This window comes from Pseudomonas paeninsulae (assembly GCF_035621475.1).
Classification (GTDB): domain Bacteria; phylum Pseudomonadota; class Gammaproteobacteria; order Pseudomonadales; family Pseudomonadaceae; genus Aquipseudomonas; species Aquipseudomonas paeninsulae.
In genome coordinates this window covers 4,616,645-5,066,653 of the sequence record NZ_CP141799.1, presented here as the reverse complement: position 1 = coordinate 5,066,653, position 450,009 = coordinate 4,616,645, and the positions used below count along the sequence as shown (strand labels likewise).

Sequence of the window (450,009 nt, the reverse complement as noted above, 5' to 3'; positions counted from 1 at the left end):
GCCTTGATGTAGTCGCCGGCCAGCGGCGGCTGCTCGTCGCGGTATTGCACGCCGAGGCCGCCGCCGAGGTCAATGTGGCGCAGGTGGATGCCACAATCGGCGAGGCGGTCGATCAGCGCCAGCAGGCGGTCCAGGGCATCGAGGAAGGGCGGCAGGCTGGTCAGTTGCGAGCCGATATGGCAGTCGACACCGACCACTTCCAGGTTCGCCAGCTGGGCGGCGCGGATGTACACGTCCTCGGCGTCGGCGATGGCGATGCCGAACTTGTTTTCTTTAAGGCCGGTGGAGATGTACGGGTGGGTGCCGGCGTCTACATCGGGATTGACCCGCAGCGACACCGGCGCTTTCACGCCCAGTTCGGCAGCGATCAGCTGCAGGCGCTCCAGTTCATCGGTGGACTCGACGTTGAAGCAGTGCACGCCGACTTCCAAGGCGCGACGCATGTCGTCACGGCTCTTGCCGACGCCGGAGAAGACGATCTTGTCGGGCTCGCCGCCAGCGGCCAGGACGCGTTCCAGCTCGCCACGCGAGACGATGTCGAAGCCGGCGCCGAGACGTGCCAGGACGTTCAGTACGCCCAGGTTGGAGTTGGCCTTGACGGCGAAGCAGACCAGATGTGGCATGCCTAGCAAGGCGTCGGCATAGGCGCGGTATTGCGCCTCGATATGCGCTCGCGAGTAGACGTAGGTCGGCGTGCCGAAGCGTTGGGCGATGGCGGACAGAGCCACGCCCTCCGCGAACAGCACGCCGTCGCGGTAGTTGAAGGCGTTCATCAGCTGTCCTTATTCGTTTTGCGCGGGCACGGGCTTGCTGTCTTCCGGGAGGAACAGCGGGCCTTTCTGGCCGCAGCCGGCAAGCAGAGTGCTGATGGCGACAAGCGCGATAAGGGCAGTAAGCAGCCGCTTCATGGTGAAGTCCTTGTTAAAAGCATAATTGCGCCGGAGTATACCGGCCCCCCGACGCCTTGCCTATGCGCCAGGATTCCCGTCCGGCGGGGCTTTGCCCGCGTTCAGGGAGAGGTGCGGATCATGCGCATAGAGCACGGTATACTGCGCTCGATGCTTACTCGACCCGCTATGCTGGACTCGCGAAGCAACCTTCGAGCGCTACGTTGCGTTCGGTTCAGATGCTCCCGTCTGGCCATCGCGCGCAACGATGTCCCGGAGAGCCTGGCATTTTTCTGCACTACCTGAATTTTTCGAGGACATCCGCAATGAGTTTGACTGAAGCCCGCTTTCACGATCTGGTCGATACCGTACAGCAAGCGGTGGAAGACATTTTCGATGACAGCGATCTGGATCTCGACCTGGAAAACTCTGCGGGTGTACTGACCGTGCGTTTCGAGAATGGCACGCAGCTGATCTTCAGCCGTCAGGCGCCGATCCGTCAGTTGTGGCTGGCGGCCCGCTCCGGCGGTTTCCACTTCGACTACGAGGAAGCCAGCGAGCGTTGGATTTGCGACAGCAGCGATGAGCTACTGAGTGAAATGCTCGCACGCATCACCCTGGAGCAATCTGGAGCCAGCCTTGAGTTTGAAGAGCTCTGAGCCGGCAGGCGCTTCGCCCAAGCCGGCTGAACCGCTAATCGCCTCGCCGTGCGTGCGCCAGTGCTGCCTGAACGAGCGAGATATGTGCCTGGGTTGTGGTCGTTTGCTCAACGAGATTCTCGAATGGGGTAGTGCCGATCATTCGCGTCGACGGCTCATTTGCCATGCTGCCCAGGCGCGTTTGCAGCAACGTCAAGGCTGATCTGCCGGCCTTGTTTATTTGAACGGCTGTGATACGGTCGACCCGACTAGCGCAAAACCCCGTCTCTAGCAGACGGGGTTTTGCTTTTTAAGCATTCCGTAAAGGAGAGTTGAGCTGACCATGACCAGTGCACCGTCAATTACTATTACCCGTCTCGATTTGCAGCGGTTGGAACGTTTGCTCGACAGCCTGGAGGAGTTCGGCCCGGGTGCTGCCGCCCTGCAGGCCGAACTGGATCGGGCTGAAGTGATTGGCCATGACCAGGTGCCGGCTGGGTTGGTTACCATGAACTCGCGGGTGCATTGTCGCGAAGAAAGCAACGGCAAGGACTATCACCTGACCCTGGTTTACCCGCAGGACGCCGGCAAAGACGGCTGTGTGTCGATTCTCGCACCGGTGGGCAGCGCACTGCTGGGGCTGAGTGTCGGCCAGCATATCGACTGGATCGCGCCCGGCGGCAAGGAATTGAAGCTGACCCTGTTGGCGGTGGAATACCAGCCAGAAGCGGCCGGTGAATACAGCCGCTGAACGGCAGTCGGGCAGACCCTGGCTGCCTGCGCCTCGGCGCGCTTGATCAGGTTTTTTCCAGCGCCGTGTTGAGTGCTGCTTCCAGGCGAGCTTTGTAGCGCAGGTAGTGAATGGTCTGGGCGTGTCCGTCGCCGAGTACGGCGGACAGGTCGAGGTCGGTGATGTAGCACGGGTAGCGCTCGCCCTCGCGGCGTTGGGCGAGGATATGCCGGGCCACGGCGGCGAACAGGTCGCCGGCATACTCCAGTTCGGAAAACTCTCGGTGGTTGCAATACAGGGTCACGTTGGCGCGCTTGCCCTCGACCGGTTCGACAATCGCCTGCACATCGTAGAAAGGGTGGCTTGCGGGCGCTTGCGGCGGCGGGCGCAGCTCCACCTGGCGGGCCCGTTGCGGCGCCGCCGGGAGTACTTCGTAATAGAGCACCTCCAGCGCGCTCAACGGTGCCGGGCTGTCCAGTGGCAGCAAGGCGTTGCGCCGGTACAGCAGCGACTGCAGGAAGCGCTGCAGCGGCTTCAGCAGGCTTTGCTCGTCGCGAAACGGCATGCTCTGCCGCCATAGCGCGTTGTGTTCGTCGAGCAGGGTCAGTTCGGCCTGACCACTATTTTCGTGGCGACGGTAGAACACCTGGATGCACTCGGGGCGGCCGAGCGGCAGGATCAAGGCCAGGTCGTCGCCTTCCAGCGCGTTGCGGTCGAGGTGCAGCAGGCTATAGCCCGATTGCTCCTTGCCGAGGTGTTCGAGCAGCGCCGGCATGCCCGTCAGTGCAGTGTGGCTGACTTGCCCGGGGGTCAGTTCGAGCAGGTGGTATTGCTGCTTGATTTGCAGCAGGTAACGGTTGTGCTGGGTGCCCGCGAGGTTATCCAGAGTGTCGCGAAACAACTCCTCGACCCGCTCGGCGATAGTCGTGGCGCGGTTGCGGCAGAAGCAGCGTACCCGCAGGTTGGGTTTGCTGCCGCTGGCCGGCAGGCTGTTGAGAAAATCGCGCAGGCAGTCGAGCAGTGCATGGGGGCCGTCATAGCGGCTGACCAGCAGTTCGTTCCAGCTGTTCAGGCTGACCTGATCGATGGTTAGAATCAGGTTCTCGCGCACCCCGGAATAGCCCAGGGCATCGGTCCGCTCGGTGGTCATGTGCACATTCATCTGGCTGTGCTGCTTGAGCGGGTCGATGCCGACATTGACCAGCAGCAGCACTGCGCCGGGTACGCGGGCGCGCAGCAACGCGCTTTCTTCGATTGCTGGCAGCGGCAGCGGCACAGTCTGTTGCAGGCTGGTGAGCAGATTGGACAGCTCGAACTCGCTCAGGTCGCTGTCGCCAGGATGCAGCGACAGTCGCGTGCTGCTGTCGATCACGCCATTGCGGTGGCACCAGGCAAGCAGTTCAACCAGTTCGCGGGCGCGCTTGAGCGGGGCGAAGTCCGCGCACTCCTGGGCGCCGAGGCTGCCGCCAAACAGGGCCCACTGATTGCCCTCGCTGGCCTCGGTTCTTGGCACCTGCATCAGGGTCAGAGTGTCTTCGCCCAAGTCCGGGGCGATGCCAGGGTTGATGAATTCGATCTTGCCGGCCTTGCGCTCGAAGGCGGCATACAGGCGCCGACCCAGCACGCCGAGGTCGCGGCTGTTGAGCGAGCTGCCAGCCTGGGCGTCGCGGGCGAACTGGGAGAGGAAGCGGTAGCTGTAAGTCAGTTCGTTGACCAGCGCGCGGCGCTCGGCGCTGACCTGGCGCACCTTCCACTGGCTGCGGCTGTCGAGCATCGCCAGTTGCCGGCTGTCCCAGTTCCAGTCGCTGGTCAGGCGCTCGAGTAGCAGGCGTTGCCAACTTTTGTGGCGGTCGCGCGGCGGCCGGCTGAGTTTTTTATTGATCTTCAGGTACAGGCAGCGGCGGATCAGCTCCAGCCGCTCGGTTTCGCCGCGCCCGCTGAGGTATTCCTCCAGGCGGCGGTAAACCACGATGTAAGGGTCGAGTTCGTCGAGGTCGAGTCGATTGCAGAAGACTGCTTGCTTGAAACGCAACGCCAGGCATTGAACCTTGGGGTGTTCGCTGGCGTAAACCTCGGTAAGCAGCAGCTTGAGCACCGACTTGTACGGCGACTCGATGCCCTTGGACAGCTGCCACATACCCGCGCCGATGAATTCGCTCGGTGGAATCTGCGCCAGGTGACCAAGGTCGAGCACTTCCTCGGCGCGGATGAAGCGCTTGCTCAGCAGGATGCCGATGTAAGCGTGATAGCGCTGCTCCTCATACACCGGCACCAGCCACCAGAGCGGGGTGCGCCCGGCCAGCCAGATCGCCGTGCGGTAGAACTCGTCGAGCAACAGGTAGTGCTGAGTGGTGCCGCAGTCGTCCGAGGTCAGTTGCGCCTCGCGGTCGCCGACGGTAAAGCGCACCGGGTCGATCAGGAAGAAATGCGCTTCGGCGCCCTGGGTCGCCGCCCAGGCTTCGAGCTGGTCACACTTCTTGCGCAGTTCGGCGATTTCCTGGGCCTTGAGGTCGGGCGCGTGACAGACCCACAGGTCCATGTCGCTTTGCTCGGCCTGGGCCACGGTGCCCAGGCTGCCCATCAGGAACAGCCCGTGGAGCGGCTGTGCGCTGTTACCGCGGCGTGCCTTGTAGGCGAAGGAGCGGGTCAGTCTTTGCGCTTCGGCGAGCAGATCGTCGTCAGGCTCGAAGCCGCTCAGTCCGGCCGGTGTCAGTCCGGACACATAGCCCGGCAGCAACGGATGATTGACGTGAAACAACAGCGGCAGCAACTTCAGGACCAGCTGCTGGCGTGTCGACAGTGCCTGCATGGCGCGCTGCAGGCGGCCGTCATTAACCTTGAGAAAGCGTGCGCGCAGTTGAGCCAGCACCTTGCGGTCGATACCGTCATCGATATCCGGGCGAATTTCCTGGGTACGGCTCATGCGCAGGCTCGGCGGGCAATGTGCCACGACGGCCAGTCAGTCGTGGCGAGGTGCGGGTAGGAGCGCCATAGCGCCCACGCCATTGCCCGCTTGCGCAGGCGGCGCGGGCCGTGCCGGCGGGTCAGGCGGTTTCTTTTACATTGAGAATGGTCAGCAACACTTGTGCGTGTTCGGCCGCCTCCAGCCCCAGGCTGGTCAGGTAACCGCCATCGTCCTGGGTGACCAGGCCTTTGGCGTGCAGGCGTTTGGCCGCAGCAATCGCTTGCGGGGCGGCAACATGGTGAACCTTGAGGCCTTCCTGGGTGTTGCCCAGGTTAAACAGGGCGAGAAGATCCAGTTCGGCAACCAGCTCAGGGGTAAAGGACATAAGTGCTCCAGGCTCTTGTAAACAGGGGCCGGGCACTGCTGGTGCCCGGCTGGTTGAGTCCCGCGTGAATGAAGCGAGGCGCGGGTGTGTGCAGTGTAGCGAGCCGCGAGATTGTCCGCAGGACTAAGCGACTAGCGTCAGGACGTTTCTTGCGGTAATTGCGGCAGTACACGCAGGGCTTGCTCGTAAGCCGCGCCATCGAATGGCCGATCCTCGTCGAGCATGGCCTTGATCTCATGGGCCAGCACCATCGCCATCAGTTGCAGGATTTCTCCACGCTCGTAGCCGACCAGGCTCAGCTTGTTCAAGGTTGCCAAGGCGGCAGGCGGTTCTGCGGCCTCGATCTGATTCTCGATGGCCTGGATCAGCGCTTCTTCGGCAAAGGCCTCGTCTTCGTTTTCGTCGTGTTCGCTCATGCTTGGCTTATCCGTGGACTGAGCGTGCAGTGTGCCAGCGTGACAGCGCCTGCGCCATTCACTGACTTGATTCGGCTGGCTGGCTGGCGTACCCGGGGTTATAACTTTAGCTATCCATCCGCTGGCCTGGAGCCTGTCACCATGTTCAAACTATACGGATTTGCCGTTAGCAACTACTTCAATATGGTCAAGCTGGCCTTGCTGGAGAAGGGGCTGGAGTTCGAGGTCGTGACCCTTTACGGCAACCAGAGCGACGAATTTCTCAGTATCAGTCCGCGTGGCAAGGTACCGGTGCTGGGGGTCGAGCAGGGCTTCATCAACGAGACCAGTGCGATCCTCGAGTATCTGGAAGATGGCGCTGCAGGCAAGGCGTTGCTGCCCCGCGAGCCATTCGCCCGTGCCCAGGTGCGCACGCTGATGAAGGAGATCGAGCTGTATATCGAGTTGCCCGCGCGGATTGGTTACCCGCAAGCATTCTTCGGTGCGGAGATTTCCTCTGCCTTGAAAAACAAGTGCAAGGCCGAGCTGTTGGCCGGTATCGACACGCTCAAGCGTCACGCCAGCTTTACCCCATATGTGGCGGGCGATAGCTTCAGCCTCGCCGATATCTACTTCCTCTACAGCATCGACCTGGCGTGTGGGGTGGCGAAGAAACTGTTCGGTATCGATCTGCTGGCCGACTTCTCAGAGGCCCACGAGCTGCTCGTGCTGCTCAACCAGAACCCGCACGTCAAACGCATCGCCGCGGATAAAGAGGCGGGGATGGCGGGGTTTATTGCGATGGCTCAGGCCAAGGCCAAAGGCTGAATGTGCGCACAATCTGCAATTGCCGACCCACTGCGCTGAATTGACGCAGTGACTGGCGCGGCCTCCTGCATTGAGTCAGGCCAATGGCTTCGCCTTCGACCTGGACGGTGACAGCAAGACCCACGGCCAGCGCGCCGAGCGCGTGCTGCACCGCGACAGCCTGAGAAAAACCGCGGTCAACTTCGGCGTCAGCCATCTGCGCGCGCGCGATTTTATCCTCGGCGATCTGATCGACGTCTCCAGCCAGCGCTTGTCCGAGGCGCAACTGGGCTTCAACCACGGCCGGCGTATTGGCCGCGCCTTCGACGCGCAGCGCAGTGGTGATCCGTACGGCGGCGAGCCGGTCGCCCACTACAACAAGTACAGCCTGACCCTGAGTTACCTGCAGCCCTTCCAGCTATGGGGCGAGTCGCTGAGTTTCGACAGCCTGCTCAGCGGCCAGAAGAGCGAGAGTGGCCGGGGTCAGGTCTTGTCTTTTGCTTTTTCCAAGAAGACCTGACCCCTGTGTCTTCGTTCATGGCTGGCTTATCTGCAGTGTGCCAGCGCCGAGTCGGCATGCAGCGGTTCTGCTGCCATCGCTTTGCGCAAACGCCGCGCCCGCGCCGCTCGGCCAGCTGTGTCGGGCGCTCAGAACCTTCCCGGCCAGGTTCGGTTTGCTCTACGCAATGGCAGGCCGGACGGTAACGACGCGCGCGACGTGAGGCGCAGTATTGATCGGTGTCAATATGCCACTACATGGTATGCGGTATTGGTAAGACCGCTAGGGCCACCCTCCAGCTAATCAGGCTTTATGGCTATGGCCGTGCATGGCCTGTTCCCTTGTGGCCTGAAGGATCGTGAAAAAGTCCTCGATTACGGCGACCGTCTCCAGGTGCCAGCCGCTGACGTTGTGCCATGTCAGAAATGGAGCCATTTGGCTCACTAAACTCCCCCTGGTTTGTGTAGCTCCCGTTCACAACCTTTGAGCGCCATTTGCGGCGAGACGCAAAAAAGGAGAACTGTTGACCCTGACGTTAGAACGTTTTTATGGAGGGAGTCGCCATGCCAACTGAAGTGGCCGAGGTACACCCGAAACGGGCATCGCAGAGCCGTTGGCCACGGTTCAATGTCAACCAAAAAATGGTGATCAATTTTTTGGTGATATTGCTGGTCGCTGTCGCCAATGTGATCGTGGTGCAAACGATGCTGCGCGACCTCAAAGGGGTGGCGGAGACGGTTGGTCAAGCCGGCAAGTTACGCGTGCTGAGTCAGAAAATCGCCTTCGAAACCAGCCTGGTGTTACGCCTGGAAGGGCACAGGCAAGAGCAGGCCGTCGCCACCATTGACGCCTTCGAAATGCATTTGAGTGGCCTGGAGCTGGGCGGCAACGTATTTAGCCATAACGCCATGACCTTATCGACACAGATAACCCCGTTGGTGGCGTCGATCCGGCCGAAGTGGCACTCCTATCGCAGTCACATCGAATCTCTTCTCGAAATGCGTACCCTCCCTGGAGAGGTGACCGCCGAGTTGGCTCGCGTCCACACCGAGGCGGGACAACTGCTGAAAATTGCAGAGGCGATTGTTCAGGCGTTGACCATTGAGGCGCAGCAAACACAAGAACGCGGCCTGCAGGTGGTCTACGCGCTGGTGGTGGTGGATGTATTAGTGCTGTTTGGCATTTTCCTGCTTGCCCGCAAGCAGATTGTCCACCCGCTTCGCGACCTGGCCCGGTACAGCCGAAGGCTCGGTGCGGGGGATTACGGCGTACGCTCGAATTTTTGCGGCACTGACGAAATAGGTGAGTTGGCCGCAGCCTTCAATTTCAGTGCGCAGCAGATTGAAGAATTGATTACCAGTATCGACCTCGATCGGCAGCGCTTACAGCGGGCAGAGTCGATCTTTCGGGGGCTCGCGGAAAATTCGGTGGTGGGCGTGTACATCGTCCAGGAGCACAGGTTTCAATATGTCAATTTGAAAATGGCCGAGATGTTTTCCTATACCCAAGGCGAGATGATCGCGTCGCTGGGCGTTCTCGACATCGCCAGCGAGGCCGATCGCAACCTGGTTGAATCGAATATTCAGAAACGCCTGTTCGGCGAAGCCCGTGCGGTTAACTACGAAATGCAAGGCCGGAAAAAGGATGGCGCAACCTTCGATGTAGAGGTGTTTGGCTCAAAGATGGACGTCGACGGTAAGACCGCCACGATCGGCATCATGCTCGATATCACCGAGCGCAAGCGGGACGAGCGCGCGTTGAAGGTGTTAAGCGCTTGTAATCAGGCGCTGATTCGCGCCACCGATGAGTCTGCGTTACTGACCGAAATTTGCGGCATTGTGCAGCAGCTAAGCGGGCACCCTTTTGTCTGGGTCGGTTATGCAGATGATGAGGCGAGCAAGTTGGTGCGACCCGCGGCCAAAAAGGAGGCGGTGGACGGGGCGCTGCCCTTCACGGTCGGTGAGTTAAGTTGGGATGATTCGGCGCGTGGCAGTGGCGTTACCGGAACCGCCATCAGAACGGGTCGTACCGCCGTTATAAAATATGGGCAAAGCAACATGCAGTATCCGCCGTGGCGTGATTTTTTGATCAAGCATGGCATCCAGTCGGGCATGGCGTTGCCGCTCATAACAGAACGTAAAGTTATTGGTGCGCTGACCATCTATGCGCAGGACGCCGCGGCCTTTACCGCCAGTGAAATCAGGATAGTGGAGGAGCTGGCCGGCAGTTTGGCTTACGGCATTACCGCGTTGCGGGCTAATTCCGCACGCCAGGGCTATGCGCAACAACTCATGCATCAGGCCACTCACGACGTGCTGACCGGCTTGGCCAACAGGAGCTTGCTGAGTGACCGTATCAAGCAGGCGATCGCCTCGGCAGAGCGTAGCGGGCGGGCGGCAGCCTTGTTGTTGCTCGACCTCGACGGTTTCAAAGTGATTAACGACAGCCTGGGTCATCCGGCCGGTGATGCATTGTTGCAGGCAGTCGCCGAGCGGCTGTGTTCCCTGGTGCGCAAAGCCGACACGGTGGCGCGTATGGGCGGCGACGAGTTTGTCATCGTGCTTCCCGGTCTGGTGAAAGTGGCGGATGCCAGTCTTGTCGCGGGAAAAATTCTGAGTGCGCTTGCCAGCCCCTTTGTGATCGACCGCCAGGAGTTGCATATCGGGGTCAGCATCGGTATCAGCCTCTATCCTCAGGACGGTACGCGCGAGGAGGTGTTGCTTAAAAATGTCGACTTGGCCATGTACCGGGCCAAGTTTGAAGGACGCAATCAGTTCCACTTCTATACGGAAGAACTAAATATCCATAGCCGGGAACGGCTGGCGCTGGCGTCCGACCTGCGTTTTGCTCTGGAGCGTGATGAGCTGCTGTTGCATTACCAGCCGCAAGTGGATCTGCCCAGTGGTGAGATCGTTGGCGTCGAGGCCCTGCTGCGCTGGCAACACCCCGCGCGGGGGCTTCTTTCGCCCGCGCAGTTCATCCCCATCGCCGAGGAGAGTGGACTCATTATTCCCATTGGCGCCTGGGTGATTAAGACCGCCTGCGCCCAGCAGCAGGCCTGGCGGGCGGCAGGATTACCCCCGGTCAAGGTCGCGGTGAATATTTCTGCGCATCAGCTCCGCCGCCACGATCTGCTCGCCGTCGTGGCAGAGGCTTTGCAAGAAACCGCTATGGAAGCCCGTTACCTGGAGTTGGAACTTACCGAAACCGCGATCATGCAGGAGCCAGAAAAGATCATCCCTGTGCTATTGGAATTCAAGGCGCTGGGTTTGCATCTGGCCCTAGATGATTTCGGCATGGGTTATTCCTCGCTCAACTACCTGCGCCAGTTTCCGCTGGATAATCTGAAAATCGATCGATCGTTCGTCAACGATCTGACGTCGAGCGCGCACGGCGCAAGCATTGTCAAAACCATTATTTCGCTGGCTCACAACCTGGATCTGAAAGTCATTGCCGAGGGCGCGGAGACGAAAGCGCAGTTGGATGTGTTGCGCACCTACGGTTGCGACGAAGTGCAAGGTTTCTATTTCAGTAAGCCCATACCGGCCGCTGAACTGGCGTGCCTGTTTAGTTCATGGACGGGTATTTGAAGTCGGGCCGGCGGCAAATAATTAATAACAACAATAAAGGGAGCGGCACATGAGAGTACTTAATAACTTCAGCATCAAGACCCGCCTTATAGCGTTGATCGGTCTTTTGGCGCTGTTGATGGTTGTCATGGGCGCGTTAGGGCTCAAGGGTATGTTCAACTCCAACACGTCACTCAATGGCGTCTACCGTGACCAATTGGTTGCCACGGGCAAGATTGGTCAGATCATGAGCTTGCTGCGAGATAACCGTATCCAAGGGCTTCTCGCCCTACAGCATGACCCACGAAGCGGCTATAAGTCGCTGCATCAGCACCCGGTCGACCTGCATATCGATATGATCGACGGCAATATCGAGAAAATCGGCGCTATCTGGCAAGCCTACATGGCTGGTTCCAGAGGACGTGAGGAGCAAGCGTTGGCGCAGGACTTCGCCAGCAAGCGAGCGATCTTCGTCAGCGATGGCCTGCGCGCGGCCATTGCGGCTGTCACTGGCGGCCAGTTTGATGCAGCCGGCAGTCTCACATTGAACCGCCTCGAGTCGACCTTCTCTGCGGCGGCCGCCGCTGCGGAGGCGCTTCTGCAGCTGCAACTGGATTTGGCCAAGGCGGAGTTTGCCGCGGCTGAAAACGAGTACCGCCTGATCCGCACTAGCATGCTTGTCCTGCTTACCGTGGCTATTAGCCTCGGTATCGCCCTGGCCTGGGGCATCATTGCCGCCATCAGCCGCGCCGTTGCCGAACTCGAGCGGGTCAGCGGGCAGATGGCTGAAGGCGATCTTACTGTTCAGGCGAACTACCAGGGTAACGACGAACTGGGCCGAATTGCGCGTGCCTTCAACCTTATGCGCGAGCGTTTTCACGGCATGCTGCTGCAGCTTTCCGCCGCCACCACTCAGCTTGCAGCCGCGGCGGAAGAGACGTCCACGGTGAACCAGCAAACCGGCGCGGGCATTCGTCGGCAACAATCGGAGATCGAGCAGGTGGCAACGGCCATGCATGAGATGGCTGCCACCGTTCAGGAGGTGGCGCGCAGCGCTGCCGGGGCTGCAGAGGCGGCACAAAAGGCAGATCTGGAAGCCGCAGATGGGCGCCAGGAGGTCAGTCGAACCATCGATGCCATCGATTTCCTCGCCAAGGAGGTGGAGCAAGGGTCGGCTGTCATCCTTCAGCTGGAGCAAGACACTGACAAGATAGGTGGCGTGCTGGAGGTGATCCGCGGTATTGCCGAGCAGATCAATCTGTTGGCCCTCAACGCCGCTATTGAGGCCGCACGCGCGGGAGAGCAGGGTCGTGGTTTTGCAGTAGTGGCCGACGAGGTGCGTACCCTGGCTTTGCGTACGCAGCAATCAACCGGCGAAATTCAGACGATGATCGAACATCTACAAACGGGTTCCGCCAATGCGGTGAAGGTCATGGGCGCTAGCCGCAACCGGGCCCAGGACAGCGTAAAGCAGGTGGCTCGAGCCGGCACGACGCTGGAGTCCATCACCCGTGCCGTTGCCACCATCAACGACATGAATGGCCAGATCGCATCCGCCGCCGAGGAGCAAAGCTCCGTCGCCGAGGAAATCAACCGTAATGTCGTCACGGTCAGCCTGGTCGCCGAACAGACAAGCGTGGGTGCGCAGCACACTGCAGCCGCCAGCGAAGAGCTGGCACGCTTGGCCGAGCAATTACAGGCATTAGTTGGCCAGTTCCGTATCTGAGGAAATCTAGGCTTAGGGGGCGGGCCTGCCGAGTTGGCAGTTGATCACGATGCCCGGTATCCCCTCGGATGGACTGATGACGAGTACTTTTTCCTCGCCGCCGGGCAGGGCGACGCGCAGCCGTTCTTCCCGAGGGAGGGGGCGGCGAACGGCTGTTTCATCAAGGCTATGCACTCGTTAGGGGTTGCAAGTGCTGTTCAATCGCCAGTTGCAGCCACTGCATTTGGCTAGCCCGCCATCGGTACGTCAGTCAACGGCAAACGGCCCTTTCAGGAGGGCGCGTTTGCGTCCTGGCGCGGGGTTCGCTCGTCATTGCCATTGCCATTGCCAATGCCGGAACGGACCGCAGGCGCTCCTGGTGCAGCGGGCAATCAAGGCGGCGCAGCCGCCGGGCGGCGGGAACGGCGGCTGTGCGGGTGAGCGCCGCGGGTTTGCCAGAACAGCAGTGGCAGCGCGCCGAATGCCAGGCTCCAGCAGCCGGCGGCGAACAGCAGCCAGGCGGGGTCGGGCTGGCCCAGCAGCGGCGGCAGTATCCGCGCCAGGGCGGCGGCGCTGAGCAGGCCGGCGAGGCTGTGAACCCAGGGCTGTGCGTTGGCATCGCGGAAGCGGTAGAGCAGGCGTGTGCGGGCCATTACGCCGAGGGTCAGGGTGCCCAGTGCGCCGACGCCGATGGCATGCAGCGCCGCGTCCAGCGGCAGGGGCGTGCCGGCCAGGGTCAGTCCGACCAGCAGCAGGCCGGCTATCAGCCAGGCATAGCCGACCAGCAGCACCAGCAGGTCGGCGCGCCGCCAGCACAGCCAGGGGCGCCAGCGTAACAGGCGCAGCAAGGCCAGCAGGCCGGCACCGATCAGCAGCAGGCCGCTGGCCTGTCCGGCCTGGGGCCAGGGCCACGGGGCGAGCAGCAGCGCCAGCAACAGGCAGGTCAGTATCCCGCCTTCCAGGCGCGGCTGAACCCTGGCGTCGAGGGTGCGGCCCTGGCTCTGCGCATAACCGGCCAGCGCCGGGACGATGATGCGTCCGCCCATGAAGAACAGCAGGGTGGCGAACAAGAGCAGGGCTTCGCGAAGCAGGGCCGGCGTCAGGGCGGCGCTGTATGGCGGGCCGATCAGTACGCTGAGCAGGGCGAGGCCGGCCACCAGCGGCGCCACCATCTGGTTGCGCCACTTCTTCGCCACGCCGAGGAAGCGCGGCACCACCTTCCAGCTCAGTCCGGCAGCAAACAGCGCGGCCGCCAGACCGGCGGCCCAGGAGCCCGGCCAGAACAGGAACAGCAGGCGCGCCGCCAGCCAGCACGTCAGCAGACCGAGGGTAATGGCGCGGGGTTGGGGGCCGAGCAGGTAGCCGGCGACCACCGCGAGGGCAAAGCCGAAGAGCATTTCATGGGCGTGACCGGCGGCACTGACCAGGCCCGGCAGGGGCGGCAGATGATCGAGCAGGCCGAGCACGGAAAGCGGCAGCAACAGCGCCGCATAGACGGCGGCGGCTGGGAAGAACCAGGCGTTGGCGAAGGCAGGCGGCCTGTCAGCGTTCATCGGCGTCTCGTATGAGGGTGGGCAGGCCAAGCGTGGCCCGCCCGCCTGGGCTCAGCGGTTAGCCAGCAGCGCCTGGCCGCGCTTGACCGCCGCGCGCACCTGGTTCGGTGCGGTGCCGCCGATGTGGTCGCGGGCATTCACCGAGCCTTCCAGGGTCAGTACCGCAAACACATCCTGTTCGATCTGATCGCTGAACTGGCGCAGTTCGTCCAGGCTCATTTCGGCCAGGTCCTTACCGCTGTTGACGCCGTGCTTCACCGCATGGCCGACGATCTCATGGCAGTCGCGGAACGGCAGACCCTTGCGCACCAGGTAGTCGGCCAGATCGGTGGCGGTGGAGAAACCGCGCAGTGCCGCCTCACGCATGATTGCGTGCTTGGGCTTGATCGCCGGAATCATGTCGGCGAAGGCGCGCAGGCTGTCGCGCAGGGTATCGGCGGCGTCGAACAGCGGTTCCTTGTCTTCCTGGTTGTCCTTGTTGTAGGCCAGCGGCTGACCCTTCATCAAGGTCAGCAGGCCCATCAGCGCGCCGAATACGCGTCCGGTCTTGCCGCGCACCAGTTCGGGTACGTCGGGGTTTTTCTTTTGCGGCATGATCGAGCTGCCGGTGCAGAAGCGATCCGGCAGGTCGATAAACTGGAACTGCGCGGACGTCCACAGCACCAGCTCTTCGGAGAAGCGCGACAGGTGCATCATCGCGATCGATGCCGCGGCGCAGAACTCAATGGCGAAGTCGCGATCGGAAACGCCGTCCAGCGAGTTGCCGCCGACGGCGTCGAAGCCGAGTAGCTGGGCCGTGACTTCGCGCTGGATCGGGTAGGTGGTGCCGGCCAGTGCGGCGCTGCCCAGGGGCATGCGGTTGGTGCGCTTGCGGCAATCGACCAGGCGCTCGTAATCGCGGCTGAGCATTTCGAACCAGGCCAGCAGGTGATGACCAAAGGTCACCGGCTGGGCGGTTTGCAGGTGGGTGAAGCCAGGCATGATGGCCTCGGCTTCGCGCTCGGCTTGCTCCAGCAGGCCCTGCTGCAGGCGGCTGATTTCGGCGAGGATCAGATCGATCTCGTCGCGCAGCCACAGGCGGATATCGGTGGCGACCTGGTCGTTACGGCTGCGCCCGGTGTGCAGCTTCTTGCCGGTCACGCCGATGCGGTCGGTGAGGCGCGCTTCGATGTTCATGTGCACGTCTTCCAGGTCGACGCGCCAGTCGAACTGGCCGGCTTCGATCTCGAGCTGGATCTGGGTCAGGCCATCAATGATGCTGTCGCGTTCGGCATCCGTCAGCACGCCGACCTTGGCCAGCATGGTCGCATGGGCGATGGAGCCCATGATGTCGTGGCGATACAGGCGCTTGTCGAATTCGACGGAGGCGGTGAAACGGGCGACGAAAGCGTCGACGGGCTCGCTGAAGCGGCCGCCCCAGGATTGATTGGTTTTTTCAGTGCTCATGGGCTTCGCTCGGCTAATGCGCTAAAACAGGCGGGCCGCAGGTGGCGGCCGGCATGGCGGAAAAAGTCCGTCGATAATAACAGGCTGGCGGGCAAAATCGCCGGGTCGGTTTGTCGGCCGCTGCGTACGACGACAGCTTGGGCAGTGATGCGTGGCTCACAGTTTGCCGAGCAAGGCCGTATTTAAGCGGTTTATTTTGCCCGACTGGAGCCGGCTCGCTTGCCGCCCGGTCGAGCCACGGGGAAACTGCGCCGATGGATACTCAATGGTTGAACAATAAAAACCCACCGGCGGCCATCGACGACTTCTTCGTCCCGGAGCTGTGCGAGCCGGAAGCGCTGCTGAGCATGGTCTTGCTGGCCGAGTTGCTGGTGCTGGTGCTGGTGCTGGCCGAGCCGATGTTGCCGGGCTTCGACTGGGTGCGCCTGGCGCTGACCTCGCTGTTCGTGCAGTGGATCCTGTTGCTTTCGGCGGCCCTGCTGTGTCGTCTGCGGCCCTTGCTGGCGCGCTGGCGTGCGGCTCTGGCCGGCGTGCTGTGCTGCCTGATCGTGGTCGGGCTGACGCTCGCCTGCACCGCGGTGGCCGATTATTACGACCTCGGCGGGCCGCTGCCACATGCTGGCGAGGTCAATCTTTACCTGCGTCACGCCCTGATCAGCATGATCATGTCTGCACTGCTGCTACGCTATTTCTATCTGCAGAGCCAATGGCGAAAGCAGGAACAGGCTGAGTTGCGTGCGCGCATCGAGTCCTTGCAAGCGCGGATTCGGCCGCACTTTCTGTTCAACAGCTTGAACAGTATCGCCAGTCTGGTGGTGATCGACCCGCTCAAGGCCGAGCAGGCCGTGCTGGATCTGTCCGACCTGTTTCGCGCCAGCCTGGCCCGCCCCGGCAGCCTGGTGCCCTGGAGTGAAGAGTTGGAACTGGCCAAGCGATATTTGTCGATTGAGCACTATCGCCTCGGCGAACGACTACAGTTGCAGTGGGAGGTGGTCGATGTGCCTAACGATTTGCCGATTCCGCAGCTGACGCTGCAGCCTTTGCTGGAGAACGCCTTGATCTATGGAATCCAGCCACGCATCGAGGGTGGCTTGGTGCGTGTCGAGGCGAGCTATACCGATGGGGTGTTCCAGTTATGCGTCAGCAACCCTTATGAGGCACAACACGAGCAGCCGCCTTCGCGTGGGACACGCCAGGCGCTGGGTAATATCGATGCGCGTCTTGCGGCACTTTTCGGGCCGCGGGCCAGTCTCAGCGTGGAGCGCCGTGACGGCCGCCACTTCACCTGTCTACGCTATCCTTGTGCGAGACTTACGCAGGAAGCCCGTGTCCTATGAATGTCCTGATCGTCGATGATGAACCCCTGGCTCGCGAGCGCCTCAGCCGTATGGTCGGCGAGCTCGATGGCTACCGTGTCCTCGAGCCGTCTGCGAGCAATGGCGAAGAGGCCCTGACTCTGATCGACAGCCTGAAGCCGGATGTCGTGTTACTGGATATCCGCATGCCGGGCTTGGATGGCTTGCAGGTCGCCGCCAAGCTTTGCGAGCGTGAAGCGCCGCCCGCAGTGATTTTCTGCACGGCCCATGACGAATTCGCCCTGGAGGCGTTCAAGGTCAGCGCGGTGGGCTACCTGGTCAAACCGGTGCGCGCTGAGCATCTCAGTGAGGCGCTGAAAAAGGCCGAGCGGCCAAACCGGGTGCAACTCGCTGCCCTGACTCGTCCCGCGGCCGAGAGCGGCGTCGGCCCGCGCAGCCATATCAGTGCGCGCACCCGTAAAGGCATCGAGTTGATTCCGCTCGATGAGGTGATCTTCTTCATCGCCGATCATAAATACGTGACCCTGCGCCATGCTGGCGGCGAAGTGCTGCTGGACGAGCCGCTCAAGGCGCTGGAAGACGAGTTTGGTGATCGCTTCGTGCGCATCCATCGCAATGCCCTGGTCGCCCGTGAACGCATCGAACGCTTGCAGCGCACCCCGATCGGGCACTTTCAGCTATTCCTCAAAGGTCTTAATGGCGACGCGCTGATCGTCAGCCGCCGGCATGTGGCCGGGGTGCGCAAGCTGATGAACAGCTTGTAGGGTTTGTCGGCGAGTGGGTCGGGAAGGGCATGAGGCGTGGGGCGCATGCTCTGCATTCCACACGCCGTCCCCCACCCGCTGTGCGGCCCCTGTTATTATTCCAGGCAGTTCGTTTTCTGGAATTGCCCATGTCCCGCGAAATTCGTATCGCCACCCGTAAAAGCGCCCTGGCCCTGTGGCAGGCCGAACACGTTAAAGCCCGCCTGGAGTTGGCTCACCCTGGTCTGAAAGTCAGCTTGGTGCCGATGGTCAGTCGCGGCGACAAGTTGCTCGATGCGCCGCTGGCGAAAATCGGTGGCAAGGGCTTGTTCGTCAAAGAACTGGAAACCGCCCTGCTCGAGAATGAGGCCGACATCGCCGTGCATTCGATGAAGGATGTGCCCATGGACTTCCCCGCAGGCCTGGGCCTGTTCTGCATCTGCGAGCGCGAGGACCCGCGCGATGCCTTCGTCTCCAACAGTTTCGACAGCCTCGATGCCCTGCCAGCCGGCAGCGTGGTCGGGACCTCCAGTTTGCGTCGCCAGGCGCAGATACTGGCCCGGCGACCCGACCTGAAAATCCAGTTTCTGCGTGGCAACGTCAATACCCGCCTGGCCAAGCTGGATGCGGGTGAGTACGACGCCATTATCCTCGCCGCCGCTGGCCTGATTCGTCTGGGCTTTGCTGCGCGTATTCGCGCCTCCATCAGTGTCGAAGACAGCCTGCCGGCGGGAGGGCAGGGTGCGGTCGGGATCGAGTGCCGCCGCGCCGATACCGAGATCCATGCCTTGCTGGCAGTATTGAATCATCACGAGACGGCCTTGCGCGTCACCGCCGAGCGGGCACTGAACAAGCGGCTCAATGGTGGCTGCCAGGTGCCGATCGCCTGCTATGCGGTGCTTGAAGGCGAGCAATTGTGGTTGCGCGGCCTGGTTGGTCAGCCCGATGGTGGCGTGCTGCTGTGTGCAGAAAGTCGCGCGCCGGCGGCGCAGGCCGAGCAACTCGGTGTGCAAGTCGCCGAGGCGCTGCTGGCGCAGGGTGCCGCGGAGATTTTGCAGGCTGTCTACGCTGAGGCCGATGCCGAGTGAGCAACTGGCGCTTGCTGTTGACCCGCCCGGCCGAGGAGTGCGCGGCCCTGGCCACGACCCTGGCCGAACAGGGGATCTACAGCAGCAGCCTGCCGCTGCTGGCGATCGAGGCCCTGGCCGAGACGCCGGAGCAGCGCGCGACCATCCTCGAGCTTGATCGCTACTGCGCGGTGATTGCGGTGAGCAAACCGGCCGCCCGGCTTGGCCTGGAGTTGCTCGACCGTTACCGGGCGCAACCGCCGACCGAGCAGCCCTGGTTCAGTGTCGGTGCAGCCACCGCCGAAATCCTCGAGCACTATGGTCTGACCGTGCATTACCCCGCGCATGGCGATGACAGCGAGGCTTTGCTCGCGCTGCCGCAGCTGCAGCAGGCGCTGGCTGCGGCGCTCACTCCTCGCGTGCTGATTCTGCGCGGCGAGGGCGGCCGGGAGCTACTCGCCGAGCGCTTGCGCGACCAGGGTGTGGCGGTCGACTATCTGTCACTGTACCGTCGATTGTTGCCGCACTATCCGTCAGCGGCACTTGCCGAACGGGTGCAGGCGGAACGCTTGAATGGCCTGGTGGTCAGCAGTGGGCAGGGCTTTAGCCATCTGCTTGAGTTGGCGGGCGAGCACTGGCCATCGCTGGCTCGACTACCCTTGTTCGTACCTAGCCCGCGGGTGGCTGAACAGGCGCGTGTTGCTGGCGCCGAAAGTATTGTGGACTGCCGTGGCGCGAATGCCGTGGCGTTGTTGGCGGCGTTGCAGGCGCAACCTGCCCCGACCTCTGATGCAAAGGATGGATACGTGAGCGAAGCGACTAGCCCGAAAGAACAAGAGCAGCCAACAGCGGAGGCGCCTGCTGTTACACCGCCAGCCCCTGCGGAAAAATCACCCTCACGCGGCAATAGCCTGGCCTTGCTGGCACTGTTGTTGGGCGCGGTGGGTGTGGCGGTGGGTGGCTGGAGCTTATGGCAATTGCGCAATCTGGAGGTGCGCGACCAGCAGCAGCTCAGTCAATTGGCGGAGGCGCGCAGTCAGACCGAAGTCTTGGCCCAGCGCACCCAGGGACTGGATGCTCGCTTGCAGCAATTGCCCGATGCCGATGAACTGGATGCTCGCCGCCGTCTGGTCGCGCAGTTGCAAGGCGATCAGCAGCTGCTCAATCAGCGCCTGGAGACGGTCCTCGGCGCCAGCCGCCAGGATTGGCGGCTGGCCGAGGCCGAGCATTTGTTGCGCCTTGCCAGTCTGCGCCTGTCGGCCTTGCAGGATATCGACAGTGCCGAAGCCTTGGTGCAGGGCGCCGACGAGATTCTCCGCGGGCAGGACGATCCCGCCGCTTTCGCGGCGCGCGAGCAATTGGCCAAGAGCCTCGAGGCATTGCGCGCAACCGTCAATCCCGATCGCACCGGGTTGTTCCTCCAGCTGGCGGCGTTGCGTGAGCAGGTGGCGCAATTGCATGCGCTGAACCCAACCTTCGTCAGTTCCGGTGGGGTACTCAGTGATCTGGCCGCCGAGGGCGATGGCAGCAGTTGGTGGGCGGAGTGGCTCGAGACCCTGTCGCAGTATTTCCGCATCGACTTCAACGCCGATCAGAATATTCGGCCGTTGCTCGCCGGGCAGAGTCTGACGCAGGTGCGCCTGGCCCTCAGCCTGGCCCTGGAGCAGGCGCAGTGGGCGGCGTTGCACGGGCAGACCCCGGTATATCGGCAGTCGCTGGTGCAGGCGCGCGAGGTGCTGGATGCGCATTTCGATCTGGACAATCCCAGTAGTCGTGCCTTGCGTGCACGCATCGAGGAGTTGCTCGAGCAACCGATCGAGGTGGCCGCGCCAGACCTGAGTGGTTCGCTCAACGCGGTGCAGGCCTATATCCAGCGCAAGCAGACGGCCCGGGCGCAGCTAGAGCGTGACGCACCGGCAGAAGCGCTGCCGAACGTGGAGGAGGCTCGCCCATGAAGCGTGTTTATCTGCTGCTCGTCGTGCTGGCGGTCGCTGCGGGGCTGGCATTGCTCGCCCTGGCAGTAGCCGAACACAAGGGCTACGTGTTGTTCGCCTACCAGGGCTTTCGCTACGAGTCGAGCTTGTGGGCTTTCCTGGCGTTGGTCGCGTTAGTCTGGCTATCGCTCTATCTGCTGCGTTTGATGCTGCGCCTGGTGGTCACCTCGGGCGGGCTGGTCAATCCCTGGTCGCGTCTGCATGGCCGTCGCCGCGTGCGTCTGGCCCGCGAGCAGGGTTTTCTCGATCTGGCCGAAGGTCGTTGGGCGCCGGCCTTGCGCCATTTGCGCCGAGCCGCCGCAGGCGAGGAGCAACCTCTGGCCTATTACCTGGGTGCCGCTCGTGCCGCGCATCAACTGGGGCAGGCGGAAGACAGTGATCAGTTGCTGGAGCAGGCGCTCACGCGGCAGCCGCAAGCCGAGCTGGCCATCGCCCTGACCCATGCCGAATTGCAATTGGCGCGCGGTCAAGCCGATGCGGCGCTGGAGACCTTGCAGGTGATGAGCGAGCGCCATCCCCACCACCAACTGGTACTGCGTCAGCTGCAGCAGCTGTATGTGCAGCGTGGCGATTGGTCGGCGTTGCTCGGCTTGTTGCCGGAATTGCGCAAGGACAAGGTTCTCGCTGATGCTCAGTTGGCCGAGCTCGAGCGGCAGGCCTGGAGTGGCCGGCTGGCGGATGCCGGTCGGATTGACGAAGGCGGCGGGCAGGATGCTTTGGCGGCGCTGGCGCAAGCCTGGCAGCAACTGTCAGCGGCGCACCGCCAGGAGCCGGAGTTGCTGGCTGTCTATGCCGAGCGTTTGCGTGTGCTGGGCGCAGAGCCTGAAGCCGAAGAATTACTGCATACGGCGCTCAAGCGCAGCTATGACAGTCGCCTGGTGCGACTCTATGGCTTGCTGCGCGGGCGCGACCCTGCGCGCCAGTTGCAAGCGGCCGAGGGTTGGTTGAAGCAGCACCCGAGTGATGCGGGCTTGTTGCTGACACTGGGTCGGCTGTGTTTGCAGTGCCAGTTATGGGGCAAGGCCAAAGAATATTTCGAGACTAGCCTGGTGTTTCAGCGCCACCCGGAAACCTGTGCGGAATTGGCACGCCTGCTGGCCCGACTGGGCGAAACCGAGCAGAGCAATCGATTGTTTCAGGAAGGGCTGGGGCTACTCGATCAACGCCTGAACAGCCTGCCTTTACCTGCACCAGTCGCCAGCTGATAGGCGGATTTTCCCAGGTGTTGGCGGGGGCAGAGACGCATCGCGGCCGATAGTATGTCGATCCGCTTGATGTTGATCATGGGATGGGCCTGATTATTCAACCCATGCTGTGCAAGTTGGTCTGCATATGTTGTAGTGCAAGCAAGCGTCGAGTGGGGTTTGGCTGAGTTTCTCCAGGCCAGACGCTGTGCGGGACGCCGATTAAACGCTCGTATGAAATTTTCTCGACCGAGCGCCTTGATGGCGCAGGTTCGCGAGCATAATCTGGCTCGCAAGCACCGCCGAAAGTTGCCGTTTTCGGTCGCTTTTCCAAGACCATCTGCCGATTGACAAAAAACCGTCTCGGATCGGACGTATAACAGAAATACCGATAAGGGAAGTGAGGCCATCATGCTCGATAGTTGTCAGAACGCCCAGGAACGTTGGGGTGGTGTTCACCTGCTGATCGATCGCTGGTTGCAGGAGCGCCAGGAATTGGTGAGTGCCTACACGGCCATTAGCAATTCCCCACAAGCACCCATTACCAATGCGCAAGCCTTGCAGAGGTTCTGCGAAATTCTGGTCGACTACGTGTCCGCCGGGCATTTCGAGGTCTATGAACAGCTGACCAATGAAGCCAAGGCCTTTGGCGATCAGCGTGGCCTCGACCTGGCCAAGCAGATCTACCCACGTATCGAAGTGATCACCGAGGTCGCTCTGACGTTCAACGACCGCTGCGACAATGGCGATTGCCACGATAGCGTGTCCCTGGGCGAAGAACTCCAGCGCTTGGGGCCGTTGCTGCATGAGCGGTTCGAGCTGGAAGACTGCCTGATCGAAGTGCTGCATAACGCGCATCAGCAGCTGGCTTCGGTCCCGGCTCCCGTACTCTAGCAGGCGACTTTCAACCGCCTGCCAGTAGGGCCTCGGTCGATGCTGTCGAGCCACGTCGGCTCGACCATCAGGTGCCAGCGTGCCCCTCTTGAGCAAGCGGGGCTTGGTCTTCGCTTTGGCGGGGATGCGGTTTCCGCCGCTCTGGTTGGCGCGAGTGTTTGTTCTGTCGCAGCCAGCTGCCTGTCAATTCCCTCAAGCAGTCGCTTGGTGCGTTCGACCTTTCGGACTCCCTGGCTTAAGCGTTCTCCCAGATCCAGATCCTAGGCGGAAGCCACGCAGGCAGCGCAGCGTGAACGCGAGCAGGAAGATTTGATTGGGCTGCGTTCCTCGGCGCCTGCCTACAATTTCGAGCCAATTACTATTCTCCGACAGGCTGCTAGTATGAGTGGCATCTACATCCGCCCGGAGGCGCGCCATGTCGGCCAAAAAGAACACCAAGAAGAAATCGGTAAGTACCCCGCTGCACCTGCTCCATCAACTCTCCAGCAGCTTGCTCGAGCATCTTGAGGATGCGTGTTCGCGAGCGTTGATCGAAGCTGAAAAGCTGCTCGGCAAGCTGGAGAAGCAGCGCGGCAAGGCCCAGGAAAAGCTGCATAACGCCCGCGTCAGATTGCAGGATGCTGCGGTGGCGGGCAAGGCCAAGGCGCAGGCCAAGGCCAAGGATGCGGTGGGCGAGCTGGAAGATTTGCTCGATACCCTCAAGGACCGGCAGAGCGAGACCCGCAATTATATCGTCGGTCTCAAGCGCGACGCGCAGGAAAGCCTGAAGCTCGCCCAGGGTGTAGGCAAGGTCAAGGTGGCTGCCAGCAAGGCCCTCGGCCGCAATGAAGCCAAGCCCGTTCTCGTCAAGCCAGCAGCCAAGCCGGTCGCTGCCAAAACGCCGGTAGCCAAGGCCACTTCCAGGCCGGCGGCGAGCAAAGCGCCTGCCAAGGCTGTTAGCAAGCCTGTGGCTAAGCCCGCAGCCAAGCCTGCAGTCAAAGCTGTCGCCAAGCCGGTTGCCAGTAAAGCCGCGGCAAGTAAACCAGCAGGCGCGGCAGCCAAGCCAACCGGCAAGACACCGCTTAAGCCCGCGGCGAAGCCAGTAGCTGCTCCTGCGGCCGCCAAGCCAGTTGCCAAGGCACCGGCCAAGCCGGTAGCGAAGAAGCCGCTTGCCACCAGCACGGCCAAGCCTGTGGCAGCCAAGCCCGTGGCAAGCAAAGCGGCGAGTAAGCCAGTGGCGAAGCCTGCGGTTAAAGCTGCAGTCAAACCCGCGGCGAAAAAGCCAGCGGTTGCTAAGCCCGCGGCGGCAACCCCGGTTGTCGGCTCGCCGGCAGAGCCCGTTGCAGCCACTGCGGTACCTGCAGGCAGCGCCCCGCCTAAAGCGTCCTAAACTTGTCGGGCTGCGGCGTGCAGCAGATGCAGTGCGTCGCGGTCGGCTGCCGTGGTCACAAAGGCCAGCGAGTGCAGCCAGTCATGTATGTCTTCGGCAGTATCGCCTGGCCAGTCATGGCCGCATGACGCCAGGCGTTGCAGCAGTTCGCGTTCGGCCGCCAGTTCAAGCTGTTTGATCTGCTCGCGCAGCGCCGCCAGAGCGCTGTCGTGGTGAGCGGCTGCGCGCCATTGCTGGCGGACGTGCCTGAGCGCACTGACCACCTCGCGCTGCCAGGGCTGGGCTATGGCGCGCAAGCAGTCGGCTCGTTCGGCGCTGCAGGCCACACCACGGCAGCCGAGCCAGGCGCCGCAGAGCAGCAGGCAGATATCGTTACCCTGAGCCTGCAATTGCAGGCAGGCGGTCTCGACGCCGGGGCGGCGATAGAGGTCTTCGGCGAAACGCCACAGGTCAGGATGCATGGTGCTTTCCAGGTATGCTGCCGGCGACTCTGGTAGACTCCGCCGCCATTATGATTCGACTCCAGAACCTCACTTTACAGCGTGGCCCGCAGCGTCTGCTAGAAGACGCCGAGCTGACCCTGCATCCCGGCCAAAAAGCCGGCCTGATCGGCGCCAATGGCGCCGGCAAATCCAGCCTGTTCGCCTTGTTTCGCGGCGAGCTCAGCGCGGACGCGGGCGACTGCCTGATCCCCGCCGACTGGCGCATTGCCCATATGCGTCAGGAGATCGACGCGGTCGAGCGCCAGGCGGTGGACTATGTGCTCGATGGCGATGTACAACTGCGCCGGGTGCAGGCCGACCTGGCCGTGGCTGAGACGGCGCACGATGGCGTCGCGATTGCGCGGCTGCATACCGAGCTGGATAACCTCGATGGTTATGCTGCCGATGCGCGTGCGCGCAAATTGCTCGCCGGCCTGGGTTTCGAAAGTGCGCAGATGGACCGCCGCGTCGGTGATTTTTCCGGAGGCTGGCGCATGCGCCTGAACCTGGCCCAGGCGCTGATGTGCCCATCCGACCTGTTGTTGCTCGACGAGCCGACCAACCACCTGGACCTGGATGCGATCCTCTGGCTGGAAGGCTGGTTGCAGAGTTATCCAGGCACCCTGCTGCTGATTTCCCACGACCGCGACTTTCTCGATGCGGTGGTCGATCACATCGCGCACGTCGAGCAGCGCAAGTTGACCCTCTATCGCGGTGGGTACTCGGCCTTCGAGCGCGCCCGCGCCGAGCGCCTGGCTCAGCAGCAGCAGGCGTTCGAGAAGCAGCAGGCGCAGCGCGCGCACATGGAAAAGTACATCGCCCGCTTCAAGGCCCAGGCGACCAAGGCGCGCCAGGCGCAGAGCCGGATCAAGGCGCTGGAACGCATGGAAGAGCTGTCCGCCGCGCATGTCGACTCGCCGTTCGACTTCACCTTTCGCGAGGCCAGCAAGATTTCCAGTCCGCTTCTGGACCTGAGCGAAGGCCGTCTCGGTTATGGCGACAAGGTGGTGCTCGAACAGGTCAAGCTGCAGTTGGCGCCCGGTGCGCGCCTGGGTTTGCTCGGACCCAACGGGGCCGGTAAATCGACCCTGATCAAGAATCTGGCGGGCGAGTTGCAACCCATCAGCGGCCGCTTGCAGCTTGGCGAGAACCTGGTGGTTGGCTATTTTGCCCAGCATCAGCTCGACGCCCTCGACGATAAGGCCAGCCCGCTCCTGCATTTCCAGCGCCTGGCGCCCACCGAGCGCGAGCAGACGCTGCGCGATTTCCTCGGCGGTTTCGATTTCCGCGGCCCGCGCTGCGACGAACCCGTGCTGAATTTTTCCGGGGGCGAAAAAGCGCGCCTGGCCCTGGCCCTGATCGCCTGGGGCAAGCCCAACCTGTTGCTGCTCGATGAGCCAACCAACCACCTCGACCTGGAAATGCGCCTGGCGCTGACCATGGCCCTGCAGGAGTTCGCCGGCGCCGTGGTGGTGGTCTCGCACGATCGGCACTTGCTGAAAAGCACCACCGACGAATTCTTCCTGGTCGCCGATGGCCGGGTGCAGCCGTTCGACGGTGATCTCGAGGACTACGCACGCTGGTTGGTGGATTACCGTGTGCGCCAGGCACCAGCCAGCAACACTGAAAGCAATCTGGATAAAACCGACAAGCGCGCCCAGCGCCAGGCCGCTGCGGCACTACGCCAGCAGCTGGCGCCGCTCAAGCGTGAGGCCGACAAGCTGGAGAAGGAACTCGGCCAGCTGCATGAGCGCCTGGCTGCCGTGGAAGCCCGCCTGGGCGACAGCGCGATCTACGAAGCGGCCAGCAAGAATCAGTTGCGTGAGGCGCTGGCCGAGCAAGCCAAGCTGAAAGGCCATGAAGCCGACCTGGAAGAGCGCTGGATGGAAGCGCTGGAAACCCTTGAGACCTTGCAGGCTGAATTGGCAGCGGCCAGTTGAGCTGGCGTGATCGCCATCGGCAGTGCTGGCCCGTGGCGTCGCGCTGAAGCCAGGTAGCGGTGATCTACGCCCGCCTCGAAAGCGCCGACCTTTCACTCGACATGCCGTGCGCCCCTGGCGTGGCGGAACACTTTCAAACCCTGGCAATCACGAGACTTAACGCATTATGGAATGGCTCGCCAACCCTGAACTCTGGATCGCTTTTCTGACCCTGACGGCTCTGGAAATCGTCCTCGGCATCGACAACATCATCTTTATCTCGATCCTGGTCAGCCGCCTGCCCAAGGCCCAGCAACCCAAGGCGCGCTTCTTCGGCCTGGCCCTGGCCATGGTTACGCGGATTCTGCTGCTGCTGTCGATCAGTTGGGTGATGCGCCTGACCACGGATCTGTTCCACGTCTTCGGCGAGGGTTTCTCCGGGCGCGACCTGATTCTGTTCTTCGGCGGCCTGTTCCTGCTGTTCAAGAGCACGGCGGAGATCTACCACGGCCTGGAGGGTGAAGAGGATGACCAGCAGGCCGGTGGCAAGGCCTATGGTGTCATGGGCATCATCGTGCAGATCGCGATCATCGATATCATCTTCTCGCTGGACTCGGTGATCACCGCGGTCGGCCTGGTCGACAACGTGCCGGTGATGGTTGCCGCCATTGTTATCTCGGTGATCGTGATGATGCTCTCGGCCAGCACCATCAGCGACTTCATCGACAAGCATCCGAGCTTGAAGATGCTTGCGCTGTCGTTCCTGATCGTGGTCGGTACCGTCTTGATCGCCGAAGCCTTCGGTGTGCATGTGCCCAAGGGTTACGTCTACTTCGCCATGGCCTTCTCGCTGTCGGTCGAGGCCGTCAATATCCGCATGCGCGGTGCTCGTGCCCGCAAGAAGGGGCTGGCGCCGGTGCAGCTGCGCAAGGGTGCGCCGGACTAAGCGCCTGACTGGGCATGGCCAGCGGACAGGGGTAGGCTAGAGAACCTGCCGGTGTCCGCTGGCAGCCCTTTATCACTCTGTTCTGAGGTATTCGCCATGGCGCTTGAAACCTGGCTCGCGTTCTTCGTCGCCTGTTGGGTGATCAGTCTGTCGCCGGGAGCTGGGGCCATTGCCTCGATGTCCGCCGGGCTGCAATACGGCTTCTGGCGCGGTTACTGGAATGCGCTGGGGTTGCAGCTGGGCCTGGCGCTACAGATCGTTATCGTCGCCGCCGGCGTCGGCGCGATTCTCGCCGCATCGGAAGTTGCCTTCAGCCTGATCAAGTGGTTCGGCGTGGTCTATCTGGTGTACCTCGGTTATCGCCAGTGGCAAGCCTTGCCTAGCGATATGGCGGCGCAAACCGAGCGCCCGATAGGTCGGCCGCTGACTCTGGTCCTGCGCGGTTTTCTGGTGAACTTCAGCAATCCCAAGGCCATCGTCTTCATCCTGGCGGTGTTGCCGCAGTTTCTCAATCCGCAGGCGCCGTTGCTGATGCAGCACCTGCTGATGGGCGTGACCATGATCTGCGTCGACCTGGTAGTCATGGCCGGCTACACCGGGCTGGCGTCGCGGGTGCTGCGGGCATTGCGTTCGCCGCGGCAGCAGCGGGTGATGAACCGCAGTTTTGCCGTGATGTTCGTCGGTGCCGCAGCGCTGTTGGCCACGGTGCGCCGCGCTTCTAGCTGAATCTGGCACCAGTCAGATGAACCCTCAGCAGGGTATTGATTGACCGTCCCAGGCCCAGAAAGTACCGGGCTGTGCGGGACCGTGGCGCTCGATCTGGCTCAGCAGGTGCTTGAGCAGCAGGGGCGTGGCGAAGGCGTTGGCCTGGAACGCCGCTAGCATGCCGGGCAATCCAGGCTACATCCGCGCGCTACAACAGTTATTCGCTGAGGGCTTGGCCAATGCCTCGGCTGGCTCCGTAGGCCAGCGTTGCAGCGGTTCCTGCAGGCGACCCCATCGGCTCACTAGGGCACTCCAGTGTTTGCGGCAAATTGTCACGGACCATTGGAGGGTGGAGGCTTGAGGTAATTAGTTAGGCCGGTAACAATGCAACGCTATTCATTCGTATTTGTGACTAACTCCTATATGTTCTCTTCTTCTCGTTTACTGCGCGGGCTGCTCGTGCCCCTGCTGGCGCTCTGCAGCCTGAGTACCATGGCCGACACCACTGCGGGCGCGGCCCAAGCCCTGCATTTGTTGGGCTACCTGGGCGCCGATTATCCGGCGACCGTGGCCAACGGGCAGGTGCTCGACGCCGGTGAATACCGCGAGCAGTTGGAGTTTGTCGCCGTGCTGCAGGGCTTGATCGTCGCGTTGCCGGCCCGCCCAGAGCAGGCCGAGGTGGAGCAGGGCGTTGCCAACCTACGCCAAGGCATCGAACGGCGCGAAGAGGGGGGCAAGGTCACCGCTCAGGCCCGGCAATTGGCTGCGACCCTGGCCAAGGCCTATGCCATCAGTCAGACCCCGGCGATCACCCCTGACCCAGCCCGCGGCGCCCCGCTGTTCGCTCAGCACTGTAGCGTCTGTCATGGCGAGCAGGGCGCTGGCGATGGCCCGGCAGGGATTGGCCTGGAGCCACCACCGGCCAATCTGCGCGATCTGTCGCGGATGGATCGGCTGAGCCTATACGACCTCTATAACACCATCGGCCTGGGCATCGACGGCACCGATATGACGGCGTTCGCCGACCAGCTGGATGCGCGCGAGCGTTGGGACTTGGCCAGTTATATAGCCGGATTCGGCGCCGAACAAACGCTTCAGACCCAGCCATTCAGTCTGGCCGTGCTGGCAGGCACCACGCCTGCGGAGATCGCCCAGCAGCAGGGCGAGGAGGCTGTCGCGCAATTTCGCGCCCAGCGCGCCCAGCCACCGCCGCCGTCGCGCGGCCCGCGACAACTGATCGAGCATACCCGCACCACTCTGGAGCAGAGTCTGGCGGCTTATCGCCGCAGCGAGCGGGAGCAGGCCTACGATCTGTCAGTCGGCGCCTACCTGGAAGGTTTTGAACTGGTCGAAAGTGCCTTGAACAACCTCGATCCGCTGCAGCGCAAGGCCACCGAAAAGGCGCTGATGGCCTACCGGCAAGCGTTGCAGGATGGTCTCTCGGTAGCCCAGGCGGCGCAGCGCCTGGAGCTGGCCAAGGTCGAGCTGGGCAAGTCTGCCGCCTTGCTCGACGTGAGCGGCCTGTCGGACTCGCTGAGTTTCTTCTCCAGCCTGCTGATCCTGCTGCGCGAGGGCCTGGAGGTCATCCTGGTGCTGGCGGCGATCCTCGCCTTCCTGCGCAATACGGGGCAACAGCAGGCGGTGCGTAGCGTGCACCTGGGCTGGGGCCTGGCGCTGCTGGCTGGGGTCGGCACCTGGGCGTTGGCGGCTTACCTGATCGATGTCAGTGGCGCCCAGCGCGAGATGCTGGAAGGCATCACCGCCTTGTTCGCCAGTGTCATGGTGCTCTGGCTCGGCGTGTGGATGCATGACCGGCGTCATGCCGCGGCCTGGCAGGACTACATCAAGAGCAGCCTGGTCGGCGGTGGCGGGCGCTTCGGTTTCGCCGTGCTGGCGTTCTTCTCGGTGTACCGCGAACTGTTCGAGGTCATCCTGTTCTATGAAACCCTCTGGTTGCAGGCCGGCCCTCAGGGCCATGGCATGGTTCTGGCCGGCGCTGCAGCGGCTCTGCTGCTGTTACTGGGCTTGGCCTGGGTGATCCTCCGCGGTTCGCGCAAGTTGCCGCTGGCGACCTTCTTCAGCGTCAACGCGGTACTGCTCTGCACCCTGTCGGTGGTGTTTGCCGGGCATGGGATCGCCGCGCTGCAGGAGGCCGGGGTGCTCGGCACACGACCGCTGGCGTTCTTCGAATTTGACTGGCTGGGCATCCATGCCGACGCTTATGGCCTGTCGGCCCAAGCGCTGGCACTGCTGGCTATCGTGGTGTTCTATGCTCGCAGCTGGCTTGGCGAACGGCGGCGTGGGCAGGTTGGTACAGTCTGACGCGCAGCCCTGCTGAACGGCGGCAGTTCACTTGAGCTGCCGGGTATGCCTGCAAACCTAGGGAGGTCGAGAGTCGATGCGCGTGTGGATAGATGCAGATGCCTGCCCGAAGGGGGCCAAGGACCAGGTGGTCAAGTTCGCCCTGAAGCGGCGTTTCGAGGTGTTACTGGTGGCTGGGCAGGCGCAGATCAAGCCGGCCTATGCCTGTGTGCGCTTGATTGTGGTGCCCAGCGGGCCGGATGCCGCCGACGATTATTTGGTCGAACACGCCTTGCCCGGTGACTTGGTCATCTGCAGCGATGTGCCGCTGGCCGATCGTCTGGTGAAGAAAGGCGTTGCTGCTCTCGATCCGCGCGGTCGCGAGTTCGACGAAGGCAATATGGGCGACAAGCTGGCGGTGCGTAACCTGTTTACCGAGCTACGCGAGCAGGGGCAGATCGGCGGTGGTCAGGGGCCTTACGGCGAGCGCGACAAGCAGGCCTTTGCCAATAGCCTGGATCGCATCCTGACCCGCCTTTTGCGCAGCTGATTCAGCCGCACAGGTAGGTGCCGGTGCCTACCGCGATCAGGGTGCCGTCATCGCTGTGCAGTTCGCTGCGCACCACCGCGACCTTGTTGCCGGTACGCAGCAGCACGGCGCTGGCGGTGAAGTGCTGGCCGCGACCGGGGCGCAGGTAGTCGATGCGCAGGTCGATGGTGCCCAGCTTGGACAGCCGCACCATGCGCTCCTGGCTGGACAGGTGTTGATGCTTGTCGAAGGCGCCGATCAGCGCCATGGCGCCACCGGCGACATCCAGCAGCGAGGAAATCACCCCGCCATGCAGGATGCCGTGGACAAAGTTGCCAATCAGCGCAGCCTGCATCGGCAAGTGCATGGTCACGCGCTGCGGACTCAGCTCGCCGAGCTGGATGCCCAGCATCTGGTTGAACGGAATGCGTTGGAAAAAGCCGCTCACCGCCTGATGCAGTTCTGGGCTGAGTTCGAGAGGTGGAGTGGTCATGGCGCCTGCCTTTGCGAGATGTTACCCACGCTGCAGCAGGTAGCCGTGCTTGGCCAGAGGCGCGGCGGGTGTGCCGCGCGCATTGGCGGTTTCGGCCTAGACGTGGGTCAGCTCGAGTACCCGGTCGACCAGCTTGTTAATACCCGAGGCCGCTTCACTGATCGACTGGGCGAGCATGTAGGCCGGCGTAGTGACCAGCTTGTTGGTGTGGTCTTCGACAACTTCGCTGACCTCGCACTCATGATGGACTGCGCCCATCTGCGTCAGCGCGGCGGCGGTTTCCTGGTCGTTGCCGATGGTGCAGACCACGCCGCGGCCGAAGATCCTGGCCGCCAGGGCCGGGGCGATGCACATCATGCCGACCGGTTTGCCGGCCTTGACGAAGGCTTGGGCGGCGCTCAGCACGTCGGGCTGCACCGTGCAGTTGGCACCGCTGAGGACGAAGTCGGAGAGATTCTTGGCCACGCCAAAGCCTCCGGGCATGATCAGGGCGTCGAAATTGTCCACATGCAGTTCACGGACGTCCTTGATCTGGCCGCGAGCGATGCGGGCGGCCTCTACCAGGACGTTGCGCTTCTCGTCCATTTCATCGCCGCTGTAATGATCGACCACATGCAGTTGCTGCACGTTCGGCGCAAAACATTGCACTTCTGCACCGCGCTGGTCGAGGCGCAGCAGGGTGATCACGCTTTCATGAATCTCGGCGCCGTCGTAAACGCCGCAACCGGAAAGAATCACCGCTACTTTTCTGTTCATTGAGAACTCCTGGTCACTGGGCTGAGCGAAGGTGGCTATGCAGATTATGGCTGGTCTGCGGCCGACCCTCGACAAGTTGAACGAGGTGAATCGCTGTGTGGGTCGGGCGCATCATCATCGGCCTGGGTATGTTCAGGTTGGTAGGGGGCGCGCGAAAGACTCGATACGCCGAGGTTAGGATCCTGAAGGTAATCCTAGCCGCTGGGCTTTGGCAGCGATATGGGCCTGGGATGAATTACATCCGCTAGACCACATCTCTGTGGGCGGGATGCTGCTGGGGGTTACCACCTGCTCCGCGCGCGGGTTCTGCCGGCCGGCGGCGCTGGCGGGGTGACTCAATGCGCCGAGCGGCGCAGGCGCCGGCGTAGCCAGAAGCCCAGGGCGATCAGCAGCAGTGCGGCGAAGACATACAGCTGGTAGCGGCGGAAGTCGCCGAGGATGGTTTCCAGCGCCGCGCCCAGGTGATAGGCCGCCAGACCCAGGCCGGTAGACCAGATGGCCACGCCGATGGCGTCCAGCAGCAGGTAGCGTCGCCATGAGTAACCGGACAGGCCGATAGCCAGCGGCATCACCGTGCGCATGCCGTAGATGAAGCGAAAGCCCAATACCCACAAATCCGGATGCCGGCGCAGGAGCAGCAATGCCTTGTCGCCCAGGCCCTGCCAGTGTGGCCGGCGGGCGAGGATGCGGCGACCATGGCGGCGGCCGAGGAAATACCACAGCTGGTCGCTGGCGTAGGTGCCGCCGAATGCGCACAGCACCACCCCTTCGATGCTCAGGTAGCCGCGCAGAGCCAGATACGCCGCCAGTAGCAGCGACATCTCGCCTTCGAGAAAGGTGCCAAGCAGCACCGCGGGATAGCCAAATTGCTGCAGGAGGTTTTCGAGCATGGGGGCGGCCGAATGATCGGGCGCTCAGCCTACTCCCTTGCGCCGCTCGGGAAAACGGCGCGACGCTCGACGACTGTGGCATGGTGGTCACAATATTTGCAGGCTACCGCGACGCATTGGCGCAGTTGTGCCTGCGCTCGTCATCATTTAGTCATAATGGTGGCTTATAACTGTCACGCTTGCCCGTTCCTACGGGCCATGGAGTCTGCTGTGAGCTTTACCCCTGCCAATCGCCTGTTTCCCGCCACCCGACTGCGCCGCAACCGTAGCGATGATTTTTCCCGGCGCCTGGTGCGCGAGAATCGCTTGAGCGTCGACGACCTGATTTTTCCGGTGTTCGTGCTTGACGGTGACAACCGCCGCGAGGCGATCGCCTCGATGCCGGGTGTCGAGCGTCTGTCCATCGACCTGCTGCTGCAGGAAGCGGAGAAGTGGGTAGCCCTGGGCATTCCGGCGCTGGCGCTGTTCCCGGTGACGCCGCTGGAGAAAAAGTCCCTGAACGGTAGCGAGGCGTGGAACCCCGAGGGCATTGCCCAGCGCGCGATTCGCGCCCTGCGTGCACGCTTCCCGGAACTGGGTATCATCAGTGACGTGGCCCTGGATCCCTTCACCACCCACGGCCAGGACGGCATCCTCGACGAAGACGGCTACGTGCAGAACGACGTCACCGTCGACGCCCTAGTCAAGCAGGCGTTGTCGCATGCCGAGGCCGGTGCCCAGGTGGTCGCGCCGTCGGACATGATGGACGGTCGGGTGCAGGCCATCCGCGAGACCCTGGAGCTGGCCGATTTTCCCAATGTGCGCATCATGGCCTACTCGGCCAAGTACGCCAGCGCCTACTATGGCCCGTTCCGTGATGCCGTGGGCTCGGCAGCCAACCTGGGCAAGGCCAACAAGGCCAGTTACCAGATGGACCCGGCCAACGGCGACGAGGCGCTGCACGAAGTGGCCGCCGACCTGGCGGAAGGCGCCGACATGGTGATGGTCAAGCCGGGTATGCCCTATCTGGACATTCTCTGGCGGGTCAAACAGGAATTCCGGGTGCCAACTTTTGTCTATCAAGTCAGTGGCGAGTACGCCATGCATATGGCTGCGATCCAGAATGGCTGGTTGAGCGAGGCGGTGATTCTCGAATCGCTGACCGCTTTCAAGCGTGCCGGTGCCGATGGCATCCTTACCTATTTCGCCGTTCGCGCGGCAGAACTGTTACAGCCGGGGCACTAGTCCCGCAGGACGATCCAATGACCACCGAAGGACTCACCCCGAGCGAGTTGCAGACTGCCGAAGCGGTCGTCGCCGAACTGCCAGCGGAAATCCTGCCGCCGCTCGACACGCCGGCGCCTGCGCCCACGCCAGCACCGCCCATGGTGGTGCCAAGCCTGGACGACAGCAGCCTGTATATCCACCGCGAGTTGTCGCAGCTGCAATTCAATATCCGCGTGCTGGAACAGGCGCTGGATGAGTCCCACCCGTTGCTGGAACGGCTGAAATTTCTGCTGATTTTCTCCAGCAACCTGGATGAGTTCTTCGAGATCCGTGTCGCCGGCTTGAAGAAACAGATCAACTTCGCCCGCGAACAGGCCGCTGCCGATGGCTTGCAGCCGCATCAGGCGCTGGCGCGGATTTCCGAGCTGGCGCACGAACAGATCAGCCGGCAGTACGCGATTCTCAATGACACCCTGCTGCCGGCGCTGGAAAAGCACCAGGTGCGCTTTATCCGCCGGCGTCACTGGAACACCAAGTTGAAGGCCTGGGTGCGTCGCTACTTTCGCGACGAGATCGCGCCGATCATCACGCCGATCGGCCTGGACCCGACTCACCCGTTTCCCTTGCTGGTGAACAAGAGCCTGAACTTCATCGTCGAGCTGGAAGGCATCGACGCCTTCGGTCGCGATTCGGGCCTGGCGATCATCCCGGCGCCGCGCCTGCTGCCGCGGATCATCAAGGTGCCGGAGGATGTCGGCGGCCTCGGCGACAACTACGTATTCCTCTCCTCGATGATCCACGCGCATGCCGACGATTTGTTTCAGGGCATGAAGGTCAAGGGCTGCTACCAGTTCCGCCTGACCCGTAACGCCGACCTGTCGGTGGACACCGAAGACGTCGAGGACCTGGCTCGCGCCTTGCGCGGCGAGCTGTTCTCGCGGCGTTACGGCGATGCGGTGCGTCTTGAGGTGGTCGACACCTGCCCGCGGCCGCTGCTGGATTACCTGCTCAAGCAATTCAGCCTGAGCGAGAGTGAATTGTACCGGGTCAGTGGCCCGGTCAACCTGACCCGCCTGTTCAGCATCACCGGCCTGGCCAGTCACCCGGAGCTGCAATACCCGCCGTTCACCCCGGTAATCCCCAAACTGCTGCAAAACAGCGACAACATCTTCAGCGTGATCAGCAAGCAGGACATTCTCCTGCTGCACCCGTTCGAGTCCTTTACCCCGGTGGTCGATCTGCTGCGCCAGGCGGCGAAAGACCCGCACGTGCTGGCGATCAAGCAGACCCTGTACCGTAGCGGCGCCAACTCGGAAATCGTCGATGCGCTGGTCGAGGCCGCGCGTAACGGCAAGGAAGTCACCGCGGTGATCGAGCTGCGCGCGCGCTTCGACGAGGAGTCCAACCTGGCCCTGGCCAGCCGCCTGCAGGCGGCCGGTGCGGTGGTGATCTACGGGGTGGTCGGTTTCAAAACCCACGCCAAGATGATGCTGATCCTGCGCCGCGAGAGTGGTGAGATTGTCCGCTACGCGCACATGGGGACCGGCAACTACCACGCCGGCAACGCCAAGCTGTACACCGACTACAGCCTGCTCACCGCCGATGTGGCGCTGGGCGAGGATGTGGCGAAGATGTTCAGTCAGCTGATCGGCATGGGCAAGACCCTGCGCATGAAGAAACTGCTGCATGCGCCCTTCACCCTGAAAAAAACCCTGCTTGAGCTGATCGCCAAGGAAACCGCCGCGGCCAACGAGGGCAAGCCGGCGCACATCATCGCCAAGTTCAACTCGCTGACCGATGCGAAGATCATTCGCGCGCTGTACAAGGCCAGCCAGACCGGGGTGCGTATCGACCTGGTGGTGCGTGGCATGTGTTGCTTGCGTCCGGGTATTCCGGGTGTGTCGCACAATATCCACGTGCGCTCGATCATCGGCCGCTTCCTCGAGCACACGCGGGTGTTCTACTTTCTCAACGAAGGTGAGGAAAAGATTTACCTGTCCAGCGCCGACTGGATGGAGCGCAATCTGGACAAACGGGTCGAGAGCTGTTTCCCGGTGGAAGGCAAGAAGCTGATCATGCGGGTGAAGAAGGAGCTGGAGGCTTACCTGGCCGATAACACCCAGAGCTGGGTGCTGCAGTCGGACGGACGCTACCTGCGTAGCAGCCCAACCGGCAACCAGAACCCGCGCAGCGCGCAGGCCGGGCTGCTGGAAAAGCTGACGGTGCCGTTGGTCAGCGCACGCTGAGTTCGATACCGGTGCGTTTGAGCCACTCGGCTTCCTGAATGAAGTCCGCCTGGGTCAACGGATTGCTCGCCAGCCAGTCCTTCGGGAAGCGAATCTCCAGGCTTTGCGCCGCTGCCCGCAGTTGCACCTGCGGCATCTCATGGGTGCCGCGGATGTGATGGAAGAGGATGGCGAAACGCAGCAGTACGCACAGGCGGATCAGCTTGATGCCTTCATCGCCAAACTCGCCAAGCTTGTCTTTAGGAATATTGCGCCGGTGACCGCGTACCAGCAGTGCGAGCATCTGCTGATCCATGCGTGAGAACCCGGCCAGGTCGGAGTGCTCGATCAGGTAGGCGCCGTGCTTGTGATACTGGTAGTGGGCAATGTCCAGGCCAAGTTCATGCACCCGTGCGGCCCAGATCAACAGTTCGCGGTGCCATTCGTCGCCCAGTTCCCAGCTATCGGCCACTTGATCGAGTGCTTCCAGGGCCTTGTGCTCGACCCGGGCGGCTTGCTCCAGATCGACGTGGTAGCGCTCCATCAGCGCGCTCAGGGTGCGCTGGCGTACATCTTCGTGGTGATGGCGGCCGAGCAGGTCGTAGAGCACGCCTTCGCGCAGGGCGCCTTCGGAGTGCGACATGCGCTCGATCTCGCAGGCATCGAAAATCGCTTCGAGAATGGCCAGGCCGGCGGGGAATATCCCGCGTCGATCCGGTTTGATACCGCCGAGGTCGAGTTTCTCCACGTCGCCGAGCTTGAACACCTTGCGCTTGAGCCAGGCCAGACCTTCCGGGTTGATCTCGCCGGTGCCCAGCCCAGCGGCCTGGATCGCCAGGCCTATGGCCTTGATGGTGCCGGACGCGCCGACCGCTTCCTGCCAGCCGAGCCGGTGCAGGGCGTGCTCGATACCCATTATCTCCAGGCGTGCCGCGGTATAGGCCTGGGCGTAGCGGGCCGGGGTGATTTTGCCGTCCTTGAAGTAGCGCTGGGTGTAGCTCACGCAGCCCATCTGCAGGCTCTCGCGCAGCAACGGCTCGAAGCGCTGGCCAATAATGAATTCGGTACTGCCGCCACCGATATCGGTAACCAGGCGCTTGCCCGGGGTGTCGGCGATGCTGTGGGACACGCCGAGGTAGATCAGTCGCGCTTCTTCGCGGCCGGAGATGACTTCGACCGGATGGCCGAGGATTTCCTCGGCGCGACGGATGAATTCGCCGCGGTTGTGCGCCTCGCGCAGGGCATTGGTGCCGACGATGCGCACCGCACCCTCCGGCAGGCTGGCGGTCAGTTGGGCGAAACGGCGCAGGCACTCGAGGCCGCGTTGCATGGCTTCCTCGTTGAGCAGGCGCCGCTCGTCGATGCCGGCGGCCAGCTGCACCTTGTCACCCAGGCGTTCGAGGATGCGCAGCTCGCCGTGATCGGCCTTGGCCAAGACCATGTGGAAGCTGTTGGAGCCCAGGTCGATGGCTGCAATCAAGGGAAATGACTCTGCAGGGGTATGCGGCATGATGGGGCTTTCTCAATGCGGTACGCCGCCATCGTGCCACGATAGGTGGGGCACGCCAACGCATACTGATGTCGCAGGCTGTTGTCTTGGGCTGGAGGGTCCGTTGTTTACGGCTGGAGTTGCGCGGTTCTTTGCCAAGGCCTATAGATAGTCTCAATGGCGTTCGCCTTCCTGTGTCGGGAAAGGCGGGCTATGATGGCGACCAATTTTTGCTTCCGAACACGGAGATTTTCCATGAGCGAATTCATCACCAATGTCAGCGACGCCAGTTTCGATCAGGATGTGATCCAGGCCGAAGGTCCGGTGCTGGTTGACTACTGGGCTGAGTGGTGCGGCCCGTGCAAGATGATTGCTCCGGTCCTGGACGAAATCGCCCAGACCTACCAAGGCAAGCTGAAAGTCTGCAAGCTGAACATCGACGAAAATCAGGACACCCCGCCGAAGTACGGCGTGCGTGGCATTCCGACGCTGATGCTGTTCAAGAACGGCAATGTCGAGGCCACCAAGGTTGGCGCGTTGTCGAAGTCGCAGCTGGCGGCTTTCCTCGACAGCAACATCTGAGCCAGCTCGTGATGAAGAAGCCCCGCATATGGTGGGGCTTTTTTCTGTCTGAGTGCTGGACGTGCCGCTAAAACCGGTGTTACATTCGGCCTCGCTGTATTTCCTATGCAGCCCCCTGCAAGCCGTCGCCGACGGATTCCTACGCGAATACCTTCGATACACGCTGGCGATCCAATCGCCTTTTAGCGGCGCGGCCTCCCAAGCTGAATAGCTTATTTCCCCTCCTTCATGATTACGTCATTCCTATGAATCTGACCGAACTCAAGCAAAAGCCGATCACCGAACTGCTGGAACTCGCCGAACAACAGGGCCTGGAAAACATGGCCCGTTCGCGCAAGCAGGACGTGATTTTCTCGCTGTTGAAAAAACACGCTAAAAGCGGTGAGGAAATCTCCGGTGATGGCGTGCTGGAGATTCTCCAGGACGGTTTCGGCTTCCTCCGCTCCGCGGATGCCTCGTATCTCGCCGGCCCCGATGACATTTACGTGTCGCCGAGCCAGATCCGCCGCTTCAACCTGCGTACTGGCGATACCATCGTCGGCAAGATCCGCCCGCCGAAAGAAGGCGAGCGTTACTTCGCGCTGCTCAAGGTCGATACGATCAACTACGATCGCCCAGAGAACGCCAAGAACAAGATTCTGTTCGAGAACCTGACGCCGTTGTTCCCCACCAAGCGCCTGATCATGGAAGCCGGCAACGGCTCCACCGAGGACATCACCGGTCGGGTGATCGACCTCTGCGCGCCGATCGGCAAGGGCCAGCGCGGCCTGATCGTGGCGCCGCCGAAAGCCGGCAAGACCATCATGCTGCAGAACATCGCGGCGAACATCGCGCGCAACAATCCCGAGTGCCACCTGATCGTCTTGCTGATCGACGAGCGCCCGGAAGAAGTGACCGAAATGCAACGCACCGTGCGCGGCGAAGTGGTCGCTTCTACCTTCGACGAGCCGCCAACCCGCCACGTGCAGGTTGCCGAGATGGTGATCGAAAAGGCCAAGCGCCTGGTCGAACACAAGAAGGATGTGGTCATCCTGCTCGACTCCATCACCCGTCTGGCGCGCGCCTACAACACCGTGATCCCGAGCTCCGGCAAGGTCCTCACCGGTGGTGTCGACGCCCACGCCCTGGAGAAGCCAAAGCGTTTCTTCGGCGCGGCGCGTAACATCGAGGAAGGCGGCTCGCTGACCATCATCGCCACCGCGCTGGTGGAAACCGGCTCGAAGATGGACGAGGTGATCTACGAGGAATTCAAAGGCACTGGCAACATGGAGCTGCCGTTGGATCGTCGCATCGCCGAGAAGCGCGTGTTCCCGGCGATCAACATCAACCGCTCGGGCACCCGCCGCGAAGAGTTGCTGACCGCCGAAGACGAGTTGCAGCGCATGTGGATCCTGCGCAAACTGCTGCACCCGATGGACGAAGTCGCCGCCATCGAGTTCCTCATCGACAAGCTGAAAGCGACCAAGACCAACGAAGAGTTCTTCCTGTCGATGCGTCGCAAGTAAGTCGCGCGAGTCTCGCAGAGGCCGGGGAAACCCGGCTTTTGTGTGTCTGCGCACTGCCAATCCTTCTGAATAACCCAGTTCGGCGCTAAACTTTGCGCCCCGACTGGTATGCCCGACACGAGGCTCCTGCATGCAGTATCGCGACCTGCGCGACTTTATCCGCGGACTGGAACAGCGCGGCGAACTCAAACGCATCCAGACGCCGGTTTCTCCCGTGCTGGAAATGACCGAAATCTGCGACCGCACCCTGCGCAAGGGCGGCCCGGCGCTGCTGTTCGAAAACCCCACGGGCTTCGACATGCCGGTACTCGGCAATCTGTTCGGCACGCCCAAGCGGGTGGCCCTGGGCATGGGCGCGGAAGAGGTCAGCGAGTTGCGCGAGATCGGCAAGTTGCTGGCGTTCCTGAAGGAGCCCGAGCCGCCGAAAGGCCTGAAAGACGCCTGGTCGAAGCTGCCGATCTTCAGGAAGGTGCTGGCTATGGCGCCCAAGGTGCTGAAAGACGCGCCCTGCCAGGAAGTGATCGAGGAGGGCGATGACGTCGACCTCGGCAAGTTGCCGGTGCAGACCTGCTGGCCGGGCGATGTCGGTCCGCTGATCACCTGGGGCCTGACCATCACCAAGGGGCCGAACAAGGAACGGCAGAACCTCGGCATTTATCGCCAGCAGGTGATCGGCCGCAACAAGCTGATCATGCGCTGGCTCAGCCATCGCGGCGGTGCTCTGGATTTCCGTGACTGGTGCGAGAAGTACCCGGATCGGCCTTATCCGGTAGCCGTGGCCCTGGGCGCCGATCCGGCGACCATCCTCGGTGCGGTTACCCCGGTGCCGGATAGCCTGTCCGAATATGCCTTCGCCGGGTTGTTGCGCGGCCACCGCACCGAGTTGGTGAAGTGCCGAGGCAGTGAGCTGCAGGTGCCGGCCAGCGCCGAGATCGTCCTCGAAGGGGTGATTCATCCCGGCGAGATGGCCGATGAAGGTCCCTATGGCGACCACACCGGTTACTACAACGAGGTGGACCGCTTCCCGGTGTTCACCGTCGAGCGCATCACCCGCCGGCAGAAGCCGATCTACCACAGCACCTACACCGGGCGGCCGCCGGATGAGCCGGCGATCCTCGGGGTGGCGCTGAATGAAGTGTTCGTGCCGATCCTGCAGAAGCAGTTCCCGGAAATCACCGACTTCTACCTGCCGCCCGAAGGCTGCTCGTACCGCATGGCGGTGGTGACCATCAAGAAACAGTACCCCGGACACGCCAAGCGGGTAATGCTCGGCGTCTGGTCGTTTTTGCGACAGTTCATGTACACCAAGTTCGTCATAGTCACCGACGACGACATCAATGCACGCGACTGGAATGATGTGATCTGGGCCATCACCACGCGCATGGATCCCAAGCGCGATACCGTGTTGATCGAAAACACCCCGATTGATTACCTGGATTTCGCCTCGCCGATCTCCGGTCTAGGTAGCAAAATGGGTCTGGACGCCACCCACAAATGGCCGGGTGAAACCAGCCGCGAATGGGGTCGGGCGATCGTTCAGGATGAGGCGGTCAAGCGTCGGGTCGACGATCTATGGGCGCAGTTGGGGATCGACTGATGCACCGTGGCTGGATATCTGTGCGGCTGCGGCCGCGTTTACTGCAATGCGTGCGCAACCCGGGCCAGGCCGCGGGTGTGTGCTTTGGATTGAAAACGCTATGAAAGTTACCCTGCAACCCTCAGGTGCCGTACTCGACGTCGAACGTGGCGAGCGCATTCTCGATGCGGCGCGCCGGCTCGGTTACGACTGCCCGCAGAGCTGTCGCAATGGCAACTGTCATATTTGTGCGGCCCTGCTGGTCAACGGTCGGGTGCGTCAGGCAGGCCAAACCCATGAGCATGGCGAGGTGTTCGCCTGCCTAGCCGAGCCCGAGCAGGAGTGTGTGCTGCTCTGGGATGGTGTGCTGGCCCCTGGCGAACTGCCGGTGCGCGAGTTGAACTGCCAGCTGATCGAATGCCACGACGCCGGTGGCGACGTGTTCCGGGTACGCCTGCGTGCACCGGCTGGCAAGTTGCCGCGTTATCACGCCGGCCAGTATCTGCTACTGCAGCGGGCGGAGGGCGAGTACGCCGCCTTTTCCCTGGCGTCGGCGCCGCAGTCCGGGCGTGAGCTGGAGTTGCATATTCTGGCGCGTGACCCGTCCAGTATCGCGGTCATCGAGCACCTGCGCGGACAGGGCTTCGCGCGGATACAGGTGCCGTTTGGCGACACCCATCTGGCCGAGTTGCCGGACGGCCCGTTGGTGTTGATCGCCGCCGGTACCGGCATGGCGCAGATGCGCAGCCTGATCGAGCACTGCCGCGCGGCCGGCTTCCCCCACCCCGTACATCTGTACTGGGGCGCGCGGCGGCCGGAAGATTTCTATGAGCTGCCCTGCTGGGTCGAGTGGCAGTCGTTACCGAACCTGTTTCTGCACCAGGTGGTCAGCGATCAGTGCGGCTGGCAGGGTCGTTGCGGGCTGTTGCACGAGGCGGTGCGCGAGGACTTCGCCGATCTCAAGCCATTGCATGTGTATGCCAGTGGCTCGCCGACCATGGTCTACGCGACCCTGGACGCGCTGGTCGAAGCCGGCATGGATGCCCGGCAGATGCGCGCCGACGTTTTCGCCTACGCGCCGCGTGCGTAGGGTGGAGCGCGCTTCACCGATCCACCGTCAGGCTTAGAGGTGGATGAAAGAAAGAGCGTCATCCACCCGAAGGCTCAGCGTACCTGCACCACCACCTTGCCCACTGCCTTGCGCTGACCGAGGGTGTCGATCGCTTGGGCGGCCTGCTCAAGCGGGAAGGTTTGCGAGACCAGCGGCTTGAGCTTGCCTTCGGCATGCCAGGCAAACAGCTGTTGGAAGTTGGCGGCGTTGTCCTGCGGCTGGCGCTGGGCGAAAGAGCCCCAGAACACCCCGACCACGGCGGCACCCTTGAGCAGAGCCAGGTTGACCGGTAGTTCGGGGATGCGCCCACTGGCGAAGCCGACCACCAGCAGGCGGCCATTCCAGGCGATGCTGCGGATGGCCTGATCGAACAGGTCGCCACCCACCGGATCGTAAATCACGTCGGCACCCTTGCCGCCGGTCAGGCGCTTGATTTCATCTTTCAGGTTGTTGTCGCTGTAGTTGATCAGCTCGTCGGCGCCAGCGGCCTTGGCCACGGCCAGCTTCTCTGCGCTGCTCGCCGCGGCAATCACCTTGGCGCCCATGGCCTTGCCGATTTCCACCGCCGCCAGACCGACGCCACCGGAGGCGCCGAGTACCAGCAGGGTTTCTCCCGGCTGCAGGTTGGCGCGCTGCTTGAGCGCGTGCATCGAGGTGCCATAGGTCATGCCGAAGGCGGCGGCGGTACTGAAATCCATGTTCGGTGGGATCGGCATGACGTTGTAGCCCGCAACTGCGACCTGTTCGGCAAAGCTACCCCAGCCGGTCAGGGCCATTACCCGGTCCCCGACTTGCAGGTGACTGACCTTCCCGCCCACTGCCGTCACCACACCCGCCGCTTCGCCACCGGGGGAGAAGGGGAAGGGCGGCTTGAACTGGTATTTGCCCTCGATGATCAGGGTGTCGGGGAAGTTGACCCCAGCCGCGTGCACGTCGAGCAGGATTTCGTTGTTCTTCGCTTCGGGGCTGGCGATTTCTTCCAGTACCAGGGTTTCGGCGGGGCCGAAGGCTTTGCACAGCATGGCTTTCATCGGGCTTTTCCTCTGCGGATGATGGTTTTGCAGTGTAGAGGCGAGGGCCGTTCGGTCAACGAGCATGGTCGTGTCTGATGGCGCGGCATAAGTATGCGGGCTATTTCACGCGCGCCAGGGCTTGGGCTGCGGCCCAGCTATGGCTATGCTAGGCGGCCCTGTGGAGGAATACCCCCTGTGAAAGTCTGGATAGCACTGTTGTTGGCCCTGTCCCTGCCCGTGATGGCATTTGCCGAGGAAGCGGTGAAAGAGCCGGAAGAGGGCGCACCGCCGGCGGTTGCCTATGTCAGCCTGGTGCCGGCGTTGGTGGGTAATTTCGGTGCAGGGCCCAAGCTCAAGTTTTTCAAGGCGGATATCGCGCTGCGGGTCAGCGGCGCTGCAGCCGAGACCAAGGTCAAACACCACGAGCCGCTGATTCGCAATCAGCTGGTGATGCTGTTTTCCCAGCAAACCGAGGCGAGCATCGGGGTGGCCGGCGGCAAAGAGGTGCTGCGCCAGGAAGCGCTCAAGCAGGTGCAGGATGTGCTCAATCAGGAAGAAGGCCAGCCACTGGTGGACGACCTGTTGTTCAACAACCTGATCATCCAGTAAGCGCGCTGGCCATGGCGGGGGGTGGTCGTCTCAGGCCATCTGCGCCAAGGTCTTGCGAAAGCGCAGCAGGGCTGCGGCGAAGAACAGCGTGCCGATGGCGAAGATGGCCAGGAGCTGCGGCCAGACGATGGCTAGCCCGGCGCCGCGATAAAGAATCGCCTGGGCCAGGCTGACGAAGTGAGTGGTGGGTGCGGCCAGCATGATCTGCTGCACCAACTCCGGCATGCTCTCGCGCGGTGTGGTGCCACCGGACAGTATCTGCAGCGGGATCAGCACCAGGATGATCAGCAGCCCCAGTTGCGGCATCGAGCGCGCTACGGTGCCGAAGAAGATGCCCATCGAGGTAGTGGCGAACAGGTGCAGTGCCGCGCCGAACAGGAACAGTCCGAGCGATCCGGTGATTGGCACCTGCAGCCAGCCCTGCACCACCAGGGTCAGCGACAGCGCGCTCGCCACCAGCACCACCAGGCCCATCGACCAGACCTTGGCCAGCATGATCTCCAGTGGCGTGACCGGCATCACCAGCAAGTGTTCGATGGTGCCGTGCTCGCGTTCGCGGATCAGCGCGGCGCCGGTGAGGATGATCGACAGCATGGTGATCTGGTTGATCACTTCCATCACCGAGCCGAACCAGGCGCGGGTCAAGTTCGGGTTGAACTTCACCCGTACCGCCAGCTCGGCACTTTGTGCCACGGGGGCGCGGTAGCGGCGAACGAACGCGGCAACCTCGCTGGCGCCGATGCTCTGGATATAACCGGCACCGGTAAAGGCTTGGCTGACCTGGGTGGCATCGACGTTGAGCTGGATTGTCGGCGAGTGGCCAGCCAGCACGTCGCGCTGGAAGTTCGGCGGAATGTTCAGGGTGAAGGTGTACAGCCCGGCATCCATGCCGCGGTCCATCTGGCTCAGGTCGATGCGCGCCGGGGTGCGGAAATAAGGTGGCTGGAAAGCGTTGATCAGGCGCTCGGACAGTGGCGACTGGTCTTCATCGACCACGGCGATGGAGGCATGGGCCAGGCTCTCCGGCATGCTGGTGGCGGAGGAGTACACGCCGATGCTGAAGGCCCAGACGATCAGCAGCAGCAGGGCGATATCGCGTTGCAGGCTGCGAAATTCCTTGAGGCCGAGGTGGGCGATATTGGCCAGCTTGCGCATCAGGCCTCCTGCTTCTTGAGGAAGCCTGCGCAGAGCAGGGTCAGCAACGGGATCGTCAGTAGCAGGGCGCCGAACGCCGTGTACAGATCGGCGAAACCCAGGGCCTTGGAAAAGGTGCCGCGGCTGATCACCAGAAAGTGCGAGGTCGGGTAGATGTTGCCGATCAGCGCGCCGACCCCCTCCAGGGACGAGACTGGGTAGATCAACCCGGAGAATTGGATGGCCGGCAGCAGGGTGGCGATAGCGGTACCGAAGACTGCGGCGATCTGGCTACGGGTAAAGATCGAGATCAGCAGGCCGAGGCCGGTGGCGCAGGTGATGTAGAGCAGGCCGCCGAGCAGCAGGGTTGCCAGGCTGCCCTTGAGCGGCACATCGAACAGGGTCACGGCCAACAGCAGCAACAGGATGAAGTTGAGCATGCCCAGGGCGATGTAGGGCAACTGCTTGCCGAGCAGGAATTCCAGGCGCGTCACCGGCGTGACGTACAGGTTGATGATCGAGCCCAGCTCTTTTTCGCGCACCACGCCAAGGGCGGTGAGCATCGCCGGAATCAACATGAGCAACAGCGGAATGACCGCCGGGACCATGGCCTTGAGGCTTTCCACGTCCGGGTTGTAGCGGTAGCGCACTTCCAGGCCGGCGGGGCTGGCGGGCGGCGCCAGGCTCGAGCTGCGCGCGAGGTTGGCCAGGTAGTCGCCGTGCACGCCTTGCACGTAAGCCTTGATGGTTTCCGCACGGGTCGGCATGGCTCCGTCGATCCACATGCTGATCTGTGGGCGGGCGCCGCGCTTGAGGTCGCGGCCGAAATCCGGCGGAATTTCCACCGCCAGGCTGATTTTTCCGCTGCGCATGCGCCGTTCCAGGTCGTCGTAGCCCTGCAGCGGCGGCTGTTCGATAAAGTAGCGCGAGCCGGACAGGTTGAGGCGGTAGTCCATGCTGGTGGTGGTCTGGTCGCGGTCGAGTACGGCGAAGGTCAGGTCCTCCACATCCAGACTGATGCCGTAGCCGATGATGAACAGCAGCAGCGCGGTGCCGAGCAGGGCCATGCTGCCGCGAATTGGATCGCGGTACAGTTCCAGGGTTTCCCGGCGGGCGTAGCTGAACAGGCGGCGCAGGCTGAAGTGTTGGCGCCGATTGCGTGCTGGTTGTGGCGCCGCATCGGGGCTGAGCGGTGTGCTGGCGGCGGCGTGCGGGCCGGCGTTGGCCGCCTCTTCCAGGTAGGCGATAAAGGTCGCCTCCAGAGTCGCCAGGCCGCGGCGCTCGATCAGGCGTTGCGGCGTGTCGCTGGCCAGCACCTTGCCGGCATGCATCAGTGAAATGCGGTCGCAGCGTTGCGCCTCGTTCATGAAGTGGGTGGAGATGAAGATGGTCACGCCATCGTTGCGCGACAGGTCGAGCATCAGCTGCCAGAAGCCATCGCGGGCCACCGGATCGACGCCCGAGGTGGGCTCGTCGAGGATCAGGATTTCCGGTTTGTGGATCACCGCGACCGCCAGTGACAGGCGTTGGCGCACCCCCAGCGGCAGGCGCTCGGGCAGCATATCGAGCACGCCCTGCAGGTCGAAGCGCTCGGCCATCGCTGCCACTCGTTCGACGATCTCGGGGCGCGGTACATGGAACAACTGAGCGTGCAGCACCAGGTTCTGGCGTACCGTCAGTTCGCTATACAGCGAGAAGGCCTGGGACATATAGCCGACCCGGCGGCGGGTGGCCATGTCCTTGGGATTCACCGTCTGGCCAAACAGCAGGGCCTCGCCCTCGCTGGTCTCAAGCAGGCCGGTGAGGGCCTTCATGGTGGTGGACTTGCCGCAGCCGTTGGAGCCGAGGAAGCCGAAAATCTCCCCGCGTTCGATACGGAAGTTGACGTGATCGACGGCGACGAAATCGCCGAAGCGACAGGTCAGCTCGCGTGCTTCGATGGCAATACGCGGTGCTCCATCGCCCCTGGCAGTCGGCGTGCGGGGTGGAATCACCAGCGCCTGATGGCCCTGGCGTCTTGCCTCCGGTAGCAGGGCGATGAAGGTGTCTTCCAGTGTGGCGCAGCCCTTGGCCTCGCGCAGCTCTTGCGGTGTGCCGGTGGCCAGCACCTGACCGGCATCCATGGCCACCAGCCAGTCGAAACGTTCGGCCTCCTCCATGTAGGCGGTGGCGACCAGCACACTCATCTGCGGGCGTTGGCTACGGATACGAGCGATCAGTTCCCAGAACTGGTTGCGTGACAGCGGGTCGACGCCGGTGGTCGGTTCGTCGAGGATCAGCAGGTCGGGGTCGTGGATCAAGGCGCAGCACAGGCCGAGCTTTTGCTTCATACCGCCGGACAGCTTGCTCGCGGGTCGCTCGCGAAAGGGGGTCAGGCCGGTGCTGCTGAGCAGGTCGTCGATGCGCCGGGTGCGCTCGGCGTGGTCCTGGCCGAACAGGCGGCCGAAAAACTCCAGGTTCTCGAGCACCGAGAGCGTCGGGTAGAGGTTCTTGCCCAGGCCCTGGGGCATATAGGCGATATGCGGGCAGACCTGGCGGCGGTGGCGGCGTGTTGCCATGTCGCCGCCGAGCACCTCGATCCGCCCATCCTGAATCTTTCGTGCGCCGGCGATCAGCGCCAGCAGGCTGGATTTGCCGACGCCGTCCGGGCCGATCAGGCCAACCATGCGTTGTGCTGGAATCTCCAGGCTCACCGCATTCACTGCGCAGGTCTTGCCGTAGCGCAAGCTGACCTGGTCCAGCCGGGCGACGGCTGTCGGCGTCTCGCTCACTGCGGAACCTTGATCGCCAGATGCTCAGGCCATTCGACCTGCGGGTCGAGACGCAGGTAGGCCATGCCGGGTACGCCAGTCTTGACCTGAGCCAGGTGGCGGCGCAGCAGGTCAGGGTCGATGCGCGCCTTGACCCGGAACATCAATTTCTCGCGCTCGCTGGCGGTTTCCACGGTCTTTGGGGTGAACTGGGCGACGCTGGCGACATAGCTGACCTTGGCCGGGATTACATACTGCGGCACGGCATCGATGACCAGGCGAACTTCGGCCCCCAGGGCGACCCGTCCGGCTTGGCGCTCGGGGAGAAAGAAGGTCATGTAGACGTCGCTCAGGTCCACCAGGTTGAGTACCTTGCCGCCCGCGCCTATGACTTCGCCCGGCTCGCTCACCCGGTATTGCACGCGTCCGCCGCGCGGGGCCTTGAGCTGGCTGTCGGCAATGTCGATCTGCAGCCGCGTCACGCTGGCTTGGGCAGCCTCCACGGCGGACTGCGCTTCGATGACTTGGGACTGTGCCGCGGTAATTCCCGCCTGGGCGGAGATGACCTGGGAGCGCGATGCGGCCAATGCCGCCCGGGCGCTTTGCAGGCGTGCCAGGTCGTCATCCAGTTGCTGCTGCGCCATGGCGTTGCGCTTGACCAGGATAGCGCTGCGGGCATGGCGTTTATCTGCTGCCGAGACTTCCGCCTGACGCTGCCTGACGATGGCTTCGGCGGTGACTTTCTCACTCTCGCGCAGGCTGACCTGGGCGCGGGCGGTCAGCTGGCTGTTTTGCGCCTGACGCATCTGCGCCTGGGCCTGGGCCAATTGCGCTTGCAGCACCTGGGTGTCCATGCGCGCGATGATTTGTCCGGGCTGGACGAACTCGCCTTCCTCGACCTCGATACTGGCAATGCGTCCGGCCAGCTTGCTCGCTACATCGACATCGGTGGCCACGATGCGCCCGTTGCCGCTGGCGAAACCTGCGGCCAGGCCAGCGGGCTGCAGCTCATACCAGAGCAGGCCGGCGACGGCGGCGATGACCAAGGCAATAGCGATGCGGGAAATCCAATGCTGGCTGCTTGACATATTCATCCATGGTGTCTCAAAGGCAGGCTAGGGGGGCGCCGTGCATGTCGCCGGGGCGAGCGGGGCAGTGCCGCGTCCGGGCCACGGGGCCGGAATGCTGGCGAACAAGCTATTTTCAATTATGTGGCAGGTGGGGGTATTAGCCCTTGATACAGGTCAACCGCCAGGCCGCTCTGCGGGGCATCGGGACGCCGGCAGCCGCAATCGGCAAGCCACTAATCGGTGCTGGGTGATGACCGCGCTGCAGGGCCGTCCAGCCAGATGCGCTCGCGGTGATTCGACTGCAGGGCGATGCGCCGCAGGTCGGCGACCTGATCGTGCAGGTTGGCTTCCCGTTGCCGGACAAGGCTGTGCGCCTGGTAGACGACGCGTTCGGCGACACGCCCCTGCTGGGCGGTCAGCCGCCGCTGTCAGAGCAGCAGGCTGACCAGGCCCAGGCTCAGGAGCGCTGCTGCCAACGCCGCATGGGCTGGATCCGCGAAGAGTCGTTGCTGTCGTCGCGCAGTGCTGGTTCCCTGCGCCAGGGGTCGCTCAACGCCGCGCGAGGATTGCCGCCCATTGTTCGGCACTGACCGGCATCACCGACAGACGGCTACCTCTGTGTACCAGGGGCAGTTCCAGCAAGGCGCTTTGCGCCTTCAGTTCGGCCAGTGGAATGAGCCGGCTGAAGATTTCGACAAAGGTCACGTCGACCGCGCTCCAGGGATTTTTCTCACTACTGGCCTTGGCGTCGAAGTAATGGCTGTGCGGGTCCAGCGCCGTCGGGTCGGCATAGGCGAGGCTGCTGATGCGGGCGATGCCGGCGATGCCCGGTTCGGGGCAGCTGGAGTGATAAAAGAACAGCTGCTCGCCAATCTGCATGCTGCGCAAAAAATTTCGTGCCTGATAATTGCGTACGCCATCCCAGCGGGCTTGGCCGAGGCGCTGCAGGTCGTGGATCGACAGTTCGTCGGGTTCCGATTTCATCAGCCAATAAGGCATGATTTTTGCTCCGTAAGATCGGTCCTTGCTGCGTGCTGATGGTCGTGCGCGCAGCCGGCGACCGTTTGGCGCCATAAATTGCTTGGTTGTGGCGGTAGGCAGACAATGCCGGCCTTTACGCCAGACAGTTAGAGCGACCGATAAAAATAAAGCCGCCGGTCCACCGTGCGCAGCATGCCTCGAAGGGGGAGGCATCCAATGAAACGTAAACCAGATCTTTTGTGGGTATTAGTCGTCCTGTTCAGCCTGGGCGTGGTTACTACGGGTTACACCCAGAGCCAATGGGAGCGCCAGGGTGAGGCGCCCGTGAGTGTCACCCAGCAACCTTGATCCGCTTGCTTGATCCGCCATGTGCCGCAGGGATCGCGGTGCCATCAACGCCGCTCAGTACCACGCCTTGTCCGTCACCGTCGCCTTGAGCGGCACATCCCAGCTGGCCAGCGCCAGCCGATCTACCTGCTGACATTCATGCGCCAGGCCCAATAAGGTCGGTTTGTGCCATTTTTTGCGCACTGCGCGATACGCCAGGCTGCGATCGTAAAAGCCGCCGCCCATGCCGATGCGTCCACCGTGGCGGTCGAAGCCGACCAGTGGCAAGAGCACCAGGTCCAGCGCCCATACCTTGCGTTGCTGCGCACGATTGTGGCGGGGCTCGGGGATGCGGAAACGATTGGGTTGCATGATTTCGTGCGGACGCACGCGTTGAAACACCATTTTGCTGCGCGGCCAGGCGTTGAGTACCGGCAGGTAGGTGGCTTTGCCACGGCGTTGAGCGGCGCGTAACAGCGGCCTGGGGTCGATTTCGCCATTGCTGGGCAGGTACAGGGCGATGTGTCTGGCGCGCCGAAACAACGGGTGTTGCGCCAGCTGTCGATACAGCTGGCGGGCGGCTCGGCGTTGCGCTTGAGGGCTGAGGGCACGGCGCTTTTGCCGCAGCAGGCGGCGTAATTGCGGGCGGGTCAGGTCGGTTGAGTCGAGCATGATCAGGCGTGACACCTGTTGCCGGCAGAGGGCCGCAGGTGTGAAAGAAAGACTCCCCGACGTGCCGCTGTCGGCTTAGCCCTTGAACCCGAAAGTTCAAGGTGGAGGTTGCAGGAGGCGTTAAGGCTTTCCGTCAGGCGGACATGCACACCGGCCCCAACATGCAACCCCCGGGTTTGTGCGTATCGGCTCAGGGACATCACCAACTGGCGCACACTCCAGGGAGCAGCGGCCAGTATACCTGAAACCACTGCGCCGTAATTAGCGAGCTTGGCCATTGTCATCGTCATCACTGGCCAGGGCATGGTCGACGCGTGCGAGCAGGTCGCGCACATGGTCGCGGGTCGAGGTCGTTTGCTGACCCAGGTTGTCCAGGTCGTCCTGCTGGTGCAGCAGATCGTGGGTGATGTTCAGGGCGGCCATCACCGCTATGCGGTCGGCGCCGATGACTTTGCCGCTGCTGCGGATCTCGCGCATCTTGCCGTCCAGGTAGCGCGCGGCGCTTTCCAGGTTGGCGTGTTCGCCCGGCGGGCAGGCGATGCAATATTCTTTGTCGAGAATATGGACGGTAACGGTATTCGACTGGGTCATGAGTCCTGCTCCAGGGCTTTGAGGCGCGAAATCATGGATTCGACCTTGTGTCGGGCCATTTCGTTCTTTTCAATTAGATGGGAGCGTTCCTCGCGCCAGGCCTGTTCATGTGCCAGGAGAACCCGGTTGCGGGCCTTGAGCTGCTCGACGCGCTGAATCAGTTGGTCCAGCTTGGTCGTGAGGGCGTGCAGGTCGACGTCTTCCATGGGGTCTCGCTAAGGCAAGGATTGACCGGACTATATAGGCTTGTACCTGGAAGAGGTCAAACCTTGCGCCGGCCTTGGATGGTCTTGGCGCGTCTGCCGGTGCTAGGATACGAGGCCTTCATTCTAGTGATTGCGCCGCTTGGCGCCTAGTGATCTATGCCGACTTCAAGTTCTCCTTATACCGCTTTCGCTGCGCTGCTCGCCAACAGCGGTCATCCCGTTTCCCCGGCCGAGTTGCATGGCCTGCTGCTGGGTCGCAGCTGTGCCGGCGCCGGCTTCGATATCGACGCCTGGCTGGTGGATGCCGCCGAGCTGCTCGGCGCTGCCCCGCAAGACAACGTGCGCCAGGCGCTGCTTGGCTTGCAGGAGATGGTCAAGGGCGAGCTGTGCGGTGACGAGGTCACGGTGGTGCTGCTCTTGCCGTCCGATGACGCGCCGCTGGGCGAGCGTGCTGCGGCCATTGGCCAGTGGTGCCAGGGTTTTCTCGGCGGCTTCGGCCTGACCGCACGTGAGAACGCCCTGAGCGCCGAGGCGATGGAGGTGCTGCAGGACCTCTCGGCCATTGCCCAGGTGCAGAACGCCCTGGAAGAGTCGGAGGATGGCGAGAACGACTACATGGAAGTGATGGAATACCTGCGGGTGGCCCCGCTGTTGCTGTTCAGTGAATGCACCAAGCCTGTAGCCGCGGCCGCCAAACCGTCGCTGCACTGATTTTTTACGCATTAGAAATGGATCCAGCCTGCCCATGATCAGCATCCCCAAGTCGGAATACGTCCGTCGACGCAAGGCGTTGATGGCGCAGATGGAACCCAACAGCATCGCCATTCTGCCGGCGGCGCCGGTGTATATTCGCAATCGCGACGTCGAGCACGTCTACCGCCAGGACAGCGACTTCCAGTACCTCTCCGGCTTTCCCGAGCCGGAGGCGGTGATCGCGCTGATTCCCGGCCGCGCACATGGCGAATACGTGCTGTTTTGCCGCGAGCGCTCTCCCGAGCGCGAGCTGTGGGATGGCCTGCGCGCCGGTCAGGACGGTGCGATCAGCCACTATGGTGCAGACGATGCCTTCCCGATTGGCGACATCGACGACATCCTTCCCGGTCTGATCGAAGGCCGCGAGCGGGTGTACTACGCCATGGGTACCAACCAGGAGTTCGACCGCCACCTGATGGAGTGGATCAACGTGATCCGCTCCAAGGCGCGTCAAGGTGCGCAGCCGCCCAACGAGTTCGTCGCCCTCGACCACCTGCTGCACGACATGCGCCTGTACAAATCGACCAACGAGGTCAAGGTGATGAAGGAGGCCGCGCAGATTTCCGCGCGCGGCCATGTGCGCGCCATGCAGGCCAGCCGTGCCGGCCTGCATGAGTTCCACCTGGAAGCCGAACTGGACTACGAATTCCGCAAGGGCGGGGCGAAGATGCCGGCCTACGGCTCGATCGTCGCGGCCGGCAAGAATGCCTGCATCCTGCACTACCACGAGAACGATGCGCCGCTCAAAGACGGTGATCTGGTGCTGATCGACGCCGGTTGCGAGATCGACTGCTACGCCAGCGACATCACCCGCTGCTTTCCCGTCAGCGGCAGGTTTTCGCCCGAGCAGAAGGCCATCTACGAGTTGGTGCTGGCGGCCAACGAAGAGGCGTTCAAGCATATCGGCCCCGGCAAGCACTGGAACGAAGCCCATGAAGCCACGGTGCGGGTGATCACCGCCGGCCTGGTCGAACTGGGTTTGCTGCACGGCGAGGTCGACGAACTGATCGCCTCCGAGGCCTACAAACCCTTCTACATGCACCGTGCCGGCCACTGGCTGGGCATGGATGTGCACGATGTCGGCGACTACAAGATCGGTGGCGAGTGGCGGGTGCTGGAAGTCGGCATGGCCATGACCGTCGAGCCGGGCATCTACATCGCCGTGAATAACACCAATGTGGCGAAGAAATGGCGCGGCATCGGTGTGCGCATCGAAGATGACGTGGTGGTGACCAAGAGCGGTTGCGAGGTGCTTAGCCTTGGCGTGCCGAAAACCGTCGCCGAGATCGAGGCGCTGATGGCCGCCGCACCCACAGTGGCGGCCTGAAACCATGCAGCGAGTCGATCTGGCAATCATCGGCGGCGGCCTGGTCGGCGCCAGCCTGGCCCTGGCCCTGCAGGGCGAGGCCAAGGCGCGCGGCTGGCGGATCAGCCTGATCGAACCTTTTGCGCCGGGCGAAGGCTATCAGCCGAGCTACGATGCGCGATCTACCGCGCTGTCCTACGGTACGCGGCTGATCTACCAGCGCTTTGGCTTGTGGCAGGCCATCAGTGAGCGCGCCGAACCGATACTGCAGATCCACGTCTCCGATCGCGGCCGCTTTGCCGCGGCGCGCCTGAGCGCCAAGGACGAGGGCGTGCCGGCGCTGGGCTATGTGGTGGAAAACGCCTGGTTGGGCCAGTGCCTGTGGCAAGCCCTGGATCAACAGGTGGTCAGTTGGCGCACCCCGGCGCAGGTGACTCGCCTGGATGCGCTGGAGAAGGGTTATCGACTGACCCTGGATGATGAGTCCAGCCTGGAGTGCGATCTGGCGATTCTGGCCGATGGTGGCCGCTCCGGCTTGCGCGAACAGTTGGGCATAGGCGTCAGCCACAGGCCCTACGGCCAGAGTGCGTTGATTGCCAATATCAGTCCGCAGGACGATCACCAGGGGCAGGCCTTCGAGCGCTTCACCGCAGACGGGCCGATGGCCATGTTGCCGCTGGCGGACAAGCGCTGTGCGCTGGTCTGGACTCGCTCAACGGCAGACGCCGAACGCTTGCTGCGGCTGGATGAGGCAGGCTTTCTCGAGGAATTGCAGCAGGCCTTCGGTTATCGTCTCGGCGCCTTGCGCCAGGTCGGTGCGCGGCATCTGTACCCGCTGGCACTGACCGCGGCCGAAGAGCAGGTGCGCTCCCATCTGGTGGTGCTCGGCAATGCCGCGCACAGCCTGCATCCGATTGCCGGGCAGGGCTATAACCTGTCCCTGCGCGATACCCTGGCGTTGGCCGAGACGCTACTGGCCAGCAGTGCGCCGCTGGGCGATCTGGCCACCTTGCAGGGTTATCTGCAACGGCAGCGGGTCGACCAGCAATTGACCGTGGGCTTTTCCGATCAGGTCACTCGCCTGTTCAGTAGTGGCGAGCCGCTGCTGGCCGCCGGGCGCGGCCTGGGCCTGCTGGGCCTGGATCTGCTGCCACCGGCCAAACGCTGGTTTGCCCGCCAGGCCATGGGCCTGGGCACCCGTATGGAGCGCTAGGCAATGACGGCTCGTCGTTTGGCGCGCAAGGCGCGCATGCTGCGCTGGGCGATGAATCTCTATCCGCCCTACCTGGGCGCCGGGGTGTGGGTGCGGCATATCAGTGCGGACTTCCGTCAGGTGCAGGTCAAAATGGGCCTGAGCTGGTACAACCGTAATTATGTGGGCACCCAGTTCGGCGGCAGTCTGTATTCGATGACCGATCCGTTTTTCATGCTGATGCTGATGGAGAACCTCGGACGCGACTATATCGTCTGGGACAAGGCCGCCCACATTGACTTCATCGCGCCGGGCAAAGGCCCGGTGTATGCAGACTTCAGCGTCGGCGACGAGCTGTTGCAAGACATCCGTGCGCGGACCTGCGCCGGCGATAAATACCTGCCCGAGCTGCAGGTCGAGGTGCGTGACGGCGCCGGAACCCTGGTGGCGCGGGTGCACAAGACGTTGTACGTGCGGCTCAAGCCCCGTGCCCGACAGGCAGTTTAAGGAATCAACATGCGTGCGGATCTAATCATCGTGGGTGCCGGTATGGTCGGCAGCGCCCTGGCGTTGGCCCTGCAAGAGCAGGGCTTGGACATTCTCCTGATCGACGGTGGGCCGCTCAGCGTCAAGCCGTTCGATCCTGCCGCACCCTTCGAACCGCGGGTCAGTGCGCTGTCGATCGCCAGTCAACGGGTACTCGAGCGTCTTGGCGTATGGCAGGGCGTCGCCGCGCGCCGCAGCAGTCCCTATGCCGAGATGCAGGTGTGGGATGGTTCCGGTACCGGGCAGATTCATTTCAGTGCAGCCAGCGTGCATGCCGAGACGCTCGGTCATATCGTCGAGAACCGTGTGATCCAGGACGCCTTGCTCGAGCGTCTGCACGAGGGCAATGTCGGCCTGCTGAACAATGCCCGCCTGGAGCAGTTGCGCCGTTCCGGCGACGACTGGCTACTGACCCTGACCGATGGCCGCCAGTTGCGTACGCCCTTGCTGATCGCCGCCGATGGCGCCAACTCGGCGGTGCGCCGCCTGGCCGGTTGCGCCACTCGTGAGTGGGATTACCTGCACCATGCCATCGTCACCAGTGTGCGCTGTGCCCAACCGCACCAGGCCACGGCCTGGCAGCGCTTCACCGACGACGGTCCGCTGGCCTTTCTACCCTTGGCTTCAACGCCAGGCGAGCACTGGTGTTCGATCGTCTGGTCGGCCACCCCGAGTGAAGCCGAACGCCTGATGGCGCTGGACGACGCCGGTTTCTGTGTCGCGCTGGGCAAGGCCTTCGAGCATCGCCTGGGCACCGTGCTGCACGCCGATCCGCGGCTGTGCATCCCGTTGCGCCAGCGCCATGCCAAGCGCTACGTCGAAGATGGGCTGGCGCTGATCGGCGATGCCGCGCACAGCATCCATCCGCTGGCTGGGCAAGGCGTCAACCTGGGCTTTCTCGACGCTGCAGTGCTGGCCGAGGTGCTGCTGCATGCCCTGGCGCGTGGTGAGCGTCTGGCCGATGAGCGCGTGCTGAGCCGCTACGAGCGTCGGCGCATGCCGCATAACCTGGCGATGATGGCGGCGATGGAGGGCTTCGAGCGGCTGTTCCAGGCCGATCCATTACCGCTGCGCTGGCTGCGCAACGCCGGCCTCAACTGGGTCGACGAATTGCCCGAGGCCAAGGCGCTGTTCGTCCGTCAGGCGCTGGGCCTCAGCGGCGATCTGCCGGAACTGGCGCGCGCCTGAAGCCGTCGCAACATCTTCCCTGTGTCACCCGTCACTGCGCCTGCAAAAGGCGCGGCGCACGGTGTTGCGGATTAAAAGGTTGGCGAAGATTGACCTAGGTCATGGCGGATTACGTCTGTGGGGCGAACAATGGTTGAGAAACGAAATGACATTCACTATTATTTAATCTTTCGACTCACCTTCGCTCAAGAGGCAGGATTCATGCAGGTAAGTAAGCGTTTGTTTGCCGCACTCACCCTCACTGCGCTGGCCGGCGCCGTCCAGGCTGCCGATGAAGTGGTGGTCTACTCCGCCCGTATCGACGAGCTGATCAAGCCAGTCTTCGACGCCTATACCGCCAAGACCGGTGTAGCGGTGAAGTTCATCACCGACAAGGAAGCGCCGCTGCTGGCTCGCCTGAAAGCCGAAGGCGAGAACACCCCGGCCGACATGCTGATCACCGTGGATGCGGGCAACCTCTGGCAGGCCGAGCAGGAGGGCGTCCTGAAGAAGCTCGATTCCCAGGTGATCGCGAGCAATATCCCTGCCCAGTATCGCTCCAGCACCGGCGCCTGGACCGGCCTGTCGCTGCGTGCGCGGACCCTCGTCTACTCCACCGAGCGGGTCAAGCCGCAGGAGCTGTCGACCTACGAAGCCCTGGCCGACAAGAGCTGGGAAGGTCGCCTGTGCCTGCGTACCAGCAAAAAAGTCTATAACCAGTCACTGACGGCCACCCTGATCGAGACCCACGGCGCCGAAAAAGCCGAGGCGATCATCAAGGGTTGGGTCAGCAATCTGGCGACCGATGTATTCGCGGACGATACCGCATTGATCCAGGCGATCGACGCCGGTCAGTGTGATGTCGGCATCGTCAACACCTATTACTTCGGTCGCCTGCACAAGCAGCAGCCGGACTTGAAGGCCAAGCTGTTCTGGCCTAACCAGGCCGACCGCGGTGTGCATGTCAACCTGTCCGGTGCCGGTGTCACCTTGCACGCACCGCACCCCGAGGCCGCACTGAAGCTGCTGGAGTGGATGACCACCGAGGACGCCCAGGGCCTGTTTGCCAGCCTGAACCAGGAGTTCCCGGCCAACCCGCAGATCGCGCCGTCCGCTGAAGTGGCTGCCTGGGGCAACTTCAAGGCCGACAGCATCCCTCTGGAAGTGGCCGGCAGGCGTCAGGCCGAAGCGACCATGCTGATGGATCGCGCCGGCTGGAACTGATCCAGGTCAGTGTCTGAGCGGCAACGGCAGAATCGCTTCGGTTTCCTGCTTTAGGCTGCAGTTATACTCCACGCCCCGGCTTAGTCCGGGGCGTTGTGTTTATGCCGTCGAGAAAATAGTTTCGAGGATTGTGCGTGGCCCTTCCTGCCCAGCGTCGCTGGTATCCCATCGCTTTTGCCGTTGCCCTGTTGGTATTGCTGCCGCTGAGTGTGCTGCTGTTCAGCTGGCATGAGGTGGATCGGCAAATCTGGGCTCACCTGTGGCAAACCCAACTGCCGCGCCTGATCGGCAACACCCTAATGCTGGTGCTCGGCGTCGGGGTCGGGGTCACTGTGCTCGGCGTCAGCCTGGCCTGGCTGACCAGCCTCTGCGAATTTCCTGGGCGGCGTTGGCTGGATTGGGCGCTGATGTTGCCCTTCGCCATTCCTGCCTATGTCCTGGCTTTTGTCTTCGTCGGTTTGCTGGATTTCGCCGGGCCGGTGCAAACCTTGTTGCGCGACTGGTTTGGCGCTGGCCTGCGTCTGCCGCGGGTGCGCTCCACCGGTGGGGTGATCATCGTCCTGGTGCTGGTGTTCTACCCCTATGTCTACCTATTGGCGCGTAATGCATTTCTGGCTCAGGGCAAGGGCCTGATGGAGGCGGCAAGGGTGCTCGGGCAGAGCCCCTGGCAGGCGTTCTGGCGGGTGGCTCTGCCAATGGCGCGACCGGCCATCGGTGCGGGTTTGGCGTTGGCGATCATGGAGACTCTGGCCGATTTCGGCGCAGTATCGGTGTTCAATTTCGATACCTTCACCACGGCCATCTACAAGACCTGGTACAGCTTCTACAGCCTGACCAGTGCCACCCAACTGGCCAGCCTGCTGTTGCTCGCGGTGATGCTGGTGCTCTATGGCGAGCGCCGCGCTCGCGGTGCCGTGCGTCCGGCCAACGAGCGGCCCCGGGTCAAGGCGCTCTACCACCTCAGGGGCGGCCAGGCACTGGCCGCCAGCGTTTGGTGCGGCCTGGTGTTCGCCTGTGGTTTCGTCATTCCCGTGCTGCAGTTGCTGGTGTGGTTCTGGCAGCGCGGCCGTTTCGATCTGGACGAGCGCTACACCGCCTTGATTCTGCACACCGTCTACCTCGGCGGCATGGCCGCGTTGATCACGGTCACTGTGGCCTTGCTGCTGGCTTTTGCCCGCCGTATGGCACCGACTCGCTTGATGCGCTCGACCGTCAGCCTGGCCAATCTCGGCTATGCGTTGCCGGGGTCGATGCTGGCGGTGGCAATCATGCTGGCCTTCAGCTTCCTCGATCGCGAGCTGGTGATTCCGTTATCCAGTTGGCTCGGCGGCGCGGGCAAGCCGATCCTGCTCGGCAGCTTGTCAGCCTTGTTGCTGGCGTATCTAATTCGCTTCATTGCGGTGGCCTACGGGCCACTGGAGAACAGCCTGGCGCGGATCCGGCCATCGTTGCCGGAAGCCTCGCGCAGCCTGGGGGTCGGCGGTATCGGCCTGTTCTTCCGAGTCTACCTGCCGCTGCTGGTGCCGGGGGCGATGTCGGCGGCGCTGCTGGTGTTCGTCGATGTGCTCAAGGAAATGCCCGCGACCCTGCTGATGCGCCCCTTCGGCTGGGGCACCTTGTCGGTGCGGGTGTTCGAGATGACCAGCGAGGGCGAATGGGCCCGTGCCGCGCTGCCGGCCCTGACCCTGGTGCTGGTCGGTCTGCTGCCGGTGATCCTGCTGATCCGCCGTTCGGCGCGGCGGATCAGCTAGGGGGCGGACCGGGACGCCGGCCGCTCATGAGCGCAGCGAACAGTCCACCGTTCGGCCGCGGAGAGTACGTCCAACGGCCAAGATGACCCGCGGCGGTCTTGCGGCTACAATGCGCGCCATTCGCTGCGGAGCGTCATTGCGATAGCCCGGGCCAGCGCCCTGTTGCAAAGGGCTCAGCCGGGTTCAGCACTTGCCCGCAGCTCTGCCAAGCCCGGAAGGAGACACCCATGGGACAGCGCACCCCTCTGTATGACCTGCACCTCGCCTTGGGTGCCAAGCTGGTCGATTTCGGTGGCTGGGATATGCCGCTGCACTATGGCTCGCAAGTCGAGGAGCATCACCAGGTGCGTCGCGATTGTGGGGTCTTCGACGTTTCCCATATGTGCGTGATCGATGTCGGCGGCAGCCAGGCCAAGGCCTATCTGCAGCACCTGCTGGCCAATGACGTGGAGCGTCTGCACCTCTCCGGCAAGGCCCTGTACAGCGCCATGCTCAACGAGCAAGGTGGGGTGATCGACGACCTGATCGTCTACCTCACCGACTCCGCCGAGGGGCAGAGCGGCTATCGTCTGGTGGTCAATGCCGCTACCCGCGACAAGGATCTCGCCTGGATGCGTCAGCAGAGTGGTGCCTTCGCCGTCGAACTGCATGAGCGCAGCGAACTGGCCATGCTCGCGATCCAGGGCCCGCATGCCCGCGCCAAGACCTGCGAGCTGGTGACCCAGGCCCGCGCCGCGCTGATCCACGAACTCACGCCGTTCCAGGGCCTGGCGGAAGGCGACTGGTTTATCGCCCGCACCGGCTACACCGGCGAGGATGGCCTGGAGATCATGTTGCCGGCCGATCAGGCCGTGGAATTCTTCAATGACCTGGTCGGCGCCGGCATATCGCCGATCGGCCTGGGCGCACGCGATACCTTGCGCCTGGAGGCCGGGATGAACCTGTACGGCCAGGACATGGACGAGAACGTCACGCCGCTGGCGGCCAACATGGCCTGGAGCATCGCCTGGGCACCGGCCGGGCGTCAATTTGTCGGGCGCAAGGTGCTGGAAGAGCTGAAAAATACGGGTGTCCAGTCCAAGCTGGTCGGCCTGGTGCTGGAGGAGCGTGGTGTGCTGCGCGCCCATCAGGTGGTACGGGTTGAAGGCATGGGCGAGGGTGAAATCACCAGCGGCAGCTTCTCCCCGACCCTCGGTAAGTCCATCGCCCTGGCGCGCGTACCGACCGCCACTGGCGAGCGCGCCGAGGTGGAAATTCGCGGGAAATGGTATCCGGTCAGGGTGATCAAACCGATGTTTGTCCGCCATGGCAAGGCCCTGATCTGAACGCGACTGCAGGCTGCGTGGGGGATGCCGCACCAAGCCTGTAATCCAGATGGATCTGGGAGTGCCGTCACCCGCTGGGTGCGGCTGTGTGCGCTATGTTGCAATGACTTGCTTTCGCTAGGAGGGTGTTTACAAATTACTGCGCTTGACCATGCCGCGTTGAAATCAGCCTCGAGTGCGAGCCCAGTCAAAATGCTCATGTACTACTCGTACACTCCGCTTTTGACTCGCTTCGCTCGCCCTACGGGCCAGCCTGCGGCTGTTACTCCGCTGCGCTGCGTTTCGGTTGATTTCGCCTTGCCAGGCCATCGCTCGCTATTTTTGTAAGCCCCCTCTAAGGCCAACCCCTGCTAAATTCTCCTGACGGCGCGGTCGCCGTCATGTCTTACGAGGAACGACACATGAGCACTATCCCCGCCGATCTGCGTTACGCCACCAGCCACGAATGGGCCCGTCTGGAAGCCGATGGTACGGTCACCATCGGTATCTCCGATCACGCCCAGGAAGCCTTGGGCGATGTGGTCTTCATCGAACTGCCGGAAGTCGGCAAGACCCTGGCTGCCGGGCAGGAGGCCGGGGTGGTGGAGTCGGTCAAAGCCGCATCCGATATCTACACGCCGGTGGGCGGCGAAGTGATCGCGATCAACCAGGATCTGGCCGACAGCCCCGAGAGCGTCAACAGCGATCCCTATGCCAGCTGGTTCTTCAAGCTCAAGCCAAGCGATGCCAGCGAGCTGGACAAACTGCTGGATGCGGCCGCCTACAAGGCGACTGCCGACAGCGACGCCTGATCGGCTCGCGCCAAACCGGCCCGTCGGGCTGGTTTGCGCACATGGCGCGGTGTCTTGCCCTGGTGGATAGAGCCTCGCGATGTCGAGGCTTGGTCATTTCCATGCGCCCTCGACCCGCTTAGTGATGCCCGCCCGGCGTCCGTTGCCTGACTGTTCACCGGCATCGCCAACGCCTGGATCGGGGCGGTTTCCTGCTAAGGTAGACGCCCGCCATCCAGCGTGTCTGCTTGATTGATTGCCCATGCCTGAACTGCCTGAAGTCGAAACCACCCGCCGCGGTATCGCTCCCTTTCTCGAAGGTCAGCGGGTTACCCAAGTGATTGTGCGCGAGCGTCGTTTGCGCTGGCCGATCCCGGAAGACCTGGATGTGCGCTTGTCAGGGCAGCGCATCGAGTGTGTCGAGCGGCGGGCCAAATACCTGCTGATCAAGGCCGAGACCGGTAGCCTGATCAGTCACCTGGGCATGTCCGGCAGCCTGCGCCTGGTTGAGTGTGGCCTGCCGGCGGCCAAGCATGAGCATGTGGACATCGAACTGGAGTCCGGTCTGGCCCTGCGTTACACCGATCCACGGCGGTTCGGCGCGCTGCTCTGGAGCACTGATCCCTTGCATCACGTGCTGCTCAGCAAGCTCGGTCCGGAACCGCTGACCGAGTCGTTCGACGGCGAGCGCTTGTTTCAGCAATCGCGAGGTCGTTCGATGGCGGTCAAGCCCTTCATCATGGACAACACCGTGGTGGTCGGGGTCGGTAATATCTATGCGAGCGAAGCGTTATTCGCCGCCGGTATCGATCCCCGGCGCGAAGCCGGTTCGATTTCCCGGGCGCGCTATATGACCCTGGGCGCGCAGATCAAACGCATCCTCGTCCATGCCATCGAGCGCGGCGGCACCACCTTGCGCGACTTCGTCGGTGGCGACGGTCAGCCGGGTTATTTTCAGCAGGAGTTGTTCGTCTATGGGCGCGGCGGTGAATTTTGCAAAATCTGCGGCACCACCCTGCGTGAACTCAAGCTGGGGCAGCGCGCCAGTGTCTATTGCCCACGTTGCCAGCGCTAAGCGGTGGTGAAAAAACTCTCGCCTACTGCGGCCGCCTCCAAGCGACCGCAGCGGCGTTGCGCTACGTGAAAAGCAGGGTCATTTAGCTCACTAAACTCCCTTGCTTTTCACGCAATGCGCCTTGCCGCGAACGCCTGGAGACGGCCTCGCGACGGCGCTCGATATTTTCACAACCTCTGAGCGGTTGTGAAAAAAACTCGCGAACGCTTTTCATGCGATTGACGGGCGTCACGCTGACAATTTCAAGAGCACTGTTATAGTTACTGGCACTGCCTCCTAATAGCTGAAGGATCGCCCCGATGAAACTGTTTCCCTCAACCGCTGTTGTCCTGGCGCTGACCGCTGGCTTGCTGGCGCTGCCGGCACAGGCGGAAGTGGTGCAAAACGCCAGTGGCGATCCGCTCTACACCGCCGAGGCGCCAGACGCCTTCTCGATGGTGGCGGATCTGCTGATTGCTCGTCCCTTGCTGATCGCTGCCACCGTGATCGGTGCCGGTGTATTTGTCGTGGCGCTGCCGTTCGCCGCTACCGGTGGTGGTATTGGTGATGCCGGCCGGGCCCTGGTGGTCGAGCCGGGCAAGGCGGCCTTCGTGCGCTGCCTAGGGTGCACCGGGGATGGCTACAACAAGCGCCAGTGATTGCGCTTGAACGCACACTGAATGCCTGACGCCGGCCGCGGCCTGCTTCTGCGATTACGGTCGTTTAGCTGGATTTTCCTGTTTGCCCTGCTGGCCCTGAGCTTCTGGTTCAGTGCCGGCTGGCTTGGCTTGTGCGCCGGCCTGGCGCTGTTCCTGTTCGGCATGCAGTGCCTCGAGGAGGGGCTGCGCCAGCTGGCCGGCGGCAAACTGGAGCGCCTGCTGGCGCTGAGCACTGCCACGCCCTTCAAAAGCCTGATGTTCGGCGTGAGCGCCACCATGCTGGTGCAGTCCAGTTCTCTGGTGTCGCTGCTGACCATCGCCTTCCTCAGTACCGGCCTGATCCAGTTGGCGGCGGGAATCGCCATCCTGTTTGGTGCCAACCTGGGCACCACCAGCGGTATCTGGCTGCTGGCCCTGGCTGGGCAGAACGTCAGTCTCGGCCCCCTGGCGTTGCCTCTGCTGGTGTTTGGCGTGCTCGGCAGTTTCACCGGTCCGCGAGGGCCTGCTGTCGGCCGGGTGGTGTTGGGTGTGGCGTTCCTGTTTCTTGGCATCGACCAGATGAAGGCCGGCTTCTCCAGCGTGGCCGGCGACTTCGACCCCCTGCAGTACCAGCTGCCCGGCATTGCCGGCCATCTGCTGTTTACTGGTGCAGGCTTGCTGATCACGGTGTTGCTGCAGTCCAGCCATGCCACCCTGATGCTCACCCTGACCGCCCTGGCGGGTGGCCAGCTGGCGTTGGAGCAGGGCTTGGCAATCGCCATTGGCTCAAACCTGGGCAGTACGGTAACGGCGGTGATCGGCGCCCTCGGCGGCTCGCGCGCCGGACAGCGGCTGGCCTTGGCGCATGTGCTGTTCAACCTGAGCAGCGGAGCCCTGGCGCTGGCCCTGCTGGTGCCGTTGGCGATTCTGGTGCAGTGGCTGACGGCGCCGCTGGGCCTTGGCGGCAACCTGCTGATTCAACTGGCGCTGTTCCATACCCTGTTCAATGCCATGGGCGTGAGCTTGTTCTGGCCGTGGCAGGGTGCGCTGGCGGGCCTGCTGGAACGCTGGCTGCCGGACCGCGAAGAACCGCGGGTGCTGATCACCGAGCTGGCCGAGCCGGCGACTGAGCCGACGCGCGCGCGTTATCTCGACGACAGTGCCCTGGCCAGTGCCGACAGCGCGGCTCAAGCAGTGGTGCTGGAGTTGCAGCACCTGGCCCGTCTCAGTCTGGAGGTGATTTGCCACGCGCTCTATGTGCCGGTGGATCAGCTCGAGCGCAGCCGTCAGGACGAACGCCTGCTGAGCGCCCGCCCCGATCCCCGTGCGCTGGATGCCGAACAGCTCTACCAGCGGCATATCAAGGGCGTGTACAGCGACTTGCTGAGTTTCATGAGTCGCCTGGAAGTCAGCCTCGATGAGGCGCATCAGCACTTCTGGGTCAGCTGTCAGCTGGCGGCGCTGCAACTGGTGGACGCGGTGAAAGATGCCAAGCACTTGCAGAAGAATCTCGGCCGCTACCTGCACCAGGACGACAGCAGTGCCCGTCAGAGCTATGTCGAGCTGCGTCGACACCTGCTCGGGGTGCTTCACGAGGTACGCGAACTGGGTCGGCTCGAACTGCCAGATACGCTCTTGGATGAGCGCCTGCGGCAGTTCGACGAAGGGGCGGCAGCCTTCGACAGTGGCTTTCGCCAGCGCCTGTTCGCCGCCGTGCGTGAACGCCGGCTGGATGGCCAGCAGGCCAGTTCGCTGATGAATGACCTGGGCTATGTCAGCCGTATCACCCAGAGTCTGCGCAACGTACTGCTGCTCGGGCAGGGTGAGGGTAACGAGCTGTTCCGCCCGTTGCGCCAACTGGTGGCCGAGGATGGCCCGTTGATTCAGTTGGATTGAGGTATCAGTGGCCCGCGTTGCCAGGCTTGCTCGGCGCTAGCTACCGCCGTGGTGGCTTAACCACTGCGCTGGTGCCGACGCCGCGTGGGTCGCTGGCCGCCTCGACCTGGTTGCCCTGCTTGTCCCAGAACAGCACCTGCTGGTTACCGTAACTGCGCTCCAGAGCCTTGAGTTGATGGCCGCGGGCGCGCAGGGCGGCAATTTGCGCCGGGCTGAAGGTATTCGGTTCGTGCTCGATCAGATCCGGGCGATATTGATGGTGATAGCGGGCGACGCTCGGCCAGCGGGCAATCGGTTGGCCATCGAAGTACTCGAGCATAGCCAGCAGCACCATGCTCGGGATGCGGCTGCCGCCAGGGGTGCCGAAGCTGGCGAACTCGCTGGGGCTTTCGATAAAGCTCGGGCTCATGCTCGACAGCGGGCGCTTACCGGCGGCGATGGCGTTGGCCGGGCTGCCGACCAGGCCGTAGGCATTGGCGCCCTGGACATCGGCGGCGAAGTCGTCCATCTCGTCGTTGAGCAGCACGCCGGTGCCGGGAGCGATGAAGGCGGCGCCAAACGGCAGATTGATCGACAAGGTTGCGGCCACTGCATTGCCGTCAGCATCGAGCACCGAGAAGTGGGTGGTATGGTCGCCTTCGTGCCAGCCACCAGCAGGTGGCAGGCTGTCGCTGGACGTGGCTTTATCTGGCTCGATGCTGCCAGCCAGTTGGTTTATATAGCTTGGCGCGAGCAACTGCTCTTGCGGATTGGCGACAAAGTCCGGGTCGCCGAGCAGGCCGCGATCGCGGTAGGCACGGCGCAGCGTTTCGACGACAAAATGCGTGCGTTGCACCGGTTCGGCCTGGCGCCATGGCAGTTGCTGCAAAATCAGCAGGCTCTGCGCCAGGGCTAGGCCGCCCGCCGAAGGAGGCGGCGCACTGATCAGCTCGCGACCATCAGCCAGGGGCACGCGCAGGGGGTGACGTTCGACGATCTGGTACTCGGCCAGGTCGCGCAACGACCAGATGCCGCCGGCAGCGCGCACGCCACTGACCAGCTTCTCGGCGATATCTCCGGCATAGAAGCCGGCATGGCCGTCGCGGGCCAGGCGTTCCAGGGTCGTGGCCAGCTCCGGTTGGCGCAGCAGGGAGAACTCTGCGGGGATATCGCGTTCATCGTCGAGGAAAATCCGCGCGCTTTCCGAGTCGTCGCGCAGGGCGGCCAAGCGCCAGCTCGCCCGCTCGCGGTAGACCCTGTCGATGCTGATGCCGTCGCGGGCCAGGCGAATTGCCGGGGCCAGCGAGTCGCGTAGCGGCAGCCGGCCGAAGCGTTCAGCCAGCAGTACCAATGCGGCGGGCAGTCCGGGAATGGCGGCGGCCAGCGGGCCGTTGAGCGATAGCGGCTTCTGTACCTCGCCGTCACGCCGGTAGAGGTCGACGTGAGCGGCCAGAGGCGCTCGCTCGCGGGCGTCGAGAAAACGATAGGTGGGTTGTTCGCCGGCTTCACGCAGCAGAAAGAAACCGCCGCCACCCAGGCCCGAACTGTAAGGCTCGGCCACGGCCAGGGCAGCGCTGATGGCGACCGCCGCATCGAAGGCATTGCCGCCCAGAGCCAGGGTTTCCTGGCCGGCGACAGTGGCGGCGGGGTGGGCGCTGGCGATGGCCGCGCGTCCGGGTTGTTCGGCTGCCTGCAAGCCCAGGGCGAGCAGCAGCAACAGCGAACTGGTGAACAGGCGCCAGGGCAGCGCGCCGAGATTCAGGCGGTGCATGGCGTCAAGCCTTGCCAGTAATGATCAGGTACTTCTCCATCAGCTCGTCCTTGCTCTCGACGTGATTCTCGTCGAGCGGGATGCAATCCACGGGGCAGACTTGCTGGCACTGCGGCTCGTCGTAGTGGCCGACGCATTCGGTGCACAGGTTGGGATCGATCACGTAGATCTCCTCACCCTGGGAGATCGCGCCGTTCGGGCATTCTGGCTCGCAGACGTCGCAGTTGATGCAGTCGTCGGTGATGATCAGGGACATGGAATAAACGCTCCTGTCGCAGCCTTCGGCGACGACATTCTCAAACAACAATAGGCAGACAACGATGGCGAATTGTGCCGGATTGTTGGGGCCGGCGCCATGTGTGGGCGCGGGTCGGGAACAGGACATTTGGGCTGTAGGAGCAGGCCATGCCTGCGAACCGGCGCTGCCCGCAATACCGATCGCACGCATGGCGTGCTCCTACAAGGGTGGTCGCTCAGCGTTTGAAACGCTCGTGCAGGGCATCGGCCACGGCAGGATGGACGAATTTGCAGATATCACCGCCCAGCGCGGCGATCTCGCGCACCAGGGTCGAGGAGATATAGGAGTATTTTTCCGACGGAGTGAGGAACAGGCTCTCCACGTCCGGCGCCAGTTGACGGTTCATGTTGGCCAGCTGGAACTCGTATTCGAAGTCCGAGACCGCGCGCAGGCCGCGCAGAAACACATTGGCACCCTGCTCCTGGGCGAAGTGCGCAAGCAAGCTGGAGAAGCCGACCACCTCGACATTCGGCAGGTGCTTGGTCACCTCGCGGGCCAGTGCGACTCGTTGTTCGAGGGGGAACAGCGGGTTTTTCTTCGGGCTGGCGGCCACTGCAATGATGACGCTGTCGAACAGACGCGCGGCGCGTTCGACCAGATCGCCATGGCCTTTGGTGATGGGGTCGAAGGTGCCTGGGTATAACACTCGATTCATCGTGACGTCCTGGCGGATCTGTTGGGGAGTCGGATGGTAGCGCAGCGATGAACTGCGGCCAAGTCAGGCGTGTGCCACACGAGCCCGGCGGGGCTCGTGAATGCCCGGCGATCAGGCGTGCTTGAGGCGCTCGGCCAGTTGGGTTGCCAGCTGCGCGGTCAGGCCGTAGATCGACAGTTGCGGGTTGGCGCCGATGCTGGTGGGGAACAGCGAGCCGTCGTGGATCGACAGGTTGGCCAGCTGGTGATGCCGGCCCTGACTGTCGGTGACCGCCAGGCGCGGGTCTTCGCCCATGGCGCAACCGCCCATGACGTGGGCGCTGCCCAGGCGGGTGCGGTAAATTTCCAGGCTCAAGCTGTCGATCAGGCGCCTGGCTTCGCCAAGGGTCTTTACGTAGCCGGCGTCGGCATGCAGGGGCAACACCGCCTTGGCGCCGGCGGCAAACTGGATCTCGGCCATGCTGTGATAGGCGCGGCGCACGCCATCCCAGGTGTAATCGGTCATCTGATAGTCAAGCACCGGGCTGCCGTCGTCACGCAACTCGACAGTGCCTTCGGCGCTGTCCGGGTGAAAGCCGTCGCGCAGCAGGGCCAGCATCACGTTGGTGTTGGGCAACTGCTTCATGCGCATGGCGTTGTCGATGCCGAAACGACCGAGCAGGGTGGCGGTCAGGGCCGGTTGCAGCGGCGGCACTTCCAGTTTGTAGGACAGGCGGCCAGCCGTGCCGTCATCCCACTGGAAGTGATCGGAGTAGATCGATTGCGGCGCGCCGTAGAAGGGGTTGATCACCTGTTCGAATAGCGCGGCGGAGAAGTTCACCAGATGCAGGAAGGTGCGCTTGCCGGTGCGCTGGTGCGGGTCCGGCGCCTGGGAGCGCAAGAGAATTCCCGGCGTATTGATGCCGCCGCCGGCCAAGACATAGTGCTTGGCCTTGACCCGGATCTTGCGGCCGTTTGGCGCCACGCTGCGTTCGTCCATGCCCAGGCACTCGATGCCGGTAACCCGCTCGCCATCGATCAGCAGGCGTTCGGCGCGGGCCAGATAGAGCAGCTCGCCGCCTTGGTCCAGGGTCGCCGGGATGGTGGTGACCAGCATCGACTGCTTGGCGTTGGTCGGACAGCCCAGGCCGCAGTAGCCGAGGTTCCAGCAGCCGCGCACGTTGCGCGGGATTACATGCCACTGGTAGCCGAGTTTCTCGCAACCGCTGCGGATCACCTCGTTGTTGGCGTTGGGCGCTACGGCCCAGGGCGCAACGCCCAAGCGTTGTTCCATCAACGCAAACCAGGGCGCCATCTCCTCCTCGCTGTGGCCGGTGACGCCATGCTCCCTGGCCCAGTGCTGCAGGGTCGGTGTGGGGGTGCGAAAGCTCGAGGTCCAGTTGATCAGGGTGGTGCCGCCCACCGCGCGGCCCTGCATGATGGTGATGGCGCCATCCTTGCTCATGCGGCCGATACCTTCCTGGTAGAGGCTGGCGTAAGCCTCGGCCTCGAGCATCTTGAAGTCGTCGCTGGTCTTCAGCGGCCCTTCCTCGATCAGCAGCACCTTGAAGCCCGCCGCGCTGAGGATCTCCGCCGTGGTGCCGCCGCCTGCGCCGCTGCCGACGATGGCGACATCGGCCTCCAGGGTCAGGTCGTTGTCCAGGCGCGAGCCGTCGTAGGTTTTCCAGCCGCGGGCCAGGCCTTGCTTGAACATGTCGGGTACGGGCATTTCGAATTCTCTTGTTGTTCTGGGCCGGTGTGGCGGCTCTGCGGTGGGTAGCGCTGCGCTCAACCTGCGCGGCCCGGCCCATCCTACGTACGTAGGGTTTTAGACCGTGGGCGGGCCGGGGTAGCCGCAATGCGCCCAGGACTCGGCGCGGCTATACCAGCTCATCATCACCAGTTGCAGCAGGGAGGCATGACCCATCTTCAGCAGGCCGATGGAGCTGTTCTGCCAGCGATTGAGGAACGCCTGCACCTCGGCTGCCGAGGCGTTCTGCCAGCTGCCCCAGACCCCGGTCAGTGGGCCGCGGGTCAGGGGCATGGCCAGTACGTCGAACAGTTGCACGGTCAGCTTGAGCAGCTCGGGCGACAGGTGGTTGAGGCTGTAGTCGAGGCTTTCGAGGGTGCCGTTGACGGCCTGCGCCATCCTCGCTGGAGCCACCGCGCCTTCCAGCATCACTGGAATCAGGGCCTGGAGGAAGGGCAGGTCGGATTCGCGGATGACGCTAAAGCCGACCTTGGGCGTGCTGGCCGAGCAGCCGCTGAGGCTGGCGGTCAGCCCGGCAGTGGCGAGAAAGGCCGAGCCGAACAGGCCGACTTTCAGCAGGTTGCGCCGCGACAGGTGCGGGTGGGCAATCGTGGTGTCGTTCATTGTTGTTATCACCTGGATCGGCTTGTGTAGGGGGCGGGGCGCCTAGTTCCATGCCTGCGACAGCGACCATGCAAAAACATCGCGGGCATGGCCCGCTCCTACAAAGGAAGAGCTAGCGCACGAACAGCTTGTAGACCAGCTTGTGCAGCGTCTTGCCATAGGGTGGATAGATCAGCTTGGCGGCATTGAGGCGTTGCTTGATCAGCACGCCCTTGGCCTTGCTGAAGGTCAGGAAGCCTTCGTGGCCGTGGTAATGACCCATGCCGGATGGGCCAACGCCGCCGAACGGCATATCGTCCTGGGCTACGTGCAGCAGGGTGTCGTTCAGGCACACGCCGCCGGAATGGGTCTCGTGCAGCACGCGCTCTTGTTCGCCCTTGTCGTAGCCGAAGTAGTAGAGCGCCAGCGGCCGGGGGCGCTGATTGACGTAGGCGAAGGCCTGCTCGATGCCCTCGTAGGGGACGATCGGCAGCAACGGGCCGAAGATTTCGTCCTGCATCACCTGCATCTCGTCGCTGACATTCAATACAACGGTGTGCGGCATGCGCCGGCCCTGGGTTTCGGGGTACAGCGCAACCAGGGTCGCGCCCTTGCTCTCGGCATCGCGCAGGTAGCCGTTGAGGCGCTGCTGCTGGCGCTCGTTGATGATCGCGGTGTAGTCGGGGTTGTCCTCGAGCTGCGGGTAGAAGCTCAGTACCGCCTGGCGGTAGGCCTCGACGAAGCCTTCCACGCGGTCTCTCGGCACCAGTACGTAGTCGGGCGCCACGCAGGTCTGCCCGGCATTCATGGTCTTGCCGAAGGCGATGCGCTCGGCGGCGTCGGCCAATGGCACAGTGGCGGAGACGATGGCCGGCGACTTGCCGCCCAGCTCCAGGGTCACTGGGGTCAGGTTCTCGGCAGCGGCGCGCATCACGTGCTTGCCGATGCTGGTGGCGCCGGTGAACAGCAAGTGGTCGAACGGCAACTTGGCGAAGGCCATGCCGACTTCCGCCTCGCCCAGCACCACGCTGACCAGGTCCTCTGGGAACACCTTGGCCAGCAACTCCTTGATCAGTTGCGAGGTGGCCGGGGTCGACTCGCTCATCTTGATCATCACCCGGTTGCCGGCCGAGAGCGCGCCAACCAGCGGGCCAATGGCCAGAAACAGCGGGTAGTTCCAGGGCACGATAACGCCGACCACACCGAGCGGCTGGTAGACCACCTTGGCCGAGGCCGGTAGGAACTGCATGCCGACGCTGCGCCGCGAGGGTTTCATCCACTTCTTGATGCGTTTGCTGGCGTAGTGGATGCCGTGCAGGCTGGGCATCAGTTCGGCGAGCAGGGTCTCGTCGGCCGAACGGTTGCTGAAATCCTGGGAAATCGCCTGGACCAGCGCGTCGCGCTCGTTGCTCAGCCGCTCGCTCAGGGCCTTGAGCCACATCAGCCGCTGCTCGGCGGACGGCATTGGGTTGGCCTGGTACGCCTGGCGTTGCAGGGCGAAGCTGGTTTCCAGCTGGCTGATCTGCTGCTGGCTATGTTGCGGGTCTTGTAGGTAGGCGATGTCGGCGGCCATGTGCAGTTCCTCGGCATTGCAGTCCTGTCGACCCGAGAAGGGGAGGCCTGCGGAAAGGGTATGCTGGATTTTTAGAGCAATTGCTCTAATCTGTCAAATAACATGACCCCCGCCAGGGGGCCAGCGCACCCAGGCGAGTGATTAGCCGCTGCCCAGAAGCTGAGCCTGGCTAGCCTATTGCGCCTTCCACCCTGTACCTTTGCCGGGCACTTGCAGTCGAGATCGAGCAGTTATGGCAGCGCCACCGAAAACCCGCGAACGCATCATTCAGGCCAGCCTTGAGCTGTTCAATGCCCAGGGCGAGCGCAGCGTCAGCACCAACCACATCGCCGCGCACCTGGGCATTTCGCCGGGTAACCTGTACTACCACTTCGGCAACAAGCAGGCGATCATCGCCGAGCTGTTCGGCCAGTATGAGCGCCACGTCGACAGCTTCCTGCGTCTGCCGCCCGCCCGGCCCATGACCATAGACGACAAGACCTTCTATCTGGAGGCGCTGCTCGCGGCCATGTGGCACTACCGCTTCCTGCATCGCGATCTGGAGCATCTGCTCGACAGCGATGCCGAACTGGCCGAGCGCTACCGGCTATTCGCCCAGCGTTGCCTGCAGGGCGCGCAAGGCATCTACCAGGGCTTCGTCGAAGCCGACATTCTGTTGATGAACCCTGCGCAGATCGAGGCGTTGGCGCTCAATGCCTGGATCATCATGACCTCCTGGGTGCGCTTCCTCTGCACCACCCGCAGCCAGCCCGGTGAGCTCAGTGAAGCAATGTTGCGCCGCGGCATCTATCAGGTACTGGCGCTGGAAGGCGGCTATATCGCGCCTCAGGCGCAGGCGGCGGTGGATGCCCTGTACCGGAAATTACATGTGCCGCTGGAACAGGTGATCTGATTCGAAACTGGCGTAGGCGAGTCGGGCCGTGCGGGTTAGGCGCGTGGCGCCGAGCTGTCGGTACGCACAAAACTTGTTGCGCCGTAACCCATCATCGAGGCGCTGCTGATTCCGCTCGGTGGGTTACGCGGCGCCCGGCAACCGTGTCGCCTGCCTAGGTCGGTGCCCTGCGCCGCTAACCCACCTTACGCCAGCGTCTCCAGCCATTGCGGAATGCGCCGCTCCAGGTAGTAACCCGGTCGTCGCGGCGAGCCGTCGATAAAGCCGACATGGCCGCCCTGCTCATGCAGCTCGAACTGGGTGCTGGGCGACAGCTCGTCGGCCTCGGGCAGGCTGTGGCGGAACACGAAGGGGTCGTCGGCGGCCTGGATGATCAGGGTCGGGGTTGCGATGCCGCTGAGGAAGTAGCGGCTGGACGAACGCTTGTAGTAGTCCTGGGCATCGCTGAAACCATGCAGCGGCGCGGTGATGCGGCCGTCGAAGTCCCAGAAGGTGCGCATGCCGTCCAGCGCGCCGAGGTTGTCCAGGGTGGTCAAGCGATCGGCCATGCCCTGGTGGGCGAACAGGCGCTGCTTGGTCTTCACGTAGGCGACCATCTCGTTCATGAAGTGCGCCTGGTAGATCCGCGAGAAGCCCAGGCCGAGGCGATCCGCGCATTGATCCAGGCGAAACGGCACCGATACCGCGGTGGCGCCTTGCACCCGGCTGTCGCTGCCGCTTTCGCCGAGGTACTTGAGCAGCACGTTGCCGCCCAGCGAATAGCCGACGACATACAGCGGGGTCATCGGCCGTTGCGCGCGCAGGTGGCTGATCGTCTCGGCCAGGTCGTCGCTGGCGCCGGAGTGGTAGCCGCGCGCCAGCAGGTTGGGTTCGCCCGAGCAGCCGCGCCAGTTCAGCGCCACGCTGGCCCAGCCGCGCGCCGCCAGGGATTGCTGCAGGCCGAGCACATAGTGCGAACTGGACGACCCGGTCAGGCCGTGCAGCACCAGCACCAGCGGCGCCTCGGCTGCATGTGGACCGTGCCAGTCGAGGTCGAGAAAGTCACCGTCCTCCAGCCACAGGCGTTCACGCGGGCGCTGCAGTTGCGGTGGCTTGCGACACAGCGGGTTCCACAGGGTCTGCAAGTGCGGGCCGGGTAGCCACCAGGCGGGGTTGAAGGTCGGACTCATGCTTGTCGCTCGTCGCGCGGATGCAATCCGGGGAAGTTGTGGCTAATCGACAATACGCCGCGGATTCCACCCGGGCTACAGGGGCTGGCTGATGCGCCTGCATGTTCCGGGTTGGCCAGGACAGTGGCGGGATGCCGTCTCAGCCCCCCTGCGCGCTGCGCTGCCACAGTGCGTAATACACCTGACCGGCCTTCTGCTCACGGTGCTGGCGCCAGTTGCCGGGCAGGCCGAGGCTGGAGGGCGGATGTTCGCTTTCGGTGTAGATCCAGGCATCCGCCGCCAACCAGCCGTGTTGCTCCAATAGGTTGCAGGCGGGCAGGAGCAGATCCTGGCTGAACGGCGGGTCGAGAAACACCAGGTCGAACGCTGTGGCGGCCTGGGTCTGCAGGTAGACCAGGGCATCGCTTTGCAGCAACTGGCCGTTCTCGCAGTTCAGGGTCTGCAGGTGGCCGCGCAGGCCGGCGATGGCGCTGGGGTTGCTATCCAGCGCCAGGGCACTGCCGGCCCCGCGTGACAGCGCTTCGAGAAGCAGTGCGCCGCTGCCGGTGAACAGGTCGAGTACCGAGGCACCTTCGATGTAGGGTGCCAGCCAGTTGAACAGGGTTTCGCGCACGCGATTGGGTGTGGGGCGCAGGCCGGCGGCCATTGGGAAGTTGAACTGGCGCGAACGCCATTGCCCGCCGATGATCCGCAGTTGGCCATCGCCACTATGGGCTGTGCCCGCTTTGCTTGGCTTGCGCATTAGTGCTCCGGTACGGCTGAGGGTTGTTCGGCGGGGTCGTCGCTGGGTGGCGGCAGTTCTTTCTGTTCGACGGTAGGGCCTGCGGTGACAATCACCAGCGCCTCAGGGTCGAGGTGCTTGGCCATGGCTGCCTTGACCTGCTCGGTGCTGAGGGCCTGGACCTCGCGCATGAAATCTTCCAGATGGCTCAGCGGCAGGTCGTAAAAGCCCATGGAGCCGAGCTGGCCAACGATCGCGGCGTTGCTCGCGGTGGACAGCGGGAAGCTGCCGGCCAGCTCGCGCTTGGCGTTGTCCAGTTCCTCCTGGGTCGGGCCGCTGGCCAGGTAGTCGCCCAGCATGTCCTTGACCAATTGCAGGGTGCCGGCGCTGAGTTCGGCGCGGGTTTGCAGGTTGATCATGAATGGCCCGCGTGCCTGCATGGCGCTAAAGCCGGAGTAGACGCCGTAGGTCAGGCCGCGCTTTTCGCGGACTTCGGTCATCAGCCGGGTGCCAAAGCCGCCGCCACCGAAAATCTGGTTACCCAGATAGAGCGCGGCGTAGTCCGGGTCGCGGCGGTCGATACCGAGCAGGGCGATCATCAGGTGGGTCTGGTTGGACGGGAACTCGATATGACTGAGGCCTGCTTGCGGCACTTCAGGCTGAGCAATGATGGGTAGGGCCGGGCCTTGCGGCAGTGCGGCGGAAACCTCTGCCGCCAGTGCTTCGGCTTCGGCACGCGAGAGGTCGCCGACCAGCGCGATCACGGCGTTGCCGGCGGCATAGGCCTTGGCATGAAAGGCCTGCAATTGCTCGCGGCTAATCGCCGGGACGGACTGTTCGCTGCCTTCGCTGGGGTGGGCGTAGGGGTGCTTGCCGTAAAGCCGCTCGAACAGCTGCAAGCTGGCGAGCTTGCCGGGGTTCTGCTTCTGGTACTCGAAACCGGCCAGCAGCTGGTTCTTGATCCGCGCCAAGCCATCGTCGGGGAAGGTAGGCTGGCCGATCACCTGATTGAACAGTTGCAGGGCCGGTTCGCGTTTATCCACGGCGCTCAGGCTGCGCAGACTGGCCACCGCCATGTCGCGGTAGGCGCCGTTGCCGAACTCGGCGCCGAGGTTTTCGAAACCGGCGGCGATGGCGCCGACGTCTTTGCCCGGTACGCCTTCGTTGAGCATGGCGTTGGTCAGCATGGCCGCCCCTGGCACGTCGTCATCCTGGCTGCTACCGGCGGCGAAGGTCAGGCGCAGGTCGAGCATCGGCAGCTCGCGCGCCTCGACGAACAACACCTTGGCGCCCTCGGCAGTTTGCCAGGTCTGGATCTCCAGGTTGCGCCGGCTCGGTGCCTGGCCGTTGAGTGCGGCGAGAGACTCGATGGCCGTCGACGGGGCGGGTTCGGCTTGGCTGCTGGTTTCGTCGGGGCGATTGTTCACCTGGACGAGAATCGCCAACAGCGCCAGTACCGCCAGGCCGAGCAGGCCGTAGCGCAAACCATTGCGCTTACTCATCATGCTTCTCCTCGGGTAGAACATGGGCGACGCTCAAGCGGTCGCGGGTAAAGAAGGTTTTCGCCGCGCTCTGGATATCGGCCGGGGTAACGGCTTCCAGTTCGGCCAGTTCCTGGTCCATCAGCGTCCAGGACAGGCCGACGGTTTCCAGCTGGCCGATGGCGGTGGCCTGGCTGGTGATCGAGTCGCGCTCGAAGACCAGTCCGGCGATGACCTGAGCGCGCACGCGGGCCAGCTCCTCGGCGGAGGGCGGGTTCTGCTGCAGATCCTGCAGCTCGCGCCACAGGCCGGCTTCGGCTTGCGCCAGGGTCTTGCCGGTTTGCACATTGGGCGTGGCGGACAGGACGAACAGGCTGTCGCCGCGCGGCTGGCCGTCATACCAGGCGGAGGCCCCGGAAACCAGTTCCTCGCCACGCTCCAGGCGCGACGGCAGGCGGGCGCTGTAGCCGCCATCGAGCAGGGTGGCGATCAGGCGCAAGGCATGCACCTGGCGCGGGTTTTCGGCGGTGGCCAGGCCCGGTACGTTGAAGCCCAGCATCAGGCTCGGCAGCTGGGTTTTCAGGTGCAGGGTGATGCGTCGCTCGCCCGGCGCGGCCAGTTCGCGGGGGATTTTCGCCGGTGGCACCGCGCGTGCAGGGATGTCACCGAAATAGCGTTCGGCGAGCACTTTCACCTCGCTGGCGCTGACATCGCCAACCACCACCAGGGTGGCGTTGTTCGGTACGTACCAGGCTTGATACCAGGCGCGCAGCTCCTCGACGGTCATGCGCTCGAGGTCGGCCATCCAGCCGATGGTTGGGGTGTGGTAGCCGCTGGCGGGGAAGGCCATGGCCTTGAACCGCTCGTAAGCCAGCGAGCTGGGCTTGTCGTCGGTGCGCAGGCGCCGCTCTTCCTTGATCACCTCGATCTCGCGGGCGAATTCCTCGGCCGGCAGCTTGAGGCTGGCCAGGCGATCGGCTTCCAGTTCCAGGGCCACACTCAGGCGATCCCGCGCCAGCACCTGGTAATAGGCAGTGTAATCATCGCTGGTGAAGGCGTTTTCTTCGGCGCCGAGCTCGCGCAGGATGCGTGAGGCTTCGCCGGGACCGAGCTTGCGGCTGCCCTTGAACATCATGTGCTCGAGGGCGTGGGACAGGCCGGTCTGGCCGGGCGTCTCGTAGCTGGAGCCGACCTTGTACCAGAGCTGGGACACCACCACCGGGGCGCGGTGATCCTCGCGGACGATGACCTTGAGGCCATTGTCCAGGCTGAATTCGTGAGTTGGTTGCGGCTCTGCGGCCAAGGCCGTCAGCGGCATGCAGAGCGCAGCGAGGAGCAAGGCGGCTGCGCGTTGGACTGTCATCTTCATCAATTGTCGACCTGTCGGACGGACCCGCTTGGACTTAGCGTCGGCGGGCGCGGAGGTGCTAGGATACGCATCCGTTTTACTGGCGGCCACGTCTGGTATGTGGTCTGAATATTACTGTGCGGTTTCTTCAGCTTTTTACCCGCCGCGCAGGCAATGTCTTAGACCCGCCCACTGGCGCGTCGCACCTTTGAGATAGCCGGCCTCCATGTTTGGTTCCAACGACGACAAGAAGACCCCCGCACCCAGCGCTACGCCGCCTGTGCCAGCAACTGCCGAGAACCCCGCGGAGAAACCCGTGGAGAAGAAAGACCTGTTCGGCTGGTTGCGCAAGAAGCCGCAAGAGCCCGCCAGCAGTCAGCTTCCGGTTGCCCCTGAGCCGACGCCTGCCCCTGAACCGCAAGCGTCAGTCGCCGAGACCGCTGCGCCAGCGGTCGAACCGCTTGCGCTGCCTGCCAGTGCCGTGCCCGCAATGACGCCGACGCCGACGCCGACGCCGACGCCGACGCCGACGCCGACGCCGACGCCGACGCCGACGCCGACGCCGACGCCGACGCCGACGCCGACTGAGTCTGTGGCCGAGCCGGTGCAGGCGCCGCGACCTTCGCGGTTCCGCATCAATGCCGGCAGTGAAGTGTTGCATCCAGTCGCTCACCAGCCTGAACCCGAGGCGCCGGTGCCGACGCCGGTTGCGCCGATCATGGAGCAGCCTGCGGTCGCGGAGGCGCTGGCCGAGCAGAACAAGCCGGGCGATAACCAGGGCGGCTGGTTCGCCCGTCTCAAGCTGGGCCTGTCGAAGACCAGTGCCAGCCTGGGCGAGGGCATGGCCAGCCTATTCCTCGGCAAGAAGGCGATTGATGACGAGCTGTTCGAGGAACTCGAGACCCGCCTGCTGACCGCCGACGTCGGTGTCGAAGCCACCAACCTGATTATCCAGAGCCTGACCCAGAAGGTCGCGCGCAAGCAGTTGACCGACAGCGGCGCCTTGTACCAGGCGTTGCAGGACGAGCTGACGGCGCTGCTCAAGCCGGTCGAACAGCCGCTGCGCGTGGATCAGACCAAGCAGCCCTATGTGATTCTGGTGGTGGGCGTGAATGGCGCCGGCAAGACCACCACCATCGGCAAGCTGGCGAAAAAACTGCAGCAGGACGGCAAGAAGGTCATGCTGGCCGCCGGCGACACCTTCCGCGCCGCCGCCGTTGAACAGTTGCAGGTATGGGGTGAGCGCAACCAGATCCCGGTGATCGCCCAGCATACCGGGGCCGACTCGGCATCGGTGATCTTCGATGCGGTGCAGGCCGCCACGTCGCGCGGCATGGACGTGCTGATCGCCGACACGGCCGGACGCCTGCACACCAAAGACAACCTGATGGAAGAGTTGAAGAAGGTCCGCCGGGTGATCGGCAAGCTGGATGACACGGCGCCCCATGAGGTACTGCTGGTGCTGGATGCTGGCACCGGGCAGAACGCGATCAATCAGACCAAGCAGTTCAACCAGACGGTAAACCTCACCGGCCTGGTCCTGACCAAGCTGGACGGGACCGCCAAGGGCGGGGTGATCTTCGCTCTGGCCAAGCAGTTCGGTCTGCCGATTCGCTATATTGGCGTCGGCGAAGGCATCGACGACCTGCGTACCTTCGAGGCCAACTCTTTTGTCCAGGCGCTGTTCCAGTCGCGGGAATCGTAATGATCAAGTTCGAGCAGGTCGGTAAGCGTTACCCCAACGGTCACGTCGGGCTGCACGAGTTGAGCTTTCGCGTGCGCCGCGGCGAATTTCTCTTCGTCACCGGTCATTCCGGTGCCGGCAAAAGCACCCTGCTGCGCCTGCTGCTGGCGATGGAGCGGCCGACTACCGGCAAGCTGCTGCTGGCCGGGCAGGATCTGGGGCAGATCACCAACGCGCAGATCCCCTATCTGCGCCGGCAGATCGGCGTGGTGTTCCAGAACCACCAGCTGCTGTTCGATCGCAGCGTGTACGACAACGTCGCCCTGCCGCTGCAGATTCTCGGCCTGTCCAAACCGGAGATCGGCAAGCGCGTCGGTGCCGCGCTCGAGCGTGTTTCGCTGGCGGACAAGGCCGAGCAGTTTCCCGGCGAACTCTCCACCGGCCAGCAGCAACGCGTCGGTATTGCCCGCGCGGTCGTGCATCGGCCGGCCCTGCTGCTCGCCGACGAGCCGACCGGCAACCTTGACCCGCGCCTGGCCGCAGAGATCATGGGCGTGTTCGAGGACATCAACCGACTCGGCACCAGCGTGCTGATCGCCAGCCACGACCTGGCGCTGATCGCGCGCATGCGCCATCGCATGCTGACCCTGCAACGCGGCAGGCTGATCGGCGATGGGGAGGCAGTCTGATGAGCGCCACCCGCATGCCACCCCCGCAGCCGGCGCAACGCGTTGGCGCCGCGCCGAAAAAGCACGAACCGAAAACCCCGGGCGACGAGCCGGACTTTCGCAGCCAGCTCGACGCCTGGCTGGAAAGCCACCGCGCCAGCCTGGTCGACAGCCTGCGGCGCCTGACCAAGCAACCGATCGGCAGCTTCTTCACCTGCCTGGTGATGGCCGTGGCCCTGAGTCTGCCGATGGGCCTGGCCTTGCTGCTGGACAACGTCGAGCGTCTCGGCGGTTCCTGGCAGCGCGCCGCACAGATATCCCTGTTCCTGCAGGTCGAGGCGAGCGAGGCCGAAGGCCAGACGCTGCGCGAACAGATTGCGGCGATGGACGATGTCGCCGCGGCCGACTGGATCAGTCGCGAGCAGGCCTTGCAGGAGTTCCAGCAGCAATCCGGGCTGGGCGAGGCGCTCAAGGACTTGCCGGAAAATCCGTTGCCGGGCGTGGTGCTGGTCACCCCCAGGGAAGTCGACAAGGTCACCCTGGAGGCCCTGCGTCTGCGTCTGGCCGACTTGCCCAAGGTGCAGCAGGCGCAGCTCGATCTGGTCTGGGTCGAGCGGCTGACGGCGATTCTCAGCCTGGGCGATCGCTTCGTCTTCGGCCTGACCCTGTTGCTGGTGATGGCCTTGTTGCTGGTGATCGGTAATACCATTCGCCTGCACATCGAGAACCGGCGTACCGAGATCGAAGTGATCAAGCTGGTTGGCGGCACTGACAGCTATGTGCGTCGGCCCTTCCTTTATATGGGCGCGCTCTATGGTTTGGGTGCCGGGCTGCTGGCCTGGCTGGTGCTGGCCTATGGCCTGGGCTGGCTGAATGACGCGGTGATTCGCCTGGCCGGGCTGTACGGCAGCAACTTCGCCCTGGCTGGCGTGCCGGCAGGTGACGGCCTGTCGTTGCTGCTTGGCGCCGTATTGCTAGGCTATATCGGCGCCTGGCTGGCGGTCGCCCGGCATCTGAATGAATTAGAACCTAGATAGGTAAGTTATTGTTTTTATTGATATTTACTATGTGTAAGGGAACTTGTACAGGCGTTCCTAGTCGTAGAACTCAGTGTTACACTGCGTTCGATTCGTGAGTCGGAGGATCCACATGTCCACTTCTTTGCAACCTGTTCATGCTTTAGTCCCGGGCGCCAACCTGGAGGCTTACGTGCATGCGGTCAACTGCATACCGCTGTTGACCCCTGAGCAGGAGCGCGAGCTGGCCGAGAGTCTGTACTACAAGCAGGACCTCGAAGCCGCTCGGCAAATGGTGCTCGCCCACCTGCGTTTTGTCGTGCATATCGCGCGCAGTTATTCCGGTTATGGCCTGGCCCAGGCCGACCTGATCCAAGAAGGAAATGTCGGCCTGATGAAGGCGGTCAAGCGTTTCAACCCGGAAATGGGTGTGCGCCTGGTGTCGTTCGCCGTGCACTGGATTCGTGCCGAGATCCATGAGTTCATCCTGCGCAACTGGCGCATCGTCAAGGTCGCCACCACCAAGGCGCAGCGCAAATTGTTCTTCAACCTGCGCAGCCAGAAGAAGCGCCTGGCCTGGTTGAACAACGAGGAAGTGCACGCGGTGGCGGAAAGCCTGGGTGTCGAGCCGCGCGAAGTGCGCGAGATGGAAAGCCGTCTGACCGGCCACGACATGGCCTTCGATCCGGCTACCGAGGCCGATGACGAAAGTGCGTTTTACTCGCCGGCCCAGTACCTGGAAGATCACCGCTACGATCCGGCGCGCCAACTTGAGGCCGCGGACTGGAGCGACAGCTCTGCCGCCAACCTGCATGAGGCCCTCGACGGACTCGATGAGCGCAGTCGCGACATTCTCTACCAGCGCTGGCTGGGCGAGGAGAAAGCCACGCTGCACGAGTTGGCCGCCAAGTACAACGTCTCCGCCGAGCGTATCCGCCAGCTGGAGAAAAGCGCCATGAACAAGCTCAAGGGCTCGATCGCGGCGTAGTTGCTGCGTGACCCGAACAAGCCGCACCCTGGTGCGGCTTTTTTCCGTCTGGAGAATGCGTATGAACATGCCGCCCCTGCGTGTGCAGCATGGCTTGATCTTTGTTGCCGTCGCCCTGCTGTTCTTCGCCTGGGGCGCCTGGCTGATGCGACCGCAACCGGCGGCGGCGCCACTGCCTTGGTTGGCCGAGTGGCAAACTGCCGTGCTCGTGCCCTTGGCCGATAACCGCCTGAGTCTGGCGATGTTGCGAACTCAGGTGGAGGGCGAGCTTTGGCTGCAGCCGCCGCGCTTGCTCTATCGTGCTGACTGGCAGGCGAGTGGCGAGCCCTGGACGCTGGAAGCCGAAGTCAGCCTTGATGAGGCCGAACGCGCCAGTCTGCTGGCCGCGGCGGGATTGAGCGTGCGCGACGCGGAGCAGCCGCTCAGCCAGCAACTACTGGCCGAGTTGGGCACGCATGCCATCGTCGCTCTGAGTCTCAAGCCGCAGCAGGCCGTGGCTGCTGAGCGTCTGGTCAGTAGCGTCGGCCAGCCGCGGCTACGCCTGGAGTTGGGCGAAGGCCAGGCCTGGGTCTATCCCGAGTCGGGGCTGACGGCACACACCGAAGACGAACAGCTGCTGCTGTTGCATGTGGTGCCACGGCAGGCCTTGAAGCAGCCTTGACACCAGCTGCAGGGACCCCGTCAGGATTTCAACCAACTCGGCCACCAGTCCGGAAGCGTGACTTGCAGTCGGCTGAGGTAGTGGCTGCCGCCGAGTTGGCGCATCTGCTGGCGAATCCAGCGGGCGCGCCGGCTGACTTGTGCGCTTGGCTGGCCGGCACTGCGTTGGCGTGGGTTCGGCAGTACGGCGGCCAGTAGGCTGGCCTGTTGGGCCGACAGGTAGGGCGCGCCGATATTGAAGTGATGCCGCGCCGCGGCTTCGGCGCCGAAGATACCGGTGCCCCACTCGGCGCTGTTGAGATAGACCTCGAGGATTCGCTGTTTCGGCCAGAGCAGCTCGATCAAACCGGTAAACCAGGACTCGATGCCCTTGCGCAGCCAACTGCGCCCCGACCAGAGAAACAGGTTTTTCGCCACCTGCTGGCTCAGCGTGCTGGCGCCGCGCAGCGAGCCGCCTTGCTGGTTGTGCACCAGCGCGGCGCGAATCGCGGCGATATCGAAGCCCCAGTGCTCGGCGAATTTCTGGTCTTCGCCGGCGATCACCGCGATTTTCAGGTCGTCCGGCAGCTCGCCCCAGGGGCGCCAGCTGCGCTCCAGGTCGATCGGTTTGCCGTCGATCCAGGATTCGACCTTGCGTTCGACCATCAGGGCCGTGCCAGGTGGCGGCACCCAGCGCAAGACCAGTACCAGTAGCGCCGAGCCGACCATGAGGCAGAGCAGCAGTTTGAATATGAGGCGGCGGATGGAGCGAAACATGCGGGCTTGGCCAGGGGGATTTTGCCGGCCATTATAGCGGCCGGTTTGCCCTTGTCTGGAGTGATGCATGGCGCGTCTATGGTTGTTGCTGTCTGCCTTCGCCGGTTTTACCGGTGTCGCCCTGGGGGCCTTCGCCGCCCACGGCTTGAAAAATCGGTTGAGCCCGGAGCACCTCGCGGTATTCCAGACCGGCAGCCACTACCAGTTGATCCACGCCTTGGCGCTGTTCGGGGTCGCCTTGCTGGCGCTGCAGGTGCCTGGCCGATTGGTGAATCTGGCCGGAGGCTGTTTCGCCCTGGGCATTCTGTTGTTCTCCGGCAGCTTGTATCTGCTGAGCCTCAGTGGCATCGGCGGACTCGGGATCATCACGCCGTTCGGTGGCTTGGCCTTTCTCGCCGGTTGGCTGTGCCTCGGCCTGGCGGGCTGGCGCTTCACCGGGCGCTGAACAGGGAGGCTGACGTTGCCAGTACCCGGTTAACCTGACCCTCGCGTCAGAATGCTGGACGAATGGCATCCTTTAGCCTTGGTCATCGCCCGCGATCGGGCTAGAATGCCCGCCCCTCCCAAGTTGTGACCGCTGCGTTATGCGTATTCAGTTGAACGGTGAATCTTTCGAACTGGCCGACGGCGCTACCGTTGCCGACCTGGTCAGCCGTCTGGATCTGACTGAACGCCGGGTCGCGGTCGAGCTCAACCTGGATATAGTGCCGCGCAGCCAGCATGCCGCCACCGCGCTTCGCGACGGTGATCGGGTCGAGGTGGTGCACGCGATTGGTGGCGGTTAACAGTCCGTCGAAAACTACTGCGCTCGGCTAGACCGTGTTGAAGTCAGTCTCGAATGCAAGCCCAGTCAACATGTTCATGTACAGTCGTACGCTGCGCTTTTGATTCGCTGCGCTCACCCCTTCGGGGCCAGCCTGCGGCTGTTACTTCGCTACGCTGCGTTGCGTCTGATTTCGCCTGGCTACGCACCCCGACCTAGCCATCGCTCGCTACATTTTCAAAGGCCTGTTATCAGGCGCCCAGCTAGGAGTTTGCAATGAGCCAAGTACGTAGCGACAAGCCTTTTACCCTGGCCGGCCGTACCTATCAGTCACGTCTGCTAGTCGGCACCGGTAAATACAAGGATCTCGATGAGACCCGCGCGGCTATCGAAGCCTCGGGGGCGGAGATCGTCACGGTCGCTGTGCGCCGCACCAATATCGGCCAGAACCCGGGTGAGCCGAACCTGCTCGACGTTATCTCGCCTTCGCGCTACACCATCCTGCCCAATACCGCCGGCTGCTACGACGCCGAGGATGCCGTGCGCACCTGTCGCCTAGCCCGTGAGCTGCTCGATGGTCACAAGCTGGTCAAGCTGGAAGTACTGGCCGACCAGAAGACCCTGTTCCCCAACGTGATCGAAACCCTCAAGGCCGCCGAAGTGCTGGTCAAGGACGGTTTCGATGTGATGGTCTACACCAGCGACGACCCGATCATCGCCCGCCGGCTGGCCGAAATGGGCTGTATCGCGGTGATGCCGCTGGCCGGCCTGATCGGTACCGGGCTGGGTATCTGCAACCCCTACAACCTGCGCATCATCCTCGAAGAGGCGACCGTACCGGTGCTGGTCGATGCCGGCGTGGGCACCGCGTCCGATGCCACCATCGCCATGGAGCTGGGCTGCGCGGCGGTGCTGATGAACAGCGCCATCGCCCATGCGCAGCACCCGGTGATGATGGCCGAGGCGATGAAGTACGCGATTGAAGCCGGTCGCCTGGCCTATTTGGCCGGGCGCATGCCGAAGAAGCTCTACGCCAGCGCGTCGTCGCCGTTGGACGGGCTGATCCGTTGAACCGAGCATGATCTGCTGCGCGTCGGCCATACGGCGTTAAAAATGGCTTCGGAATGCTCATTTACAGCCGTAAACTCCGCATCCTCAGCCATTTTTGCCTTGTCTGGCTCTAGCTCGCTAGATCCGAGAGAGCTTTGCGTGCTGTAGGCAGACCCAAGAATCACCGATTTGAAGAGCCTCCGATGACCGAATCGCAGCAACCCTCGTCTGCAGCCGAGGACAAGCGCCAGCACCGCGCTATCAAGAGTTTCGTGATGCGCGCCGGGCGCATGACCGAGGGCCAGCAGCGCGGCCTCGACCAGGGCTGGGCCAAGTTCGGTCTGCAGTTGGACGCTGGCGCCCCGGATTTTGATGGGCTATTCGGCCGCAGTGCGCCGCGGACCCTGGAAATCGGTTTCGGCATGGGCCAGTCCCTGCTGGAAATGGCGGCGGCGGCCCCCGAGCAGGATTTCATTGGCGTCGAGGTGCACCGCCCCGGTGTCGGCGCCTTGCTCAACGGCCTGATGACGCAAAACCTCGGCAACGTGCGGGTCTACAGCTGCGATGCCCTGGAAGTGCTGCGCAACTGCGTGGCCGACGCCAGCCTCGACCGTCTGCTGCTGTTTTTTCCCGACCCCTGGCACAAGGCGCGCCATCACAAGCGTCGTATCGTCCAGCCGGCGTTCGCCGAGCTGGTGCGGCAGAAGCTCAAGGTCGGTGGCGTGCTGCACATGGCCACCGACTGGGAGGCCTACGCCGAATACATGCTCGAAGTGATGAACGTGGCGCCCGGTTACCGCAACCTGGCGGCCGACGGCCGTTGCGTGGAGCGCCCGCAAGAACGGCCGATCACCAAGTTCGAGCGTCGTGGCGAGCGCCTCGGCCATGGCGTCTGGGACCTGAAGTTCCAGCGCGACAACTGAGCGCTTGTGAAACGGCTCTTGTCTACTGCGGCCGCCTGCGAACGCCCGTAACATGCCGCGCCGCGAACGCCGGAAGGCGGCCTCACGACGGCGCTCGATATTTTCACGACCTCTGCGCCTTTGTGAAGAAGTCGCTCTACAGCGAACGCGATGTCAGCGTCGCTATAGGTAACTGCAATTAAGCAGAGTATCGTGCCAGCCGCTGCTCCGGCAGCGTGACTCGGCTGAACCACAGCCGCAGGATGATTGCACAAGACCGGGACAACCCGGCACCAGGACAACCCTCACCGCAACAGCGAAGCACATCAATCCCGACCCTTTTTGCGGTTCGGGTACAAAAAAGCAGTGGCGCAAGACGTCAACTGCGCTGAGGAGTTGGTTGTGTTGAGAAAATGTTCAATTCTGCTGCTGGCCGTCGTGGCGCTGCAGGCGCAGGCTCAGGTCGACAGTGCCCAGGCCGCGCGGCTGGGTCAGGATCTCACCCCGCTGGGTGGCGAGCGCGCCGGCAATCTCGCCGGCACCATCCCCCGTTGGCAGGGCGGGTTGGCCCAGCCGCCGGCCAATTACCGGCCCGGTATGCACCACCCCGACCCTTATGCCGGCGACGCGCCGCTGTACCGGCTCGACAGCCAGAGTCTCGCCCAGCACCAGGGGCAACTGCCGGCCGGCCTGAAGCTGCTGCTGGAGAACAATCCCGACTACTTTCTGGACGTCTATCCGACTCGCCGTAGCGCTGCGGCGCCGCAACGCATCTACGACGCCACCCGCTTCAACGCGCAGAATGCCAAGTTGATCTCCGGCGGCAACGGCGTTGAGGGCGTTGCCGCGGGTATCCCGTTCCCGCTGCCGCAGAACGGCCAGGAAGCCATCTGGAACCACATCATGCGTTACCGTGGTGAGCAGCTCAGCATGGTTACCAACCAGGTAGCGGTGCTCGCCAATGGCGATTACAGCCTGCTCAAGCTGGAGCGTGACGTCTACTTCCGCTATGGCCGCGAAGGCACCAGCCCGCAGGATCTGGACAACACCCTGTTCTATTACAAGTACAAGGTGATTGCCCCGTCCATGCTGGCGGGCTCCGCGCTGGTGGTGGAGGAAACCCTCGACCAGGTGCTGGCGATCCGCAAGGTCTGGCGCTTCAGCCGTGGCGAACGCCGCGTGCGCCGGCTGCCGATGCTGGCCTATGACACCGCACGGCCGGATACCAACGGCATGGTCACTGCCGACCAGGTCGATGCCTACAACGGTGCGCCGGATCGCTACGAATGGAATCTGCTCGGCAAGCAGGAAGTGCTGGTGCCCTACAACAGCTACGCGGTGCATCAGCAGGGCATTGCCTACGAGGACATCCTCAAGCGCAACACGCTCAACCCCGAGCTGTTGCGCTATGAACTGCACCGCGTATGGGTGGTCGAGGCCGAGCTGCGCAAGGGCTTCCGCCATCCCTATGGCAAGCGGCGCTTCTACCTGGACGAGGACAGCTGGCAGATCCTCGCGGTCGATCTGTATGACAAGAATGGCGAACTGACGGGGCTGCAGGAAAGCCACCCGATCAGTTACTACGAGGTGCCGATGTTCGGCAGCACCCTGGAAACCGTTTACGACCTCAAGGGCGCTCGTTATTTCGTCGATGGCCTGGATAACAACGAGTCGATGTACGACTTTAACGCGCCGCTGAGCCCGCGCGACTTCACCCCGCAGGCCCTGCGCCGCGACGGTAACTGAGGCGCAAACCAAGCGCAAAAAAGCCGCCTAACTGGCGGCTTTTTGCTGTGCGCGGCGCCGTCCTCGTTTGTGGCGATTAGGCGCTGGTGCGCGAGGAGTAGGACCCTGGATTGGTGTGGTGGCCGCTCCAGGGGTTGAGTGCCAGGCACTCTGCGCGCCAGCCGGTGGTGCCGAGCCAGCGCGTTGCCCATCAAGCAGATCAGGCGACGGCATACACCACCAGCTCCACCAGCATTTCCTCGCGGGCCAGGCCGGCGATGACCATGGCCGCGCGGTTGGGGTAGGGCGCGCTGAAGTATTCGGCGTACACCGCGTTGACCGTGGCCAGGTAGCTGCGGTCGGTGACGTAGATCAGCACCTGAGTCACCGCGTCCATGCCTAGGCCCGCGCATTCCAGGGTGTGCTTGAGGTTGTCCAGGGTCTGCCGGGTCTGCGCCTCGATGCCGCCGGGCACCACCTGGCCCTGGGCGTCGATGGGGATCTGCGCGGTGTACAGGGTGCCGCTGCCGATCACCGCCCACTCCAGTGGGGCCTTGGACGGGAACAGCTGGGTTTTCACGGCCTGTTTCATGGCGTGCTCCTATTTCGTGGGGAATAAAAAAGAGGGAGGCGACGGCTGTCGCCTTCCCTCAGAAAACTAGCGTCGAATCGGTTACAGCCCTTGCTCGTCAGCCATGCGCCGGGCGATCTGCGGTGCGTTCCACAGGGCCGGCAGCAGCACCAGGGACACCGGCACGGCGGTGATGACGATGAACGATTGCAGCGCACTGATACCGCCCGAGCCGATGGAGATCAGCAGGGCCGCCACCACGCCCATCATCACGCCCCAGAACACACGGATCTCCGAGCGTGGGTGATCGGTGCCGGTCATCACCATGGAGATGGTGTAGGTCATCGAGTCGCCGGTGGTGGTGACGAAGATGATGGTGAGGATCAGGAACAGCACCGAGATCAGGTAGCCCAGCGGCAGCTGCGCGGTGATCGCCAGCAGGGCGCCGGGCAGGTTGAAACCGGCGAAGGCTTCGGACACCGAACCGGGGTTGCTCAGCTCGAAGGCCAGGCCACTGCCACCGACGATGGTGAACCAGAAGCAGGTGATCACCGGCGCGACTATCGCGATCATGGTCACCAGCTCGCGAATGGTGCGACCGCGCGAGATACGTGCGACGAACATCGCCATCAGCGGGCCATAACCGAGGAACCAGCCCCAGAAGAACACCGTCCACCAGTCCAGCCAGGCCGGGTCGGCGCGGAAGGTGGCCATCGGGATGAACTTGTCCAGGTAGATGCCCATGGACTGCACGTAGGCATCGAAGATGAACGCGGTCGGGCCGAGCAGCAGGATGAACAGCATCAATGCCACTGCCAGAACCACATTCAGCTGGCTGAGGATCTTGATCCCACGGGTCACCCCGGACACGGCGGAAATGGTATAGGTCGCCACCAGCGCGCCGATGATGATCAGCTGGGTGCCGTAGTCGTTAGTGATGCCGAACAGCTTCTCCAGGCCGAAGCTGACCTGCAGGCCGAGGAAGCCGATCGGGCCGATGGTGCCAGCGACCACCGCCAGCACGCAGCAGGCATCGATCAGGGCGCCGAACCAGCCGGTCATGACGCGCTCGCCGAACATGGGGTAGAGCAGGGTGCGCGGCTTGAGTGGCAAACCTTTTTCGTAGTGCAGGTGCATCAGCACGATACCGCTGAGGGTGCCGAGAATCGCCCAGGCGAGGAAGCCCCAGTGCATGAAGCTCTGTGCCAGCGCGTTGTAGGCCGCCTGCGGGGTGCCCGTCGCACCGCCGTACAGCGGTGGTGGCGAGAGAAAATGCGCCATCGGCTCGGCCGCCGCCCAGAACACGCCGCCGCCGGCGAGCAGGGTGCACATGATGATCGACACCCAGGTGTAGGTCGGCATCTCGGGCGCAGCCAGGGCGCCCAGGCGCACGCGGCCGGTACGGCCCATGGCGAGGAACAGGCCGATGACAAAGGTCATGAGCAACAACACCTGCCAGTAGGCGCCAAACACCTTGGTCGACCAGGCGAAGGCGGTATTGACCCACTGGGTCATCAGCTCGATGTCGAGCAGCGCGAGGATGGCGAACAGCAGCACGGCGCCGCCGCTCATCAGCAGTACGGGTACATCCACATCATGCAGCAGGGAGCGTTTGCCACTGTCGACGGCCCCCATCTGGGCCGCCTGCGATTTGCTATTCATAGTGTTCTCCTGACAAGAATTTTGTACTTGTTGAGTTGTTCAGGACAGTTACGGGGCAGGCTTGAGGCCCTGCTCCAGGGTGTTGAGCCAGTTGAGACCCATCACCTTGGCGGTGTCTTCGGCGCTGAAACCGCGCTGCAACAGGCCTTGGGTGATGTTCGGGAAGTCGCGGCTGTCGCCGAACCAGGTCAGCGGCTTGGGCCAGCTGGCGTTGCTCGCCGAGCCCTCGCCGTAATCGACCTGCTTCGACCAGCGGCCGCTGCGCATCCACTCCAGCACCGACTGCGGCTGGTTCTGGCACAGGTCGGTGCCGATGCCGATGTGGTCGATGCCGATCAGCTCGGCGGTGCGCGCGACCATGTCGCAGAACTGCGCCAGGGTGCAGTCCGAGCCGTTGTGCAGGTGGAAGGGGTACAGGCTGAAGCCGAGCAGGCCGCCGGACTGGCCCAGTTCACGCAGCACGGTCTGCGACTTGTTGCGCTTGGCCGGATGGAAGAACTCCGGGTTGGCGTGGGAGATGATGATCGGCCGGCTCGACAGCTCGATGGCTTCCAGGGTGCTGCGCTCGGCGCTGTGCGACATGTCGATGAGCATGCCGACCCGGTTCATCTCGGCGATGGCCTGCTTGCCGAAGCGGGTGATGCCGCTGTCGCTGCCCTCGTAGCAACCGGTGGCCAGCAGGCTCTGGTTGTTATAGGTCAGCTGCATGATCAGCAAGTTGAGCTGGCGGAACACCTCGATCAGGGCGATATCGTCCTCGATCGGCGAGCAGTTCTGCGCGCCGAAGAAGATCCCCACCTTGCCCAGCTCCTTGGCCCGGCGGATGTCGGCGGCGCTCGCCACCGGCATGATCAGGTCGCCGTGTTGCTCAAAGCGGAGGTTCCACTCACCGAGGCGGCTCAAGGTCTCGCGGGCGTTCTCGTGGTACACCAGGGTCACGTGCACCGCAGTGACTCCGCCTTGGCGCAGCTGGGTGAACAGCTCACGGTCCCAGTTGGAGTACTGCAGGCCGTCGATCACGATCAGGTCGTCATGCATGGCGCCGTCCTCAAGCACGGATGTAGGTGGTCTTGACCACGGTGTAGAACTCGCGGGCGTAGGTACCTTGCTCGCGCGGGCCGAAGCTGGAGTTCTTGCGGCCGCCGAACGGCACGTGGTAGTCGGTGCCGGCGGTCGGCAGGTTGACCATCACGCAGCCGGTCTTGGCGCGGCGCTTGAAGTCGCTGGCGACCTTCAACGACTGGGTCATGATCCCGGCGGTGAGGCCGAAGTCGGTGTCGTTGAGGGTGGCCAGAGCCTCCTCGTAATCGGCGACCTTGATCACGCAGGCGATCGGACCGAACACCTCGTCGCGGTTGATCTGCATGTCGTTGCGGGTCTCGACGAACAGCGCCGGGCGCATATAGAAGCCTTCGTACTCTTCCTCGATGCGCTCGCCACCACAGGCCAGCACCGCGCCATCGGCCTTGGCCTGCTCGATGTAACGCAGGTTCTGCTCCAGCTGCTTGCCGTCGATCACCGCGCCTATCTGCGTGCCTTCGCGCAGCGGATAGCCGACCTTGAGCTGACCCATGCGCTCGACCAGGGCGGCGACGAAACGGTCGTGCATGCCGGCGGTGACGATCAGGCGCGAGGAGGCGGTGCACTTCTGCCCGGTGCCGAAGAAGGCGCCGTTGAGCGCGCAGTCCACGGCCAGGTCGAGGTCGGCGTCGTCGAGCACGATCAGGGCGTTCTTGCTGCCCATTTCCAGCTGGCAGCGGACGAAGTTGGCGGCGGTGGCGCAGGCCACCTTGCGCCCAGTCTCGACCGAGCCGGTGAAGCTCAGGGCATCGATCTTGTTGGAGTGGATCAGCGCGTCGCCGACTGCGGCGCCGCTGCCCATCAGCAGGTTGAAGGTGCCGGCCGGCAGGCCCTGGCGGGCGATGATCTCGCTCAGCGACCAGGCGCTGGCCGGTACCGCGTTGGCCGGCTTGAACACCACGGCATTGCCGAACGCCAGCGCCGGGGCGATCTTCCAGGCCGCGGTGGCCATGGGGAAGTTCCACGGGGTGATGATGGCGACTACACCGACCGGCTCGCGGCGGGTTTCGATTTCCACGCCGGGGCGCACCGAATCGGCGGTCTCGCCCATCTGCCGGAGCACTTCGGCGGCGTAGTAGTGGAAGAACTGGCCGGAGCGGTAGACTTCGCCCATGCCTTCGGCGAGGGTCTTGCCTTCTTCGCGGGCCAGCTGCTCGCCCAGTTCGGCCTTGCGCGCAATCAATTCGTCACCGATCGCGGTCAGCACCTGATAGCGCTGCTCCAGACCGCTGCGCTGCCACTCGAGCTGACCGGCGATAGCCGCGTCGAGGGCCTGCTCGATTTGCCCGGCGTCGGCCTGGGCATAGTCGCCCAGCACATCCTGGATGTTCGCGGGGCTGATATTACGGATAGTCGCGGAGCCCGTAAGCCACTCGCCATTGATGTAGTTAGCAAAGATATCGCCGGACATATGCACCTCCTCTCAAACTGTTAACGAATGGTAGGCGCGGTTTTCGATAAACTAAAATGAGTTGTAAATATTGTTTGATAAGGAAAACTTACCGTGCTTCCCGACCTCAAGATCGTCCAACTGCGGCATTTCGTCTGGGTGTATGAGCTGCAGGGCTTTCATACCGCCGCGGAAAAGGCCCACCGCACCCAGCCGGCGATTTCCCTGTCGATCCGCGATTTGGAGGGCAAGCTCGGCCAATCCTTGTTCGAGAAGCGCAACGCCCGTGCGGCCAGGCCGGAGCTGACCCCCTTCGGCGTGCAGTTCATGACCTACGCCAAGGAGCTGATCGCCCACCACGACCGGGTGATCAAGGACATGAGTCTGATCGCCCAGCACAAGTCCGGGCACCTGCGCATCGCCTCGGTGCCGTCGATCGCCAGCCGCCTGCTGCCGGATATCCTCACGCGCTTTATCGGCGACGCCACCGACCTGCACGTCAGCCTGTTCGACGACAGCTCCGAGGTGGTGCTGGCGATGGTCGAGAACCAGCAGGTGGATTTCGGCATTGCCAGCCTGTGGGAGGCGGAGAGCGACATCCGCTTCATCCCGATCTGGGAGGACAGCATCGGCGTGGTCTGCCGCAGCGATCATCGCCTGGCTGGCGAAGCCGAATTGAGCTGGCAGCAACTGCGTGGCGAGCGGCTGATCGGCAACGGCACCTCGCGCCTGTTGGCTGGCACCGAGGCCGAAGAGCTGGTGGCCGACGCGCAGTTCTTTATGTCCAACATGATTTCCCTGCTGGCCATGCTCGAAGCCGGCATGGGCATCACCACCCTGCCGCGATTCGCCTTCCCGCCGGAGCACAGCCAGCTGCGTTTCATTCCGCTGAGCGAGCCGCTGGTGACGCGCGACATCGGCATCGTCTGCCTGGCCAATCGCTCGTTGCCGGTGGCGGCCCAGGCGTTGTTCGAGTTCATCCTGCGCGACAACGAACTGGACCCGAGTGCGCTTTAATCTGATCGAGATGGCGTTATAGATAAGTTTCCCTTATCGGCTGATAGGGCGATCTGAATTGCCCTGCGCCGGCCCTTGGACCACCATCGACGGCAGATAACAACAATCCTCCGTATCCCGCTTGGCCCTCAACAGGCCGCAGTGCCGGGTACGGTTTGCGCCAGTCGAGGTCAAGCTTATGAGCACTCCTTCCAGCATCGATCCCGCCAAGCGCGGGGCACAGGCGATCCGCCTGCGTCCGGCCCATGTGGTCATGGACCTGGAACGCCTCGGCAGCCTGCACCAGAGTCGCCTGAGCTTTATGCGCTGCCTGGTGCGCAAGATCATGCGCGAGGGCTGGCAGATCGAGGCGCGGCGTTTCGAACTGGATGCCGAGGGTTACGGCACCGTGGTCTACCGCGTGCAGACCACCGGCGACCTGTTCAGCTTCGTGCTGTTCTCCCAGTATCTGGACCCGGACAAGCGCAACGACCGGGTGATCGCCAGCGAGTGGGACCTGACCATGGCGCTGTGCGAGGGCGAGGTGGACGACACCTACGTCGAGTACCTGCGGCAAAACGTGCCGTTGCAGGAAGCCGGCCGCCTCGACTCACGGGTGATGGTGCTGTCGCGGGCCAACCGCAGCGTGCGCAACTTCGACAGCGTGGTGGCGGCCCTGAGCGCCGGCCAGCAGCCCGAGGTGGAGCAGATCGCCAAGGTCGGCTACCTCTATCGCACCACCGCGGTGTACGGCAGCGGCAAGCTGGGCATGGCCGACTGGGAGAAGGTCAGCAGCAAGCACCCGGACTTCGCCCGACCCTTCGCCGCCGAGATGTTCAACTGCTTCATGCTGCGCAACTTCAGCCTGCAGCAGGCCGAGCACATCGCCCGTCAGCGCGCGCCGGACACCGCCGTGCCGCTGCAGCCGGCGCTCAAGCGCTACTTCGGCATCGGCAATTCCACCGGCCTGGGCATGGCGCCCTATCTGATCAATCACCCGCAGCTGATCAGCCGCTGGATCGAGATGCGCGAGCTGGCCCTGGCGCGGGTGCGCGGCCTCGGCCAGGTCACCGCCGAACGTCTGGCGCGCCTGCAGGTGCTGGTCGTGCGCGGCATCGCGCATATCCAGCAGACCGTCACCGAGGACGACTGGCAGACCGGCAACAACCGGGTGGTGCTGGAAGACTTCGCCGCGCTGCAGGACTGGCTCGCCAGCCACCCGCTGCAAGGCTGGGAGCAGTTGTCGACCTGGGCCGAGCAGCAGCTCAGCCTGCAGGGTCAGGAGCTGCTCAACTGCATCCTGCTGGAACTCTACCCGGAGTTGATCGACAGCCTGGAAGACAGCTTTTCCCTGGTCGAATCCCTCGAACTACAACCGCAGATGCCGGCCGCCGAGCTACAGGCGCTGATCGAGCAGCATTACGCCTGGGCCCTGGCCATCGACTTTGCGGCCGACGGCGCCAGCGAAACCTTCTGGTACCGCTCCGAGGAGAAGCAGGAGCCGCGCCTGGGCAACTGTAACCTGGAGAGCGGCCGCGACAAGCAGATGCCCCTGGGCATCGGCTACCTGGCGCAGCAGTGTCATCGTCAGCTTGGCGCCTACCTGGCCGAGCATCCCGCGCAGTGCACCGCCAGCTTCCTCCTCCGTCACCCCGAGCAGCGCGGCATAGTGCGGCGCATGCAGAGCATGGCCAAGACCCATTACGGCGAGATCCAGGCCAACCTGCTCGATCGCGAGGTGCTGCCCATGCACCTGCTGCGCTGCAAGCTGGCCTTCTTCGGCGTCAGCAAGTTCGACCCGCGCTCGCGTCTGTGGGTGCGCAACACCATGTTCCAGGGCGCGCCGCTGCTGGAGGATATCGGCCAGCCGTTCGAGGACGACTGGTTCCTGCCCCTGGCCCCGACTGAGGAGAAGCGCTGATGTTGATCTCGTCGAATGAACTGACCTCCCTGCTCAAGCGCGTGTTCGAAGGCATGGGCTATCCCGTCGGCTACTACGAGGACGCCGCCGGCCTGGTGAAATGGCTGCAGGTGCATGGCGAGCAGGGCTTCGGCGAGCTGCAGCGCGCCTTGCCCTATGTCGCCGACAGCCAGCGGCCGGCGATGGAGCTGCTGGCCGAGGAGAGCCAGGCGCTGCTGTTCGACTGCTTTGGCCGCAGCGGCCTGAACTGCCTGCCGAGCATCGTCGAGCTAGCGCAGACCAAGGTACTGGAGCAGGGCTGCGTCAACGTCAAGGTGCGCAACTGCCACAACCGCAAGTTCATCCTCAAGCTGCTGGTCGACTGCGCCCGGCAGGGCATTAGCGGCTTGGCCTATTGGCAGAACGGCAAGCAGCCGATCAGCGAGCATGTCGCCAGCATCGCCGCCGGCGCCCGCTACCCGAGCTACAGCGAGGTGCTGCTGGCCGATCCCGCCACGGCCGACACCCAGACGCTGACCCTGCTGCTCAGCACCCGCATCGACCTGCAGGGGCAGTTGCACGGCAGCGCGGGTCAGCGCAGCGGCTATCGCCAGGTCAGCCCCGAGCAATTCGCCCGTGCCGGCGAGGGCGCCCTGGAAGCCGGCATGGATATCTCCATCGAGCTGTGGCAACAGCTCAACCAATTGGCCGAAGCGGTGCTGGTGGAGAACTCCGAGCAGTCGCGCAGCGGCGCCGGTGGCCGTTAACAGACCGTTGAAAAACGACTGCGCTCGGCTGATTGCGCCCTGCTTAGCCTGCGCTCGCTACATTTTTCAAAGGCCTGTTAAGGCTAGTGTCACGACAACGTTTAACTGTCGGTTAATCGCGGTCGTACCCATGTACCGCGATCCCTGTAGGGTGGGTTCGGCGCATGCTACCGATCGCGATGAGCCTGCAAGATCCGTTGCGCCGTAACCCACCATCGGCGCGATGCAGGCCTATCGTCTGGTGGGTTACGCGGCGTGCCACCATAGCGCGGCCTGATCGTTCGCAGGTTGGCGCCGCTAACCTGCGCGGCCCGACCTAGGCGGCCCCACCCACCCTACAATGATCCGACATTGCATGATTGACACGACACTAGGTAGATACAGTCCTTGATGGACTACAGCGGCAGCGACTGCCTGGCGCTGTTGATCGTGCTGGGCGGCAGCCTGGTGCAGGGGCTGCTGGGCATCGGCTTCGGCCTGCTGGCGGCGCCGCTGCTGTATCTGCTCGACCCCAGCTACGTGCCCGGGCCGATCCTGCTGCTGGGCTTTCTCCTGGCCTGCTGCATGCTGCTCGGCAATCGCCAGTCGATGGCCTGGCGTCGGCCCTTGCCGGCCATTCTGGCGCGATTGCCCGGCGCCTGGTGCGGCGCTCTATTGCTCGGCTTGCTGCCTGCCGCCTGGCTCGGCCTGCTGCTCGGCGCCTGCGTGCTGCTGGCGACCCTCAGCAGCTACCGCTGGCTGGAAGTGCGCTGTAACCCGCGCAACCTGGCCATCGCCGGCTTCTGTTCGGGGTTGATGGGCACCGCCACCTCGGTCGGCGGCCCGCCCATGGCTCTGGTCTACCAGAGCTGCAGCCGCATCAGCGCGCGCGATGAACTGGCCGCCTTCTTCCTGCTGACCACCCCGGTCTCGGTGCTGTTCCTGCTCTACCAGGACCGCATGCCGATGGATTACCTGCACAGCACACTCAAGCTGGCGCCTGGCGTGGTGGCCGGCTATGCCCTGGCCCGCTGCCTGGACGGCCGCTTCGACAAACGCAGCCCGCGCCAGCTGTTGCTGCTGCTCTCTCTGCTGGCGGGCAGTGGTTTATTGGTGCACAGCCTGTGGCGGCTGTTGGCTTAGGCGCTAGGCCGAAGCGGTTGAGCGACTGCCATGCGTGGCTAAGTCAAAACAGCCGGTGGACAGCCTGATGGCAAATCAGTAGCTTCGCTGGGGCTTGCCGTCCATGTAGCGTTGCCCCCGAGTGATGTCGCGTTTGCCGCGACCACCTGTGAGTTAGACAAGGGTTTATAGGGCGACAAGGAGCGATCTGCGACATGTCGGCTAATTACTAGCTAGAAGCACAGGACTTACCGCGTGATCCCACCATTTACACACAGCGAACTTGATATATCTCCAAAGGAGTTTGAGCTGCTCGTAAAAAATTGGATTACGCAAGAAGGTGATGGTTTGACCTCGCTGGAGGTCACTCACGATTCCAAGCTAGAAGCTCACGACTCTACGTATCAAATAGATGTTTTGGCTAAGTTCCAAGGGTTTGGCGGCGCAGAGTTTATTGTTCTCATCGAGTGCAAGAAATACTCATCTCCAGTTGAGAGAGAAACAGTACAAATCCTCCATGACAAAGTCAGATCACTTGGAGCACATAAGGGAATGCTGTTCACAACAACGGGCTTCCAGTCCGGGGCTATAAAATATGCCAAAGCTCACGGCATAGCCTTAATACGCGTCACAAGCGGTAGCGCAGCCTACCAAACGCGCTCATCAATTCCCGTGGAACCGCCAGTTTGGTTAAATCTACCAAAATTCATGGCCTGGCATATTCATGAGAACGACACTGGCAGTATAAACATGAGCGCACTGAAGCTTACGGTTGAGGATCTTCGGAGAGTAGGTGTAATGTGCTCCTAACTAGGGACTCAATATGTTGAGCTGATATTATTCAAGAATTTACAAACTGAGTAGTGGAATATGAATCGTCGTAAAAAAATAAATCAGTTATTAAAGGCGCACGCCAAAAAAGCCAGTGCCAAATTGGCGCCAAAAAGTAAGTCTAACTACATTAGTAAAGCTGACCGTTTGAAACTAGCTACTGAGACCACTCAAGCCGCAACCATTTTTTCTGAGAGCTGATCCATGTATCTTAAGCGCCAAGTTAGTTCTATATAGTGGCGGGTAAGATATTCTGTGCAGGCGCGCATAATAAGGCGCTGAAATCGCAAATTTCATTCGCTGGGACGGCGTACCGCCGCCCCTTGGCTTAATCATTATGTCTATAGAGCATGCCACCATGAAGTTGAAGGATCATGTTTGCCTAATGGCAGACTATAACCAGTGGATGAATCAAAAGATTTACGAAGCCGCGGGAACGCTTCCGCCAGAAAAGCTGCATGAGAATAAAGGTGCATTCTTTAGTTCAATATTTGGCACGTTAAATCATATCTGTGTGGCTGACACTATCTGGCTCAAACGGTTTACGCCTGCTTTGCTCGCGCATCAGGCATTGAATCAGATACTGGATTTGTCGTGCCCTGAGTCACTTGACGTACTTCTCTGTGAGAACTTCAGCGAACTTAAAGACCGTCGCCAACTAATAGATGAAATCCTTTCAGATCTGGTTTCTTCATTAAGTGACGAAGAGCTTTCGCAGGCTGTTAGTTACCAGAACACTAAGGGTGTAGCTTCTACGAAGATTTTTTTCAGTCTGCTTATGCATGTTTTCAATCACCAAGCGCATCATAGGGGGCAAATAACAACACTTCTGAGTCAGTCTGGTATCGATGTTGGTATAACCGACCTTGTCTTTATTGTGCCAAATGCATAACAAGTCGCTCTAAAGTCGCCGCGTTGCGGCGGGACAGCCCCAGTCAGCACATGCTGCGCATTTCATGTGCTGACTGTGTCTGCCCTTTAGCCCAACGTTATACGGTCAAAATTTAGCCCATGTACAAGCGAGGTAGCCTGGGAACGACTTGCTGGACAACGCTTGCTTGTCCAGCAGCCTCTGCGATTGGCCGTGCCAGATTGCTTGAGGGCTATGCGGTCGTCAGCCTGATGCCGCATGCCAGCCGCGAGCCTGTAAAATAGCCGCCGCCATTACGGGCTGGGTTAAGCGAGCGGTAGTTGTATGGATGTGGCGTCACCCCTGGCAGCCTATAGGCGGGCCATCGAGCAGCAGGGCTTCGAGTCGGATCAGGCGCAGTGGCAGGCCGCGCAGTTGCTGGAGGACTGCCACCAGGCCCTGCATCAAACCGACAGCGCTGGGCAGCCACCGGCCGGGGTGTATCTCTGGGGGCCGGTGGGGCGTGGCAAGACCTGGCTGATGGACCAGTTCCATCGCAGCCTGCGGGTGCCGGCGCGGCGGCAACACTTTCATCACTTCATGAGCTGGGTGCATCGCCGTCTGTTTCAGCTGACCGGCACACCCGCCCCTTTGCAGGCGCTGGCGCGCGAGCTGAGCGCAGAGGTGCGGGTGCTGTGTTTCGACGAGCTGTTCGTCAATGACATCGGCGATGCGATGATTGTCGGTCCTTTGCTACAGGCGATGTTCGAGGCCGGTGTGGTGCTGGTCGCCACCTCCAATCAGCCGCCGCGGCAGCTGTATGCCGAGGGCTTCAACCGCGAGCGCTTTCTGCCGGCGATCGTGGCGATCGAGCAGCACATGCAGGTGTTGGGTATCGATGGCGGCCAGGACCATCGCCTGCATCCGGGCGCCGCGCAGCCGCGCTATTGGGTGGCGCATCCAGAGCAGCCGAGCGGCCTGAGTGAGGTGTTCGAGCAGTTGACGCCAGGCCAGCCGGCCTCGACCGAGCAGATAACGCTGGGGCACCGGGCGATTAACGTGGTGCGGCGTAGCGCGACGGCGCTCTGGTGTCGCTACGCCGAGCTGTGCGAGCAGCCGCTGTCGGCCCTGGATTTCATCGGCCTGTGTGATCGTTACTCGGCCATTGTGTTGAGCGAGGTGCCCAACCTGAGTGCGCAGCAGCGCGCCGCGAAGATTGCCCGTGGCACCGAGGATGGTGTCGAGCGGGTGCAGGCCGGCGACCGCGAGTTACCCGAGTTGTCGGTGCATGACGACAGCGTGCGGCGCTTTATCGCCCTGGTCGATGAGTGCTACGACCGCCGCGTGCCGCTGTATCTGGAGGCGCAGGTGCCGCTTGATCAGTTGTATACCCAGGGTTATCTGGCCTTTGCGTTTCGCCGCACCCTCAGCCGTTTGCACGAGATGCAACTGCAACGCTTTGCCAACGCCTAGTCACCGCTAGCTGCGATCCGCCAGCACGCCGATCAGGAAGAACACCAGTAGCAACACCGGCGCCAGGGTGTAGTTGTTGAAGTGGCCGAGGCCTTGGGCCAGCCAGGGGGTGACGAAGACCATTGCCAGGCCGTAGCCGACCGCGCAGACCAGGACGAAAATCAGGGTGCGGAAGATGAAGTTGAGGCCGCCGATACTGCGTTGCACCCAGGCATTGATGCCGGGGCCGAACAGCACCAGCAGGGTGGCCATGATGGCCAGGGCGATGTCGTAGAGGTGGCCACGGCTCCAGCGCGACAGGGTGGCAATCAGGTCGAATAACAGGTCCAAACGGGGTCCTTAGCGCCGCGTGGCGCACAGCAGGTCAGGGTAGAAAGTGTTGCAGCAGGTCGTTGAGAAACAGCTGGCCTTCGCGGGTCGCCGTCAGGCGCGTCGGGTCGCTGTGCAGCAGGCCACGGCGCTCGGCCTCGGCGCGGGCGGCGGCCAACTGGCTGAGTGCTAAGCCGGTGCGCTGAGTGAACAGCTCGCTGGCGCTGCCGGCCGAGAGGCGCAGCACGTTCATCAAAAATTCGAAGGGCAGTTCGTCGGGGCCGAGCACTCGCTCGCCAGCGCTGAAGCCTTTGCTGGGGTCTAGGTAGTCCTTGGGCAGGCGGGTTTTCCAACTGCGCTTGATCGTGCCGTCCGGGTTGCTCAGCTTGGCGTGGGCGCCAGCGCCGATGCCGAGGAAGTCGCCGAAGCTCCAGTAGTTGAGGTTGTGTCGCGCCGCCTTGCCGGGCTGGGCGTAGGCGGACACCTCGTACTGGGCGTAGCCGTGTTCGGCCAGCAGCGCCTGACCGGCTTCCTGGATGTCCCAGAGGATATCGTCCTCGGGCATCACCGGTGGCTGGTTCCAGAACACCGTATTCGGCTCCACCGTCAGCTGGTACCAGGACAGGTGGGTGGGACCCTGGGCGATGGCGATGCGCAAATCGCTGAGGGCATCCTCAATCGACTGATCCGGCAGGCCGTGCATCAGGTCCAGGTTGAAGTTGTCGAAGCCGGCGGCGCGCGCCATGTCGGCGGCGCGGATCGCCTCGTCACCATCATGGATGCGGCCCAGTGCCTTGAGCTTGGCGGCCTGGAAACTCTGTACGCCGATCGACAGGCGATTGATGCCCAGCCCACGGTAGTCGCGGAACTTGGCCTGCTCGAAGGTGCCGGGGTTGGCTTCCAGGGTGATTTCGATATCGGCGGCGAAGGGCACGTGGCGCTCCACGCCTTCGAGCAAACGCCCCAGCGCCTTGGCCGAGAACAGGCTGGGCGTGCCGCCACCGAAGAAAATCGAGGTCAGTTGGCGGCCGTAGACCTGCGGCAGATCTTCATCGAGATCGGCGAGCAGGGCGTCGACGTATTCTTCTTCCGGCAGCGTCGGCCCGGCGGCGTGAGAGTTGAAATCGCAGTACGGGCACTTCTTCACGCACCAGGGAATATGGATATACAGCGCTAACGGGGGCATTTGGAAGCCCCCGCCCGTGGACAGTGTCATGCCAGCCTCAATCGTTGCTTGAGCAGGGCCATGGCGCGGGCGCGATGGCTCAGTTGGTTCTTCTCGCCGGGCGCGAGTTCGGCGCTGGAGCACTGGCGCTCCTCGACCCAGAACAGCGGGTCGTAGCCGAAGCCCTGTTCGCCGCGTGCGGTATGCAGGATATGCCCGTACCAGAGCCCCTCGCAGATGATCGGCAAGGGATCTTCGGCATGCCGCACCAGTGCCAGGCAACAGACGAATTGCGCGCTGCGCTGCACGTCAGGGACGCCTTGCAAGACTTCGAGCAGTTTGGCGTTGTTCGCCGCGTCGCCGCGGCCATCGGCATAACGCGCCGAATAGATGCCCGGTGCGCCGCCAAGAAAGTCCACGGCCAGGCCGGAGTCATCGGCCAGTGCCGGCAAGCCCGATACGCGCGCGGCATGGCGCGCCTTGAGGATGGCGTTTTCGATGAATGACAAGCCGGTTTCTTCGGGCTCCAGGTCGCTGAACTCGCCGATTGAGCGCACACGCACCGCATCACCCAGCATGGCCTGGAGTTCTTTGAGTTTGCCGGCGTTATGGCTGGCGAGGACGAGCTCGTTTAACTGGATCATCAGTCGGGGAAGAGTTCCTGGTTGAAGTCGAGGCTGTGCGTGTTGCCGCCGTCCGCCTGGATACTGAGGCTGAAGCGCAACATCTCCTGTTGCTCGATGGGGAACTGCGCCAGGTAGTAAATCGCCGTGCCTTCTTTCACCTGCTTGAACTGCAGGGGGTGGATCTGACCGAGCAGGTTGCGAATCTCGCCGCTGACGGCGGCGGCGGTCGGTTGGCCGGCCTTGAGCACCGCAATATTCAGCACGCCCTGTTTTTTGTTGCGGCTGAGCCCCGTCGCCGCGGCGATATCCGGTTGCAGGAAGCTGGAGTTGAAGGCGCTGTAGTGCACGTCCAGGTCGCCGAAGCTTTGTTTGCGTTCGGCAAGTGCCGGCAGACTCAGGCACAGGGCGATAAACAGTAGGGCGATGCGACGCATGGTGGTTCTCCTCAGGATGACCTGGTTGCCGGCGAATCAGTTGGCGGTCGGTCCGCTGATCCGGTAGATGCCGATCTCACCTAACAGATTAGGCCAAATGCGGCTGGCCCAACCGTGCAGATGGTCGCGATCGACCGCCAGGCGATCGAGCACCCTGGCGTTTTGTGCCAGGCACAGGCGTTCGAAGTCCGCGAAAGTACAGAAATGGATGTTCGGCGTGTTGTACCAGGTGTACGGCAGGAAGTCGGACACCGGCATGCGGCCCTTGCTCGCCAGGTACCAGCGGCAACGCCAGTGGGCGAAGTTGGGGAAGGTGATGATGCAGGTCTTGCCGATGCGCAGCATCTCCGCCAGCACCTTGTCCGGGAAGTGCAGGGCCTGCAGTGATTGGGTCATCACCACCACGTCGAAGCTGTTGCTGGCGAAGTTGCCCAGGCCTTTGTCGAGGTTCTGCTCGATGACGTTGACGCCCTTGCCGACGCATTGGGCGATGTTGTCCGGGTCGATCTCCAGGCCATAACCGCTGACCCCTTTGTGCTCGGCCAGCCAGGCGAGCAGTTCGCCATTGCCGCAGCCGAGGTCGAGTACCCGGCTGCCGGCGGGGATCCAGTCTTGGATGATGTCCAGGTCGGCTCTCATGCGTGCCTCATACTGCGATTCGGTTCATATAGCTGCTGAACGCCTGCAAGTAACGCGGGATCGGGATCAGGAAGGCGTCGTGGCCCTGCGGCGCGTCGATTTCCAGGTAGCAGACGTGCTTGCGGGCGGCGATCAGCGCGTCGACGATCTCCCGCGAGCGCGCCGGCGAGAAGCGCCAGTCGGTGGTGAAGGACATCACGCAGAAGTGCGCCTGCACCCCGGCCAGGGTCTGGGCCAGGTCGCCGTCGTGGTTGGCCGCCGGGTCGAAATAGTCCAGCGCCTTGGTCATCAGCAGGTAGGTGTTGGCGTCGAAGCGCCCGGAAAACTCCTCGCCCTGGTAGCGCAGGTAGCTCTCGACCTGGAACTCGACGCTGTGGAAGTCGTAGTTGAGCTTTTCACTTTTCAGGCCGCGGCCGAATTTCTCGCCCATGGCGTCGTCCGACAGGTAGGTGATGTGGCCGACCATGCGCGCCAGCATCAGGCCGCGCTTGGGGATCACCCCGCGCTCCTGGAAGTGCCCGCCGTAGAACTCCGGATCGGTGAGGATCGCCTGGCGCGCCACTTCGTTGAAGGCGATGTTCTGCGCCGACAGCTTGGGCGCCGAGGCGATCGCCAGGCAGTGGCGGATACGCTCCGGGTAGCTGATGGCCCACTGCATGGCCTGCATGCCGCCGAGGCTGCCGCCGACCACTGCGGCCCACTGGTCGATGCCGAGGGCGTCGGCCAGGCGGGCCTGGCTGTGCACCCAGTCCTCCACGGTCATCACCGGGAAGTCCGCGCCAAAGGGTTTACCGGTGGCCGGATTGAGGCTGGAGGGGCCGGTCGAGCCGTTGCAACCGCCGAGGTTGTTGAGGCTGACGACGAAGAATTTGTTGGTGTCGATCGGCTTGCCGGGGCCGATGCAGCTGTCCCACCAACCGGGCTTGCGCTCGTCCGCGCTGTGGTAGCCGGCGGCATGGTGATGGCCGGACAGCGCGTGGCAGATCAGCACGGCGTTGCTGTGCGCGGCGTTCAGCTCGCCGTAGGTTTCGTAGACCAGTTGGTAGTCAGCCAGGCTGCGCCCGCACGCGAGCGCCAGGGGTTCGGCGAAATGCAGCACCTGCGGGGTCACCAGGCCAACAGAGTCTTGGGGAAAGGCAGTGGGCATCGACCCTGCTCGCAGTAAAGGAAGTGCCGCAGTCTAAAGAGCGCGGCCCCAGGCGGCAAGCGTGCGGGGCCGCGGGCAATGCCTGGCCGCGCTGCTGCCGGGCGGTTATTCGCCGACGCTGTGGGCGCGTGCCACGCCGGGCAGGTTGACCACCTTGCCCTGGCGCTGGATCGGCGCGGGGAGGCGCAGGCGGCGCAGCATCTCGCCCGCCTGGCTCAGTTGTTGTTGCAGCTCGTCGCGGTAACCGGCCAGATGCTGGCCGCGCTGGCGCGCCTGCTGGGTTTGCTGGGCCAGGGCCTTGAGCCGCAGCATGTGGCTTTCCAGCAACTGCTTGTGTTCCAGGGTGTGTTGCATCAGTGGCATCAGCGCGTCGCTAGCCCATTGCCCGGCCTCGATCCGCAGGCGCTGGTGCAGGCCGATGACTTCCTGCACCAGGGTGGCGAAGAAGCGTTTGCTCAGGCTGCGCTGTTCGGTGAGCAGGGTTTTCAGGTGCAGGCGGAACTGGTCGGCCTTGGTCTGCAGCTGTTTGAGTTCGCGCCGGTAGTGCTTGACGTTGAACTGCGGTGCATCGACGCCTTGCAGCGGATTCTCTTGGTTGTGCCGGCGGTAGATGGCGGCGACCATCGTGTTGGCCATCTCGGCCTCATGCGCCAGGCTGTCCAGGTCATGTTCCACCGAGCGGAAGAAGTGCAGGATTGCCTGGTTGATGCCCAGGGTGGTCCAGCTGCCGGCGAGGTTCTTGCGCACTTTGTTCAGGTGTTCGTCGAGGCGTTCCGCGCGCGCGGCGAGCTGCAGTAGCTCGCCTTGGCGCTTGAGCAGGCGCTGGTTGGTTTTCAGGCCGAGCAGGCGCTTGTGATGCTGGTTGTGCTCGTCCTTGGTCTTGGCGGTCAGCTCGAACAGTAACTGGCCGTTGTCGTGCTGGTGGTTGCTCAGCAGCGCGTGTTGTTCGTTGACCGTCTCCAGGCGCAGGTTGAGTGCATGCTGACTGCCCTGCAGCAGGGCCAGCACCTGGTTGACCACGCGCTCTTCGATCAGGCGCTCTTTCTGACTGACGATGCGCTCGCACAGCAGATTCTCCAGGTTGCTCATCTGGCTGCGGGTCAGCAGCGCCTGATCCTTGCGCACCTTGGCCAGCAACGCCTGTTTGGCCGACAGCGGCAGCACTTCCTCGGGCTGGATGCCGAGTTGCCTGGCCGTGAGGGTCTGGATCTGCCGAATGGCGTTCTGCACGAAGGCTTCGCCGGCCAGGTCGTCCCAGAGGATGTCGATCTTGTTCAGCACGGCGAACAGGCTGGTCTGGGTGTCGTCGTCGAGCTGGCGAATATGCTGCTGCCAGACCGCCATGTCGCTGGCGGTGACCCCGGTGTCGGCCGACAGCAGAAAGATGATCGCCTGGGCGTTGGGCAGCATCGATAAGGTCAGCTCCGGTTCGCTGCCCAGGGCATTCAGGCCGGGGGTATCGAGGATGCGCAGGCCCTGGCGCAGCAGCGGGTGGTCGAAGTTGACCAGCGCGTGGCGCCAGGCCGGCACCAGCACCTGGCCGGGTTTGCCGGTGCTTTCCAGGTTGTCGGGGTGGAAACCCAGTTGGATGGCTTGCTCCACCGGCATGGGCTTGCTCTTCGCTACTTGGGTAAAGGCCTGGACCATGTTGTCCGGGTCGCTGAGGTCCAGCGGGATGTTCACCCAATGCCCGGGAATGCGCTTGAACTGGGCGACACTGGCCTCGGTGGCGCGGGTTTCGATGGGCAACAGGCGGATATAGGAGTGTTCCGAGCGTGGGTCGAAGAACAGCTCGGTGGGGCACATGGTGGTGCGCCCGGCCTGGGACGGCAGCATGCGCTGACCGTATGCGGAGAAGAACAGGCTGTTGATCAGTTCGGTCTTGCCGCGCGAGAACTCGCCGACGAAGGCCAGGGTGATGTGGTCGGTACGCAGCAGCTTCAGCGCGCGTTCGAGTTTGGCGTCCAGCGCCTCGGAGTTGAGCCGATTGGTTGCCAGCCAGCTGCGGTAGCGCGTGACCTGGCGCATCAGTTCGCGCTTCCAGTCGACGTAGGCGTCGACCTGTTGGCTGAGACGTTCCATGCTCATTCTGGCGTTCCTCTGGCTAGCGTGCCCTTGGACTGGACGATGCTGTTGCCGGTGCGAGTGCGTCAGGCATCGCATGGCCGGGCTGTGCTGACGAGCATTATGCGGGGCGAGCAGGGGGTGTCAATTGACGGGTATTTCGATCCGGCTTGATGGTCGATCAGGCGGGTCGAGCGGTCAGTTCGAGTACGGCGGGCAATTGCCGTGGCTGTTTGATGCGCACGCGCTTCTGGCGGCTTTGCTGGCCGCTTTCCAGGCTGACCTGGCTCTTGCTCACGGCAAAGGCGTCGGCGAGAAAGGCCAGTAACTTGGCATTGGCCTTGCCGTCGACTGGCGGGGCGGTGAGACGGATTTTCAATCGCTCACCGTGCAGCCCGGCGAACTCGTCGCAACTGGCTTTGGGCTGCAGGTGGCAATCGAGGATCAGGTCCTCGCCGTCCCAGCGATAGAAGCTCATCGGGTTCTCGGGGTCAAACCGCCAGGCTGAGGCCCTTGAACATGCCGCTCATCACCGCCAGGTTACGAATCACCAGCATGTCGATCAGGTTGAGCATCAGGAAGGCCACGATCGGTGACAGATCCAGCCCGCCCAGGCTCGGCAGCATGCGCCGGATCGGCGCCAGCAGTGGCTCGCAGATCTGGTTGATCAGCTCGGCCGCCGGGTTGTGGCTACCTTGGGCGACCCAGGACAGGATCACGCTGATGATCAGGGCGAAGAAGAACACCTTGATGAACAGGGCGGTGACGCCAATGATCGACCAGATCAGCAGTTGCAGCGGATTGTCGAGGCCATAGCCCATCAGCATCAGGACCAGGGCCATCAGCACCAACTGCACCAGGATCGCCAGCACCAGCGAGGCCAGGTCGAGCCCGGCGAAACTGGGGATGATCTTGCGCAGGGGTTTGAGCAGCGGGTGGGTGGCGCGCACGATGAACTGGCTAAGCGGGTTGTAGAAGTCGGCTTTCACCAGTTGCAGGATGAAGCGCAGCAGCACGATCAGCAGGTACAGGCTGCCGATGGTTTGCAGGATATAAACTGCTGCAGTACTCAGTCCGATCATTATTGACTCCTTGATGGTCCGTCTATCTGTGGGTCGGGCTGTTTATTGGCCAAGCTGCTCGGCCAGTTCTGCCGAACGTTGGGCGGCGGCATTCAGCGCCTGTTCGACCAGGGCTTCGAAGCCGCCAGCCTGGAACGTCTTGATTGCCGCCTCGGTGGTGCCGGCCGGCGAGCTGACCCGGCGGCGCAGTTCGCTGGCATCGACATCACTGGCGACGGCCATGCGTGCGGCACCCAGTGCGGTGTGCAGGGTCAGTTGGGCGGCGGTGTCGTGCGCCAGGCCGAGCTTTTCCCCGGCGGCCGTCATGGCTTCCATCAGCAGGAAGAAATACGCCGGTCCGCTGCCGGATACGGCGGTGACCGCATCGATCAGCTGTTCTTCATCCAGCCACAGGGCCAGGCCGACGGCACCGAGCAACTGTTCGGCCTGCTGACGCTGCTGCGCCGAAACCAGGCTGTTGGCATACAAGCCGCTGACGCCCTGGCGCAATAGCGCTGGGGTATTCGGCATACAACGGACAATGGCGGGGACCGTCTCCGCTGGGGCGCCGAGCCAGCGTTCCAGGCTGGCGCAACTGATGCCGGCAGCGATGGAGACGATCAATTGATTGGCGTCGAGATGGGCGGCCAGATCCAGGCAGACCTCTTTCATCACCTGCGGCTTGACGGCCAGGACGATCACGCTGCAGCCCTGAATGGCCTCGGCGTTGCTGGCGAAGGTTTCGATGCCGTGTTCGGCGCTGATCTTGGCCCGTTGCTCGGCGCCATGGTCGCTGGCGCGAATGCTGCTGGCGTCGACGCCTTGGGCGCGCAGCCCGCCGATCAGGCTAGCGGCCATATTGCCGGCGCCGATAAACGCAATGCGGGGGGAGGTCATAACAGGGTTCCTTATTTATCGAGTCGAGTAGAGCGGCGCTTATGAATAGTCGCGCTCGCCAAACAGGGCGGTACCGATGCGTACCCAGGTCGCCCCTTCGGCAATGGCGGCCTCAAGGTCATGGCTCATGCCCATGGACAGGGTGTCGAGGTCCAGGTTCAGCTTGGCTTGCAGTTCGGCCAGGCAGGCGAAGGCGGCCTGTTGCGTCGCACGGTCTTCGCTGGGTTGGGGAATTGTCATCAATCCACGCAGCTTGAGGTTGGGCAGTTGTGTAACAGCCTGTGCCAATGCCGGCAATTGTTCTGGGCTGCAGCCTGATTTGCTGGCTTCGCCACTGACATTCACCTGCAGGCAGATATTCAGCGCGGGCAGGTGCGCTGGGCGTTGCGCGGACAGGCGTTCGGCGATTTTCAGGCGGTCCACCGAATGCACCCAGGCGAACTGCTCGGCGATCGCCCGGGTCTTGTTGGATTGAATGGGGCCGATGAAATGCCAAATCAATGGCAGATCACGCAGTTCGAGCTGTTTATCCAGTGCTTCCTGCAGATAATTCTCGCCAAAATCATGCAAGCCGGCAGCATGAGCCTGGCGAATTGCCGCTGCGGGTTTGGTTTTGCTCACGGCGAGCAGGCCAATCGTTGCACAATCGCGCTCCGAGGCTTGCGCCGCCTCACGGATGCGTGCTCCGACCTTTGCAATATTCTCTGCTATCGTGGACATTACTCGCGCCAGCCGCCTAGTGTTCGCGGCATTCTACCGTCATTAGGGAGTCCCATGGATATCACTGAGCTGCTTGCCTTCAGCGCCAAGCAAGGCGCGTCGGACCTGCATCTCTCTGCTGGTCTGCCGCCGATGATTCGGGTCGACGGCGATGTGCGCCGGATCAATTTGCCGGCCCTGGATCACAAGCAGGTGCATGCACTGATCTACGACATCATGAACGACAAGCAGCGCAAGGATTTCGAGGAGTTCCTCGAGACCGACTTCTCCTTCGAAGTGCCTGGTGTCGCGCGTTTCCGGGTTAACGCCTTCAACCAGAACCGTGGCGCCGGTGCGGTGTTCCGCACCATTCCGTCCAAGGTGCTGACCATGGAAGACCTCGGCATGGGCGAGGTGTTTCGCAAGATCACCGACGTGCCACGGGGGCTGGTGCTGGTCACCGGGCCAACAGGGTCGGGCAAATCGACCACCCTGGCGGCGATGCTCGATTACCTCAACAGCACCAAATACCAGCACATCCTGACCATCGAAGACCCGATCGAGTTCGTTCACGAGTCGAAGAAGTGCCTGATCAACCAGCGGGAAGTCCACCGCGACACCCTGGGCTTCTCCGAGGCGCTGCGTTCGGCGCTGCGCGAAGACCCGGACATCATTCTGGTCGGCGAGATGCGCGACCTGGAGACCATCCGCCTGGCGCTGACCGCCGCGGAAACTGGCCACCTGGTCTTCGGCACCCTGCACACCACCTCGGCGGCCAAGACCATCGACCGGGTAGTCGATGTATTCCCTGCCGAAGAAAAATCCATGGTTCGCTCGATGCTCTCCGAATCCTTGCAGGCGGTGATTTCGCAGACCCTGCTGAAGAAAGTCGGCGGCGGTCGGGTGGCCGCCCATGAAATCATGATTGGCACCCCGGCGATTCGTAACCTGATCCGTGAGGACAAGGTGGCGCAGATGTACTCGTCGATCCAGACCGGCGCTTCGCTGGGCATGCAGACCCTGGATGCCTGCCTGAAAACCCTGGTAGCCAAGGGCCTAGTCACCCGCGAAAATGCGCGGGAAAAATCCAAGACCCCGGATAACTTCTAATTCGTATCTGGCCAGCCGCGAGGTTGGCCGAGACCCAGATCGCTGGTGAGGCACGCGCCCCAGGGGCTGGAGGTTGGCTAAGCGCGTGACGGTGATGGGCGAGATAACGCATGGAATTCGAAAAACTGCTGCGCCTGATGGTAGAAAAAGGCGGCTCCGACCTGTTTATCACTGCCGGCGTACCGCCGTCGATGAAGGTCAACGGCAAGATCATGCCGGTGACCAAGAACCCCATGTCGCCTGAGCAAACCCGGGAAACCGTGCACTCGGTGATGAACGAGCAACAGCGCCGCGATTTCGTCGAGAGTCACGAGTGCAACTTCGCCATCAGTGCCCGTGGCATTGGCCGCTTCCGCGTCAGTGCCTTCTACCAGCGCAACCTGGCCGGCATGGTGCTGCGCCGCATCGAGACCAACATCCCGACCCTGGATGACCTCAAGCTGCCGGAAATCCTCAAGAAGCTGGCGCTGACCAAGCGTGGTCTGGTGCTGTTCGTCGGCGCCACCGGTACCGGTAAATCCACCTCGCTGGCGGCGATGATTGGCTACCGCAACAAGAACAGCAGCGGCCACATCATTTCCATCGAAGACCCGATCGAGTACATCCACCAGCACCAGAGCTGTATCGTCACCCAGCGCGAGGTCGGTATCGACACCGAATCCTTCGAGGTGGCGCTGAAGAACACCCTGCGTCAAGCGCCGGACGTGATCCTCATCGGTGAAGTGCGCACCCGCGAGACCATGGACCATGCCGTGGCCTTCGCCGAGACCGGCCACCTGTGCCTGGCCACCCTGCACGCCAACAACGCCAACCAGGCGCTGGACCGGATCATCAACTTCTTCCCCGCCGACCGGCAGAATCAGGTATGGATGGACCTGTCGCTCAACCTCAAGGCCATCGTCGCCCAGCAGTTGATCCCGACCCCGGACGGCAAAGGCCGCCGGGCGGTGATCGAGGTGCTGATCAACACCCCGCTGGCGTCCGACCTGATCCGCAAGGGCGAGGTGCATGAACTCAAGAATCTGATGAAGCGCTCCACCGAACTGGGCATGCAGACCTTCGACCAGGCGCTGTACAACCTCTACAGCCAGGGCGAAATCACCTACGAAGATGCGCTGCTCTACGCCGACTCGGCGAACGACCTGCGCTTGTTGATCAAGCTCGGCTCGGAAGCCGACGGCGACCACCTGACCCACTTGAGTGATGGCCTGTCGCTGGAAGTCGCCCCCGAAGACCCGGGCCGGCGTTTCCTCTGAAGTGATTCAATCCAGCCCGCACTCGCGGGCTTTTTTCATCGAGCGGTAAACCCTGTGCGGTCTTGCCGGTCTCATTCGTACCATTCAGCGGCGCAGGAGCCAGACATGGACGTAACAAAGGACACCCACAGCAAGGTCATCGGTTATCTACTGTGGATCTTCGGTTTTCTCGGCGCACACCGGTTTTACTACGGCAAGCCGGTGACCGGAACCATCTGGTTTTTTACCCTCGGCTTGCTGTTTATCGGCTGGATCGTCGATCTGTTCCTGATTCCGGCGATGGATCGAGAGGCCGATCTGCGCTTCACCGCCGGCGACACCGATTACAACGTCGCCTGGGTTTTGTTGACCTTCCTCGGTATTTTCGGAGTGCACCGCATGTACCAGGGCAAGTGGATCACCGGGATCCTCTACCTGTTTACCGGTGGCCTGTTCCTGGTCGGTGTGCTCTATGACTTTTGGACCATGAACACCCAGATCTCCATTCAGAACGCCCGCAACGTCTGACGGAAGCCATACGCCTGCCTGCGCAGCAATGCGCCGAGCTCGTAGGGTGCGCCGTGCGCACCAGCGGCGCTCGCTTGGCGGTGCGCACAGCGCACCCTACGAGGGGTATCCACCTCAGGCCTGGTAGCTGATCCGTCCATCGACCAGGGTGTAGCGCACCGCGCCGGGCAGGCAGTGGCCGATAAACGGGCAGTTGGCACCCTTGGAGAACCAGCTTTCCCCGGCCAGGGTCGTGGCCTGCGGGTCGAACAGCAGCAGGTCGGCTGCTGCGCCCACGCTTAGGCGGCCGGCGGGCAGGCGCAGGGCCTGGGCCGGGCCGCTGGACAGGCGCGCGAGCAGGGTCGGCAGGTCGAGCAGGCCGTCTTGCACCAGGCTCATGGCTAGCGGCAGCAACAGCTGCACGCTGCTGATGCCCGGTTCGGTGGCGCCGAAGGGGGCCAGCTTGGCGTCACGTTCGTGGGGTTGGTGGTGGCTGGAAATGGCACCGATCACCCCGTTCTTTACGGCCTCGCGCAGGCCGTCTCGGTCGGCGCGAGTGCGCAGCGGCGGTTGCACGTGATACAGGCTGGAGAAGTCGCTCAACGCCTCGTCGGTGAGAATCAGCTGATACAGTGCCACATCGGCCGTCACTGGCAGGCCGCGGGCCTGGGCGGCGGCGATCAGTTGCGCGCCGCGAGCGCTGGTCAACTGGCTGAAGTGGGCGCGCACGCCGCTTTGCTCGACCAGCAGCAGGTCGCGGGCCAGGGCCACGGTCTCGGCGGTTTCCGGGATGCCGGCCAGGCCGAGGAAGCTGGCCGTAGGGCCTTCGTGGGCCAGACCGCCTTCGGCCAGGTCGTGGTCCTGGGAGTGGAAGATCACCGTCAGGTCGAAGGTGGCGGCGTATTCCAGGGCGCGGCGCAGGGTACGGGTGTTGCGGAAGTTATCCAGGCCGTTGCCGAAGGCCACACAGCCGGCGTCGCGCAGGGCCACCAGCTCGGCCAGCTGTTCGCCGTCCAGGCCTTTGCTCAGGGCGCCGATGGGGAAAACCTTGGTGTGGCCGGCCTCGCGGGCGCGGTCGAGGATCAGTTCGGCCACCGCCGGGGTGTCCAGCACCGGTTTGGTAAAGGGCGGGCAGCACAGGCTGGTGACGCCGCCTGCCGCCGCGGCCAGGGTTTCGCTGGCGATGCAGCCCTTGCGGCTGTAACCGGGTTCGCGCAGGGCAACGGACAGGTCGACCAGGCCGGGCGCGGCCACCAAGCCCTGGGCGTTGATGATTTTCTCCGCGACGAAACCGGCCGGCGTCTGGCCGATGGCGATGAGCTTGCCGCCATCGATGAACAGGTCGGCGACCTGGTCGAGGTTGCTGTTCGGGTCGATGACGCGGGCGCCAAGGATTGCGGTACGCATCAGTTGGATTCCTCGGCTTCCTGGTTGAGTTGACGCTGGGCATTCTGCCCGCTCATGGCCATCGATAGCACGGCCATGCGCACGGCAATGCCGTAGGTGACCTGGTTGAGAATCACCGATTGCGGGCCGTCGGCCACCGCCGACTCGATTTCCACGCCGCGATTGATCGGCCCCGGGTGCATCACCAGCGCATCCGGTTTGGCCAGGGCCAGGCGTTGCTCGGTCAGGCCGAACAGTCGGTAGAACTCGCCCTCGCTGGGCAGCAGGCCGCCAGTCATGCGTTCGCGTTGCAGGCGCAGCATGATCACCACGTCGACATCCTTGAGGCCGGCGGCCATGTCGCTGTAGACGGTCACGCCGTACTGCTCGATGCCGACCGGTAGCAGGGTCTTCGGTGCGATCACGCGGATGTCCGGGCAGCCGAGAGTCTTGAGTGCCAGCATATTGGAGCGGGCCACCCGCGAGTGCAGGATATCGCCGACGATCGCCACCGAGAGGTTCTCGAAGCCGCCCTTGTGCCGGCGGATGGTCAGCATGTCGAGCATGCCCTGGGTCGGGTGCGCATGACGGCCATCGCCGCCGTTGATGATCGCCAGGTTCGGGCACACGTGTTCGGCGATGAAGTGCGCGGCGCCCGAGTCGGCATGGCGTACGACGAAAATGTCGGCGGCCATCGCCTCGAGGTTGCGCAGGGTGTCGAACAGGGTCTCGCCCTTGCTGGTCGAGGAGGTCGACACGTTGAGCGTGATGACGTCGGCGGACAGCCGTTGGGCGGCTAGCTCGAAGGTAGTGCGGGTGCGCGTGGAGTTCTCGAAGAACACATTGCACACGGTCTTGCCGCGCAGCAGCGGGACTTTCTTCACTGCTCGGGCGCCGACTTCGAGGAAGGAATCGGCTGTATCGAGGATTTCCGTCAGCAGTTCGCGGGGCAGGCCGTCGAGGGTGAGGAAGTGGCGCAGCTGGCCTAGGTCATTCAGCTGCAACGGGCGCTTGGCATCAATCGGCGTCATCGCGAGGGTCTCAGTTGGCAAGCATCTGGAGTTCGAGGGTCAGCGGTGTGGGACCGGACAGTTTGACCCGCTGCTCGGTGGCCAGCGACAGGCTGGCGCCGACCACGTCGGGACGGATCGGCAGCTCGTGAGCGTTCAGGTCGAGTAGGCAGACCAGGGTCACGCTGGCCGGGCGGCCATAGTCGAACAGTTCATTGAGTGCGGCGCGGATGGTGCGGCCGCTCATCAATACGTCGTCGATCAGCACCAGATGCTGGCCTTCGACCTCGAACGGCAACTCGGAAGGCTGTACCTGCGGGTGCAGGCCATTCTGGGTGAAGTCATCGCGGTAGAAGGAGACGTCGAGGATGCCCAGTGGCGCTGGGTTGCCCAGGGCCTCTAGCAGCGCCTGGGCGACCCATACGCCGCCGGTACGGATGCCGATAAAGCGTGGCTCGCTGATTTGCCGCTGGTTGAGATGGCCGATCAGTGCCGCGGCCATTTGCGGCAGCAGTTCGGCAGGATTGGGTAGGCTCATCGGGAACTCCTTGTGGGCGGGCCGGGCGAAAGCTGCTGCAGGCTGTGCGTATGATGCGGGCTTAAACGCAGGCTCGGCGCGCCGGACTGAATGTTGTTCGCTAGGTTTATACAGGACCCGAGATCGCGTTTTTTCAAGACGAACAGTGCTCTGTCAGCCAGCCTTCGAGCAGCAGCGCGGCGGCCAGGGCATCGACCGGGCGTTCGCGATAGCCACTGTTCTGGCCTTGTTGCAGGCGTTGGCCCTTGGCCTCATAGGTGGTCAGGCGTTCGTCATGGGTATGCACGGGCAGGTTGAAGCGGCCGTTGAGGCGGCGGGCAAATTTCTCCGCTCGCTCGCTCATCTCGCTCGGAGTGCCGTCCATGTTCAGCGGCAGGCCGACGACGATGGCATCCGGCTGCCATTCGCGCAGCAGCGCTTCGACCTTTTGCCAATCCGGCACGCCATTCTGGGCCTTGAGGATGCACAGTTCGCGGGCCTGGCCGGTGATCGCCTGGCCGACGGCAACACCGATCTGCTTGCTGCCATAATCGAAACCCAGTAACAGGCGCAACGGTTTGGCCTCGCTCATCAGGCGTGTCCGGCTTGCGAGGTGAGCAGGCTGAGGTTGACGCCCAGGCGCGCGGCGGCGGCGTTCAGGCGTTGATCGAAGGGCAGTTCGAAGAGGATCGCATTATCGGCCGGGCAGGTCAGCCAGGCGTTGTCGGTCAGTTCGGCTTCCAGTTGTCCGGCATCCCAGCCGGCATAGCCGAGGGTGATCAGGTATTTTGCCGGTCCCGTGCCGTCGGCAATGGCGAACAGCGCGTCCTGGGAGGTGGACAGGCCCAGCTCACCGAGCTCCAGGGTTGCCTGGAATTGCGGTCCGGTCGGGTGCAGGACGAAACCGCGATCGGTCTGCACCGGACCACCGGAGAAAATCGGTAGGTTCTGGCAGCGCACCGGCGGCTCCTCGTCGGGACGCAACTGCTCCAGCACATCGGCCAGGCTGAGACCGTGCGGGCGGTTGATCACCAGGCCCATCGCGCCCTGTTCGTTGTGCTCGATCAGGTAGATCAGGGTCTGCGCGAAATTCGGATCGGCCATGTGCGGCATGGCAATCAGGAACTGATGCTTGAGGTAGCTTGGTTTGGCGTCTTTCATGGGCATTAGTTTCAGGCCTGGAGCCAAGAGCTTCAAGCGTCACGCTGCAAGCGGCAAGAAAAAATCCGCTTGAGCTTGAGAGTTTGTGAAAAAACTCTCGCGACGGTGCTCGATATTTCCACAACCTCTGAGCGTCAGTTGCTGGACAGGCGGTCGCCGCGTTCGAAGCGCCAGGTGCGGATGATTTCCAGGCGGTCGATATCGGCCAGGTCACCGGTGAATGGGGCGTAGGGTGCGGCCAGGCGTACGATGCGCAGGGCGGCCTGGTCAAGCAGTTGCTGGCCGGAGGACTGCAATACCTGGACTTCGTAGAGGGTGCCATCACGGTTGATCGAGACCAGCACCCGCAGGCTGCCATAAATCTGCTGGCGGCGTGCATCGTCGGGGTAGTTGAGGTTACCGACCCGTTCGACTTTCTTGCGCCATTCGTCCTTGTACCAGGCGCCCTTGTCGCGCATGGTCGAGGCCGCACTGAGGCGGTGGATCTTCGGCCGTTTGGCGTACTGCTGGATGTCGTTGGCCAGTTCGGCTTCCAGGCTGGCAATTTCCGCAGAGAGTTGCGCGCTGTCGAATACCGGTGCCGGGGGGGCTTGCACTGTGGGCTTGACTGCTTCGCGCTTGACCGGGGTCTTTTGCTGTTGCGGGGCGCGAGTCGCTACTGCGGCTTTCGGCGCTTCCTGGCGCACCGCCGGCTGTGCCGGGGCCGCGGGCGGCGTCACACGCTTGACCTGGGTGTCCTGGAACAGTGCCTGCTCGGTGGTTTTCGGCGCGGCCTTGTGTTCCAGGGTACCGCTGCCCTGCTGGTTGTCCTGGGCGAGAAAGTCGGCTTCTTTCGGCTTTTCCTCGCTCTTAAAGGTCGACAGGGTGATTTCCAGGGTTTTGCTGATCTGGCTGGGCTCGGCCAGGCTGAAGCCCAGGCCGAGAATCAGCGCGGCATGCAGGGTCGCGGCGAGGAACAGGGTAAAACCCAGCCGATCCGCTGGGCGGACGCCAGCGGCGGGTAGATCGGGTAGGTTGGTGGCTGGGTTCATGCTGCTTCGGGTCTGTTCAGGTTGTCGCGCAGTCTGACGGCTTCACGCCGCTAGCTGCAAGCGACACGCTCGAAGCTGCTACTTGCTTCAAACTTTCGCCTTGACGCCTGTGGCTTGCAGTTGGCCCGCGATGGCATCCATCAGGCGCTCACCGATGCGGGTGTCGTAGGCGGCATCTATCTCGCGGATGCAGGTCGGGCTGGTCACGTTGATTTCGGTCAGATAGTCGCCGATCACGTCCAGGCCGACGAACAGCAGGCCTTTCTCGCGCAGGGTTGGGCCGACGCCAGCGGCGATTTCACGGTCGCGTTCGCTCAGTGGGCGTGCTTCGCCGCGCCCGCCAGCGGCAAGGTTGCCGCGGGTTTCGCCGTGTGCCGGGATGCGTGCCAGGCAATAAGGTACTGGCTCGCCATCGATCATCAGGATGCGTTTGTCACCGTCGAGGATCGCTGGCAGGTAGCGTTGCGCCATGATCTGTTGTGTGCCATGGGCAGTAAGGGTCTCGAGAATCACCGAGAGGTTGGGATCGCCCTCAGAGTGACGAAATATCGAAGATCCGCCCATACCATCCAGGGGTTTGAGAATGATGTCACGTTGCTCTTTGGCAAACTCGCGCAGAATGTCGGATCGGCGACTGACCAGCGTCTCAGGAGTGAATTGAGGGAACTGGGTGGCAAACAGCTTCTCGTTGCAGTCGCGCAGACTCTGTGGGCGGTTGACCACCAGTACGCCGGCTTGTTCGGCCTGTTCCAGTAGGTAGGTGGAGTAGACGAATTCGTTATCGAAGGGCGGATCCTTGCGCATCAGGATCACATCCAGCTCGGTCAGCGCGACGTCGCGCTCGGCGCCCAGTTCGAACCAACGCTGGGGGTCGTTGAATACGTTGAGTGGGCACAGGCGGGCACGTGCTTCGCCTTTGGCCTGGTAAAGGTCTTTCTGCTCCATATAGAAGAGCGACCAGCCGCGCGCCTGAGCGGCCAGCAACATGGCCAGCGAGCTGTCTTTTTTAAAGGCGATCTGGGCGATGGGGTCCATGACAATGCCGAGGCGAACGCTCATGGGGGGATTCTCCGTGAAAGGCAGCAGGATAGAAGGTGTCAGGGCTGGTGTGTGGCGTCAGGGTGGCGCCGGTAAGGCGGGTGGTCAAGGAAAAAACCTTGCCCTTCCGCGGCTTATAGCTTGCATGGGGAGAGTGTGCTAAAAAGGCCCGACGATTGGGTTTTGACCCGTCGGTGGTAAGGCCTCAGGCGCACTGATAGAACGCAAAATAACGACTCACCGAGGCGATGGCAGGGTAAACATGGAACAGCATTCCGAGGGTTTGAGGGTGATGGTGATCGACGATTCGAAGACGATTCGTCGTACCGCGGAAACCCTGCTAAAGAAGGTGGGTTGCGAGGTAATTACCGCAGTTGACGGCTTCGATGCTTTGGCAAAGATCGCCGACACCCATCCGAATATTATTTTTGTCGACATCATGATGCCGCGGCTCGATGGCTATCAGACCTGTGCCCTGATCAAGAACAACAGTGCTTTCAAGTCCACCCCGGTGATCATGCTGTCTTCCAAGGACGGCTTGTTCGACAAGGCCAAGGGGCGCATCGTTGGCTCCGATCAATATCTGACCAAACCTTTCAGCAAGGAAGAGTTGCTCGGCGCGATCAAGGCCCATGTCCCTAATTTCACCCCGGTGGAACAGGCATCCTGACGTCTGCTGGATAGCGGTAGACGCCTTTTCATGTATTGGGAAACACCATGGCTCGAATTCTGATTGTTGATGACTCTCCGACCGAAATGTACAAGTTGACCGCCATGTTGGAAAAAAATGGCCATCAGGTACTCAAAGCGGAAAATGGCGCGGACGGCGTTGCCCTGGCGCGTCAGGAAAAACCCGACGTCGTGTTGATGGATATCGTCATGCCGGGCCTCAATGGTTTTCAGGCGACCCGCCAGCTGACCAAGGACGCCGATACCAGCCACATCCCGGTGATCATCGTTACCACCAAGGATCAGGAGACCGACAAGGTCTGGGGCAAGCGCCAAGGCGCCAAAGACTACCTGACCAAGCCGGTTGACGAAGCAACGCTGCTGAAAACCTTGAATGCGGTATTGGCCGGTTGATGCTGCGCCAGTAACCCAATAAAAAGAAGGTCACGGCTGGCATGACGGATACGCAGACACCTTTTCAAACCCTCCTCGGAATCGACCAGCGTTGCCGGCTGCTGGCGGCTGGCCTGCCGTTGCAGCAGGCCGCCGTGCAAACCTGGAGCGGCATCGGTTTTCGCATGGGCGAGCGATTTTTCGTCGCGCCCATGGGCGAGATAGGGGAGGTGCTGCACGAGCCGCGTCATACCTTGTTGCCCGGGGTTAAAAGCTGGGTCAAGGGCGTGGCCAACGTGCGCGGACGTCTGTTGCCAGTGATGGACTTGTGCGGCTTCTTCGGTAACGAGTTATCGCCGCTGCGCAAGAAACGGCGGGTGCTGGTGGTCGATCACCAGGACGTATTCGCCGGGCTGACGGTCGATGAAGTGTTCGGCATGCAGCATTTTCCGGTGGACGCCTTCTCCGAGCAGCTACCGCCGCTCGAGGCATCCATCGCGCCGTTTATTCATGGCGTCTTCCAGCGCGAGCAGCCCTGGTTGGTGTTCAGTCCTCATGCGCTGGCCCAGCACCAGGGGTTTCTCGATGTTGCGTTTTAACAGTTTTTCGGTTGGGTCGGCTTTGTCGGCCTGTTGGGGTTGTGTGGGAACCGTAGCGCGGTCGGTCCGGGCGGGGGCCAGAAAATGAAAAAACTAAATACAGGCAACTTATTCACGAGTACGCGCAGCAGCACGCTGATCGCTGGGCTGTTTATCGTCCTGATCGTCTCCATCGTGCTGTTGTTTGCCAACTTCGCCTACATCAACACGCAATCCAATTACGATACGGAATACATCAGCCACGCTGGTGAGCTGCGGGTTCTGTCCCAGCGTATTGCCAAGAACTCCACCGAAGCGGCTGCCGGTACGGCCGAAGCCTTCGGTCTGTTGCGCGAGGCGCGCAACGACTTCGAGACCCGTTGGGGTTATCTGACCGACGGCAACCAGGCGAGCGGTGTGCCCTCTGCGCCGGAGCCCGTGCAGGCGCAGATGACTGCCGTGCAGCAGGACTGGGATAGCCTGCGGCAGAACACCGACGCCATTCTGGCCAGCGAGCAGACCGTTCTGTCCCTGCACCAGGTGGCCGAGACCCTGGCGGAAACCATCCCGCAGCTGCAGGTCGAGTACGAAGAAGTGGTCGACATCCTCCTGGAAAGCGGAGCATCGGCCGCCCAGGTTTCGGTGGCCCAACGCCAGTCGCTGTTGGCCGAACGTATTCTCGGCTCGGTGAACAAGGTACTGGCCGGTGACCAGAACTCGGTGCAAGCGGCCGATATGTTCGGTCGCGATGCCAGCCTGTTCGGGCGGGTATTGAGCGCCATGCTGGAAGGCAATGCGGCAATGGAAATTGCCAAGGTCAACGACGCGGAAGCGCTCGATCGACTGGCGGAAATTTCCGAGCTGTTCGAGTTTGTTTCCGGTTCGGTAGATGAAATTCTCGAAACCTCGCCGGAACTGTTCCAGGTGCGGGAGTCGGCCAACGGCATTTTCACCGTATCGCAGACCCTCTTGGATAAAGCCTCCGAGCTGGCTGTCGGCTTCGAAGACATGGCTGACGGCCGTGCCATCAACACCCTGGCTGGATACGTGCTGGGCATTTTGGCGTTGGGCTCGATCATCCTGATCGGCATCGTGATGGTGCGGGTAACCAACCGCCGCCTCGCTGAAACTGCCGAGAAGAACGAGCGTAACCAGGCTGCGATTCTGCGACTGCTCGACGAAATCGCCGACCTCGCCGATGGCGACTTGACCGTTGCCGCGACCGTAACCGAAGATTTCACCGGTGCTATCGCCGACTCCATCAACTACTCCATCGACCAGCTGCGCGACTTGGTGGTGACCATCAACCTGACTGCTGTTCAGGTAGCTGGCGCCGCCCAGGAAACCCAGGCCACGGCGATGCACCTGGCCGAAGCCTCGGAGCACCAGGCTCAGGAAATCGCCGGGGCATCGGCTGCGATCAACGAAATGGCCGTGTCGATTGACCAGGTATCGGCGAACGCCTCGGAGTCCTCCGCGGTAGCGGAGCGTTCGGTAGCCATTGCCAACAAGGGTAACGAGGTGGTGCACAACACCATCACCGGCATGGATAACATTCGTGAGCAGATCCAGGACACCTCGAAGCGGATCAAGCGCCTCGGTGAGTCGTCCCAGGAGATCGGTGACATCGTCAGCCTGATTAACGACATTGCCGACCAGACCAACATCCTCGCTCTCAACGCCGCGATCCAGGCCTCCATGGCCGGTGACGCGGGCCGCGGCTTCGCCGTGGTAGCGGACGAAGTCCAGCGCCTGGCGGAACGTTCCTCGGCGGCGACCAAGCAGATCGAGGCCCTGGTCAAGACGATTCAGACCGATACCAACGAGGCGGTTATCTCGATGGAGCAGACCACCTCCGAGGTGGTGCGCGGTGCACACTTGGCGCAGGACGCCGGGGTCGCGCTGGAGGAGATCGAGAAGGTATCCAAGACCCTCGCAGCCCTGATTCAGAACATCTCCAACGCGGCGCGCCAACAGGCTTCTTCGGCCGGTCATATTTCCAACACCATGAACGTGATTCAGGAGATCACCTCGCAGACCTCGTCCGGTACCACGGCTACGGCCAAGAGCATTGGTAACCTGGCCAAGATGGCCAGTGAGATGCGTAAGTCGGTTTCCGGCTTTACCCTGCCAGAAAGCGGCGAGCAGGCATAAGCAAGCGTGGCGTGGCGACCTTTTCCGGTTGTTGCCCAGCGTCTATGGCCATGAGCGAGAGGCACGACATGCAGTCAGGCGCCTGGGCTTTGCAACCAGTGGTGGACATGGCCGCCGCCGAGTTTCGCGCGTGGCAAGCGCTGCTCGAGGAACGCACCGGTGTGGTGATCAGCGAGCAGCGGCAGGCGTTCCTGCAGACCAATCTGAGTGCGCGGATGCGTGAATTGGGTGTGGCGGATTACGCCACCTATTTCCGTCAGGTCACTGATGGTCCGCGCGGGGCAGTCGAGTGGTCGACCCTGCTTGATCGCCTGACCGTGCAGGAGACTCGTTTCTTTCGCCACCGGCCATCGTTCGATGTGCTCGAGCGTTACCTGCGTGAGCGGCTACAACAAGGATTGACCAGTCCGTGGGAGTTGTGGAGCGTGGGTTGCTCAAGTGGCGAGGAACCTTATTCGTTGGCCATCACGGCGGCTGAAGTGCTGCGTGACAGCGAGCAGCCCGAGCACTTTGGCGTAACGGGTACCGATATCAGCCTGAACGCCCTGAGCAAGGCGCGTGATGGTCAGTATGTCCCGCGCAAGTTGGAACAAATCGATACGGAGTTGGGTCAACGCTATTTTGTGGCCCAAGCCGATGGACGCTTCAAAGTAGTAGCGGATCTGGCGGCGCGAGTGTGTTGCGCCAGGCTCAATGTGCTGGAGTTGGCCAAGGCGCCAATGTCCGGTATGGACGTCATTTTTTGTCAGAACTTGCTGATCTATTTTCGCCGCTGGCGTCGCCGAGAGATCCTCAACTGCCTGGCCGAGCGCCTGGCACCGGGTGGTCTGCTGGTGGTGGGAGTGGGTGAAGTAGTCGGTTGGCAGCATCCGGACTTGCTTCCGGTGGCCGACGAGCAAGTGCTGGCGTTTACCCGCAAGGGATAGGGCAGAGCCAAGTTTATGAGTGGAGCGGCTATGGGGGATCGGCACGACTATGTCGCCCTGGAATGGGTCAAAGGCGAAATCGCGGAAACCCTGAAACAGGCGCGCCAAGCCTTGGAGGCGTACGTCGAGAATCCGCAGGATTCAACGCGCATGCGCTTCTGCCTGACCTATGTGCACCAGGTACATGGCACTCTGCAAATGGTGGAGTTCTACGGCGCTGCGCTGCTCGCCGAAGAAATGGAGCACCTGGCCCAGGCGTTGATGGAAGGTCGCGTGGCCAACCAGGGCGAAGCCCTGGAAGTGCTGATGCAGGCCATCCTCCAGCTGCCGGTCTACCTCGACCGTATCCAGACTGCCCGCCGCGATTTGCCGATGGTGGTGTTGCCACTGCTCAACGACCTGCGTGCCGCCCGTGGCGAAAAGCTGCTCTCGGAAACCAGTTTGTTTTCCCCGGATATGTCCGTGCGCGCGCCGGCCTTGTCTGCCGAGTCCCTGGACGAACTGCGCACCGCGGAACTGCCAATACTGCTGCGCAAACTGCGGCAAATGCTGCAGGTGGCCCTGGTCGGGGTCATTCGCAATCAGGATCTACCAACCAATCTGGGTTACATGGCGCGGGTTTTCGGCCGTCTTGAGACGCTGTGCAAAGACGCGCCGCTCGGCCCCTTGTGGCAGATCGCCTCGGGTCTGGTCGAGGGCCTGGCCAGCGGCGGCGTGATCAATAGTCCGTCGGTACGCACCCTGTTGCGCGAGGTCGATAAAGAGCTCAAGCGTCTGCTCGAACAGGGCGCCGACGGGATCAACCAGCCTGCCTCCGACGAGTTGACCAAGAATCTGTTGTTCTATGTGGCCAAGGCACCGGCGCAGTCGCCGCGCATCAGGGTCTTGAAGGAACGGTTCCGTCTCGACGACGCGTTACCGGATAACGATATCGTCGATGAGGAGCGTGCCCGTCTGGCCGGTCCGGATCGCGATGCCATGCGCTCGGTAGTCGGCGCGCTGTGCGAGGAGCTGGTGCGGGTCAAGGACAGCCTCGACCTGTTCGTGCGTAGTGACCGCAATCAGGTGGCCGAGCTGGATAGCCTGCTGGCACCGCTCAAGCAGATTGCCGACACCTTGGCCGTGCTGGGTTTCGGTCAGCCACGCAAAGTCATCCTCGATCAGATCGACGTGGTTCACGGCCTGGCCCTTGGCCGGCAGGCGCCGAGCGATGCAGTGCTGATGGATGTTGCCGGTGCGCTGCTGTATGTCGAAGCGACCCTGGCCGGCATGGTCGGTCCGGTTGCCGACGGCTCTCGCGAAGAGAATCATCTGCCCACCACCGACGTGGCGCAGATTCACCAGCTGGTGATCAAGGAAGCGCGCAATGGCCTGGAACAGGCCAAGGACGCGATCATCGAATTCATTGCCTCGCAGTGGAATCACGAGCACCTGGCGCGTGTGCCGGCGCTGCTGACCCAGGTGCGTGGCGGCCTGGCCATGATTCCGCTGGCGCGAGCCGCGGATCTGTTGAATGCCTGCAATCGCTATATTCAGGAGCAGCTGCTGGCGCGCAAGGCCGTGCCGAACTGGCAGAGCCTGGACACCTTGGCCGATGCCATCACCAGCGTCGAGTACTACCTCGAGCGCCTGGCCGAAGACCACGGCAGTCAGGGTGACCTGATTCTCGATGTGGCCGAGGAAAGCCTGGCAAGTCTCGGCTATCCACTGCAAGAAAAGCCCTCGATTCTCGATGCGCTCGAGCCACGGCAAGAAGATTTCGCACCGCTTGCCGACCCCCTGCATGACCTCGACGTACTGGTCGATGAGCCAGCCGAGGCCGAGGCTCTTGAACCGTTTGCGCAGCCGGGGGCGCAGGTCGCACCCGCGCCGTTCGAGGAGCCGAGCGGCGAACTCGCCGAGACCGACACTGCGATGGTCGAGGCCCCGCAGCCACTTGACGATGACGGTTGCAGTCTGGCCCCGCTGGAAGCCGATCCACTGGCGCTCGATCTGCAGTTCGAGTCGCCGGCAATCGAACCGTTGCCGGCCCTTGATCTCGGCGAAGAGCCACTGGCTGCCTTCAGCAGCGATGCCATGCAGTTGGACGAGATACAACAGGAAGAGCCGAGTCTGGACGAGCTGGACAGCCCTGGCCATTGGGATGAGGCCGAGCTGGTATCGCTGGGCGTGCCCGAGGTTGAGCTGCCGAGTGCACCGCTGACGGTCGCTGAGCCCGCCCCCGAGGCCGACAAGCCGCTGTCGCTGGCCGATGTCATGGCCGCGCCGCTGCAGGCGATCAATCCGCCGGCTCACGATGTGCCGCCGAGTCTGCTGCCACCGCCGGCCGACGAAGAGTCGTTCGATGAAGAATTGATGGAGGTCTTCGTCGAAGAAGCCGGCGAAGTGCTGGAAACCGTCGGCGAATTTCTGCCGCAATGGTGCGCCGACCCGGCCAACAAAGAAGCTTTGATCGAAATCCGCCGCGCCTTTCACACCCTCAAGGGCAGTGGCCGCATGGTGCGGGCGTTGGTCATCGGCGAATTGGGCTGGTCGATCGAGAACCTGCTCAATCGGGTGCTCGACCGCAGCATCCAGCCTGCAGCCGACGTGCTGCAGGTGGTCGCCGACGTGGTCGCGCTGATGCCGGCCCTGGTCGATGAATTCGCCACCAAGGCCCAGCGCCAGCGTGATGATGTCGACCTGTTGGCCGCCACCGCGCATGCGCTGGCGAAAGGGCAGAGCCTGACGAAAGCCGATGCCCCGGCTGTCCCTATAGCGCCGCCTGAAGGTGAGGTCGAGGCTGTTGCGACAGTCGCTGAGCAGGACGACGTACTCGATGGCGAGCCCCTCTATGGAGAGCCCCTCGATCCGCAACTGTTGGAGATTTTCCGCAACGAAGCCGAAACCCACCTCGATACCCTGGTCGGTTTTCTTGCCAATTGCGCCCAGGAACTGCCACAGCCCGTCACCGACGACCTGCAGCGTGCCTTGCACACCCTCAAGGGCAGTGCCTACATGGCCGGGATTCTACCGGTGGCGGAGATAGCCGCACCGCTGGAAAAAATGCTCAAGGAATTCAAAAGCAACCTGATCCCGATGGATCTGGCCGAAGCCGAATTATTCAGCGCTGCCGAGAAGCTGTTCCGTCTGGGCCTGGCGCAGTTGGAAACTCAGCCGCTGGCTCTTTTGCCCGGTGCGCCGGAGTTCCTCGAGCGTGCGCACAAACTGCATCAGGATCGCCTCGAGGCCGCGCAAAGCAGTCGCCAGAGCGGGCAGGGCGAAACCCGCGATCCGCAGCTGATCGGCATTTTCCTCGCAGAGGGCATGGATATCCTGCTGGATGCCGAGGCTTTGCTGCGGCGCTGGCGCGAGCACCCGTCCGATCGTCAGGAATTGAGTGCCTTGCTGGACGAGTTGACGACCCTGGGGCGCGGCGCGGAAATGGCCGAATTGCCGCAGATCGATGAACTCTGTGAAGCCCTGCTCGACCTCTATGGTGCCGTGGAAGAAGGCAGCCTGGCGGTCAGCGAACGCTTCTTCAGCGAGGCGGAACAGGCGCATGAAGCACTGATCAACATGATGGATCAGGTCGCCGCCGGCCTCCAGGTCAGCGCCGAGCCTGCGCGGGTCGAGGCGTTGCGGGTTTTGCTCGGCGAAGCGCTGGATCCGCGCGCACTGGCACTGTTGTCCACGGAAGGTCAGGCGGGTCAGGAACCCGTCGAGTTGGATGCCGCCACTGCAGCGATCGAGCAGACGCCCTGGGCGCGGGAGAACGACGGCGAGACAGTGACGGCAGTCGAGTTGCAGGTCGATGAGGACGCCGGCTGCATGCCTGAGCATGCTGCTGCGCTCCCCGGTCATGAGGTGCTCGACGCGGAAATGGTCGAGATATTTCTCGAGGAAGCCGTGGATATCCTCGAAAGCGCTGGTCAGGCGCTGCAGCGCTGGAGCGCCGAGCCGGACAACAAGGCCGCCCTGTCGTCCCTGCAGCGTGACTTGCACACCCTCAAGGGTGGCGCAAGGATGGCCGAAATCCGTCCGATTGGCGACCTCGCCCATGAGCTGGAGTCCTTGTACGAAGGCTTGGTGGATCGGCGCTTCAGCCATTCCCCGGCGCTCGTCGCTCTGCTGCAGCAAAGCCATGACTGCCTGGCCATGTTGCTGGAGCAGCTACAAAATCAGGCTGAGTTGCAGCTGCCGCACGAGCTGATCGAGGCGATTCGTCGCTTCCGTCAGGGTGGTGGCGCGCAGAACCTGTCAGCTGCTGCCACGGCCGCCGAGGATGATCTCGAAGCCGAAGCCGAAGCCGAAGCCGAAGCCGAGCGTGAGGTTGAGGTTGAGGTTGACGATGAAGACGAGCTGGCGTCATCGCTGCACAGCGAGGACGAAATCGAGCTGAGTCTGGAGACGGACCTTGAGGCAGACGCTGGGCAGGATCTTGCTGAGGTCGAGCCAGAGGCCCTCGCAGTGCCTGCAGTAACCGATGCGGATAAACCCGCGGCAGCAGAGCTCGAGGATCAGCCCGATCAGGAGCTGGTGGACATCTTCCTCGAGGAGGGTTTCGATATTATCGACAGCTCTGGCGCGGCCCTGCTGCGCTGGATGGATGACGTCGACAACAGCCTCGAACTGGAAGCCCTGCAGCGCGATCTGCACACCCTCAAGGGTGGTGCACGAATGGCGGAAGTACGCGAGATTGGCGACCTCGCCCATGAACTCGAATTCCTTTACGAAGGGCTCGGTGATGGTCGGCTGCGTCCTAGTCAGGAGCTGTTCGACCTGCTCCAGACTTGCCACGATCGCCTGGCCGAGATGCTCGATGCGGTGCGTGGCAAGCGAGCGGTGCCCGATGGCGATGCGCTGATCGAGACGATCAAGCATTTTCGCGCCAACCCGGAGCAACAACTGAGCATACCCTCTGCCGTACAGCTCAAGGCAGTCGCGGAAAACCAGGGGCAGGACGATGACGAGTCGGACATCCTCGACATCTTTCTGGAGGAGGCCGACGACCTGTTGGAGTCGATGGAAGCAGCCATGGGCCGTTGGGACCAGAGCCGCGACGATGGCGCGGCTATCGATGACATGTTGCGCGTCCTGCATACCCTCAAGGGCGGCGCGCGGCTGGCCGGACAGAATCGTCTGGGCAACCTGACCCATGACCTTGAATCACACCTGAGCGAGGCCCTGCTGCAAGGTGCGCCTTGGCCGGAAAGCCTGTTCCTCGATGTGCAGTCTGGTTTCGAGGGGCTGCAGAAAGAACTCGATCAACTGCGTCAGCGTCTGCAAGCCAGTTTTGCTGAGGACGACAATGCGGCGGCTGGCGTTGGGGCAACGGCGGCAAAAGTCCCCGGACTGCTAGCGCCTATAGTCGCGGCCAGCGAACTGCCGGCCCGGGAGCTGGTGGCGAAAGTCCTGCCGTTCGTTCGTCGTGCGCAGGAAGCCGCGCAGGAAGCTGCCGCGCGACGTGCTCCGCAGGAGCTGGTCAAGGTGCCGGCGGAACTGCTCGAAGGCCTGGTTAACCTGGCCGGTGAGACCTCGATCTTTCGCGGTCGGGTCGAGCAACAGGTCAGCGATTTTGGTTTTACCCTGAGTGAGATGGAAGCCACCATCGACCGGGTGCGCGACCAACTGCGACGTCTGGACATCGAAACCCAGGCGCAGATTCTCAGTCGTTACCAGGCCGAGGCCGAGCGCGCCGGTTACGAGGATTTCGATCCGCTGGAAATGGACCGCCATTCGCAGTTGCAGCAGCTTTCACGCGCACTGTTTGAGTCGGCCTCCGACTTGCTTGATCTGAAAGAAACCCTGGCCATGCGTAACCGTGATGCGGAAACCCTGTTGTTGCAACAGGCGCGGGTCAACACCGAGCTGCAAGAAGGCTTGATGCGCACCCGCATGGTGCCCTTCGATCGACTGGTCCCGCGGCTGCGGCGGATTGTCCGTCAGGTTGCTGGTGAGTTGGGCAAGCAGGTCGAATTCGTTCTCGGCAATGCCGACGGCGAGATGGACCGCACCGTGCTCGAACGTATTGTCGCGCCGCTGGAGCATATGTTGCGCAATGCCGTCGACCATGGCATCGAGTCGGCGGCGGTGCGCCGCGCCGCGGGCAAGCCGGAGCAGGGTACTATCCGCCTGAATCTGGGGCGCGAGGGCGGTGATATCGTCTTGACCCTCAGTGACGATGGCGGCGGGATCAAGCTCGATGCCGTTCGGCGCAAGGCCATCGAACGTGGCCTGATGGACCAGGGGTCGGATCTGACCGATCACGAAATTCTCCAGTTCATTCTTGAGGCTGGATTTTCCACTGCCGAGGCGGTCACCCAGATTTCCGGGCGTGGCGTCGGCATGGACGTGGTGCATTCCGAGGTCAAGCAACTCGGCGGCTCCATGAGCATCGACTCGACACCGGGCGAAGGTACGCGCTTTGCCATTCGTCTGCCGTTCACCGTGTCGGTCAACCGCGCGCTGATGGTGCTGTCGGGCGAAGACCTCTATGCCATCCCGCTGAACACCATCGAAGGCATCGTGCGGATTTCCCCCTACGAGCTGGAGGCGCTCTATGATCAGAGTGGCTCGGCTGCGGTGGAGACACCTCGTTTCGAGTATGCCGGTCAGGCCTACGAGTTGCGTTACCTCGGTGACCTGCTGAGTAACGGCCAGCAACCCAAACTGGTCGGCCAGAGCCTGCCCTTGCCGGTGATTCTGGTGCGCTCGAGCGAGCACGCGGTGGCGGTGCAAGTCGATTCCCTGGCCGGTTCCCGCGAGATTGTGGTGAAGAGCCTCGGGCCGCAGTTCGCCGGGGTACACGGAATTTCCGGCGCGACTATTCTGGGTGACGGTCGCGTGGTGGTGATTCTCGACCTGCTGGCAACCATCCGCGTGCTGCATGCGCACCTGCTCAATCAACTGCATCCGCGCATGCTTGGCCACACGGCGACTGCCGCGGAAATTGAAGCGGATCGGCCGACCCTGGTCATGGTGGTGGATGACTCGGTCACCGTACGCAAGGTCACCAGCCGTCTGCTTGAGCGTAACGGTATGAACGTATTGACGGCCAAGGACGGCGTGGACGCCATCTCTCAGCTGCAGGAACACAAGCCCGACATCATGTTGCTGGACATCGAAATGCCGCGCATGGACGGTTTTGAAGTGGCAACGCTGGTGCGTCACGACGAGCATCTGAAAGACCTGCCGATCATCATGATCACCTCGCGTACCGGTGCGAAACACCGTGAGCGAGCGCTGGCGATTGGTGTCAACGAATACCTCGGCAAACCCTACCAGGAGTCGCTATTGCTCGAGAGCATTGCCAAGTTGGTGGATCGCCGCCCAGTAGAGCGCCACCCGGACTCGCGCGCATGACGGAGAAAAGCGTGGCACGTATTGCAGTCATTGCCGATACCTCCCTGCAGCGCCATGTGCTGCAGCAGGCGTTGACCGGGAGTGGCTATCAGGTCGTGCTAAACAGTGATCCGGCGCGCCTGGATGAGGCAACGCTGACGGCTTGCGAGACCGACCTGTGGCTGGTTGATCTGGCTCAGTCCGAGGATTTCCCGCTGGTCGACAACCTGATGGAAAGCGCCTGCGTGCCGATCTTGTTTGGCGAGGGGCATGCCCCGGAGCGGCATTCGGAAAACTACCCGCGTTGGGAGCGACGCCTGTTTGGCAAGTTGAAGAAGCTGATCGGCGACCCATCGCAAGCGGTAGGACCCAGTCTCCAGGCGTTACTGGCCGAGGCGCAGCGGCCAACTCGCCTGGATCTGCCACAGGTGCTCGCAGATACGCCGCTGGTGGTCGGTGAGCCGGCCCGGCAGGTCTGGTTGCTGGCCGCTTCGCTCGGCGGCCCGGCAGCGATCAAGGCTTTCCTCGACGCCTTGCCTGGTGGTTTGCCGATTGGGTTTGTCTATGCCCAGCATATCGACCCCAGTTTCGAGTCGGTGCTGCCGCAGGCGGTCGGACGCCATAGTCAATGGCGTGTCAATCCGGCGCGTCACGGCGATTCGGTGCGCTGCGGTGAGGTGGTGGTGGTGCCGATCAGTCGCGAGCTGGGTTTCAGTGATGAAGGAACCATGCACATCAGCGAACGTGCCTGGCCGGAACCCTACAGTCCGTCGATCGATCAGATGATGCTCAATCTGGCTAAGCATTATGCCGGGCTTTGCGGTGTCATTGCGTTCAGTGGCATGGGCAGCGATGGCAGCGCCGCAGCGGCCTATGTGCGGCGCCAAGGTGGCGCCATTTGGACCCAGCGTGCCGATACCTGTGTCTGCCCGAGCATGCCGGACAGCCTGCGCGAGGGCGGATACAGCAGCTTCAGCGGCGACCCGCGAGAGCTGGCCGCAGGGCTGGTCAATCATCTGGCCGAGCAGTGCAGTGAACCCGAAGCGCTTCAACCCATACAACAGATCACTGGGGCATAGCCTTTTCATGAGCCAAGTAGTCGCCACCCCGAATACCGTCAACAGCCTGACTGCGCTGCAGGTGCCACTGGCCGATCGCACCCTGTTGCTGCCTAACGTGGCAGTCGCTGAGCTGGTTGCCTATCGTGCACCGCAAGTCAGTGCCGGCATGCCGGCCTGGTTTCTCGGTCAGGTTAGCTGGCGTGACTTGAGTTTGCCGCTGTTGTCGTTCGAGGCGGCCTCCGATGGCCAGGCGCAGGTCGGTTCCACTGCGCGCGTGGCGATCATCAACGCCCTCGGCGGGCGCGCCAAGGTCAAGTTCATCGCCCTGTTGGTCCAGGGCATTCCGCGTTCGGTAAAGGTCGGTACCGAGCTGCTGCGTGCCGACGTGCCGCTGTCGCCTCTGGAGCTGGATGCGGTGGTCATTGGCGAGAATGTGCTGAAGATTCCCGACCTGATTGGCCTGGAGCAGAAACTGGCGGATGCCGGGTTGATCTGAGGGATCGCCGCCCGGCCGACCCTCGCGTCTTTTAGAAATCCCCCCACAATTGCTGCGCCACGCTGAGCGCCACCACCGGCGCAGTTTCCGTGCGCAGTACCCGCGGTCCTAGGCGCGCGGCGTGGAAACCGGCATTTTTAGCGTGCGCCACTTCAGCATCCGCCAAACCGCCTTCCGGGCCGATTAGAAAGGCCAACGACTGTGGTTTGCCGTGGCTGGCCAGCGGCTCGGCAACCGGGTGCAGCACCAGCTTCAAGTCCGCCTCGACCAGGCCGAGCCAGTCGGCCAGGCCGAGTGGTGGGTGAATGACAGGAATCAGCGAGCGACCACACTGTTCGCAGGCACTGATCGCCACTTGGCGCCAATGGGCCATGCGCTTGTCGGCACGCTCGTCTTTCAGGCGCACCTCGCACCGCTCGCTGACAATCGGGGTGATGGCATTGGCCCCCAGTTCGCAGGCCTTCTGGATCGCCCAGTCCATGCGCTCGCCACGTGACAGGCCCTGGCCCAGATGGATGTGCAGCGGCGATTCGGCCAGACCGGTGAAGACTTCACGCAACTCGACGCGCACATTTTTCTTGCCGACCTCGATCAGCTCGCCGAGAAACTCGTTGCCGCTGCCGTCGAACAGTTGCACGGCATCGCCAGCCGTATGGCGCAGTACGCGGGCGATGTAGTGGGCCTGGGCTTCTGGCAGCTCTTGCTGACCGAGAGCGAGTGGGGCATCGACAAAGAAGCGGGAAAGGCGCATAGGGGCAAGCTGCAAGAGGCAAGTGAGGAGCTGCAAGCTTAAAGCTTTCGGCTGGCAGCTTATAGCTGCGCCTAGCCCGGATCGCGAAAGTCCGGGTAGCGCGTGTTGCCCACGGCTACGCTGACTGAGTTGCGCGTCGCCAGATCGATGCCTTCAGTGGCGACCTCGGCAAGGAAGTCGATCTGCTCTTCAGTGATCACATAGGGCGGCAGGAAATACACCACGCTGCCCAGCGGCCGCAGCAGGGCGCCGCGTTGCAGGGCGTGCTGGTAAACCTTGAGGCCGCGCCGCTCCTGCCACGGGTAGGCGGTCTTGCTCGCCTTGTCCTGGACCATCTCGATGGCCAGGGCCATGCCGGTCTGGCGGACTTCGGCGACATGCGGGTGATCGACCAGGTGCGCGGTGGCGCTGGCCATGCGCGCGGCGAGTTTCTTGTTGGCCTCGATGACATTGTCCTGCTCGAAGATATCCAGGGTCGCCAGAGCTGCGGCGCAGGCCAGCGGGTTGCCGGTGTAGCTGTGCGAGTGGAGGAAGGCGCGCAGGCTGGTGTAGTCGTCGTAGAACGCCTGGTAGATAGTGTCGGTGGTCAGGCAGGCGGCCAGCGGCAGATAGCCACCGGTCAGGGCCTTGGACAGGCAGAGGAAGTCCGGGCGGATGCCGGCCTGTTCGCAGGCGAACATCGTCCCGGTGCGGCCGAAGCCGACGGCGATCTCGTCGTGGATCAGGTGCACGCCATAGCGGTCGCAGGCCTCGCGCAATAGCTTGAGGTAGATCGGATGGTACATGCGCATGCCACCGGCGCCCTGAATCAGCGGCTCGACTATCACCGCCGCCACCTCATGGCCGTGCTCGGCGAGGGTCTGCTCCATATGGGCGAACATGGCCCGCGAGTGGGCTTCCCAGCTCATGCCGTCGGGGCGCAAATAGCAGTCTGGGCTGGGCACCTTGATGGTGTCCAGCAGCAGCGCCTTGTAGGTGTCGGTGAACAGCGCGACATCGCCGACCGACATGGCTGCGATGGTCTCGCCGTGGTAGCTGTTGGTCAGGGTGACGAAGCGCTTTTTCTCGGGCTGGCCGACATTCAGCCAGTAGTGAAAGCTCATCTTCAGCGCGACTTCGATGCAGGATGAGCCGTTGTCGGCATAGAACACTCGATCGAGTCCGGCCGGGGTCATCTTCACCAGGCGCTCGGACAGTTCGATCACCGGCTGGTGGCTGAAGCCGGCGAGGATCACGTGTTCCAGTTGGTCGACCTGATCCTTGATGCGCTGGTTGATCCGCGGGTTGGCGTGGCCGAACACGTTGACCCACCAGGAGCTGACCGCGTCTATGTAGCGCTTGCCGTCAAAGTCTTCCAGCCATACCCCGTCACCGCGCTTGATCGGCACCAGGGGCAGCTGTTCGTGATCTTTCATCTGCGTGCAGGGATGCCAGAGCACATTCAGGTCGCGCTGCATCCAGTGGTCGTTCAGGCTCATCGAAACACTCTCCCAATCATCTGCGGCAAGCCTATCAGATGCCTCCCTGCACATGTGCGCTACAGCCTGGCGGCTCGATGATCATGACTGCGCCGCTTATCCGCTCCAGTATGCCGTTGGTAGGCGTTGCCTGAACTTCCGGCGAGCCGGGTGTACCAACTGAGTTGGATAAAATTCCTGGTTTAATCATCGTATTTCTCGATATTGCAAAGCGAAAAATTCCGCTTTTAATCGATAGATTTGCCGCTACCCTTGCCGGATCATTTTTTTAGCGAACTTTCTGTGCGGAGCTTTCTCGATGCAGTGGCGTAACACCCCCTCCCATTACGGTTTGATCAGCATTGCCTTGCATTGGCTGGTGGCGGTGGCGGTCTTTGGCCTGTTCGGGCTGGGCTACTGGATGGTCGGCCTGGACTACTACAGTGGCTGGTACAAGAGCGCGCCGGACCTGCACAAGAGCATCGGCATCCTGCTGTTCGCCCTGATGCTCGGGCGCATGCTCTGGCGCTGGCTCAGCCCGGCGCCGGCCAGCCTGGCCACTCACAGCCGGCTAACCCGACTGGGCGCCAAGTTCGGCCACACCTTTCTCTATCTGGGATTGTTCGTGTTGATGCTAGCCGGCTACCTGATTTCTACGGCCGATGGCCGGGGTATCGAGGTATTCGGCTGGTTCGAGGTGCCGGCGACCCTCACCAGCATTGCCAATCAGGAAGATGTGGCCGGCCTGGTGCATGAATACCTTGGTTGGATCCTGGTGATTTTCGCCGCTATCCATGCGCTGGCCGCCCTGAAACATCACTTTATCGACCGTGACCGCACGCTGTCCCGCATGTTTGGTCGCTGACACCTTTTCTGGTGCGTGGAATGACCCGCGTGCCGAATTATTCAACCTCACAAGGAGATTGCCCATGTTGAAGAAAACCCTCGCCGCCCTGGCTCTCGGTTCCGCTCTGCTCAGTGCTGGCCATGCCATGGCCGCCGATTACGCCATCGACAAGCAAGGTCAGCACGCTTTCGTCAATTTCAAGATCAGCCACCTGGGTTACAGCTGGCTGTACGGCACCTTCAAGGACTTCGACGGCAGCTTCAGCTTCGACGACAAGAACCCGGAAGCCAGTAAAGTTAATGTCACGCTCAACACCCAGAGCGTCGACACCAACCACGCCGAGCGCGACAAGCACATCCGCAGCGGCGACTTCCTCAATGTCGGCAAGCACCCGACTGCGACCTTCGCGTCCACGGCGGTTAAATCCACGGGCGAAGGCACGGCCGATATCACCGGTAACCTGACCCTCAATGGCGTGACCAAGCCGGTGGTGATCGCCGCCACGTTCATTGGCCAGGGCGATGACCCGTGGGGCGGCTATCGTGCCGGCTTTGCAGGCAGCACCATGCTCAAGCTGAAAGACTTCGAAATCGAGAAGGATCTTGGCCCGGCTTCCGCGGAAGTTGAGCTGATCATCTCGGTGGAAGGCGTGCGTCAGTAAGCCAGCCACGCGGCTTTCCCAGAACGCCGACCCCAGGGTCGGCGTTTTTGCAGGTGCAGAAACGACAACGCCGACCCTGAGGTCGGCGTTGTCGTTAAGCGTGCTGCTTAGCTTTCGCGATTACGCGTCAGCAGGGCAGGCTTCTCGCCGCGCGGACGACTGCTTGGCAGCTGGTCGAGTTGCTCGGGCGTCGGGAAGCGCTCAGTACTGCGCGAACCTTTGTGCACGATCACCGGCTGCTTGTCACTAGGGCTCTTTACCGGGCCCTCTTTGCGTGGCAGTTCATCGCGGTTGAGCGAGGTGGTGGTTTCACGCGAGTCGCGCGGCGGACGGGCGCGGCCGGAGCCATTGCGTCCTTGACCGCCCGAACCCTGGCGTTTGCCTTGGTTGGCTGCAGCGCCAGTACCGGCACCGGCGCCTGCACCGCTGCGTGGGTTTTTGCTTGGTGTGCGTGGGGCTTGCCCAGCAGCATTGCTGGCGCTAGGACCCGAAGCAGGCGCACCGGGCCGACGGCCACGGTTCTGCTGCTTGTTCTGGTTCGGACTGACATAGTCGGCCCGATTACCAAAGTTATCGATTTCGTCGTCGCGGAACTCATCCGGTGCCCGATCCGGTGGCAGGGCGGGTACTGGCGCCGCAGCCCGGCCGGGTTGAGCGCTGCGCGGCTGCTGCGAACGGGCGGCCTGAGGCTTGGCCTTGCCGCTGTCCTTGCCCTTGTCCTTGCGACCGCCGCCGTGGCGTTCGCCTTCAGGCTTGGCACCGCGGGGTTGGCGCGGCTTCTGCGGCTCGCGCACTTCCGGGCGCTCCGCCTCGACCGTGCTGGCGTCGAAACCGAGCAGGTCGCCATCGGCGATTTTCTGCTTGGTCATCCGCTCGATGCCCTTGAGCAGTTTTTCTTCATCGGGAGCGACCAGCGAGATCGCCTCGCCACTACGCCCGGCGCGACCAGTACGGCCGATACGGTGAACGTAGTCTTCCTCGATGTTTGGCAGCTCGAAGTTGACCACGTGCGGCAGTTGGTCGATGTCCAGGCCGCGGGCGGCGATATCGGTGGCAACCATGATCCGCACGGCGCCGGCCTTGAAGTCGGCCAAGGCTTTGGTGCGAGCGTTCTGGCTCTTGTTGCCGTGGATCGCCACGGATGCCAGGCCATGCTTGTCGAGGTACTCGGCCAAGCGGTTGGCGCCGTGCTTGGTGCGGGTGAACACCAGCACCTGTTCCCAGGCGCCGGCGCTGATCAGGTGAGCGAGCAGGGCACGCTTGTGGCTGGCCTGCAGGCGGTATACGCGCTGTTCGATGCGCTCGACCGTGGTGTTCGGCGGCGTGACCTCGATGCGCTCGGGGTTGTGCAGCAACTTGCCGGCAAGGTCGGTGATGTCTTTGGAGAAGGTCGCCGAGAACAGCAGGTTCTGCCGTTTTGTGGGCAGGCGTGCCAGGACCTTCTTCACGTCATGCACGAAGCCCATGTCGAGCATGCGGTCGGCTTCGTCCAGGACCAGGATTTCCACGTGGGACAAATCCACGGCACGCTGGCCGACCAGGTCAAGCAGGCGACCGGGGCAGGCCACCAGGACGTCGACGCCCTTGGCCATGGCCTGCACCTGGGGGTTCGTGCCGACACCGCCGAAGATGCAGGTGCTGACGAATTTCAGGTCACGGGCATAGACCTTGAAGCTCTGGTGCACCTGGGCGGCCAGTTCGCGAGTGGGGGTGAGCACCAGTACGCGGGGTTGTTTCGGGCCGTGGCGGTGCTCGCGATCGGGGTGACCGTTGGGGAACAGCAGTTCCAGGATCGGCAGGGCGAAACCGCCGGTTTTACCCGTCCCTGTTTGGGCGGCAACCATCAGGTCGCGGCCTTGCAACACGGCGGGAATGGCCCGCTGTTGCACCGGGGTAGGCTGGGTGTAGCCCGCTGCCTCGATGGCGCGGACTAAAGCCTCGGAGAGACCGAGGGAGGCAAAGGACATGAGTAATCCTGTCTAGTGAGGGCGAGGCCCTATGGGGTGTATTGCCTGACTTGAATCGCACTTGGGGGGCGCAATCCCGTCCGGTACTGCTGGTCTCTGGTGACTAGCATCCGGGCGCAAGCCTGGCGGGAAGGGTCGAGTATAACAGAGCAATGCCCTTGCGCAGCGTTCGCCTGCTTAATGGTTTGCCGTCTTGCCTGGGGGCTGTACTGCGAGTCGGGTTCGATCCGGGCTGTTGTAGCGTGCTTTCAAGGCGGCATAGGCCGGTTCATGTTTGAAGCGGCGCAGTTCACTGGCGAAGCGCTGGGCCAGTTGATCAAGCCCGGCATTGCGGCGCAGGCCCAGGTACATCTTGTCGCGACTGATGACCCGGGGATGATGCCGGATGTGCTCATCCAGGCCGGTCTGGGCCAGGATAAAGCGTCCACCGCGGCGGTCGTTGATCACCAGGTCGACCCGTTTGCGCACCAGCTTGCCGAAGTTGGCCGCGTGACTGGGGGCCGGTTCGCGGGTAAACAGTTCGGATTCACGGAAGTCCCGGTTGTTGTACCAGTAGCCGGGGGAGACGCCGATTTTAAGCCCGCGCAAATCGGTCAGGCGTTGAAATGGATGGGGATTGGCCTTGGCGTAGAACAGCACGAATTCGATCTGCGACAGCGGCTCGCTGGGAAACAGCATCAAGGCTTCGCGCTCCGGGGTACGGAAGATGTCCAGAATGCCGTCGGCATGGCCCTGTTCCAGCGCCATCAGGCAGCGCCGCCACGGCAGCAGTTGCCATTCGACCTCGACACCCAGACGTTGCAGGACGATCTGCGCGGTTTCGTAATCGAGGCCGCGCAGTACGCCGTTGTCATCATGGATATAGGGTGGCCAGGCTTCGCTGACAATGCGCAGCGTCTGGCCCTGGGCCGCGAGGCTCAGGCAGGCGAACAGCAGCGCGGCGATAAATTGGCGGTGGAATAATGGCATTGCGCCAGATTACTCGGGCAACACGGTGCTGAAAAGTGGCTCAACGGTTTGATTCGGGTGGTTAGTTCACAAAACAAAGAGGCATCGCGCCTTCCGGGGAGGGCGCGATAAACCGGTTCAGGTCACCAGTTTGTAGCAGGGCACGTAGGCCGTGTTGCCCGGCAGCTTCATGCGATGCTGGTCGACAAAGGCCTGCAGCAAGCGATCCAGCGGCTGCATGATGTCCTGGTCGCCAGTGATCTCGTAGGGGCCATGCTGTTCAATCCGGCGGATGCCCTGGTCTTTGACGTTGCCGGCGACAATGCCCGAGAACGCGCGGCGCAAATGTGCTGCCAGTTCATGCACCGGCTGGTTGCGGGTCAGCTTGAGGCCGGCCATGTTCTCGTGGGTGGGTTCGAAGGGGTGCTGGAAGTTCTCGTCGATCGTCAGCAGCCAGTTGAAGTGGAAGGCGTCATTCTGCTTGCGCCGGTATTGGGTGACCTCGTTGATGCCTTGTGCCATCTCCCGGGCCACCTGGCTCGGGTCATTGATAATGATTTTGCAGCGTTGCTGCGCTTCAGGGCCGAGGGTGGCGCCAATGAATTCATGCAGCTGCTCGATGTAGGGCGCGGCTTTTTTCGGCCCGGTCATGATCAGCGGGAAAGGTAGGTCTTTGTTGGCCGGGTGCATCAGGATGCCGAGGAAGTACAGCAGCTCTTCGGCGGTGCCGGCGCCACCGGGGAAGATGATGATGCCATGGCCTACGCGGACGAACGCCTCGAGGCGCTTTTCGATATCGGGCAGGATCACCAGTTCATTGACGATTGGGTTGGGTGCTTCGGCGGCGATGATGCCCGGCTCGGTTAGCCCCAGATAGCGTCCGTCGACGTTGCGCTGCTTGGCGTGGGAGATGGTTGCGCCTTTCATCGGTCCCTTCATCACGCCCGGGCCGCAACCGGTGCAGATATCCAGGCCGCGCAGGCCCAGTTCGTGGCCGACAATCTTGGTGTATTTGTATTCTTCGGTGCTGATCGAATGGCCGCCCCAGCACACCACTATTTTTGGTTCCACCCCGGCGCGCAGGGTGCGGGCGTTGCGCAGCAGGTGAAAGACGTAGTCGGTGATGCCTTTTGAACTGCTGAAATCCACCCGCTTGTTTTCCAGTTCGCTCTGCGTGTAGACGATATCGCGCAGGGCGCTGAACAGCATTTCCCGGGTGCTGGCGATCATTTCGCCGTCGACGAAAGCATCGGCCGGCGCGTTGCGCAGCTCCAGACGAATGCCGCGATCCTGCTGAAGAATGCGAATCTCGAAGTCCGGGTAGGCTTCCAGGATGGTCTTGGCGTTGTCGCTGTGCGAGCCGGTATTGAGGATCGCCAAGGCGCACTGGCGGAACAAGGCGTAAACGCTGCCGGAGCCGGTCTCGCGCAGTTGTTGTACCTCGCGCTGCGACAGGGTTTCCAGGCTGCCCTTGGGGGTCACTGTGGCATTGGTGGTTTTTCTTGTGGTCATTTAGCGCTCCAAGGTTGTCATCCCGCTCAAGCCATATAGGGCCAGAGGCGCGGTCAAAAGATGGGGGTCGGCAGTTCGGCAGCGTTTGCCCCGGCTTGATGCTGCTGCCGGGGTTCGCTTTACGGCTGCGTTTGCAATCAGCCTAACAGGCTGCGGCCAGCAAGCCTCGCCGTAGCGGGCCTGTGACCTTCAGCGCCATGTGGCCCGCCTGCAACCAGGCAGGAGGGGGCGTGACGCACATAATGCCCGGCGCAGTTATCAGCGCGGCAGCTTGAGGTTGTTCCAGATTGCCAGGCTGGGGGCTGCCAGGTTCATGCTGTAGAAGTGCAGGCCTGGGGCGCCGCCCTGCAGCAGGCGTTCGCACATCTCGCTGATCACCTGCTCGCCGAAGGCGCGGATGCTGTCGCTGTCATCGCCATAGGCCTCCAGCTGCTTGCGCACCCAGCGCGGGATTTCGGCGCCGCAGGCATCGGAGAAGCGTGCCAGCTTGCTGTAGTTGGTGATCGGCATGATGCCCGGTACCACCGGAATATCCACGCCCAGCTTGCGCACCCGCTCGACGAAGTAGAAGTAGCTGTCGGCGTTGAAGAAGTACTGGGTGATCGCACTGCTGGCACCGGCCTTGGCCTTGCGCACGAAGTTGGCGATGTCGTCCTCGAAATTGCGCGCCTGCGGATGCATCTCCGGGTAGGCGGCGATTTCGATATGGAAGTGGTCGCCGGTTTCTTCGCGGATGAAGCTGACCAGTTCGTTGGCGTAGCGCATCTCGCCGCTGGCCATGCCCATACCGGAGGGCAGGTCGCCGCGCAGGGCGACAATGCGCTCGATCCCGGCCTTCTGGTACAGGTGCAGCAGTTCGCGCAGTTCGGCCTTGGAATCGCCGACGCAGGACAGGTGCGGCGCCGTGCTCACGCCGACATCGTTATTCAACTGCAGCACGGTATTCAGGGTACGGTCGCGGGTTGAGCCGCCAGCACCGTAGGTGCAGGAGAAGAAATCCGGGTTGTAGCTCGCCAGTTGGCGTGCCACGTTCAACAGTTTTTCATGCCCGGCTTCGGTCTTGGCAGGGAAGAACTCGAAGCTGAAGCGGCGTTCTTGAGACATAAGAAAATTCCGTAGGGTGGGTTAGCCGAAGGCGTAACCCACCATGGTTCTCGATGGGTTAGGCCGCTGCGCGGCTAACCTGCGCGGCCCGACCCATCCTACGCATCAATAGCGATAGGCGTCCGGCTTGAACGGGCCTTCCTGGGTGACGCCAATGTACTCGGCCTGCTGCTTGGTCAGTTGCGTGACCACGCCGCCAAAGCCCTTGACCATCTCCAGCGCCACTTCTTCGTCGAGCTTCTTCGGCAGCACTTCGACGGTCAGGCGCTCGGCTTTCTGCGCGGCAGGCAGCTCGGCGTACTTCTGGCCGAACAGGAAGATCTGCGCCAGCACCTGGTTGGCGAAGGAACCGTCCATGATCCGGCTCGGGTGGCCGGTGGCGTTGCCCAGGTTAACCAGGCGGCCTTCGGCCAGCAGGATCAGGTAGTCGTCGTTGAGCGGATCAAGGTCTTTGCCGGTGCGGTGGATCTTGTGCACCTGCGGCTTCACTTCTTCCCAGGCCCAGTTCTTGCGCATGAAAGCGGTGTCGATTTCATTGTCGAAGTGGCCGATATTGCACACCACGGCGCGCTTCTTCAGGGCTGTGAGCATATTGGCGTCGCAGACGTTGACGTTGCCGGTGGTGGTGACGATCAGGTCGATCTTGCCCAGCAGGGCCGCGTCGATGCTGGCGGCAGTGCCGTCGTTGATCCCGTCCTTGAACGGTGAAACCAGTTCGAAACCGTCCATGCAGGCCTGCATGGCGCAGATCGGATCGATTTCAGAGACCTTGACGATCATGCCTTCCTGGCGCAGCGATTGCGACGAACCCTTGCCCACGTCGCCGTAGCCGATCACCAGCGCCTGCTTGCCGGACAGCAGGTGGTCGGTACCGCGCTTGATCGCGTCGTTGAGGCTGTGACGGCAGCCGTACTTGTTGTCGTTCTTGCTCTTGGTCACCGAGTCGTTGACGTTGATCGCCGGGACTTTCAGGGTGCCGGCCTTGAGCATGTCGAGCAGGCGGTGCACGCCGGTAGTGGTTTCTTCGGTGACGCCATGCATGGTGTCGAGCATCGCCGGGTATTTGTTATGCAGGATCTCGGTCAGGTCGCCGCCGTCATCGAGGATCATGTTGGCGTCCCACGGCGTGTCGCCAGCGAGGATGGTCTGCTCGATGCACCACTCGTATTCGGCTTCGGTTTCGCCCTTCCAGGCGAATACCGGAATGCCGGCGGCGGCGATGGCCGCTGCGGCTTGATCCTGGGTAGAGAAGATGTTGCAGGACGACCAGCGCACTTCGGCGCCCAGGGCGATCAGGGTCTCGATCAGCACGGCGGTCTGGATGGTCATGTGGATGCAGCCGATGATCTTCGCGCCCTTGAGCGGTTGCTCGGCGGCATACTTGCGGCGCATGCCCATCAGGGCAGGCATTTCCGATTCGGCGATGATGATTTCGCGGCGGCCCCAGGCGGCCAGGGAAATGTCGGCGACTTTGAAATCGGTAAAACCGGCAGGCGTCAGTACAGCGCTCATAAATGAGTTCTCCATTCGTTTGTGTCGAATGGGCGCCGTTGGTGCGTATGGTTAACGCCCCATCCGAGCCTGACAAAACCCTGGGTCGACAGGGTTTGCTGCAGCGCCCCTCGGACAGGTGGCGGGAGCGACCGGGCTGTGCCGATCGTGTGAAACCCGGCGATTATAGCGATGCCGCGCGCCAAGCCCAAGGCTTTCCGTCGCCCGGGATGGACGCGGGTGGTAGCCTTGGCCAATTCCGCCGCAATGGACCGAGCATGGGCAATCACAAGAGTGAGATACGTCGACGCAATGTCGACAAAATCCTTCTGGCCGCCGAACAGGTCTTCGCCGAGAAGGGCTATGGCGGTACTGCCATGGGCGACATCGCCGGGCAGGTCGGGCTGCCGCGATCCAACCTGCATTACTACTTCAGCACCAAGGACGACCTCTATCGCGCGGTGCTGCTCGGCCTGCTCGAGTTGTGGAAGCAGGACGCGCTGTGCTTCGAGATGTATGACGATCCGCGCGTGGTGCTCAGTACCTATATCCGCGCCAAGATGAACCACTCACGCACCCGCGCGCATGGTTCCAAGGTCTGGGCCGATGAGATTATCCACGGCGCCCCCATGCTCGGCGCGACCCTGGATGACAGTCTGTACAGCTGGGCGAAGATGAAGGAGGCGAAGATTCGCCAGTGGGTGGACGACCAGCGCATCCTGGCGGTGGAACCGTCGGCACTGCTCTACATGATCTGGGCCTCGACCCAGCATTACGCCGACTTCAGCCATCAGGTCGGGGTGCTCAACGATCATCAGCCGCTGTCCGACCTGCAGTTCGAGCGGGCGGTGCAGACGGTGACCAGTGTGATTCTGCGTGGCATTGGCCTGGAACCCTGAGTTCGCGAACTCATTCGGCATGCATGCCGCGTGATTGATGCGGATCGTCGCCGACTGCGCCCATGCCTTCGCCGTCAGTCCGGCAAAACCCCGGGCTGCGTATGGTCGTTCGGCGCGAGCCTGGGGTAGACTCGCTGACTCCCTCGAAAAGCCGCCTGCGATAACGCCATGCTCGAACAGTACGTCAAGATGATCCTCACCTCGCGCGTCTACGACGTCGCGGTGGAAACTCCGCTGCACGCCGCCAACCAATTGTCCGAGCGTCTGGGTAACCAGATTCTGCTCAAGCGCGAAGACCTGCAGCCGGTGTACTCGTTCAAGATTCGCGGCGCCTACAACAAGCTGGCGCAGCTCTCGGTCGAGGAGCGTGCGCGCGGGGTGGTCACCGCCTCCGCTGGCAATCATGCCCAGGGCCTGGCTCTGGCGGCCAAGGTGCTGGGGGTCAAGGCGGCCATCGTGATGCCCAAGACCACGCCGGAGATCAAGGTCCAGGGCGTGCGCTCGCGCGGCGGCAAGGTGCTGCTGCACGGCGACAGCTTCCCCGAGGCGCTGGCCTATTCGTTGAAGCTGGTGGACGAGAAGGGCTACATCTATATCCACCCCTATGACGATCCGCACACCATCGCCGGCCAGGGCACCGTGGCCATGGAGATCCTCCGTCAGCAGCCGGGGCAACTGGATGCGATCTTCGTTCCAGTGGGCGGCGGCGGGCTGATCGCGGGCATCGCCGCCTACGTCAAATACCTGCGGCCCGACATCCGGGTGATCGGCGTCGAGCCGGACGACTCCAACTGTTTGCAGGCGGCCATGGCCGCTGGCGAGCGTGTGGTGCTGCCACAGGTCGGGCTGTTCGCCGACGGCGTCGCGGTGGCGCAGATCGGTCAGCACACCTTCGATATCTGCCGGCACCATGTCGACGAGGTGATCACCGTCAGCACCGACGAGATCTGCGCGGCGATCAAGGACATCTACGACGACACTCGCTCGATCACCGAGCCGGCTGGCGCCCTGAGCGTCGCCGGGATCAAGAAGTACATCGAACGCGAAGGCTGCACTGGCAAGGTGTTGGTCGGCATCGACTCGGGCGCCAACGTCAACTTCGACCGCTTGCGCCATGTCGCCGAGCGCGCCGAACTGGGCGAGAAGCGCGAGGCGATCATCGCCGTGACCATTCCCGAGCAGCCGGGCAGCTTCAAGGCCTTCTGCGAGGCGATCGGTAAACGCCAGATCACCGAGTTCAACTACCGCTACCACAGCGACAAGGAAGCGCACATCTTCGTCGGCGTGCAGACCCACCCGGAAACCGACCCGCGCGCCGCCTTGGTGGAAAGCCTGCGCGGCCAGGGCTTCCCGGTGGTGGACCTGACCGATAACGAACTGGCCAAACTGCACATCCGCCATATGGTCGGCGGTCATGCGGCGCGGGTGCGCGACGAGGTGGTGCTGCGCTTCGAGTTCCCCGAGCGGCCGGGCGCGCTGTTCAACTTCCTGCAGAAACTCGGTGGGCGCTGGAACATCTCGATGTTCCACTACCGCAACCACGGCGCCGCCGATGGGCGGGTAGTCGCCGGCCTGCAAGTGCCAGAGGCCGAGCGCCACCTGGTGCCGGCGGCGCTGGACGCGATCGGCTATCCATACTGGGACGAAAGTGAAAACCCGGCGTACACCCTCTTTCTGGGTTAACCGACCGGCGAGACATTCCTGCGTGCGGTCGAGTGGCGTTGCCATCAGCCTCGCCCGACCGGCGTACACGACATTGCTTAACCACTTATTGCGTCGGTCATCCGACAGGGAACAACCGCCTCATGGATCCATACCTGCTCCTGCGAATCGCTCACAGCCTGCCCGCCATCCTGCTACTGCTCGGTGTGCTGGCCCATGTCTTCATGCTGTGGAAGGCCCGGCGTGGCGGCGATGCGGTCATCTTGCAACGCAAGCTGCGGCGCACCCGCATGATCAGCCTGCCGCTGCTGGGCTTGCTGGCACTGAGCTTGCCGGTCAGTGGTTGGGGGCTGGTGAATCTGCGCGGTTGGCCGCTGGGCCAGACCTGGTTGCTGGGTGGCAGCATCCTGTTCGCGGTGATGATGCTCTTCGGCCTGTTGCTCGCCGGTCGCCTGGCCGCCTGGCAGGCACTGGGTGAAACGCCAGCCTCTAGTCGCCTGCTGGGCTTTACCGCTGCGTATGCCGGGCTGATCGTTCTGTTGCTGCTGGTGATCATGGGCCTGATGGGCGCCAAACCGGCCTGACGGGGCAGGCACTCATGTAGATCCGTTTATGCGCAATGCTTTTGCAGGCATGCCCTGTCGCGGCCATGGGCCGCTCCTACGAAGCGGTGTAGGTGCAGACGCTTTTTTCATCCACCGTCGTCGTTGGCGGATGGGTAAAGCGTCTTCCACCCTACAAGGCTGCAGACCTTGCGCATAAACATAGGGTCTAGAGGGCCTGAGGCGGGCCTGTTCTTGGGCAACCTACAAGGGGCAGGCGCTTTCTAGCGCAACGAAATGATCGGCCAGCCGCGTTTTTCGGCTTCGGCGCGCAGGTTCGGGTCGGGGTCGACTACTACGGGGTGGGTGACTTGCTCCAGCAGCGCCAGGTCGTTCATCGAGTCGCTGTAGAAGTAGCTATCGGCCAGGCTGAAACCGGTTTCCGCCAGCCAGCGGTTGAGCCTGGTGACCTTGCCCTGCTTGAAGCAGGGCACGTCGGTGGTGCGCCCGGTGTAGCGACCGTCGGCCATTTCGCATTCGGTGGCCAGCAGGGTGTCGACGCCCAGGCGTGCGGCAATCGGCGCGGTGACGAAGCGGTTGGTGGCGGTGATGATCAGCAGCTTGTCGCCGGCGCCGCGGTGTTCCTCGAGTAGGGCTTCGCCCTTGGCCAGGATCATCGGTTCGACGCAGTCGCGCATGAACTCGCGGTGCCATTGCTCGAGTTGCGCCATCTCGCTACGGCCGAGAATTGTCAGGCTGAAATTCAGGTAGTCGGCGATATCCAGGCGGCCCGCCAGGTAGTCCTGGTAGAACTCGTCGTTGCGCGTCTTGTAGGCGATGCCATCGAGAATGCCGCGCTCACACAGGTAATCGCCCCAGGCGTGATCGCTGTCGCCGCCGAGCAGGGTGTTGTCGAGATCGAATAAAGCCAGACGCACAGGACACCTTTCATCAAAACCTAGAAGGGCCGTCAGGATAACGACTTTTATAAGAGCTGCCCATTCGGGTGCCCGCGTTGCTGCTGTCGCGACCTTTGTGGAACAATGCCGAAACATGCGTTTACGAGGTTGTGCGCCGTGATCGATCCTGATGGTTTTCGCCCCAATGTCGGCATCATTTTGACCAATGATGTTGGCCAGGTGCTCTGGGCGCGTCGGATAAACCAGGACGCCTGGCAGTTCCCGCAAGGCGGGATCAACGACTATGAGTCACCGGAAGAAGCGCTGTACCGCGAATTGAACGAGGAAGTCGGCCTGGAGCAGCAGGATGTGAAAATTCTCGCCTGCACTCGGGGTTGGTTGAGGTATCGTCTGCCTCAGCGTCTGGTTCGCACCCACAGTCAACCGCTGTGCATCGGCCAGAAACAGAAGTGGTTCCTGCTGCGTCTGACGTCGGACGAACAGCGGGTACGCATGGACCTGACCGGCAAGCCCGAGTTCGATGGCTGGCGCTGGGTCAGTTACTGGTACCCGTTGGGCCAGGTGGTCACATTCAAGCGCGAGGTCTATCGTCGCGCCCTCAAGGAACTCGCTCCGCGCCTGCTGGCGCGGGACTGATACGGACTAGAGCCGAGCCATGCTCAATACGCTGCGCAAGATCGTCCAGGAAGTAAATGCCGCCAAGGACCTCAAGGCGGCCTTGGGCATCATTGTGCAGCGGGTCAAGGAGGCCATGGGCAGCCAGGTCTGCTCGGTCTATCTGCTCGACCCGGAGAGCAACCGCTTCGTGCTGATGGCCACCGATGGCCTGAACAAGCGCTCCATCGGCAAGGTCAGCATGGCGCCCAACGAGGGCCTGGTCGGTCTGGTTGGCACCCGCGAGGAGCCGCTCAATCTGGAGAATGCCTCCGAACACCCGCGCTACCGCTACTTTGCCGAAACCGGTGAGGAGCGTTATGCCTCCTTCCTCGGCTCGCCGATCATCCACCATCGCAAGGTGATGGGCGTGCTGGTTATCCAGCAAAAGGAGCGGCGCCAGTTCGACGAGGGCGAAGAAGCCTTTTTGGTGACCATGAGCGCCCAGCTCGCCGGGGTTATCGCGCACGCCGAGGCAACCGGCTCGATCCGCGGCCTGGGCAGGCAAGGCAAGGGTATCCAGGTGGCCAAGTTCGTTGGCGTGCCGGGTTCGCCCGGTGCGGCGGTGGGGACGGCGGTGGTGGTATTGCCGCCGGCCGATCTGGAAGTGGTGCCGGATAAAGCCGTCGACGACATCGCCGCCGAGCTGACCTTGTTCAACAACGCCCTGGAAGGTGTGCGCAGCGACATGCGTGCGCTGTCGGCGAAGATGGCCAGCCAGCTGCGCCCGGAAGAGCGTGCGCTGTTCGACGTCTATCTGATGATGCTGGAAGACGCCGCCCTGGGTAACGAGGTGGTCAAGGTCATCCGTACCGGCCAGTGGGCCCAGGGCGCACTGCGCCAGGTGATTGGCGAACACATCAATCGTTTCGAGTTGATGGACGACGCCTACCTGCGCGAGCGCGCCAGCGACGTCAAAGACCTCGGCCGCCGCCTGCTCGCCTATCTGCAGCAGGCGCGTCAGCAGACCCTGGTCTACCCGGACAATTGCATCCTGGTCAGCGAAGAGCTGTCGCCGGCGATGCTTGGTGAGGTGCCGGAAGGCAAGCTGGTCGGCCTGGTTTCGGTGCAGGGCTCGGGCAACTCACATGTGGCGATCTTCGCTCGCGCCATGGGCATTCCCACGGTGATGGGGGTGGTCGATCTGCCCTATTCGAAGATCGACGGCATCCAGCTGATCGTCGATGGCTACCATGGCGAGGTGTTCACCAACCCCAGCGAGCTCCTGCGCAAGCAGTATGCCGAGGTGGTCGAGGAAGAACGCCAGCTGACCCAGGGCCTCGATGCCTTGCGTGGCTTGCCGTGCGAGACGCTGGACGGTTACCACATGCCGCTGTGGGTCAATACCGGCCTGCTTGCCGATGTGAAGCGTGCTCAGGAGCGCGGCGCCGAGGGCGTGGGTCTGTACCGTACCGAAGTGCCCTTCATGATCAAGGAGCGCTTCCCCAGCGAGAAGGAACAGCTCGCCATTTATCGCGAGCAGCTGGTCGCCTTCCATCCGTTGCCGGTAACCATGCGCAGCCTGGATATCGGTGGCGACAAGGCGCTGAGCTATTTTCCGATCAAGGAAGAAAACCCCTTCCTCGGTTGGCGCGGCATCCGCGTCACCCTCGACCACCCGGAAATCTTCCTGGTGCAGACCCGCGCCATGCTCAAGGCCAGTGAAGGCTTGGATAACCTGCGCATCCTGTTGCCGATGATTTCCGGGATTCAGGAGCTGGAAGAAGCGCTGCACCTGATTCACCGTTCCTGGGGCGAGGTGCGCGACGAGGGCGTCGACATCCCGCTGCCGCCGGTTGGGGTGATGATCGAGATTCCCGCAGCGGTCTATCAGGTGCGCGAGCTGGCGCGTCAGGTCGACTTTCTCTCGGTCGGCTCCAACGACCTAACCCAGTACCTGCTGGCGGTGGACCGCAACAATCCGCGCGTCGCCGAGCTCTACGACTTTCTCCATCCGGCAGTGCTACAAGCGCTGTGCAAGGTGGTTGAAGGCGCCCATGCCGAAGGCAAACCGGTGAGTATCTGTGGCGAAATGGCCGGCGATCCGGTGGCGGCGGTGCTGTTGATGGCGATGGGCTTCGATAGCCTGTCGATGAACGCCACCAACCTGCCCAAGGTCAAGTGGCTGCTGCGTCAGATCAGCCTGGGCAAGGCCAAGGAGCTGCTGGCCCAGGTGATGACCATCGACAATCCGCAGGTGATCCACAGCACCCTGCAACTGGCCCTGCGCAACCTTGGCCTGGGCCGCATGATCAATCCGGCCTCGGGTATCCAGGCCTGAATCCCATGCGGGATGCAGCCTAGCGCTCGATCCTCACCTCGTTCAGCTGTCCGCCCAAGGGGCCGTAGCTGCGCTCGACCAGGGTTCGCGAACCGTCGGCCTTGACCAGCAGCACCGTGCTGGCGCGGGTGCCATAGCTGTGGGTGGCGATGAAAATGCTCGAGAGCAGGCGTTCAGTATTCAAGTCCAGGCCAGTGTCGGGTAGGCGAGCGTCTTCGGCTTGTTGGCTGTCATGGAGCAAGTCCAGCAACGCCGGAATCTGCGGCGCTATCAGGCACTCGTCGAGCAGCGCCTTGGCTTTTTCCACCTTGGGCCAGGGTGTGTCCAGTTCGGCATTCGACAGGCCGTAGAGCCCCTCCGTCAGTTGCACGGGCTCGCCTGCGCGCGAATTCAGCAGCCAGAGCTGCTGCTGATCGCCGAGTAATAGGTTGAAACCAGAATAGTCCCCGGCGCGTTGCGCTAGCTCGCGCAAAAAGTCTTCCGGGCCGAGCAGGCCATTCAGGAACTGGATGGGAAGTTCGCCCCTGGAGCGGCCTCGCGGCGGCTGGCGTGGGTCGCGGATATTAGTCAGCGCGGCGAAACGGCCCTTGGGGCCGATGCCCAGCCAGGTGCCCCCGGCCTGTTGATCGCGCCCGGCGATTACCCCAGGCATGTCCGGCCATTGCGCCAACGGCAGGCTGGGACGGTCATAGAATTCGTCGCGGTTGGCTGCCATGACCAGTGGCAACTCGTGGCCGGGACGCCAGGCGAATACGATCAGGCACATGGGAGTCCTATCGGGGGGGCGGTAAGCTTGAGTTACTAAGATTGAAGCGCAGCTGTCCGATTGCGCAAGTCTCGGCTTCAGCTTCGCGCTTCCCGCATCTGCCTGCGACGATTACCATTGCGCATTGTTTTCGGGGGTGGCGATGGAAATCTTGCTGTATTTAGTGCTCGGCGCCGCTGCTGGCGTGCTGGCCGGCATGTTTGGTGTCGGTGGCGGGATCATCATCGTGCCGGTGCTGGTATTCAGTTTCGCCGCCCAGGGTTTCGATGCAGCGGTACTGACCCATCTGGCGGTGGGGACTTCTCTGGCGACCATCGTCTTCACGTCGGTCAACTCGATCCTGGAACACCATCGTCGAGGCGCGGTGCGCTGGCCGATCTTCGTCTGGATGACCCTGGGCATCCTGCTGGGCGCGGCCTTGGGGGCGATGACCGCCGCGGCGATTAAAGGGCCGCAGCTGCAGAAAATCATCGGCGTATTCGCGATCCTTATTTCCCTGCAGATGGCCCTGGATCTTCGACCCAAGGCCAGCAGCTCGGTCCCCGGCAGGCTGGTGTTGACCGTCGCCGGCGGGGTGATTGGCTGGGCCTCGGCGATTTTCGGGATTGGCGGCGGTTCGCTCAATGTTCCCTTCCTGACCTGGCGCAGTGTGCCCATGCAGCAGGCGGTGGCAACCTCCGCGGCCTGCGGCCTGCCGATTGCCGTGGCCGGCGCGCTGACCTTCATGTGGCTGGGCTGGGACAGCCCGCAATTGCCGCAGTGGAGCCTGGGCTTCGTCTATCTGCCGGCCATGGCCGGGATTGCCGCCACCAGCATGTTTTTTGCCCGTTTTGGTGCACGCCTGGCGCATCGTCTGTCGCCCCGCCTGCTCAAGCGCCTGTTCGCCTTGCTGCTATTCAGCGTTGGCGTGAATTTTTTGATGTGAGGAATTAACATGCTGGCTTACCCGCAGATCGACCCCGTGGCAATTGCCCTGGGACCATTGAAGATTCACTGGTATGGCCTGATGTACCTGATCGGCATCGGTGGCGCCTGGTGGCTGGCGTCGCGCCGGCTAAATGCCTTCGAGCCGAGCTGGAACAAGGAAAAGCTCTCCGACCTAGTGTTCTGGGTGGCCATGGGGGTGATTCTCGGCGGGCGCCTGGGCTATGTACTGTTCTATGACCTGGCCTCTTACATCGACCAGCCAAGCCTGATCCTGCAGGTATGGAAGGGCGGCATGTCGTTCCATGGCGGCTTTATCGGCGTGATGCTGGCGACCTGGTGGTTCGGCCTGCGTAACGGCAAGAGCTTCTTCCAGCTGATGGATTTCATCGCGCCGCTGGTGCCGATCGGTCTGGGTGCCGGGCGCATCGGCAACTTCATCAACGCCGAGCTCTGGGGCAAGGCCACCGACGTGCCTTGGGCCATGATCTTCCCGACCGACCCCGAGCAACTGGCGCGCCATCCCTCGCAGCTCTACCAGTTCGCGCTGGAGGGCGTGGCCCTGTTTGTCATCCTCTGGCTCTACTCGCGCAAGCCGCGGCCGACCATGGCGGTGTCCGGCATGTTCGCCCTGAGTTATGGGATCTTCCGCTTCATCGTCGAATTCGTCCGGGTGCCGGACGCTCAGCTCGGTTACCTCGCCTGGAACTGGCTGACCATGGGCCAGGTACTCAGTCTGCCGATGATCTTCGGCGGCCTCGGCTTGATCTGGTTCGCCTACCACCGCCATGCCGCCCAGGGAGCCGTCCGATGAAACAGTACCTCGACCTGATGCGCCTGGTGCGCGACACCGGCACCTTCAAGAACGACCGCACTGGCACCGGCACCTACAGCCTGTTCGCCCAGCAGATGCGCTTCGACCTGGCCGCGGGTTTCCCCCTGGTCACCACCAAGAAGTGCCACCTGAAATCGATCATCCACGAGCTGCTGTGGTTCCTTCAGGGCGACACCAACATCAAGTACCTGAAGGACAACGGCGTACGCATCTGGGACGAGTGGGCCGACGAGAACGGCGACCTCGGGCCGGTCTACGGTTATCAGTGGCGCAACTGGCCGGCGCCGAATGGCCAGTCGATCGACCAGATCAGCACGCTGATCGAGATGATCAAGAAGAACCCGGACTCGCGCCGCCTGATCGTCTCGGCCTGGAACCCGGCGCTGGTCGAGCAGATGGCCCTGCCGCCCTGTCATGCGCTGTTCCAATTCTACGTCGCCGAGGGCAAGCTGAGCTGTCAGCTGTACCAGCGTTCGGCCGACATCTTCCTCGGCGTGCCCTTCAATATCGCCAGCTATGCGCTGTTGACCCTGATGGTCGCTCAGGTCTGCGGCCTGCAGCCGGGCGAGTTCATCTGGACTGGCGGTGACTGCCACCTGTACGCCAACCATCTCGAGCAGACCGACCTGCAACTGTCCCGCGAGCCGCTGCCGCTGCCGACCATGCAACTCAACCCGGCAGTGAAGGACATCTTCGCCTTCACGTTCGAGGACTTCGAACTGCTCGGCTACCAGGCGCATCCGCACATCAGTGCGCCGGTCGCGGTCTAGTGCTCTGGCGCTAGGCCATAGGCTGTTGCGCAAACGCCGCAGCGCCCAGCCGAAGAACACCAGGCCGATATCGATCATCCACGGGAGCAGGCCGGCAACCGGGCCGCAAGCGTTGCCGGTAGTTTTGTTACCCTGACACTTTGCCGGTTGGGGAGGAGTCTGCTTGTGCCTAGGATTTTGATCATTCTGCTGCTGTGTCTGATGGGGTTGCCCGCCGCCGCGCAGGAGTCGAGCGCGCCAGTCTTGCGGGTGGGCATCAACGAGGTGCCGCCGTTCGTTATCCGCGAGCCCGATGGCAGTTGGCGCGGCATCAGCATCGATCTGTGGAAGGCGGTCGCCGAGCAGTCGGGCTATCGCTATGAGCTGCTGCCGATGCCGTTCGAGCGCCTGTTGCCGAGCCTGGAAGACGATCAACTGGATGTGGTCGTTGGGGCCCTGACCATGACCGCCGAGCGCGAGGAGCGCTTCGACTTCACTCACCCGTTCTATCGCACCGGGCTGGCCATCGGCGTACCGAAGGGTGGCGATGGCAGTGGCTGGGCGGCGGTCAAGGGTTTGCTGTCCTGGCAGTTCGTCAGCCTGATCCTCGGCCTGGCGGTGTTGATGCTGGTCGTTGGCGGCCTGCTCTGGCTGTTCGAGCGGCGGCATAATCAGGAGCAGTTTGGCGGCACCCCGGTGCAGGGGTTGGGTTCCAGCTTCTGGTGGGCGGCGGTGACCATGACCACGGTCGGCTACGGCGACAAGGCGCCGGTGACCCTGGGCGGGAGGCTGATTGGCCTGGTGTGGATGTTCGCCGGCTTGATCATGGTGTCGACCTTCACGGCGGCGGTGACTAGCGCGCTCACGGTGGGCAACCTGCAGGGCGGAATCCAGGGGCCGGAAGATCTGCGGCGTGCTCATGTGGCGACTATCGAAGGCACCATCAGTGCCCGCTACCTGGACAGCCTGCGGATTCGTCGTAGTGATTACCCCGGCCTGCTCGAGGCGATGCGCGCGGTACAGCAGGGCGAGGCCGATGCAGTGGTCTACGACCTGCCGATCATGCAGTACCGCAATGGCGAGCTAGGCGAGGGTGGTTTGCGCATGCTGGCCGGCACCTTCGAGAACCAGTCCTACGCGTTCGCCCTGGCCAACGGCAGCCCTTACCGCGAGCGGCTCAGCCAGGAAGTGCTGCGTATAACGAATGGCGCTGACTGGAACAAGGTGTTGGAGCTGTACCTGGGAAGGCCCTGAAGAGAGGTGGAAAAACCCTCGGCCACTGCGACCGTCTCCGGCGGCGCGCTGCTGACAATGCGCTACGCAAAAAATGGGAGCACTTCAGGGTCGCCCGACTAGGTAGCGACCGCCTGGGATGGCCATCTCGTGAATGCCGAACTCATTCGGCGCCACGGCCTCGTGACGCTCGCCGAAAATGGCGAAGCGCAATGCCTGCGCAGGTGGGGTATCGGGGTTGCCGTAGGGAATGCCCAAGGTGCGGCTCGATGCCACCGGCGACTGTCAGCCCGGTATACGCCACTGGATAAATTTGCCCACGCTCTTATCGATAAGCTTCGTTGGTCCGCAATGCTCAAGCGCTGCGACCCGGACTTCGGAGAATTCCACTATGTGTACTTGCATGATGATGGTCCTGGAAAAATGAGTGGTGGCGAACACCAAATGCCATGTCTGCCAGCTCGACTCCTTCCTGAACGCGCTCGGAGTCATACCAAACGGTGAAAAGGGGACGTATTTATGTATAGGGCGGACGTTCAGAGCAGGAAAAATAAATCTGCCCCCTTTGGCCGACGAACCCAGCCAAGACTGAATACAATGTGCGCACGATTATCCCGGGCCATGAATATGGCTGCACCGCACAAGGAACTCGCCTCCATGGCCTCCCCAGATAAACAGAAAAAACGCGCCCAGCGGGCCAAGACCAAGGCCAAGCAGAACCGTTCGGGCAAGGCCCAAGCCAATGTCGTACATCCGCTGCTGGCCAATCCGCTGATCAACGAGCCGTTCGATGATGTCGAAATCGACCTGAGCACCTTCGATTTCAAAGACATCGAAGAGAACGGTTTCGACCCGGCGCACTTCGACGACCTGTTCCAAGCGATGAAAGTCGGCGAAGGCATCAGTCTGATAGCGATGTGCGTGGTGTTCCTGCAATACCCGGTGTTGGAACTGGTGATCGCTGAGGAGGCGGAAGACGCGGCCACCGACTTCATGATGGGCCTGCTGATTACCTATCGCGGGATCTTCCACGATGAAGACGAAGACACGGCAGTGGAATGGATCGGCGGCGACGCCTTCCAGAATGCCTACAACGAAGCGTCGATGATCCTGCAGAAGAAGAACGCTCGCGGCTCGAGCGAGCCATTTTGAAGACATCACTTCTACTTTAAGCAAACCCGCGTTCGGCTAATCAGCAGATCTAACATTTACGTTGAAGCGAGATATTTTTCATTTTGGAACGCTGTACCTGCTCAATAGAGGCTTGACACCGTCTCGATCGAAAACAGTCATTCACAATTAAGTACTCCTCCGCAAACATGGTTCACCTCGGCTTTACCCGGTAGCATGACAACTCAAAACTGCGGAACGACAATTTCATGCTAACGGTACAGGACCTGATCGATGTCGATCTGCTGAAACTAAAGGCAGTCGCGGGCCTGGCAGCCACCAGTAGACCGATAACCTGGGCCCATGCCGTCGATTTGCCCGATCCATGGCGATGGATTTCTCCCGGCGACTTGGTTATGACGACCGGGGTGGGCATTCCTCATGCGGCGAAAGATCAGGTTGCCTGGCTGGAGCAACTGGCGCACTGCAATGCCAGCGCGTTGGTGGTCGCCCCCAGACACGATGCTCCAAAACTATCTAGCCTGATGCTAAAAGCGGCCGATCGCATGCTGTTTCCGATCCTTCATGCCAGTTTCGAGCTCGAGTTCGTCAAGCTTTCTCACTACGTGATCGAAAGCGTTCTGAATGCCCAGCGAGAACGCTTTAACGCCAGCGAGCGGCTGTTCCAGACTTACGCCGATGCGCTGCGCAAAGCACCCGACATGGCAGGCCGCCTCTCAATCCTCGCCAAAACACTGGACCTTGAGTTGGCCATTGAGGATGCGGTCAGCGGCATCAATATCGTCGATACCAAACCATCTGGGCAGCAAGATCTAGAAGGAATTGAGCGGATAGCGATTGCTGGCCGAGCCCGTGCCAACCTCGTAATGACCCGCAACGGCAAGCGCACACTGGATGACTCCATCCTAGTACGCTCGCTGGTCGGCCTGCTCGGCGTTGAGCTCGAACGTTTGATGATCCAACGTGATCTGCAGCGCGAGGAAGGATCGGCACTGTTACGTAGCCTGCTGGAGAGTGAGACACAGTTTATTCTCGCGCGCCCCTTACTGGAGCGCCGCGGCCTTACCGGCACGTTAGTAAGCCTTGCTATACGCCCAGGTCTTGAGGGGTTTTGGTGCGCCGATGAGATCCACCATGCCCCAGCTCTGCACATTGCCACGCCCCTATTACTCAGCGACAAAGGTCTGCTGCTAGCCATCAGTGCTGATGACAACGCGACCCTCGATGCCCTGCGCAGCAACCTGGGTGATGGCACTGTGATTGGCATCAGTAGACCGATCGCAGAGGCCACGGGCTTTCGTGAAAGCGTCAGGCAGGCGCGTTTAGCGTTAACCCAGGCGCAGGAAGTCGGCGCGGACAGACTGCGCTACGGCGACACTGAGACGGGACTGATCATGGCGCCAAAATCGCTCACCGAAGCACGTGCATTATTAGAGCGATACCTGGGGCCGCTGATTGAGCATGACCGCACGCAAGGGGCGGCGCTGTTGCCAACATTAATGCGATTTCTCGAAAACGATGGCAACTGGAAAGCGACCGCCTTCGACCTCGGCGTTCATCGCCAGACACTGGTCTATCGGCTCAAGTTGGTGGAGCAATTGACGGGAATAAAACCCACCACAACCAATGGCATTGCACGTTTCTGGATTGCGATCCAAGCCGGTAAAAATACCGAACTGCTCGATAGTAATCATTAAACGCAAAAGGCCCCGTACTGAGTGCGGGGCCTTTTGCGCGACTTAACCGATAGCCTTAATGGCTGGTCGGCATCGCGAACTCAGCACCCTTGGCAGTAGCCTGCGGCCAGCGCTGCATGATGCTCTTTTGCTTGGTATAAAAACGCACACCTTCTTCTCCGTAAGCATGCATGTCGCCGAACAGGCTCTTCTTCCAACCGCCAAAGCCGTGCCACGCCATGGGCACCGGAATAGGCACGTTGATACCGACCATGCCGACCTGAATACGACGACCAAACTCACGCGCAACGTGACCGTCACGGGTGTAACAGCTCACGCCATTGCCGAATTCGTGATCATTGATAAGCGCCACTGCCTCGGCGAAATCCTTGACCCGCAAACACGCCAGCACCGGCCCAAAGATCTCTTCCTTGTAGATGCGCATGTCCCGGGTGACATGATCGAACAACGTGCCACCCATCCAGAACCCATCGCCGCAGCCTTCGCCTGCGGCCTCGCCATCAAAGCCACGACCATCGACCAGCAGCGTTGCGCCTTCCGCGACACCTTGCTCGATATAACCGGTGATGCGTTGATGTGCAGCACGGCTGACGATGGGCCCCATCTCGGCGTCATTGTTGGTGCCGTTTAGCACTTTCAGTGCGCGGGCACGCTCGATCAGCTTAGGAAGGACCTGTTCTGCAGTTTCTTCACCCACAAAAACTGCCACGCTGACGGCCATACAGCGCTCGCCCGCCGAACCATAGGCTGCACCCATGAGCGCATCCACGACTTGATCCATATCGGCATCTGGCATAACCACCAGGTGATTCTTGGCCCCGCCTAATGCCTGAACACGCTTGCCGTGGCGAGCCCCAGTCTCGTAGATGTGGTTTGCGATGGGCGTGGAACCCACGAACGAGATAGCCTCAACATCCGGGTGTTCGAGCAGCGCGTTGACGGCTTCCTTGTCACCCTGCACCACGTTGAACACGCCATCGGGCAGACCGGCCTGCTTAAGCAGTTCGGCCATAAACAGGCTGGGGCTTGGGTCTATCGGGCTGGGCTTCAACACGAAGGTATTACCCGTAGCCAGCGCCAGCGGGAACATCCACATCGGCACCATTACTGGGAAGTTGAAAGGCGTGATACCTGTGACCACGCCCAATGGCTGGCGCAGCGTCCAGTTGTCGATATTGGTGCTGACCTGGTCGGAGAAGTCAGTCTTAAGTAACTGCGGGGCGCCACACGCGAATTCGACGATCTCGATACCCCGCATGACCTCACCTTGGGCGTCGCTAAACACCTTGCCATGTTCGGCGGTGATCAGCCGAGCCAAATCATCACGATGCTCGTTGAGCAGTGCCAAGAATTTATTGAGGACACGTGAGCGGCGCAGTGGCGACAGGTTGCTCCACGCCGGAAAGGCCGCTTTGGCTGAGGCAACGGCAGCGTTTACGTCAGCGTGGCTGGCCAGTTGCACCTGGCCTGTGACCACGCCAGTGGCAGGGTTGTAGACCGGCAATTGCTGGCCGCTGGTGGAGTTCACAAGGGCACTGGATACCCAGTTTACGATCGTATTGGTCATTGGAATTTCTCGAAAATAGGATGGCGGCGGGTTGCAGCTCCCGCCATGAAAGCGGCGCTGATCAGTAGATCGCGTAGACCTTTCGAACGGTTTCAAGCACGTCCCAGCGGCCCGTCCAGCCAGGCGGGAGAATGATCAGGTCACCACCCGTGACCTCTACCACTTCACCGCTCGCGTCATCCGTCAACAGCGCAACGCCGGAGATGATGTACGTGAACTCGGTGTCGGGACGGTTAACCACCGGCCATCCGCCAGGTTGGCATTCCCAGACACCCAGGTTGCCAGTGGCTTCTGGTGCCAATTGCTGGATTGCTATTTGCGGGTCGCCTTTGTCCGCGCCGGCACGCTGGCCGGCGGGGTTTAATGGCAACGATTGGATCGCGGCAGACTTGATAATCGTGAAAGTAGTCACGGCATGCTCCTATTAATGTGCACCTGTTAACTTTTCCAGCAACATCGCAGTGCGAGATGGCCGATGGGTAATGCGCTCTTCGATATCGCTGAGCGAGGCCGCAGCTAGCCCGCTGTTTATACCCAGCCAGCGCAGCGGCTCGCGCTCCCAGGACGGGGAGCAGTGATTGACCAAGGGCAGGGCGTTGATGTCCTCGTCTTGCTCAAGGATCAGGTTGCGCAGAATGCGACCCGCCAAATTGCTGGTGGCAACGCCGTCGCCGACGTAGTTGCCAGCCCAGGCCAGTCGGTTTTTCCGATCGAAACTCACCGTGGGGCACCAGTCACGGGAAACACCCAGCGCACCACCCCAACGATGGGTGATGCGCGTGTCGGCCAGATCCGGGAAAAATTCGATCAGGGTCTCGTGGATCTTGGCGTGAATGTTGTCCACCAGATCGGCGTCGTCGGATATTCGTGAGCCCCAGTGATAGGGCGCACCCCTACCGCCAAATACCAGCCGCCCCTCGGCCGTGACCTGCCCATAGACGCGCAGATGACGCATGTCATTGAACGCCATGCGGTGGTCAAGATTGAGCTTGGCAAGCAGGTCTCGCGGCAGTGGTTCGGTGGCCAGCACCAACGAATACAGCGGGATAACGAAGCGTGAATGCCCCGGTTGCTGCGAGGTGAATGCCTCGGTGGCGCGCACCGTGAACTTGGTCGTAACCGAACCCTGTTCTGTGCGCACGCTACCGGATACAAACTCGGTGACGGCAGAGTGCTCATGAATTTTCGCACCCATTTGCTCGACCAACCGTGCCAAGCCACGGACCAGCTTGCCTGGATGGATGAGCGCGCAGTGCTCAGTGTAGAGACCACCCAGCGTGCACTGTGCCCCGACCTTGGCACCGGCTTGTGCAGCATCGAGAATCTGCCATTGGTTCGGCAAGCCGAAGCGCACAGAGGCCTCGACCGCTGTACGGGCCCGGGCCATTTGCGGAGCGCTACGGGCCAACGAGAGGAAGCCCTGCTTCGAGTAATCCGCGTCGACGCCCTCCAAGGCCAAAACGCGACCGATTTCATCAACCGTATCGTTCATGGCCAACTGCAAATTCAAGGCGGCGTCATGGGAGTACATCTCCGCAACCCGAGGAAGGGAAATCGGGAATATCGCCGAAGCCCAACCACCGTTTCGTCCGGAGGCGCCAAAACCAACTTGATGTTTCTCGAGAAGCACCACGCGCAGCGAAGGATCACTCTTGAGCAGGTAGTAGGCCGTCCAGAGCCCCGTGTACCCGGCACCGATGATGGTCACATCGGCTTGTGTTGCGCCGTCCAAACGTTCGCGAGGCGAGTCCTGCTCAAACCACAGAGGTTTGTTGGGTAACTGACTTAATTCGATCTTTGCTGACATGTAGTTGGCTTCCCAATGACGGCCCTGGATATGGGTGTGCTCTTGTATGGTTGGGTCTGCTAGATGACTCTCGCCGGCAGCGCGTCCTCAACACGGGTACGGGATAGCCGCATGAGCACGTATGAGGCGGCAATGGCGGCAATAGCGAGGACGCATTGCAGAAGACTGATCTGCATGGTGGGATCGAAGGCCATGCTGACTAAGACAGCCACGATCGAAGCGGCGACCATCAGTGGCAGCCATGGATGGCCCCACATCGCGAACTTCAGCGACCCCTCAGCCACCCATTTGCGACGCAACTTGATTTGCGACAGACAGATCATCAGGTAGACGAAAAGGAACACCGTGCCGGACGAATTGATGAGGAACTGAAACACCGTATCGGGCCAAATCGCCGCTATCACGACACACCCATACCCCACCAGTGTCGAGGCGATGACTCCGCGCACAGGCACACCATTGCGGCTTACAGAGGCCAGCCCGCGTGGTGCCTCATCATTGGAGGCCAGCACGAACAGCAGTCGAGACGAGATGTATAGACCCGCATTCAACACTGACAGCACCGCCACCAAAATCACCGCAGTCAGCATGGTGCCGGCACCCGGAATACCGATGTGCTCAAGCGTAGTCACAAAGGGCGATTTACCTGGAACGATGTCAGTCCATGGTTGCGCTACTACGATGAAGAAGGTCGCCAGGACAAAAAACACCAGGATACGAACCATCACCGTATTGACGGCCTTACGAATGTTTCGTGAAGGGTCTTCGGACTCCGCCGCAGCGAGGGTTGCGACTTCAACACCCGTCATAGAGAAGATCACGACTACCACACCGGTAAACAATGATGAGACGCCGTGAGGCAGGAAGCCGCCATGCTCGGTAAGGTTACTGAAGCTTGCGGTCGAACCTGGCCAGAGTTGGAAGACATAGGCGCCTACCACGACCAGGAAGGCGATGATGGCCACCACCTTGATACCGGCAAACCAGTACTCGGCCTCCCCGAAGGAGTGAACCGACATCAAGTTTAATAAGGTCATGCTGATCATCAGGCCAAGCGCGATGACCCAAACCGGAATATCCGGTAGCCAACCATTGATGATCTGACCGCCGACCACCGCTTCGAAGCCAACCACGATGACCCAGAAATACCAGTAGAGCCAACCCGTCATGTAACCGGCAGGGCGCCCGAAGGCCATGCGGGCATAATCGACAAACGAGCCTTTTGAGGGGTGCGCAGCCGCCATTTCACCCAGCATTCGCATCACCAGTGCAACGATGAGACCGGTGATCGCATAGGTAATAAAAGCCCCCGGGCCGGTTGATGCGATAACAGCGCTAGAGCCTACGAAAAGCCCAGCGCCTATGACGCCGCCCAGTGCCAACATACTGATGTGTCGCGTCTTTAGTGTGCGTTTCAACCGCGGATCGTGCTCGGTCTGAATAGGCATTGGTCATCTCCTTTTATTGTTAGTGATCAACGGAGCCTGTTCAGAAGGTTATGCAGATCAGACGGGGCTGAACATCGTCAAAATCCATGCGACGTGCTGTGCACCTGTACAAATGTATGAATGACACAGACACGGGGAAACGGCCGTGATTCGCCACCACTCGCCAGCGAAGGATCACAACTGAATTGCGACGTATTGGTAGGTATTACGGCTGTCTATTTCTGGCCGGTCACTGCCCTCAACTAACGGCAGCTATGGGTCGGCAAGCACTGCGGCGACCCACAACCACCACCCTTGGAACAAGAGGGATTGTTGGGTAGGAAGCACCGTTTCGACTCAGACCAGCCGGCCGAAGACGGCAGACCTTTGCCTGGCAAACAGTTAAGGGATGTACATCCCTATTGATTCGATCCCGCCGCGACACTGCCGAACCAAGGTAAGCGGACGAGACTGCTAATAACGGGATTTATGATAAGTGAGCCGCAGGCCTGCCCGTTGCAAGCTGATCTGCTCGACGACGATGTGTAACGAATTCGACAGGCGACACGCCCAGCTCGTTGCGGAACATCGCGCTAAAGGCACTGTGGTTGGCATATCCAGTAGCGATCGCGACACCAAGCACGCTCTCGCCTTTAGCCAAGTATTCAAGCGCTAATTGTAATCTGGCCTGCCGTCGCCATTTCCCGAAGGTCATTCCGAGATCATCCATAAACCATCTTCGCAGCGTCTTTGGGTTGACGGCTAATAGCGCAGCACATTCGGCAAGATCTAGGTGGGGCGACTTGATTAGCAGATTACATACATGAGCAAGCTTCGGATGATTAGGTACCGGCAAATGCATGGCATGCAGCGGGGTGCAGTCAAGCTCGTCGACTAGTAGCTTCATGATCCATTCATTACGGGTATCCGCCGAGAATGGTTCGCGAATGGCCAGCGCTGAAAGGATCAGTTCACGTAACAAAGGTGATACTTCAACGACACAGCAGTGATCAGGCATTCGGGGCGCCTGGAGGTGCTGCAGATAAAGGCTGCGAAGCTGAACCGCCCCGACCATTCGTGTCCAGTGTTCGGTATTGGGAGGGATCCATAACGCGCGGTTGCTCGGCAGTACCCACCGGCCAGTGACAGTACCAATCACCAATACCCCTTCAATCGCGTATAGCAGCTGGGCTTGATCGTGACTATGACTGGGTACCCAGTGACCGTCAGCGAACGAAGTGAATACGGTTCGAGGAGGGTACTGGCTGGTTACGATACTTTTATCTGTCGTTTCTTCTTTATGCATGTCCATTTTTCGCACATGGCGGCCCATCTGTCGTGAGACACCCATTCGGGATGCTTTTATCATAGCGCTATCAATGGCAGTAATTGCCCAATCCAAAACGTTCTAGGCCGCCCGTCGTGGAAAATATTCAAGCTCAGCTCGTACATCAACTTACAAGAATCGCAGACAGTCTGGAACGCGCCTATCCCCGAGTTTTTAGTGAGGACACGTTTTCCGACGCTCTCGCCTATGCGTGGCAATATAGGTCAGTCAACGGAGTTGGCCAGGGCAGGCTGGTGCCCATCCCCAGACCTGCGCTGATGAGCTTCGATCAGCTCAAGAATATTGATCGCCAGAAAAGGTTGATTGAGCACAATACCCATTGCTTCGTCAAAGGGCTTCCTGCCAACAACGTATTACTGACAGGCGCCCGAGGGACGGGTAAATCATCGTTGGTCAAGGCCTGTCTGCAGCGATTCCATGCTAATGGCCTGCGTCTTGTCGAAATTGACAAAGATCACTTGGCGGATTTGCCACAGGTTATTGGGCTGCTGGCGGATCGACCTCAAAAGTTCATCATTGTCTGTGACGACCTCTCCTTTGAAGAAGGAGATATCGGCTACAAAAGTTTGAAAACAACGTTGGACGGCACTATCGCTTCGCAAAGCGATAATGTTTTGATTTACGCAACATCCAATCGGCGTCACCTCATGGCGTCCAAGATATCTGACAACCATCACGTCACACGCGGTGAAAACGGTGCTTTGAATCCCGGGGAAGAGGTAGAAGAAAAAGTTTCGTTGTCGGATCGTTTTGGTCTCTGGATATCGTTTTATGCTTTTTCCCCGGACGAGTATCTTGAAGCGGTGAATCAGTGGCTTGCTACTTACGATGTACCTGAATCTCGATTCGAAGAGGCGCATATGCATGCGGTACGCTGGGCAACCCAACGGGGTTCAAAATCAGGCCGTATAGCAGCTCAGTTCGCGAAAAGCTTTGCGAACAATTCACACGCTTGAACAAGGATAGTTGTCTGTCTCTTCAAACCAGATTTGTCGCATAAACACTGAGTTGTGCGACAAATCAGATTTGTCCGGTTTTGCTGGAGAACGGGTGTCGTCTATCTCCATCCTGGAGGTGCGTCATGACTAGATCCAGCCCTACTGTTATCCCCTTCCCGAAACGTGTTGAGCCGCTCGACTGCAGCGCTGCAACTGTCTGCCATTTTCAGGCTGAGGCCGAGTTGCGTGTGGCGATGCTGCACAAGCTGTTCAACATTCTGGCTCGCTCGGGAGCGGCTACGGCCGCCGCAACGGATTTGCACGAGCTCTGCCAGAACGCCCGCGAGATGCTTAACGATGTGGTGGTGCTGTACCGCAGTTCGCTGGCGCAGTCACACGGGAGGGCTGGCGATGAATAAGCCCTTTACCAGCTACCTGGCCAGCGATGACGGTCAGCGCAGCGCGGTGATCAAGTGGTCGGTGGATTGCGAGCAGGCTTTCGACAAGGGCGTGGCCTGCGCCCAGACCTGGCTGAGCAACAACGACACCGGCTGGCTGTGGGCCAACATGATTATCGAGCGCGATATCTTGCCCGCTGGGGTGCAGCGCCGCGCCTTCGAGGTCGGTTTCCTCAGCCGGGTGCACCAGCGCTTGTGCTCGCCGTTCGATGGTAATCACCAGGTCCGGCGGACCAGTTTGCTGTTGTAACCCAGCAGGGCGGTCTGGCCGTTGGGCGAGCCCGTCCTGTCCAATTCTGTGTGAACCATTTGCGTGATCCGGCTCGTCCTATTACCTGGACAGCATTGAACCCCGGCTTCTATCCGGCTACGACGCCGACAACGTCGCGCTCAGCACCTCGACCTGATCCTGACGTTCTGCCTGTTGCAGGCGGGCGCCGGGATTGAGCGACGACCATTCGGGATGGGCGCGCGCCTTGTGCAGGGCGTCGGGCAGTTTGCTCTCGCGCCATAGCGCCTCTTGCGGTGCGGGCAGCGTGATGGCCTGCACCGCCGCATGGCCGCGGGCTTCCAGGGTTTGCAGCAGTAATTGTTGGCGCAGGGCGAGCAGGCGCAGCACGGCGTCGTCCACGGTCAGTTCGCGCTGGCCCTTGAGCTTGCCTTTCAGGCGGGAACCGTAGCCGCGCAGGGTCTGCGCGCTGCCGCCGATCAGGGCGCCGAGGACGGCCGCGGCGCCGAGGGTGACGCCGCCGACCAGCAGGTCGATGCCGACTCCGGTGGCGGCGCCAGCGGCCATGCCGCCGCCGACCTTGACCCCGAGCTGCTTGAGGGTTTCCGGGTTGAACAGGTCGTCACCCCAGCGGCCGTCGAGCAATGGCACTACTTCGGCCTTGGCGTCGTCCTGGCGGAAGGCGTAAAGCCGCAGCAGCGCCTCGACGCAACGCTGCTCGCGCTGGCGGATGGTTTCGCGCAGTTCGCGGATCGCGCCCTGTTCCAGGGTTGGCTGGGCCGCCACGCTACGCCGGCAGGCGGCGCAATCGAGCAGCAGTTCGGCGATCAGGCGGGTGCCGTTGTGACGGCGGGCCTGGCGCTGCGCCTCGTGGTCGTCGATCAGCCGTTGCAGTTGTGGCCGGGCTTTTTCCTGCAGCAGGGCCAGGCTCTCGTAGAGGCGGCGTTCGCCATCCAGCGGCGGCGTCACGCTGTCGAAGGCGACCCGCGCATGCAGGCCAAGGCGGGCCAGTGCCTCGCGCCAGTCGTCTTCGCGGTGCTGGCGGCCGGCGACGAAGTTCAGCACTGGCAGCAAGGGCCGGCCGCACATGGTGAGTATCGCCAGTTCGTCGCGGTACTTGGCCAGTACCGGTTCGCGGGCGTCGATCACATACAGGCCGGCGTCGGAGGCGAGCAACTGGCGCAGCACCTTGGCCTCCTGTTCGAAACGCTGGCGCGCTTCGCTGCCATCGAGAAAGCGCGCCAGCCGGGCGGGGCCGTCCAGGCGTTCGCCGGGGCGGTCCAGACGTTCCAGATAGTCGAGCAGGGCGATGGCGTCTTCCAGGCCGGGGGTGTCGTACAGCTCCAACAGCGCCAGGCCGTCCACCGACAGTCGTACACCCTCGACATGGCGGGTGGTGCTGGGGCGATGTGAGACCTCGCCGAAGCCGACATCGCGGGTCAGGGTGCGCAGCAGCGAGGTCTTGCCGACATTGGTGTGACCGACCACGGCCAGCTTGAGCGGGTGGTTCATCGTCGCCCCCGTAGTTGCCATGTGCATGCGCAAGGTCTGCGTCGCTCTGGTAGCCCGGATGCAATCCGGGGAGGGTTGCCGGGCGGGATAAAGCTCCCGGATTGCCTCCGGGCTACGCCTTGGTCGATGTCAGTCATGGCCCGTCTCCAGCCAGTTCAGCGGGGCACTGTCACTGTGCGCCAGATGCAACTGGTCCAGGGCGCTGTGCCAGTCGCCGAGGCGCTCGCTGTCCAGGGCTTCGCCGGGTTGTGCCGGCAGCAGCCAGATGCGCGTGGCGGCTGCCGTGCGGGCCAGTTCGCCGAGTAGCGCCAGGCTGCCGCGATCCGGCGAGCGGCGCGGGTCGCAGGCAATCGCCAGACGCGCCGGAGGGAAGCGGGTGAGTTGTTCGAGCAGGCGCTGGCGCTGTTCGCGGCTGTCGATCATCCCAGCGTCGCTGATGGTCTTGGGTAATACCGGTGGCCACGGGCGCCGCTCGTCCAATTCGATGGCGACCAGCACTGCACCCTGGCTGCCCTGGGCGTTGCTGCCGGCGGTTGGCTGCGGCAACTGTGCGGGCGCCGCATCGCATACGCCGAGGCGCTCGCTGCTCGGTTGCAGGCGCTCGCGCAGCAGGTTGTAGCCAGGTAAGTCGACGTCCAGGCGCAAGCTCGTGCAGCCGCGGCGCCAGCGCCACAGGCAGAACAATCCCAGCAGTAGGCGCGGCAGCAGGCCGTAGACCAGCAGCACGCCAAACAGCCAGCCGGCCCAGCTGTGGCGTGCGCTTTCGCTGAGTAAGGCGCTGTCGCCGCTGGCGCGAATCAGGTCGGCATCCGGCAGGCTGAAACCGAGCAGCGCTGGCAGCGCACCCAGGGTCTGGGTCAGGCCGATAAAGGTTTCGCCGCCGAGGATGGTGCTTTCCCAGACAAAGCCGTAGCGGCGGGTGGCGAGCAGCGCCAGCAGGCTCAGCAGTGCCGCCAACAGGGCCAGCAGCCACAGACCGTGAGCCAGCATGCCAAGACCCCAGCGGCTCAGGCGCTGGCGTTGCAGCAGTAGCAGTAACGCTGGTGCCAGTTGCGCCGCCTGGGCGTCGCGGGCGAGTTTTTCGCTGAGCCACAACCACAGTCGGCCGAGGGCGCCAGCGCTGTCGCGCGCCAGCAGCAGGCTTAGAATCCAGCCGAGCAATAGCAGCAGGTTGAGGCCGAGCAGGCTGCCCAGGGCCCAGAACACATTGACCGGGCGCTGGCCGTCGCCGAGAGCCGCCACCGCCAGGCCGATGCCGCTGAGCAGGGCCAGCACCAGCAGCACCGCCAAGGCCAGACGGGCGCCTTGCAGCCAGTGGCGTAGCGCCTGTGTCTGGCCGTCGCGCTCGGCGAGCAGCAGGGCGCGGGCCTGGATGCGTTCGGCCAGATCGCCGCCGCCAGCCTGGGCGCGGCGGTTGGCTTCACGGTCTTCGAGCGGGCCGGCGTGCTCTTCGCGCAGGCGAATTGCTTCACTTAGCCAGAGGCGCTGGAGTTTGTTCGGAACAGAGTCGGCAGTCACGCGGCGTCTCGTTGGCCAGGTCGAGTCTGAGCATAACCTGTGCTGTCGCGTTGGGCTAAACCTTGTCCGTCCGTGGCCGGCTGCACGGGCACCGGTTGCTCTGCTATGCTCGCCGCCATGAAAAATTCTCTACCTCTCTGCCTGATCGCCGCCCTCGCGCAGAACCGTGTGATTGGCCGCGACAACCAACTGCCCTGGCACCTGCCGGCCGACCTCAAGCACTTCAAGGCGCTGACCCTGGGCAAGCCGATCATCATGGGTCGCAAGACCTGGGACTCGCTCGGCCGGCCCTTGCCGGGGCGGCTCAACCTGGTGGTCAGCCGCCAGCCCGGCGTGCAGTTCGAGGGTGCGGAAGTCTTCGCCTCGCTCGAGGCGGCCATCGTGCGGGCCGAGCAGTGGGCGCGCGAGCAGGGTGTCGACGAACTGATGCTGATCGGCGGCGCGCAGCTCTACATGCAGGCGCTGCCATTGGCCGCGCGGCTGTACCTGACCCAGGTCGAGTTGAGCCCGGCGGGCGATGCCTGGTTTCCGCAATTCGACGCTGGCGCCTGGCAGCGCACGGCCGCCGAGACCTTTGCGCCTCTGGAACAATCGCCTGCCTATACCTTCGAGACCTGGACCCGGCGTTGAGCGTATCGAGCAGCTGCGCCTGAATTGAGGTGCCGCGCTCTGCCGCTTTCTTGACCCCAGCCAATTCGGCGCGTGCGTGACAGGGCTATGCTTGGCCCTTCAGTAACAGCAATCACAGGTCATACAGCATGCGTGGAGTCGACTCCGACAGCCCTCAGGCGGATGCCATTGCCGCGATTTTCATGCGTCACCCACTGTGGGAGGATGCCCTGGCCCTGCTGATGGGCACCATGATGGTCGCGCTGGGTATCGCCTTGTATGGCCATGCGGGGCTGCTGACTGGCGGTACCGTGGGTGTAGCCTTCCTGCTCAAGTACCTGCTCGGCTGGTCATTCGGCTGGTCGTTCTTCCTGATCAATCTGCCGTTCTATGCCCTGGCCATCTGGCAGATGGGCTGGCAGTTCACCTTGCGTACTTTTTGCGCGGTCGGCCTGGTGTCACTGTTGGCCGAACTGACCCCGCAGTGGATCGGCTTCGCCCAGCTGAATGTGGTCTATGCGGCCTTGTTCGGTGGTTTCGCCATGGGCTTGGGGCTGTTGATGCTGTTCCGTCATCGCGCCAGCCTGGGTGGGGTGAATATCCTCGCGCTGTTCTTGCAGGAGCGCTTCGGCCTGCGCGCCGGCAAGATCCAGATGGGTATCGACGTGGCGATCGTGCTGGCGGCGGTGTTCATCGTGCCGCTGGACAAGGTCGCCCTGTCGATCCTCGGCGCGGTGGCGCTGAACATGGTATTGGCGATCAATCACCGCGCCGGCCGTTACATGGGCGTGAGCTAGGGCCTGAAACAAAAAGCCCGGCACTAGGCCGGGCTTTTTGGTCTGCGTGACGCGTTACGGCACCAGTTTGTCCAGCAGCGCCTTATCGCGCACCGCGCCCTTGTCGGCGCTGGTGGCGAGCAGGGCGTAGGCCTTGAGCGCGGTGGTGACCTTGCGCGGACGCGCTTCGACCGGCTTCCAGCCTTTCTTGTCCTGTTCGTGACGGCGGTGGGCAATTTCCTCGTCGCTGACCAACAGGTTGATCGAACGTTCGTGGATGTTGATCAGGATCTTGTCGCCTTCACGCACCAGGCCGATGGCGCCGCCCGCAGCGGCTTCCGGCGAGGCGTGACCGATGGACAGGCCCGAGGTGCCACCGGAGAAGCGCCCGTCGGTGAGCAGGGCGCAGTCCTTACCCAGGCCCTTGGACTTCAGGTACGAGGTCGGATAGAGCATTTCCTGCATGCCTGGACCGCCTTTCGGGCCTTCGTAGCGGATGATGACGATGTCGCCTGCCTTGACTTCGTCATTGAGGATGCCGCGCACGGCGCTGTCCTGACTTTCGAAGATCTTGGCATTGCCTTCGAAGATGTGGATGGATTCATCCACCCCGGCGGTCTTCACCACGCAGCCGTCGACGGCGATGTTGCCGTAGAGCACGGCCAGGCCGCCTTCTTGCGAGTAGGCATGCTCCACCGAGCGTATGCAGCCGCTTTCCCGGTCGTCATCCACCGTGTCCCAGCGGGTGCTCTGGCTGAACGCGGTCTGGGTCGGAATGCCGGCAGGCCCGGCCTTGAAGAAGGTGTGTACGGCTTCATCGTCGGTCTGGGTGATATCCCACTTGGCGATGGCCTCGCTCATGGTCTTGCTGTGTACGGTCGGCAGGTCGGTGTGCAGCAGGCCGCCGCGGGCCAGGGAGCCGAGGATGCTGAAGATGCCGCCAGCGCGGTGCACGTCTTCCATGTGGTACTTCTGGATGTTCGGCGCGACCTTGCACAGCTGCGGCACTTTGCGCGACAGGCGATCGATATCGCGCAGGTCGAAGTCGATTTCCGCCTCCTGGGCGGCGGCCAGCAGGTGCAGGATGGTATTGGTCGAGCCACCCATGGCGATGTCCAGGGTCATGGCGTTTTCGAAGGCCTTGAAGTTGGCCACGTTGCGCGGCAGCACCGAGGCATCGTTGTCCTGGTAATAGCGTTTGCACAGCTCGACCACGGTGCGCCCGGCCTGCAGGAACAGCTGTTCGCGGTCGCTGTGGGTGGCCAGGGTCGAACCGTTGCCTGGCAGGGCCAGGCCTAAGGCTTCCATCAGGCAGTTCATCGAGTTGGCGGTGAACATGCCGGAGCAGCTGCCGCAGGTCGGGCAGGCGCTGCGTTCATACTCGGCGACTGTCTCATCCGAGGCACTGTCGTCGGCGGCGATCACCATGGCGTCGACCAGGTCCAGGCCGTGGCTGGCCAGCTTGGTCTTGCCGGCTTCCATCGGTCCGCCGGAAACGAACACCACCGGAATGTTCAGGCGCATCGCGGCCATCAGCATGCCGGGGGTGATCTTGTCGCAGTTGCTGATGCAGACGATGGCGTCGGCGCAATGGGCGTTGACCATGTACTCGACGGAGTCGGCAATGATCTCGCGGCTCGGCAGCGAATAGAGCATGCCGTCGTGACCCATGGCGATGCCGTCATCCACGGCGATGGTGTTGAATTCCTTGGCCACGCCGCCAGCACGTTCGATTTCGCGGGCGACCAGTTGGCCCATGTCCTTCAGGTGCACGTGGCCGGGCACGAACTGGGTGAAGGAGTTGGCGATGGCGATGATCGGCTTCTTGAAGTCCTCGTCCTTCATCCCGGTGGCACGCCAGAGGGCGCGGGCGCCGGCCATGTTGCGGCCGTGGGTGGAGGTTTTCGAGCGGTAATCAGGCATGGCGTTAAGTCCTGCAAAGGCTGTTCAGGCTGCGTATTCAGAGGCGATCGCGTGGGCGACGGCGCTGTACGCGCAACGGGCTGTTGGTGCGTATGTTGAGCTGGCTTCAGGCCCAAGGCAAACGGAAGTGACCATTTGCCGGGCTGGGACGGAGGCTGGCGCGGGGTTGGCGCCGGCTCGGCTGGGCTCAAAAATCCGCCTGGGATGGGGCAGGAGAACGTCGATTCTAATCCCAGGCGGTGTGGCGGCGAAAGCGTGAGCGAGTTATTCGATCAACTCGATGCCCCGCAGGCGCTCGGCGCGGCGGCGCAGCAGCTCGATGGTTACCAGCAGGGCGATGGATACCAGGATCAGCAGGGTGGCGATGGCCAGGATGCTCGGGTTGATCTGCTCGCGCAGGCCCGAGAACATTTGCCGGGGAATGGTGCGTTGCTGCGGCCCGGCCATGAACAGGATGACCACCACTTCGTCGAACGAGGTGATGAAGGCGAACAACGCACCGGAGATCACCCCGGGACGGATCAGCGGCATGATGATGTCGAAGAACACCCGCAACGGCCTGGCGCCGAGATTGATCGCGGCGCGTGCCAGGGAATAGTCGAAACCGGTCAGGGTTGCGGTCACGGTGATGATCACGAAGGGCGTGCCCAGAGCGGCGTGGGCCAGGATCACCCCCAGGTAGCTGCCGGCCAGACCCAGGTTGGAATAGAAGAAGAACATCCCGGCAGCCGTGATGATCAGCGGCACGATCATCGGCGACAGCAGCAAAGCGGTGATGAAACGCCGGTAAGGCATGTCGTCACGGGACAGGCCAACGGCGGCGCAAGTACCGAATACAGTGGCGAGCACGGTGGCGCAGATGCCGATCAGGAAGCTGTTCTGGATCGCCAGGATCCATTTCGGATCATTGAAGATTTCCCGGTACCAGCGTAGCGAATAGGCTTCCGGCTGCAGGGTGAGCATGCCTTCGGTGAAGCTGAAGAATGGCTCGACGTTGAAGGACAGTGGAATGATCACCACGATCGGCATGATCAAAAACAGCAACACCAGCCAGGAACTGGTTTTCAACAGCCAAGCGCCGAGGTGATGCCAGAAGCCAAAGTAGCTGGGGGTTTTCATAGTCTGCTTATCCCAGTTTGATATTGCTGGCGCCGACGAAACGGTCGTACACCCAGTACAGCAGCAGGATCAGGCCAAGCAGCAAGGAACCCAGCGCGGCGGCCAGTTCCCAGTTGTTCGAGCGCTGCATGTGGAAGGCGATAATGTTGCTGATCATCTGTCCATCGGTGCCGCCGACTAGCGCCGGGGTGATGTAGTAACCCACGGAAATGATGAACACCAGCAGCGCGCCGGCGCTCAGGCCCGGCAAGGTCATCGGGAAGTAGATCCGGGCGAAGGCCGGAATCGGCTTGGCGCCGAGTGACATGGCCGCCCGCAGGTAGCTGGGGTCGATGCCGCGCATCACGCTGTACAGCGGCAGGATCATGAACGGCAGGAGAATATGGGTCATGGCGATGATGGTGGCGAACGAGGTGTAGAGCATCTCGAAGGGCTCATCGATCAGGCCGGTGCCGAGTAGGAATGAATTGATCACGCCGTTGGTCTGCAGCAGGGCGATCCAGGCCGTCGTGCGCACCAACAGGGAGGTCCAGAACGGCAGCAGCACCAGCACCAGCAGCAGGTTGGCGCGGTTTTCCGGCAGGCCGGCCAGGTAGTAAGCCAGCGGGTAACCGAGCAGGGCGCAGAACAGGGTGATGACCAGTGCCATGTTCAGGGTCTTGCCGAACAGCTGCAGGTAGATCTGCGTGTCTTCACGCACTTGGATGCCGTGCTCCGGATCCAGCTCCAGATCCAGGGCGGTCAGGTAATAGTCGTAGGTGTAAACCTTGCCCGCGCGTTCGATGGCATGCCAGACCTCGGGTTTGCTCCAGTTGCGATGCGCCTGCAGCAGGGTCTTGGCGCCTTCACTCTCAAGCTGTTCGGTTTTGAGCCGGCCGACGCGTCGGGCGGTGGATTTGACCACGCTGGACATGCCGGTATAGGCGCGGTTGAACTCCTCGGAGAGTTTGCCAGACAGGCGCTCCTTGGCTAGGCCATGCAGCTCGCGGGCAAATATATTCAGGGTTGTTTCATCGGGTACTGTTTTGCCGTCCCAGCGTTGCAGTTCCACCAGGGTCAGCGGGATCAGTTCGGCCACGGCCGGGTGGTGTGCGCTGCGCCAGAGCATGCTACCGATGGGCGCAACGAAGGTCAGCAGAATGAAGGCCAGCAACGGCACCACGAAAAGAAAGGCGGTCAGGCGTTTCTTGCTGCGGGCGCTGGCGGCTTGGCCGGCTTCGGTGGTGGTAAGGGATGACAAGCAGCGACTCCTCGACGGCGCGATGGCAGTGCCCCTCTCTGTGGGAGAGGGGCACACGCAGGTATTACTTCAACAGCCACTCGTTGAATTTCTCGCCGAGCGACTCGCCGTAATCCGCCCAGAACTCCGAACCGGCCTGGATGCCTTTATCCAGGTGCGCGGTCGGCAGGTGCGGTGCAGCCGCCGGGTCCATCATCGGGGCGGAGGACTTGCGGGTCGGGCCGTAGGCGACATCTGACATGCCGGCCAGTGGCTTGGATTGAGTGACGTAGGCGATGAACTTCAAGGCCAGGTCTTTCTTCGGTGAACCTTTCAGTATCGCCCAGGCATCGAGGTCATAGACGTGACCGTCCCAGACGATGACGAAGGGCTTACCTTCCTGGCGGATGGCGTCATAGAAGCGGCCATTGGCCGATTGCACCAGTACCGCCCCGCCGTCGTTGAGTAGCTGGGGTGCCTGCGACCAGGAGTCGAACCAGACCACGTCGTCCTTGATCGTGGCCAGCTTGTCGAAGGCGCGTTGCTGACCTTCGGGGGTGGCCAGTACTTCGTAGACCTCGGCTGGAGCTACCCCGTCGGCCAACAGCGCCCACTCCATATTGACTTGCGGGCGTTTGCGCATGGCGCGTTTGCCGGGGATTTTGCTGGTGTCAAAAAAGTCATTGATCGAGGTTGCCTCGGTGCCGCCGATGGTGTCCTTGTTGTAGGCGAACACCACCGACCAGACGATATTGCCGACTGCGCACTCGTTGGCCAGGGCTTCGGGGATGAAGTCTTGTGCCGCGGGGGTACCATCGACACCGGGCGGCAGGATGTCCTGCGGGATGACCTCAAGCAGGCCTTCGGAGCAGGCGCGCTCGAGGTCGATGACTTCGAGGTCGACCACGTCCCACTGAATATTGCCGGACTCGACCTGAGCTTTCATCTCGGCGACACCGCCTGAGTAATCCTCGAACAGTACCTTGACCCCCGTGTCCTTCTGGAACGGGTCGATCATGTGGGTTTTCTGTGCCGCGCCATAGGCGCCGCCCCATGAGACCACGGTCAGGCTTTCTGCGGCGCTGGCAGTGAAGGTGGCCGTGCCTAACGCTGCAGCCAAAGCGAATGTGGAAAAGCGGGTGGTCAGTGATCTAGCCATTGCTGTGCTCCATTGCTTTTAGTTGTGTGGTTATTACGTCGTCGAAGGGGCTGGTCGGTCCAGCGCCTGGCTGTCCTGGGGCAGCCAGGCCAGGGCGACCTCGTCCTTGTTGCTGAACTGCGGGGCCGAGCTGTCGTTCAGGTTCTTCACCACCAGCTCGGTCCCATCGCTGGTCTTGAAGTGGTATCGAATGTATTCGCCGACATAGTGGCGGGTCACGAAGCGCGCCTTGACCTGGTTGCCGGCATTGCCGAGGCGGTCGGTGAAGGTGAGTTTTTCCGGGCGAATCGAGACGGTGGTCGGCAGGCCGACTTCGCAACAGTTGGCCTTCAGGCTGCTGACCAGGCCGCCATCTTCCAGGCGCACGTCGACAGTGTCGCCGCCGACCGACTCGATGGTGCCCTTGAGCTTGTTGCTCTCGCCGATGAAGTCGGCGACGAACAGGTTGGCCGGACGCTCGTAGAGCACATTGGGCGCGGCACATTGCTGGACGATGCCGCTGTCGAACACGGCGATGCGGTCGCTCATGGTCAGGGCTTCGGTCTGATCATGGGTGACGTAGATCACCGTGAAGCCGAGCTGCTCGTGCAGGCGCTTGATCTCGAACTGCATCTGTTCGCGCAATTTCTTGTCGAGCGCGCCGAGTGGCTCATCCATCAGGACGATATCCGGGGCGAAGATCAGCGCGCGGGCCAGCGCCACGCGTTGGCGCTGGCCGCCGGACAGTTGTCCGGGAAAGCGGTTGCCGAAATCCAGTAGCTCGACCAGTGACAGGTACTCATCGACCTTGGCATTGATTTCGTCTTTGGGCTGTTTGCGAATTTTCAGCGGATAGGCGAGGTTTTCGCGCAGGGTCATGTGCGGAAACAGGGCGTACTGCTGGAACACCATGCCGATGTTGCGGGCGTAGGGCGCGATGCTGGTAACCGAGCGGCCGTTGATCAAAATTTCGCCGCTGGTCACGTCCTCGAAACCGGCGAGCATCATCAGGCAGGTGGTCTTGCCGGAACCGGAGGGGCCGAGCAGGGTGATGAATTCGCCCTTGGCCACCTCCAGGTTGAAATCCTTGACCACCAGAGTCTTGTGGTCGTAGGTCTTCTTCACATTGGTGAATTGTAGAAACGGTTTGTCACCAGCTTGCTCAGCCATAATCCTCCCCAGCTTCCCATCAAAACAGGCGTCCAGCTCTTGGCGTTCACCTGACTGCTTCAGTCAACCGTCTCGCTCACTTATAGGTACGAGCAGCTGTTATGGAAATAACCAAAAGCAATAAGCACGCCAGTCAGCAATAACCGTGCACGGCTGCGCTGCGCGTGTATTTAAGCCTAGCCCAGCTTGGGGTTTGTGCTAGCTAGGTGGGAGAAGTGGTAACAGCAACGGGGAGGGGGGTACCTGCCGACACGCACTCGGCAGGTGCAATGGGCTTGACTACCGGGCATGAATCAGCCGCGTGCTCACGCTGGTTGCAGGAAAGAACCGGCCAGGCTGCTTTACGCGTCGGCGCTTGCCAGCCGCCGCAAATTGGTCAGTTCGCCCGCGGGCAGGCGGATACCGTTGAGCGTGGCCTCGGCCCGCTGCCGATAACGGCGGTCGCCCGGTTGGCGCTGCTGTCCTGTCGTCTGCATGCGGGCAATCAACTGCTCGGTACGGGCCGCGAAGTTGCTGCCTGCGCCATGGCTAGGATCAATGACGATCAATAACTGTCCGGTCCAGGGCGTCTGGGCGCCGGGATGGCCAGACCAGTCGACCTCGAAGGAGAAGTGTCCTCCGGTTAGTGCGGCGGCCAACAGTTCGACCATCATCGACAGGGCGGATCCTTTGTAACCGCCGAAGGGCAGCAAGGCGCCACCGTCGAGAATGGCCTTTGGATCGCACGTGGGCTGGCCGGTCTGGTCGACGCCATAGCCTGGCGGCAGCTGCTTACCTTCGCGGGCGGCGATCTGCACGTCGCCGTTGGCGATGGCACTGGTGGCCAGGTCGAACACCAGCGGCAGGCCCTGTGCGCGCGGCGCGGCGAAGGCGATCGGATTGGTGCCGAACAGCGCGCTATGGCCGCCGTGGGGGACCACGCAGGCGAAGCTGTTGACGAAGGACAAGGCGACCAGGCCTTGCTGGGCGAACGGCTCGACATCCGGCCAGAGTGCGGCGAAGTGGTGAGAGTTGCGGATGGCCAGCAGGGCGATACCCGCCGTTCTGGCCTTTTCTTCCAGCAGCGATCGGGCGGCGGCCAGTGCCGGCTGGGCGAAGCCGCCACGCGCGTCGACGCTGACGAAGGCCGGTGCCAGGTCTTCCACCAAGGGCTCGGCCTGGCCATCGACCCAGCCGCTGGCCAGGCTCGACAGGTAGCCGGGAATGCGGAAGATGCCATGGCTGTCGGAGCCGTCGCGCTGAGCACTGGCGCAGTTTTCAGCCAGGCAGCGTGCGACCTGGGGTGAGGTGCCGTGGCGCTCGAAGATGGCGGCGAGCAGCGCGCTCAGTTCGGCAAAGCTTATGGTTTCAATCGGGGCGTCGGGTGTCATGGGAGGCTTCTCCGGAATGCTCTGGGCGGCGGGTTGAGGCGTGCCTTGGTGCGCATGCTGTGCGCTGGCCACTAGCTGATTGTGCCAGTTATCTGTCATGCATTGACGTAATGACAGAAAACATTCATTTTAATCGTGAACGGGAGTCACTCATGAATCAATCGATCAAGCAGCGTCTCGAACACAGCCTGGAACATTCGACCGCAGCGGGGCGTGCGATTGCCCATTACATGCTGGCCAATCTGCATGAGCTGCCTTTTCAGACCTCTGCCGCCATCGCGGACAAACTGGGCATGAGTGAGTCCACGGTCGGCCGTTTCTGCCGTTCCCTGGGTTATAGCCACTTCAAGGCCCTGAAGAACGACCTGAAAGATGACCTGGGCGATAGCCCCTGGTTGATCGGCGATCGCCTGAAGGAGTTTCGACAGCACAGCGACCAGGATTCGCAGCGTGCTTCGCGCAGTCTCGAGCAGGAAATCGCGGCACTGGTGCAAGTCTACGAGCATAGCCGCAGCCTCCAGTGGCAGGCCGTGGCTCGGCGCCTGGCGACTGCCCCGCGGGTATTCGTCGCCGGTTTTCAGACCGAGCGCGGCATCGCCGTGTCGGCCGTGCATCTGCTGCAGTACCTGCGCGATGGGGTGCAGCTGGTCGATGGTGCTTCCGGGCATTTTGGCGAAGTGCTGCTCAGTCAACCGGGGCAGGCCGCACTGCTGGTGTTCGAGGCCCGGCGCTATTCGCAGCACGCCCAGATGCTGTGTCGCAAGGCACGCGAGGCGGGCATCGCGGTGACGCTGGTGACCGATCCCTACTGCGAATGGGCGGACGCGCATGCCGATGAGGTGTTCCGCGTGCCCACCGAGATGAATCTGTTCTGGGAGTCGACGGCGGCGATGCTGTCGCTGGTGCACCTGCTGGTCAACGAGGTGTTCCGCAACCTGGGCCCCGAAGTTGAAGCGCGGCTGGACGCCACTGCCGCGCTGCATAACGAGTTTGTCGGCTACACCACGTCGCCGGGATTCAGCAAAAAATCCATAACAACAATGTAGAGGTGAAGCATGAATCGAATCATGGGTCTAGCAACTGCGTGCGCATTGACCTTCGGCGCCCTGGGCGCCGCGCAGGCGGAGCCGTTGCGTATCGCCACCGAGGGGGCCTACCCGCCCTTCAACTATGTCGACTCGAACAATGAGTTGCATGGCTTCGATGTGGATATCGCCAACGCGCTGTGCGCTCAAATGAAGGTGGAGTGCACCTTGGTCGCGCAGGATTGGGACGGCATCATCCCGGCCCTGATGGCCAAGAAGTACGATGCCGTGGTGGCGTCTATGGTGGTGACCGAGGAACGGCAGAAGCAGATTGGCTTCACCGATCGCTACTACCGTACCCGCCTCGCCGTGGCGGTGCCGAAGGACTCCACGCTGGCCGACACCACGCCGGCTTCGCTCGCCGGCAAGATCGTTGGCGCCCAGTCGTCCTCCACCCAGGGGATCTACGCGGAGGACGTCTATGGCGCGGTGGGTGCCGAGGTCAAGCTCTATCCGACCCAGGACAACGCCAATAACGATCTGGCCAACGGTCGCCTGGATGCGGTGGTGCATGACAAGTTCCCGCTGCTCGACTGGCTGGCGCAGAGTGGCAAGGACTGCTGCAAGCTGCTCGGCGACATCCAGGGCAGCGATGCCGATGTGGCCATCGCCGTACGCAAGGACGATCAGGCGCTGCGTGAGCGTTTGAACAAGGCCCTGGCGGAGATTCGCGCCGACGGCACCTATCAGCAGATTGTCAGCCAGTATTTCGCTTTCGACATCTATTGATCGAGCGCTGCGCTCAGGCGCTTGCCTGAGCCTGGGGTTGCTCGCCTGCCTGCAGCCATGACGGCCGCAGGCAGGCGAGTAGCCTCAGACTCGGTGTGGGTTATCTGGCACAGGACATTCAGAGGTCACGATGATCCCGGAACCCTTTTCTCTACTCTTGTTCGGCGACGGTGGCTGGGGCTTGGTCCTGCTGGCCGGCGCCCTGGTGACTATTTCCCTGGCGCTGTGCTGCCTGCTGCTGGGGCTGCCGCTGGGCCTGGCGGTGGCGGTGGCGGCACGCTCGAAGAAGCGCTTGCCGCGCGCCCTGTCCACCGTGTTCGCCACGGTGTTCCGCGGCCTGCCGGAGCTGCTCACCCTGCTGATCGTTTATTACGGCTGCCAGATTGGGGTGCAGAAGCTGCTGGCCTATTGGGGCTACAGCAGCGAAGTCACCATCAATGCCTTCGTCGCCGCGGTGATCGCTTTCGGTCTGGTGTTCGCCGCGTTTTCCAGCCAGGTCTGGCTCGCCGCCTTCAAGACCGTGGGCAAGGGCCAGTATGAGGCGGCGAGCGTGCTGGGCCTGTCGCGCTGGCAGACCTTCCGCAAGGTAATACTGCCGCAGCTGGTGCGGGTCTCCCTGCCGGGGTTGTCGAACAACTGGCTGACCCTGCTCAAGGACACCTCGCTGGTATCGACCATCTCGTTGGTCGACCTGATGCGCCAGACCAATCTCGCGGTGAGTGCCACCAAGGAGCCGATGTTGTTCTACTTCGCGGCCTGCCTGCTGTACCTGTTCTTCTCGGCGCTGTCCGGCCGGGTGTTCAGCTTCGCCGAGAAACGTAGCAGCCTCGGGCACAGGAGCGCGCAGTCATGAGTGCCACGGAATTGCTGCATCTGTTCTTCGACCCGCAGCTGTTCGAGCGCTATGGCCTGCGCATGCTCGACGGTTTGCTGGTGACCGCCAAGTTGGTGGCGATCTCCTTCAGCCTGGGCCTGCTGCTCGGCCTGCTGCTGGCGCTTGGGCGCCTGTCACGCAACTCGGTGCTGCGTGGGGTGACCGGGGCCTACATCTATTTTTTCCGCGGCTCGCCGCTGTTGGCGCAGTTGTTCCTGCTCTATTACGGCCTGGGCTCCTTTCGCGAGTTCTGGCAGGACCTGGGATTGTGGTGGTTCTTCCGTGACGCCTGGTATTGCGCGCTGCTGGCGTTCACCTTGAATACTGCGGCCTACCAGGCAGAGATCTTCCGTGGGAGTCTCCAGGCCGTCGCCCGGGGTCAGCGCGAAGCCGCCGCGGCGTTGGGGCTGAGCCGGCGTACCACCTTCTTCAAGGTGATCCTGCCGCAGTCGATGCTGATTGCCATCGGCCCCCTCGGTAATGAGCTGATCCTGATGGTCAAGGCCAGTGCGATCGCCTCCCTGGTCACCGTCTATGACCTGATGGGCATCACCAAGCTGGCTTTCTCGCGCACCTTCGACTTCCAGCTCTACCTCTGGGCGGCGGCGTTGTACCTGCTGATTGTCGAGTGCATCCGGCGGCTGCTGCGGCGTGTCGAGGCTCGACTGGGCCGGCATCTCGATACCTGATCTGGCCACTTTCGCTAACAGTCGTACCCCGGCAAGCGGGCGCGACCCAAGGAATTTTGCATGAGCTGCGACACTATCGTTTTGGGCGCCGGTATCGTCGGCGTCTGTACGGCGCTACACCTGCAGGCGCGAGGCCGCGAGGTGACCCTGGTTGACCTCAAGGACCCTGGCGAGGGCACCAGTTTCGGCAATGCCGGCTTGATCGAGCGTTCCAGCGTGGTGCCCTACGCCTTTCCCCGCGAGTTTCTGCGCGTGCTGCGCTATGGGCTGAACCGTGAGCCGGATGTGCGTTACAGCCTCAGTCATTTACCCAAGGTGGCGTCCTGGTTGCTGAGTTTCTGGCGGCACTCGGCGCCGAAGCCGCTGGCCGCGGCGACCCGCGCTATGCGGCCGTTGATCGAGCGCTGCGTGCTGGAACACGACGCGCTGGTCGAGCAGGCCGGCCTGCAGCACCTGATTCGCGCCGATGGCTGGATCGAGATATTCCGCTGCCCACGTGCCTTGCGCCGCGCCCAGCAGGAGGCGCAGGCCATGACCGCCTATGGCCTGCATTTCGAGCTGCTGGATGCCGCGCAGTTGCATGCCCGCGAAACCAATCTGTCGGCGGCCGTGTGCGGCGGCGTGCACTGGCTGGACCCGAAGACGGTCACCGATCCGGGCAACCTGACCAAAGGCTACGCGGCCCTATTCAGCCTACGCGGCGGGCGGGTGCTCAAGGGCGACGCGCGCTCGCTACGCAATGACGAGGCCGGCTGGCAGCTGCAGACCGCACAAGGTCTGCTGCGCGCGCAGGAGGTGGTAGTCGCCCTGGGGCCGGAGTCCAACGAGCTGTTGAATCCCTTGGGTTATCGGATCCCCCTGGCGGTCAAGCGCGGTTATCACATGCACTACGCGGCCGACCACGAGCTCACTCATTCGCTTTGCGACTCCCAGGGCGGGTACGTGCTGGCGCCTATGGCTGAGGGCATTCGCCTGACCACCGGCATCGAGTTCGCCGCCGACGATGCACCGATCAACGAGATTCAGTTGCGTCGCGCCGAGGCGCTGGCCCGCCAGGTGTTTCCCCTGGGCGAGCGGCTCGACCCGCAACCCTGGTTGGGCAAGCGCCCCTGCCTGCCGGACATGCTGCCGGTCATAGGGCCTGCACCGCGGCATCCGGGGCTCTGGTTCAACTTCGGCCACGCCCACCACGGGTTGACTCTGGGGCCGGTCAGTGGCCGTTTGCTGGCCGAGATGATGACCGGCGAACAGCCCTTTACCGATCCTGCGCCCTACAGCGCCGCACGTTTCCCTTAGCCCCGAACCACACAACAATAAGCGCCAGTCGAGCGCCGACCTTCCGCTCGGGAGGCCGGGGCCCAACGGGCCGCAATAGGAGAGAACTCGTATGCTTTCGACTCGCAATCAGAGCCACGCACTGGCGCCAACCCCCGGCTTGGACCAGGCTGCGCCCCGCTGTCGGCCAGCCGTTGAGATCCAGGGCGTGAGCAAGTGGTACGGCCCTTTTCAGGCGTTGCACGATATCGACCTCAGCGTGCAGTCGGGCGAACGCATCGTGCTCTGCGGGCCCTCGGGCTCGGGCAAATCGACCTTGATCCGCTGCATCAATCGGCTGGAGATCGCCGAACAGGGGCGGATTCTGGTCGAGGGCCGCGATCTGTCCCAGGACACGGCGCAGGCGGCCAAGGTGCGCCGGGAGATTGGCATGGTCTTTCAGCACTTCAACCTGTTCCCGCACATGAGCGTGCTGGACAACTGCAGCTTGGCGCCGATCAGTGTGCACGGCCTGAGCCGCAAGGCCGCCGAGGAGCGGGCGCGGCACTACCTGGCCAAAGTGGGTATCGAAAATCAGGCGGACAAATACCCCAGTCAGCTATCGGGTGGTCAGCAGCAGCGGGTGGCCATCGCCCGCGCACTGTGCATGCAGCCGCGGATCATGCTGTTCGATGAGCCGACCTCGGCGCTCGACCCGGAGATGGTCAACGAGGTACTGGATGTCATGGTCAAGCTGGCCGACAGCGGCATGACCATGCTCTGCGTCACCCATGAGATGGGCTTCGCCCGTCAGGTGGCGCAGCGGGTGCTGTTCCTCGACGGCGGACGGATCGTCGAGGACAGCCCGCCCGAGACCTTCTTCAATGCGCCGAAAAGCCCACGGGCGCAGGCTTTTTTGACACAGATCCTGCACTGAAGCTGCTTGCTCCTGCCGTTGCGCAGGCCGTTGATAGCTGTAGCGAGCGATGGCTAGGGCCGCGCCCGTTCCCTACGGCTAGCGGCATTTCCCACAGCCATGTGGGCCACAAGGCGCAACGACCAACGGGAGTAACCGCCGAAGGCTGGCCCGCAGGGTGAACGTCGCGAGTCAATCAGCCGAAACCGCGCAGCGTACGAGCCGTACATGAGCATTTGCTTCGCTTCGCTCACCCCTTAGGGGCCGCGCTGCGCTTTTGTGAGGCTGATTGCAACGCCGTATAGCCGAGCGCAGTAGTTTTCAGCGGTCTGTTAGCTGTTGGGCAGTAGGCGGCAGGTCAGGCTCTTGATATAGCGAGTCTCGGCGATGGCCGGGTGCACCGGATGATCGGGGCCCTGGCCGCCGCGTTCGAGCAGCTGGATATTGCGGTCGAGGTGACGGGCGCTGGTCAGCAGGATGTTCTGCAGGTCGTCTTCCGGCAGGTGCATGGAGCAGGAGGCGCTGACCAGGATGCCGTCCTTGTTGAGCAGGCGCATGGCCGCTTCGTTGAGGCGGCGGTAGGCGGCTTCGCCGTTCTTCAGATCCTTCTTGCGCTTGATGAAGGCAGGTGGATCGGCGATCACCACGTCGAAGCGCTCTTCGGCGTTCTTCAGTTCCTTGAGGGCGGCGAACACGTCGCCTTCGATGCAGGCAACTTGTTCGGACAGGCCGTTGAGGGCCGCGTTGCGCTCCACCCCATCGAGGGCGAAGGCCGAGGCGTCCACGCACATCACTTCAGTGGCGCCGAAGGCCGCCGCTTGCACGCCCCAGCCGCCGATGTAGCTGAACAGGTCGAGCACGCGCTTGCCTTTGACGTAGGGCGCCAGACGCGCGCGGTTCATGCGGTGGTCGAAGAACCAGCCGGTCTTCTGCCCCTCGATTACCGGCGCTTCGAACTTCACCCCGTTCTCTTCCAGCGCCACCCATTCCGGCACCACACCGAAGACGGTGTCGACATAACGCTCGAGACCTTCGGCGTCACGGGCGGCGGAGTCGTTCTTGAGCAGGATGCCGCTCGGCTTGATCACCTGGATCAGTGCGGCGAGCACCTCATCCTTGTGCCGTTCCATGGTGGCGGAGGCCAGTTGCACCACCAGGATGTCGAAGAAGCGATCCACCACCAGGCCCGGAAGCAGGTCGGAGTCGCCAAATACCAGGCGGTAGCAGGGCTGGTCGAACAGGCGCTCGCGCAAGGACAGGGCGACCTTGATGCGGTGTACCAACAGGGATTTGTCCAGTACGTGCTTGACGTCGCGCGACAGCAGGCGAGCGCAGATCAGGTTGTTCGGGCTCATGGCGACCACGCCCAGCGCCTTGCCGCCGGCGGCTTCGAGGATCGCCTGATCGCCTGCGGCAAAGCCGTGCAGCGGGGTGGCGGCGACATCGATTTCGTTGCTGTACACCCACAGGTGACCAGCCCGCAGGCGTCGATCGGCGTTGGCTTTAAGCCGCAGGCTGGGCAAGGACATGGGGTGTTCTCCAGAAAAAGAGCGCGATTATAGCTGGTTCGCCAAGCGCAGGCGCAGCTCGGACGGGCTTCCTTCGCGCCGATGAATGTTTCCGGCTTGCTCGGGCGGGGGGCAATCCGGCTACACTCTGGCCCTCTGCCACTATTGTCGACTAGCCATGGCCTACGCCCTCTCCGCCGAACAGCTGCACAAAGCCCTGCAAGGCATCAGCGTGCCGCCGCAGCCACAGATCATGGTCGACCTGCAGATGGAGCAGGTCATGCCCAACCCCGACCTGAAGGCCATTGCCAGGTTGATCGGCCAGGATCCGGGGTTGTCCGGGGCGTTATTGAAGATCGTCAACTCGCCGTTCTTCGGCCTGAGCAACCGCATCGCCTCGATCCAGCAGGCGGTCAATCTGCTCGGTTGCGACACGGTGATCAACCTGATCAATGCACAGTCGATCAAGGGCGAGCTCAGCGACGAAACGATCGTCACCCTCAGCCGATTCTGGGACAGCGCCCAGGACGTGGCCATGACCTGCCTGACCCTGGCCAAGCGCATCGGCTACCAGTCGCCGGATGAAGCCTACGCCCTCGGGCTGTTCCATAACTGCGGGATTCCGCTGATGGTCAAGCGCTTCGCCAGTTTCATGACGGTGCTGGACGAGGCCTATTACAGCGCCAGTACCGAGTTGCGGGTGGTCGATACCGAGAATCGCCTGCTCAATACCAACCATGCGGTGGTCGGCTATTTCACTGCCAAGTCATGGAACCTGCCGCAGCACCTGTGCGAGGCGATCGCCAGCCACCATGACGCCTTGGCGATCTTCAGCGACGACTCGGGCCGCGATGCCCAGCTGAAGACCCTGTTGGCGATTCTGAAGATGGCCGAACACATCTGTGAAAGCCACCGGGTGCTGGGCAATCAGGCCGAGGATCATGAGTGGCAGAGTATCGAACAGCTGGTGCTGGAGTATGTCGGGCTGTCTGAGTCCGACTTCGAGTACCTGCGCGAGAGCATCCGTGAACTGGGCGAGGCCTGACCCGCCGCAACTGGCAAACCTTCAGGGTTTGTCAGTCGGGCGCGGTATTTTTTGCTGGCCTGCTACTACTGTTCTGCGGCGAGGATGGCGCTGGCCAATTCCATGTCGCTGGCCTGCAGGTCGGGATGCTCGGCGCGCAATTGGTTGAGCGCCGCTTCCAGGTAAGGCCCGCGAATTTCCCCGGCGCTGGCGACATAGCTGCTGGCATCGTCACGCGCAGGCACGATCAGCTTCTTGTCCTTGAAGGTCAGGTAGGTCGAGGCGGTGGTCGCGCCGGACGAGAGGATGTCGCGCACCATGCTTTCAGCGAATGTCGGCGCAGCGAAGGCGAAGAGACTGGCAAAGAGTAACGGACCAAAGCGGCTCATACGGGTGACTCCGGGTGATGGCTCTATATATGTGAGTCTTGGTTGCCGCCGGTGGTTCCAGACGTCTGCCGAAATAACCGCGCTTAGTAATCCGGATGAAAGCAGGGGCGCTAGTCGCGGCAGCCTGTTTGCAGGTAGTGCTGTTGCCGACCGGTCAGCGTCAGGTGGCTGGTTTGGGTAAAACCGTGGCACGGCTGAGCGGTTTCCAGGGCGAGCCGCTGGCCGTCGTGGTGAGGGAGTTGGGACAGTGTCTGGTCCACCTCACGCCGCCGCTGGCGGCGCGAGGTGCAGGGCGTTCACCCGCTGGCTTCGACTTTCAGCAGCACGCCGTCCTGGCCGATCACCCTGACCTGGCTGCCGGCCGGCAAATCCGGGCCGCTGACCAGCCACAGGGTGCCGCCGGCCTTGATCTTGCCGTGGCCAGCGTTGATGGCTTCATGGAGGATGAACTGGCGGCCCATCAGTTCACTACCGCGGCGGTTCAGCCCCGGTTGATCGGAGGGTTTGGCTGCGGTGCGTTGGCGGCGCCACCAGTACACCGCGGTGAGCACCGAGAGTGCACCGAACAGAATGAACTGCACGGCCCAGGGCAGCGCCGGGAACAGGTAGGTGAGGACGCCGACGCTGGCGGCGGCGATGCCGATCCACAGCAGGTAACCGCCCGCGCCGAACACCTCGAGGATCAGCAGCAGGGTGCCGACGGCCAGCCAGTTCCAATACGACAGGTGCTGCAAGTAATCCCACATCGCTTAACCCTGTTTGTTGTCACCGAAGGTGGCTTTGACGATTTCACCGATTCCGCTGACCGCGCCGATCACCTGGCTGGCTTCCAGCGGCATGAGGATCACCTTGCTGTTGTTGGCGCTGGCCAACTTGCCGAGGGCGTCGATGTATTTCTGCGCGACGAAATAATTGATCGCCTGCACGTTACCATCAGCGATGGCGACCGAGACCACCCGGGTGGCTTCGGCTTCGGCGCCGGCCGCGCGCTCACGGGCCTCGGCTTCGAGGAAGGCCGCTGCCCGTTCACCCTCGGCCTCGAGGATCTGCGCCTGCTTCTTGCCTTCGGCGGTGAGAATGGCGGCGGCGCGCAGGCCTTCGGCTTCGAGAATTTGCGCACGCTTGATCCGTTCGGCCTTCATCTGCCCGGACATGGCGGCCATCAGGTCGGCCGGCGGGCTGATGTCCTTGATTTCGATGCGGGTGATCTTGATGCCCCAGGGCGCAGTCGCCTCATCCACGGTGCGCAACAGTTTCTCGTTGATCGCATCGCGCTGGCTGAGCATGGCATCCAGCTCCATGGAGCCGAGTACGGTACGGATATTGGTTTGCAGCAGGTTGCGGATGGCATGGATGAGGTTGTTCACCTCGTAGGCGGCCTGAGCGGCGTTGATCACCTGGAAGAAGCACACCGCATCGATCTGCACTGTGGCGTTGTCGTAGGTGATCACTTCCTGCGGGGGAATATCCAGCACGGTTTCCATGACGCTGAGCTTGTGGCCGATGCGGTCCATTACCGGCACGATGATGTTCAGGCCCGGGGTCAGGGTGTTGGTGTAGCGGCCAAAGCGCTCGACCGTCCACTGAGAGCCCTGGGGCACCACTTTGAAGCCCATAAGGACCACGGCGAAGGCCAGGCCGACGAAGAGAAAGATCACGCTGCCGATTTCCATGAGGCGTATTTCCTTGCGGGGTGCTTGTAGGGTAGCGGCCGATTGTAAGCCAATTAGCGGCGTTTTTGCCCCGAGCCAGGGCAGGCGAGTGAATCAGTATGTGTTGCGCTGCAGGGCGGCGAGCACGCTTTGATCCCGGGCGTAGAGGTCGTTGCGCAAGATCAGCTCGCCGTCGGCATCGACCTCGGCGGTCCAGTAGGCCAGGACGATCGGCAGGCGCTCGCGCAGTGGAAATTCCTTGGTGTTGCCGCTGGCCAGCAGGCGTGCGATCTCGGCGCAGTCATCGGCTGGCAGCAGGGTGTCGAGCAGCTCGACGATGCCTTCGATGCGCACGCAGCCAGAACTGAAGGCGCGCGGCGATTTGCTGAAAAGGTGCTGGCTAGGGGTGTCGTGCAGGTACACGGAGAACGGGTTGGCGAAGCGGATGACCAGTTGCCCCAGGGGATTTTTCGGGCCGGCATCCTGGCGCAGGATGATCGCCCCAGGGTGCTGCCAATCAACCTTGGTCGGGTCGAGCGGGTTGCCATCGCGGTCGAGCACGCGCATCTGGTGCAGGGCCAGGTAGCCAAGGTCGCGGCGGATCGCCGGCAGTTTGTCCTCGCGCATGATGGTGGGCGGCACGGTCCAGGTGGGGTTTAGGGTCAGGCGGCTGACCAGCGATTTTAGCTGTGGCGTCTGGCGTTCCGGCCGCCCGACCTGGGCGCGGCCCTGCCACAGCAGCTGATGGTCGCGGTAATAGCTGAGTTGGCCGCCGGCGATGTTAACCAGTAAGGTTTGTGCCTCGATATCGCCGGCCAGCCAGCGCCAGCGCTCGAGGTTGACCCGCAGTTGCTCGAGGCGTGCGGCCGCGCTGGTGTTGAGGGCGGTCAGGCTGTCGGGGCCGATCATGCCGTCGGCCTGCAGGCCGTGGCGAGTCTGGAAGCGCTGCGTGGCGGTCACCAGGGTGGCGTCATAGTGGTCGCTGGCGACTGCGGGTCGTTCGTCTATATAACCTTCTGCGGCCAGACGGGCGAGCAGAAGGGGGACGCGCGCATCGCGCATGTCCGGGCGCAGCAGGCGACCGCCGGGAATCGGCGTCCACTCGGCGAGCGGCAGGCGCCGCCGCTCGGCATAGGCGCGGCGCAGTTGCTGGTACTGGCGCAGGATCGGGCGCGCCGTGGCGAAGGCCGCCGGCAGGTCGTCGATTCCTTGCCCGGCCATGCTGAGCACGCTGGGGCGTGGTGTCGGGCTGACGCTGTCGGGGGCGCGCCAGAAAGGTTCGATCGGTTCCTGCGCCACGCGTCCGCGTGACAGGTGTTGCAGGGCTTGCAGGTAGCTGTGGCTGATCAGCAGGTCGGCGCAGGCGCGTTGCTGAATATCCTTCGGCAGCGTGGTGCGCAGGCTGTCGAGTAGATACTCGTTCGGGTCGAGGCCGTCATCGGCCAGTTGTTCCAGTTCATGCAGCAGCGCCCCGCGTCGGCTAGGCTCTTGCCAGAGAGGGAGGAATGCCTCTTGGGCATAGAGTTCGTGGAGCAAACTGGAGCTCTGCAGCTCGGCGGCCGCCAGCGTCGAGGCGCAGGCACTGGGGTGCGCAGCGAAGCTCTGGCGGATCGCCTGGCTAGCGTCGTCATCGGCGCCGTAGGCCTGGGCCGTGATCGCCAGCAGACAGCCGGCGGTCAGGTAATGTGCGGTTTTTTTGTACAATCGCGCGCTGAAGTCCATGATCGCCAGTTCCGTGATGACTCTACCAAGCCGTTGAAAAATACGGCGCTAGGCGTTTCAGCGTTGCTGAGACGAGTCGAACCGCCTTGTCTTGCCGTCGCCCGCTCCATTTTGCAACGAGCTGTTGCGCCGTCGAATGGGTTGTCGCAGTCGGTGCGGGTCATGCCCGGGGCGTTTAGAAAAAACAGGCGCTCGCGGCGGTCGCCAAATATTGCCCGCAGTGTACACAGGAGCTTCCTGCCCATGATCACATCACTCCGCCGGCTCGGCCTCAACCTGATTGGCCTTTGTCTGCTGGCATCGCCCTGGCTGGCGGCGGAATCCGCGCCACGACCCCTGCTCGACAGCCTGACGCGCGTCGCACCCGGGCTCGATCGCCAGGTGCTTGAGCATGCGCTGGCAGCCATGCAATGTGCGGTCAGTCATGGTGCTGAGCCGGCGCAGCGCCTGGCGGTGATCGACTATGCGCAGCCGTCCACGGCGCGGCGGTTGTGGATCTTCGATTTAAAACGTCAACGGCTGCTGTTGAACGACCTGGTTGCCCACGGGCGGATGTCTGGCGAGAATCTGGCTACGCGCTTTTCCAACACGCAGGACAGTCATCAATCCAGTCTGGGCTTGTTCCGCGCGGCGGAGAGCTACAGCGGCAAGCACGGCTACTCGTTGCGCATGGACGGCCTCGAACCGGGGGTGAACGACCGGGCTCGCGAGCGCGCCATCGTCATCCACGCCGCCAGCTATGTCGACCCGCGCCTGGCGCGCAGTCAGGGGCGGATCGGTCGCAGTCTCGGTTGCCCGGCGGTACGTCCGGAGGTGGCGCGGATGGTGGTCGATCAGCTCAAGGGTGGCCAGTTCATCTTTGCCTGGTATCCAGATCAAGACTGGCTGCAGGGCTCGGCCTACCTCAACTGCAAGACTGCGCAGCTCGCCAGCCTGCGTTGACGGTGCGCAGCGCTCAGCAGCACTCGGGTTGTGGCCCGCAGATGCGGTTGCGACCGTTTTGCTTGGCCTGGTAGAGGCGCTCGTCTGCGGCATTGATCAATTGCTCCAATTGCATCTGCTGCTGGCGCGCAGCCACGCCTAAGCTGGCGCTTAGGGCGACTGGGCCGGGCGTCAGGGCGGAGATCGCCTGCCGTAGGCGCTCGGCCAGCAGCAGCGCCTCCTCCAGGCGGGTGTGTGGCAGCAGCAGCAGAAACTCCTCGCCGCCCCAGCGGGCCAGCAGGTCGCCCGCGCGGCATTGCTCACTAATCAGGCGGGCAGTGCTGATCAGGTAGTGATCGCCCATGTCATGGCCATGCTGGTCATTGATGGCCTTGAAGTGATCGAGGTCGAGCATGATCAGCGCCAGTGGCTGGCCATGGCGCATGGCCTGGCCCCACAGGCTATTACCTTGCTCGAGGAAGGCCCGGCGGTTGAGAAGGCCGGTCAGTGGTTCGATGCGGGCAAGGGTTTCCGCCTCACGGCGTGCCCGCTGGTGCTGGCGCATCTGATAGGCCAGGGCCAGGGCCAGCAGGGTGGCTTCCAGCAGAATGCCGAGTTCCACCGCGCGGTAGGTCAGGGTGGTGAAGGGGATCATGCCCCATACGCTGAGGTCGGTCAGGGCAGTGCCGAGCATGCCGAACACGGTGGCGGCGAGAAAATAGCGCGCCGCCACCTGGCCGCGGCGCAGGCTGACCAAACCCAGTAGCACCATCAGCAGGCTGTAGACCAGCACACTGAAGAAGGCCACCCAGAGGGCCTGGGCGTGCCAGTCCAGGCTGGCGCATAGCACCAGCGCCAGCATCACGGCAGAGGCGCCGTGCTTGACCGCGCGCGCAAGACGGGGTGTATGGGCGTCCAGGGCGAGAAAATGGCGGGCAAAGTGCAGGCCGAGCCAGGCTGTTGCAGTCATCAAGAATGGGTTGGCATAGCGTTTGAGGAACAGCGAATCCGGCCAAAGCCAGGCGCCGGCATGGCCGGTGTAGGACAGGTTGAGCAGAATAAAGGCGCCGAGGTAGATCGAATAATTGAGATTGTTGCGATCCTTGAGGCCCGCATAAAGCATCAGGTTGTAGGCCAGCAGCGCCAGCAGGAATCCATACAGGGCGCCGTAGCTGTACTGGCTGGCAGCGCGCGCCTGCTGCAGGACGCTATCGCTAAGCAGGCGCACAGGCAGGAGCAGAGGGTCGGCAGTGGCGACCTGCACATAGAGCTCGGAGTGCCCCGGCGGCAGCTGCAATTCCAGCAGATAGCCCATGCCAGGAGTGGCCTGTAGGCGTTGCAGCTGTCCATCACCGGCATGCAGTTGCTGCAGGAGGTGGCCATCGCCGAGCAGGTAGACGTCCACTTGGTCAATCCAGGCTTTGCCCAGTTGCAGGGTACGTTTGAGCGGCTGTGCCGTGGGGTTGTGCAGCGGCAGGTAGATCCAGTGTGGCGGGGCGCCGATGCCGAAGCGTGGCACCAGCTGCTGCGAGGGGCGGAACTCGCCTGCCTCCCGAGCCTCGATGGCGGCCGCCAGGCTGCTCGGCTCGGCGGCGCCGAACAGGCTGAGGTGCAGACCGAGGGGTTGCGTCTGCTCACCGACGTCGACCCAGGCCAGGGCATGCGGTGACAGGCACAGCAATAGCCAGACGCACCAGATGGGCCAGTGCCGGCGGGGCGGGTTCGCGCTCATGGAGGACTCGATCATTTTTTTCGCTAGTCTAACAGCCTGTCGGACTTAACCCTGTCCTACTGCGGAAAAGCCGGACCTGATCATTTTCTGCGCTCTTGTTCGTTACATAGAGCGACTGTTCGCGGGGCGGCCTCCCGCCTCAACATAGCGCAACAACTGCCTCAAACCGACATGTTTGACCACGAACGTCCCCTCGCTACGGGCGGTCAAGTCCGGCAGGCCGCTCGCCGAACACGGGCATTTCCCTGTCTCTCAGCGCTGTTCGCTCTGCGGCGTAACCCGCAGCACTTCCTCGATGGTGGTCAGGCCCGCGGCGATTTTTTGTGCGCCCGACAGCCTGAGGCTGCGCATGCCTTCCTTGAACGCCTGGCGGCGCAGGGCAGTGAGGTCGGTGTCGGCGCTGATCAGCGCTTTGATGCCATCGTTGAGCTGCATGATCTCGTAGACCCCAGCGCGGCCACGGTAGCCGGTATCACGACACTCCAGGCAACCGACGGCCTTGTGCGCACCAGTCGGCAGAGGGGCGTTCCAGGGTTTGGTCAGGCTCTGCCAGTCATCGTCGCTGAGCTCGTGTGGCGCCTTGCAATGCGGGCACAGGGTGCGCACCAGACGCTGGGCCATGACCCCGAGCAGGGTGGCCTTGAGCAGGTAATGCGGCACGCCCAGTTCGAGCAGGCGGGTGATGGCGCTGGGCGCGTCGTTGGTGTGCAGGGTGGAGAGCACCAGGTGCCCGGTGAGTGCGGCCTGGATCGCCATCTCGGCGGTTTCCAGGTCGCGGATCTCGCCGATCATGATGATGTCCGGGTCCTGGCGCATCAGCGCGCGCACGCCGCTGGCGAAGCTCAGGTCGATGTTGTGCTGCACCTGCATCTGGTTGAAGGCGCCTTCGATCATCTCGATCGGGTCTTCGATGGTGCAGACGTTGACCTCCGCCGTCGCCAGCTGCTTGAGCGTGGTGTAGAGGGTGGTGGTCTTGCCCGAGCCGGTCGGCCCGGTGACCAGGATGATGCCGTTGGGCTGGCGGGTCATGTCGGCCCAGCGCTTCATGTCGTCCGGCGAGAAGCCCAGCTGGTCGAAGCTTTTCAGCAGCACTTCCGGATCGAAGATGCGCATCACCAGTTTTTCGCCGAAGGCGGTGGGCAGGGTCGACAGGCGCAGCTCGACTTCGCCGCCGTCCGGGGTCTTGGTTTTGACCCGGCCGTCCTGGGGTTTGCGTTTTTCCGCGACGTTCATCCGGCCCAGGCTCTTCAGGCGACTGACCACTGCCATGGTCACCTGCGGCGGGAACTGGTAGACGGTGTGCAGCACGCCGTCGATGCGAAAGCGCACGCTGCCCTGCTCGCGGCGCGGCTCGATGTGGATATCGCTGGCGCGTTGCTGGAAGGCGTACTGGAACAGCCAGTCGACGATGTTGACGATATGCGCGTCGTTGGCGTCCGGCTCCTGGTCCTGGGCGCCAAGGTTGAGCAGTTGCTCGAAGTTGCCGACGCCGCTGATCTTGCTGTCGCCGGCGCTGGCGCCACTGACCGACTTGGCCAGGCGATAGAGCTCCACGGTCAAGCGCTGGATATCCGCCGGGTTGGCCACCACTCGCTTGATCGGGCGTTTGAGCACGTGGGTCAGGTTGGCTTCCCAGCTGTGCATCAGCGGTTGCGCGCTGGCGATGGTCACCGCATCGGGGGCCACCGCTACGGCGAGGATCTTGTGCCGTTGGGCGAAGGCGTAGGACATCAACGGGGTAATGGCGGCGACATCGATCTTCAGTGGGTCGATGCGCAGATAAGGTTGGCCGACGAATTTCGCCAGCCAGACGGTGAGGCTTTCCAGGTCGAGCTTATGGCCCGGACGACTGAGGTCGTCGACCTGCTGCGCGGCGAGAAATTCCAGCGGGTGCTGCTGGTTGTTCACCGCACTGCGGCGGATTGCCAGGCACTGCTCGGCGCTGTCCTGGTCGACCCGGCCCTGGGCGACCAGTTCGCGTAGCAGATCGCCCAGGTCGAGGGTACGGTCGGCGGTGGGCGAGGTGATGGCAGACATGGGACTCCCTGCGGTAGTAGCGGCAAGCGGCAAGCTTAAAGCAGCAAGTTGAAAACTATTGCGTACCAATGCATAAACGCCACACTGACTTGCTTGCAGCTTGCAGCTTGCAGCTTGCAGCTTGCAGCTTGCAGCTTACTTCACCAGCATTCTCCAGGCTTTCAGCGAGGCCACAATATGGGCCTGGGCTTGCCGTGCGGCCAACGACTCGGGGTCGATGCTGCGGTTGGCCTGTTCGCTCAGCTTGCTCAGCTCGCCATACAGACGGTCGACTTCCGGCACTTCCAATACGCCGCGGGCCATGCGCAGCCAGGCCAGCAGGCGCTCGATACGCGGCAGTTGTTCGGCCAGGTCTTCCGGTTGTTTCTGGTAGCGGTTCAGCTGCAAGTCATGGCCTTCCTCGGCCAGCAAGGTTGGCAGCCAGTTGCCCAGCGGTGCGGCGCCCTGGCGATTGCCGCGGTTGTTGCGTGCGGTCGTCCAGCCCTTGGCCAGCAGCCAGCGCGAACTGATCAGGGAGAACTGGCCCCAGCGCGTGCCCTGCAGTTCTACGGCGAACTGCGCCGGCGCGGCCCGGCGTACGGCATCGTCGAGTTGACCGGCCTGGACCCGTGGGCGCCAGTCGTTGAGCAGGGCGTCGAGGGTCTGGCGTAGTTCGCTGCTGCTGCTGCGCGGTGCAGCCTGGCCGAGGCTGCCGATCAGCGCGCGCAGGCCGACCAGTTGTTCCAGCCAGTCGACCAACAGGCGCCAGTGGCCATTGAAACGGTATTGCTCTGCCAGCCGCTGGCTGCTGCCGAGCAGGTGCCAGGCAATCGCGGCAAAGCTATCATCCAGGCTCATTTCGCTGCTCAGCTCGGGGGCTGGCAGGCTGAGACTGTAACTGTTGGCATCGAACAGGCGGTAGCCGCGTTCGGCCTTGCTGATGTCGCAAGGCATCAGTGGCAGATCGGCGGCGAGTTCGGCGGCCAGCTCCAACAAGGCTTCAGGTTCGCCCTGGCGCAGCTCCAGTTCCAGCTCACAGATTTCCTCGTCATGCTCGCCGGCGATGACTTTGCCGAGATCCAGTGCGGCCTCGATGACCACCTTGGCCTTGCCGCGACCCCAGGCGATGTCGGCACGCTGGCGGACGAAATCGGTGCTGAAGATCGGTTGCAGCAGGCTCTTGTCCAGGTCGGCCAGGGCCGCCGGCCAGCAGCTGTCATCGAGCTTGCTCAGGTCCAGTTCGGCCTGATCCAGATTCCAGTCGAATTCGTTGCGTTCGGACAGGCCCGCGACGCTCTGACCACGGCTTTTCAGGGTCTGGATAAAGGCATCGCCATCGCGGCGGATGCGCAAGGCGACCTTGGCCTGGGCCAAGTCACGGGCGGGCGTGTCGAAATACTGGTTGAATAACTCGCGCTGTTCCCAGCCGCTCTTGTTGCGCTTCTTCAGCAGTGGGTGCTCGCGCAGTGCTGCCAAGGTGTCGCGGCTGACCCGCAATTTGATTTCGGTTTCTTTGACCATGATGGTGAGCTAAGCGCCTACTGTGAAATTGTGACTGTCTGATGATGCGTGCTGGCGAGCTTTTCGAGCGATCCGTATACTTGCCGCCTTCATTAAAGCCGGGGTTCACCCTATGCCACTCAATCCATTCGCCAGCCTGTTCGGTCGCTCGCCCATTGGGCCGATGCAGAAGCACTTCGCCAAAGCCCATGAATGCGCAGCGCACCTGGTGCCTTTTTTCGACGCCGTGATGGCTGAGGACTGGGCCAAGGTAGAGCAGGTGCAACAGGACATGGCGCGGCTGGAGGGCGAAGCCGACAAACTCAAGAAAAGCGTACGGCTGCACCTGCCCAAGAGCCTGTTTCTGCCAGTGCCGCGCTCGGATCTGCTTGAGCTGCTGAGTGTACAGGACAAAGTTGCCAACCGCGCCAAGGACATCGCCGGCCTGATGCTGGGCCGTGAAATGGCCATTCCACAGGCTATGCAGCCACTGATGCGCGCCTTCGTGCAGCGTACCGTGGATGCCAGTGCCCAGGCGCTGAAAGCCATGAACGAGCTCGATGAGCTGCTGGAGACCGGTTTTGGTGGGCGCGAAGCCGCCTTGGTCGGGTCCATGGTCGAGGAGCTGGAGTTGATCGAGCAGGACACCGATCGCATGCAAATCGAAGTTCGTCGTGCCCTGTTCAAGCTGGAAAAGGACCTTCCTCCGGTCGACGTGATGTTTCTCTATCAGATCCTCGAGTGGATCGGAGATGTCGCCGACCGTGCCGAGCGTGTCGGTAACCGACTGGAACAACTGCTGGCGCGTTAAGCGCCAGTGTCCTTTCTGGAATCTACGGATTAATTATTTATGTCTTTGATTGCGGACTACGGCCTCGTACTTCTGCTACTTGCCTGTCTCTTCGGCTTTTTCATGGCCTGGGGCGTGGGTGCCAACGACGTGGCCAACGCCATGGGTACCTCGGTTGGCTCGCAGGCGCTGACCATCAAACAGGCGATTCTGGTCGCCATGGTCTTCGAGTTCGCTGGCGCCTATCTGGCCGGCGGCCAGGTGACCGAAACGATCAAGAGCGGCATCGTCGATGCCACCTTGATCACCCCGGACTTGATGGTGCTGGGCATGATGTCGGCGCTGCTGGCGGCAGGAACCTGGCTGCTGATTGCGTCGATGCGTGGCTGGCCGGTTTCCACCACCCATTCGATCGTTGGCGCGGTGATCGGCTTCGCCGCGGTCGGCGTGTCCATGGACGCCGTGAACTGGGCCGGTGTTGGCCCGATTGTGGCCAGCTGGGTGGTCTCGCCAGTGCTCTCGGGCACCGTCGCCTTCGGCCTGTTCGTCAGTGTGCAGAAGCTGATCATCGATACCGATGAGCCCTTCCTCAACGCCAAACGCTTCGTCCCGCTGTATATGTTCCTGACCGGCTTTATGGTCAGCCTGGTTACCGTGACCAAGGGCCTCAAACACATCGGCCTGGATCTGTCGGCTGCCGAGGGCCTGCTTATCGCCCTGGGGGTCGGCGCGCTGGTAATGCTGTTGGGTATCGTCCTGCTTAGCCGGATCAAGATCGACATCGAAGCGGACAAGGGCTTCCACTACGCCAGCGTGGAGAAAGTCTTCGCCGTGCTGATGATCTTCACCGCCTGTTCCATGGCCTTTGCCCACGGTTCCAACGACGTGGCCAACGCCGTCGGCCCGCTGGCAGCCATCGTCGGCGTGATCCAGTCCGGCGGTGAAGCCGTAGGTGCCAAGGCGGCGCTGCCAGCCTGGGTCCTGCTGCTCGGTGCGGTGGGTATCGTCATCGGCCTGGCCACCTATGGCTACAAGGTGATCGCCACCATCGGCAAGCAGATCACCGAGCTGACCCCGAGCCGCGGCTTTGCCGCCGAACTGGCGACGGCCACCACCGTGGTCGGCGCCTCGGCCATCGGCTTGCCGGTGTCCACCACCCACACCTTGGTCGGCGCGGTACTGGGCGTCGGCCTGGCGCGGGGTATTGGCGCACTGAACCTGGGCGTGATCGGCAAGATCTTCATGTCCTGGTTGATCACCCTGCCGGTCGGTGCGGCCCTGGCCATCGTGTTCTTCTATATCCTGCGCGGCATCTTCCTTTGAGGCTGTGAAAAAACGCGCGCGCCGGCGCTCGGTATTTACCCAATCGCCGAGATAGTGCCCGGCGGTTTCATCCGCACCGGCGTTGCCCCTATGATGGTGGCAACGCCCGCGGAGACCGCCAATGCCCCTGCCTTCTTTCAAAGAGCAATTCGCCGCGCTGATCGCCGCGCCTTCGGTGAGCTGTACCCAGGCGCACTGGGATCAGTCCAATCGGCCGGTGATCGAGTTGCTCTCGAGCTGGCTCGGCGACCTCGGCTTCGCCTGCGAAGTGCAGGAAATCAATCCGGGTAAGTTCAACTTGCTGGCCAGTTACGGCAGCGGCCCTGGCGGCCTGGTGCTGGCTGGACACAGTGACACCGTGCCCTTCGATGCGGCCTTGTGGCAGAGCGACCCGCTCAAGCTGACCGAGGTCGATGGCCGCTGGGTTGGCCTCGGCAGTTGCGATATGAAGGGCTTCTTCGCGCTGGTCATCGACGCGGTGCAGCCCTTGCTGACCCAGCGCTTCCAGCAGCCACTGCTGATCCTCGCCACCTGTGATGAAGAAAGCTCGATGTCCGGCGCCCGGGCCCTGGCCGCTGCCGGCCGGCCGCTGGGGCGCGCCGCGGTGATCGGCGAGCCGACCGGGCTGAAGCCGATACGGCTGCACAAGGGCATCATGATGGAGCGCATCGACATCCTCGGGCAGAGCGGCCATTCCTCCGACCCGCGCCTCGGTCACAGCGCGCTGGAGGCGATGCAGGATGTACTGGCCGAACTGCGCGGCTTGCGCGGCCAGTGGCAGCGTGAATTCAACAACCCGCAGTTCAGCGTGCCGCAGCCAACCCTGAATCTTGGCTGCATCCACGGTGGCGACAACCCCAATCGTATCTGCGGCCAGTGCTCGCTGGAGTTCGACCTGCGCCCATTGCCGGGCATGCAGCCGGAACTGCTGCGTGCGGCGATCCGGCAGAAGCTGCAACCGCTGGCCGAGCGGCACCAGGTCAAGATCGACTTTGCCCCGCTGTTTCCCAGCGTGCCACCCTTCGAACAGGCCGCCGACAGTGAATTGGTGCGCCTGGCCGAGCGGCTGACCGGGCACAGCGCGGCTTCGGTGGCGTTTGCCACCGAAGCGCCTTATCTTCAGCAGCTTGGTTGCGAGACCCTGGTGCTTGGCCCCGGCGATATCGACTGTGCCCATCAACCGGGCGAGTACCTAGAAATGTCACGTCTCGAACCGACCGTGCGTCTGTTACGTCAGCTGATTCAACACTACTGCCTAAAGGGGTGTTTACAAAAGTAGCGAGCGATGGCCAGGCAAGGCGAAATCAGCCGCAACGCAGCGTAGCGGAGTAACAACCGCAGGCTGGCCCCGAAGGGGTGAGCGCAGCGAATCAAAAGCGGAGTGTACGAATAGTACATGAGCATTTTGAGACGCCGAGTCCCGGGCTAATTTCAACGCTGCATGGCCGAGCGCAGTAATTTGTAAGCACCCTCTGAGCCCGGTCGAATGATCCGGGCATGACCTGTACCCATGGGAGGAGCGAACGCGTGAAGCTGTCCTACTTGCGACGATAACCCGCTGCTCCCGGCTGCCTCGTCCGGCGCTCGCGCGCCTTGTTCATGCGTTATCTTCACGACTCACAGGTTCTCTGCGCAATGCACGACTACGTTAATTGGCTTCGCCACGCTTCGCCCTATATCAATGCCCACCGCGACTGCACCTTCGTCGTGATGCTGCCGGGCGAGGGCGTTGCCCACCCGAATTTCGGCAATATCGTCCACGATTTGGTGCTGCTGCACAGCCTCGGCGTGCGTCTGGTGCTGGTGCACGGCTCGCGCTCGCAGATCGAGGCGCGTCTGGTCGCTCGCGGGATAACCCCGCACTTTCACCGTGATTTACGCGTCACCGACAGCGCGACTCTGGAGTGCGTGATCGATGCGGTCGGCCAGTTGCGCATCGCCATCGAGGCGCGCCTGTCGATGGACATGGCCGCCTCGCCGATGCAGGGCGCGCGCCTGCGCGTGTCCAGCGGCAACTTCGTCACCGCGCGGCCGATCGGCGTGGTCGACGGCATCGACTATCACCATACCGGCGAAGTGCGCCGGGTCGATCGCAAGGGCATCGGCCGTCTGCTCGACGAGCGCAGCATCGTGCTGCTGTCGCCGCTGGGCTATTCGCCGACCGGGGAAATTTTCAATCTGGCCTGCGAAGACGTGGCCACCCGTGCAGCCATCGACCTGGGCGCCGACAAGCTGCTGCTGTTCAGTGCCGAGCGCGGTCTGCTCGACGAAGAGGGCCGGCTGGTGCGCGAACTGCGTCCGCAGCAGGTACCGCTCTACCTGGCGCGCCTGGGTAACAGCTACCAGGGCGAGCTGCTCGATGCCGCGGCTCAGGCCTGCCGCGCCGGGGTCAAGCGCGCGCATCTGGTCAGCTATGTGGAGAACGGCTCGCTGCTGACCGAGCTGTTCACCCGCGATGGCGGCGGCACCTTGGTCGACCAGGAGCAGTTCGAGTCATTGCGTGAGGCGAATATCGGCGATGTCGGCGGGCTGATCGAGTTGATCAGCCCGCTGGAAGAGCAGGGCATCCTGGTGCGCCGTTCGCGCGAGGTGCTTGAACGCGAGATCGAGCAGTTCAGTATCGTCGAGCGCGACGGCCTGATCATCGCCTGCGCGGCCCTGTACCAGCTTGACGACTCGGACTACGGCGAGCTGGCCTGCCTGGCAGTCAACCCCGACTATCGCCACGGCGGTCGCGGCGACGAACTGCTCGAACGCATCGAGGCCCGCGCCCGCGCCCAGGGCCTGAAGCACCTGTTCGTGCTCACCACCCGCACCGCTCACTGGTTCCGCGAACGCGGTTTCGTGCCCAGCAGCGTCGACCGCCTGCCCACGGCGCGCGCCTCGCTGTACAACTTCCAACGCAATTCCAAGGTGTTCGAGAAGGCCTTGTAGCCTGCCGCCGAACCCACCGCAGTCAGTCTGCAGGCGGGGTCGAGATGTGCCGCGCCGCCGCTCAAGAGGCGGGGTTGGGTTCATCGCGGCGGGAAGGTTGCTCGGGTACAGGCGCTTTGCGGGTGCCTGGCTCCTACCGGCTGGCTCAGTGGTTCAGGCGATCTTCTGCTGGCGCAGCAGTTGCTCATGGCCGTCGTCCCAGCCGGCCTCCCAGGCCGCGGCAAGCACTTCGGCGCGGTGGTCGTGACGGCTATTGGGTTGGCCGGTGAGGCCCGCCATATAGCCTTGCTGGTAAGCCTTGTTCAGGCTTTCCAGGCTCCAGTGGCGGTTATCCTTGGGATGGGCGTCGGACTCCATGGGCACAGCTCATGTTGATTGCTCTGTGCTTATGCTAGTTGCGCCCGGCTTCCCTGGCTGGGTCGCCGGTCACAGCTTTGGCGCCGTTGTTGGCTTTTGTGACTGGGTCGACTAAATGACCGGGGCCAGGATACTCGCCTGGTAGGTCGTGGCAAAGCTGTCGAAATCGCCCTGTTCCTGAGCCTCCAGTTCCGTCTGCTCGCGCAGTGAGCGTGTGCTCGCGGCTTCGAAGGCGGCTTGTTGCTCAGCGCTCAACGGCTGGCTACGGAAGTAGTCGGCGTGCTGCTTGCTCTGGCGCAGGGCGAACTGGCTGAAGCTTTCGCCCTGCTGCAGGTCTGCGAGCACTTGGGCCGAAGGTGTCAGGCTGGCATCATCGACCTTGTCGCGCTGCGCCTGTAAAGCCTGACTGTGCGCGTCGTCGCCATGGCTCTGGTCGAGCAGCGTGGCGGTTTGCTGGATGCTGTCGAGCAGTTCGTGAGCCCAGGCTTGCAGCGCCACGGGTTGGCCCTGGCGCTGCAAGTGCAGGCCGGGGCGCCGTCCGTCCTTGACCACGTTGAGGAAGTTGTCGGTGCAGGCGTGGCATTCGTCGCCGTCCAGTGGCGGGCTTTCCTGCAGCGCACAGAACAGCAGGAAGGCGTCGAGGAAGCGCGCCTCGACCAGGTCGATACCCAGCGGCAGGAAGGGATTGATGTCCAGGCAACGCACTTCGATGTACTGCACGCCGCGGTCCTCCAGCGCCTGGACCGGTCGCTCACCGCTGTGGGTCACGCGTTTCGGGCGGATGTTCGAGTAGTACTCGTTCTCGATCTGCAGGATGTTGGTATTGAGTTGCAGCCATTCACCGTCCTTCTTGCTGCCGATCTCGACATAGGGCGGGTAGGGCGTGGCGACCGCTTGACGCAGGCTGTCGGTGTAGCTGGTCAGGTCGTTGTAGCAGGGGGTGAGGCCGGCCTGGGCGTTGCTCTGGTAACCTAGGTCGCTCATGCGCAGGCTGGTGGCGTAGGGCAGGTACAGGGTGTCGTCATCGAGTTGCTGCAGTTGGTGCGGGCGGCCACGCAAAAAGCCTGCATCCAGGGCTGGCGAGGCGCCGAACAGGTACATCAGCAGCCAGCTGTAGCGGCGGAAATTGCGGATCAGGGCGATGTAGCGCGCCGACTGATAGTCGCGGGCGTTGCGCGTATTGCCCTCGGCCTGCTGCAGCAGTGGCCACAGACTGTCCGGCACGGAGAAGTTGTAGTGAATGCCGGCGATGCACTGCATCGTCTTGCCGTAACGCAGCGCCAGGCCCTTGCGGTAAACGTATTTGAGCTGGCCGATATGCGAGCTGCCGTACTCGGCGATCGGAATCGTCTGCTCATCCGGCAAGGCGCAGGGCATTGACGGGCTCCACAGGTATTCGCCGTCGAGCTTGCTGTAGACGAAGCGATGGATCTGCTCGAGGTCGGCCAGGGTGATGGCCGGGTCAGGCTCGGCCGGGGTGATGAATTCCAGCAGCGCCTCGGAATAGTCCGTGGTGATTTGCGGGTGCGTCAGTGCCGAGCCCAACGCCAGCGGGTGCGGGGTCAGGGCCAGCTGGCCATCGCCATCGACGCGCAGGCATTCGCGCTCGATACCGTGCAAGCACTGGCTAAGCAGGGAGAGGTTGGCGCGTTCGCCGAGCAGGGCCAGGCGGCGGGAGAACAGGTCGCTCAAGATTGCATTCCTTCACGCATCGGTCGCCCCAATATGGGGGCGGCCGATGCGCTCTACAAGAGGGCGGATGACCGACGTTGGTCGTCTGGTCGGGCAAGTCGCCGCAAAACGCCAGCGACGCCTTGGCGGGCCTTCGCGATGCGTTTGTGCTGCAGCCTGCCGGCTGAATGGTGCCAGTTATAACCCAGCTTGAGCCGCTACAGTTACACGCAAGCGAAGGTGGCTTGTGCCTTGGCGACCAGCTTGTCGCCCTGATGCACTTCGGCTTCGATCACCTGGGTGCGCCTGCCGCTGTGCAGCAACCAGGCCCGGCAGAGCAGATCGCCCTCGCTGACGGGGCGGATGTAGTTGACCTTGCTCTCCAGGGTGACGCTGCTCGGCGTGCCATCGGTCAGGCTGTGGCTGGCCTGGCCCATGGCGCTGTCGATCAGCGAGAACAGCGCGCCGCCGTGGAGCTTGCCGTGCAGGTTACGCAGGCCGTCGTGCATGCTCAGGCGCAGCACGGCCTCGCCAGCGTCGGCCTTGACGATTTCCAGACCAAGCAGGCGGCCAAAGGCACTGCTCTTGCCAATTGCCTCCACGGGCTCGCTCACGGCTTACTTCCTCCGCTGCTTGGCATTGGCGAACAGCGCGGCCATGGCGGCGTTGTTGGCCGGCTGCGGCTCGGCGCGCGGGGTGCTGGCCGACGGACGCGGGCTGGAGTCGCGCTTGCCACCACCGCGTTGGCCGCCGCGCGGCCCTTCGATTTTTTCGCCCGGGGTGTCGCCCATGCGCATCGACAGGGCGATGCGGTTACGTGGGATATCCACTTCCATCACCTTGACCTTGACCACGTCGCCGGCCTTGACCGCTTCATGCGGGTCCTTGATGAACTTCTCCGACAACGCCGAGATGTGCACCAGACCATCCTGGTGTACGCCGATGTCGACGAAGGCACCGAAGTTGGTGACGTTGGTCACCACGCCTTCGAGGATCATCCCCAGTTCGAGGTCCTTGAGGGTTTCGACCCCCTCCTGGAACTCGGCGGTCTTGAATTCGGGGCGCGGGTCGCGGCCGGGTTTTTCCAGCTCTTGCAGGATGTCGCCGACGGTCACCAGGCCGAAGCTTTCGTCGGTGAATTTTTTCGGGTCGAGGCGCTTGATGAAGGCCGCATCGCCGACCAACGAGCGGATATCACGACCGGTGTCGGCGGCGATGCGCTGCACCAGCGGATAGGTTTCCGGGTGCACCGCCGAGGCGTCCAACGGGTTGTCGCCGTTCATCACGCGGAGGAAGCCGGCGGCTTGCTCGAAGGTCTTCTCGCCCAGGCGCGAAACCTTTTTCAACGCGTCGCGGGTCTTGAACGCGCCGTTGGCGTCGCGGTGCGCGACTATGTTCTGCGCCAGGGTCGCATTCAGTCCGGAGATCCGCGCCAGCAGGGCGACCGAGGCGGTATTGACGTCGACGCCGACGGCGTTGACGCAGTCTTCCACCACCGCGGCCAGGCTGCGCGCCAGCTTGAGCTGGGACACGTCGTGCTGGTACTGGCCGACGCCGATGGATTTCGGGTCGATCTTCACCAGTTCGGCCAGCGGGTCCTGCAGGCGGCGGGCGATGGACACGGCGCCGCGGATCGACACGTCAAGGTCGGGGAATTCCTTGGCGGCCAGTTCCGAGGCCGAATAGACCGAGGCGCCAGCCTCGCTGACCATCACCTTGGTCATCTTCAGGGCGGGGTATTTCTTGATCAGCTCGGCGGCCAGCTTGTCGCTCTCTCGGCTGGCGGTGCCGTTACCAATGGCGATCAGGTCGACCGAGTGCTTGGTGCACAGCGCGGCGAGCACGGCGATGGTCTGATCCCACTGGTTCTTCGGCACGTGCGGGTAGACGGTGGCGGTGTCGAGCAGCTTGCCGGTGGCGTCGACCACCGCGACCTTGCAACCGGTGCGCAGGCCCGGGTCGAGGCCCAGGGTGGCGCGCGGGCCGGCCGGGGCGGCGAGCAGCAGGTCATGCATGTTGCGGGCGAACACTGAAATCGCCTCGTCTTCGGCGCCTTCGCGCAGCTCGCCGAGCAGGTCGGTTTCCAGGTGAGTGTAGAGCTTGACCTTCCAGGTCCAGCGCACCACTTCGCCCAGCCATTTGTCGGCGGCGCGGCCCTGGTTGCTGATGCCGAAACGCTCGGCGACCATGCCTTCGCACGGGTGCAGGGTGCCGGGCAGCTCTTCGCCGATTTTCAGACTGGCGCTGAGGAAGCCCTCGTTGCGGCCGCGAAAAATCGCCAGGGCACGGTGCGAGGGGGCACTTTTCAGCTTCTCGTCGTGCTCGAAGTAATCGCGGAACTTGGCGCCTTCCTGCTCCTTGCCGGCAATCAACCGGGCACTGAGGGTCGCGTTGTCCTTGAGGAAGCTGCGCAGGTTGGCCAGCAGGGTGGCGTCTTCGGCGAAACGCTCCATGAGAATGTACTTGGCGCCTTCGAGCACCGCCTTGATGTCGGCGTAGCCTTTTTCGGCGTCGACGAAGCGCGCGGCTTCGCTCTCCGGGGCCAGGGTCGGGTCGTTGAACAGCGCGTCGGCCAGTTCGCCAAGGCCGGCTTCCAGGGCGATCTGGCCCTTGGTGCGGCGCTTCTGCTTGTAGGGCAGGTAAAGGTCTTCGAGGCGCGTCTTGGTCTCGGCCAGGTTGATTTCGCGGGTCAGCTCCGGGGTCAGCTTGCCCTGCTCCTCGATGCTGGCGAGGATGCTGGCGCGGCGATCGTCCAGTTCGCGCAGGTAGCGCAGGCGCTCTTCCAGGTTACGCAGTTGGGTGTCATCCAGGCTGTCGGTGACTTCCTTGCGGTAGCGGGCGATAAACGGCACGGTGGAGCCTTCATCGAGCAGCGCTACGGCGGCAGCGACCTGTTGCGGGCGCACGCCCAGTTCTTCGGCGATGCGGTTGTTGATGCTGAGCATATGAATAGCTACCCACACTGAGAGGCTGTGAAAAAACTCTCGCCTACTGCGGCCGTCTCAAGGCGCCCGCTGCTGACGTTGCGCTACACCGCGAACACCTGGAGAGGGCCCCGCGACGGCGTTCGATATTTTCACAACCGCTGAAACGAAAAACCGACCTCGCAAACCACGGGCCAGACAATAGAGCGGCGCATTATAACCATTAGCGGCTGGATGAATGGGGGTGGAGGGCGTTAGCCGGGCGCAAGCTGATTCGGGTCGCACCACGGCCGATTACTTGGCCCCCGGCCCGCGAGGAAAAATCTGCTAACAATGGCTGCCACCGGTGATCGCGGTGGCTGAGCCATAATGCCAGCGTTGGAGACTGTCTACGCCCGACGGGCGGTACAGATTCTCGGTCAAGGAGCTTCTATGAGCAGCACTGCACTTTCGCTTGAAGGCGAGAAAATTCTGGTAGTCGATGACGATGCCCGCTTGCGGCGCTTGCTCGAGCGTTTCTTCGAGGAGCAGGGCTACCGCGTGCGTACGGTGGAAAACGTCGAGCAGATGGATCGCCTGCTGGCGCGTGAGCTGTTCCATCTGGTCGTGCTCGACCTGATGCTGCCGGGCGAGGACGGCTTGTCTGCCTGTCGCCGGCTACGGGCGGCGAACAATCAGGTGCCGATCATCATGCTCACCGCCAAGGGCGACGAAGCCAGCCGGATCCAGGGCCTGGAGTTGGGCGCCGACGACTACCTGGCCAAACCGTTCAACCCGCGCGAACTGCTGGCGCGGATCAAGGCCGTGCTGCGTCGCCAGGTGCCGGTAGTGCCGGGGGCACCGGGCGCCGAGGACGAGAGCGTCAGCTTCGGCGAGTATGAATTGTCACTGGCCACCCGCGAGCTGAAGAAGGGTGACGAAGTGCATATGCTCACCACCGGCGAGTTCGCCGTGCTCAAGGCTCTGGTCCAACACGCTCGCGAACCGCTGACCCGCGACAAACTGATGAACCTGGCCCGCGGTCGCGAGTGGGACGCCCTGGAGCGCTCCATCGACGTGCAGATTTCGCGCCTGCGCCGGCTGATCGAGCCGGACCCGACCAAGCCGCGCTATATCCAGACGGTCTGGGGCGTGGGTTACGTGTTCGTGCCGGATGGCAATAAATGACGTCGGCGCAATGATCCATCGTAGGAGCGGGCCATGCCCGCGATCCGCAGTCCAATCGCGGGCATGGGACAAGCTGTCCCCCACCGCTCCTACATTCCTGTAAGTGCCTATGAAAACCCCTCTCTGGTTCCCGCAAAGCTTCTTCGCTCGCACCCTCTGGCTGGTGTTGATCGTGGTGCTGTTCTCCAAGGCACTGACCCTGGTTTATCTGATGATGAACGAGGACGTGCTGGTCGATCGGCAGTACAGCCATGGCGCGGCGCTGACGCTACGCGCCTACTGGGCCGCTGACTCGGAGAATCGCGAGAAGATTGCCGCCGCCGCGGGTCTCGAGCGGGTACCCCGTGACACTGTGCCGGTCAGCGAGCAGCACTGGCCCTACAGCGAGATTTTTCAGCGGCAGATGCAGTCCGAACTCGGCCCCGAGACCGAAGTGCGGGTGAGTGCGCAAAATCCGCCAGCGCTGTGGGTGCATGCCCCAGCGTTGGGCGATGACTGGCTGCGGGTACCGTTGTATCCGCACCCGCTGCGCGGCCAGCGGATCTGGAGTGTACTCGGCTGGTTCCTGGGCATCGGTTTGCTCTCCACCGCTGCCGCCTGGATTTTCGTGCGCCAGCTCAGTGCGCCCTTGAAGCGCCTGGTGTTCGCCGCCCGCCAACTCGGCAAGGGCCGTAGCGTGCGTTTGCCGGAGAGCGATACGCCCAGCGAGATGGCCGAGGTCTATCGCGCCTTCAACCAGATGGCCGAAGACGTCGAGCAGGGCGGCCGCGAGCGCGAGCTGATGTTGGCCGGGGTGTCCCATGACCTGCGTACGCCGCTGACCCGTTTGCGCTTGTCCCTGGAGCTGTTAAACCACGACTCCGATCTGACCGAGGACATGGTCCGCGATATCGAGGACATGGACGCGATTCTCGATCAGTTCCTCGCCTTTATCCGCGACGGCCGCGACGAGCCGTTGGAACCTCTCGATCTCGGCGAGCTGATCGGCGAAGTGGTGGCGCCCTATAACCAGCAGCAGAAGAGGGTGCGCCTGTGTCTGGAGCCGGTGCCGGTCTTCCCGCTGCGCCGGGTATCGATCAAGCGGCTGCTGGTCAATCTGATCGAGAATGCCCTGCGCTATGGTGGCAATGCGGTCGAAGTCGCCGTGTCGGTGGCCGGTGACTGCAGCGCGCCTTACATCGTGCTCAGCGTGCTCGACCGTGGCGCCGGTATCGATCCGAGCGAGCTGGGCAGCATCATTAATCCTTTCATTCGCGGCGACCGCGCCCGCGGTGGCCAGGGTGCCGGGCTCGGCCTGGCCATCGTCAAGCGCATCGCCGCCCTGCATGGCGGCAGCGTCGAGTTGCGTAACCGTTGCGGTGGCGGCCTGGAGGCGCGAGTCTGCCTGCCGCTGGGGCTGTTACTGCCGCGCGACGCGGTTTAACTGCAGGCTGTTGTGGCGCTGAATTATGCCGATTCAGCCCACTGTCGCAGACCCTGCACGAGAACATAGGGTCTACGGGGAATCGGTGCGGGTGTCTCAGCCCTTGCCCTTGGTGCGGGTCAGGTTTGGTCCGCCGTTCTTCTCCAGGTACTGGATGACCAGCTCGGCAACGTCCTTGCCGGTGGTGGTTTCGATGCCCTCCAGTCCCGGCGAGGAGTTCACCTCCATCACCAGCGGGCCGTGATTGGAGCGCAGGATGTCCACGCCGGCGACGTTGAGGCCCATGATATTGGCGGCGCGAACGGCGGTCATGCGTTCTTCCGGGGTGATCTTGATCAGGCTGGCCGAGCCGCCGCGGTGCAGGTTGGAGCGGAACTCGCCGGGCTTGGCCTGACGCTTGATCGCTGCGATCACCTTGTCGCCGATCACGAAGCAGCGGATATCCGCGCCGCCCGCTTCCTTGATGTATTCCTGCACCATGATGTTGGCCTTCAGGCCCATGAAAGCCTCGATCACCGACTCGGCGGCCTGCTGCGTTTCGCACATGACCACGCCGATACCCTGGGTGCCCTCCAGCAACTTGATCACCAGTGGCGCGCCGTTGACCATCTGGATCAGGTCGGGAATATCGTCGGGGGAGTGGGCGAAACCGGTGACTGGCAGGCCGATACCTTTGCGCGAGAGCAGTTGCAGCGAGCGCAGCTTGTCGCGTGAGCGGCTGATCGCCACCGACTCGTTGAGCGGGAACACCCCCATCATCTCGAACTGGCGCAGCACCGCGCAGCCATAGAAGGTCACCGAGGCGCCGACCCGTGGGATCACCGCATCGAAACCCTCCAGGGCTTTGCCGCGGTAGTGAATTTGCGGCTTGTGGCTGGCGATGTTCATGTAGGCGCGCAGGGTATCGATCACCACCATTTCATGGCCACGCTGCTCCCCGGCTTCGACCAGGCGACGAGTGGAATACAGGCGCGGATTGCGCGATAGCACGGCGATTTTCATGGGGCACCAGAGATGTCGAGGAGCACAGGTTTGTCTTGAATATAGGTCAGCGCCGGGTTGACCACCAGTTGGCCGTCGACCAGCGCCTTGGAGCCTAGTAGTACGCGGTAACGCATGGTCTTGCGGCAGGTCAGGGTGAACTCCACCGGCCACATGCGATCGCCCAGGGTCAGGCCGGTACGGATCACGTAGCGGCTCTGCACATGGCCGGTGGAACTCTTGATCCGTTTCACCGTTACCAGAGCTGCTTCGCAGCGATGCCGTCGCTGGACCAGGGTGCCGATGTGTGCGGTGAAGCGTACCCAGTCCTCGCCATCACGCTGGAATGGCTGGATATCACTGGCATGCAGGCAGGAGGTGCTGGCGCCGGTGTCGATCTTGGCGCGCAGGCCGATCATGCCCAGATCTGGCAGGTTGATCCATTCGCGCAGGCCGATCACGCTGAGGTGGTCGAAGGTTTTCACGGTAGGCGAGTGCCCTCAGGCCGGGTTGCCCTATAGTGCCCGCATTCTAGTGGTGCGCCGGGACAACTGCATCAGGCAAAATCGCTGGAGGGCGAGTGTTTTTGATTTGAGAGTGCGATGAGCGATAAAGACGACGACAAAGTACGCCTGGACAAGTGGCTGTGGGCGGCGCGTTTCTTCAAGACCCGGGCCCTGGCCAAGGCGGCGATCGAGGGCGGCAAGGTGCATTGCCGTGGTGAGCGTTGCAAGCCGGGTAAGGAACCGCGGATCGGTGATGAACTGCTGATCCGCATCGGTTTCGACGAGCGTAGCGTGGTCATTCAGGGCTTGTCCGTGGTGCGCCGCGGCGCCCCCGAGGCCCAGGCGCTGTACAGCGAAACGGCCGAGAGTCTCGTCCGTCGCGAACTGGCCGCCGCGCAGCGCAAGGCCGGCGCCCTGGGCATGCAGACCGACGGCCGGCCGAGCAAGAAGCAGCGCCGGCAGATCCATCGGTTTCGTGACGGACAGGATTGAGCCCCGGGTCTCCCAAGGGCTGTACGCCAGCTAGTCTGTAAGCATCGCCCTTGGCGTTGCGGAGGCAAGCATGCAGCTGTCGCGAATCAGTCGTCGTCTGTTGTTGACCGGGCTTGGCGGCGGCGTCTTGCTGTTGGCTAGCCCCGGCGTCTTCGCCGAGCTGCTGCTGACTCCGGCGCAGACGCCGGGGCCTTTCTATCCCGACCAACTGCCGCTGGATCAGGACAACGATCTGCTGCTGATCGGCGACCAGCCGACTCAAGCCAGCGGCGTCGTTGTGCAGTTGCACGGGCAGATTCTCGATGCCCGCGGCAACCCACTGAAGGGCGCACTGGTGGAAATCTGGCAGGTCGATGCCAATGGTATCTACCTGCACCGCCGTGGCGGTGACCGGGCCAGGCGTGACCTGAGTTTTCAGGGCTATGGTCGCTTCGAGACTGCCAGCGATGGCCGCTATCGCTTCCGCACCCTTCGCCCGGTGCCCTATCCGGGGCGCACCCCGCATATCCATATCGCCGTGACCCTGCCCGGCCAGCCGCGCTTCACCACCCAGTGCTATATCCGCGGCGAGCGGCTGAACCAGGGCGATGCGGTGCTCAATGCGATCCGCAAGCCACGCCTGCGCGAACTTCTGATCGTGCCTTTCGTCCCGGTGGCCGGTGCACGGGCGGGAGAACAGGTGGCGCACTTCGATATCGTCCTCGGCGTGACCCCGGCGTCTTGAGAGGCTGTGAAACAACTCTCGCCTACTGCGGCCGCCTCCAAACGCCCGCTGCGGCGTTGCGCTACGTGAAAAGCAGGGTCACTTAGCTCACTAAACTCCCCTGCTTTTCACGCAGTGCGCCTTGCCGCGAACGCCTGGAGACGGTCTCGCGACGGCGCTCGATATTTTCACAACCTCTGAGGCTTCACAGCGGCCAGACCACCAGCAGCAACGGCACACTGACCAGCACCACCAGGATCTCCATGGGCAGGCCCAGGCGCCAGTAGTCGCCGAAACGGAAGCCGCCGGGGCTGAGGATCAGGGTGTTGTTCTGGTGACCGATGGGCGTGAGGAACGAGCAGGAGGCGCCAATCGCCACGGCCATCAACAGCGAGTCGGGGTTGACCCCGAGCTGGCTGGCTGCGCTCAGGGCGATCTGGCACATCACCGCGGCAGTGGCGGCATTGTTCATGAAGTCCGAGAGGGTCATGCTCACCACCAACAGCAGGGTCAGCACGATCACCGGATTGCCTTGGGCGACATGCTCCATCAGCAACCGCGCCAGCAGGTCGGCCGCCCCGCTGCTGGACATGGCGCCGGCCACTGGAATCAAGGCGCCAAGCAGCACGATCACCGGCCAGTCAATGGCCTCGTATACCGCGCGCAGGGGCACCACGCGCATCACCATGAACACCAGCACGCCAGCGGCGAAGGCCACGGCGGCCGAGAGCAGGCCAACGCCGGCGGCCACCACGGCCAGCAGCATAACCCCCAGGGCCAGGCCGGCCTGGCCTGGGTTGGGAATGCTGATGGCGCGGGCGGCCAGCGGCACGCAGGCATGGTCGCCGGCAAACTCGCTGATATCGCCGGGTGCGCCCTGCATCAGCAGGACATCACCGCGTTCGATCAGGGTCGAGCGCAAGCGCTTGATCGAGCGATGACTCGCGCGCGAGATTGCCAGCAGATTGAGGCTGTAACGGCTACGTAGGCGGGTGCTGCTGGCCGAGCGCCCGATCAGTTGGGAGTCGGGTCGCACCAGCAACTCCTGCAGAACGCTGGCATCGTCGCTGGATTCCTTTTTGTCGCCATTGCTGTCCTCGTGGTTATGCTTGGCTGCTTTGCGGGCGGCTGGCTTGCTGTCTTTTTTGTCTTTGTTTTCTTTGTCCTCCTCGTGCTCGGCCTCCAGTTTCAGGCCCAGCTTGCCCAGTACTGTGCCGAGAGCCTCGGGTTCGGCCTCGATCACCAGGACATCATCGGCTTGCAAGACCCATCGTGGGTCGGGCGCGGACAGCCGTAGATCGTTGCGCAGCATGCCGATTACCTGGGCGTCAGCCTCATCGAGCAACTGCTCGACTTCCCGCAGGGTCTTGCCCACCGCCTTGGCGCCTTGCTTGACCCGTGCCTCGGTGAGGTAGGTGCCGGTGTCGAAGCTGGCCGCGTTGGCGACTTCCCGCTTGGGTACCAGGCGCCAGCCGAGCAGGGCGATAAACACCACGCCGGTGAGGGCCACCGCGATGCCAACCGGACTGAAATCGAACATGCTGAAGGGCCCGGTGCCGTTCTGCGCGCGGAAGCTGGAGACGATCAGGTTGGGTGGCGTACCGATCAGCGTGGTCATCCCGCCGAGAATGGTGCCGAAAGCCAGCGGCATCAGCACGCGACCGGGGGGCAGCTTCTGTTTTCTGGCGATCTGCAAGGCAATCGGCATCAGCAGGGCGAGGGCACCGACATTGTTCATAAAGGCCGAAAGCAGCGCGCCGAGGCCGGTCAGTGCGGCAATCGAGAACATGGGGCCGGCATTACTGGGCAGTACGCGCTGAGCCAGGACGTCCACCGCGCCGGTACTCTGCAAGCCATAGCTCAGCACCAACACACAGGCGACGGTGATCACCGCCGGATGGCCGAAGCCGCTGAACGCCTCCGCGTCCGGGATCAGACCAACCATGACGCAGGCCAGCAAGGAACCGAGGGCGATCACATCGTGGCGCCAGCGGCCCCAGACAAACATGCCGATGGTGGTGGCGAGGATGGCGAAGATCAAGCCTTGGTCTTGGGTCACGCGGCAAGCGCTCCTCGGGCAATTAGGACGGGATAACGATGCGGCTAACGGCCGTGTCGGTTTGTCGGTAGCTTTGTAGCAGAGCACGCGGCCTGGCGTCAGTTCAATTACCGGCTTCTCGCCAGTTTGGCCTGGCGGGCCACTCGTTTGGCCCGGGGGTTAGCGTCTAAGCTCGAGCCCTCGCTAAGGAGTTCCCGCGTCATGCCCGCCAAGACCGTTCTGATAGTGCTGCCAAAGCGAGATTTCGATCCCAGCGAAGTCGCCATCAGTTGGCAACTGCTGCGCGCGGCTGGCCATCGGGTGCGCTTCGCCACCCTGGATGGCCAGCCGGCGGTTGCTGATCCACTGATGCTCACGGGCGAGGGCCTGGACCCCTGGGGTTGGTTGCCCGGTTTGCGGCGTTTCAAACTGCTCGGTTTGCTCCTGCGCGCCCGCCGTGATGCGCGCGAGGCCTACCGCGACTTGCTGGCGGACAGTGAGTTTCGCCAACCGCTGGATTACCAGCAGCTCGCCGTGGCGGACTTCGATGGCCTGCTGCTGCCCGGCGGGCACTGGGCCCGAGGCATGCGCGCCTACCTGGAGAGCGAGTGTCTGCAGGCCTTCGTCGGCGCTTTCTTCGCCAGTGCCAAGCCGGTCGCGGCTATCTGTCACGGCGTGCTGCTGGCTGCGCGCAGCCGCCGGGCGGATGGTCGTTCCGCGCTGTACGGGCGGCAGACCACCGCCCTGACCTGGGCGATGGAGCGCAGCGCCTGGAACCTGACCCGCTTCTACGGCCGCTTCTGGGCGCCGAACTATTACCGTACCTACCTGGAGGCGCCGGGCGAGCCGGCCGGCCATATGAGTGTGCAGGCCGAGGTCAGCCGCGCCCTGGCCAGCCCGGCGGATTTCCTCGACGTGCCGGCGGCTGCGCCGGATCGCCTGCGCAAGACCAGCGGCCTGCACCGCGACAGCCTGGCCGACAGCCGCCCGGCCTGGGTGGTGTGCGACGGCCAATACGTATCCGCGCGCTGGCCGGGGGATGTGCATACGTTCGCCCGGTGCTTCGTCGAACTGCTGGCTGAATAGGGCGCACGCATCTGCGTGGGCGCCGCGGTTGACTTCTGAACCAAGCAGTCCTAAATTCGCTAAGTGACTCGCGGACGGCCTAAATCATTCGACCCCGAAACCGTACTGGAACAGGCCATGCAGGTCTTCTGGCAGTGCGGCTACGAGGCCACCTCGCTGCAATATCTGCTGGCGCCGACGGCAACCCGCGCGGCTGCATGCAGATAAATGTGGCCAGCGAGTTCTCTCAGACCGATCTGGCCCTGGCCGAGTTTCTGCAACCTGGCGTCGAGCGCATTCAGCGGGTCCTGCGTGAAGCGCTTGCAGCGCGGACCGGTGGCGAGCTGAGCGCTACGGCCGACGTAGACGCCCTGGCCAGCTACCTGCACTGCGTGATGAGCACGCTGCGATAAATTTTTGCTTATATTTTGACCAATCGATCTTTAGTCAGGAGAGCGACATGCGCGAACTTTACGAGCTATGCGGCGGCGACCCGAGTTGGTGTTTTCCCCTTACTGCTGGCGGGTCCGCCTGGCGTTGCTGCACAAGGGGCTGAGCTTCGACAGCCAGCCAATGCGCTTCAGTGACAGAGCCAAGCTGGCCTTCTCCGGTCAGCAAATGGTGCCGGTGTTACGCGATGGCGAGGAGGTGGTCAGCGATAGCCTGGCGATCTTCCGCTATCTGGACCAGCGCTACCCGGCCAAGCCGCTGCTGGGCGATGCCATGAGCAGCGCGCGCCTGGAGCTGATCGACCAGTTGATCCGGCACATTCTGCCAGCGGGCATGCTCAAGGGCTTGGTGCTGAATCTTCATGCGGTCCTCGACCCTGCCGATCACGACTATTTCCGGGAAAGCCGCGAGCAGAGGCTGGGCATGACGCTGGAACAGTTCGCCGACCCGGTCGCCGGCCAAGCCCAGTTGCAGCAGGCACTGCGGCCGCTGGACGCGGTGCTGGCGACGCAACCTTATCTGGACGGTGCCGAGCCTGCTGCCAGCGATTACCTGGTGGCGGGTTTCTTCTTCTGGGCCTGGTGCTTGGGCGAGCAGCCCTGGTCTGGCGATTCACCGATAGGGGTCTGGTTCCAGCGCCTGCTCAGTCAATACGAAGCCCAACTGGGTCCGGTCAAACGGGCGGTATAGGAACATCAAGATGATCGACCTCTACTACTGGACTACACCCAACGGCCATAAGGTCTCAATTTTTCTCGAGGAGACGGGCCTCGACTACCGCGTGCGCCCGGTGCATATCGGCAAGGGCGAACAGTTCCACCCGGACTACCTCAAGATTGCCCCGAACAACCGGATTCCGGCGATAGTCGACCAGGCTCCGGCTGATGGTGGCGAGCCATTGGCATTGTTCGAATCCGGGGCGATCCTCGAGTATCTGGCCGAGAAAAGCGGGCGCTTCCTGCCGCAGGATCTGCGCGGACGCTTCGAGGTCCTGCAATGGCTGCACTGGCAGATGGGTGGAGTCGGGCCGATGGCCGGGCAGAACCATCACTTTAGCCAGTACGCGCCAGAGAAAATTCCTTACGCCATTGAGCGTTATGTCAAGGAAACCGCGCGCCTGTACGGGGTGCTGGACCGCCAGCTGGTTGGGCGCGAGTTCGTGGCGGGGGATTATTCGATTGCCGATATGGCGATCTACCCCTGGGCCAAACAATGGCAACGCCAGCAGCAGAAGCTCGACGACTTCCCGCAGATGGCGCTCTGGCTGGAGCGCATGGCAGCGCGTCCGGCGGTGCAGCGCGCTTATGCCCTGGTCGAGGAGGTCAATAACGATCCGCAGGCACTCATGAGTGCCGAGGCACGCAAGCTGCTGTTCGGCCAGCCCGCCTGAGCCCAGCTTCATGGGCGAGTCTGCCGCGTACCTGTAGGTGCGGCTGCGGCCTGTCGCTGATTCGTGGTTGCGCGCTGAGCCGGGTACACGCCGGCTCAGCGCTGCGCTTCAGACGTACTGCGCCGCCGCATAGCCCGAGGCCCAGGCCCACTGAAAGTTGAAGCCGCCGAGGTGGCCGCTGACATCCAGCACCTCGCCGATGAAATACAGCCCAGGACTTTTCAGCGACTCCATGGTCTTCGACGACACCTCGCGGGTATCCACGCCGCCCAGGGTCACCTCGGCAGTGCGGTAGCCCTCGGTGCCGGCCGGCACCAGTTGCCAGTCGGCCAGCTTGTCGGCGATCGCCTTGAGTTCGCCCGGGGTGTACTGCTTCATCGGCTTGCTGGCGAACCAGTTGTCGGCCAGCAGGCCGGCCATCTTCTTGGTGAACAGCTCGGCGAGCAGGGTCTTCAGCTCGCTGTTCGGTCGGTCGCGCTGCTGCTCGGCCAGCCACTCGGGCAGGTCGATATGCGGCAGCAGGTCGATATGCACGGTGTCGCCCGGCTGCCAGAACGAGGAAATCTGCAGGATCGCCGGGCCGCTGAGGCCACGGTGGGTGAACAGGATGTTCTCGCGAAAGCTCTGGCCGTTGCAGCTGACCAGGCAATCCTCCACCGAGGTGCCGGACAACTCGGTGCACAGCGTCTTCAACTGCGGATCGGTAAGCGTGAACGGCACCAGCCCGGCGCGGGTCGCCAGCACGCTGTGGCCGAACTGGCGCGCGACCTGATAGCCGAAGCCGCTGGCGCCGAGGGTCGGGATCGACAGGCCGCCGCTGGCGATCACCAGTGACTCGCAGCTGACCAGGCCGGCGCTGGTCTGCAACTGGTAGCCGGCCTCCAGCTTGGCAATCTCGCTGACCGAGGTATCCAGGCGCAGCTCGACCCCGGCCTGCGTGCACTCGTCGAGGAGCATGCCGAGGATGTCGCTGGCCTTGTGGTCGCAGAACAACTGGCCGAGCTTTTTCTCGTGGTAGGCCACGCCATGCTTGCCCACCAGGCCGATGAAGTCCCACTGGGTATAGCGCGCCAGGGCCGATTTGCAGAAGTGCGGGTTCTCCGAGAGGAAGTTGCCCGGCTCGCAGTACATGTTGGTGAAGTTGCAGCGCCCGCCGCCAGACATCAGGATCTTCTTGCCGGCCTTGTTCGCATGGTCGAGCAACAGCACCCGGCGCCCGCGCCCGGCAGCGGTCAATGCACACATAAGGCCGGCGGCCCCGGCACCGACAATCACAACTTGAGTAACCAACACAGCCACGTCCCCACAACAGCCCAGGCGCCGCGAGCGCGGCGCCAAACAGCGCGCATCTTAACCGAAGCCGCTAGATCGGTGCGGGCTTGGCGCCGGGCGGGGCCGCGAGCAGACGCTGGTAAACCTGCAGGTCGCTGGCCGAGAAACAGCAGAAGATCACCTCGTCGAAACCGCTGCACTCCTTTAGCGCCGCACGCACCGTGCTTACCGCGATCTGCGCCGCGAGTGCGAGCGGGTAACCGTAGACGCCGGTGCTGATGCTCGGGAAGGCCAGGCTGCGGATGCCCTGGGCGGCGGCCAGTTCGAGCGCGCGCCGATAACAGGCGGCCAGCAGCGCCGGCTCGGCCCGGTCGCCGCCATGCCAGACCGGCCCGACCGTGTGGATGACGTATTCGGCGGGCAAGCGATAACCCAAGGTCAGCTTGGCCTCACCGGTCGTGCAACCGCCCAGCTGACGGCACGCCTCCAGCAACTGTGGCCCGGCGGCGCGATGAATCGCCCCATCGACTCCGCCACCGCCGAGCAGCGCCGCATTCGCCGCGTTGACGATGGCCTGCACCGGCAGCTGGGTGATATCGCCCTGCAGGGCGTGGACTGTGGTTGGCATCTTGTGGCTCCGGGAGTGCCGGGTGGCTCGAATGCTGTGGCCCAGGTTGCCTGGATCGGGCCGGGTTGGTACCCCTGAGTCTAGTCCTTGGCCTTGGCCCTGGCCCTCGGTGGGTCGCCCGCGAGAAAGTCAGCTACGTAGCCCGAATAAGCGCCAGCGCAATCCGGGGGGATTTCCCGGATTGCGCCGAGTGTCGCGTCACAGATCATTTGTCGTGGAGTCCCATGCGCCGTTAACCATCGGCTTGTAGGAGCCGGCCATGCCGGCGATTCGCACGCATGGCGTGCTCCTACACGTATGCGACATTCGGGCCCTGTCGTGACACTAGGCTTATTCGGGCTAGGGTATTGCAGCTGCTGGCGGGCAAGCGAGCATCTCGTTGTTCAGGCACTCAGGTGGCGCAACTGCTCGCTGATACGGCTGGCGCTGGTGAGCGCGGTCAAGGGCTGGTCCCATTGCAGTTCGGCCGGGGGGCCATCGAGGTACCAGAGCCGGTTGGCCAGGTCGTCGGCGTCCCGGGCATCGTGGGTGACACAAATCATCGCCATGCGCGGGTGCGCATCCAGCAACTGGCTGAGCAGTCGGCGCAGCTCCGCGGCACGATCGGGGTCCAGCGAGGCGAAGGGCTCATCGAGCAACAGCAAATCCGGCTTGATCGCCAGGCTGCGGGCCAGCGCGGCACGCCGGGCCATGCCCAGCGACAGCTGATCCGGCAGCGCCTCGGCCACCTCGGCCAGGCCGACCTGGGCCAGCAGCCGGTCGATTTCGGTATTGCCCGCACCGACCATGGCCAGGTTCTGGCGCACGCTGCGCCAGGGCAGCAGACGGTGTTCCTGAAACAGGTAGCCGACCCGCAGCTTGCTGCTGCGCTGGATCATCCGCTCGCTCAGGCGCCGATCCAGCCCGGCGATGCCATTGAGCAGGGTGGTCTTGCCGATGCCGGAAGGCCCCAGCAGGCATATGCGATCGCCCTCGGCGACCCGGGCAGTGATAGCGCCCAGGACCGGATGGCCGCTGGCCTGGCCGTCGATCTGCAGCTCAAGCATGCTGCGCTCCCGCTTCACGCCAGCGCGAGGCCCGGCGTTCCAGGGGTTGCAGCAGCGCCAGCTCGATCAACTGCACCACCGCGATGAATGCCAGGCTGTAGGCCAGGATGCTTGCCACATCGAACACCTGAAAGGCCATGTGCAGCTGAAAACCGATGCCGTCGGAGCGACCGAGCAGCTCGACCACCAGCACGATTTTCCAGATCAACGCCAGGCCGCCGCGGGTCGCGGCCATCAGGTAGGGGAACAGCTGCGGCAGCCATACATCCGCCACCCGCTGCCAGCGGCTGAAGGCGTAGACCTGAGCCATCTGCTCCAGCCGCGGGTCGAGGCTGCGCGCGCCCTCGCGCAGGGTTACCGCGACATTCGGCACCTTGTTGATCACCACCGCCAGGATGGCCGCCACCTCGACCAGGCCGAACCAGACATACAGCAGGATGATGGTGACCAGCGCCGGCAGATTGAGAAACAGCACCAGCAAGGGGTCGAACAGCGCATTGGCCAGCGGCGAGCGGCCCATCCACACGCCCAGCATCGCGCCGAGCAGCATCGCCAGGACAAAGCTGATGAGGACTCGGCGCAGGGTCACGCCCAGGTGCTGCTGCAGGTCGCCGCTCTGCAGCGATTGCCACAGTGCAGCCAGCACGGCGCTCGGGGTGGGCAGCAGCGGTGTTTTGAGTAGCGCGGCGATCAAGGCCCACAGTGCCACGGCCAGCGGCAGCATGATCCAGTAGGTCCAGCGTGGCGGTTTCATCGGCCGGCTCGAAAGAACAAGGACTCAGGCATCAGTTGCGCCGGCTTGGTCCCGGTCAGGGTCAGCAGGCGGCGCAGGTCGGCGATGCGCTCGGCATTCAGCGGTTCGGGGGTGCCTTCGACGAAGCCGGCCCGCAGCGCGGCAAATACCGCGTCGTCCTCGGCGCGCATCAAAGGCCTGATGGCGTCCCAATACGCCGGGGTGTCGGCCAGCTCGGTTTTGCCCTGGCGCAGCGCCCGCTCGAACTGGTCGAGCAACACCCGGTGCTGGGCTGCCCAGGTCTGCGGGAAGACATAGCCGAGCACCGGCAGATCGGGGTTGAGGTCCAGCGCCTGCAGCAGGTCCGCCAGGGCAAACGCGGTACGGCTGCCGCCCTCTGCGCGCAGTCGCGCGGCAAAGTGCCAATAGGTCACCAGCGCATCCACCTGACCCCGGCGCAGGGCCTGGCTGAGCAGCGGCGGCGCGGCGAATTGCACCTCGGCCTCGCGGGCCAGGTCGATACCCTGCTGGCGGGCGACTTGTTGCAGCAACAGCCAGCCGAGACTCTCAGGCCCGCCGGCCACGCCGATGCGCTTGCCCGCCAGATCGGCCACCTGCTCGATGGTGCTGTCGCTGGCGACCACGATCTCGCCGATCTGCGCCGAAAACGGCAGGTACAGGTACAGGTACGGCGTGCCGGCGGCATAACGCGACTGCGCCCAGAGCAGATCGCCCACGGCACCATCGACGCTGCCACTGGCCACGGCCAGCCGTGACGCCGGCAAGTCGGCCACCAGCCTGACCTTGAGCTCGAAACCCTGCGCCCGGTCCAGCTGCCGGCGTTGCAGATGCTCCAGCTCCCAGTGCGCGGTGCCGAACTGCAGCACGCTGAGGGTCAGTACAGGCAGAGGATCACTGCCAGCCGCGGGCGATTCTGCGGCCAGCGCAGACGCACAGCCGACAAACGCCAGCAGCATCAGCGCCGCAGTCACGCCGCGCGCAGCAGGCAGGGCGCGGCGAACCGGCAGGGCGAGGAACAGCAATAAACGCATCATCGCTTCAGGGTACGAAGCCCGGCGCCCGACACGAATAGTACTTTGGTGTTTGTTGTTTGCTGCGATGGTCGGGGGTGGTCTGGGAGGCCCAGTTACGTACCCTTCAATATGCCTGAAAGGGCTTTGGCCACTACCGGAGGCAACTGTCCCGGCGCCCTGATCCGTAACTGCTTATTGATGTTGTAGCGGCCGAACACAACGGTTATGTCGGTCGCGGATACGCCAAACTGTTCAGCGAGAAATCTAACCATATGGTCAGTGGCTTTGCCCGCGACCGGGGTGGCCGTGACGCTAACCTTGAGCTGAGCGCCTTTGGCCTTGCCAATCGCATCCTTCTTCGCGCTCGGAGTTCCCAGGATATTCAGCACCAGCGTTTCGCCATCCATGGCACAAAACGAAGACATTTTGAGTGCCTTGCCAGCGGGTTTGAGTGCTGCAGTAGTGGGTGGTTTTTTCACTGTTCTCTCGAGTGAACCAGGTAAAAAGCCTAACCATCAGGCAAAGGAGGGGGCGGGGGACAGGCTCCTGTAATGAGCGGAGCGAATGGCGTGAACCGTGAGCCGCTCTCATCGTGCGGCCAGCTAGCAAGAATAACGACCGCCTGGGTAAATGAAGCATCCATGCCGCCGAACCTGGCGCGCCACGTGTAAACGCTCGCCGAGCTTGAAGATGGTGATGATCTGGCTGTCGCGAACAACGCGATGTCTTCACGCAGAATTTGCTGGGTCCGATTCGGCGAAAATTCTATGTCTGACGAGCACTGATTTCAGGGGGAATAGCGAAGGATCTCGCTAACGGCCGCTTCGGCGGATTGCAGGGCGCCCTCCATCCAACCCGAATAATCGGAGTAGTCCGATCCCGCGAGAACCAGCGGGCCTTCACGCAGCACCGGGGGCGCGCCCCGCGACCCGGTGGGAGCATAGGTGTAAGCCCCGCCGATCAGCGGATTGTGCTCCCAGTCTTCCCCGCGCGTCTTCACCGCCAAGCTGCGTAGCAGGGGAAGTTGCTGCCTGAGCAGCCGGTCCATGTCCTGGACGCCGCGAAACCGGGCCGCCTGGAGCAGCGGGATTTCCTGGTTGACCGCCGTGGCGCTAAGCACCGCCTTGCCGTTCGCGGAACGCTCCGGAAGGAGCCAGGTCATTCTCGGAAATTCGAAGCCCATGATGTGCTGGCGGATGCCAAGTGCCGCCAACTCCCGGGCATCCACTTGCCCATGCACCTTCAATTCATGCGCGACGACCCGCGCTGCACCCCAGCGCGACAGCCAGCGTGGTTGCCCCGGCCGGTAGTCCAACTCCAGCAACGGCCCGAGCGGCAGTGCCAGCACAACCTGATCGGCGACGTGGGCCACGCCAGCCGCATCCAGGAGCGTCGCGGTGTTTGCGCCGATCACCACGGTCTTGATTGGCGTGTTGCGCCGGATCGATTGCGCATGGCGTGCGGCCAATGCCTCGCTCAGGCAATCGCTGCCGCCCGCCAGCACCTGTGAATTACCACCGGCGGCCTCGCGGCGCGCGATGCGCTGGAAGTACGCGGCGCTGGTTTGCTCCGGGTCAATGGCGGCGAAGGCGCGCACGAACGCTTCGCCGCGGCGCGAAAGTCCGAGGTCCCTGAGCCACTGCAGGGCGCTGCGGGGATCGTCGTCGGCCAGCGGGTCGGCATTCTCGGTATAGGCAAGGTGCAGGCGGTGCGGCCAGCGGGTTTTTTCCCACGGTGACAGTCCGTCGGTCAAAGCGGCGGGGAGGTCGGACGGCAGACGGAAACGAAGCATGCGGCCGTGGTAGCGGAAGACCAGATCCCCTTCGAGGAACGGGTAGTCGATCAGCGGGATTCGCAAGTCGCTGGCGAGCCGGTGCACACGTTGGTGGATGCGCATGATCTGTTCGCCGCCGGCTTCGGCGCGAAGCCCCGGTTCCAGTCCGTCACGTATCGTCAGGATGCGTCCACCGAGGCGCGGCGACGCCTCGAAAAGCACCGCTTGCCGGCCAGCGGCCTTCAGCGCATCGAGCACCGCGAGCCCGGCCAGACCGCCCCCCACGATCAATACCGGGCGCTCAAGCGGTCGGCGGGTTCGTGCGAGCGCTGTGCCCGATACCGCGAGTCCCGCGATGGTCTTGAGAAAATCCCTGCGCGATGAGGACCAACACTTCATTCAACCATCACCCGGATGACCGTCGTAGCCGGTTGTACCGTGCAAGCACCGGCGGCAAAATGCCAGGCAACCCGTAACGCGGCGCCGCTTTCGCGGCCCAGAGGATACAGTGCATGTGTCAGGCCCGGCGACTATCCATTATCGCGGTGTTGCTTGTCTGTTTCTTCCCAGTCGGTAATCCGATTGCCGCGGAGCACCCAGACCAATCCGTCGCAGATAGCAGACATTCCCAACCGACCGTAGTCATCACCGGGGCGAATCGTGGGCTCGGCCTGGAATTCTCGCGTCAATTCGCAGCGGCCGGTGCCACCGTCATCGCCACCGCGCGGCGACCCGACGACGCCGAAGAGCTGCGCAAGCTGGGGGTCCGGATCGAGCAACTGGACGTAGCCGACAGCGCCTCGGTGGCCCAATTCAGGCAGCGGATCGGCGATATGCCGGTGGACATCCTGATCAACAACGCGGGCATTGGTAGTTGGCTGTATCGGCTCGAAGACGTCGATGCCGACGCGCTCGACCGCCATTTCCAAGTCAATACCCTGGGGCCGATGCGCGTGACCCAGGCGCTGCTGCCGTCGCTTCGCCGCAGCACCGGCAGGACCGTAGTCAACATCACCAGCGATCTCGCCAGTCTCGAGCGCAACACGCGGGGGGGCGCGTACGGTTATCGGGAGAGCAAGGCCGGCCTCAACATGTTCACCCGGACGCTGGCCGCGGAACTGCGCCCCCAGGGATTCATCTGCATCGTGATCAGTCCGGGCTGGGTCCGCACCGAAATGGGCGGCCCGCAAGCGGAGCAGACCCCGACCGAAAGCGTCGCGGGGATCATCCGCGTGCTGCGCGGCTTGACGCCTGAGGACTCGGGGAAATTCCTCGACTATCGCGGTGAAGAACTCCCCTGGTGAATGCCCGTCTTCCCGAGATTGGGTCGTGGCGGCGGACCTATCCAGCTCACTGAAACTTAGAGAACCTCATCCAGAAAGGCCGCGTTATCAGGCCTTAACCAGGCCATTTCGGGGGCGGGGTCAATGGGGTTGGAAACATTGATCTAAACATTGATCCTCTAAAATCAATAGCTCTGACCCGAATGGCACTGAGTTAAACCCAAGCCATTGATTTTCAGGGGAAGTAGAGGGCTGGCCGCCCCGGATAGTAGGCTGGAGGTTGCGAAATCCACAGCAACCATCCGAGGAGCCAGCCTACATGCATCCTAGCCATCGCCCAACGACGGGGCAACAACAGCGTGTACGCCACTATGCAAGCAGCGCGGACAGCTATTCCCTGTTCAATCTACTGACCGGCCCAGAGTTGTTCGACCGTATTGAGGCGTTGCTACCGGAGCACCGCGAACGATTGTTTCCGCCGACGGAAACCTTGTCGATGTTTCTCTCCCAGGCGTTGTCGGCGGACGGCAGCTGTCAAGCGGTGGTCAACGACGCCATGGTCAAACGGGTGATTGGGGGGCTCAAGCCTGGGAGTACGGATACCGGTGGATACTGCAAGGCGCGCTCGCGTCTGCCGCAGTCAATGATCTCGTCGCTGGCACGCCAAACCGGGGAGATCATCGCCGAAGGTGCCGCCTCCTGGTGGCACTGGCGGGGCCGGCGGGTGCGCCTGGTCGACGGGGCCACTGTTACGCTGGCGGACACCGAAGAGAATCAGGCCGCCTATCCGCAGCCGGGTAGTCAAAAGGCGGGATTGGGATTTCCGCAGTGTCGGATCGTGGCGCTGCTGTGCCTGGGTAGCGGCGCGTTGCTCGATGCCGCTACGGGCCCCTGCAAAGGCAAGGGCAGCGACGAGCAAAGCCTGTTGCGCGAGATGCTCGACTTGCTCGACGGCGATGACATCTTGCTCGGCGATGCCTTCTACGCGACCTACTTTCTGCTCTGGGAACTGAACCGCAGAGGTGTCGACGGCGTGTTCGAGCAGTATGGGGCACGCAAGCGCAGCACCGACTTCGCCAAGGGCGAGAAACAGGGGGTGCGCGACCACCTCATCGTACTGAGCAAGCCGCCGCGCTGTCCGCACTGGATGAGCCCCGCGGAGTACGAGGAGGCACCCGAGACGCTGACGGTGCGCGAGTTCCAAGCGGGTGGAAAGATCATGGTCACGACCTTCCTGTGCCCCAAGGAGACTCCCAAGCATGTGCTCAAAGCGCTGTATCGGTGCCGCTGGAACGTGGAGCTGGATCTGCGCAACATCAAGACGACACTCGGCATGGAGCACCTGCGCTGCAAGTGCCCAGAGATGGCCATGAAAGAGCTATGGGTCTACCTGCTCGCCTACAACCTGATCCGACTGTTGATGGCCCAGGCTGCCTTGCTGGCCGATCAAATCCCGCGCCAGCTCAGCTTCAAACATACGATCCAAATTTGGATGGCTTGGCAGCAACGCGGCGCCCCGGCCCACTCGGCCCACTCGGCCGCCATCAACGCCTTGCTGGTGCTGATTGCAGAACCACGGGTAGGTTTACGCCCCGGTCGAATCGAACCACGTGCGGTGAAACGACGACCGAAGCCCTTCCCCTTGCTCACCAAGCCGCGGCATATCGCCAAAGAAGATGTCAGGAAAAATGGACATCCGAAAAAACAGCGCTGAGGCGCGGCGCGCAAACGCACTCTAACTGCACCATCTTACGATGAGCCAACGCTTAACTCAGTGCCATTCAGCTCTGACCCCATTGATTCTGGCGCGCCTGGATGCCGCAGTTTTGCACCAGATGGGCGATCTTGCGCGTGATCACGCTGGTATTGCCGGAGCCTGCGTCGGCGAGCACCAAAAGAGGGCCGCCGACGTAGTTCACGGCTTCTTGTTGCCGGGGATTGAGTCGGGTCATGGCGAAATGAACTGGAGAAAAGGTTGGCGACTCTAGCAGGGTTGCGGGGGGCTGCTGACCTGTCACCGACGAGTGCTCGATAAAACCGGCTGTAAAAAAATTATTGCAATGTATTAGGTAAGTGCGTCTATAACTTAAAGTAGTTTATTAAATAGCGAGCGCTGGAGGCTATGTGTCCTGCCCAACCGATTTCTCGCGACTGCTGATTCTGGCAACCGAACCCCATTGGGTGGCGTTGCTGGACAAGCTGCTAGCCGAACAGGACGAACCTGTCTGGCTGTTTGCCGCCAGCAGTTGGAGCGATGCGCAGAGCCTTTACCAGGGCCGCATGCCCGATCTGGTGTTCGCCACCCCGGAATGCCTGCCCACCGCCAGCCAATGTCCGCTGCCGCCGATCCTGCTGCTCGACAGTGCGCCGGGCCAGCTGCCCGCCGATATCTGCGACTGGTTGGCGCGCGACAGCCTGAATGGCGAGGTCTTGCGCCGCTGCCTGCATTACAGCCAGCAATTGCTGGCCTTGCAGCGCCTGGCCAAGCAGGACCCGCTTACCGGTATCCCCAATCGCCAGGGCTTCCAGGCGCTGTTGCACAAACGCCTGCAGGGCAACCGTGGCCGTGGCCTGCTGCTCGGTTATCTGGATCTGGACAATTTCAACCATGCCAATGACAGCCTCGGCCATCAGGCCGGCGACGAGCTGATCCAGCAGGTGGTCCAGCGCCTGCAACAGGTGCTCGGGCCGCGCGATGTGCTGGGCCGTATCGGCGGCGACGAGTTCGCCTTGCTGCTGGATATCAGCGAAGCGCCGACGCGGGTCGATGCCCTGGTGCAGGCGCTGATGGAGTCGCTGGGCGAGCCCTACTGGCTGCAGGGCGAGAGCCTGTCGCTGGGCTGCAGCCTGGGCCTGGCCTATGGCCGCGCCGGCGAGGATGCCGATCCGCTGCTGTGGCATGCCCACATTGCCATGCAGCAGGCCAAGAGTCGCCAGGGCTGTACCCACCACCTCTACGACGAGCGCATGTCCAGCGACATACGCAGCCTGGCCGACATCGAGGCCGAGTTGCGCCGCGCCCTGCGCCGCGACGAACTCGAACTGTTCTACCAGCCGCGTCTGGACCTGGCCAGCGGCGAGGTGATCGGGATCGAGGGGCTGGTGCGCTGGCGTCATCCCCAGCGCGGGCTGCTCTATCCCCAGGACTTTATTCCCCTGGCCGAGCAGAGCGGCCTGATCGTGCCGCTCGGCTACTGGGTCATCGCCCGTGCCCTGCATGATTCCCGCTGGCTGAGCGAGCGCGGCCTGAGCCTGCATATGGCGATCAACCTGTCGTTCAGCCAGTTTCAGGACAGCCAGTTGCTGCCCACCGTGCAGCGCCTGATTGCCGGCTCCGGGGTGGATGCTCGCTGGCTGGAGTTTGAACTCACGGAAACCGCGGTGATGCAGCGCATCGACTATGTGCTCAATACCATGCAAACCCTGGGCGAACTGGGGGTGCGCTTCTCCCTAGACGACTTCGGTACCGGTTTCTCGTCGTTCGTGCACCTGGCGAGCCTGCCGATTGCCCTGCTCAAGCTGGACAAGAGTTTCGTCAGCGGTATGCACCTGCGCCCCGAGCAGTGTCGGCTGGTCAACGCGATGATCAACCTGGCGCGCAATCTGGGCCTGGAAGTGGTGGCCGAGGGGGTGGAGAGCGAAGAAGACCTCGACCTGTTACAGCAGTTTGGCTGCGACCAGGTGCAGGGCTATCTGATCAGCAAGGCGCTGCCTTTGCGCGAGCTAGAGGACTTTCTTGCCCAGCGCCGGACTCAGGCTCCGGCGCGCGTGGTGGCGTTGCATTAGCGATTTGCGCCTGTTTTCCCCGCGACTGCGCTCGAGATCAATGTGGTCAGAGACATTGATCTGAACATTGATCCTCTAAAATCAATCACACTGACCCCATTGATCCTGGCCCGTTTTATGCTGCTTTGATGGCGTACTGGCGTACTGGCGTACTGGCGTACTGGCGTACCAGATAGCTGTTGCCTCGTAACCTGCAGGGTGGTTCAGTACGGCGCTAACCAATAAGGCTTGCAGACCCGCCGGATGTGCGGGGACTGACTAGTCAGGAATCTTTGCCTTGTGGACAGCCCGTCATGAATGGACTGCGTGCGTTGTGTTTGTCGTTTTTGTTGTTGCCGCTGGGCGTGGTGGCGCAGACCCTGCGGCTGGTGGCTGACCCCTGGCCGCCGTTCACTGACCAGACCCTGCTGAATAACGGTGTGGCTGCCGATCTGGTGAGCAGTGCGCTGGGCCGTGCCGGTTATGCCACTACCTATGCGCAGGTGCCCTGGGCGCGGGCGCTGCGTGGCTTGCAGCGCAGCGACTACGATGTGCTGATCAATGCCTGGTTTACTGATGAGCGTGCCAGCGTCGGTTATTTTTCCCAGCCTTACCTGGTCAACCGCATCCGCTTGCTGCGCCGCAAGGGCAGCGCCATTCGGTTCGAACAATTGTCCGATCTGTACCCCCAGCGCATCGCGGTGGTGCGTGGTTACGCTTATTCCAGCGCGTTCGACAGCGATCCGCTGCTGCACAAGGTGGGGGTCGGCAGTTTCGAGAGCGCTGCGCGTATGCTGCAGGCCAAGCGGGTCGAGTTGACCCTGGAGGACGAGTTCGTCGCGCGTTATCACTTCGACCGCGAGCTGAGCGGTATCCGTGATGAGCTGGAGTTTCTCGAACGGCCGTTGAGCGAGAACGGCCTGCATATCCTGATCAGCCGCAGCCATCCGCAGCATCAAGCGATCGCCGAGGCGTTCAACCAGGCCATAGTCGCCATGCACGCCGATGGCAGCTATGCGGCGATTCTCCAGCGCCATGGGCTTTGAGCGAGGATCTTCCGCCCTCCAGGCCGAGGGTGGCGGGTTGCCCCCGCCCTACGCCTGCGCATTGATCGGGCGACCGGTCTTGGCGAGCTAGAGCGTCAGGGTCAGGCGCCGGAGCAGGGCGCCGGGCAGCAGGGTCGAGCCGTTGTGGCGCTGGTAATAGGTGCTGGTGGACAGGCTCAGCTCGCGTTCGCGGGTCAGCGCTTCGAGCTGGCTGCCGAGCAGGTCGTAGAGGCTGTCGTCGAAGCGCATGCTGGTGAGTGGCGCCTGCAGCTTGCCGTCCTCCACCCAAAAGGTGGCGAAGCGGGTCATGCCGGTCAGGCGCCCGGCCGGGCGGTCGGAGTAGTTGAGGTACCAGAGGTTGCCGATGTACAGGCCCGTGCCGAGGCGGGCGAGGATCTCGTCCTGCTCCAGGCTGCCAGCGGCCATGGCCAGCGCCTGCGGGCTTTCCCAGGGGCTGGCGCCGTTGGCCGGCAGGCCGTATTCGGCGGCGCTGCGAGAGCTGACCAGTTGCTCGCCGGGCTGGCCGGCCTGGATCAGGCTGAGGTCGCGGCGCGGGTAGCCTTCGCTGGAAAACGCCGGGGTCAGCGAGCCCGCGACCTGCTCGTGCAGGTTTAGCAGCGGGCTGAGGCTGGCGGCGCCGGCATGCAGGCGTTGCAGCGGGCTGTCCTTGTCGGCCAGGGCCTGGGCGGAAAAGCCGCCCCAACTCATCAGTTCGAGAATTTCCTGCAGGGCGGCGGGCGCCAGGTAGGCGCGGTAACTGCCGGGCGCCAGGGTTCGCACTGGTTGGCCCAGATAGCTCAGTTGCTCGCGCGCCTGCTGCATGCGCCGGGCGAAGGCGTCGGCCTGCCAGGTCTGTCCGGCGTACTGCGCCTTGAGCGCCTGGCCGTTGGCGTGGAACAGGCTCCAGTCGAAGTTGAAGCTGCTCGCCTGGTGCCAACCGAAGGCGCCGCTGGAGCTGGCGAAGCCGCGGCTGATCGGGCCGGCGGCGTAGAAGCCGACCAGATCCAGGCCCTGCGCGGCCTGGCCGATCTGCTCGACCACGGCGGCGCTGTCCGGCAGCGCTTCGAGTTGCAGCACATGGCTGTGCCAGGCCTCGAGGTTGAGCTGCAGGTAAGGGTCGGCTGGCAGCAGCGGCAGGGTCTGACGCAGGTGCTGCAGGGCGTCGGCCAGGCGCTGGCGGTCATCCGGTGCCGCGCCGCTGAGGGTGACTTGCAGCTCGGCATGGCGGCCGTCGCGGATCAGCTGCAGGGTCAAGCTGGCCTGCTGTACATGGCCGGCCTGGCGTACCTTGCCCTGGTTGAAGCGGATGAATTCGGAGGATTCGGCGCTGTAGCTGAGGCTGAATGCTTCGTCTGCGTTTAGCGCGCCACGCAGCCATTCGGTCAGCGCTGCAAATTGGTTCAGGTTGTTCATCAGGCGGCTCCGCCGAATACGTCGACCTGGCTGAATACGCAGGCCGGGGTGGCGTGGCCGACGCGGACCACCTGGTTGGGCTCGCCCTTGCCGCAGTGTGCGGTGCCGAGCACCTCGCGGGTGCTGGCGTCGCCGACGGCCGCGAGCGAGCCCCAGAACTGGCTGGAGATGCCGCGGTAGTTGGGGTTCTTGACCACGCCGCGCAGCTGGCCGTGCTCGATCAGCTGGCCCCATTCGCAGCCGAACTGGAACTTGTTGCGTGCGTCATCGATCGACCAGGAACGGTTGCTGGCCATCAGGATGCCGTGCTCGATGCCGCCGATCAGTTGCTCAAGATTCTGTTCGCCTGGTTCGATATTGAGGTTGGCCATGCGGTCGATCGGTGGCCGGTTCCAGTTGCAGGCGCGGCTGTTGGCTACGCCCGGCAGGCCGCTGCGCCACTGCGACAGGGCGCCGCCGAGGGGCCGCAGCAGCAGGCCGTCGCGGATCAGGTGCTCGCGGCGCGCCGGGCTGCCGTCGTCGTCATGGGCGTAGCTGGCCAGCTCCTCGGGGATGTGTGGGTCGAAGGTCACGTTGAGCAGGCTGGAACCGTATTGTAGGTTGCCGAAGTCGCTGGCCTTGACGAAGCTGGTGCCGGCGAAGTTGCGCTCGTCGCCGAGGATGCGGTCCAGCTCCAGCGGGTGGCCGATGGATTCGTGCAGCTGCAGGATCATCTGGTCCGGCATCAACAACAGGTCACGCGGGCCGCTCGGGGCGTTGGCCGCGAGCAGCAGTTGCAGCGCCTGGTCGGCGACCTGCGGCGCGGCGCCGATCAGGCCCAGGCGCTCGATCACTTCGGCGCCGCCCTGCTGGCCGAGGTGGGCGCCGCCGAGGTTGCGGGTCTGGCTGTCCTGGCCGTCGTAGGCGGTGACGCTGAGGTGCGGGTAGACGAAGCGCTGGGTCTGGTGCAACTCGGCGCCGCTGTTGTTGAGGTAGAGCTGGGTGCTGCTGGTCAGGTCGAGGCCGACCCGCCAGTTAACCAGGCGCGGATCGCTGGGCACGGCGGCGGACTCGGCGGCGAGCAGTTGGTAGCAGGCGGCGAGCGAGGGGAAATCGTCCTCCAGCCCGGGCGAGCGGTACTCGCCGCGTTCGCTAGAGGGCGCCAGTGCGCGCAGGTCGAGCAAGGCCTGCGGAGCGATCCGCCGGGCCAGTGCAGTGGCGCGGTCCAGCGCGGCCTGCAGGCCCTGGCGGGACAGGTCGCTGGTCGCCGCGTAGGCCTCGACCCCGGCCACCCGCACGCTGAGCATCGCACCTTGATCACGGCTGAAGCGCGGCGGCTCGGCCACCTGCTTGCGCATCGCCAGCTGCTGCTGGTCTTCGCCGACATAGCGCAGCGACCAGTATTCGGCGTCACTGTGCAGGGCGGCGAAGTGCTGCTTGAGTGTGGCGAAAGCCTCGAACATGCGGCGGCTCCTGGGCTGGGGCGCCCGCGGCAAGGGGCGTCAGGCGGATGCCGGCGAGCGCCGACGGGAAAGGTCATGATTGCCCAAGGGGCGGGGTGGCGACAAGCGCGTGGGCGGGGTACTGGATAACTGGACCCGGGAGCCAGGACAAACGGATCGCCCCGAGGTCGGGCCTCCTACAGGTCCGCGGGTATCGCCAGGCTCTTGTAGGAGGCGCGCCCCGCGGCGAATGCAGGCCGCAGGGCTGCTGCTCTGGGTCCGGGAGCGGGCAAACGCATCGCCCCGGGGTCGGGCTTCCTACAGGTGCGCGGGTATCGCCAGGCTTTGGTAGGAGGCGCGCCCCGCGGCGAATGCAGGCCGCAGGGCTGCCATCAAGGCCAAAGGTGTCGCCACGGCGGGCCGTGGCGAGGGCCTTACAGCGAGCGGACGCGCAGGGTGCGGCCTTTGATCTTGCCTTCGCTTAGGCGTTTCAAGGCCTGCTGGGCCATGCTGCGCTCGACCGCGACATACGCCTGGAAGTCGAAGATGGCGATCTTGCCGACCTGGCTGCCGGGGATGCCGGCATCGCCAGTGAGGGCGCCGAGGATGTCGCCGGGGCGGACCTTGTCCTTGCGCCCACCGCTGATGCACAGGGTGATCATCGGCGGTTGCAGGGGTTCGCCGGCCTTGGCCTTGAGGCTGTTCAGCGGGTGCCAGTTGAGCGGGCTTTTCTGCAGGGTCTCGATGGCCTGGGCGCGATGGCCTTCGGCGGGCGCGACCAGGCTCATGGCCATGCCTTTCTCGCCCGCGCGGCCGGTACGGCCGACGCGGTGGATGTGGATTTCCGAATCACGCGCCAGTTCGACGTTGATCACCATGTCCAGGGCGTCGATGTCCAGGCCGCGTGCGGCCACATCGGTGGCCACCAGTACCGACAGGCTGCGGTTGGCGAACATCGCCAGCACCTGGTCGCGGTCGCGCTGTTCTAGGTCGCCATTCAGGGCCGCGGCGGAAATGCCGTTGGCGCTCAGGTGGTCGACCACTTCCTGGCACTGCTGCTTGGTGAAGCAGAAGGCCACACAGGACTCGGGCCGGAAGCTGGCGAGCAGCTTGACCACCGCGTCCATGCGCTCTTCGGGGGAAATCTCGTAGAAGCGCTGTTCGATCTGCGCGTCGTCGTGCATCGCCTCGGCCTTGACCTGCTGCGGGTTGCGCATGAAGGCGGCGGACAACTGCTTGATGCTCGACGGGTAGGTGGCGGAGAACAGCAGGGTCTGCCGTTTGCTCGGGGTCTGGCCGATGATATCGGCGATGCTGTCGTAGAAACCCATGTCGAGCATGCGGTCGGCTTCGTCGAGCACCAGGGTGTTGAGGCCGTCGAGCTTCAACGTGCCCTTGGCCAGGTGCTGCTGGATGCGTCCGGGGGTACCGACGATGATCTGCGCGCCATGCTCCAGCGAGCCGATCTGCGGGCCGAAGGGCACGCCGCCACACAGGGTCAGGACCTTGATGTTGTCGGCGCCACGGGCCAGGCGGCGGATTTCCTTGGCCACCTGGTCAGCCAGTTCGCGGGTCGGACAGATGACCAGCGCCTGGCAGCCGAAGTAACGCGGATTCAGCGGATTGAGCAGGCCGACGCCGAAGGCCGCGGTCTTGCCGCTGCCGGTCTTGGCCTGGGCGATCAAGTCCATGCCCTTGAGCATCACCGGCAGGCTCTGCGCTTGAATCGGCGTCATCTCGGTGTAACCGAGCGACTCGAGGTTCGCCAGCATGGCGGCGGACAGCGGCAGTGAGGAGAATGCGGTGTTGGTCACGGTTCAGGCCTGCAAATCGAAATGGCGCGCAGTGTAGCAGGCGCGGGCGCTGGCGTTACTGCTGGTGCGACCGGGGGGCATCGCCGCAACGCCCTTGGCTCCGACTAATGGCCTCGAGCAATCCGTGATTCGTTGGGTGCCACTCGCCGCAGGTAGTGCACCGTGGATAATCGGCGCGGCGCAAAAACTGGCGGGCTGTCGCTTCGCTCCGAGGCCGCCCTACGCCCGGACCGGCCCGGCCCGCTGGCTGGCTGGGGCTGGTGAGAGCCGCGAACTGTAGGGTGCCAATCGCCGCAGGCAGTGCACCGTAGATCACCGGTACGCCACACATTCGGCGGGCTGTCGCTTCGCTCCGAGCGGATCGCGGCCCGGATCGCCCCACGCTTTGCATGGGTCGCCGGTGCTCGGCTTTTTCACCGCCGCTGAGTGCAGGGGGAGGAGGAAAATAGCTGCGCGATGCCACTCTGCCACTGTCGTGGATGGCTTATGCTTACGGCGTCCTCCCATAGTCACCAGGGTCGCCGCCGTGCTTAAGCGCATTTCCGTCACCGAGTTGCTTGAGGGTATGTACATCCATGAGCTGTGCGGTTCATGGATGGAGCATCCGTTCTGGAAGACCCAATTTCTCCTGAGCAACCCCAAGGACCTGCAGCGTATCCGCGACAGTGGTATCCGCGAGCTGTGGATCGACACCAGCAAGGGGCTGGATATGTCGAGCGGGCAGACGCTCGAACAGGTGGAGGAGGAAACTGCGGCGGTGTTGCAGGTCGCCGCGCCGCGGGTGGAGCGCAGGCGGACCGATCTGGATGAGGAAATCGGCCGTGCCGCCAAGCTCTGCGACAGTGCCAAGGCTGCGGTGGTGCAGATGTTCGGCGATGCCCGCATGGGCCTGGCGATTGACGTTGGCCATGTGACCGAGTTGGTCGATGAAATCTCCGCCTCGATAATGCGTCAGCCGAGTGCCCTGATCAGCCTCGCGCGTCTCAAACACGCCAATGAATACACCTATATGCACTCGGTCGCGGTCTGCGCGCTGATGATCGCCCTGGCGCGGCAGCTCGACCTGGACGAGGCTCAGGTGCGCGAGGCGGGCATGGCCGGACTGCTGCATGACATCGGCAAGATGCGCATACCGTCGGCGCTGCTGAATAAGCCGAGCAAATTGAGCGACAGCGAGTTTGTCACGATGCGCAGCCATCCCACGGAGGGCGCGCGGATTCTGCTCGACAGCCGGCAGGTCAGCGCGCAGGTGTTGGGTGTGTGCCTGCATCACCATGAAAAGGTCGATGGCAGTGGCTACCCGCATCATCTGGTCGGTGAGCAGATCAGCCTGTTTGCCCGGATGGGTGCGGTCTGCGATGTCTATGACGCGATCACCTCAAACCGTCCGTACAAGGCTGGGTGGGGGCCGGCTGAGTCGATCCACAAGATGGCGGAGTGGAGCAAGGGGCATTTCGATGAGCAGGTGTTCCAGTCGTTTGTCCGGGCCGTCGGTATCTACCCGACCGGTTCGCTGGTGCGCCTGCAGAGTGGCCGTCTCGGGGTGGTGCTGGAGCAGCACGCTACTTCGCTGTTGATGCCCAGGGTCAAGGTGTTCTTCTCGGCCACCTCGAAGGCCCCGATTGCCCAGGAAGTAATCGACCTGGCCGACTGGGTCGGCCGCGACAAGATCGTCAGCCGCGAATCCGCCGCCGATTGGGGTTTTCGCCACCTGGATGAGTTGTGGACGGGCATGCCCGCCAGATAACTGGCGCGCCGCAAACCGACATCCGGTCGAACCATCCGCCGCTGAGCCGGTCGGAGTTCCTGACGTTTTTACGGAGCACTGACAGGTTATGAAGATTGTTGCTGCACTCTTGGTCTTGGTCGCTTTACCGGCGATGGCCAATCAGCCGGCGCTCTACGGGCGCTACGAATACATTGAGTTGCCGCAAGTCGGCCAAACCCTGAAAGCCAAGATGGACACCGGCGCGGTGACTGCCTCGCTGTCGGCCAAGGACATCGAGCAGTTCCGGCGTGGTGGCCAGGAGTGGGTGCGTTTTCGCCTGGCCACTGCGAGTGCCGACGACACCCAGTTCGAGCAGCCCCTGACCCGCATCAGCGAAATCAAGAGCCGTGCCGAAGAGCAAGGTGCCGCCAGCACCCCTGCGGTGGCCAAGCGTCCGGTGGTCGATATGCAGCTCTGCCTGGGTAACCAATTGCGCACCGTTGAGGTCAACCTCACCGACCGCAGCCACTTCGATTATCCGTTGCTGATCGGCACCAGCGCCTTGCGTGATTTCGGCGTGGCGATCAATCCGGCGCAGCGCTATACCGCCAATCAGCCGCAGTGCTGAAAGGTTATTGACCTAGGCGGCACGCAGCCGTCCGCGCTGCTTGCCTGACCTGAGGGCTTGTGAAAAGACGCTCGCTACGGCGCTCGAAATTTTCACAAGCGCTGACTCGAGTCGCCCGGCGTAATTCTTGCTTGATGATGTTCTTTGCCGCACCTTTCGCCAGGTGTGGGTGGACTCGTTGAGGTGTCGTTATGACTGGAGTACTCAAGCCGGGTATACGCGTATTGGAGCGTTTCAGCTTCGCGCGTAAATTTCAGCTGCTGTTTGTATTGTTCGCCCTGCCGCTGGGTTATGCGTTGTGGGTGATCTCTAGCGATCATCTGGCCCGCCTGACGCTGATCGACCATGAGCTGGAGGGCGTGCACGGGGTACAGGCCCTGGGCGCAGTGCAGCGTGAGATTATCGCCCAGCGCACCTTGTTGGCGCGCTGGAAGGGCACCGACCAGCCGGCCAAGGCGCTGCTGCAACAACGCGCGGGCGGCCTCGACCAAGCGCTGGAGCAGGCCGCTACGCAGCTGGCGAGTGTTCCGTCGAGCGCCCAGGCGCGTGAGCAATTGGCTGCGCTGCAAGCGCTGCGCGCCGAGCTGAGTGTGGCGGTGTTGGGCGCGATGGCGCTACCGGATGCCCTGGAGCGTTACCAAAAGACCCTGTTGCAACTGATGGCGCTGCGCGAGCAGGTGGCCACCGACAGCGGTTTGATTCTCGATCCGCACCTCGACACCTACCTGATGATGGAGCAGCTGACCTTCACTCTGCCGCGCTTGCAGGAAAGCCTCGGCAGCTTCGCCAGCCAGGGTTATGGGGCGGTGTTCTCGGAGCATTTCACCCTGCAAAGCCGGGTCAAGATCCGCGATTTGCGCCGCACTCTGGACGAGTCGCGCGGCCAGTTGATCAAGGCGCGTGCGACTCTCGGTCAGGAGGCGTCGCAGTCGATGGGTGATTTGCAGGCGTCATTCGTCGCGGCCGAGCAAGGTTTCGACACGTTTCTCCTCGAGATCGACCGCGATATGTTCGAGGCCAGCCCGATGACCTTGAGTCCGCAGCAGTTCATCGAACGCGTCGATACTTTGCAGGCTCAGCTGACCGGCCTGCAGCAGGCGTTGTACCAGCAGTTCGCCCAGAGCCTGGGCGATTACCGGCAACAGGCGCAGCGCGACATGTGGCAGGTGATCGCCGTATTCGGCGTGCTAACCCTGTTGGCGCTCTATGTGCTGTTCTGCCTGAATGCCTCGATTCGGCGCAGTACCGCCGGCATCATCGCTGCCGCGCAGGGCCTGCGTGACGGCGACTTGCGCGTGCACATGCAGGTGCATGGCGAGGATGATCTGGCGAGCATCGCCACCGCGCTGAATGCCGCGGTCGCCCAGTTGCGTGGTTCGCTGCAGGGCGTCGATCAGGAAAGCCAGAGCCTCGGCGGCACCGTGCAGTTGCTCAGCAGTCAGGCGCAGAGCGCGCTGGCGGCAGTGGAACAGCAGCAGGGGCAGATGAGCCAGATCGCCACCGCCGCCACGCAGATGGCGGCCACCGCGCAAAGCGTTGCGCAGAGCTGTGAGGAGGCCGCGGTGGAAGCCGGGCAGACCCGTGAAATCGCCAACCAGAGCAACCAGCGCAGCGTGCGTACCAGCGCCAGCATGCGTCAACTCAGCAGCCGCCTGGGCGACAGTGCCGCGAGCCTGCAGCAGCTGCGCGTGCAGACCGAGCAGATCACCCGGGTGGTCGATGTGATCAAGGGCATCGCCGAGCAGACCAATCTGCTGGCGCTCAACGCGGCCATCGAGGCGGCACGTGCCGGCGAGCAGGGCCGCGGCTTCGCCGTGGTCGCCGACGAGGTGCGCTCGCTGTCGCAACGTACGCAGAACTCCACTGCGGAGATCGCCCAGACCGTTGCCGATCTGCACCGGGTAGTTGGCCAGTCGGTCAGCCAGATGGAGGAGGCCGTGCAGCAGGCCGAGGGCGATGTCGGCAGCGTGCTGGCCATGGGCGAGGATCTGGCCGGGATCGTCGAGTCGGTGCAGCGGGTCAGCGACCGCCTGGCGCAGATCGCCACCGCCGCCGAACAACAGGCGGCCACCGCGGACGAGGTCAGCGGCAATATCCAGCAGGTCGATCAAGGCGCCAGCGCCATGCTCGACGGCGCGCAGGCGGTGAGCGAAGCGGCCGAGCAGCTGCGTCGCGGCAGCCAGGTGCTGGCGCAGAACACGGGGCGCTTCCAGTTGGATTGACGCGTCGCTGCGAAGGCTTTGCTGTGGGAGGGGCTTCAGCCGCGAGCGGGACCTGATGGCGGGGTTGGCTTTGTCGGCTTGCGCCGATCGCGGCTAAAGCGGAGCGCCGCCCGGCCCCTCCCACGGTTGCGCGCGACTGCGCCGCACCTTGACGCTGCGCCCGCCCTGTCGCAGGCTGCCGGCCGTGACCGCCCGTGTGCAGGACGCCCATGCCGTACATTCTGATCGTCGAAGATGAAGCCGCGATTGCCGACACCCTGGTTTATGCCCTGCAGGCCGAGGGTTTCACCACGTGCTGGTTGGGCCTGGGTGGCGTGGCGCTGGAGCGGTTGGCGGGCGAGCCGTTCGACCTGGTGATTCTCGATGTCGGCCTGCCGGATATCGGTGGTTTCGAAGTCTGCAAGCGCCTGCGTCGTTTCTCCGAGGTGCCGGTGATCTTCCTCACCGCCCGTAGCGAGGAGATCGACCGGGTGGTGGGTCTTGAGATCGGCGCCGACGATTATGTGGTCAAGCCATTCAGCCCGCGTGAAGTGGCGGCGCGGGTCAAGGCCATTCTCAAGCGCACGGCTCCGCGTGAGTCTGCCGCGCCTGCGGCGAGTGGCCCTTTTCAGGTGGACAGCGAACGGGTACAGATCCACTACCACGGTCAGCTACTGAGCCTGACGCGCCACGAATTCCGCTTGCTACAGAACCTGCTGGCGCAGCCCGAACGGGTGTTCTCCCGCGAGCAGTTGCTCGACGGTCTGGGGGTGGCCGCTGATGTGGGTTACGAGCGCAGCATCGACAGCCATGTCAAAAGCCTGCGTGCCAAGCTGCGCCAGGTGGCCGCCGAAGCCGAGCCGATCCAGACCCATCGCGGCCTGGGTTATAGCTACTCGCCGAGGCACGCCTGATGCCATTGGGAGTGCGTATCTTCCTGGTCTATTTCCTCTTCGTCGGCCTCGCTGGCTGGTTTGTACTGAGCACGGTGATGGACGAAATCCGCCCCGGCGTGCGTCAGTCCACCGAGGAAACCCTGGTGGACACCGCCAACCTGCTGGCGGAAATCCTCCGCGACGAGGTCAAGGCCGGCAGCCTGCAGCAGGGCCGCCTGCCCGCCATGCTCCAGGCCTACGGCCAGCGCCAGCCGCAGGCGAGTATCTGGGGCGTGACGAAAACCCAGGTCAACCACCGCATCTATGTCACCGACGCCAAGGGCATGGTTCTGCTCGACTCCACGGGGGCGGCAGTGGGCCAGGACTATTCGCGCTGGAACGATGTGCTGCTGACCCTGCGCGGCGAATACGGCGCGCGCTCGACCAAGGAAGACCCGCACGACCCCGACTCATCGGTGATGTACGTGGCGGCGCCGATCATGGATGGCGCGCGGATCATCGGCGTGGTCTCGGTGGCCAAGCCCAACCGCACCCTGCAGCCCTATATCGAACGTTCCGAGCAGCGTCTGGCCTGGCTCGGCGGCGGCCTGATAGTGCTGGGGCTGTTGATCGGCGCACTGCTGTCCTGGTGGCTCAGCGTCGCGCTGGGCAAACTGACCCGCTATGCCCAGGCCGTTAGCGCCGGGCAGCGGGCCGAGTTACCCAGCGTGCGCGGTGGTGAGCTGGGGCAACTGGCGCAGGCCATCGAACGTATGCGCACCGAGCTGGAAGGCAAGGCCTATGTCGAACGCTATGTGCACACCCTGACCCACGAATTGAAAAGCCCCCTGGCGGCCATCCGCGGCGCCGCCGAGCTGCTCGACGGCGAGATGCCGAGCGAGCAGCGTCAGCGCTTCGTGGCCAATATCGGGCAGGAAAGCGCGCGCATCCAGCAGCTGATCGAACGCCTGTTGCACCTGGCCCAGGTGGAGCAACGCCAGGGCCTGGAAGAGCAGGTGGCGGTGCCGCTGCACGCGCTGGTCGAATCCCTGCTGCAGGCGCAGATGGCGCGTATCGAGGCGGCGGGCTTGCGCATCGACAACCTGATTGATGCCGAGTTGTGTGCCCGCGGCGAGGCCTTCCTGCTGCGCCAGGCCCTGGCCAACCTGCTCGACAACGCCCTCGATTTCACCCCGCCCGTTGGGTTGATCCGCTTCAGCGCCCAGGCGCAGGGCGAGCAGCTCGAACTGCGGCTATTCAACCAGGGCGAAGCGATTCCCGACTACGCCCTGGCACGCCTGTGCGAACGCTTCTACTCCCTGCCGCGCCCCGACAGCGGACGCAAGAGCACCGGCCTGGGCCTGAACTTCGTACAAGAGGTGATGCAGCTGCATGGCGGCGAGCTGCAGGTGGGCAATGTCGAGGGCGGGGTGCAGGTGCGCCTGGTCGTTAGCCGCGCGTAGCCGCCCGTGGATCCTGGGTCCATATGCAAGGTCTGCGCTGGTGGATGAACAAGGCGTCATCCACACGACCCAGCGCCCATAGCCCGAATAGCCTTGGCGCCATCCGCGGCAACGCTGGCGGTCAGGGCCGGGCTCGCGGATTTCATTCGAACTACGGGACTGGCGGGGCGGTGGACCAGGCTTCGCCAGCACTCAGCCGCTTGCGCATAAACGCCGCGCTCGCCGGGCAAAGCCCGCTGAACTGCCGGGTCGCGGCAATCGCCGGGGGGGCCGTTGCGCGATCACTCAGGCGGTAGCCGCGTTGGGCAAAGAAGACCTCGGCCGTAGTAGTGAGCAAGTAGATGGCTTGCACGCCGTGGGTCGCCGCCTGCCGTTCGGCATAGGCCAGCAACTCGGCGCCGAGACCCTGGCCGCGCGCGGAGTCGGCCACAGCGAGGGAGCGCAACAGTGCATCCGCGCCATGCATCTGCAGGCCCACCAGCCCGACGAGACGGCCGTCAGCCTGGCAACCAAACAGACGCAGGTTGTTCGCGGCGTCCTGCAGGTCGTCGCTGGGCAGCTGGCAGGCAGCAAGCAACTGCTGCACCTGATGGCTGAGCGCAACGGCTTGAATCGTGGCTTTCATAGGCGCAGCTGCCTGTCAGGCCGCATACATCACCTCCTCCCTTTCCTGCGGACTGAGCACCTTGGGCGTGACCAGGGGCGTGTTGGAGCCGGGGATAAAGAACGGCGTGCGCTTGTAGCTGCCATCCAGGCGCGCCTTGAGCAGCATGCTGGCAATGCGCACCATGGCGGCCGGCAAGCCAAAGGCTTTGGGCTTGGGTTTGCCCTGGGCGGACCGGGTCTTCAGCTGCATGCGGATTGGCCCGAAGGCCTCGTCCAGCGAAACCGGCGCGGACTCCAGGCAGTTATGCACCAGGCCCACGAAGGACAGCTTGTAGTTGGCCAGGGTGTTGCCGATGGGGGTATTGCAACAGCTGGCATACCAGCGCAGCAGGCCGTTCGGCGTGAGGCGCATGCAGGCCAGGTGCTCGATGCCATCGGTAAAGCTGACGTGCTTCGGTGTGGTTTGAATAATATCGGTGCCGCCGTTGCGATCGAGTATCTGCTCTGCGCGGCGCAAGTAGCGGGCAAAGGCCTGGCAATCCGTGCAATAACAGAGGCCGCGATTCTCTTTGTGGGTGCGGGCGAGGGTGCCTTTGAACTTGCCGCAACTACAGCGTATTGGCTGAGTCATGGGGGGCTCCATGAGGGGTTGGCTGGTCGATGATCGGTATAGCAGTTGTATGTCTTGGCCGCCGCCGTCGTTTTCAACGACCTGTCAGGTTGCGAGCGAACGTAGCTCGCCTGTCCATCGCGCAGACTCTTTTGCCGCGATCACCAGATAACTGCCTGGGCCTGGCGCCTCGACCACCAGCTTGCCGCCGGGTGCCCAAATCGCGCTTCTACCGGCCGCCAGGTAGCGCCCGGACGTGCCGCCGTGATTGGCCATAAGCGTGGTCATGGCGTAACTGGCGGCATAGCGGCTGAGGTTGGCGGAATCCAACGGATAGCCTTTCTGCGACACCAGCACACCGGCCAGATACAGGGATGCACCCGTGGCGGCGGCGTTTTGCGCGTGCTGCGCGTGGGTGGTGTCGGCGCAGATTGCCAGAGTGAACGACTCACCTGCCAGGTTATGGCGCTTGGCGCCGCGCTCGCCCTGAGTCGCAAAGGGCGCTTCGCTGGGATCCAGGTACTGCTTGCAATAGCGGCTGGTGCGGCCATCCGGGAAGAATGTGATAGCGCCGATATAGGGGCGCGCTGTGGTGCTTGGCAGCGCAGCGCCAAGCACCACAGTCATCGCCCTTGCGCGAACCAGTTGGCGAATGGGGGCCAGCACTTCATCCTCAGGCTGAACCGTGCGACTGCCCAGCAGTGGCAGCTCATAACCGCTGAGCGACAGCTCGGGGAATACCAGAAGGTCGACGCCGGCTGCGCTGGCCGCCGCAATAAAGCTGCAGTGGATGGCGACATTGGCGGCGAGGTCACCGGGGACGGACAAGGACTGCGCCGCAGCGATTCGCATGGATGGCATGTCATTTTCCAGGGTTGGTCGGGGTGGCTCTGAAGTTGGATGGGGAGGCTGCATGGTTGCCATCTCGGTTCGCTTGGCGGCGCTCGGGCTCGGCCTGATGGAGAAAGCGGGTGTAGATATCCCGCGGCGGGACAAGCGCCAGCTGCGCCATGATCCGCCCCACTGCGCCGCGGTGGTAGCCGCCGTGGCTGATGATATGCGCCAGCATCTCCTCGCGGCTCATGCAGCCGGCATCGCCGTCGACAAAGCCGAAGGCGATACGCTCGCGCAACTGTTCGGCGCTTAATCCCTCCACATAGCCCAGATACCAGCGGTCGGTGGCCTGCACCGCCTGGTAGAGCGCTTCCAGCGTGGGCGTTTCTTGGGTGTTGGTGGCGCTGTAGCCGTGGCTGATGCCTTGCAGGTTGGCGACAAAGATTTGTTCGACCACATGGATGTGATTGAGGATGCGCAGGGCGGCGTGCAACTCCGCTGGGTGGGCGACTGGATCAAGGCGCAGCAACTCGCTGAAGAGTTCCTGATTGGCCCAGGCTTTGTACTGCAGTAATGAGGTTAACAGGCTGGCGCTGCTCATAGATGGCCTTCAATACGCGGATGGTCTAACGGGTGGTGTATGCCTTACGGCTCGGCAGATGGATAGTGCTGTGTGGTTTGGAAGTGGCGCGCATACTGGCGCTTCAATAACCCATCAGGAGATAACCATGAACCTTGCCCTTACCCCGCTGATTTCGCTGATCGCCGGTATCCTGATTCTGCTGGTGCCGCGTTTGCTGAATTACATCGTGGCGATTTATCTGATCGTGATTGGCCTGGTCGGCATATTCGGCACGGGCAATTTCAATCTGCGTTTTTAAGCAGCGTGCGGCTGTCCGGGTCTATGGCCTTGAGCACCAGATAGAGCAGCGGGCCGACAGAGACAAACAGCGCAGTCAGGGCAAAGAACGGCAGCAGGTAGGCCAGTGACTTGCCCCGTGCACGGCCATCGCGGTACATCCAGATGCAGGCCAGGGCAGCGAGTATGTAGAGGTCGATCACCACTTGGGCGGTGTCGGCGCTGGACAGCAATTGCATAGCAAATTGCAGCAGCGACTGCTGCGCATGCAGCATCACATAGAGGGTGTAGGCGCTAAACGCCAGCAGGGTGATCAGGGGCAGTGCGAGTTTTTTCATGGCGCCGTCCTTGGGTTCTGTGAGGTGAATCGCTGTCGCCACTGTGGTGTTACTCGGCAAAGCGCGGTTGGCAACGTATCTCGGATTTCACCGAGTTGGCGATAAAGCATTCCTCATGAGCCTGGTGGTGCATCTGCTCGATCTGTTCGCGCGTGGGCATGCGCTCACCGGAGAAGCTGACCGCAGGGCGTAAGGTCACCTGGGCGATAAACAGCTTACCGGCCTCGTTTGCCTGCATCAGCCCGCTGGCACTGTCACGGTAGTCATCCACGCAAAAGCGGCGCTTGGCGGCGATGGAGAGAAACCACAGCATATGGCAGCTGGCGAGCGCGGCGACAAAGGCTTCCTCGGGGTCGACTGCGCTTTCATCCGACATCGGCAGCGGCACCACATGCGGCGAGGACGAACCCGCGACCTCCAGGCCGCCATCAAAACGCAGCAGATGCTTGCGGCTATAGCGGTTGCCGAGAAAATCCTGTGCACCGCGTTGCCAAATCACCTCGGCGACATACTCAGCCATGGGTATTCTCCTGATGTTGTTGGGTCACTAGAAAGCAGTGGCTGTCGGTCAGACTGACTGGTGGAGTTACCACCAGCCGTTATCGTCAAGCAGCATCTTCTTGTAGTAATCGACATTGGCGCGCGTGACGAATATCGCACCCACGCCATAGCCGAGGGCGTTGGCGATCTTGCCGTAACCTAGGAAATCCAGGCCCACCCCCAAGGCGATTACGACGGCCGCGCAGGCCAGGAAAAGTGTCAGGCCCTTTTTCCACATGCCCTTGATGGCGTAGTAGATAGGGCCGAACAGGAACGCCAGAAAGTTGAAGCTGAATGCCTTGCGCCGTTCTGCCGCGGGCAGTTCCTTGAGCCTTGGCATCTTGCTGCCGCCGGCATGCTGAATCGCGCTGAAGCGCTGCTTCCATTTATCGGAGATGGGTAGCGCGGCGATCTGCTCGTCGGACACCCGCGATTCTGAATCGGCGACGCTGGCTTGCGGGGTGGCGTAGGGGTTGTACGGGGTCATGGCCTTTCATCCTGAATGGGCGATCAGCGGCACGCTACGCATTTCGCCCATCGCTGTCTATTCGCGCTGCGGTGGGTTGCACAGCATCTCCACGAACTTTCCATCCTCCCTCCATAAAACCACCACCCGCGCTGCCCAGACTCTGCCTACCTAAACCGTATCGGAGAGTTGCACCATGAGCCGCATTCTGGGTTTCAAGCTGGGCGCTATTGCCTTGCTGATTTTGTTATTGCTGGTCCCGTTGTCGATGATCGGCGGGCTGGTTAGCGAGCGGCAGTATCAGCGAGAGGCGGTATTGCAGGACATCGCCCGCAGTTCCAGCTATCGCCAGCAGCTCACCGGGCCTGTCCTGGTCCAGCCCTACACCAAGGTATGGCAGGAGTGGAAAACCCACGCCAAGAGCGGCGAGCGCTATCTGCAAGAGCAGAAGTCCCGTGGGCGGTTGTACTTTCTGCCGGAGCGTTTCGTGTTCAATGGCACGGTCGCCACCGAGCTGCGTGCGCGCGGTATTTATCAGGCGTTGTTGTACCGCAGCGATAACCAGATCAGCGGCGCCTTCAAGCTGCCGGTGCGTCTGGGACTGGGCGATGAGCTGGGCCTGTACCGTTTCGACAAGCCGTTCCTGGCGGTGGGCATCAGCGATATCCGCGGCATCGGCAATGACCTGCAATTGCGTCTGAATGGCACGACCCTGGGCTTTGCTCCGGGCAGTGGCGACAAGCGTTTCGGTGCCGGTGTGCATGCACCTTTGCCGGCGCTGGATAGCCAGGGCGGGCAATTGCTGGAGTTCGCCTTCGACCTCAAGCTGCAGGGTACCGAGCAACTGAGCATCACCCCGGTGGGCCGCGACAGCCGGGTCGAACTGAGCTCCGATTGGCCGCACCCGAGCTTTGTCGGCGAGTACCTGCCGAGTAGCCGCACCGTGAGTGCGGCGGGCTTCAAGGCGCATTGGCAGACCAGCTTTTTCGCCACCAATCTGGAAGAAGCGCTGCAGGATTGTGTGCGCAAGGACAGTTGCCAGGGGCTGGCGGCGCGCAACTTTGGCGTGAGCTTTGTCGACCCGGTGGATCAATACCTGAAGACCGAGCGGGCGATCAAATATGCCCTGTTGTTTATCGGCCTGACCTTCGCCGTGTTCTTTCTGTTCGAAGTGCTCAAGCGCATGGCGGTGCACCCGGTGCAGTACGCCCTGGTGGGCATGGCCCTGGCTTTGTTCTATCTGCTGTTGCTGTCCCTGTCCGAGCACCTGAGCTTTGCCAGCGCCTACGGCATTTCGGCGCTGGCCTGTGTGTCCTTGATCGGTTTCTACATCAGCCATGTGCTGCACAGCTGGCTGCGCGGCGGGGCTTTCGCGGTGTTGCTGGCGGCGCTCTATGGCCTGCTGTTCGCCCTGCTCAGCGCCGAGGACTATGCCCTGCTGATGGGCTCGCTGCTGGTCTTCGGAGTGCTGGGTTGCGTGATGGTGTTGACCCGCAAGTTCGACTGGTACGGCGTCGGTCAAACCCCGCCGTCCAGCCCTGCCAATAGCCTTTGACGGACAGTGGCGCAGCCCTGGCTGCGCCACTCCGGGGAGCCAATCATGATGCGTATATTCGTCCAGTTTTCTGCTTGTCTGGCCCTGGGCCTGGTGGTCGCCGGGCTGATGCTGCTGGGGCTGATGTTCGGCGGTCAGTTCAACCTGATCGACAGCCTGCTGCTGTCAGGTAAACCGTTGGCGCAGTTGAGCCTGATCTTGCTACCCGAGACGTTCTGGAGTGAGCTGACTGGCCTGGCAGACGCCGCGCAGAACCGTGCGCTGCAGTCCTTTCTCAGTCTGTGCGCGGGGCTCGGGCAGGTTGGTCTGCTACTGGCTGGTGGCTTTTTTCGTCTGTGGTACTGGCGATGAGCGGGCATATCGGCCTGCGCGAGGAGGCGCGTGCCGGGCATCTGCTGGCGCGGCGGATCGCCCGGTTATTTGCCCCGGCGCAGGGCCACGCGCCGGTGGATGGGGGCAGTCGCAAAGATTGCAGGAGCCAGCAAGGATCAGGTGTCCCCCGGGCTTTTATCAAACAACCCGTATGTCTTTGATTTTATGGCTTATGGCGCTTTGTGTAGGCGCGGATTTATCCGCGAAAACGCTCGAATGAGCAAAAGCTTGAGCGTGAACAGAGTCTCTACAGGAGCCCACAGGCCGACAGGCGCGATTGCCGCCTCCAGTTTGCTGCGCGACAGCGCAGCGTCGCAGGCGCTGGAACTCTTCCTACGCAGGTTGATGTCAGTCCGGCGGCTGGGTGGCCTGCATCGATGGCCGCTGGCTGATCTCGGCATACCAGCCGGCCAGTTGCGGGAAGCGTTCACGCCAGCCCAGTTGCGCCTGGCGGAAATCCAGGTAGCCGAGGGCGCAGGCGACGCCGATCGCGGCGATATCGAAGTGACAGGCCAGCTCGGCAATGGCCTCATCTTCGAACTGTTGCAGGGCGCGCTCGATCTTCGCCTGCTGGCCTTGCTGCCATTGTTCCCAGCGCTTGTCCGCTGGCCGCAAAAAGCTCTCGTAGCGGATCAGCACGGCCGCGTCGAGGATCGCGTCGGCCAGGGAGGCCAGGGTCAGGCGCCGCCAGCGCGAAGGTCCCTGTAGCGGGATCAGCGGGTCACCGACATGTTGCTGGTCGAGGTAGTCGAGGATCACCCGGCTATCGTGCAGCACATTGCCGTCGGCCAGGCGTAATGCGGGGATCTTGCCTGCCGGATTAAGCCGGTTGAGTTCGCCGTCGGTGGTGGTCGGGGGGGCCTGGACCTGCTGCAAGGCCACACGGTCGAGTTGACCGGTCTCGTGCAGCAGCACCATGACCTTGCGTACAAAGGGCGAGGTGGGCGAGTAGAACAGGGTCATGCTGGGGCTGGACATGCTGCCTCCTTACAGGCGGTTAAGCGCAATCGTTGGAAGATTACTGCGTTCGCCCCACGCCTGCATGACTCAGTAACCAATGACCATCCGCCGACCGGTTGCCGCCCCGGCGCCCCAGGCTTCGCCGGGGCGGCCGAGCATCTGCCGCACGTTGGCGTTGCTCGGTCGCTGGGGAAGCTCTGGAGCGTTCCCGGCCGACTCGACATGGACGATGGCCTTGGCCGCGAAGTCGGTCAGCCAGACCTGATCCCGCTCATCGACATACACCGAAAAGGCGCGGCGCGCTGCCTGGCAGTGGCCAGTACTGCACCTGCGCGGCCTGTAGCGAGGCCGAGACTGATGAGGCGGTTTATGGTGGGCTCCCGAAGCTCAGGGCATCGCGGTATGGCCCCGAAAACCGGCCGAAGGTTACCGCTTGCAGTCACAGCCACTGCGACAATCGCCGGTTTGTCCGCCAATCCCGGACTAGAGCGGCGCTCGTGCATTCGACCTTGGTAGGGGCGGCTGTGCCCGGCGGTTCGGGTTCTGTGCCTGTAAGCCGCGCCACTGGGGGCTGGAAAGGCTTATGCACGTGGCTGGGCGCGGGCACTCGACCAAAGTCTCACTGGCGGTCGCCACTGGGACTGCTAAGTTGCAAGGGTCAAAACAACAAAAAACGAGGAGTCCCTCATATGTCCGTATCTAAGCAAGAGGCCGCCAAGGCCTACTGGAAAGATAACCTGCGACTGATGTTGATCCTGCTGACCATCTGGTTCGCAGTGTCATTCGGCGCAGGGATTCTGTTTGTCGAACAGCTTAACCATATCCAGTTCTTCGGTTTCCCTCTGGGCTTCTGGTTTGCTCAGCAGGGCTCAATCTATTCGTTCGTGGCGATGATTTTCTTCTATGTGTGGAAGATGAATCAGTACGACCGCAAACACGACGTCCACGAAGAATAAGGCGCCGAACATGGATACCCAAACTCTGATCTATCTGTTCGTCGGCGCGACTTTTGCGCTGTATATCGGCATCGCCCTCTATACCCGGGCCGGCTCCACCAGCGAATACTACGTCGCCAGCAAGGGCGTACACCCGATCCTCAACGGCATGGCCACCGGCGCCGACTGGATGTCGGCGGCGTCGTTCATCTCGATGGCGGGGATCATCTCCTTCGTCGGCCTCGACGGTAGCGTGTACCTGATGGGTTGGACCGGCGGTTACGTGCTCCTGGCCATGTGCCTGGCACCCTACCTGCGCAAGTTCGGCAAGTTCACCGTGCCGGATTTCATCGGCGAGCGTTACTACTCGCAGACCGCGCGTCTGGTTGCTGTGGTGTGCGTGATCTTCATCTCGTTCACCTACGTGGCTGGGCAGATGCGCGGCGTCGGCATCGTCTTCTCCCGCTACCTGGAAGTGGACATCAACACCGGCGTATTGATCGGCATGGCCATCGTGTTCTTCTACTCCGTACTCGGCGGCATGAAGGGCATCACCTACACCCAGGTGGCGCAGTTCTGCGTGATGATCTTCGCCTACATGGTGCCGGCGATTTACATCTCGATGATGATCACTGGCAACCCGATCCCGCAGCTGGGCTTCGGCAGTGACGTGATCGGCACCAGCACCTCGGTCCTCGAACGCCTGAATGGCCTGAGCACTGAGCTGGGCTTCGACACCTACACCGATGGCAAGAAGTCGACCATCGACGTGTTCTTCATCACCATGGCGTTGATGGTCGGTACTGCCGGTCTGCCGCACGTGATCGTACGCTTCTTCACCACCCCGACCGTCCGTGCTGCCCGTCAGTCTGCCGGTTATGCCCTGCTGTTCATTGCCATTCTCTACACCACCGCTCCTGCTCTCGCGGCTTTTGCCCGGATCAACCTGTTGACCAGCATTCCTGAGCTGCAATACAGCGAAGCGCCGCAGTGGGTGAAGAACTGGGAGAAGTCCGGTCTTATCGCCTGGATGGACAAGAACGGTGACGGCAAGATCCAGTACGGCCCAGGTGCTCCATTCGTGGGTGCTCCGACCTTCGCCGCAGAGCTTGGGGTGAATGGCGAGCGCGTGGTGACTAACGTTGCTACACCGGCAGCCACTGAGTTCTACGTGGATCGCGACATCATCGTCCTGGCCAACCCGGAAATCGCCGGTCTGCCGGGCTGGGTGATCGCCTTGATCGCTGCGGGTGGTCTGGCGGCTGCACTGTCGACTGCTGCAGGCTTGTTGTTGGTGATTTCGACCTCGATCTCGCATGACCTGCTGAAGAGCACTCTGATGCCCAACATCAGCGAGAAGAAGGAGCTGCTCGCGGCACGTCTGGCCGCAGGTGTGGCGGTACTGGTGGCCGGTCTGTTCGGTATCTACCCGCCGGCCTTCGTGGCGCAGGTGGTGGCATTCGCCTTCGGTCTGGCGGCAGCCTCGTTCTTCCCGGCCATCGTCATGGGGATTTTCTCCAAGAGGATGAACAAGGAAGGCGCGATTGCCGGCATGGTGGTTGGTCTGGCCTTCACCTTCAGCTATATCGTCTACTACAAGTTCATCTTCCCGACTGCCGGGCCTGCTGACTGGTGGTTCGGTATCTCGCCTGAAGGCATCGGTACCCTGGGCATGATCTTCAACTTCATCACTGCAATCGCAGTGGCCCAGGTCACTGCTGCACCGCCGGAGCATATCCAGCACATCATCGAAGACATCCGCATCCCCCGTGGTGCAGGTGCTGCGATCGAGCACTGAGTGCTAAAGCGCTAAAGCGCTAAAACACAACGCCCCGGAAACGGGGCGTTTTGCTGTCTGCAGCATTCGTACTTTTTATAGATGCAGATCAAGGCCGGTCGCCAGCTGCGTGCTTAGAATCGCGCCCCTCCTGGATTTTCGAGCGCGCGGCATATGGTCTCTTCACCCCGTCACCCCGAACTGCTGTCCCCGGCCGGCACCCTGAAGAACATGCGCTACGCCTTCGCCTACGGTGCCGATGCGGTGTATGCCGGGCAGCCGCGCTACAGCCTGCGGGTGCGCAACAACGAGTTCGACCACGCCAACCTGGCGCTGGGTATTGCCGAGGCGCATGCCCAGGGCAAGCAGTTCTACGTGGTGGTCAATATCGCGCCGCACAACGCCAAGCTGAAGACCTTTCTCAGGGACTTGCAGCCGGTGATCGAGATGGGCCCGGATGCACTGATCATGTCCGACCCCGGTTTGATCATGCTGGCGCGCGAGCATTTCCCGCAGATGCCGATCCACCTGTCGGTGCAGGCCAACGCGGTGAACTGGGCCAGCGTCAAGTTCTGGCAGCAGCAGGGGCTGAGTCGGGTGATTCTGTCGCGCGAATTATCGCTGGAGGAAATCGCCGAGATTCGCAGCGAAGTGCCAGGGATGGAGCTGGAGGTGTTCGTCCATGGCGCGTTGTGCATGGCCTATTCCGGGCGTTGCCTGCTGTCCGGCTATATCAACAAGCGCGACCCCAACCAGGGCTCCTGCACCAACGCCTGCCGCTGGCAGTACAAGGCCGAAGTTGCCCAGGAGAACGAGCTGGGCGATATCGTGCGCATCGTCGAGCCGACCCTGGGTGCGGGTGCGCCGACCGAACAGGTGTTTCTGCTGGAGGACGGCAGCCGCCCCGGCGAGCAGATGGCCGCCTACGAGGATGAGCACGGCACCTACATCATGAACTCCAAGGATCTGCGCGCGGTGCAGCACGTCGAACGCCTGGTGCAGATGGGCGTGCACTCGCTGAAGATCGAGGGCCGCACCAAGTCCCATTACTACGTGGCGCGCACCGCCCAGGTGTACCGCAAGGCCATTGACGATGCCGTGGCCGGGCGAGCGTTCGACCAGTCGTTGTTGGGCACCTTGGAATCCCTGGCCCACCGCGGCTACACCGAGGGTTTTCTGCGCCGTCATGTGCACGACGAATACCAGAATTACCAGCGCGGCAGCTCGGTGTCCGAGCAGCAGCAATTCGTCGGCGAGCTGACCGGCGAACGCCGCGGCGAGCTGGCCGAAGTACGGGTGAAGAACCGCTTCGCTCTGGGCGATGGCCTGGAACTGATGACACCCCAGGGCAACCTGCGCCTGCGCCTGGAGGTCCTGGAGAATCGCCAGGGCCAGGCGATCAACGTGGCGCCGGGCGACGGCCACGTGGTCTACCTGCCGCTGCCGGCCGAGGTGTCGCTGGAATACGGACTGCTGATGCGCGATCTGTAGCCGTCGCGCATACGCACAGGCAGGGGAGTTCGCTTCGACCCAGAGCTGCCGGCGCTCTTAAATTGGGCTGCTTTGCCGGCGCTTGGCCCGCGTCCAGTCCCGGCGCTAAAGCGTCAGCGTCCGGCTGACATGGTTGATAGTGGCGAGGATCTGCCGAGGCTCGGCCAGGGCCGGGGCCATGCTCCAGCGTTGGTAAGCGTCGTTGCCGATGCGCAGCATGCCGGTGTGGGTGGTCTGGTCGCGGTCGACCTCTGGATCGGGATCGGAGAAGCCGAGGCTGTAGCGCAGCTCCTCGATGTCGGCGGCTGCGCCGGTGAGGAACAGCCAGCCTGGGTCGATGCGGTGCAGTTTGGCGTAGGCTTTGAGGGTTTCTGGTGTATCCAGCTCAGGCTGCAGGCTCAGCGAGTACATGAATATATCCCGGCCCACGCGCGCGCCTAATAGCTGTTGCACGCGGCGCAGGTTCGCCGTTGCGGTCGGGCAAATATCGGCGCAGGAGACATACATCATGTTGATGGTGACCACCTTGTCGCGCACCAGGTCGTCGTAGAACCTGACGTTCTTACCTTCGTGGCTAACCAGCGGGATGTTGGGGATGCGCGAGCTAGCGTTTATGGCAAGCCGGGGCTGGGCCTCGGCGCCGCGCCAGACTGTGGGGGTGAGCGCGGCGGCGCCCAGGGTGGCCATGCCCAGCACTAGTTCTCTGCGAGTGTTCATGTGCGGTTCACCTCATTGATCAAGGGTGTTACTGCGCGCGAATCAAGCATCTGGATCCTCGACGTCCCAGCGCACCATCATCGCGTGGTCCTCGTGGATCACGTTGTGGCAATGCATGACGTACTTGCCGTGGAAGTCGCGAAAGCGCACGAGCACGCGAATGGTCATGGTTTGCTCGAGCACGAATACGTCTTTACGTCCGCGCTCGTGCGCTGGCACGGGGATATCGATACCGTCCACGCTCTTGCTGAGGATGCGGCCTTCCTCCAGGTGCATGTGAATGGGGTGTGACCAGCCGCCAGATTTGCTCACCAGCTCCCAGACCTCGGCGCTGCCTTGCTTGATCTTGGCGCGCGGGTTGTGGCTGTCGAATAGCTGGCCGTTGACCGTCCATAAACCATTCTTGCGATCGAACTCCCAGCGCCGCACGCGCAACTTGGCGATCTCCTTGGCTGAAGGCAGCTTCGGCAGTTCGCGCAGTTGCTCGGGCACCTGGCTCAGGTCCTGCTGCGGCGGATATTGGTCGACGATGAACTTCAGTACGCGAGTGCCGGGCGCCTTGACGTCCTTGGGCTTGCGCGTGCTGTCCTGGCGCAGGCGGTTGACCAGGTACAGTTCGGTGCCGATTGGGTACTGGGAGAAGTCGACCACGATGTCGGCGCGCTCGGCCACGCCGAGATGCACCTTGCGCTGGTTGAGCAGCGGCGCCGGCAGCAGGTTGCCGTCGTTGGCGATATAGGTGAAGGGCTGCACCTGGTCTTTCGCCGTGACCAGATAGAACTCGTAGAAGCGGCTGGGCCCACTGTTGAGCAAGCGCAGGCGATATTTGCGCGCATCGACATGTAACACCGGCTCGATCTTGCCATTGACCGTCACCTTATCGCCGAGCACGCCCTCGACATGCAGGTCGTCCCAGAACAGCTTGCCGTTGGGGGCGAAGCGCTTGTCGCCGAAGGCCAGGGGGTAGTCGTAGGGGTGGCTCGGCAGGCGTAGCGCGCCGGGTGCCGGATCGCGCTCGTTGCCCGAGTCGATGTGGTCGAATAGCAGGTAAAAACCCGCCAGACCGCGGTAGACGTTAGGTGCGGTGTAATCCTCAGTGTGGTCGTGAAACCACAGCGTACCCAGAGCCTCATTCGGATCGCCGATACCCTCGCCGTGGAGGGCTCGCCATTCGTCGAAGCCGGCGTAAATGTTGGGGTAGAAGTGGTCTTTGAACTTGCCTCGGCCTTGGTTCGGCCCATCCTGATCCAGGGTCGACCCTGCCATCGTTTCGCTGTAGAAGTCAGATGGATAGCCGTCGCAGCCTGAGGACATGTGCAGGTTGTGCAGGTGGGTGGAGATTTCCGGGCTGCCGAAGCCGACATGACCCGGCGGCAGCTCATTATGGAAACGGCACAGGATCGGTTGGCCGTACTTCGCGAAGATGGTAGCGGGCGCGGTTGCGTCCGGTGTGTCGGCAACGTAGGCCCAGGCGGTCTGTGTGGTCTGCGTGGTCAGATCAGGATGGAACTCCCAGGGAATTTCCTTGGCCGTTAACTTATAGAGTTCTGGCGCCCCCAGCGCGCCGATGATTTCGTCGAAACGCTGGTGCGGTTCTCGTCCGGCTTCGTCGTCAGCTTTCTTCGGTGCCGCCTCGCCGCTTGGGGTCAGCACGCTGACCGGTTGGACCGGCACTATCGCCCTGGGCAGCGTCACCAGCCAGGGCTGGGTCGGCGGGCTAGGCGGGAAGACCGGCTGCGGCGTGGTCACCCACTCCACCGCATCACTGTTACGCCCGTTTAGCAGCAGCGGGGCGGCCAGTACGCTGGCGGAAAGTTTGAGGAATGTGCGTCTTGCGGGACCGTCGGGTGGGTCTTTTGGAGCGGCCGACGGATTTTTTTTGCCCTTTTTGCTCATGGATTGCCTCCACATCCTTGCCATTGTTGTGCCAAGGAATGTTGATTGCACTGGTGTTGTTCTCCCCGAGAGCGGCTGCGCAGCGCGGCCTCGTGCATTGCGTGCATTGCGTGCACTGTCCGCACGTCTCGCGCTCGCACATTCAACTAAAGACGCCAGTCTTGGCCGTGTCAACCTATTGGCGATTGTCGATATTCTGATTATTAGTCTAGCTAATAGACTGATAACTAATGATAAATATAAATTCTCATTGCGAATATGTGTCTCCGCCAGACAGGCATATCGCGAAATAAATGCAGTCGGCGCGGAAATACTCGACGCGATGCTTGCACCGGGAGTCGACCGCTGGCCGGCCTTGCTCGGGTTTAGGCTCCAGCAGATCCTGTGCGCCAGGACGACACTGAAGAAACGGCGAGGGCGGCGCTCGATGTCAGTGGGGGTGGCGGCCGGGTTTTGCGTTGCGCGGCAGGCAGGCGCGGGGCGCAGGCCTGATCAGGGGCAGCGCTCGGTGCGGCACTCGGTTAGCCGCGCGCCTTAAGGGTGGCGCGTGGCCAGAGACGCGCCGGCGAGTGGGGCGGACGGATGCCCGTGGCGTCGATCAGAGCGAATGCGCGCGCGGCCGCCGGCGCCAGCTGGCCAGGCGCTGATCCAGCGCCAGCAGGCTGTCCAGTTGCTGCTGGCGCGCCTTGCTGAACAGGATCAGGGCCAGCTCGGCGGTGACCAGGGCGTCGGCGCTGGCATTGTGGCGCTGCTGCGCCTGCAGGCCGAAATAGCGGGTCCAGTCATCCAGGCCGCCGCGCGGGACCTTCGCCTGCGGGCAGAGCAGCGGCGCCAGTTCGGCGACATCGAAGAAATGGTGGTGCAGGCGGTAGCCCAGGCTCTGCTTGAGGGCGCGCGCGAGCATGCGCTGGTCGAAGCCGGCATGGAAGGCCAGCAGCGGGCTGTCGCCGAGGAACGCCATAAAGCCCAGCAGGGCTTCGGCCGGCTCGATGCCAGCGGCGATGGCGCTGGGCGCCAGACCGTGGATCAGCACGCTGGCACTGACCTTGTGGTCGTGGCGCTGCAAGGTGCATTCGAACTGCTGGCCCAGGTCGATGGCGCCGCCTTCGATCACCACCGCGCCAATCGACAGCAACTGGTCGCGCTTGGTGTCGAGGCCACTGGTTTCCAGATCGAGGACCACTAGACGCTGTTCGTGCAGCGGCCTGTGGTCGAGGACGGCCGGCTCGGCCAGGCCGATGCGTCGGTCCAGTTGCGACTCGAGCAGGGCGGGACCGCGGCCAGTGAACCAGGTGAACTGACTCATAGCTGATAGCGCAGCGTCAGGCTGCTTTGCAGGCGCTGGGCCTGGCGAAAAGCCTCACGCAGGATGCGTCGGTCGAGCTGGTTGAGGCTGTCGGGATCGATCCGATTGGAGTAGGGCAGGTCCTGCTGGGCTTGCCGTTGATGTTGCTGCATGCGCGTCTGCTGGATGAAGTGATAGGCCTCTTCATAGGCCGCGCCATCGAGTGGTTCGATCACCCCCTTGGCGATCAGCTCGCGCAGGCGCTCCAGGGTGTTGCAGGCTTCGATGCCGTGGGCCAGGGCGAGCAGGCGGGCGCCATCGACAAAGGGGGTCAGGCCCTGCACCTTGAGGTCGAGGGTGTCTTTCTCGACGCCCTTGCGGGCCACCACGAAATCGCGGAAACGCCCAACCGGTGGGCGCTGGCGCAGGGCGTTCTCGGCCATCATGCGCTGGAACAGGCTGTTGCTGGCGACCTGCTTGAGCAGGCCCTGGCGCAGCAGGTCACAACCGTAGGGATCGCCCCAGACCACGCGCAGGTCGAAGTAGATGCTCGATCTGAGCAGGTTCTCCGGGGTCGCCTCATCGATAAAGCTGGTGAAGCGCCGCGTCCATTCGCGGCGTGACAGGCACAGCTCCGGGTTGCCGGCCATGATGTTGCCCTTGCACAGGGTAAAACCGCACAGCGCCAGGCGCTGGTTGATCTCGGTGGCCAGCGGCAGCAAGCGGCGGCGCATGTCGGCGGCGCTCGCCGCGTCGCTGGCCTCGAACAGGATGCCGTTGTCCTGGTCGGTGTGCAGGGTCTGTTCGCGGCGGCCCTCGCTGCCGAAGCACAGCCAAGTGAAGGGCACGCCGGGGTCGCCGAGGTCTTCCAGGGTCAGTTCGATCACCCGGCACACGGTGTGGTCGTTGAACAGGGTGATGATGTGGGTGATCTGGGTCGAGCTGGCGCCGTGGGCGAGCATGCGCTCGACCAGTTGCTGAATATCGCTGCGCAGCGCGGTCAGGGTCTCGACCGTGCCGGCATGGCGAATGGTACGGGCCAGATGGACTAGGTCGACCCGCTGCAGGGAGAACAGGTCGCGCTCGGAGACCACGCCGCACAAGCGCTCGTGTTCGACCAGGCAGATGTGGGCGATATGCCGCTCGGTCATGGCGATTGCCGCCTCGAAGGCGCTGGCGTCGGGCGGCAGGTAGAAGGGTTCGAGGGTCATCAGGCTGTCGATCGCCTGATCCAGCGAGCTGCCGTCGGCGATCACCCGGCGCAGGTCGCGCAGGGTGAAGATGCCCAGGGGTTTGAGCGCCGGATCGACGATGACGATGCTGCCGACGTGCTGTTCGTGCATCAGTTGCACGGCCTGGCGCAGCGGCGTGGTGGGCGGGCAACTGATCGGCTGGCGCATGGCCAGTTCACCCAGGCGGCTGTCCAGCGAATACTGCGCGCCGAGGCTTTCCACCGCACGCATCTGGACCTGCTGGTTGACCTGGTCGAGCAGGCTGCTGACCCCGCGCAGGGCGAAGTCGCGAAATGGGTTGGACAGCGCGAACAACTTGACGAAGGCCGGCTTGCTCAATAGCAGGCAGAAGGTGTCTTCGGCAGCGAGGTGTTCGGTGCGGGTGGCGCGGTCGCCAATCAGCGCCGCCAGCGGGAAGCATTCGCCGCTGGTGATCTCGAAGGTGGTTTCGGTGCCGCGCTTGGCCGAGTGCGGACGCTCGCCATGCACATGGCCCTGCTTGACGATGTAGAAGTATTCGACCGGGCCGTCGGTCGGCTTGATGATGGTCTCGCCTGCGCTGTAGAAGCGCAGCTGGCAGTTTTCCACCAGGTAGGCCAGGTGGGCCATGTCCATCTGGTTGAACGGGGGGTATTTCTGCAGGAACTCCACGGTGCCGTGGATGTTCTGCAACACCGCTGTCTTGCCGGCCTGGGTGTAAGCGTCCGATTTGCTCATGCCGCACGGCCTCGAAGCAACTGTGGGTGTCTATGGTCTGCCGCAACGGTCAGGGTGCCCATTGGACGTAAGTCTAGAAGGCTGGCGCTCAGGCACAAAAAAACCGCCCCTGAGGGCGGTTTTTGCAGTGCGGTGGCTGCGTATTACAAGCCGTTCTAGGCCTTGTTCTTGGCCTTGAACTCGCGGCGCCGGCGGTGCAGTACCGGCTCGGTGTAGCCGTTGGGCTGCTTGCCGCCTTCGACTACCAGCTCCAGGGCCGCCTGGAACGCGATGTTGCTGTCGAAGTCCGGCGCCAGCGGGCGGTACAGCGGGTCGCTGGCGTTCTGCCGATCGACCACCGGCGCCATGCGCTTGAGGCTCTCGATCACCTGTTCCTCGGTTACCACGCCGTGGCGCAGCCAGTTGGCCATGTGCTGGCTGGAGATGCGCAGGGTGGCGCGGTCTTCCATCAGGCCGATGTCGTTGATGTCCGGCACCTTGGAGCAGCCGACGCCCTGGTCGATCCAGCGCACCACGTAACCGAGGATGCCCTGCGAGTTGTTGTCCAGCTCGTTCTGGATTTCCTCAGGCGTCCAGTTGCTGTCGGCGGCCAGCGGGATGCTCAGGATGTCGTCCAGCGAAGCCGGCACACGCTTGGCCAGTTCAGCCTGACGGGCGAACACGTCGACCTGGTGGTAGTGCAGCACGTGCAGTGCGGCGGCGGTCGGCGAGGGCACCCAGGCGGTATTGGCGCCGGCCAGCGGGTGAGCGATCTTCTGTTCGAGCATCGCCGCCATCAGGTCGGGCATGGCCCACATGCCTTTGCCGATCTGCGCACGACCCTGCAGGCCGCAGGCCAGGCCGGCGTCGACGTTGTTGTCTTCGTAGGCGGCGATCCACTTCTGGCTCTTCATGGCAGCCTTGCGCACCATGGCGCCGGCTTCCATCGAGGTGTGGATTTCGTCGCCGGTGCGGTCGAGGAAGCCGGTGTTGATAAACACCACGCGCTCGCTGGCCGCCTTGATGCAGGCCTTGAGGTTGACCGTGGTGCGCCGCTCTTCGTCCATGATGCCGACTTTCAGGGTGTTGCGCGGCAGGCCGAGCACGCCTTCGACGCGGCCGAACAGTTCGCTGGTGAAGGCGACTTCTTCCGGGCCGTGCATCTTCGGCTTGACGATGTAAATCGAGCCGGTGCGGGTGTTCTTGCGGCTGGTGTTGCCATTCAGGTTGTGGATGGCGACCAGGCTGGTCAGCAGACCGTCCATGATGCCTTCCGGTACCTCGAAGCCCTGGTTGTCGACGATCGCGTCGATGGTCATCAGGTGGCCGACGTTGCGGATGAACAACAGGCTGCGCCCGTGCAGGGTCAGCTCGCCGCCGTCGGTCTGGGTGTAGACGCGGTCCGGGTTCATGGTGCGAGTGAAGGTCTGGCCACCCTTGGCCACGCTCTCGGCCAGGTCGCCTTTCATCAGGCCCAGCCAGTTACGGTAAACCACGACTTTGTCGTCGGCATCGACGGCGGCGATCGAGTCTTCGCAGTCCATGATGGTGGTCAGGGCGGCTTCCATCAGCAGGTCCTTGACCCCGGCCGGATCGGTCTGGCCAACCGGGGTGCTGGCGTCGATCTGGATCTCGAAGTGCAGGCCGTTATGCTTGAGCAGCACGGCGATCGGTGCCTGGGCGTCGCCCTGGAAACCGGCCAGTTGGCCGTCGTCGAGCAGGCCGCTGTTGCTGCCGCCCTTGAGGCTGACCAGCAGTTTGCCGGCTTCGATGCGGTAGCCGGTGGCGTCGACGTGGGAGCCGGCGGCCAGCGGTGCAGCCTGGTCGAGGAAGGCGCGGGCGAAGGCGATGACCTTGTCACCGCGAACCTTGTTGTAACCCTTGCCTTTCTCGGCGCCACCTTCTTCGGAAATCACGTCGGTGCCGTAAAGGGCATCGTACAGCGAGCCCCAGCGGGCGTTGGAGGCATTCAGAGCGAAGCGCGCGTTCATCACCGGCACTACCAACTGCGGGCCGGCCAGGCGGGCGATTTCTTCGTCGACGTTCTCAGTGGTGATCTGGAAGTCGGTTGACTGCGGCAGCAGGTAACCGATTTCCTCGAGGAAGGCTTTGTAAGCCACAGCATCAAAGGTCTGACCGGCGCGGGCCTGATGCCAGGCGTCGATCTGCGCCTGAATCTCATCGCGCTTGGCGAGCAGGGCGCGGTTTTTCGGGGCCAGTTCGTTGATCAGGGCCTCAAAGCCGGCCCAGAACTTGTCGGCAGCGATGCCGGTACCGGGGATGGCTTCGTTGTTCACGAAGTCGAACAGTACTTTGGCGACCTGCAGGCCACCCACTTGAACGCGTTCAGTCATCACTTGCCTCACTCTGCTCAGCTCTTCAGCTCTACTCGATAGCCGCTTCGGACCTGGGGTTTAAGTCGTGTAGTCCGAGGCGCGGCATACTACATCAAGATTCTTGGAAAATCAGTGGGTGCGCGTCGTTGTGCGACCAAGAGGCGCTTTGCAGTCACGATGAGGGCGCTGTGCTCTCAAAAAACGGCAATTATTGTTTCATAAAACCATGAAAACGGTACACATTAATTGCGCCAGGCCTTGCGGCGGGTGTTTGTCAGGCTGCCTATACTGCGACGACAGTATTGAAGCTTGTGTATATAACCGCGCCTACTGCGACCGCTGTACGGTTGCCCTACGCGAGTTACCGAAGGAGTTGATGTGATGCGCATACACGCGGCCAGCTCGGCCGATCTCGACGATCTGACCCGGTTGTTTGCCGGCTACCTGCAGTTCTATCGGGAGGACAAGTCGCTGGCGGCGATTCGCGAGTTTCTGGCGGCGCGCCTGAGTCGCGCCGACTCGGTGCTGTTCCTGGCGCGTGACTCGCAGGGTAGGGCGCTTGGCTTCGTCCAGCTCTACCCGTTTCATGCTTCGCTGGTGCTTCAGCCGGCCTGGCTGTTGAGCGACCTCTATGTGCTCGAGGCCGCCAGGCGTCAGGGGGCTGGCGCAGCGCTGATGAACGCCGCCCGCGCCCATGCCGAAACCACTGGCGCCTGTGGTTTGCAGTTGCAGACGGCGAAGAGCAATCTGGCTGGGCAGGCACTGTACGAGCGGCTCGGTTATATGCGCGACGAGCTGTTTCATACCTACTGGCTGGACTTGCCGCCGCCACGCGGCGACTGAAAACGGAGCCGTTGCCGTGCGCGCGGACCTCCTTACCTGACTGCTGAATAACCACGAGAGGCTTGTCATGGATCATCTGGTATTAACCGTCATCGCCAAGGATCAACCCGGGCTGGTCGAGCGTCTCGCCCAGTGCGTGGCCGACCACGGCGGCAACTGGCTGGAAAGTCGCATGTCGCGCATGGCCGGCCAGTTCGCCGGGATTCTGCGCGTCGCGGTGCCGGCCAAGGCCCACGCCGAACTGGTCGAGGCGCTGCAGGGCCTGAGCGTCGAGGGCATCCGCGTGCTATTGGAGCAAGGTGGCGCCGAACCATCCGGTAACTGGAAGTCGATTCATCTCGATCTGGTCGGCAATGACCGCCCGGGCATCATCCGCGATATCACCCGCTTGCTCACCGAGCACGGGGTCAACCTGGAAAGCCTGATCACCGAAGTGGCGCCGGCGCCCATGAGCAGCGAGTTGCTGTTCCACGCCCAAGCGCAGTTGGCGGTGCCGCAGGAGTTCTCCCTGGATGTGTTGCAGGCCAAGCTGGAAACCCTCGCCGATGACCTGATGGTGGAACTCATTCTGCGCACCGATTCCTGAGCGCTGGTGAAAAAACGCTCGCCTATTGCGGCCGCCTCCAAGCGGCCGCTGCGTGCCTTGCCGCGAACGCCTGGAGACGGTCTCGCGACGACGCTCGATATTTTCACAAGCCCTGAGCGGGTATGCACATATCCCCAGCTGGCGTGGGTATCGTTGTGGATAAGCTGGGGAGACTCGGCTGTCCTGTTAGTCCCCCGCGACTCTCCGGAGGTTGGTTAAAAAAGCAGCTGTTTCAATAACTTGTGCACATAGGTCGGGGATGCTTCTGTGGATAAGGTTGGGATGGATGGCTGCAGCCCAGGCGCGGTCGAGTGTGCGCAGGCTTGAGCATTTTTTGTACAGTTCGTGGTTATCTGGGCGCGGACTAGTCCGCCCCCAGCGACTGGCGTCTGCCGCGCTTGCGCAGGGTCAGCCAGGCATCGACGCTGTAGAGCGCCAGGCCGGCCCAGATGCAGATAAAGGCCAGCAGCTTGCTCGGATCGAAACGCTCGCCGAATACCGTTACCGCCAGCAGCAGCACCAGAGTCGGTGCGATGTATTGCAGAAAGCCCAGGGTGGTGTAGGGCAGGTGGCGCGCGGCGGCGTTGAAGCACACCAGCGGGATCAGGGTGATAGGCCCGGCCGCGACCAACCAGAGCGCTTCGGGCGTGCTCCAAAATTCGCCCTGGCTGCTCATCGCGGCCGGGTGCCAGAGCAGCCAGCCGATCGCCAATGGCAACAGCAGCCAGGTTTCCACCACCAGACCGGGCAGCGCGGCGACCGGCGCCTGCTTGCGGATCAGGCCGTAGAAACCGAAGGTCAGCGCCAGCACCAGCGACACCCAGGGCAGGCTGCCGAGCTGCCACACCTGCTGCGCCACGCCCACGGCGGCCAGGCCGACGGCCAGCCATTGCAGGCGGCGCAGGCGTTCGCCGAGCAACAGCATGCCGAGCAGCACATTGACCAGCGGATTGATGTAGTAGCCGAGTGCGGCCTCGAGCATGCGCTCGTTGTTCACCGCCCAGACGTACACCAGCCAGTTGCTGGCGATCAGCAGGCCGCTTAGCGCCAGTACCGCCAGGCGCTTGGGGTTGTCGCGCAGCTCGCGCAGCCAGCCGGGGTGTTTCCACACCAGCAGCAGCGCGGCGCCGAAGACCGCCGACCAGAGCGCGCGATGGACGATGATTTCCAGCGCGGGGACATTCTGGATGGCTTTGAAATAGAGCGGGAACAGGCCCCAGATGACGTAGGCGGTCAGGCCGAGAATGTACCCGCGGCGCGGGTTGGCGGTGGCCATGCAGAATCCTTGCTTAGGCTACTAACTAAAGCCCTGGATTTTAGCCGTGGGGCGCGACACTTGTCTGCAGACTCAGGTTTTTCCTGCCAGGGGAAACGCTGATTTGCGTAACGCGGACGTTACAGCCCTAGACCCGTGTGCAAGGGCAACGTCTGCGGCCTCGTAGCGTTACAGTCGTAGATACTCTGTTGCGCGGCAAAGCCCGTAATACCGTTGCCCGCTCCGGTGCAATCCGGGATGACGACGGCCGCGGATTGCACTGCACCTGCTCTGTATGAATTCAGGCGGGCGACGGAATTGTTGCTCTTGCTGGTCGCTTGCCGTTGTCCCTCCGATCAGAACAGTCTCAGCGGCTCTTCATCCAGCGCGGCCAATTGCTCGCGCAGCATCAACACTTGCTCGCCCCAATAACGTTCGCTGCCGAACCAGGGGAAGCTGTGGGGGAATGCCGGGTCGTCCCAGCGCCGCGCCAGCCAGGCGCTGTAGTGCATCAGGCGCAGGGAGCGCAGGCCCTCGATCAGTGGCAGCTCGCGCGGGTTGAAATCGTGGAACTCCTGGTAACCGTCCATCAGTTCGGACAGTTGACTGAGGCGATCATGGCGTTCGCCGGCCAACATCATCCACAGGTCCTGCACGGCGGGGCCCATGCGACAGTCATCGAGGTCGACCATATGGAAGGTGTCGTCGCGGCACAGCAGGTTGCCGGGGTGGCAATCGCCATGCAGCCGAATCGCCTGCACCGGGTTGTCGGCGAACAACCCATCGAGGCGTTTGAGCAGGTCGCGGGCCACCGACTCGTAGGCCGGCAGCAAGCTGCGCGGAATGAAGTTGCCCTCGAGCAGGGTGGCCAGCGAGGCGTGGCCGAAGTTCTCTACCTGCAGGGTTTCCCGGTGGGCGAAGGGTCGCAGCGAACCGACCGCATGCAGGCGGCCGAGCAACTGGCCGAGGCGATACAGTTGATCCAGATTGCCCGGCTCCGGTGCGCGGCCGCCGCGCCGCGGGAACAGGGTGAAGCGGAAGCCGGCATGCTCGAACAGGGTTTCGCCATCGCGCACCAGTGGTGCCACCACCGGCACCTCGCACTCGGCCAGTTCGAAGGTGAAGCTGTGCTCCTCGCGAATCGCCGCGTCGGTCCAGCGCTGCGGCCGGTAGAACTTGGCGATCAGCGGCGTTTCGTCCTCGATACCCACTTGGTAGACGCGGTTTTCATAGCTGTTGAGCGCCAATATGCGGCAATCGCTGAGGTAGCCAATGCTTTCCACGGCATCCAGCACCAGGTCGGGAGTAAGTGCGGCAAATGGGTGGGACATGATCGGCTCCGGTCTCTGGGCCGACGAGTGTAGCGCTTATGCATGGCCGGGCGGTGTTTGGGCGCTCCGTAGGATGGTTGAGCGTAGCGATACCTATCGGTAATCAGTCAATCCGCACGCAGGCCGATTATGACCATCGTCAGCAATTACCTGCCTGGAAGTGAGTTGGCATTCGCTGTGATGGGTATCGCTGCGCTCAACGCCATCCTACGAATCGGTTCGAGCCCGGATGCGATCGCTGGCGTCAGTCCCCTGGTTTCGGTGTGCGCGCCAGGCAATAGATGTCGACCCGCGCCGCCCCGGCCTTTTTCAGCAGGCGCGCCAGGCTCTCGGCGGTGGCGCCGGTGGTCAGCACGTCGTCGACCAGGGCCAGGTGCAGGCCGCTGACCTGGCTCTTGGGCGCCAGGGCAAAGGCGCGGCGCAGGTTGCGTTTACGGGTGGCGGCGTCTAGTTGCTGCTGCGCCGGGGTGTCGATAACCCGTTGTAGCCAGTGTTGTTGCAACGGCAGGTGCAACTGTTCGCTCAGCCACTGGGCGAGCAACGCCGCCTGGTTGAAGCCGCGCTGGCGTTGCCGGCGCTCGGCCAGAGGCACGGGCAGCAGCAGGTCGGGCCTGGTCAGGCCTTCGTCGAAGGCATGCAGCAGGTGTTGTGACAAAAGCTCGCCGAGCAGACGTCCCAATGGCCACTTGGCCTGATGCTTGAAGCGAGTGATCAGGCTGTCGACAGGAAAGGCGTAGCGCCAAGGCGCCTCGACCCGATCAAACCGCGGCGGTCGTTGCAGGCAGCCGCCGCAGGTCAGTCCGGCGTGGGGCAACGGCAGGGCGCAGACCTGGCAGCGTGGGCCGAGCCACGGCAGTTCGCTTTCACAGCTGACGCAGAGGCTGTTTGCACTGTCGGCTGGCTCGTCGCAGAGCAGGCAGGTCTGTTTGTTTTTTAACCAGTTGTAAACCTGGAGTGGTGCATCTGGTTGACAGCGCATAAGGCTTCCTTAAATATGCCGGACATCCGTGTCGTGCTGGCTGACTCTAGCAGCCGCTACAACTAACCAGGAATCACCGATGAGCGCCACTACCGCTGCCCACTTGCGTCACGATTGGACCCTCACCGAGGTCAAGGCGCTCTTCGAACAACCCTTCAACGACCTGCTGTTCCAGGCGCAGACCGTGCACCGCGCGCATTTCGATCAGAACCGCGTGCAGGTCTCGACCCTGCTGTCGATCAAGACCGGTGCCTGTCCGGAAGACTGCAAATACTGCCCGCAGTCCGGCCACTACAACACCGGCCTGGAAAAGGAAAAACTGCTGGAAGTGCAGAAAGTCCTGGAAGCGGCCGCCGAGGCCAAGGCCATCGGCTCCACCCGGTTCTGCATGGGCGCGGCCTGGAAGCACCCGTCGGCCAAGGACATGCCCTACGTGCTGGAAATGGTCAAAGGCGTGCGCGCCATGGGCCTGGAAACCTGCATGACCCTGGGCAAGCTCGACAAGGAGCAAACCGCGGCCCTGGCCGAGGCTGGCCTCGACTACTACAACCACAACCTGGACACCTCGCCGGAGTTCTACGGCAAGATCATCACCACCCGTACCTACGCCGATCGCCTGGAAACCCTGGCCTACGTGCGCGACTCGGGGATGAAAGTCTGTTCCGGTGGCATTCTCGGCCTGGGCGAGTCGCTGGACGACCGCGCCGGCCTGCTGATCCAGCTGGCCAACTTGCCGGAGCATCCGGAGTCGGTGCCGATCAACATGCTGGTCAAGGTCAAGGGCACGCCGCTGGCCGACGAGCAGGACATCGACCCCTTCGACTTCATCCGCATGCTCGCCGTGGCGCGGCTTATGATGCCGCAGTCCCACGTGCGCCTGTCCGCCGGGCGCGAGGCGATGAATGAGCAGATGCAGGCCCTGGCCTTCCTTGCCGGTGCCAACTCGATCTTCTACGGCGAGAAACTGCTGACCACCGCCAACCCGCAAGCCGACAAGGACATGCAGCTGTTTGCCCGCCTTGGCATCAAGCCGGAAGAGCGCGAAGAGCATGGCGACGAAGTGCACCAGGCGGCCATCGAGCAGGCCCTGGTCGAGCAGCGCGATTCCAAGCTGTTCTATAACGCCGCGGTTTGATGGCTGTGCTCTGAATAGGTGGGAGGGGCTTTAGCCGCGACCCGGCACGAGGTCGGTCGCGGCTAAAGCGGATCGCCGCCCGGCCCCTCCCACGGTATTGCGCCCTTATACCCAGGTTGCCTATGTCCTTCGCTCTCGCCGCCCGCCTCGCCGAACGCCGCGCTGCCAACCTCTACCGCCAGCGGCCCTTGCTCGACTCGCCGCAAGGGCCGCTGGTCAAGGTCGACGGCCGCGAGCTGTTGGCCTTCTGCTCCAACGACTACCTCGGCCTGGCCAATCACCCGCAGGTGATCGAGGCCTGGCGCGCCGGCGCCCTGCGTTGGGGGGTCGGCAGCGGCGCCTCGCACCTGGTGATCGGTCACAGCACGCCGCACCACGAACTGGAAGAAGCCCTGGCCGAATTCACCGGGCGACCGCGGGCGCTGTTGTTCTCCACCGGCTACATGGCCAACCTCGGCGCGGTCACCGCGCTGCTGGGGCAGGGCGATACGGTGCTGGAGGACCGCCTCAATCACGCCTCCTTGCTGGATGCCGGTTTGCTCAGCGGTGCGCGCTTTTCCCGCTATCTGCACAACGACGCCGCCAGCCTGAGCAACCGCCTGGACAAGGCCGTCGGCAATACCCTGGTGGTCACCGACGGGGTGTTCAGCATGGACGGCGACCTGGCCGAGCTGCCGGCGCTGTGTGCGGCGGCCAAGGCCAAGGGCGCCTGGGTGATGGTCGACGATGCCCATGGCTTCGGCCCGCTCGGCGCCAGCGGTGGCGGTATCGTCGAGCACTTCGGCCTGGGCCAGGACGACGTCCAGGTGCTGGTCGGCACCCTGGGCAAGGCCTTCGGCACCGCCGGGGCCTTCGTCGCCGGCAGCGAGGAGTTGATCGAAACCCTGGTGCAGTTCGCCCGGCCGTATATCTACACCACCAGCCAGCCGCCAGCGCTGGCCTGCGCCACCCTGAAGAGCCTGGAGTTGCTGCGTAGCGAGAATTGGCGGCGCGAGCACTTGAACGCCTTGATCAAACGCTTCCGTGAAGGGGCTCAATCTATTGGTCTTGAATTGATGGACAGCGCTACGCCGATTCAACCGATCCTGATCGGTGACAGCGGCCGCGCCATGCGCCTGTCGCAGCTGCTGCGCGAGCGTGGCTTGCTGGTCACCGCGATTCGTCCGCCCACGGTGCCGGCCGGCAGTGCGCGCCTTCGCGTTACCTTGTCGGCGGCGCACAGCGCTGCCCAGCTCGAGCGGCTGCTGGAAGCCTTGGCCGAATGCTGGACGTTACTGGAGAGCAGCGATGCGTGACCGCCTGATTCTGCTGCCCGGCTGGGGCCTTGGCAGTGCTCCGCTGGAGCCGCTGGCCGAGGCTTTGCGTGGCCTCGATTCGCGCCTGCGGGTCGAGATCGAACCCTTGCCGCTACTGGATTCCAACGACCCCGTTGACTGGCTGGATGAGCTCGATGCCAGCCTGCCCCAAGACACCTGGCTCGGCGGCTGGTCGCTTGGCGGCATGCTCGCCAGCGAACTGGCGGCGCGGCGCGGTGAGCGCTGCGCCGGCCTGCTGACCCTGGCGAGCAATCTGCGGTTCGTCGCCGAGCCGACATGGCCCAGTGCGATGGCGGCTGAAACCTTCGGTGTGTTTCGTCAGGGCTGCGCCGCGGATGCGCGCGCCACCTTGAAGCGCTTTGCCCTGCTCTGCGCCCAGGGCGCCGCGGATCCGCGCGGCTTGTCGCGGCTGCTGCAGGGCGCGGCGCCGCAGACTCGCCCAGAGGGTTTGCTGGCGGGGCTGGATGTGCTGGCCGCGCTGGACACCCGCGGCGCCGTGCAGGCCTTCGTCGGCCCGCAACTGCATCTATTTGCCGGCCGCGATGCACTGGTACCGGCGAATGCGGCGGCCGCACTGCTGGCGTTGCTGCCGGATGTCGAGATCGGCCTGATCGATAACGCCAGTCACGCCTTTGCGCTGGAGCGTCCCCACGAGATCGCCGCGGCAATCCAGGCCTTTCTGCATGAGGCCGGCGATGACTGAGTGGACACAAGGCCCGCTGAGCGGCCTGCCGGACAAGCGTCAGGTCGCCGCGTCCTTTTCCCGCGCGGCCGACAGCTACGACAGTGTCGCGGCCCTGCAGCGCAAGGTTGGCGGCGAGTTGCTGACGCGCTTGCCTGCGGCCATTGATCCGCAACGCTGGCTCGACCTGGGCTGTGGCACCGGCTACTTCAGTCGTGCTCTGGGCCAGCGCTTCGGCGCTGCCGAGGGCGTGGCCCTGGATATTGCCGAGGGCATGCTGCGCCACGCCCAGCCATTGGGCGGCGCGCAGCAGTTTGCCGCCGGCGATGCCGAGTGCCTGCCGCTGCGCGACGAGTCCTGCGACCTGCTGTTTTCCAGCCTGGCGCTGCAGTGGTGTGCGGACTTTGCCGCGGTGCTCAGCGAAGCCCGGCGCGTATTGCGCCCCGGCGGTGTGCTGGCCTTCAGCAGTCTGTGCGTCGGCACCTTGCAGGAGTTGCGTGATAGCTGGCAGGCGGTGGACGGTTTCGTCCACGTCAACCGCTTCCGCCGCCTCGCCGATTACCAGCAGCTTTGCGCAGGCAGCGGCCTGCAGGTGCTCAGCCTGCAAACCCAGGCCGAGGTGCTGCATTACCCCGACCTGCGCAGCCTGACCCATGAACTCAAGGCGTTGGGTGCACACAACCTTAATCCCGGTCGCCCGGGCGGCCTGACCGGGCGCGCCCGCATGCTGGCGCTGATCGCCGCCTATGAGCAATTCCGTCAGCCGCAAGGCCTGCCGGCGAGCTATCAGGTGGTCTACGGCCTTTTACGCAAAGAGAATTGAGATGACTGCAGCCTTCTTCGTCACTGGTACCGACACCGAGGTCGGCAAGACCACCATTGCCGTCGGCTTGCTGCATGCCGCGCGCATGGCCGGGCTGTCGACTGCCGCCGCCAAACCGGTCGCCTCCGGTTGCAGCAAGACTGCCGCAGGCCTGCGCAACGACGATGCCCTGGCCCTGCTTGGCGAATGCAGCCTGGCGCTGCGCTACGAGGAGGTCAATCCACTGGCCTTTGCCCCGGCTATCGCCCCGCATCTGGCGGCCCGCGAAGCCGGTGTGCGCCTGGATTTGGAGGCCCTGCAGGGGCCGGTGCAGAAGATTCTCGACAAGGGCGCGGATTTCACCGTGGTCGAAGGCGCCGGCGGTTGGCGCGTGCCGCTGGCCGGCCAGGCGGCGCTGTCGGACCTGGCGATCAGCCTGGGTTTGCCGGTGATTCTGGTGGTCGGGGTGCGCCTGGGGTGCATCAATCACGCCGTACTGACCGCCGAGGCGATTGCTCGCGATGGCCTGACCCTGGCCGGTTGGGTGGCCAACGTGGTCGATCCCAAGACGTCACGTCTGGAGGAGAACCTGGCGACCCTCGCCGAGCGCTTGCCGGCGCCTTGCCTTGGGCGGGTGCCGCGCCTGGCCAGCGCGACGCCGGCGGCGGTGGCCGAGTGTCTCGATCTGGCGCTGCTGGAGTTGGTGCTATAAGCAGGCCTTTTGCCATAGCATTTTGCCAGTACGCATCAGGCGGATTATCTGCTTCAATGCAGTGCATTCATGTAGTACACCTGCGGGAGCTGGTTCATGCAAATCTCCGCTAACGCCTTCAGTTCGGGTATCAGCACCATTCAGTCGGGGCAGCGTCGGGTCGATCAGGCTGCCGCCGAAATCGCCGGCAGTGGCATCGCAGGGCCCCAACAGGCGGCGCAAACGGCCGCGCTCAATCAGGTCAACCCGTCAGCAGAAGCGGCCGGGAAAAACCCTGCGGACCTGGCCGAAAGCCTGGTCGCGTTGCGTGTGGGCCAGAACGAGGCACAGGCTGGCGCGCGTGTCGTGCGCACTGCCGATGAAGTGCTGGGCACGCTGATCGACACCAAAGCCTGAGGTCGCTGACGCGACCAGTACTCATGCGCGACGACAAGGAGGTACGCCATGCAAATCGGCGCTGCGCCGACGTATCGTTCACCGGCAGTGCCGCCATCGCCGGCTCGCCTTGTTGTGCCCGCCGCCTCGGCTGAGGTTTCCCCTGACCTGACCCGCGCTGCCCAGGCGCCCGCTACCCCATCGCCCGCCCTGAGCGATGAACAGAGCGCATCTGCCCGCGAAGAAGCGGATCAGCCTGCCGAGCAGGCGACCCAGTCCGCTGGCAAGCGGGACACAGCCGAACCCAGCTCGCAACAACAGCGCATCGAACAGCTGGAAATTGCCGAGCTGGCCAGTCGTGATCGCGAAGTACGTACCCACGAGCAGGCCCACGCGGCGGTTGGTGGTGGCTATGCCGGCGCACCGAGCTTTACCTACACCCGTGGTCCAGATGGCCAGCGCTATGCCGTCGCGGGTGAGGTCAGTATCGACACCGGCGCGGTGGCGAACGACCCGCGAGCGACCCTGAGCAAGATGGGCATCGTCGTGCGTGCGGCCCTGTCGCCGGCCGAGCCCTCCGCTCAGGACCTGCGTGTGGCGGCGCAAGCCCAGGCGCAGATGGTCCAGGCGCGCGTCGATCTGGCCGAGCTGCAGCGCAGCGACGCCGCACAAGGGCAAGCAGAGCGCGTGCAACCGAGCGAGGCGACTGAACCTGCGCAGCAGGGCGGCGATCCCGAGGCGTCACGGCAGTCGTCGCGTTCCTCTGCAACCGATCTCGATCTGTATCGGCGCACCGCCGAGTCGCCGGACTCTGCGCCGCTGATCGACCTGCTTGGCTGATCACCGCCAGCCCATTCGACTTAACCCTGCCCTATTGGGCAAAAGCCTGCAGCCGAACGCCTGGGCTTCCGCGCCGGAACTACGGACATATTTCGCTGCGGACGGCCGACTCCGACAGACGGCTATTCCCGCGATGCTTGACAAGGCTGGACCGTAAACGTATGTTTCAAACACTTGTTTGATTGCTGGGTGGCCAAGATGTCTCCAGGCAATCGGGAGTGATCCCCCAAGCGACCGTCCACTCGGTCACCCAAACACACTAATGAGTCCACCGCAGAGGTTATTCGCTATGCCTGACTACAAGGCCCCCTTGCGTGATATTCGCTTCGTCCGTGACGAACTGCTCGGCTACGAAGCGCATTATCAGAGCCTGCCTGGCTGCCAAGACGCTACCCCGGACATGGTTGACGCCATCCTCGAAGAGGGCGCCAAGTTCTGTGAGCAGGTACTGGCGCCGCTGAATCGTGTGGGTGACACCGAAGGTTGCACCTGGAGCGAGTCCGGCGTTAAAACCCCGACCGGCTTCAAGGAAGCTTACAAGCAGTACGTCGAAGGTGGCTGGCCGAGCCTGGCCCATGACGTCGACCACGGCGGCCAAGGCCTGCCGGAGTCGCTGGGTCTGGTCGTCAGCGAATTGGTCGGTACCGCCAACTGGTCCTGGGGCATGTACCCAGGCCTGTCCCATGGTGCGATGAACACCATTGCCGAGCACGGCACCGACGAGCAGAAGCATGCTTATCTGACCAAGCTGGTTTCCGGCGAGTGGACTGGCACCATGTGCCTGACCGAGCCGCATTGCGGCACCGATCTGGGCATGTTGCGCACTAAGGCCGAACCGCAGGCCGATGGCAGCTACCAGGTTTCCGGCACCAAGATCTTTATCTCCGCTGGCGAACACGACATGGCCGACAACATCGTCCATATCGTGCTGGCCCGCCTGCCCGACGCGCCGCAAGGCACCAAGGGTATCTCGCTGTTCATCGTGCCCAAGTTCCTGCCGAACGCCGAAGGCGCTGCCGGCGAGCGCAATGCCGTGTCCTGTGGCTCGCTCGAGCACAAGATGGGTATCCATGGTAACGCCACCTGTGTAATGAACTTCGACGGCGCAACCGGTTACCTGATCGGCGCGGCGAATAAAGGTCTGAACTGCATGTTCACCTTTATGAATACCGCGCGCCTGGGTACCGCACTGCAAGGCCTGGCGCATGCCGAAATCGGCTTCCAGGGCGGTCTGAAGTACGCTCGCGAGCGTCTGCAGATGCGTTCCCTGACTGGCCCGAAAGCGCCGGAAAAAGCTGCCGACCCGATCATCGTGCACCCCGACGTACGCCGCATGTTGCTGACCATGAAGGCCTTCGCCGAAGGCAATCGCGCCATGGTCTACTTCACCGCCAAGCAGGTCGACATCGTCAAGTACAGCCAGGACGAAGCCGAGAAGAAACAGGCCGACGCCCTGCTGGCCTTCCTCACTCCGATCGCCAAGGCGTTCATGACCGAAGTCGGCTTCGAAGCGGCCAACCACGGCGTGCAGATCTATGGCGGCCACGGCTTTATCGCCGAGTGGGGCATGGAGCAGAACGTGCGCGACAGCCGTATCTCCATGTTGTACGAAGGCACCACTGGCATCCAGGCTCTCGACCTGCTCGGGCGCAAGGTGCTGCAGACTCAAGGCGAGGCGCTGAAAGGCTTCACCAAGATCGTGCACAAGTTCTGCCAGTCCAACGAAGGCAACGAGGAGCTCAAGGCCTTCGTTGAGCCGTTGGCCCAGCTGAACAAGGAGTGGGGTGACCTGACCATGAAGGTCGGCATGGCGGCGATGAAGGATCGCGAAGAAGTCGGCGCTGCGTCGGTGGACTACCTGATGTACTCCGGTTACGTCTGCCTGGCCTACTTCTGGGCCGATATGGCGCGCCTGGCCGCCGAGAAGATCGCTGCTGGTGCTGCCGACGAAGCCTTCTACAAGGCCAAGCTGCAGACCGCGCGCTTCTACTTCGCGCGCATCCTGCCGCGTACCCGCACCCACGTGGTTACCATGTTGTCCGGCGCCGGCAACCTGATGGACATGCACGAAGACGACTTCGCGCTGGGCTACTAAGCCCTCCCGCGATTTCGCCTGAAAAAGCCGCTACCTCTCGGGGTAGCGGCTTTTCTATTTCCGATCAGTTACCAACCACGGCCGCGGCTCCATTGGCGTAGGCATGACCAGCGTTGTCTGGCGACAGTCTCAAACAGCTCCGCCAGCAATGCTCTGTCCCTGTTACTTGTTGCACGTAATTTTTGTCGGGTGGGTTAGTGGCGCTGCAGGATTTGCGCAGTAACTGCGGTAGTGGTGCGCCACGTAACCCGCCAAGCGCTAATGGGTCTGTCTCTGCTCAGGCCTGGCCCCGGCTTCGCGAGGAGGCTGGCATCTCTTGGCCGTGCACCAGCCATTTATGACGACGCATTCAGCGGGCGTACGGTTGTTGTGAGTCAGCCCGCTTCGGCGGTAGCGTGGGGGTATTGACCCGCGCCTTGCGCGCCTGCCTGACGGAGAACAACCATGCCCGAGTACAAGGCCCCCCTACGCGACATGCGCTTCTTGATCGACGATGTCTTCGACTTCCACACCAGCTACGCCGCACTCGGCGCCAGCGAGGCGACGCCGGACATGGTCGGTGCAATCCTCGAAGAAGGTGCCAAGTTCTGCGAGCAGGTGCTGGCGCCGTTGAACCGTTCCGGCGACGAAGAAGAGTGTCAGTTCGATAACGGTGTGGTGACCACGCCCAAAGGCTTCAAGGAAGCTTTCGCCCAGTATGCCGAAGGTGGCTGGATGGGCTTGGCCGCCGACCCGGCCTACGGTGGCCAGGGGTTGCCGCATTCGCTGGGTTTGCTCAACAGCGAAATGGTCGGCGCCAGCAACACCTCGTGGGGCATGTATCCGGGTCTGACCCATGGCGCTATGTCGGCGATCCATGCCCACGGCACGGAAGAGCAGAAGCAAACCTACCTGACCCGCATGACCGAGGGGCTCTGGACCGGCACCATGTGCCTGACCGAAGCGCATTGCGGCACCGACCTGGGCATCATCAAGACCCGCGCCGTGCCCCAGGCCGACGGTAGCTATGCGATCAGCGGCAGCAAGATCTTCATCTCTGCCGGCGAGCACGACATGAGCGAGAATATCGTGCACTTGGTGCTGGCCAAGCTGCCCGACGCGCCCGCCGGAACCAAGGGTATCTCACTGTTTATCGTGCCCAAGTTCCTCCCCGACACCGCCGGCCAGGCCGGTGAGCGCAACGGGGTCAGCTGCGGCTCGATCGAACACAAGATGGGGATCAAGGCCTCGGCCACCTGCGTGATCAATTTCGACAGCGCCCACGGGTTTCTGATTGGCGAGGCCAATAAAGGCCTCAACTGCATGTTCACCATGATGAACCACGCACGCTTGGGCACCGGCATGCAGGGGCTGTGCCTCGGCGAAGCGAGCTACCAGGGCGCGCTCAAATACGCCAACGAGCGCCTGCAGATGCGTGCCCTGACCGGGCCGAAGGCGCCGGATAAGCCGGCCGATCCGATCATCGTGCACCCCGATGTGCGGCGCATGTTGTTGACCATGAAGGCGCTCAACGAAGGCAACCGTGCCCTGGCTTACTTCACCGCGCAGCTACTGGATGTCGCGCACCTCAGTGAAAACATCCAGCAGCGCGAGGAGGCGGAAAACCTGCTGGCCTTGCTCACCCCGATCTGCAAGGCCTTCATGACCGACACCGGGCTGGAGGTGACCAACCACGGCATGCAGATCTTCGGCGGCCATGGCTATATCCGCGAGTGGGGCATGGAACAGCTGGTTCGTGATTGCCGCATCGCGCCGATCTATGAAGGCACCAACGGTATTCAGGCCCTCGATCTGCTCGGGCGCAAGGTGCTCGGCAGCCAGGGCAAGCTGCTGCGCGGCTTCACCAAGATCGTGCACAAGTTGTGCGTGGCGCAGGCCGAGCATCCGCAGCTCAAGGGCTACGTGGCGCAGCTGGCGACGCTGAACACCCAGTGGGGCGAGCTGACCCAGAAGATCGGTCTGGCGGCGATGAAGAATCCTGACGAGGTCGGCGCCGCTTCGGTGGATTACCTGATGTACTCCGGCTACGTGATCCTGGCCTACTTCTGGTTGCGCATGGCGCTGGTGGCCCAGGAGAAGCTCGACGCGGGTGCCGGCGATGCGGCCTTCTACCAGGCCAAGCTGGCCACCTGCGCGTTCTACTTCAAGCGCCTGCTGCCGCGTACGGCCGCCCACCTGGCTGCGGCCGAGGCCGGCAGCGAGTGCATGATGAGTCTGCCAGCCGAGCATTTCGCGCTCTGAGCGATGCTTGAAACGAACCAAAGCCCGCCTGTTGGCGGGCTTTGGTTATCTGCGATTTGGCAAGCAGCCTGAGACTGTTCGGTCATAACACGACCCTATGTGTCTGAAATGTTGCTCGGTTAAACTCCCAGGCCTGCTTTAACCCTGTTGCTCCGTTCGAGGATTTTCCATGGCTGACTACAAAGCTCCCCTGCGCGACATGCGCTTCGTGCTCAACGAAGTGTTCGAGGTGTCCAAGCTGTGGGCCCAATTACCTGCCCTGGCCGACGTGGTGGATGAAGACACTGCCAGCGCCATTCTCGAAGAAGCCGGCAAGGTCACCGCGGGCATCATTGCCCCGCTCAATCGCAGCGGCGATGAGGAAGGCTGCACCTGGAACGATGGCGCGGTGAAGACGCCGGCCGGCTTTCCCGAAGCCTACAACGCCTACGCCGAAGGCGGTTGGGTAGGGGTCGGCGGCGACCCGCTGTTCGGTGGCATGGGCATGCCCAAGGTGATCTCCGCGCAAGTCGAGGAGATGGTCAACTCGGCCAACCTGTCATTCGGCCTCTATCCGATGCTCACCGCCGGCGCCTGCCTGTCGATCAACGCCCACGCCAGCGAAGAGCTGAAAGAGCAGTACCTGCCAAACATGTACGCCGGCATCTGGGCCGGCTCGATGTGCCTGACCGAGTCGCACGCCGGCACCGACCTGGGCATCATCCGCACCAAGGCCGAGCCGCAAGCCGATGGCAGCTACAAGATCAGCGGCACCAAGATCTTCATCACCGGGGGCGAGCACGACCTGAGCGAGAACATCATTCACCTGGTGCTGGCCAAGCTGCCGGATGCACCGGCCGGGCCGAAAGGCATCTCGCTGTTTCTGGTGCCCAAGTTCATGGTGGGCGCCGATGGCTCGCTGGGCGAGCACAACGCGCTGTCCTGCGGCTCGATCGAGCACAAGATGGGCATCAAGGCCTCCAGCACCTGCGTGATGAATTTCGATGGCGCCACCGGCTGGATCGTCGACGCGCCTAATCGCGGTCTGGCCGCGATGTTCACCATGATGAACTACGAGCGTCTGGGCGTCGGCATCCAGGGCCTGGCCACCGGCGAGCGTTCCTACCAGAGCGCCATCGACTACGCCCGTGAGCGCATTCAGAGCCGCGCGCCGACCGGCCCGGTCGCCAAGGACAAGGTCGCCGATCCGATCATCGTCCATCCCGACGTCCGCCGCATGCTGCTGACCATGAAGGCGTTGAACGAGGGCGGTCGCGCCTTCTCCAGCTACGTCGCCATGCAGCTCGATACCGCCAAGTTCAGCGAGGACCCAGTCGTGCGCAAGCGCGCCGAAGAACTGGTCGCCCTGCTGACCCCGGTGGCCAAGGCCTTCCTCACCGACATGGGCCTGGAAACCACTCTCCACGGCCAGCAGGTGTTCGGCGGTCATGGCTTCATTCGCGAGTGGGGCCAGGAGCAGCTGGTGCGCGATTGCCGCATCACCCAGATCTACGAAGGCACCAACGGCATCCAAGCCCTCGACCTGGTCGGGCGCAAGGTGATCGGTAGCGGCGGGGCGTTCTACCAACACTTCGCTGATGAGATCAAGGCCTTCACCGATTCGGCCGATGTTTCGCTCGCCGAGTTCACCGAGCCGCTGAAAGCTGCCATCGGCAATCTGGAGCAGATGACCGTCGATCTGCTGGCGCGGGCCAAGGCCAACCCCAACGAAATCGGCGCCGCCTCGGTCGAGTACCTGCAGGTGTTCGGCTACACCGCCTATGCCTACATGTGGGCACTGATGGCCAGGACGGCGTTGGGCAAGGAAGGTCAGGACGACTTCTACGCCAGCAAGCTGGGTACCGCACGCTTCTACTTCGCGCGCATCCTGCCGCGCATCCACTCGCTGACCGCCTCGGTCAAGGCCGGCAGCGCAAGCCTCTATCTGCTGGATGCGGCGCAGTTCTAAGCCACACCCTGCAACGCAAAAGCCCCGGTCATGTACCGGGGCTTTTTTACATCTACTGGCGATGGGCTAGTGGTTGGCTTCAGTCTTCAGCGGCGGGATGTCGAGCGTTTCGGTTGGCGTCGAGCCATTGGCCTGCGGGCGTTCGCGCTTCCATTGCAGGGCAATCAGAACCAGGGTCGGGATCCCCAGCAGGGCGGTGATCAGGAAGAACTCGGCATAGCCGAGTTTCTCCACCAGCACGCCGGAATAGCCACCGATCAGTCGCGGCAACAGCAGCATGATCGAGCTGAGTAGGGCGTATTGGGTGGCCGAGAACTGCAGGTTGGTCAGGCTCGACAGGTAGGCGACGAACGCCGCCGTGGCCAGGCCAGCGCTGAAGTTGTCGGCGGAGATGGTGACGATCAACATCTGCAGGTCGGCGCCCATGCCGGCGAGCATGAGGAACAGCAGGTTGGTCGCCGCCGATGCTATGCCGCCGATGAACAGGATCGGCAGGATGCCGAAGCGCACGATCAGCAAGCCGCCAAAACCGGCGCCGAGCAGGGTCATGACCAGGCCGAACAGCTTGCTGACGCTGGCGATCTGATCCTTGGTAAAGCCCTGGTCGATGTAGAACACGTTGGCCATCACGCCCATCACGGTATCCGACATGCGGTAGGTCGCGATCAGCCCGAGCAGCAGCAAGGCCTGCCAGCGGTAACGCACGATGAAGTCGTTGATCGGGGTCAGTACCGGTGCCAGGCCGCGGCGGCCCATGCTCGACAGGCACAGCGTGGTGAGGATGGTGTAGAGCAAGGCGCGCAGAAAGGCGCGATCTTCGAGGAGCAGGCCGAACAGGCTGATTTCGCCCCGTACCAGGCTGGCGAAGTCGGTGTAATAAAACTGGGTGAACATCGCCGGCATCGAGACCAGCAGCACGATCAACACCAGCACCGAGGCGATCTGGTGGCTGAAACCATAGCGCGCCGCGGCCAACTGGGTTTGCAGCGGTACCGCCGGTTCGCGCATCCACAGGCTGGTGAGCAGGCCCGGCAACATCAGCAGGGCAAACACCAGGTAGGTGCCGGACCAGGCGCTGTGCTGGTAAAGCTGTACGGTAGAACCGAAACCTTCGGCGAAGTACAGCGCACCGGCGGTGGCCAGCAGCGCGGCGACCCGGTAGCCGGCCATGTAGCTGGCGGCCAGGGCCGCCTGGCGGGTGTCCTCGACGATCTCCAGGCGGTAGGCATCGATGGCGATGTCCTGGGTGGCTGAGGCGAAGGCCACCAGCACCGCCAGGGAAATTAGCCAGGTCAGATTGGTCTGCGGGTCACACAACGCCATGCCAGCCAGGCCGATGGCAATCAGCACCTGGGCCAGTACCAGCCAGGAGCGGCGCCGGCCGAGCCTGCCGAGCAGCGGCAGGCGCCACTGGTCGAGCAGTGGCGACCAGACCCATTTGAAGGCGTAGGCCAGGCCGATCAGGCTGGCAAAACCGATGGTTTCACGTGCCACGCCAGCTTCGCGCAACCACACCGACAGCGTGGAGAACACCAGCATATAGGGCAGGCCGGCGGCGAACCCGAGGAGCAACAGCACCAGCGTGGAGGGGCTGGAATAGGCGGCGATGGCTTCGCGCCAACTTTTACGGGGCATTGAGCGGGTATCTGTCTGCGGAGAGAGAGTGGGTTCAGGGCGCACTCTAACCGCTGTGCTCCATTGGGCGCCAGCCGTGCCGTCGGATATCCACGCGATCATTGATGACCAGCACGCCTTCGGCACGCAAGCGCTGCCGTTGCTCCGCGCCGGAAGCACTGCCCGCCGGCAGGCTCAGGCGACCGCTGGCGGCGATCACCCGATGCCAGGGCAGCGTCGTACCCTGCGGCAGCTGGCTGAGACTGCGTCCTACCCAGCGGGCGGCGCGGCCAAGGCCGGCCAGCTCAGCCAATTGCCCATAGCTGACCACCTTGCCCGCCGGAACCTGCGCGAGCGTCATATACAGCGCCTCGCGTCGTCCTTCCGGGCTTGCCGCTGACCGGGGCGAAGCGGCTTGCGTGGCGGCTTCATCCTGAGCTGGCGGTGGTCGATTGATCATGCGGCTGCGCACCCTGCGGTTATCTGCGTTGGTAGGTTGGGCCAGGCCAGTGGTGGCGGACAGGGTCGCGCTGAATAATGGCGACCGCCTGAGCAGGCGACATCCTGCTGCTCGCCAGCGGCAAGCGGGCGCTGAAAACCCGCTATGCCGGCCAGGTGCCGATCGCCTGCAAGGATATCGATACCTGGCGATCGGGCAAACCCCTGTCGCTGCGCCGCCAGGGATTGGGCTGCGGGCACTGCAACCAACCGCCGGCCCCGCCTGTTGCTGCCGTACGAGCTGGCGCAAATGGGTGGCCTGGGGCGTACCTCCTCCGAGCGCCATTATCTGCTGGGCTCGGGGCCGGCTGCTCGGCTCGTGCCAGCATGGCGCCGGTCGCCTGGCTTGAACTCCGATTAATTCCGACGGTCAGTGCTTGTTCAGAGGTCGGGCTTGCGCATAATGCCTGGCGTTTATTCAATCAGAGTTTTTCAAGCATTCTTATGATTTTCAGAACCCTGCTGTGCCTGACCCTTTCGGCCGCTACCAGTCCTCTGCTGGCCGATACCGTGTGGTTGAAAAACGGCGATCGGCTGAGCGGTACGATCAAATTCTTTGAAGGGAAAAAACTGCTCCTGGAAACCGAGTACGGTGGCTCGATCGCGCTGGATTGGAAGAAAATCGCCACCCTCGAAAGCGACCAGGAGCTGCTGATCAAGGAAGGCAAACTTACCGGTGAGCGGGCCAAAGCTTTGCTGGCTGCCGAGCAGGGCAAAGTCACCCTGGCCAATGGCGAAGGACCGAGAACTATCGAGTTGGCGAGTATCGAGCGGATCATGAAGCCCAAGCCACTGATCGAGGATTTGACCTGGAAGGGCAATATCGACGCGGCGCTGGACTACAAGCGCGCCGAAACTGATACCGATGACTATGATGTCGACCTGAAAACTCAGATGCGCCATGGCCTCTGGCGGCACAATGCCACGGCCGAGTACAACCGTGAGTTCCAGGACGGCGTAGTGGCCACGGATAACTGGGGCGCCGAATATGCCCTCGACCGTTTCCTTGATGAACAATGGTTCTGGGAGGGGCGTGTCGAATACGAGCGCGATCTGATCGAAGAACTGCGGCGCCAGCGCACGGTAGGTACTGGTCCGGGTTACCAGTTCTGGGATAACGAATTGGGCGCCTTCTCCGTCGTCGGCTTGATGAACCGCACCGACTATCTGTATGCCAACGGCGAGAAGGATAGCTTCTATGCCGTGAGCACGAAGTGGGACTACAACCGTTATCTGGTTGGCAAGAGCGTCGAGCTGTTCAGCACCGGTGAGGTCGGCAAGCCGCTGGCTAATGTCGCCGAATACGCCCTGGAAGCCGAGGTGGGACTGCGCTACAAGGTCACCGACTGGGCTTCGCTGAACATGAAGGCCGAGAAAGATATAGTCAGTGGTTCGGAAGGCGATATAGACGAAACCCACTACAGTCTCGGCTTTGGTGTCGGCTGGTAAGCCATTTCGCAGCCAGTCAGCTGTAGTTTGCATCGCTCTGGCCATATGCCGCAATGCCGTTCACTTGAGTCAAGTGAGCGGCATTTTTCTTGGCATGCAAAGGCATAAATCGATACCCAGCGGAGCGATCCGAACCGGTCCGCAACCACCAGGTAGGCGGTTAGTCGAGCATGTCGGTGAAGCGGTCATCCTGCTTGAACACCAGCGGCTGAGCGAAGCCCGGCACCTTGATCTGTTCGGTGCCCAGCTCGATGGCCTTGTCGTCGATCAGGTCGCGGCCGAAGTTGTAGATGATTTCCAGTTGTCCCCGCATGGCCTGTTCGTCGTAGGCGCGGGCGGCGGCGCGGGTCTGTTCGCGGCGTGCGCAATAGGCGGCGAAGGCCTCGGTGCCGTGACGCTTGCGCAGCATCTTGTCGACCACATGGGGGGCCAGCACCACGGCGCTGGCGTTGTTGCCGCCGAAGCCCTTGGAGTTGATGAAGCACACATCGAGTTGCTGCGGCTCGCGTTGGCGATCCGTGGTGGCGAAACTCAGGTGCTCTTGGTGGACGTCGTCGGCGACCGAGTCGATGGTCTTGATTCCGGGGATGACGCCGTACTTGAAGCTGCCCAGGGCGGAGATCACCTGATCGCCGCTGGCGGTGGCCAGGGAGTGGCCGACGAAGGCCTTGACTGCGGTCACCGGCCATTGCTCGATGGCGAAGGTGGCGGCGATGCGATCCAGCAGTTCGGATTCGGTGGTACGGTTGGCCGGGGTGCTGGAGCCGTGGGCGTGGACGAAGCTGCGTTGGCGCACGGCATCGAGGCCGAGCAGTTGCACGGCGCTGGCCACGGCCTTGGCCATGGTCAGGTAATTACCGGGGCCGGGGGCGGAGATGGATTTCTTGAAGCCATCGGCGTTGACGAATACATCCGGCACCGCGCCGTGGATGTCAGCGCCTAGCTCCAGGGCCAGTTCGTCGTCCATCAGCACCACGAACTGGCAGGCCTCGGCCAGGGTGAAGCCGCAGTTGTCGCCGAACGGGCGGCTGGCGCGGCGGAAGTTCACCTGTTGCTGGCCTTCGATCTGGCGCAGGCCCTCTTCGGTGGCCAGCGCGCCCATGGCGCCGTAACCCTCGATGCACTCCTGATTGACCGGTGCTTCGCTGCTGCCGACGATCACCACCCGGGCCTTGCCCGTGGTGATCTGCTCGATGCCCTTCTGCAGGTTGTAGAGGAAGGTGGCGCAGGCGCCGGTGATGCTGCCGGTACTGCCGACACTGCCGAGCACGTAGGCGTTGATGAAGTCAGCCGGCATGCTGTTAAGGCCCAGGGCCAGCTGCTTGGCGGTGACCCGGCCGCCCTTGAGGCGCGATTGCATCATGCCGCCGAAGCCGTTTTCGTCGAGCTGGCTCATGATGCAGCTGGCGAACACCGCGACTTCGTCCGGTTGTACCCGATCGACGATCGACTGCCAGGGCAGGCCGGTCGAGCGCAGGGCGTCGGTCACCCCGACGATGGCCATGCTCAGACCGCGCGGGTGGAAGCGTGAGTTGTAGTGTTCGCTCGGCTCGAAACCGCTGGGCAACTGACCGGCGGATTTCACCGGCAGGGCGCGGTAGCTGTCGACCTTGAAGTCGCAGTTGTCGTGCAGGGTGACGCGCACCTCGGTGGCGTTAAGCTCCTCCACCGACCAGTTGGCCGGCAGTGGCTCGGGCAGTTGCTTGCGGTTGCTAATGAAGCTCAGCGGGGTGCCGGACGCGCCACTGACGCTGATGTTTTTCTGCCAGTGGGCGGCGTCGACATCCAGGTGCTGCTTTTCGATACGCCGTACCAGGGTCGAGGCGAGAATCTGTTCGGCAAAACGGCTGTCGATCTCCGCCAGGCTCAACGCCGTGCCGTCGATGGTCTGGTAGCTGCCGTCGAGTACCTGCAGCAGTTTCATCATCACGGCCAAGCCGGCGAGGGTTTCCTGACGTGCGCGCAGGTCCATCGACTCGATCACGGTGCGGCGGAAGCCGTGGTGAAAGGAACTGCGGCCGGCTGCGTTATAACCACCAAAACCAACAATCACGGGTAAGCGAGACTTCACGCGGGAAACTCCTTCAAATAAATACGCCGGACAAGCTCAGATGAAGCGATACCTGCTTGTCGCTCGCCCAGGAACCCGTAAACACGGGGACATACAATGGGGGCGAGCAGTGGCTCGACTGTTTGGGTGCTTATGCTGACGTGATTTATGACTTGTGAGTCACTGCTTCGACCAAGGTAGCGCTTCGGCAAAACCATACTCCTGCTAAGGTTTCTCCAGTCCAAGGTCTCGCTGGAGAACAATAATGCACAGCCTCAACCCCTACGAATATGGCATGCCGCGCGAAGCGGCGAATTTTCAGGCGCTCAGTCCCTTGAGTTTTCTCGAGCGCGCGGCGAGTGTCTACCCGCAGCGAACGGCGCTGATCAACGGTAGCCTGCGGCAGACCTGGGGCGAGACTTACAGCCGCTGCATTCGCCTGGCTTCGGCCCTGGCCCAGCGTGGCATTGGCCTGGGCGATACGGTGGCGGTGATCGCGCCGAACGGCCCGGCGATGTTCGAGGCGCACTTCGGCGTACCCATGTGCGGCGCCGTGCTGAATGCCATCAATACCCGTCTGGATGCCGAAGCCATCGCCTTCATCCTGCAGCATGGCGAAGCCAAGGTGCTGTTGGTCGACAAGGAATTCGGCGAACTGGTGCAGCGCGCCACCAGCCACCTGCCCAACCGTCCGCTGATCATCGGCATCGACGACCCGGAGTATCAGGACGGCCAGTTGATTGGCCAGTTCGACTACGAGGCGCTGTTGGCCGAAGGCGACGCCGACTATGCCTGGCAGATGCCCGCCGACGAATGGCAGGCGATCTCGCTCAGCTACACCTCCGGCACCACGGGCAACCCCAAGGGCGTGGTCTACCACCACCGCGGCGCGCACCTGAATGCCTTGTCCAACGCCATGTGCTGGGACATGAGCCGCTTCCCGGTGTACCTGTGGACGCTGCCGATGTTCCACTGCAACGGCTGGTGTTTCCCCTGGGCGCTGGCGGCCTATGTCGGGGTCAATGTGTGCCTGCGCCATGTGCGCGCCGAGGCGATTTACCCGGCGATTGCCGAGCATGGCGTCGACCACTTCTGTGGCGCACCGATCGTGCTGAACATGCTGGCCAATGCCGCCGATGAGCTGAAGGCGCTGAAGACCCGCCCGGTCAAGGTGCTGACTGCCGGCGCCGCGCCACCTGCGGCGGTGATCGAGGCCATGGAAGCCATGGCGTTTCGCGTCACCCACGTCTATGGCCTGACCGAAACCTATGGCCCCAGCGTGGCCTGCGAATGGAAGGAGGAGTGGGACAGCGAAACCCCCGAGCAGCAAGCGCGCCTGAAATCCCGCCAGGGCGTGCGGGCGCCATTGCTCGACGGCCTGATGGTGGCCGACCCGGACACCCTGCAGCCGGTGCCCAAGGACGGCCAGAGCATCGGCGAGATCATGATGCGCGGCAATGTGGTGATGAAGGGCTACCTGAAGAACCCCACGGCCACCGCCGAAGCCTTCGCCGGCGGCTGGTTCCACTCCGGCGACCTGGCGGTGTGGCACGCCGACGGTTATGTGGAGATCAAGGACCGCTCCAAGGACATCATCATCTCCGGCGGCGAGAACATCTCCTCGATCGAGGTGGAGGACGTGCTCTACCGTCATCCGCAGATCCTCGAAGCGGCGGTGGTGGCCATGCCCAGCGACAAGTGGGGCGAAACCCCCTGCGCCTTCGTCACCGCCAAGCCGGGAGTCGAACTGACGGAGGCCGAAGTGATTGCCTTCTGCCAACAGCGCATGGCGCGCTTCAAGGTGCCCGGTTGCGTGGTCTTCACCGCGCTGCCAAAAACTGCCACCGGCAAGGTGCAGAAGTTCGTCCTGCGCGAGCAGGCCAGGGCGATGGCGGCGGGCGGGCAGGCGGCGACCTAGGAGCCTGGTGTGCGTACTCGCCTGTGGGCTAAGCGGCGCCGCTGCTGCGAATCAACAGGTGATGGTTGCTGTGCGCGGCAGTGTGGTCGATGGGCGAGCGTGCTGCGCCGTTAGCGCTAGGTCTTCGGGTTGCTGCGCGCTGGCGCGACGGGGCCGATCATCATCGACGTATGGCTGCAACGCGAGGCTCGGCATGGGCGCGCTATCGCCCCGTTGGTGCCGCCCCGGGCCTGGCGCGCAACAAGCACGGGCAGTTACAGCAAGTGCTCTGGCTTGACCGCCTCACCGGAATGGAGGTCGAGGCGCTGGCGGATGTCTTCGAACATGGCGTCGTATTTATGGTGCATTGAGATGATATTCGCCGTTTTCGGCAGGCCGTGTTTCTGCGCGAGGTGAAAACAGTTGCTGGCAAAGTTGCAGGCCATGTCCCTGGGCAGTTCGAATTCTTCCGTGAAGGCTGCGCCGTTGATTTCACCGTGCATGCTGAAGTGCATGGCCGTGCCCGTCGCAGGATCATTGACCACCTGATACTCGACGTTGATGTCGTAGCCAAAGTCGTTGGGCTGCAAGGGCGCACGGATGATATGCAGATGGCCGGGTTCGCTCATGGCGAGGCTCCTGTAAGTATGAATATGGGGATGTCAGCGATAGTGAATGCCCGGTTGCGCCGTGCTGATCCGGGTGCCGGCCTTACCTTGGACGATGGCTTGGATATCCGCCAATGCTCCGATCACCGCGACTTTGCCGGTATTACGGGCGAACTCGCAGGCGGCCTGGACTTTCGGCCCCATGGAACCGGCGGCAAAGTCGAGTTGCTCCAGGGCGTCCGGGTGGGCGGCGCTGATGGTTTTTTGCGTCGCCTGGCCCCAGTCGACATATACCGCGCTGACATCGGTGGCGATCACCAGTAGGTCGCTCTGCAGCTGTTCGGCCAGCAGCGCCGAGCAGAGGTCCTTGTCGATCACCGCTTCCACGCCCTTGAGTTTGCCGTCTGCGCCGTACAGCGTCGGGATACCGCCACCGCCGGCGCAGATGACGATGCTGCCTTTCTCCAGCAGCCACTTGATCGGGCGGATTTCGAAGATCCGTATCGGCCGCGGGCTGGCGACCACGCGGCGAAACTGCTCGCCATCGGCGGCGATACTCCAGCCTTTTTCGGCGGCCAGGCGCTCGGCCTCGACCTTGCTGTAGACCGGGCCAATCGGTTTGCTCGGGTGTTGAAAGGCCGGGTCGGCCGGGTCGACTTCCACCTGGGTCAGCAGGGTGGCGAAGGGCACCTCGACGGGCAGCAGGTTGCCCAGCTCCTGCTCAATCATGTAGCCGATCATGCCTTCGGTTTCGGCGCCCAGCACATCCAGCGGGTAAGGGCTGAGCTCGGTGTAAGCGGCGGCCTGCAAGGACAGCAGGCCTACTTGGGGGCCATTGCCGTGCGCCACTACCAGCTCGTTGCCGGGGGCTATTTTGGCGATCTGTTCGGCGGCGATACGGATATTGATCCGTTGATTGTCCGCGGTCATGGGTTGACCACGGCGAAGGAGGGCGTTACCGCCCAGTGCCACGACGATACGCATAGTGCATGTCCCTCTCAAAGGTGATGGCTCTTGCCTGTAGCCGCTGGCTGGCCAGCGACTTGCCCCGTGCGCTGTGGCAATTACACCCGCGCACGGGACTCCTTCGCGGTCTATCGGCAGCCCCAGGGGCGGGGTGATCCGTCAGATATCAGCCAACGCCGATACCAGAATCGCCTTGATCGTGTGCATGCGATTTTCCGCCTGCTCGAAGGCGATGTTGGCCGGCGACTCGAACACCTCTTCGGTGACCTCCACGCCGTTTGCCAGGTGCGGGTAACGTTCGGCCAACTCCTTACCCACTTCGGTCTCGCTGTTATGAAAGGCCGGCAGGCAATGCATGAATTTCACCCGGGGATTGCCCGAGGCTTTCATCATCTGCGCATTCACCTGGTAGGGCAGCAATTGGGCGATGCGCTGGTCCCATACCGCGGCGGGTTCGCCCATGGAGACCCAGACATCGGTGTGGATGAAATCGACGCCCTGGACTGCTTCCTCGGGGTCTTCGGTGAGGTTCAGGCGCGCGCCACTCTCGGCGGCGAAGGCCTGACATTGGGCGATAAACTCGGGCGTCGGCCAGAGATCCTTGGGCGCACCGATGCGTACGTCCATGCCCAACTTGGCGCCGATCATCAGCAGCGAGTTGCCCATGTTGTAGCGGGCATCGCCGAGGTAGGCGTAGCTGATCTCATGCAGCGGTTTGTCGCTGTGCTCGCGCATGGTCAGCACGTCGGCAATCATCTGGGTCGGGTGGAATTCCGCCGTCAGGCCATTGAACACCGGCACGCCGGCGTACTTGGCCAGCTCATCGACTATCTCCTGGCCGAAACCGCGGTATTCGATGGCGTCGAACATGCGTCCCAGCACGCGGGCGGTGTCCTTCATGCTCTCCTTGTGGCCGATCTGCGAGGAGCTCGGCTCTATATAGGTGACATGGGCGCCCTGGTCATGGGCCGCGACCTCGAAGGCGCAGCGGGTACGGGTCGAGCTCTTCTCGAAGATCAACGCGATGTTCTTGCCCTTGAGGTGCTGCTGCTCGGTGCCGGTGTAGGTGGCGCGCTTCAGGTCGCGGGACAGATCCAACAGATACTGCAGTTCGCGGGCGCTGTGATGCATCAAGCTCAGCAGGCTACGGTTGTGCAGGTTGAACGCCATGACGAATTTCCTCTTGAGAAATTAACGGTTTTAACCCCGGCGCTGGATCAGCGTCGGGATTGTCGCGGCTCGGGTAAGGGCCGCTGCGGGTTACTCAGTAATCGATCGGGTCGCGAATAATCGGGCAGGTCATGCAATGGCCGCCGCCGCGGCCGCGACCCAGTTCGCTGGCGTCGATGGTGATGACTTCCACCCCGGCCTTGCGCAGCAAGGTGTTGGTGTAGGTGTTGCGGTCGTAGCCGATCACCACGCCGGGCTCGATGGCGACTACATTGTTGCCGTCGTCCCATTGCTCGCGTTCGGCCTCGTAGCTGTCGCCGCCGGTTTGCACCACGCGGAGCTTCTTCAGGTTGAGCGATTCGGCCACCACCTCGAGGAACGGTTTTGCTTCACGGCGGATATCCATACCGCCGGGGCGGCTTTCATCCGGGCGAATGCTGAAGGCGACGATCTGTTCGACCACCGATGGGAAGATGGTCACCAGGTCACGGTCGCAGAAGCTGAACACGGTATCCAGGTGCATGGCCGCCCGCGACTTTGGCAGGCCGGCGACTATCACCCGTTGCACCGCGCCGGCCTTGAACAGCGATTGCGCCAACTGACCGATGGCCTGGTGCGAGGTGCGCTCGCCCATGCCGAGCAAGACTACGCCGTTGCCGATCGGCATCACGTCGCCGCCCTCGAGGGTGGCAGCACCGTGGTCGAGATCCGGGTCGCCATACCAGAACTGGAAATCGGCATTGAGAAAGTCCGGGTGAAACTTGTAAATCGCCGTCATCAGCAGGGTTTCCTGGCGCCGCGCTGACCAGTACATCGGGCTCAACACCACGCCGCCGTATATCCAGCAACTGTTGTCCCGGGTGAACTGGGTGTTCGGTAGCGGCGGCAGGATAAAGCTGGAGGCGCCGAGAAACTCGCTGAACATCTTGGCCAGTTCGCTGCCACCGCCGGTGAGCAGGTCGACGCCGGCAACGCCACCGATCAGGTACTCGGCCAGCTTGCGCGGCGCCTGGCCTTCCAGCCAGCTGCGCAGTTCGTCGTGCAGGCCGAGGCCCACCTGGTTAACCGAGGTCTTGCGGTCGAGAATCCACTTCAGGGCGTCGGGGTTTTGCACCACCTCGGTGAGCAGGTTGTGCATCTCGATCACTTCGATATTGCGTTCACGCATCTTGGTGACGAAGTCGAAGTGGTCGCGCTTGGCCTGATTGACCCAGATCACGTCGTCGAACAGCAGCTCGTCGCAGTTGCTCGGGGTCAGGCGTTGATGGGCCAGGCCGGGGGAGCAGACCAGCACCTTGCGCAATTTGCCGGCTTCGGAATGCACTCCAAGTTTTCCATTACTCATGTCATAAATCCTTCTGTTAGAGGCTGAGGAAGCCGGCATAGAGGCCATAGGCGGCAATGCCTGCACCGATCAATACGGCCAGGAAGATCAGCTGCTCCACGCGGGTGAAAACAGCTTGGCCCTGTTCACGCTTGGCTTTGGCGAAGAACAGCGCGCCCGGCGCATAGAGCAGCGCCGACAGCAGGACGTACTGCACACCGCCGGCATACACCAGCCACACCGCGTAGATCACCGCGATCAGGCCGATCAGCAGATCCTTGCGGCGCGTACCGGGCTGGCCCGCGTAGGTCTCACCGCGTACCGCCAGCAGCACCGCATAGGCGGCGGACCAGAAATACGGCAGCAGGATCATCGACGTGGCCAAGTACAGCAGCTTGAGGTAGGTGGCGTCGTTGAACAGGGTGATGATCAGAAACAGCTGAATCAGGCCGTTGGACAGCCACAGCGCGTTGACCGGCGCGTGCTGGGCGTTTTCCTTTTTCAGGAAGTTGGGCATGGTGTGATCGCCTGCGCCGACGAACAGGATCTCCGCACACAGCAGGGTCCAGGACAGCAGGGCGCCGAGCAGCGAGACGATCAGGCCGATGCCAATCAGCGCCGCGCCCCAGGGGCCGACCACCTGTTGCAGCACGCCAGCCATGGAGGGGTTCTTCAATCCGGCCAGTTCGGCCTGGCTGAGGATGCCCATGGACAACACGTTGACCATCACCAACAGCAGCAAGACACCGACGAAACCGATCACCGTGGCCTTGCCGATATCCGCGCGGTTCTCGGCGCGGGCCGAATAAACGCTGGCCCCTTCGATGCCGATAAACACCCAGACGGTGACCAGCATCATGTTGCGCACCTGGTCCATCACGCTGCCCAGCTCCAGGTTGCCGCGTCCCCAGAAATCGGCGGTGAACACCTCGAGCTTGAAGGCAATGGCGGTGATGACGACAAACAGCAGCAACGGCACGATCTTGGCAACAGTGGTCACCAGGTTGATGAACGCCGCCTCGTGGATGCCGCGCAGCACCAGAAAATGCACGGCCCAGAGCAGCAGCGAGGCGCCGATGATGGCGGGCAAGGTATTGCCTTCACCAAAGACCGGGAAGAAGTAGCCGAGGGTGCTGAACAGCAGGACGAAGTAGCTGACGTTGCCGATCCAGGCGCTGATCCAGTAGCCCCAGGCCGAGGAGAAGCCCATGTAGTCGCCAAAGCCGGCCTTGGCGTAGGCGTAGACCCCGGCATCCAACTCCGGTTTGCGCACGGCCAGGCTCTGGAACACGAAGGCCAGGGTCAGCATGCCCACGGCGGTGATGGCCCAGCCGATCAGGATGGCCCCAGCGCTGGCGCTGGTCGCCATGTTTTGCGGCAGCGAAAAGATTCCCCCGCCGATCATCGAACCGACCACCAGTGCTATCAGTGCGGCCAGACGGAGTTTTGTGGAAGCCTGGGGCATGGTGACTCTCCTTGAGGGTATGGCAATCGCCATTTACCCATGTCGGGTCTCAGGCGGTGCTGACTTGGGTCAAGGATAGGAATGATTGTCAGGTGCTGGCCGGAGTTGTCTGGACGCTGTCCCGGAGCGGTGTTGAATCCGATCGCCGTCTGTGGCGGCTTCAACAGCAAATATTGTCTGTGGTTAGACGATTTTCGCGGATAAATCCGCTGCTACGAAAAGACTACCCGCGCGCAGCCTGTGACCGGAATCGCGCCCAAAAAAAGCCCGGCACTGAGGCCGGGCAGAAGGTACACGGAGTACTTCAATAGAGCGCGGTCAGTTCATTCCCAGCCAGTTTGGCAGGGCCATGGACACGGCCGGCACATAGGTGATGATCATCAGGAAGCCCAGCAGCAGCATCAACCACGGCCAGGCGGCCTTGATCACCGCGGTCAGCGGCATGCCGGTCACCGCCGAGGTGACGAACAGGTTGAGGCCCACCGGCGGGGTGATCAGGCCGATCTCCATGTTCACCACCATGATGATGCCCAGGTGGATCGGGTCGATGCCCAGCTGCACGGCGATAGGGAACAGGATTGGCGCGAGGATCAGGATGATCGCCGAGGGTTCCATGAAGGCACCGGCCACCAGCAACACGATGTTCACCACCAGCAGGAATTGCCAAGGCTGCAGGCCCATCTCGATCACAATCGCGGTGATGGTCTGGGGGATCTGCTCGGTGGTCAGTACGTGGGCGAAGAGCATGGCGTTGGCGATGATGAACATCAGCATGATGGTCAGCTTGCCGGACTCCAGGAGCACCTTGGGGCACTCGCTCACCGTCATGTCCTTGTACACGAATAGGGCGACGAAACCGGCGTAGACCGCCGCCACCGCAGCCGCTTCGGTCGGGGTGAACATGCCGGAATAGATACCGCCGAGGATGATCACCATCAGCAGCAGGCCCCAGATCGCCTTGCGTGCGGTGGTCAGCAGTTGGCGCAGGCTGGCGCGCGGCAGAGAGGGCAGGTCCATCTTGCGCGCGACAATGTAGATTGCCACCATCAATGCCACACCCAGCATCAGGCCCGGGATCACACCGGCCATGAACAGCTTGCCGACCGATTGCTCGGTCGCGGCGGCATACACCACCATGACGATCGACGGCGGAATCAGGATGCCCAGGGTGCCGGCGTTGCAGACGATGCCGGCGCCGAATGCCTGCGGGTAACCGGAGCGGACCATGCCGGCGATGGCAATCGAGCCGACGGCGGCCACGGTGGCTGGCGAGGAGCCGGACAAGGCGGCAAACAGCATGCAGGCCATCACCGCGGAGATGGCCAGGCCGCCACGGATATGGCCGACGCAGGCGTTGGCGAAATCGATCAGGCGCTGGGCCACGCCGCCAGTGGTCATGAAGGCGCCGGACAGCAGGAAGAACGGAATCGCCAGCAGGGTGTAGTGCTCGCTGGTCTCGAACAACTTGATCGCCAGCGAACGCACCGAATCAGGGCTGAACAGCATGATGGTCACCGAGCCAGCCAGGCCGAGGGACGCGGCAACCGGCACGCCAATGAACATCAGCACGAACAGCAGAATGAAGAGGAACAGAATGGTCATTGCTTGGGTTCCTCGTGCTCGGTCAACTTCATGGCTTCGGCGGCTTCATCGGCCAGGCCGAGACCGGTCTGCTGGTGGCGCAGAATACGCACGAAGATTTCCAGGAATCGAATAAACACCATGGCGTAGCCGAACGGCACGATCAGGGTGATATGCCATTGCTTGATGCCGTAGTGACCGAGGTCCTCGGCGCCAATGTTGGCGGTAAACAACGTGTGCATCCAGTCGAAGCTGGCTACCGCGATCAGCCCCGCATAGCCCAGGCAGCACAGGCAGGCGATCAGACCGATAATCCGTTGCACTGGCTTGCTGGCCAGTTTGACCAGCGCGTCGACGCCGATATGCCCGGCAGTGCGCACGCCATAGGCCAGGCCGAAGAAGATCAACCAGGCGAACAGTGCCTTGGTCAGAGAGATGCTCCAGGTCATGTCCTGGGCCAGCCCGAGAATGAAGTCGCCGATGGCGAAGAGCTGGTCGCTGGCGCCTTCCCAGCGATCGCCCCAGTTGTAGAACAGGGTGTAGAGGTTGTTGAGGATCACGTAGACGAATGTCACAAGCGTCATGAGCGCCAGGAGAAAGGCGATAAAGCCTTCCTCGAAGTGATCATACGCGCGTCGCAAGGCGTTCATCGATAGCATCTCCAGTGGAGAGAAGGGGGGCCAGGACTGCATCTACGGCAGTACCTGGCGCAATAGCCCGACAGCGGGACGAGCAGCCGCCGCTGCCGGTGGGTTACGCCACTTTGTGGCTAAACCCACCCTTCTACTGGTTGGCGGCGTCGGCGGCCTTGATCAGGTCGGCACCGATCTCGCCTTCGAACTTGGCCCACACCGGCTTCATGGCGTCGCGCCACATGCCGCGTTGCTCCGGGGTCAGGTTGATGATTTCGCTGGTCTTGGCATCGAGGATGCGTTGCTTGTCACCTTCGTTCAGCGCGCCTGCTTGCTTGTTCACTTCGGCCGTCACCTCCACGATGATCTTGTCCAGCTCAGTGCGGACGTCTGCCGGCAGGCCGTTCCAGAACTTGGTGTTGGTGATCAGCATGTAGTCGAGGACACCGTGGTTGGACTCGGTGATGTACTTCTGCACTTCATGCATCTTCTGGCTGTAGATGTTCGAGTAGGGGTTCTCGGCACCGTTGACCACGCCAGTCTGCAGGCCTTGGTAGACCTCGGCGAAGCTCATCTTGCGCGGGTTGGCGCGCACGGCCTTGAATTGCTCTTCGAGTACGGCGGACGCCTGTACGCGGAACTTCAGGCCACGGGCATCTTTGGGCTCACGCAGCGCCTTGTTGGCCGACAGCTGCTTGAGGCCGTTGTGCCAGTAACCCAGGCCGGTGATGTTCTTGTCTTCCATGGATTTCAGCAGTGCCTGACCTTCCGGGCTTTGCTGGAAGCGGTCGACGGCGGCCATGTCCTGGAACAGGAACGGCAGGTCGAATACCTGGATCTGCTTGGTGTATTGCTCGAACTTGGCCAGGGACGGGGCGATCAGTTGCACGTCACCGAGCAACAGCGCTTCCATTTCCTTGCCATCGCCGAACAGCGAGGAGTTCGGGTAGACCTCGACCTTGACCTTGTCGCCCAGGCGCTCTTCGGCGAGCTTCTTGAACAGCGCGGCACCCTGGCCTTTCGGCGTGTGCTCGGCGACCACGTGGGAGAATTTGATCACAATCGGATCGGCCGCTTGGGCCATACCGGCGATGCTCAGCGACAGGGCGCAAGCCAGCGCCTTGGCAGTCAGTTTGAACATGAAATGCTTCCTCTTGTTTTTGTGCTTCGGTATGCGCCGTAGCGCTGTAGAGCGGGCGAACAAGAATAAGTCTAGGCGGCCTGCCGGAAAACGACGGACGCTGGGCAGCGATTGCCTGGACTTGTGCTTGTTGGATCGCCTGCAGGTACTAGAGCAACCGCCATGCCAGACTGTTGATCGGCGCGCCATACAGTCGCGGATAATCCTTGGCAGAAGGCGCTGGCACCTTGCGGGAACTGGCTTGTGCGGGGAGCAGAGAGGTTCCCGCCAGCGGTTCGGCACGCCGCTGCTGCAGATTATGGCGCGCTGGGGTGGGCGGAGATGGCGGGAATCCGCCAGTCAGTCGAAGTCATCTGGCGAGCTTCCGCCAGTGTCGCTGACGCTCAGGCCATGCTTGCGTAATTTGTCGTGCAGGGTCTTGCGCGGCACACCGAGGGCTTCGGCCAGGCTGCGCAGCGAACCATGGGCACGACTCAGCTCGGCGGCGATCATGGCGCGCTCGAAGGCCTCCACCTGCTCGCTGAGGTTACCGCTGGGCGGCACGCCGTTCTGCGGGTTGTCCAGGTTCAGCTCCAGGCCGAGATCCAGACCCAGGTCGAGACCGAGGGCGAAGCGCTCGGCGGCATTCTGCAGTTCGCGCACATTGCCCGGCCAGGGGTGACGCAGGAGCATGGCGCGTTGCCCCGGTTGCAGTTCGCGCACGGCCAGGCCGTGGCGGGTGCTGGCGCCATCGGCGAAGTGTTGGAACAGCAGCAGGGCATCTTCGCCACGTTCGCGCAGGGGCGGGATGCGCAACGGCGCGACGTTCAGGCGGTAATACAGGTCGGCGCGGAAACGGCCCTGGTCGGCGGCCTGGCGCAGGTCTTCCTTGGTCGCGGCGATCACGCGGATATCCAGGGGGATCAACTGGTTGCCGCCCAGGCGTTCGACCACCCGTTCCTGCAGCAGGCGCAGCAGCTTGACCTGGACTTCCAGGCTCATGCTCTCGATTTCATCGAGGAACAGGGTGCCGCCGTTGGCGAACTCGAACTTGCCGATACGGCGTTTTTGCGCACCGGTAAAGGCGCCGGGTTCGTGGCCGAACAGTTCGCTTTCCACCACCGACTCGGCCAGGGCGCCGGCGTTGATCGCCACGAAGGGGCCGTCGCGGCGATTGGACAGGTCGTGCAGGGCGCGAGCGACGACTTCCTTGCCGGCACCCGTCTCACCGAGGATCAATACATCGGCGCTGATGTTGGCCAGGGCACCGATCTGCTCGCGCAGGCGCGCCATGGCCGGCGACTGGCCGACCAGGCGCGCGCTCAACTGCTGGCGGTCGGCCAGGGCCAGGCGCAGGCAGCGGTTATCCAGCACCAGGCGGCGCAGGGCGAGGGCGCGGCGTACGCTATCGAGCAGGTCTGCGCTGGCGAAGGGTTTCTCGAGAAAGTCATAGGCGCCGGCGCGCATCGCCTGCACCGCCAGCGGTACATCGCCATGGCCGGTGATCAACAGCACCGGCAGGTCCGGGTCCTGCTCGTGCAACTGTTCGAGCAGTTGCATGCCATCGATGCCCGGCATGCGAATATCGCTGACCACCACACCGGCCCAGTCGCGCGCGATGCGCGCAGCGACGCCGCGGGCGTCGGCCAGGCTGACGACTTGCAGCCCAGCCAGGTCGAGGGTCTGACTCAAGGCCTGGCGCAGGTGCGGGTCGTCGTCGATCAACAGCACTTGAGTGCGTGGGTCGAGGGTGGTCATAGGTAATAGTCCTCGGGCGACTGGGTTCTAACGCCGTGTTCGGCGGCGCGCAGGCGCAGGGTCAGCAGGGCGCCGCCGTCGGGGTGATTGGCCAGCAGTAGTTCACCGCCGAGGGCGCGTATCAGGGTATCGCAAATCGCCAGGCCCAGGCCCAGGCCCTGGGCGCTGGTCTTGGTGGTGAAGAAGGGTTCGCGGGCGCGTTGCAGGGCTTCGGCGCTGAAGCCCGGGCCGTTATCGCGCAGGTGCAGGTCGATGCCAGTGGCATGGCGTTCGGTGCTGAGCCAGATGCGCCGTGGTGGCGCTTTTTCGCCCAGGGCGTCGAGGGCGTTGGCCAGCAGGTTCCCGAGCACCTGGCGCAGGCGGGTTTCGCCAGCCTGGACCCACAGGGTGGCCTCCGGCAAATCGCGGATCAGTTCGACCTGCATGGCCCGACGGCGCTTGGCCAGCAGCGCCAGGGCGTCGTCGAGGGCTGGCTGCAGGGCCACGCTTTCCGGGGCGTGGCGGTCACGGCGGGCGAAGGCGCGCAGGTGGGAAATGATCGAGGCCATGCGCTCGGTCATCTGGCTGATCAGCTTGAGGTTGGCGCGCGCGTCTTCGCTGCGCTGGTGGTCGAGCAGCACGCCGGCGTTGTCGGCATAGCTGCGAATCGCCGCCAGCGGCTGATTGAGCTCATGGCTGATGCTCGCGCTCATGGTGCCCAGGGCCGACAGCTTGCCGGCCTGCACCAGTTCATCCTGGGCGCGCACCAGTTCCTGTTGGGCGTGTTCGCGCTCCAGCACTTCCTGTTTCAGGCGGCTGTTGAGCAGCTCCAGATCCTGGGTGCGTTCCTGCACGCGCTGCTCAAGCTCCTGGCGGGCACGGGCATCCAGAGCGATGCGTTCGAGGTAATGCCGGCGGCGTTGCATCAGCAGACCAAGTAGCAGGATAAGTACCAGCAACGCCGCGCCACCGATGGCGACAGCGCTACGCACAGGACGATCGAGCAGCAGGCGCGGCGCCAGAATGCTCACGGTCCAGCCGATCTCGTCGAGATCGCGGCCCTGACGTAGCCAGGCCCCTGGGTCGAGCCTCAGGGGCGGCGGCGACTGGATGCGGTAAGGCTGGGTGGCGGTAATCGCGGCGCGTTCGGCGTTGTCCAGCTCGCGGGTGGCATGGAAGCGCCAGTCGGCCTGCGAGGTGAGGATCACCACGCCGTAGTTGTCGGTGACCAGCAACTGCTCTGGGCGATTGCCCCACAGGGTTTCGGTGTGATCGAGGTCGACCTTGACCACCAGCACGCCAAGAATCTGCGAGCCCTCGCGTACCGCCGCGGCGAAGAAGTAGCCACGCTTGCCAGACGTGGTGCCGAGGCCGAAGAAGCGACCGGGACGGCCTTGCATGGCGTCGCGAAAATAGGGGCGGTAGGAGAAGTTGCGCTCGACGAAGCTGTCCTCTTGATCCCAGTTGGAGGCCGCCAGGGTCTGGCCGTCGGGAGCCATCAGGTAGATCACGTCGGCCCCGGTCTGTTGCTGCAGGCCGGCCAGCAAATGGTTGGTCTGGTCGCGCAATTGCCCGTCGGCGCTGTGCTGCAACAGCTGGCGCAGGGCCGGCAGTTGCCCGAGGATCGGCGGCAGCACCTCATAGCGGTTCAGAGTGCCGAGCAGGTTGGCGACATACAGGTCAAGGGTCTGACGGTTCTGCTCGTTCAGCACGCCGCTGTAATAACGCTCGGCCAGTTGTTGCAGCGGCCAGAGTAGCGGGGTCAGGAGCAAGGCAAGCAACACCAGGCTGCGCCAGCGGAGACGTTTGGGAGTGCGGATGGTTGCAGTCATGGAGTCAGGTGCCCGGGTGTCGCAGGAATTATGCATCTTCGAGCATTAGCAAGGGCTGTGCCAGTGGCTCGTGGGTAGGAGGAATTCAGCCCACTATGGTGCCCTGCCAACCCACCATGATCCGGCACCCCGGTGAGGCTTCTGCTGGCGCTGGCTCGTCAGCCTGTCGAAGCACAGGTGTAGGCCTGGATAAACCGCGGGACGCGGTGCGATCCGGGGGGATCTCCCGGATTGCGCTGGCGCTTGTTCAGGCCAGTGTCGCGCCACAGATCATTGGTCGTGGAGTCCCTGCGTCGTTAGCCATCGGCTTGTAGGAGCCGGCCATGCCGGCGATTCGCACGCATGGCGTGCTCCTACAGGTTTGCGACAGTTGAACCCTGTCGTGACACTAGCAGCGATGTGCCGGGTTGTGCAGGCACTCGAGCAGGCTACTGTGCCAGTCCACCAGCTGGACCTGCCAGTCGCGTTGCAGGCGACTGCAGTCGAGGCGCGAGTTGAGCGGGCGCTGCGCCGGGGTCGGGTAGGCGCTGGTGGGGATGGGCTGCAGGGTCGCGGTGGGCTTGCCTTGCGTGCGCAGTTGCTCGGCGATCGCGCTGGCAAAGCCGAACCAGGAGATTTCGCCCTGGGCGGTCAGGTGATAAACGCCCCAGGGCCCGTTTTGGCCGCTGCGCCAATGCTCGATCAACTGGGCGGTGGTACTGGCAATGCTACCGGCCCAGGTGGGCGCGCCAATTTGATCGGCCACGACTTTGAGCTCGTCGCGTTCTTGCAGCAGGCGTTGCATGGTCAGCAGAAAGTTGCGCCCGTGCAGCGAGTAGACCCAGCTGGTACGCAGAATCAGGTGGGCGCCAGCGACGGCCTGAATCGCCCGCTCGCCGGCCAGCTTGCTCTGGCCATAGACACCGAGCGGGTTGGGCGTGTCGTCCTCGACATAAGGCGCCGGCTTACGGCCGTCAAACACGTAGTCGGTGGAGTAGTGGATCAGCGGCACGCTTAGGCTGGCGGCTTCCTCGGCCAGCACCTCGGGCGCCGTGGCGTTGATCGCGAAGGCCAGTTCGGGCTCGTTTTCGGCCTGGTCGACCGCCGTGTAGGCGGCGGCGTTGACGATCAAGTCGGGGCGCAATCCGCGCACTTGCTGGCGAATCTGCGCAGGATCAGCGAGGTCGAGTTGATCGCGACCGCGCACGATCAATTCCCCTTGATCGTGCAGGCTCAGCTGCAATTCGCGACTGACTTGGCCCTGTTGGCCGAGCAGCAGAATCTTCATGGAAACAGCTCCGCAGCGGCCAGGCTGAAACCGGTCTGGTCCTTGGCCGACAGTTGCGGGGCTTCGCTCAGCGGCCAGTCGATGGCCAGGCTCGGATCATCCCAGCGGATGCAGCGTTCATGGGCCGGGGCGTAGTAGTCGGTGGTCTTGTAGAGGAATTCGGCGAATTCGCTGAGCACCAGGAAACCATGGGCGAAGCCCTCCGGCACCCACAGGTGGCGTTTGTTGTCGGCGGACAGGTGCACGCCGACCCAACGGCCGAAGTTCGGCGAGCCGCGGCGGATATCCACGGCCACGTCGTACACCTCGCCGGCAGTCACCCGCACCAACTTGCCCTGAGCTTGCTGCAGTTGGTAATGCAGGCCGCGCAGCACGCCGCGCTGCGAGCGCGAGTGGTTGTCCTGGACGAATTCGCGCTGCAGGCCGGTGGCCTCGGTGAAGGCGCGGGCGTTGAAGCTCTCGTAGAAGAAGCCGCGCTCGTCGCCAAACACCTTAGGCTCGAGGATCAACACCTCCGGTAGATCGGTTGCGATGACCTTCATGCGTGCTCCTCCGCCAGTTTGAACAGGTATTGGCCATAGCCGGTCTTGCCGAAGGCCTGGGCTTGCTTGAGCAATTGTGCGCGATCGATCCAGCCATTGTGGAAGGCGACTTCCTCCAGGCAGGCCACCTTTAGGCCCTGGCGATGCTCGATGGTCTGCACGTACTGTGAGGCCTCCAGCAGGCTGTCGTGGGTGCCGGTATCGAGCCAGGCGAAGCCGCGGCCGAAGCGTTCGACGCGCAACTCGCCGCGCTCGAGGTAGGCGTTGTTGACGTCGGTGATCTCCAGCTCGCCGCGCGCCGACGGCTTGACCGCCTTGGCGATCTCGATCACGGCGTTGTCGTAGAAATACAGGCCGGTGACCGCGTAGCTGGACTTCGGTTGTAGGGGCTTCTCTTCGATGGAAAGGGCTCGACCGTTGGCGTCGAACTCGACCACGCCGAAGCGCTCGGGGTCTTTCACCCAGTAGCCGAATACGCTGGCGCCTGAGGGTTGAGCCGCAGCCCGCGCCAGTTGGTCGCCGAAGTGCTGGCCGTGGAAGATGTTGTCGCCGAGGATCAGGCACACCGAATCGTCGCCGATAAACGCTTCGCCAATCAGAAAGGCCTGGGCCAGGCCATCCGGCGAGGGCTGCTCGGCATAACTGAAGTGCACGCCGAACTGGCTACCGTCGCCAAGCACCTTCTGGAAGTTGGGGAGATCCTCGGGGGTGGAGATGATCAGGATCTCGCGGATGCCGGTGAGCATCAGCACCGAGATCGGGTAGTAGATCATCGGCTTGTCGTAGATCGGTAGCAGCTGCTTGGAAATACCCAGGGTGATTGGGTGCAGGCGCGAGCCAGAGCCGCCAGCGAGAATTATTCCTTTCATGGGGTGCGTTCCTTTATAGCGCGCCGAGGCGTTCGCGTTGATAGCTACCGTCCTGTACGCGGCGGCACCAGTCGAGGTTGTCCAGATACCAGTGCACGGTCTTGCGCAAGCCGCTGGCGAAGGTCTCTTGCGGCGTCCAGCCCAGCTCGCGTTCGATCTTGCTGGCATCGATGGCGTAGCGCAGGTCATGGCCGGGACGATCCGCGACAAAGCTTATCAGCTCGGCATAGGCGCCGCCTTGCTGCGGTCCGGCGTCCCGGCGCGGCGCCAGCTCATCGAGCAGGGTGCAAATACTCTGCACCACATGCAGGTTGGTCTGCTCGTTGTGTCCGCCGATATTGTAGGTCTCGCCGACCTTGCCTGCGGTCACCACCTTAAACAGGGCGCGGGCATGATCCTCGACATACAACCAGTCGCGCACCTGCTGGCCATTGCCGTACACCGGCAGCGGTTTACCATCCAGCGCATTGAGAATCACGCCCATGATGCGCCCCGACCCCAAGGTCAAAGCCGTATACCTCTACCCCAGACCGGTCGATTTCCGTAAATCCATCAATGGCCTGGCGGCCCTGGTCGAGCTGGATATCAAGGTCGCGGTGTTCGACCCGGTGTTGTTCGTCTTCCTCAATCGCACGCGCAACCAAGTGAAAATTCTGTACTGGCATCGCAACGGCTTCTGTCTGTGGCTCAAGCGCCTGGAAGCCGAACGGTTCAAGACCAAGCCAGATGCGGGTGACGAAGCCATTGAGCTGACTGTGCGCGAGTTGAACCGTCTACTGGAGGGAGTCGACCTTTGGGGCAACCAACCTCACAAGGTACTGACGCCACGTTTCGTGACCTAAGCCGGTATAATCCACGGCATGATTTCCATGCCAGAAACCCTTCCCGACGATCCTGTTTTGCTCAAGCAGTACGCATGTGCAGATGGTCGGTGCGCGGCAGCTGGATCAGGGAAAAATCGTCCAGCTTCAAGAACAAAACGCGCTGCTGATTCAGCGTCTGTTCGGCCGCAAATCCGAGCAGACCATCGACCCCGACTCGCCGCAGCTGGAGATCTTCAACGAGGCCGAAAGCCTGGCCGAAGGTAAGCGCCTGAAGCTGTTGACGATGAGGTCGAGGAAGAAGTCGTTGCGCCGACCAAGCGTCGTGGCAAGCGCAAGCCGCTGCCGGCGGAGCTGCCGCGCGTCGAAGTCGTCCACGAGCTGTCCGAGCATGAGCTGACTTGCGCCTGCGGTTGCCGCAAGCAGGCCATCGGCGAAGAAACCAGCGAACAGCTGGAAATCATCCCGATGCAAATCCGGGTGATCAAACACATCCGCAAGACCTACGCCTGCAAGGACTGCGAAGCCGCCCCGATCACTGCTGACAAGCCGGCACAACTGATCGAAAAAAGCATGGCCAGCCCCAGCGTGCTGGCGATGCTGCTGACCACCAAATACGCCGACGGCACCCCGCTGTATCGTTTCGAGAAGATCCTCAGCCGCCACGGCATCGACATCCCCCGCCAGACCCTGGCGCGCTGGGTGATCCAGTGCAGCGAACACCTTCAGCCGCTGCTCAACCTGATGCGCGACAAGCTACTGGACTACCCGGTGCTGCACTGCGACGAGACCCGCGTGCAGGTGCTCAAAGAACCGGGGCGCACCCCCCCCCGGCCCCCCCCCGAGCAGCCAATCCTGGATGTGGGTACAAGCCGGCGGCCCGCCAGACAGGCCGTAAGCGCTCCATAAACCGCGTCCGCCAGGACAAAGGCTGTTTTCAGGAGGCCGGCTGGGAGCGCCTATTTTTTGGATCTATGTTTGGTATGTTAGATTATTGGAGGTTTTTTGTTCTCGATAATAACGCATAACTTTCTGCCTATTTTCATGAACGGTTTTTCTATTAGCTCATAAGTAACCTTGGATGCTAACGCTACGGCTAACAGTCCGACCGAGCATGAAATAAGAAAACTAAAGAAAGATCCGATTCCAATACTGTATATTTCAATGAATGTAGAACCCATGGATTTGAATATTGGGCCGTGAAGCAGGTAAATTGAGAAGCTGATAGTTCCGAGAGGCGCAAGAATCTTGGTTGTTAAATTTTCTTTCATTAGAGTTGCAGCGTATAGAGCCAGGGCAGACGCTATTGCATTCCATGTTCTGTAGTCAAAAACAACATTGAGGTTTCCTGTGAGGTTTGCATAGAAAATTAAAATGCTTATCGCAAAAATATAGTGGTGAGCGCTTCTTGGAATGTTGCTTGTATTTATTTTTGCAATGAGCATTCCGATAAGGAATACAGGCAGATGACTGAAAAAATTTATCATCATGTATTGCTGCTTTACCCCCTGCGAAAGCCCAGACTTCTGTATGAACCCTTCTGCAAGTGACTTTATTATTAATGAAAAAACTATTGCTAAGGTTATATGACTTTTTGTCTTCAGCAGAATAAATAAGGCCGGAAATATCAGGTAGAAAAGAAATTCTACGCCTACGGTCCACCCCGCAAATATTGATGTGTGGGCGTGAGTGGGCGAGAAGTTGAACATAAGCGAGAATGTCCAGATCATACTGGTGTCTGATGGAAATAGATTTCCTCCAAAAAAGGATCTATAAAGCACCCAGGCAAAGAATGAAAAGAAAAACATTGGAGCTATTCTGAACCATCGCTTAACTAAAAATCCGGCAACCCAGCGTGAATCAATATTTGTATTGGCAGTAATTTTGGTCAATAGATATGCCGACAGGACAAAAAACAGGGCCACACCAGTGCCGCCTAAGGAGGTTATTTTATCCATCCACCACGGGACTTGAAGCGGTCCCCCAACAGCAATAAGTTTTAGGTGGTAAATAGCCACGGCAATTGCTGCCAGTCCTCGCATGGCATCAATTTGAGTGTTCCTTGATTTGCTCAAAGCTGAATCCCTTGTGTGTAGTTGCAGCACTTAAGGAAGGTCTAAATTAGCCCAGATTTTTTCAGCCGTTTTTTTCGATTTTAAAGAAACTGCTGCTCAACCCGAAATATGGCCATTTTTCGCCTTCATATTCATTCATTTGCCCTTGAAAGGCGTTTCGCCGGTTGCATTCCCGGCATTACAGGCGTACCTCTCCTGCGGTTAGTAGCTTTTGCCGCACCATCCACAGGTTCGATAACGCAAACAGCGTGACCTGCTGGGCCGTGCATTTCGCCAAGCCACGAAAGCGCACCTTGGTGTAGCCAAGCTTGCGCTTAAGCACTCGGAACGGATGTTCGACTTTGGCGCGCACCTGCGACTTGGTATATTCAATCTTGCGCTTCACTCGGCCAATGACACTTTCCTTGCCGTGTTTTTTGTAGTTGCTGGGACGCGCCGAAATCGACAAAATAACCTTACAGCCCTCGTGTTTCGGTCGTTTCTGCCCCCCCCCCAGTGGCCGCATCTACGGTTACGCTGATAATCGAAGCGGGAGATTGACCAGTTTGAACTGAGCGCCTATATCGCTATAGGCGCCCAGTCGCACTACTGCGTCACCACTGTAGGTTCGGTCTTTTTATGCGAAATGAACGGGGCTTTAATTAGTGGTCTTTCTATGAATTTGTAGTAGGCAAGGCTCAGTAGTACGGTGGTCACAACTATGAATATCGCTCCGATCTCTAGGTTCTTGAAGAAAAACCAAACGTTTGCCGCGACGGGGAGCGCGTGCCATGTAAATACAAGTACAGGCATATGCAGAAGATAGATTGCGTAGCTGGCATCTCCTAGCCTTTTAAGGGAGTCAGCGATGGTGCCTTGCGCGCGCAGACAGGCACAACCGTAAACGATTAGAGCCGCAGGTACTCCGAAGGCAATCACTCTTGCAGCCTCTCCAATTTTCCCGCCGGGTAAATATTTGAGTTTAAATGCAGCTATCCCAGCCATAAGTATCAGTGAAAATCCTGCCGCTACGTACACTTTAGGAGATTTGGTTTTGTACTTACTCAAAATAAAAGAGATAAAGCAGCCAATAGCAAACTCAAAAAGAAGGGGACTTGTCAGGTAGCCTGCAGCGAAATTCGCCTGCTTTGCGCCAGCCAATGAAGATATAACACCATAAATCCCGCCTGCCAGTAGTAGTGCGATCACGGTACTTCTGCGCTTGAATAGTAGGCAAGCTGCCATTGCTATATAGAAAATCAGCTCATAGGTAAGAGTCCATGAAACATCAAGCATGCGCTCTTGAGGTGGTATTGGCAAAAGTAGAATAGAAGGTAATACACTTATTGCTGATTTTGCCTTGTCGCTTGACGAAATCGCAATTAAAAGACCGCAAATGGCAAGCGCTGGAAGGTATCCGGAATAGATCCTCCATGTTCTTTTTAAGAAAAACTCTTTTGCGGTCGTATTATTATTGGTGCTCTCCCATATCACAAGGCCGGATATCACGAAAAATATATCAACACCCGAATACAGGAAGTACTTTAAAAAAGTCACGTCCAGCTCGCCTTTGCGCGCAGTGTAATGTAACGACACGTGGTAGATAACAACCATCATGGCCGCTATGAAGCGGAGCGCCTGCACACCATTCATAAGAACTCTACCGTGAGGCCTGGCCAGCCCAAGGGCTGTCCCAGCGCAGCAAATCCAAAAATAACAGGCTGTTATTTGCAGGTAAATCTACCACAAACGACTGACATTATTCACGAAAAATGGCAGTCACTAAGCACCTAGCCTGATCGGCACTCTCCCCCGAGGACCAAGTAATAGGGGGCGAGTGAGTACGCATAAAGCTTAAACACCCCGTCAAATAAGCATTTTTATGCCAGCAGAGAGCAAAACAAAAGCCAGCAACACTTGTATCCAGCGGCCGTTGAGCCGTCTACTCATTAGGCTTCCAACCACGACAGCCGGAATTGAACCCACGAGCAGACTCAATAACATATGGCCGTCAACCATGCCGGCAAACAGGTAACCCAGCCCGGCAACCAATGCCAGAGGTATGGCATGCATGATGTCTGTTGCGACCAGACGATGCGGTGTCATCCGCAGTGGATACAAGTACAGAAGAATCACACTCCCCAGCGCACCAGCACCAACCGATGTTAAAGCCACGCAAAGGCCAAGCACCAAACCGCTGAGCACGGTTAAAGCAGGCTGCAATGCCTTGAAGTGACCTGGATTACCTAGGCGACGCTCTCTCGCGAGCAATCTCAACGCAGGGGCGAGCAGCATACCCAGTGCCGTAATCAGAACGACGGCGCCTATCGCTTCGGTCAACCAGCCAACTTTCTGTACTTTGGCACCGAAACTAACCAACACGACGACCAATAGCGCCATCGGCAGACTACCCAACCACAGGCGTTTAACGACAACCCAATCTATTTGAGCCGAACCATTGTGAATGCTGGCAGCCACTGCCTTGGTGAGGGCGGCAAACCATAAGTCGGTGGCAATTGCCGTCGTCGCAGGCACACCCAGCAGCAACAGAATCGGCATCATCAGGGCCCCACCTCCTACGCCGGTAAGGCCAACAACAAACCCCGTCAGGGCACCTGCCAATGTGTAGGCACCATCAATCATGTTGATACAGAGTTGTCATGTGGAAGCTTTCCAGGGAAAATATGTCGCAGATTGTGATTTAATGTCAAAAATATTCAAGCTCGATTGAGAAAATAATTTTTTACAGAGCAAATCAAAATAAATTACGCATTGCGACAAGGAAGGCTGTTCATGTTAAACCCTGATCTTCTAGGATTGGATGCTCCCGTGGTGTGGGATACGCAGCTGGCATTTCTCCATCTCAATCAACTCAATCAAGCCGATACCAAGCGCACAGCCGAACGGCGACTGCACGAGCTGCAACTCCTTCCTCCCGAGCTAACAGCGGAACACCTGTGCGATGAGCTAGGGCGTCAGCCAACGCCATCGGTCCTGGCGTGGGAGATTGAAAAAGCACGCGCAAAACGTAAATTAGTGCTCTTTGTTCAGCTGCACCGCACCTCTAGCGGAGAAGAGTTTTTGCATGCCAACGACGCCAGGGGCGCGCGCTACTGGTTGCCGCTTGGTACCAGTGATGTAGACGCGAAACAGTTCGCGAGCGCACTGCAACGCCTGCAAGAACATATCGCCAAGCCCGTTGTAATCTTTCCCTGCGGTCGACTGGTTGTTGCTTGCAGGCACGTCAGCGCACCCGCCAATGTCGAACTGGGGCTGTTGAGTTATTCGGCCGTACTAGATGAAACAAGACGCTGCGGCGCGGTCAATGCATCAACGGTTCGCACGCCACACCTCAAGCGCCTTGAAGCTGAAAGCTTGCAGATTATTCGTGAGGCGGTGGCTGAGGCCGAAAACCCCGCCATGCTTTACTCCATGGGTAAAGACAGCGCGGTGATGCTGCACCTAGCGCGCAAGGCCTTTTACCCTTCGTTGCCCCCCTTCCCACTGCTGCATGTGGACACGCGCTGGAAGTTTAAAGAGATGTATTTGTTTCGCGACCTCATGGCACGCGAAAGCGGCATGGACCTGTTGGTACACATCAACCCAGAAGCCATTAGCAAAGATATCAACCCCTTCGATCATGGCTCGGCGCTGCACACCGATATCACCAAGACCGAAGGGCTCAAGCAAGCGCTGGATAAATACAAATTCGACGTCGTGTTCGGCGGCGCACGCAGGGATGAAGAAAAGTCGCGTGCAAAGGAACGTATCTTTTCGTTCCGCACCCAGAGCCATCACTGGAATCCGAAACAGCAGCGACCCGAGTTGTGGAATATCTACAACGCGCGCAAAAACCAGGGCGATAGCATTCGCGTATTTCCGCTATCCAATTGGACAGAGCTCGATATCTGGCAATACATCTACCAGGAAAACATCCCGCTGGTACCGCTGTACTTTGCCAAGGAGAGGCCTGTCGTAGTGCGTAACGGCATGACGCTTATGATTGATGACGCACGCATGAGCCTATTGCCAGGCGAGCAGATTGAAGCCAGAAACATCCGCTTTCGCACCCTTGGCTGTTACCCCTTGACCGGCGCAGTAGAGTCGAATGCCGTCACCGTGGCCGACATCCTGCTGGAACTGCTCAGCTCCAATAGCTCCGAGAGACAAGGACGCGCCATAGACAGTGACAGCTCTGCCAGCATGGAAAAGAAAAAACAGGAGGGCTATTTCTGATGACACATAAAGCACAAACAACAGCCGCCAGTAAGCCTTCGTCGGTTGAGGCCTACCTTGAACAGCAAAAAAATCAAGACCTGCTGCGTTTCATAACCTGCGGCAGCGTCGATGATGGAAAAAGCACCTTGATTGGACGTCTGCTCTGGGACGCCCAACAACTGACTAACGACCAGTTGGCAGCACTAAAAAACGAATCGAAAAAGTATGGCACCCAAGGTCCTGACATTGACTTTGCCTTGCTCGTCGATGGCTTGTCCGCGGAGCGCGAACAAGGCATCACCATCGATGTGGCCTATCGCTTCTTCTCGACCAGCAAACGCAAGTTCATCGTTGCCGATACGCCCGGTCATGAACAGTACACGCGAAACATGGTCACCGGCACCTCGACGGCAGACATGGCTGTCATCCTGGTCGATGCCCGGCAAGGCGTTCTGACCCAAACCCGGCGCCACGCCTACCTTGTTTCGCTGATGGGCATCCGCCATGTGGCGTTAGCCGTCAACAAGATGGATCTAGTCAGTTTTGATGCCAGCATTTTCAACCAGATCTGCCAGTCTTTTGAAGACTTCGCGCAAACGCTCGGCTTCGCCAGCATTACACCTATGCCCCTGAGCGCACTCAAGGGCGACAACATCACCGAGCGCTCGGCCAATACCCCCTGGTACAAGGGGCCGACATTAATGGGCTACCTGCAAACAGTCGAAGTGACCACCCAAAAATCGGATCGTTTGGTGTTCCATGTGCAGTGGGTAAACCGCCCCAACGCCTCGTTCCGTGGCTTTAGTGGTTACTTGAGTGAAGGTCAACTGAGGGTTGGCGACGAAATTCGGGTTACCCAATCAGGGCACACCGCCACAGTCGCGGAGATTGTTAGCATGGACGGCCCACAGCAAATGGCCGCATGTGGCGACGCCATCACCCTAAGGCTCGACACAGAAATTGATGCATCTCGCGGCGACATTTTCTCCTCAAGCCAGCGCCCACTGGAAACCACCGACCAGTTTGAAGCAACACTGGTGTGGATGAATGAAGAAGCCGGGCTGATCGGCCGCAGTTACGACATCAAGCTCGCCGCACAGTGGGCAACAGCATCGGTTACTAACATCAAGCACAGAATCAACATCAACAACCTTAACCACGAGGCCAGTACACAACTAAGCCTGAATGACATCAGCATCTGCACCTTAGCCATCAGTAAACCCTTGGCTTTTGACAGTTATCAACACGCAAAATCACTCGGCAGTTTCATTCTGGTCGACCGCATAAGCAATGCCACGGTTGCCGCAGGGATGATCAACCACAGCCTGCGCCGCGCGCAAAACGTGCACAAACAGGCGCTCGCCATCACCCGCGTGGACCGAGAAAAGCTCAACGCCCACAAGGGCAAAGTGATCTGGTTCACAGGTCTGTCGGGTTCTGGCAAGTCAACAATCGCCAACGCACTGGAAGTAGAACTGCACAACCGCGGCTATCGAACCTACATCCTGGATGGCGATAACGTGCGTCAAGGCCTGAACAAAGACCTCGGCTTTACCGATGCGGATCGTGTGGAAAATATTCGACGCATTGCCGAAGTGGCCAAGCTAATGATGGATGCCGGTATAATTGTGATGACCGCATTTATTTCACCGTTCAGGCGAGAGCGGCAAATGGCGCGAGAACTCATAGGGGAAGACAACTTCCTTGAAATATACGTCAGTACATCTCTGGAAGTCTGTGAGCAGCGGGATGTGAAAGGGCTCTACAAAAAAGCTCGCGCTGGGCAGCTGCCGAACCTATCTGGGGTTGGCAGCTCATATGAGTCACCTGTTGCAGCAGACTTCGAGATTAATACCGCATACGGCGAGCCGAATACTGCCGTGACTAAAATCCTGAACAAGATCGAGAATATATTATAGTAGGCGATGGTGGGGAGATCAGTACAACAAGCAAATCTTTCAGAAGATGTTTCAATAGCCTAAAGGCGAACCCCGCGCCTAATAATAAATTACAATACAGCGACTCGATCAGACGGCGAAGCAATACGACGCACTTAGACGATTAGAATACCTCTGGAGTTATAATGAGCAATTTTTCGGACTAAAACTCATATGTTCAACAAGATATTTATACACGCCGGACTTCATAAGACTGGAACTAGTTACCTGCAAAACTGCTTAGACGTACTTTCTCGAAACGAGGAACTCGCACATACTGCCTATCCCGTACTAAATGAAAACAACGAATTTACACGGATACAATCAGGCAATGGCGAAGCCATTGCTTTTCAGCTACTAAAAGAACAAGTCCCTTTATGCTCAGAGGAAGCCATTAACCGTTTAGTGAAAAGCTTAATTGACGAGTCTGACAAGACAAAGTCTTCGCTCCTAATATCAAGCGAGCATTTTAGCGACGCCGAACCTGATAGATTTAAATGCCTTATTCAGCTTCTGCTAGGACACACAAAAGAAGTTGGAATAATTGTTTGCACACGCCCACTGGCCGAACTTTGCCAATCAAAATACCATCAGGAAATTAAACGTCATAGCCTGTCAACGCCGTATGATGATATTTATTTTTTGAAGTTTAGCGAAAGGCTAATCACTCAATTCTCCAATTTTGGACTAATTTCTGAATACGCTCATGTGCAGGTAATAAATTACAACAACTGTAATTTATTAGTCACTCTACTAGAAATTATTGGCGAAGATGTAGCGCTCGAAAAACAATTTAATAACTCTGTCGTTAATCGCTCATTAACCGAAAGCGAATTAGACTTGCTGCGCGCCATCAATAGCGTTTTCAAAAACGACAAACTATCGACCAGCATTAGTGACCGCTGGATTTATGCACAACCAGAAACGCTTAGCCATAGAGAAACCCCTGACCCAGATAGACTTTTTCAGGCATTCAATATCACCCTTTCCGCAAGCGAATACACATTAAGCTCGGCGACGTGCAAAACAATGATAGGGAATACTCTAGCAAGGACAACGCCTCCGTTCGAGGCTGGTACTTTACAAAACAAAAATTTATACCAGGAAAACAAAGCGAAGAAGACGCCTCAAAGAGAAACTTTACTGCTGATGGCGCTCGAGGAAATAAATAAACTTAGCAAATTTGAAGAAGCACTCGTAGAGCATACGAGCAAACTGAAACCCACCAAGGAAGCCTTTGATCCGATTCATTATTTATTGCTGAATCGAGATGTATTGGCAGCCGGCGCCGATCCAGTTAAGCATTTTAAAAGTTTTGGCGCTAAGGAAGATCGTTTCACGGCTTATAACTATGTGTCTTCTCTGTATGATGTATAACTTTTTCCTGATTACGTACCAAGCTCAGTTGCTTCATTGGAATCCCCTGCTACGGTTAACTGTATGAATAACCAGCAGTAGGTGTCCCATGGCCCGCAATCAGGTTCAATTCCAGCCCGGTCTTTCGCTCACTAACTTCCTTAAGCACTACGCAACCGAGGAGCAGTGTCGCGAAGCGCTCTTCAAGCTACGTTGGCCAGCCGGCTTCATCTGCCCCGAGTGTGGCCATCAGGGCGCCTGCTGCCAATTGGCACGGCGGCTGTATCAGTGCAACCGCTGCCATCATCAGGCCTCGCTGACCGCGCGGACGATTTTTGACAGTACCAAGCTCCCTCTGACCACCTGGCTCCTGGCGATCTACCTGCTGACTCAACGCAAGAACAGCTTGTCGGCCTTGCAGCTCTCGCGTGAACTGGGCGTGAGCTACAACACGGCCTGGCAGCTCAAGCACAAGATCATGCAGGTGATGTTCGAGCGCGAACGGAACACGGTGCTCAGTGGTCGCATTGAAGTCGATGATGCCTATCTGGGTGGTGAGCGGCCGGGAAAGCGCGGTCGCGGCTCGGAGAACAAGGTTCCCTTCATCGCGGCGGTGCAGACCAGCGCAGAAGGCCACCCTCAATATCTGCAGCTACGCCGTGTACGGGCCTTCACGCTCAAGGCGATCGGGAGTTACGCGCAACAGTCGGTGGCGCCTGGAAGTACCGTATTCAGCGACGGTCTTGCGTGTTTCCGGGCTTTCGATGCGCGGGAGTGCCAGCATTTTTCCATCGTGACAGGGAGTGGTCGGGCCAGTGCCCAGCATCCGACCTTCAAGTGGGTCAACACCCTGCTGGGCAACGTCAAGAACGCCCTGACCGGGACTTTTCATGCGTTCGATCTCAAGCATGCTCCGCGCTATCTGGCCGAGTTCGAGTACCGCTTCAACCGGCGCTTCGACCTTGGTGCCATGATAGAGCGGTTCAGCTATGCCGCACTGAGAACACCGCCTATGCCTTACCGACTCCTCAAGCTGGCTGAGGTTTATGCGTAATCAGGAACTTTTTTGGCCTTCCCGGAATGACAAACGGCTCTCACTTAGCCTGGGTACCTATTAATTGTCAGCGCTTGGTCAGAGAGTTCTCACACAGACTGATAAAGTCCCCGTGCTTTAATAACGGGGACTGTAGCGCGCCTTGCCATATTTTTGAATGAACTCTCGCAACCCACCCCCCGACAAGACTTACTCAATTATCAGCGGCGAGTTGTTTAGGTCCCTCACCTCATGCAGGACTCTAGCGCGCACCACATCACCCCTTTTAAAGTCTAGCGCATCTGTAATTTCATAAACGAATGCACATGGTTTTTTAAATTTAGTCAACAGGTCTGCGCGAGGCATATCAGCAATAATCTTCCCAATACTTACATCATTCAAAAAAAACTCAACAACAGCAGGAGCCTCGCTATGCACATAACGAGCCCAACCATATATTGAACGATTTGATATTTTATCGACCCAACCCTGCGCTTTAGTTATCCTAGAAGCCTCAAGGTAATCTTGCGGATCTGGCCTGACAAAGTCCACAGCAGATTTTATTTGATTAGCCGACGGGATTAGCCTACAAAACGCAACTAGTGAATTGACAAAATTAACAGGGTCCGCAAGCACTTTATCATAAGATAATAACATTGCTGGGGCGCTGGTTTCGCTTAAAAAAACCAAGGTGCCCGCATACTGATTTAAAGCGCGCTGCATTCCTGGAAGTATTTCACTTCGCATTGAAATCGCGTTTCGCTGAGAAATAGAAAAAACATCTTTGTATATAAAAACATATCTCACACGCTCAAAAACACGCTCCACATCAGACAGATAATCAATCGAAGACGGTCGCTTCCATCCCCAACACTCATGATTACTGGAGTATTCACTTACTATATTACCAGCCTCAATATAATCTTTAGATTCAAATTTTTCTGACAACCGCACATCCTCAAAAACAGGAGGGCTCGCTTGGTCACCCATGAACACCCCGAGCTTTGCTAGAGCCCCAGCCACCATAGAGGTACCACCACGGGCGGCACCTACGACCACTACGGGTATTTTTCTTTCATCATGAGCGCCAATTATTGAAATACCTTTATTCACTAACTCTTTACTCACAATACACCTCATGAAGCATGAAAAAATAACAACTAAACTCTTGACCGTAAACTATTAGTCACCAGATGGCCTATATAAGCCCTCGCTCAAACGCTGCCCGCCTCCAGCCGAACAACACAGCGCTACCAAATGGCCGAGAGTACATGATGCGGCGGAATACTTCTTGCTGATCCACGTCTAGATCTTCTGTTATTTTTTCCACATCGCGGGTGTTAAACATCCCACGATAAACGCCATCCAGCTTGATGATAGACAGGCCTATCTTGTGCAAAATGACATTATTCTGGTGTATTTGCGAACCTCGAGTAAAACAATCGAGAAAGTGTGAAATTACTTCATCCTTTATCACCACTTCCAGGCTGGAGTCTACGTCCTGCACATTAGCAATTGTTTGGTGCAAAAAAGTTTGAAACTGACTAACCGAATTCGCGTAGTGCAAAGCGACTGTCGAAATATCGTTAAGATCTACATTCACTCCAACGCCCAAGCTTGCAGCCGAGCTGTGAAAGTAGCCGGCAACTATATTCTTAGACACCGCTGCAAACGAGAACCTCGGCCAACCGACTGAATCAGAACGCCTTGACAGCTGAGCCACCAGATCAAGTAAATCAGGGTTTGATTGCAGTAAATCGGCAACATGCGCCGTATCATATAACGATCGAAAGCTATCTGAGGAGCTGACGATTTTTTTAAGTGTCTTAGATAGCTCCATCTCCCCGGTCTTGATCACCACCGGGCGCACATCAGTACAGGTGTAACGCCGCCAATACTTTTTAAGCTTTTCATTATTGAGTACGGGATTAGTTATGGCGATACAAAATGAACCCAAATGATGTTCTATTTCGAAGTTCTCGGTGCTGCCAAGCACCTCAACAGTGCCTGTTAGCATGTTTTCGAGAAACGTTGAGATGTGTTTTTTACTAAAAAATACACTGTCGTTAATCATCAAAAGGCAAGGGCAGGTCTCGGCTAAACCATTTGAGTAGATGTATCCAAAGCCTGACTTATAGCTACCGAAATCTCGGCCAAAGTTGTACCGCTCTATATAGCAGTCCATGCAGTGGCGGTAGTCGTCTGGTGTCCCAAGCTTCAGCGTATTGACACCGATAACATAAATACCCAGCGCTCTGGCAGCGGCCATGGCGGCGACGACGTCTTCACGAATCCGTCCTTTTTCATACAGCGCCATCAACATGATTTTCTGCCCAGCATAGGGCTCAGAAAATCGTACTTGATCTTTTTTACCAATACTCTTCAGCCAGCTTACCTTTGACTGCCAAGAAATGTACATCAACGCTACAGGGTACATCAGTCTGTTTTTTAACTGGTCGAAAAAAATCATTTAAAAATCCAAATAGCGATTATGTTTGACGCTGTTTTATAAAGCCCCTAGCAGGCCCATAGTAATGGAGTCTGCTATTTCAGCCTGATTTTAGAAAGTCTACGATTTTAAAAACGTCCAGCTATTTCAATACAATAACTTTCTTTGTTTTGCACGTTATCAAATTATTAGCGGTAGGCATTTGCAGGCTAATACTGTAAGTGGCTTTTTCCAGGGCTGAAACATCAGCCTTTAGCGAAAACCCAGACTTCAAAAACTCATCCTGCTTAAAAGCCTTGACCACGCCTGGGCGATCATACCGAGCGGCGCCTTCGAAGACAAAAGACTTTCCATTCGCACCGGTTAGAATCAAATCCAACAGTGGAGGAGTGGTATTGGTATTGCTGTCCACTGCCCAGCCGGCAAAACTTACGGTACCGCCATCGGCATATGCAACCATGCCACCATCACCATTAATAACATCTAGAGCGCACTTCGTGCTTTGTACTTTTAGAAGCTCACTCGGCTTGCTGCTGCTCGTATCATCACAGCCACCCAGCACTACAAATACGAAAGCCGATGCCAGAACTACCGTGGTTTTTTTATGTAACATAATTTTCTCCTATTATTTATTCATCATGATCTGGTCATACTGCGTCAGCGTGTCGTCCATCGTGGCGCCTTGAATCAAATCGCCCTGATTCAATATCACACATCGATCACATAGGTTAGCGATCTGGCCGCGCGAATGAGAAACCAGGACAACGGTTTGCCCCGAGGCTATTTTTTCCATCATGGTGCGTTCGGCTTTTTTCTTAAAGTGCGCATCGCCCACACTTAATACTTCATCCACCAGCAATATATCCGGGCTGATCACCGTGCTGATGGCAAACCCTAGCCGGGCCGCCATGCCGGTTGAGTAGTTGCGCACAGGTTCATCGAAGAAGTCACCAAGCTCTGAATACTCCTTGACCTGCTCCAGCCGCTGTAGGACCTGCTTTCTAGGATGCCCCAGTAACATGCCGCCGAAGATGGCATTGTCGCGGCCGGTCAAATTGCTATCAAACCCGGCCTGCAATGCGAGTAGCGACACGGATGCCCCGTGATTGATCACCCGACCGGAGTCGGGCTTCAAGGCGCCGGAAATTATTCTCAGTAAAGTGGACTTCCCGGCGCCATTAGCACCGAGAACGCCGAGGGTTTCTCCGGCATAGATGTCAAGATTGATGTTTTTCAGCGGTTCAAAAACCCCGGTCTTGCTTGCCGCGCCGGTCATTTTAAAGCGTACACCTACGTCGCTTAGCGACAAGACCACTCTGGACATCAGGCCATGCCTCTGCGTACAAAATTGCGCCGATGCTTGCTGTAGATGAGCCCATTCAACAGGCCAACCCCCGCAGCAAAAACAGCCACATATCCCAGGCCGAGAAAATCGGGGGTGCTGCCCTGCAGGATGACATCGCGATACGCGGCTATCAGCTGGGTCAATGGGTTGTATTGCAGCCATTGGCCAATGGTGCCGGGCAAGGCCTGGTAGTTGTAGATCACCCCGGACATAAACATCAGCAGGGTCATGCCAGTGCCAATCAGGTTGGCTAGATCACGGGCAAAAGGAAGGATCGCCGCCAGCAGCATGCCAAGGGTTACGGTCAGCAAAAACTGGACGGCAATGATCAATGGCAAATACAGCAAACTCCAGCTCATGCTCTTTTCGTCAGTTACCAATCCGAGCAATAGCAACAGCAGCAGTGCGGGCAGTTGCTTGTATGTGGACTGAACGATGCTTACCAAAGGGAAGAACTCTGGCCTGACGTTGCTGTTCACCATCAAACCTTGTCCGCCGATAATGCTGGTGGCACTGGTCGCTACCGCCTTGTTGAACCACATCCAGGGCACCAGCCCACTGAGCAGGAAAAGGCCGTAGTTTTCCACACCGGTATTTAACAACCGGCCAAACAGAACGTAGTAAATAATCAGATGCAGCAAGGGTTCAATAATGACCCAGGCATAGTTCAGGTGGGTGCGTGCCGACTCAGACTTCAAATTAAGAATGGCTTTGGTATTCACCAACTGCAGAAAATGCTTAAGGCGGCTTTTATCTTTTTTTGGGTCTGTATCCGTTTGTGCCACGACCACAGGTAGCTGCAGCAGATCTGGCCCGTATTGCGCGGCCAGACGATAACGCCGAGCGTCCGCCGGGCTGCCCAGTTGTTTAAAGGCATTAGCGATTTGGCTATAGCCGCGGGTAAAGTCAGGCCGCAGGTCGATCACTGCTTGCCAGCGTTGTTTGGCTTGCTCCCAGTTGCCTTGCTTTTCCGCTATTTCAGCAAATTGAACCCAGGGTTCAATGCGCTCTGCGGTCAGTTCACGGGCTGTGCCATTGAACGCCTCGGCTTGCTGAATACGCCCTAGGCGCAATTCAAGCGCTGCCGAATGGCTGAACAACTCCCAGTGATTGCCCAGCGCTTCCCGACCTTGAGCCAGGTAGCGCTCTTCGAGAGCGAGGCTGCCCTGCAGTCGCGCTGACTCTGCGCTGAGCAGCCAGCTGCCGGCATGTTGTGCAAAGTTTATTCGCGCATGGGCCAGCAGTTCGTCGGCCTGGGTGTAGTGCCCCTGACGCATATAACTGGTAGCACCCTGTAACCAGGGGGCGAGATGTCCTTTATATTGCTCCCTGAAGACCCGCCATAGGGCTGCGGCATCAGCCCAGCGGCCTTCTCGCATAGGCGTCATCGCCAATGCAAAAGCCTCTGCCGGGGCAAGCGTTTCTGTTTGAGACATAGTGGATGGTCTGCCGGATTGTCACTGAACGCAGGGCGCCAGGCCCTGCGTAGATATCATGTCATTGTTAAGGTGTGGACGCTTAGAACACGTCTGCATCGGCAAGGAGCTTGCCTTCGCTGTCTTTGGTCGACAATGCCGGCGTACCTTCATAGGGCCACTGAATGCCGATTTGCGGATCATTCCAGCTGATGCAGCGCTCATGGGTGGGTGCGTAGTAATCCGTGGTTTTGTACAGAAACTCGGCTGACTCCGAGAGCACGACAAAACCATGTGCAAACCCTTCAGGCACCCAGAGCTGGTGCTTATTTTCGGCACTCAGATACGCCCCAACCCACTGGCCAAAGGTCGGCGATTTTTTGCGAACATCCACCGCTACGTCGAAAACTTCGCCTTGCACTACGCGCACCAGTTTCCCCTGGGGTTGCTGGATCTGGTAATGCAGACCACGCAGCACGCCTTTGGCTGAACGTGAATGATTGTCCTGTACGAATTGCACAGTGCGGCCAATAACTTCCTCAAATTGGAGATGATTGAAGCTCTCAAAGAAAAATCCACGTTCGTCGCCAAACACCTTGGGCTCAAATAGCACGACGTCAGAAATAGCTAACGGTGTGGCTTTCATTAGTAAATCGTCTCTTGCAGGAGGCGTTTAAGGTATTGGCCGTAGCCATTTTTCAAGAGTGGTGTTGCAAGTTTTTCAAGCTGCTCGGCGCTGATCCATTTTTGCCGAAAGGCGACCTCTTCAGGGCAAGCGACTTTAAGGCCCTGGCGGTGCTCAAGCGTGGCGATGAAATGACTGGCTTCGAGCAGTGAGTCGTGGGTACCGGTATCGAGCCAGGCGTAGCCACGGCCCATGATTTCTACCGATAGATTGCCTTGCTCCAAATAAACACGGTTCAGATCAGTAATTTCCAGCTCGCCACGAGGCGACGGCTCGATGCTTTTGGCAATTTCGACCACTTGCTGATCGTAGAAATAAAGGCCGGTTACTGCATAGTTCGACTTTGGCTGTAGAGGTTTTTCTTCCAGGCTAATGGCTTTGCCTTGGCCGTCGAACTCAACCACTCCATAACGCTCGGGATCATTGACGTGATAGGCAAAGACGCTGGCCCCCTCTTGCCGCGTCATGGCGCTTTGCAGCAGCTCATTAAAATGATGACCATGATAAATGTTGTCACCGAGTACCAAGGCCGACAGATCGTTACCGATGAAATCTTCACCGATGATGAAGGCTTGCGCCAGGCCATCTGGAGAGGCCTGCACGGCATAGGAAATGTTCAGCCCCCAATTGCCACCATCTCCCAACAGCTGTTCGAAACGCGGAGTGTCTTGCGGCGTGGAGATGATCAGAATGTCGCGGATGCCTGCCAACATGAGGGTGGTCAACGGATAATAGATCATCGGTTTGTCGTAAACCGGCAGCAACTGCTTGGAGATGGCCAGTGTTGCTGGATGCAGACGAGTACCTGAGCCGCCGGCCAGGATGATTCCTTTACGTTTGAGCATGCTTATTTCTCTAGTGTTTCTGTGAGCATCCGTGCCACACCGGCTTGCCATTCAGGCAAGTTCAGGGCAAAGGCCTTTTGCAGTTTTTGGGTATTGATTCGGGAGTTGCTTGGTCGTTTGGCCGGCGTAGGGTAAGCCTCTGTGGCTACCGCACCGAGCGTTGCCGGGGTGACCCTTAGGTGTATACCCGCCGCATCGGCCTGCTCAAGCACAAACTGGGCGTAGCGAAACCAGGTGGTTTCGCCCGCTGCCGCAAGGTGGTAGAGCCCGCCCAGCGCGGGCTGCTGCTGAACAGCCTGAATGGCATGGGCGGTAACATCGGCCAGCAATTCAGCTCCGGTTGGCGCACCGAACTGATCGTCGATCACATTCAAACTGTCGCGCTCTTGGGCCAGGCGCAGCATGGTCTTAGCAAAATTATTGCCCCGCGCGGCATATACCCAGCTGGTGCGAAAGATCAGGTGCGAACAGCCAGAAGCCTGAATCGCCTGTTCGCCTTCCAGCTTACTGGAACCGTAGACATTCAACGGCGCTACCGGATCGGTTTCTTGCCAGGGAGTATCGCCATGCCCGGCGAACACATAATCGGTGGAGTAATGCACCAACAAGGCATTCAAGCACCGCGCCTCCTGGGCCAGCACCGCTAGCGCCTCGGCATTGATTCTGCGCGCGGGCTGTTGCTCGGCTTCGGCTTTGTCTACAGCGGTATAAGCTGCAGCATTGACAATAACGTCAGGCGCAAAGCGCTGTACGGTGGCAGCCAGCCCCGCTAGGTCATTCAGGTCGCCACAGTGATCCGAGCTTTTGGAGTCCAGCGCGAGCAACTCACCCAGAGGGGCCAGGCTGCGTTGCAACTCCCACCCCACTTGGCCGTTTTTACCGAACAAGAGAATTTTCATGCCGTGCGCCCGGCGTAGTTTTTCTCAACCCACTCACGGTAAGCGCCAGACTGGATATTGCTGACCCAATCCTGGTTATCCAGATACCACTGCACCGTTTTGCGGATACCGGTTTCGAAGGTTTCCGCCGGCTTCCAGCCCAACTCGCGCTCGAGTTTGCGGGCATCAATGGCATAACGACGGTCATGACCAGGGCGATCCGTCACGTAGGTAATCTGCTGCTGATAAGGCTGACCGTCGGCACGCGGACGCAACTCATCCAGTAAAGCGCAGACGGTGTGAACGATGTCCAGATTGGGCTTCTCGTTCCAGCCACCGACGTTATAGACCTCACCCACACTACCGGCTTCAAGCACGCGGCGAATGGCACTACAGTGGTCTTTCACGTACAGCCAGTCACGAATCTGCTGGCCATCGCCGTACACTGGCAAGGCCTTGCCTGACAAGGCGTTGACGATCATCAGCGGGATGAGCTTTTCCGGGAAGTGATAGGGGCCGTAGTTGTTCGAGCAATTGGTGGTCAGCACCGGCAGGCCGTAAGTGTGATGATAGGCGCGCACCAGATGATCACTGGCGGCCTTGCTCGCCGAATAGGGGCTGTTGGGCTCGTACTGATGGTGTTCACTGAACGCCGGCTCATCTTTGCCTAGCGAGCCATAGACCTCATCGGTCGACACGTGCAGAAAGCGAAACGCCTGCTGCGCGTCAGACGCAAGGCTCTTCCAATAGGCGCGTACCGCCTCCAGTAGGCGGAAGGTGCCAACGATATTGGTCTCGATAAAGTCTTCCGGCCCATGGATGGAGCGATCAACATGAGACTCGGCGGCAAAATTCAGAATGGCACGAGGCTGATGTTCAGCCAGCAGGCGCGCCACCAAGGCGCTGTCGTCGATATCACCATGCACGAAAACATGCCGCGCATCACCCGCCAAACTGCGGAGGTTATCAAGGTTGCCTGCATAGGTCAGTTTGTCCAGGTTGATCACTGGCTCGTCCGACTGCGCCAGCCAATCCAGTACAAAATTCGCCCCGATAAAGCCCGCACCGCCGGTTACTAAGATGGTCATTGATTTAGATCTTTTTCAGTAAAGTCGCGAGGATCAACCCCAGATTTCCAAACAAGGTCTGCCGGTATAAACCAGCCCGCTGGAAGCCTAAAATTCTTAGAATGAATTTTTGCCTGCGCGCAGCCTTGAATTGGGTGAGTTTCGCTTGATGCTCTTGGCTCAAGCGATGGCGCATTGTTTCAAGCGCGTGGATGTTCTGAGTATTCCACTCGTAAAAGTGCCCTTGAAAAACCATGCGTAAACGCTTGAATCGTGCGATCCAACAGGAGTTATTGCCGACCAGATTTTCGTCGTGCTGGCGGTATAGCACCGTGGGGACTGGATCGTAATGGACCTTCCCCCCAGCGCCGGAAATAAGCTGGTACGCCCACCAATCGTGAGAAGGGACAGCCAAGTTATCGCCCGCCTCTTGCAGGAGCTCACGCGCAGCCTGGTTAAACACCATGGTGTTACCGCCACCAATATTTTGAACCAGTGCATTGGAGAAATGCGGCGCAAGACTGAACTTTGGTGAATACCCAAGGAGCATGCCTGACTCACACATCAGCTCGGTTCGACTACAGTAAAGCGCCGGAATGTGACCGGGAATAGTCTTTAGCCAGACTAATGCCTTCTGAAGCTTGTCCTCCTTCCAGATATCGTCCTGATCGGACCACGCATAAAAGTCTGCTTTTATATGTGTCCGACAGGTCAATGAGAGGAAGTTGGCAACGAAGCCTCGCCGAGGCCCCTCAACGATCTGGAGGCGCCCCCCCCCCCCCCACTGAATGCTTGATACCTGCAGAAGGTGCAAGGTCTGGTCCTGGGAGCCATCGTCTGAGACATAGAGCGTCCAGTTACGATGGGTTTGCCGTTGGAATGACTCCAACTGCTCGGCTAGAAACGACGCCCCGTTGTAAGTACACATCAGTATTGCGACTTTTTCAGTACTGCAATCGCTCAACTTGGCACAGACGGAACCAAGATGAGAATCAAGGCAACTAAGCACAAAATCCCTTTCCTATGAGTATAAGTAAGAAGCTGAATAATAGAGTATTGTCAAGAGATTTAATCGGCGATATCGCGGGCATGGCACTTTACCATTATATTTTCGCCCAACCTAGCTGCGGCCAGCTTTAGCCGCTCAAGCAAGGAGTGGGCATACCTATAAGTGTCTGTATTTACTGGTGCTGTGCTGTTTTTGGCATACCAATGTCCCGAAGCTTACAGCGCCTAGGTTCAGCTGCCAGCAGCTTCAGAGCCTGCCTGAAACGCCTACAGCCTTTCGGCGGTGTATCCAGAAAAAAGCATGAGCGCAGACCGAAATCCGCAGCTCATATTCGCCATGCTGGTAAACCAGCCGAGGGCATACCCCAGGTTGCCACTGCAATCGGCCCACATCGGCAGCAGCGCATCCGAGACCTCTGCAGCCTTCATCCTGACCCCTTCTGCGCTCAGCAGAAGGTCAACGGTTACCGTTCTATCCAGCAGTAAGGCCGCGCTGCCCAGTACGCGCGAAAGCGATTGGCGATCGAGCTCAAGCGTCAGGCCGGCGTGTAGATTCGCTGCCAGCTTTCGCTCGAATGGATTGGCATGCTGCAGCGCAAGAGCTTATTAATCAAAAGCAGAGTAAAAATCCGCGTTTTTGACGCCACGAATGTGACACCCTTCGCGAAAATGACGAATTTTGCGCTATCTGAACATCTCCGTCTATGAATTCAGGAGTGAAATGGTTGATGTGGTACTTCAGCTTGAGCTTTGATGAGCCAAAATGGAGCGCCAACAGCTAGTAATCATTTGTGGATCAGGACGCCACTAACACTCCGAAAGACAGTATTTCCGGAACATTCCGCGCCGCGCACGTGCGCGAGGCGACCGCGGGCCTAAGCAAAGCTAAGAAAAAGCTAACATCCAGCTCGCCTAGGAAGGGCGGGTGAAAAGTCTGGCCGTCCAGTCCTCAAGCGAAGGGGGCGCCATCATTCAATGCTCGCCCGGAAAATGCCTTTGTGAGCGGCAAGCCCATGACCTCATCGTGAATGGGGCGACGAAGCATTAGATCCTCCTTGGTATACCTGTACGCGAGCCAGCCTATCGATTACCCAAGCCGACTTCGGACTTGCTCCAACGCAGCCTGAATCTCAACTTCTTGCTGCCCAGCAATATCAAGTTCACGACATAACCCGCGCCAACCTGACAGCGCATCCAGCGTCTGCTCGATGTACTGATCCACTTTTAAAAAGCTGAAGGCCTCACAGACCTTACGCAACGCCTTGCGTGTGGGCAGTCCTGCTCCGGCAAAGGCTGTCGTGTGCTCATCAGCCATGCCACGCACTCGCGCAAAGGTCAGGTCATACGCCGGAGACAGCACCCAACGCCCTTGATCAAACAGGTACGCGAAGTTTTTTGAATGGTCATCGTGGTTGTGCGCGAGCGCATTGAAGACCATTAAACGCGCCATTTTCTCGACCTCGCCAGCATGCCCAGTGATGGCCCAGGTGGCGCGCAGCAGGTCGCCGTAATCCAACGAGGGGGCTCGGTAATCGGCGTAAAGGATGCCGCATGCCGTCAGCATGTGGATCTTGCGCTCCCCGTCACGATCAAAACGCCTCGCGGCGAAGAAGCGCTCTACCCCGTTCTCAGTCTGCACATTTAAAAGGGCAGGCTCCGCCATTTCGATCCCGGCACGCCGGGCCATTTGCGCGTAGGCATCCTCAATGGCACCTGTGTCACGGTGTTCATCTGGCGCACGAAATTTTACCAACCAATGCTCGTAGCCCTCGACCAACGTTTTGAATGACGACGCACAACGCTGCTTGTCCTGTGACAACGCCACGACCACCTTAGGTCGCGCCCCCGCAGGCGAGCCGCCCGCCAACCGCAAGGCATCCAACGTCGTTTCTGTGTCACCCTCGTAGACCTCAAGCGCAGCCTGGTACAAGCGCTCAAGATCCAGTGATGAATCGGTCTCGGATTTTTCCAAAACAGGCCGATATTCCAAGGCACCCATGGCGCGGTCGCCCATGTAAGCCAGCCGATCCAGTGCCGTAATGGCGCGTCGATCAATGCCACGCTCGCGCAGAAAGAACCGATCCATCAGCAACATGCCCCAGCCATCCGGCAAGGAGTCAGCGAACACGCCCATCAACCCGCCGAACAGATGAGGATCAGGTGCCGCCTGCGGGGAGGACTTGAACTCCATGTTCAACGGAGAGAGGTTGAACCCTGTCGCCAGCCACTGCTCGTCGTAGGCAAAAAAGGTTCCGCGCCGAGGCACTGACACCAACTCACCGACCCGGGTGCCCGCGAGCAGTACCTCGACCGAGGTCACGTTCTTCATTTGCGCCCCCGGACTCGTCCGCTCTGCTTGAGTTCATCCAGCGAGACGGGCTGCGCCTGCGTAAACAACCCAGACAACTGCTGCGCCACGCCGAGGGACGATGCCAATAGCACCAGCGCATCCAGGTTTATCTGGCCGGTCGTTTCAAAACGCTTGATGGTCGATTCTGATACACCGGCCCGTTCGGCCAGCGTCTTGCGCGAGAGATTCTGCGCCAAACGCAGAGCGCGGGCGCTCTCGCCGATCCGCTGCTGCAATTCGCTAGGTGAGAACAGTGCATGGGTGAGCGCCATCGAATTCGCCTTGCTGGTTGCGCCTAAAAACTGATCTATCAATGGATCAAATATAGACCATTAAACCTATAAATAATCAATAAAAGCTCATTTATGAGCCTTAGCTATCATGGATATCTTCAACCGCGATAGCCTCCATGCGCCGCCCGTAGAACTCTACCCAGTCAACGTCGCCGAACTCTTTCTGCAACAGACCTCGCAAGAAAGTATGCAACTCAGAAAGAGCCTCGGCCTTCTCATCGAAATAGGAGTAGCGGTCGTAGATCGCGTCCACCGACAGGTCCTTGTGATTCAGGATTCGGCTGCGCACATCCTTACCCAAGCCACGACTGGACATGTGCGTGGTCGCCGAGCGGCGCAAGTCATGCACGGTCGGTCGCGGGTAGCCATCTGCCACGCGCAGAAGCCCTTCTTCGTCCATGCGCGCCTGATCCTTTACGTAGCTGTCGTAAAAACGGCGCATAGCGCGATTAAGTGACGGTTGCGTCTGCGTGGTTCCTGGCCTGCGCCCTGGGAATACGTACTGCCGATATCAGCGATGGGGTTGTATTCGGCACGACCGGTAGCAATTGCATACCGGTAGACCTCTTGGCAGCGTTGACGAGCCTTGCGTAAGATTTCTAAGGCTCCACGCGACTCTATCCGGCGAAAGGTGGAGAGCCATTGCAGTGGTTTGATATCCGCGAGGGGAAGGTTTCCCATTTGCGGGAAAATATCCCTCTCGAAAGCTTCCATAACGTCGCTGGCATAGCCCTCGGACCATCGAGGAGTCTTGTGCTGATGCCACTCCAGTTCAAGTTCCTTGAAGGTGTTCGCTCGAGCTATCGCTTCTTGCACTCGCTTAGCTTGGCGTTCCTGCCCTGGGTGCTTGCCTTGGGCTACAAGCTGGCGAGCCTCGGCCGCCAGTTGTCGGGCTTGTGCAAGTGTCACTCGGTCGAGGGTGCCCAAAGAAATGTGGGACTGTTTGCCATCTAGGCGAAAGCGAAAGCGCCACGATTTACCGCCTTCGGCGCGAATCCATAGGAATAGACCGCTACCATCAGCAAGGCCGTAATCCTTGTCGCGAAGGGCAGCGTTCTTAACTTGCAGGGCAGTTAATGGCATAGGCTGAGTACCCAAGATTCTTTGAACAACTCAAAGGTACTTATTTGGGCACTCAAATAGCAAGCGCTTGGGTGGGACTGAGTGGCACTGCATAAAGCAAAAAGCCCGCACTGGGCGGGCTTTCTGGAGTTTTCATGACACTGCTTGGCACTGCATGAAACGCTTAGATGGTGCCGGCACCAAGAGTCGAACTCGGGACCTACTGATTACAAGTCAGTTGCTCTACCAGCTGAGCTATACCGGCATTTCAGGGGCGCCATTATATCCATTCATCTGGCCGAGTAAAGACGTCTGCGCATTGTTTATTCTGATTATTTTCAAGCCTCACTCGGTCTGAAGTCGGCAAGGCGTGGGCGGCGCTCTCGGGTATGTCTTGGGCGCGGACTGCGTGCTCGGAAATGCTTCCCGGATTTTTCTGCTTAGTGCATCCAGGGGATGGGATTGCGGCATTTTTCAGATTCATATGGGGTACGCATCGCCGCGGTGAAAGCAGGCCATTCTGCGACCTAGAATTGCGCGCCTGAGCGGCTCTCCTGCAACAGCGGCGCGCCGCTATGGAAGGGGCGTTCCGGGCTGATGAGTGTGGCTAATCAGGTCGTTTAATGCGGTTCTGGCGATTAGCTGCGAAATCCTTATGCACAAGCTGACGTTGTTTGGCGAGAGTACACATGCGTTTTGCGAGGTATTTCTCTGATTTTTATAAGTGTATGTTTTAATTGATTTTTATTTGTTGTTCAAAAAACGAGCAGGCGCCGCGAGAGCCGATGGTAGAGGCGTTAGGTGGGGTTGCTCAGAAACTATCAACACAGTTATCCACAGATAATGTGGACAACTTGGGTGAACGCAGCGGCGTTCAGCGTTCAGCGAGCAGCAGCAGGTTGCGCGGGGTGAGCTGGCGTGGGCAGAAGCTGCCGAGGCGCACGCTGAAGCCCTGATCTTGCAGGTAGAGCGCACGGTCGAGTAGCAGCCAGAGTTCCAGTGGGCGGCGGAATAAGCCGCGCAGCAGTTCCAGGTTGCGCACCTGGGCCAGTCGTTGCCAGCCTTGGCTCTGCAGTTGTTGCCAGTTTCTTGAAGGGTCTGGTGCGGGCAGTTGTTTCAGGGCGGCGAGGTCTGTGCAGTAGTCGGCGAAATCTTTAGCCAGCCAGGTCGTCGGCAACGAAGGTGTGGGCAGGTACTGGTCGATGCCGCGCAGTTCGCGCTGCAGCACGTCGAACGCCAGGCGCCAGGCCATGGAGCGATCGCGCTGGCGGCGTACGCGAGCGCCGGCGGTGACGGTCTCGCTAAGGGGTAGGGCCAGATCATCCAGCGAGAGTCGCAAGGCCGATGCCTGGGCCGTTGAGGAGAGCGCCTGGTAATTGGGGGTGGTGATGCGGTTGTAGCAGCACGGCGCTATGGCCAGCTGCTGGCAGTCGGTCGCGCTGGCGAGTTGCATCAGGCGTACATGCAGGTCGCCGCAGGCGTGTAGGGCGACTGGGGTGTGTTCGCTGCGGAGCTGGGCGCCGGCATCGGCACCGAGTACATCCTGCTGCAGATGCCGGGCGTTGAGGTGCAGGCGCTGGCTGAGCAGTTGGCCGCTGTGTACCAGTTCGGGGTTGTGCTCCAGGCAGGTCAGTGGGCGCCCGTCATGCGCCAGCATGCGCCCGAGATGGCCTTTGCCGGCGCACCAGTCGAGCCAGTGTCGTGCCGGTTGGTGAAATTGCAGGCAGCCGGCGAAGGCCTGGATCTGTTGCCATTTGCGGCCCGGGACGTCGACCGAGAAGCGGGCCGGCAGTGGCGGCAATGGTTGTGGCGCGAATGCGCCGATCTGGCCCAGGGTGCGCGCTTGCGCAGCGAGTTCGACAAAGGGCGCGGGTGCATCCAGCAGGTGTGGCTGATTGTGGTTGGCCTCGGCCTGTTCCAGGCTGCGCGATCTGAGCCAGTGGGCGAGTTCTGGATGCTGGTTTTCCCACGGCAGTTGCTGGTGGGTGAATGGCCGCGGTTGCCATAGCGCTTGGTGCTGCAGCAGAAATGCATCCAGCGCCTGGAAGCGCTGGAGCAGGCTGTCGCCGCTGAGGGGGGAGTCGTTCATGGTCGTGTCGTCAAGCCTGGATGGGGCAGTGAACGCCCCGGCGCGTCAGCGGCCCTGGCAGGCGTCGACCCTTAGCCACTGTTCCAGCAGCTTGAAGCCGCGGACCAGGATGAAGGCGATCAGCAGGTAGAACATCCCGGCGGCGAAGAAGATCTCCACCGGCAGGTAGGTGCGGGCGATGATGGTGCGCGCCATGCCGGTCAGCTCCAGCAGGGTGACGGTGCTGGCCAGGGAGCTGGCCTTGAGCATCAGGATCACTTCGTTGCTGTAGGCCGGCAGGCCGATGCGCGCGGCGCGCGGCAGGACGATATAGAGCATGGTCTGCCAGCGGGCCATGCCCAGGGCTCGCGCCGCTTCCACTTCGCCCGGCGGTACGGCCTGAATCGCGCCGCGCAGGATCTCGGCGATATAGGCGGCGGTATGCAGGGTCATGGTCAGGATGGCGCACCAGTAGGCGTCGCGCAGGTAGAACCAGAGCGGCCCTTCGCGCACGGCGTCGAACTGGGCCAGGCCGTAATAGACCAGAAATAATTGCACCAGCAGCGGTGTGCCGCGGAAGAAGAAGATGTAGCCGTAGGGTACGGCGCGGACGAACCAATGCTTGGAGGCGCGGGCGATGCCCATGGGTATCGCCAGGATCAGGCCGGCGACTACCGCGATGGCGACCAGCTCCAGGGTCAGTACGGCGCCTTCGGCCAGGCGCGGCAACCACTTGATGATGACTTCCCAGTTCATGAGGTGCTCCTGACAAAACCACGGCCGGCACGCTGTTCAAGGACATGCAGGCCGATCATGGCGAGCACGGTGAGGCCCAGGTAGATAAAGGCCGCCACCAGGAAGAAGGTGAAGGGTTCTTTGCTGGAGGTTACGGCGATCTGCGAGCGGCGCATGATTTCTTCCAGGCCGATTACCGACACCAGGGCGGTGTCCTTCATCAGGATCATGAACAGGTTGCCCAGGCCGGGCAGGGCGATGCGCCACATCTGCGGCAGGATCAGGCGCCAGAAGATCCGCGGTACGGACAGGCCCAGGGCCTGACCGGCTTCGCGATGGCCCTTAGGGATAGCGAGGATCGCGCCACGAAATACTTCGGTGGCATAGGCACCAAAACAGATGCCCAGGGCGATGGTGCCAGCGGCGAAGGCGCTCAGTTCGAGGCTGTCGATGCCCAGCAGGTCGGCCAGGTTGCGCATCAACTGCACGGTGCCGAAGTAGATCAGCAGGACCCAAAGCAGTTCGGGTATGCCGCGCACGATGGTCGAATAGGTGCCGCCAAGCCACTGCAGCGGCTTGTACGGCGAAGTCTTGGCCAGGGCGCCGAGCAGGCCGAGCACCAGACCCAAGCTCAGCGCACAGAGTGCCAGCTTGATGGTCATCAGGGTGCCGGCGGCCAGAGCCGGGCCGAATCCGTAGAGGTCTAAATTCATGGGGGGTCAGAAGCCTGCATCGCCCGTGAGGGCGACGCAGGGCAGGCTGCTCAGTAGATGCTGAACGGGAAATATTTATCGTTGATGGTCTTGTAGGTGCCGTCTTCGATGATGGCCTGCAGCGCAGTGTTCAGCTTCTCGCGCAGTGGGTCGCCCTTGCGCACGGCAATCCCGATCTTGTCGTTGTCGAATACCGGCTCGCCCTTGAATTCGAAGCTTTTGCCTGCATCGCTCTTCAGCCATTCCCAGTTGACGAAGGTGTCGGCCAGTACGCCGTCGAGACGACCCGAGGACAGGTCGAGGTAGGCGTTTTCCTGGGTGTCGTAGAGCTTGATGTCGACGACGCCGTCCAGGTTGTCTTCCAGCCAGGTGCCAGCGATGGTGGCGCGCTGAGCACCGATCACCTTGCCTTTGAGGCTGGCCTTGTCGGATTTGAAGTCACTGTCTTTCGGTGCGATGAATTGCAGTTTGTTGGTGTAGTAGGGCTCGGTGAAGTCGACTGCCACTTTGCGCTCATCGGTGATCGACATCGAAGCCACCAGGAAGTCGAACTTCTTGGCATTGAGGGCCGGGATGATGCCGTCCCAGTCGGAGGTGACCACTTCGCACTCAGCTTGCATCTTGGCGCAGAGGGCCTGGCCGATGTCCACGTCGAAACCACCAACCTGGCCGCTGGCGTCGATCAGATTGAAGGGTGGATAGGCCCCTTCGGTGCCCATCTTGAGCTTTTCGGCAGCGACGGCGCCGGTACCGAACGCCAGGGTGGCTGCCGCGGCCAACAGGATTTTCTTGTAATTCAGCATGCGAGAGTTGCTCCGTGTTTAGTCATTGCTGGACATGAATTGTTTGCAGCGCGCCGAAGCCGGGTTGTCGAACACTTGCTCGGGTGAGCCTTGTTCTTCCACCAGGCCCTGATGCAGGAACACCACTTCACTGGAGACCTGGCGGGCGAAGCCCATCTCGTGGGTGACCAGGAGCATGGTGCGACCTTCATCGGCGAGCGCGCGGATCACATTAAGCACTTCTTGGACCATCTCCGGGTCGAGGGCCGACGTCGGCTCATCGAACAGGATCACTTTCGGCTGCATGGCTAGGGTGCGGGCAATCGCCGCACGCTGTTGCTGGCCGCCAGAGAGCTGATTGGGATAAACATGGCGCTTGTCGGAGATGCCGACCTTGGCCAGCAGCGCCTCGGCCCGCTCGATGGCCTCGGCCTTGCTCAGGCCGAGCACCCGGCGCGGCGCCTCGATGATGTTGTCGAGCACGCTCATGTGCGGCCACAGATTGAAATTCTGGAAGACGAAGCCCAATTCGCTGCGCAGGCGGTTGATCTGCTTGCCATCGGCGGCGACCAATTCGCCCTGCTTGCCGGGTTTGAGCTTGAGCTCCTCGCCGGCGACGATGATCTGACCCTGGTTGGGGTTTTCCAGCAGATTGATGCAGCGCAGGAAGGTCGATTTGCCGGAGCCGGATGAGCCGAGAATCGAGATCACGTCGCCATCGTGGGCGGTGAGGGAGATGCCTTTGAGCACCTCGAGGTCGCCATAGCGTTTGTGCAGATTGCGGATTTCCAGCGCGGGCGTGGCCTCGGCCATGGGGTGTCCTCTTCTTATTCGGATGCGCTCCGGCTATAGCGTTGCCTTCCTGGCGAGGCGTCAAGCTAGCATAGCGTTTCGCCAGTCGCCAAGCCGTTTGGTGTGCGTGCATGGCCTGGCGTGTCGCGGGTGTCGCCTGGCCGTTGTTGCCTGTCGCGCAGGCGCAATATTGCGCTTAGCGCACATCGAGGCCTCGCTGACGCGCAGGGGTAGCGCGAGCTTGCCGTCATCGGAGCTGTAGAGAGTCAGGTCATGCATGGCAGCGGACGTCGCTGGTGGCCATGGCGTACGGCGAGCGAGGTCGCCAGCTCTTTCTGCAGATAGAAAAAAGGCCCACATCGCTGTGAGCCTTTTTCGGTATTTATGGTGCCCAGGGACGGAATCGAACCGCCGACACGGGGATTTTCAATCCCCTGCTCTACCGACTGAGCTACCTGGGCCAACGGGGCGCTATTAGACGGATTTGAAGGGTAGGTGTCAAGCGTGAGTTTGAAAAATATTTAGTTATTACGGGCGCTTAGGTTCAAGTGGGGATTTTTTGGAGGCGACGGGGTTGCAGCCAGTCCGTAGAGGGGTTAGCCGAGCAGTGGCGTAGCCCATCGATTGTTGATGGGTGGCGCTGCGCTCAACTCACCCTGCGTTTCTACGCTTTCCTCGCGAGCGAGGCTGGGCGGTTTACTCGCTGGGTGGCACGTAGCCTTCGGCCTGGGCGTAGTCCTCGCCGGAGAGGAACTTGTCCATCTCGGCCTGGAGGAATTTGCGGTCCTCAGCGTTCATCATGTTCAGGCGGCGTTCGTTGATCAGCAGGGTCTGGTGCTTCTGCCATTCGTCCCAGGCTTGCTTGGAGACGTTGGTGTAGATGTCTTCGCCTTTGGCGCCCGGATAAGGTGGGCGGTCGAGGCCAGGCAGTTCTTGTTTGTGCTTGCGGCACATTACGGTGCGGGTCATGGCTGCTCTCCAGTGTTCTGTTCGGTCGCGAGTGCGTCGGCCGCGCGCTTCAGCAGTTTTTTTACCGGGGCGGCAAGGCCCAGGCGCGGCGGTGTGGCGAGGTTATACCAGAGCCAGTCGGCCTCGGCCACGGCCGATGGCGCGGCTTCGACGCGGATCAGCCAGGGTTCGATGGCCAGTTGGAAGTGGCTGAAGGTGTGGCTCAGGCCGGCCAGTTCGCGGCGCTCGCCCAGTTGCAGGGCGTGACGGTTGGCGAGCAGGTCGAGGCTGGGCAGGTCGTCCAGCTCCGGCAGACTCCACAAGCCGCCCCAGAGGCCGCTGGAGGGGCGGCGGTAGAGCAGGACCTCGCCAGCCCGGCTGGTCAGGATCGGCATCAGGGTGCGCCTCTGTGGCAGCGCCTTGCGCGGTTTGGCGATCGGGTAGCGAGTCTCCAGGCCGAGCAGGTGGGCCTGGCAGCCACTTTGCAGCGGGCAGAGCAGGCAGCTGGGTTTGCTGCGGGTGCAGAGGGTGGCGCCGAGGTCCATCATCGCCTGGGTGTAGTGGTTGACCCGTGCCTGCGGGGTGAAGCGTTCGGCCACCGCCCACAGTTGTTTGGCCACTTTCGGCTCGCCCGGGTAGCCCTCCTGGGCCACGTAGCGCGCCAGCACCCGCTTGACGTTGCCGTCGAGAATCGGCGCGCGCAGGCCCATGCTCAGGCTGGCGATGGCGCCAGCGGTGGAGCGGCCGATGCCGGGGAGTTCGGTCAGTTGTTCGGTGTCGGGGGGGAATGCGCCGCCGTGCTCACGCATGACGATCTGTGCGGTCTTTTGCAGGTTGCGCGCGCGGGTGTAGTAGCCCAGGCCGGTCCACAGGTGCAGTACTTCGTCTTCCGCTGCTTCGGCCAGGTCCTGCACGGTCGGCAAGGCGGCCATGAAGCGGTCGAAGTAGCCGAGCACGGTACTGACCTGGGTCTGCTGCAGCATGATTTCCGAGACCCATACGCGGTAAGGATTGATGCCCTGCTGCCAGGGCAGATCCTTGCGTCCGTGGCGGTCGTACCAGTCGAGGACCGCCATGGAGAACTGCTCGGGACTCATCGGTTGAACAAACCCTTGAGCGCGTCTTTCAGTTCGGGGCTGACCTTGTCACCGAGCTTTTCTTCGAGCTTCTGGTTGATCTTGTCGCCGGCCAGCTTGGCGGCGACCTTGCCCATGCCGTCCTGGTCCAGGCGGCAGGTCTTGCCGCCCATTTCCAGTGGGCCACGGCAGCGTACTGGCCAGGCGATGCCGACATAGCGCTCGTTGATCTGGCAGGCCGGATCGGGCATTTCGCGCTGGTCTCCGCTGGGGGTGATGCCGACGCGGTAGTCGAGGCCGAGTACGCGCAGGTCCAGGTCGCCATTGCCGCTGACCGCGAGGCCTGGAACCTGGATTTTCAGATCAGGGTTATGGGCTACGCCATTGAGGAAGGTCAGGTTGCCTTGCAGCGTGTCGAAGGGCGTGTCCTTGTTGCGCGGCTCGCTACTCAGTGCCTTGCGATTGAGTGCGGCAATACCGCGGCAGAGTTGTTGTTCGAGGTCGGCGCCGACCAGAATGCCGTCGTTGAGGGCGAAGCTGGCCGTGCCATTGAGGCCGTCGATCCAGGCTTTCAAGCTGTTGCCGCTGGCGCTCAGGTTGGCCTGCAGGTCGAGCAGGCCTTTGACCGGCGAGGGCTGCTGTTCGCTCTTGAGGAAGGGCTCTACGCTGATTCGGAGCAGGTTTTTTTGCAGGCTCAGCAGGGGGGTGGCGGGGCGTACATCGACCGTCGCCTTGGCGTCGAAATTGCCACTGCCAAGTTTGCCGCGCATCTCTTCCAGGGTCAGCAGGCCGGTCTTGCTCTTGGCCTTGAGGTTGACGGCGCTGAAGGCTTGCTTTTGGTAAGTCAGCTGGTCGAGGCTCAGCGCCAGTTGCAGGTCGAGGCTGCGCAGGCGCTCGATCGGCAGCACAGTTGCGGCGCTCCAGGCGTGCTGGGTTGGTGCCTTGGGCAGCGGCGTGCTACCGCTCTGGCCGGCGCTGGCGACGCTTTCCTTGACCTCGGCTTGGCGCGCGGCGCCGGCATCCTGGCTGTCCTTGGTTGGCTTCGGCAGGTAGCGGTCGAGATCCAGGCTGTCGCCTTTCAATTGCACGCGCAGGGCTTGCTTGGCGAAATCGGCGATGCCGATCTGGCCGTTGAAGCTGCTGTCATCGAGCTTCAGTTTCAGCTCTTGCATAGTCAGGCTGGTCGGGCTGCCGTTGAGGCGGGTGACCAGTTCGAATTGGCTCAGGGCCTTGTCATCGTTCAACGGCGGCAGTGTTTGGCCGATGGTGGCGAGAAATTCGCGCAGGTTTACCGGCGCGATGGACAGGCCGCCGGTCAGTTTTGGCTGGGTATCCAGGTCGCGAATTTTCACTTCGCCGAGGGCGCGCAACTGGTTGGCCGAGAGTTTCAGGCCGTTCCATTCGGCAACCTGGGCGGCCAGATCGACCAGCAGCTGGCCTTGCAGGGAGTAGGTCAGGGTTTGCCCGTCGAAGGGCTCGCCGGAGGCTTCGCCGGAGATCTTGGCGTCTTCCAGTTGGTAGCGCTTGAGCGCCCGGTCGAAGCGCAGCTCGCCTTGCAGTTCAGTGCGCGCCCGCATGACCGGTTGGTTGGTGCCGAAGAAAGCGCTGAGTTTGACCGGGATGGCGGTTCCTTCGCGGATCGCCCCGGTGGTCAGTTGAATGCTTTCGGCGCTGAATTGCTGGCCTTTCTGCGCGTCGTGGTAATCGATGCGTGCGCTGTTGACGATCAGGCTGTCGATATCCAGCTTGATCGGTTGGGCGCTTTCGCTGGTGCTGGCTGGCGCACTGTCGGCGGATGGCGCGGGTGCCTCGCCGGTCGGCGTGCTGGTGGCCACGGCCGGTTGGGGCGGGCGGCCGACATCTTCCCAGTTGCCGCGACCTTTTTCGTCGCGCTGCAGGTTCAGGTTGAGGCCGTCGACGCGGATGTCGCTCATCTGTACTTCGCGGCGCAACAGCGGCAGCACGCGTACCGACAGGCCGAGCAGGCGCAGGTCGGCAAAAGGCTGGTCGGGGGTGGTGGCGCTGGCCAGGGTGGCGTCGGTCAGTTCGAGACCGAGCCAGGGGAACAGGCTCCAGCCGATGTCGCCATTGAGGGTCAGCTCCAGGTTGGCCTTGTCGCGGGCCAGCTGGCGAATTTCGTCTTTGTAGTCGTTGGGATCGAACAGATGGGTCAGGGCAAAGCCCAGCGCCACCAGGATCAGCAACAGCCCGAGAAAAAACAGACCCAGGATTTTGCCGAGCGCTTTCATGGACGATTCCTTGTTTCGGTGAACTTGAATTGAGTCGGCGAGTATAGCGCCGACCGCTGCAATAGGCCGGCGAAAGTCCGGCTAATGCACTGATTTTGCAAGCGGCTGTTACAGCTCGCGGGCCACGCGTTCGGCAATCGCCAGGCTGGCGGTCAGCCCTGGCGACTCGATACCGAACAGATTGATCAGCCCCGGTAGGCCGTGATCGCTTGCGGTTTGGATAAGGAAGTCGGCGGCCGGTTCCCCGGGGCCGGCCAGTTTCGGCCGGATGCCACTGTAGCCTGGCACCAGGCGCGTGCTGTCGAGGCCCGGGTAGTAGCGGCGGATCGCGTTGGCAAACGGCTCGCGCAGCTGTTCGTCGACTTGGTAATCGATATGCTCGAGGTACTCGGTGTCCGGGCCGAAGCGCACCTGGCCGCCGAGATCGAGAGTGGCGTGGATGCCCAGCCCCGAGGTGTTGGTTTCCGGCAGCGGATAGATCAGGTGCTGGAAGGGCGCGCGGGCGCTGTAGCCGAAGTAGCGGCCGCGACACAGGTGCAGGGCCGGTATGCCTTGCAAGCCCTGGGTATTGGCCGCCAGTTGCTGGGCGAACAGGCCGCCGGCATTGATCACCCGCTGCGCCTTGAGCTGGAAGGCTTCGCCGGCGCTGCGGCCCGTGACGATCCAGCCGTCAGGGCCGGGTTCGAGCTGGTCGACGCGGGTCTGCAGGATCAGTTGTGCGCCCTGCTTCTCGGCGGCGGCTAGCAGCGATTGCAGGTAGGCATGGCTGTCGACGATTCCGCTGCTCGGCGACAGTAGCGCTGCAACGCCGCGCACGGCGGGTTCCAGTTCGGCGAGCCGGGCTTGCTCGATATATTCCAGGTCATGCACGCCGCAGGCCTGGGCATTGGCGGCCAGTGCGTCGATCTTGCTGCGTTCGGTCGCGCTGACCGCCACCAGCAGCGTGCCGATGCGGCGGTGCGCTACCCGGTGCTGGGCGCACCAGGCATACAGGCGCTCGCGGCCTTCCAGGCATAGCTGGGCTTTCAGCGAGCCGGGGGCGTAGTAGATGCCAGCGTGGATTACTTCGGAATTGCGGCTGGAGGTGTGGCTGCCGATCAGCTGTTCCGCCTCGACGATCAGGCAGCTCTGCGGCGCTCGGGCCAGGCGTGCGGCGCAGGCCAGGCCGAGGGTGCCGGCGCCGATAATCAGGGTGTCGATACTGTCCATGGGGGTGCGTTGCCGGGGTTTGGCTGGGGTGGCTGCCGCTCTTCGCGCGAATCGGCGTCAAGTTGTCGAGCATAGCAAGATCTGCGCGGTGGCTAGGCGTGTCATGACGCTTGCGCTATCGGCGCTGGCTTGGGACGGTGGCTGCCGGCCCCATGCGGCGCGGCTGCTGGTCGCCGGGACGCCGGACCGCAGCAAGCTGGCTTTTATCAAGCAACACGTATGTTATTGGTTTTATGGGTTATTACGTTTTCTGCAGGAGCAGCCCATGGCCGCGATGCGTTTCGCGGGCATGGAACTAGGCGTCCCCCCCCCGCTCCTACAGGTGCCTGCAAGCTGGTGGACACGCTTGCCTCCAGTTTGTGGTGCGACAGCGCGGCGTATGGACAACGGGGGGATCGCCTACCCGTCAGGCGTGCACCTCGTTGACGGCGGCGCAGCATAAAACGGCGTCAATTATGCCGATAGCCTTGCTTGCCGACCGCCGCCGGTAGCCGCCCAGGCCCAGGGCCGCCTATAATGACGGCCCTTTCGCACAACGATTTTGTGGAGCTGGTGATGGCCGAACGTACGGCATCCGTCGAGCGCAACACCCTGGAGACCCAGATCAAGGTCTCGATCAACCTGGATGGTACTGGCAAGGCCAAGTTTGCTATTGGCGTGCCGTTTCTCGAGCACATGCTCGATCAGATTGCCCGTCACGGCCTGATCGACCTGGATATCCAGTGCAAGGGCGACCTGCATATCGACGACCACCACACCGTCGAAGACGTCGGCATCACCCTCGGCCAGGCCTTTACCAAGGCGATTGGCGACAAGAAGGGCATGACCCGTTATGGCCATTCCTATGTGCCGCTGGATGAGGCGCTGTCGCGCGTGGTGATCGACTTCTCCGGCCGCCCGGGGCTGCAGATGCACGTGCCGTTCACTCGGGCGGTGGTCGGCGGCTTCGATGTCGATCTGTTCCAGGAGTTCTTCCAGGGCTTCGTCAACCATGCCCTGATCAGCCTGCACATCGACAACCTGCGCGGCACTAACACCCACCACCAGATCGAGACCGTGTTCAAGGCCTTCGGCCGCGCCCTGCGCATGGCCGTCGAGTTGGACCCGCGGATGGCCGGGCAGATGCCGTCGACCAAGGGTTGCCTCTGATGCAAACGGTTGCAGTGATCGACTACGGCATGGGCAATCTGCACTCGGTGGCCAAGGCGCTGGAGCATGTCGGCGCCGGCCGAGTGCTGGTGACCAGTGATGCCCAGGTGATTCGCGAGGCCGACCGCGTGGTGTTTCCCGGTGTCGGGGCGATTCGTGATTGCATGGCCGAGATCAAGCGCCTGGGCTTCGACACACTGGTGCGTGAAGTAAGTCAGGACCGGCCGTTTCTCGGCATCTGCGTCGGCATGCAGGCCTTGCTTGAGCACAGCGAAGAGAACGATGGCGTCGATTGCATCGGCCTGTTCCCCGGTCAGGTGCGCTTCTTCGGCAAGAATATGGTCGAGGACGGCGAAAAGCTGAAAGTGCCGCACATGGGCTGGAACGAAGTGGCGCAGGCGGTCAATCACCCGCTGTGGCACGACATCCCGGATCTGGCGCGCTTCTACTTCGTGCACAGCTACTACATCGAGGCTGGCAAGCCGCAGCAAGTGGTTGGCCGCGGCCATTACGGCAAGGATTTCGCCGCGGCGCTGGCCGAGGGCTCGCGCTTCGCCGTGCAGTTCCATCCGGAGAAGAGCCATACCCACGGCCTGCAGTTGCTGCAGAACTTTGCCGCCTGGGATGGGCGCTGGTAGATGAGCAAGGCCAAGAGCAAGCCGCCGATCCTGACCCTGACGCCGGAACAGGAGCGTGAGGCGACCAGCGTCATCAAGCGCTTTATGGAGACGCGTTTCGAGCTGCCGCTGGGTTCGTTCGAGGCTGCGGAAATCCTCGAGCTGTTTACCCGCGAAATTGCTCCGCACTATTACGACCGGGCGATTTTCGATGTGCAGACCGTCCTCAAGGACAGGTTCGAGAGCATCGAAAGCGACCTATGGGCGCTCGAGAAGAGCTGATCCTCACCGAATCCAACGACTTGAACAGGTTCAACCGATGCTGATTATTCCCGCTATCGATCTGAAAGACGGCGCCTGCGTGCGCCTGCGCCAGGGCCGCATGGAAGATTCCACGGTGTTCTCCGACGACCCGGTGAGCATGGCGGCTAAGTGGGTTGAGGGTGGCTGCCGCCGTCTGCATCTGGTCGATCTGAATGGCGCCTTTGAAGGCCAGCCGGTCAATGGCGAGGTGGTCACCGCCATCGCCAAGCGCTACCCGCACCTGCCGATCCAGATCGGTGGCGGCATTCGTTCGCTGGAAACCATCGAGCATTACATCAAGGCCGGGGTGAGCTACGTGATCATCGGCACCAAGGCTGTGAAAGATCCGGCCTTCGTTGCTGACGCCTGCCGCGCTTTCCCGGGCAAGGTCATCGTCGGTCTGGATGCAAAAGACGGTTTCGTCGCCACCGACGGCTGGGCTGAAATCAGCACCGTTCAGGTGATCGACCTGGCCAAGCGCTTCGAAGCCGATGGCGTCGCGGCGATCGTTTATACCGACATCGCCAAGGACGGCATGATGCAGGGCTGCAACGTGCCCTTTACCGTGGCCCTGGCCAACGCCACGCGAATCCCGGTGATCGCCTCCGGCGGCATTCACAACCTCGGTGATATCCAGACCCTGCTTGACGCCCGTACCCCTGGCATTATCGGCGCCATCACCGGCCGGGCGATCTACGAAGGCACCCTGGACGTGGCCGAAGCGCAGGCCGTCTGCGACAGCTACGGCGGCTAATGTAGGGCGGGTGAAACCCGCCGCAACTGACGCAATCTTTATCGGTGGGTTGCACCCACCCTACGGGAGCACCGTATGGCACTGGCTAAACGCATCATCCCCTGCCTCGACGTGGACAACGGCCGCGTGGTCAAGGGCGTCCAGTTCGAGAACATCCGCGATGCCGGCGATCCGGTGGAAATCGCCCGCCGCTACGACGAGCAGGGCGCCGACGAGATTACCTTCCTCGACATCACTGCCAGCGTCGATGGCCGCGACACCACCCTGCATACGGTGGAACGCATGGCCAGCCAGGTCTTCATTCCGCTGACTGTGGGCGGCGGCGTACGCACCGTGCAGGACATCCGCAACCTGCTGAATGCCGGCGCGGACAAGGTCTCGATCAACACCGCGGCGGTATTCACCCCGGAGTTTGTCGGCGAGGCTGCTGCGCGCTTTGGTTCGCAGTGCATCGTCGTCGCCATCGACGCCAAGTGCGTTTCGTTGCCGGGCGAGCCCCCGCGCTGGGAAATTTTCACCCACGGTGGGCGCAAGCCGACCGGCCTGGATGCCGTGCTCTGGGCGAAGAAAATGGAAGACCTCGGCGCCGGTGAAATCCTCCTCACCAGCATGGATCAGGATGGGGTGAAGCGCGGCTACGACCTCGGCGTCACCCGTGCCATCAGCGAGATGGTCGGCATTCCGGTGATCGCCTCCGGCGGCGTCGGTAATCTGGAACACCTGGCCGCCGGCATCCTCGAAGGCAAGGCCGATGCGGTGCTGGCCGCGAGCATCTTCCACTTCGGCGAATACACCGTACCCGAGGCCAAGGCCTATCTGGCCAGTCGCGGCATCGTGGTCCGCTGATTTGCCGCGACTGCTCATGCTTGAGCAGTCGCTCTGCGGGCGAGTCGACAGACCCGGTTGATTCGCCCGGCTAAACTAGCAGCATCCGCGTATCGGCCGTTCTGGCCTGCTGACTCGCTCAGCTCGTGTGCTCCCCCTTGCATACTCTTATTCCCGACATGGAGTCTCTATGCCTGTTGTACGGCTATTCGCTGTTCTCCTGCTGCTTTGCCAAGCCAGTTTTGCGCACGCTCAAACGCTGGTGCTGCTCACAGAAAACCTGGCGCCCTTCAATCAGTCCATCAGCGGACGTAATTTCGCCAAGAACGACGGCATCACTGGCATTAGCTCCGACACCCTGCGCGCGGTGTGCGAGCGTGCTCGGGTCGAGTGCCAGCAGATTCTGCGCTTTCCCTGGGCGCGGGTTTATCAGCAGGCGCTCAAGGAACCCGGCTATGGCCTGTTCTCCACAGCCCGAACCCCTGCGCGGGAAAAACTCTTCAAGTGGGTTGGGCCGATCGCCACTAATGACTGGGTGTTGATGGCGCGGGCCGACAGTCCGATTCAGCTGGATAACCTGCAGGGGGCCGCGAAATACCGTATCGGTGGCTATAAGGGCGATGCGATCAGCCAGTACCTGATCGATCGTGGTCTGACGGTGCAAACGACTCTGCGTGACAACAAGAACGTGGAGAAACTGGCCAAGGGGCAGATCGATCTCTGGGTGACCGCCGACCCGAGTGGGCGTTACCTGGCCAAGCAGGAAGGCCTGGACGCGTTGAAGGTGGTGCAGCGCTTCAATACCGCAGAATTGTATCTGGCGCTGAATAAGGACACGCCCGACGCCCTGGTGCAGCAGCTGCAAGTTGCGCTGGAGGCGCTGCGTGCCGAAGGTCAGCTGCGCACGATTATCGAGCGCTACTGATTACTGCCAATGCGACTGTTTGCAGCCTTTCGCGATTTTCCAGTCAAGGCTGGGCGGCGGCAGCCGGGCTGGGTATGCTGAGCCGTCTGCATACTTATAACAATGGGACTATCCATGTTTAAACGTCTATGTCTGGCCTGTGCCGGTGCCTTATTGCTGATGGCCAACGTGGCCCGTGCGGAAGTCGATTCGAGTTATCGCATGGTGCTGCTGACGGAGAACTTCCCGCCCTACAACATGGCAATCAACGGCAAGAACTTCGCTCGGGAAGACAACCTTGACGGTATCGCCGTGGATATCGTGCGCGAGATGTTCAAGCGTGCCGAGGTCAGCTACAGCATGACCCTGCGCTTCCCCTGGGATCGCATCTACAAACTGGCGCTGGATAAGCCGGGTTACGGCGTGTTCGTCACCGCGCGTCTGCCCGAGCGTGAAGCCCTGTTCAAGTGGGTCGGGCCGATTGGCCCGGATGACTGGGTGCTGCTCGGTAGAAGCGACAGCTCCATCAGCCTGACCAGCCTGGAGCAGGCCAAGCAATACAAGGTCGGGGCCTACAAGGGCGACGCGATTGCCGAGCATCTGCTGGAAAAGGGCCTGGAGCCGATCACCGCGTTGCGTGACCAGCAAAACGCCAAGAAGCTGATGGCCGGGCAGATCGACCTGTGGGCCACCGGCGATCCTGCCGGACGTTACCTGGCCAAGCAAGAAGGTGTTTCCGGGCTGAAGACCATCCTGCGTTTCGACAGCGCCGAGTTGTACCTGGCGCTGAACAAGGCTGTGCCCGACGAGGTGGTACAGAAGCTGCAGGCTGAACTGGACAAAATGCGCAGCGAAGGATTCGTCGATGACATCCTCAGCAGCTATCTGTAAAACAGGACTCAGCAGGTTGGCCACGAGCCGAGCTGCCGCTAGCCATAATCACAATACCTGCGAGCGGGAAGACTAATTAATGTTGAAGATCATCAAAAGCAGTTTGTTGTTCGGCCTTCTTTTCAGCGCCTGCGCGGCCCATGCCGAGTTGCCCTATGGCTACAAGGTGGTGCTGCTGACCGAGAATTTCCCACCGTTCAATATGTCGGTCGACGACAAGAACTTTGCCCGTGACGACAGTATCGACGGTATCAGTGCCGAGATCGTCCGGGCCATGTTCAAGCGCGCCAAGATCGACTACAGCCTGAGCCTGCGTTTTCCCTGGGATCGGCTGTACCGGCTGACCTTGGACAAACCCAGCTACGGGCTGTTCTCCACCACCTTTACCCCGGAGCGCCAGCCGCTGTTCAAGTGGGTGGGGCCGCTTGCCAACACTGGCTGGGTGCTGCTTGCCGCGCCAGGCAACAACCTCAGCGTGGCCAGCTTGAAGGAGGCTGGGCAGTACAAGGTCGGCGCCTACAAGAACGATGCGGTCAGTCAGCATCTGGAAAGCCAGGGGCTGGAGCCGATCAACGCGCTACGCGACCAGCAGAATGTGCAAAAGCTGATCAAGGGGCAGATTGATCTGTGGGCCACCACCGACCCGGTTGGTCGCTACCTGGCCAAGCAGGAAGGCGTCAGCGGCCTGACCACTGTGCTGCGCTTCAATGAGGCCGAGTTGTATCTGGCACTGAACAAGGATACCCCCGACGAGGTGGTGCAGCGGTTGCAGAAGGCGTTGGATGAGCTGCGCAGCGAAGGCTTTGTCGAGGACATGACCAACAGCTACCTGTAGCGGTTAATCCAGGCAGGCAAGAACAAGGCTCTGTAGCATTATGGGTTGAGGGTAAAGCTGGGGCGGGCAGCGAGCCGCTTCAGCCCAGCAAGTCCCAGTCTAGCGGTGCTGGGCTGAAGCCCACTCAACAGCAGCGCCTTGCAACGGCTCACTAGTTCAGAGCCAAGAAAAAGCCCGGCATCGTGTCCGGGCTTTTTCGTACCTGCCCTGCGTCAGCGGTTCAATCGCCGCGGGTGACGCTCAGGCCTTTGAGCAGGTTGAGCGCCTGGCTCAGTTGGTAGTCGTCATCCTGTGGGCGTGCCGCTTTGCTGGTTTTGCCCTGGCTGGGTTTATCCACGCCGCCGTTGCCGTTACCCAGGTGACCCAGCAGGTCAGCTTCCTTGATATTGGCGTCATCCTGTTCGCGAGTCAGCTTGGCGCGCGCCACTTCGATGTCCGGCACTATGCCCTGGGCCTGGATCGAGCGGCCGTTTGGCGTGTAGTACAGCGCCGTGGTGAGTTTCAGGGCGCTGTCGTTGTTCAGCGGCAGCACCGTCTGCACCGAGCCTTTGCCGAAGCTGTCGGTGCCCATCAGTACGCCGCGCTTGTGATCTTGCAGGGCGCCGGCGACGATCTCCGAGGCCGAAGCGCTGCCGCCATTGATCAGCACCACCAGGGGCACGCCTTCGCTGGCATCTGCCGGGTCGGCGGAGAAGCGCAATTCGGAGTTGGCGATGCGCCCTTCGGTGTAGACGATCAGGCCTTTCTTGAGGAAGTGGTCGGTTACTTCGACCGCGGCCTGGAGTACGCCGCCAGGGTTGTTGCGCAGATCCAGCACCAGGCCGCGCAGCTTCTTGCCGTTGTCCTTGCGCAGCTTGTTCAGCGCCTTGCCGACCTCTTCGCCGGAGTTGACCTGAAACTGGGTGATGCGCAGGTAGCCGTAGCCATCGTCGAGCAACTGGCTCTTGACGCTACGGACCTTGATCACCGCGCGGGTCAGTTCCACGTCGAAGGGCTTGCCGCCCTCGCGTACCAGGGTCAGGAGGATCTTGCTGCCGGCTGCGCCGCGCATCTTGTCCACGGCTTCGAGCATCGACAGGCCCTTGGTCGGCTGGCCGTCGATCTTGACGATCAGGTCGCCCGGCTGGATCCCGGCTTTCGAGGCAGGGGTGTCGTCGATCGGCGAGACCACCTTGACGAAACCGTCTTCCATGCCGACTTCGATGCCCAGGCCGCCGAACTCGCCGCTGGTGCTTTCCTGCAGCTCACGGAAGGCTTCGGGGTCGAGGTAGGCGGAATGCGGGTCGAGGTTGCTGAGCATGCCCTTGATCGCATTTTCCAGCAGGGTCTTGTCGCTGACCGGTTCGACATAAGCCGACTTGATGCGATCCATTACCTCGGCGAAGGTGCGCAGCTCGTCCAGCGGCAGCGGCGCCTTGTCGTTCGCGATGGCCGCCGCTGGCGGCGTTTCTGCGGCCTGCAGCAGGTGAGGGCTGCCGAGCAATGCGATAGCCAGGGCCAGAGAGGTGAGGCGAGACAGATGCGGCATGTCGAACTAACTCCTAGAGAGATGAGCGCAGCGCTTATCCTTGCGTGCGGCACCATTGTGCAGGGTCGCTGGGGCGGCCCTGCTGGCGAATCGCGAAATACAGCGCGGGAGTGTCTTGCCCGCCGCTGGTGCCGACTGTGGCGATGGGCTCGCCGGCGTTGACTACGTCGCCGGCGTCCTTGAGCAGGCTTTGGTTGTGTCCGTACAGGCTCAGGTAGCCATTGCCATGGTCGAGAATGACCAGAAGCCCGGCACCGCGCAACCAGTCGGCGAATACTACGCGGCCGCCATGTACGGCGCGTACCTGGCTGCCAGCCTTGGCGCCGATCAGTACGCCATCCCATTTAGTCCGAGTGTCAGTACCGCGTGGGGTTCCGTAACCTGCGACCAAGCGGCCATCGACCGGCCAGGGCAACTTGCCGCGGGCCTTGGCGAACGGCCCGCCATAAGTACTGCCGGAACTGACCAGTGGGCCGCTGTTGGGGCTGTTGGGGCGGTTGGTGGCTGCAGCGCTGCTGCGCTGTTGCTCGCGCGCGGCGATCAAGGCCCGCTGCCGCGCCTGTTCGGCTTCACGCGCCTGGCGGGCCAGGGTCGCTTCGATGGTTTTCAGTATCTGGGCCAGTTGCGCCTGCTCTTGCTGGCGGGCCTTGAGCTTGTGGTCGCTGGCGGAATATTCCTGGTTCAGCTTGGCCAGGGCCAGTTGGCGCTCCTTGCGCGCCTGGACGAGTTGCTCGCCGCGCGCGTCCAGAGCCCCTTTGTCTTCGAGCAACTGGTTCTGCTGGTTGACGATGTCCTGCTCGACGTTGGCCAGCTGGCGCAAGGTTTCGTTGAACGTGGCCAACTGCTCCATGCGCGCTTCGCTGAGATAGTCGTAATAGGTCAAGGTGCGTGAGAATTTTTCCGGATTCTGCTGATTTAGCAGCAGCTTCAGGTATTCCTGACGACCGCTCTGGTAGGCGGCGCGGGCCTGGATGCCGATCAGTCGTTGCTGCTCGAGGCGCGCGTCATGGAGTTTTTTTTTCTCCTGATTGAGGCGCTGGATTTCCACCTCGCCATCTTCCAGGCTTTTTTGCAGCTCCTTGACCTGCTTTTCCAGCTCGCCCATTTCGGTTTCGGTCTTCTGCAGGCCTTTCTGCACGCCGGATTTGTCCTGCTGCACCTTCTCCAGCAGCTTTTTCAGCTCGGCCACGTCGCTGCGGGCGGCTTCCAGCTGTTTCTGGGCGTCGGCTTTCTCGCCGGCAAAGGCCGGAGTCAGCAGGCAGGTGAGAAAAATCAGGGCAAGGAAGCGGAGCATGGTACTGGCGACACCTGGGCGGGAGACGGGCCTAGTATGCCTAAAAATCTAGCTGCAAGCTGCAAGCTGCAAGATGCGCTGGCTGGTAGGAGGCGTTGCGTGGGGTGCTTTGCCGTTTGGATAGAGTGGGCCGGGCGGCGATCCGCTTCAGCCCACCCGTATCTTCAGTTCAGTTGAATGATGCTGGTGCCGGTCATTTCCTGGGGGATGGGCAGGTCCATCAGGGTCAGCATGGTCGGCGCCACGTCGGCCAGCACACCGTCTTCGCGCATGCGCAGTTGGCGCTTGCCGACATAGATGAAGGGTACCGGCTCGCAGGTGTGGGCGGTGTGCGCCTGGCCCGTGCAGGCATCCTCCATTTGTTCGACGTTGCCGTGGTCGGCGGTGATCAGGGCTTCGCCATCGACCTTGCCCAGCGCCGCGACGATGCGGCCGACGCAGCTGTCCAGGCATTCCACGGCCTTGACCGCGGCGTCGAACACGCCGGTATGACCAACCATGTCGCCGTTGGCGTAGTTGACGATGATCACGTCATAACGCTGTTGCTCGATCGCCTCGACGATCCGGTCGGTGACTTGCGGCGCGTTCATCTCGGGCTGCAGGTCGTAGGTGGCGACCTGCGGCGACGGGATCAGGATGCGCTCCTCACCCTCGAACGGCTCCTCGCGGCCGCCGGAGAAGAAGAAGGTGACGTGGGCGTATTTCTCGGTCTCGGCGATACGCAGCTGAGTCTTGCCGTTCTTCGCCAGGTATTCGCCGAGCACATTGCTCAGGCTGGCTGGCGCGAAAGCGCTGGGCGCCGGAATGTTCGCGGCGTACTGGGTCAGCATGACGAAGTCGGCCAGTTGCGGCCGTCGGGCGCGCGGGAAGTCCTGGAAATCGGGCTCGACGAAGGCGCGGGTCAGTTCGCGGGCGCGGTCGGCGCGGAAGTTCATGAACACCACGGCGTCGCCGTCTTCGATCTTGACCGGCTCGCCGAGGGTGGTGGCCTTGACGAATTCGTCGTTTTCGCCGCGGGCATAGGCAGCCTGCAAACCTTCAGCTGCGCTAGCGGCATTGAACTGGCCCTGGCCGTTGACGATCAGGTTGTAGGCCTGCTCGACGCGGTCCCAGCGGTTATCGCGGTCCATGGCAAAATAGCGGCCGACCAGGCTGGCGATGCGGCCCTTGCCGAGCTTGGCGAAGGCGGTGTCGAGCAGTTCGATGGAGGCCTGGGCGCTTCTCGGCGGCGTATCGCGGCCATCGAGGAAGGCGTGCAGGTAAATTTTCTCGGCGCCGCGCTGGGCGGCCAGTTCGGCCATGGCGACCAGGTGATCCTGGTGGCTGTGCACGCCACCGTCGGACAGCAGGCCGAGGATGTGCACGGCCTTGCCGGTGCCCACCGCCTGATCCACCGCGCGGGTGATCGCCGGATTGTTGAAGAATTCACCATCGCGAATGGACTTGGTCACCCGGGTGAAGTCCTGGTACACCACGCGACCGGCGCCGAGGTTCATGTGGCCGACCTCGGAATTGCCCATCTGGCCGTCCGGCAGGCCGACGTCCATGCCTGAACCTGAGATCAGGCTGTGCGGCTGGGTGGCGCGTAAGTGGTCGTAGACCGGCGTGTTGGCGGCATGGATGGCGTTGTATTCGGTGCTGTCACTGTGACCGAAGCCATCGAGAATGATCAGGACCAAAGGTTTGGGCGTGGCGCTCATTAATCTGGCTCGCTGTGCATAAGGGACAAAAAGGCCAGGCATTTTAAGGCCTGCTATCAGGCCCGTCACCGCCGGGCGGGGTGTGGCCGACCTGTGGGGCTGTGTATACTGCCGGGATTTTACCGTCCCGGAACCACCTCATGCTTGCCAATCTGATTGAATTTGCCTCTACCCACTATGTACTGGGCGGATTGTTCGTTGTCCTGCTGGCGCTGCTGATCTTCACGGAGCTGCGTAAAGGCGGGCAAAGCCTGAGCAGCCGCGAGCTGACCGCCTTGATCAACAGCGAGCAGGGCATGGTGCTGGATGTGCGTGGGCAGAAGGATTTCTCTGCCGGCCATATCGTCGGCGCCTTGCACGTCCCCTATGAAAAAATCACCAGCCGCATCGGCGAACTGGAAAAGCACAAAGGCAAGACCCTGATCGTGGTCGATGCCATGGGCCAGCATGCCGGGACGGTCAGTCGTGACCTGAAAAAAGCCGGTTTCAATGCCGCCAAGCTGTCTGGCGGGATTGCCAGCTGGCGTGGCGATAACCTGCCATTGGTGAAGTGATATGTCTGCCGTCGTCATTTATTCCAGCGATTGGTGCCCCTACTGCATGCGTGCCAAGCAGTTACTGGCCCGCAAGGGCGTGGACTTCGATGAAATCAAGGTCGACGGCAAGCCTGAGGTGCGTGCGGAGATGACCCGCAAGGCGCGGCAGACCTCGGTGCCGCAGATCTGGATCGGCAGCAGCCATGTTGGTGGCTGCGACGATCTGTATGACTTGGAGCGCGCTGGCACGTTGGATGCGCTGCTCGAGGCTTAGTACTCCCCTCATCTACTCAGTACCCACGACAAGAAGGCATTGCCATGACTGAACAAGCTAGCAACGGCGCCGCCCAAGGCGAACAGAATCCGCAGTTTTCCCTGCAACGCATCTATGTCCGCGACCTGTCCTTCGAGGCGCCGAAGAGCCCGGAGATCTTCCGTCAGGAATGGAGCCCGAGCGTTGCACTGGACCTGAATACCCGGCAGAAGCCGCTCGAAGGCGACTTCCACGAAGTGGTGCTGACCCTCTCGGTCACCGTGAAAAATGGCGAAGAAACTGCCTTCATCGCCGAAGTCCAGCAAGCCGGGATCTTCTTGGTCAAGGGTTTGGACGCCGCCGCCATGAGCCACACCCTGGGCGCGTTCTGCCCGAACATCTTGTTCCCGTATGCGCGCGAAACCCTCGACAGTCTGGTGGTGCGCGGCTCCTTCCCGGCACTGATGCTGGCGCCGGTGAACTTCGACGCCCTCTACGCCCAAGAGCTGCAGCGCATTCAGCAGCAGGCTGGCGAGGCTGCTCCGGCCAATTGAGCCGTTGCCGCAGATAAAAAGCGCCCTTCGGGGCGCTTTTTTGTACTGCAAATGTGCTGGCACAAGGTGGGCTGAAGCCACCCGGGCGGGAGGCCTGTCAGGGCGTGGCGAAGTCCTGCTGGCGCCAGGCCTCGTAGACGGCCACTGCCACGGTATTGGACAGATTCAGGCTGCGGCAGCCTTCGCGCATCGGCAGGCGCAGGCATTGTGCGGCGGGCAACGCGTCGCGTATGTCCTGGGGCAGGCCGCGGCTCTCCGGGCCGAATAGAAAGGCGTCGCCGGGCTTGTAGCGCACCTGATGATAGGGCTGAGAGCCTTTGGTGGTGAAGGCGAAGACGCGCGGCTGGCCGAGGCTTTCCAGGCAGCTGGGGAGATCCGCATGACGCTGCAGGGTGGCGTACTCGTGGTAGTCGAGCCCGGCGCGGCGCAGGCGTTTGTCATCCAGTTCGAAGCCCAGTGGCTCGATCAGGTGCAGGTGGCAGCCGCTGTTGGCACAGAGCCTGATAATGTTGCCGGTATTCGGTGGAATTTCCGGTTGAAAGAGGATCACGTGAAACATGCGCGGCTCCAAGCCTGAAGACGGTCGGCATTCTACTCCTGATTCGGGCTCGCGGCCGCGCCCTTGGCTGCAGGTGATCGGCTCCCTGGCGTTGTTCGGTTTTCTGATCGGACTGATGATCGGTCGTATGTTTCAACCCGAGCCACTGTGGCTGGCGAGTGTCGAGGTGACGGAGCAGGGGCTGCAGCTGTGGTTCAACGTCGAGCCGAAGGTGCGTGCCAGTCACATCGACGGGGCATTTTTTCTGCGCGTCGAAAGCCTGGGGCGCGAGCAGCAGGGGCAGTTGCACCTGCAGGGCAAGCTGGTCAATTGGCGGGTGCGGCGCGAGGGGCGGGAGTTGCTGCTGCGAGTGGTGGCGGCCCGTCCGCTGCGCGGCGAGTGGCGCGCTGAGGAGCTGGACGGGCGGTGGCGGCTAACGGTCAGCCTGGCGTACGAATAAAAGCGGGGAATCCCCGGCCTGCCTGTACCAAGGTCCCCGAAACTGGGATTGCTTAAGCATATGCAGACTGTGTGCCAGTTTTGTTACGGCGGCGCAACGCCCCGTTTTTGCTGGGTGCGGCGGTGTCGCGGGGAGTCGGGGCGCGGTGCCAGCGAGCGAAAATGTTCCTTGCCTGTGCATTGCGGTGCATCCTGGTGCCGATTCAGGGCATGGGTCGAAAAGACGGCTGCAATTGGTCGTTGCTGCGGCTAGTGGCCAAAACATGGCGCCTTGCCAGCCTGCCTCGAGGGCTGCCCTGTAAGCATCGCGCAACTGTATGCATCGGCTTATGAGAGGCCCTGTCTACAACTGCGTACCTGGATAAGCCCGGCGCAACCCGGAAACACCCTTGCGGATGAGCGCCAGCGTAATCCGGCTACGCTCTGCACTTGCCGCAAAAAAACGGGCCAGCGGCCCGTTTTTCTGTACTCGGTTCGCGCTTAGGCGTCGTCGCTGTCGTCGTCATCGCTGCCGTCGACCTTCATGCCCAGTTCCTTGATCTTGCGGGTCAGGGTGTTGCGGCCCCAGCCCAGCAACAGGGCGGCGTCACGGCGGCGGCCGGCGGTGTGCTTGAGCGCGGTTTCGATCATGATCCGCTCGAAGGCCGGCACTGCGCTGTCGAGCAGGTCCGACTGGCCGCGGGCCAGAGCCTGGTCGGCCCATTGGCGCAGGGCCTGTTCCCAATTGCTCACCGGCGCGCTGTCCTGCGGCTGGCTGAGCAGTTCCGGGGGCAGGTCGCTGACATGCACCTCGCGGCCGGAGGCCATTACGGTGATCCAGCGGCAGGTGTTTTCCAGCTGGCGCACGTTGCCCGGCCAGGGTAGGTGCTGCAGATAGTCCTCGGTCTCGCTCTTCAGCAGTTTGGGTTCGACGGCCAGCTCCAGGGCGGCGCGGGCGAGGAAGTGCCGGGCCAGGGTCGGGATGTCTTCGCGACGGTCGGACAGCCGCGGGATGTGGATGCGGATCACATTGAGGCGGTGGAACAGGTCTTCGCGGAACTTGCCTTCCTGCACCAGGATTTCCAGGTTCTGGTGGGTGGCGGCGATGATCCGTACATCGACCTTGACCGGCGTGTGGCCGCCGACCCGGTAGAACTCGCCGTCGGCCAGCACGCGCAACAGGCGGGTCTGGGTGTCGGCCGGCATGTCGCCGATTTCGTCGAGGAACAGGGCGCCGCCGTCGGCTTGTTCGAAACGGCCGCGGCGCAGGTTGGCCGCCCCAGTGAAGGCACCTTTCTCGTGGCCGAACAGCTCGGACTCCATCAGGTCTTTCGGGATCGCCGCCATATTCAGCGCGATAAAGGGCGAGGCGGCCCGCGGGCTGTGCCGGTGCAGGGCGTGGGCGACCAGCTCCTTGCCGGTGCCGGATTCGCCGTTGATCAAGACCGTGATATTGGAATGGGAGAGCCGGCCGATGGCGCGAAACACCTCCTGCATGGCCGGCGCTTCGCCAATGATTTCCGGGGTGCGCGGCTGCTCGACAGGCACCTGCAGGCCTTGTTGCTCCTGCGCATGCTGATAGGCGCGCTGGACCAGGGAGACCGCTTCATCGACGTCGAACGGCTTGGGCAGGTACTCGAATGCGCCGCCCTGGTAGGACGCCACTGCGCTCTCCAGGTCGGAATGGGCGGTCATGATGATGACCGGTAGGCGTGGGTAGAGTTCGCGGATCCGCGCCAGCAGTTCCAGGCCGCTGGAGCCAGGCATGCGGATGTCCGAGACGATCACATCCGGTTGTTGCCGGCTGAGGTGGCTGAGGACACCGTCGGCGCTGTCGAAGCTTTGGGTGGTCATGCCTGCCTGTTGCAGGGCTTTTTCCAGCACCCAGCGGATGGAACGGTCGTCGTCGACGATCCATACGGTTTCACTGCGACTCATGACGGAGTTACTCCTTGTTCAAGCGGCAGGAAGATCGAGAACAGGGTATGACCAGGATGGCTCTCGCACTCGATCAGACCCTGATGCTGACTAATGATGTTCTGGGTTATCGCCAGGCCCAGCCCGGTGCCGTCGGCACGTCCGCTGACCATGGGATAGAAGATGGTGTCCTGCAATTCGGCCGGGATGCCGGGGCCGTTGTCGATGATTTCCAGGCGGGCCACCAGGCGGTGGCGGATATGGCCGATAGTGAATTGGCGCAGGGTGCGGGTGCGCAGGGTGATGCGGCCCAGGCGCATTTCGTTCTGCCCGCCGATGGCCTGCATGGCGTTGCGCACGATATTGAGCACGGCCTGGATCATCTGTTCGCGATCGATCAGCACGTCGGGAATGCTCGGGTCGTAATCACGCACCAGAATGATGCTGCCCTGGCTCTCTGCCTCGACCAGGCTGGCGACCCGTTCCAGCACTTCATGCACGTTGGTCATCGCCAGCGACGGCAGTTTGTTCGAGCCAAGCATGCGATCGACCAGGTTTCTCAGGCGATCGGCTTCTTCGATGATGACGTTGGTGTAGTCCTTGAGTTCTTCGTTGGGCAGCTCGCGGGCGAGCAACTGGGCGGCGCCGCGAATGCCGCCGAGCGGGTTCTTGATCTCGTGGGCGAGGCCGCGCACCAGCAGCTTGGTGGTCTCCTGCTTGGACAGTTGCGCCTCTTCCTTGGTGATGCGCAGCAGGCGGTCGCGCGGATGCACTTCCAGCAGCAGCAGGGTCTCGCCGCGATTGAAGATCGGCGTGACCGAGTAATCGACGGTGAGGGTCTGGCCGGTGACGGCAGTCAGCACCGCCTCGCGCTTGTTGAACGGATGCGCCTGTTCGACGGCCTGGCGCAGCGCGCTCAGGGCCTCGGCCGACTCGGTGAACAGCTCGCTGATGAATTGTCCGTGGCTGCGCTGGCCGCTGACGGCCAGGAGCATTTCCGCCGCCGGGTTCATGTACTCAAGGCGCAGGTCGGCGTTGAGCAGCAGGGTGGCGGTGGTCAGGTTGTCCAGCAGCAGGCGGTGCAATGCGTCATTGATAGTCATATAGAGGGTCTGCTGATGTTTCGCTGCGAGCCGCGTTGCGCTGCCAAATGGTGCCAGGCAAGGCCGTTTCCGGCGGGCTTGCGGGCTACACCGCATCTCTGTGGATTGCGCGGGACGCCGGCAATGGCTGTTCCCTTGCCAAGCCGGGCAGCGCCGACGGGCACAATTTGGTGCGCAAGCCAAAGGGCGGGTGGCCGTTTGGCATGGCCCTGCGTTTCTCGACGCTCATTGGGAATAAGCAAACTTCACTCCTCGCGCCTAGTTCTGCGCCAAACGGGCCGGCGTCGCGGCCGTGACTAAATGTCAGCAGACCCTAAGGCTTGCGGCAATGCAGCAGGAAAATGCAAGAAGCAAACCAAAGCCCCGGAAAAATGCAGGGAATCAGAGGAATCGGCGGCGCTGGCCGTATTTCGGCGCAGGCACAGGGCATGTGGGCGAACCAGAATGGGGAGAGTATAGAAAGTGGTGCGGCTTATTGCACCACAATGGTGCGGTGGTTATCTGGCTTAGATAAAGGGGATGAAGGGAATGTCGCGCTTCTCCGGCGGCTTGTCCTTCAGTGGGCATTCCGGGCGCACGCCGTAGTCGGTTTTTTTGCAGGGTCGGACCATGCGCTTCTGGGCCAGCGATATGCGCAGCATATGCAGCGGTTGGCTCGGCGTGCGTTCCAGCGTGCGGCCCTGGGCGTCAACGATCTCGACAGCCAGTTGGTGGGTGCCGCGGTCGATATTTTCCAGCGGGAAAACCGGGCTGCGGCCAGTTTCGCCTGTCGCTTGGCCATCCAGCAGCAGGCGAAAGCTGTGCCCACTCTGCAGGGCCGGCTCGCTGCTGGCGGTGACGATCAGATTACCGGCGCTGTCGCGGATAGTGGTGTCTGGTTCCGGGAACAAGATACGCAGCACCTGGTAGGTGGGCTGCCGTGCGGTAGTGGCGACGGGTGCTGGCGGCGCGGCAGCCGGCAAGCTGGGCATGTTGTTGCTGGGCGTCAGCTCGATGCGTTCGGCGTTACTCTGCCTGGGCTGGTCGGTGAAGACGCGATTGCCCTCCGCGTCGATGTAGGTATAGACCTGAGCGGCAGCCGGTAGGCTCAGCAGGAGTAAGTACAGCAGTAGGTTGCGCATGGTTCAGCTGGCCGGTTTGGGTGTGGGGGGCGGTGGTGGTGGGCGCAGTGCTGGACTGCTGGTATTGACGCGCTGCACGGTGAAAGTGACGCTGGCGCTCTGTTGAATCGACTGTTCGCCATTGAGTATTTCAACTGCCAGGCTGTGTTCGCCGCGCTCTACATTGCTCAGCTGCAGGCGCGGTACGTTGCTTGGTTGGCCGTAAGGCTGGCCATCCAGCAGCAGGCGCAGGCGGTGGGTCGCGGCCAGGCGCGGCTCCAGTTGCACGCCGACACTGAAGGTGCCGTTGTTGGCGCGCATGGCTTCGTCGCTGGGGAGGCCGGTCAGTTCGAGTACCGCGTAGCTTGCCGGTGAGACCACTCCGGCGGGTGTGCTCGGTGGCGTGGTGAGCGGCTGGGCTTCCACGGTGTTAGTCGCGGGCAGCTCAACGGTTTCGGCGTTCTGGCCGTCCGGGGGCTGGTTGGTGAACACCGTATTACCGTTGGCGTCGGTGTATTTGTAGATCTGCGCGCTGGCCGGCAGAGCCAGTATCAGCAGTAGGCAGGTGAGTATCCGGCGCATGGCCATTCTCCCGATGGATGTACTGCTAAGACTTGCACTGGCAGGTCGCGCTGGCAAGGGTGCGGGTGTGGCAATTAGGGCTGGCGCAACAAATTGACTGTTAAGCGTAATCGCTCGCTGAGCAGGCACAAAAAAGGCCACCCGAAGGTGGCCTCTTGTCTTGCTTGCCGGTTTAGACGCTGTAGTACAGGTCGTATTCCAGCGGGTGTACGAAGGTGCGAACTTTGATTTCTTCTTCGCTCTTCAACTCGATGTAAGCGTCGATGAAGTCGTCGGAGAACACGCCGCCTTTGGTCAGGAACGCGCGACCCTTGTCCAGCTCTTCCAGGGCTTCTTTCAGGCTGCCGCAGACTTGCGGGATCAACTTGCCTTCTTCCGGCGGCAGGTCATACAGGTTCTTGTCGGCAGCATCGCCCGGGTGAATCTTGTTCTGGATGCCGTCCAGGCCAGCCATCAGCAGGGCGGCGAAAGCCAGGTATGGGTTGGCAGCCGGATCCGGGAAACGTGCTTCGATACGGCGGGCTTTCGGGCTGGAAACGTACGGGATACGGATCGAGGCGGAGCGGTTGCGTGCCGAGTAGGCCAGCATCACTGGCGCTTCGAAGCCTGGGACCAAACGCTTGTAGGAGTTGGTCGACGGGTTAGTGAAGCCGTTCAGGGCCTTACCGTGCTTGATGATGCCGCCGATGAAGTACAGGGCAGTGTCGGACAGGCCGGCATAGCCTTCGCCAGCGAAGGTGTTCTTGCCGTCTTTACTGATCGACAGGTGCACGTGCATGCCTGAACCGTTGTCACCGTAGAGCGGCTTCGGCATAAAGGTAGCGGTCTTGCCGTAGGCATCGGCCACGTTGTGCACGCAGTATTTCAGGGTCTGAACTTCGTCAGCCTTTTTCACCAGGGTGTTGAACTGCACGCCGATTTCGTTCTGGCCGGCAGTCGCCACTTCGTGGTGGTGAACTTCGATGACCAGGCCCATTTCTTCCATGGCATTACACATGGCAGTACGGATTTCGTGGTCGTGGTCGAATGGCGGAACCGGGAAGTAGCCGCCTTTGACGCCTGGGCGGTGGCCCTTGTTGCCGCCTTCGACGTCCTGGTCGGACATCCAGGAGCCTTGCTCGGAGTAGATCTTGAACATCGAGCCGGAGATGTCGGACTTGAACTTCACTTCGTCGAAGATGAAGAACTCAGGCTCGGGGCCGACGAATACGGTGTCGCCGATGCCGGTGGTCTTCAGGTATTCCTCGGCGCGGGCGGCGATCGAGCGTGGGTCGCGATCGTAGCCTTGCATGGTGCTCGGCTCGACGATATTGCAGACCAGAATCAGGGTCGGCTCTTCGGTGAACGGGTCAAGTACGGCGGTGTCGTCGACTGGCATCAGGATCATGTCGGAGGCTTCGATGCCTTTCCAGCCATGAATGGACGAGCCGTCGAACATCTTGCCGATTTCGAAAAATTCATCATCCAGTGCGTCGCGCGCGGGCATGGTGATGTGGTGCTGCTTGCCCTTGGTATCGGTGAAGCGCAGGTCAACCCACTTCACGTCGTGCTCTTTGATCAGTTGAATCGACTTCGACATGCTGTCCTCCAGGTGGATAAGGCTCGGAATGGTGAGCCCTCAATAATAGGGTGCGGCCGGGCGCGATAGTCCGCCAGGATAGCCTGCCTCACAAGAGAGCAAATTGCATGCCAGTGCACAAGGATGGGTTAAGCGGCTGAAACTCAAGCGTGACGAGGCCTGCGAATACGTGGGGCGAAATCCAATGCACCAAAATGGTTCTGCTGGGTAATTAATGCACCGTTAAGGTGCAGTCGATCGGGGTGGTGGTATTTTTGGTCAAAGCTTGCACAATTTCCGCTATAATCCGCGCCCCTGATTTTTAGTCGTCTTGGCATGTGCTGTTTTAATGAAACTGATCGTTAAAGTCTTTCCAGAAATCACCATCAAAAGCCGGCCGGTGCGTAAGCACTTTATCCGGCAATTGGCGAAAAACATTCGTTCGGTGCTGCGCGATCTCGATCCGCAGCTGCTGGTCAGTGGTGTGTGGGACAACCTGGAAGTCGAGACGGCGATCAGCGAGGCGAAAACCCTGCAGGCGATGATCGAGCGGCTCAGCTGCACGCCGGGTATCGCCCATTTTCTCCAGGTCGACGAATACCCGCTGGGTGACTTCGACGACGTGCTGGATAAATGCAAGCAGCACTTCGGCGACCGCTTGCCGGGTAAGGTCTTCGCCGTGCGCTGCAAGCGTGCCGGCAAGCATGCGTTCAGTTCGATGGACATCGAGCGCTATGTCGGCAGCCAATTGCGCCAGCAGTGCGGCGCCGCCGGGATCGACCTGAAGCAGCCCGAAGTCGAAGTGCGCATGGAGATTCGCGACCAGCGCCTATTCGTCATTCACAACCAGCACCAGGGCCTGGGTGGTTATCCGCTGGGCTCGCTGGAGCAGACCCTGGTGCTGATGTCCGGTGGTTTCGATTCCACGGTCGCCGCCTATCAGATGATGCGCCGTGGCCTGGTCACCCATTTCTGCTTCTTCAACCTGGGTGGCCGCGCGCACGAGTTGGGCGTGATGGAAGTGGCGCATTACCTGTGGCAGAAGTTCGGCCGTTCCCAGCGCGTACTGTTTATCAGCGTACCCTTCGAGGAAGTGCTCGGCGAGATTCTCGGCAAGGTCGACAACAGCCAGATGGGTGTGATCCTCAAGCGCATGATGCTGCGCGCCTCCACGCACATGGCCGAGAAGCTGCAGATCAATGCCCTGGTTACCGGGGAGGCGATTTCCCAGGTCTCCAGCCAGACCCTGCCCAACCTCTCGGTGATCGACGCTGCCACCGACATGCTGGTGCTGCGCCCGCTGATCGCCAGCCACAAGCAGGACATCATCGACACCGCCACCGCCATCGGCACCGCCGAGTTTGCCAAGCACATGCCAGAGTATTGCGGCGTGATCTCGGTGAACCCGACCACCCGGGCGAAGAAAGATCGTATCGAATATGAAGAACGCCAGTTCGATATGGCCATTCTTGAGCGTGCCCTTGAGCGTGCGACATTGCTGCCGATCGACAAGGTAATCGACGAGCTGGGCAAGGACATCAAGGTCGAGGAAGTCAACGAAGCCCTGGCCAGCCATGTCATCATTGACATCCGTCATCCAGATAGCGCCGAAGAGCAGCCTCTCGAGCTGCCCGGTATCGAAGTGCAAACGCTGCCGTTTTATGCCTTGAACAGCCGCTTCAAAGAGCTGGATGCCAGTCGCCAATACCTGCTGTATTGCGACAAAGGCATCATGAGCCGTTTGCATGCCCACCACCTGCTTAGCGAGGGGTATGCCAATGTGCGCGTTTATCGTCCGGCATAAGACGCCCGGGTTGAATGGCGGAAGCATCCGCCATCGCCCTCCCGACCTGCAGACGGGGTAAAAGCCGCTGCGCTTTTGCACCGTCTGGCCGAATTCGTATTTAGTTAATATCCGCCGCGTAGAATATGCGGCAAACCGAATCCTCTGATCGAGATACACAAGTGATCGAAAAACTACGCAACATCGCCATCATCGCTCACGTCGACCACGGCAAAACCACCTTGGTTGATGCCCTTCTGCGCCAATCCGGTACCCTCGAGCGCAACGAGCTCGACACCGAGCGCCTGATGGACAGCAACGACCAGGAAAAAGAGCGCGGCATTACCATTCTGGCGAAAAACACTGCCATCAACTGGAATGGCCACCACATCAACATCGTCGACACCCCCGGCCACGCTGACTTCGGCGGTGAAGTCGAGCGCGTGATGTCGATGGTTGACTCGGTGCTGCTGGTCGTCGACGCCCAAGACGGCCCGATGCCGCAAACCCGCTTCGTGACCCAGAAAGCCTTCCAGGCTGGCCTGCGTCCGATCGTGGTGGTGAACAAGGTCGACCGTCCGGGCGCGCGTCCGGATTGGGTTGTCGAGCAAATTTTCGACCTGTTCGACAACCTCGGCGCGACCGAAGAGCAGCTGGACTTCCCCATCGTGTACGCTTCGGCGATCAACGGTGTTGCCGGTCTGGAACACACCGACATGGCGGAAGACCTGGTGCCGTTGTACCAGGCCATCGTTGACCACGTGCCGGCGCCGAAAGTCGACCGCGACGGTCCGTTCCAGATGCAGATCTCCGCACTGGACTACAACAGCTTCCTCGGCATTATCGGCGTTGGCCGTATCGCCCGTGGCCGCGTCAAGCCGAACACTCAGGTGGTGGCGATCGACGCTCACGGCAAGCGCCGTAACGGTCGTATCCTCAAGCTGATGGGTCACCACGGTCTGCACCGCGTCGACGTGGAAGAAGCCGCCGCTGGCGACATCGTGTGCATCAGCGGCTTCGATCAGCTGTTCATCTCCGACACCCTGTGCGATCCGCAGAACGTCGAAGCCATGGTCCCGCTGTCCGTGGACGAGCCGACCGTTGCCATGACCTTCCAGGTCAACGACTCGCCGTTCTGCGGTAAGGAAGGCAAGTTCGTCACCAGCCGCAACATCAAGGAGCGTCTGGAAAAGGAGCTGCTGTACAACGTGGCCCTGCGCGTCGAAGAGGGCGACACTGCCGACAAGTTCAAGGTCTCCGGCCGTGGCGAGCTGCACCTCTCGGTACTGATCGAAACCATGCGTCGCGAAGGCTTCGAGATGGGTGTTGGTCGTCCGGAAGTGATCATCAAGCTGGTCAATGGCGTCAAGCACGAACCCTTTGAGAACGTCACCATCGACCTGCCGGAAGTATCCCAGGGCGCGCTGATGGAGCAGATGGGTCTGCGCAAAGGCGACCTGACCAACATGGTTCCGGATGGCAAGGGCCGTGTGCGCCTTGAGTACAACATTCCGGCCCGTGGTCTGATCGGTTTCCGTAACGAGTTCCTGACCCTGACCTCCGGTGCCGGCATCATGACCAGCATCTTCGACCGTTACGACGTGATGAAGTCCGGCGATATGTCCGGCCGTCAGAACGGCGTACTGGTATCGGTTGCCACCGGCAAGGCGCTGACCTACTCGCTGGAAACCCTGCAGGCGCGCGGCAAGTTGTTCGTCGAGCACGGCCAGGACATCTTCGAAGGTCAAATCGTCGGCCTCAACAGCCGCGACAACGACATGGGCGTGAACCCGACCAAAGGCAAGAAGCTCGACAACATGCGTGCTTCCGGCAAGGACGAAACCATTGCCCTGGTTCCACCGGTGAAGTTCACGCTGGAACAGGCTCTGGAATTCATCCAGGACGATGAGCTGTGCGAAGTGACGCCGAAGTCGATCCGCCTGCGCAAGAAAATTCTGGGCGAAAGCGAGCGTACCCGCGCTGCCAAGAAGGGCTGATAACCCGGTTGCATAAGTGAGCAAGCCCCCGCCAACGTGAGTTGGCGGGGGCTTTTTTGTGTCGGTGAGTTTTTTTCATAGGAAAGACGCCGCTGCTGAATTCACGGCGTCTGTGAAGTGGCCAGCATTCGTCTGTATTGGGTGAGCAGGGTCGACCGATATACTCGTGCACGCGGCTTTACGTGCAGGCACAGCTGCGACTTGGCGCAACACAGGTTGAGCACCATCGATTTGGGAAGTCAGTACATGCAATGGATCTTCATGCTGGTTGGGCTGGTGCTGGGGGCGTTGGTTGCGGAGTCGCCCACTGGCGCGGTGTTGGGTGGCTTGGTCGGCCTGGGTATTGCTCAGGCGCTCACGCTCAGAGGGCTGCAAGCTCAGCACGCCGAGTTGGCGAAGCAGCTGAAAAGCTTCGCCGAGCGCTTCGAGCAGGGTACCCAGGCCATCCATGAGCGGCTGCTCAAGGTCGAGGCGCCGCGTTCGGCAGCGGATGAGTTATTGCCGGTCACGGCACCAGCGGCCGAGATGGCGCCCGCTGCCCCCGAGCCCGAGCTGAGCTGGGAGCTGCCGCCGGAAATTCTCGCGCAAGCCGAGCTCCAGTCTGCGGCGGGCAGTGCCGAGGCCTGGACGCAGGCGGCGGAGCAACCGCGTGGCGCGCCCACCCCACGCAAGCCGGTCAAGCCGCGCGAACCTTCGCCGGTCGAGCGCGCCATCGCTCTGGCCCAGGCCTGGCTGTTCGGTGGCAATACCGTGCTGCGCATCGGCGTGCTGTTGCTGTTCCTCGGCCTGGCCTTCCTGTTGCGCTACGCCACCGAAGGCATGGTGGTACCGGTGCAGGTGCGTTACGCCGGGGTTGCGGCCAGCGCCATCGCCTTGCTCGGCCTGGGCTGGTGGTTGCGCCTGCGCAACCCGAGCTATGGCCTGATGCTGCAAGGCGCGGGCATTGCCGTGCTGTACCTGACGATCTTCGCCGCCATGCGCCTGCATCCGCTGCTCGAGCCGGCGCAGGCGTTCGCCCTGCTGCTGATCGTGACCCTCTGCTCGGCGATTCTCGCGGTGACGCAGAATGCCCTGGGGCTGGCGACCGCTGCCGCGCTCGGCGGCTTTGCCGCGCCCATCCTGACCTCGACCGGCAGCGGCAACCATGTCGCGCTGTTCAGCTATTTCGTCCTGCTCAACAGCGCCATCCTGGCCATCGCCTGGTTCAAGACCTGGCGCCTGCTCAACCTGATCGGCTTTGTCGGCACCTTCGGCATCGGTTTCGCCTGGGGGGTGCGTGCCTACACCCCGGCGTTGCTGGGGAGCATCGAGCCGTTCCTGCTGCTGTTCTTCCTGATGTACGTGGCCATCGGCCTGTTGTTCGCCAGGCGCAAGCTGACCGAGGCCGGGGCGGCGCCGCAGGAGCGCGAGGCCTTGCTGAGCTGGTCGGCGCGCCAGGGCGATTATGTCGACGCGACTGTGCTGTTTGGGCCGCCGCTGGTGGGCTTCGGCCTGCAATTCGCGCTGGTGCAGCATCTCGAGTTCGCCGCCGCCTTCAGTGCGCTGGCGCTGGGGTTGTTCTACATGGGCCTGGCGTTGCTGCTGGCCAGGCGCACGGAAGGCCGCGCCCTGCTGTTGGTGGAAACCTGTCTGACGCTGGGGGTGGTGTTCGGCACCCTGGCGATTCCCCTGGGCCTGGATGCGCGCTGGACGTCGGCTGCCTGGGCGGTGGAGGGCGCGGGTATCTTCTGGCTGGGATTGCGTCAGGGCCGCAGCCTGGCCCGCGCCTTCGCCCTGCTGTTGCAAGCGGGCGCGGCGCTGGCCTTTCTCGGCGAGCTGCGGCCGGGGTTGGATAGCCTGTTGGCTGGCCCGGCGCTGGGTGCGCTAATGCTCGGCGCGGCGCTGCTGTTCAGCTTCTACCGGCTGCGTCAGGCGGCTGACGGCCAGGCCTCGGCCTGGGAGCGGCGAGGCTTGCCGCTATTGGCCTGCGCCGGCTTGGCTTTTCTCTACCTGCTCGCGCCGCTGTGTTTCAACGCCGAGGCCACGGCGATCAGCTGGGCCTTGGCCGGCCTGGCCACCTTATTCATCGGTCTGCGCCTGCAGTCGCGCGCCTTCTTGTTCAGCGCCTTTGCCGTGCAGTTGCTCGGCGGGGCGCTGTTCCTACTGCAACTGGATGCTGCCTCGGGCATCGGCAGTGGCGCGTTTGGCGCCGGTTGGCGCGGCTTGCTGACGGCCTCGCTGATCGGCCTGGCGCTGATCGGCGGCATGTTGCTGGCGGCGCGTGACCAGCAGATCAGCAACGATAAGAAGCTGATGCGCGGGCTGTCGCTGGTCTTGCTGATCGGGCTGGTATTTATCAACCTGGCGGTGCTGTTCGTGCTGCCCTGGCAGAGCGCCAGCGCGGTGTGGGGCGGCAGCGGTTTGCTGGTCGTCTGGCTCAGCCTGCAGCTGCAGCAGCGCGCCAGTTTTGTCTTCGGCCTATTGCTGCAGGTGTTCGGCGGTCTGTCCTTCCTGCTCTCCAGTCCGCTGCTGTTGGGTCAGCTCGATAGCGACGGTCTGCGGCCGCTGGCCCACGCTGGCTTCTGGACTCCGGCGGTACTGGCTATCGCCGCCCTGATTGGCGCCTGGCGGCTACAGCAGGTGGCGCGCCGTGAGCAGGCCGCTACGCTGTCTGCCCGCAGCCTACAGCGCTTGTCGCAGCTGATGCTGGTCTGGGGTGGCGGCTGGTGGGCGCTGGCGCTGGTCAGCGAAATCGTCCGTTTCGCCGCGCCCGCGTTGCAGGCGTCGCTATTGCTGCTGGGCGCGGCCTCGAGCGTGGCGTTGTGGCAGTGGGGTGCCGTGCGGGCGCAGTGGCGGGCCATGGCGTTGCTGTGCACGCTGTTGGTGCCGGTCGCTGCGCTGATCCTGCTGTCTGCCTGGCGCCTCGAGTATCACCCGCTGGCGGACTTCGGTTGGCTTGGCTGGGGCGCACTGTTCGCCGTGCATCTGCTGGTGCTGCGGCGCCTGAGCGGTCTGCTGCCGGCCGGCGCGCTGAGCGCCGTGCATGTGCTGGGCTGCTGGCTGCTGCTCGGGGTCTTGGCCCTTGAGCTGCGCTACCTGCTCTATCTGCTGGCGGAGCACTACAACGCCTGGCGCTGGCTGGGTTGGGCGCTGTTGCCAAGCCTGTATCTGCTGCTGATGGCGGCGCCACGCCAGTGGCCGTGGCCGGTAGCGGCGTATTCGCGCGAGTACCGCCTGCTGGCGGCGACGCCGTTGGCGCTGCTGATGCTGGGCTGGTTCTGGCTGGCCAATATCGCCAGCGATGGCGCCGCCGATCCGCTGCCTTACCTGCCAGTGCTCAATCCGCTGGAGCTGGGGCTGCTGATTAGCCTGTTCGCGCTGTTCCAGTGGCTGCGCAGCGTCTTGGCGCAACTTGGTCTGGCGACGGTAGCGCGCGGCCAATTGCCCCAGTTGCTGGCCGGCGTTTCGCTGTTTGCCCTGCTGACGGCGGCGGTGCTGCGTGCATCCCACCATTGGGGCGGGGTGCCTTATCAGTTGCATGGGTTGCTCGAGTCGATGCTGGTGCAGGCGGGGCTGTCGATTGTCTGGACCCTGATCGCCCTGCCGCTGATGATCGTCGGCCACCTGCGCGCCCGGCGCGAGTTGTGGCTGGTCGGCGCGGCGTTGATTGGCGTAGTGGTGGCCAAGCTGTTCTTCGTCGAGTTGGGCAATCAGGGCGGTCTGGAGCGCATCGTTTCGTTTATCGGTGTGGGTGTGTTGCTGTTGATCGTCGGCTATTTTGCGCCGCTGCCGCCCCGGCAGGCGGTGCCTGAAACGGAGCAGGTGCAAGCATGAGTGGGTTTACCGGTGTGCGTGGATTGCTGCTGGCGTTGCTGGCCTTGGTCGCACCTCTGGCAGTGGGGCAGGACCGCGCCAGTGACTATGGTGTTCAGCTGCCGCTGGACCTGAGTGGCGAAGGCCCCTGGTATCGCCTGGAGCTGCCAATGGCTGTGCATATGGCCGCGCGTCACGCCGACCTGCGCGACCTGCGGGTATTCAACGGCGCAGGCGAGACTCAGGCCTATGCCCTGACCCTGGGCAGTGCCCGGCAGCGCGAGCCGCAGCAGGACGCGGCGGTGAAGTGGTTCCCCCTGCGTGGCCCGCTGAATGCCGAGCAGAGCCCTAGCGTGCGCGTGCAGCGCAGCACCAGCGGCACCCTGATCGAGGTGCTGGCCGACGATGCGTCGCGTGCCGAGCAACAGGTGTTGCGCGGTTGGTTGCTCGACGCCAGCGGCATCGAGGCGCCGCTGCAGCAGTTGATTCTCGATTGGAGCGTCGAACACGAGGGCTTTCAGCGCTTCAGCATCGAGGCCAGCGATGACCTGCAGCACTGGCGCGCCTGGGGCGATGGGCAGATTGCTCGTCTGTCATTTGCCGATGAGCGCATCGATCAGCGTGAAGTGAGTCTGCCGGGCCAGTCCGCGCGCTACTTGCGCCTGCTCTGGAGTAGTCCTCGGCAGGCTCCGCAGCTGTTGTCAGCGCGGCTGCTGAGTGCCAGCAGCGACAGGCTGGCGGCGCCTCTGACCTGGTCGGCGGACTTGTCGCCGAGCAGCGCCAAGGCCGGAGAGTACCAGTGGGAGCTGCCGCTGGCCTTGCCGTTGCAGCGCGTGCGGGTCGAACTGGCCGAGGCCAACAGCCTGGCGCCGGTGAGCGTCACGGGACGGCGTGAGGGCAAGGTGCAGTGGCAGCCGCTGGCGCGCGGCCTGCTCTACCGCCTACCGCAGGATGGCCAGGAGGTGCTGCACAACGAGCTGCAACTGTATGGCGCGCCGGTGCAGCAACTGCGCCTGCAGGTGGATGAGCGCGGTGGCGGCCTGGGCAGTGCCGCGCCGACCATCCGCGTGGCTATCCGCGCGACCCAGGTGGTATTCCTCGCCCGAGGTACGCCGCCCTATGTGCTGGCCATCGGCAAAGCAGCTGGCGCCGCGGCGAGTCTGCCGCTGAGTACCCTGATTCCCGGTTACGACGAGAAGCGTCTGGCTGCTCTGGGCGTTGCGACTGCGGCCGAGGCGCCATTGCTCGAGGCGGCAGACGCCGGGCAGACGTCAGGCTGGGACTGGAAGCGCCTGGGCCTATGGGCGGTGTTGCTCGCCGGGGTAGGCCTGCTGGTGCTGATGGCCTTGAGCCTGCTGCGGGCCAGGCCTGCCGCGCCCTGACGCAACAAAGCCGCCGTCAGCCTGGCTGGTGGCGGCTTTTGCGGGATGGTACTTCAGCTCAGCGCTTTCGGGATGTACGCGCAGAAACCGGGGCGTGGACCGATCTTGGGATGGTTGCGGCAGGTGTCCGGGCGCTTGTCGTAGATGGTGCACAGGCGGGTCTTGCGATCCAGGTACAGGCAGTCGTTGTTGCTCATGCGGATCAGGGTGAAGATCCCCGACTTCTGGTTGAACCGCTCGACGATGCCCTCCTTCTGCAGGCGTTTGGCGATATTCTTCGGCGGGTCGCCGCGCTCGAAGTCGTCGACCACACCGATGCGGATCAGATCGCCAATGCGCACCTCGACCGGCAGCGTGCAGCAGCTGGAATTGCAGCTGTGGCACATGTCGGGGGTGTATTTGGCCCAGGTATCCAGGCGGTCGATTTCGGCGGCGGCGATCAGGTTGTTCTTCATGGGGCTATAGGCGCGTGTTGGCTGGGCAGCGGGCGATGATAACGGCGTTGGCGGATTTGTGAACCAACATCTGCCGGCTGGTCGGTTTTGTTTGTTGGCCTGAGGCTGACGGTCCGGGACGCGAGCTCGCCTGGCGCATGCTCCGTCGGTGCGTCCATGGGGTGTGTGGGTTCGGGCTGGGCTTGATCGACCTCGATCATTTCAAACAGCTCAACGACCAATACGGCCATCTGGCCGGTGACGACGTGCTCAAGGGCGTGGCGCAGCACTGGCTGGATAGTCGGCGCGCCTCGGCTGCGCTGTTTCGGATCGGTGGTGAGGAATTCTTGCTGATCCTGCCGGGTGTCGATGTGCGGGAGGCGTGCAAGCGCCTGGAGTCGATTTGTCGGGGCCTGGCCGCCAGCCCGCTGCCTACGCGCAGCGGTGAACGAGCGGTAACCTTGTTGGCTGGCCTGGCGCTGTGGCCCGAGCAAGGCCGCGCGCTGGATGAACTCCTGCATGCGACAGAGGTCGCACTATAGGAGGCAAAACGGGCGGGACGTAACCGCGTGCAGGTATGCATGCAGGCTTAAGCCGTTCCGAATGCCGAGTATGCGCTCCACCCATTCTGGGTTGGAGGCGCTACCGCCCGTAAAGGGTTAAACTGCGCACGATTTCTTTCCTTCCCGGAGCCATCCATGTCCCGCATCACCCTGAGTCGCTATCTGATCGAGCAGACCCGCAGCCATAACACTCCCGCCGATCTGCGCTTCCTTATCGAAGTGGTAGCGCGGGCCTGCAAGGCGATCAGCCATGCGGTATCCAAGGGCGCCCTGGATGACGTGCTCGGCAGCATGGGCACCGAGAACGTGCAGGGCGAAGTGCAGAAGAAGCTTGATGTAATGTCCAACGAAATCCTCCTCGAGGCCAACGAGTGGGGCGGTCACCTGGCCGGCATGGCGTCGGAAGAAATGGACAAGGCCTACCAGATTCCCGGGCGCTATCCGAAGGGCGCTTACCTGTTGGTGTTCGACCCGCTGGACGGCTCGTCCAACATCGATGTCAACGTGTCGGTAGGCACCATCTTCTCGGTCCTGCGTTGCCCCGAGCGCAACGGCGACACCGGCGACCTTGGCGAGGAAGCCTTTCTCCAGCCAGGCACCGAGCAAGTCGCCGCCGGTTATGCGATCTATGGCCCGCAGACCATGCTGCTGCTGACCCTGGGCAACGGCGTCAAAGGCTTCACCCTGGATCGTGAACTGGGCAGCTTCGTGCTGACCCACGATGACATCAAGGTGCCGGAAACCACCCAGGAATTCGCCGTCAACATATCCAACCAGCGTCACTGGGAAGCGCCGGTGCAGCGTTATGTGAGCGAGTTGCTGGCCGGCGCAAGCGGGCCGCTGGAAAAGAACTACAACATGCGCTGGATCGCTTCCATGGTTGCCGACGTGCACCGCATCCTCACCCGCGGTGGCGTGTTTATGTACCCGCGCGATGATCGCGATCCTTCGATGCCCGGCAAGTTGCGCCTGATGTACGAAGCCAACCCGATGTCCTTCATCATCGAGCAAGCGGGTGGCGCTGCGACCAATGGTACCCAGCGTATTCTCGATATCCAGCCGACTTCCCTGCACCAGCGCGTGCCAGTGTTCCTTGGCTCCAAGGAAGAAGTCGAGCGCGTGACCGCCTACCACCAGGAGTGATCGATGCATAAACCTTGGCAGCCGTTGCTCGACTGGTGGTTTGGGACCGGCACAACGGCCGCCGAGGTGGCGGCGGCGCGTTCCGCACTGTGGTTCGGCAAGCAGAATGGTCAGGACGCCGAGGCGCGTGAGCGCTTCGGCGAGCTGGTGGGGCAGGCGTTGGCCGGCGAGTTGCGCGACTGGGCGGAGTCGCCACACGGCTGGCTGGCACTGATCCTGCTACACGACCAGTTGCCGCGGATGATCTTTCGCGATAGCCCGCAGGCCTTCGCCGGCGCTGCCAGGGCCCTGCAACTGGTGCTCGAAGGGCTGGACGGGGAGAAAGAAGAGGGGCTGGCGCCGATTCAGCGGGTGTTCGTCTACCTGGTCCTGGAACACGCCGAAGACCTGCTGCTGCAGGACGAGGCGGTGCGCCGTTTCACTCAACTGTTGTCCATAGCGCCGCTTGGCGAGCGCGCATTGTTCGCCGATTACCTGGATTACGCCGAGCGTCATCAGCGGGTGATCGCCCGGTTTGCCCGCTTTCCCCATCGCAATGCCGTACTTGCTCGGCCCTCGAGCCCGGAAGAGTTGGCTTTCCTGCAGGAACCTGGCTCGCGTTTCTGACGTCAAACTCAGGCAGCTGCTGCGGCGCTGTGGCAAACTTTCCTCCCTTTTTTCTTTCTGGAGCCTGCGCCATGTCGTTGCGCTATTTCGTCGTGCTGTCGGGTTGTGTGCTGCTGGCTGCTTGCAGCAAGGTCAATCAGGATAATTATTCCCAACTCAAGTCCGGGATGAGCAAGCCGGAGGTCGAGCAATTGCTCGGCGCGCCCAGCGAGTGCGCAGGCGCCTTGGGCATCACCAGTTGCACCTGGGGCGACGAGAAAAGCCTTATCAGCGTGCAGTACGCCGGCGACAAGGTGGTGATGTTCTCGGGCAAGGGTCTGAACTAAGGAGTCGAGCATGCGCGTACTCGCGGGGTTATTAGCCGTTGCAGTGCTGGCGGGTTGCGCCAACTCGGGTACCGGAGTGGTGCCACCGAAAACCGCCGACAAGGTCGATCTGCAGCGTTATCAGGGTACCTGGTACGAGCTGGCGCGCTTGCCGATGTTCTTCCAGCGTAACTGCGCGCAATCCGAGGCGCGTTATGCCCTGCAGGACGATGGCAGTCTCAGTGTGAGCAACCGTTGTCGCACCCTCGAGGGCGAGTGGCAGGAGGCGGAGGGGCGGGCGGTGGCGCAGGTGGCGCAGGTGGCGGGCAAGACTAGCAAGCTGTGGGTGCGCTTCGACAACTGGTTAGGCAGCCTGCTGCCGGGCGTCGCCAAGGGCGAGTACTGGGTGCTGTACCTGGATGACGACTACCAGAGCGCACTGGTTGGCCACCCGAATCGCGACCACCTGTGGCTACTGGCGCGCAGCCCGCAAGTGGCGCCGGCCATGCGTGACAAGTTGCTGGACGTGGCACGTGGACAAGGCTATGACACCGCTGCGTTGATCTGGCGCACGCCAGACGACCAGTTGCCGCAACCCTGAGCAACGCCCGCGAAGGGCGATACCGCGCACTTGAGAAAAATGCCGCTTGCCCTTATCAGGACCGCGGCATTTTTCTGGGTCTACAGCCGTATGCGCTGTTGGCCGTAGGGCGCGTGGCAGCCCATCGAGCGGGCGCCGCTAACCAAGCAGTTCGCGCAGTACCCGGGCGAAGGTCTGGGCGGTTGCCACTTCGCCGGCATGCTGGCCGTCGCGGACTACCCAGCGACCGCCGACCATGACATCGCGGATCTGCCGTTCGCTGCCGGCGAACAGCCAGCGGCCCAGCAGGGCATCGTCGCTGGCGGTGGCGATATAGGGGTCATCGCCATCCAGCACCAGCCAATCGGCGCGCTTGCCGACCGCCAGTTCACCCACCGCTTGGCCGAGCGCCTGGGCGCCGCCGGCCAGGGCCGCGTCGTACAGGCTGCGGCCGATCAGTGGCTGATCGCTGCGGTAGAGACGATTGCGCCGCTGGTCGCGCAGGCGTTGGCCGTATTCCAGCCAGCGCAATTCCTCGGTCATGTTGACCGAGACATGGCTGTCCGAGCCGATGCCCAGGCGACCGCCCTGGGCGAGGAAGTCCACCGCCGGGAAGATGCCGTCACCGAGGTTGGCCTCGGTGGTCAGGCACAGGCCGGCCACTGCACCGCTGCGCGCCATCAGGGTGACTTCGTCGGCCTGCGCGTGGGTGGCATGCACCAGGCACCAGCGTTGATCCACCGGCGCAAACTCGTACAGCCATTGCAGGGGGCGGCGACCGCTCCAGGCCAGGCAGTCGTCGACTTCCTTCTGCTGTTCGGCGATATGAATGTGCACTGGGCAATCGCCGGCAGTCGCGTCCAGTACGCTCTGGATTTGTTCGGGGCTGACCGCGCGCAGCGAATGAAAGCACAGGCCCAGGCGCTGCGCCGGGCGCTGTTCGAGCAGGGGTTGCAGGCGCTGTTGCAGGGCCAGGTAGCTGTCGCTGCTGTGGATAAAGCGTCGCTGCCCCTGATTCGGCGGTTGGCCGCCGAAACCGGAATGGCTGTAGAGCACTGGTAGCAGGGTCAGGCCGATGCCGGCATCCAGGGCGGCCTGGCTGATGCGCAGGGCCAGTTCGGCCGGATCGGCATAGGCCTGGCCCTGGGGATCATGGTGCACGTAGTGGAATTCGGCGACTGAGGTGTAGCCGGCCTTGAGCATCTCGATATACAGCTGGCGGGCAATCACCTCGACCTGTTCGGGGCTGAGCTGGCCGACCAGGCGGTACATCAGTTCGCGCCAGGTCCAGAAGCTGTCATTGGGGTTGCCGGCCACTTCTGCCAGCCCGGCCATGGCGCGCTGGAAGGCATGCGAATGCAGGTTAGGCATGCCCGGCAGCACCGGGCCGCGCAGGCGTTCGGCGCCCGCGGCGCTGGCATTGCAGTGGATCGACTCGAGCAGGCCATCGGCACCCACCTCGAAACGGACATTGCGCATCCAACCCTGCGGGAGCAGGGCGCGTTCGCTGAAAAAAGCAGACATGCTGAAGCGACCTGTGACTGTTGTTTGATTTGTATATACATATACAGACGTTTATGGGCGTCGTAAACTCTCAAGCATCGCCAGGCTTGCCCTGAACGTGCAAATCCGCTACATGCAGGTGCGCAAGCGGCATTCGTGGCGTGGCGACGTTGCCTGCGCTCTGTCCCTGTTCGACAAGGAGAAGCCTGTGTCCATCCCGCATCAGCCTGCATCATTGGCGGCCCAGTTGGGTGGCAGCCCGGCACCGTTGTATGCCCGGGTCAAACAGATGATCAGCCAGCAAATCCACAGTGGTACCTGGCCGCCGCATCACCGGGTGCCTTCGGAGAGCGAGCTGGTCAATCAGCTCGGCTTCAGCCGCATGACCATCAACCGGGCGTTGCGTGAGCTGACCGCCGAGGGCTTGCTGGTGCGTATGCAGGGCGTCGGCACCTTCGTTGCCGAACCCAAGGGCCAGTCGGCGCTGTTCGAGGTGCATGACATCGCCGAGGAGATCGCCGCCCGTGGCCACCGGCACCATTGCGTGGTGGTCAGTCTGGGCGAGGGGCTGGCCGGCTCCGAGCGCGCCCTGGCGCTGGATGTGCGCGAAGGTCAGCGGGTGTTTCATTCGCTGATCGTGCACTACGAGAATGACCTGCCGGTGCAGATCGAAGACCGCTATGTGAATGCAATGGTGGCGCCGGACTACCTGAAGCAGGACTTCTCGGTGCAAACGCCATACGCCTATCTCTCGCAAGTGGCGCCGCTGAGCGAGGGCGAGCACGTGGTCGAGGCTATTCTTGCCGATGCCAACGAGTGCCGGTTGTTGCAGATCGAACGCGGTGAGCCCTGCCTGCTGATTCGCCGACGCACCTGGTCGGGGCGTAATACCGTTACCAGTGCCCGGTTGCTTTATCCGGGTTCCCGCCATCGTCTCGAAGGGCGCTTCAACTCATGAGCCGGGCTCGCCTGCTGCGCGCCGCCGACTACTCGCGTACGCCCTGGAAGAACGGTGGCGGCAGCACCGAGGAAATCGCCCGCGATGCCGGCGCCGGTCTGGATGGCTTCGGCTGGCGCCTGTCGATTGCCGATGTTGGCGAGTCCGGCAGTTTCTCGGCCTTTGCTGGCTATCAGCGGATCATCACGGTAGTGCAAGGCGCCGGCATGCGTCTGCGGGTGGATGGCCAGCTGTCCCGCGACCTGATCCCCCTCGACCCATTCGCCTTCGATGGTGCCAGCGCCGTGCACTGCGAGCTGCTGGGTGGCGCCATCCGCGATTTCAATCTGATCTATGCGCCACAGCGCTACCGCGCCCGCTTGCAGTGGTTGCCGGTGGCGGGTGAGGTGCGGCTGTTCAGCTCCGCCAGCACCTTGCTGCTGTTCAGCGCCGAAGCCGGGCTGAGGGTGAGTCACGACGGGGCTGAGGCGGGCGTCCTGGGTCGCCACGATTGCCTGCAACTCGACACTCCAGGCGGTCTAGGCGAGCTGGTGCTGCGGGCGGCGGCCGGCATCTGCTGCCTGATCGAGCTGACCGCGCTGCACGCCTGATCGTCCTGCCCCATGGCCTGTCCAAGGCCACAGAACATCCACCTGTCCTGCCAGTCGTCGGCCTTCTTGCGAGGGGCGGCTATTCATTGGGGCGTCCGGCTTGCGCGAGATCCGGGCCGCGCTAGGTGCACCCCGCGATGTCACTCTGGGCTGCATCGAGCTGTTACTTAACGCCCCAGCGTGGGGTTCAGGCTGTTCCGTGTGTGGGCAGTTTTGTGTCCAGGTAACAGCCGGTCAGCGACCGGCGAGGTGGCGCGGGTCGATCTCGTGCCCAGCGGATTCCCTGATTTTTCAAGGCTTGCATGGCACTTGTCCGGCTTTTGGTTGGCGCCAGGCGAATCTGGCCTCTTGCTTGCATGTGCTTGTATATACAAGTGTGTACGTGTGCAGGTAACACGTCTGTTTCCATCGACCTGCTGTTGCGGAGAAGGGCCATGCCTGAAGAGCTTTCGACACCCGTCACTGTGCCCCAGGGGCGGGCGCTGGCACGCCTGCTGGGTTACAGCCTGATCGGCCTGGTGGTGTTTTTTGTCCCATTCGAGCTCGCCGGGCGCTCGACCATCCTTATCGATCATGCTGCCAGCACCTTGCAGCTGCATGCCCGGCCGCTGGTGATCGGCATCGCCGTGCTGTTCATGCTGTATGGCGCGATTCAGCCCTGGGTCAGCGGCAGTTGGCGTACCAGCCTGACCCACGCGGCGTTCAGCCTGCTCAAGGTGGCCGGCCTGTTGATCGGTCTGGGTTATCTGGCCGGCGTTGGCCCGGCGGCGCTGTATCAGCCGGGCATGCTGCCGTTTCTGTTCGACAAGCTGGTCCTCAGTCTGGCGCTGATCGTGCCCTTGGGCGCCCTGGCGCTGGTGTTCCTGATCGGCTTCGGCCTGCTCGAGCTGATCGGCGTGCTGATGCAGCCGGTGATGCGGCCGATCTGGCGCACCCCGGGCAAGTCGGCGATCGACGCGGTGGCCTCCTTCGTCGGCAGCTATTCGGTGGGCCTGCTGATCACCGACCGCATGTACCGGCAAGGTCACTACAGCGTGCGTGAGGCGGCGATCATCGCCACCGGTTTCTCCACGGTGTCGGCACCCTTTATGGTGATCATTGCCAAGACCCTGGGTCTGATGGAGGTATGGAACCTGTATTTCTGGGGTGCGATGTTGGTGACCTTCAGCGTCACCGCGGTCAGTGCGCGCATCTACCCGCTGTCGCGCCTGCCCTCGGCGGCCATCCCGGAGGTGCCGCTGGCGGCGGGCGAAAGCCGCCTGCGTGCGGCCTGGAATGCCGGCCTCAGCCAAGCCGCCGGGGCGCCTTCGCTGGCGTCGGCGTTGCGCGAAACCTTTACCGACGGCCTGCGCATGACCGCTGCGATCCTGCCGAGCATCCTCGCCGTCGGTCTGCTCGGGTTGCTGGCGGCCAAGTACACGCCGCTGTTCGATGCCATCGGCATGCTGCTGTATCCGCTCACCTGGCTGTTCGGCCTGAGCGAGCCGATGGAAGTGGCGCGCGCGATCTCGACCGGGCTGGCAGAGATGTTTCTGCCGGCGATGCTGCTCAAGGACGCCGAGGTGCTGGTCAAGTTCGTCGTCGCCATCGTTTCGGTGAGCAGTGTGCTGTTTCTCTCCGCGTCGATTCCCTGCGTGCTGGCCACCCAGATTCCATTGCGCCTGCGCGACCTGTTGCTGGTCTGGTTGCAGCGCACCCTGCTCAGCCTGGTGTTCAGCATCCCGCTGGCGTACCTGGTGCAATTCATGGGCTGGCTGTGACCGCCGCCCACCTCCACTACCTTTAATCGAGGAGACTGCCATGACTAAATTCCGTGATATCGAAATTCGCGCCCCGCGTGGTAATAAGCTGACCGCCAAGAGCTGGCTGACCGAAGCGCCGCTGCGCATGCTGATGAACAACCTCGACCCGGAAGTGGCCGAGAACCCCAAGGAATTGGTGGTGTATGGCGGCATCGGCCGCGCCGCGCGCAATTGGGAGTGCTACGACAAGATTGTCGAGTGCCTGACCAACCTGAATGACGACGAGACCCTGCTGGTGCAATCCGGCAAGCCGGTCGGCGTGTTCAGGACCCACAGCAACGCGCCGCGCGTACTGATCGCCAACTCCAATCTGGTGCCGCACTGGGCGACCTGGGAGCACTTCAACGAACTGGATGCCAAGGGCCTGGCCATGTACGGCCAGATGACCGCCGGCAGCTGGATCTACATCGGCAGCCAGGGCATCGTCCAGGGCACCTATGAAACCTTCGTCGAGGCCGGTCGCCAACATTACGCCGGCAACCTGACGGGCAAGTGGGTGCTGACTGCCGGCCTCGGCGGCATGGGCGGTGCGCAGCCGCTGGCGGCGACCCTGGCCGGCGCCTGCTCGCTGAATATCGAGTGCCAACAGAGCCGCATCGACTTCCGTCTGAGCAGCCGTTACGTCGACGAGCAGGCCAAGGATCTCGACGACGCCCTGGCGCGTATCGGCAAGTACTGCGCCGAAGGCAAGGCGATCTCCATCGCCCTGCTGGGCAACGCCGGCGAAATCCTCCCGGAGCTGGTCAAGCGTGGCGTACGGCCGGACATGGTCACCGACCAGACCAGCGCCCACGACCCGCTCAACGGCTACCTGCCGATCGGCTGGAGCTGGGCGCAGTACCGCGAGCGGGCGCAGACCGAGCCGGCCGCGGTGGTCAAGGCGGCCAAGCAGTCGATGGCCGTGCACGTGCAGGCCATGCTGGATTTCCAGCAGCAGGGCGTGCCGACCTTCGACTATGGCAACAACATCCGCCAGATGGCCAAGGAAGAGGGCGTGAGCAATGCCTTCGACTTCCCCGGCTTCGTGCCGGCCTATATCCGTCCGCTATTCTGCCGCGGCGTCGGCCCGTTCCGTTGGGTGGCCTTGTCCGGCGACCCCGAGGACATCTACAAGACCGACGCCAAGGTCAAAGAGCTGATTGCCGACGATGCGCACCTGCACCATTGGCTGGACATGGCTCGCGAGCGCATCGCCTTCCAGGGCCTGCCGGCACGTATCTGCTGGGTCGGTCTGGGCCAGCGCGCCAAGCTCGGCCTGGCGTTCAACGAGATGGTGCGCAGTGGCGAGTTGTCCGCGCCGATCGTGATCGGTCGCGACCACCTCGATTCCGGTTCGGTGGCCAGCCCCAACCGCGAAACCGAAGCCATGCAGGACGGCTCCGATGCCGTGTCCGACTGGCCGCTGCTCAACGCCCTGTTGAATACCGCCAGCGGCGCCACCTGGGTCTCGCTGCACCACGGTGGTGGCGTCGGCATGGGCTTCTCCCAGCACTCCGGGGTGGTCATCGTCTGTGACGGCAGCGATGAAGCCGCCGTGCGCATCGCCCGTGTGCTGCACAACGACCCGGCCACCGGGGTGATGCGTCACGCCGATGCCGGTTATCAAATCGCCATCGACTGCGCCCACGAGCAGGGCCTTAACCTGCCGATGATCAACCCGGTTAAAGGAGCCTGAACATGAGTACCTTGAATATTGTTCCTGGCCAACTGAGCCTGGCCCAACTGCGTCAGGTCCATCAGGGCGCGCTGAGCGTCAGCCTGGATGAGAGTGCCGCCGCTGCGATCGAGGCCAGCGTCGCCTGCGTCGAGCAGATCCTCGCCGAGAACCGCACCGCCTACGGCATCAACACCGGTTTCGGTTTGCTGGCGTCGACCCGCATCGCCAGCGCGGACCTGGAAAATCTGCAGCGCTCGCTGGTGCTGAGCCACGCCGCCGGCGTCGGCCAGCCGCTCGACGATGCGCTGGTGCGGCTGATCATGCTGCTCAAGGTCAACAGCCTGGCGCGTGGTTTCTCCGGCATCCGCCGGGTGGTGATCGATGCGCTGATCGCCCTGATCAACGCCGAGGTCTACCCGCATATCCCGCTCAAGGGTTCGGTCGGCGCGTCCGGCGACCTGGCGCCGCTGGCGCACATGTCGCTGGTGCTGCTCGGCGAGGGCAAGGCGCGTTATCGCGGTGAGTGGCTGCCGGCGCGCGAGGCGCTGGCTATCGCCGGTCTCGAGCCGCTGACCCTGGCGGCCAAGGAAGGCCTGGCGCTGCTCAATGGCACCCAGGTCTCCACCGCCTATGCCTTGCGCGGCTTGTTCGCCGCCGAGGATCTGTTCGCCGCGGCGCTGGTCTGTGGCAGCCTCAGCGTCGAAGCCATGCTCGGTTCGCGGGCGCCCTTCGATGCGCGCATCCACGCGGCCCGTGGCCAACGTGGGCAGATCGATGCGGCGGCGGCCTACCGCGACCTGCTCACCGCCAGCAGCGAGATCTCCCGCTCGCATGAAAAGTGCGACAAGGTGCAGGATCCTTATTCGCTACGTTGCCAGCCCCAGGTGATGGGCGCCTGCCTCAATCAGATCCGCCATGTCGCCGAGGTGCTGGGGATCGAGGCCAACGCGGTATCGGATAACCCGCTGGTGTTCGCCGCCGAGGGCGATGTGATCTCCGGTGGTAACTTCCACGCCGAGCCGGTGGCCATGGCCGCCGACAACCTGGCCCTGGCCATCGCCGAAATCGGCGCGCTGAGCGAGCGGCGCACCTCGCTGATGATGGACAAGCACATGTCGCAGTTGCCGCCGTTCCTGGTGGCCAATGGCGGGGTCAACTCCGGCTTCATGATCGCCCAGGTCACCGCCGCCGCGCTGGCCAGCGAGAACAAGGCGCTGGCCCATCCGCACAGCGTCGACAGCCTGCCGACCTCGGCCAACCAGGAAGACCACGTGTCCATGGCCCCGGCCGCCGGCAAGCGCCTGTGGGAGATGGCCGACAACGTGCGTGGGATTCTTGCCGTCGAATGGCTCGGCGCCTGTCAGGGCCTGGACTTTCGCGAAGGGCACAAGACCTCGACGAAGCTGGAGCAGGCCCGTGCGGCACTGCGCGAGCGGGTTGCCCACTACCAGCAGGATCGCTTCTTCGCCCCGGATATCGAGGCGGCCAGCGAGCTGTTGGCGTCCCGTTGCCTGAGTGACCTACTGCCAGCGCAGCTGCTACCTTCCCAGGCCTAAGCCCGCCTGTTGCGCGCCCTGACCCGTCGATTGCGACGAGGCAGGGGCGCGTTTTGGCTATACAGGGCTATGTCTCAGTTAGATGTTGGCAGCGCTGATGGCTGTAGCGTCTCGGTTTTTCCGGGTGGGTGGGTTAACCGCGTAGCGGCGTAACCCGCCATTGATGCCGTAAGACCGCAGCATTGCCGGCCTAACGGCCGGGTGGCGGGTTACGCCTTCGGCTAACCCACCCTACGCAAGACCGTGCAACACATAACAGGGACAGAGCCATTAACAGGCCGTGCTAACAAATTCAGTCGGGCTGACGGTGCCGGTTTTGCCAGCATTTCAAACGGGCAGCGATTGCCTTTGTCGAGACGGCGGCCATGCTTGTGGTAAAGATCATCCCGGTTCGGATGATTAGCATTGCAGCAGGCGGCTGGCCGCCACGTACCGCGAGGAGGAACACCCCTTATGCAACGCCTATGGCTCAATTGCCACGCCGCGACCATGGCCGGCGGGCGCTACTCGGTCATCGAGGACGCCGCCCTAGTCACCGAGGGCGCGCAGATCGCCTGGATCGGCCCGCAGGCCGAACTGCCCGCCGGCGACTACGCCGAGCAGCATGATCTCGAAGGCGCCTGGCTGACCCCCGGGTTGATCGATTGCCACACTCACCTGGTGTTCGGCGGCGACCGCAGCGGCGAGTTCGAGCAGCGCCTCGAGGGCGTCAGCTATGCCGAGATCGCCGCGGCCGGCGGTGGCATCGCCAGCACCGTGCGCGCCACCCGCGAGGCCAGCGAGGGCGAGTTGCTGACTGGCGCGCTGCAGCGGGCGCGGCAGTTGTTGCGCGAGGGGGTCACCACCCTGGAAGTGAAATCCGGCTACGGCCTGGATCTGGCCAGCGAGCGCAAGATGCTGCGGGTGATCCGTCGTCTCGGCGAGATGCTACCGCTCACCGTGCGCGCCACCTGCCTGGCGGCTCATGCCCTGCCGCCTGAGTATGCGGGCCGGGCCGACGCCTATATCGAGCTGGTCTGCAGCGAGATCCTGCCAGAGCTGGCGGCCGAAGGGCTAGTGGATGCGGTGGATGCCTTCTGCGAGCACCTGGGCTTCTCCCCGGCCCAGGTCGAGCGGGTGTTCGTCGCCGCTGGCGAGTTGGGCCTGCCGGTCAAGCTGCACGCCGAGCAGTTGTCATCGTTGCACGGCTCCAGTCTCGCCGCGCGCTACCAGGCGTTGTCCGCCGATCACCTGGAATACATGGACGAGTCCGACGTGATCGCCATGGCTGAGGCCGGCAGCGTCGCGGTGCTGTTGCCTGGCGCCTTCTACCTGCTGCGCGAAACCCAGTTGCCACCGATTGCGGCGCTGCGTCGGCACGGCGTGGCCATGGCGGTGGCCAGCGACCTCAACCCCGGCACCTCGCCGGCGTTGTCGTTGCGCCTGATGCTGAACATGGCCTGCACCTCGTTCCGCCTGACCCCCGAAGAAGCCCTGGCCGGTGTCACCCTGTATGCCGCCAAGGCCTTGGGCCTGGCGGCCAGTCGCGGTAGCCTAGAGGTGGGCAAGGTCGCCGACTTCGTCGCCTGGGACATCCAGCGGCCGGCGGAACTGGCCTATTGGTTGGGCGGCGATCTGCCCAAGCGGGTCATTCGTCATGGCGAGGAGATCATCCATGGATAACGTACTCAGCTTCAAACGTGGCCGCTTGCCGCTGCTGATCAGCATGCCGCACCCGGGCATCCTGCTGACGCCGGCCGTGGAGGCCGGACTGGTGGAGGAGGCGAAGGAGCGTCCGGATACCGACTGGCATATCCCCCTGCTGTATGACTTTGCCGATGAGCTGGGCGCCAGCACCCTGGAGGCGTGCTACTCGCGCTATGTCATCGACCTCAACCGCCCGGAGGACGACGCACCGCTGTATACCAGCGCCACCACCGGCCTGTATCCGGCCAGCCTGTTCGATGGCGAGCCGTTGTACCGCGCTGGGATGGCGCCCAGTACCGAGGAGCGCGCGCGCTACCTGGCCGAGATCTGGCGACCCTACCACCAAACCCTGGCCGACGAGCTGGCGCGGCTGAAGACCGAGTTCGGTTATGCGCTGCTGTTCGATGCCCATTCGATCCGCTCCAGCGTGCCGCTGCTGTTCGATGGCCTCTTGCCGGATTTCAACCTGGGCAGCAATGCCGGCGCCAGCTGCGACCCGCAACTGAGCGAGCGCCTGCTGGCGGTCTGCGCCAATGCCAAGGACTACAGTCACGTGCTCAACGGCCGTTTCAAAGGCGGGCACATCACTCGCCACTACGGCCAGCCGCAGGCGCATGTGCATGCCGTGCAGTTGGAGCTGGCGCAGTGCACCTACATGGAGGAACAGCTGCCCTTCGACTATCGCCAAGACCTCGCCGAACCGACCCAGGAGGTGATCCGCGGCCTGCTGGAGGCGATGCTGGCCTGGGGCCGCGAACGCTACGGGCGCTAGCCCGGCACGCGGAGTCACCAGGGCTTAGCGCTTGGCCCCTACGCTGTGCAGTTTGATCTGCAACGCGGTATCGCCGCTGCCATGCACGAACAGGCAGGCCAAGGGGGCGGGCTTGCCTTTTATCAGGGGCGGATTAGCGGAAAAACCCACCGGCTCTAGCGGAATACCGCGGGGACTGAGGTCGAGTTGGCCGTTGCCGTTGCTGTCCTGATACAGCCGCATGGCATAACGCCCGGGCGGCACCTCGGTGAGCAAGGCAACGCCATTTTTCGCCTGTACCTGCAGCAGCGGTGTTGCGGGCCAGTGCTGCTGGTCGGCCGCAACCAGTGCCAGGTACACCGGCCCCGTGGCCTGTTTCGCGCTGATATTGACCAGAATGTCGCCGGCATAAACCGGCGCGCAGACCGCTAGCAGGATAAACCGGACGCTGTAGCCCAGCCTCTTTACGGTTTGAAGAATTCGCTGTGGCATAATTTGTTCATTTTGCGGATGGTTGCTAGGGATGCGGCAGGTTCTGGTGGTTCATTACTCACAAACTGGTCAGCTCAACAGGCTGATGCAGTCGGTGTGCGCACCATTATTGCAGCGCGTGGATATCCAGGTGGATTTTCTGGCGCTGCAACCGGCGCAACCTTATCCCTTTCCCTGGCCGTTTCTCGGATTTTTCCGGATTTTTCCGGAAACCGTATTGATGCGTCCAGCGCCTTTGCTGCCCTTGGTCGTCGATGCGGACAAGCGTTATGACTTGGTGATCCTCGCCTATCAGGTGTGGTTCCTTTCGCCGTCGCAACCGATGAGCGCTTTTCTCGCCACGCCCGAGGCGGCGCGGCTGCTCAAGGGTAGCCCGGTGGTGACCCTGATCGGTTGCCGCAATATGTGGCTGATGGCCCAGGAGAAGGTCAAGCAGCGGCTGGCGGATCTTGGCGCACGGCTGGTGGACAATATCGCCCTGACCGATGCCTGTGGCACCGCCGCGAGTTTTCTGGCAACGCCCTTGTGGTTATTTACCGGCCGGCAGAAGCCTTATAGCTGGGTGCCGCGCGCCGGTATCGACGAGGCCGAGATAGTCGCCGCCAGCCGCTTCGGCGCGGCCATGGTGCAGCGCCTGACGGCGGATGCACTGCCGATCGAGCAGCCGATGCTCAAGGGCTTGGGTGCGGTGCGCATCGACGAGACGCTGATCGGCAGCGAGAAGGTCGGCAACCGCAGTTTCCAGCTGTGGAGTCGCCTGCTCGCCGCCCTTGGCCCGCAACAGAGCCGCCGGCGGGCGACCGGACTGGTGCTGTATATCGTTTTCCTGATATGCCTGATCGTTACTGTGGTGCCGCTCGGCGCACTGTTGAAAAAGCTGTTGGCGCCGCTGTTAAAAGCGCGCACACAGCGTGAGAAGGCCTACTTTGCCGGTCCATCCGGCGAGTGAAGTGACCCGAGGAACTCCCGTGGTACAACCGGTATTTATCAATCGCATCAGCGCGTTCTTGCCCCATGATCCGGTCAGTAACGAGCAGATGGAAGCGCGCCTCGGCCTGGTCGGCGGCAAGCCCTCGCGGGCGCGCAAACTGGTGCTCAAGCGCAATGGCATCCAGCAACGCCACTATGTGATCGACCCGCAGACCGGCGAGCCGAGCATGAGCAATGCCCAGGTCAGCGCCGCCGCAGTGCGCGGCCTGCTGGGCCCAGGCTTCGAGCTGGCCAGCCTGGATTGCCTGGTGGCCGGGACGGCTTCGCCGGATCAGCTGATGCCGGGTCATGGCGTGATGGTGCAGGGCGAACTGGGCAACCCGCCGTGCGAGGTGGTGACCACTGCGGGCATCTGCCTGTGCGGCATGACTGCCTTGAAGTACGCCTGGCTGAGCGTGGCCAGCGGCGAGAGCCGTAACGCCGTGGCCTGTGGCTCGGAAGTCGCCTCCAGCCTGATGTTGGCGCGCAATTTCAACGACGAATACGAAAGCCGCGTCGAGGCGCTGGAAAGCCAGCCGGAAATCGCCTTCGAGAAGGATTTTCTGCGCTGGATGCTGTCCGATGGCGCCGGTGCGGTGTGGTTGCAGGGCCAGCCCAATGTGCGCGGCCTGAGCCTGCGCATCGACTGGATCGATATGTTTTCCTTCGCCGATCAGATGCCGCCCTGCATGTATGCCGGCGCCGAGATGGAGGATGGTCAGCTGCTCGGCTGGAGCCGCTTCGATGGCGAGGCGCGCAACCGCCGCTCGTTGATGGCGATCAAGCAGGACGTCAAGCTGCTCAACGGCAATATCGTCAAGTTCACTGTGGAGGAGACGCTCAAGCGCATCATGGCGCGCCGTGAGTTGCACGTCGGTGCTATCGATTACTTCCTGCCGCACTATTCCTCGGAGTTCTTCCGCGCGCCACTGGCGGTGGGCCTGGCCAATGCCGACTTGCCGATCCCCGAGGAACGCTGGTTCACCAACCTGACCAGCAAGGGCAACACCGGCGCGGCCTCGATCTTTATCATGCTCGAGGAGCTGTTCAGTAGCGGCCGCCTGCGCAGCGGTGAGCGACTGTTGTGTTATGTGCCGGAAAGCGGGCGCTTCTCCAGCGCCTTTATGCATCTGACAGTGGTTGGCCAGGACGGTGATAACACATGAAGCTCGACCAAGTTCCCCAGGATCACAGCTCCACCTACGGCGGCCACAGCAAGCTGGTGTATGCGGTGGATGCCAGCGGCCATTACCAGGGCACGCAGAGCGATGGCTGGGAGCCGGAAGCCTTTGCGACGCAACTGGCCGTGGCCGAACTGCAGGCGCAGGAAGCCGAGGCGCTGGCGGCCTGGCAGGCGGGCAAACTGTCACCGCTGAAATGCCTGATGTACCGCTATCGCCTGGACGAGCCGGCGCTCGCGCAGATCAGCGGATTGTGGCAATGGCGGATCCGCCGACACTTTCGTCCAGACATCTATCGGCGTCTGTCGGCTGCCATCCTGGCGCGTTACGCGGAGGCCTTCGGCCTGCCGCTCGAGGAATTGACCCGCTACCAGAAGGAATCGGTATGAGCAGCTTCCAACAGCCTTTCCAGCACCGCCAGAGCGCCCACTGCGAAAGCGGGGTGATGGCCAGTCTGTTGACTCACGCCGGCCTGCCGATGAGCGAGCCCATGGCTTTTGGTCTCGCCTCGGGCCTGGCCTTCGCCTACCTGCCGATCGTCAAGCTCAGCGGTATGCCACTGATTGCCTACCGCATGCCGCCCAGGCACCTGATCAAGACCCTGAGCAAGCGCCTGGGCGCGCGCCTGCACAGCCGCACCTTCGGCAACCCCGAGCAGGGCCGCCGCGCGCTGGATGCGGCGCTGGATGCCGGGCGCCTGGCCGGGCTGCAAAGCTCGGTATTCTGGCTGCCGTACTTTCCGCCGGAGATGCGCTTTCACTTCAATGCGCACAACCTGCTGGCCTATGGCCGCGAAGGTAACGACTACCTGATCAGCGACCCGGTGTTCGAGGAACCGGTGCGCTGCGCCGCCGCGGACTTGCAGAAAGCCCGTTTCGCCAAGGGTGCGCTGGCCGCCAAGGGGCTGATGTACTGGCTCGATGAGGTGCCGTTGGAGCAGGACTGGAACAAGCTGATCCGCCAGAGCGTGCTGTCGACCACGCGTATCCTCGACGGCATGCCGCTGCCCTGGATCGGCATTCGTGGCATTCAGCACCTGGCCAAGCAGATCGACAAGCTGGACCCGGCGCAGAGCAAATACAACCGCCTGTACCTGACCCATATCGTGCGCATGCAGGAGGAGATCGGCACCGGCGGTGCCGGTTTCCGCTTTATGTACGCAAGCTTTCTCCAGGAGGCTGGGGAGAAGCTCGGCGATGCCAGTCTGCAGCAGGCGTCGACCCAGCTCACGGCGATTGGCGACAACTGGCGCCAGTTCGCCTCGGCCTGCGTACGCGCCAGCCGCAACAAGGGCGCAGCGCCGAACTTCGCCCCGATCGCCGCCAGCCTGCGCAGCATTGCCCAGCAAGAGCGCGGCTTGATGAAAGAGCTGGCGGCCTGGAGCAAGCGCTAGGGTGGATCGCGTTTTATCGATCCACCGATCAATGCCACGGCTGGATGAAAACAGCGTCAGCCACCCTACAGGTTGATCCGCTGTACCTCGATGCCCATGCTTAGCTCGGCAAAGCTGCTGGCATACGCGCCAGCTGTCTCACCCTCCAGCAGCACGGCCTGGACACAGAAGTCCCCGCGCTCATCGCAGACCAGTAACAGCGCCTGCTCGATCAGGTCGTCCTGCAGGTCGAGGTTGGCCAGGGCCTGCAAGTGCGTCCAGACCTGCTCGCCCGCGCCGATAAACAGATTCGGCCCTTCGATGCCCAGCTGCTGGGCTATATGAAAGCCCGCGGCATTGCTGACGCTGTTGACGAACTCGAAAGGCTTGGGCTGCTTGTGCTGCACGCACACCGCCTCCAGCAACGCGCCCATGGTGGTCCGCGCCGGGTAGGCGGAGGCCAGGTACAGACCGCAATTGCTGCGCACCTGGCCCTTGAGTGGCGCGGCGGCCAGCAGGCATTGCAGGATCAGGCGGTCGATCCGCCGTGGCGGGTTATCCAGCCACTGGCTCAGCGCCGTTTTCAGTTGCTTGTCGCTAGTGGCGGCCAGGCCACGGATCTCGCTGGCGGCGATTACCGGCATGGCGTTTCTCCTGTGCGGCAGCCCTGCACGACCAGGCTGGCGTTATTGCCGCCGAAGCCGAAGAAGTTGGCCAGCAGCAGGCTGTCTGCCGCCAGGGTTATGGGCTCTACGCTCAACGCCAGCATGGCGGTGCTGGCGTAGGCCACGCCTGGCAGCGGGCCGTCCTGCAGGGTGCGCAGCAACAGCAGGCTTTCGCTCAGGCCGCAGGCGCCCAGGGTATGCCCGAGCCAGGGCTTGAGTACGCTCAAGACCGGCATCTGCTCGCCATACAGCAGGCGCATGCCATTGCTCTCGGCCAGGTCGTTGGCGCTGGTGGCGGTGCCGTGCAGCTTGACCAGGTCGATCTGCTGCGCGCTGCAGCCGGCGCTGCGCAAGGCCTGCTGCATCACCCAGTGGATATGGCTGCCATCCTCGCGGGTAGTGGTCAGGCTGCTGGTGTCGCAGGCGCTGAAACCGCCGAGCAGGCGCGCCAGTGGTGCGTCGCCAGGCGCGCTGCCGAGCAGGGCGCAGGCATAGGCCTCGCCGAGGACCAGGCCGTCGCGCTCGGGGTGGAAGGGCCGGTACTGGCCGCTGGGGCTGGTCAGGGCCAGTGCGCCGAAGCCCTGCATGGTCACGGCGCTGGGCGTCTCGAAACTCAGCACCAGGCTGCGGGTGTATTGGCCGGCGTTGATCAGCCGCGCGCCATACAGTAGGCCGTTGGCGGCGCTGGTGCAGGCGGTATTCAGGGTAAAGGCGGCGGCAAAGCCCCAGCGCTGGCGCAGTTGCTTGGCCAACACATCCAGGGGCGTCGAGTCCTCCGGGCGAAAGCCTTGGTTGCTGGCGGCCAGGGCTTCCGTCTCGGCGATATCCAGGCTGGTGCTGGCGACTATCAGCAGGCAGTCACCCAGGGCCTGGGCATTCGTGCCAAGGGTTTCGCCGATCAGCCGATCCAGGCGCTGAGCCAGGCTTTCACTGGTCTGGGCCGCATACAGGTAGCGGCGCGGCTCATGCACTTCATGCAGCTGGAACTGCCCGGCAGCTGCCGGCCGGCCTTGCTGCACGGCTTGGGCGGCGCTGTGCAAGTCCTCGCCCAGCGCGCAGTGCAGGGCCGTGCGTTGCAGGTACACCGGGGTCACTGCTGCTGCCTGATATAGGTGGCAATGCTGGCGATGGTATTCAGGATGCGTCGGCCGTCTTTGGCCCCCTCGATGCGCACGCCATAATGCTGCTGCAGCGCCAGGGAGACTTGCAGGGCGTCCAGGCTGTCCATCTGGATGCGGCTCTTGGGGCCGAACAGCGGCTCATCGTCGGCGATGCTCTGCCAGTCGATGTCATCTTCCTTGTCACACTCGCGAATCAGCAGTTGTTTGAGTTGTTGTTCTAGTAGTGAGTGGTCCATTGCGTGTGCCGTACTCGTCGAGTGAACAGAAGCAGTCCGCCTGCGCCGAACACCGCGGCAAACAGCAGCAGGCGGGCGCAGTAGGGGGCGATGTCGGCCAGCGAGCCATGGCCCACCAGCAGGGTGAGGAAGGCGTCCAGCGCCCAACTCATGGGGGAAATTTCCGCCAGCTGGGCCATGGCCGCCGGCATCACGCTTTTCGGCACCATGATCCCGCCGATGGCGGCGAGGATGATATTGATGCCGCCGCCGAGCAGCAGCGCCTGTTCGCTGCTGCGCGCCAGGGCCGCCAGCAACAGGCCGAGGCTGCAGGTGGCCAACGCCACGCTGACGGCCAGCAGCAGATAGGCCGCGACGCTGCCGGGCAGGCTCAGTGCCGGCAGGCCGAGCAGGGGCAAGCCGTAGACGCCGATGGCCAGCAGCAGGACGAATTGCAGCAGGTTGATTGCCAAGTAGGGCAGCAGCTTGCTCAGCACCAGGGTGCCCAGGTTCAGCCCCAGGCAACGCAGGCGCAGCAGGGTGCCGCTTTGCTGTTCGCGCTGGAAGCCACCGGCCATCGGCAGCACCACGAAGAACATGCCGAAGATTAGCCAGGCCGGTACGCTCAGTTGGGTGGCGTTGGCGCGGCCGCTGAGGTCGCCGCTGGCCAGCTGTTCCTGCTCATCGATCTGGCTTTGGGTGCGCTGCTGCACCAGTTGCAGGCGCTGCGCGCGGTTCAGTTCGGCGTCGACTACGCCGCTGTCTTCCAGGTAGGCCAGCAGGCGGGTTTGCGCCAGGGCAATGCTCACCGCGCTGTGCAGGCGCTGGCGCGAGAGTTTGTCGAGCTGCGCCGGGAAGCTCAGGCTGGGGCCTTGGTGCGGGCTGTCCAACAGCGTGTCGGTAAACTCCTCGGGTAAGCGCACGCGGGCCAGGCGCTCGTCGCTGTCTGCGAGCAACTGGCTGTCCGGCAGCTGCGCCTGCAGGGCATCGCGGAAGAACTGGCTGGCTTCGTCGCCCTGCGGCAGTTCCAGCACCAGGCGCAGTGCCGGTGGTTTGTCCTGCATATAGCTGGACAGGGCCCCAGCCATCAGCAGCAGAAACAGCGTCGGCATCAGGAACAGCACGGCCAGCGCGTGGGGGTCGCGCAGCAGCAGCAGCACTTCCTTGCGCACCAGCGCCCAGAGCCTCATAGCCGGCCTCCGTTGAGGCGCAGGTAGAGCTGCTCCAGCGATGGTCGGCCAAAGCGCAGCAGGTTGGGCAGGCCATCCTGGGCGGCGATGAATTGGCTGATGGCCAGCAGCTGCTGGCCGTTCAGCGCGGCGATGCGCAGGCCCTTGGGCAGAACTTCTGCGGTGAGTTGCAGGTGCGCGAGCAGTTCGTTGAGGCCGGCTGGCGGGGCGTCAGGCCATTCCAGTAGCAGGCCGTGGTCGTCACCGAGCAGCTGGCGCTTGTCCAGATCCAGACGCACCTGACCTTCGTGCAGCAGCAAGATGCGATGCGCCACCCGTTCGACTTCTTCCAGGTAGTGGCTGGTGTAGATCACCGCCTTGCCCTCGGCAGTCAGTTGCTCCACGGCGGCCAGCAGTTGCTGGCGACTGCTGGCATCGACGCCTACCGTGGCTTCATCGAACAGATACAGCTCGGCTGGTTGCAGCAGGCCGATGGCGAAGTTCAAGCGACGTTGCTCACCGCCGGACAGTTGCTCGCTGCGCCGCGCCAGTTTGTCGTCCAAGGCGCAGACGCCAATGCACAGCTGCAGGCGTTGGCGGCGTGCAGGGCCGCGCAGGCGATAGAGGTCGGCGAACAGTTCGAGGTTCTCGCGTACCTTGAGCCCGGTATAGAAGGCCAGCTGTTGCGGCACCAGGCCCAGGCGGGGACTGCCGCTCCAGCGCAGCTCGCCCTGTTGCAGCGGCAGTACGCCGCCGAGCAGTGACAGCAGGGTGGTCTTGCCGGCCCCGTTGCTGCCGAGCAGGCCCAGGCATTCGCCGGCCTGCAGCTGCAGATTGATGCCCTGCAGCGCGGCGCGGCTTGCGCCTGGGTAGTGATGGCTGAGATTGACGAGTTCAAGCACGGATCAGCACCAGCAGCAGTTTGCCGTCGAGCAGCAGTTGTTCTTCGCTGTGGATACTGAAGGCATAGAGGGCGCCGGCCGGGCTCAGGGCTTCCTGGTTGGCCCTGACCTGCAACGCACCACTGCGTTGCACCGGTTCATGGTGCAGGTGCACCTGCGAGAGTTTGCCGACCAGGGCCATTTCAATGGCACTGGCATCGCCGTATAAGGCACCATGCGCGGCGCATAACTGGGCGGCCGCTTCGAACAGCAGGCAGGGTGAAGCATTGTGGCCAAAGGCGTCTAGATAGCGCCAGGCGCTCAGGCCCTGGATACTCAGGCGGTCATGCGCCAGCAGGCCGTCGAGCCAGAGGGCCGGGCCTTGGTGAGGCAGCAGGCTGAGCAGTTGGGTGCGATCCATTGCGGGCGGCCGAGATAAACAGGCCGGCAGTGTAACAGAGGGGCTGCAGGTCACGCAGCGCCTGGCTTTGACGGGCTATCGAGAAGGACTGGAGGGCGGTCTATGGCGTGGTTGCAGGGTTTGGCTTTTGCCATTGGGACACTGATCTTGCTGGCGCTGTCCTGGCGGGCGCTAGGCCGCCCGCAATCCCACGGTTTTTATCGGTTCTTCGCCTGGGAAATGATTCTGGCCTTGCTGGTGCTCAATGCGCCGGTCTGGTTCGTCGACCGTTTTGCCGTCCATCAGCGCCTGTCTTGGGTGTTGCTGTTCACCTCGCTGCTGCTGCTGTTGGCCGGCCTGTACCAGTTGCGCCGCATGGGCCGCCCGGACGGGCAGCGCACGGACGCCGAGCTGTTCGCCTTCGAGCGCACCTCGCAGCTGGTGACCACGGGGATCTTCCGCCTTATCCGCCACCCGATGTATGCCTCGCTGCTGTTGCTGGCCTGGGGCGTGGCCTGCAAGCAACCGAATGCTCTCAGCATGGCCTTGGCGTTGCTGGCCAGCTGGATGCTCTGGCTGACTGCCAAGCGCGACGAAGCCGAGTGCCGGCTGCAGTTTGGCGAGGCCTATGGTGACTATATGCGGCGCAGTAAAATGTTTATTCCCTGGCTAATCTAAGCGCATTCATCTGCTCAATAGCGCTGCAACTCACCCGTTTGGGGGAGCGCGGCGGGCGCTTGTTCTCATTAGCCTCTTGCTCCTGCCTTCCGGCAAAACAAGAATAAAAAGGAGCATTCATGATTCCCACCCTGAAAGGTTTAACCGCTGCCGTACTGCTGGCGGGTCTGTCCACTACGGCACAGGCCATGCCTTATTCGCAGTTGATCATCTTTGGCGATTCCTTGAGCGACAGCGGGCAGTTCCCTGATGTTGGCAGCCCTTTGCTGGGGGGCAATCCTACTGGTGGGGTGCGTTTCACCAACCGCACGGGGCCGAACTACCTAGGCAATAACACCGAGTATTACGACGCCGTTGCTACTCAGCGCCTGGCATCGTTGCTGGGGCTGCAGGCGCTGCCCTCGACCCCCATTCTGCCGCAGATACTCACTGGCAACGCCGACGGCAGCAACTATGCGGTGGGCGGCTACCGCACCGACCAGATTCTCAATTCGATCACGGCGGCCAATGGCTCGGTGGTGAACGCCGGTGGCGGCACCATGCGTACCCGCAATGGCTATCTGCTGGATGTGCCGCGAGTCGATCCCGATGCCTTGTTCTACATCAACGGCGGCGGCAACGACGTGCTGCAGTTCGTGGTCACCGACCAGGCCAGCGCTGCCGCAGCGGCGGCCGATCTGGTGGCGGGCGTCGCCGCGCTGCAACAGGCCGGGGCGCGCACCATCATCGTCTCCGACCTGCCCGACGTCGGCCTGACCCCGGCGGGTTTCGCCAGCGGCTTTCGCACGGCCTGGTCGAATGCCTCGGGTCTGCTCAACGATCAACTGGGTGTCCAGTTGGCGGTACTCGGCGGCAATGTCATTCGCCTCAACTTCCGCGGCCTGTTGAGCGAAGTGAAGGGCGACTTGGCCACTTTCGGCTTCGACCCGTTGGTGAGCCAGACCGATGTCTGCTTCAGCGGTAACGGCTGCCTGGCCGACCCTACGTGGGGGTTGGGCGGGCTCACGCCGAATCCCAATAGGCTGATGTTCAATGACGGGGTGCACCCGACCGCCGCCGTGCAGCAGATCAGCGCCGATTACATCTATTCGATTCTCGGCGCGCCCTGGCAGGTGTCCTTGCTGCCGGAAATGGCCATGGCCAGCCTCAACGGTCATCAGCAGCAACTGCGCAGCGAATGGCAGGCCGACCGTGGTGCCTGGCAAGCCGTCGGCCAGTGGCGCAGCTTCGTCGGTGCCAGTGGTCAGCGCCAGCAGTTCGAGCGCGGCGAGGCGGTAGCCAGCGGCGACAGCACGGGTCTGGGCGTCAATCTGGGCAGCAGCTATCGGCTGAACGAGCAATGGCGTCTGGGCCTGGCCCTGGGCCTGCAGCAGCAGACCCTCGAGGTGGGCGAGGCCGATTCCGAGTACGACCTGCGCAGCTACCTGCTCAGTGCCTTTGCCCAATATCAGCAGGACCGTGTGTGGGCCGACGCGAGCCTCAGCCTGGGTCATCTGGATTACAGCGACCTCAATCGGCAGTTTGCCCTGGGCATTGCCGAGCGCAGCGAGAAAGGCGACACCGATGGTCAGCTCTGGGCCCTGTCCGGGCGCCTGGGTTATGACCTGGCCAATGCCGATACGGGCTGGCGGGTCAGCCCGTTCATCAGCGCCGACTATGCCCGGGTGGATGTGGACGGTTATCGCGAGCGCGGCTCCAGTTCGACGGCGCTCAACTACGGCGACCAGCAGCGCGACAGCGCGCGGCTGGGCCTGGGCCTGCAAGCCAATTACCAGCTATCCCCGGCGACCCAGGTGTTTGCCGAGATCGCCCGCGAGCGTGAGTTCGAGGACGATCACCGTGACCTGCGCCTGGGCCTCAATTCGGTAGCCGGCAACAGTTTCGAATTGCAGGGGCATACCCCCGCCAGTGGCCAGACCCTGGCCGGGCTGGGTATCAGTCATGCCCTGGCACAGGAGCTGCAATTGCGCGCGGCCTATCAGTTCCGCGGCACCGACGACCGCCAACATGGCGTCAACCTGTCCCTCAACTGGGATTGGTAAGTACCTGGATCGGCTGGCATAAGGTCGCGCCTGCAACTTTATGCCAGTCGGATACGGCCAGTCGCGAGGACGTGCTCGACTGCCGTCACTCCCAGCTCAAGCGCGCCAGCTGCCATTCATCCCCTTCGCGCCACCACTCCAGCTTGACCGCATAGTGCCGTGCGCTGTCGGGGATCAGGCCTGCGGCCCCGGTCAGGGCGACTTGCGCCTGGCTATGGCCTTTCTCGCGGTAAGTCGGGTCGAGGCGGCTATTCTTGCTGAGGGCGATCACCCTGACGTTCTTGTGCCTTAGAAACAGCAGGGCCATGGTGCGCCTGGCCCAGTCGCGGTCGAACTCATGCTGGGCGGAGAACTGCGGATGCAGTTGCTTGAGGACGGCGCCGGTGTCTTTCGCTTCCAGGTTGTCCTGCAGCTGCTGGACCGCCGCTTCCAGGCTCGCCTGTGGGTCATCCTTGGCGCCGCAACCCGTCAGCAGGATGAAAGGCATCACTAAAAGTAAGGCAAATCGCCGAGCTGACATGCTCAATTCCTTTTACATGGTTATGATGCGAGGCAGAGCGGGTGGCGGCAGTGGCAGCAAACTTGCGGGACGTTTGTACACGAGTTGGCGCCGTACCCTACGTATACATCCAGGAGTGCACCATGCAGACTTTGTATCCGGAGATCAAACCATACGCCCGCCACGAGCTGGCCGTAGAGGCGCCGCACGTGCTCTATGTGGACGAGAGCGGTACCCCGGAAGGTCTGCCGGTGGTGTTCATCCATGGCGGCCCTGGCGCGGGGTGCGATGCCCTGAGCCGGCGCTTCTTCGATCCCAACCTGTACCGTATCGTCACCTTCGATCAGCGCGGCTGCGGGCGCTCGACGCCCCATGCGAGCCTGGAAAAAAATACCACCTGGGACCTGGTCGCCGACCTCGAACGCATCCGCGAGCACCTGGGCATCGACAAGTGGGTGCTGTTCGGCGGCTCCTGGGGCTCGGCGCTGGCGCTGGCCTATGCACAGAGCCACCCCGAGCGGGTGCAGGCGCTGATCCTGCGCGGCATCTTTCTGTGCCGTCCGCAGGAGTTCCACTGGTTCTACCAGGAAGGCGCCAGCCGCATGTTCCCTGACTACTGGAAGGACTACCTGGCGCCGATTCCAGTCGAGGAGCGTGGTGAGTTGATGCAAGCGTTCTACAAGCGTCTGACCGGGTCCGATCAGATCGCCCAGATGCACGCGGCCAAAGCCTGGTCGAACTGGGAAGGGCGTACCGCCACGCTGCGGCCGAACCCGCAAGTGGTCGACCGTTTCAATGATTCGCACCGCGCCCTGTCGATTGCCCGGATCGAGTGCCACTATTTCGTCAACAACGCCTTCCTCGAAGCCGACCAGTTGCTCCGCGACATGCCGAAAATCGCTCACCTGCCTGGGGTGATCGTGCATGGCCGCTATGACGTGATCTGCCCGTTGGACAATGCCTGGGAGTTGCACCAGGCCTGGCCCAACAGCGAGCTGCAGATCATCCGCGATGCCGGCCACGCCGCATCCGAAGTGGGCATCACCGACGCCCTGGTGCGTGCGGCCAACCAGATCGCCCGGCGCCTGCTCGACCTGTCGCCCGACGAAGCATGAAGGCGCTGATCCAGCGGGTCAGTAGCGCGCGGGTGGAGGTTGCCGGCGAGGTCGTCGGCGCCATCGATCAGGGCCTGTTGGCCCTGGTCGCGGTCGAACCACAGGACGATCCGGCCAGCGTCGCCAAACTGCTGCACAAGCTGCTCAACTACCGGGTGTTCAGTGACGCCGACGGCAAGATGAACCTGTCGCTAAGCGATGTCGGTGGCGGCCTGCTGCTGGTCTCGCAGTTCACCCTGGCGGCCGACACTCGCAACGGTCTGCGCCCGAGTTTTTCCAGCGCGGCGCCGCCGGCCCTGGGCGCCGCGTTGTTCGAGCTGTTGGTCGAGCAGGCGCGGCTCAAGCATGCCCAGGTTGCCTGCGGCCGCTTCGGAGCCGATATGCAGGTACACCTGGTCAACGATGGACCGGTAACCTTTCTCCTGGACGTCTGACGGCATCCTCCGCCGGCACGCCGAGGGGATGGCCGGTTACCGCGACGGCGTGCGGGCTTTGTTAAAATTCTGCGATTTTCCCTCGCGCCTGCATCAGGCAACGTAGCGGCGCCGCCATGAATGGTCTCTATGCAACTCAAACAAAAACTCGTCGCGCTGGCCATTCTGCCGCTCCTGCTGGCCATCGCCGTGATCGGCGCGCTGGTGCTGTCGCATGCCCAGCGCTTGGGCGAGCAGCAGGAACAGCTGATCGAGACCAGCATCATCGCCAGCAAGAAGACCGAGCTGCAGAACTACGTCGAGCTGGGCTTGAGCGCTGTTGCGCGGCTGTATGCCAGCGGTCGCGATGATGCCGTCACCCAGCAGCAGGTGCTGAACATACTGCTCGGCCTCGACTATGGCAGCGATGGCTATTTCTTCGTCTACGACGGCCGTGGGCGCAGCCTGATGCACCCGCGTCAGCCGGAGTTGATCGGCCGCGATCTGGTGAATATGACTAACCCGCATTGGGTCCAGGCGATCCAGGCCCTGTTGCTCAGCGCGCGCAGCGGCGATGGATTTCAGCGCTATCAATGGGAGAAACCCTCCACGGGCCAACTGACCGAAAAGCTTGCTTATGTCGTGATGCTCGAGCGGTGGGACTGGATGATCGGCACCGGCCTCTATCTCGATGACGTCGAACAGGCCACCGCGCAGGCGCGGGCCAAGGTGGCGGAGAATATCCGCAGGACCATGTGGTCGCTGGCTGGCGTGGCACTGGTGGCGGTGCTGCTGGTGTCAGCCGGCGGCTTGACGCTCAACTTCAGTGAGCAGCGCCTGGCCGACCGCAAGCTGAAACTGCTGGCGCAACGCATCGTCAGCTCCCAGGAGGACGAGCGTTCGCGGGTTTCGCGCGAGTTGCATGACGGTATCAGCCAGTTGCTGGTGTCGGTCAAGTTCCGCCTCGAATTGGCTTGTCACGAGCTGGAAAGCGGGCGCAGCCAGGCGCTGGAGACGCTGCGCGGTGGGCTGGTCCGGCTGGGTGGGGCGATTGCCGAGGTGCGGCGTATTTCCCATGATCTGCGTCCCTCGCTGCTGGACAGCTTCGGCCTGCCAGCGGCCATCGGTCAGTTGGCGGTCGAGTTCGAGCAGCGCAGCGGGCTGCTGGTCGAGTACCAGCAGAGCCTGGACATGATCCGCCTACCCGATGGTGAGTCGGTCGCGTTGTTTCGCATCGTGCAGGAGGCGTTGGCCAATATCGCGCGTCACTCCCAGGCCGGCCGGGTCAGCATCGCGCTGGAACAGGATGGCTCAACGCTGCAGCTGAGGGTTCGCGATGATGGGGTCGGCTTCGACATCGCCCGGATCGAGCAGGCGCGCAGCAGTGGCATCGGCCTGCGCAACATGCGCGAGCGAGTCGAGCACCTTGGCGGCCGTTTTACGTTATCTTCAACGCCAGGCCGCACCGAGCTTATGGTGAGCCTGCCGCTACCGGGTTAAACCATGTCCAACGTATCCCCGCATCCTGAACCTATCCGTGTTGCCCTGGTCGATGACCACGAACTGGTGCGCGACGGCCTGCGCGCGTTGTTGACGGCCATGCCGCATTTAGAGGTGGTGGGCGAGGCCAGCAGCGGCGCCGAGGCGCTGATCCTGGTCAGCCAGGTTCGACCCGATCTGCTGCTGGTCGATATCGGCATGAAAGACATGACCGGCCTGCAGTTGACCGAAATCCTCAGTCGTCAGTACCCCGGCATCCAGATCCTGATTCTGAGCATGTACGACCACGCCGAATACGTGACCAGCTCGATCCGTGCCGGCGCCCGTGGCTATGTGCTGAAGGATGCCGCCTCATGGGAAATAGTCGCCGCCATCGATGCGATAGCCGCCGGCGGTAGCTACTACAGCGCCGATCTGCTGGAAAAAACCGTTAGTCCGCCAACCGATGATGACGAGCTGACCCCGCGTGAGCGCGAGGTCTTGCAACTGCTGGTGCAGGGGCTGAGCAACAAGGCCATCGCGCGCATGCTCGATATCAGCGTACGCACCATCGAAACCCATAGACTCAGTATTCGGCGCAAGCTGGGCGTCGATACGCCGGCCGGACTGGTGAAATATGCACTGGAACGCGGCTGGTTGAGCATCTGAGCAGCCCTGCTTGCAGGTGCATGTTTGTTGGGATTACCGGGCTCCCGCGTCGGGCTAGTCCGCTGCCTCAAGGCCATTGGCCTGTAGCCACTCGAGCACCAGTTCACGAGCTCGTTGGGCTTGATAGGCGTGCCAGGTGCACTGCAGGTGCGGTAACTTTTCCAGCTCATAGTCGAAGGTGCGCAAGGGTCTGCGTCCGCTCAGGGCATGGCTGAGCAGGGTATGGGCGTGCGGATCGTGCAGGCTGAACAGGAAGGCGTCGCGCATGGCCAGAAGTTCGTCCAAACCCAAGGCGTCTATGGCCAGGTAGCGCTCAGGTTGGACCAGGTATTTCTCCTCGGCCCCTGGCGCAGGCGCACCAGGGGCGATGCGCAGCAGCGTGCCACTTTCAAGGTCCAGGTACTGCTCGGCATCGTCCTGGCTGAGCAGTGCCTGTTCGAGGCGCTGTAGATCGATGGTCAAGGGGCGCATGGTCGTTCGCTCCGACTGGAAACTGTTTGACCATAACGCCGCGGCGGCGGCATTGCACCTTGTCGCGGCTGCCGCCCTGGCTGGATAGTCTTTCAGGTTGGCCGGGCCAGGGCCTCGGCGACGAAGTCGAGACGATCCTGGCCAAAAAACATCTCGCCGTCGACGAAGAAAGTCGGGGCACCGAACACGCCACGCCGGATCGCCTCCTCGGTGTTGTCTTTGAGTCGCTGCTTGACCGTCTCGGCGCTGACCAGTTGCTCGAACTCGGCGGGGTTCAAGCCAGCGCCGCGCAGTACCTCAGCGACTACCTCGGCGTTGCCGAGATTTTTCTGTTGCACCCAGATCGCCTCGAGGATCGCCTTTACATAGGGCTGGAAGTCAGCACTGTCGAGGTAGCCGACGGCGCCACGCATCAGGGGCAGGGTGTTTATCGGGAAGTACGGGTTGAACGCCAGCGGCACGTCATAGCGTTGGGCGAAGCGGGCGAGGTCGTGCAGCATGTAGCGGCCCTTGGCCGGGATGGCCACGGGCGACTGGTTGCCGCTGGCCTTGAATACGCCGCCGAGCAGCATCGGCCGCCAGGCGATCTGGCTAGCGGCCGTCGCAGCAATCTGTGGCAACTGGGTCCAGGCCAGATAGCTGGTCGGGCTGCCGAAATCGAAGAAGAACTCTACCTGTTTGTGCATTGGTTTTTCCTGCTTGTTGGGACCCTGGATCGGTCCGTAGCCCGGATGTAATTCGGGGAGCTGTCGTGATTGTTCCCGGATTGCATCCGGGCTACGTGATGGCACGCCCGGAGGGTCAGAAGGTTTCCGTCCAGGGTCGCAGATCCAGTTCATGCACCCAGCAATCGCGCGGCTGGCAATGGATCTGCCAGTAGGTCTCGGCGATATGCGCGGGGTTGAGGATGCCGTCCTGCTCCTTGCGCTGGTACAGCTCGGGGAAGGTCTCGCGGATAAACGCGGTGTCGATGGCGCCATCGATGATCGGGTGGGCTACATGGATGCCCTGCGGCCCCAGTTCGCGCGCCATGCTCTGGGCCAGGGCGCGCAGGGCGAACTTGGCACTGGCGAAGGCGGAAAAATTGGCTCGGCCACGCAGTGAGGCGGTGGCGCCGGTGAAGATGATGCTGCCGCGAGCCCGTGGCAGCATGACTTTCGCCGCTTCACGACCGGTGAGGAAACCTGCCAGGGCGGCCATTTCCCAGACCTTGCGGTAGACCTGCTCGGTGGTCTCGGTGATGGAGAACTGCACATTGGCGCCGATATTGAACACCACGGCCTCCAACGGGCCGACCTCACGCTCGATACAGGCGAACAGTTCGATCACCTCGGCTTCGACCCGCGCATCGCAGCCGAAGGCGCGTGCCGTGCCGCCCTCGGTCTCGATGGCCTCGACCAGCGGCGCCAGTTTGTCCACGTGGCGACGGGCCACACAGGCGACATAGCCCTCGCGGGCGAAGCGTTTGGCGATGGCCCCGCCAGTTGCATCGCCGGCACCCATTACCAGGATTGCTTTACGTTCAGTCATTGCGGCTCTCCGTTAGTTCTGTTTTGGAACCTTGCTCGATAGTCGGTTCCATTTTGGAACCTGTCAAGCTATGGTGAGCCATCGCTGGCTGGAGATTGTTCAATGCGCTGGGAAGAACTCGAACAACAACCCTGTTCCCTGGCCCGCACCCTGTCGGTGGTCGGGGATCGTTGGACCTTGCTGGTGCTGCGCGAATGTTTTCTCGGTATTCGTCGATTCGATGAGTTCGAAAGACGCCTGGGCGTGACCCGCCATGTGCTGGCCGAGCGCCTGAAGAAACTGGTCGAAGCCGGGGTGCTGGATAAGGTGGCTTACCAGCAGCGGCCGCTGCGCGAGGAGTATCGCCTGACCGCCAAGGGCCGCGACTTCTATCCGGCACTTCTGGCCCTGGTCAACTGGGGCGATCGGCATATGAGCGGCAGCGAAGGCGCGCCGATCCGGCATATCCACCGCCGCTGCGGCAAGCCGATGCACGGCGTGTCGGTCTGCTCGGAGTGCGGCGAAGCGCTGCTGCCGGGCGATGTAGTGCTGGAGGAGGCGGCAGCGCTCAAGGGGCAACTGCTACCAGCGCACTGGCAGGCCCGGCGAGCGGAGGAAAACCCGTAGCCCGGATGCAATCCGGGGATGTGCGGTCCCTGCTTGCATCCGGGCTACGGGACGGCAAAAAGCATCGCGGGCATGGGCTAGGCGCCCCTGCCACTCCTTCAGGCATTCCATGGTGCCTAGAACAGGCGCGCCAGCAGCGCGGTAACCGCCGTTTCCACGCGCAGGATACGCTCGCCCAGTTGCACCGGTTGCAGGCCAGCCTTGTGCAGCATCTCGACTTCGTAGGGAATCCAGCCGCCTTCCGGGCCTATGGCCAGGGTCACGGCTTGTTCGACCGCCCGCGGGCAGGGCGGGTAGGCGCCGGGGTGGCCGATCAGGCCGAGGCTGCCGGCAGTCAGCGCTGGCAGGCGGTCTTCGACGAAGGGCTTGAAGCGTTTCTCGATGATGATTTCCGGCAGCACGGTATCGCGCGCCTGCTCCAGACCGAGGATCAGTTGCTCGCGAATTGCCAGCGCCTCGAGAAAGGGGGTTTGCCAGAAGCTTTTTTCGACCCTATAGCTGTTCAGCAGCACCACTCTGGGCACGCCCATCGCGCTAATCGACTGCACTATGCGGCGCAGCATTTTCGGTCGCGGCAGGGCCAGCAGCAGAGTGATGGGCAGTTTGGCCGGAGCAGGCTGGTCGAGGGCGACGCTCAGCTCGGCTTCGTTGGCATCCAGGCGCAGCAACTGACCCGTGCCCATCAGGCCGCCCAGGCGGCCGACGCGCAGGTTATCGCCCGCTACAGCACGGTGTACTTCGTGCAGGTGTTTGAGGCGGCGGCCACGGAGCAGCGCACGGTCCGGGGCAACGAAGTCGCCGTCTTCCAGCAACAGCAGGTTCACGGCTGAGGGGCAGGCGGTTGGTCGTTGTGTTCTTGCTCGGCGGCCTCTGTCTCGGCCTCGTGTTCGCTACGGCGCTTGACCAGATTGCCGCAGAGTAAACCCACCTCGAACAGCAGCCACATGGGCACGGCCAGCAGGGTCTGCGAGAGCACGTCGGGCGGAGTCAGGACCATGCCCACGGCGAAGCAACCGACGATGACATAGGGCCGGCCTTTGCGCAGGGCGGCGACATCGACGATGCCAACCCAGATCAGCAGAAAGGTCGCCACCGGGATCTCGAAGGCCACGCCGAAGGCGAAGAACAGGGTGAGGACAAAGTCCAGGTATTGACCGATATCGGTCATCATCGCCACGCCTTCCGGGGTCACGCTGGCGAAGAAGCCGAACATGATCGGGAATACCACGAAGTAGGCAAAGGCCATGCCGCCGTAAAACAGCAGGATGCTGGAAATCAGCAACGGGATGGCGATACGTTTTTCGTGCTTGTACAGGCCCGGCGCGATGAAGCCCCAGATCTGGTGCAGGATGATCGGTATCGTGAGAAACAGGGCGACCATCATGGTCAGCTTGAATGGCGTCAGGAAGGGCGAAGCCACGCCCGTGGCGATCATGGTCGCGCCTTCCGGCAGGTAAGCCCGCAGGGGTGCGGCGACCAGCGCGTAGATCTCCTGGGAGAAGTAGAACAGCCCGGAAAACAGCAGCAGCACGGCTCCGACAATACGGAGCAGGCGCGTGCGCAGTTCGGTCAGGTGCGAGACCAGGGGCATTTCCTGATCGTTGTCGGAAACTCGGCTCATGGTCGCGGACTTTTATCCTGGCTGGTGCTGGTGCCTGTCTCGGCCTTGGGGGCGGCTTCGCTAGTGGGGGTAGGATCGAGCAGGCTGCTGAGGGGCGCGTTAGCGCTCTGTTTCATCGCCTTCATTTCGCGCTCAAGGTCGAGAATCTGCTCGTTATGCAGCTGGCGGCGGATTTCATCCGCGCCGATCTCGCGCTCGACCTCAGCCTTGATCGTACTGAAGCTGCGTTTGATCCGGCCGATCCACAGCCCGGCCGTGCGCACGGCACCGGGCAAGCGCTCGGGGCCCAGCACTAGCAGGGCGACCACGCCTATCAGCAGCAGCTCGGTAAAGCCTATGTCGAACATGGCTTAGTCTTTCTTCGTCGGTTCTTCGACCTTGCGCGCCTGAGCGTCGATGGTCTGGCCCTTGGGCTCTTCCACCGACGGCTTGTCGGCGTCGTCGTTACCCATGGATTTTTTAAAGCCCTTGATCGCGTCGCCGAGATCGGAACCCAGGCCTTTCAGGCGCTTGGTGCCGAACAACATGACGACGATCAGCAGGATGATCACGAGTTGCCAAATGCTTATGCCACCGAAACCCATGATGTGTACTCCTCAGTAGCTGGTTGTTGATAAATAGTTGGTCAGGATTGCGGGCGTGCGGCTTTTTCCGCGTGCCCGGACAGGCCGAAGCGGCGATCCAGTTCGTCCAGCACCGCTTGCGGATGCTGGCCGAGAGCGGCAAGCATGATCAAGCTGTGGAACCACAGGTCGGCGGTTTCGTAGATCAGGTCGCTGCAGTCACCGCTGACGGCGGCGTCCTTGGCGGCGAGAATGGTTTCCACCGATTCTTCGCCGACTTTTTCGAGGATCTTGTTCAGCCCCTTGTGGTACAGGCTGGCGACGTAGGAACTGTCGGGCGCGGCACCTTTGCGTGCTTCCAGGACTTCGGCCAGGCGGCTCAGGGTGTCAGTCATGGCGGTGTCCTTTGGCGTAGATGGCGTGCGAGTCTTTGAGTACGGCATCGACAGTATTCCAGGCGCCGTTGTCGAATACCCGATAGAAGCAGCTTTGCCGGCCGGTATGGCAGGCGATGCCGCCCAATTGCTCGACCTTGAGGATGATCACGTCGGCGTCGCAATCCAGGCGCAGTTCATGCAACTTTTGCACATGGCCAGATTCTTCGCCCTTGCGCCACAGCTTGCCGCGCGAGCGTGACCAGTAGATGGCGCGCTGTTCGGCGGCGGTCAGGGCCAGGGCTTCGCGGTTCATCCAGGCCATCATCAGCACGCGGCCGGTTAGGTGATCCTGGGCAATCGCCGGCACCAGGCCGTCGCTGTTCCAGTTGATTTCGTCGAGCCAGTCGGTCATCGCTGCGTCCGCCCGTCACGGGCCTGTGGGATAGGGTTCTAGTGTGCCAGCGTGGCTGCGGTGTGGCTATCGGCGCATGACCAGATACACGCCGCCTGCGAGCATCGCCCAGCTTGGCCAAGCAGCGAGGCTGAGCAGCAGGCCCTGGGTGGCAGCGCCGCCAATCAGCACGGCGCCGAGCAGGCGCGCCGGCCAATGCGCTTTGCTGCTGGATGCAGTGGGATTGCCGCGCGGCTGCTGGTTGAGGCGTTCCAGGGTGTCGCGGGCCATCTGCGACAGGTGCGGCACTTGCTCGGCCTGTTGTTGCAGGTTGCGCAGCAGGTGCAGCGGGCTGACCCGATCACGCATCCAGCGCTCGAGAAAGGGCTGTGCGGTCGTCCACAGGTCCAGGTCCGGGTAGAGCTGGCGGCCCAGGCCTTCGATGTTGAGCAGGGTTTTCTGCAAGAGAACCAGCTGCGGCTGCACTTCCATGTTGAAGCGTCGGGCGGTCTGGAACAGGCGCAGGAGTAATTGGCCAAAGGAAATATCCTTCAGCGGTCGCTCGAAGATCGGCTCGCAGACAGTGCGGATGGCCGCCTCGAAGTCGTTGACCTTGGTGTCGGCCGGCACCCAGCCGGAGTCGATGTGCAGTTGCGCCACGCGGCGGTAATCGCGCTTGAAGAAGGCCAGCAGGTTGCGCGCCAGGTAGTCCTGATCTTCTGCGGTCAGGCTGCCGATGATGCCGCAGTCGATCGCAATGTACTGCGGGTTCCAGGGCGTGCGGGTGCTGACGAAGATGTTGCCGGGATGCATGTCGGCGTGGAAGAAGCTGTCGCGAAACACCTGGGTGAAGAAGATCTCCACGCCGCGCTCGGCCAGCAGCTTCATGTCGGTGCGCTGGTCGGCGAGGGTGGTCAGGTCGGTGACCTGGACGCCGTAGATACGCTCCATCACCAGCACCTTGGGACGACACAGTTCCCAGTAAACCTGAGGCACATAGAGCAGAGGCGAACCCTCGAAATTGCGCCGCAACTGGCTGGCGTTGGCCGCCTCGCGCAACAGGTCGAGTTCGTCGTAGATGGTCTTTTCGTAGTCGCCGACCACTTCCACCGGGCGCAGGCGGCGCGCATCGGCGGAGGCCTTCTCGGCCAGTTTGGCGAGCAGGAACAACCAGGCCAGGTCCTGGCGGATCACCGGTTCGAGGCCGGGGCGGATGACCTTGACCACCACTTCCTCGCCGCTCTTCAGTTGCGCGCCATGCACCTGCGCAACCGAGGCGGAGGCCAGCGGCTGGGCGTCGAAGCGGGCGAACAGGTCGCCGACCTTGGCGCCGAGCTGGGCTTCGATCAGCGCCCGCGAGTGTTCCGGGTCGAACGGCGGTACCTGATCCTGCAGCTTGGCCAGCTCATCGGCGATATCCATCGGCAGCAGATCGCGGCGGGTAGAGAGCAATTGACCGAATTTGATGAAGATCGGCCCCAGTTCTTCCAGGGCCAGGCGCAGGCGGGCGCCGCGTGACAAGTGCAGGGCTTTGCGCGGCAACCAGCGCCACGGCAGGGCATAGCGCAGAGCGCGCAGCCAGAGCGGCAGGGGTTGGGCGAACAGCAGGTCATCCAGTTGGTAGCGGATGACCACGCGTTGAATTCGCAGCAGACGACGAACGGCGAGCAGCTTCATGCGTTGGACTTATGCGGTGGGATGATGCGCTCGATGCGGGCATCGAGACGGTCGAGGTCGAGCTTGAGCCGGTCGAGTTCGGCGAAGCGGGCATCCGCTTCGCGTTGGCCGACCAGACTACGCGATTCTTCGTTGAGGTAGTCGGCCAGATTCAGGCGCAGGCTGTCGAGGGTCTTGCCGGTCCAGTTGGCCCGGCTGCGGATATGGCTGCCGAGTAGCTGGCTGGCAAGCGGGCCGAGCCAGCGTGACAGCTCGTACTCCCAGTCCAGTTCGAGATCCTGAAGAATCCCGGCCAGTTCCAGCAGGGCGGCGCTGTCGCCGTCCAGTTCGACCTGCGGGCTGTGCAATACCGCGGTTTTGTCCTTGCCGGTGGCCAGGCGCAACAGGCTCGCGGCAGGCGCGCGCAGGCGGCAATCAGCCGCGCCGGCCCATTGCCCGGCCAGTTGCAGGCCTTCGCCGCTGGGCAGGATGAACAGCTGCAGCGCCGGCGCCGTGCAGTCCACGGCGATCACCCGACCGCTCAAGCGTGCCAGACGTGGCAGTGCCGTGCTGTCCAGGGCCAGCACCCGGTTGAGGCCGTGTTCGACACCGGCCAGCAGGGCGGTGCTGAGCATCAGGGCTTGATGCCGCGGTGCAGGGCGACGATGCCGCCGGTCATGTTGTGGTAGGTGACGCGCTCGAAGCCGGCCTCGACCATCATGGCCTTGAGGGTGTCCTGATCCGGGTGCATGCGGATCGACTCGGCCAGGTAGCGATAGCTCTCGGAGTCGTTGGTGATCAGCTTGCCCATCAGCGGCATGAAGTTGAACGAGTAGGTGTCGTAGACCTTCGACAGCAGGCTGCTCGACGGCTTGGAAAATTCCAGCACCAGCAGGCGCCCGCCAGGTTTGAGCACGCGCAGCATGGAGCGGATGGCGTCGTCTTTATGGGTGACATTGCGCAGGCCGAAGGCAATGGTCACGCAATCGAAATGGTTGTCCGGGAACGGCAGCTTCTCGGCGTCGGCCTGGACGAACCGGACGTTGCCGGCCACGCCGCGGTCGAGCAGACGGTCGCGGCCGACCTTGAGCATCGATTCGTTGATGTCGGCCAGCACCACTTCGCCGGTGGGCCCGACCAGGCTGGCGAACTTGCGCGCGAGGTCGCCAGTGCCACCGGCAATATCCAGCACCCGGTTACCCGCGCGCACGCCGGATAGTTCGATGGTGAAGCGCTTCCACAGACGATGCATGCCGCCCGAGAGCAGGTCGTTCATCAGGTCGTATCTGGCGGCCACCGAATGAAACACTTCTGCGACTTTCTGCGCCTTCTGGCTTTCCGGTACATCCTGGAAACCAAAGTGCGTGGTGGGTTCGCTGTCGCTGTTCTTGCGCGGGTCGTTCATCTCGCCCTTACCTGAATATATAGAGAGGCTGAATCAAAGTGGCGGCCATTCTAAACCGAAAAGGCCGCGCTGAGCTGAAAGGGTCAAACTGCAAGTAGCGCCAATGTGAAATACCTGGTCACTCCTGCAGTGTGCAGTGTGCAGCGAGTGGCTGCGGCTTAATTGCTATAGTCGCGCGACTTAAGGTCGCAGTTGGTCTGCTGAGGAGAAACGCCATGGCCAGAATTGATGTGCAACGCCCCCATTCGCTCGGTCGCGAGGCCGCCCGGGAAAAAGCCGAGCAACTGGCCGAACGCCTGGCCCGCGAATACGCCGTGCGTTACAGCTGGAACGGCGACACCCTGGAATTCAAGCGCAGCGGTGCCGATGGTCGTATCGAGGTGGGCGAGGATCAGGTGCGTGTGCAACTCAACCTCGGTCTGCTGCTGTCTGCCATGAGCGGCAGCATCAAGCGGGAAATCGAAGAGGTGCTGGATAAGAGCCTCAAAGCCTGAGTTTGTGAGAAAAACCTCCGTCGACTGCGGCCACTTCCGGGCGCCCGCTGCTGAGGTTGGGTAGCTGCTGAGGCTCGGCTGATCTTTTTTCGCAACTAGTATGTGGTTTCTAATTTTCCTCGATACCGTGTGTTCAAGCCTGCATTCCGTGGGCGTTTCCTCAAACCACTGCGCGTGAGGTGCACCATGTCGAAAGTTGTCGTGAAGAAGAAAGTCGAAGTCGAAGATAAAACCACCGTGCTGACCGACGCCAAAGTCTATGCCCGCAAGATCTGGCTGGCCGGCTTGGGTGCCTACGCCAAGGCCGGACAGGAAGGCTTCGAGTATTTCAAGGAGCTGGTCAAGAGCGGCGAAGGTGTCGAAGAGCAGGGCAAGAAGCTGGTCAGCGAGCAAGTCGAGGCAGCCAACAGCCAGATCGACCACGTCAAGAACAACGTGACCGGCAACGTCAGCAGCGTAAAAGGTAAAGTCGAAGTGCAGCTCGATAAAATCGAGAAGGCTTTCGATGCCCGTGTGGCCAGTGCGCTCAACCGTATCGGCATCCCGTCCAGACAGGACGTTGCAGCACTCTCTGCTAAGCTTGATGAGCTGAGCGCGTTGCTCGAGCAAGTCGCGCGTACCAAATAAGGAGAACAGCATGGCCGTCAAAAAGAAAATCGAAAAGCAGTCCAGCTCCTGGATCGGCGAAGTTGAAAAATACTCGCGCCAGATCTGGTTGGCAGGTCTAGGTGCTTACTCCAAGGTCAGCAAGGACGGCACCAAGCTGTTCGATACGCTGGTCAAGGACGGCGAAAAAGCCGAGACGCTGGCCAAGAGCGAAGTCGACAAGCAAGTCGATGCGGTGAAGTCCACTGTCGAGTCGAAAGTGGGCAGCACCAAGTCCAAGGTCGACGAAGTCAAGGATCGGGCACTCGGCAAGTGGGGCGAGCTGGAAGAAGCGTTCGACCGGCGCCTGAACAACGCCATTTCGCGTCTCGGCGTACCGAGCCGCAATGAAGTGAAAGCGCTCAACGCCAAGGTCGATAGTCTGACCAAGCAGATCGAGCAGTTGACCGGTGTTTCGGTCAAGTCGGTCAAGCCTGCCGCTAAGTCTGCCGCCAAGCCTGTCGCCAAAGCCGCTGCCAAGCCAGCAGCGAAAGTTGCAGCCAAGCCTGTCGCCAAGGCCACCGTCAAACCTGCGGTTAAAGCTGCGGCCAAGCCAGCTGCTAAACCGGCTGCAAAGCCAGCAACCAAGCCCGCGGTAAAAGCCGTCGCTAAGCCGGCTGCGCCGCAAGCTGCGGCGGAACCAGCAGCTGCTCCTGCACCCGTAGCTGCTCCAGCAACACCGGCCAGCCAGGCCTAAAGACTTACCGCGGTAAACACAAACGCCCGGCCTAGTGCCGGGCGTTTGCGTTTGTGTGTTACGCGGGATTCAGCTTGGCAGACTCAGGTTTCCAGATAGCGTTGCGCCAGATGCTCGGCAGCGAAGCGTGATTCACTTGTCAGGTGTGGCGCCACCAACATCATCACCTGATAGACCACCAATCGGCTCTCGCCCTCGCGGCCGATGATGCGCTGATAGTCGAGAGAGAACAGCAGGGTCATGGTGATCTGCTCGACCAGTTGGCCGAGGGAATGGGTATCGCTGACTAGCTGATTTTCCGCCTTCAGTCGCGCCAGCAGCGATGCCAGGGTGCGTTTCAAGGCGTTCAACCAGTTTCGGATGCCGCGGGCCAGCTTTGGCAAGCGCCCGGCCAGGTTGGACAGGTCCTGGAACAGAAAGCAGTAGTGTGCCATGCGTTCGACGATCAGGTGCAGGAACAGCCAGTAGTCCTCGACATCCAGGCGTACGTCGTCAGGAGGGTTGAGCAGTGGCGCCAGTTCTGCATGGAAACGCTCGAACAGACCGAGAATCAGCGGTTCTTTACCGTGGAAGTGGTAGTACAGGTTGCCCGGACTGATCCCCAGTTCATTGGCGATTTCCAGGATGGAGACGTTCGGTTCGCCTTGCTGGTTGAACAGCATCAGCGCGCATTCGAGGATACGATCGCGGGTTTTCATCCGGTCTTCTTATGCTGACAGGGGCGGCTGGAAGATAACCGGCCGAAGGTGGCCTCGGCCAGTGCTCGGTAGCGTGCGTTGCTAGCGCACATGCACAAAGGTGCCAGGGGCTGCTTCCATTGCCGGGTAATGCGCGTTGCCCAAGGTTACAAGGGTATCGCGTTGCTCGCCGGCGTGCTCCTGGATCCAGTTTAGCCACTGCGGCCACCAGCTGCCGTCGTGCTTCTGGGCGTCATGGTACCAGGCGCGCGGGTCGGCGCTGAGCTTGCCGCTCTCGAGGTAGTTGGCCTTGGGGTTGCCCGGCGGGTTGAGGATGCTCTGGATGTGCCCGCTGTTGGAGAGGATGAAACGCTTGTTGCCGCCAATCAGCAGACTTGAGCGGTACACCGCATCCCAGGGGGTGATGTGGTCGTTGATTCCGGCGACGTTGAAGCTGTCGACCGTGACCTTGCGCAGGTCGACCGGGGTGCCGCAGATTTCCAGGCCGCCGGCACGGATCAACGGATTGTGTTGGAAGAAGTCGATCAGGTCGCCATGCAGGGCGGCGGGCAGGCGGGTGCTGTCGTTGTTCCAGTAGAGAATGTCGAAGGCCGGCGGTTGCTTGCCGAGCAGGTAGTTGTTGATCCAGTAGTTCCAGATCAGGTCGTTGGGGCGCATCCAGGCGAACACCCTGGCCATGTCGCGACCGTCCAGTATGCCTTGCTGATAGGAGCGGCGCTTAGCCGCCTCCAGGGTTTTTTCATCGGCGAAGAGCATGGCCGGACTGTCGAGCTGACTGTCCAGCAAGCTGACCAGATAGGTGGCGCTGGCGACTTTGCGCAGCTGCCGCTTGGCTTGCAGGTGTCCCTGCAAGGCGGCGATGGTCAGGCCGCCGGCGCAGGCGCCCAGCAGGTTGACGTCCTTGCTGGCGGTGATCGCCCGACAGACATCAATGGCCTCTTCGACTGCCTGCACATAGCTTGACAGGCCCCACTCGCGATGACGCGCGTCCGGGTTGCGCCAGCTCACCACGAAGACCTGCAAGCCGTTCTTCAGCGCGTACTGGACGAAGCTCTTGTCGGGCGACAGGTCGAAGATGTAGTACTTGTTGATCTGCGGCGGCACGATCAGCAGGGGCCGCAGGTACTGCTTCTCGCTCATCGGCTTGTACTGGATCAGCTCCAGCAGTTCATTGCGGAACACCACCGCGCCGGGCGTGGCGGCCAGGCTGCGGCCGACTTCGAAGGCGTGCTTGTTGACCTGGCTGGGCAGACCGTCGTTGTGCAACAGGTCGTCGAGCAAGTGGCCCAGGCCTTTGACTACGCTGCTGCCGCCACTGTTGAACAGTTCCTTGAGTGCCAATGGGTTGAGCAGGGTATTGGTGGGGGACAGGGCATCGCCGAGGATGCTGGCGACGAAGCGCGCACGGGTGCGGTCGTCGGCGCTCATGTCGCTTTCCTCGATCCAGTTGTCCAGCTGATGTTGCCAGGCCAGGTAGGCTTGCAGGCTGCGCCGGTAAAATGGATTGAGTTGCCAGGTCGGATCGGCAAAGCGCGAATCCTTCGGATTGACCTTGTGCAGGGTGTCGCCGAGCAGGACGCGGCCCAGTTGTCCGCCCAGGGCCAGTGCGTGTCGGGCGCTGTGAACCGGCTGGCGCAAGCCCTGCAAGGCTAGGCTACGTAGGGAGGACAGCATGTCTCTGGCGCGCAGACCAGCGACGGCGCTCTGGACATTCATCGAGCCGACCGGGGCCGGAAGGCTGCCTGGCGAGGGTTGTTTGCGCATGGGGTGACACTCCAAAACTATCCGTGATTAGGGAGCAATACAGCAAGGCTTGTACCAAGAGGCTGTGGGTTCGCCGTCTAGACTAGCGCAGGATGTTCCCACGCATGGGACAACTTGGATAATCAAGTGTCAGACCCCCAGTTCTGCACCAAGATGGGGCGGTCAGGCACCGTTCGTGCCCCACTCGGCTCGGTGATCGTGAACCTATTGGGCTCAGCGGGCGAGGGTTTTTTACCAGCTGATCTGCGATGGTGAACATATCGGGTGCTGCCGCGAGAGCCGCTCGGGGCGTTGCGCAATGCCTGCAGCGTGCGCGGTCGCAGGACGAGCGTTTTGCGCTGAATGCCCCCGCTTTTTTATGTAGTACAACCTCGCCGCGGGCGTTGGCAGGCCGCCGCAGTAGACGCGCGTTTTTTCAGCGTATCTCGGTGCGGCTCAGTTCTGGCGAGCAGTTGAGGGCTTGGGGTGCATCACTGCAGGTTGGCGTTCTTCGGCGAGGAATTTCATGATCAGCGGTGCCACTACTCCGGCGCGGGTCACCAGAAACAGGTGACCATCGTCGATTACGTGCAGATCGGCATTCGGAATGCGCCAGGCCAGCAGACGCATGTTGATCAGCGGGATCAACGGGTCGTCGTCGCCGGCCAGCACCAGGGTCGGTTGGCGGATCTTGTGCAACCAGTGGATGCTGGTCCAGCCGACGCCAGCGAACAGCTGCCAGTAGTAGCCCATCTTGCCGCCCGAGCGCACCTTGCTGGCATGTGCCAGGGCCAGCTTGGGGTCGCGGCGGAAGGCGCCGCCATAGATGTCCGGAGCGATCTGCACGCCATAGGACGGCTGTACGTAGCGCCGCGGACTGGCCATGCGCCAGAGCACCTTGGGCTTGCCCGGCACCATTACCGCGCCGGCCGAGGTGGCCGCCAGCACCAGCTTCTTGCAGCGTTCCGGGTAGTCATGGGCGAACTGTTGCGCCAGGGCGCCGCCCCAGGACACGCCGATCACATTGACCTGGCCGTAGTCCAGGTAATCGAGCATGCGCGCCGCCAGCTTGGCCAGGCCGGGGAAGCGATAAGGGGTGCGGGGGGTCGAGGAGCCACCGACACCGGGCACGTCGAAGGCGATCACTTCGAGATCGCTGTCGAGCGCGCGAACGAAGGGCATGACCAGTTCCAGGTTGGCGCCGATGCCATTGAAAATCAGCAGCGGCGCCATCTTGCCACTGCCGGGACGCACGGCAGTACGGATGGTTTGGCCATCCAGGTCGATGGTGCGAAATACAAAAGGTAATGACATGCGCGCAGGCCCTATGAGTGAAAACACTGGGTGAGACCGTCCAGGTCTCACCGAGAACTACCAGGGCAAACCTGGTCGCCAACGCGGCGGGTATGCCGGTTGGGCGAGCGGCACTTCCAGGTGCCGCGGGCAGTGGTGCGCAGGGCGCAGTCGATCAACGTTCGTGTACGTAGGTTCCAGGTGCTGGCTCGCCGGGCGGGAACTGTTTGTTGCCCAGTTTGCTCGGCGCTTTTTTGCTCGGGCCGGAGCGCTCGGTCAGCCACTTCTGCCAGTGCAGCCACCAGGAGTCGGTGTGCTTGGTTGCACTTGCCTGCCAGTCTTTCGGTTCGAAGGGCATTTCCGTGTTGGTCATGTAGCGCGACTTGGGATTGCCCGGCGGGTTGAGGATGCTCTGGATATGCCCGCTGCTGGACAGGACGAACTCGCATTTGCCGCCGAACAGGTGTACCGACCTGTAACACGCCTCCCAGGGGGTGATGTGATCGGTGGTGCCGGCGAGGCAGAAGACGTCGCAGGTGACCTGCTTGAGGTCGATCGGCGTGCCGCAGACTTCCAGCGCGCCGGGACGGATCAGCGGATTGGTCTTGAACATGTCGATGAACTCGCCGTGCAGCGCGGCGGGCAGGCGGGTGGTGTCGTTGTTCCAGTGGAGGATGTCGAACACCGGCGGTTCGTTGCCGAGCAGGTAGTTGTTGACCCAGTAGTTCCAGATCAGGTCGTTGGGGCGCATCCAGGCAAACACCTTGGCCATGTCGCTGCCCTCGATGACGCCGGCCTGGTAGGAGCGCCGCTTGGCCATCTCCAGGGTATTCTCGTCGGCGAACAGTGCGACCTGGGTGTCCAGTTTGTTGTCCAGCACGCTGACCAGCAGGGTCAGGGCGTGAACCTTGTGCTCGCCAAGCGCCGCATAGTGGCCGAGCAGCGAGGCAGTGGTCATGCCGCCGGAGCAGGCACCGAGCATATTGATGTCTTGGCTGCCGGTGATCGCGATGACCGCCTCGATGGCTTCCTTGAGCGCTTCGATATAGCTCGACAGGCCCCACTCGCGTTGCGCCTTGGTCGGGTTGCGCCAACTGACCACGAAGGTCTGCACGCCGCTACGCAACAGGAAGCGCGCCAGGCTCTTCTCTGGCGACAGGTCGAACACATAGAACTTGTTGATCTGCGGTGGTACCACCAGCAGCGGGCGCTCGTGCACCTGTTCGGTGCTCGGTCGGTACTGGATCAGCTCCAACACGCTATTGCGGAACACCACCACGCCTTCGGTGGTGGCCAGGCTCTTGCCGACCTCGAAGGCCTTCATGTCGACCTGGCTGGGCATGCCGCCGTTATTGACAATATCCTTGGCCAGGTGCGACAGACCGTCGAGCAGGCTCTGGCCGCCGGTTTCGAAGAAGCGCTTGACCGCCGCCGGGTTGGCCATGCTGTTGCTCGGCGCCATGGCGTCGATCATCAGGTTGATGACGAAGTGTCCGCGGTTGGCGTCCTGCTCCGACAGGTTGCTGTGCTCGACCCAGTCATGCAGTTCCTTGCGCCAGGCCAGGTAGGTTTGTAGATAGCGCTTGTACAGCGGATTCTGGCTCCAGGCCGGATCGACGAAACGGCGGTCGCCACTCTCAGGCTGCAGCTCGGACTTGCCAAGCAGGACGTTCTTCAGCTCCACGGCGAAATGAGCGACGTGTTTGGCGCTGTGAAACGGTTGCCGGATGGCCTGGGTGAGCACCGTGCGTGCCGAGGTAAGCAGGTCCTTGCTTTGGATGCCGACGATCGGGTTCAGGCCGAGGGTGTTCTCTGAAGCTTGGCGTTTCAGATCATCATTGCTTTTTTCAGACATCTACGACGCTCCATTGTCCTGAGACGAATACCGGCGTGTTGCTGTGCAAGGCGACACGGGACTAAACCGGGTATTGCTCGGGTTACCGGGGGCGGAACTAATCCGCTTCTCAATGTATGCATCCGGCTTGGCCAAATGCAGGGAACCTGCCAGTTCCTTGGTTACCCGAGTTTGTTGATTTGCGCAAGCTTGCCGCGATACGGGCAAATGCGCGCTGAGTATGCCGAGATAGATTAGAAAGTGCGCTCTAACCTCGGCGAGGGAAGCTCTTGAGCGTGGATCCGTCCGCCCGTTGCAGGCGGTTGGAATAGGCGGGGCGGCTCTGGCTCGCCTGTTGGGCTAGAGCATCAGCTTGACCACGAACTCGTCGGGGTCGCGGGATTTCCCGGCAGCCGCGAGCGCGGTCAGGTAGTCGGCCCATAAGGGATCCTGATGGGTGGCCAGTTCATACAGGTAGTCCCAGCTGAACAGCCCGCTGTCGTGGCCATCGTCGAAACAGAGTTTCAGGGCGTAATTACCGGCCGGCTCGACGCCGCTCAGGGCGACATGCAGCTTGCCGGTCTGCAGAATGGGCTTGCCATGGCCTTGCACTTCCGCCGAGGGCGAGTGCACGCGAAGGAACTCTGCCGGCAGGGTGTAGCTGGCGCTGCCGTACTGCAGCTCCAGGGTGCGCGATGCCTTGTGCAGTTTGACTGCGGAGGGGATGTGCATTATCGATGCCCGGCTGTTGCAGGAGTCAGCAAGCCGACTCCTGCAGGTTGGCTGTTGGTTAAAGAATATAGCGCGAGAGGTCTTCGTCCTCGGCCAGTTCGCCGAGGTGGTCATTGACGTAGTCGGCGTCGATGCGGATCGGCTTGTCGTCATGCTGGGCGGCCAGGTCACCGGCGCTGAAGGACACTTCTTCGAGCAGTCGTTCGAGCAGGGTGTGCAGGCGTCGAGCCCCGATATTCTCGGTTTTCTCGTTGACCTGCCAGGCAATCTCGGCAAGCCGCTTGATGCCGTCTGCGGCGAACTCGATTTTCAAACCCTCGGTGTTGAGCAGGGCAATGTACTGCTCGGTCAGGGAGGCGTGTGGTTCGGTGAGAATACGCTCGAAGTCTTCCGGCGACAGCGCCTTGAGTTCGACGCGGATCGGCAGGCGGCCTTGCAGTTCCGGCACCAGGTCGCTCGGCTTGCTCAGGTGGAAGGCGCCGGAGGCGATGAACAGGATGTGGTCGGTCTTGATCATGCCCAGCTTGGTGTTGACCGTGCAGCCCTCAATCAGCGGCAGCAGGTCGCGTTGCACGCCTTCGCGGGAGACGTCGGCGCCGCCGACGTTGCCACGTTTGGTGACCTTGTCGATCTCGTCGATGAAGACGATGCCGTTCTGCTCCACGGCTTCGAGGGCCGTGGCTTTCAGCTCTTCCTCATTGACCAGGCGCGCGGCTTCTTCGTCGCGCACCAGCTTCAGCGCTTCCTTGACCTTGAGCGTGCGGCTCTTCTTCTTGCCCTTGCCCATGTTGGAGAACAGGCTCTGCAGCTGGCTGGTCATCTCTTCCATGCCCGGCGGGGTCATGATCTCGATACCGGCTGGACTGTCGGTCACCTCGATGTCGATGTCCTTGTCATCCAGCTGGCCTTCGCGCAGGCGCTTGCGGAACAGTTGGCGGGTATTGGAGTCGCCGCTCGGCGTTGGGTCTTCATTGAAGCCGGCGCGCGGCGGCGGTAGCAGGGCATCGAGGATGCGCTCTTCGGCGGCGTCTTCGGCGCGGTGGCGAACCTTGATCATCTCCTGCTCGCGCAGCATCTTGATCGCGGCATCGGCCAGGTCACGAATGATCGACTCGACATCGCGGCCAACGTAGCCGACTTCGGTGAATTTGGTTGCTTCGACCTTGATGAACGGTGCCCCGGCCAGTTTGGCCAGGCGGCGGGCAATTTCGGTCTTGCCGACACCGGTCGGGCCGATCATCAGGATGTTCTTCGGCGTCACTTCGGCGCGCAACTCCAGCGGCAGTTGCATACGCCGCCAGCGATTACGCAGGGCGATGGCCACGGCACGCTTGGCGTCATCCTGGCCAATGATGTGGCGGTTGAGTTCGTGAACGATTTCGCGGGGCGTCATGGACATAGCAGGCGGCTCCGAACGGAAATCGGCTCAGATGGCCGAGTCCAGTTCCTCGATAGTCAGATTCTGATTGGTAAAGACACAGATGGACGCGGCAATGTTCAACGCCTTTTCCGCAATTTCGTGGGCCGACATCTGCTCGGTATTCTGCAGCAAGGCCAATGCCGCGGCTTGGGCAAAGCCGCCGCCGGAGCCCATGGCGATCAGGCCGTGCTCCGGCTCCACCACATCGCCATTGCCGGTGATGATCAGCGAGGCGTCTTTGTTGGCCACTGCAAGCATGGCTTCCAGGCGGCTCAGCGAGCGGTCGGTGCGCCAGTCCTTGGCCAGTTCGACGGCGGCGCGTACCAGGTGGCCCTGGTGTTTTTCCAGCTTGCCTTCGAAGCGCTCGAATAGGGTGAAGGCGTCCGCGGTGGCGCCGGCGAAACCGGCGAGGACCTGGCCGTGATAGAGGTGGCGAACCTTCTTCGCATTGCCTTTCATCACGGTGTTGCCGAGGGAAACCTGGCCGTCGCCGCCCATGACGACTTTGCCGTGGCGGCGTACTGAAACGATGGTGGTCAAGGGGGAGTCTCCACGCAGCGGGGCGAAAATGCCCAATGCTGATTCAAATGGGGGGGCGTGGAGGGCTTTTCAACCTGCGCTGGATGATTCTCGACCAAACGGTGTGATTGCGCCTGTAACAGCAGATTGCCGAGGCAGGGTGTGAGCGCTGGGCAAAAGCCCCGACCGACCCCTGGTGGGCCGGTCGGGGTGAGGCTCAGCGGTTCTGCCGTTGCTGCAGGAGCAGATTGCTGAAGCCGTTGGCCGCCAGGGCTTTTTGCGAGACTGCGAGTTGTTCGCGGTTGGCGAAGGGGCCGACCAGCACGCGGTACCACGTCTCCTCGCGCACCGTGCCGGATTCCACCCTAACGCTCTGGCCGAGCAGGATGATCTGCGCCCGGACGCTTTCCGCATCATCCTTGCGCCGGAACGAGCCGGCCTGGAGGAAAAACTGGGTGCTGAGTGGCGCCTGGACAGCTGGTGGGGTGGGGGCAACTGGCGGTGCCGGCGGCGGCGTTTCACCGTTGAGTGCGGCCAGGGCGCGTGCGGCGTCGATTTTCGCCGCCTGTTCCGGCGTCACTGTTGGTTGTGCGGGCGCAGGTGGCGGTAGGGCGTCCGGCGGCACTATGACTTCCGACTCGGGCAGCAGGGTGTAGAAATCGTACTTGGGCTTGGTTGGCGCCTGCGTGGTGGATTTCGGCTTGGGCTTGCTACTGACACGTGCGGTCTCGGCCTTGTTACGTTTGACCGCGTCGCCCCCTGGCTGCAGGTTCATCAGCAGCATGACAAATACGCCGACGACCAGGCCGCAGGCCAGCCAGATCCAGCCCGGCACGGGTTTCTTCGCCGGTGCCTTGTAGCGGCTGGCGCCGCGCTTCACCGGGGGCTTCTTGCGCGCAGCCATTTACATGCGCTCCAGGGTTTCCAGGCCGAGTAACTCCAGGCCCTGTTTGAGCGTGCGGCCGGTCAGGGCGGCCAGGCGCAGGCGACTCTGTTGGGTTGCCTGGTCCTCGGCGGTGAGGATCGGGCAATGTTCGTAGAAGCTGGAGAACAACCCGGCCAGGTCGTAGAGGTAGGCGCACAGTTGGTGCGGTTCGCCTTTCTCGGCCACGCCGCCGAGCACTTCGGAAAACTGCGCCAGCTTGCCGGCCAGCTCGACTTCATGGGCGGCTTGCAGGTCGAGTTGGCCGTCGATCTCCGCGAAGCTCTTGCCCAGCTTGCGGAATATGCTGGCCACGCGGGTGTAGGCGTAGAGCAAATAAGGCGCGGTGTTGCCCTCGAAGCTGAGCATCTGCTCGAAGTTGAAGCGGTAATCGCTGGTACGGTGCTTGGACAGGTCGGCGTATTTGACTGAGGCGATACCCACCACGTTACCGATGGTTCTCAGTTGCTCTTCGGTAAACGGGGCTTCTCCGCGGTCGGTTCGTTGATCATTGCGGGCTTTTACCAGCGCATAGGCGCGCTCTACGGCCTCGTCGAGCAGGTCGATCAGCTTCACCGTGCCGCCATCGCGGGTCTTGAACGGCCGGCCATCGGCGCCGTTCATGGTGCCGAAGCCCATGTGTTCGAGCTGCATGCCTGCATGGACGAAGCCGGCGCGGCGCGCCACTTCGAAGGCCATCTGGAAGTGCAGGGCCTGGCGCTGGTCGACGAAATACAGCGCACGGTCGGCCTTGAGCACCTGGCTGCGGTAGCGCATGGCGGCCAGGTCGGTGGTCGAATACAGGTAGCCGCCGCCGGCCTTCTGCACGATTACCGGCAGCGGCTTGCCTTCGGCATTCATGTATTCGTCGAGGAATACGCACTGGGCACCGTCGCTCTCGCTGAGCAGGCCCTTGGCCCGCAGGGCGTCGATAATGCCCGGCAGTTCGGTGTTGTAGGCGCTCTCGCCCTTGACGTCGGCCGGGGACAGCTTGACGCCCAGGCGGTCGTAGGCTTTCTGGCAGTGCGACAGGGAAATTTCGTTGAAGCGGTGCCACAGGCGCATGCATTCGGCGTCGCCGGCTTGCAGCTGGACCACCAGCTCGCGGGCGCGCTCGGCGAACGCGGCGGAGTCGTCGAAGCACTTTTTCGCCGCGCGGTAGAAACCTTCCAAATCGGCCAGCTCGCTCTCGGCGGCGGCTGGGTTGGCCTCCATAAAGGCCAGCAGCATGCCGAACTGGGTGCCCCAGTCGCCGACGTGATTTTGCCGGATCACCTGGTCGCCGAGGAACTCCAGTACCCGTGCCACGGCGTCGCCAATGATGGTCGAACGCAGGTGGCCGACGTGCATTTCCTTGGCCAGGTTCGGCGAGGACAGGTCAATCACCACGGTCTGCGGGGGGCCGGCTTTGCGTACGCCGAGCTTGGCGTCGGCCAGCTCGGCGTCGAGGCGACCGGCCAGGGCCTGGCTGTTCTGGTAAAAGTTGAGAAAGCCGGGGCCGGCGATTTCGACCTTGCTGATCTGTTCATCGCTGGGCAACGCGGCGATCAGCTTTTCGGCCAATTCGCGCGGCTTCATACCGGCCGGCTTGGCCAGCATCATGGCGATATTGCTGGCGAAATCACCGTGGCTCTTGTCCTTGGTGTTCTCCACCTGAATCGTCGGGCTCAGGCCCTCGGGCAGCACGCCTTCGGTAGTCAGGCGGGTCAGGGCTTGCTGGATCAGGTGGCGAATGCTGTCTTTCATGGTCTGCTCGGTCGGCCGTTGAGGCGGCTGTGCCCTGAGGCGCTGGTTGAAAACGGGGCATTATCGGCGCCCTACGGCCGCAGCATCAAGCTTTAAGCGGGTCGGCGCGGCATCAGTCCTCTGATACATGGCTTGTGTTGGCTGCCAATGGATCGCCGTCCCGCCCGCCCTGCAAGGCTTGCAGCTTGCCGTTCAAAACAAATCTATCGGGTCGACATCCAGCGACCAACGGACCGCGCGCCCGCTGGGCATTTGCTCCAACGCCAGCATCCAGGTGCTGAGCAGGCGGTGCAGCGGCGCGCGGGCGTTGGCTTGCACCAAGAGTTGCGCACGGTAACGGCCGGCGCGGCGTTCCATCGGTGCCGGAACTGGGCCAAGCAGCTCGATGCCGCTCAGCTTGAGTTCGCTCACCAGCAGTTCGGCTTCGCTGCAGGCCTCATCGAGAAAACCTTCGGCCTGTCCCGGCTTGTGCGCTTCGGCGCGCAGCAGAGCCAGGTGGCAGAACGGCGGCAAGCCGGCGCTGCGGCGTTCGCTCAAGGCTTGCTCGGCGAAGGCGAAGTAGCCCTGTTCGGTCAGTTGCACCAGTAATGGGTGGTCCGCCAGGTGACTCTGAATGATTACTTTGCCGGGTTCCTCGGCGCGGCCGGCGCGGCCGGCGACCTGGACGATCAGCTGGGCCATGCGCTCGCTGGCGCGAAAGTCGGCGGAGAACAGCCCGCCGTCGGCATCCAGGATCGCCACCAGGGTCACTCGGGGGAAATGGTGGCCCTTGGCGAGCATCTGGGTGCCGACTAGGATGCACGGTTCGCCGCGTTGCACGGTGTTGAACAGCATGGTCATGGCCTCCTTGCGCGAGGTGCTGTCGCGATCCACGCGCAATACCGGCACCTGCGGAAAGAGAATGCCCAGGCGCTCTTCGGCGCGCTCGGTGCCGGCGCCGACCGGGCGCAGGTCGACGTTGTTGCACTTCGGGCAGTTGCTCGGCTGGCGCTCGACGTGCCCGCAGTGATGGCAGCGCAACTCGCCGGAGCGCTGGTGCACGGTCATCCGCGCATCGCAGCGCGGGCATTCCGACAGCCAGCCGCAGTCGTGGCAGAGCAGGGTCGGGGCGAAGCCGCGGCGGTTGAGAAACACCAGCACCTGCTGGCCGGCCGCCAGGGTTTTGGCGATGGCTTGCTGCATGGGGCCGGAAATGCCGGAGTCGAGCGGCCGGCTCTTCACGTCCAGGCGCAGAAAGCGCGGTTGCTGGGCGCCGCCGGCGCGCTGGTGCAAGTGCAGCATGGCGTAACGGCCGCTGTGGGCGTTGTGCAGGCTTTCCAGGGAGGGCGTGGCCGAGCCGAGCAGGATCGGAATGTTTTCCTGGTGCGCGCGCACCACGGCCAGGTCGCGGGCGTGGTAGCGCAGGCCTTCCTGCTGCTTGTAGGACGCGTCATGTTCCTCGTCGATAATGATCAGGCCGGGGCGCTGCATTGGCGTGAACAGTGCCGAGCGGGTACCGATGATGATGTCGGCCTCGCCGTCGCGGGCGGCCAGCCAGGCGTCCAGGCGCTCGCGGTCGTTGACCCCGGAGTGGAGCAGGGCGATTCGCGCGTTGAAGCGCCGCTCGAAGCGCGCCAGGGTCTGTGGGCCGAGGTTGATCTCCGGGATTAGTACCAGGGCCTGCTTGCCGGCTTCCAGGGTCTCGCGGATCAGCTGCAGATAGACCTCGGTCTTGCCGCTGCCGGTGACCCCGGCGAGCAGGAAGGCATTGAAGTGACCGAAGCCGGTGCGAACCGCTTCGGCTGCCGCGCGTTGCTCCGGGTTCAGGGGCAGTTCCGGTTCCGCTAGCCAGTTGAGGTGGCGTTCACTGACGGCATGCCGGCGTATCTCGACGCGCACCAGGCCTTTCTCACGCAGCTGACCCAGGCTTTCCTTATTCAGTTGCAACTGGCCAAGCAGTTGATGAGCAACGCCGTGTGGGTGCTGGGCGATGGTTTGCAGGGCCTCGCGCTGGCGCGGTGCGCGGCTCAGGCGCGGGTCATCCAGTTGGGCGCCGTCGACCAGGTGCCAGAAGCGCTCCTGGCGAACCTCCGCCGGTTCGCCCTGGCGCAGCAATACCGGCAACGCCCAGCTGAGGGTGTCGCCCAGGCTGTGCTGGTAATACTGCGCCGTCCACAGGCACAGTTTGAACAGCGCTGGCGGCAGCGGCGACTGGGCATCGAGTAGTTGCAGGGCGGGTTTGAGCTTGCCTGCGGGGACCTCACTGTGATCCGTCACCTCGATCAGGATGCCGATCAGCTCGCGGCGGCCAAAGGGTACGCGCAATCGTGCGCCCGGCTGCAGGGCGCTGCGCGGCACACCGGGCGGCGCACGGTAGTCGAACAGGCGGCGCAGCGGTGAGGGCAGAGCAATGCGCAGAATGGCGTCGGGCACGCGGCGGGCTCCAGGCAGAAGGGCGCGATCTTAGCACGCGGCCTGGCGACGGCCGGCCTCCGCGGTGGCTTGCGTCGTGGCTTGGCTCTGGTATCATCCCCGGCCTAATTAAGTGCGGTACTCGACAATAGTGTCGGGTGGCGGCATGTCAGCCCCGAGGAATACACCATGAAAGCCGATATCCATCCGAACTACGAAGGCCTCACTGCTACCTGCAGCTGTGGCAACGTGATCGAAACTCGCTCCACCCTGGCCAAGCCGCTGAGCCTGGACGTGTGCAACGAGTGCCACCCGTTCTACACCGGCAAGCAGAAAATGCTGGATACCGGCGGCCGTGTTGATCGCTTCAAGCAGCGTTTCGGCATGTTCGGCGCCAAGCAGTAAGTTTGCGCGCAGCGACGGGTACCCTGATGGGTGGTTCTTCGCGAGTGAAAAAGGCGTCCCTGGTGGGCGCCTTTTTTATGTCCGTATTTTGCCTGGCTTCTGCCCAGGCGTTCTGTCCGGAGCCCGGGCAATTACCGAGTTTCGGCGTGCAGCGGATCGTCGATGGCGACACCTTGCGCTTGCGCGATGGCCGCAGTGTGCGGCTGATCGGCCTGAACAGCCCCGAGCTTGGGCGTGATGGGCGCAGCGCCGAACCCTTTGCCGAGGCCGCGCGCCGCCGCTTGAGCGAGTTGGTGGCGGCCAATGACGGGCGCGTCGGTTTGCAGCTTGGCCGTGAACCCAAGGATCATTACGGCCGTACCCTGGCGCATGCCTACGACGGCAAGGGCCGCAACCTCGAAGCGCAACTGTTGGCCGAGGGGCTCGGCTATCTGGTGGCGATTGCGCCCAATGTGGCGCTGGTCGAGTGCCAGCAGGCGGCCGAGCTGCTTGCTCGGCAGTCGCGCATCGGCCTGTGGCGGCGCTCGCCGGTACAAGCGCCCGGACAGTTGAGTCGCGGCGGTTTTGCCCTGATCGAGGGGCGGGTCGAGCGGGTCGAGCGCAATCGCGGCGGGGTGTGGCTGGAGCTGGGTGGAGGGTTGGTCCTGCGTGTGCCGCCGCAGGCACAGGATGGCTTCGATATCGGTTGGTTGCACAGCTTGACTGGGCACCAGGTCGCAGTCCGGGGCTGGGTGGTTGACCGCTCCCGCCGCGCAGGGGTAAAACCGGGACAGGCACGCTGGATGTTGCCCGTGACCCATGAGTCGATGCTGGAGGTGCTGCCATGAGCCTGCGTTATTTGGCGGTAGGACTGCTGCTGCTCGGCCAGCTGGCAGGTTGTGCGGTCAATCCCGCCACCGGGCGCAGCAATTTCGTGATGATGAGTGAGCGCCAGGAGCTGGAGCTTGGTCGGCGCTACAGCCAGGAAATCCTCAAGCAATACCCTCGTTATGCCGACGAGCAGCTGCAGGCGTATGTCCAGCAGGTCGGCGAGCGAGTGGCCAGGCACAGTCATCGCAACCAGCTCAATTACCAATTCACCGTGGTGGACAGCCCGGATATCAATGCCTTCGCCCTGCCGGGCGGCTATATCTATATTCACCGCGGGCTACTCGCCTACCTCAATTCGGAAGCCGAACTGGCCGCGGTATTGGGCCACGAGGTCGGGCATGTCACCGCGCGGCACGGCGTGCAGCAGCAAAGTCAGTCGAGCGCCTGGGGTATGCTTGGCCAGGCGCTGGCAATCGGCACCGGTGTCGGTGCAGCGGCCGACCTGACCACTGCCTTGGGCAGTGCCTTCGTGCGTGGCTATGGCCGCGACATGGAGTTGGAGGCCGATGGTTTGGGTGCCCAGTATCTGGCGCGCAGTGGCTATGACCCGCAGGCGATGATCGAAGTGGTCAAGGTGCTGAAAAACCAGGAAGACTTCGCTCGCGAACAGGCGGCCAAGCGTGGTCAGGCGCAGCCGGCGGGCGGCTATCACGGCGTATTCGATACCCATCCGGATAATGATCGGCGTCTGCAGCAGGTTCTGGGGCCGGCGCGGGCGTTGGCAACCGGGCAGCAAGAAATCAATCGTGACGCCTTTATCAAGCATCTGAATGGGCTGCCATTTGGTGATTCCGCCGCCAGCGGGGTGCGCCGCGGCCAGCATTTCTACCATGCCGAACTGGGCTTGACCCTGGAGTTTCCGCAAGGCTGGAGCATGGTCAATCGGCCGGATGCGCTGATCGGTCATAGTGCCGATCAGCAGGCCTTTATCGCCATGACCCAGCAGGCCAATCCACAGCACCTCTCTGCCGCTCAACTGCTGCGTCAGCGCGTCGGCGGGCAGCGTTTGACGGCTGAGAGTGAATTGCACCAGGCTGGGTTGTCGGGCTACAGCGCCATCATTCCCGGCGCTGCCGCCAAGCGCGTTGCGGTGCTGTTGCAGGGGCAGCGGGCTTACCTGTTTGTTGCGGCGGTACGCGGACGCACGTCGCTGGACACTCACGATGAGACCTTTCTCAAGGTGATCAAGAGCTTGCGTCCGCTTACCGCAGCCGAGCGGCGTCTGGCACAGCCGTTGCGGCTGCATCTGGTCAAGGCGCAAAGTGGGCAAGGCATGGCGGCGCTGGCCAGACAAAGCAAGTTGCCGGGCGATGCCCAGGCGACCTTGCGCCTGCTCAATAATCTCTATCCCGCAGGTGAGCCAGCCCCTGGCAGCTGGCTCAAGGTCGTGCGTTAGTCACGTGGATCCGGGCAAGGCTTAACAGTCTTGTGCAGATGTATACAACTTGCGTATCCTCGGCCGCCTGCCTGTTCAACAGCCAAAAAAGCGGAAATGCCCCTATGTCTGATTTGAAAACTGCCGCTCTCGAATATCATGCAAAACCCCGTCCGGGTAAGCTGAGTGTCGAGCTGACCAAGCCCACTGCCACTGCTCGCGACCTGGCACTGGCCTACAGCCCGGGAGTTGCCGAGCCTGTGCGTGAAATCGCACGTGACCCTGAATTGGCTTACCGTTATACCGGTAAGGGCAATCTGGTCGCGGTGATTTCCGACGGTACCGCGATTCTGGGCTTGGGTAACCTCGGTCCGTTGGCCTCCAAGCCGGTTATGGAAGGCAAGGGTGTGCTGTTCAAGCGCTTCGCCGGTATCGACGTATTCGACATCGAAGTCGACGCTGAAAGCCCGCAAGCCTTTATCGACACGGTCAAGCGCATTTCCATCACCTTTGGTGGCATCAACCTGGAAGACATCAAGGCACCGGAGTGCTTTGAGATCGAGCGTGCGTTGATCGAGCAGTGCGACATACCGGTTTTCCACGATGACCAGCACGGTACCGCTATCGTTACCGCCGCCGGCATGCTCAACGCCCTGGAAATCGCCGGCAAGACCCTGGAACAGGCGAAGATCGTCTGCCTGGGCGCCGGTGCCGCGGCGACATCCTGCATGAAGCTGCTGGTGAGTATGGGTGCCAAGGTCGAAAACATCTACATGATCGACCGCAAGGGTGTGATCCACGCGGGTCGTGACGATCTGAACCAGTACAAGGCGATATTTGCCACTGAGACCGACAAGCGCACGCTGTCCGAGGCTCTCGAGGGCGCCGATGTGTTCGTCGGTCTGTCCGGTGCAAATCTGCTCCCGGCGGAAGACCTCAAGCGCATGGCAGCCAACCCGATCGTGTTCGCGTGCTCCAACCCGGATCCGGAAATCGCTCCGGAACTGGCCCATGCCGCCCGCAATGACGTGATCATGGCCACCGGTCGTTCGGATTACCCGAACCAGGTCAACAACGTGTTGGGCTTCCCGTTCATCTTCCGTGGTGCCCTGGACGTTCGCGCCACTCGCATCAACGAAGAGATGAAAATCGCCGCGGCTCTGGCCCTGCGTGATCTGGCCAAACTGCCGGTGTCGCAGGAAGTCTGTGATGCCTACGGTGGCATTTCGCTTTCGTTCGGTCGTGAGTACATCATTCCCAAGCCGATGGACCCACGCCTGATCACCGTGGTCTGCGATGCCGTGGCCAAGGCCGCCATCGAAAGCGGTGTGGCAACGCTGCCCTACCCGAAACACTATCCGCTGACATCGGTGGATGATGTGTTCAACGGCTAAGCCGCGCACATAAAAAAACCCGCTTCGGCGGGTTTTTTTATGTGTGCAGAGCATGAGTCTGGCTCCTGGGCGGGCGGGCGATCATCGCAGGCAGCCGAACCCCACGGCTCGTCTGGTCTACGGCGACGTCTCCCCTCTCTGTGCCAGGCGCCCCCACTGCGTGTAGTATTTTCCGCATCCAGACGGGCGCGTGCCTGTTCGCGCCAAAGCACAAGCACCGCGTCAGAGCGACCTTGCTCCCAAAGAGGCGCTGATTTGTTGCAGCTTGCCGTCGCCTCTCTTGCTCTAGAACAAGTCGATCGGTGCCGATTCGTCAGCTGGCAGTGGGCTGCCCGGCGCGCGAATGCCTGGGTCCAACTCGCTCATAGGGGGTGGCGAGTCTTCGCTCTTGAACAGCTCGAAGAAGGCGTCAGCGGTGCCGGGCGTGGCTGCGCGGCCGCTATAGGGATCAATGCGCAGGGTCAGTAGGCCTTTGGGTTCCGCAGGTGCATGGCTGGGGTGATCTTGGAGAGCGCTGCCCATGTAGCTCATCCAGATCGGCAGGGCGATGGTGCCGCCGTATTCATGCCTGCCGAGGCTTTCCGGTTGATCGAAGCCGGCCCAGACGGTAGTCACATAATCGGCGTTGTAGCCGGAAAACCAGCTGTCTTTGGACTCGTTGGTCGTGCCGGTTTTTCCGGCCAGATCATTGCGGCCCAGGGCCAGTGCTCTGCGGCCGGTGCCGCGCTTGATCACGTCTTGCAGCATGCTGGTCATGATAAACGCGGTGCGTTCGTCGATGATGCGCTCTGCGGCAACAGGCTCGTTAGCAGCCCGCGCTTGCTCAGGCGTCTGCTCGGAGTTGTCGGTAGTGGCTACTGGGTCGACTACAGCGGCGGTTACCGCGTTTGGGGTGCTTGCGGGGTTGGCGATAAACAGCGGTTCGCCGTAACGGCCGTCAATGCGCTCGATCAGGTAAGGCTGGGTTTTGTAACCGCCGTTGGCAAACGTGGACCAGCCGCGAGCAACTTCCAGTGGCGTCAGGTTGGCTGTGCCAAGAGCCAGGGACAAGTTGCGCGGGAGATCCTGTTTGTCGAAGCCAAAGCGGCTGACGTAGTCCAGGGCGTAGTCGATGCCGATAGCTTGCAGCAGGCGAATCGACACCAGATTGCGTGATTTATAAAGAGCCTCGCGCAGGCGAATAGGGCCGAGGAAGGTGTTGTTGTCGTTTTTCGGTCGCCAGCCCTGGTCGAGGTACTCGTCGACAAACACGATCGGCGCATCGTTCACCAGGCTCGCGGCGGTGAAGCCACGGTCCAGTGCGGCGCTGTAGATAAAGGGTTTGAAGCTGGAGCCCGGCTGACGCTTGGCTTGCGCGGCACGGTTGTATTTGCTTTGCTCGAATGAGAAACCGCCGACCAGCGCGCGGATCGCGCCGTTGTGCGGATCAAGTGAAACCAGCGCGCTCTGCGCCTGCGGCAACTGGACGAAGCGCAAACTGCCATCGTTCTGGCGTTGCACGCGAATTAGATCGCCAACCTGGGTGACATCGCCTGGTTGCTGCGGGCGAGGGCCGAGACTGTTGGTGTTAAGGAAGGGGCGTGCCCATTTCATGCTGTCCCAGGCGACCGCCTCTTCCTCGCCGTTGCGCAGCAGGACGAGAATGCCGCTTTTTTCGATTTGGCTGACGATTGCGGGTTCTAGGTCGCCCAGCGAGCGTCGTTTGGCCAACTCGCTCAGCCAGTCTGCTTTGCCCATGTCGGGCAGGCGGCGGATCGGGCCGCGATAGCCATGGCGCTGATCGTAGGCGATCAAGCCTTCGCGAACGGCCGCGTTGGCCGTGTTCTGTAAGTCGCTTGGGACGGTGGTAGTGACGCTGAAACCTTGGGTGTAAGCCTCGCTGCCATAGCGGCCGACCATTTCCGCGCGAACCATTTCCGCTACATAGGGGGCCGTGACTTCGGGGGCAGAGGCGTGGAGGCTGGCGTCGCCAGGCTCGGCCAGGGCGGTTTCATAGCTCTGCTGGTCGATCCGGCCAAGCATGTGCATGCGTCCGAGGATCCAGTCGCGGCGTTCTTTGGCGCGGCTGGGGTTGGCCAGAGGATTGTAGCGTGAGGGCGCTTTCGGCAGGCCTGCAATCATCGCCAGTTGGGCTAGGCTGAGCTCTTTGATCGATTTGCCGTAATAGACTTGAGCGGCGGCTTCGATTCCGTAAGCACGGTGGCCGAGGTAGATCTTGTTGACATAGAGCTCGAGGATTTCATCCTTGCTCAATTCACGCTCGATCTGCAGCGCAAGGAGGATCTCATTGATTTTGCGTGAGAAGCTTCTTTCGCTGGACAGGAAGTAATTCTTCGCCACCTGCATGGTGATGGTGCTGCCGCCACTCTGGATGTGTCCGCTTTTTAATATTTGCGTGGCAGCGCGCATCAAGCTGGTAAGGTCGACGCCATAATGGTTCGCAAAGTTATCATCTTCCGCGGCAAGCAGGGCACCGATGAAATCAGGTGGGATGTCCTCGAATTTGATCGGTGAACGGCGCATTTCGCCAAATTCCGCGATCAGCTTGGCGTCGCTGCTGTATACCCGTAGAGGGATCTGCAGCTGGATGCTGCGCAACGTTTCAATGGACGGCAGGCTTGGGCTGAGATAGAGAAAAGCGCCACTGAAACTGAGTAACAACGCACAAAAAGTGGCGACACCAGACCAACAGATGAATTTCAGCAAACGCATCAAAATTTTTGTATTTCCAGATAAAAGAATGAGTTAAGCGGAAGGCAATGCTAAAAGGGAAAAACTGATCACATTATAAGCGTTTTTTTTCCCGGTGATCCATTTGCGCTTCTGTCAAGACTGTTATTTAATGTAAAAAAACATAAATAGTCCGTAAGTCGCGGATGCCAATAGGAAATCGGTCGTGCTAGGGCTCTTCAATAAGAAAGCGAATACGCTGTTGGGGATCGATATCAGTTCGACCTCCGTCAAGCTCCTCGAATTGAGTCGCTCAGGAAGCCGCTACAAGGTAGAGGCTTACGCTGTAGAGCCGCTCCCACCAAATGCGGTGGTCGAGAAAAATATTGCCGAACTTGAGGGGGTCGGGCAGGCGCTTGCGCGTGTGCTGGCCAAAGCCAAGACCGGTGTAAAATCCGTAGCGGTCGCTGTAGCTGGCTCCGCGGTGATTACCAAGACCATCGAGATGGAAGCCGGGCTTTCTGATGATGATCTCGAGAATCAACTGAAGGTCGAGGCCGATCAGTACATTCCATATCCGCTCGAAGAAGTGGCTATTGATTTCGAGGTGCAAGGCTCTTCGCCGCGGAATCCTGATCGGGTCGAGGTGCTTCTGGCAGCCTGCCGCAAGGAAAACGTAGAGGTTCGCGAGGCCGCCCTGGCCTTGGCCGGGTTGGTCGCCAAAGTGGTCGATGTCGAAGCCTACGCCCTGGAGCGTGCTTATGGCTTGCTCACGGAGCAGCTTGGTAGCGGGCATGACGAGCTGACGGTGGCCGTGGTCGATATTGGTGCAACCATGACCACGCTCAGCGTGTTGCACAATGGCCGCACTATTTATACGCGTGAGCAGCTATTTGGCGGCAAGCAGCTCACCGAGGAAATCCAGCGGCGTTACGGCCTATCCGTGGAGGAAGCCGGTCTTGCGAAAAAACAGGGCGGCCTTCCCGATGACTACGACAGCGAAGTATTACAGCCGTTCAAGGACGCGGTCGTACAACAAGTTTCGCGCTCCCTGCAATTCTTCTTTGCTGCAGGTCAGTTCAATGATGTCGATTACATTCTTCTGGCTGGCGGCACGGCTTCCATTCCCGACCTCGATCGTCTGATTCAGCAAAAGATCGGCACGCAAACCCTGGTTGCCAATCCTTTCGCGGACATGGCACTGAGCAGCAGGGTCAATGCTGGAGCGTTGGCCAGTGATGCCCCAGCATTGATGATTGCCTGTGGTCTGGCGATGAGGAGTTTCGATTAATGGCGCGGATTAACCTTCTTCCATGGCGCGAGCAGTTACGCGAGGAGCGCAAGCAGCGCTTTCTGGTGACGCTCGTCGGTGTCGTGGTGGTCGCTGCCGGTACGGTGTTCCTTGGTGATCAGTATCTGAGCGGTGCAATCGAGCAGCAAAATGCACGCAACCAGTTCGTGCGCAAAGAAATTGCAGTGCTGGATGCCCGCATCAAGGAGATTAGCGAGCTGAAGACGCGCCGCCAGCAATTACTGGAGCGCATGAAGATTATTCAGGACTTGCAGGGCAACAGGCCGATCATCGGGCGAGTATTCGACCAGTTGGTGCGGACCTTGCCGGATGGTGTGTATTTCACCAGCGTCAAAATGACAGGCAAGAATATTGCAATTGTTGGGGCGGCTGAGTCGAACAACCGGGTGTCTAATTTGATGCGTAATCTGGATGCGTCCGATTGGCTGAATGCGCCTAACTTGACGCAGGTCAAAGCCACCACCGCAGGTGCTCTGGATCAGGCTAATGTGTTCCAGTTGACGGTTAAGCAAACGCAGCCTGGCGTTGAGCCGGTAGAAGGTGATGAGAAATGAGCCTGGCTGAATCCATCGAGAACTTGCGCAAGATTGAACTCAGCAATCTTGAACTGAATAATATCGGTTCATGGCCAGCTGTTATCAAAGGCATCGTTTTTGTTTTATTTTTCGTGGTAATGCTGGCGCTTGGTTATAACTTTCATCTGAAGGATTTACAGGCCAGCCTAGAGCGGTCGCAGGGGGAGGAGCAAACTCTCAAGCAGCAATTTTCCAGCAAAGCTTTCCAGGCTGCAAACCTGGAGGCCTATAAGGAGCAGATGAAGGAGATGGAGATTTCCTTCGGGACTCTGTTGCGCCAACTGCCAAGCGATACTGAGGTGCCTGGACTGCTGGAGGACATTACGCGTACTGGTCTGGGTAGCGGCCTTGAGTTCGAAGAGATCAAGTTGCTTCCCGAGGTGACGCAACCATTTTATATAGAGTTACCTATCCAGGTGGTTGTGGTGGGTAGTTACCATGACTTGGCGACCTTTGTCAGTGGTGTCGCCAGCCTTCCGCGAATTGTGACGCTGCATGATTTCGACACTAAACCGGTTAGCACGGAGAGCGCTTCTGTCATTCGAATGAGTGTTATGGCGAAGACATATCGTTATAACGATAAAGGGATGGATAAATGAAGATTCTTCGTTTGGCTGTATCTGTCTGTTTGTTGTCGTTTTTGCAGGGGTGTGGCTCGGGGGGCGATTTTTCCGATCTGCAGTCATTCATGGATGAGGTTCGCGCCAGACCGAAAGGCTCCATCGAGCCGTTGCCAAAATTTCAACCCTATGAAGCGTTCACGTATGGGGCTTCTTCTCTGCGTAGCCCGTTCCAACCGCCGGTCAAAATCGACATGGTGCGCCGTCAAAAGGGCTCGCAGGAAGTTAAGCCGGATGAATCGCGGGTCAAGCAGTTCCTCGAGAGTTTCAATATCGAGGTCTTCGAAATGGTCGGCACGCTTGCCAATACAACCGACGTGTTTGCTTTGGTGAACGGGGCGGGAGGAGTTCATCGCGTCAAGGTGGGGGATTATTTGGGCCGAAATTACGGTCGCATCCTGGCGATAGATGAAGCAAAAATCGATGTGATCGAGATCGTTCCAGACGGTGAAGGTGGCTGGCTCGAGCGACCGCGCAGTCTCTCCCTCAAGGAGCGTTCTTGAATGAGCGGAATGATTATGAAAAAAAATAACCGGTCTGCCCAACGGAACCCAAGAATGAATAGCCCCTTATCGCATCTAGGTATCTCTCTATTAGCACTGTTGCTATCGCCGGCCTTGTTGGCCGCTAACCTGCAGGCGCTTGATGTTTCTGCGTTGCCAGGTGATCGCGTCGAGTTGAAGTTGACGTTCGATGAGCCGGTGCTTGCTCCGCGCGGCTATACGATAGAGCAGCCGGCGCGGATTGCCCTGGATTTCCCGGGTGTTTCCAGCAAGTTGGGTACGAAGAACCGAGAGCTGGGTGTGGGTAACGCGCGCAGTGTCACCGTGGTCGAAGCCAAAGATCGGACTAGGTTGATCATCAATCTGACCAGCTTGGCGCCCTACAATACGCGGGCCGATGGCAACAACCTTTATGTTGTGGTTGGCGAAGGGGCGTCCGGCTCAGCGTCAGTGCAACCGACGGCTGCAGCGGCAGTTGTCAGTACCGCTGCGCCGGTAAAGAGCTATGCCGCACGTGGCAAGTCTATTAGCAATATTGATTTCCAACGGGGCGAGCAAGGCGAGGGTAATGTTGTGATTACCCTGTCGGATGCTTCGGTAAGCCCTGATATTCAAGAGCAGGGTGGCAAGATTCGCCTGGACTTCGCCAAGACTCAATTGCCTGAGGCGCTACGCGTTCGCCTGGACGTCAAGGATTTTGCTACACCGGTGCAGTTCGTCAGTGCCACGGGCTCGGCTGACAAAGCGAGTATCGTGATCGAGCCGACAGGTTTCTATGATTATCTGGCATATCAAACCGACAATAAACTCACGCTCAGCATCAAGCCCTTGACCCAGGATGAAGTTGAAACGCGTAAAAGCGAGCGGTTTGCTTACAGTGGCGAGAAGTTGTCCTTGAACTTCCAGGACATCGATGTTCGCTCAGTACTGCAGTTGATCGCGGACTTCACCGATCTTAACCTAGTGGCCAGTGATACTGTGCGGGGCAACATTACCTTGCGCTTGCAGAATGTGCCTTGGGATCAGGCGCTGGATTTGGTGCTGAAAACCAAAGGCCTGGACAAGCGCAAAGTGGGCAATGTGCTGTTAGTGGCACCGGCGGATGAGATTGCCGCGCGCGAGCGTCAAGAGCTCGAGTCGCAGAAACAGATTGCGGAATTAGCGCCACTGCGGCGCGAGCTGATTCAAGTGAACTATGCCAAGGCCACCGACATGGCCAAGTTGTTCCAGTCGGTGACCAGTGCAGAGGGTCGTGCCGACGAGCGTGGTTCGATAACGGTCGACGACAGAACCAACAGTATCATTGCCTACCAGACTCAGGATCGCCTGGATGAGTTGCGCAGAATCGTCTCGCAGCTCGACATTCCGGTGCGCCAGGTGATGGTCGAGGCACGGATCGTCGAGGCCAATGTCGACTTCGACAAGTCGCTGGGCGTCGAGTGGCGTGGGGTGAGTCTCGGCGATAACAACTTTATCGCTGGCGGGACCAATAGCTTAGTCAAGGGAACGGATCCTCTTGAGATTCAAGCGGGTACTTTTGTTGATCTGGGCGCCACCGGTAGGAATGTTGGGCTGAACCTCGGGTTTATCACCAATAACACCATCCTTGATCTTGAATTATCCGCCATGGAGAAAACCGGCAACGGTGAGGTTATTTCCCAGCCTAAAGTTGTGACCTCGGATAAAGAGACGGCGAAAATATTGAAGGGTTCTGAGGTTCCCTATCAAGAAGCGAGCTCAAGTGGTGCTACGAGCACCTCTTTCAAGGAGGCCGCGCTTTCGTTGGAGGTGACGCCGCAGATTACGCCGGATAATCGCATCATCATGGAGGTCAAGGTCACCAAGGATGCACCGGATTTCTCTAATGCGGCTGCGAGTGGTGGGGTTCCTGCGATTAATAAAAATGAGGTGAATGCCAAGGTTCTGGTTGCCGACGGTGAAACTATTGTCATTGGTGGCGTGTTTACCAACACCCAGAGCAAGTCGGTAGACAAAGTTCCGTTCCTTGGCGATATTCCGTACTTGGGTGTCCTGTTCAGGCGTGACCTGGTCAAGGATAGCAAGTCGGAACTGTTGATTTTCCTCACTCCGCGCATCATGAACACTCAGGCTGTAGCGGTATCTCGTTGAAATATATGCGTAATGTTATTCTTGTTGGCCCGATGGGCGCTGGTAAAAGCACCATCGGGCGGTTGCTGGCCAAAGAGTTGCGGTTGCTATTCAAAGACTCCGACAAGGAGATAGAACAGCGCAGCGGCGCCGATATTCCATGGATCTTCGATGTCGAGGGTGAGCAGGGGTTTCGCGAGCGCGAGCGGGCGGTGATTGCCGAGCTCTGCGAGTTGGACGGCCTGGTGCTGGCCACTGGCGGTGGTGCGGTGCTGCATCCGGACAACCGTGCAGCACTGCGGCGTGGCGGTCGAGTGGTGTATTTGTATGCCTCGGTCGAGCAGCAGCTCGATCGCACCTCGAGAGACCGTAATCGTCCATTGTTGCGTGCTGCCGACCCGGGCAAGGTGCTCAGTGATTTGTTGGCGATTCGCGATCCGCTGTATCGCGAAATTGCCGATGTGATCGTGCAAACCGACGAGCGCCCGCCGCGTTTGGTTGTGCAAGAGATCTTGGAGTGCATCGAAGAGCTTTCTCCCCGTTAAAGCGCAGGCTGAACTGCGCTATCCTAGAGCCCTTTTTACATCGGGGGCTCCATGCAAATTCTTCAGGTCGATCTCGGTGAACGCAGCTATCCCATCTATATCGGTGCCGATCTATTGCGCCGCGCGGATCTGCTGGCGCCGTATATCATTGGCCGCCAGGTGGCCATCGTCACCAATGAGACAGTCGCACCGCTCTACCTGGCTGCACTCAGGGCTGCACTTGTCGGTTATACAGTGACCGCGATTGTCTTGCCGGATGGCGAGGCGTTCAAAACCTGGGAAACCTTGCAGCAAATTTTCGATGGTCTGCTCGGCGCACGACACGATCGGCATACGACCGTGATTGCGCTGGGCGGCGGGGTTGTCGGCGATATGGCCGGTTTTGCTGCGGCCTGTTATCAGCGGGGGGTCAATTTCATCCAGATCCCGACCACGTTGCTGTCCCAGGTCGATTCCTCGGTGGGTGGCAAGACCGGCATCAACCACCCGCTCGGGAAAAACATGGTTGGGGCGTTCTATCAGCCGCAAGCCGTCTTGATCGATACGGCCAGTCTGGCCACTTTACCAGCGCGCGAGCTGTCGGCGGGTCTGGCCGAGGTGATCAAGTATGGCTTGATCTGTGACGAGCCTTTTCTCTCCTGGCTGGAGCAACACATGCCTGCACTGCGGGCGCTCGATCAGGAGGCGCTGACTGCGGCGATCGAACGCTCCTGTGCGGCCAAGGCGCGGATTGTCGGCGCGGATGAGCGGGAGGCGGGGCTGCGGGCCACGCTCAACCTGGGGCATACCTTTGGTCATGCCATCGAGACGCAGCAAGGCTATGGTGTTTGGCTGCACGGCGAGGCGGTAGCCGCGGGTACGGTCATGGCGCTGGAGATGTCGCAACGCCTGGGCTGGATTTCACTGGCCGAGCGCAATCGGGGTATTCGCCTGTTTCAGGCGGCAGGCTTGCCCGTTGTGCCGCCGCAAGACATGACGGCCGAACAGTTTCTGGCGCACATGGCGGTTGATAAAAAGGTGCTGGATGGCCAGTTGCGACTGGTGTTATTGCGTCACATCGGCGAGGCCGTGGTTACCGGTGATTTTCCTCGCGAAATTTTGAATGCCACGCTGAGCGTAGATTACGCCGCGCTGGTGGATCAGCTTGAACATTAATGAGTGTCCCATGACCAGTTTGCATGCTGACGAAGCTTTTCTCGATCACTACAAGTTCAGCCACGATCCCTTTGCGGCGCGTGTGCCGGGGTTCAAGTTTTTTCCGGCCCAGCGCAAGCCGGTCTTGGGCCAGTTGCATCACCTGGCTCGTTACAGCCAGTTGCTGCTGTTGGTCTGCGGCCCTCTGGGGAGTGGCAAGACCCTGCTGCGCCAGGCGCTGGTGGCCAGCACCAACAAGCAGGCTGTGCATAGCGTGGTTGTTTCCGCCCAAGGCGCAGCCGATACGGCGGGCATTCTGCGCCAGGTAGCCCAGGGCTTGCAGGTGCAGCAGGCAGAGTCGCAGGCGATTCTGGCGCAGGTCGGTCAGTTGGCCTTGACCGGGCAGGACGTCTATTTGCTGGTCGACGATGCGGAGCAGTTGAGTGATGGAGCGCTCGCCAGCTTGCTGGCTCTGGCGGCTGGAAGCAGCGAGGGGCGGCCGCATGTTTTCCTGTTTGCCGAACCTGAGTTGATTACGCGGCTTGAACTGCTGGCCGATGGTGAAGAGTGCTTTCATGCCATCGAATTGCAGCCTTACAGCGAAGATGAAACCCGTGAGTACCTGGCTCAGCGCTTAGAGGGCGCCGGGCGAGAGCTCGAGGCGTTATCGGATGAGCAGGTCGCCGCCATTCACGAGCAGTCCGGCGGCTGGCCGGGGGCGATCAATCAGGTTGCCCATGATTCCCTGATCGAGGCCATGCGGGTTCAACGCCGTGCCGCCAAACGCGGCGGCTTTGCCTTCAATCTGCCGCGTAAGCATCTGCTGGCACTGGCGGTGGTTGGGCTTGGGGTCTTGGCGGCTTGGTTGATGCAGGGCCGCCCGGATGGCGAGGTGCCTATGCCGGTAACGACGCAGTTGTCACTTGATCGGGTCGCGCAGCCGGTTGTTGATGCGACTGTTCCTGCTTCCGGGTCTGCTGGCGCCGGCGCACCGGCAATAGAGTTCGCGGGTAGCAATCGACCCGTCCCGCTGCCCCTGGTCGGTGAGTCTCAGCCGGTTATGCGCGAGCCTTTGGCCCGCGCTGCTGGCTTGAGCGGGGTCGAGGAGGCTGATGTCGCGGATATTGCTGGTTCGAGTGCTGTTGGTGTGCTGGTGGATGAGCGTGAGGCGCCAATTGCGTCGGTGACCCCAACGCCACCTGCAGTGCCGGTGGCCCCTGTGCCTGTGCCAGTTGCGCCGGTTGTTCCGCCCGCGCCAGTGGTGGCGCCTGCGCCGAAGCCGGTGGCGGTAACAGCTGCGCCGGCGAAGGCTGCGGCGGTGGATGATTGGTACGCGGCTCAGGCAGGTTCGCGCTATACCCTGCAAATACTTGGTGCGCGCACAGAGGGCAGTGCTCAGGCGTTTGTGCGTGAGCACGGGGCGCAGTACCACTATTTCAAGAAGCAGCATCAAGGTCAGCCGCTGTATGTCGTGACCTACGGTAGTTTCGCCACTCGCGAGGCGGCTCAGGTCGCCTTGAAAAGCTTGCCGGGCAAGGTGCAGGCTGGTAAGCCGTGGCCACGGACGTATGCCAGTATCAGGCACGAAATCGCCCAGGCCCGTTAACCGGCGCTATGTTTGGCCGTGCGGCAGTCCGGCGTGCGCCATCGATGTGCATCCGGTGACTTGCAGGTCGGTAGCATGACTGCCTGGTCGGTTCCTTCGTTTTCGCGACATAAGCTTGCGGTGGGTCGTCACGCCGATTTGTGACGACCCTGGTGGATATGTACAATGACCTCCGTTTTGCCTGCGCAAAGCTGGCACTATGCCCTGCGCGCACGGTAAGTATTTGAATTAGAACGTGATTTGCCTTTGAGAGGCAGCCTGGTGAGAGTCCCTATGAAAGCAGGTTTGTACCGTCCTGATGAGTTCAAGGATAACTGCGGCTTCGGCCTGATCGCCCATATGCAGGGCGAGGCCAGCCATCACCTGCTGCAGACCGCTATTGAAGCGCTGACCTGCATGACCCATCGCGGTGGGATCAACGCCGACGGCAAGACGGGTGATGGTTGTGGTTTGTTGATTCAGAAGCCTGACGCCTTCCTGCGTGCCATGGCCCTGCAGCACTTCGCGGTCGAGCTACCGATGCAGTACGCCGTGGGTATGGTGTTCTTCAACCAGGACCCGGTAAAAGCTGAAGCCGCGCGCGAGAATATGCAGCGCGAGATTCTGGCTGCCGGGCTGACCCTGGTTGGCTGGCGCAAAGTACCAATCGACACCAGCGTGCTCGGCCGTCTGGCCCTGGATCGTCTGCCGCAGATAGAGCAGGTGTTCATCGGTGGCGAGGGGCTCAGCGATCAGGAGTTCGCGATCAAGTTGTTCAGCGCCCGCCGCCGTTCGTCGACGAGCAATGCGGCGGACAGCGATCACTACATCTGCAGCTTTTCGCACAAGACCATCATCTACAAAGGCCTGATGATGCCGGCCGACCTGCAGCAGTTCTACCCGGACCTGGGTGACGAGCGCCTGCAGACCGCTATTTGCGTGTTCCACCAGCGCTTCTCGACCAACACTCTGCCGAAGTGGCCGCTGGCGCAACCGTTCCGTTTCCTCGCCCACAATGGCGAGATCAACACCATCACCGGTAACCGCAACTGGGCACAGGCTCGGCGCAGCAAGTTCAGTAATGACCAGATCTTCGATCTGGAAGAGCTTGGCCCGCTGGTCAACCGCGTCGGTTCCGATTCATCGAGCATGGACAATATGCTCGAACTGATGGTCACCGGCGGCATCGACCTGTTCCGCGGCGTGCGCATGATCATTCCGCCAGCCTGGCAGAACGTCGAAACCATGGACGCCGATCTGCGCGCGTTCTATGAGTACAACTCCATGCACATGGAGCCGTGGGATGGTCCGGCGGGCGTGGTGCTGACCGACGGCCGCTATGCCGTCTGCCTGCTCGACCGCAACGGCCTGCGCCCGGCGCGCTGGGTCACCACGACCAATGGTTATATCACCCTGGCTTCGGAAATCGGCGTGTGGGACTACCAGCCCGAGGACGTGATCGCCAAGGGTCGTGTCGGTCCGGGGCAGATCCTCGCCGTGGATACCGAAACCGGCCAGGTGCTCGGCACCGACGATATCGACAACCGCCTGAAGTCGCGTCACCCCTACAAGCAGTGGCTGCGCAAGAACGCCTTGCGTATCCAGGCGACCATGGAAGACAACGACCATGGTTCGGCGTTCTATGACGTCGACCAGCTCAAGCAATACATGAAGATGTACCAGGTTACCTTCGAGGAGCGTGACCAGGTGCTGCGCCCGCTGGCCGAACAGGGTCAGGAAGCAGTCGGCTCGATGGGCGACGATACGCCAATGGCCGTGCTGTCGCAGCGCGTGCGCTCGCCGTTCGATTATTTCCGCCAGCAGTTCGCCCAGGTTACCAACCCGCCGATCGACCCGCTGCGTGAAGCCATCGTCATGTCCCTGGAGATTTGCCTCGGTGCCGAGCGCAACATCTTCCAGGAGTCGCCGGAACACGCGACCCGCGTGATCCTCAGCTCGCCGGTCATTTCCCCGGCCAAATGGCGCACGCTGATGACCCTGGAGCGTCCAGGCTTCGAGCGTCAGCTGATCGACATGAACTACGACGAGTCGCTCGGTCTTGAAGCAGCCGTGCGCAACATGGCCGACCAGGCCGAGGAAGCGGTGCGCTCCGGCAAGGTGTTGCTGGTGCTGACCGACCGCAATATTGGCCCCGGCAAGCTGCCGGCCCATGCCGCGCTGGTGACCGGTGCCGTGCATCATCGGCTGACCGAAAAAGGCCTGCGTTGCGATTGCAACATCCTGGTTGAGACCGCCACCGCGCGTGACCCGCACCACTATGCGGTGCTGCTCGGCTTCGGCGCCTCGGCGGTCTATCCGTTCCTGGCCTATGAAGTGCTCGGCGACCTGATCCGCACCGGTGAAGTGCTGGGCGATCTCTACGAAGTGTTCAAGTACTACCGCAAGGGTATTTCCAAGGGCCTGCTGAAGATCCTGTCGAAGATGGGCATCTCTACCGTCGCTTCCTACCGCGGTGCACAGCTGTTCGAAGCGGTCGGCCTGGCCGATGAAGTCACCGAGTTGTGCTTCCGTGGCGTGGCCAGCCGGATCAAGGGCGCGCGTTTCGTCGATCTCGAAGCCGAGCAGAAATTGCTCGCGGCCGAGGCCTGGAACAAGCGTAAGCCGATCCAGCAGGGCGGCTTGCTCAAGTTCGTCTATGGCGGCGAATACCATGCCTACAACCCGGACGTGGTCAGCACCCTGCAAGTCGCCGTGCAGCAGGGCAGTTACGAAAAATACAAGGAATACAGCGCCCTGGTGGACACCCGCCCGGTGTCGATGATCCGCGATCTGCTCAAGCTGAAACTGGCCGAGCAGGCGCTGAGCCTCGATCAGGTCGAACCGCTGGAAAGCATCTTCAAGCGCTTCGACTCCGCCGGTATTTCCCTTGGTGCGCTGTCGCCCGAGGCCCACGAGGCGATTGCCGAGGCGATGAATCGCCTGGGTGCGCGCTCCAACTCCGGCGAAGGCGGCGAAGACCCGGCCCGTTATGGCACGGTGCGCAGCTCGAAGATCAAGCAGGTGGCCACCGGCCGTTTCGGCGTGACCCCGGAATACCTGGTCAACGCCGAAGTGCTGCAGATCAAGGTGGCCCAGGGTGCCAAGCCCGGTGAGGGCGGTCAGCTGCCCGGTGGCAAGGTCAACGGCCTGATCGCGCGGCTGCGTTATGCCGTACCCGGCGTGACCCTGATTTCGCCGCCGCCGCATCACGACATCTATTCGATCGAAGACCTGGCGCAGCTGATCTATGACCTCAAACAGGTCAACCCGGCCGCGCTGGTCTCGGTCAAGCTGGTGGCGGAGGCCGGTGTCGGCACCATCGCCGCCGGCGTGGCCAAGGCCTATGCCGACCTGATCACCATCTCCGGTTACGACGGTGGCACCGGTGCATCGCCGCTGAGTTCGATCAAGTACGCCGGCGCACCCTGGGAGCTGGGCCTGGCAGAAACTCACCAGACCCTGCGCGGCAACGACCTGCGCGGCAAGGTGCGGGTGCAGACCGACGGTGGCCTGAAGACTGGCCTGGATGTGGTCAAGGCGGCCATCCTCGGCGCCGAGAGCTTCGGCTTCGGCACCGCGCCGATGATCGCCCTGGGCTGCAAGTACCTGCGTATCTGTCACCTGAACAACTGCGCCACCGGTATCGCCACGCAGAACGACAAGCTGCGCAAGGATCACTTCATCGGCACCGTCGAGATGGTGATGAACTTCTTCACCTATGTCGCCGAAGAGACCCGCGAGTGGCTGGCCAAGCTCGGCGTGCGCAGTCTCGAAGAGCTGATCGGGCGGACCGATCTGCTGGAGATTCTGCCGGGCGAGACCGCCAAGCAGAATCACCTGGATCTGAGCCCGTTGCTGGGTAGCGAGCACATTCCGGCCGACAAGCCGCAGTTCTGTCAGGTCGACAGGAATCCGCCGTTCGATAAGGGCCTGCTGGCCGAGAAGATGGTCGAACTGGCCAAGCCGGCAATCGATGCTGCCAGCGGTGGCGAATTCGCCCTGGATATTTGCAACTGCGACCGCTCCATCGGTGCCCGCGTATCCGGCGAAATCGCCCGTGTGCATGGCAACCAGGGCATGAACAAGGCACCGATCACCTTCCGCTTCAAGGGCACGGCCGGGCAGAGCTTCGGCGTGTGGAACGCCGGTGGCCTGAACATGTATCTGGAAGGCGATGCCAACGACTATGTGGGCAAGGGCATGACGGCCGGCAAGCTGGTGATCGTGCCGCCGCAGGGCAGTCCATTCAAGTCTCAGGACAGCGCCATCATCGGCAACACCTGCCTGTACGGCGCCACCGGCGGCAAGTTGTTCGCCGCCGGCACTGCGGGCGAGCGTTTCGCCGTGCGTAACTCCGGTGCGCATACTGTGGTCGAGGGTACCGGCGATCATTGCTGCGAGTACATGACCGGCGGTTTCGTCTGTGTACTGGGCAAGACCGGCTATAACTTCGGTTCCGGCATGACTGGCGGCTTCGCCTATGTGCTCGACCAGGACAACAGCTTCTACGACCGGGTCAACCATGAACTGGTGGAGATCCAGCGGATCAACAACGAGTCGATGGAGGCCTATCGCAGCCATCTGCAGCGTGTGCTCGCCGAATATGTACAGGAGACCGCCAGCGAATGGGGGAGCAACCTGCTGGAAAACCTCGACGATTACCTGCGCAAGTTCTGGTTGGTCAAGCCCAAGGCCGCGAGCCTGAAGTCGCTGCTCTCCAGCACTCGTGCCAATCCGCAGTAACGCAGTTTCAAGCTGCACGCCTGACGCTATGCGTAGCGCGGGGCGTGCAGCTAACGTGATGAGTCTTGCAGCTTGCAACCTGTAGCTTGCAGCTGCTGTAAAGAGGTTTGCTATGACTGAACGTCTGAATAACGACTTCCAGTTCATCGATGTCGGGCGCAATGACCCGAAGAAGAAGCTGTTGCGTCAGCGCAAGAAAGAATTTGTCGAGATCTACGACAACTTCAAGCCGGCTCAGGCCTGCGAGCAGGCGCACCGTTGCCTGGGTTGCGGCAACCCCTATTGCGAGTGGAAGTGCCCGGTGCACAACTACATTCCCAATTGGCTGAAACTGGTGTCCGAGGGCAACATCCTCGCCGCCGCCGAGTTGTCGCACCAGACCAACACCTTGCCGGAAGTCTGCGGCCGCGTGTGCCCGCAGGATCGCCTGTGCGAGGGTGCTTGCACCCTCAACGACGGTTTTGGCGCGGTGACCATCGGTTCGGTGGAAAAATACATCACCGATACGGCATTTGCCATGGGCTGGCGTCCAGACATGTCGGGGGTGGTGCCGACCGGCAAGCGCGTCGCCGTGATCGGTGCCGGTCCGGCGGGCCTGGGCTGCGCCGATGTATTGGCGCGCAACGGTGTGACCCCGGTGGTGTTCGACAAGAACCCGGAAATCGGCGGCTTGCTGACCTTCGGCATCCCCGAGTTCAAGCTGGAAAAGACCGTGCTGAGCCATCGCCGCGAAGTCTTTACTGGCATGGGCATCGAGTTCCGGCTCAACACCGAGATCGGTAAGGACGTGACCATGGAGGCCCTGCTCGCGGAATACGATGCCGTGTTCATGGGCATGGGCACCTACACCTACATGAAGGGCGGCTTCCCCGGCGAGGATCTGCCTGGCGTGTACGACGCCCTGGATTTCCTGATTGCCAACGTCAACCGTAACCTCGGCTTCGAGAAGAATACGCAAGACTTCATCGACACCAAGGGCAAGCGCATCGTCGTGCTCGGTGGCGGCGACACCGCCATGGACTGCAACCGCACCGCGATCCGCCAGGGTGCCAGGAACGTCACCTGCGCCTATCGTCGTGACGAAGAAAACATGCCGGGCTCGCGCAAGGAAGTGAAGAACGCCAAGGAAGAGGGGGTTAAATTCCTCTTCAACCGCCAGCCGATCGCCATCGTTGGCGAGGACCGGGTCGAAGGCGTCAAGGTGGTCGAGACCCGTCTCGGCGAGCCGGATGCCCGTGGTCGCCGCAGCCCCGAGCCGATTCCCGGTTCCGAGGAAATCATCCCGGCCGACGCCGTGCTGATCGCCTTCGGCTTCCGGCCAAGCCCCGCGCCCTGGTTCGAGCAGTTCACCATTGCGACCGACAGTCAGGGCCGCGTGATTGCCCCGGAACAGTCGCAGTTCAAACACCAGACCAGCAACCCGAAGATCTTCGCCGGTGGCGACATGGTGCGCGGTTCCGATCTGGTGGTGACGGCGATCTTCGAGGGGCGTAACGCCGCCGAAGGCATCTTGGACTACCTCGGCGTCTAAGCTGCTGCGCTCGCTACGCTTAGCGTGAAGTAGTGGCAAATCGTCGCAATGAACAAAAGGCACGGCACCCGCCGTGCCTTTTGTTTGGTGGTCTGCGAAAATACCCGCACTTTTATGCCGACGACTTATTGCTCAGGAATTGCCATGACCGCCCTGAAGAACGACCGTTTCCTGCGTGCCCTGCTCAAGCAGCCCGTCGACGTCACTCCGGTGTGGATGATGCGTCAGGCCGGCCGTTATCTGCCGGAGTACCGCGCCAGCCGGGCCAAGGCGGGTGACTTTATGAAGCTGATGATGAACCCCGAGTTCGCCTGTGAAGTCACCCTGCAGCCGCTGGATCGCTACCCGCAACTGGACGCGGCGATTCTGTTCTCCGATATCCTGACCATCCCCCATGCCATGGGCCAGGGCCTGTACTTCGAGACTGGCGAAGGCCCGCGCTTCAAGAAAGTGATCAGCACTGCCGCTGATGTCGAGGCCCTGCCGATTCCCGACCCGGAAAAAGACCTCGGCTACGTGATGGACGCCGTGCGCACCATCCGCCGCGAGCTGAACGGCCGCGTGCCGCTGATCGGCTTCTCCGGCAGCCCCTGGACCCTGGCTACCTATATGGTCGAAGGCAGTTCCTCGAAGGACTTCCGCAAGTCCAAGGCGATGCTCTATGACAACCCGCAGGCCATGCACGCGCTGCTCGACAAGCTGACACAGTCGGTCATCGGCTACCTCAACGGGCAGATCCTTGCCGGTGCCCAGGCGGTACAGATATTCGACACCTGGGGCGGCAACCTGTCGTCGGCGGCCTATCAGGAGTTCTCCCTGGTCTATATGCAGAAGATTGTCGATGGCCTGATCCGCGAGCATGACGGGCGCAAGGTGCCAGTGATCCTGTTCACCAAGAACGGCGGCATGTGGCTGGAGTCCATGGCGGCGACTGGCGCCGATGCCCTCGGCTTGGACTGGAGCTGTGACATCGGTGAGGCGCGGCGCCGTGTCGGTGGCCAGGTTGCCCTGCAAGGCAATATGGACCCGACCGTGCTTTACGCCCAGCCCGCGGCCATTCGCGCCGAAGTGGCCCGCATCCTCGCCAGCTATGGTCAGGGCTCGGGTCATGTGTTCAACCTCGGCCACGGCATCACCCCGGAGGTCGACCCGGCCCATGCCGGCGCTTTCCTCGAGGCGGTGCATGAACTGTCGGCGGCCTATCACCGCTAAAGCGACAGAGCAGCCAGGCGCCTGGTAAAGCGCTCCTGGCTTGCATCCGGGCTACAAAGAGGCCGCGTAACAACACTGTAGGAGGCGCGCCCCCGCGGCGAATGCAGCCCGCAGGGCTGCCCGGCTATCGCCTGGCGAGCACGGGTTAACAGCTCGCCCCGAGGTCGGGCCTCCCACAGGAATACAATCCGGGTCTTGCATAGCCGCTCAGGGCCTTGGTGCGGTCGCCAGGCTTTGCTGTTGGTCCAGGCTATTGGCCATGCGCAGCAGCAGGCGGTGGCCGATGCTGTTGCTCCAGTTGAAGCTGTTCTGCAGCACCACCACGGCGGTCTTGTTGCGGGTATCCAGGCCCAGGTAGCTCGAATAGCCCGCCACCAGGCCGACCTGATAGGTGATCTGCTGGTCGTGGATGTCATCGACTATCCAGGCGATCGCCGGCGCTTCCCTGGGCCGCTCGAGGCGCACCCGCAGACTGTCGCGCAAGGCCGCGTCGCGGTGCACATCGCCGCTGCCGTGCAGGTGCGCGGCGGCATAGTCGAGCAGGTCGTCGGCGGTGGAGTAGAGCGCCGCGGTACTGTGCAGGATGTTGCTGAACTGCCAGTCGGGAACCGGGCGGCCTCGGCGGATGAACTTCGGCTGGTCGCCGGCATGCCCGCGAGCGCGCTCGGCATAGCCGGCCAGTTGCTGCGGCTGGTAGCTGGTGTTGCTCAGCTGTAGCGGACCGAGGATACGCTCGGCGGTCAACTCATCGATGCTCTTGCCACTGCGCAGCTCCAGCACGTGGGCCAGCAGGGCGTAACCGATATTCGAATACTGCGGCGCGACCTGCCTGGGCTTGCCGAAATCGGCCAGGTAGTCGAGCAGATACGCTTGGTCGAAATGCCGGTAGAAGCTGTTGCCAGTGAACAGATATTCGATGAAGTAGCTCAGCGTCCGCGGGGTCATCGGCTGGCGCGGCAGGCCGGCGGTGTGGGTGGCCAGTTGCAGCAGGGTGATCGGCCGGGCGTCCTCGCTCAGCGGCGTGCCGGCGGGCAGCAGGTGTTCGAGGTCGTCATCCCAGCTGAGCAGGCCATCCTCTACCAGCATGGCAGCGAGGTTGCCGACGAAGCCCTTGCTCAGCGAGCCCACGGCGAACAGGGTGGTGCCGTCCGGAGTGGCGCCGTGTAGCGAGTCGCTAACGCCGTAGCCGAACACCTGCTTGCGGCCATCGGCGCTCAGCACCCCGACCACGATGCCGGGCGTACGCTTGCCGTCGATCAGCGGCTGGGCCAGGGCATCCACCTGGGCGCGCAGGTCGCGGGGATTGGCGACTTCATGGTGAATGCGCTCGGGTGGATCGATCTGCTGTTGCGAGAGGGTGCCGCAGGCGCTCAGACCAAGCGCGAGCAGGATAGCGCCGAGGGTTGTGGCGGATGGATAAATACTCAACACGGGACTACAAGGCCTTATATCGGGCGCGGTGATCGGCCGCTGCGCAGAGTGCGGCGGTGTTACCTCGATGCGGCGCCGCGTGATTGCCGCGCTGGGCGCCGAAGGGGAGGCAGGGCTGGGCGCTGCTACTCGACCTTGACCAGGTTGCCCTTGAGGGCGACCCCGGCCATGAGCGCGCCAGCGTGGCATTCGTACTTCTGGCTGTCCTTGTATTCGATGTTCTTGTAATTACTGGCGAGATCCACCACGGCATTGGCGCCGGCCGCCTTGGCGGCATTCTGCAGGCGGATCAAGGCCGATTGCAGGACCCAGCGGCAGGCGGCTTCGTCGCTCTTGTTGAAGGCGTTGGTCTTCTGGCTGGTGGTGATCCCAGACTTGAGAATGCTGACCTTGCCCGCTGGCTTGGTGCCGGCCAGGTAGAACTTCACGCTGCCATCCAGGCGCCCGGCATTCAGCGCTTCCTGGACGACGGCTTCGAACGGCAGGAAGTGGGCGGTGTCCCGGGCCTGGCTCACGGCTGGGAACAGACTCAGGCAGGCTACGGCGAGGATCCAGGGTTTGGCGTTCATGGGTTGCTCCTTGTTATGAGGCTTTACTGGGAACTGCGGGTAGGGTGTGCAAAAGGTTAACTGCCGGGGCCGGCTAATCCGGCCAGCGCTCAGCGCCAGCGGCGGAAGATCAGCGAGGTGTTGACCCCGCCGAAGGCGAAGTTGTTGTTCATCACGTATTGGTTGCTCATCTGGCGGAACTCGCCGCGCAGGTAGTCCAGTTCGCCGCAGGCCGGGTCGATATCGTCGAGGTTGAGGGTGGGTACGTAGCTGTCGCGGTTCATCATCTCGATGCTGAACCAGGATTCCAGTGCACCACAGGCGCCGAGGGTGTGACCGAGGAAGCTCTTCTGCGAGCTGATCGGCATCTGTGCGCCGAACAGGCTACTGGTGGCCAGGGACTCGGCGATGTCGCCCTGCTCGGTGGCGGTACCATGACCATTGACGTAGCCGATCGCCGCAGGCTCCAGGTTGGCGTCTGCCAGGGCCAGTTGCATGGCGCCACGCATGGTCACCAGCTCCGGTTTGGTGGCGTGCTGGCCGTCGGCATTGCTACCGAAGCCGACGATCTCGGCGTGGATGTGGGCACCACGCGCCAGGGCGTGCTGCAGTTCTTCCAGTACCAGCATGCCGGCGCCTTCGCCGATCACCAGACCGTCGCGAGCGCTGTCGTAGGGGCGCGGCGAGCAGTGTGGGGTGTCGTTCTTCAGGCTGGTGGCGTAGAGCGCGTCGAACACCATGGCTTCGGTCGGGCAGAGCTCCTCCGCGCCGCCGGCGAGCATCAGCGGCAAGCGGCCGAACTTGATCGCCTCATAGGCGTAGCCGATACCCTGGCTGCCACTGGTGCAGGCGCTGGAAGTCGGGATCAGGCGGCCCTTGAGACCGAAGAAGATGCTGATATTGGCCGCCGTGGTGTGCGGCATCATGCGCACATAGGAGTTGGCGTTGAGGCCGTCGGCCACCGAGTTGAGCAGCATGTTGCCAAAGGCCTTGATCTCCTCGGTGCTGCCGGTGGAGGAGCCGCAGGCCACGCCCATGCGCCCATCCTTGATCGACTCGTCGCCGAGCAGGCCGGCATCGTCCAGCGCCCGTTCGGCGGCCCGGACTGCCAGTTTGGCCACCCGGCCCATGCTGCGCAGCTGCTTGCGGGTCCAGTATTTGGGCACCGCAAAGTCATCGACTGGCCCGCCGAGGCGGGTGTTCAGTTCAGTGAAACGATCCCACTCGTGCATGTAGCGGATGCCGCTCTTGCCGGCCCGCAAATTCGCCTCGATGCTTGCCCAGTCGCTGCCCAGCGAGGTGATGCCGGCCATGCCGGTGACTACGACTCGTTTCATCAACACAACCCACCGTTTACCGAGAGGACCTGGCGGGTAATGTAGGCCGCCTCCTCGGACATCAGAAAATTCACCGCCCCGGCCACTTCTGCCGGGGTGCCCATGCGTGCGGCGGGGATCATCTTGAGGATGTCCTCCAGCGGCAGGTTTTCGTCGAGCATCTCGGTGTCGATCAAGCCCGGCGCCACGCAGTTGACCGTGATCCTGCGTTTGCCCAGTTCGATGGCCAGGGCCTTGGCCGCACCTATGACCCCGGCCTTGGACGCGCTGTAATTGACCTGGCCACGGTTGCCGATCAGCCCGGATACCGAGGTGATGCAGACGATGCGGCCCGGCTGGCGCCGGCGGATCATCGGCATGGTAAGCGGATGCAGGACGTTATAGAAACCGTCGAGATTGGTGCGCAGCACCTGATCCCAGTCGTCTTCGCTCAACGCCGGAAAGGCGCCGTCGCGGGTCAGGCCGGCGTTGCACACCACGCCATAGTAGGCGCCATGTTTTTCCACATCGGCTTCGAGTACTTCTCGGCAGGCGGCGCGCTCGGCGACATCGAACTGCAGAATGCGCGCCTGGCGGCCGAGTGCCTGGATCTGCGCTTGTACCGCCTCGGCCTCGTCACGCCGGGCGCGGCAGTGCAGGACGATGTCGAAGCCGGCCTGGGCCAGGCGCAGGGCGATGGCGCGGCCGATGCCGCGGCTGGAACCAGTGACCAGAATCGGATCAGTCATGTGCAGTCTCTCGAAAATACGCGCGGCGACGTGCCACGCTGGCGCGGGCGCTATGACCACGGCTGGAGCCGGTGAGCAGAATTGGGTCAGTCATGTGCAGTCTCTCGAAAATGCGCTCGGCGACTTGCCACGCTGGCGCGGGCGCTATGACCGCGGCTGGAGCCGGTGAGCAGAATCGGATCAGTCATGTGCGATCTCCCGTAAATGCGTCGGGCAACTTGCCACGCTGGCGCGGGCGCTATGACCGCGGCTGGAGCCGGCGAGCAGAATCGGATCAGTCATGTGCGATCTCTCGTAAATGCGCCGGGCGACTTGCCACGCTGGCGCGGGCGCTTTGACCACGGCTGGGGCCGCTGAGCAGAATCGGGCCCGTCATGGCGTGGCTTCCTCGGGTTGTTCTTGCAGGTAGCTGGCCACCTGCGGCGGGCAGAAGACGTTGAGGCGCGCTTCGGCATGGATGCCGGGGCCGCGCAGGTGGCAGGCGAACACGCCCATGCCATTGTCGTCCTGCAGCGAGCGCTGGGCCTGGATATGCAGTTCGCTGCCGGCGGGGAAGCGCTCGACGTTGCATTGGAAATTGCGCGTGCCGAGGAGGAAGCCCAGCGCCACCGGCACGCCGGCCTGGCGCGCCTGGCAGCCGGCGTAGGCGGCCACGCTTTGCGCCATCAGCTCGATCCCGACCCAGGCCGGCAGGCTGCCGTCGGCTTGATTGAACAGGCCGCCGGGGCGCACGGTCAGGCGGGTTTCGACATCGTCTTCGGCGAAGTGCAGCACTTCGTCGATCAGGATCATGTCGCCGGCATGCGGCAGTAATTCGGCGATGGGCCACAGGCTCATGGCATGGCTCCGAGAATCAGCGACAGGTTGCTGCCGCCAAAGGCGAACGAGTTGCTCATCAGCCGCTGCGGGCGCCTGGCGACCGCGGCACGCGCGTCGACCAGCTGCAGGCGCGGCAGTTGCGGATCGCTCTGGCCGTCCCACAGATGGGGCGGCAGGCGCTGATCGCGGTTGTAGGCGCTCAGGGTCAGCCAACAGAACGCCGCCTCCAGCGCTCCAGCGGCGCCCAGGGTGTGGCCGCTTAGCGGCTTGGTCGAGGAACAGGGTACGCCTTGGGGAAACACGGCCTGTACCGCCAGGCTTTCCATCGCATCGTTGTGCTGGGTGGCGGTGCCGTGCAGGTTCAGGTAGTCGATCTCCTCGGCGGCTACGCCTGCGGCGGCCAGGGCCTTGCGCATCGCCTGCTGGGCGCCAAGGCCCTGGGGTTCGGGCGCGGAGATGTGGTAAGCATCCGAGCTGGCGCCACCGCCGAGCAGGGCGATCGGCGCTTCTGCCGCTGCAGCCTCGCCGTGGGTCAGCGGCGTTCGGGTCATGACAAACAACGCCGCCGCTTCGCCAATATTGATGCCCTGGCGATTCAGCGAGAACGGATTGCAGCGTTCGGCAGACACCGCTTCCAGCGCAGTGAAACCGTTCAGGGTCAGGCGACACAGGCTGTCCACTCCGCCGCATAACACCGCGTCGCACATGCCCTGCTGCAGCAGGCGCTGGGCGCTGAGCAGGGCGCGGGCGCTGGAGGTGCAGGCGGTGGACAGGCAGTAGGCCGGGCCGCTCAGGCCGAGCCACTCGGCGAGAAAGCTGGCCGGGGCGGCGATTTCCTGTTGGGCATAGCTATAGTCCGCCGGCAGCGCGCCGTCGTGGAGGAAGCGGGCAATGCCCTGGCTGGCTTCGTGAATGCCCGAGGTGCTGGTGCCGAGCACCACGCCGACGCGTGCGCCACCGTACTCGGCGATGGCGGCGCGAATCTGCGGCTCGATCTGCAGTGCGGCGGCCAGCAGCAACTGATTGTTGCGGCTGAACGAGGCCTGCATGCCGCTCGGCATCGGCGGTAATTCGGCATGCACCGCGCCGACCGTCAGGCTGCGGCCGCTGACCCAGCCGTCCTGCGCGCGCATGCCGCCGCTGTCGCCGGCGAACAAGGCATCGGCGACAGCCTGTTTGTCCTGGCCGAGGGCGCAGATCAGGCCGAGGGCGTTGAGGTAGCCGGGCATCAGGGAATCTCCTGGTTGGAGAGCACGTGGACCCGGTAACTCAGGTCGTGCGCCTGGTTCAGGGTGAAGTCCAGGGGCGCACGGTAGCTGATTCGCCAATGGGGGGTAAGCCGGCGCTGACCACCGGCCAGCAATTGCCAGGTCGCGGGCGTATAGCTGGTGGCCAAGGCATCGGTCGGGGTCAGGGCGAACAGCAGGGCGGCGAACAGTTCGAGTGCTTCGCCATTTGGCGGGAGCAGGCCGTCGGCCCGCCAAGCGCCGTCTTGCCACAGTTGGCGCGCCAGGGGCACGCCGAGCGGATCGAACAGCGACCAGCGCAGGGCTGGCCCCTCGGCTTGCATCACCAGCCACCAGAACTGCTGTTCGCCGGCCTGCTCGCGCTGGATTTGCAGGGTCGCAGGCAATGGCGTGGCGAGGATTGGCGGGCTCAACGGCAGCGGCGTGCGGGCCGCGCAGGCTGTCAGCAGCAGGCCGATCCCGAGTAGCACTAGACGCCTCATGGCCGGGCTTGCTCCAGCGGCTTGCGTGCCGCCAGGTTGACCAGGGTTTCGTCACGCTGGCCGGGCGGTTTGGGTTGGCGCAGGCCCCAGCGTTCGAGCAGACCGAAGTCCTTGGCGCGGCTCCACCACAGGTAGGGGTAAGAGACGTTGCGCGCGGCAAACTCAAAGCCCTGGTCGCGCAGCATGGCGAGGTATTGCTCGGCGCTTTTTTGCACCTGCATCGGATGGCGGAACAGCCAGCGGATCACCCAGGTATCGATATAGAACTTGGTCGACTCGGCGAACAGCAGCAGGCCGCCTGGCTTGAGTACGCGCCAGAATTCGCCGAGGGCTTGTTGCTGCTCGACCAGGTGGTGAAAGGTCTGGTGGCAAAAGAGCATATCGACGCTGGCATCGTCCAACTGGATCGCCGCGCAGTCACTGGCGAGCAGACGCACCGACAGGCCCTGACGCTCGGCTTCTCGGGCCGAGCACGCGAGGCTGTGCGAGTCGGCATCCAGGCCGATCAGCTGCGCGGGGGCGAACGCCTGCTGCAGCAGGCGGAACGATTTGCCCTGGCCGCAGCCGGCATCCAGCAGCACTGCGGCGCTGGGCAGTGGCGCGTCGATCAGGCGCTTGAGGTCAGCGACCGCCACGCGCAGTACGTGCTGCTCCCAGACACGGCTCTGCAGGAACCAGAAACCGAATCTGGTTTCTTCAACGTAGCTACTGGCAGGGTTGTTCATCGATGTCCTTATCAGTGGGTGGCACAGAGTTCGGCCAGTACGCGCAGGCGCCGTTTGGGCTCGGCGACATAGGGGTTTTTCTCGTCCCAGGCATAGCCGGCGAGGATCGAACTGATCATTCGGCGAATCTCCACCGAGGCGTGCGGGAAATAAATCACGTCCTGGAAGGAGCCGTCGTACCAGCCCTCGACGTAGACCCGGAAGGTATCGATGCCGCGCTTGAGCGGGACGGCAAAGTCTGCTTCCCAGTCCACCGGCTCGCCGCTCAACTGCCGGTGCAGCACGCTGGCGGCCATGCTCGCCGAGCGCATGGCGATGGTCACCCCGGAGGAGAACACCGGGTCGAGGAATTCCGCGGCGTTGCCAAGCAGGGCGAAGCCCGGTCCGTGCAGGCGTTTGACGTTGGCCGAGTAACCGCCGATGGCCCGGGTCGGGGTGTCCCATACGGCGTTGACCAGTACGCGGTTGAGGCTGGGGGTTTGTGCGACGAATTGCTTGAGGCAGGCATCCAGATCGTCAGGTCGGCCGGCATAGCGGCTGACATCGGCGACCACCCCGACCGAGCAGCGGCCGTTGCTGAAGGGAATGGTCCAGAACCACACATCCTGCATGTCGGGATGGGTGGTGATGAGGATCTTCTCGCGGTCGAAGCCGCTGTCGGCACTGCGATCCTCGACGTGGGTGAACAGCGCCTGGCGCACCGGGAAATTCGAGGGGATGTCGAGCTCGAGCAGGCGCGGCAGCACGCGACCGTAACCGCTGCCGTCGAGGACGAAGGCGCATTCCACCTGGTATTCGTGGCCGTCGGCCAGTCGCCGTACCGACAGACGCGGGCAGGCGCCGCTGAAGTCGGCGGCGACTATTTCTTCCTCGTAACGGATCTCCACGCCCTGCAGCTCGGCCTGATCGGCCAGCAGCTTGTCGAAATCGGCGCGCTGCACCTGATAAGTCGAGCTCTTGCCTGGGGTGAAGCCGTCACGGAAGTCGAAGTCGCTGTAGCGCTCGCCCCAGGCGAAGGCCGCGCCATGCTTGGTCTGGAACCCGGCCGCCTGCACCGCCTCGAGCATCCCGGCCTCCTCGAGGAAGTCCAGGCAGTGCGACAGCAGGCTCTCGCCGATCGAGAAGCGCGGGAAGCGTTGGCGCTCCAGCACCAGCACGTCATGGCCGTTGCGCTTGAGCAGGGCGCTGGCGATGGCGCCAGAGGGACCGGCGCCGATGACCACGATCTGGCGTTGTTCGACTTCAAGTGACTTCATAAGGGGCTGTGGGTCTCGTGATCGGCGGTGGTGTTGCGAGTGGGAGTGGCCCAAGGGGACAGCAGGAAGCAGAAGAACAGGCCGAGGCTGATGGCCAGGCCGAAGTTGGCGATGGCCGGGGTCTGGCTGAGCAGCAGCAGGCCGAAGGACAGCCAGCTGGTCAGGGCCGCGAGCAGGGTGCCGAGCAGGCTCACCGCCTGGCCGCCGATGTTTTCGCGCATCAGGATCGCGTAGTCGACGCCGATGGCGCTGATCAACAACAGGCCGAACAGGCTGAATAGGGTCAGCGGTTGGCCCAGCCAACCGAGGCAGGCCAGTGCCGCCAGGGCGGCCAGCAAGGGTAGGCAGACGATCTGCAGGGCGCCGCCGAAACCGAACGGCAGGCACAGCAACAGCACAATCGCCGCACAGGACAGCAGTTTGAGCTGCGCCGCGCTCAGTTGCGTGGCACTGAATAGGTTGTTCAGTTCGCCGAGGCGGTCCACCAGTTGCACGCCGTCGAGCCCTGTGCCGATGCTGTGCAGCACCGCCGTATCGTTCAGGCCTTGCAGGCTCACCAGACCGGCCACGCCGCCGGCACTGTGGCCGAGCCAGAGCGGCCGCCAGGCTTCGCCGAGCGGGCCGGCGAGGGCTTGTTCCAAGTGCGGCTGGTCGCGGTTCAGCAGTTGCGCGAGTTCCGCGTTCAGGACCGCCTCGGGAATGCCGGCCGCCAGCAGCGGCTGCCAGTGTTGCGGCAAGCCTTGCAGCGCCTCGCGCAGTGGTTGCAACTGGGTGGTCGGGGCGACCAGTTGACTGAGGGCGCGGTAACCGAGCAGCTTGCCGTCGGTCACGGCACGCTCCAGCTGTTCGCTTAGGGCCGCCTGGCGCTGGAGTAACTGTTGCTCATCGGCGGCGCGCACCAGAAAGAACTGGCTGGTGGGCTGTTGCCCGGTCAGCTCGGCGATCCGCTGGGCTTCGTCGAGCAGTTGCGGTTCTGCGCCCAGCCACTGGCGCAGATCGTTCTGCGTCTGCAGTTGGAGCAGGCCGGCGGCGCAGAACAGCATGAGCAATGCCAGCAGTTTCCAGTTGCCGGTGCGGGCGAGCAGGCGCGCGCGCGCGCTGAGCAACTTTTCGCTAAAGCGCAGTAGTCCAGGCGCTGGCTGCAGTTGCAGGCCGTCGAGCCAGGCCGGCAGCAGGCACACCGCACAGAGGTAGGCGGCGATCAGCCCGGCGGCGGAGAACACGGCGATCTGGGTCAGCACCGGGAACGGGGTGAAGGCCAGCGCCAGGTAGCCGATCAGGTTGGTGCCCAGGCTCAGGCTGAGGCCGGGCAGGGTGACAGCCAAGACCTGCCAGCTGTGCCAGCTGCCCCGATCGCGCAAGCTGCTCCAGCTTTTACTCAGATAATGTTGCGGGTAGTCGGCGGCCACGCCGATCAGGCTGGCGCCGAGCACCAGGGTCAGTGCATTGATCTGGCCGAACACCAGCACGCAGGCGGCGCAGCCGGCCAGCAGCGCCACGCCGATGGGCAGCAGGCTGACCAGCACGCGCACGCGGCGGTAGCTGAGCAGCAACAGCAGGAGGATGCCGAGGGCCGCGGCGCCACCGATCCAGGTGATTTCACGGGTCGCCTTGGCCTGGCCGGCGGCGGCATAGAGCAAACCGCTGGCGGCGAGCAGTTGCCCGCCCGCGGCGGTCACCAGCGTACGCGCGTCGGCCACTTGCGCGGCGATCGCGGGGGGTGCCTGCAGGTCGAATGAGTCGCCCTGGATGCGCGCGCGCAGCAGCGCCCAGGTCAGGCCCTGGTCTTCGACCAGCAGGGCGCCGCTGCCGAGGTCGGTCTGGATCCGCTGGTGCGGGTTGAGCGCCTGTTGCGCGCGGGCGCCCAGGCCCAGCCAGTCCTGCTCGATGGGTAGCAGGTTGAAACCGGCGAAGGTGTCGAACAGCTGGGCGGCGCGTTGCTGGATAAAACTATCGGGTTGTTCGATCAGCAGCTGCCGATCTGCTTGCGGAAGCAGGGCCAGGCGGCTGGCGCGCAACTGCTGGCGCAGGAGGGCGAGATCGGCCTGCAGGTTCCACTGCACCTGCTCGAAGCGTGCCGATTCAGCCCATTGCCGGCCGACGCGCTGCACCAGGGCGATGGCCTGCTCGCGCTCGGCATGGCCAACCAGAATCAGCAGCTCGCGATTGAGGGGTTCCTGCATGCGCTGTTCGGCCTGCAGGACCAATTCGTCGCCCGCGCCTTGCGGCAGCAGGGCGAGCATGCTCGCCTGCACCGGTGGGCCGGCGCGCCACTGCCAGGCGCTCAGGGCGAGTAACGCGAGCAGCAGGGCCAGGAACAGGCGCGGCAGGAACCGCTGCGTCGCCAGGCGCTCAAGGGCCAAAGGCTTGGCGCTCCGCTTCGCTCAGCGCGCTGCCGGCCTGGCTCTGCGGCAGGCGCAGCAGGGTGCTGTCACCCTGGGTTTCCGCCAACTCGATGCGTTCGACCAGAGCGCCGCCCTGGATATGGATGACCTTGAAAATCTGCTGCAGCAGCCGCGAGCGCGGGGTCAGGCTGAGCTGCCAGACCTCGGCTGTGCCACTCAACTGCAGCTCGAAGTCGTCGGCCAGGCCGGCATGGTCGCCCTTGAGCACGGCGAGGAACAGCCGGCTCTGCTGCGCGGCCACGTCCTGTGCGGATTGTTGCTG

At 62.4% G+C, this 450,009-nt stretch carries 411 protein-coding genes, 2 tRNA genes, 1 other RNA gene, 8 pseudogenes and 1 riboswitch (2 of these 423 only partly in view); of the genes and pseudogenes, 202 read left to right on the top strand and 220 right to left on the bottom strand.

Translation table 11 applies throughout. The features are described from left to right. A protein-coding gene (lysA, locus tag VCJ09_RS23345) for a diaminopimelate decarboxylase (RefSeq protein WP_324732378.1) crosses the window boundary here: on the bottom strand, positions 1-773 show its 5' portion. Its footprint begins 481 nt before the window's first position; 773 of the gene's 1,254 nt are visible here — the first part of the coding sequence; its start codon is at positions 771-773; the stop codon falls past the left edge of the window. A gap of 9 nt (positions 774-782) precedes the next feature. Continuing rightward, entirely contained in the window at positions 783-908 is a 126-nt protein-coding gene (gene lptM, locus VCJ09_RS23340) for an LPS translocon maturation chaperone LptM (protein WP_324732377.1), read from the bottom strand. Positions 909-1,213: 305 nt separating this feature from the next. On the opposite strand from lptM, the gene cyaY reads away from it, so the two are divergent. From cyaY to rnk, 3 genes are all read left to right on the top strand, one after another. After that, positions 1,214-1,546, top strand: a complete 333-nt coding sequence (cyaY, locus tag VCJ09_RS23335; RefSeq protein ID WP_079203827.1) for an iron donor protein CyaY — start codon at positions 1,214-1,216, stop codon at positions 1,544-1,546. Further along, entirely contained in the window at positions 1,482-1,748 is a 267-nt protein-coding gene (locus VCJ09_RS24935) for a DUF1289 domain-containing protein (RefSeq protein ID WP_407692994.1), read from the top strand. The genes cyaY and VCJ09_RS24935 overlap by 65 nt, the downstream gene beginning before the upstream one ends. A gap of 120 nt (positions 1,749-1,868) precedes the next feature. Next, a complete protein-coding gene (gene rnk / locus VCJ09_RS23325) occupies positions 1,869-2,276 on the top strand; it encodes a nucleoside diphosphate kinase regulator (protein ID WP_324732376.1) in 408 nt (135 codons plus the stop codon). A gap of 46 nt (positions 2,277-2,322) precedes the next feature. On the opposite strand, the gene VCJ09_RS23320 is transcribed toward rnk, so the two are convergent. The 3 genes from VCJ09_RS23320 to VCJ09_RS23310 form a co-directional block, all read right to left on the bottom strand. Beyond that, complete coding sequence (locus tag VCJ09_RS23320; protein WP_324732375.1) at positions 2,323-5,178, bottom strand: class I adenylate cyclase; 2,856 nt, start codon at positions 5,176-5,178, stop codon at positions 2,323-2,325. A gap of 121 nt (positions 5,179-5,299) precedes the next feature. Beyond that, entirely contained in the window at positions 5,300-5,545 is a 246-nt protein-coding gene (locus VCJ09_RS23315) for a TIGR02647 family protein (protein WP_324732374.1), read from the bottom strand. A gap of 137 nt (positions 5,546-5,682) precedes the next feature. Beyond that, positions 5,683-5,961: a hypothetical protein gene (locus VCJ09_RS23310; RefSeq protein ID WP_324732373.1), complete on the bottom strand. Its 279-nt coding sequence runs from the start codon at positions 5,959-5,961 to the stop codon at positions 5,683-5,685. Between the two features lie 141 nt (positions 5,962-6,102). Here VCJ09_RS23310 and VCJ09_RS23305 point away from each other — a divergent pair, with 141 nt between their 5' ends. The 5 genes and pseudogenes from VCJ09_RS23305 to VCJ09_RS24925 all read left to right on the top strand — a co-directional run bounded on the left by VCJ09_RS23305 (position 6,103) and on the right by VCJ09_RS24925 (position 12,541). Then, positions 6,103-6,768 carry a glutathione S-transferase family protein gene (locus VCJ09_RS23305; protein WP_324732372.1) on the top strand — a complete coding sequence of 222 codons (666 nt, stop codon included), beginning with the start codon at positions 6,103-6,105 and terminating at the stop codon, positions 6,766-6,768. A gap of 70 nt (positions 6,769-6,838) precedes the next feature. After that, on the top strand, positions 6,839-7,267 hold the full coding sequence (locus tag VCJ09_RS23300) for a ShlB/FhaC/HecB family hemolysin secretion/activation protein (RefSeq protein WP_324732371.1): 429 nt from the start codon (positions 6,839-6,841) through the stop codon (positions 7,265-7,267). A gap of 542 nt (positions 7,268-7,809) precedes the next feature. Further along, positions 7,810-10,836: an EAL domain-containing protein gene (locus tag VCJ09_RS23295; RefSeq protein ID WP_324732370.1), complete on the top strand. Its 3,027-nt coding sequence runs from the start codon at positions 7,810-7,812 to the stop codon at positions 10,834-10,836. 49 nt (positions 10,837-10,885) lie between these two features. Then, positions 10,886-11,680, top strand: a pseudogene (locus VCJ09_RS24930) (Tar ligand binding domain-containing protein); the annotation flags it as partial. After that, positions 11,678-12,541, top strand: a complete 864-nt coding sequence (locus VCJ09_RS24925) for a methyl-accepting chemotaxis protein (protein ID WP_407693056.1) — start codon at positions 11,678-11,680, stop codon at positions 12,539-12,541. The pseudogene VCJ09_RS24930 and the gene VCJ09_RS24925, both read left to right, overlap by 3 nt. A 371-nt stretch (positions 12,542-12,912) precedes the next feature. Here VCJ09_RS24925 and VCJ09_RS23285 read toward each other — a convergent pair whose 3' ends face one another. After that, on the bottom strand, positions 12,913-14,073 hold the full coding sequence (locus VCJ09_RS23285; RefSeq protein ID WP_324732368.1) for an NnrS family protein: 1,161 nt from the start codon (positions 14,071-14,073) through the stop codon (positions 12,913-12,915). A 51-nt stretch (positions 14,074-14,124) separates the two neighbouring features. Beyond that, entirely contained in the window at positions 14,125-15,519 is a 1,395-nt protein-coding gene (gene argH / locus VCJ09_RS23280) for an argininosuccinate lyase (RefSeq protein WP_324732367.1), read from the bottom strand. Between the two features lie 254 nt (positions 15,520-15,773). Here argH and VCJ09_RS23275 point away from each other — a divergent pair, with 254 nt between their 5' ends. From VCJ09_RS23275 to VCJ09_RS23240, 8 genes and pseudogenes are all read left to right on the top strand, one after another. Next, complete coding sequence (locus VCJ09_RS23275; protein ID WP_324732366.1) at positions 15,774-16,856, top strand: sensor histidine kinase; 1,083 nt, start codon at positions 15,774-15,776, stop codon at positions 16,854-16,856. Then, positions 16,853-17,599, top strand: coding sequence for a LytR/AlgR family response regulator transcription factor (locus VCJ09_RS23270; protein ID WP_079203806.1), 747 nt, complete (start codon positions 16,853-16,855; stop codon positions 17,597-17,599). The genes VCJ09_RS23275 and VCJ09_RS23270 overlap by 4 nt, the downstream gene beginning before the upstream one ends. A 128-nt stretch (positions 17,600-17,727) precedes the next feature. Beyond that, the gene (gene hemC / locus VCJ09_RS23265) at positions 17,728-18,666 is read left to right on the top strand and encodes a hydroxymethylbilane synthase (RefSeq protein ID WP_324732365.1); all 939 of its coding nucleotides are present in this window, start codon (positions 17,728-17,730) and stop codon (positions 18,664-18,666) included. Further along, a pseudogene (locus VCJ09_RS23260) lies at positions 18,663-19,418 on the top strand (uroporphyrinogen-III synthase); the annotation flags it as partial. The gene hemC and the pseudogene VCJ09_RS23260, both read left to right, overlap by 4 nt. 33 nt (positions 19,419-19,451) lie before the next feature. After that, the gene (locus tag VCJ09_RS23255) at positions 19,452-20,600 is read left to right on the top strand and encodes a uroporphyrinogen-III C-methyltransferase (RefSeq protein ID WP_324734720.1); all 1,149 of its coding nucleotides are present in this window, start codon (positions 19,452-19,454) and stop codon (positions 20,598-20,600) included. After that, a complete protein-coding gene (locus VCJ09_RS23250; RefSeq protein WP_324732364.1) occupies positions 20,597-21,844 on the top strand; it encodes a heme biosynthesis HemY N-terminal domain-containing protein in 1,248 nt (415 codons plus the stop codon). Before VCJ09_RS23255 ends, VCJ09_RS23250 begins: the two co-directional genes overlap by 4 nt. Positions 21,845-22,234: 390 nt before the next feature. Further along, positions 22,235-22,717 (top strand): sigma D regulator, encoded by a 483-nt coding sequence (gene rsd, locus VCJ09_RS23245; RefSeq protein WP_324732363.1) that lies wholly within the window; start codon positions 22,235-22,237, stop codon positions 22,715-22,717. A 415-nt stretch (positions 22,718-23,132) separates the two neighbouring features. Then, positions 23,133-24,086 carry an AlgP family protein gene (locus tag VCJ09_RS23240; RefSeq protein WP_324732362.1) on the top strand — a complete coding sequence of 318 codons (954 nt, stop codon included), beginning with the start codon at positions 23,133-23,135 and terminating at the stop codon, positions 24,084-24,086. Here VCJ09_RS23240 and VCJ09_RS23235 read toward each other — a convergent pair. After that, positions 24,083-24,547 carry a TIGR02444 family protein gene (locus VCJ09_RS23235; protein ID WP_324732361.1) on the bottom strand — a complete coding sequence of 155 codons (465 nt, stop codon included), beginning with the start codon at positions 24,545-24,547 and terminating at the stop codon, positions 24,083-24,085. The genes VCJ09_RS23240 and VCJ09_RS23235 overlap by 4 nt on opposite strands. A 50-nt stretch (positions 24,548-24,597) precedes the next feature. On the opposite strand from VCJ09_RS23235, the gene VCJ09_RS23230 reads away from it, so the two are divergent. The 3 genes from VCJ09_RS23230 to VCJ09_RS23220 all read left to right on the top strand — a co-directional run bounded on the left by VCJ09_RS23230 (position 24,598) and on the right by VCJ09_RS23220 (position 28,159). Then, complete coding sequence (locus tag VCJ09_RS23230; protein WP_324732360.1) at positions 24,598-26,508, top strand: ATP-binding cassette domain-containing protein; 1,911 nt, start codon at positions 24,598-24,600, stop codon at positions 26,506-26,508. A gap of 166 nt (positions 26,509-26,674) precedes the next feature. After that, entirely contained in the window at positions 26,675-27,433 is a 759-nt protein-coding gene (locus tag VCJ09_RS23225; RefSeq protein ID WP_324732359.1) for a TerC family protein, read from the top strand. 96 nt (positions 27,434-27,529) lie between these two features. After that, positions 27,530-28,159 (top strand): LysE family transporter, encoded by a 630-nt coding sequence (locus tag VCJ09_RS23220; RefSeq protein ID WP_324732358.1) that lies wholly within the window; start codon positions 27,530-27,532, stop codon positions 28,157-28,159. Positions 28,160-28,183: 24 nt separating this feature from the next. On the opposite strand, the gene VCJ09_RS23215 is transcribed toward VCJ09_RS23220, so the two are convergent. Beyond that, positions 28,184-28,318, bottom strand: a complete 135-nt coding sequence (locus VCJ09_RS23215) for a hypothetical protein (RefSeq protein ID WP_324732357.1) — start codon at positions 28,316-28,318, stop codon at positions 28,184-28,186. 243 nt (positions 28,319-28,561) lie between these two features. Here VCJ09_RS23215 and VCJ09_RS23210 point away from each other — a divergent pair, with 243 nt between their 5' ends. Beyond that, positions 28,562-30,460 (top strand): cytochrome c/FTR1 family iron permease, encoded by a 1,899-nt coding sequence (locus VCJ09_RS23210; protein ID WP_324732356.1) that lies wholly within the window; start codon positions 28,562-28,564, stop codon positions 30,458-30,460. A 76-nt stretch (positions 30,461-30,536) separates the two neighbouring features. Then, entirely contained in the window at positions 30,537-30,989 is a 453-nt protein-coding gene (locus VCJ09_RS23205; RefSeq protein WP_324732355.1) for a YaiI/YqxD family protein, read from the top strand. A 1-nt stretch (position 30,990) separates the two neighbouring features. Here VCJ09_RS23205 and VCJ09_RS23200 read toward each other — a convergent pair whose 3' ends face one another. From VCJ09_RS23200 to VCJ09_RS23190, 3 genes are all read right to left on the bottom strand, one after another. Further along, a complete protein-coding gene (locus VCJ09_RS23200; protein WP_324732354.1) occupies positions 30,991-31,461 on the bottom strand; it encodes a thioesterase family protein in 471 nt (156 codons plus the stop codon). A gap of 96 nt (positions 31,462-31,557) precedes the next feature. Further along, complete coding sequence (gene elbB, locus VCJ09_RS23195) at positions 31,558-32,217, bottom strand: isoprenoid biosynthesis glyoxalase ElbB (RefSeq protein WP_324732353.1); 660 nt, start codon at positions 32,215-32,217, stop codon at positions 31,558-31,560. A 335-nt stretch (positions 32,218-32,552) separates the two neighbouring features. Beyond that, on the bottom strand, positions 32,553-33,107 hold the full coding sequence (locus VCJ09_RS23190; protein WP_324732352.1) for a DedA family protein: 555 nt from the start codon (positions 33,105-33,107) through the stop codon (positions 32,553-32,555). A gap of 210 nt (positions 33,108-33,317) precedes the next feature. Here VCJ09_RS23190 and hemB point away from each other — a divergent pair, with 210 nt between their 5' ends. Together hemB and ppk1 are read left to right on the top strand one after the other, a co-directional pair. Beyond that, on the top strand, positions 33,318-34,331 hold the full coding sequence (gene hemB / locus VCJ09_RS23185) for a porphobilinogen synthase (RefSeq protein ID WP_324732351.1): 1,014 nt from the start codon (positions 33,318-33,320) through the stop codon (positions 34,329-34,331). Between the two features lie 17 nt (positions 34,332-34,348). Then, positions 34,349-36,559 carry a polyphosphate kinase 1 gene (gene ppk1, locus VCJ09_RS23180; RefSeq protein WP_324732350.1) on the top strand — a complete coding sequence of 737 codons (2,211 nt, stop codon included), beginning with the start codon at positions 34,349-34,351 and terminating at the stop codon, positions 36,557-36,559. On the opposite strand, the gene ppx is transcribed toward ppk1, so the two are convergent. Beyond that, complete coding sequence (ppx, locus tag VCJ09_RS23175) at positions 36,546-38,048, bottom strand: exopolyphosphatase (protein WP_324732349.1); 1,503 nt, start codon at positions 38,046-38,048, stop codon at positions 36,546-36,548. The two genes, ppk1 and ppx, sit on opposite strands and share 14 nt — an antisense overlap. 234 nt (positions 38,049-38,282) lie before the next feature. Between ppx and trxA the strand changes: the two genes are divergently transcribed. The 4 genes from trxA to VCJ09_RS23155 all read left to right on the top strand — a co-directional run bounded on the left by trxA (position 38,283) and on the right by VCJ09_RS23155 (position 42,780). Next, the gene (gene trxA / locus VCJ09_RS23170) at positions 38,283-38,609 is read left to right on the top strand and encodes a thioredoxin TrxA (protein ID WP_079203790.1); all 327 of its coding nucleotides are present in this window, start codon (positions 38,283-38,285) and stop codon (positions 38,607-38,609) included. 245 nt (positions 38,610-38,854) lie between these two features. After that, complete coding sequence (gene rho, locus VCJ09_RS23165) at positions 38,855-40,114, top strand: transcription termination factor Rho (protein ID WP_079203789.1); 1,260 nt, start codon at positions 38,855-38,857, stop codon at positions 40,112-40,114. Positions 40,115-40,244: 130 nt separating this feature from the next. Further along, positions 40,245-41,711: a 4-hydroxy-3-polyprenylbenzoate decarboxylase gene (ubiD, locus tag VCJ09_RS23160; RefSeq protein WP_079203788.1), complete on the top strand. Its 1,467-nt coding sequence runs from the start codon at positions 40,245-40,247 to the stop codon at positions 41,709-41,711. Positions 41,712-41,811: 100 nt separating this feature from the next. Continuing rightward, the gene (locus tag VCJ09_RS23155) at positions 41,812-42,780 is read left to right on the top strand and encodes a CDP-6-deoxy-delta-3,4-glucoseen reductase (protein ID WP_324732348.1); all 969 of its coding nucleotides are present in this window, start codon (positions 41,812-41,814) and stop codon (positions 42,778-42,780) included. A gap of 74 nt (positions 42,781-42,854) precedes the next feature. Here the strand turns inward: VCJ09_RS23155 and VCJ09_RS23150 are convergent, their stop codons facing one another. After that, complete coding sequence (locus VCJ09_RS23150; protein WP_324732347.1) at positions 42,855-43,832, bottom strand: NADPH:quinone oxidoreductase family protein; 978 nt, start codon at positions 43,830-43,832, stop codon at positions 42,855-42,857. Between the two features lie 177 nt (positions 43,833-44,009). On the opposite strand from VCJ09_RS23150, the gene VCJ09_RS23145 reads away from it, so the two are divergent. Beyond that, entirely contained in the window at positions 44,010-44,423 is a 414-nt protein-coding gene (locus VCJ09_RS23145; RefSeq protein ID WP_324732346.1) for a flagellar basal body-associated protein FliL, read from the top strand. A 30-nt stretch (positions 44,424-44,453) separates the two neighbouring features. Here the strand turns inward: VCJ09_RS23145 and VCJ09_RS23140 are convergent, their stop codons facing one another. The 3 genes from VCJ09_RS23140 to VCJ09_RS23130 are packed head-to-tail and all read right to left on the bottom strand — an operon-like array spanning position 44,454 to position 49,395. Then, positions 44,454-45,578 (bottom strand): ABC transporter permease, encoded by a 1,125-nt coding sequence (locus tag VCJ09_RS23140; protein ID WP_324732345.1) that lies wholly within the window; start codon positions 45,576-45,578, stop codon positions 44,454-44,456. Next, positions 45,578-48,328: a ribosome-associated ATPase/putative transporter RbbA gene (gene rbbA, locus VCJ09_RS23135; protein ID WP_324732344.1), complete on the bottom strand. Its 2,751-nt coding sequence runs from the start codon at positions 48,326-48,328 to the stop codon at positions 45,578-45,580. The genes VCJ09_RS23140 and rbbA overlap by 1 nt, the downstream gene beginning before the upstream one ends. After that, the gene (locus VCJ09_RS23130) at positions 48,325-49,395 is read right to left on the bottom strand and encodes an HlyD family secretion protein (protein ID WP_407693055.1); all 1,071 of its coding nucleotides are present in this window, start codon (positions 49,393-49,395) and stop codon (positions 48,325-48,327) included. Before VCJ09_RS23130 ends, rbbA begins: the two co-directional genes overlap by 4 nt. A gap of 272 nt (positions 49,396-49,667) precedes the next feature. Here VCJ09_RS23130 and VCJ09_RS23125 point away from each other — a divergent pair, with 272 nt between their 5' ends. Further along, a complete protein-coding gene (locus VCJ09_RS23125; RefSeq protein ID WP_324732342.1) occupies positions 49,668-49,967 on the top strand; it encodes a hypothetical protein in 300 nt (99 codons plus the stop codon). Here VCJ09_RS23125 and VCJ09_RS23120 read toward each other — a convergent pair. Then, complete coding sequence (locus tag VCJ09_RS23120) at positions 49,927-50,376, bottom strand: EVE domain-containing protein (RefSeq protein WP_324732341.1); 450 nt, start codon at positions 50,374-50,376, stop codon at positions 49,927-49,929. The genes VCJ09_RS23125 and VCJ09_RS23120 overlap by 41 nt on opposite strands. Positions 50,377-50,574: 198 nt before the next feature. On the opposite strand from VCJ09_RS23120, the gene VCJ09_RS23115 reads away from it, so the two are divergent. Further along, positions 50,575-50,706: a hypothetical protein gene (locus VCJ09_RS23115; protein WP_324732340.1), complete on the top strand. Its 132-nt coding sequence runs from the start codon at positions 50,575-50,577 to the stop codon at positions 50,704-50,706. A gap of 54 nt (positions 50,707-50,760) precedes the next feature. Here VCJ09_RS23115 and VCJ09_RS23110 read toward each other — a convergent pair whose 3' ends face one another. The 4 genes from VCJ09_RS23110 to VCJ09_RS23095 all read right to left on the bottom strand — a co-directional run bounded on the left by VCJ09_RS23110 (position 50,761) and on the right by VCJ09_RS23095 (position 52,154). Next, complete coding sequence (locus VCJ09_RS23110) at positions 50,761-51,357, bottom strand: 5-formyltetrahydrofolate cyclo-ligase (protein WP_324732339.1); 597 nt, start codon at positions 51,355-51,357, stop codon at positions 50,761-50,763. Positions 51,358-51,406: 49 nt separating this feature from the next. Continuing rightward, positions 51,407-51,585: non-coding RNA, 6S RNA (gene ssrS / locus VCJ09_RS23105), on the bottom strand. A 33-nt stretch (positions 51,586-51,618) separates the two neighbouring features. Beyond that, positions 51,619-51,948 carry a cell division protein ZapA gene (locus VCJ09_RS23100; RefSeq protein WP_324732338.1) on the bottom strand — a complete coding sequence of 110 codons (330 nt, stop codon included), beginning with the start codon at positions 51,946-51,948 and terminating at the stop codon, positions 51,619-51,621. Further along, positions 51,945-52,154, bottom strand: coding sequence for a TIGR02449 family protein (locus VCJ09_RS23095; protein ID WP_079203781.1), 210 nt, complete (start codon positions 52,152-52,154; stop codon positions 51,945-51,947). Before VCJ09_RS23095 ends, VCJ09_RS23100 begins: the two co-directional genes overlap by 4 nt. Before the next feature lie 156 nt (positions 52,155-52,310). Here VCJ09_RS23095 and VCJ09_RS23090 point away from each other — a divergent pair, with 156 nt between their 5' ends. From VCJ09_RS23090 to VCJ09_RS23035, 12 genes are all read left to right on the top strand, one after another. Beyond that, complete coding sequence (locus VCJ09_RS23090; RefSeq protein ID WP_324732337.1) at positions 52,311-52,865, top strand: YecA/YgfB family protein; 555 nt, start codon at positions 52,311-52,313, stop codon at positions 52,863-52,865. 34 nt (positions 52,866-52,899) lie between these two features. Continuing rightward, positions 52,900-54,234 (top strand): Xaa-Pro aminopeptidase, encoded by a 1,335-nt coding sequence (gene pepP / locus VCJ09_RS23085; protein WP_324732336.1) that lies wholly within the window; start codon positions 52,900-52,902, stop codon positions 54,232-54,234. Between the two features lie 4 nt (positions 54,235-54,238). Beyond that, entirely contained in the window at positions 54,239-55,426 is a 1,188-nt protein-coding gene (gene ubiH / locus VCJ09_RS23080; RefSeq protein ID WP_324732335.1) for a 2-octaprenyl-6-methoxyphenyl hydroxylase, read from the top strand. Positions 55,427-55,429: 3 nt separating this feature from the next. Continuing rightward, entirely contained in the window at positions 55,430-55,912 is a 483-nt protein-coding gene (locus VCJ09_RS23075; RefSeq protein ID WP_324732334.1) for a DUF4442 domain-containing protein, read from the top strand. A 9-nt stretch (positions 55,913-55,921) separates the two neighbouring features. Then, positions 55,922-57,139: a 2-octaprenyl-3-methyl-6-methoxy-1,4-benzoquinol hydroxylase gene (locus tag VCJ09_RS23070; protein ID WP_324732333.1), complete on the top strand. Its 1,218-nt coding sequence runs from the start codon at positions 55,922-55,924 to the stop codon at positions 57,137-57,139. 201 nt (positions 57,140-57,340) lie between these two features. Further along, entirely contained in the window at positions 57,341-58,342 is a 1,002-nt protein-coding gene (locus tag VCJ09_RS23065; protein WP_324732332.1) for an extracellular solute-binding protein, read from the top strand. Positions 58,343-58,476: 134 nt separating this feature from the next. Next, the gene (locus VCJ09_RS23060; RefSeq protein WP_324732331.1) at positions 58,477-60,093 is read left to right on the top strand and encodes an ABC transporter permease; all 1,617 of its coding nucleotides are present in this window, start codon (positions 58,477-58,479) and stop codon (positions 60,091-60,093) included. 227 nt (positions 60,094-60,320) lie between these two features. Next, positions 60,321-61,418: a glycine cleavage system aminomethyltransferase GcvT gene (gene gcvT / locus VCJ09_RS23055; protein ID WP_324732330.1), complete on the top strand. Its 1,098-nt coding sequence runs from the start codon at positions 60,321-60,323 to the stop codon at positions 61,416-61,418. A gap of 401 nt (positions 61,419-61,819) precedes the next feature. Then, entirely contained in the window at positions 61,820-62,209 is a 390-nt protein-coding gene (gene gcvH / locus VCJ09_RS23050) for a glycine cleavage system protein GcvH (protein WP_324732329.1), read from the top strand. A 241-nt stretch (positions 62,210-62,450) separates the two neighbouring features. After that, positions 62,451-63,263, top strand: coding sequence for a bifunctional DNA-formamidopyrimidine glycosylase/DNA-(apurinic or apyrimidinic site) lyase (mutM, locus tag VCJ09_RS23045; protein ID WP_324732327.1), 813 nt, complete (start codon positions 62,451-62,453; stop codon positions 63,261-63,263). A gap of 299 nt (positions 63,264-63,562) precedes the next feature. Next, a complete protein-coding gene (locus VCJ09_RS23040; RefSeq protein WP_079203772.1) occupies positions 63,563-63,901 on the top strand; it encodes a multidrug transporter in 339 nt (112 codons plus the stop codon). A 21-nt stretch (positions 63,902-63,922) separates the two neighbouring features. Continuing rightward, the gene (locus VCJ09_RS23035; protein WP_324732326.1) at positions 63,923-65,776 is read left to right on the top strand and encodes a Na/Pi cotransporter family protein; all 1,854 of its coding nucleotides are present in this window, start codon (positions 63,923-63,925) and stop codon (positions 65,774-65,776) included. 40 nt (positions 65,777-65,816) lie between these two features. Here the strand turns inward: VCJ09_RS23035 and ggt are convergent, their stop codons facing one another. From ggt to VCJ09_RS23005, 6 genes are all read right to left on the bottom strand, one after another. Continuing rightward, complete coding sequence (gene ggt, locus VCJ09_RS23030) at positions 65,817-67,526, bottom strand: gamma-glutamyltransferase (RefSeq protein WP_324732325.1); 1,710 nt, start codon at positions 67,524-67,526, stop codon at positions 65,817-65,819. Between the two features lie 4 nt (positions 67,527-67,530). Continuing rightward, complete coding sequence (locus tag VCJ09_RS23025; RefSeq protein ID WP_025163485.1) at positions 67,531-67,782, bottom strand: YfhL family 4Fe-4S dicluster ferredoxin; 252 nt, start codon at positions 67,780-67,782, stop codon at positions 67,531-67,533. A 217-nt stretch (positions 67,783-67,999) separates the two neighbouring features. Continuing rightward, entirely contained in the window at positions 68,000-68,479 is a 480-nt protein-coding gene (gene coaD / locus VCJ09_RS23020; RefSeq protein WP_079203768.1) for a pantetheine-phosphate adenylyltransferase, read from the bottom strand. A gap of 111 nt (positions 68,480-68,590) precedes the next feature. Continuing rightward, positions 68,591-70,186: a GMC family oxidoreductase gene (locus VCJ09_RS23015; protein WP_324732323.1), complete on the bottom strand. Its 1,596-nt coding sequence runs from the start codon at positions 70,184-70,186 to the stop codon at positions 68,591-68,593. 99 nt (positions 70,187-70,285) lie between these two features. Then, on the bottom strand, positions 70,286-70,831 hold the full coding sequence (locus tag VCJ09_RS23010) for a twin-arginine translocation pathway signal protein (RefSeq protein ID WP_324732322.1): 546 nt from the start codon (positions 70,829-70,831) through the stop codon (positions 70,286-70,288). A gap of 112 nt (positions 70,832-70,943) precedes the next feature. Continuing rightward, positions 70,944-72,383, bottom strand: a complete 1,440-nt coding sequence (locus VCJ09_RS23005) for a coniferyl aldehyde dehydrogenase (protein ID WP_324732321.1) — start codon at positions 72,381-72,383, stop codon at positions 70,944-70,946. Positions 72,384-72,615: 232 nt separating this feature from the next. On the opposite strand from VCJ09_RS23005, the gene VCJ09_RS23000 reads away from it, so the two are divergent. Then, positions 72,616-73,275, top strand: coding sequence for a TetR/AcrR family transcriptional regulator (locus tag VCJ09_RS23000; protein WP_324732320.1), 660 nt, complete (start codon positions 72,616-72,618; stop codon positions 73,273-73,275). 185 nt (positions 73,276-73,460) lie between these two features. Here VCJ09_RS23000 and VCJ09_RS22995 read toward each other — a convergent pair whose 3' ends face one another. From VCJ09_RS22995 to VCJ09_RS22980, 4 genes are all read right to left on the bottom strand, one after another. Further along, positions 73,461-74,444, bottom strand: coding sequence for a hydrolase (locus tag VCJ09_RS22995; RefSeq protein WP_324732319.1), 984 nt, complete (start codon positions 74,442-74,444; stop codon positions 73,461-73,463). Positions 74,445-74,583: 139 nt separating this feature from the next. Beyond that, positions 74,584-75,186 carry a 16S rRNA (guanine(966)-N(2))-methyltransferase RsmD gene (rsmD, locus tag VCJ09_RS22990; RefSeq protein WP_324732318.1) on the bottom strand — a complete coding sequence of 201 codons (603 nt, stop codon included), beginning with the start codon at positions 75,184-75,186 and terminating at the stop codon, positions 74,584-74,586. Beyond that, positions 75,186-76,667, bottom strand: a complete 1,482-nt coding sequence (locus VCJ09_RS22985) for a M16 family metallopeptidase (protein ID WP_324732317.1) — start codon at positions 76,665-76,667, stop codon at positions 75,186-75,188. Before VCJ09_RS22985 ends, rsmD begins: the two co-directional genes overlap by 1 nt. Continuing rightward, complete coding sequence (locus tag VCJ09_RS22980; protein ID WP_324732316.1) at positions 76,660-78,015, bottom strand: M16 family metallopeptidase; 1,356 nt, start codon at positions 78,013-78,015, stop codon at positions 76,660-76,662. Before VCJ09_RS22980 ends, VCJ09_RS22985 begins: the two co-directional genes overlap by 8 nt. Before the next feature lie 205 nt (positions 78,016-78,220). Between VCJ09_RS22980 and ftsY the strand changes: the two genes are divergently transcribed. The 5 genes from ftsY (at position 78,221) to VCJ09_RS22955 (ending at position 83,011) form a co-directional block, all read left to right on the top strand. Next, a complete protein-coding gene (gene ftsY, locus VCJ09_RS22975; RefSeq protein WP_324732315.1) occupies positions 78,221-79,699 on the top strand; it encodes a signal recognition particle-docking protein FtsY in 1,479 nt (492 codons plus the stop codon). Beyond that, complete coding sequence (gene ftsE, locus VCJ09_RS22970; RefSeq protein ID WP_324732314.1) at positions 79,699-80,367, top strand: cell division ATP-binding protein FtsE; 669 nt, start codon at positions 79,699-79,701, stop codon at positions 80,365-80,367. Before ftsY ends, ftsE begins: the two co-directional genes overlap by 1 nt. After that, complete coding sequence (gene ftsX, locus VCJ09_RS22965; protein WP_324732313.1) at positions 80,367-81,383, top strand: permease-like cell division protein FtsX; 1,017 nt, start codon at positions 80,367-80,369, stop codon at positions 81,381-81,383. Before ftsE ends, ftsX begins: the two co-directional genes overlap by 1 nt. Positions 81,384-81,495: 112 nt before the next feature. Further along, the gene (gene rpoH / locus VCJ09_RS22960) at positions 81,496-82,350 is read left to right on the top strand and encodes an RNA polymerase sigma factor RpoH (RefSeq protein ID WP_079203754.1); all 855 of its coding nucleotides are present in this window, start codon (positions 81,496-81,498) and stop codon (positions 82,348-82,350) included. A gap of 61 nt (positions 82,351-82,411) precedes the next feature. Further along, the gene (locus tag VCJ09_RS22955; RefSeq protein WP_324732312.1) at positions 82,412-83,011 is read left to right on the top strand and encodes a hypothetical protein; all 600 of its coding nucleotides are present in this window, start codon (positions 82,412-82,414) and stop codon (positions 83,009-83,011) included. 20 nt (positions 83,012-83,031) lie between these two features. On the opposite strand, the gene mtgA is transcribed toward VCJ09_RS22955, so the two are convergent. Then, positions 83,032-83,766, bottom strand: a complete 735-nt coding sequence (gene mtgA / locus VCJ09_RS22950) for a monofunctional biosynthetic peptidoglycan transglycosylase (RefSeq protein ID WP_324732311.1) — start codon at positions 83,764-83,766, stop codon at positions 83,032-83,034. Between the two features lie 67 nt (positions 83,767-83,833). Here mtgA and VCJ09_RS22945 point away from each other — a divergent pair, with 67 nt between their 5' ends. The 5 genes from VCJ09_RS22945 to VCJ09_RS22925 all read left to right on the top strand — a co-directional run bounded on the left by VCJ09_RS22945 (position 83,834) and on the right by VCJ09_RS22925 (position 88,227). Continuing rightward, entirely contained in the window at positions 83,834-84,211 is a 378-nt protein-coding gene (locus VCJ09_RS22945) for a DUF423 domain-containing protein (RefSeq protein WP_324732310.1), read from the top strand. A 139-nt stretch (positions 84,212-84,350) separates the two neighbouring features. After that, positions 84,351-84,551: a sulfur carrier protein ThiS gene (gene thiS, locus VCJ09_RS22940; RefSeq protein ID WP_079203751.1), complete on the top strand. Its 201-nt coding sequence runs from the start codon at positions 84,351-84,353 to the stop codon at positions 84,549-84,551. 254 nt (positions 84,552-84,805) lie between these two features. Next, positions 84,806-85,600, top strand: a complete 795-nt coding sequence (locus tag VCJ09_RS22935; RefSeq protein ID WP_324732309.1) for a thiazole synthase — start codon at positions 84,806-84,808, stop codon at positions 85,598-85,600. 182 nt (positions 85,601-85,782) lie between these two features. Beyond that, a complete protein-coding gene (gene trmB / locus VCJ09_RS22930) occupies positions 85,783-86,502 on the top strand; it encodes a tRNA (guanosine(46)-N7)-methyltransferase TrmB (RefSeq protein ID WP_324732308.1) in 720 nt (239 codons plus the stop codon). A gap of 381 nt (positions 86,503-86,883) precedes the next feature. Next, positions 86,884-88,227: a DUF1329 domain-containing protein gene (locus VCJ09_RS22925; protein WP_324732307.1), complete on the top strand. Its 1,344-nt coding sequence runs from the start codon at positions 86,884-86,886 to the stop codon at positions 88,225-88,227. A 199-nt stretch (positions 88,228-88,426) separates the two neighbouring features. Here the strand turns inward: VCJ09_RS22925 and VCJ09_RS22920 are convergent, their stop codons facing one another. The 4 genes from VCJ09_RS22920 to VCJ09_RS22905 form a co-directional block, all read right to left on the bottom strand. Beyond that, positions 88,427-88,798 (bottom strand): RidA family protein, encoded by a 372-nt coding sequence (locus tag VCJ09_RS22920; RefSeq protein ID WP_324732306.1) that lies wholly within the window; start codon positions 88,796-88,798, stop codon positions 88,427-88,429. Positions 88,799-88,879: 81 nt separating this feature from the next. Continuing rightward, positions 88,880-90,439 carry a BCCT family transporter gene (locus tag VCJ09_RS22915; protein WP_324732305.1) on the bottom strand — a complete coding sequence of 520 codons (1,560 nt, stop codon included), beginning with the start codon at positions 90,437-90,439 and terminating at the stop codon, positions 88,880-88,882. Positions 90,440-90,487: 48 nt separating this feature from the next. Then, the gene (locus VCJ09_RS22910; protein WP_324732304.1) at positions 90,488-91,477 is read right to left on the bottom strand and encodes a membrane dipeptidase; all 990 of its coding nucleotides are present in this window, start codon (positions 91,475-91,477) and stop codon (positions 90,488-90,490) included. 10 nt (positions 91,478-91,487) lie between these two features. Then, the gene (locus VCJ09_RS22905) at positions 91,488-92,930 is read right to left on the bottom strand and encodes an aldehyde dehydrogenase family protein (protein ID WP_324732303.1); all 1,443 of its coding nucleotides are present in this window, start codon (positions 92,928-92,930) and stop codon (positions 91,488-91,490) included. A gap of 93 nt (positions 92,931-93,023) precedes the next feature. Here VCJ09_RS22905 and VCJ09_RS22900 point away from each other — a divergent pair, with 93 nt between their 5' ends. The 8 genes from VCJ09_RS22900 to zapE all read left to right on the top strand — a co-directional run bounded on the left by VCJ09_RS22900 (position 93,024) and on the right by zapE (position 100,827). Continuing rightward, entirely contained in the window at positions 93,024-93,926 is a 903-nt protein-coding gene (locus VCJ09_RS22900) for a LysR family transcriptional regulator (protein WP_324732302.1), read from the top strand. A gap of 178 nt (positions 93,927-94,104) precedes the next feature. Then, positions 94,105-95,826 (top strand): hypothetical protein, encoded by a 1,722-nt coding sequence (locus VCJ09_RS22895; protein WP_324732301.1) that lies wholly within the window; start codon positions 94,105-94,107, stop codon positions 95,824-95,826. Continuing rightward, positions 95,826-96,572: a DUF3726 domain-containing protein gene (locus VCJ09_RS22890; RefSeq protein WP_324732300.1), complete on the top strand. Its 747-nt coding sequence runs from the start codon at positions 95,826-95,828 to the stop codon at positions 96,570-96,572. The genes VCJ09_RS22895 and VCJ09_RS22890 overlap by 1 nt, the downstream gene beginning before the upstream one ends. A 390-nt stretch (positions 96,573-96,962) precedes the next feature. After that, complete coding sequence (locus VCJ09_RS22885) at positions 96,963-97,694, top strand: TSUP family transporter (RefSeq protein WP_324734719.1); 732 nt, start codon at positions 96,963-96,965, stop codon at positions 97,692-97,694. Between the two features lie 234 nt (positions 97,695-97,928). Further along, a complete protein-coding gene (locus VCJ09_RS22880; protein WP_324732299.1) occupies positions 97,929-98,483 on the top strand; it encodes a restriction endonuclease in 555 nt (184 codons plus the stop codon). Positions 98,484-98,543: 60 nt separating this feature from the next. Then, positions 98,544-98,705, top strand: coding sequence for a DUF2986 domain-containing protein (locus VCJ09_RS22875; RefSeq protein WP_324732298.1), 162 nt, complete (start codon positions 98,544-98,546; stop codon positions 98,703-98,705). Positions 98,706-98,862: 157 nt separating this feature from the next. Further along, entirely contained in the window at positions 98,863-99,396 is a 534-nt protein-coding gene (locus tag VCJ09_RS22870) for a DinB family protein (RefSeq protein ID WP_324732297.1), read from the top strand. Positions 99,397-99,699: 303 nt separating this feature from the next. Continuing rightward, positions 99,700-100,827, top strand: coding sequence for a cell division protein ZapE (zapE, locus tag VCJ09_RS22865; RefSeq protein ID WP_324732296.1), 1,128 nt, complete (start codon positions 99,700-99,702; stop codon positions 100,825-100,827). A 6-nt stretch (positions 100,828-100,833) separates the two neighbouring features. Here the strand turns inward: zapE and VCJ09_RS22860 are convergent, their stop codons facing one another. From VCJ09_RS22860 to VCJ09_RS22810, 11 genes are all read right to left on the bottom strand, one after another. Further along, positions 100,834-101,157: a DUF3392 domain-containing protein gene (locus VCJ09_RS22860; RefSeq protein WP_324732295.1), complete on the bottom strand. Its 324-nt coding sequence runs from the start codon at positions 101,155-101,157 to the stop codon at positions 100,834-100,836. 34 nt (positions 101,158-101,191) lie between these two features. Continuing rightward, the gene (gene hemW, locus VCJ09_RS22855; RefSeq protein WP_324732294.1) at positions 101,192-102,352 is read right to left on the bottom strand and encodes a radical SAM family heme chaperone HemW; all 1,161 of its coding nucleotides are present in this window, start codon (positions 102,350-102,352) and stop codon (positions 101,192-101,194) included. Beyond that, positions 102,349-102,945 carry an RdgB/HAM1 family non-canonical purine NTP pyrophosphatase gene (rdgB, locus tag VCJ09_RS22850; RefSeq protein ID WP_324732293.1) on the bottom strand — a complete coding sequence of 199 codons (597 nt, stop codon included), beginning with the start codon at positions 102,943-102,945 and terminating at the stop codon, positions 102,349-102,351. Before rdgB ends, hemW begins: the two co-directional genes overlap by 4 nt. Next, complete coding sequence (locus tag VCJ09_RS22845) at positions 102,945-103,361, bottom strand: DUF4426 domain-containing protein (RefSeq protein ID WP_079203734.1); 417 nt, start codon at positions 103,359-103,361, stop codon at positions 102,945-102,947. Before VCJ09_RS22845 ends, rdgB begins: the two co-directional genes overlap by 1 nt. A gap of 36 nt (positions 103,362-103,397) precedes the next feature. Further along, positions 103,398-104,000 (bottom strand): methionine biosynthesis protein MetW, encoded by a 603-nt coding sequence (gene metW, locus VCJ09_RS22840; RefSeq protein WP_324732292.1) that lies wholly within the window; start codon positions 103,998-104,000, stop codon positions 103,398-103,400. Positions 104,001-104,007: 7 nt separating this feature from the next. Continuing rightward, complete coding sequence (metX, locus tag VCJ09_RS22835) at positions 104,008-105,147, bottom strand: homoserine O-succinyltransferase MetX (RefSeq protein ID WP_324732291.1); 1,140 nt, start codon at positions 105,145-105,147, stop codon at positions 104,008-104,010. 105 nt (positions 105,148-105,252) lie between these two features. Next, the gene (locus VCJ09_RS22830) at positions 105,253-107,235 is read right to left on the bottom strand and encodes a dynamin-like GTPase family protein (RefSeq protein ID WP_324732290.1); all 1,983 of its coding nucleotides are present in this window, start codon (positions 107,233-107,235) and stop codon (positions 105,253-105,255) included. Between the two features lie 157 nt (positions 107,236-107,392). Next, complete coding sequence (locus VCJ09_RS22825) at positions 107,393-107,689, bottom strand: DUF167 domain-containing protein (protein ID WP_300651215.1); 297 nt, start codon at positions 107,687-107,689, stop codon at positions 107,393-107,395. A gap of 13 nt (positions 107,690-107,702) precedes the next feature. Beyond that, positions 107,703-108,293: a YggT family protein gene (locus VCJ09_RS22820; RefSeq protein ID WP_324732289.1), complete on the bottom strand. Its 591-nt coding sequence runs from the start codon at positions 108,291-108,293 to the stop codon at positions 107,703-107,705. 42 nt (positions 108,294-108,335) lie between these two features. Next, positions 108,336-109,169, bottom strand: a complete 834-nt coding sequence (gene proC, locus VCJ09_RS22815) for a pyrroline-5-carboxylate reductase (RefSeq protein ID WP_324732288.1) — start codon at positions 109,167-109,169, stop codon at positions 108,336-108,338. A gap of 39 nt (positions 109,170-109,208) precedes the next feature. Next, a complete protein-coding gene (locus VCJ09_RS22810) occupies positions 109,209-109,889 on the bottom strand; it encodes a YggS family pyridoxal phosphate-dependent enzyme (RefSeq protein ID WP_324732287.1) in 681 nt (226 codons plus the stop codon). 54 nt (positions 109,890-109,943) lie between these two features. On the opposite strand from VCJ09_RS22810, the gene VCJ09_RS22805 reads away from it, so the two are divergent. The 3 genes and pseudogenes from VCJ09_RS22805 to VCJ09_RS22795 form a co-directional block, all read left to right on the top strand. After that, positions 109,944-110,978, top strand: coding sequence for a type IV pilus twitching motility protein PilT (locus tag VCJ09_RS22805; RefSeq protein WP_079203726.1), 1,035 nt, complete (start codon positions 109,944-109,946; stop codon positions 110,976-110,978). Positions 110,979-111,088: 110 nt separating this feature from the next. Continuing rightward, positions 111,089-112,234 carry a PilT/PilU family type 4a pilus ATPase gene (locus VCJ09_RS22800; protein WP_324732286.1) on the top strand — a complete coding sequence of 382 codons (1,146 nt, stop codon included), beginning with the start codon at positions 111,089-111,091 and terminating at the stop codon, positions 112,232-112,234. Positions 112,235-112,339: 105 nt separating this feature from the next. Then, a pseudogene (locus VCJ09_RS22795) lies at positions 112,340-112,740 on the top strand (NINE protein); the annotation flags it as partial. Positions 112,741-112,855: 115 nt separating this feature from the next. Here VCJ09_RS22795 and VCJ09_RS22790 read toward each other — a convergent pair. The 7 genes from VCJ09_RS22790 to gshB form a co-directional block, all read right to left on the bottom strand. Beyond that, positions 112,856-114,127 carry a dihydroorotase gene (locus VCJ09_RS22790; RefSeq protein WP_324732284.1) on the bottom strand — a complete coding sequence of 424 codons (1,272 nt, stop codon included), beginning with the start codon at positions 114,125-114,127 and terminating at the stop codon, positions 112,856-112,858. Beyond that, entirely contained in the window at positions 114,127-115,137 is a 1,011-nt protein-coding gene (locus VCJ09_RS22785) for an aspartate carbamoyltransferase catalytic subunit (protein WP_324732283.1), read from the bottom strand. The genes VCJ09_RS22790 and VCJ09_RS22785 overlap by 1 nt, the downstream gene beginning before the upstream one ends. A 10-nt stretch (positions 115,138-115,147) precedes the next feature. After that, positions 115,148-115,654 (bottom strand): bifunctional pyr operon transcriptional regulator/uracil phosphoribosyltransferase PyrR, encoded by a 507-nt coding sequence (gene pyrR / locus VCJ09_RS22780; RefSeq protein WP_324732282.1) that lies wholly within the window; start codon positions 115,652-115,654, stop codon positions 115,148-115,150. A gap of 133 nt (positions 115,655-115,787) precedes the next feature. Beyond that, positions 115,788-116,225, bottom strand: a complete 438-nt coding sequence (ruvX, locus tag VCJ09_RS22775) for a Holliday junction resolvase RuvX (RefSeq protein ID WP_324732281.1) — start codon at positions 116,223-116,225, stop codon at positions 115,788-115,790. After that, entirely contained in the window at positions 116,225-116,794 is a 570-nt protein-coding gene (locus VCJ09_RS22770) for a YqgE/AlgH family protein (RefSeq protein WP_324732280.1), read from the bottom strand. Before VCJ09_RS22770 ends, ruvX begins: the two co-directional genes overlap by 1 nt. Before the next feature lie 134 nt (positions 116,795-116,928). Beyond that, the gene (locus VCJ09_RS22765; protein WP_324732279.1) at positions 116,929-117,825 is read right to left on the bottom strand and encodes an energy transducer TonB; all 897 of its coding nucleotides are present in this window, start codon (positions 117,823-117,825) and stop codon (positions 116,929-116,931) included. Between the two features lie 87 nt (positions 117,826-117,912). Then, positions 117,913-118,884, bottom strand: a complete 972-nt coding sequence (gene gshB / locus VCJ09_RS22760) for a glutathione synthase (protein WP_324732278.1) — start codon at positions 118,882-118,884, stop codon at positions 117,913-117,915. A gap of 241 nt (positions 118,885-119,125) precedes the next feature. On the opposite strand from gshB, the gene pilG reads away from it, so the two are divergent. The 8 genes from pilG to VCJ09_RS22720 all read left to right on the top strand — a co-directional run bounded on the left by pilG (position 119,126) and on the right by VCJ09_RS22720 (position 132,463). Continuing rightward, positions 119,126-119,533 (top strand): twitching motility response regulator PilG, encoded by a 408-nt coding sequence (pilG, locus tag VCJ09_RS22755; protein WP_079203716.1) that lies wholly within the window; start codon positions 119,126-119,128, stop codon positions 119,531-119,533. Between the two features lie 47 nt (positions 119,534-119,580). Beyond that, a complete protein-coding gene (gene pilH / locus VCJ09_RS22750; protein WP_079203715.1) occupies positions 119,581-119,946 on the top strand; it encodes a twitching motility response regulator PilH in 366 nt (121 codons plus the stop codon). A 41-nt stretch (positions 119,947-119,987) separates the two neighbouring features. Beyond that, positions 119,988-120,524, top strand: coding sequence for a chemotaxis protein CheW (locus VCJ09_RS22745; RefSeq protein ID WP_324732276.1), 537 nt, complete (start codon positions 119,988-119,990; stop codon positions 120,522-120,524). A gap of 84 nt (positions 120,525-120,608) precedes the next feature. Further along, on the top strand, positions 120,609-122,657 hold the full coding sequence (locus VCJ09_RS22740) for a methyl-accepting chemotaxis protein (protein ID WP_324732275.1): 2,049 nt from the start codon (positions 120,609-120,611) through the stop codon (positions 122,655-122,657). A 68-nt stretch (positions 122,658-122,725) separates the two neighbouring features. Further along, complete coding sequence (locus tag VCJ09_RS22735; protein ID WP_324734718.1) at positions 122,726-123,583, top strand: CheR family methyltransferase; 858 nt, start codon at positions 122,726-122,728, stop codon at positions 123,581-123,583. A gap of 30 nt (positions 123,584-123,613) precedes the next feature. Further along, positions 123,614-130,927, top strand: a complete 7,314-nt coding sequence (locus tag VCJ09_RS22730; protein ID WP_324732274.1) for a hybrid sensor histidine kinase/response regulator — start codon at positions 123,614-123,616, stop codon at positions 130,925-130,927. After that, a complete protein-coding gene (locus VCJ09_RS22725) occupies positions 130,924-131,985 on the top strand; it encodes a chemotaxis protein CheB (protein ID WP_324732273.1) in 1,062 nt (353 codons plus the stop codon). Before VCJ09_RS22730 ends, VCJ09_RS22725 begins: the two co-directional genes overlap by 4 nt. Positions 131,986-131,992: 7 nt before the next feature. Next, complete coding sequence (locus tag VCJ09_RS22720) at positions 131,993-132,463, top strand: chemotaxis protein CheW (RefSeq protein WP_324732272.1); 471 nt, start codon at positions 131,993-131,995, stop codon at positions 132,461-132,463. Positions 132,464-132,494: 31 nt separating this feature from the next. Here the strand turns inward: VCJ09_RS22720 and VCJ09_RS22715 are convergent, their stop codons facing one another. Further along, complete coding sequence (locus VCJ09_RS22715; RefSeq protein ID WP_324732271.1) at positions 132,495-133,214, bottom strand: 16S rRNA (uracil(1498)-N(3))-methyltransferase; 720 nt, start codon at positions 133,212-133,214, stop codon at positions 132,495-132,497. Positions 133,215-133,285: 71 nt separating this feature from the next. Continuing rightward, positions 133,286-134,692 carry an adenosylmethionine--8-amino-7-oxononanoate transaminase gene (locus VCJ09_RS22710; RefSeq protein ID WP_324732270.1) on the bottom strand — a complete coding sequence of 469 codons (1,407 nt, stop codon included), beginning with the start codon at positions 134,690-134,692 and terminating at the stop codon, positions 133,286-133,288. A gap of 298 nt (positions 134,693-134,990) precedes the next feature. Between VCJ09_RS22710 and VCJ09_RS22705 the strand changes: the two genes are divergently transcribed. Beyond that, positions 134,991-135,536, top strand: coding sequence for a cytochrome b (locus VCJ09_RS22705; RefSeq protein ID WP_324732269.1), 546 nt, complete (start codon positions 134,991-134,993; stop codon positions 135,534-135,536). A 64-nt stretch (positions 135,537-135,600) separates the two neighbouring features. Then, positions 135,601-136,179, top strand: coding sequence for a YceI family protein (locus VCJ09_RS22700; protein WP_079203705.1), 579 nt, complete (start codon positions 135,601-135,603; stop codon positions 136,177-136,179). A gap of 107 nt (positions 136,180-136,286) precedes the next feature. Here VCJ09_RS22700 and VCJ09_RS22695 read toward each other — a convergent pair whose 3' ends face one another. The 5 genes from VCJ09_RS22695 to ahcY form a co-directional block, all read right to left on the bottom strand. Continuing rightward, a complete protein-coding gene (locus VCJ09_RS22695; protein WP_324732268.1) occupies positions 136,287-138,146 on the bottom strand; it encodes a DEAD/DEAH box helicase in 1,860 nt (619 codons plus the stop codon). Positions 138,147-138,323: 177 nt separating this feature from the next. Then, positions 138,324-139,115, bottom strand: coding sequence for a substrate-binding periplasmic protein (locus VCJ09_RS22690; protein WP_324732267.1), 792 nt, complete (start codon positions 139,113-139,115; stop codon positions 138,324-138,326). 117 nt (positions 139,116-139,232) lie between these two features. Next, positions 139,233-140,606, bottom strand: a complete 1,374-nt coding sequence (gene ppnN / locus VCJ09_RS22685) for a nucleotide 5'-monophosphate nucleosidase PpnN (protein ID WP_079203702.1) — start codon at positions 140,604-140,606, stop codon at positions 139,233-139,235. A 258-nt stretch (positions 140,607-140,864) separates the two neighbouring features. Beyond that, positions 140,865-141,710, bottom strand: a complete 846-nt coding sequence (gene metF, locus VCJ09_RS22680; protein WP_324732266.1) for a methylenetetrahydrofolate reductase [NAD(P)H] — start codon at positions 141,708-141,710, stop codon at positions 140,865-140,867. A 105-nt stretch (positions 141,711-141,815) separates the two neighbouring features. Further along, positions 141,816-143,222, bottom strand: coding sequence for an adenosylhomocysteinase (gene ahcY, locus VCJ09_RS22675; protein ID WP_324732265.1), 1,407 nt, complete (start codon positions 143,220-143,222; stop codon positions 141,816-141,818). A gap of 23 nt (positions 143,223-143,245) precedes the next feature. Beyond that, positions 143,246-143,340: riboswitch (S-adenosyl-L-homocysteine riboswitch) on the bottom strand. A gap of 139 nt (positions 143,341-143,479) precedes the next feature. On the opposite strand from ahcY, the gene VCJ09_RS22670 reads away from it, so the two are divergent. From VCJ09_RS22670 to VCJ09_RS22660, 3 genes are all read left to right on the top strand, one after another. Continuing rightward, positions 143,480-144,100 carry a TetR/AcrR family transcriptional regulator gene (locus tag VCJ09_RS22670; RefSeq protein WP_324732264.1) on the top strand — a complete coding sequence of 207 codons (621 nt, stop codon included), beginning with the start codon at positions 143,480-143,482 and terminating at the stop codon, positions 144,098-144,100. A 168-nt stretch (positions 144,101-144,268) separates the two neighbouring features. After that, positions 144,269-145,783 carry a threonine ammonia-lyase, biosynthetic gene (ilvA, locus tag VCJ09_RS22665; RefSeq protein ID WP_324732263.1) on the top strand — a complete coding sequence of 505 codons (1,515 nt, stop codon included), beginning with the start codon at positions 144,269-144,271 and terminating at the stop codon, positions 145,781-145,783. A 122-nt stretch (positions 145,784-145,905) separates the two neighbouring features. Then, positions 145,906-146,346 carry a DUF2269 family protein gene (locus VCJ09_RS22660; RefSeq protein WP_324732262.1) on the top strand — a complete coding sequence of 147 codons (441 nt, stop codon included), beginning with the start codon at positions 145,906-145,908 and terminating at the stop codon, positions 146,344-146,346. A 242-nt stretch (positions 146,347-146,588) separates the two neighbouring features. Here VCJ09_RS22660 and VCJ09_RS22655 read toward each other — a convergent pair whose 3' ends face one another. Next, positions 146,589-147,242 carry a histidinol-phosphatase gene (locus VCJ09_RS22655; RefSeq protein WP_324732261.1) on the bottom strand — a complete coding sequence of 218 codons (654 nt, stop codon included), beginning with the start codon at positions 147,240-147,242 and terminating at the stop codon, positions 146,589-146,591. Positions 147,243-147,380: 138 nt separating this feature from the next. On the opposite strand from VCJ09_RS22655, the gene VCJ09_RS22650 reads away from it, so the two are divergent. After that, on the top strand, positions 147,381-147,860 hold the full coding sequence (locus VCJ09_RS22650; RefSeq protein WP_079203695.1) for an RNA pyrophosphohydrolase: 480 nt from the start codon (positions 147,381-147,383) through the stop codon (positions 147,858-147,860). A gap of 19 nt (positions 147,861-147,879) precedes the next feature. Beyond that, positions 147,880-150,159, top strand: coding sequence for a phosphoenolpyruvate--protein phosphotransferase (ptsP, locus tag VCJ09_RS22645; protein ID WP_324732260.1), 2,280 nt, complete (start codon positions 147,880-147,882; stop codon positions 150,157-150,159). A 19-nt stretch (positions 150,160-150,178) separates the two neighbouring features. Here the strand turns inward: ptsP and VCJ09_RS22640 are convergent, their stop codons facing one another. After that, the gene (locus VCJ09_RS22640) at positions 150,179-150,925 is read right to left on the bottom strand and encodes an NRDE family protein (protein WP_324732259.1); all 747 of its coding nucleotides are present in this window, start codon (positions 150,923-150,925) and stop codon (positions 150,179-150,181) included. Positions 150,926-151,067: 142 nt separating this feature from the next. Here VCJ09_RS22640 and VCJ09_RS22635 point away from each other — a divergent pair, with 142 nt between their 5' ends. The 4 genes from VCJ09_RS22635 to VCJ09_RS22620 all read left to right on the top strand — a co-directional run bounded on the left by VCJ09_RS22635 (position 151,068) and on the right by VCJ09_RS22620 (position 154,687). Continuing rightward, positions 151,068-151,850, top strand: a complete 783-nt coding sequence (locus VCJ09_RS22635) for a sulfite exporter TauE/SafE family protein (protein ID WP_324732258.1) — start codon at positions 151,068-151,070, stop codon at positions 151,848-151,850. 9 nt (positions 151,851-151,859) lie between these two features. Next, positions 151,860-152,663, top strand: a complete 804-nt coding sequence (lgt, locus tag VCJ09_RS22630; protein ID WP_079203691.1) for a prolipoprotein diacylglyceryl transferase — start codon at positions 151,860-151,862, stop codon at positions 152,661-152,663. Beyond that, positions 152,660-153,454 (top strand): thymidylate synthase, encoded by a 795-nt coding sequence (locus tag VCJ09_RS22625; RefSeq protein WP_324732257.1) that lies wholly within the window; start codon positions 152,660-152,662, stop codon positions 153,452-153,454. Before lgt ends, VCJ09_RS22625 begins: the two co-directional genes overlap by 4 nt. Positions 153,455-153,619: 165 nt before the next feature. Then, positions 153,620-154,687: a transporter substrate-binding domain-containing protein gene (locus tag VCJ09_RS22620; protein ID WP_324732256.1), complete on the top strand. Its 1,068-nt coding sequence runs from the start codon at positions 153,620-153,622 to the stop codon at positions 154,685-154,687. 90 nt (positions 154,688-154,777) lie between these two features. Here VCJ09_RS22620 and VCJ09_RS22615 read toward each other — a convergent pair. Next, positions 154,778-155,164 (bottom strand): annotated as a pseudogene (locus VCJ09_RS22615) (AraC family transcriptional regulator); the annotation flags it as partial. Between the two features lie 159 nt (positions 155,165-155,323). Here VCJ09_RS22615 and VCJ09_RS22610 point away from each other — a divergent pair. After that, positions 155,324-155,818: a hypothetical protein gene (locus VCJ09_RS22610; protein ID WP_324732255.1), complete on the top strand. Its 495-nt coding sequence runs from the start codon at positions 155,324-155,326 to the stop codon at positions 155,816-155,818. A gap of 227 nt (positions 155,819-156,045) precedes the next feature. Next, positions 156,046-157,494: a PucR family transcriptional regulator gene (locus VCJ09_RS22605; RefSeq protein ID WP_324732254.1), complete on the top strand. Its 1,449-nt coding sequence runs from the start codon at positions 156,046-156,048 to the stop codon at positions 157,492-157,494. 55 nt (positions 157,495-157,549) lie between these two features. On the opposite strand, the gene VCJ09_RS22600 is transcribed toward VCJ09_RS22605, so the two are convergent. From VCJ09_RS22600 to VCJ09_RS22580, 5 genes are all read right to left on the bottom strand, one after another. Beyond that, positions 157,550-159,061: a CoA-acylating methylmalonate-semialdehyde dehydrogenase gene (locus VCJ09_RS22600; RefSeq protein ID WP_324732253.1), complete on the bottom strand. Its 1,512-nt coding sequence runs from the start codon at positions 159,059-159,061 to the stop codon at positions 157,550-157,552. Positions 159,062-159,122: 61 nt separating this feature from the next. Continuing rightward, entirely contained in the window at positions 159,123-159,473 is a 351-nt protein-coding gene (locus tag VCJ09_RS22595) for a cupin domain-containing protein (protein WP_324732252.1), read from the bottom strand. Positions 159,474-159,485: 12 nt separating this feature from the next. Beyond that, the gene (locus VCJ09_RS22590; RefSeq protein ID WP_324732251.1) at positions 159,486-160,868 is read right to left on the bottom strand and encodes an NAD(P)/FAD-dependent oxidoreductase; all 1,383 of its coding nucleotides are present in this window, start codon (positions 160,866-160,868) and stop codon (positions 159,486-159,488) included. A gap of 59 nt (positions 160,869-160,927) precedes the next feature. Continuing rightward, complete coding sequence (locus VCJ09_RS22585) at positions 160,928-162,316, bottom strand: amino acid permease (protein ID WP_324732250.1); 1,389 nt, start codon at positions 162,314-162,316, stop codon at positions 160,928-160,930. Positions 162,317-162,782: 466 nt separating this feature from the next. Beyond that, positions 162,783-163,601 carry an AraC family transcriptional regulator gene (locus VCJ09_RS22580; protein WP_324732249.1) on the bottom strand — a complete coding sequence of 273 codons (819 nt, stop codon included), beginning with the start codon at positions 163,599-163,601 and terminating at the stop codon, positions 162,783-162,785. A gap of 116 nt (positions 163,602-163,717) precedes the next feature. Here VCJ09_RS22580 and VCJ09_RS22575 point away from each other — a divergent pair, with 116 nt between their 5' ends. The 3 genes from VCJ09_RS22575 to VCJ09_RS22565 all read left to right on the top strand — a co-directional run bounded on the left by VCJ09_RS22575 (position 163,718) and on the right by VCJ09_RS22565 (position 165,289). Further along, positions 163,718-164,599, top strand: a complete 882-nt coding sequence (locus tag VCJ09_RS22575; RefSeq protein ID WP_324732248.1) for an ATP-binding protein — start codon at positions 163,718-163,720, stop codon at positions 164,597-164,599. A gap of 125 nt (positions 164,600-164,724) precedes the next feature. After that, positions 164,725-165,000, top strand: a complete 276-nt coding sequence (locus tag VCJ09_RS22570; protein ID WP_324732247.1) for a hypothetical protein — start codon at positions 164,725-164,727, stop codon at positions 164,998-165,000. Next, positions 164,993-165,289 (top strand): LasR-specific antiactivator QslA, encoded by a 297-nt coding sequence (locus VCJ09_RS22565; protein ID WP_324732246.1) that lies wholly within the window; start codon positions 164,993-164,995, stop codon positions 165,287-165,289. The genes VCJ09_RS22570 and VCJ09_RS22565 overlap by 8 nt, the downstream gene beginning before the upstream one ends. Before the next feature lie 117 nt (positions 165,290-165,406). Here the strand turns inward: VCJ09_RS22565 and VCJ09_RS22560 are convergent, their stop codons facing one another. Further along, positions 165,407-166,780 carry a GTPase/DUF3482 domain-containing protein gene (locus VCJ09_RS22560; RefSeq protein ID WP_324732245.1) on the bottom strand — a complete coding sequence of 458 codons (1,374 nt, stop codon included), beginning with the start codon at positions 166,778-166,780 and terminating at the stop codon, positions 165,407-165,409. A 129-nt stretch (positions 166,781-166,909) separates the two neighbouring features. Then, positions 166,910-168,298: a DUF2868 domain-containing protein gene (locus VCJ09_RS22555; RefSeq protein WP_324732244.1), complete on the bottom strand. Its 1,389-nt coding sequence runs from the start codon at positions 168,296-168,298 to the stop codon at positions 166,910-166,912. 105 nt (positions 168,299-168,403) lie between these two features. Here VCJ09_RS22555 and VCJ09_RS22550 point away from each other — a divergent pair, with 105 nt between their 5' ends. Next, complete coding sequence (locus VCJ09_RS22550; protein ID WP_324732243.1) at positions 168,404-168,928, top strand: dihydrofolate reductase; 525 nt, start codon at positions 168,404-168,406, stop codon at positions 168,926-168,928. 128 nt (positions 168,929-169,056) lie between these two features. Beyond that, complete coding sequence (locus VCJ09_RS22545; protein ID WP_324732242.1) at positions 169,057-169,704, top strand: YitT family protein; 648 nt, start codon at positions 169,057-169,059, stop codon at positions 169,702-169,704. Between the two features lie 54 nt (positions 169,705-169,758). Here the strand turns inward: VCJ09_RS22545 and ilvD are convergent, their stop codons facing one another. From ilvD to VCJ09_RS22515, 6 genes are all read right to left on the bottom strand, one after another. Beyond that, a complete protein-coding gene (ilvD, locus tag VCJ09_RS22540; protein ID WP_324732241.1) occupies positions 169,759-171,606 on the bottom strand; it encodes a dihydroxy-acid dehydratase in 1,848 nt (615 codons plus the stop codon). A gap of 264 nt (positions 171,607-171,870) precedes the next feature. Next, positions 171,871-172,725: an ABC transporter permease gene (locus VCJ09_RS22535; protein ID WP_324732240.1), complete on the bottom strand. Its 855-nt coding sequence runs from the start codon at positions 172,723-172,725 to the stop codon at positions 171,871-171,873. Between the two features lie 7 nt (positions 172,726-172,732). Continuing rightward, a complete protein-coding gene (locus tag VCJ09_RS22530) occupies positions 172,733-173,965 on the bottom strand; it encodes an ABC transporter permease (protein WP_324732239.1) in 1,233 nt (410 codons plus the stop codon). A gap of 64 nt (positions 173,966-174,029) precedes the next feature. Beyond that, a complete protein-coding gene (locus VCJ09_RS22525; protein ID WP_079203681.1) occupies positions 174,030-175,103 on the bottom strand; it encodes an ABC transporter substrate-binding protein in 1,074 nt (357 codons plus the stop codon). Positions 175,104-175,136: 33 nt separating this feature from the next. Beyond that, complete coding sequence (locus VCJ09_RS22520) at positions 175,137-176,252, bottom strand: ABC transporter ATP-binding protein (protein ID WP_324732237.1); 1,116 nt, start codon at positions 176,250-176,252, stop codon at positions 175,137-175,139. Between the two features lie 341 nt (positions 176,253-176,593). Continuing rightward, on the bottom strand, positions 176,594-177,622 hold the full coding sequence (locus tag VCJ09_RS22515) for an Ldh family oxidoreductase (protein WP_324732236.1): 1,029 nt from the start codon (positions 177,620-177,622) through the stop codon (positions 176,594-176,596). Positions 177,623-177,774: 152 nt separating this feature from the next. Between VCJ09_RS22515 and VCJ09_RS22510 the strand changes: the two genes are divergently transcribed. The 6 genes from VCJ09_RS22510 to VCJ09_RS22485 all read left to right on the top strand — a co-directional run bounded on the left by VCJ09_RS22510 (position 177,775) and on the right by VCJ09_RS22485 (position 183,190). Beyond that, entirely contained in the window at positions 177,775-178,668 is an 894-nt protein-coding gene (locus tag VCJ09_RS22510) for a MurR/RpiR family transcriptional regulator (protein WP_324732235.1), read from the top strand. Between the two features lie 9 nt (positions 178,669-178,677). Continuing rightward, positions 178,678-179,436, top strand: coding sequence for an ABC transporter substrate-binding protein (locus VCJ09_RS22505; protein WP_324732234.1), 759 nt, complete (start codon positions 178,678-178,680; stop codon positions 179,434-179,436). Between the two features lie 130 nt (positions 179,437-179,566). After that, positions 179,567-180,289 carry an ABC transporter permease gene (locus VCJ09_RS22500; protein ID WP_407692993.1) on the top strand — a complete coding sequence of 241 codons (723 nt, stop codon included), beginning with the start codon at positions 179,567-179,569 and terminating at the stop codon, positions 180,287-180,289. Continuing rightward, the gene (locus VCJ09_RS22495; protein ID WP_079203676.1) at positions 180,286-180,999 is read left to right on the top strand and encodes an ABC transporter permease; all 714 of its coding nucleotides are present in this window, start codon (positions 180,286-180,288) and stop codon (positions 180,997-180,999) included. Before VCJ09_RS22500 ends, VCJ09_RS22495 begins: the two co-directional genes overlap by 4 nt. A gap of 60 nt (positions 181,000-181,059) precedes the next feature. Continuing rightward, a complete protein-coding gene (locus VCJ09_RS22490) occupies positions 181,060-182,295 on the top strand; it encodes an NAD(P)/FAD-dependent oxidoreductase (RefSeq protein ID WP_324732233.1) in 1,236 nt (411 codons plus the stop codon). Positions 182,296-182,386: 91 nt separating this feature from the next. Continuing rightward, positions 182,387-183,190, top strand: coding sequence for an amino acid ABC transporter ATP-binding protein (locus VCJ09_RS22485; protein WP_324732232.1), 804 nt, complete (start codon positions 182,387-182,389; stop codon positions 183,188-183,190). A gap of 311 nt (positions 183,191-183,501) precedes the next feature. Here VCJ09_RS22485 and VCJ09_RS22480 read toward each other — a convergent pair whose 3' ends face one another. Beyond that, positions 183,502-184,698, bottom strand: a complete 1,197-nt coding sequence (locus VCJ09_RS22480; protein ID WP_324732231.1) for a class I SAM-dependent rRNA methyltransferase — start codon at positions 184,696-184,698, stop codon at positions 183,502-183,504. A gap of 211 nt (positions 184,699-184,909) precedes the next feature. On the opposite strand from VCJ09_RS22480, the gene VCJ09_RS22475 reads away from it, so the two are divergent. After that, positions 184,910-185,722 carry an HDOD domain-containing protein gene (locus tag VCJ09_RS22475; protein WP_324734716.1) on the top strand — a complete coding sequence of 271 codons (813 nt, stop codon included), beginning with the start codon at positions 184,910-184,912 and terminating at the stop codon, positions 185,720-185,722. A gap of 65 nt (positions 185,723-185,787) precedes the next feature. On the opposite strand, the gene VCJ09_RS22470 is transcribed toward VCJ09_RS22475, so the two are convergent. The 4 genes from VCJ09_RS22470 to VCJ09_RS22455 all read right to left on the bottom strand — a co-directional run bounded on the left by VCJ09_RS22470 (position 185,788) and on the right by VCJ09_RS22455 (position 189,464). Beyond that, on the bottom strand, positions 185,788-186,090 hold the full coding sequence (locus VCJ09_RS22470) for a DUF2388 domain-containing protein (RefSeq protein WP_324732230.1): 303 nt from the start codon (positions 186,088-186,090) through the stop codon (positions 185,788-185,790). Between the two features lie 296 nt (positions 186,091-186,386). Further along, positions 186,387-186,836 (bottom strand): NfeD family protein, encoded by a 450-nt coding sequence (locus VCJ09_RS22465; protein WP_324732229.1) that lies wholly within the window; start codon positions 186,834-186,836, stop codon positions 186,387-186,389. A gap of 3 nt (positions 186,837-186,839) precedes the next feature. Beyond that, positions 186,840-187,763, bottom strand: a complete 924-nt coding sequence (locus VCJ09_RS22460) for an SPFH domain-containing protein (protein ID WP_079203669.1) — start codon at positions 187,761-187,763, stop codon at positions 186,840-186,842. A gap of 93 nt (positions 187,764-187,856) precedes the next feature. After that, complete coding sequence (locus tag VCJ09_RS22455; protein ID WP_324732228.1) at positions 187,857-189,464, bottom strand: L,D-transpeptidase family protein; 1,608 nt, start codon at positions 189,462-189,464, stop codon at positions 187,857-187,859. Between the two features lie 243 nt (positions 189,465-189,707). Between VCJ09_RS22455 and VCJ09_RS22450 the strand changes: the two genes are divergently transcribed. Further along, positions 189,708-190,406: a murein L,D-transpeptidase catalytic domain family protein gene (locus VCJ09_RS22450; RefSeq protein WP_324732226.1), complete on the top strand. Its 699-nt coding sequence runs from the start codon at positions 189,708-189,710 to the stop codon at positions 190,404-190,406. A 13-nt stretch (positions 190,407-190,419) separates the two neighbouring features. On the opposite strand, the gene VCJ09_RS22445 is transcribed toward VCJ09_RS22450, so the two are convergent. The 3 genes from VCJ09_RS22445 to VCJ09_RS22435 all read right to left on the bottom strand — a co-directional run bounded on the left by VCJ09_RS22445 (position 190,420) and on the right by VCJ09_RS22435 (position 195,654). Next, entirely contained in the window at positions 190,420-192,117 is a 1,698-nt protein-coding gene (locus VCJ09_RS22445) for a diguanylate cyclase (protein WP_324732225.1), read from the bottom strand. 252 nt (positions 192,118-192,369) lie between these two features. Beyond that, entirely contained in the window at positions 192,370-194,154 is a 1,785-nt protein-coding gene (locus tag VCJ09_RS22440; RefSeq protein WP_324732224.1) for a GspE/PulE family protein, read from the bottom strand. A 135-nt stretch (positions 194,155-194,289) separates the two neighbouring features. After that, on the bottom strand, positions 194,290-195,654 hold the full coding sequence (locus tag VCJ09_RS22435) for a CYTH domain-containing protein (protein ID WP_324732223.1): 1,365 nt from the start codon (positions 195,652-195,654) through the stop codon (positions 194,290-194,292). Between the two features lie 112 nt (positions 195,655-195,766). On the opposite strand from VCJ09_RS22435, the gene VCJ09_RS22430 reads away from it, so the two are divergent. The 4 genes from VCJ09_RS22430 to argA all read left to right on the top strand — a co-directional run bounded on the left by VCJ09_RS22430 (position 195,767) and on the right by argA (position 200,680). Further along, the gene (locus VCJ09_RS22430; RefSeq protein ID WP_079203663.1) at positions 195,767-196,444 is read left to right on the top strand and encodes a TIGR00153 family protein; all 678 of its coding nucleotides are present in this window, start codon (positions 195,767-195,769) and stop codon (positions 196,442-196,444) included. 39 nt (positions 196,445-196,483) lie between these two features. Continuing rightward, the gene (locus VCJ09_RS22425) at positions 196,484-197,746 is read left to right on the top strand and encodes an inorganic phosphate transporter (RefSeq protein WP_324732222.1); all 1,263 of its coding nucleotides are present in this window, start codon (positions 196,484-196,486) and stop codon (positions 197,744-197,746) included. A gap of 121 nt (positions 197,747-197,867) precedes the next feature. After that, positions 197,868-199,025 (top strand): acetylornithine deacetylase, encoded by a 1,158-nt coding sequence (gene argE / locus VCJ09_RS22420; protein ID WP_324732221.1) that lies wholly within the window; start codon positions 197,868-197,870, stop codon positions 199,023-199,025. Positions 199,026-199,381: 356 nt separating this feature from the next. After that, positions 199,382-200,680: an amino-acid N-acetyltransferase gene (gene argA, locus VCJ09_RS22415; RefSeq protein ID WP_079203660.1), complete on the top strand. Its 1,299-nt coding sequence runs from the start codon at positions 199,382-199,384 to the stop codon at positions 200,678-200,680. Between the two features lie 153 nt (positions 200,681-200,833). Here the strand turns inward: argA and rmf are convergent, their stop codons facing one another. The 4 genes from rmf to VCJ09_RS22395 form a co-directional block, all read right to left on the bottom strand. Beyond that, positions 200,834-201,037 (bottom strand): ribosome modulation factor, encoded by a 204-nt coding sequence (rmf, locus tag VCJ09_RS22410; protein ID WP_324732220.1) that lies wholly within the window; start codon positions 201,035-201,037, stop codon positions 200,834-200,836. A gap of 111 nt (positions 201,038-201,148) precedes the next feature. Then, positions 201,149-202,729: a glutamate--cysteine ligase gene (gshA, locus tag VCJ09_RS22405; RefSeq protein WP_324732219.1), complete on the bottom strand. Its 1,581-nt coding sequence runs from the start codon at positions 202,727-202,729 to the stop codon at positions 201,149-201,151. Between the two features lie 203 nt (positions 202,730-202,932). After that, entirely contained in the window at positions 202,933-203,322 is a 390-nt protein-coding gene (locus tag VCJ09_RS22400; RefSeq protein WP_324732217.1) for a PaaI family thioesterase, read from the bottom strand. 3 nt (positions 203,323-203,325) lie between these two features. Further along, entirely contained in the window at positions 203,326-205,653 is a 2,328-nt protein-coding gene (locus VCJ09_RS22395) for a Tex family protein (protein WP_324732216.1), read from the bottom strand. Between the two features lie 411 nt (positions 205,654-206,064). On the opposite strand from VCJ09_RS22395, the gene ompR reads away from it, so the two are divergent. Further along, entirely contained in the window at positions 206,065-206,799 is a 735-nt protein-coding gene (gene ompR, locus VCJ09_RS22390) for an osmolarity response regulator transcription factor OmpR (RefSeq protein ID WP_079203655.1), read from the top strand. A gap of 109 nt (positions 206,800-206,908) precedes the next feature. Then, the gene (locus VCJ09_RS22385) at positions 206,909-208,222 is read left to right on the top strand and encodes an ATP-binding protein (RefSeq protein ID WP_324732215.1); all 1,314 of its coding nucleotides are present in this window, start codon (positions 206,909-206,911) and stop codon (positions 208,220-208,222) included. 96 nt (positions 208,223-208,318) lie between these two features. Here VCJ09_RS22385 and rimK read toward each other — a convergent pair whose 3' ends face one another. Continuing rightward, on the bottom strand, positions 208,319-209,224 hold the full coding sequence (gene rimK / locus VCJ09_RS22380; protein WP_079203653.1) for a 30S ribosomal protein S6--L-glutamate ligase: 906 nt from the start codon (positions 209,222-209,224) through the stop codon (positions 208,319-208,321). Next, positions 209,221-209,688, bottom strand: a complete 468-nt coding sequence (gene rimB, locus VCJ09_RS22375) for a retropepsin-like aspartic endopeptidase RimB (RefSeq protein WP_079203652.1) — start codon at positions 209,686-209,688, stop codon at positions 209,221-209,223. Before rimB ends, rimK begins: the two co-directional genes overlap by 4 nt. 117 nt (positions 209,689-209,805) lie before the next feature. Here rimB and VCJ09_RS22370 point away from each other — a divergent pair, with 117 nt between their 5' ends. Both VCJ09_RS22370 and VCJ09_RS22365 read left to right on the top strand, forming a co-directional pair. Continuing rightward, on the top strand, positions 209,806-210,201 hold the full coding sequence (locus VCJ09_RS22370) for an RNA-binding S4 domain-containing protein (protein WP_079203651.1): 396 nt from the start codon (positions 209,806-209,808) through the stop codon (positions 210,199-210,201). A gap of 70 nt (positions 210,202-210,271) precedes the next feature. After that, positions 210,272-210,925, top strand: coding sequence for a protocatechuate 3,4-dioxygenase (locus VCJ09_RS22365; protein ID WP_324732214.1), 654 nt, complete (start codon positions 210,272-210,274; stop codon positions 210,923-210,925). Between the two features lie 184 nt (positions 210,926-211,109). Here VCJ09_RS22365 and VCJ09_RS22360 read toward each other — a convergent pair whose 3' ends face one another. Beyond that, positions 211,110-212,963, bottom strand: a complete 1,854-nt coding sequence (locus VCJ09_RS22360) for an SLC13 family permease (RefSeq protein ID WP_324732213.1) — start codon at positions 212,961-212,963, stop codon at positions 211,110-211,112. Between the two features lie 201 nt (positions 212,964-213,164). Here VCJ09_RS22360 and VCJ09_RS22355 point away from each other — a divergent pair, with 201 nt between their 5' ends. The 4 genes from VCJ09_RS22355 to VCJ09_RS22340 all read left to right on the top strand — a co-directional run bounded on the left by VCJ09_RS22355 (position 213,165) and on the right by VCJ09_RS22340 (position 215,847). After that, a complete protein-coding gene (locus tag VCJ09_RS22355; protein ID WP_324732212.1) occupies positions 213,165-214,028 on the top strand; it encodes a type 1 glutamine amidotransferase domain-containing protein in 864 nt (287 codons plus the stop codon). A 197-nt stretch (positions 214,029-214,225) separates the two neighbouring features. After that, on the top strand, positions 214,226-214,420 hold the full coding sequence (locus tag VCJ09_RS22350; protein ID WP_324732211.1) for a hypothetical protein: 195 nt from the start codon (positions 214,226-214,228) through the stop codon (positions 214,418-214,420). A 67-nt stretch (positions 214,421-214,487) separates the two neighbouring features. After that, on the top strand, positions 214,488-215,147 hold the full coding sequence (locus VCJ09_RS22345) for a glutathione S-transferase N-terminal domain-containing protein (protein WP_324732210.1): 660 nt from the start codon (positions 214,488-214,490) through the stop codon (positions 215,145-215,147). Positions 215,148-215,157: 10 nt separating this feature from the next. After that, positions 215,158-215,847 carry a glutathione S-transferase N-terminal domain-containing protein gene (locus tag VCJ09_RS22340; RefSeq protein ID WP_324732209.1) on the top strand — a complete coding sequence of 230 codons (690 nt, stop codon included), beginning with the start codon at positions 215,158-215,160 and terminating at the stop codon, positions 215,845-215,847. 108 nt (positions 215,848-215,955) lie between these two features. Here VCJ09_RS22340 and VCJ09_RS22335 read toward each other — a convergent pair whose 3' ends face one another. The 7 genes from VCJ09_RS22335 to VCJ09_RS22305 all read right to left on the bottom strand — a co-directional run bounded on the left by VCJ09_RS22335 (position 215,956) and on the right by VCJ09_RS22305 (position 222,733). Then, positions 215,956-217,140, bottom strand: a complete 1,185-nt coding sequence (locus VCJ09_RS22335; protein ID WP_324732208.1) for a BaiN/RdsA family NAD(P)/FAD-dependent oxidoreductase — start codon at positions 217,138-217,140, stop codon at positions 215,956-215,958. Between the two features lie 70 nt (positions 217,141-217,210). Continuing rightward, complete coding sequence (locus VCJ09_RS22330; protein ID WP_324732207.1) at positions 217,211-217,747, bottom strand: O-acetyl-ADP-ribose deacetylase; 537 nt, start codon at positions 217,745-217,747, stop codon at positions 217,211-217,213. A gap of 383 nt (positions 217,748-218,130) precedes the next feature. Continuing rightward, positions 218,131-218,793, bottom strand: coding sequence for an ATP-binding cassette domain-containing protein (locus VCJ09_RS22325; protein WP_324732206.1), 663 nt, complete (start codon positions 218,791-218,793; stop codon positions 218,131-218,133). Then, the gene (locus VCJ09_RS22320) at positions 218,786-219,547 is read right to left on the bottom strand and encodes an ABC transporter permease (RefSeq protein ID WP_324732205.1); all 762 of its coding nucleotides are present in this window, start codon (positions 219,545-219,547) and stop codon (positions 218,786-218,788) included. The genes VCJ09_RS22325 and VCJ09_RS22320 overlap by 8 nt, the downstream gene beginning before the upstream one ends. Further along, positions 219,544-220,503, bottom strand: coding sequence for an ABC transporter substrate-binding protein (locus VCJ09_RS22315; protein ID WP_324734715.1), 960 nt, complete (start codon positions 220,501-220,503; stop codon positions 219,544-219,546). Before VCJ09_RS22315 ends, VCJ09_RS22320 begins: the two co-directional genes overlap by 4 nt. Positions 220,504-220,673: 170 nt before the next feature. Further along, positions 220,674-221,039, bottom strand: coding sequence for a DUF167 domain-containing protein (locus VCJ09_RS22310; protein WP_324732204.1), 366 nt, complete (start codon positions 221,037-221,039; stop codon positions 220,674-220,676). Positions 221,040-221,347: 308 nt separating this feature from the next. Continuing rightward, positions 221,348-222,733, bottom strand: coding sequence for a flavin monoamine oxidase family protein (locus VCJ09_RS22305; RefSeq protein WP_324732202.1), 1,386 nt, complete (start codon positions 222,731-222,733; stop codon positions 221,348-221,350). Positions 222,734-222,846: 113 nt separating this feature from the next. Here VCJ09_RS22305 and VCJ09_RS22300 point away from each other — a divergent pair, with 113 nt between their 5' ends. After that, positions 222,847-223,638: an SDR family oxidoreductase gene (locus VCJ09_RS22300; protein WP_324732201.1), complete on the top strand. Its 792-nt coding sequence runs from the start codon at positions 222,847-222,849 to the stop codon at positions 223,636-223,638. A gap of 298 nt (positions 223,639-223,936) precedes the next feature. Continuing rightward, entirely contained in the window at positions 223,937-225,331 is a 1,395-nt protein-coding gene (locus VCJ09_RS22295; protein ID WP_324731574.1) for an IS4 family transposase, read from the top strand. Positions 225,332-225,422: 91 nt separating this feature from the next. On the opposite strand, the pseudogene VCJ09_RS22290 reads toward VCJ09_RS22295, so the two are convergent. Then, a pseudogene (locus VCJ09_RS22290) lies at positions 225,423-225,569 on the bottom strand (UvrD-helicase domain-containing protein); the annotation flags it as partial. Between the two features lie 172 nt (positions 225,570-225,741). Between VCJ09_RS22290 and VCJ09_RS22285 the strand changes: the two are divergent. Then, positions 225,742-227,403, top strand: a complete 1,662-nt coding sequence (locus VCJ09_RS22285; RefSeq protein WP_324732199.1) for a putative bifunctional diguanylate cyclase/phosphodiesterase — start codon at positions 225,742-225,744, stop codon at positions 227,401-227,403. A 293-nt stretch (positions 227,404-227,696) separates the two neighbouring features. Continuing rightward, on the top strand, positions 227,697-228,428 hold the full coding sequence (locus tag VCJ09_RS22280; RefSeq protein ID WP_324732197.1) for a substrate-binding periplasmic protein: 732 nt from the start codon (positions 227,697-227,699) through the stop codon (positions 228,426-228,428). A gap of 87 nt (positions 228,429-228,515) precedes the next feature. On the opposite strand, the gene VCJ09_RS22275 is transcribed toward VCJ09_RS22280, so the two are convergent. The 3 genes from VCJ09_RS22275 to dbpA form a co-directional block, all read right to left on the bottom strand. Further along, a complete protein-coding gene (locus VCJ09_RS22275; RefSeq protein ID WP_324732196.1) occupies positions 228,516-229,841 on the bottom strand; it encodes a TldD/PmbA family protein in 1,326 nt (441 codons plus the stop codon). Beyond that, positions 229,841-231,283 carry a TldD/PmbA family protein gene (locus VCJ09_RS22270; RefSeq protein ID WP_324732195.1) on the bottom strand — a complete coding sequence of 481 codons (1,443 nt, stop codon included), beginning with the start codon at positions 231,281-231,283 and terminating at the stop codon, positions 229,841-229,843. The genes VCJ09_RS22275 and VCJ09_RS22270 overlap by 1 nt, the downstream gene beginning before the upstream one ends. Before the next feature lie 413 nt (positions 231,284-231,696). After that, on the bottom strand, positions 231,697-233,076 hold the full coding sequence (dbpA, locus tag VCJ09_RS22265; protein WP_324732194.1) for an ATP-dependent RNA helicase DbpA: 1,380 nt from the start codon (positions 233,074-233,076) through the stop codon (positions 231,697-231,699). 526 nt (positions 233,077-233,602) lie between these two features. Here dbpA and VCJ09_RS22260 point away from each other — a divergent pair. From VCJ09_RS22260 to creC, 5 genes are all read left to right on the top strand, one after another. After that, complete coding sequence (locus tag VCJ09_RS22260; RefSeq protein WP_324732193.1) at positions 233,603-234,823, top strand: HD-GYP domain-containing protein; 1,221 nt, start codon at positions 233,603-233,605, stop codon at positions 234,821-234,823. Positions 234,824-234,911: 88 nt separating this feature from the next. After that, complete coding sequence (gene rloA2, locus VCJ09_RS22255; RefSeq protein WP_324732192.1) at positions 234,912-235,412, top strand: retropepsin-like aspartic peptidase RloA2; 501 nt, start codon at positions 234,912-234,914, stop codon at positions 235,410-235,412. 191 nt (positions 235,413-235,603) lie between these two features. Next, positions 235,604-237,634: a methyl-accepting chemotaxis protein gene (locus VCJ09_RS22250; RefSeq protein ID WP_324732191.1), complete on the top strand. Its 2,031-nt coding sequence runs from the start codon at positions 235,604-235,606 to the stop codon at positions 237,632-237,634. Positions 237,635-237,843: 209 nt separating this feature from the next. Next, the gene (gene creB, locus VCJ09_RS22245) at positions 237,844-238,527 is read left to right on the top strand and encodes a two-component system response regulator CreB (RefSeq protein ID WP_324732190.1); all 684 of its coding nucleotides are present in this window, start codon (positions 237,844-237,846) and stop codon (positions 238,525-238,527) included. Next, a complete protein-coding gene (gene creC / locus VCJ09_RS22240) occupies positions 238,527-239,951 on the top strand; it encodes a two-component system sensor histidine kinase CreC (protein WP_324732189.1) in 1,425 nt (474 codons plus the stop codon). The genes creB and creC overlap by 1 nt, the downstream gene beginning before the upstream one ends. A gap of 151 nt (positions 239,952-240,102) precedes the next feature. Here creC and arsN2 read toward each other — a convergent pair whose 3' ends face one another. The 4 genes from arsN2 to VCJ09_RS22220 all read right to left on the bottom strand — a co-directional run bounded on the left by arsN2 (position 240,103) and on the right by VCJ09_RS22220 (position 242,602). Then, entirely contained in the window at positions 240,103-240,576 is a 474-nt protein-coding gene (arsN2, locus tag VCJ09_RS22235; protein WP_324732188.1) for an arsenic resistance N-acetyltransferase ArsN2, read from the bottom strand. 15 nt (positions 240,577-240,591) lie between these two features. Beyond that, positions 240,592-241,188, bottom strand: a complete 597-nt coding sequence (locus VCJ09_RS22230) for a DUF6151 family protein (RefSeq protein WP_324732187.1) — start codon at positions 241,186-241,188, stop codon at positions 240,592-240,594. Between the two features lie 84 nt (positions 241,189-241,272). Further along, complete coding sequence (locus VCJ09_RS22225; protein WP_324732186.1) at positions 241,273-242,028, bottom strand: carbon-nitrogen hydrolase family protein; 756 nt, start codon at positions 242,026-242,028, stop codon at positions 241,273-241,275. Between the two features lies 1 nt (position 242,029). Further along, positions 242,030-242,602, bottom strand: coding sequence for a DinB family protein (locus VCJ09_RS22220; RefSeq protein WP_324732185.1), 573 nt, complete (start codon positions 242,600-242,602; stop codon positions 242,030-242,032). Positions 242,603-242,729: 127 nt separating this feature from the next. Between VCJ09_RS22220 and VCJ09_RS22215 the strand changes: the two genes are divergently transcribed. Then, positions 242,730-242,882: a DUF3096 domain-containing protein gene (locus VCJ09_RS22215; protein ID WP_324732184.1), complete on the top strand. Its 153-nt coding sequence runs from the start codon at positions 242,730-242,732 to the stop codon at positions 242,880-242,882. Here VCJ09_RS22215 and VCJ09_RS22210 read toward each other — a convergent pair. The 3 genes from VCJ09_RS22210 to VCJ09_RS22200 form a co-directional block, all read right to left on the bottom strand. Beyond that, positions 242,866-243,198, bottom strand: coding sequence for a DUF2834 domain-containing protein (locus VCJ09_RS22210; protein WP_324732183.1), 333 nt, complete (start codon positions 243,196-243,198; stop codon positions 242,866-242,868). The two genes, VCJ09_RS22215 and VCJ09_RS22210, sit on opposite strands and share 17 nt — an antisense overlap. 49 nt (positions 243,199-243,247) lie before the next feature. After that, positions 243,248-243,718 carry an OsmC family protein gene (locus tag VCJ09_RS22205; protein ID WP_324732182.1) on the bottom strand — a complete coding sequence of 157 codons (471 nt, stop codon included), beginning with the start codon at positions 243,716-243,718 and terminating at the stop codon, positions 243,248-243,250. 66 nt (positions 243,719-243,784) lie between these two features. Beyond that, a complete protein-coding gene (locus VCJ09_RS22200) occupies positions 243,785-244,225 on the bottom strand; it encodes a DUF2628 domain-containing protein (RefSeq protein ID WP_324732181.1) in 441 nt (146 codons plus the stop codon). A 175-nt stretch (positions 244,226-244,400) separates the two neighbouring features. Between VCJ09_RS22200 and creD the strand changes: the two genes are divergently transcribed. Both creD and VCJ09_RS22190 read left to right on the top strand, forming a co-directional pair. Next, positions 244,401-245,759, top strand: a complete 1,359-nt coding sequence (gene creD, locus VCJ09_RS22195) for a cell envelope integrity protein CreD (protein ID WP_324732180.1) — start codon at positions 244,401-244,403, stop codon at positions 245,757-245,759. A 45-nt stretch (positions 245,760-245,804) separates the two neighbouring features. After that, complete coding sequence (locus tag VCJ09_RS22190; RefSeq protein ID WP_407692992.1) at positions 245,805-246,110, top strand: hypothetical protein; 306 nt, start codon at positions 245,805-245,807, stop codon at positions 246,108-246,110. Positions 246,111-246,479: 369 nt separating this feature from the next. Here VCJ09_RS22190 and VCJ09_RS22185 read toward each other — a convergent pair whose 3' ends face one another. Both VCJ09_RS22185 and VCJ09_RS22180 read right to left on the bottom strand, forming a co-directional pair. Further along, a complete protein-coding gene (locus VCJ09_RS22185) occupies positions 246,480-247,109 on the bottom strand; it encodes a glutathione S-transferase (protein ID WP_324732179.1) in 630 nt (209 codons plus the stop codon). 69 nt (positions 247,110-247,178) lie between these two features. Beyond that, positions 247,179-247,376, bottom strand: a complete 198-nt coding sequence (locus VCJ09_RS22180; protein WP_324732178.1) for a hypothetical protein — start codon at positions 247,374-247,376, stop codon at positions 247,179-247,181. A gap of 404 nt (positions 247,377-247,780) precedes the next feature. Here VCJ09_RS22180 and VCJ09_RS22175 point away from each other — a divergent pair, with 404 nt between their 5' ends. The 3 genes from VCJ09_RS22175 (at position 247,781) to trhP (ending at position 251,294) form a co-directional block, all read left to right on the top strand. After that, the gene (locus tag VCJ09_RS22175; protein WP_079203632.1) at positions 247,781-248,047 is read left to right on the top strand and encodes a DUF4212 domain-containing protein; all 267 of its coding nucleotides are present in this window, start codon (positions 247,781-247,783) and stop codon (positions 248,045-248,047) included. Between the two features lie 10 nt (positions 248,048-248,057). After that, positions 248,058-249,824: a sodium:solute symporter family protein gene (locus tag VCJ09_RS22170; protein ID WP_324732177.1), complete on the top strand. Its 1,767-nt coding sequence runs from the start codon at positions 248,058-248,060 to the stop codon at positions 249,822-249,824. Between the two features lie 153 nt (positions 249,825-249,977). Continuing rightward, positions 249,978-251,294 carry a prephenate-dependent tRNA uridine(34) hydroxylase TrhP gene (trhP, locus tag VCJ09_RS22165; RefSeq protein WP_324732176.1) on the top strand — a complete coding sequence of 439 codons (1,317 nt, stop codon included), beginning with the start codon at positions 249,978-249,980 and terminating at the stop codon, positions 251,292-251,294. 105 nt (positions 251,295-251,399) lie between these two features. On the opposite strand, the gene VCJ09_RS22160 is transcribed toward trhP, so the two are convergent. The 5 genes from VCJ09_RS22160 to VCJ09_RS22140 all read right to left on the bottom strand — a co-directional run bounded on the left by VCJ09_RS22160 (position 251,400) and on the right by VCJ09_RS22140 (position 259,474). Beyond that, the gene (locus VCJ09_RS22160) at positions 251,400-252,011 is read right to left on the bottom strand and encodes an SCO family protein (protein ID WP_324732175.1); all 612 of its coding nucleotides are present in this window, start codon (positions 252,009-252,011) and stop codon (positions 251,400-251,402) included. A 42-nt stretch (positions 252,012-252,053) separates the two neighbouring features. After that, positions 252,054-253,907: a multicopper oxidase family protein gene (locus tag VCJ09_RS22155; RefSeq protein WP_324732174.1), complete on the bottom strand. Its 1,854-nt coding sequence runs from the start codon at positions 253,905-253,907 to the stop codon at positions 252,054-252,056. A gap of 598 nt (positions 253,908-254,505) precedes the next feature. Then, positions 254,506-255,213, bottom strand: coding sequence for a 3'-5' exonuclease (locus tag VCJ09_RS22150; RefSeq protein WP_324732173.1), 708 nt, complete (start codon positions 255,211-255,213; stop codon positions 254,506-254,508). Next, entirely contained in the window at positions 255,210-257,141 is a 1,932-nt protein-coding gene (locus tag VCJ09_RS22145) for a putative nucleotidyltransferase substrate binding domain-containing protein (RefSeq protein ID WP_324732172.1), read from the bottom strand. Before VCJ09_RS22145 ends, VCJ09_RS22150 begins: the two co-directional genes overlap by 4 nt. A 155-nt stretch (positions 257,142-257,296) precedes the next feature. Next, the gene (locus tag VCJ09_RS22140; RefSeq protein WP_324732171.1) at positions 257,297-259,474 is read right to left on the bottom strand and encodes a malate synthase G; all 2,178 of its coding nucleotides are present in this window, start codon (positions 259,472-259,474) and stop codon (positions 257,297-257,299) included. 363 nt (positions 259,475-259,837) lie between these two features. On the opposite strand from VCJ09_RS22140, the gene VCJ09_RS22135 reads away from it, so the two are divergent. Together VCJ09_RS22135 and VCJ09_RS22130 are read left to right on the top strand one after the other, a co-directional pair. After that, the gene (locus VCJ09_RS22135; RefSeq protein WP_324732170.1) at positions 259,838-260,299 is read left to right on the top strand and encodes a GNAT family N-acetyltransferase; all 462 of its coding nucleotides are present in this window, start codon (positions 259,838-259,840) and stop codon (positions 260,297-260,299) included. A 67-nt stretch (positions 260,300-260,366) separates the two neighbouring features. Further along, complete coding sequence (locus tag VCJ09_RS22130) at positions 260,367-260,885, top strand: glycine cleavage system protein R (protein ID WP_324732169.1); 519 nt, start codon at positions 260,367-260,369, stop codon at positions 260,883-260,885. Positions 260,886-261,249: 364 nt separating this feature from the next. Here the strand turns inward: VCJ09_RS22130 and rarD are convergent, their stop codons facing one another. From rarD to VCJ09_RS22115, 3 genes are all read right to left on the bottom strand, one after another. Beyond that, positions 261,250-262,161, bottom strand: a complete 912-nt coding sequence (gene rarD / locus VCJ09_RS22125; protein ID WP_324732168.1) for an EamA family transporter RarD — start codon at positions 262,159-262,161, stop codon at positions 261,250-261,252. 335 nt (positions 262,162-262,496) lie between these two features. Beyond that, the gene (locus VCJ09_RS22120) at positions 262,497-263,471 is read right to left on the bottom strand and encodes a serine/threonine protein kinase (protein WP_324732167.1); all 975 of its coding nucleotides are present in this window, start codon (positions 263,469-263,471) and stop codon (positions 262,497-262,499) included. 244 nt (positions 263,472-263,715) lie between these two features. After that, on the bottom strand, positions 263,716-264,450 hold the full coding sequence (locus VCJ09_RS22115) for a ComF family protein (RefSeq protein ID WP_324732166.1): 735 nt from the start codon (positions 264,448-264,450) through the stop codon (positions 263,716-263,718). 79 nt (positions 264,451-264,529) lie between these two features. Here VCJ09_RS22115 and bioB point away from each other — a divergent pair, with 79 nt between their 5' ends. The 10 genes from bioB (at position 264,530) to VCJ09_RS22065 (ending at position 276,596) form a co-directional block, all read left to right on the top strand. After that, positions 264,530-265,585, top strand: a complete 1,056-nt coding sequence (gene bioB, locus VCJ09_RS22110; protein ID WP_324732165.1) for a biotin synthase BioB — start codon at positions 264,530-264,532, stop codon at positions 265,583-265,585. A 122-nt stretch (positions 265,586-265,707) separates the two neighbouring features. Further along, positions 265,708-266,880, top strand: a complete 1,173-nt coding sequence (bioF, locus tag VCJ09_RS22105) for an 8-amino-7-oxononanoate synthase (RefSeq protein ID WP_324732164.1) — start codon at positions 265,708-265,710, stop codon at positions 266,878-266,880. Continuing rightward, positions 266,873-267,604, top strand: coding sequence for an alpha/beta fold hydrolase (locus VCJ09_RS22100; protein WP_324732163.1), 732 nt, complete (start codon positions 266,873-266,875; stop codon positions 267,602-267,604). Before bioF ends, VCJ09_RS22100 begins: the two co-directional genes overlap by 8 nt. After that, on the top strand, positions 267,585-268,406 hold the full coding sequence (bioC, locus tag VCJ09_RS22095) for a malonyl-ACP O-methyltransferase BioC (RefSeq protein WP_407692991.1): 822 nt from the start codon (positions 267,585-267,587) through the stop codon (positions 268,404-268,406). The genes VCJ09_RS22100 and bioC overlap by 20 nt, the downstream gene beginning before the upstream one ends. Before the next feature lies 1 nt (position 268,407). Beyond that, entirely contained in the window at positions 268,408-269,097 is a 690-nt protein-coding gene (bioD, locus tag VCJ09_RS22090) for a dethiobiotin synthase (protein ID WP_324732161.1), read from the top strand. Positions 269,098-269,193: 96 nt separating this feature from the next. Continuing rightward, positions 269,194-269,493: a hypothetical protein gene (locus VCJ09_RS22085; RefSeq protein WP_324732160.1), complete on the top strand. Its 300-nt coding sequence runs from the start codon at positions 269,194-269,196 to the stop codon at positions 269,491-269,493. Between the two features lie 48 nt (positions 269,494-269,541). Beyond that, the gene (locus tag VCJ09_RS22080) at positions 269,542-270,312 is read left to right on the top strand and encodes a putative metalloprotease CJM1_0395 family protein (protein WP_324732159.1); all 771 of its coding nucleotides are present in this window, start codon (positions 269,542-269,544) and stop codon (positions 270,310-270,312) included. 289 nt (positions 270,313-270,601) lie between these two features. Next, complete coding sequence (locus VCJ09_RS22075; RefSeq protein WP_324732158.1) at positions 270,602-272,407, top strand: phenylacyl-CoA dehydrogenase; 1,806 nt, start codon at positions 270,602-270,604, stop codon at positions 272,405-272,407. Between the two features lie 444 nt (positions 272,408-272,851). Beyond that, a complete protein-coding gene (locus VCJ09_RS22070) occupies positions 272,852-274,648 on the top strand; it encodes an acyl-CoA dehydrogenase C-terminal domain-containing protein (RefSeq protein WP_324732157.1) in 1,797 nt (598 codons plus the stop codon). Positions 274,649-274,817: 169 nt separating this feature from the next. Next, a complete protein-coding gene (locus VCJ09_RS22065) occupies positions 274,818-276,596 on the top strand; it encodes an acyl-CoA dehydrogenase C-terminal domain-containing protein (protein WP_324732156.1) in 1,779 nt (592 codons plus the stop codon). Positions 276,597-276,662: 66 nt separating this feature from the next. Here the strand turns inward: VCJ09_RS22065 and VCJ09_RS22060 are convergent, their stop codons facing one another. After that, positions 276,663-278,231, bottom strand: a complete 1,569-nt coding sequence (locus VCJ09_RS22060) for an AmpG family muropeptide MFS transporter (protein ID WP_324732155.1) — start codon at positions 278,229-278,231, stop codon at positions 276,663-276,665. A 46-nt stretch (positions 278,232-278,277) separates the two neighbouring features. Next, the gene (locus VCJ09_RS22055) at positions 278,278-278,571 is read right to left on the bottom strand and encodes an MGMT family protein (protein WP_324732153.1); all 294 of its coding nucleotides are present in this window, start codon (positions 278,569-278,571) and stop codon (positions 278,278-278,280) included. Between the two features lie 581 nt (positions 278,572-279,152). On the opposite strand from VCJ09_RS22055, the gene VCJ09_RS22050 reads away from it, so the two are divergent. Beyond that, positions 279,153-280,157 carry a DUF481 domain-containing protein gene (locus tag VCJ09_RS22050; protein ID WP_324732151.1) on the top strand — a complete coding sequence of 335 codons (1,005 nt, stop codon included), beginning with the start codon at positions 279,153-279,155 and terminating at the stop codon, positions 280,155-280,157. A gap of 160 nt (positions 280,158-280,317) precedes the next feature. Here the strand turns inward: VCJ09_RS22050 and VCJ09_RS22045 are convergent, their stop codons facing one another. Beyond that, complete coding sequence (locus VCJ09_RS22045; RefSeq protein ID WP_324732150.1) at positions 280,318-282,228, bottom strand: beta-ketoacyl synthase; 1,911 nt, start codon at positions 282,226-282,228, stop codon at positions 280,318-280,320. Positions 282,229-282,472: 244 nt separating this feature from the next. On the opposite strand from VCJ09_RS22045, the gene VCJ09_RS22040 reads away from it, so the two are divergent. Further along, complete coding sequence (locus VCJ09_RS22040; protein WP_324732149.1) at positions 282,473-284,125, top strand: acyl-CoA synthetase; 1,653 nt, start codon at positions 282,473-282,475, stop codon at positions 284,123-284,125. A gap of 254 nt (positions 284,126-284,379) precedes the next feature. Here the strand turns inward: VCJ09_RS22040 and VCJ09_RS22035 are convergent, their stop codons facing one another. From VCJ09_RS22035 to VCJ09_RS21970, 14 genes and pseudogenes are all read right to left on the bottom strand, one after another. Further along, complete coding sequence (locus VCJ09_RS22035) at positions 284,380-284,733, bottom strand: DUF5064 family protein (protein WP_324732148.1); 354 nt, start codon at positions 284,731-284,733, stop codon at positions 284,380-284,382. Between the two features lie 33 nt (positions 284,734-284,766). Beyond that, positions 284,767-285,696 carry a carbamate kinase gene (gene arcC / locus VCJ09_RS22030; protein WP_079203605.1) on the bottom strand — a complete coding sequence of 310 codons (930 nt, stop codon included), beginning with the start codon at positions 285,694-285,696 and terminating at the stop codon, positions 284,767-284,769. A 141-nt stretch (positions 285,697-285,837) separates the two neighbouring features. Further along, positions 285,838-286,848: an ornithine carbamoyltransferase gene (locus VCJ09_RS22025; RefSeq protein ID WP_324732147.1), complete on the bottom strand. Its 1,011-nt coding sequence runs from the start codon at positions 286,846-286,848 to the stop codon at positions 285,838-285,840. Between the two features lie 94 nt (positions 286,849-286,942). After that, the gene (gene arcA, locus VCJ09_RS22020; RefSeq protein WP_324732146.1) at positions 286,943-288,193 is read right to left on the bottom strand and encodes an arginine deiminase; all 1,251 of its coding nucleotides are present in this window, start codon (positions 288,191-288,193) and stop codon (positions 286,943-286,945) included. Positions 288,194-288,209: 16 nt separating this feature from the next. Further along, positions 288,210-289,637, bottom strand: a complete 1,428-nt coding sequence (gene arcD, locus VCJ09_RS22015) for an arginine-ornithine antiporter (protein ID WP_324732145.1) — start codon at positions 289,635-289,637, stop codon at positions 288,210-288,212. A gap of 318 nt (positions 289,638-289,955) precedes the next feature. Beyond that, the gene (dctM, locus tag VCJ09_RS22010; protein ID WP_324732144.1) at positions 289,956-291,239 is read right to left on the bottom strand and encodes a C4-dicarboxylate TRAP transporter large permease protein DctM; all 1,284 of its coding nucleotides are present in this window, start codon (positions 291,237-291,239) and stop codon (positions 289,956-289,958) included. After that, entirely contained in the window at positions 291,236-291,868 is a 633-nt protein-coding gene (locus tag VCJ09_RS22005) for a TRAP transporter small permease (protein ID WP_324732143.1), read from the bottom strand. The genes dctM and VCJ09_RS22005 overlap by 4 nt, the downstream gene beginning before the upstream one ends. A gap of 133 nt (positions 291,869-292,001) precedes the next feature. After that, entirely contained in the window at positions 292,002-292,991 is a 990-nt protein-coding gene (gene dctP, locus VCJ09_RS22000; RefSeq protein ID WP_324732142.1) for a C4-dicarboxylate TRAP substrate-binding protein DctP, read from the bottom strand. A gap of 339 nt (positions 292,992-293,330) precedes the next feature. Continuing rightward, a complete protein-coding gene (locus VCJ09_RS21995; protein ID WP_324732141.1) occupies positions 293,331-294,728 on the bottom strand; it encodes a sigma-54-dependent transcriptional regulator in 1,398 nt (465 codons plus the stop codon). Continuing rightward, complete coding sequence (locus tag VCJ09_RS21990; protein ID WP_324732140.1) at positions 294,725-296,539, bottom strand: sensor histidine kinase; 1,815 nt, start codon at positions 296,537-296,539, stop codon at positions 294,725-294,727. The genes VCJ09_RS21995 and VCJ09_RS21990 overlap by 4 nt, the downstream gene beginning before the upstream one ends. Positions 296,540-296,927: 388 nt before the next feature. Next, positions 296,928-297,806 (bottom strand): dTDP-4-dehydrorhamnose reductase, encoded by an 879-nt coding sequence (rfbD, locus tag VCJ09_RS21985; protein WP_324732139.1) that lies wholly within the window; start codon positions 297,804-297,806, stop codon positions 296,928-296,930. Then, a complete protein-coding gene (rfbC, locus tag VCJ09_RS21980; protein ID WP_324732138.1) occupies positions 297,803-298,348 on the bottom strand; it encodes a dTDP-4-dehydrorhamnose 3,5-epimerase in 546 nt (181 codons plus the stop codon). The genes rfbD (VCJ09_RS21985) and rfbC (VCJ09_RS21980) overlap by 4 nt, the downstream gene beginning before the upstream one ends. After that, a complete protein-coding gene (rfbA, locus tag VCJ09_RS21975; protein ID WP_324732137.1) occupies positions 298,345-299,217 on the bottom strand; it encodes a glucose-1-phosphate thymidylyltransferase RfbA in 873 nt (290 codons plus the stop codon). Before rfbA (VCJ09_RS21975) ends, rfbC (VCJ09_RS21980) begins: the two co-directional genes overlap by 4 nt. A 13-nt stretch (positions 299,218-299,230) precedes the next feature. Beyond that, positions 299,231-299,695 (bottom strand): annotated as a pseudogene (locus VCJ09_RS21970) (GDP-mannose 4,6-dehydratase); the annotation flags it as partial. A 4-nt stretch (positions 299,696-299,699) separates the two neighbouring features. Between VCJ09_RS21970 and tnpB the strand changes: the two are divergent. After that, positions 299,700-300,059 carry an IS66 family insertion sequence element accessory protein TnpB gene (tnpB, locus tag VCJ09_RS21965; protein WP_324732136.1) on the top strand — a complete coding sequence of 120 codons (360 nt, stop codon included), beginning with the start codon at positions 299,700-299,702 and terminating at the stop codon, positions 300,057-300,059. 18 nt (positions 300,060-300,077) lie between these two features. After that, positions 300,078-300,930, top strand: a pseudogene (gene tnpC, locus VCJ09_RS21960) (IS66 family transposase); the annotation flags it as partial. A gap of 94 nt (positions 300,931-301,024) precedes the next feature. Here the strand turns inward: tnpC and VCJ09_RS21955 are convergent. The 4 genes and pseudogenes from VCJ09_RS21955 to VCJ09_RS21940 all read right to left on the bottom strand — a co-directional run bounded on the left by VCJ09_RS21955 (position 301,025) and on the right by VCJ09_RS21940 (position 304,735). Then, a complete protein-coding gene (locus VCJ09_RS21955) occupies positions 301,025-302,113 on the bottom strand; it encodes an acyltransferase family protein (protein ID WP_324732135.1) in 1,089 nt (362 codons plus the stop codon). 178 nt (positions 302,114-302,291) lie between these two features. Next, positions 302,292-302,603: pseudogene (locus tag VCJ09_RS21950) on the bottom strand (transposase); the annotation flags it as partial. Positions 302,604-302,698: 95 nt separating this feature from the next. Next, positions 302,699-303,745 (bottom strand): acyltransferase family protein, encoded by a 1,047-nt coding sequence (locus tag VCJ09_RS21945; RefSeq protein ID WP_324732134.1) that lies wholly within the window; start codon positions 303,743-303,745, stop codon positions 302,699-302,701. Positions 303,746-303,958: 213 nt separating this feature from the next. After that, complete coding sequence (locus VCJ09_RS21940) at positions 303,959-304,735, bottom strand: sulfite exporter TauE/SafE family protein (RefSeq protein ID WP_324732133.1); 777 nt, start codon at positions 304,733-304,735, stop codon at positions 303,959-303,961. A gap of 150 nt (positions 304,736-304,885) precedes the next feature. On the opposite strand from VCJ09_RS21940, the gene cysD reads away from it, so the two are divergent. From cysD to VCJ09_RS21920, 4 genes are all read left to right on the top strand, one after another. Then, complete coding sequence (cysD, locus tag VCJ09_RS21935; protein WP_324732132.1) at positions 304,886-306,328, top strand: sulfate adenylyltransferase subunit CysD; 1,443 nt, start codon at positions 304,886-304,888, stop codon at positions 306,326-306,328. After that, the gene (cysN, locus tag VCJ09_RS21930; RefSeq protein ID WP_324732131.1) at positions 306,328-308,229 is read left to right on the top strand and encodes a sulfate adenylyltransferase subunit CysN; all 1,902 of its coding nucleotides are present in this window, start codon (positions 306,328-306,330) and stop codon (positions 308,227-308,229) included. Before cysD ends, cysN begins: the two co-directional genes overlap by 1 nt. Positions 308,230-308,421: 192 nt before the next feature. Continuing rightward, positions 308,422-309,624, top strand: coding sequence for a hypothetical protein (locus VCJ09_RS21925; protein ID WP_324732130.1), 1,203 nt, complete (start codon positions 308,422-308,424; stop codon positions 309,622-309,624). A gap of 88 nt (positions 309,625-309,712) precedes the next feature. Then, a complete protein-coding gene (locus VCJ09_RS21920; protein ID WP_324732129.1) occupies positions 309,713-310,657 on the top strand; it encodes an IS1595 family transposase in 945 nt (314 codons plus the stop codon). Between the two features lie 189 nt (positions 310,658-310,846). On the opposite strand, the gene VCJ09_RS21915 is transcribed toward VCJ09_RS21920, so the two are convergent. From VCJ09_RS21915 to VCJ09_RS21795, 25 genes are all read right to left on the bottom strand, one after another. Next, the gene (locus VCJ09_RS21915; protein WP_324732128.1) at positions 310,847-311,764 is read right to left on the bottom strand and encodes a hypothetical protein; all 918 of its coding nucleotides are present in this window, start codon (positions 311,762-311,764) and stop codon (positions 310,847-310,849) included. Positions 311,765-311,834: 70 nt separating this feature from the next. Then, complete coding sequence (locus VCJ09_RS21910; protein WP_324732127.1) at positions 311,835-313,106, bottom strand: hypothetical protein; 1,272 nt, start codon at positions 313,104-313,106, stop codon at positions 311,835-311,837. A gap of 121 nt (positions 313,107-313,227) precedes the next feature. Next, on the bottom strand, positions 313,228-313,698 hold the full coding sequence (locus tag VCJ09_RS21905; protein ID WP_324732126.1) for a hypothetical protein: 471 nt from the start codon (positions 313,696-313,698) through the stop codon (positions 313,228-313,230). 12 nt (positions 313,699-313,710) lie between these two features. Beyond that, a complete protein-coding gene (locus VCJ09_RS21900; RefSeq protein WP_324732125.1) occupies positions 313,711-314,409 on the bottom strand; it encodes an ABC transporter ATP-binding protein in 699 nt (232 codons plus the stop codon). Then, positions 314,409-315,866 carry an ABC transporter permease gene (locus VCJ09_RS21895; RefSeq protein ID WP_324732124.1) on the bottom strand — a complete coding sequence of 486 codons (1,458 nt, stop codon included), beginning with the start codon at positions 315,864-315,866 and terminating at the stop codon, positions 314,409-314,411. The genes VCJ09_RS21900 and VCJ09_RS21895 overlap by 1 nt, the downstream gene beginning before the upstream one ends. A gap of 82 nt (positions 315,867-315,948) precedes the next feature. Continuing rightward, positions 315,949-316,491 carry a dTDP-4-dehydrorhamnose 3,5-epimerase gene (gene rfbC / locus VCJ09_RS21890; protein WP_324732123.1) on the bottom strand — a complete coding sequence of 181 codons (543 nt, stop codon included), beginning with the start codon at positions 316,489-316,491 and terminating at the stop codon, positions 315,949-315,951. After that, complete coding sequence (gene rfbA, locus VCJ09_RS21885) at positions 316,491-317,375, bottom strand: glucose-1-phosphate thymidylyltransferase RfbA (protein ID WP_324732122.1); 885 nt, start codon at positions 317,373-317,375, stop codon at positions 316,491-316,493. The genes rfbC (VCJ09_RS21890) and rfbA (VCJ09_RS21885) overlap by 1 nt, the downstream gene beginning before the upstream one ends. Before the next feature lie 2 nt (positions 317,376-317,377). Then, positions 317,378-318,274: a dTDP-4-dehydrorhamnose reductase gene (gene rfbD / locus VCJ09_RS21880; RefSeq protein ID WP_324732121.1), complete on the bottom strand. Its 897-nt coding sequence runs from the start codon at positions 318,272-318,274 to the stop codon at positions 317,378-317,380. Beyond that, the gene (gene rfbB / locus VCJ09_RS21875) at positions 318,271-319,341 is read right to left on the bottom strand and encodes a dTDP-glucose 4,6-dehydratase (RefSeq protein ID WP_324732120.1); all 1,071 of its coding nucleotides are present in this window, start codon (positions 319,339-319,341) and stop codon (positions 318,271-318,273) included. The genes rfbD (VCJ09_RS21880) and rfbB overlap by 4 nt, the downstream gene beginning before the upstream one ends. Positions 319,342-319,345: 4 nt before the next feature. Beyond that, positions 319,346-320,248 (bottom strand): glycosyltransferase family 2 protein, encoded by a 903-nt coding sequence (locus VCJ09_RS21870; RefSeq protein WP_324732119.1) that lies wholly within the window; start codon positions 320,246-320,248, stop codon positions 319,346-319,348. A gap of 1,167 nt (positions 320,249-321,415) precedes the next feature. Continuing rightward, positions 321,416-322,657: a type II toxin-antitoxin system HipA family toxin gene (locus VCJ09_RS21865; protein ID WP_324732118.1), complete on the bottom strand. Its 1,242-nt coding sequence runs from the start codon at positions 322,655-322,657 to the stop codon at positions 321,416-321,418. Further along, complete coding sequence (locus VCJ09_RS21860) at positions 322,654-322,950, bottom strand: helix-turn-helix domain-containing protein (RefSeq protein ID WP_324732117.1); 297 nt, start codon at positions 322,948-322,950, stop codon at positions 322,654-322,656. Before VCJ09_RS21860 ends, VCJ09_RS21865 begins: the two co-directional genes overlap by 4 nt. A 100-nt stretch (positions 322,951-323,050) precedes the next feature. Further along, the gene (locus VCJ09_RS21855) at positions 323,051-323,371 is read right to left on the bottom strand and encodes a site-specific integrase (protein WP_324732116.1); all 321 of its coding nucleotides are present in this window, start codon (positions 323,369-323,371) and stop codon (positions 323,051-323,053) included. Between the two features lie 14 nt (positions 323,372-323,385). Further along, positions 323,386-324,054 carry a tyrosine-type recombinase/integrase gene (locus VCJ09_RS21850; RefSeq protein WP_324732115.1) on the bottom strand — a complete coding sequence of 223 codons (669 nt, stop codon included), beginning with the start codon at positions 324,052-324,054 and terminating at the stop codon, positions 323,386-323,388. A 168-nt stretch (positions 324,055-324,222) separates the two neighbouring features. Further along, positions 324,223-324,298, bottom strand: a tRNA-Thr gene (locus tag VCJ09_RS21845). 609 nt (positions 324,299-324,907) lie between these two features. Next, on the bottom strand, positions 324,908-326,122 hold the full coding sequence (locus VCJ09_RS21840) for a methyltransferase (RefSeq protein WP_324732114.1): 1,215 nt from the start codon (positions 326,120-326,122) through the stop codon (positions 324,908-324,910). Positions 326,123-326,167: 45 nt separating this feature from the next. Continuing rightward, positions 326,168-326,857, bottom strand: a complete 690-nt coding sequence (locus tag VCJ09_RS21835) for an ABC transporter permease (RefSeq protein WP_324732113.1) — start codon at positions 326,855-326,857, stop codon at positions 326,168-326,170. Then, positions 326,854-327,549, bottom strand: coding sequence for an ABC transporter permease (locus VCJ09_RS21830; protein ID WP_324732112.1), 696 nt, complete (start codon positions 327,547-327,549; stop codon positions 326,854-326,856). Before VCJ09_RS21830 ends, VCJ09_RS21835 begins: the two co-directional genes overlap by 4 nt. A 50-nt stretch (positions 327,550-327,599) precedes the next feature. After that, positions 327,600-328,352: an ABC transporter substrate-binding protein gene (locus tag VCJ09_RS21825; protein WP_324732111.1), complete on the bottom strand. Its 753-nt coding sequence runs from the start codon at positions 328,350-328,352 to the stop codon at positions 327,600-327,602. Positions 328,353-328,370: 18 nt separating this feature from the next. Beyond that, on the bottom strand, positions 328,371-329,144 hold the full coding sequence (locus VCJ09_RS21820) for an ABC transporter ATP-binding protein (RefSeq protein ID WP_324732110.1): 774 nt from the start codon (positions 329,142-329,144) through the stop codon (positions 328,371-328,373). 364 nt (positions 329,145-329,508) lie between these two features. Then, positions 329,509-329,584, bottom strand: a tRNA-Phe gene (locus tag VCJ09_RS21815). A 235-nt stretch (positions 329,585-329,819) separates the two neighbouring features. Next, positions 329,820-330,092, bottom strand: coding sequence for an oxidative damage protection protein (locus VCJ09_RS21810; protein WP_324732109.1), 273 nt, complete (start codon positions 330,090-330,092; stop codon positions 329,820-329,822). After that, positions 330,089-331,168, bottom strand: coding sequence for an A/G-specific adenine glycosylase (gene mutY / locus VCJ09_RS21805; RefSeq protein ID WP_324732108.1), 1,080 nt, complete (start codon positions 331,166-331,168; stop codon positions 330,089-330,091). The genes VCJ09_RS21810 and mutY overlap by 4 nt, the downstream gene beginning before the upstream one ends. Further along, the gene (locus tag VCJ09_RS21800; protein ID WP_324732106.1) at positions 331,165-333,396 is read right to left on the bottom strand and encodes an AsmA family protein; all 2,232 of its coding nucleotides are present in this window, start codon (positions 333,394-333,396) and stop codon (positions 331,165-331,167) included. The genes mutY and VCJ09_RS21800 overlap by 4 nt, the downstream gene beginning before the upstream one ends. 108 nt (positions 333,397-333,504) lie before the next feature. Then, positions 333,505-334,605, bottom strand: coding sequence for an NAD(P)/FAD-dependent oxidoreductase (locus VCJ09_RS21795; RefSeq protein WP_324732104.1), 1,101 nt, complete (start codon positions 334,603-334,605; stop codon positions 333,505-333,507). A gap of 555 nt (positions 334,606-335,160) precedes the next feature. On the opposite strand from VCJ09_RS21795, the gene hisB reads away from it, so the two are divergent. From hisB to VCJ09_RS21755, 8 genes are all read left to right on the top strand, one after another. Further along, positions 335,161-335,754: an imidazoleglycerol-phosphate dehydratase HisB gene (hisB, locus tag VCJ09_RS21790; protein ID WP_079203507.1), complete on the top strand. Its 594-nt coding sequence runs from the start codon at positions 335,161-335,163 to the stop codon at positions 335,752-335,754. Beyond that, positions 335,754-336,392 (top strand): imidazole glycerol phosphate synthase subunit HisH, encoded by a 639-nt coding sequence (hisH, locus tag VCJ09_RS21785; RefSeq protein ID WP_324732103.1) that lies wholly within the window; start codon positions 335,754-335,756, stop codon positions 336,390-336,392. Before hisB ends, hisH begins: the two co-directional genes overlap by 1 nt. Then, positions 336,393-336,653 carry a DUF2164 domain-containing protein gene (locus tag VCJ09_RS21780; RefSeq protein ID WP_324732102.1) on the top strand — a complete coding sequence of 87 codons (261 nt, stop codon included), beginning with the start codon at positions 336,393-336,395 and terminating at the stop codon, positions 336,651-336,653. 37 nt (positions 336,654-336,690) lie between these two features. After that, positions 336,691-337,428 (top strand): 1-(5-phosphoribosyl)-5-[(5-phosphoribosylamino)methylideneamino]imidazole-4-carboxamide isomerase, encoded by a 738-nt coding sequence (gene hisA / locus VCJ09_RS21775; RefSeq protein ID WP_324732101.1) that lies wholly within the window; start codon positions 336,691-336,693, stop codon positions 337,426-337,428. 75 nt (positions 337,429-337,503) lie between these two features. Further along, positions 337,504-338,274 carry an imidazole glycerol phosphate synthase subunit HisF gene (hisF, locus tag VCJ09_RS21770; RefSeq protein WP_079203503.1) on the top strand — a complete coding sequence of 257 codons (771 nt, stop codon included), beginning with the start codon at positions 337,504-337,506 and terminating at the stop codon, positions 338,272-338,274. A 169-nt stretch (positions 338,275-338,443) separates the two neighbouring features. After that, positions 338,444-339,178: a substrate-binding periplasmic protein gene (locus VCJ09_RS21765; RefSeq protein WP_324732100.1), complete on the top strand. Its 735-nt coding sequence runs from the start codon at positions 338,444-338,446 to the stop codon at positions 339,176-339,178. A gap of 114 nt (positions 339,179-339,292) precedes the next feature. Next, positions 339,293-340,048 (top strand): substrate-binding periplasmic protein, encoded by a 756-nt coding sequence (locus VCJ09_RS21760; protein WP_324732099.1) that lies wholly within the window; start codon positions 339,293-339,295, stop codon positions 340,046-340,048. A gap of 79 nt (positions 340,049-340,127) precedes the next feature. Next, positions 340,128-340,883 (top strand): substrate-binding periplasmic protein, encoded by a 756-nt coding sequence (locus VCJ09_RS21755; RefSeq protein WP_079203501.1) that lies wholly within the window; start codon positions 340,128-340,130, stop codon positions 340,881-340,883. 220 nt (positions 340,884-341,103) lie between these two features. Here VCJ09_RS21755 and VCJ09_RS21750 read toward each other — a convergent pair whose 3' ends face one another. The 3 genes from VCJ09_RS21750 to gpmI all read right to left on the bottom strand — a co-directional run bounded on the left by VCJ09_RS21750 (position 341,104) and on the right by gpmI (position 345,405). Continuing rightward, the gene (locus tag VCJ09_RS21750) at positions 341,104-342,411 is read right to left on the bottom strand and encodes a S41 family peptidase (protein WP_324732098.1); all 1,308 of its coding nucleotides are present in this window, start codon (positions 342,409-342,411) and stop codon (positions 341,104-341,106) included. A 34-nt stretch (positions 342,412-342,445) separates the two neighbouring features. Beyond that, positions 342,446-343,705, bottom strand: a complete 1,260-nt coding sequence (locus VCJ09_RS21745) for a murein hydrolase activator EnvC family protein (protein ID WP_324732097.1) — start codon at positions 343,703-343,705, stop codon at positions 342,446-342,448. 164 nt (positions 343,706-343,869) lie between these two features. Beyond that, positions 343,870-345,405: a 2,3-bisphosphoglycerate-independent phosphoglycerate mutase gene (gene gpmI, locus VCJ09_RS21740; protein WP_324732096.1), complete on the bottom strand. Its 1,536-nt coding sequence runs from the start codon at positions 345,403-345,405 to the stop codon at positions 343,870-343,872. Between the two features lie 140 nt (positions 345,406-345,545). Here gpmI and VCJ09_RS21735 point away from each other — a divergent pair, with 140 nt between their 5' ends. The 3 genes from VCJ09_RS21735 to secB are packed head-to-tail and all read left to right on the top strand — an operon-like array spanning position 345,546 to position 346,748. Beyond that, the gene (locus VCJ09_RS21735) at positions 345,546-345,959 is read left to right on the top strand and encodes a rhodanese-like domain-containing protein (RefSeq protein WP_079203497.1); all 414 of its coding nucleotides are present in this window, start codon (positions 345,546-345,548) and stop codon (positions 345,957-345,959) included. A 1-nt stretch (position 345,960) separates the two neighbouring features. Next, positions 345,961-346,215, top strand: a complete 255-nt coding sequence (gene grxC, locus VCJ09_RS21730; protein WP_324732095.1) for a glutaredoxin 3 — start codon at positions 345,961-345,963, stop codon at positions 346,213-346,215. Between the two features lie 44 nt (positions 346,216-346,259). Beyond that, positions 346,260-346,748, top strand: a complete 489-nt coding sequence (gene secB / locus VCJ09_RS21725) for a protein-export chaperone SecB (protein WP_079203495.1) — start codon at positions 346,260-346,262, stop codon at positions 346,746-346,748. Between the two features lie 97 nt (positions 346,749-346,845). Here secB and trmL read toward each other — a convergent pair whose 3' ends face one another. Next, positions 346,846-347,307 carry a tRNA (uridine(34)/cytosine(34)/5-carboxymethylaminomethyluridine(34)-2'-O)-methyltransferase TrmL gene (gene trmL / locus VCJ09_RS21720; RefSeq protein ID WP_324732094.1) on the bottom strand — a complete coding sequence of 154 codons (462 nt, stop codon included), beginning with the start codon at positions 347,305-347,307 and terminating at the stop codon, positions 346,846-346,848. Between trmL and VCJ09_RS21715 the strand changes: the two genes are divergently transcribed. Continuing rightward, entirely contained in the window at positions 347,306-347,746 is a 441-nt protein-coding gene (locus tag VCJ09_RS21715; RefSeq protein ID WP_324732093.1) for a hypothetical protein, read from the top strand. The genes trmL and VCJ09_RS21715 overlap by 2 nt on opposite strands. A gap of 479 nt (positions 347,747-348,225) precedes the next feature. Here the strand turns inward: VCJ09_RS21715 and ntrC are convergent, their stop codons facing one another. The 5 genes from ntrC to glnA all read right to left on the bottom strand — a co-directional run bounded on the left by ntrC (position 348,226) and on the right by glnA (position 354,005). Next, on the bottom strand, positions 348,226-349,662 hold the full coding sequence (gene ntrC, locus VCJ09_RS21710; protein ID WP_324732092.1) for a nitrogen regulation protein NR(I): 1,437 nt from the start codon (positions 349,660-349,662) through the stop codon (positions 348,226-348,228). Further along, positions 349,659-350,744: a nitrogen regulation protein NR(II) gene (gene glnL / locus VCJ09_RS21705; RefSeq protein WP_324732091.1), complete on the bottom strand. Its 1,086-nt coding sequence runs from the start codon at positions 350,742-350,744 to the stop codon at positions 349,659-349,661. The genes ntrC and glnL overlap by 4 nt, the downstream gene beginning before the upstream one ends. A gap of 506 nt (positions 350,745-351,250) precedes the next feature. After that, a complete protein-coding gene (locus VCJ09_RS21700; RefSeq protein WP_324732090.1) occupies positions 351,251-351,865 on the bottom strand; it encodes a DUF4124 domain-containing protein in 615 nt (204 codons plus the stop codon). A gap of 3 nt (positions 351,866-351,868) precedes the next feature. Beyond that, positions 351,869-352,426: a DUF4124 domain-containing protein gene (locus VCJ09_RS21695; protein WP_324732089.1), complete on the bottom strand. Its 558-nt coding sequence runs from the start codon at positions 352,424-352,426 to the stop codon at positions 351,869-351,871. 172 nt (positions 352,427-352,598) lie between these two features. Further along, on the bottom strand, positions 352,599-354,005 hold the full coding sequence (gene glnA, locus VCJ09_RS21690) for a glutamate--ammonia ligase (RefSeq protein WP_324732088.1): 1,407 nt from the start codon (positions 354,003-354,005) through the stop codon (positions 352,599-352,601). Positions 354,006-354,333: 328 nt separating this feature from the next. On the opposite strand from glnA, the gene thiI reads away from it, so the two are divergent. The 4 genes from thiI (at position 354,334) to VCJ09_RS21670 (ending at position 362,938) form a co-directional block, all read left to right on the top strand. Beyond that, entirely contained in the window at positions 354,334-355,788 is a 1,455-nt protein-coding gene (gene thiI / locus VCJ09_RS21685; protein WP_324732087.1) for a tRNA uracil 4-sulfurtransferase ThiI, read from the top strand. 161 nt (positions 355,789-355,949) lie between these two features. Then, positions 355,950-357,764 (top strand): translational GTPase TypA, encoded by a 1,815-nt coding sequence (gene typA, locus VCJ09_RS21680; protein WP_324732086.1) that lies wholly within the window; start codon positions 355,950-355,952, stop codon positions 357,762-357,764. Between the two features lie 246 nt (positions 357,765-358,010). Beyond that, a complete protein-coding gene (locus tag VCJ09_RS21675; RefSeq protein WP_324732085.1) occupies positions 358,011-361,577 on the top strand; it encodes a DUF2339 domain-containing protein in 3,567 nt (1,188 codons plus the stop codon). Next, positions 361,574-362,938, top strand: a complete 1,365-nt coding sequence (locus VCJ09_RS21670; protein ID WP_324732084.1) for a DUF3999 domain-containing protein — start codon at positions 361,574-361,576, stop codon at positions 362,936-362,938. The genes VCJ09_RS21675 and VCJ09_RS21670 overlap by 4 nt, the downstream gene beginning before the upstream one ends. Before the next feature lie 53 nt (positions 362,939-362,991). Here the strand turns inward: VCJ09_RS21670 and VCJ09_RS21665 are convergent, their stop codons facing one another. Further along, the gene (locus VCJ09_RS21665) at positions 362,992-363,393 is read right to left on the bottom strand and encodes a YkgJ family cysteine cluster protein (RefSeq protein ID WP_324732083.1); all 402 of its coding nucleotides are present in this window, start codon (positions 363,391-363,393) and stop codon (positions 362,992-362,994) included. Positions 363,394-363,530: 137 nt separating this feature from the next. On the opposite strand from VCJ09_RS21665, the gene VCJ09_RS21660 reads away from it, so the two are divergent. The 5 genes from VCJ09_RS21660 (at position 363,531) to VCJ09_RS21640 (ending at position 366,590) form a co-directional block, all read left to right on the top strand. Continuing rightward, positions 363,531-363,914: a GGDEF domain-containing protein gene (locus VCJ09_RS21660; RefSeq protein WP_324732082.1), complete on the top strand. Its 384-nt coding sequence runs from the start codon at positions 363,531-363,533 to the stop codon at positions 363,912-363,914. Between the two features lie 156 nt (positions 363,915-364,070). After that, on the top strand, positions 364,071-365,078 hold the full coding sequence (locus VCJ09_RS21655; protein ID WP_324732081.1) for a class 1 fructose-bisphosphatase: 1,008 nt from the start codon (positions 364,071-364,073) through the stop codon (positions 365,076-365,078). A gap of 3 nt (positions 365,079-365,081) precedes the next feature. Then, positions 365,082-365,684: a DUF924 family protein gene (locus tag VCJ09_RS21650; RefSeq protein WP_324732080.1), complete on the top strand. Its 603-nt coding sequence runs from the start codon at positions 365,082-365,084 to the stop codon at positions 365,682-365,684. A gap of 71 nt (positions 365,685-365,755) precedes the next feature. Then, complete coding sequence (locus tag VCJ09_RS21645) at positions 365,756-366,010, top strand: outer membrane protein assembly factor BamE (protein ID WP_079203466.1); 255 nt, start codon at positions 365,756-365,758, stop codon at positions 366,008-366,010. 10 nt (positions 366,011-366,020) lie between these two features. Next, positions 366,021-366,590 carry a lipocalin family protein gene (locus tag VCJ09_RS21640; RefSeq protein ID WP_324732079.1) on the top strand — a complete coding sequence of 190 codons (570 nt, stop codon included), beginning with the start codon at positions 366,021-366,023 and terminating at the stop codon, positions 366,588-366,590. A gap of 138 nt (positions 366,591-366,728) precedes the next feature. On the opposite strand, the gene VCJ09_RS21635 is transcribed toward VCJ09_RS21640, so the two are convergent. Then, entirely contained in the window at positions 366,729-368,093 is a 1,365-nt protein-coding gene (locus VCJ09_RS21635; RefSeq protein WP_324732078.1) for a formimidoylglutamate deiminase, read from the bottom strand. Positions 368,094-368,205: 112 nt separating this feature from the next. Between VCJ09_RS21635 and hutC the strand changes: the two genes are divergently transcribed. The 7 genes from hutC (at position 368,206) to hutG (ending at position 377,093) form a co-directional block, all read left to right on the top strand. Continuing rightward, positions 368,206-369,030 (top strand): histidine utilization repressor, encoded by an 825-nt coding sequence (gene hutC, locus VCJ09_RS21630; protein WP_407693054.1) that lies wholly within the window; start codon positions 368,206-368,208, stop codon positions 369,028-369,030. After that, positions 369,027-369,620: a HutD/Ves family protein gene (locus VCJ09_RS21625; protein WP_324732077.1), complete on the top strand. Its 594-nt coding sequence runs from the start codon at positions 369,027-369,029 to the stop codon at positions 369,618-369,620. The genes hutC and VCJ09_RS21625 overlap by 4 nt, the downstream gene beginning before the upstream one ends. A 434-nt stretch (positions 369,621-370,054) precedes the next feature. After that, on the top strand, positions 370,055-371,380 hold the full coding sequence (locus VCJ09_RS21620; protein ID WP_324732076.1) for a YjiH family protein: 1,326 nt from the start codon (positions 370,055-370,057) through the stop codon (positions 371,378-371,380). A gap of 40 nt (positions 371,381-371,420) precedes the next feature. Beyond that, positions 371,421-373,097: a urocanate hydratase gene (gene hutU / locus VCJ09_RS21615; protein WP_324732075.1), complete on the top strand. Its 1,677-nt coding sequence runs from the start codon at positions 371,421-371,423 to the stop codon at positions 373,095-373,097. A gap of 2 nt (positions 373,098-373,099) precedes the next feature. After that, complete coding sequence (gene hutH, locus VCJ09_RS21610; protein WP_324732074.1) at positions 373,100-374,635, top strand: histidine ammonia-lyase; 1,536 nt, start codon at positions 373,100-373,102, stop codon at positions 374,633-374,635. A 453-nt stretch (positions 374,636-375,088) separates the two neighbouring features. Next, positions 375,089-376,297, top strand: coding sequence for an imidazolonepropionase (gene hutI, locus VCJ09_RS21605; protein ID WP_324732073.1), 1,209 nt, complete (start codon positions 375,089-375,091; stop codon positions 376,295-376,297). Then, on the top strand, positions 376,290-377,093 hold the full coding sequence (gene hutG, locus VCJ09_RS21600; RefSeq protein WP_324732072.1) for an N-formylglutamate deformylase: 804 nt from the start codon (positions 376,290-376,292) through the stop codon (positions 377,091-377,093). The genes hutI and hutG overlap by 8 nt, the downstream gene beginning before the upstream one ends. Positions 377,094-377,117: 24 nt before the next feature. Here hutG and VCJ09_RS21595 read toward each other — a convergent pair whose 3' ends face one another. Continuing rightward, positions 377,118-377,564 carry a DUF2141 domain-containing protein gene (locus tag VCJ09_RS21595; RefSeq protein ID WP_324732071.1) on the bottom strand — a complete coding sequence of 149 codons (447 nt, stop codon included), beginning with the start codon at positions 377,562-377,564 and terminating at the stop codon, positions 377,118-377,120. Positions 377,565-377,649: 85 nt separating this feature from the next. On the opposite strand from VCJ09_RS21595, the gene VCJ09_RS21590 reads away from it, so the two are divergent. The 4 genes from VCJ09_RS21590 to VCJ09_RS21575 are packed head-to-tail and all read left to right on the top strand — an operon-like array spanning position 377,650 to position 381,107. After that, positions 377,650-378,513: a dialkylrecorsinol condensing enzyme gene (locus tag VCJ09_RS21590; protein WP_324734712.1), complete on the top strand. Its 864-nt coding sequence runs from the start codon at positions 377,650-377,652 to the stop codon at positions 378,511-378,513. 19 nt (positions 378,514-378,532) lie between these two features. After that, on the top strand, positions 378,533-379,699 hold the full coding sequence (locus VCJ09_RS21585) for a beta-ketoacyl-ACP synthase III (RefSeq protein WP_324732070.1): 1,167 nt from the start codon (positions 378,533-378,535) through the stop codon (positions 379,697-379,699). After that, positions 379,696-380,103, top strand: a complete 408-nt coding sequence (locus VCJ09_RS21580) for a hypothetical protein (RefSeq protein WP_324732069.1) — start codon at positions 379,696-379,698, stop codon at positions 380,101-380,103. The genes VCJ09_RS21585 and VCJ09_RS21580 overlap by 4 nt, the downstream gene beginning before the upstream one ends. Then, positions 380,100-381,107, top strand: a complete 1,008-nt coding sequence (locus VCJ09_RS21575) for a BtrH N-terminal domain-containing protein (RefSeq protein WP_324732068.1) — start codon at positions 380,100-380,102, stop codon at positions 381,105-381,107. Before VCJ09_RS21580 ends, VCJ09_RS21575 begins: the two co-directional genes overlap by 4 nt. 65 nt (positions 381,108-381,172) lie before the next feature. Here VCJ09_RS21575 and VCJ09_RS21570 read toward each other — a convergent pair whose 3' ends face one another. Genes VCJ09_RS21570 through VCJ09_RS21545 form a run of 6 tightly spaced genes read right to left on the bottom strand, consistent with a single transcriptional unit; the run spans position 381,173 to position 385,558 of the window. Further along, positions 381,173-381,730: a hypothetical protein gene (locus tag VCJ09_RS21570; protein WP_324732067.1), complete on the bottom strand. Its 558-nt coding sequence runs from the start codon at positions 381,728-381,730 to the stop codon at positions 381,173-381,175. Beyond that, a complete protein-coding gene (locus tag VCJ09_RS21565) occupies positions 381,721-382,845 on the bottom strand; it encodes a beta-ketoacyl synthase N-terminal-like domain-containing protein (protein ID WP_324732066.1) in 1,125 nt (374 codons plus the stop codon). Before VCJ09_RS21565 ends, VCJ09_RS21570 begins: the two co-directional genes overlap by 10 nt. Next, positions 382,842-383,108: an acyl carrier protein gene (locus VCJ09_RS21560; RefSeq protein ID WP_324732065.1), complete on the bottom strand. Its 267-nt coding sequence runs from the start codon at positions 383,106-383,108 to the stop codon at positions 382,842-382,844. The genes VCJ09_RS21565 and VCJ09_RS21560 overlap by 4 nt, the downstream gene beginning before the upstream one ends. Beyond that, complete coding sequence (locus VCJ09_RS21555) at positions 383,090-384,277, bottom strand: ABC transporter permease (protein WP_324732064.1); 1,188 nt, start codon at positions 384,275-384,277, stop codon at positions 383,090-383,092. The genes VCJ09_RS21560 and VCJ09_RS21555 overlap by 19 nt, the downstream gene beginning before the upstream one ends. Next, a complete protein-coding gene (locus tag VCJ09_RS21550) occupies positions 384,274-385,158 on the bottom strand; it encodes an ABC transporter ATP-binding protein (RefSeq protein ID WP_324732063.1) in 885 nt (294 codons plus the stop codon). The genes VCJ09_RS21555 and VCJ09_RS21550 overlap by 4 nt, the downstream gene beginning before the upstream one ends. Next, positions 385,151-385,558, bottom strand: coding sequence for a beta-hydroxyacyl-ACP dehydratase (locus VCJ09_RS21545; protein WP_324732062.1), 408 nt, complete (start codon positions 385,556-385,558; stop codon positions 385,151-385,153). Before VCJ09_RS21545 ends, VCJ09_RS21550 begins: the two co-directional genes overlap by 8 nt. 102 nt (positions 385,559-385,660) lie before the next feature. Here VCJ09_RS21545 and VCJ09_RS21540 point away from each other — a divergent pair, with 102 nt between their 5' ends. Together VCJ09_RS21540 and VCJ09_RS21535 are read left to right on the top strand one after the other, a co-directional pair. Further along, complete coding sequence (locus VCJ09_RS21540) at positions 385,661-386,215, top strand: methyltransferase family protein (protein ID WP_324732061.1); 555 nt, start codon at positions 385,661-385,663, stop codon at positions 386,213-386,215. Positions 386,216-386,334: 119 nt separating this feature from the next. After that, positions 386,335-388,257: an autotransporter domain-containing protein gene (locus tag VCJ09_RS21535; RefSeq protein WP_324732060.1), complete on the top strand. Its 1,923-nt coding sequence runs from the start codon at positions 386,335-386,337 to the stop codon at positions 388,255-388,257. A gap of 85 nt (positions 388,258-388,342) precedes the next feature. Here VCJ09_RS21535 and VCJ09_RS21530 read toward each other — a convergent pair whose 3' ends face one another. After that, positions 388,343-388,777, bottom strand: coding sequence for a hypothetical protein (locus tag VCJ09_RS21530; RefSeq protein ID WP_324732059.1), 435 nt, complete (start codon positions 388,775-388,777; stop codon positions 388,343-388,345). 122 nt (positions 388,778-388,899) lie between these two features. Between VCJ09_RS21530 and pip the strand changes: the two genes are divergently transcribed. The 4 genes from pip to VCJ09_RS21510 all read left to right on the top strand — a co-directional run bounded on the left by pip (position 388,900) and on the right by VCJ09_RS21510 (position 392,432). Further along, the gene (pip, locus tag VCJ09_RS21525) at positions 388,900-389,871 is read left to right on the top strand and encodes a prolyl aminopeptidase (RefSeq protein WP_324732058.1); all 972 of its coding nucleotides are present in this window, start codon (positions 388,900-388,902) and stop codon (positions 389,869-389,871) included. Continuing rightward, positions 389,868-390,305 (top strand): D-aminoacyl-tRNA deacylase, encoded by a 438-nt coding sequence (gene dtd / locus VCJ09_RS21520; RefSeq protein ID WP_324732057.1) that lies wholly within the window; start codon positions 389,868-389,870, stop codon positions 390,303-390,305. The genes pip and dtd overlap by 4 nt, the downstream gene beginning before the upstream one ends. 129 nt (positions 390,306-390,434) lie before the next feature. Further along, the gene (locus VCJ09_RS21515) at positions 390,435-391,784 is read left to right on the top strand and encodes a cache domain-containing protein (protein ID WP_324732056.1); all 1,350 of its coding nucleotides are present in this window, start codon (positions 390,435-390,437) and stop codon (positions 391,782-391,784) included. Positions 391,785-391,787: 3 nt separating this feature from the next. After that, positions 391,788-392,432, top strand: coding sequence for a response regulator transcription factor (locus VCJ09_RS21510; protein WP_324732055.1), 645 nt, complete (start codon positions 391,788-391,790; stop codon positions 392,430-392,432). Positions 392,433-392,486: 54 nt separating this feature from the next. Here the strand turns inward: VCJ09_RS21510 and VCJ09_RS21505 are convergent, their stop codons facing one another. The 3 genes from VCJ09_RS21505 to VCJ09_RS21495 form a co-directional block, all read right to left on the bottom strand. Then, entirely contained in the window at positions 392,487-392,903 is a 417-nt protein-coding gene (locus VCJ09_RS21505) for a UPF0158 family protein (protein ID WP_324732054.1), read from the bottom strand. A gap of 92 nt (positions 392,904-392,995) precedes the next feature. Continuing rightward, positions 392,996-393,589, bottom strand: coding sequence for a 2-hydroxychromene-2-carboxylate isomerase (locus VCJ09_RS21500; protein ID WP_324732053.1), 594 nt, complete (start codon positions 393,587-393,589; stop codon positions 392,996-392,998). Positions 393,590-393,704: 115 nt separating this feature from the next. Further along, entirely contained in the window at positions 393,705-394,433 is a 729-nt protein-coding gene (locus VCJ09_RS21495; protein ID WP_324732052.1) for an SDR family oxidoreductase, read from the bottom strand. A gap of 102 nt (positions 394,434-394,535) precedes the next feature. Here VCJ09_RS21495 and VCJ09_RS21490 point away from each other — a divergent pair, with 102 nt between their 5' ends. Continuing rightward, entirely contained in the window at positions 394,536-395,039 is a 504-nt protein-coding gene (locus VCJ09_RS21490) for a winged helix-turn-helix transcriptional regulator (protein WP_324732051.1), read from the top strand. 116 nt (positions 395,040-395,155) lie between these two features. On the opposite strand, the gene VCJ09_RS21485 is transcribed toward VCJ09_RS21490, so the two are convergent. From VCJ09_RS21485 to ubiE, 9 genes are all read right to left on the bottom strand, one after another. Continuing rightward, complete coding sequence (locus tag VCJ09_RS21485; RefSeq protein ID WP_324732050.1) at positions 395,156-395,863, bottom strand: 16S rRNA (uracil(1498)-N(3))-methyltransferase; 708 nt, start codon at positions 395,861-395,863, stop codon at positions 395,156-395,158. Then, positions 395,860-396,660, bottom strand: a complete 801-nt coding sequence (gene tatC, locus VCJ09_RS21480; RefSeq protein WP_324732049.1) for a twin-arginine translocase subunit TatC — start codon at positions 396,658-396,660, stop codon at positions 395,860-395,862. Before tatC ends, VCJ09_RS21485 begins: the two co-directional genes overlap by 4 nt. Next, on the bottom strand, positions 396,657-397,007 hold the full coding sequence (tatB, locus tag VCJ09_RS21475; protein WP_324732048.1) for a Sec-independent protein translocase protein TatB: 351 nt from the start codon (positions 397,005-397,007) through the stop codon (positions 396,657-396,659). Before tatB ends, tatC begins: the two co-directional genes overlap by 4 nt. Positions 397,008-397,010: 3 nt before the next feature. Then, entirely contained in the window at positions 397,011-397,244 is a 234-nt protein-coding gene (gene tatA / locus VCJ09_RS21470; RefSeq protein WP_079203447.1) for a twin-arginine translocase TatA/TatE family subunit, read from the bottom strand. 41 nt (positions 397,245-397,285) lie between these two features. Beyond that, a complete protein-coding gene (locus tag VCJ09_RS21465; RefSeq protein WP_079203446.1) occupies positions 397,286-397,618 on the bottom strand; it encodes a phosphoribosyl-ATP diphosphatase in 333 nt (110 codons plus the stop codon). Then, positions 397,611-398,012, bottom strand: coding sequence for a phosphoribosyl-AMP cyclohydrolase (gene hisI / locus VCJ09_RS21460; RefSeq protein WP_324732047.1), 402 nt, complete (start codon positions 398,010-398,012; stop codon positions 397,611-397,613). Before hisI ends, VCJ09_RS21465 begins: the two co-directional genes overlap by 8 nt. Before the next feature lie 66 nt (positions 398,013-398,078). Further along, positions 398,079-399,668 carry a ubiquinone biosynthesis regulatory protein kinase UbiB gene (ubiB, locus tag VCJ09_RS21455; RefSeq protein ID WP_324732046.1) on the bottom strand — a complete coding sequence of 530 codons (1,590 nt, stop codon included), beginning with the start codon at positions 399,666-399,668 and terminating at the stop codon, positions 398,079-398,081. Next, positions 399,665-400,282, bottom strand: coding sequence for a ubiquinone biosynthesis accessory factor UbiJ (locus VCJ09_RS21450; protein WP_079203443.1), 618 nt, complete (start codon positions 400,280-400,282; stop codon positions 399,665-399,667). Before VCJ09_RS21450 ends, ubiB begins: the two co-directional genes overlap by 4 nt. Further along, positions 400,282-401,052, bottom strand: coding sequence for a bifunctional demethylmenaquinone methyltransferase/2-methoxy-6-polyprenyl-1,4-benzoquinol methylase UbiE (gene ubiE, locus VCJ09_RS21445; RefSeq protein ID WP_079203442.1), 771 nt, complete (start codon positions 401,050-401,052; stop codon positions 400,282-400,284). Before ubiE ends, VCJ09_RS21450 begins: the two co-directional genes overlap by 1 nt. Positions 401,053-401,267: 215 nt before the next feature. Between ubiE and VCJ09_RS21440 the strand changes: the two genes are divergently transcribed. The 3 genes from VCJ09_RS21440 to VCJ09_RS21430 all read left to right on the top strand — a co-directional run bounded on the left by VCJ09_RS21440 (position 401,268) and on the right by VCJ09_RS21430 (position 402,888). Next, positions 401,268-401,546: a polyhydroxyalkanoic acid system family protein gene (locus tag VCJ09_RS21440; RefSeq protein ID WP_079203441.1), complete on the top strand. Its 279-nt coding sequence runs from the start codon at positions 401,268-401,270 to the stop codon at positions 401,544-401,546. A gap of 186 nt (positions 401,547-401,732) precedes the next feature. Beyond that, positions 401,733-402,173, top strand: coding sequence for a phasin family protein (locus VCJ09_RS21435; protein ID WP_324732045.1), 441 nt, complete (start codon positions 401,733-401,735; stop codon positions 402,171-402,173). Between the two features lie 10 nt (positions 402,174-402,183). Next, complete coding sequence (locus VCJ09_RS21430) at positions 402,184-402,888, top strand: phasin family protein (RefSeq protein ID WP_324732044.1); 705 nt, start codon at positions 402,184-402,186, stop codon at positions 402,886-402,888. A gap of 83 nt (positions 402,889-402,971) precedes the next feature. Here VCJ09_RS21430 and VCJ09_RS21425 read toward each other — a convergent pair whose 3' ends face one another. The 10 genes from VCJ09_RS21425 to VCJ09_RS21380 form a co-directional block, all read right to left on the bottom strand. After that, a complete protein-coding gene (locus VCJ09_RS21425) occupies positions 402,972-403,586 on the bottom strand; it encodes a TetR/AcrR family transcriptional regulator (RefSeq protein WP_079203438.1) in 615 nt (204 codons plus the stop codon). A gap of 81 nt (positions 403,587-403,667) precedes the next feature. Continuing rightward, complete coding sequence (gene phaC, locus VCJ09_RS21420; RefSeq protein WP_324732043.1) at positions 403,668-405,350, bottom strand: class II poly(R)-hydroxyalkanoic acid synthase; 1,683 nt, start codon at positions 405,348-405,350, stop codon at positions 403,668-403,670. A gap of 435 nt (positions 405,351-405,785) precedes the next feature. Next, positions 405,786-406,643: a poly(3-hydroxyalkanoate) depolymerase gene (gene phaZ, locus VCJ09_RS21415; protein WP_079203436.1), complete on the bottom strand. Its 858-nt coding sequence runs from the start codon at positions 406,641-406,643 to the stop codon at positions 405,786-405,788. 154 nt (positions 406,644-406,797) lie between these two features. Then, the gene (gene phaC / locus VCJ09_RS21410) at positions 406,798-408,477 is read right to left on the bottom strand and encodes a class II poly(R)-hydroxyalkanoic acid synthase (protein WP_324732042.1); all 1,680 of its coding nucleotides are present in this window, start codon (positions 408,475-408,477) and stop codon (positions 406,798-406,800) included. 339 nt (positions 408,478-408,816) lie between these two features. Beyond that, positions 408,817-409,188 (bottom strand): DUF971 domain-containing protein, encoded by a 372-nt coding sequence (locus VCJ09_RS21405; RefSeq protein WP_324732041.1) that lies wholly within the window; start codon positions 409,186-409,188, stop codon positions 408,817-408,819. Positions 409,189-409,246: 58 nt separating this feature from the next. Next, positions 409,247-410,587 (bottom strand): ATP-dependent protease ATPase subunit HslU, encoded by a 1,341-nt coding sequence (gene hslU, locus VCJ09_RS21400; RefSeq protein ID WP_324732040.1) that lies wholly within the window; start codon positions 410,585-410,587, stop codon positions 409,247-409,249. Between the two features lie 27 nt (positions 410,588-410,614). Beyond that, positions 410,615-411,148 (bottom strand): ATP-dependent protease subunit HslV, encoded by a 534-nt coding sequence (gene hslV, locus VCJ09_RS21395; protein ID WP_079204996.1) that lies wholly within the window; start codon positions 411,146-411,148, stop codon positions 410,615-410,617. 196 nt (positions 411,149-411,344) lie between these two features. Beyond that, positions 411,345-412,031, bottom strand: a complete 687-nt coding sequence (locus VCJ09_RS21390) for an SPOR domain-containing protein (RefSeq protein ID WP_324732039.1) — start codon at positions 412,029-412,031, stop codon at positions 411,345-411,347. Beyond that, positions 412,032-413,795, bottom strand: a complete 1,764-nt coding sequence (gene argS, locus VCJ09_RS21385) for an arginine--tRNA ligase (RefSeq protein ID WP_324732038.1) — start codon at positions 413,793-413,795, stop codon at positions 412,032-412,034. A 192-nt stretch (positions 413,796-413,987) separates the two neighbouring features. Beyond that, positions 413,988-416,207 (bottom strand): primosomal protein N', encoded by a 2,220-nt coding sequence (locus VCJ09_RS21380; RefSeq protein WP_324732037.1) that lies wholly within the window; start codon positions 416,205-416,207, stop codon positions 413,988-413,990. A gap of 168 nt (positions 416,208-416,375) precedes the next feature. Between VCJ09_RS21380 and rpmE the strand changes: the two genes are divergently transcribed. The 4 genes from rpmE (at position 416,376) to VCJ09_RS21360 (ending at position 420,230) form a co-directional block, all read left to right on the top strand. Next, positions 416,376-416,591: a 50S ribosomal protein L31 gene (gene rpmE / locus VCJ09_RS21375; protein ID WP_079203429.1), complete on the top strand. Its 216-nt coding sequence runs from the start codon at positions 416,376-416,378 to the stop codon at positions 416,589-416,591. Between the two features lie 26 nt (positions 416,592-416,617). Further along, on the top strand, positions 416,618-417,418 hold the full coding sequence (locus VCJ09_RS21370) for a thermonuclease family protein (protein ID WP_324734711.1): 801 nt from the start codon (positions 416,618-416,620) through the stop codon (positions 417,416-417,418). Beyond that, positions 417,415-418,857: a M48 family metalloprotease gene (locus tag VCJ09_RS21365; protein WP_324732036.1), complete on the top strand. Its 1,443-nt coding sequence runs from the start codon at positions 417,415-417,417 to the stop codon at positions 418,855-418,857. Before VCJ09_RS21370 ends, VCJ09_RS21365 begins: the two co-directional genes overlap by 4 nt. A 104-nt stretch (positions 418,858-418,961) precedes the next feature. Further along, the gene (locus tag VCJ09_RS21360) at positions 418,962-420,230 is read left to right on the top strand and encodes a malic enzyme-like NAD(P)-binding protein (RefSeq protein WP_079203427.1); all 1,269 of its coding nucleotides are present in this window, start codon (positions 418,962-418,964) and stop codon (positions 420,228-420,230) included. Positions 420,231-420,515: 285 nt separating this feature from the next. Here the strand turns inward: VCJ09_RS21360 and VCJ09_RS21355 are convergent, their stop codons facing one another. Beyond that, positions 420,516-422,945: a penicillin-binding protein 1A gene (locus VCJ09_RS21355; RefSeq protein ID WP_324732035.1), complete on the bottom strand. Its 2,430-nt coding sequence runs from the start codon at positions 422,943-422,945 to the stop codon at positions 420,516-420,518. Between the two features lie 181 nt (positions 422,946-423,126). On the opposite strand from VCJ09_RS21355, the gene VCJ09_RS21350 reads away from it, so the two are divergent. From VCJ09_RS21350 to hemE, 11 genes are all read left to right on the top strand, one after another. Further along, complete coding sequence (locus tag VCJ09_RS21350; RefSeq protein ID WP_079203425.1) at positions 423,127-424,191, top strand: pilus assembly protein PilM; 1,065 nt, start codon at positions 423,127-423,129, stop codon at positions 424,189-424,191. Continuing rightward, positions 424,191-424,766 carry a type 4a pilus biogenesis protein PilN gene (pilN, locus tag VCJ09_RS21345; protein ID WP_324732034.1) on the top strand — a complete coding sequence of 192 codons (576 nt, stop codon included), beginning with the start codon at positions 424,191-424,193 and terminating at the stop codon, positions 424,764-424,766. The genes VCJ09_RS21350 and pilN overlap by 1 nt, the downstream gene beginning before the upstream one ends. Next, positions 424,763-425,386: a type 4a pilus biogenesis protein PilO gene (pilO, locus tag VCJ09_RS21340; RefSeq protein ID WP_324732033.1), complete on the top strand. Its 624-nt coding sequence runs from the start codon at positions 424,763-424,765 to the stop codon at positions 425,384-425,386. Before pilN ends, pilO begins: the two co-directional genes overlap by 4 nt. Further along, entirely contained in the window at positions 425,383-425,910 is a 528-nt protein-coding gene (pilP, locus tag VCJ09_RS21335) for a type 4a pilus biogenesis lipoprotein PilP (protein WP_324732032.1), read from the top strand. Before pilO ends, pilP begins: the two co-directional genes overlap by 4 nt. A 54-nt stretch (positions 425,911-425,964) precedes the next feature. Beyond that, the gene (pilQ, locus tag VCJ09_RS21330) at positions 425,965-428,040 is read left to right on the top strand and encodes a type IV pilus secretin PilQ (RefSeq protein ID WP_324734710.1); all 2,076 of its coding nucleotides are present in this window, start codon (positions 425,965-425,967) and stop codon (positions 428,038-428,040) included. Positions 428,041-428,045: 5 nt separating this feature from the next. After that, on the top strand, positions 428,046-428,564 hold the full coding sequence (gene aroK, locus VCJ09_RS21325; RefSeq protein WP_324732031.1) for a shikimate kinase AroK: 519 nt from the start codon (positions 428,046-428,048) through the stop codon (positions 428,562-428,564). 51 nt (positions 428,565-428,615) lie between these two features. After that, positions 428,616-429,719, top strand: coding sequence for a 3-dehydroquinate synthase (gene aroB / locus VCJ09_RS21320; protein ID WP_324732030.1), 1,104 nt, complete (start codon positions 428,616-428,618; stop codon positions 429,717-429,719). A gap of 10 nt (positions 429,720-429,729) precedes the next feature. Further along, the gene (locus VCJ09_RS21315; RefSeq protein ID WP_324732029.1) at positions 429,730-431,304 is read left to right on the top strand and encodes an AAA family ATPase; all 1,575 of its coding nucleotides are present in this window, start codon (positions 429,730-429,732) and stop codon (positions 431,302-431,304) included. A gap of 273 nt (positions 431,305-431,577) precedes the next feature. Continuing rightward, entirely contained in the window at positions 431,578-436,026 is a 4,449-nt protein-coding gene (gene gltB, locus VCJ09_RS21310) for a glutamate synthase large subunit (protein WP_324732028.1), read from the top strand. 112 nt (positions 436,027-436,138) lie between these two features. Further along, positions 436,139-437,557, top strand: coding sequence for an FAD-dependent oxidoreductase (locus VCJ09_RS21305; protein ID WP_079203417.1), 1,419 nt, complete (start codon positions 436,139-436,141; stop codon positions 437,555-437,557). A 144-nt stretch (positions 437,558-437,701) separates the two neighbouring features. Continuing rightward, positions 437,702-438,769, top strand: a complete 1,068-nt coding sequence (gene hemE, locus VCJ09_RS21300) for a uroporphyrinogen decarboxylase (protein ID WP_079203416.1) — start codon at positions 437,702-437,704, stop codon at positions 438,767-438,769. 207 nt (positions 438,770-438,976) lie between these two features. Here hemE and VCJ09_RS21295 read toward each other — a convergent pair whose 3' ends face one another. From VCJ09_RS21295 to VCJ09_RS21245, 11 genes are all read right to left on the bottom strand, one after another. Further along, positions 438,977-440,197, bottom strand: a complete 1,221-nt coding sequence (locus VCJ09_RS21295; protein WP_324732027.1) for a serine hydrolase domain-containing protein — start codon at positions 440,195-440,197, stop codon at positions 438,977-438,979. 128 nt (positions 440,198-440,325) lie between these two features. Then, positions 440,326-440,769, bottom strand: a complete 444-nt coding sequence (locus VCJ09_RS21290) for an excinuclease (RefSeq protein WP_324732026.1) — start codon at positions 440,767-440,769, stop codon at positions 440,326-440,328. Positions 440,770-440,858: 89 nt separating this feature from the next. Further along, positions 440,859-442,085, bottom strand: a complete 1,227-nt coding sequence (locus tag VCJ09_RS21285; RefSeq protein WP_324732025.1) for a beta-ketoacyl-ACP synthase — start codon at positions 442,083-442,085, stop codon at positions 440,859-440,861. Beyond that, positions 442,085-442,813, bottom strand: coding sequence for a 3-oxoacyl-ACP reductase FabG (gene fabG / locus VCJ09_RS21280; RefSeq protein ID WP_079203414.1), 729 nt, complete (start codon positions 442,811-442,813; stop codon positions 442,085-442,087). Before fabG ends, VCJ09_RS21285 begins: the two co-directional genes overlap by 1 nt. A 372-nt stretch (positions 442,814-443,185) precedes the next feature. After that, entirely contained in the window at positions 443,186-443,650 is a 465-nt protein-coding gene (locus VCJ09_RS21275) for an ApeP family dehydratase (protein WP_079203413.1), read from the bottom strand. Continuing rightward, entirely contained in the window at positions 443,647-444,861 is a 1,215-nt protein-coding gene (locus VCJ09_RS21270) for a beta-ketoacyl-[acyl-carrier-protein] synthase family protein (protein WP_324732024.1), read from the bottom strand. The genes VCJ09_RS21275 and VCJ09_RS21270 overlap by 4 nt, the downstream gene beginning before the upstream one ends. Next, positions 444,861-445,361 (bottom strand): hypothetical protein, encoded by a 501-nt coding sequence (locus VCJ09_RS21265; protein WP_324732023.1) that lies wholly within the window; start codon positions 445,359-445,361, stop codon positions 444,861-444,863. The genes VCJ09_RS21270 and VCJ09_RS21265 overlap by 1 nt, the downstream gene beginning before the upstream one ends. Continuing rightward, the gene (locus VCJ09_RS21260; RefSeq protein WP_324732022.1) at positions 445,358-446,086 is read right to left on the bottom strand and encodes a class I SAM-dependent methyltransferase; all 729 of its coding nucleotides are present in this window, start codon (positions 446,084-446,086) and stop codon (positions 445,358-445,360) included. Before VCJ09_RS21260 ends, VCJ09_RS21265 begins: the two co-directional genes overlap by 4 nt. An 11-nt stretch (positions 446,087-446,097) precedes the next feature. Next, positions 446,098-447,342 (bottom strand): NAD(P)/FAD-dependent oxidoreductase, encoded by a 1,245-nt coding sequence (locus VCJ09_RS21255; protein ID WP_324732021.1) that lies wholly within the window; start codon positions 447,340-447,342, stop codon positions 446,098-446,100. Further along, positions 447,339-449,690, bottom strand: coding sequence for an MMPL family transporter (locus tag VCJ09_RS21250; RefSeq protein ID WP_324734709.1), 2,352 nt, complete (start codon positions 449,688-449,690; stop codon positions 447,339-447,341). Before VCJ09_RS21250 ends, VCJ09_RS21255 begins: the two co-directional genes overlap by 4 nt. 4 nt (positions 449,691-449,694) lie before the next feature. Further along, positions 449,695-450,009: the 3' portion of an outer membrane lipoprotein carrier protein LolA gene (locus VCJ09_RS21245; protein WP_324732020.1), read on the bottom strand. Its footprint extends 309 nt past the window's final position; only the last 315 of its 624 coding nucleotides appear in the window; its start codon lies off the right edge, out of view; the stop codon is at positions 449,695-449,697.

What these genes read in the sequence shown, in the direction of transcription:
- VCJ09_RS21820 (WP_324732110.1), bottom strand. Translation starts at nt 329,144, where the DNA reads ATGGCCGAGGCCACGCCCGCGCTGGAAATCCGCAATCTGCACAAACGC.
- trmL (WP_324732094.1), bottom strand. Translation starts at nt 347,307, where the DNA reads ATGTTTCACGTGATCCTCTTTCAACCGGAAATTCCACCGAATACCGGC.
- rdgB (WP_324732293.1), bottom strand. Translation starts at nt 102,945, where the DNA reads ATGATCCAGTTAAACGAGCTCGTCCTCGCCAGCCATAACGCCGGCAAA.
- hutU (WP_324732075.1), top strand. Translation starts at nt 371,421, where the DNA reads ATGACTAAATTCCGTGATATCGAAATTCGCGCCCCGCGTGGTAATAAG.
- VCJ09_RS21440 (WP_079203441.1), top strand. Translation starts at nt 401,268, where the DNA reads ATGGCCAGAATTGATGTGCAACGCCCCCATTCGCTCGGTCGCGAGGCC.
- VCJ09_RS21465 (WP_079203446.1), bottom strand. Translation starts at nt 397,618, where the DNA reads ATGACTGACACCCTGAGCCGCCTGGCCGAAGTCCTGGAAGCACGCAAA.
- VCJ09_RS22515 (WP_324732236.1), bottom strand. Translation starts at nt 177,622, where the DNA reads ATGACACCCGACGCCCCGATTGAAACCATAAGCTTTGCCGAACTGAGC.
- bioD (WP_324732161.1), top strand. Translation starts at nt 268,408, where the DNA reads ATGACTGCAGCCTTCTTCGTCACTGGTACCGACACCGAGGTCGGCAAG.
- coaD (WP_079203768.1), bottom strand. Translation starts at nt 68,479, where the DNA reads ATGAATCGAGTGTTATACCCAGGCACCTTCGACCCCATCACCAAAGGC.
- fabG (WP_079203414.1), bottom strand. Translation starts at nt 442,813, where the DNA reads ATGACTGATCCGATTCTGGTCACTGGTTCCAGCCGCGGCATCGGCCGC.
- VCJ09_RS21425 (WP_079203438.1), bottom strand. Translation starts at nt 403,586, where the DNA reads ATGAAAACCCGCGATCGTATCCTCGAATGCGCGCTGATGCTGTTCAAC.
- rfbD (WP_324732139.1), bottom strand. Translation starts at nt 297,806, where the DNA reads ATGAAGATTCTGCTGCTCGGCCAACAGGGCCAAGTCAGTCGCGAATTG.
- pilO (WP_324732033.1), top strand. Translation starts at nt 424,763, where the DNA reads ATGAGCCTGGCTGAATCCATCGAGAACTTGCGCAAGATTGAACTCAGC.
- VCJ09_RS22440 (WP_324732224.1), bottom strand. Translation starts at nt 194,154, where the DNA reads ATGTCTGCCATCACCTCGCCCACCGCCGACCGTACCCTCGACCTGGGC.
- VCJ09_RS21590 (WP_324734712.1), top strand. Translation starts at nt 377,650, where the DNA reads ATGCAGTCGGTGTGCGCACCATTATTGCAGCGCGTGGATATCCAGGTG.
- VCJ09_RS23110 (WP_324732339.1), bottom strand. Translation starts at nt 51,357, where the DNA reads ATGCTCGACTCAACCGACCTGACCCGCCCGCAATTACGCCGCCTGCTG.
- trmB (WP_324732308.1), top strand. Translation starts at nt 85,783, where the DNA reads ATGACCGAATCGCAGCAACCCTCGTCTGCAGCCGAGGACAAGCGCCAG.
- glnA (WP_324732088.1), bottom strand. Translation starts at nt 354,005, where the DNA reads ATGTCGAAGTCGATTCAACTGATCAAAGAGCACGACGTGAAGTGGGTT.
- VCJ09_RS21700 (WP_324732090.1), bottom strand. Translation starts at nt 351,865, where the DNA reads ATGCGCAACCTACTGCTGTACTTACTCCTGCTGAGCCTACCGGCTGCC.
- hisI (WP_324732047.1), bottom strand. Translation starts at nt 398,012, where the DNA reads ATGACCGACTGGCTCGACGAAATCAACTGGAACAGCGACGGCCTGGTG.
- VCJ09_RS22250 (WP_324732191.1), top strand. Translation starts at nt 235,604, where the DNA reads ATGACTGGAGTACTCAAGCCGGGTATACGCGTATTGGAGCGTTTCAGC.
- pip (WP_324732058.1), top strand. Translation starts at nt 388,900, where the DNA reads ATGCAGACTTTGTATCCGGAGATCAAACCATACGCCCGCCACGAGCTG.
- phaZ (WP_079203436.1), bottom strand. Translation starts at nt 406,643, where the DNA reads ATGTCATTACCTTTTGTATTTCGCACCATCGACCTGGATGGCCAAACC.
- VCJ09_RS22790 (WP_324732284.1), bottom strand. Translation starts at nt 114,127, where the DNA reads ATGCGTACCGCAATCCTTGGCGCCCGCGTCATCGACCCGAACAGCAAC.
- VCJ09_RS22295 (WP_324731574.1), top strand. Translation starts at nt 223,937, where the DNA reads ATGCATCCTAGCCATCGCCCAACGACGGGGCAACAACAGCGTGTACGC.
- hslU (WP_324732040.1), bottom strand. Translation starts at nt 410,587, where the DNA reads ATGTCCATGACGCCCCGCGAAATCGTTCACGAACTCAACCGCCACATC.
- VCJ09_RS22500 (WP_407692993.1), top strand. Translation starts at nt 179,567, where the DNA reads ATGATCCCGGAACCCTTTTCTCTACTCTTGTTCGGCGACGGTGGCTGG.
- VCJ09_RS22205 (WP_324732182.1), bottom strand. Translation starts at nt 243,718, where the DNA reads ATGGCTGAGTATGTCGCCGAGGTGATTTGGCAACGCGGTGCACAGGAT.
- VCJ09_RS23015 (WP_324732323.1), bottom strand. Translation starts at nt 70,186, where the DNA reads ATGCCCGTACCCGACATGTTCAAGCAAGGCCTGGCCCGCGGCTGGAAA.
- VCJ09_RS22600 (WP_324732253.1), bottom strand. Translation starts at nt 159,061, where the DNA reads ATGACCAATACGATCGTAAACTGGGTATCCAGTGCCCTTGTGAACTCC.
- trhP (WP_324732176.1), top strand. Translation starts at nt 249,978, where the DNA reads ATGGTCTCTTCACCCCGTCACCCCGAACTGCTGTCCCCGGCCGGCACC.
- cysD (WP_324732132.1), top strand. Translation starts at nt 304,886, where the DNA reads ATGTTAAACCCTGATCTTCTAGGATTGGATGCTCCCGTGGTGTGGGAT.
- ftsE (WP_324732314.1), top strand. Translation starts at nt 79,699, where the DNA reads ATGATCAAGTTCGAGCAGGTCGGTAAGCGTTACCCCAACGGTCACGTC.
- metW (WP_324732292.1), bottom strand. Translation starts at nt 104,000, where the DNA reads ATGAGAGCCGACCTGGACATCATCCAAGACTGGATCCCCGCCGGCAGC.
- VCJ09_RS22810 (WP_324732287.1), bottom strand. Translation starts at nt 109,889, where the DNA reads ATGTCCACGATAGCAGAGAATATTGCAAAGGTCGGAGCACGCATCCGT.
- VCJ09_RS21795 (WP_324732104.1), bottom strand. Translation starts at nt 334,605, where the DNA reads ATGGACAGTATCGACACCCTGATTATCGGCGCCGGCACCCTCGGCCTG.
- phaC (WP_324732042.1), bottom strand. Translation starts at nt 408,477, where the DNA reads ATGTCTGAAAAAAGCAATGATGATCTGAAACGCCAAGCTTCAGAGAAC.
- VCJ09_RS22315 (WP_324734715.1), bottom strand. Translation starts at nt 220,503, where the DNA reads ATGCTGCTGGCGTTTGTCGGCTGTGCGTCTGCGCTGGCCGCAGAATCG.
- VCJ09_RS21490 (WP_324732051.1), top strand. Translation starts at nt 394,536, where the DNA reads ATGCGCTGGGAAGAACTCGAACAACAACCCTGTTCCCTGGCCCGCACC.
- elbB (WP_324732353.1), bottom strand. Translation starts at nt 32,217, where the DNA reads ATGAACAGAAAAGTAGCGGTGATTCTTTCCGGTTGCGGCGTTTACGAC.
- VCJ09_RS22910 (WP_324732304.1), bottom strand. Translation starts at nt 91,477, where the DNA reads ATGCATGACGACCTGATCGTGATCGACGGCCTGCAGTACTCCAACTGG.
- pepP (WP_324732336.1), top strand. Translation starts at nt 52,900, where the DNA reads ATGATCAGCATCCCCAAGTCGGAATACGTCCGTCGACGCAAGGCGTTG.
- VCJ09_RS23010 (WP_324732322.1), bottom strand. Translation starts at nt 70,831, where the DNA reads ATGAACGACACCACGATTGCCCACCCGCACCTGTCGCGGCGCAACCTG.
- VCJ09_RS23115 (WP_324732340.1), top strand. Translation starts at nt 50,575, where the DNA reads ATGAAACGTAAACCAGATCTTTTGTGGGTATTAGTCGTCCTGTTCAGC.
- VCJ09_RS23250 (WP_324732364.1), top strand. Translation starts at nt 20,597, where the DNA reads ATGAAGCGTGTTTATCTGCTGCTCGTCGTGCTGGCGGTCGCTGCGGGG.
- dctM (WP_324732144.1), bottom strand. Translation starts at nt 291,239, where the DNA reads ATGACCATTCTGTTCCTCTTCATTCTGCTGTTCGTGCTGATGTTCATT.
- tnpB (WP_324732136.1), top strand. Translation starts at nt 299,700, where the DNA reads ATGATGCGCCCCGACCCCAAGGTCAAAGCCGTATACCTCTACCCCAGA.
- VCJ09_RS22040 (WP_324732149.1), top strand. Translation starts at nt 282,473, where the DNA reads ATGCACAGCCTCAACCCCTACGAATATGGCATGCCGCGCGAAGCGGCG.
- VCJ09_RS22085 (WP_324732160.1), top strand. Translation starts at nt 269,194, where the DNA reads ATGCAAATCTCCGCTAACGCCTTCAGTTCGGGTATCAGCACCATTCAG.
- rpoH (WP_079203754.1), top strand. Translation starts at nt 81,496, where the DNA reads ATGTCCACTTCTTTGCAACCTGTTCATGCTTTAGTCCCGGGCGCCAAC.
- thiS (WP_079203751.1), top strand. Translation starts at nt 84,351, where the DNA reads ATGCGTATTCAGTTGAACGGTGAATCTTTCGAACTGGCCGACGGCGCT.
- VCJ09_RS21755 (WP_079203501.1), top strand. Translation starts at nt 340,128, where the DNA reads ATGTTGAAGATCATCAAAAGCAGTTTGTTGTTCGGCCTTCTTTTCAGC.
- rfbC (WP_324732138.1), bottom strand. Translation starts at nt 298,348, where the DNA reads ATGAAGGTCATCGCAACCGATCTACCGGAGGTGTTGATCCTCGAGCCT.
- VCJ09_RS22435 (WP_324732223.1), bottom strand. Translation starts at nt 195,654, where the DNA reads ATGGTCAAAGAAACCGAAATCAAATTGCGGGTCAGCCGCGACACCTTG.
- VCJ09_RS21285 (WP_324732025.1), bottom strand. Translation starts at nt 442,085, where the DNA reads ATGAAACGAGTCGTAGTCACCGGCATGGCCGGCATCACCTCGCTGGGC.
- VCJ09_RS21765 (WP_324732100.1), top strand. Translation starts at nt 338,444, where the DNA reads ATGCCTGTTGTACGGCTATTCGCTGTTCTCCTGCTGCTTTGCCAAGCC.
- VCJ09_RS22700 (WP_079203705.1), top strand. Translation starts at nt 135,601, where the DNA reads ATGTTGAAGAAAACCCTCGCCGCCCTGGCTCTCGGTTCCGCTCTGCTC.
- VCJ09_RS22845 (WP_079203734.1), bottom strand. Translation starts at nt 103,361, where the DNA reads ATGCGTCGCATCGCCCTACTGTTTATCGCCCTGTGCCTGAGTCTGCCG.
- VCJ09_RS21635 (WP_324732078.1), bottom strand. Translation starts at nt 368,093, where the DNA reads ATGTCTGCTTTTTTCAGCGAACGCGCCCTGCTCCCGCAGGGTTGGATG.
- hemW (WP_324732294.1), bottom strand. Translation starts at nt 102,352, where the DNA reads ATGACACTGTCCACGGGCGGGGGCTTCCAAATGCCCCCGTTAGCGCTG.
- tatA (WP_079203447.1), bottom strand. Translation starts at nt 397,244, where the DNA reads ATGGGTTTCGGTGGCATAAGCATTTGGCAACTCGTGATCATCCTGCTG.
- VCJ09_RS23065 (WP_324732332.1), top strand. Translation starts at nt 57,341, where the DNA reads ATGCAGGTAAGTAAGCGTTTGTTTGCCGCACTCACCCTCACTGCGCTG.
- VCJ09_RS21580 (WP_324732069.1), top strand. Translation starts at nt 379,696, where the DNA reads ATGAAGCTCGACCAAGTTCCCCAGGATCACAGCTCCACCTACGGCGGC.
- arcD (WP_324732145.1), bottom strand. Translation starts at nt 289,637, where the DNA reads ATGCCCCAGGCTTCCACAAAACTCCGTCTGGCCGCACTGATAGCACTG.
- VCJ09_RS21900 (WP_324732125.1), bottom strand. Translation starts at nt 314,409, where the DNA reads ATGTCCAGAGTGGTCTTGTCGCTAAGCGACGTAGGTGTACGCTTTAAA.
- VCJ09_RS21435 (WP_324732045.1), top strand. Translation starts at nt 401,733, where the DNA reads ATGTCGAAAGTTGTCGTGAAGAAGAAAGTCGAAGTCGAAGATAAAACC.
- VCJ09_RS22935 (WP_324732309.1), top strand. Translation starts at nt 84,806, where the DNA reads ATGAGCCAAGTACGTAGCGACAAGCCTTTTACCCTGGCCGGCCGTACC.
- VCJ09_RS22115 (WP_324732166.1), bottom strand. Translation starts at nt 264,450, where the DNA reads ATGCGCTGTCAACCAGATGCACCACTCCAGGTTTACAACTGGTTAAAA.
- VCJ09_RS21365 (WP_324732036.1), top strand. Translation starts at nt 417,415, where the DNA reads ATGAGCCTGCGTTATTTGGCGGTAGGACTGCTGCTGCTCGGCCAGCTG.
- rpmE (WP_079203429.1), top strand. Translation starts at nt 416,376, where the DNA reads ATGAAAGCCGATATCCATCCGAACTACGAAGGCCTCACTGCTACCTGC.
- VCJ09_RS23220 (WP_324732358.1), top strand. Translation starts at nt 27,530, where the DNA reads ATGGCGCTTGAAACCTGGCTCGCGTTCTTCGTCGCCTGTTGGGTGATC.
- VCJ09_RS22690 (WP_324732267.1), bottom strand. Translation starts at nt 139,115, where the DNA reads ATGCCATTATTCCACCGCCAATTTATCGCCGCGCTGCTGTTCGCCTGC.
- VCJ09_RS22280 (WP_324732197.1), top strand. Translation starts at nt 227,697, where the DNA reads ATGAATGGACTGCGTGCGTTGTGTTTGTCGTTTTTGTTGTTGCCGCTG.
- creB (WP_324732190.1), top strand. Translation starts at nt 237,844, where the DNA reads ATGCCGTACATTCTGATCGTCGAAGATGAAGCCGCGATTGCCGACACC.
- VCJ09_RS22660 (WP_324732262.1), top strand. Translation starts at nt 145,906, where the DNA reads ATGGATCCATACCTGCTCCTGCGAATCGCTCACAGCCTGCCCGCCATC.
- argH (WP_324732367.1), bottom strand. Translation starts at nt 15,519, where the DNA reads ATGAGCACTGAAAAAACCAATCAATCCTGGGGCGGCCGCTTCAGCGAG.
- arsN2 (WP_324732188.1), bottom strand. Translation starts at nt 240,576, where the DNA reads ATGAAAGCCACGATTCAAGCCGTTGCGCTCAGCCATCAGGTGCAGCAG.
- VCJ09_RS22770 (WP_324732280.1), bottom strand. Translation starts at nt 116,794, where the DNA reads ATGAAAGACGCCAAACCAAGCTACCTCAAGCATCAGTTCCTGATTGCC.
- VCJ09_RS22695 (WP_324732268.1), bottom strand. Translation starts at nt 138,146, where the DNA reads ATGTCCTTTGCCTCCCTCGGTCTCTCCGAGGCTTTAGTCCGCGCCATC.
- VCJ09_RS22480 (WP_324732231.1), bottom strand. Translation starts at nt 184,698, where the DNA reads ATGTCCTTGCCCAGCCTGCGGCTTAAAGCCAACGCCGATCGACGCCTG.
- VCJ09_RS21800 (WP_324732106.1), bottom strand. Translation starts at nt 333,396, where the DNA reads ATGAAAGCGCTCGGCAAAATCCTGGGTCTGTTTTTTCTCGGGCTGTTG.
- VCJ09_RS23270 (WP_079203806.1), top strand. Translation starts at nt 16,853, where the DNA reads ATGAATGTCCTGATCGTCGATGATGAACCCCTGGCTCGCGAGCGCCTC.
- VCJ09_RS21535 (WP_324732060.1), top strand. Translation starts at nt 386,335, where the DNA reads ATGATTCCCACCCTGAAAGGTTTAACCGCTGCCGTACTGCTGGCGGGT.
- ubiB (WP_324732046.1), bottom strand. Translation starts at nt 399,668, where the DNA reads ATGAAGCTGCTCGCCGTTCGTCGTCTGCTGCGAATTCAACGCGTGGTC.
- VCJ09_RS21305 (WP_079203417.1), top strand. Translation starts at nt 436,139, where the DNA reads ATGACTGAACGTCTGAATAACGACTTCCAGTTCATCGATGTCGGGCGC.
- VCJ09_RS22170 (WP_324732177.1), top strand. Translation starts at nt 248,058, where the DNA reads ATGGATACCCAAACTCTGATCTATCTGTTCGTCGGCGCGACTTTTGCG.
- mutY (WP_324732108.1), bottom strand. Translation starts at nt 331,168, where the DNA reads ATGAGTCCCGAGCAGTTCTCCATGGCGGTCCTCGACTGGTACGACCGC.
- cyaY (WP_079203827.1), top strand. Translation starts at nt 1,214, where the DNA reads ATGAGTTTGACTGAAGCCCGCTTTCACGATCTGGTCGATACCGTACAG.
- glnL (WP_324732091.1), bottom strand. Translation starts at nt 350,744, where the DNA reads ATGACTATCAATGACGCATTGCACCGCCTGCTGCTGGACAACCTGACC.
- VCJ09_RS22460 (WP_079203669.1), bottom strand. Translation starts at nt 187,763, where the DNA reads ATGGAAATCGGCAGCGTGATCTTTCTCTTCGTCGGCCTGGCCTTCGCC.
- gltB (WP_324732028.1), top strand. Translation starts at nt 431,578, where the DNA reads ATGAAAGCAGGTTTGTACCGTCCTGATGAGTTCAAGGATAACTGCGGC.
- ilvD (WP_324732241.1), bottom strand. Translation starts at nt 171,606, where the DNA reads ATGCCTGATTACCGCTCGAAAACCTCCACCCACGGCCGCAACATGGCC.
- VCJ09_RS22075 (WP_324732158.1), top strand. Translation starts at nt 270,602, where the DNA reads ATGCCTGACTACAAGGCCCCCTTGCGTGATATTCGCTTCGTCCGTGAC.
- VCJ09_RS22890 (WP_324732300.1), top strand. Translation starts at nt 95,826, where the DNA reads ATGTTGATCTCGTCGAATGAACTGACCTCCCTGCTCAAGCGCGTGTTC.
- VCJ09_RS21850 (WP_324732115.1), bottom strand. Translation starts at nt 324,054, where the DNA reads ATGCCATTAACTGCCCTGCAAGTTAAGAACGCTGCCCTTCGCGACAAG.
- VCJ09_RS22430 (WP_079203663.1), top strand. Translation starts at nt 195,767, where the DNA reads ATGCCACTCAATCCATTCGCCAGCCTGTTCGGTCGCTCGCCCATTGGG.
- VCJ09_RS22070 (WP_324732157.1), top strand. Translation starts at nt 272,852, where the DNA reads ATGCCCGAGTACAAGGCCCCCCTACGCGACATGCGCTTCTTGATCGAC.
- VCJ09_RS23155 (WP_324732348.1), top strand. Translation starts at nt 41,812, where the DNA reads ATGAAAGTTACCCTGCAACCCTCAGGTGCCGTACTCGACGTCGAACGT.
- VCJ09_RS22800 (WP_324732286.1), top strand. Translation starts at nt 111,089, where the DNA reads ATGGAATTCGAAAAACTGCTGCGCCTGATGGTAGAAAAAGGCGGCTCC.
- zapE (WP_324732296.1), top strand. Translation starts at nt 99,700, where the DNA reads ATGGATGTGGCGTCACCCCTGGCAGCCTATAGGCGGGCCATCGAGCAG.
- hisF (WP_079203503.1), top strand. Translation starts at nt 337,504, where the DNA reads ATGGCACTGGCTAAACGCATCATCCCCTGCCTCGACGTGGACAACGGC.
- VCJ09_RS22825 (WP_300651215.1), bottom strand. Translation starts at nt 107,689, where the DNA reads ATGAGCTTCTATCGCTGGGACGGCGAGGACCTGATCCTCGATTGCCAC.
- VCJ09_RS21290 (WP_324732026.1), bottom strand. Translation starts at nt 440,769, where the DNA reads ATGAACGCCAAACCCTGGATCCTCGCCGTAGCCTGCCTGAGTCTGTTC.
- dctP (WP_324732142.1), bottom strand. Translation starts at nt 292,991, where the DNA reads ATGTTCAAACTGACTGCCAAGGCGCTGGCTTGCGCCCTGTCGCTGAGC.
- VCJ09_RS21595 (WP_324732071.1), bottom strand. Translation starts at nt 377,564, where the DNA reads ATGCCACAGCGAATTCTTCAAACCGTAAAGAGGCTGGGCTACAGCGTC.
- lgt (WP_079203691.1), top strand. Translation starts at nt 151,860, where the DNA reads ATGCTGGCTTACCCGCAGATCGACCCCGTGGCAATTGCCCTGGGACCA.
- metX (WP_324732291.1), bottom strand. Translation starts at nt 105,147, where the DNA reads ATGCCCACTGCCTTTCCCCAAGACTCTGTTGGCCTGGTGACCCCGCAG.
- VCJ09_RS21825 (WP_324732111.1), bottom strand. Translation starts at nt 328,352, where the DNA reads ATGCTGAATTACAAGAAAATCCTGTTGGCCGCGGCAGCCACCCTGGCG.
- VCJ09_RS22505 (WP_324732234.1), top strand. Translation starts at nt 178,678, where the DNA reads ATGAATCGAATCATGGGTCTAGCAACTGCGTGCGCATTGACCTTCGGC.
- hemE (WP_079203416.1), top strand. Translation starts at nt 437,702, where the DNA reads ATGACCGCCCTGAAGAACGACCGTTTCCTGCGTGCCCTGCTCAAGCAG.
- VCJ09_RS22535 (WP_324732240.1), bottom strand. Translation starts at nt 172,725, where the DNA reads ATGAAAACCCCCAGCTACTTTGGCTTCTGGCATCACCTCGGCGCTTGG.
- gshB (WP_324732278.1), bottom strand. Translation starts at nt 118,884, where the DNA reads ATGAGCGTTCGCCTCGGCATTGTCATGGACCCCATCGCCCAGATCGCC.
- VCJ09_RS21515 (WP_324732056.1), top strand. Translation starts at nt 390,435, where the DNA reads ATGCAACTCAAACAAAAACTCGTCGCGCTGGCCATTCTGCCGCTCCTG.
- pilG (WP_079203716.1), top strand. Translation starts at nt 119,126, where the DNA reads ATGGAACAGCATTCCGAGGGTTTGAGGGTGATGGTGATCGACGATTCG.
- VCJ09_RS21560 (WP_324732065.1), bottom strand. Translation starts at nt 383,108, where the DNA reads ATGGACCACTCACTACTAGAACAACAACTCAAACAACTGCTGATTCGC.
- VCJ09_RS22955 (WP_324732312.1), top strand. Translation starts at nt 82,412, where the DNA reads ATGAACATGCCGCCCCTGCGTGTGCAGCATGGCTTGATCTTTGTTGCC.
- VCJ09_RS22995 (WP_324732319.1), bottom strand. Translation starts at nt 74,444, where the DNA reads ATGAGTCCGACCTTCAACCCCGCCTGGTGGCTACCCGGCCCGCACTTG.
- rmf (WP_324732220.1), bottom strand. Translation starts at nt 201,037, where the DNA reads ATGGAGTCCGACGCCCATCCCAAGGATAACCGCCACTGGAGCCTGGAA.
- VCJ09_RS22705 (WP_324732269.1), top strand. Translation starts at nt 134,991, where the DNA reads ATGCAGTGGCGTAACACCCCCTCCCATTACGGTTTGATCAGCATTGCC.
- VCJ09_RS23230 (WP_324732360.1), top strand. Translation starts at nt 24,598, where the DNA reads ATGATTCGACTCCAGAACCTCACTTTACAGCGTGGCCCGCAGCGTCTG.
- VCJ09_RS21555 (WP_324732064.1), bottom strand. Translation starts at nt 384,277, where the DNA reads ATGAGGCTCTGGGCGCTGGTGCGCAAGGAAGTGCTGCTGCTGCTGCGC.
- ppk1 (WP_324732350.1), top strand. Translation starts at nt 34,349, where the DNA reads ATGACCACCGAAGGACTCACCCCGAGCGAGTTGCAGACTGCCGAAGCG.
- rfbD (WP_324732121.1), bottom strand. Translation starts at nt 318,274, where the DNA reads ATGAAAATTCTCTTGTTCGGTAAAAACGGCCAAGTGGGGTGGGAGTTG.
- VCJ09_RS21675 (WP_324732085.1), top strand. Translation starts at nt 358,011, where the DNA reads ATGCAATGGATCTTCATGCTGGTTGGGCTGGTGCTGGGGGCGTTGGTT.
- VCJ09_RS22210 (WP_324732183.1), bottom strand. Translation starts at nt 243,198, where the DNA reads ATGAAAAAACTCGCACTGCCCCTGATCACCCTGCTGGCGTTTAGCGCC.
- VCJ09_RS21855 (WP_324732116.1), bottom strand. Translation starts at nt 323,371, where the DNA reads ATGGACGAAGAAGGGCTTCTGCGCGTGGCAGATGGCTACCCGCGACCG.
- VCJ09_RS22270 (WP_324732195.1), bottom strand. Translation starts at nt 231,283, where the DNA reads ATGTTCGAGGCTTTCGCCACACTCAAGCAGCACTTCGCCGCCCTGCAC.
- VCJ09_RS22605 (WP_324732254.1), top strand. Translation starts at nt 156,046, where the DNA reads ATGCTAACGGTACAGGACCTGATCGATGTCGATCTGCTGAAACTAAAG.
- VCJ09_RS22745 (WP_324732276.1), top strand. Translation starts at nt 119,988, where the DNA reads ATGACGGATACGCAGACACCTTTTCAAACCCTCCTCGGAATCGACCAG.
- VCJ09_RS22870 (WP_324732297.1), top strand. Translation starts at nt 98,863, where the DNA reads ATGAAGTTGAAGGATCATGTTTGCCTAATGGCAGACTATAACCAGTGG.
- VCJ09_RS21315 (WP_324732029.1), top strand. Translation starts at nt 429,730, where the DNA reads ATGACCAGTTTGCATGCTGACGAAGCTTTTCTCGATCACTACAAGTTC.
- tatB (WP_324732048.1), bottom strand. Translation starts at nt 397,007, where the DNA reads ATGTTCGACATAGGCTTTACCGAGCTGCTGCTGATAGGCGTGGTCGCC.
- ahcY (WP_324732265.1), bottom strand. Translation starts at nt 143,222, where the DNA reads ATGAGCGCTGTACTGACGCCTGCCGGTTTTACCGATTTCAAAGTCGCC.
- VCJ09_RS21990 (WP_324732140.1), bottom strand. Translation starts at nt 296,539, where the DNA reads ATGACTGCAACCATCCGCACTCCCAAACGTCTCCGCTGGCGCAGCCTG.
- VCJ09_RS23090 (WP_324732337.1), top strand. Translation starts at nt 52,311, where the DNA reads ATGCCGACTTCAAGTTCTCCTTATACCGCTTTCGCTGCGCTGCTCGCC.
- dtd (WP_324732057.1), top strand. Translation starts at nt 389,868, where the DNA reads ATGAAGGCGCTGATCCAGCGGGTCAGTAGCGCGCGGGTGGAGGTTGCC.
- VCJ09_RS22715 (WP_324732271.1), bottom strand. Translation starts at nt 133,214, where the DNA reads ATGCGCCTTTCCCGCTTCTTTGTCGATGCCCCACTCGCTCTCGGTCAG.
- rnk (WP_324732376.1), top strand. Translation starts at nt 1,869, where the DNA reads ATGACCAGTGCACCGTCAATTACTATTACCCGTCTCGATTTGCAGCGG.
- VCJ09_RS22875 (WP_324732298.1), top strand. Translation starts at nt 98,544, where the DNA reads ATGAATCGTCGTAAAAAAATAAATCAGTTATTAAAGGCGCACGCCAAA.
- VCJ09_RS21500 (WP_324732053.1), bottom strand. Translation starts at nt 393,589, where the DNA reads ATGCACAAACAGGTAGAGTTCTTCTTCGATTTCGGCAGCCCGACCAGC.
- VCJ09_RS21405 (WP_324732041.1), bottom strand. Translation starts at nt 409,188, where the DNA reads ATGCACATCCCCTCCGCAGTCAAACTGCACAAGGCATCGCGCACCCTG.
- VCJ09_RS21260 (WP_324732022.1), bottom strand. Translation starts at nt 446,086, where the DNA reads ATGAACAACCCTGCCAGTAGCTACGTTGAAGAAACCAGATTCGGTTTC.
- VCJ09_RS21810 (WP_324732109.1), bottom strand. Translation starts at nt 330,092, where the DNA reads ATGACCCGCACCGTAATGTGCCGCAAGCACAAACAAGAACTGCCTGGC.
- VCJ09_RS21660 (WP_324732082.1), top strand. Translation starts at nt 363,531, where the DNA reads ATGCTCCGTCGGTGCGTCCATGGGGTGTGTGGGTTCGGGCTGGGCTTG.
- VCJ09_RS23320 (WP_324732375.1), bottom strand. Translation starts at nt 5,178, where the DNA reads ATGAGCCGTACCCAGGAAATTCGCCCGGATATCGATGACGGTATCGAC.
- VCJ09_RS22035 (WP_324732148.1), bottom strand. Translation starts at nt 284,733, where the DNA reads ATGAGCGAACCCGGCCATCTGCATATCATCCGTGCGCCCTTGCAGCCC.
- mutM (WP_324732327.1), top strand. Translation starts at nt 62,451, where the DNA reads ATGCCTGAACTGCCTGAAGTCGAAACCACCCGCCGCGGTATCGCTCCC.
- VCJ09_RS24925 (WP_407693056.1), top strand. Translation starts at nt 11,678, where the DNA reads ATGCGCGAGCGTTTTCACGGCATGCTGCTGCAGCTTTCCGCCGCCACC.
- VCJ09_RS22140 (WP_324732171.1), bottom strand. Translation starts at nt 259,474, where the DNA reads ATGACTGAACGCGTTCAAGTGGGTGGCCTGCAGGTCGCCAAAGTACTG.
- VCJ09_RS22450 (WP_324732226.1), top strand. Translation starts at nt 189,708, where the DNA reads ATGATCACATCACTCCGCCGGCTCGGCCTCAACCTGATTGGCCTTTGT.
- VCJ09_RS22920 (WP_324732306.1), bottom strand. Translation starts at nt 88,798, where the DNA reads ATGAAACAGGCCGTGAAAACCCAGCTGTTCCCGTCCAAGGCCCCACTG.
- thiI (WP_324732087.1), top strand. Translation starts at nt 354,334, where the DNA reads ATGAAACTGATCGTTAAAGTCTTTCCAGAAATCACCATCAAAAGCCGG.
- VCJ09_RS21505 (WP_324732054.1), bottom strand. Translation starts at nt 392,903, where the DNA reads ATGCGCCCCTTGACCATCGATCTACAGCGCCTCGAACAGGCACTGCTC.
- VCJ09_RS23040 (WP_079203772.1), top strand. Translation starts at nt 63,563, where the DNA reads ATGAAACTGTTTCCCTCAACCGCTGTTGTCCTGGCGCTGACCGCTGGC.
- VCJ09_RS21945 (WP_324732134.1), bottom strand. Translation starts at nt 303,745, where the DNA reads ATGAATGGTGTGCAGGCGCTCCGCTTCATAGCGGCCATGATGGTTGTT.
- VCJ09_RS22150 (WP_324732173.1), bottom strand. Translation starts at nt 255,213, where the DNA reads ATGAGTCAGTTCACCTGGTTCACTGGCCGCGGTCCCGCCCTGCTCGAG.
- VCJ09_RS21780 (WP_324732102.1), top strand. Translation starts at nt 336,393, where the DNA reads ATGAGCAAGGCCAAGAGCAAGCCGCCGATCCTGACCCTGACGCCGGAA.
- rloA2 (WP_324732192.1), top strand. Translation starts at nt 234,912, where the DNA reads ATGAAGATTGTTGCTGCACTCTTGGTCTTGGTCGCTTTACCGGCGATG.
- creC (WP_324732189.1), top strand. Translation starts at nt 238,527, where the DNA reads ATGCCATTGGGAGTGCGTATCTTCCTGGTCTATTTCCTCTTCGTCGGC.
- VCJ09_RS23150 (WP_324732347.1), bottom strand. Translation starts at nt 43,832, where the DNA reads ATGAAAGCCATGCTGTGCAAAGCCTTCGGCCCCGCCGAAACCCTGGTA.
- VCJ09_RS21670 (WP_324732084.1), top strand. Translation starts at nt 361,574, where the DNA reads ATGAGTGGGTTTACCGGTGTGCGTGGATTGCTGCTGGCGTTGCTGGCC.
- argA (WP_079203660.1), top strand. Translation starts at nt 199,382, where the DNA reads ATGCACGACTACGTTAATTGGCTTCGCCACGCTTCGCCCTATATCAAT.
- VCJ09_RS21370 (WP_324734711.1), top strand. Translation starts at nt 416,618, where the DNA reads ATGGGTGGTTCTTCGCGAGTGAAAAAGGCGTCCCTGGTGGGCGCCTTT.
- VCJ09_RS21840 (WP_324732114.1), bottom strand. Translation starts at nt 326,122, where the DNA reads ATGAACGACTCCCCCCTCAGCGGCGACAGCCTGCTCCAGCGCTTCCAG.
- VCJ09_RS21255 (WP_324732021.1), bottom strand. Translation starts at nt 447,342, where the DNA reads ATGAAGTCACTTGAAGTCGAACAACGCCAGATCGTGGTCATCGGCGCC.
- arcC (WP_079203605.1), bottom strand. Translation starts at nt 285,696, where the DNA reads ATGCGTATCGTCGTGGCACTGGGCGGTAACGCCCTCCTTCGCCGTGGT.
- ubiD (WP_079203788.1), top strand. Translation starts at nt 40,245, where the DNA reads ATGCAGTATCGCGACCTGCGCGACTTTATCCGCGGACTGGAACAGCGC.
- VCJ09_RS22625 (WP_324732257.1), top strand. Translation starts at nt 152,660, where the DNA reads ATGAAACAGTACCTCGACCTGATGCGCCTGGTGCGCGACACCGGCACC.
- VCJ09_RS22885 (WP_324734719.1), top strand. Translation starts at nt 96,963, where the DNA reads ATGGACTACAGCGGCAGCGACTGCCTGGCGCTGTTGATCGTGCTGGGC.
- VCJ09_RS22100 (WP_324732163.1), top strand. Translation starts at nt 266,873, where the DNA reads ATGCGTGACCGCCTGATTCTGCTGCCCGGCTGGGGCCTTGGCAGTGCT.
- creD (WP_324732180.1), top strand. Translation starts at nt 244,401, where the DNA reads ATGAGCCGCATTCTGGGTTTCAAGCTGGGCGCTATTGCCTTGCTGATT.
- VCJ09_RS22985 (WP_324732317.1), bottom strand. Translation starts at nt 76,667, where the DNA reads ATGAGTAAGCGCAATGGTTTGCGCTACGGCCTGCTCGGCCTGGCGGTA.
- pyrR (WP_324732282.1), bottom strand. Translation starts at nt 115,654, where the DNA reads ATGAGCCTACCCAATCCTGCCGAACTGCTGCCGCAAATGGCCGCGGCA.
- VCJ09_RS22230 (WP_324732187.1), bottom strand. Translation starts at nt 241,188, where the DNA reads ATGACTCAGCCAATACGCTGTAGTTGCGGCAAGTTCAAAGGCACCCTC.
- VCJ09_RS21450 (WP_079203443.1), bottom strand. Translation starts at nt 400,282, where the DNA reads ATGCTCAGCACCGCCCTGCTGGCCGGTGTCGAACACGGCCTCAACCGG.
- VCJ09_RS21860 (WP_324732117.1), bottom strand. Translation starts at nt 322,950, where the DNA reads ATGGCGCTCACCCATGCACTGTTCTCACCTAGCGAATTGCAGCAGCGG.
- VCJ09_RS22370 (WP_079203651.1), top strand. Translation starts at nt 209,806, where the DNA reads ATGAGCGATAAAGACGACGACAAAGTACGCCTGGACAAGTGGCTGTGG.
- VCJ09_RS23130 (WP_407693055.1), bottom strand. Translation starts at nt 49,395, where the DNA reads ATGTCAAGCAGCCAGCATTGGATTTCCCGCATCGCTATTGCCTTGGTC.
- cysN (WP_324732131.1), top strand. Translation starts at nt 306,328, where the DNA reads ATGACACATAAAGCACAAACAACAGCCGCCAGTAAGCCTTCGTCGGTT.
- pilQ (WP_324734710.1), top strand. Translation starts at nt 425,965, where the DNA reads ATGAATAGCCCCTTATCGCATCTAGGTATCTCTCTATTAGCACTGTTG.
- VCJ09_RS21265 (WP_324732023.1), bottom strand. Translation starts at nt 445,361, where the DNA reads ATGAGGCGTCTAGTGCTACTCGGGATCGGCCTGCTGCTGACAGCCTGC.
- VCJ09_RS22465 (WP_324732229.1), bottom strand. Translation starts at nt 186,836, where the DNA reads ATGTGGGATTACTTGCAGCACCTGTCGTATTGGAACTGGCTGGCCGTC.
- gcvH (WP_324732329.1), top strand. Translation starts at nt 61,820, where the DNA reads ATGAGCACTATCCCCGCCGATCTGCGTTACGCCACCAGCCACGAATGG.
- VCJ09_RS21940 (WP_324732133.1), bottom strand. Translation starts at nt 304,735, where the DNA reads ATGATTGATGGTGCCTACACATTGGCAGGTGCCCTGACGGGGTTTGTT.
- VCJ09_RS22160 (WP_324732175.1), bottom strand. Translation starts at nt 252,011, where the DNA reads ATGAACACTCGCAGAGAACTAGTGCTGGGCATGGCCACCCTGGGCGCC.
- bioB (WP_324732165.1), top strand. Translation starts at nt 264,530, where the DNA reads ATGAGCGCCACTACCGCTGCCCACTTGCGTCACGATTGGACCCTCACC.
- VCJ09_RS21920 (WP_324732129.1), top strand. Translation starts at nt 309,713, where the DNA reads ATGGCCCGCAATCAGGTTCAATTCCAGCCCGGTCTTTCGCTCACTAAC.
- VCJ09_RS21715 (WP_324732093.1), top strand. Translation starts at nt 347,306, where the DNA reads ATGCGCGGCTCCAAGCCTGAAGACGGTCGGCATTCTACTCCTGATTCG.
- ppnN (WP_079203702.1), bottom strand. Translation starts at nt 140,606, where the DNA reads ATGACCACAAGAAAAACCACCAATGCCACAGTGACCCCCAAGGGCAGC.
- VCJ09_RS22025 (WP_324732147.1), bottom strand. Translation starts at nt 286,848, where the DNA reads ATGGCGTTCAACCTGCACAACCGTAGCCTGCTGAGCTTGATGCATCAC.
- bioF (WP_324732164.1), top strand. Translation starts at nt 265,708, where the DNA reads ATGTCCTTCGCTCTCGCCGCCCGCCTCGCCGAACGCCGCGCTGCCAAC.
- rfbA (WP_324732137.1), bottom strand. Translation starts at nt 299,217, where the DNA reads ATGAAAGGAATAATTCTCGCTGGCGGCTCTGGCTCGCGCCTGCACCCA.
- VCJ09_RS22175 (WP_079203632.1), top strand. Translation starts at nt 247,781, where the DNA reads ATGTCCGTATCTAAGCAAGAGGCCGCCAAGGCCTACTGGAAAGATAAC.
- VCJ09_RS21620 (WP_324732076.1), top strand. Translation starts at nt 370,055, where the DNA reads ATGCCTGAAGAGCTTTCGACACCCGTCACTGTGCCCCAGGGGCGGGCG.
- VCJ09_RS23095 (WP_079203781.1), bottom strand. Translation starts at nt 52,154, where the DNA reads ATGGAAGACGTCGACCTGCACGCCCTCACGACCAAGCTGGACCAACTG.
- VCJ09_RS22980 (WP_324732316.1), bottom strand. Translation starts at nt 78,015, where the DNA reads ATGAAGATGACAGTCCAACGCGCAGCCGCCTTGCTCCTCGCTGCGCTC.
- VCJ09_RS23005 (WP_324732321.1), bottom strand. Translation starts at nt 72,383, where the DNA reads ATGGCCGCCGACATCGCCTACCTACAAGACCCGCAACATAGCCAGCAG.
- VCJ09_RS21695 (WP_324732089.1), bottom strand. Translation starts at nt 352,426, where the DNA reads ATGCGCCGGATACTCACCTGCCTACTGCTGATACTGGCTCTGCCGGCC.
- gpmI (WP_324732096.1), bottom strand. Translation starts at nt 345,405, where the DNA reads ATGAGCGCCACGCCCAAACCTTTGGTCCTGATCATTCTCGATGGCTTC.
- VCJ09_RS22130 (WP_324732169.1), top strand. Translation starts at nt 260,367, where the DNA reads ATGGATCATCTGGTATTAACCGTCATCGCCAAGGATCAACCCGGGCTG.
- VCJ09_RS23000 (WP_324732320.1), top strand. Translation starts at nt 72,616, where the DNA reads ATGGCAGCGCCACCGAAAACCCGCGAACGCATCATTCAGGCCAGCCTT.
- VCJ09_RS22945 (WP_324732310.1), top strand. Translation starts at nt 83,834, where the DNA reads ATGGCGCGTCTATGGTTGTTGCTGTCTGCCTTCGCCGGTTTTACCGGT.
- VCJ09_RS21665 (WP_324732083.1), bottom strand. Translation starts at nt 363,393, where the DNA reads ATGAAGAACAACCTGATCGCCGCCGCCGAAATCGACCGCCTGGATACC.
- ntrC (WP_324732092.1), bottom strand. Translation starts at nt 349,662, where the DNA reads ATGAGTCGCAGTGAAACCGTATGGATCGTCGACGACGACCGTTCCATC.
- VCJ09_RS23285 (WP_324732368.1), bottom strand. Translation starts at nt 14,073, where the DNA reads ATGAACGCTGACAGGCCGCCTGCCTTCGCCAACGCCTGGTTCTTCCCA.
- VCJ09_RS21995 (WP_324732141.1), bottom strand. Translation starts at nt 294,728, where the DNA reads ATGACCACCCTCGACCCACGCACTCAAGTGCTGTTGATCGACGACGAC.
- VCJ09_RS22740 (WP_324732275.1), top strand. Translation starts at nt 120,609, where the DNA reads ATGAAAAAACTAAATACAGGCAACTTATTCACGAGTACGCGCAGCAGC.
- VCJ09_RS22470 (WP_324732230.1), bottom strand. Translation starts at nt 186,090, where the DNA reads ATGAGCCGCTTTGGTCCGTTACTCTTTGCCAGTCTCTTCGCCTTCGCT.
- VCJ09_RS23225 (WP_324732359.1), top strand. Translation starts at nt 26,675, where the DNA reads ATGGAATGGCTCGCCAACCCTGAACTCTGGATCGCTTTTCTGACCCTG.
- VCJ09_RS21570 (WP_324732067.1), bottom strand. Translation starts at nt 381,730, where the DNA reads ATGCCGGTAATCGCCGCCAGCGAGATCCGTGGCCTGGCCGCCACTAGC.
- rho (WP_079203789.1), top strand. Translation starts at nt 38,855, where the DNA reads ATGAATCTGACCGAACTCAAGCAAAAGCCGATCACCGAACTGCTGGAA.
- VCJ09_RS23070 (WP_324732333.1), top strand. Translation starts at nt 55,922, where the DNA reads ATGCGTGCGGATCTAATCATCGTGGGTGCCGGTATGGTCGGCAGCGCC.
- aroK (WP_324732031.1), top strand. Translation starts at nt 428,046, where the DNA reads ATGCGTAATGTTATTCTTGTTGGCCCGATGGGCGCTGGTAAAAGCACC.
- VCJ09_RS22590 (WP_324732251.1), bottom strand. Translation starts at nt 160,868, where the DNA reads ATGTCAGCAAAGATCGAATTAAGTCAGTTACCCAACAAACCTCTGTGG.
- VCJ09_RS22215 (WP_324732184.1), top strand. Translation starts at nt 242,730, where the DNA reads ATGAACCTTGCCCTTACCCCGCTGATTTCGCTGATCGCCGGTATCCTG.
- proC (WP_324732288.1), bottom strand. Translation starts at nt 109,169, where the DNA reads ATGACCTCCCCCCGCATTGCGTTTATCGGCGCCGGCAATATGGCCGCT.
- aroB (WP_324732030.1), top strand. Translation starts at nt 428,616, where the DNA reads ATGCAAATTCTTCAGGTCGATCTCGGTGAACGCAGCTATCCCATCTAT.
- VCJ09_RS21270 (WP_324732024.1), bottom strand. Translation starts at nt 444,861, where the DNA reads ATGCCCGGCTACCTCAACGCCCTCGGCCTGATCTGCGCCCTCGGCCAG.
- VCJ09_RS23200 (WP_324732354.1), bottom strand. Translation starts at nt 31,461, where the DNA reads ATGACCACTCCACCTCTCGAACTCAGCCCAGAACTGCATCAGGCGGTG.
- VCJ09_RS22145 (WP_324732172.1), bottom strand. Translation starts at nt 257,141, where the DNA reads ATGAGCAAATCGGACGCTTACACCCAGGCCGGCAAGACAGCGGTGTTG.
- VCJ09_RS21925 (WP_324732130.1), top strand. Translation starts at nt 308,422, where the DNA reads ATGTTCAACAAGATATTTATACACGCCGGACTTCATAAGACTGGAACT.
- VCJ09_RS22710 (WP_324732270.1), bottom strand. Translation starts at nt 134,692, where the DNA reads ATGAGCCTGAACGACCACTGGATGCAGCGCGACCTGAATGTGCTCTGG.
- VCJ09_RS21640 (WP_324732079.1), top strand. Translation starts at nt 366,021, where the DNA reads ATGCGCGTACTCGCGGGGTTATTAGCCGTTGCAGTGCTGGCGGGTTGC.
- VCJ09_RS22050 (WP_324732151.1), top strand. Translation starts at nt 279,153, where the DNA reads ATGATTTTCAGAACCCTGCTGTGCCTGACCCTTTCGGCCGCTACCAGT.
- VCJ09_RS22190 (WP_407692992.1), top strand. Translation starts at nt 245,805, where the DNA reads ATGATGCGTATATTCGTCCAGTTTTCTGCTTGTCTGGCCCTGGGCCTG.
- argE (WP_324732221.1), top strand. Translation starts at nt 197,868, where the DNA reads ATGCCCCTGCCTTCTTTCAAAGAGCAATTCGCCGCGCTGATCGCCGCG.
- ppx (WP_324732349.1), bottom strand. Translation starts at nt 38,048, where the DNA reads ATGCCGCATACCCCTGCAGAGTCATTTCCCTTGATTGCAGCCATCGAC.
- VCJ09_RS23215 (WP_324732357.1), bottom strand. Translation starts at nt 28,318, where the DNA reads ATGCTAGCGGCGTTCCAGGCCAACGCCTTCGCCACGCCCCTGCTGCTC.
- VCJ09_RS21650 (WP_324732080.1), top strand. Translation starts at nt 365,082, where the DNA reads ATGCATAAACCTTGGCAGCCGTTGCTCGACTGGTGGTTTGGGACCGGC.
- hutH (WP_324732074.1), top strand. Translation starts at nt 373,100, where the DNA reads ATGAGTACCTTGAATATTGTTCCTGGCCAACTGAGCCTGGCCCAACTG.
- VCJ09_RS22185 (WP_324732179.1), bottom strand. Translation starts at nt 247,109, where the DNA reads ATGTCCAGCCCCAGCATGACCCTGTTCTACTCGCCCACCTCGCCCTTT.
- ggt (WP_324732325.1), bottom strand. Translation starts at nt 67,526, where the DNA reads ATGCACCGCCTGAATCTCGGCGCGCTGCCCTGGCGCCTGTTCACCAGT.
- ubiH (WP_324732335.1), top strand. Translation starts at nt 54,239, where the DNA reads ATGCAGCGAGTCGATCTGGCAATCATCGGCGGCGGCCTGGTCGGCGCC.
- VCJ09_RS22455 (WP_324732228.1), bottom strand. Translation starts at nt 189,464, where the DNA reads ATGGACTTCAGCGCGCGATTGTACAAAAAAACCGCACATTACCTGACC.
- VCJ09_RS22320 (WP_324732205.1), bottom strand. Translation starts at nt 219,547, where the DNA reads ATGAAACCGCCACGCTGGACCTACTGGATCATGCTGCCGCTGGCCGTG.
- VCJ09_RS21745 (WP_324732097.1), bottom strand. Translation starts at nt 343,705, where the DNA reads ATGCTCCGCTTCCTTGCCCTGATTTTTCTCACCTGCCTGCTGACTCCG.
- pilP (WP_324732032.1), top strand. Translation starts at nt 425,383, where the DNA reads ATGAAGATTCTTCGTTTGGCTGTATCTGTCTGTTTGTTGTCGTTTTTG.
- VCJ09_RS22520 (WP_324732237.1), bottom strand. Translation starts at nt 176,252, where the DNA reads ATGGCTGAGCAAGCTGGTGACAAACCGTTTCTACAATTCACCAATGTG.
- hisH (WP_324732103.1), top strand. Translation starts at nt 335,754, where the DNA reads ATGCAAACGGTTGCAGTGATCGACTACGGCATGGGCAATCTGCACTCG.
- ftsX (WP_324732313.1), top strand. Translation starts at nt 80,367, where the DNA reads ATGAGCGCCACCCGCATGCCACCCCCGCAGCCGGCGCAACGCGTTGGC.
- pilH (WP_079203715.1), top strand. Translation starts at nt 119,581, where the DNA reads ATGGCTCGAATTCTGATTGTTGATGACTCTCCGACCGAAATGTACAAG.
- VCJ09_RS22610 (WP_324732255.1), top strand. Translation starts at nt 155,324, where the DNA reads ATGGCCTCCCCAGATAAACAGAAAAAACGCGCCCAGCGGGCCAAGACC.
- hisB (WP_079203507.1), top strand. Translation starts at nt 335,161, where the DNA reads ATGGCCGAACGTACGGCATCCGTCGAGCGCAACACCCTGGAGACCCAG.
- lptM (WP_324732377.1), bottom strand. Translation starts at nt 908, where the DNA reads ATGAAGCGGCTGCTTACTGCCCTTATCGCGCTTGTCGCCATCAGCACT.
- VCJ09_RS22495 (WP_079203676.1), top strand. Translation starts at nt 180,286, where the DNA reads ATGAGTGCCACGGAATTGCTGCATCTGTTCTTCGACCCGCAGCTGTTC.
- VCJ09_RS22580 (WP_324732249.1), bottom strand. Translation starts at nt 163,601, where the DNA reads ATGCATAAAGAAGAAACGACAGATAAAAGTATCGTAACCAGCCAGTAC.
- VCJ09_RS21275 (WP_079203413.1), bottom strand. Translation starts at nt 443,650, where the DNA reads ATGAGCCTGTGGCCCATCGCCGAATTACTGCCGCATGCCGGCGACATG.
- VCJ09_RS22305 (WP_324732202.1), bottom strand. Translation starts at nt 222,733, where the DNA reads ATGAAGTGTTGGTCCTCATCGCGCAGGGATTTTCTCAAGACCATCGCG.
- VCJ09_RS22060 (WP_324732155.1), bottom strand. Translation starts at nt 278,231, where the DNA reads ATGCCCCGTAAAAGTTGGCGCGAAGCCATCGCCGCCTATTCCAGCCCC.
- VCJ09_RS21870 (WP_324732119.1), bottom strand. Translation starts at nt 320,248, where the DNA reads ATGTGTACTTACAACGGGGCGTCGTTTCTAGCCGAGCAGTTGGAGTCA.
- VCJ09_RS22365 (WP_324732214.1), top strand. Translation starts at nt 210,272, where the DNA reads ATGCAGCTGTCGCGAATCAGTCGTCGTCTGTTGTTGACCGGGCTTGGC.
- mtgA (WP_324732311.1), bottom strand. Translation starts at nt 83,766, where the DNA reads ATGTTTCGCTCCATCCGCCGCCTCATATTCAAACTGCTGCTCTGCCTC.
- VCJ09_RS22325 (WP_324732206.1), bottom strand. Translation starts at nt 218,793, where the DNA reads ATGCTTGAGCTGCAGATCGACGGCCAGGCCAGCGGCCATCCGGTCCTG.
- secB (WP_079203495.1), top strand. Translation starts at nt 346,260, where the DNA reads ATGACTGAACAAGCTAGCAACGGCGCCGCCCAAGGCGAACAGAATCCG.
- VCJ09_RS22445 (WP_324732225.1), bottom strand. Translation starts at nt 192,117, where the DNA reads ATGAGCGCGAACCCGCCCCGCCGGCACTGGCCCATCTGGTGCGTCTGG.
- VCJ09_RS23310 (WP_324732373.1), bottom strand. Translation starts at nt 5,961, where the DNA reads ATGAGCGAACACGACGAAAACGAAGACGAGGCCTTTGCCGAAGAAGCG.
- ftsY (WP_324732315.1), top strand. Translation starts at nt 78,221, where the DNA reads ATGTTTGGTTCCAACGACGACAAGAAGACCCCCGCACCCAGCGCTACG.
- rfbC (WP_324732123.1), bottom strand. Translation starts at nt 316,491, where the DNA reads ATGAAAGCCACACCGTTAGCTATTTCTGACGTCGTGCTATTTGAGCCC.
- VCJ09_RS22670 (WP_324732264.1), top strand. Translation starts at nt 143,480, where the DNA reads ATGGGCAATCACAAGAGTGAGATACGTCGACGCAATGTCGACAAAATC.
- VCJ09_RS23295 (WP_324732370.1), top strand. Translation starts at nt 7,810, where the DNA reads ATGCCAACTGAAGTGGCCGAGGTACACCCGAAACGGGCATCGCAGAGC.
- VCJ09_RS22490 (WP_324732233.1), top strand. Translation starts at nt 181,060, where the DNA reads ATGAGCTGCGACACTATCGTTTTGGGCGCCGGTATCGTCGGCGTCTGT.
- hisA (WP_324732101.1), top strand. Translation starts at nt 336,691, where the DNA reads ATGCTGATTATTCCCGCTATCGATCTGAAAGACGGCGCCTGCGTGCGC.
- VCJ09_RS22425 (WP_324732222.1), top strand. Translation starts at nt 196,484, where the DNA reads ATGTCTTTGATTGCGGACTACGGCCTCGTACTTCTGCTACTTGCCTGT.
- hutC (WP_407693054.1), top strand. Translation starts at nt 368,206, where the DNA reads ATGCAGGTGCGCAAGCGGCATTCGTGGCGTGGCGACGTTGCCTGCGCT.
- VCJ09_RS22805 (WP_079203726.1), top strand. Translation starts at nt 109,944, where the DNA reads ATGGATATCACTGAGCTGCTTGCCTTCAGCGCCAAGCAAGGCGCGTCG.
- VCJ09_RS22915 (WP_324732305.1), bottom strand. Translation starts at nt 90,439, where the DNA reads ATGAATAGCAAATCGCAGGCGGCCCAGATGGGGGCCGTCGACAGTGGC.
- VCJ09_RS21530 (WP_324732059.1), bottom strand. Translation starts at nt 388,777, where the DNA reads ATGTCAGCTCGGCGATTTGCCTTACTTTTAGTGATGCCTTTCATCCTG.
- argS (WP_324732038.1), bottom strand. Translation starts at nt 413,795, where the DNA reads ATGAAAGACAGCATTCGCCACCTGATCCAGCAAGCCCTGACCCGCCTG.
- VCJ09_RS22720 (WP_324732272.1), top strand. Translation starts at nt 131,993, where the DNA reads ATGAGCCAAGTAGTCGCCACCCCGAATACCGTCAACAGCCTGACTGCG.
- rsd (WP_324732363.1), top strand. Translation starts at nt 22,235, where the DNA reads ATGCTCGATAGTTGTCAGAACGCCCAGGAACGTTGGGGTGGTGTTCAC.
- VCJ09_RS23025 (WP_025163485.1), bottom strand. Translation starts at nt 67,782, where the DNA reads ATGTCCCTGATCATCACCGACGACTGCATCAACTGCGACGTCTGCGAG.
- VCJ09_RS22765 (WP_324732279.1), bottom strand. Translation starts at nt 117,825, where the DNA reads ATGAACCCAGCCACCAACCTACCCGATCTACCCGCCGCTGGCGTCCGC.
- ilvA (WP_324732263.1), top strand. Translation starts at nt 144,269, where the DNA reads ATGCTCGAACAGTACGTCAAGATGATCCTCACCTCGCGCGTCTACGAC.
- VCJ09_RS22275 (WP_324732196.1), bottom strand. Translation starts at nt 229,841, where the DNA reads ATGAACAACCTGAACCAATTTGCAGCGCTGACCGAATGGCTGCGTGGC.
- VCJ09_RS22340 (WP_324732209.1), top strand. Translation starts at nt 215,158, where the DNA reads ATGATCGACCTCTACTACTGGACTACACCCAACGGCCATAAGGTCTCA.
- ubiE (WP_079203442.1), bottom strand. Translation starts at nt 401,052, where the DNA reads ATGAACGACCCGCGCAAGAACAGCGACAGCGAACCCACCACGCACTTT.
- VCJ09_RS22820 (WP_324732289.1), bottom strand. Translation starts at nt 108,293, where the DNA reads ATGATCGGACTGAGTACTGCAGCAGTTTATATCCTGCAAACCATCGGC.
- VCJ09_RS21895 (WP_324732124.1), bottom strand. Translation starts at nt 315,866, where the DNA reads ATGTCTCAAACAGAAACGCTTGCCCCGGCAGAGGCTTTTGCATTGGCG.
- VCJ09_RS22895 (WP_324732301.1), top strand. Translation starts at nt 94,105, where the DNA reads ATGAGCACTCCTTCCAGCATCGATCCCGCCAAGCGCGGGGCACAGGCG.
- VCJ09_RS22225 (WP_324732186.1), bottom strand. Translation starts at nt 242,028, where the DNA reads ATGCCATCCATGCGAATCGCTGCGGCGCAGTCCTTGTCCGTCCCCGGT.
- VCJ09_RS22155 (WP_324732174.1), bottom strand. Translation starts at nt 253,907, where the DNA reads ATGAGCAAAAAGGGCAAAAAAAATCCGTCGGCCGCTCCAAAAGACCCA.
- VCJ09_RS22550 (WP_324732243.1), top strand. Translation starts at nt 168,404, where the DNA reads ATGCTCGCCGCCATGAAAAATTCTCTACCTCTCTGCCTGATCGCCGCC.
- gcvT (WP_324732330.1), top strand. Translation starts at nt 60,321, where the DNA reads ATGGGACAGCGCACCCCTCTGTATGACCTGCACCTCGCCTTGGGTGCC.
- VCJ09_RS22355 (WP_324732212.1), top strand. Translation starts at nt 213,165, where the DNA reads ATGCCCGCCAAGACCGTTCTGATAGTGCTGCCAAAGCGAGATTTCGAT.
- arcA (WP_324732146.1), bottom strand. Translation starts at nt 288,193, where the DNA reads ATGAGTAATGGAAAACTTGGAGTGCATTCCGAAGCCGGCAAATTGCGC.
- hutI (WP_324732073.1), top strand. Translation starts at nt 375,089, where the DNA reads ATGCAACGCCTATGGCTCAATTGCCACGCCGCGACCATGGCCGGCGGG.
- VCJ09_RS21510 (WP_324732055.1), top strand. Translation starts at nt 391,788, where the DNA reads ATGTCCAACGTATCCCCGCATCCTGAACCTATCCGTGTTGCCCTGGTC.
- VCJ09_RS23100 (WP_324732338.1), bottom strand. Translation starts at nt 51,948, where the DNA reads ATGACCCAGTCGAATACCGTTACCGTCCATATTCTCGACAAAGAATAT.
- VCJ09_RS23190 (WP_324732352.1), bottom strand. Translation starts at nt 33,107, where the DNA reads ATGCTCGAAAACCTCCTGCAGCAATTTGGCTATCCCGCGGTGCTGCTT.
- VCJ09_RS22525 (WP_079203681.1), bottom strand. Translation starts at nt 175,103, where the DNA reads ATGGCTAGATCACTGACCACCCGCTTTTCCACATTCGCTTTGGCTGCA.
- VCJ09_RS22830 (WP_324732290.1), bottom strand. Translation starts at nt 107,235, where the DNA reads ATGAGCATGGAACGTCTCAGCCAACAGGTCGACGCCTACGTCGACTGG.
- VCJ09_RS21910 (WP_324732127.1), bottom strand. Translation starts at nt 313,106, where the DNA reads ATGATTTTTTTCGACCAGTTAAAAAACAGACTGATGTACCCTGTAGCG.
- VCJ09_RS22300 (WP_324732201.1), top strand. Translation starts at nt 222,847, where the DNA reads ATGTGTCAGGCCCGGCGACTATCCATTATCGCGGTGTTGCTTGTCTGT.
- VCJ09_RS22560 (WP_324732245.1), bottom strand. Translation starts at nt 166,780, where the DNA reads ATGAACCACCCGCTCAAGCTGGCCGTGGTCGGTCACACCAATGTCGGC.
- VCJ09_RS22080 (WP_324732159.1), top strand. Translation starts at nt 269,542, where the DNA reads ATGCAAATCGGCGCTGCGCCGACGTATCGTTCACCGGCAGTGCCGCCA.
- VCJ09_RS23120 (WP_324732341.1), bottom strand. Translation starts at nt 50,376, where the DNA reads ATGCCTTATTGGCTGATGAAATCGGAACCCGACGAACTGTCGATCCAC.
- VCJ09_RS21540 (WP_324732061.1), top strand. Translation starts at nt 385,661, where the DNA reads ATGGCGTGGTTGCAGGGTTTGGCTTTTGCCATTGGGACACTGATCTTG.
- rarD (WP_324732168.1), bottom strand. Translation starts at nt 262,161, where the DNA reads ATGGCCACCGCCAACCCGCGCCGCGGGTACATTCTCGGCCTGACCGCC.
- VCJ09_RS22785 (WP_324732283.1), bottom strand. Translation starts at nt 115,137, where the DNA reads ATGACGCCGATTGATGCCAAGCGCCCGTTGCAGCTGAATGACCTAGGC.
- VCJ09_RS23205 (WP_324732355.1), top strand. Translation starts at nt 30,537, where the DNA reads ATGCGCGTGTGGATAGATGCAGATGCCTGCCCGAAGGGGGCCAAGGAC.
- VCJ09_RS22905 (WP_324732303.1), bottom strand. Translation starts at nt 92,930, where the DNA reads ATGTCCGGCGATATCTTTGCTAACTACATCAATGGCGAGTGGCTTACG.
- VCJ09_RS22345 (WP_324732210.1), top strand. Translation starts at nt 214,488, where the DNA reads ATGCGGCGGCGACCCGAGTTGGTGTTTTCCCCTTACTGCTGGCGGGTC.
- VCJ09_RS21905 (WP_324732126.1), bottom strand. Translation starts at nt 313,698, where the DNA reads ATGTTACATAAAAAAACCACGGTAGTTCTGGCATCGGCTTTCGTATTT.
- VCJ09_RS21750 (WP_324732098.1), bottom strand. Translation starts at nt 342,411, where the DNA reads ATGCCGCATCTGTCTCGCCTCACCTCTCTGGCCCTGGCTATCGCATTG.
- VCJ09_RS22055 (WP_324732153.1), bottom strand. Translation starts at nt 278,571, where the DNA reads ATGACGCTCGCGCAGGTTCCGGCGGGCAAGGTGGTCAGCTATGGGCAA.
- rsmD (WP_324732318.1), bottom strand. Translation starts at nt 75,186, where the DNA reads ATGCGCAAGCCAAGCAAAGCGGGCACAGCCCATAGTGGCGATGGCCAA.
- VCJ09_RS23305 (WP_324732372.1), top strand. Translation starts at nt 6,103, where the DNA reads ATGTTCAAACTATACGGATTTGCCGTTAGCAACTACTTCAATATGGTC.
- hutG (WP_324732072.1), top strand. Translation starts at nt 376,290, where the DNA reads ATGGATAACGTACTCAGCTTCAAACGTGGCCGCTTGCCGCTGCTGATC.
- VCJ09_RS21830 (WP_324732112.1), bottom strand. Translation starts at nt 327,549, where the DNA reads ATGAATTTAGACCTCTACGGATTCGGCCCGGCTCTGGCCGCCGGCACC.
- VCJ09_RS22330 (WP_324732207.1), bottom strand. Translation starts at nt 217,747, where the DNA reads ATGCCAACCACAGTCCACGCCCTGCAGGGCGATATCACCCAGCTGCCG.
- VCJ09_RS22220 (WP_324732185.1), bottom strand. Translation starts at nt 242,602, where the DNA reads ATGAGCAGCGCCAGCCTGTTAACCTCATTACTGCAGTACAAAGCCTGG.
- VCJ09_RS21430 (WP_324732044.1), top strand. Translation starts at nt 402,184, where the DNA reads ATGGCCGTCAAAAAGAAAATCGAAAAGCAGTCCAGCTCCTGGATCGGC.
- VCJ09_RS22005 (WP_324732143.1), bottom strand. Translation starts at nt 291,868, where the DNA reads ATGAACGCCTTGCGACGCGCGTATGATCACTTCGAGGAAGGCTTTATC.
- VCJ09_RS23035 (WP_324732326.1), top strand. Translation starts at nt 63,923, where the DNA reads ATGCCTGACGCCGGCCGCGGCCTGCTTCTGCGATTACGGTCGTTTAGC.
- hemC (WP_324732365.1), top strand. Translation starts at nt 17,728, where the DNA reads ATGTCCCGCGAAATTCGTATCGCCACCCGTAAAAGCGCCCTGGCCCTG.
- ompR (WP_079203655.1), top strand. Translation starts at nt 206,065, where the DNA reads ATGAGCAGCACTGCACTTTCGCTTGAAGGCGAGAAAATTCTGGTAGTC.
- pilN (WP_324732034.1), top strand. Translation starts at nt 424,191, where the DNA reads ATGGCGCGGATTAACCTTCTTCCATGGCGCGAGCAGTTACGCGAGGAG.
- rfbB (WP_324732120.1), bottom strand. Translation starts at nt 319,341, where the DNA reads ATGACCATCTTAGTAACCGGCGGTGCGGGCTTTATCGGGGCGAATTTT.
- VCJ09_RS21390 (WP_324732039.1), bottom strand. Translation starts at nt 412,031, where the DNA reads ATGGCTGCGCGCAAGAAGCCCCCGGTGAAGCGCGGCGCCAGCCGCTAC.
- VCJ09_RS21360 (WP_079203427.1), top strand. Translation starts at nt 418,962, where the DNA reads ATGTCTGATTTGAAAACTGCCGCTCTCGAATATCATGCAAAACCCCGT.
- phaC (WP_324732043.1), bottom strand. Translation starts at nt 405,350, where the DNA reads ATGCGCAAACAACCCTCGCCAGGCAGCCTTCCGGCCCCGGTCGGCTCG.
- trxA (WP_079203790.1), top strand. Translation starts at nt 38,283, where the DNA reads ATGAGCGAATTCATCACCAATGTCAGCGACGCCAGTTTCGATCAGGAT.
- ruvX (WP_324732281.1), bottom strand. Translation starts at nt 116,225, where the DNA reads ATGAGCGAGGCCAAACCGTTGCGCCTGTTACTGGGTTTCGATTATGGC.
- tatC (WP_324732049.1), bottom strand. Translation starts at nt 396,660, where the DNA reads ATGAGCCGAGTTTCCGACAACGATCAGGAAATGCCCCTGGTCTCGCAC.
- VCJ09_RS23315 (WP_324732374.1), bottom strand. Translation starts at nt 5,545, where the DNA reads ATGTCCTTTACCCCTGAGCTGGTTGCCGAACTGGATCTTCTCGCCCTG.
- VCJ09_RS22065 (WP_324732156.1), top strand. Translation starts at nt 274,818, where the DNA reads ATGGCTGACTACAAAGCTCCCCTGCGCGACATGCGCTTCGTGCTCAAC.
- VCJ09_RS23235 (WP_324732361.1), bottom strand. Translation starts at nt 24,547, where the DNA reads ATGCATCCTGACCTGTGGCGTTTCGCCGAAGACCTCTATCGCCGCCCC.
- VCJ09_RS22350 (WP_324732211.1), top strand. Translation starts at nt 214,226, where the DNA reads ATGCAGATAAATGTGGCCAGCGAGTTCTCTCAGACCGATCTGGCCCTG.
- VCJ09_RS22545 (WP_324732242.1), top strand. Translation starts at nt 169,057, where the DNA reads ATGCGTGGAGTCGACTCCGACAGCCCTCAGGCGGATGCCATTGCCGCG.
- VCJ09_RS21625 (WP_324732077.1), top strand. Translation starts at nt 369,027, where the DNA reads ATGAGCCGGGCTCGCCTGCTGCGCGCCGCCGACTACTCGCGTACGCCC.
- VCJ09_RS23140 (WP_324732345.1), bottom strand. Translation starts at nt 45,578, where the DNA reads ATGCGCAAGCTGGCCAATATCGCCCACCTCGGCCTCAAGGAATTTCGC.
- VCJ09_RS22395 (WP_324732216.1), bottom strand. Translation starts at nt 205,653, where the DNA reads ATGCTCAGCATCAACAACCGCATCGCCGAAGAACTGGGCGTGCGCCCG.
- VCJ09_RS22635 (WP_324732258.1), top strand. Translation starts at nt 151,068, where the DNA reads ATGGAAATCTTGCTGTATTTAGTGCTCGGCGCCGCTGCTGGCGTGCTG.
- VCJ09_RS23240 (WP_324732362.1), top strand. Translation starts at nt 23,133, where the DNA reads ATGTCGGCCAAAAAGAACACCAAGAAGAAATCGGTAAGTACCCCGCTG.
- VCJ09_RS21575 (WP_324732068.1), top strand. Translation starts at nt 380,100, where the DNA reads ATGAGCAGCTTCCAACAGCCTTTCCAGCACCGCCAGAGCGCCCACTGC.
- VCJ09_RS22565 (WP_324732246.1), top strand. Translation starts at nt 164,993, where the DNA reads ATGAATAAGCCCTTTACCAGCTACCTGGCCAGCGATGACGGTCAGCGC.
- VCJ09_RS22200 (WP_324732181.1), bottom strand. Translation starts at nt 244,225, where the DNA reads ATGACCCCGTACAACCCCTACGCCACCCCGCAAGCCAGCGTCGCCGAT.
- VCJ09_RS21760 (WP_324732099.1), top strand. Translation starts at nt 339,293, where the DNA reads ATGTTTAAACGTCTATGTCTGGCCTGTGCCGGTGCCTTATTGCTGATG.
- VCJ09_RS22735 (WP_324734718.1), top strand. Translation starts at nt 122,726, where the DNA reads ATGCAGTCAGGCGCCTGGGCTTTGCAACCAGTGGTGGACATGGCCGCC.
- VCJ09_RS22730 (WP_324732274.1), top strand. Translation starts at nt 123,614, where the DNA reads ATGGGGGATCGGCACGACTATGTCGCCCTGGAATGGGTCAAAGGCGAA.
- VCJ09_RS23275 (WP_324732366.1), top strand. Translation starts at nt 15,774, where the DNA reads ATGGATACTCAATGGTTGAACAATAAAAACCCACCGGCGGCCATCGAC.
- VCJ09_RS22485 (WP_324732232.1), top strand. Translation starts at nt 182,387, where the DNA reads ATGCTTTCGACTCGCAATCAGAGCCACGCACTGGCGCCAACCCCCGGC.
- VCJ09_RS22570 (WP_324732247.1), top strand. Translation starts at nt 164,725, where the DNA reads ATGACTAGATCCAGCCCTACTGTTATCCCCTTCCCGAAACGTGTTGAG.
- VCJ09_RS21545 (WP_324732062.1), bottom strand. Translation starts at nt 385,558, where the DNA reads ATGGATCGCACCCAACTGCTCAGCCTGCTGCCTCACCAAGGCCCGGCC.
- ptsP (WP_324732260.1), top strand. Translation starts at nt 147,880, where the DNA reads ATGCTCAATACGCTGCGCAAGATCGTCCAGGAAGTAAATGCCGCCAAG.
- VCJ09_RS21655 (WP_324732081.1), top strand. Translation starts at nt 364,071, where the DNA reads ATGTCCCGCATCACCCTGAGTCGCTATCTGATCGAGCAGACCCGCAGC.
- VCJ09_RS21735 (WP_079203497.1), top strand. Translation starts at nt 345,546, where the DNA reads ATGCTTGCCAATCTGATTGAATTTGCCTCTACCCACTATGTACTGGGC.
- VCJ09_RS22640 (WP_324732259.1), bottom strand. Translation starts at nt 150,925, where the DNA reads ATGTGCCTGATCGTATTCGCCTGGCGTCCCGGCCACGAGTTGCCACTG.
- rimK (WP_079203653.1), bottom strand. Translation starts at nt 209,224, where the DNA reads ATGAAAATCGCCGTGCTATCGCGCAATCCGCGCCTGTATTCCACTCGT.
- VCJ09_RS22135 (WP_324732170.1), top strand. Translation starts at nt 259,838, where the DNA reads ATGCGCATACACGCGGCCAGCTCGGCCGATCTCGACGATCTGACCCGG.
- VCJ09_RS22510 (WP_324732235.1), top strand. Translation starts at nt 177,775, where the DNA reads ATGAATCAATCGATCAAGCAGCGTCTCGAACACAGCCTGGAACATTCG.
- rfbA (WP_324732122.1), bottom strand. Translation starts at nt 317,375, where the DNA reads ATGCTCAAACGTAAAGGAATCATCCTGGCCGGCGGCTCAGGTACTCGT.
- VCJ09_RS22585 (WP_324732250.1), bottom strand. Translation starts at nt 162,316, where the DNA reads ATGCCTATTCAGACCGAGCACGATCCGCGGTTGAAACGCACACTAAAG.
- VCJ09_RS22385 (WP_324732215.1), top strand. Translation starts at nt 206,909, where the DNA reads ATGAAAACCCCTCTCTGGTTCCCGCAAAGCTTCTTCGCTCGCACCCTC.
- VCJ09_RS21495 (WP_324732052.1), bottom strand. Translation starts at nt 394,433, where the DNA reads ATGACTGAACGTAAAGCAATCCTGGTAATGGGTGCCGGCGATGCAACT.
- metF (WP_324732266.1), bottom strand. Translation starts at nt 141,710, where the DNA reads ATGTCTCAAGAACGCCGCTTCAGCTTCGAGTTCTTCCCTGCCAAGACC.
- bioC (WP_407692991.1), top strand. Translation starts at nt 267,585, where the DNA reads ATGAGGCCGGCGATGACTGAGTGGACACAAGGCCCGCTGAGCGGCCTG.
- VCJ09_RS22120 (WP_324732167.1), bottom strand. Translation starts at nt 263,471, where the DNA reads ATGTCCCACCCATTTGCCGCACTTACTCCCGACCTGGTGCTGGATGCC.
- VCJ09_RS21645 (WP_079203466.1), top strand. Translation starts at nt 365,756, where the DNA reads ATGTCGTTGCGCTATTTCGTCGTGCTGTCGGGTTGTGTGCTGCTGGCT.
- grxC (WP_324732095.1), top strand. Translation starts at nt 345,961, where the DNA reads ATGTCTGCCGTCGTCATTTATTCCAGCGATTGGTGCCCCTACTGCATG.
- VCJ09_RS23210 (WP_324732356.1), top strand. Translation starts at nt 28,562, where the DNA reads ATGTTCTCTTCTTCTCGTTTACTGCGCGGGCTGCTCGTGCCCCTGCTG.
- VCJ09_RS23075 (WP_324732334.1), top strand. Translation starts at nt 55,430, where the DNA reads ATGACGGCTCGTCGTTTGGCGCGCAAGGCGCGCATGCTGCGCTGGGCG.
- VCJ09_RS21835 (WP_324732113.1), bottom strand. Translation starts at nt 326,857, where the DNA reads ATGAACTGGGAAGTCATCATCAAGTGGTTGCCGCGCCTGGCCGAAGGC.
- VCJ09_RS22725 (WP_324732273.1), top strand. Translation starts at nt 130,924, where the DNA reads ATGACGGAGAAAAGCGTGGCACGTATTGCAGTCATTGCCGATACCTCC.
- VCJ09_RS21865 (WP_324732118.1), bottom strand. Translation starts at nt 322,657, where the DNA reads ATGAAGAACGTGACCTCGGTCGAGGTACTGCTCGCGGGCACCCGGGTC.